Source organism: Psychrobacter sp. P11F6 (assembly GCF_001435295.1).
Lineage (GTDB): Bacteria > Pseudomonadota > Gammaproteobacteria > Pseudomonadales > Moraxellaceae > Psychrobacter.
This window is the reverse complement of the sequence record NZ_CM003594.1, coordinates 2,904,273-3,365,645: the sequence shown is the minus strand read 5'-3', so window position 1 is coordinate 3,365,645 and position 461,373 is coordinate 2,904,273. Positions and strand designations below refer to the sequence as shown.

371 protein-coding genes, 6 tRNA genes, 5 rRNA genes and 1 pseudogene (2 of these 383 running past the window's edge) are annotated in these 461,373 nt (G+C 42.8%); 217 read left to right on the top strand and 166 right to left on the bottom strand.

Features of this window, described 5'->3' with window-relative positions; all coding sequences use genetic code 11:
• The 3 genes from AK822_RS13920 to AK822_RS13910 all read left to right on the top strand — a co-directional run.
• Positions 1–1,484 (top strand): 23S ribosomal RNA (locus AK822_RS13920) (it extends 1,378 nt beyond the left edge of the window).
• Between the two features lie 191 nt (positions 1,485–1,675).
• Positions 1,676–1,790 (top strand): 5S ribosomal RNA (gene rrf, locus AK822_RS13915).
• 156 nt (positions 1,791–1,946) lie between these two features.
• Complete coding sequence (locus AK822_RS13910; RefSeq protein ID WP_060492062.1) at positions 1,947–3,734, top strand: hypothetical protein; 1,788 nt, start codon at positions 1,947–1,949, stop codon at positions 3,732–3,734.
• A 10-nt stretch (positions 3,735–3,744) separates the two neighbouring features.
• On the opposite strand, the gene AK822_RS13905 is transcribed toward AK822_RS13910, so the two are convergent.
• Entirely contained in the window at positions 3,745–4,005 is a 261-nt protein-coding gene (locus AK822_RS13905) for a DUF1289 domain-containing protein (protein ID WP_060492061.1), read from the bottom strand.
• A gap of 188 nt (positions 4,006–4,193) precedes the next feature.
• Here AK822_RS13905 and AK822_RS13900 point away from each other — a divergent pair, with 188 nt between their 5' ends.
• From AK822_RS13900 to AK822_RS13890, 3 genes are all read left to right on the top strand, one after another.
• Entirely contained in the window at positions 4,194–4,826 is a 633-nt protein-coding gene (locus AK822_RS13900) for a YqiA/YcfP family alpha/beta fold hydrolase (protein WP_060492060.1), read from the top strand.
• 110 nt (positions 4,827–4,936) lie between these two features.
• Positions 4,937–6,823 carry a DNA topoisomerase IV subunit B gene (parE, locus tag AK822_RS13895; RefSeq protein ID WP_060492059.1) on the top strand — a complete coding sequence of 629 codons (1,887 nt, stop codon included), beginning with the start codon at positions 4,937–4,939 and terminating at the stop codon, positions 6,821–6,823.
• 127 nt (positions 6,824–6,950) lie between these two features.
• Positions 6,951–7,646, top strand: a complete 696-nt coding sequence (locus AK822_RS13890) for a lysophospholipid acyltransferase family protein (RefSeq protein ID WP_060492058.1) — start codon at positions 6,951–6,953, stop codon at positions 7,644–7,646.
• 118 nt (positions 7,647–7,764) lie between these two features.
• On the opposite strand, the gene AK822_RS13885 is transcribed toward AK822_RS13890, so the two are convergent.
• Positions 7,765–8,433, bottom strand: a complete 669-nt coding sequence (locus AK822_RS13885; RefSeq protein ID WP_060492057.1) for an SDR family NAD(P)-dependent oxidoreductase — start codon at positions 8,431–8,433, stop codon at positions 7,765–7,767.
• 304 nt (positions 8,434–8,737) lie between these two features.
• Between AK822_RS13885 and AK822_RS13880 the strand changes: the two genes are divergently transcribed.
• The gene (locus AK822_RS13880; RefSeq protein ID WP_060492056.1) at positions 8,738–10,153 is read left to right on the top strand and encodes a hypothetical protein; all 1,416 of its coding nucleotides are present in this window, start codon (positions 8,738–8,740) and stop codon (positions 10,151–10,153) included.
• Between the two features lie 114 nt (positions 10,154–10,267).
• Here the strand turns inward: AK822_RS13880 and AK822_RS13875 are convergent, their stop codons facing one another.
• Positions 10,268–11,980, bottom strand: a complete 1,713-nt coding sequence (locus AK822_RS13875) for a mechanosensitive ion channel (protein ID WP_060492055.1) — start codon at positions 11,978–11,980, stop codon at positions 10,268–10,270.
• A gap of 461 nt (positions 11,981–12,441) precedes the next feature.
• On the opposite strand from AK822_RS13875, the gene AK822_RS13870 reads away from it, so the two are divergent.
• Positions 12,442–13,173 carry a BamJ family beta-barrel-assembly machinery protein gene (locus AK822_RS13870; protein WP_055125408.1) on the top strand — a complete coding sequence of 244 codons (732 nt, stop codon included), beginning with the start codon at positions 12,442–12,444 and terminating at the stop codon, positions 13,171–13,173.
• A gap of 98 nt (positions 13,174–13,271) precedes the next feature.
• Here AK822_RS13870 and argA read toward each other — a convergent pair whose 3' ends face one another.
• Entirely contained in the window at positions 13,272–14,594 is a 1,323-nt protein-coding gene (argA, locus tag AK822_RS13865; RefSeq protein WP_045445754.1) for an amino-acid N-acetyltransferase, read from the bottom strand.
• 516 nt (positions 14,595–15,110) lie between these two features.
• Between argA and AK822_RS13860 the strand changes: the two genes are divergently transcribed.
• The gene (locus tag AK822_RS13860; protein ID WP_060492054.1) at positions 15,111–15,698 is read left to right on the top strand and encodes a hypothetical protein; all 588 of its coding nucleotides are present in this window, start codon (positions 15,111–15,113) and stop codon (positions 15,696–15,698) included.
• Positions 15,699–15,848: 150 nt separating this feature from the next.
• Here the strand turns inward: AK822_RS13860 and AK822_RS13855 are convergent, their stop codons facing one another.
• Positions 15,849–16,808, bottom strand: a complete 960-nt coding sequence (locus AK822_RS13855) for a patatin-like phospholipase family protein (RefSeq protein WP_060492053.1) — start codon at positions 16,806–16,808, stop codon at positions 15,849–15,851.
• A gap of 407 nt (positions 16,809–17,215) precedes the next feature.
• Here AK822_RS13855 and recG point away from each other — a divergent pair, with 407 nt between their 5' ends.
• Entirely contained in the window at positions 17,216–19,504 is a 2,289-nt protein-coding gene (recG, locus tag AK822_RS13850) for an ATP-dependent DNA helicase RecG (protein ID WP_087945730.1), read from the top strand.
• Between the two features lie 128 nt (positions 19,505–19,632).
• On the opposite strand, the gene AK822_RS15200 is transcribed toward recG, so the two are convergent.
• Positions 19,633–19,761, bottom strand: coding sequence for a hypothetical protein (locus AK822_RS15200; RefSeq protein ID WP_265088293.1), 129 nt, complete (start codon positions 19,759–19,761; stop codon positions 19,633–19,635).
• Positions 19,762–20,248: 487 nt separating this feature from the next.
• Between AK822_RS15200 and AK822_RS13845 the strand changes: the two genes are divergently transcribed.
• The 9 genes from AK822_RS13845 to AK822_RS13805 all read left to right on the top strand — a co-directional run bounded on the left by AK822_RS13845 (position 20,249) and on the right by AK822_RS13805 (position 31,155).
• Entirely contained in the window at positions 20,249–21,577 is a 1,329-nt protein-coding gene (locus AK822_RS13845; RefSeq protein ID WP_060492051.1) for an efflux RND transporter periplasmic adaptor subunit, read from the top strand.
• Complete coding sequence (locus AK822_RS13840) at positions 21,574–24,675, top strand: efflux RND transporter permease subunit (protein ID WP_060492050.1); 3,102 nt, start codon at positions 21,574–21,576, stop codon at positions 24,673–24,675. The genes AK822_RS13845 and AK822_RS13840 overlap by 4 nt, the downstream gene beginning before the upstream one ends.
• 201 nt (positions 24,676–24,876) lie before the next feature.
• Positions 24,877–25,491 carry a YceI family protein gene (locus AK822_RS13835; RefSeq protein ID WP_060492049.1) on the top strand — a complete coding sequence of 205 codons (615 nt, stop codon included), beginning with the start codon at positions 24,877–24,879 and terminating at the stop codon, positions 25,489–25,491.
• 420 nt (positions 25,492–25,911) lie between these two features.
• A complete protein-coding gene (locus AK822_RS13830) occupies positions 25,912–26,949 on the top strand; it encodes a DUF1852 domain-containing protein (protein WP_060492048.1) in 1,038 nt (345 codons plus the stop codon).
• Positions 26,950–27,002: 53 nt separating this feature from the next.
• Complete coding sequence (locus AK822_RS13825; protein WP_060492326.1) at positions 27,003–28,049, top strand: methionine synthase; 1,047 nt, start codon at positions 27,003–27,005, stop codon at positions 28,047–28,049.
• Between the two features lie 136 nt (positions 28,050–28,185).
• A complete protein-coding gene (locus AK822_RS13820) occupies positions 28,186–28,686 on the top strand; it encodes a flavin reductase (protein ID WP_060492047.1) in 501 nt (166 codons plus the stop codon).
• A 77-nt stretch (positions 28,687–28,763) separates the two neighbouring features.
• A complete protein-coding gene (locus AK822_RS13815; RefSeq protein ID WP_060492046.1) occupies positions 28,764–29,597 on the top strand; it encodes a sulfite exporter TauE/SafE family protein in 834 nt (277 codons plus the stop codon).
• Between the two features lie 110 nt (positions 29,598–29,707).
• Entirely contained in the window at positions 29,708–30,052 is a 345-nt protein-coding gene (locus AK822_RS15295) for a LysE family translocator (RefSeq protein ID WP_060492045.1), read from the top strand.
• 158 nt (positions 30,053–30,210) lie between these two features.
• Positions 30,211–31,155 carry an EamA family transporter gene (locus tag AK822_RS13805; protein WP_060492044.1) on the top strand — a complete coding sequence of 315 codons (945 nt, stop codon included), beginning with the start codon at positions 30,211–30,213 and terminating at the stop codon, positions 31,153–31,155.
• Between the two features lie 165 nt (positions 31,156–31,320).
• On the opposite strand, the gene truC is transcribed toward AK822_RS13805, so the two are convergent.
• From truC to AK822_RS13770, 7 genes are all read right to left on the bottom strand, one after another.
• Positions 31,321–32,091, bottom strand: coding sequence for a tRNA pseudouridine(65) synthase TruC (gene truC, locus AK822_RS13800; RefSeq protein ID WP_060492043.1), 771 nt, complete (start codon positions 32,089–32,091; stop codon positions 31,321–31,323).
• Between the two features lie 414 nt (positions 32,092–32,505).
• Entirely contained in the window at positions 32,506–33,204 is a 699-nt protein-coding gene (locus AK822_RS13795) for a hypothetical protein (RefSeq protein WP_060492042.1), read from the bottom strand.
• Positions 33,205–33,312: 108 nt separating this feature from the next.
• Entirely contained in the window at positions 33,313–34,224 is a 912-nt protein-coding gene (locus AK822_RS13790) for a DUF7281 domain-containing protein (protein WP_060492041.1), read from the bottom strand.
• Positions 34,215–35,522: a hypothetical protein gene (locus tag AK822_RS13785; protein ID WP_060492040.1), complete on the bottom strand. Its 1,308-nt coding sequence runs from the start codon at positions 35,520–35,522 to the stop codon at positions 34,215–34,217. Before AK822_RS13785 ends, AK822_RS13790 begins: the two co-directional genes overlap by 10 nt.
• On the bottom strand, positions 35,519–36,139 hold the full coding sequence (locus AK822_RS13780; protein ID WP_060492039.1) for a hypothetical protein: 621 nt from the start codon (positions 36,137–36,139) through the stop codon (positions 35,519–35,521). The genes AK822_RS13785 and AK822_RS13780 overlap by 4 nt, the downstream gene beginning before the upstream one ends.
• Positions 36,139–40,029: an ATP-binding protein gene (locus tag AK822_RS13775; protein WP_060492038.1), complete on the bottom strand. Its 3,891-nt coding sequence runs from the start codon at positions 40,027–40,029 to the stop codon at positions 36,139–36,141. Before AK822_RS13775 ends, AK822_RS13780 begins: the two co-directional genes overlap by 1 nt.
• Positions 40,030–40,309: 280 nt before the next feature.
• A complete protein-coding gene (locus tag AK822_RS13770) occupies positions 40,310–41,593 on the bottom strand; it encodes a hypothetical protein (protein ID WP_060492037.1) in 1,284 nt (427 codons plus the stop codon).
• 84 nt (positions 41,594–41,677) lie between these two features.
• On the opposite strand from AK822_RS13770, the gene AK822_RS13765 reads away from it, so the two are divergent.
• Entirely contained in the window at positions 41,678–41,887 is a 210-nt protein-coding gene (locus tag AK822_RS13765) for a helix-turn-helix domain-containing protein (protein ID WP_060492036.1), read from the top strand.
• 15 nt (positions 41,888–41,902) lie between these two features.
• Here the strand turns inward: AK822_RS13765 and AK822_RS13760 are convergent, their stop codons facing one another.
• The 3 genes from AK822_RS13760 to AK822_RS13750 all read right to left on the bottom strand — a co-directional run bounded on the left by AK822_RS13760 (position 41,903) and on the right by AK822_RS13750 (position 45,921).
• Complete coding sequence (locus tag AK822_RS13760; protein WP_060492035.1) at positions 41,903–44,029, bottom strand: ATP-binding protein; 2,127 nt, start codon at positions 44,027–44,029, stop codon at positions 41,903–41,905.
• Positions 44,029–45,441 carry an SIR2 family protein gene (locus AK822_RS13755; protein WP_087945661.1) on the bottom strand — a complete coding sequence of 471 codons (1,413 nt, stop codon included), beginning with the start codon at positions 45,439–45,441 and terminating at the stop codon, positions 44,029–44,031. The genes AK822_RS13760 and AK822_RS13755 overlap by 1 nt, the downstream gene beginning before the upstream one ends.
• A 231-nt stretch (positions 45,442–45,672) precedes the next feature.
• Complete coding sequence (locus AK822_RS13750; protein ID WP_157292429.1) at positions 45,673–45,921, bottom strand: restriction endonuclease; 249 nt, start codon at positions 45,919–45,921, stop codon at positions 45,673–45,675.
• A 26-nt stretch (positions 45,922–45,947) separates the two neighbouring features.
• Here AK822_RS13750 and AK822_RS13745 point away from each other — a divergent pair, with 26 nt between their 5' ends.
• The 3 genes from AK822_RS13745 (at position 45,948) to AK822_RS13735 (ending at position 49,634) form a co-directional block, all read left to right on the top strand.
• Positions 45,948–47,864: an HsdM family class I SAM-dependent methyltransferase gene (locus AK822_RS13745; RefSeq protein ID WP_060492033.1), complete on the top strand. Its 1,917-nt coding sequence runs from the start codon at positions 45,948–45,950 to the stop codon at positions 47,862–47,864.
• Position 47,865: 1 nt separating this feature from the next.
• Positions 47,866–48,918, top strand: coding sequence for a restriction endonuclease subunit S (locus AK822_RS15220; RefSeq protein ID WP_060492032.1), 1,053 nt, complete (start codon positions 47,866–47,868; stop codon positions 48,916–48,918).
• Between the two features lie 95 nt (positions 48,919–49,013).
• Positions 49,014–49,634 carry an AbiV family abortive infection protein gene (locus AK822_RS13735; protein WP_157292427.1) on the top strand — a complete coding sequence of 207 codons (621 nt, stop codon included), beginning with the start codon at positions 49,014–49,016 and terminating at the stop codon, positions 49,632–49,634.
• Between the two features lie 43 nt (positions 49,635–49,677).
• Here the strand turns inward: AK822_RS13735 and AK822_RS13730 are convergent, their stop codons facing one another.
• The 12 genes from AK822_RS13730 to hisF form a co-directional block, all read right to left on the bottom strand.
• A complete protein-coding gene (locus AK822_RS13730) occupies positions 49,678–51,246 on the bottom strand; it encodes a Tn7-like element transposition protein TnsE (protein ID WP_060492030.1) in 1,569 nt (522 codons plus the stop codon).
• Positions 51,243–52,790 (bottom strand): TnsD family Tn7-like transposition protein, encoded by a 1,548-nt coding sequence (locus AK822_RS13725; protein ID WP_060492029.1) that lies wholly within the window; start codon positions 52,788–52,790, stop codon positions 51,243–51,245. The genes AK822_RS13730 and AK822_RS13725 overlap by 4 nt, the downstream gene beginning before the upstream one ends.
• A 1-nt stretch (position 52,791) precedes the next feature.
• Positions 52,792–54,465 carry an AAA family ATPase gene (locus AK822_RS13720; protein WP_060492028.1) on the bottom strand — a complete coding sequence of 558 codons (1,674 nt, stop codon included), beginning with the start codon at positions 54,463–54,465 and terminating at the stop codon, positions 52,792–52,794.
• 22 nt (positions 54,466–54,487) lie between these two features.
• Complete coding sequence (locus tag AK822_RS13715; RefSeq protein ID WP_060492027.1) at positions 54,488–56,587, bottom strand: Mu transposase C-terminal domain-containing protein; 2,100 nt, start codon at positions 56,585–56,587, stop codon at positions 54,488–54,490.
• Positions 56,571–57,386, bottom strand: coding sequence for a heteromeric transposase endonuclease subunit TnsA (locus AK822_RS13710; RefSeq protein ID WP_060492026.1), 816 nt, complete (start codon positions 57,384–57,386; stop codon positions 56,571–56,573). Before AK822_RS13710 ends, AK822_RS13715 begins: the two co-directional genes overlap by 17 nt.
• Positions 57,387–57,534: 148 nt before the next feature.
• Positions 57,535–59,379 (bottom strand): glutamine--fructose-6-phosphate transaminase (isomerizing), encoded by a 1,845-nt coding sequence (gene glmS, locus AK822_RS13705; protein ID WP_060492025.1) that lies wholly within the window; start codon positions 59,377–59,379, stop codon positions 57,535–57,537.
• Positions 59,380–59,626: 247 nt separating this feature from the next.
• Positions 59,627–61,009 carry a bifunctional UDP-N-acetylglucosamine diphosphorylase/glucosamine-1-phosphate N-acetyltransferase GlmU gene (gene glmU / locus AK822_RS13700; RefSeq protein WP_060492024.1) on the bottom strand — a complete coding sequence of 461 codons (1,383 nt, stop codon included), beginning with the start codon at positions 61,007–61,009 and terminating at the stop codon, positions 59,627–59,629.
• 258 nt (positions 61,010–61,267) lie between these two features.
• Complete coding sequence (locus tag AK822_RS13695) at positions 61,268–61,846, bottom strand: phosphatidylglycerophosphatase A family protein (RefSeq protein WP_060492023.1); 579 nt, start codon at positions 61,844–61,846, stop codon at positions 61,268–61,270.
• A 3-nt stretch (positions 61,847–61,849) separates the two neighbouring features.
• Positions 61,850–62,890, bottom strand: a complete 1,041-nt coding sequence (gene thiL, locus AK822_RS13690; protein ID WP_060492022.1) for a thiamine-phosphate kinase — start codon at positions 62,888–62,890, stop codon at positions 61,850–61,852.
• 2 nt (positions 62,891–62,892) lie between these two features.
• A complete protein-coding gene (gene nusB, locus AK822_RS15155; RefSeq protein WP_228139035.1) occupies positions 62,893–63,765 on the bottom strand; it encodes a transcription antitermination factor NusB in 873 nt (290 codons plus the stop codon).
• Between the two features lie 222 nt (positions 63,766–63,987).
• Positions 63,988–64,509, bottom strand: a complete 522-nt coding sequence (gene ribE, locus AK822_RS13680; RefSeq protein WP_045445783.1) for a 6,7-dimethyl-8-ribityllumazine synthase — start codon at positions 64,507–64,509, stop codon at positions 63,988–63,990.
• A gap of 176 nt (positions 64,510–64,685) precedes the next feature.
• Entirely contained in the window at positions 64,686–65,468 is a 783-nt protein-coding gene (gene hisF, locus AK822_RS13675; protein ID WP_060492021.1) for an imidazole glycerol phosphate synthase subunit HisF, read from the bottom strand.
• Positions 65,469–65,656: 188 nt separating this feature from the next.
• On the opposite strand from hisF, the gene AK822_RS13670 reads away from it, so the two are divergent.
• The 5 genes from AK822_RS13670 to AK822_RS13650 all read left to right on the top strand — a co-directional run bounded on the left by AK822_RS13670 (position 65,657) and on the right by AK822_RS13650 (position 69,726).
• Positions 65,657–66,904 (top strand): homoserine kinase, encoded by a 1,248-nt coding sequence (locus AK822_RS13670; protein WP_060492020.1) that lies wholly within the window; start codon positions 65,657–65,659, stop codon positions 66,902–66,904.
• 50 nt (positions 66,905–66,954) lie between these two features.
• Positions 66,955–67,266, top strand: coding sequence for a putative signal transducing protein (locus tag AK822_RS13665; RefSeq protein ID WP_060492019.1), 312 nt, complete (start codon positions 66,955–66,957; stop codon positions 67,264–67,266).
• Positions 67,267–68,175, top strand: a complete 909-nt coding sequence (locus AK822_RS13660) for a class II glutamine amidotransferase (protein ID WP_060492018.1) — start codon at positions 67,267–67,269, stop codon at positions 68,173–68,175. It abuts the gene before it with no gap.
• A 73-nt stretch (positions 68,176–68,248) separates the two neighbouring features.
• A complete protein-coding gene (locus AK822_RS13655; RefSeq protein ID WP_060492017.1) occupies positions 68,249–69,361 on the top strand; it encodes an AAA family ATPase in 1,113 nt (370 codons plus the stop codon).
• Positions 69,358–69,726: a type II toxin-antitoxin system VapC family toxin gene (locus AK822_RS13650; protein ID WP_060492016.1), complete on the top strand. Its 369-nt coding sequence runs from the start codon at positions 69,358–69,360 to the stop codon at positions 69,724–69,726. The genes AK822_RS13655 and AK822_RS13650 overlap by 4 nt, the downstream gene beginning before the upstream one ends.
• Before the next feature lie 104 nt (positions 69,727–69,830).
• Here AK822_RS13650 and AK822_RS13645 read toward each other — a convergent pair whose 3' ends face one another.
• Together AK822_RS13645 and AK822_RS13640 are read right to left on the bottom strand one after the other, a co-directional pair.
• Positions 69,831–70,421, bottom strand: a complete 591-nt coding sequence (locus AK822_RS13645) for a YchJ family protein (protein WP_060492015.1) — start codon at positions 70,419–70,421, stop codon at positions 69,831–69,833.
• A gap of 45 nt (positions 70,422–70,466) precedes the next feature.
• Positions 70,467–71,183 carry a metal-dependent hydrolase gene (locus tag AK822_RS13640; protein ID WP_060492014.1) on the bottom strand — a complete coding sequence of 239 codons (717 nt, stop codon included), beginning with the start codon at positions 71,181–71,183 and terminating at the stop codon, positions 70,467–70,469.
• Positions 71,184–71,643: 460 nt separating this feature from the next.
• On the opposite strand from AK822_RS13640, the gene acnA reads away from it, so the two are divergent.
• Complete coding sequence (acnA, locus tag AK822_RS13635) at positions 71,644–74,442, top strand: aconitate hydratase AcnA (protein WP_060492013.1); 2,799 nt, start codon at positions 71,644–71,646, stop codon at positions 74,440–74,442.
• Positions 74,443–74,534: 92 nt separating this feature from the next.
• Here acnA and AK822_RS13630 read toward each other — a convergent pair whose 3' ends face one another.
• Both AK822_RS13630 and AK822_RS13625 read right to left on the bottom strand, forming a co-directional pair.
• Positions 74,535–75,497, bottom strand: coding sequence for a hypothetical protein (locus AK822_RS13630; protein ID WP_060492012.1), 963 nt, complete (start codon positions 75,495–75,497; stop codon positions 74,535–74,537).
• A gap of 77 nt (positions 75,498–75,574) precedes the next feature.
• Positions 75,575–76,228: a LysE family translocator gene (locus AK822_RS13625; protein WP_060492011.1), complete on the bottom strand. Its 654-nt coding sequence runs from the start codon at positions 76,226–76,228 to the stop codon at positions 75,575–75,577.
• A gap of 284 nt (positions 76,229–76,512) precedes the next feature.
• On the opposite strand from AK822_RS13625, the gene AK822_RS13620 reads away from it, so the two are divergent.
• Complete coding sequence (locus tag AK822_RS13620) at positions 76,513–76,812, top strand: peptide-binding protein (RefSeq protein WP_060492010.1); 300 nt, start codon at positions 76,513–76,515, stop codon at positions 76,810–76,812.
• Between the two features lie 170 nt (positions 76,813–76,982).
• Here the strand turns inward: AK822_RS13620 and AK822_RS13615 are convergent.
• The 4 genes from AK822_RS13615 to gltX all read right to left on the bottom strand — a co-directional run bounded on the left by AK822_RS13615 (position 76,983) and on the right by gltX (position 79,469).
• Positions 76,983–77,058, bottom strand: a tRNA-Glu gene (locus tag AK822_RS13615).
• Positions 77,059–77,205: 147 nt separating this feature from the next.
• Positions 77,206–77,281, bottom strand: a tRNA-Ala gene (locus tag AK822_RS13610).
• 122 nt (positions 77,282–77,403) lie between these two features.
• A complete protein-coding gene (locus AK822_RS13605) occupies positions 77,404–77,781 on the bottom strand; it encodes a hypothetical protein (RefSeq protein ID WP_060492009.1) in 378 nt (125 codons plus the stop codon).
• A 143-nt stretch (positions 77,782–77,924) separates the two neighbouring features.
• A complete protein-coding gene (gene gltX / locus AK822_RS13600; protein ID WP_060492008.1) occupies positions 77,925–79,469 on the bottom strand; it encodes a glutamate--tRNA ligase in 1,545 nt (514 codons plus the stop codon).
• Positions 79,470–79,788: 319 nt separating this feature from the next.
• On the opposite strand from gltX, the gene rsmH reads away from it, so the two are divergent.
• From rsmH to AK822_RS13565, 7 genes are all read left to right on the top strand, one after another.
• Entirely contained in the window at positions 79,789–80,988 is a 1,200-nt protein-coding gene (gene rsmH / locus AK822_RS13595) for a 16S rRNA (cytosine(1402)-N(4))-methyltransferase RsmH (RefSeq protein ID WP_060492007.1), read from the top strand.
• A gap of 245 nt (positions 80,989–81,233) precedes the next feature.
• Positions 81,234–81,731 (top strand): cell division protein FtsL, encoded by a 498-nt coding sequence (locus tag AK822_RS13590; RefSeq protein ID WP_045445812.1) that lies wholly within the window; start codon positions 81,234–81,236, stop codon positions 81,729–81,731.
• Positions 81,728–83,836 carry a peptidoglycan D,D-transpeptidase FtsI family protein gene (locus tag AK822_RS13585; protein ID WP_087945660.1) on the top strand — a complete coding sequence of 703 codons (2,109 nt, stop codon included), beginning with the start codon at positions 81,728–81,730 and terminating at the stop codon, positions 83,834–83,836. The genes AK822_RS13590 and AK822_RS13585 overlap by 4 nt, the downstream gene beginning before the upstream one ends.
• A 70-nt stretch (positions 83,837–83,906) precedes the next feature.
• Positions 83,907–85,616: a UDP-N-acetylmuramoyl-L-alanyl-D-glutamate--2,6-diaminopimelate ligase gene (locus AK822_RS13580; RefSeq protein ID WP_060492006.1), complete on the top strand. Its 1,710-nt coding sequence runs from the start codon at positions 83,907–83,909 to the stop codon at positions 85,614–85,616.
• Positions 85,617–85,899: 283 nt separating this feature from the next.
• Positions 85,900–87,360: a UDP-N-acetylmuramoyl-tripeptide--D-alanyl-D-alanine ligase gene (locus AK822_RS13575; protein WP_060492005.1), complete on the top strand. Its 1,461-nt coding sequence runs from the start codon at positions 85,900–85,902 to the stop codon at positions 87,358–87,360.
• Positions 87,361–87,363: 3 nt separating this feature from the next.
• Complete coding sequence (mraY, locus tag AK822_RS13570) at positions 87,364–88,482, top strand: phospho-N-acetylmuramoyl-pentapeptide-transferase (RefSeq protein WP_060492004.1); 1,119 nt, start codon at positions 87,364–87,366, stop codon at positions 88,480–88,482.
• Positions 88,483–88,695: 213 nt separating this feature from the next.
• Positions 88,696–89,679: a putative RNA methyltransferase gene (locus AK822_RS13565; protein WP_322843178.1), complete on the top strand. Its 984-nt coding sequence runs from the start codon at positions 88,696–88,698 to the stop codon at positions 89,677–89,679.
• A gap of 67 nt (positions 89,680–89,746) precedes the next feature.
• Here the strand turns inward: AK822_RS13565 and cls are convergent, their stop codons facing one another.
• The 3 genes from cls to AK822_RS13550 form a co-directional block, all read right to left on the bottom strand.
• Positions 89,747–91,246 (bottom strand): cardiolipin synthase, encoded by a 1,500-nt coding sequence (cls, locus tag AK822_RS13560; RefSeq protein ID WP_060492003.1) that lies wholly within the window; start codon positions 91,244–91,246, stop codon positions 89,747–89,749.
• A 172-nt stretch (positions 91,247–91,418) separates the two neighbouring features.
• A complete protein-coding gene (locus AK822_RS13555; protein ID WP_322843177.1) occupies positions 91,419–91,967 on the bottom strand; it encodes a YdcF family protein in 549 nt (182 codons plus the stop codon).
• Between the two features lie 345 nt (positions 91,968–92,312).
• Positions 92,313–93,218, bottom strand: coding sequence for a LysR family transcriptional regulator (locus tag AK822_RS13550; protein ID WP_087945727.1), 906 nt, complete (start codon positions 93,216–93,218; stop codon positions 92,313–92,315).
• A gap of 157 nt (positions 93,219–93,375) precedes the next feature.
• On the opposite strand from AK822_RS13550, the gene AK822_RS13545 reads away from it, so the two are divergent.
• The 10 genes from AK822_RS13545 to AK822_RS13500 all read left to right on the top strand — a co-directional run bounded on the left by AK822_RS13545 (position 93,376) and on the right by AK822_RS13500 (position 109,677).
• On the top strand, positions 93,376–93,765 hold the full coding sequence (locus AK822_RS13545) for a RidA family protein (protein ID WP_060492000.1): 390 nt from the start codon (positions 93,376–93,378) through the stop codon (positions 93,763–93,765).
• 48 nt (positions 93,766–93,813) lie between these two features.
• On the top strand, positions 93,814–95,289 hold the full coding sequence (locus tag AK822_RS13540) for an aldehyde dehydrogenase family protein (RefSeq protein ID WP_060491999.1): 1,476 nt from the start codon (positions 93,814–93,816) through the stop codon (positions 95,287–95,289).
• 106 nt (positions 95,290–95,395) lie between these two features.
• The gene (locus AK822_RS13535) at positions 95,396–96,385 is read left to right on the top strand and encodes a membrane dipeptidase (protein ID WP_060491998.1); all 990 of its coding nucleotides are present in this window, start codon (positions 95,396–95,398) and stop codon (positions 96,383–96,385) included.
• Between the two features lie 181 nt (positions 96,386–96,566).
• On the top strand, positions 96,567–98,252 hold the full coding sequence (locus tag AK822_RS13530) for a BCCT family transporter (protein WP_060491997.1): 1,686 nt from the start codon (positions 96,567–96,569) through the stop codon (positions 98,250–98,252).
• Positions 98,253–98,378: 126 nt separating this feature from the next.
• On the top strand, positions 98,379–100,118 hold the full coding sequence (locus tag AK822_RS13525; protein WP_060491996.1) for a hypothetical protein: 1,740 nt from the start codon (positions 98,379–98,381) through the stop codon (positions 100,116–100,118).
• Complete coding sequence (locus tag AK822_RS13520) at positions 100,102–100,827, top strand: DUF3726 domain-containing protein (protein ID WP_060491995.1); 726 nt, start codon at positions 100,102–100,104, stop codon at positions 100,825–100,827. The genes AK822_RS13525 and AK822_RS13520 overlap by 17 nt, the downstream gene beginning before the upstream one ends.
• A 639-nt stretch (positions 100,828–101,466) precedes the next feature.
• Entirely contained in the window at positions 101,467–104,217 is a 2,751-nt protein-coding gene (locus AK822_RS13515) for a type I restriction-modification system subunit M (RefSeq protein ID WP_060491994.1), read from the top strand.
• A gap of 64 nt (positions 104,218–104,281) precedes the next feature.
• Positions 104,282–105,292, top strand: coding sequence for a virulence RhuM family protein (locus AK822_RS13510; RefSeq protein WP_060491993.1), 1,011 nt, complete (start codon positions 104,282–104,284; stop codon positions 105,290–105,292).
• A complete protein-coding gene (locus AK822_RS14745; RefSeq protein ID WP_087945659.1) occupies positions 105,282–106,547 on the top strand; it encodes a restriction endonuclease subunit S in 1,266 nt (421 codons plus the stop codon). Before AK822_RS13510 ends, AK822_RS14745 begins: the two co-directional genes overlap by 11 nt.
• A gap of 22 nt (positions 106,548–106,569) precedes the next feature.
• Complete coding sequence (locus AK822_RS13500) at positions 106,570–109,677, top strand: type I restriction endonuclease subunit R (protein ID WP_060491992.1); 3,108 nt, start codon at positions 106,570–106,572, stop codon at positions 109,675–109,677.
• A 28-nt stretch (positions 109,678–109,705) separates the two neighbouring features.
• On the opposite strand, the gene AK822_RS13495 is transcribed toward AK822_RS13500, so the two are convergent.
• Positions 109,706–110,227, bottom strand: a complete 522-nt coding sequence (locus AK822_RS13495; RefSeq protein ID WP_060491991.1) for a hypothetical protein — start codon at positions 110,225–110,227, stop codon at positions 109,706–109,708.
• 15 nt (positions 110,228–110,242) lie between these two features.
• On the bottom strand, positions 110,243–111,178 hold the full coding sequence (locus tag AK822_RS13490) for a hypothetical protein (RefSeq protein ID WP_060491990.1): 936 nt from the start codon (positions 111,176–111,178) through the stop codon (positions 110,243–110,245).
• 186 nt (positions 111,179–111,364) lie between these two features.
• Here AK822_RS13490 and AK822_RS13485 point away from each other — a divergent pair, with 186 nt between their 5' ends.
• Both AK822_RS13485 and AK822_RS14950 read left to right on the top strand, forming a co-directional pair.
• The gene (locus tag AK822_RS13485) at positions 111,365–113,017 is read left to right on the top strand and encodes an RNA-binding domain-containing protein (protein WP_060491989.1); all 1,653 of its coding nucleotides are present in this window, start codon (positions 111,365–111,367) and stop codon (positions 113,015–113,017) included.
• Between the two features lie 549 nt (positions 113,018–113,566).
• Positions 113,567–113,731 carry a hypothetical protein gene (locus AK822_RS14950; RefSeq protein ID WP_157292425.1) on the top strand — a complete coding sequence of 55 codons (165 nt, stop codon included), beginning with the start codon at positions 113,567–113,569 and terminating at the stop codon, positions 113,729–113,731.
• A 91-nt stretch (positions 113,732–113,822) separates the two neighbouring features.
• Here the strand turns inward: AK822_RS14950 and AK822_RS13480 are convergent, their stop codons facing one another.
• The 6 genes from AK822_RS13480 to AK822_RS13455 form a co-directional block, all read right to left on the bottom strand.
• Positions 113,823–114,083, bottom strand: coding sequence for a helix-turn-helix transcriptional regulator (locus AK822_RS13480; protein WP_025651467.1), 261 nt, complete (start codon positions 114,081–114,083; stop codon positions 113,823–113,825).
• 166 nt (positions 114,084–114,249) lie between these two features.
• On the bottom strand, positions 114,250–115,161 hold the full coding sequence (locus tag AK822_RS13475) for a recombination directionality factor (protein WP_060491988.1): 912 nt from the start codon (positions 115,159–115,161) through the stop codon (positions 114,250–114,252).
• A gap of 106 nt (positions 115,162–115,267) precedes the next feature.
• Positions 115,268–116,398 carry a YqaJ viral recombinase family nuclease gene (locus tag AK822_RS13470; protein WP_087945658.1) on the bottom strand — a complete coding sequence of 377 codons (1,131 nt, stop codon included), beginning with the start codon at positions 116,396–116,398 and terminating at the stop codon, positions 115,268–115,270.
• Between the two features lie 103 nt (positions 116,399–116,501).
• On the bottom strand, positions 116,502–117,497 hold the full coding sequence (locus tag AK822_RS13465; RefSeq protein ID WP_060491987.1) for a DUF932 domain-containing protein: 996 nt from the start codon (positions 117,495–117,497) through the stop codon (positions 116,502–116,504).
• A gap of 94 nt (positions 117,498–117,591) precedes the next feature.
• The gene (locus AK822_RS13460) at positions 117,592–117,879 is read right to left on the bottom strand and encodes a hypothetical protein (RefSeq protein WP_060491986.1); all 288 of its coding nucleotides are present in this window, start codon (positions 117,877–117,879) and stop codon (positions 117,592–117,594) included.
• A 129-nt stretch (positions 117,880–118,008) separates the two neighbouring features.
• A complete protein-coding gene (locus AK822_RS13455; RefSeq protein WP_060491985.1) occupies positions 118,009–118,923 on the bottom strand; it encodes a YagK/YfjJ domain-containing protein in 915 nt (304 codons plus the stop codon).
• Positions 118,924–119,489: 566 nt separating this feature from the next.
• On the opposite strand from AK822_RS13455, the gene AK822_RS13450 reads away from it, so the two are divergent.
• Complete coding sequence (locus AK822_RS13450; RefSeq protein ID WP_060491984.1) at positions 119,490–120,713, top strand: hypothetical protein; 1,224 nt, start codon at positions 119,490–119,492, stop codon at positions 120,711–120,713.
• Between the two features lie 93 nt (positions 120,714–120,806).
• On the opposite strand, the gene AK822_RS13445 is transcribed toward AK822_RS13450, so the two are convergent.
• On the bottom strand, positions 120,807–122,162 hold the full coding sequence (locus AK822_RS13445; RefSeq protein ID WP_060491983.1) for a tyrosine-type recombinase/integrase: 1,356 nt from the start codon (positions 122,160–122,162) through the stop codon (positions 120,807–120,809).
• A gap of 283 nt (positions 122,163–122,445) precedes the next feature.
• Positions 122,446–122,536, bottom strand: a tRNA-Ser gene (locus AK822_RS13435).
• Positions 122,537–122,664: 128 nt separating this feature from the next.
• Between AK822_RS13435 and AK822_RS13430 the strand changes: the two genes are divergently transcribed.
• From AK822_RS13430 to AK822_RS13420, 3 genes are all read left to right on the top strand, one after another.
• Complete coding sequence (locus tag AK822_RS13430) at positions 122,665–123,558, top strand: DNA/RNA non-specific endonuclease (RefSeq protein WP_228139034.1); 894 nt, start codon at positions 122,665–122,667, stop codon at positions 123,556–123,558.
• A gap of 87 nt (positions 123,559–123,645) precedes the next feature.
• On the top strand, positions 123,646–123,909 hold the full coding sequence (locus tag AK822_RS13425; RefSeq protein WP_045445842.1) for a hypothetical protein: 264 nt from the start codon (positions 123,646–123,648) through the stop codon (positions 123,907–123,909).
• 257 nt (positions 123,910–124,166) lie between these two features.
• Positions 124,167–124,550 (top strand): DUF2147 domain-containing protein, encoded by a 384-nt coding sequence (locus AK822_RS13420; protein WP_045445845.1) that lies wholly within the window; start codon positions 124,167–124,169, stop codon positions 124,548–124,550.
• A 115-nt stretch (positions 124,551–124,665) separates the two neighbouring features.
• On the opposite strand, the gene AK822_RS13415 is transcribed toward AK822_RS13420, so the two are convergent.
• The 4 genes from AK822_RS13415 to AK822_RS13400 form a co-directional block, all read right to left on the bottom strand.
• On the bottom strand, positions 124,666–125,928 hold the full coding sequence (locus AK822_RS13415; RefSeq protein ID WP_045452414.1) for an ammonium transporter: 1,263 nt from the start codon (positions 125,926–125,928) through the stop codon (positions 124,666–124,668).
• A gap of 75 nt (positions 125,929–126,003) precedes the next feature.
• Positions 126,004–126,342, bottom strand: a complete 339-nt coding sequence (locus AK822_RS13410) for a P-II family nitrogen regulator (RefSeq protein WP_010197981.1) — start codon at positions 126,340–126,342, stop codon at positions 126,004–126,006.
• A 455-nt stretch (positions 126,343–126,797) separates the two neighbouring features.
• Complete coding sequence (locus AK822_RS13405) at positions 126,798–127,652, bottom strand: universal stress protein (RefSeq protein WP_060491981.1); 855 nt, start codon at positions 127,650–127,652, stop codon at positions 126,798–126,800.
• Positions 127,653–127,826: 174 nt separating this feature from the next.
• Complete coding sequence (locus tag AK822_RS13400) at positions 127,827–129,326, bottom strand: SulP family inorganic anion transporter (protein ID WP_060491980.1); 1,500 nt, start codon at positions 129,324–129,326, stop codon at positions 127,827–127,829.
• Positions 129,327–129,988: 662 nt separating this feature from the next.
• Here AK822_RS13400 and murD point away from each other — a divergent pair.
• Together murD and ftsW are read left to right on the top strand one after the other, a co-directional pair.
• Positions 129,989–131,425, top strand: a complete 1,437-nt coding sequence (gene murD, locus AK822_RS13395) for a UDP-N-acetylmuramoyl-L-alanine--D-glutamate ligase (protein WP_060491979.1) — start codon at positions 129,989–129,991, stop codon at positions 131,423–131,425.
• A gap of 388 nt (positions 131,426–131,813) precedes the next feature.
• Positions 131,814–132,938 (top strand): putative lipid II flippase FtsW, encoded by a 1,125-nt coding sequence (gene ftsW / locus AK822_RS13390; protein ID WP_055125364.1) that lies wholly within the window; start codon positions 131,814–131,816, stop codon positions 132,936–132,938.
• A gap of 92 nt (positions 132,939–133,030) precedes the next feature.
• Here ftsW and gluQRS read toward each other — a convergent pair whose 3' ends face one another.
• From gluQRS to AK822_RS13360, 6 genes are all read right to left on the bottom strand, one after another.
• On the bottom strand, positions 133,031–133,972 hold the full coding sequence (gene gluQRS, locus AK822_RS13385; protein ID WP_060491978.1) for a tRNA glutamyl-Q(34) synthetase GluQRS: 942 nt from the start codon (positions 133,970–133,972) through the stop codon (positions 133,031–133,033).
• 247 nt (positions 133,973–134,219) lie between these two features.
• Entirely contained in the window at positions 134,220–134,657 is a 438-nt protein-coding gene (dksA, locus tag AK822_RS13380) for an RNA polymerase-binding protein DksA (protein WP_045445865.1), read from the bottom strand.
• Positions 134,658–135,150: 493 nt separating this feature from the next.
• Positions 135,151–135,996 carry a metallophosphoesterase gene (locus AK822_RS13375; RefSeq protein WP_060491977.1) on the bottom strand — a complete coding sequence of 282 codons (846 nt, stop codon included), beginning with the start codon at positions 135,994–135,996 and terminating at the stop codon, positions 135,151–135,153.
• Positions 135,997–136,243: 247 nt separating this feature from the next.
• Positions 136,244–137,062: a metal ABC transporter permease gene (locus AK822_RS13370; RefSeq protein WP_055125361.1), complete on the bottom strand. Its 819-nt coding sequence runs from the start codon at positions 137,060–137,062 to the stop codon at positions 136,244–136,246.
• 106 nt (positions 137,063–137,168) lie between these two features.
• Positions 137,169–137,966: a metal ABC transporter ATP-binding protein gene (locus AK822_RS13365; RefSeq protein ID WP_060491976.1), complete on the bottom strand. Its 798-nt coding sequence runs from the start codon at positions 137,964–137,966 to the stop codon at positions 137,169–137,171.
• 80 nt (positions 137,967–138,046) lie between these two features.
• Positions 138,047–138,640: a Fur family transcriptional regulator gene (locus tag AK822_RS13360; RefSeq protein WP_060491975.1), complete on the bottom strand. Its 594-nt coding sequence runs from the start codon at positions 138,638–138,640 to the stop codon at positions 138,047–138,049.
• 195 nt (positions 138,641–138,835) lie between these two features.
• On the opposite strand from AK822_RS13360, the gene AK822_RS13355 reads away from it, so the two are divergent.
• From AK822_RS13355 to AK822_RS13295, 13 genes are all read left to right on the top strand, one after another.
• Positions 138,836–139,726: a metal ABC transporter solute-binding protein, Zn/Mn family gene (locus AK822_RS13355; RefSeq protein ID WP_060491974.1), complete on the top strand. Its 891-nt coding sequence runs from the start codon at positions 138,836–138,838 to the stop codon at positions 139,724–139,726.
• A 291-nt stretch (positions 139,727–140,017) separates the two neighbouring features.
• The gene (locus tag AK822_RS13350; protein WP_045452420.1) at positions 140,018–140,416 is read left to right on the top strand and encodes an ATP synthase subunit I; all 399 of its coding nucleotides are present in this window, start codon (positions 140,018–140,020) and stop codon (positions 140,414–140,416) included.
• Between the two features lie 684 nt (positions 140,417–141,100).
• A complete protein-coding gene (gene atpB, locus AK822_RS13345; protein ID WP_055125357.1) occupies positions 141,101–141,967 on the top strand; it encodes a F0F1 ATP synthase subunit A in 867 nt (288 codons plus the stop codon).
• Positions 141,968–142,000: 33 nt separating this feature from the next.
• On the top strand, positions 142,001–142,249 hold the full coding sequence (gene atpE / locus AK822_RS13340) for a F0F1 ATP synthase subunit C (protein WP_010197960.1): 249 nt from the start codon (positions 142,001–142,003) through the stop codon (positions 142,247–142,249).
• Positions 142,250–142,366: 117 nt separating this feature from the next.
• The gene (locus tag AK822_RS13335) at positions 142,367–142,837 is read left to right on the top strand and encodes a F0F1 ATP synthase subunit B (protein ID WP_045452424.1); all 471 of its coding nucleotides are present in this window, start codon (positions 142,367–142,369) and stop codon (positions 142,835–142,837) included.
• Between the two features lie 13 nt (positions 142,838–142,850).
• Positions 142,851–143,474 carry a F0F1 ATP synthase subunit delta gene (locus AK822_RS13330; protein ID WP_045445877.1) on the top strand — a complete coding sequence of 208 codons (624 nt, stop codon included), beginning with the start codon at positions 142,851–142,853 and terminating at the stop codon, positions 143,472–143,474.
• Between the two features lie 93 nt (positions 143,475–143,567).
• Entirely contained in the window at positions 143,568–145,112 is a 1,545-nt protein-coding gene (gene atpA / locus AK822_RS13325) for a F0F1 ATP synthase subunit alpha (RefSeq protein WP_055125356.1), read from the top strand.
• A 226-nt stretch (positions 145,113–145,338) separates the two neighbouring features.
• Positions 145,339–146,220, top strand: coding sequence for a F0F1 ATP synthase subunit gamma (gene atpG / locus AK822_RS13320; protein ID WP_045445883.1), 882 nt, complete (start codon positions 145,339–145,341; stop codon positions 146,218–146,220).
• A gap of 50 nt (positions 146,221–146,270) precedes the next feature.
• A complete protein-coding gene (atpD, locus tag AK822_RS13315) occupies positions 146,271–147,704 on the top strand; it encodes a F0F1 ATP synthase subunit beta (protein ID WP_045452427.1) in 1,434 nt (477 codons plus the stop codon).
• Between the two features lie 104 nt (positions 147,705–147,808).
• Positions 147,809–148,225 carry a F0F1 ATP synthase subunit epsilon gene (locus AK822_RS13310; RefSeq protein WP_021812807.1) on the top strand — a complete coding sequence of 139 codons (417 nt, stop codon included), beginning with the start codon at positions 147,809–147,811 and terminating at the stop codon, positions 148,223–148,225.
• Between the two features lie 656 nt (positions 148,226–148,881).
• The gene (locus AK822_RS13305; RefSeq protein WP_045445894.1) at positions 148,882–149,598 is read left to right on the top strand and encodes a response regulator; all 717 of its coding nucleotides are present in this window, start codon (positions 148,882–148,884) and stop codon (positions 149,596–149,598) included.
• Positions 149,599–149,913: 315 nt separating this feature from the next.
• Positions 149,914–151,602: an ATP-binding protein gene (locus AK822_RS13300; RefSeq protein ID WP_045445985.1), complete on the top strand. Its 1,689-nt coding sequence runs from the start codon at positions 149,914–149,916 to the stop codon at positions 151,600–151,602.
• A gap of 202 nt (positions 151,603–151,804) precedes the next feature.
• Positions 151,805–151,984, top strand: coding sequence for a hypothetical protein (locus AK822_RS13295; protein ID WP_045445897.1), 180 nt, complete (start codon positions 151,805–151,807; stop codon positions 151,982–151,984).
• Between the two features lie 82 nt (positions 151,985–152,066).
• On the opposite strand, the gene AK822_RS13290 is transcribed toward AK822_RS13295, so the two are convergent.
• Complete coding sequence (locus AK822_RS13290) at positions 152,067–153,545, bottom strand: ATP-binding protein (protein WP_060491973.1); 1,479 nt, start codon at positions 153,543–153,545, stop codon at positions 152,067–152,069.
• 494 nt (positions 153,546–154,039) lie between these two features.
• Between AK822_RS13290 and rpsP the strand changes: the two genes are divergently transcribed.
• The 4 genes from rpsP to rplS all read left to right on the top strand — a co-directional run bounded on the left by rpsP (position 154,040) and on the right by rplS (position 156,467).
• Positions 154,040–154,309, top strand: coding sequence for a 30S ribosomal protein S16 (rpsP, locus tag AK822_RS13285; protein WP_045452431.1), 270 nt, complete (start codon positions 154,040–154,042; stop codon positions 154,307–154,309).
• Positions 154,310–154,500: 191 nt separating this feature from the next.
• On the top strand, positions 154,501–155,034 hold the full coding sequence (gene rimM, locus AK822_RS13280; protein ID WP_045445903.1) for a ribosome maturation factor RimM: 534 nt from the start codon (positions 154,501–154,503) through the stop codon (positions 155,032–155,034).
• Positions 155,035–155,121: 87 nt separating this feature from the next.
• Positions 155,122–155,892 (top strand): tRNA (guanosine(37)-N1)-methyltransferase TrmD, encoded by a 771-nt coding sequence (gene trmD, locus AK822_RS13275; RefSeq protein ID WP_060491972.1) that lies wholly within the window; start codon positions 155,122–155,124, stop codon positions 155,890–155,892.
• A gap of 182 nt (positions 155,893–156,074) precedes the next feature.
• Complete coding sequence (rplS, locus tag AK822_RS13270; protein WP_045445905.1) at positions 156,075–156,467, top strand: 50S ribosomal protein L19; 393 nt, start codon at positions 156,075–156,077, stop codon at positions 156,465–156,467.
• 280 nt (positions 156,468–156,747) lie between these two features.
• Here the strand turns inward: rplS and AK822_RS13265 are convergent, their stop codons facing one another.
• Positions 156,748–157,305, bottom strand: a complete 558-nt coding sequence (locus AK822_RS13265) for a DUF4442 domain-containing protein (protein WP_087945656.1) — start codon at positions 157,303–157,305, stop codon at positions 156,748–156,750.
• Positions 157,306–157,820: 515 nt separating this feature from the next.
• Here AK822_RS13265 and AK822_RS13260 point away from each other — a divergent pair.
• A complete protein-coding gene (locus AK822_RS13260) occupies positions 157,821–159,347 on the top strand; it encodes a DUF3360 family protein (RefSeq protein ID WP_060491971.1) in 1,527 nt (508 codons plus the stop codon).
• 142 nt (positions 159,348–159,489) lie between these two features.
• On the top strand, positions 159,490–161,334 hold the full coding sequence (gene uvrC, locus AK822_RS13255; protein WP_060491970.1) for an excinuclease ABC subunit UvrC: 1,845 nt from the start codon (positions 159,490–159,492) through the stop codon (positions 161,332–161,334).
• 53 nt (positions 161,335–161,387) lie between these two features.
• Here uvrC and AK822_RS13250 read toward each other — a convergent pair whose 3' ends face one another.
• The 4 genes from AK822_RS13250 to lgt all read right to left on the bottom strand — a co-directional run bounded on the left by AK822_RS13250 (position 161,388) and on the right by lgt (position 164,248).
• Complete coding sequence (locus AK822_RS13250) at positions 161,388–161,741, bottom strand: energy transducer TonB (protein ID WP_060491969.1); 354 nt, start codon at positions 161,739–161,741, stop codon at positions 161,388–161,390.
• An 11-nt stretch (positions 161,742–161,752) separates the two neighbouring features.
• Positions 161,753–162,322, bottom strand: a complete 570-nt coding sequence (locus tag AK822_RS13245) for a dihydrofolate reductase (protein WP_060491968.1) — start codon at positions 162,320–162,322, stop codon at positions 161,753–161,755.
• Positions 162,323–162,398: 76 nt separating this feature from the next.
• Complete coding sequence (locus AK822_RS13240; RefSeq protein WP_045452435.1) at positions 162,399–163,289, bottom strand: thymidylate synthase; 891 nt, start codon at positions 163,287–163,289, stop codon at positions 162,399–162,401.
• Positions 163,290–163,363: 74 nt separating this feature from the next.
• The gene (gene lgt / locus AK822_RS13235; RefSeq protein WP_060491967.1) at positions 163,364–164,248 is read right to left on the bottom strand and encodes a prolipoprotein diacylglyceryl transferase; all 885 of its coding nucleotides are present in this window, start codon (positions 164,246–164,248) and stop codon (positions 163,364–163,366) included.
• 277 nt (positions 164,249–164,525) lie between these two features.
• Here lgt and AK822_RS13230 point away from each other — a divergent pair, with 277 nt between their 5' ends.
• From AK822_RS13230 to AK822_RS13220, 3 genes are all read left to right on the top strand, one after another.
• Entirely contained in the window at positions 164,526–166,157 is a 1,632-nt protein-coding gene (locus AK822_RS13230) for a DUF4139 domain-containing protein (RefSeq protein ID WP_228139033.1), read from the top strand.
• A gap of 80 nt (positions 166,158–166,237) precedes the next feature.
• Entirely contained in the window at positions 166,238–167,134 is an 897-nt protein-coding gene (locus tag AK822_RS13225; protein WP_060491966.1) for an NRDE family protein, read from the top strand.
• Between the two features lie 232 nt (positions 167,135–167,366).
• Positions 167,367–168,461 (top strand): NAD(P)-dependent alcohol dehydrogenase, encoded by a 1,095-nt coding sequence (locus AK822_RS13220; protein WP_060491965.1) that lies wholly within the window; start codon positions 167,367–167,369, stop codon positions 168,459–168,461.
• Positions 168,462–168,557: 96 nt separating this feature from the next.
• On the opposite strand, the gene AK822_RS13215 is transcribed toward AK822_RS13220, so the two are convergent.
• On the bottom strand, positions 168,558–169,079 hold the full coding sequence (locus tag AK822_RS13215) for an RNA pyrophosphohydrolase (protein ID WP_045452438.1): 522 nt from the start codon (positions 169,077–169,079) through the stop codon (positions 168,558–168,560).
• A 519-nt stretch (positions 169,080–169,598) separates the two neighbouring features.
• Here AK822_RS13215 and AK822_RS13210 point away from each other — a divergent pair.
• Together AK822_RS13210 and AK822_RS13205 are read left to right on the top strand one after the other, a co-directional pair.
• A complete protein-coding gene (locus tag AK822_RS13210) occupies positions 169,599–170,012 on the top strand; it encodes an OsmC family protein (protein WP_055125345.1) in 414 nt (137 codons plus the stop codon).
• Positions 170,013–170,026: 14 nt separating this feature from the next.
• Complete coding sequence (locus AK822_RS13205) at positions 170,027–170,452, top strand: MAPEG family protein (RefSeq protein ID WP_055125344.1); 426 nt, start codon at positions 170,027–170,029, stop codon at positions 170,450–170,452.
• Between the two features lie 58 nt (positions 170,453–170,510).
• Here the strand turns inward: AK822_RS13205 and AK822_RS13200 are convergent, their stop codons facing one another.
• The 7 genes from AK822_RS13200 to AK822_RS13170 all read right to left on the bottom strand — a co-directional run bounded on the left by AK822_RS13200 (position 170,511) and on the right by AK822_RS13170 (position 176,821).
• Complete coding sequence (locus AK822_RS13200; RefSeq protein WP_060491964.1) at positions 170,511–171,536, bottom strand: tRNA dihydrouridine synthase; 1,026 nt, start codon at positions 171,534–171,536, stop codon at positions 170,511–170,513.
• 104 nt (positions 171,537–171,640) lie between these two features.
• Entirely contained in the window at positions 171,641–173,140 is a 1,500-nt protein-coding gene (locus tag AK822_RS13195; protein WP_060491963.1) for a UvrD-helicase domain-containing protein, read from the bottom strand.
• 217 nt (positions 173,141–173,357) lie between these two features.
• Positions 173,358–174,242, bottom strand: coding sequence for a twin-arginine translocase subunit TatC (gene tatC / locus AK822_RS13190; RefSeq protein WP_060491962.1), 885 nt, complete (start codon positions 174,240–174,242; stop codon positions 173,358–173,360).
• Entirely contained in the window at positions 174,242–174,937 is a 696-nt protein-coding gene (gene tatB, locus AK822_RS13185) for a Sec-independent protein translocase protein TatB (RefSeq protein ID WP_060491961.1), read from the bottom strand. The genes tatC and tatB overlap by 1 nt, the downstream gene beginning before the upstream one ends.
• A 41-nt stretch (positions 174,938–174,978) precedes the next feature.
• Positions 174,979–175,221 carry a Sec-independent protein translocase subunit TatA gene (gene tatA, locus AK822_RS13180; RefSeq protein ID WP_060491960.1) on the bottom strand — a complete coding sequence of 81 codons (243 nt, stop codon included), beginning with the start codon at positions 175,219–175,221 and terminating at the stop codon, positions 174,979–174,981.
• 188 nt (positions 175,222–175,409) lie between these two features.
• Positions 175,410–176,264 (bottom strand): bifunctional phosphoribosyl-AMP cyclohydrolase/phosphoribosyl-ATP diphosphatase HisIE, encoded by an 855-nt coding sequence (gene hisIE, locus AK822_RS13175; RefSeq protein ID WP_060491959.1) that lies wholly within the window; start codon positions 176,262–176,264, stop codon positions 175,410–175,412.
• Positions 176,265–176,377: 113 nt separating this feature from the next.
• Positions 176,378–176,821: an acyl-CoA thioesterase gene (locus AK822_RS13170; RefSeq protein WP_060491958.1), complete on the bottom strand. Its 444-nt coding sequence runs from the start codon at positions 176,819–176,821 to the stop codon at positions 176,378–176,380.
• A gap of 598 nt (positions 176,822–177,419) precedes the next feature.
• Between AK822_RS13170 and rpmI the strand changes: the two genes are divergently transcribed.
• The 5 genes from rpmI (at position 177,420) to AK822_RS13145 (ending at position 182,557) form a co-directional block, all read left to right on the top strand.
• The gene (gene rpmI / locus AK822_RS13165; protein WP_010197866.1) at positions 177,420–177,617 is read left to right on the top strand and encodes a 50S ribosomal protein L35; all 198 of its coding nucleotides are present in this window, start codon (positions 177,420–177,422) and stop codon (positions 177,615–177,617) included.
• A gap of 150 nt (positions 177,618–177,767) precedes the next feature.
• Positions 177,768–178,124 carry a 50S ribosomal protein L20 gene (rplT, locus tag AK822_RS13160; protein WP_025651520.1) on the top strand — a complete coding sequence of 119 codons (357 nt, stop codon included), beginning with the start codon at positions 177,768–177,770 and terminating at the stop codon, positions 178,122–178,124.
• Between the two features lie 344 nt (positions 178,125–178,468).
• The gene (gene pheS, locus AK822_RS13155) at positions 178,469–179,524 is read left to right on the top strand and encodes a phenylalanine--tRNA ligase subunit alpha (protein WP_087945654.1); all 1,056 of its coding nucleotides are present in this window, start codon (positions 178,469–178,471) and stop codon (positions 179,522–179,524) included.
• A gap of 71 nt (positions 179,525–179,595) precedes the next feature.
• Positions 179,596–182,010, top strand: a complete 2,415-nt coding sequence (gene pheT, locus AK822_RS13150) for a phenylalanine--tRNA ligase subunit beta (protein WP_060491957.1) — start codon at positions 179,596–179,598, stop codon at positions 182,008–182,010.
• Between the two features lie 247 nt (positions 182,011–182,257).
• Entirely contained in the window at positions 182,258–182,557 is a 300-nt protein-coding gene (locus tag AK822_RS13145; RefSeq protein ID WP_045445928.1) for an integration host factor subunit alpha, read from the top strand.
• Positions 182,558–182,791: 234 nt separating this feature from the next.
• On the opposite strand, the gene AK822_RS13140 is transcribed toward AK822_RS13145, so the two are convergent.
• Positions 182,792–183,148: a hypothetical protein gene (locus AK822_RS13140; protein ID WP_045452446.1), complete on the bottom strand. Its 357-nt coding sequence runs from the start codon at positions 183,146–183,148 to the stop codon at positions 182,792–182,794.
• 518 nt (positions 183,149–183,666) lie between these two features.
• Here AK822_RS13140 and AK822_RS13135 point away from each other — a divergent pair.
• Positions 183,667–184,557 carry a KPN_02809 family neutral zinc metallopeptidase gene (locus tag AK822_RS13135; RefSeq protein ID WP_045452448.1) on the top strand — a complete coding sequence of 297 codons (891 nt, stop codon included), beginning with the start codon at positions 183,667–183,669 and terminating at the stop codon, positions 184,555–184,557.
• A gap of 184 nt (positions 184,558–184,741) precedes the next feature.
• On the opposite strand, the gene AK822_RS13130 is transcribed toward AK822_RS13135, so the two are convergent.
• From AK822_RS13130 to trxA, 3 genes are all read right to left on the bottom strand, one after another.
• Complete coding sequence (locus AK822_RS13130; RefSeq protein WP_055125335.1) at positions 184,742–184,981, bottom strand: hypothetical protein; 240 nt, start codon at positions 184,979–184,981, stop codon at positions 184,742–184,744.
• A gap of 580 nt (positions 184,982–185,561) precedes the next feature.
• Complete coding sequence (gene rho, locus AK822_RS13125; RefSeq protein WP_055125334.1) at positions 185,562–186,830, bottom strand: transcription termination factor Rho; 1,269 nt, start codon at positions 186,828–186,830, stop codon at positions 185,562–185,564.
• Between the two features lie 526 nt (positions 186,831–187,356).
• Positions 187,357–187,683 (bottom strand): thioredoxin, encoded by a 327-nt coding sequence (trxA, locus tag AK822_RS13120; RefSeq protein ID WP_060491956.1) that lies wholly within the window; start codon positions 187,681–187,683, stop codon positions 187,357–187,359.
• Between the two features lie 369 nt (positions 187,684–188,052).
• Between trxA and AK822_RS13115 the strand changes: the two genes are divergently transcribed.
• Together AK822_RS13115 and AK822_RS13110 are read left to right on the top strand one after the other, a co-directional pair.
• Positions 188,053–188,766 (top strand): RluA family pseudouridine synthase, encoded by a 714-nt coding sequence (locus tag AK822_RS13115; RefSeq protein WP_060491955.1) that lies wholly within the window; start codon positions 188,053–188,055, stop codon positions 188,764–188,766.
• 53 nt (positions 188,767–188,819) lie between these two features.
• Positions 188,820–190,445 carry a flavin-containing monooxygenase gene (locus AK822_RS13110; RefSeq protein WP_060491954.1) on the top strand — a complete coding sequence of 542 codons (1,626 nt, stop codon included), beginning with the start codon at positions 188,820–188,822 and terminating at the stop codon, positions 190,443–190,445.
• A gap of 34 nt (positions 190,446–190,479) precedes the next feature.
• Here the strand turns inward: AK822_RS13110 and AK822_RS13105 are convergent, their stop codons facing one another.
• The 3 genes from AK822_RS13105 to AK822_RS13095 form a co-directional block, all read right to left on the bottom strand.
• Positions 190,480–191,421, bottom strand: coding sequence for a D-2-hydroxyacid dehydrogenase (locus tag AK822_RS13105; RefSeq protein ID WP_060491953.1), 942 nt, complete (start codon positions 191,419–191,421; stop codon positions 190,480–190,482).
• A gap of 199 nt (positions 191,422–191,620) precedes the next feature.
• Positions 191,621–192,577, bottom strand: a complete 957-nt coding sequence (locus tag AK822_RS13100; protein WP_060491952.1) for a response regulator — start codon at positions 192,575–192,577, stop codon at positions 191,621–191,623.
• Between the two features lie 79 nt (positions 192,578–192,656).
• On the bottom strand, positions 192,657–194,969 hold the full coding sequence (locus tag AK822_RS13095) for a sensor histidine kinase (protein ID WP_060491951.1): 2,313 nt from the start codon (positions 194,967–194,969) through the stop codon (positions 192,657–192,659).
• Positions 194,970–195,624: 655 nt separating this feature from the next.
• On the opposite strand from AK822_RS13095, the gene rapA reads away from it, so the two are divergent.
• Both rapA and AK822_RS13085 read left to right on the top strand, forming a co-directional pair.
• A complete protein-coding gene (rapA, locus tag AK822_RS13090; RefSeq protein WP_205628053.1) occupies positions 195,625–198,513 on the top strand; it encodes an RNA polymerase-associated protein RapA in 2,889 nt (962 codons plus the stop codon).
• Positions 198,514–199,009: 496 nt separating this feature from the next.
• Complete coding sequence (locus AK822_RS13085; protein WP_060491950.1) at positions 199,010–199,912, top strand: acyl-CoA thioesterase; 903 nt, start codon at positions 199,010–199,012, stop codon at positions 199,910–199,912.
• Positions 199,913–199,977: 65 nt separating this feature from the next.
• Here AK822_RS13085 and mutY read toward each other — a convergent pair whose 3' ends face one another.
• The gene (mutY, locus tag AK822_RS13080; RefSeq protein WP_060492318.1) at positions 199,978–201,246 is read right to left on the bottom strand and encodes an A/G-specific adenine glycosylase; all 1,269 of its coding nucleotides are present in this window, start codon (positions 201,244–201,246) and stop codon (positions 199,978–199,980) included.
• 391 nt (positions 201,247–201,637) lie between these two features.
• Between mutY and AK822_RS13075 the strand changes: the two genes are divergently transcribed.
• Complete coding sequence (locus AK822_RS13075) at positions 201,638–202,153, top strand: GlcG/HbpS family heme-binding protein (protein WP_228139032.1); 516 nt, start codon at positions 201,638–201,640, stop codon at positions 202,151–202,153.
• A 351-nt stretch (positions 202,154–202,504) separates the two neighbouring features.
• Here AK822_RS13075 and AK822_RS13070 read toward each other — a convergent pair whose 3' ends face one another.
• From AK822_RS13070 to AK822_RS13040, 7 genes are all read right to left on the bottom strand, one after another.
• Positions 202,505–202,762, bottom strand: a complete 258-nt coding sequence (locus AK822_RS13070; RefSeq protein WP_060491949.1) for a hypothetical protein — start codon at positions 202,760–202,762, stop codon at positions 202,505–202,507.
• A gap of 71 nt (positions 202,763–202,833) precedes the next feature.
• The gene (locus AK822_RS13065; RefSeq protein WP_060491948.1) at positions 202,834–204,213 is read right to left on the bottom strand and encodes a hypothetical protein; all 1,380 of its coding nucleotides are present in this window, start codon (positions 204,211–204,213) and stop codon (positions 202,834–202,836) included.
• A gap of 137 nt (positions 204,214–204,350) precedes the next feature.
• Positions 204,351–205,307: a ribosome biogenesis GTPase YlqF gene (ylqF, locus tag AK822_RS13060; RefSeq protein ID WP_045452455.1), complete on the bottom strand. Its 957-nt coding sequence runs from the start codon at positions 205,305–205,307 to the stop codon at positions 204,351–204,353.
• A gap of 124 nt (positions 205,308–205,431) precedes the next feature.
• Complete coding sequence (locus AK822_RS13055) at positions 205,432–208,494, bottom strand: DUF2339 domain-containing protein (protein ID WP_060491947.1); 3,063 nt, start codon at positions 208,492–208,494, stop codon at positions 205,432–205,434.
• A 153-nt stretch (positions 208,495–208,647) separates the two neighbouring features.
• Positions 208,648–209,118, bottom strand: a complete 471-nt coding sequence (locus tag AK822_RS13050) for a hypothetical protein (RefSeq protein WP_060491946.1) — start codon at positions 209,116–209,118, stop codon at positions 208,648–208,650.
• A 139-nt stretch (positions 209,119–209,257) separates the two neighbouring features.
• The gene (locus tag AK822_RS13045; protein ID WP_060491945.1) at positions 209,258–210,049 is read right to left on the bottom strand and encodes an SDR family NAD(P)-dependent oxidoreductase; all 792 of its coding nucleotides are present in this window, start codon (positions 210,047–210,049) and stop codon (positions 209,258–209,260) included.
• 300 nt (positions 210,050–210,349) lie between these two features.
• On the bottom strand, positions 210,350–211,090 hold the full coding sequence (locus AK822_RS13040; RefSeq protein WP_060491944.1) for a dienelactone hydrolase family protein: 741 nt from the start codon (positions 211,088–211,090) through the stop codon (positions 210,350–210,352).
• A gap of 309 nt (positions 211,091–211,399) precedes the next feature.
• Between AK822_RS13040 and AK822_RS13035 the strand changes: the two genes are divergently transcribed.
• Positions 211,400–211,873: a YcgN family cysteine cluster protein gene (locus AK822_RS13035; RefSeq protein WP_060492316.1), complete on the top strand. Its 474-nt coding sequence runs from the start codon at positions 211,400–211,402 to the stop codon at positions 211,871–211,873.
• Between the two features lie 79 nt (positions 211,874–211,952).
• Here AK822_RS13035 and AK822_RS13030 read toward each other — a convergent pair whose 3' ends face one another.
• Entirely contained in the window at positions 211,953–213,314 is a 1,362-nt protein-coding gene (locus AK822_RS13030) for an Lnb N-terminal periplasmic domain-containing protein (RefSeq protein ID WP_060491943.1), read from the bottom strand.
• 261 nt (positions 213,315–213,575) lie between these two features.
• Between AK822_RS13030 and AK822_RS13025 the strand changes: the two genes are divergently transcribed.
• The 5 genes from AK822_RS13025 (at position 213,576) to AK822_RS13005 (ending at position 221,057) form a co-directional block, all read left to right on the top strand.
• Positions 213,576–214,475, top strand: a complete 900-nt coding sequence (locus AK822_RS13025) for a CBS domain-containing protein (RefSeq protein ID WP_060491942.1) — start codon at positions 213,576–213,578, stop codon at positions 214,473–214,475.
• A gap of 244 nt (positions 214,476–214,719) precedes the next feature.
• Entirely contained in the window at positions 214,720–216,303 is a 1,584-nt protein-coding gene (lnt, locus tag AK822_RS13020) for an apolipoprotein N-acyltransferase (RefSeq protein ID WP_060491941.1), read from the top strand.
• A gap of 180 nt (positions 216,304–216,483) precedes the next feature.
• Positions 216,484–216,921, top strand: a complete 438-nt coding sequence (locus tag AK822_RS13015; RefSeq protein ID WP_060491940.1) for a hypothetical protein — start codon at positions 216,484–216,486, stop codon at positions 216,919–216,921.
• A gap of 355 nt (positions 216,922–217,276) precedes the next feature.
• A complete protein-coding gene (locus tag AK822_RS13010; RefSeq protein WP_055125320.1) occupies positions 217,277–218,839 on the top strand; it encodes a peptide MFS transporter in 1,563 nt (520 codons plus the stop codon).
• Positions 218,840–219,239: 400 nt separating this feature from the next.
• Complete coding sequence (locus AK822_RS13005; RefSeq protein ID WP_060491939.1) at positions 219,240–221,057, top strand: aminopeptidase P family protein; 1,818 nt, start codon at positions 219,240–219,242, stop codon at positions 221,055–221,057.
• Between the two features lie 124 nt (positions 221,058–221,181).
• Here AK822_RS13005 and AK822_RS13000 read toward each other — a convergent pair whose 3' ends face one another.
• The 3 genes from AK822_RS13000 to AK822_RS12990 all read right to left on the bottom strand — a co-directional run bounded on the left by AK822_RS13000 (position 221,182) and on the right by AK822_RS12990 (position 224,929).
• Entirely contained in the window at positions 221,182–222,012 is an 831-nt protein-coding gene (locus tag AK822_RS13000) for a cell envelope integrity TolA family protein (RefSeq protein WP_060491938.1), read from the bottom strand.
• 115 nt (positions 222,013–222,127) lie between these two features.
• A complete protein-coding gene (fabF, locus tag AK822_RS12995; protein WP_205628052.1) occupies positions 222,128–223,507 on the bottom strand; it encodes a beta-ketoacyl-ACP synthase II in 1,380 nt (459 codons plus the stop codon).
• Positions 223,508–223,603: 96 nt separating this feature from the next.
• Complete coding sequence (locus tag AK822_RS12990; protein ID WP_060491937.1) at positions 223,604–224,929, bottom strand: anhydro-N-acetylmuramic acid kinase; 1,326 nt, start codon at positions 224,927–224,929, stop codon at positions 223,604–223,606.
• 119 nt (positions 224,930–225,048) lie between these two features.
• Here AK822_RS12990 and tyrS point away from each other — a divergent pair, with 119 nt between their 5' ends.
• From tyrS to AK822_RS12975, 3 genes are all read left to right on the top strand, one after another.
• Positions 225,049–226,260 (top strand): tyrosine--tRNA ligase, encoded by a 1,212-nt coding sequence (gene tyrS / locus AK822_RS12985; protein ID WP_060491936.1) that lies wholly within the window; start codon positions 225,049–225,051, stop codon positions 226,258–226,260.
• Positions 226,261–226,320: 60 nt separating this feature from the next.
• On the top strand, positions 226,321–226,740 hold the full coding sequence (locus AK822_RS12980) for a GNAT family N-acetyltransferase (protein ID WP_322843176.1): 420 nt from the start codon (positions 226,321–226,323) through the stop codon (positions 226,738–226,740).
• A 192-nt stretch (positions 226,741–226,932) separates the two neighbouring features.
• Positions 226,933–227,169: a DUF1653 domain-containing protein gene (locus AK822_RS12975; RefSeq protein ID WP_060491935.1), complete on the top strand. Its 237-nt coding sequence runs from the start codon at positions 226,933–226,935 to the stop codon at positions 227,167–227,169.
• A gap of 67 nt (positions 227,170–227,236) precedes the next feature.
• Here AK822_RS12975 and AK822_RS12970 read toward each other — a convergent pair whose 3' ends face one another.
• Positions 227,237–228,193: an alpha/beta fold hydrolase gene (locus AK822_RS12970; protein ID WP_060491934.1), complete on the bottom strand. Its 957-nt coding sequence runs from the start codon at positions 228,191–228,193 to the stop codon at positions 227,237–227,239.
• 218 nt (positions 228,194–228,411) lie between these two features.
• Here AK822_RS12970 and AK822_RS12965 point away from each other — a divergent pair, with 218 nt between their 5' ends.
• Positions 228,412–229,068 carry a hypothetical protein gene (locus AK822_RS12965; protein WP_060491933.1) on the top strand — a complete coding sequence of 219 codons (657 nt, stop codon included), beginning with the start codon at positions 228,412–228,414 and terminating at the stop codon, positions 229,066–229,068.
• A gap of 24 nt (positions 229,069–229,092) precedes the next feature.
• Here the strand turns inward: AK822_RS12965 and AK822_RS12960 are convergent, their stop codons facing one another.
• Both AK822_RS12960 and upp read right to left on the bottom strand, forming a co-directional pair.
• Positions 229,093–229,845: an SDR family NAD(P)-dependent oxidoreductase gene (locus AK822_RS12960; RefSeq protein WP_060491932.1), complete on the bottom strand. Its 753-nt coding sequence runs from the start codon at positions 229,843–229,845 to the stop codon at positions 229,093–229,095.
• Between the two features lie 78 nt (positions 229,846–229,923).
• Positions 229,924–230,571: a uracil phosphoribosyltransferase gene (upp, locus tag AK822_RS12955; protein WP_045445969.1), complete on the bottom strand. Its 648-nt coding sequence runs from the start codon at positions 230,569–230,571 to the stop codon at positions 229,924–229,926.
• A 271-nt stretch (positions 230,572–230,842) separates the two neighbouring features.
• On the opposite strand from upp, the gene AK822_RS12950 reads away from it, so the two are divergent.
• The 11 genes from AK822_RS12950 (at position 230,843) to AK822_RS12900 (ending at position 242,783) form a co-directional block, all read left to right on the top strand.
• A complete protein-coding gene (locus AK822_RS12950; protein ID WP_087945652.1) occupies positions 230,843–231,541 on the top strand; it encodes a DNA glycosylase in 699 nt (232 codons plus the stop codon).
• 630 nt (positions 231,542–232,171) lie between these two features.
• Positions 232,172–233,710, top strand: a 16S ribosomal RNA gene (locus tag AK822_RS12945).
• A gap of 75 nt (positions 233,711–233,785) precedes the next feature.
• Positions 233,786–233,862 (top strand) — tRNA-Ile (locus tag AK822_RS12940).
• Between the two features lie 9 nt (positions 233,863–233,871).
• Positions 233,872–233,947 (top strand) — tRNA-Ala (locus AK822_RS12935).
• A 359-nt stretch (positions 233,948–234,306) separates the two neighbouring features.
• Positions 234,307–237,168, top strand: a 23S ribosomal RNA gene (locus AK822_RS12930).
• A 191-nt stretch (positions 237,169–237,359) separates the two neighbouring features.
• Positions 237,360–237,474: ribosomal RNA gene (gene rrf / locus AK822_RS12925) — 5S ribosomal RNA — on the top strand.
• Together the 16S, 23S and 5S rRNA genes with 2 tRNA genes alongside form the textbook arrangement of a ribosomal RNA operon.
• A 372-nt stretch (positions 237,475–237,846) precedes the next feature.
• A complete protein-coding gene (locus AK822_RS12920) occupies positions 237,847–238,908 on the top strand; it encodes a TRAP transporter substrate-binding protein (RefSeq protein WP_055125845.1) in 1,062 nt (353 codons plus the stop codon).
• 17 nt (positions 238,909–238,925) lie between these two features.
• The gene (locus AK822_RS12915) at positions 238,926–239,453 is read left to right on the top strand and encodes a TRAP transporter small permease (RefSeq protein WP_055125846.1); all 528 of its coding nucleotides are present in this window, start codon (positions 238,926–238,928) and stop codon (positions 239,451–239,453) included.
• Positions 239,450–240,739, top strand: coding sequence for a TRAP transporter large permease (locus AK822_RS12910; RefSeq protein WP_060491930.1), 1,290 nt, complete (start codon positions 239,450–239,452; stop codon positions 240,737–240,739). The genes AK822_RS12915 and AK822_RS12910 overlap by 4 nt, the downstream gene beginning before the upstream one ends.
• A gap of 336 nt (positions 240,740–241,075) precedes the next feature.
• Complete coding sequence (locus AK822_RS12905; RefSeq protein WP_060491929.1) at positions 241,076–242,125, top strand: 5'-nucleotidase; 1,050 nt, start codon at positions 241,076–241,078, stop codon at positions 242,123–242,125.
• A gap of 52 nt (positions 242,126–242,177) precedes the next feature.
• Complete coding sequence (locus AK822_RS12900; protein WP_045448040.1) at positions 242,178–242,783, top strand: rhomboid family intramembrane serine protease; 606 nt, start codon at positions 242,178–242,180, stop codon at positions 242,781–242,783.
• Positions 242,784–242,867: 84 nt separating this feature from the next.
• On the opposite strand, the gene AK822_RS12895 is transcribed toward AK822_RS12900, so the two are convergent.
• From AK822_RS12895 to AK822_RS12885, 3 genes are all read right to left on the bottom strand, one after another.
• A complete protein-coding gene (locus AK822_RS12895; protein WP_060491928.1) occupies positions 242,868–243,413 on the bottom strand; it encodes a hypothetical protein in 546 nt (181 codons plus the stop codon).
• 360 nt (positions 243,414–243,773) lie between these two features.
• Entirely contained in the window at positions 243,774–245,642 is a 1,869-nt protein-coding gene (locus AK822_RS12890) for a sodium:solute symporter family protein (RefSeq protein ID WP_060491927.1), read from the bottom strand.
• A 4-nt stretch (positions 245,643–245,646) separates the two neighbouring features.
• Positions 245,647–245,907, bottom strand: coding sequence for a DUF4212 domain-containing protein (locus AK822_RS12885; RefSeq protein ID WP_045448034.1), 261 nt, complete (start codon positions 245,905–245,907; stop codon positions 245,647–245,649).
• 1,110 nt (positions 245,908–247,017) lie between these two features.
• On the opposite strand from AK822_RS12885, the gene AK822_RS12880 reads away from it, so the two are divergent.
• Complete coding sequence (locus AK822_RS12880; protein ID WP_060491926.1) at positions 247,018–248,514, top strand: alanine/glycine:cation symporter family protein; 1,497 nt, start codon at positions 247,018–247,020, stop codon at positions 248,512–248,514.
• Between the two features lie 113 nt (positions 248,515–248,627).
• On the opposite strand, the gene AK822_RS12875 is transcribed toward AK822_RS12880, so the two are convergent.
• A complete protein-coding gene (locus AK822_RS12875) occupies positions 248,628–250,265 on the bottom strand; it encodes an electron transfer flavoprotein-ubiquinone oxidoreductase (protein WP_060492314.1) in 1,638 nt (545 codons plus the stop codon).
• Between the two features lie 628 nt (positions 250,266–250,893).
• Here AK822_RS12875 and AK822_RS12870 point away from each other — a divergent pair.
• The 4 genes from AK822_RS12870 (at position 250,894) to AK822_RS12855 (ending at position 254,625) form a co-directional block, all read left to right on the top strand.
• Positions 250,894–251,589 carry a DUF1285 domain-containing protein gene (locus AK822_RS12870; RefSeq protein ID WP_060491925.1) on the top strand — a complete coding sequence of 232 codons (696 nt, stop codon included), beginning with the start codon at positions 250,894–250,896 and terminating at the stop codon, positions 251,587–251,589.
• A 288-nt stretch (positions 251,590–251,877) separates the two neighbouring features.
• A complete protein-coding gene (gene murI / locus AK822_RS12865) occupies positions 251,878–252,885 on the top strand; it encodes a glutamate racemase (protein WP_060491924.1) in 1,008 nt (335 codons plus the stop codon).
• A 165-nt stretch (positions 252,886–253,050) separates the two neighbouring features.
• A complete protein-coding gene (locus AK822_RS12860) occupies positions 253,051–254,049 on the top strand; it encodes a DUF4062 domain-containing protein (protein ID WP_087945725.1) in 999 nt (332 codons plus the stop codon).
• Between the two features lie 276 nt (positions 254,050–254,325).
• The gene (locus tag AK822_RS12855; protein WP_045455583.1) at positions 254,326–254,625 is read left to right on the top strand and encodes a hypothetical protein; all 300 of its coding nucleotides are present in this window, start codon (positions 254,326–254,328) and stop codon (positions 254,623–254,625) included.
• Positions 254,626–254,762: 137 nt separating this feature from the next.
• Here the strand turns inward: AK822_RS12855 and AK822_RS12850 are convergent, their stop codons facing one another.
• The 4 genes from AK822_RS12850 to msrA all read right to left on the bottom strand — a co-directional run bounded on the left by AK822_RS12850 (position 254,763) and on the right by msrA (position 258,621).
• The gene (locus tag AK822_RS12850) at positions 254,763–256,244 is read right to left on the bottom strand and encodes a lytic murein transglycosylase (RefSeq protein ID WP_060491922.1); all 1,482 of its coding nucleotides are present in this window, start codon (positions 256,242–256,244) and stop codon (positions 254,763–254,765) included.
• Between the two features lie 237 nt (positions 256,245–256,481).
• Positions 256,482–257,195 carry a DUF1499 domain-containing protein gene (locus AK822_RS12845; protein WP_060491921.1) on the bottom strand — a complete coding sequence of 238 codons (714 nt, stop codon included), beginning with the start codon at positions 257,193–257,195 and terminating at the stop codon, positions 256,482–256,484.
• Positions 257,196–257,276: 81 nt separating this feature from the next.
• Positions 257,277–257,930, bottom strand: a complete 654-nt coding sequence (gene tmpT / locus AK822_RS12840) for a thiopurine S-methyltransferase (protein ID WP_060491920.1) — start codon at positions 257,928–257,930, stop codon at positions 257,277–257,279.
• A 169-nt stretch (positions 257,931–258,099) separates the two neighbouring features.
• The gene (msrA, locus tag AK822_RS12835; RefSeq protein WP_060491919.1) at positions 258,100–258,621 is read right to left on the bottom strand and encodes a peptide-methionine (S)-S-oxide reductase MsrA; all 522 of its coding nucleotides are present in this window, start codon (positions 258,619–258,621) and stop codon (positions 258,100–258,102) included.
• A 203-nt stretch (positions 258,622–258,824) separates the two neighbouring features.
• On the opposite strand from msrA, the gene cmoA reads away from it, so the two are divergent.
• The 3 genes from cmoA to AK822_RS15195 all read left to right on the top strand — a co-directional run bounded on the left by cmoA (position 258,825) and on the right by AK822_RS15195 (position 260,941).
• Positions 258,825–259,625, top strand: a complete 801-nt coding sequence (gene cmoA / locus AK822_RS12830; protein WP_060491918.1) for a carboxy-S-adenosyl-L-methionine synthase CmoA — start codon at positions 258,825–258,827, stop codon at positions 259,623–259,625.
• A 50-nt stretch (positions 259,626–259,675) separates the two neighbouring features.
• Positions 259,676–260,737 carry a tRNA 5-methoxyuridine(34)/uridine 5-oxyacetic acid(34) synthase CmoB gene (gene cmoB / locus AK822_RS12825; RefSeq protein ID WP_060491917.1) on the top strand — a complete coding sequence of 354 codons (1,062 nt, stop codon included), beginning with the start codon at positions 259,676–259,678 and terminating at the stop codon, positions 260,735–260,737.
• An 81-nt stretch (positions 260,738–260,818) separates the two neighbouring features.
• On the top strand, positions 260,819–260,941 hold the full coding sequence (locus AK822_RS15195; RefSeq protein ID WP_265732813.1) for a hypothetical protein: 123 nt from the start codon (positions 260,819–260,821) through the stop codon (positions 260,939–260,941).
• Positions 260,942–261,097: 156 nt separating this feature from the next.
• Here the strand turns inward: AK822_RS15195 and AK822_RS12820 are convergent, their stop codons facing one another.
• Positions 261,098–261,316 carry a DUF2788 domain-containing protein gene (locus AK822_RS12820; RefSeq protein WP_045448016.1) on the bottom strand — a complete coding sequence of 73 codons (219 nt, stop codon included), beginning with the start codon at positions 261,314–261,316 and terminating at the stop codon, positions 261,098–261,100.
• A gap of 725 nt (positions 261,317–262,041) precedes the next feature.
• On the opposite strand from AK822_RS12820, the gene argS reads away from it, so the two are divergent.
• From argS to AK822_RS12805, 3 genes are all read left to right on the top strand, one after another.
• A complete protein-coding gene (argS, locus tag AK822_RS12815) occupies positions 262,042–263,871 on the top strand; it encodes an arginine--tRNA ligase (RefSeq protein WP_060491916.1) in 1,830 nt (609 codons plus the stop codon).
• A 102-nt stretch (positions 263,872–263,973) separates the two neighbouring features.
• Positions 263,974–264,789 (top strand): SPOR domain-containing protein, encoded by an 816-nt coding sequence (locus AK822_RS12810; protein WP_060491915.1) that lies wholly within the window; start codon positions 263,974–263,976, stop codon positions 264,787–264,789.
• A gap of 145 nt (positions 264,790–264,934) precedes the next feature.
• Positions 264,935–266,029: a PTS sugar transporter subunit IIC gene (locus tag AK822_RS12805; protein WP_060491914.1), complete on the top strand. Its 1,095-nt coding sequence runs from the start codon at positions 264,935–264,937 to the stop codon at positions 266,027–266,029.
• Positions 266,030–266,131: 102 nt separating this feature from the next.
• Here the strand turns inward: AK822_RS12805 and AK822_RS12800 are convergent, their stop codons facing one another.
• From AK822_RS12800 to rdgB, 6 genes are all read right to left on the bottom strand, one after another.
• Positions 266,132–267,082, bottom strand: coding sequence for a c-type cytochrome (locus AK822_RS12800; RefSeq protein ID WP_060491913.1), 951 nt, complete (start codon positions 267,080–267,082; stop codon positions 266,132–266,134).
• 330 nt (positions 267,083–267,412) lie between these two features.
• The gene (locus AK822_RS12795; RefSeq protein WP_087945651.1) at positions 267,413–268,423 is read right to left on the bottom strand and encodes an SDR family NAD(P)-dependent oxidoreductase; all 1,011 of its coding nucleotides are present in this window, start codon (positions 268,421–268,423) and stop codon (positions 267,413–267,415) included.
• A 225-nt stretch (positions 268,424–268,648) separates the two neighbouring features.
• Complete coding sequence (gene clpX / locus AK822_RS12790; protein ID WP_060491912.1) at positions 268,649–269,962, bottom strand: ATP-dependent protease ATP-binding subunit ClpX; 1,314 nt, start codon at positions 269,960–269,962, stop codon at positions 268,649–268,651.
• A gap of 114 nt (positions 269,963–270,076) precedes the next feature.
• Positions 270,077–270,781: an ATP-dependent Clp endopeptidase proteolytic subunit ClpP gene (gene clpP / locus AK822_RS12785; RefSeq protein ID WP_270896824.1), complete on the bottom strand. Its 705-nt coding sequence runs from the start codon at positions 270,779–270,781 to the stop codon at positions 270,077–270,079.
• 448 nt (positions 270,782–271,229) lie between these two features.
• The gene (tig, locus tag AK822_RS12780) at positions 271,230–272,573 is read right to left on the bottom strand and encodes a trigger factor (protein WP_060491911.1); all 1,344 of its coding nucleotides are present in this window, start codon (positions 272,571–272,573) and stop codon (positions 271,230–271,232) included.
• A 513-nt stretch (positions 272,574–273,086) separates the two neighbouring features.
• Complete coding sequence (rdgB, locus tag AK822_RS12775) at positions 273,087–273,740, bottom strand: RdgB/HAM1 family non-canonical purine NTP pyrophosphatase (protein WP_060491910.1); 654 nt, start codon at positions 273,738–273,740, stop codon at positions 273,087–273,089.
• A gap of 557 nt (positions 273,741–274,297) precedes the next feature.
• Here rdgB and AK822_RS12770 point away from each other — a divergent pair.
• Entirely contained in the window at positions 274,298–274,927 is a 630-nt protein-coding gene (locus AK822_RS12770) for a superoxide dismutase (RefSeq protein WP_060491909.1), read from the top strand.
• Between the two features lie 68 nt (positions 274,928–274,995).
• On the opposite strand, the gene AK822_RS12765 is transcribed toward AK822_RS12770, so the two are convergent.
• Genes AK822_RS12765 through AK822_RS12755 form a run of 3 tightly spaced genes read right to left on the bottom strand, consistent with a single transcriptional unit; the run spans position 274,996 to position 277,977 of the window.
• The gene (locus AK822_RS12765) at positions 274,996–275,961 is read right to left on the bottom strand and encodes a hypothetical protein (protein WP_060491908.1); all 966 of its coding nucleotides are present in this window, start codon (positions 275,959–275,961) and stop codon (positions 274,996–274,998) included.
• A gap of 43 nt (positions 275,962–276,004) precedes the next feature.
• The gene (locus AK822_RS12760) at positions 276,005–276,823 is read right to left on the bottom strand and encodes a DUF72 domain-containing protein (RefSeq protein WP_060491907.1); all 819 of its coding nucleotides are present in this window, start codon (positions 276,821–276,823) and stop codon (positions 276,005–276,007) included.
• A 41-nt stretch (positions 276,824–276,864) separates the two neighbouring features.
• Positions 276,865–277,977: a polyprenyl synthetase family protein gene (locus AK822_RS12755; RefSeq protein WP_060491906.1), complete on the bottom strand. Its 1,113-nt coding sequence runs from the start codon at positions 277,975–277,977 to the stop codon at positions 276,865–276,867.
• Positions 277,978–278,749: 772 nt separating this feature from the next.
• On the opposite strand from AK822_RS12755, the gene fadB reads away from it, so the two are divergent.
• From fadB to AK822_RS12720, 7 genes are all read left to right on the top strand, one after another.
• A complete protein-coding gene (fadB, locus tag AK822_RS12750) occupies positions 278,750–280,909 on the top strand; it encodes a fatty acid oxidation complex subunit alpha FadB (RefSeq protein WP_060491905.1) in 2,160 nt (719 codons plus the stop codon).
• A gap of 259 nt (positions 280,910–281,168) precedes the next feature.
• The gene (fadA, locus tag AK822_RS12745; RefSeq protein WP_060491904.1) at positions 281,169–282,341 is read left to right on the top strand and encodes an acetyl-CoA C-acyltransferase FadA; all 1,173 of its coding nucleotides are present in this window, start codon (positions 281,169–281,171) and stop codon (positions 282,339–282,341) included.
• 124 nt (positions 282,342–282,465) lie between these two features.
• Positions 282,466–283,395, top strand: coding sequence for a hypothetical protein (locus tag AK822_RS12740; protein WP_060491903.1), 930 nt, complete (start codon positions 282,466–282,468; stop codon positions 283,393–283,395).
• 17 nt (positions 283,396–283,412) lie between these two features.
• The gene (locus tag AK822_RS12735) at positions 283,413–285,131 is read left to right on the top strand and encodes a rhomboid family intramembrane serine protease (RefSeq protein WP_087945650.1); all 1,719 of its coding nucleotides are present in this window, start codon (positions 283,413–283,415) and stop codon (positions 285,129–285,131) included.
• Positions 285,132–285,333: 202 nt separating this feature from the next.
• Positions 285,334–285,909 carry an isochorismatase family protein gene (locus tag AK822_RS12730; RefSeq protein ID WP_045447933.1) on the top strand — a complete coding sequence of 192 codons (576 nt, stop codon included), beginning with the start codon at positions 285,334–285,336 and terminating at the stop codon, positions 285,907–285,909.
• A 180-nt stretch (positions 285,910–286,089) separates the two neighbouring features.
• On the top strand, positions 286,090–286,719 hold the full coding sequence (locus AK822_RS12725) for an HD domain-containing protein (RefSeq protein WP_060491901.1): 630 nt from the start codon (positions 286,090–286,092) through the stop codon (positions 286,717–286,719).
• Between the two features lie 115 nt (positions 286,720–286,834).
• Positions 286,835–287,440 carry a DUF1287 domain-containing protein gene (locus AK822_RS12720; RefSeq protein ID WP_060491900.1) on the top strand — a complete coding sequence of 202 codons (606 nt, stop codon included), beginning with the start codon at positions 286,835–286,837 and terminating at the stop codon, positions 287,438–287,440.
• 135 nt (positions 287,441–287,575) lie between these two features.
• Here AK822_RS12720 and asd read toward each other — a convergent pair whose 3' ends face one another.
• Positions 287,576–288,409 carry an archaetidylserine decarboxylase gene (gene asd, locus AK822_RS12715; RefSeq protein ID WP_060491899.1) on the bottom strand — a complete coding sequence of 278 codons (834 nt, stop codon included), beginning with the start codon at positions 288,407–288,409 and terminating at the stop codon, positions 287,576–287,578.
• Between the two features lie 112 nt (positions 288,410–288,521).
• Between asd and dtd the strand changes: the two genes are divergently transcribed.
• From dtd to phoR, 3 genes are all read left to right on the top strand, one after another.
• Positions 288,522–288,977 carry a D-aminoacyl-tRNA deacylase gene (gene dtd / locus AK822_RS12710; protein WP_060491898.1) on the top strand — a complete coding sequence of 152 codons (456 nt, stop codon included), beginning with the start codon at positions 288,522–288,524 and terminating at the stop codon, positions 288,975–288,977.
• Positions 288,978–289,133: 156 nt separating this feature from the next.
• The gene (gene phoB / locus AK822_RS12705) at positions 289,134–289,838 is read left to right on the top strand and encodes a phosphate regulon transcriptional regulator PhoB (protein WP_055125876.1); all 705 of its coding nucleotides are present in this window, start codon (positions 289,134–289,136) and stop codon (positions 289,836–289,838) included.
• Between the two features lie 80 nt (positions 289,839–289,918).
• Positions 289,919–291,022, top strand: coding sequence for a phosphate regulon sensor histidine kinase PhoR (gene phoR / locus AK822_RS12700; RefSeq protein ID WP_060491897.1), 1,104 nt, complete (start codon positions 289,919–289,921; stop codon positions 291,020–291,022).
• Here phoR and AK822_RS12695 read toward each other — a convergent pair.
• Positions 291,019–291,621, bottom strand: a complete 603-nt coding sequence (locus AK822_RS12695; protein WP_060491896.1) for a M23 family metallopeptidase — start codon at positions 291,619–291,621, stop codon at positions 291,019–291,021. The two genes, phoR and AK822_RS12695, sit on opposite strands and share 4 nt — an antisense overlap.
• A gap of 199 nt (positions 291,622–291,820) precedes the next feature.
• Here AK822_RS12695 and AK822_RS12690 point away from each other — a divergent pair, with 199 nt between their 5' ends.
• The gene (locus AK822_RS12690; RefSeq protein WP_060491895.1) at positions 291,821–292,522 is read left to right on the top strand and encodes a putative quorum-sensing-regulated virulence factor; all 702 of its coding nucleotides are present in this window, start codon (positions 291,821–291,823) and stop codon (positions 292,520–292,522) included.
• Here AK822_RS12690 and AK822_RS12685 read toward each other — a convergent pair.
• Positions 292,515–293,420 carry an alpha/beta hydrolase family protein gene (locus AK822_RS12685; RefSeq protein ID WP_060491894.1) on the bottom strand — a complete coding sequence of 302 codons (906 nt, stop codon included), beginning with the start codon at positions 293,418–293,420 and terminating at the stop codon, positions 292,515–292,517. The genes AK822_RS12690 and AK822_RS12685 overlap by 8 nt on opposite strands.
• 286 nt (positions 293,421–293,706) lie before the next feature.
• On the opposite strand from AK822_RS12685, the gene AK822_RS12680 reads away from it, so the two are divergent.
• Positions 293,707–294,384, top strand: coding sequence for an LOG family protein (locus AK822_RS12680; RefSeq protein WP_045455284.1), 678 nt, complete (start codon positions 293,707–293,709; stop codon positions 294,382–294,384).
• A gap of 120 nt (positions 294,385–294,504) precedes the next feature.
• On the opposite strand, the gene AK822_RS12675 is transcribed toward AK822_RS12680, so the two are convergent.
• Entirely contained in the window at positions 294,505–296,121 is a 1,617-nt protein-coding gene (locus AK822_RS12675; RefSeq protein WP_060491893.1) for an FAD-dependent oxidoreductase, read from the bottom strand.
• Positions 296,122–296,669: 548 nt separating this feature from the next.
• Here AK822_RS12675 and AK822_RS12670 point away from each other — a divergent pair.
• On the top strand, positions 296,670–297,104 hold the full coding sequence (locus AK822_RS12670; protein ID WP_045447953.1) for a COG4315 family predicted lipoprotein: 435 nt from the start codon (positions 296,670–296,672) through the stop codon (positions 297,102–297,104).
• A 109-nt stretch (positions 297,105–297,213) separates the two neighbouring features.
• On the opposite strand, the gene AK822_RS12665 is transcribed toward AK822_RS12670, so the two are convergent.
• Positions 297,214–298,302, bottom strand: coding sequence for a peptidoglycan bridge formation glycyltransferase FemA/FemB family protein (locus AK822_RS12665; RefSeq protein WP_060491892.1), 1,089 nt, complete (start codon positions 298,300–298,302; stop codon positions 297,214–297,216).
• A 229-nt stretch (positions 298,303–298,531) separates the two neighbouring features.
• Complete coding sequence (locus AK822_RS12660) at positions 298,532–299,155, bottom strand: YceI family protein (RefSeq protein ID WP_060491891.1); 624 nt, start codon at positions 299,153–299,155, stop codon at positions 298,532–298,534.
• Positions 299,156–299,621: 466 nt separating this feature from the next.
• On the opposite strand from AK822_RS12660, the gene AK822_RS12655 reads away from it, so the two are divergent.
• A complete protein-coding gene (locus tag AK822_RS12655) occupies positions 299,622–299,903 on the top strand; it encodes a type B 50S ribosomal protein L31 (protein WP_011281173.1) in 282 nt (93 codons plus the stop codon).
• Between the two features lie 140 nt (positions 299,904–300,043).
• On the opposite strand, the gene AK822_RS12650 is transcribed toward AK822_RS12655, so the two are convergent.
• The 5 genes from AK822_RS12650 to AK822_RS12630 form a co-directional block, all read right to left on the bottom strand.
• A complete protein-coding gene (locus AK822_RS12650; protein ID WP_060491890.1) occupies positions 300,044–300,892 on the bottom strand; it encodes an SGNH/GDSL hydrolase family protein in 849 nt (282 codons plus the stop codon).
• Between the two features lie 4 nt (positions 300,893–300,896).
• Complete coding sequence (locus AK822_RS12645) at positions 300,897–302,294, bottom strand: nicotinate phosphoribosyltransferase (RefSeq protein ID WP_060491889.1); 1,398 nt, start codon at positions 302,292–302,294, stop codon at positions 300,897–300,899.
• A 132-nt stretch (positions 302,295–302,426) separates the two neighbouring features.
• Entirely contained in the window at positions 302,427–303,476 is a 1,050-nt protein-coding gene (locus tag AK822_RS12640; RefSeq protein ID WP_055125886.1) for a bifunctional nicotinamide-nucleotide adenylyltransferase/Nudix hydroxylase, read from the bottom strand.
• Between the two features lie 177 nt (positions 303,477–303,653).
• Positions 303,654–304,613, bottom strand: a complete 960-nt coding sequence (locus tag AK822_RS12635) for an alpha/beta fold hydrolase (RefSeq protein ID WP_060491888.1) — start codon at positions 304,611–304,613, stop codon at positions 303,654–303,656.
• Between the two features lie 177 nt (positions 304,614–304,790).
• Complete coding sequence (locus tag AK822_RS12630; RefSeq protein WP_060491887.1) at positions 304,791–305,138, bottom strand: carboxymuconolactone decarboxylase family protein; 348 nt, start codon at positions 305,136–305,138, stop codon at positions 304,791–304,793.
• A gap of 501 nt (positions 305,139–305,639) precedes the next feature.
• Here AK822_RS12630 and nfuA point away from each other — a divergent pair.
• Both nfuA and AK822_RS12620 read left to right on the top strand, forming a co-directional pair.
• Positions 305,640–306,323: a Fe-S biogenesis protein NfuA gene (nfuA, locus tag AK822_RS12625; protein ID WP_045455268.1), complete on the top strand. Its 684-nt coding sequence runs from the start codon at positions 305,640–305,642 to the stop codon at positions 306,321–306,323.
• 206 nt (positions 306,324–306,529) lie between these two features.
• Positions 306,530–307,852 (top strand): O-acetylhomoserine aminocarboxypropyltransferase/cysteine synthase family protein, encoded by a 1,323-nt coding sequence (locus AK822_RS12620; RefSeq protein WP_060491886.1) that lies wholly within the window; start codon positions 306,530–306,532, stop codon positions 307,850–307,852.
• A 125-nt stretch (positions 307,853–307,977) separates the two neighbouring features.
• On the opposite strand, the gene AK822_RS12615 is transcribed toward AK822_RS12620, so the two are convergent.
• Positions 307,978–308,997 carry an adenosine kinase gene (locus tag AK822_RS12615; RefSeq protein ID WP_060491885.1) on the bottom strand — a complete coding sequence of 340 codons (1,020 nt, stop codon included), beginning with the start codon at positions 308,995–308,997 and terminating at the stop codon, positions 307,978–307,980.
• 54 nt (positions 308,998–309,051) lie between these two features.
• Complete coding sequence (rsmI, locus tag AK822_RS12610; RefSeq protein WP_060491884.1) at positions 309,052–310,020, bottom strand: 16S rRNA (cytidine(1402)-2'-O)-methyltransferase; 969 nt, start codon at positions 310,018–310,020, stop codon at positions 309,052–309,054.
• A 135-nt stretch (positions 310,021–310,155) separates the two neighbouring features.
• On the opposite strand from rsmI, the gene AK822_RS12605 reads away from it, so the two are divergent.
• The 8 genes from AK822_RS12605 (at position 310,156) to hisC (ending at position 318,370) form a co-directional block, all read left to right on the top strand.
• Positions 310,156–310,641: a YraN family protein gene (locus tag AK822_RS12605; protein ID WP_060491883.1), complete on the top strand. Its 486-nt coding sequence runs from the start codon at positions 310,156–310,158 to the stop codon at positions 310,639–310,641.
• A 216-nt stretch (positions 310,642–310,857) separates the two neighbouring features.
• Positions 310,858–311,697, top strand: a complete 840-nt coding sequence (locus tag AK822_RS12600; protein ID WP_060491882.1) for a BON domain-containing protein — start codon at positions 310,858–310,860, stop codon at positions 311,695–311,697.
• A 276-nt stretch (positions 311,698–311,973) separates the two neighbouring features.
• Positions 311,974–312,981, top strand: coding sequence for an alpha/beta hydrolase (locus AK822_RS12595; protein WP_228139031.1), 1,008 nt, complete (start codon positions 311,974–311,976; stop codon positions 312,979–312,981).
• 122 nt (positions 312,982–313,103) lie between these two features.
• Positions 313,104–313,355 (top strand): BolA family protein, encoded by a 252-nt coding sequence (locus tag AK822_RS12590; protein ID WP_010200621.1) that lies wholly within the window; start codon positions 313,104–313,106, stop codon positions 313,353–313,355.
• A 105-nt stretch (positions 313,356–313,460) separates the two neighbouring features.
• Positions 313,461–314,729, top strand: coding sequence for a UDP-N-acetylglucosamine 1-carboxyvinyltransferase (murA, locus tag AK822_RS12585; RefSeq protein WP_060491881.1), 1,269 nt, complete (start codon positions 313,461–313,463; stop codon positions 314,727–314,729).
• A 147-nt stretch (positions 314,730–314,876) separates the two neighbouring features.
• Positions 314,877–315,572, top strand: a complete 696-nt coding sequence (hisG, locus tag AK822_RS12580; RefSeq protein WP_060491880.1) for an ATP phosphoribosyltransferase — start codon at positions 314,877–314,879, stop codon at positions 315,570–315,572.
• A 289-nt stretch (positions 315,573–315,861) separates the two neighbouring features.
• Positions 315,862–317,157, top strand: a complete 1,296-nt coding sequence (gene hisD, locus AK822_RS12575) for a histidinol dehydrogenase (RefSeq protein WP_060491879.1) — start codon at positions 315,862–315,864, stop codon at positions 317,155–317,157.
• A gap of 79 nt (positions 317,158–317,236) precedes the next feature.
• Positions 317,237–318,370 carry a histidinol-phosphate transaminase gene (gene hisC / locus AK822_RS12570; RefSeq protein ID WP_060491878.1) on the top strand — a complete coding sequence of 378 codons (1,134 nt, stop codon included), beginning with the start codon at positions 317,237–317,239 and terminating at the stop codon, positions 318,368–318,370.
• Positions 318,371–318,494: 124 nt separating this feature from the next.
• Here hisC and AK822_RS12565 read toward each other — a convergent pair whose 3' ends face one another.
• A complete protein-coding gene (locus tag AK822_RS12565) occupies positions 318,495–320,192 on the bottom strand; it encodes an anthranilate synthase component I family protein (protein ID WP_060491877.1) in 1,698 nt (565 codons plus the stop codon).
• A gap of 2 nt (positions 320,193–320,194) precedes the next feature.
• On the bottom strand, positions 320,195–321,430 hold the full coding sequence (locus AK822_RS12560; protein WP_060491876.1) for a beta-ketoacyl-ACP synthase II: 1,236 nt from the start codon (positions 321,428–321,430) through the stop codon (positions 320,195–320,197).
• Positions 321,431–321,926: 496 nt separating this feature from the next.
• On the opposite strand from AK822_RS12560, the gene AK822_RS12555 reads away from it, so the two are divergent.
• The 15 genes from AK822_RS12555 (at position 321,927) to AK822_RS12485 (ending at position 342,825) form a co-directional block, all read left to right on the top strand.
• A complete protein-coding gene (locus tag AK822_RS12555; RefSeq protein ID WP_060491875.1) occupies positions 321,927–323,120 on the top strand; it encodes an EcsC family protein in 1,194 nt (397 codons plus the stop codon).
• Positions 323,121–323,567: 447 nt separating this feature from the next.
• Positions 323,568–323,942, top strand: coding sequence for a 30S ribosomal protein S12 (gene rpsL / locus AK822_RS12550; RefSeq protein ID WP_011281154.1), 375 nt, complete (start codon positions 323,568–323,570; stop codon positions 323,940–323,942).
• A 206-nt stretch (positions 323,943–324,148) separates the two neighbouring features.
• Positions 324,149–324,622, top strand: a complete 474-nt coding sequence (gene rpsG, locus AK822_RS12545) for a 30S ribosomal protein S7 (protein WP_021814163.1) — start codon at positions 324,149–324,151, stop codon at positions 324,620–324,622.
• A 345-nt stretch (positions 324,623–324,967) separates the two neighbouring features.
• Positions 324,968–327,094: an elongation factor G gene (fusA, locus tag AK822_RS12540; RefSeq protein ID WP_060491874.1), complete on the top strand. Its 2,127-nt coding sequence runs from the start codon at positions 324,968–324,970 to the stop codon at positions 327,092–327,094.
• Between the two features lie 224 nt (positions 327,095–327,318).
• Positions 327,319–328,509, top strand: coding sequence for an elongation factor Tu (gene tuf, locus AK822_RS12535; RefSeq protein ID WP_055124836.1), 1,191 nt, complete (start codon positions 327,319–327,321; stop codon positions 328,507–328,509).
• Between the two features lie 380 nt (positions 328,510–328,889).
• A tRNA-Trp gene (locus tag AK822_RS12530) sits at positions 328,890–328,965 on the top strand.
• Positions 328,966–329,016: 51 nt separating this feature from the next.
• Positions 329,017–329,505, top strand: a complete 489-nt coding sequence (gene secE / locus AK822_RS12525; RefSeq protein ID WP_083475710.1) for a preprotein translocase subunit SecE — start codon at positions 329,017–329,019, stop codon at positions 329,503–329,505.
• Positions 329,506–329,562: 57 nt separating this feature from the next.
• Positions 329,563–330,093: a transcription termination/antitermination protein NusG gene (nusG, locus tag AK822_RS12520; protein WP_045443893.1), complete on the top strand. Its 531-nt coding sequence runs from the start codon at positions 329,563–329,565 to the stop codon at positions 330,091–330,093.
• 91 nt (positions 330,094–330,184) lie between these two features.
• On the top strand, positions 330,185–330,616 hold the full coding sequence (rplK, locus tag AK822_RS12515; protein WP_010201717.1) for a 50S ribosomal protein L11: 432 nt from the start codon (positions 330,185–330,187) through the stop codon (positions 330,614–330,616).
• The gene (rplA, locus tag AK822_RS12510; RefSeq protein WP_045443901.1) at positions 330,617–331,318 is read left to right on the top strand and encodes a 50S ribosomal protein L1; all 702 of its coding nucleotides are present in this window, start codon (positions 330,617–330,619) and stop codon (positions 331,316–331,318) included. It abuts the gene before it with no gap.
• A gap of 446 nt (positions 331,319–331,764) precedes the next feature.
• Complete coding sequence (rplJ, locus tag AK822_RS12505; protein WP_045443904.1) at positions 331,765–332,292, top strand: 50S ribosomal protein L10; 528 nt, start codon at positions 331,765–331,767, stop codon at positions 332,290–332,292.
• A 126-nt stretch (positions 332,293–332,418) separates the two neighbouring features.
• Positions 332,419–332,790, top strand: coding sequence for a 50S ribosomal protein L7/L12 (gene rplL / locus AK822_RS12500; protein WP_011514491.1), 372 nt, complete (start codon positions 332,419–332,421; stop codon positions 332,788–332,790).
• Between the two features lie 806 nt (positions 332,791–333,596).
• Entirely contained in the window at positions 333,597–337,715 is a 4,119-nt protein-coding gene (rpoB, locus tag AK822_RS12495; protein ID WP_060491873.1) for a DNA-directed RNA polymerase subunit beta, read from the top strand.
• 188 nt (positions 337,716–337,903) lie between these two features.
• Positions 337,904–342,136, top strand: a complete 4,233-nt coding sequence (gene rpoC, locus AK822_RS12490) for a DNA-directed RNA polymerase subunit beta' (RefSeq protein ID WP_060491872.1) — start codon at positions 337,904–337,906, stop codon at positions 342,134–342,136.
• Between the two features lie 167 nt (positions 342,137–342,303).
• Entirely contained in the window at positions 342,304–342,825 is a 522-nt protein-coding gene (locus tag AK822_RS12485) for a DUF6586 family protein (RefSeq protein ID WP_060491871.1), read from the top strand.
• Between the two features lie 185 nt (positions 342,826–343,010).
• Here AK822_RS12485 and AK822_RS12480 read toward each other — a convergent pair whose 3' ends face one another.
• Positions 343,011–345,668: a penicillin-binding protein 1A gene (locus tag AK822_RS12480; RefSeq protein ID WP_060491870.1), complete on the bottom strand. Its 2,658-nt coding sequence runs from the start codon at positions 345,666–345,668 to the stop codon at positions 343,011–343,013.
• A 193-nt stretch (positions 345,669–345,861) separates the two neighbouring features.
• Here AK822_RS12480 and AK822_RS12475 point away from each other — a divergent pair, with 193 nt between their 5' ends.
• The 12 genes from AK822_RS12475 to AK822_RS12420 all read left to right on the top strand — a co-directional run bounded on the left by AK822_RS12475 (position 345,862) and on the right by AK822_RS12420 (position 364,223).
• A complete protein-coding gene (locus AK822_RS12475; protein WP_060491869.1) occupies positions 345,862–346,917 on the top strand; it encodes a pilus assembly protein PilM in 1,056 nt (351 codons plus the stop codon).
• Positions 346,917–347,579 (top strand): PilN domain-containing protein, encoded by a 663-nt coding sequence (locus tag AK822_RS12470; RefSeq protein ID WP_055124830.1) that lies wholly within the window; start codon positions 346,917–346,919, stop codon positions 347,577–347,579. Before AK822_RS12475 ends, AK822_RS12470 begins: the two co-directional genes overlap by 1 nt.
• The gene (locus tag AK822_RS12465; RefSeq protein WP_045453405.1) at positions 347,576–348,310 is read left to right on the top strand and encodes a type IV pilus inner membrane component PilO; all 735 of its coding nucleotides are present in this window, start codon (positions 347,576–347,578) and stop codon (positions 348,308–348,310) included. Before AK822_RS12470 ends, AK822_RS12465 begins: the two co-directional genes overlap by 4 nt.
• Positions 348,310–348,843: a pilus assembly protein PilP gene (locus AK822_RS12460; protein WP_045453409.1), complete on the top strand. Its 534-nt coding sequence runs from the start codon at positions 348,310–348,312 to the stop codon at positions 348,841–348,843. The genes AK822_RS12465 and AK822_RS12460 overlap by 1 nt, the downstream gene beginning before the upstream one ends.
• Positions 348,844–348,870: 27 nt before the next feature.
• Positions 348,871–351,210 carry a type IV pilus secretin PilQ gene (gene pilQ / locus AK822_RS12455; RefSeq protein ID WP_060491868.1) on the top strand — a complete coding sequence of 780 codons (2,340 nt, stop codon included), beginning with the start codon at positions 348,871–348,873 and terminating at the stop codon, positions 351,208–351,210.
• Between the two features lie 164 nt (positions 351,211–351,374).
• Positions 351,375–351,935, top strand: coding sequence for a shikimate kinase AroK (aroK, locus tag AK822_RS12450; protein ID WP_060491867.1), 561 nt, complete (start codon positions 351,375–351,377; stop codon positions 351,933–351,935).
• Positions 351,936–352,054: 119 nt separating this feature from the next.
• On the top strand, positions 352,055–353,164 hold the full coding sequence (aroB, locus tag AK822_RS12445; protein WP_060491866.1) for a 3-dehydroquinate synthase: 1,110 nt from the start codon (positions 352,055–352,057) through the stop codon (positions 353,162–353,164).
• 129 nt (positions 353,165–353,293) lie between these two features.
• Positions 353,294–354,367 carry a hypothetical protein gene (locus AK822_RS12440; RefSeq protein ID WP_060491865.1) on the top strand — a complete coding sequence of 358 codons (1,074 nt, stop codon included), beginning with the start codon at positions 353,294–353,296 and terminating at the stop codon, positions 354,365–354,367.
• Positions 354,368–355,278: 911 nt separating this feature from the next.
• Positions 355,279–359,742, top strand: coding sequence for a glutamate synthase large subunit (gltB, locus tag AK822_RS12435; protein ID WP_060491864.1), 4,464 nt, complete (start codon positions 355,279–355,281; stop codon positions 359,740–359,742).
• Positions 359,743–359,922: 180 nt separating this feature from the next.
• On the top strand, positions 359,923–361,344 hold the full coding sequence (locus AK822_RS12430) for a glutamate synthase subunit beta (protein WP_060491863.1): 1,422 nt from the start codon (positions 359,923–359,925) through the stop codon (positions 361,342–361,344).
• A 162-nt stretch (positions 361,345–361,506) separates the two neighbouring features.
• Positions 361,507–362,742: an FUSC family protein gene (locus tag AK822_RS12425; RefSeq protein WP_060491862.1), complete on the top strand. Its 1,236-nt coding sequence runs from the start codon at positions 361,507–361,509 to the stop codon at positions 362,740–362,742.
• Positions 362,743–362,987: 245 nt separating this feature from the next.
• Positions 362,988–364,223, top strand: coding sequence for an FUSC family protein (locus AK822_RS12420; RefSeq protein ID WP_060491861.1), 1,236 nt, complete (start codon positions 362,988–362,990; stop codon positions 364,221–364,223).
• Positions 364,224–364,427: 204 nt separating this feature from the next.
• Here the strand turns inward: AK822_RS12420 and AK822_RS12415 are convergent, their stop codons facing one another.
• Positions 364,428–365,549 carry an ABC transporter substrate-binding protein gene (locus AK822_RS12415; RefSeq protein WP_060491860.1) on the bottom strand — a complete coding sequence of 374 codons (1,122 nt, stop codon included), beginning with the start codon at positions 365,547–365,549 and terminating at the stop codon, positions 364,428–364,430.
• Positions 365,550–365,953: 404 nt separating this feature from the next.
• Here AK822_RS12415 and AK822_RS12410 point away from each other — a divergent pair, with 404 nt between their 5' ends.
• On the top strand, positions 365,954–366,217 hold the full coding sequence (locus AK822_RS12410) for a hypothetical protein (protein WP_060491859.1): 264 nt from the start codon (positions 365,954–365,956) through the stop codon (positions 366,215–366,217).
• A gap of 75 nt (positions 366,218–366,292) precedes the next feature.
• Here the strand turns inward: AK822_RS12410 and AK822_RS12405 are convergent, their stop codons facing one another.
• A complete protein-coding gene (locus AK822_RS12405) occupies positions 366,293–367,123 on the bottom strand; it encodes a Cof-type HAD-IIB family hydrolase (RefSeq protein ID WP_228139030.1) in 831 nt (276 codons plus the stop codon).
• Positions 367,124–367,418: 295 nt separating this feature from the next.
• Between AK822_RS12405 and AK822_RS12400 the strand changes: the two genes are divergently transcribed.
• Together AK822_RS12400 and AK822_RS12395 are read left to right on the top strand one after the other, a co-directional pair.
• Positions 367,419–367,934, top strand: coding sequence for a hypothetical protein (locus tag AK822_RS12400; protein ID WP_060491858.1), 516 nt, complete (start codon positions 367,419–367,421; stop codon positions 367,932–367,934).
• 377 nt (positions 367,935–368,311) lie between these two features.
• Entirely contained in the window at positions 368,312–368,791 is a 480-nt protein-coding gene (locus tag AK822_RS12395) for a BLUF domain-containing protein (RefSeq protein ID WP_060491857.1), read from the top strand.
• Between the two features lie 80 nt (positions 368,792–368,871).
• Here AK822_RS12395 and AK822_RS12390 read toward each other — a convergent pair whose 3' ends face one another.
• Positions 368,872–369,879, bottom strand: a complete 1,008-nt coding sequence (locus tag AK822_RS12390; protein WP_060491856.1) for an NYN domain-containing protein — start codon at positions 369,877–369,879, stop codon at positions 368,872–368,874.
• Between the two features lie 45 nt (positions 369,880–369,924).
• The gene (gene parC / locus AK822_RS12385) at positions 369,925–372,225 is read right to left on the bottom strand and encodes a DNA topoisomerase IV subunit A (protein WP_060491855.1); all 2,301 of its coding nucleotides are present in this window, start codon (positions 372,223–372,225) and stop codon (positions 369,925–369,927) included.
• 571 nt (positions 372,226–372,796) lie between these two features.
• Here parC and AK822_RS12380 point away from each other — a divergent pair.
• The 5 genes from AK822_RS12380 to AK822_RS12360 all read left to right on the top strand — a co-directional run bounded on the left by AK822_RS12380 (position 372,797) and on the right by AK822_RS12360 (position 379,521).
• The gene (locus AK822_RS12380; RefSeq protein ID WP_060491854.1) at positions 372,797–374,524 is read left to right on the top strand and encodes an AMP-binding protein; all 1,728 of its coding nucleotides are present in this window, start codon (positions 372,797–372,799) and stop codon (positions 374,522–374,524) included.
• Between the two features lie 595 nt (positions 374,525–375,119).
• On the top strand, positions 375,120–376,892 hold the full coding sequence (locus AK822_RS12375; protein WP_060491853.1) for an AMP-binding protein: 1,773 nt from the start codon (positions 375,120–375,122) through the stop codon (positions 376,890–376,892).
• Between the two features lie 241 nt (positions 376,893–377,133).
• Positions 377,134–377,850, top strand: coding sequence for a ribonuclease PH (rph, locus tag AK822_RS12370; protein WP_045443953.1), 717 nt, complete (start codon positions 377,134–377,136; stop codon positions 377,848–377,850).
• Positions 377,851–377,927: 77 nt separating this feature from the next.
• Positions 377,928–378,419 carry a hypothetical protein gene (locus AK822_RS12365; RefSeq protein ID WP_060491852.1) on the top strand — a complete coding sequence of 164 codons (492 nt, stop codon included), beginning with the start codon at positions 377,928–377,930 and terminating at the stop codon, positions 378,417–378,419.
• 331 nt (positions 378,420–378,750) lie between these two features.
• Positions 378,751–379,521, top strand: coding sequence for a hypothetical protein (locus AK822_RS12360; RefSeq protein WP_060491851.1), 771 nt, complete (start codon positions 378,751–378,753; stop codon positions 379,519–379,521).
• Positions 379,522–379,636: 115 nt separating this feature from the next.
• Here AK822_RS12360 and hemJ read toward each other — a convergent pair whose 3' ends face one another.
• The 6 genes from hemJ to serB all read right to left on the bottom strand — a co-directional run bounded on the left by hemJ (position 379,637) and on the right by serB (position 385,502).
• Complete coding sequence (hemJ, locus tag AK822_RS12355) at positions 379,637–380,071, bottom strand: protoporphyrinogen oxidase HemJ (protein WP_060492310.1); 435 nt, start codon at positions 380,069–380,071, stop codon at positions 379,637–379,639.
• A gap of 89 nt (positions 380,072–380,160) precedes the next feature.
• Positions 380,161–381,222: a biotin synthase BioB gene (bioB, locus tag AK822_RS12350; protein ID WP_228139090.1), complete on the bottom strand. Its 1,062-nt coding sequence runs from the start codon at positions 381,220–381,222 to the stop codon at positions 380,161–380,163.
• 335 nt (positions 381,223–381,557) lie between these two features.
• A complete protein-coding gene (locus tag AK822_RS12345) occupies positions 381,558–382,064 on the bottom strand; it encodes an SCP2 sterol-binding domain-containing protein (RefSeq protein ID WP_045443962.1) in 507 nt (168 codons plus the stop codon).
• A gap of 402 nt (positions 382,065–382,466) precedes the next feature.
• Positions 382,467–382,868, bottom strand: a complete 402-nt coding sequence (gene aciT, locus AK822_RS12340) for an AciT family ciprofloxacin tolerance protein (protein ID WP_228139029.1) — start codon at positions 382,866–382,868, stop codon at positions 382,467–382,469.
• A gap of 239 nt (positions 382,869–383,107) precedes the next feature.
• Entirely contained in the window at positions 383,108–384,103 is a 996-nt protein-coding gene (locus tag AK822_RS12335; RefSeq protein WP_045443965.1) for a DUF368 domain-containing protein, read from the bottom strand.
• 208 nt (positions 384,104–384,311) lie between these two features.
• Complete coding sequence (gene serB / locus AK822_RS12330; RefSeq protein ID WP_060491848.1) at positions 384,312–385,502, bottom strand: phosphoserine phosphatase SerB; 1,191 nt, start codon at positions 385,500–385,502, stop codon at positions 384,312–384,314.
• 494 nt (positions 385,503–385,996) lie between these two features.
• Between serB and AK822_RS12325 the strand changes: the two genes are divergently transcribed.
• From AK822_RS12325 to AK822_RS12295, 6 genes are all read left to right on the top strand, one after another.
• The gene (locus AK822_RS12325) at positions 385,997–387,463 is read left to right on the top strand and encodes a hypothetical protein (RefSeq protein WP_060491847.1); all 1,467 of its coding nucleotides are present in this window, start codon (positions 385,997–385,999) and stop codon (positions 387,461–387,463) included.
• A 184-nt stretch (positions 387,464–387,647) separates the two neighbouring features.
• On the top strand, positions 387,648–387,884 hold the full coding sequence (locus AK822_RS12320; RefSeq protein ID WP_045443968.1) for a PA3496 family putative envelope integrity protein: 237 nt from the start codon (positions 387,648–387,650) through the stop codon (positions 387,882–387,884).
• Between the two features lie 283 nt (positions 387,885–388,167).
• Positions 388,168–388,725 (top strand): YecA/YgfB family protein, encoded by a 558-nt coding sequence (locus AK822_RS12315; protein ID WP_055124803.1) that lies wholly within the window; start codon positions 388,168–388,170, stop codon positions 388,723–388,725.
• Positions 388,726–388,810: 85 nt separating this feature from the next.
• The gene (locus AK822_RS12310) at positions 388,811–389,257 is read left to right on the top strand and encodes a YbjQ family protein (protein WP_060491846.1); all 447 of its coding nucleotides are present in this window, start codon (positions 388,811–388,813) and stop codon (positions 389,255–389,257) included.
• A 60-nt stretch (positions 389,258–389,317) separates the two neighbouring features.
• On the top strand, positions 389,318–389,788 hold the full coding sequence (locus tag AK822_RS12305) for a YbjQ family protein (protein WP_060491845.1): 471 nt from the start codon (positions 389,318–389,320) through the stop codon (positions 389,786–389,788).
• A gap of 702 nt (positions 389,789–390,490) precedes the next feature.
• Positions 390,491–391,414: a bile acid:sodium symporter family protein gene (locus AK822_RS12295; RefSeq protein ID WP_060491843.1), complete on the top strand. Its 924-nt coding sequence runs from the start codon at positions 390,491–390,493 to the stop codon at positions 391,412–391,414.
• 94 nt (positions 391,415–391,508) lie between these two features.
• On the opposite strand, the gene AK822_RS12290 is transcribed toward AK822_RS12295, so the two are convergent.
• Positions 391,509–392,612: a formate/nitrite transporter family protein gene (locus tag AK822_RS12290; protein WP_060491842.1), complete on the bottom strand. Its 1,104-nt coding sequence runs from the start codon at positions 392,610–392,612 to the stop codon at positions 391,509–391,511.
• A gap of 292 nt (positions 392,613–392,904) precedes the next feature.
• On the opposite strand from AK822_RS12290, the gene AK822_RS12285 reads away from it, so the two are divergent.
• The 7 genes from AK822_RS12285 to AK822_RS12255 all read left to right on the top strand — a co-directional run bounded on the left by AK822_RS12285 (position 392,905) and on the right by AK822_RS12255 (position 400,335).
• Positions 392,905–395,874, top strand: a complete 2,970-nt coding sequence (locus AK822_RS12285) for a valine--tRNA ligase (RefSeq protein ID WP_060491841.1) — start codon at positions 392,905–392,907, stop codon at positions 395,872–395,874.
• Positions 395,875–396,412: 538 nt separating this feature from the next.
• On the top strand, positions 396,413–396,940 hold the full coding sequence (locus tag AK822_RS12280; RefSeq protein WP_060491840.1) for a hypothetical protein: 528 nt from the start codon (positions 396,413–396,415) through the stop codon (positions 396,938–396,940).
• 36 nt (positions 396,941–396,976) lie between these two features.
• Complete coding sequence (locus tag AK822_RS12275; protein WP_060491839.1) at positions 396,977–397,342, top strand: hypothetical protein; 366 nt, start codon at positions 396,977–396,979, stop codon at positions 397,340–397,342.
• A 4-nt stretch (positions 397,343–397,346) separates the two neighbouring features.
• Positions 397,347–397,742, top strand: a complete 396-nt coding sequence (locus tag AK822_RS12270) for a protein-export chaperone SecB (RefSeq protein WP_060491838.1) — start codon at positions 397,347–397,349, stop codon at positions 397,740–397,742.
• A 125-nt stretch (positions 397,743–397,867) separates the two neighbouring features.
• Positions 397,868–399,163 (top strand): VWA domain-containing protein, encoded by a 1,296-nt coding sequence (locus AK822_RS12265; protein ID WP_060491837.1) that lies wholly within the window; start codon positions 397,868–397,870, stop codon positions 399,161–399,163.
• A 295-nt stretch (positions 399,164–399,458) separates the two neighbouring features.
• A complete protein-coding gene (locus AK822_RS12260; RefSeq protein ID WP_060491836.1) occupies positions 399,459–399,881 on the top strand; it encodes a YbaN family protein in 423 nt (140 codons plus the stop codon).
• Positions 399,882–400,125: 244 nt separating this feature from the next.
• Positions 400,126–400,335 carry a cold-shock protein gene (locus tag AK822_RS12255; protein ID WP_045453470.1) on the top strand — a complete coding sequence of 70 codons (210 nt, stop codon included), beginning with the start codon at positions 400,126–400,128 and terminating at the stop codon, positions 400,333–400,335.
• A 199-nt stretch (positions 400,336–400,534) separates the two neighbouring features.
• Here AK822_RS12255 and AK822_RS12250 read toward each other — a convergent pair whose 3' ends face one another.
• Positions 400,535–401,620: a YeiH family protein gene (locus AK822_RS12250; RefSeq protein ID WP_060491835.1), complete on the bottom strand. Its 1,086-nt coding sequence runs from the start codon at positions 401,618–401,620 to the stop codon at positions 400,535–400,537.
• Between the two features lie 232 nt (positions 401,621–401,852).
• Here AK822_RS12250 and AK822_RS12245 point away from each other — a divergent pair, with 232 nt between their 5' ends.
• On the top strand, positions 401,853–402,788 hold the full coding sequence (locus AK822_RS12245; protein WP_060491834.1) for a LysR substrate-binding domain-containing protein: 936 nt from the start codon (positions 401,853–401,855) through the stop codon (positions 402,786–402,788).
• Positions 402,789–402,936: 148 nt separating this feature from the next.
• Here the strand turns inward: AK822_RS12245 and AK822_RS12240 are convergent, their stop codons facing one another.
• The gene (locus AK822_RS12240) at positions 402,937–403,398 is read right to left on the bottom strand and encodes a universal stress protein (RefSeq protein WP_045453475.1); all 462 of its coding nucleotides are present in this window, start codon (positions 403,396–403,398) and stop codon (positions 402,937–402,939) included.
• A gap of 437 nt (positions 403,399–403,835) precedes the next feature.
• On the opposite strand from AK822_RS12240, the gene AK822_RS12235 reads away from it, so the two are divergent.
• Positions 403,836–406,913: an insulinase family protein gene (locus AK822_RS12235; RefSeq protein ID WP_060491833.1), complete on the top strand. Its 3,078-nt coding sequence runs from the start codon at positions 403,836–403,838 to the stop codon at positions 406,911–406,913.
• Between the two features lie 101 nt (positions 406,914–407,014).
• Here the strand turns inward: AK822_RS12235 and AK822_RS12230 are convergent, their stop codons facing one another.
• From AK822_RS12230 to AK822_RS14740, 3 genes are all read right to left on the bottom strand, one after another.
• Complete coding sequence (locus tag AK822_RS12230; protein WP_060491832.1) at positions 407,015–408,343, bottom strand: serine hydrolase domain-containing protein; 1,329 nt, start codon at positions 408,341–408,343, stop codon at positions 407,015–407,017.
• Between the two features lie 191 nt (positions 408,344–408,534).
• On the bottom strand, positions 408,535–409,098 hold the full coding sequence (locus tag AK822_RS12225; protein ID WP_060491831.1) for an NUDIX hydrolase: 564 nt from the start codon (positions 409,096–409,098) through the stop codon (positions 408,535–408,537).
• A 333-nt stretch (positions 409,099–409,431) separates the two neighbouring features.
• Positions 409,432–409,656, bottom strand: a complete 225-nt coding sequence (locus AK822_RS14740) for an HPP family protein (protein ID WP_228139089.1) — start codon at positions 409,654–409,656, stop codon at positions 409,432–409,434.
• Positions 409,657–409,689: 33 nt separating this feature from the next.
• On the opposite strand from AK822_RS14740, the gene AK822_RS12220 reads away from it, so the two are divergent.
• Positions 409,690–410,424: an NUDIX hydrolase gene (locus tag AK822_RS12220; RefSeq protein WP_055124790.1), complete on the top strand. Its 735-nt coding sequence runs from the start codon at positions 409,690–409,692 to the stop codon at positions 410,422–410,424.
• 75 nt (positions 410,425–410,499) lie between these two features.
• Here the strand turns inward: AK822_RS12220 and AK822_RS12215 are convergent, their stop codons facing one another.
• From AK822_RS12215 to nhaA, 3 genes are all read right to left on the bottom strand, one after another.
• On the bottom strand, positions 410,500–411,870 hold the full coding sequence (locus tag AK822_RS12215) for an oxygenase MpaB family protein (RefSeq protein ID WP_060491830.1): 1,371 nt from the start codon (positions 411,868–411,870) through the stop codon (positions 410,500–410,502).
• Positions 411,871–411,947: 77 nt separating this feature from the next.
• On the bottom strand, positions 411,948–412,532 hold the full coding sequence (locus AK822_RS12210) for a DUF2799 domain-containing protein (protein WP_060491829.1): 585 nt from the start codon (positions 412,530–412,532) through the stop codon (positions 411,948–411,950).
• A 149-nt stretch (positions 412,533–412,681) separates the two neighbouring features.
• Positions 412,682–413,884 (bottom strand): Na+/H+ antiporter NhaA, encoded by a 1,203-nt coding sequence (nhaA, locus tag AK822_RS12205; protein WP_045444001.1) that lies wholly within the window; start codon positions 413,882–413,884, stop codon positions 412,682–412,684.
• A 510-nt stretch (positions 413,885–414,394) separates the two neighbouring features.
• On the opposite strand from nhaA, the gene AK822_RS12200 reads away from it, so the two are divergent.
• Entirely contained in the window at positions 414,395–415,150 is a 756-nt protein-coding gene (locus tag AK822_RS12200) for a TSUP family transporter (protein WP_045453480.1), read from the top strand.
• A 113-nt stretch (positions 415,151–415,263) separates the two neighbouring features.
• On the opposite strand, the gene AK822_RS12195 is transcribed toward AK822_RS12200, so the two are convergent.
• The 3 genes from AK822_RS12195 to radC all read right to left on the bottom strand — a co-directional run bounded on the left by AK822_RS12195 (position 415,264) and on the right by radC (position 421,481).
• Complete coding sequence (locus AK822_RS12195; protein ID WP_045444003.1) at positions 415,264–416,640, bottom strand: dicarboxylate/amino acid:cation symporter; 1,377 nt, start codon at positions 416,638–416,640, stop codon at positions 415,264–415,266.
• Positions 416,641–417,502: 862 nt separating this feature from the next.
• Positions 417,503–420,448 carry an acyl-CoA dehydrogenase gene (locus AK822_RS12190; RefSeq protein WP_060491828.1) on the bottom strand — a complete coding sequence of 982 codons (2,946 nt, stop codon included), beginning with the start codon at positions 420,446–420,448 and terminating at the stop codon, positions 417,503–417,505.
• A 349-nt stretch (positions 420,449–420,797) separates the two neighbouring features.
• Positions 420,798–421,481: a RadC family protein gene (radC, locus tag AK822_RS12185; protein ID WP_060491827.1), complete on the bottom strand. Its 684-nt coding sequence runs from the start codon at positions 421,479–421,481 to the stop codon at positions 420,798–420,800.
• A gap of 127 nt (positions 421,482–421,608) precedes the next feature.
• Between radC and coaBC the strand changes: the two genes are divergently transcribed.
• Both coaBC and AK822_RS12175 read left to right on the top strand, forming a co-directional pair.
• Positions 421,609–423,027 (top strand): bifunctional phosphopantothenoylcysteine decarboxylase/phosphopantothenate--cysteine ligase CoaBC, encoded by a 1,419-nt coding sequence (coaBC, locus tag AK822_RS12180; RefSeq protein ID WP_060491826.1) that lies wholly within the window; start codon positions 421,609–421,611, stop codon positions 423,025–423,027.
• 39 nt (positions 423,028–423,066) lie between these two features.
• Positions 423,067–423,849 carry a sulfite exporter TauE/SafE family protein gene (locus tag AK822_RS12175; RefSeq protein ID WP_060491825.1) on the top strand — a complete coding sequence of 261 codons (783 nt, stop codon included), beginning with the start codon at positions 423,067–423,069 and terminating at the stop codon, positions 423,847–423,849.
• Between the two features lie 48 nt (positions 423,850–423,897).
• Here AK822_RS12175 and AK822_RS12170 read toward each other — a convergent pair whose 3' ends face one another.
• From AK822_RS12170 to AK822_RS12160, 3 genes are all read right to left on the bottom strand, one after another.
• A complete protein-coding gene (locus tag AK822_RS12170) occupies positions 423,898–424,815 on the bottom strand; it encodes a histone deacetylase family protein (protein ID WP_060491824.1) in 918 nt (305 codons plus the stop codon).
• Between the two features lie 118 nt (positions 424,816–424,933).
• Positions 424,934–425,743 (bottom strand): YbjN domain-containing protein, encoded by an 810-nt coding sequence (locus AK822_RS12165; RefSeq protein ID WP_060491823.1) that lies wholly within the window; start codon positions 425,741–425,743, stop codon positions 424,934–424,936.
• 68 nt (positions 425,744–425,811) lie between these two features.
• A complete protein-coding gene (locus AK822_RS12160; RefSeq protein WP_228139028.1) occupies positions 425,812–426,903 on the bottom strand; it encodes a hypothetical protein in 1,092 nt (363 codons plus the stop codon).
• Between the two features lie 76 nt (positions 426,904–426,979).
• Between AK822_RS12160 and ccmA the strand changes: the two genes are divergently transcribed.
• The 5 genes from ccmA to ccmE all read left to right on the top strand — a co-directional run bounded on the left by ccmA (position 426,980) and on the right by ccmE (position 430,473).
• On the top strand, positions 426,980–427,609 hold the full coding sequence (ccmA, locus tag AK822_RS12155) for a heme ABC exporter ATP-binding protein CcmA (RefSeq protein WP_060491822.1): 630 nt from the start codon (positions 426,980–426,982) through the stop codon (positions 427,607–427,609).
• A gap of 139 nt (positions 427,610–427,748) precedes the next feature.
• Positions 427,749–428,405 (top strand): heme exporter protein CcmB, encoded by a 657-nt coding sequence (locus tag AK822_RS12150; protein WP_045444605.1) that lies wholly within the window; start codon positions 427,749–427,751, stop codon positions 428,403–428,405.
• Between the two features lie 241 nt (positions 428,406–428,646).
• Positions 428,647–429,435: a heme ABC transporter permease CcmC gene (gene ccmC, locus AK822_RS12145; RefSeq protein ID WP_060491821.1), complete on the top strand. Its 789-nt coding sequence runs from the start codon at positions 428,647–428,649 to the stop codon at positions 429,433–429,435.
• Between the two features lie 44 nt (positions 429,436–429,479).
• A complete protein-coding gene (ccmD, locus tag AK822_RS12140) occupies positions 429,480–429,701 on the top strand; it encodes a heme exporter protein CcmD (RefSeq protein ID WP_060491820.1) in 222 nt (73 codons plus the stop codon).
• A 271-nt stretch (positions 429,702–429,972) separates the two neighbouring features.
• Entirely contained in the window at positions 429,973–430,473 is a 501-nt protein-coding gene (gene ccmE / locus AK822_RS12135) for a cytochrome c maturation protein CcmE (protein ID WP_045453493.1), read from the top strand.
• A 105-nt stretch (positions 430,474–430,578) separates the two neighbouring features.
• Here the strand turns inward: ccmE and AK822_RS12130 are convergent, their stop codons facing one another.
• The 7 genes from AK822_RS12130 to AK822_RS12100 form a co-directional block, all read right to left on the bottom strand.
• Entirely contained in the window at positions 430,579–431,427 is an 849-nt protein-coding gene (locus tag AK822_RS12130; protein ID WP_060491819.1) for an aldo/keto reductase, read from the bottom strand.
• Positions 431,428–431,728: 301 nt separating this feature from the next.
• Positions 431,729–432,688 carry a MetQ/NlpA family ABC transporter substrate-binding protein gene (locus tag AK822_RS12125; RefSeq protein ID WP_060491818.1) on the bottom strand — a complete coding sequence of 320 codons (960 nt, stop codon included), beginning with the start codon at positions 432,686–432,688 and terminating at the stop codon, positions 431,729–431,731.
• 218 nt (positions 432,689–432,906) lie between these two features.
• Positions 432,907–433,593, bottom strand: coding sequence for a methionine ABC transporter permease (locus tag AK822_RS12120; RefSeq protein WP_060491817.1), 687 nt, complete (start codon positions 433,591–433,593; stop codon positions 432,907–432,909).
• A gap of 19 nt (positions 433,594–433,612) precedes the next feature.
• Positions 433,613–434,383, bottom strand: a complete 771-nt coding sequence (locus tag AK822_RS12115; protein WP_055124775.1) for a methionine ABC transporter ATP-binding protein — start codon at positions 434,381–434,383, stop codon at positions 433,613–433,615.
• Positions 434,384–434,884: 501 nt separating this feature from the next.
• On the bottom strand, positions 434,885–437,071 hold the full coding sequence (locus AK822_RS12110; RefSeq protein ID WP_060491816.1) for a sensor histidine kinase: 2,187 nt from the start codon (positions 437,069–437,071) through the stop codon (positions 434,885–434,887).
• 102 nt (positions 437,072–437,173) lie between these two features.
• Positions 437,174–437,896 (bottom strand): response regulator transcription factor, encoded by a 723-nt coding sequence (locus tag AK822_RS12105; protein WP_045444030.1) that lies wholly within the window; start codon positions 437,894–437,896, stop codon positions 437,174–437,176.
• A gap of 297 nt (positions 437,897–438,193) precedes the next feature.
• On the bottom strand, positions 438,194–439,486 hold the full coding sequence (locus AK822_RS12100) for an efflux RND transporter periplasmic adaptor subunit (protein ID WP_060492308.1): 1,293 nt from the start codon (positions 439,484–439,486) through the stop codon (positions 438,194–438,196).
• Positions 439,487–440,175: 689 nt separating this feature from the next.
• Here AK822_RS12100 and pilG point away from each other — a divergent pair.
• The 9 genes and pseudogenes from pilG to AK822_RS12055 all read left to right on the top strand — a co-directional run bounded on the left by pilG (position 440,176) and on the right by AK822_RS12055 (position 453,542).
• Positions 440,176–440,553, top strand: a complete 378-nt coding sequence (gene pilG, locus AK822_RS12095; RefSeq protein WP_045453505.1) for a twitching motility response regulator PilG — start codon at positions 440,176–440,178, stop codon at positions 440,551–440,553.
• A gap of 282 nt (positions 440,554–440,835) precedes the next feature.
• Entirely contained in the window at positions 440,836–441,198 is a 363-nt protein-coding gene (locus AK822_RS12090) for a response regulator (protein ID WP_045444033.1), read from the top strand.
• Positions 441,199–441,201: 3 nt separating this feature from the next.
• Positions 441,202–441,732 (top strand): chemotaxis protein CheW, encoded by a 531-nt coding sequence (locus AK822_RS12085; RefSeq protein ID WP_060491815.1) that lies wholly within the window; start codon positions 441,202–441,204, stop codon positions 441,730–441,732.
• 516 nt (positions 441,733–442,248) lie between these two features.
• A pseudogene (locus AK822_RS12080) lies at positions 442,249–443,322 on the top strand (methyl-accepting chemotaxis protein); the annotation flags it as partial.
• A gap of 111 nt (positions 443,323–443,433) precedes the next feature.
• A complete protein-coding gene (locus tag AK822_RS12075) occupies positions 443,434–444,402 on the top strand; it encodes a CheR family methyltransferase (RefSeq protein WP_060491813.1) in 969 nt (322 codons plus the stop codon).
• Positions 444,403–444,432: 30 nt separating this feature from the next.
• The gene (locus AK822_RS12070; protein WP_060491812.1) at positions 444,433–451,341 is read left to right on the top strand and encodes an Hpt domain-containing protein; all 6,909 of its coding nucleotides are present in this window, start codon (positions 444,433–444,435) and stop codon (positions 451,339–451,341) included.
• On the top strand, positions 451,331–452,335 hold the full coding sequence (locus AK822_RS12065; protein ID WP_045444048.1) for a chemotaxis protein CheB: 1,005 nt from the start codon (positions 451,331–451,333) through the stop codon (positions 452,333–452,335). Before AK822_RS12070 ends, AK822_RS12065 begins: the two co-directional genes overlap by 11 nt.
• A 17-nt stretch (positions 452,336–452,352) precedes the next feature.
• On the top strand, positions 452,353–452,868 hold the full coding sequence (locus AK822_RS12060) for a hypothetical protein (protein WP_060491811.1): 516 nt from the start codon (positions 452,353–452,355) through the stop codon (positions 452,866–452,868).
• A 146-nt stretch (positions 452,869–453,014) separates the two neighbouring features.
• The gene (locus tag AK822_RS12055) at positions 453,015–453,542 is read left to right on the top strand and encodes a cytochrome b (RefSeq protein ID WP_060491810.1); all 528 of its coding nucleotides are present in this window, start codon (positions 453,015–453,017) and stop codon (positions 453,540–453,542) included.
• A gap of 109 nt (positions 453,543–453,651) precedes the next feature.
• On the opposite strand, the gene minE is transcribed toward AK822_RS12055, so the two are convergent.
• The 5 genes from minE to AK822_RS12030 all read right to left on the bottom strand — a co-directional run bounded on the left by minE (position 453,652) and on the right by AK822_RS12030 (position 458,548).
• Positions 453,652–453,942: a cell division topological specificity factor MinE gene (minE, locus tag AK822_RS12050; protein WP_055124765.1), complete on the bottom strand. Its 291-nt coding sequence runs from the start codon at positions 453,940–453,942 to the stop codon at positions 453,652–453,654.
• The gene (gene minD / locus AK822_RS12045; protein WP_045444058.1) at positions 453,942–454,757 is read right to left on the bottom strand and encodes a septum site-determining protein MinD; all 816 of its coding nucleotides are present in this window, start codon (positions 454,755–454,757) and stop codon (positions 453,942–453,944) included. Before minD ends, minE begins: the two co-directional genes overlap by 1 nt.
• A 450-nt stretch (positions 454,758–455,207) precedes the next feature.
• Positions 455,208–456,071, bottom strand: a complete 864-nt coding sequence (gene minC, locus AK822_RS12040; RefSeq protein WP_060491809.1) for a septum site-determining protein MinC — start codon at positions 456,069–456,071, stop codon at positions 455,208–455,210.
• Between the two features lie 126 nt (positions 456,072–456,197).
• Positions 456,198–457,259 (bottom strand): hypothetical protein, encoded by a 1,062-nt coding sequence (locus AK822_RS12035; RefSeq protein ID WP_372885647.1) that lies wholly within the window; start codon positions 457,257–457,259, stop codon positions 456,198–456,200.
• A gap of 326 nt (positions 457,260–457,585) precedes the next feature.
• Complete coding sequence (locus AK822_RS12030; protein ID WP_060491807.1) at positions 457,586–458,548, bottom strand: acyltransferase; 963 nt, start codon at positions 458,546–458,548, stop codon at positions 457,586–457,588.
• A gap of 355 nt (positions 458,549–458,903) precedes the next feature.
• Here AK822_RS12030 and AK822_RS15215 point away from each other — a divergent pair, with 355 nt between their 5' ends.
• Together AK822_RS15215 and AK822_RS12020 are read left to right on the top strand one after the other, a co-directional pair.
• Entirely contained in the window at positions 458,904–459,557 is a 654-nt protein-coding gene (locus tag AK822_RS15215) for a YiaD family glycine zipper/OmpA-like lipoprotein (protein WP_045444070.1), read from the top strand.
• Between the two features lie 491 nt (positions 459,558–460,048).
• A protein-coding gene (locus tag AK822_RS12020) for an imelysin family protein (RefSeq protein ID WP_060491806.1) crosses the window boundary here: on the top strand, positions 460,049–461,373 show its 5' portion. 136 nt of this gene lie beyond the right edge of the window; 1,325 of the gene's 1,461 nt are visible here — the first part of the coding sequence; the start codon lies at positions 460,049–460,051; its stop codon lies off the right edge, out of view.

Sequence of the window (461,373 nt, the reverse complement as noted above, 5' to 3'; positions counted from 1 at the left end):
ACTTGTTTATAATGCGATGGAGGGACGGAGAAGGTTATGTCAGCCTGGCGTTGGTTGTCCAGGTGAAAGGATGTAGGCTTACAACTTAGGTAAATCCGGGTTGTTACATGGCTGAGATCTGATAGCAAGCTGTACTTGTACAGTGAAGTGGCAAATACCATGCTTCCAGGAAAAGCTTCTAAGCAATAGTTATAAACGAATCGTACCCTAAACCGACACAGGTGATCAGGTAGAGAATACCAAGGCGCTTGAGAGAACTCTGCTGAAGGAACTAGGCAAAATGGTACCGTAACTTCGGGAGAAGGTACGCTGCTGATGGTGATAGGACACGCTCCTTGAGCTGTTGGCAGTCGCAGATACCAGGCTGCTGCAACTGTTTATTAAAAACACAGCACTCTGCAAACACGAAAGTGGACGTATAGGGTGTGATGTCTGCCCGGTGCTGGAAGGTTAATTGATGGGGTTAGCGTAAGCGAAGCTCTTGATCGAAGCCCCAGTAAACGGCGGCCGTAACTATAACGGTCCTAAGGTAGCGAAATTCCTTGTCGGGTAAGTTCCGACCTGCACGAATGACATAATGATGGCAGCGCTGTCTCCAGCAGAGACTCAGTGAAATCGAAATCGCAGTGAAGATGCTGTGTACCCGCGGCTAGACGGAAAGACCCCGTGAACCTTTACTACAGCTTTACATTGAACTTTGACCTGACTTGTGCAGGATAGGTGGGAGGCTTTGAAGCCGAGACGCTAGTCTCGGTGGAGCCAATCTTGAAATACCACCCTGGTCATGTTGGGGTTCTAACTCAGGTATAACAATACCGAGGACAATGTATGGTGGGTAGTTTGACTGGGGCGGTCTCCTCCTAAAGAGTAACGGAGGAGTACGAAGGTGCGCTCAGACCGGTCGGAAATCGGTCGTAGAGTATAAAGGCAAAAGCGCGCTTAACTGCGAGACCCACAAGTCGAGCAGGTACGAAAGTAGGTCTTAGTGATCCGGTGGTTCTGTATGGAAGGGCCATCGCTCAACGGATAAAAGGTACTCTGGGGATAACAGGCTGATACCGCCCAAGAGTTCATATCGACGGCGGTGTTTGGCACCTCGATGTCGGCTCATCTCATCCTAGGGCTGAAGCAGGTCCTAAGGGTATGGCTGTTCGCCATTTAAAGAGGTACGCGAGCTGGGTTTAGAACGTCGTGAGACAGTTCGGTCCCTATCTACCGTGGGCGTTGGAAATTTGAGAGGATCTGCTCCTAGTACGAGAGGACCAGAGTGGACGAACCTCTGGTGTTCGGGTTGTCACGCCAGTGGCATTGCCCGGTAGCTACGTTCGGATGGGATAACCGCTGAAAGCATCTAAGCGGGAAGCCCACCTCAAGATTAGATTTCCCTAAAGAGCCGTTGAAGACTACGACGTTGATAGGCAGGGTGTGGAAGTGCAGCGATGCATGTAGCTAACCTGTACTAATTGCTCGTTTGGCTTGACCATACAACACCCAAGTGGTTTGTATGAAAGCTCTAATTAATCTATCTTGTATAAGCGAAAGCTTATAGAATAAAAGAAAGAATATTTCGATATCACCTTTAACCTTGATTCAGTTAGGTTACAAGTTGATCGACCATAAACTAAACACTTATAGTCAAACAATAAAAATAACAGACTCATATCTAACCCCCTTTGCTGACGACAATAGCATGATGGCACCACCTGATCCCTTCCCGAACTCAGAAGTGAAACATCATTGCGCCAATGGTAGTGTGGATTCGTCCATGTGAGAGTAGGTCATCGTCAGCTCTCTATTCTAAAGTAAAACCCCCTTCTGCTTATGCAGAAGGGGGTTTTCTTTGCGTGTAGATTTTTAATGAATGAAATCTATTTTACTGATACATTATCTACTTAAGATGCTATTTACCTTCCTAGAAGAAGTTATACTTTTAATAAGGATTTTAGATGTTTGCTAGAAAAAAACAGGGTAGTTCCGAAGGCAAAACCAAAGTAGAACAAGAATATAAGTCTGTTCATGAAACACCATTGATTTGTCTTTTTGATTTAGATGAATCAGTTTTACAGTCTTTTAAAGAGGATTCATACAACTGTAGTATAGGTTCTTTGGGTAAACTGGTTCGAGTCCCGAATGATAGAATAAAACCAGAACACTTTTTAAAATTAAACTATTCGCAGCCAGTTAATACTCATGAACATGATATTCTTGTATTTAATATGGACTTTCACGAAAAGGAAAATTTTGAAGATAGTCAGGTTTGTCTAGATGATGTAACAGGCCAATCTACACACGCATTACTTAGCGTATTTCCAGAAAAAATATTTAATCCTAGAGCGTATGCGACTTGGTTTCTATCTAAAGAAGTCAATAACATACTAAATAAAGAATCAATTGTTATTATATTTGCGAGTGGACAAGAGGTAGTTACTTACCAACAAGTAGAGATTACCTCACATCAAAATAGAATAGTAAAGCAAACAGATTTTAGTAATACAGCATTTTATAGCGATTTCCCTGATTGCTATAACAAAACTGGTAAAAAAATGAAGTCTCCAAATAAGGAAGCTATACTTACGCCTTTACTTCTAAAGTATGCGGACAATTCAAGTTACGAGTTAACTTTTAGTCATCCAACTTACTGGAATAGTAAAGAAGGTAGACAGATGAAATATGATAATTTCATACCACTACTTTTAAATAATGATAATGAAATTATCTCTTTTTGTCATGTTCATACAGAAGGGACGGTACTTGTTTTTCCGTGCATTAATAATAAAGAGTTATTTTTACTTGAACTATTTAATAATCATTTATCAGAATTATTTCCAAATTTATTCCCATTTCATGGGCAATTTGGTTGGCTTGATAACGGTGATTATCCCTTACCTGGTGAGGTCAAATTATTTGATAAGAGAAAAGATATTGAAAAAAAATATATCAAAGATGTTGAGGCTAATGTAAAAGCAATAGAAAACATTAAAATTCGATATTCTTTTCTTAGAGACTTGATATCAGAATCAGGGGATAAGCTTGTTTTAGCTATAGAATATTATCTTAATTGGTTAGAGTTTTCTAACGTTGTTAATCTTGATGAGACGAATCCTGACGTACTAGAGGAAGATATTCAAGTAGATTGTGCGGATAAGTTTTTAGTAATCGAAATTAAGGGCATTGGTGGAACTTCAACGGATAAAGATTGTTCTCAAGTAAGCAAGATAAGATATCGTCGAGCAGAACAAAGAAACAAATTCGATGTTTATGGTCTTTATATTGTAAACCATCAAAGGTATATGTCGCCAAATTCAAGAAAAAACCCTCCATTTAGTGAAAATCAGATAAAAGATGCCGTTTTAGATAAACGCGGATTACTTACTACATATGATCTATACAAGGCATACTTTCTAATTGAAGATGAAGTGCTTTCAAAATCTGAGGTTCGTGATGGCTTGTTCGAATATGGTCTCGTAGAACTAAAACCTAAAAATTTAATATCATTAGGCGTTCCGCAAGAGTATTTCTCTTCTGGAACCATAGCGATAATAGAGTTGAATGGTATAAGTTTAAAAGTAGGAATGAACTTATACGTCGAGAAAAATGGTGATTATAGTAAGGTTAATATTTTATCACTTAAAATTAATGATCAAAATATTGACGAGATTAGCAATGGTGAGATTGGAGTTAAGTTAAGTTCTTCTATCAAAAATAAATCTGAATTTTTTGTGAAACAGAGTTAACATTTATTATTTAAAACAACTCACCAGTCTCAACCACTTCTTCAAAATCAAACCCCAACTGCTCGCCCTTACGCTGTCTCATTTGCTCTATACGCAGCTTACGTCCTGCGATAAGCCTTAGCACCTCGCGTTGCTGCTCTGTCGTCATATCATGCCATCGCCGGCGCTCCGTTCGACTGCGCAGGCAACCAAAGCAATAGCCTTTTTTATTGCTTTGGCAAAGACCAATGCATGGATTGGCAATCTCAAACAGCTCAAACTGTTGGTTCATGGCGACTCCATGGCTATTATCGTCATTCCTTTGACTTGCATAAAACTATTATGGCAACATTATTATGTCGCAAATACTGACTAATGGTGTGCCGTTTTATTGTTATTATTTTTGTTTGGCGGGTGCTATGCTTAGCGTCACTAGTCTATATAAGATAATCATAACAAAATTAATAAGTGAGATGATACGTGAACTTGATTTATATCCATGGACTGGACAGTGATGCGAACTCTACCAAGGGAATGCTATTAGAAAAATACTGCCAGCATCATCACCCTGATATTAATGTACTGCGTCCCGATTTGAATAAATCGCCACAAGACGTGTTCGATAAACTGATAAGTCTAGTTGAGGAATGGGGCAGCGACTCAAAAGTTGTATTCGTTGGTAGCTCATTGGGTGGCTATTTTTCTACCTTGGTGAGCAATCATACAGGCTGTGCGGCTTTACTATTAAATCCTAGTACGCAGCCACATATTACGCTGCAGCGTTTTGCTAATGAGTTGTTGGCAAATACTGATGGGGAAGGTGAGGTGTTAAACAATGAAATTCTGCATACCACAGCGGGCGGTTGGAATATTACTCACTCAGATTTGCAATGGTTTGCAGATCATCAGTTATCAGAAGTTCATTATCCTAAAAAAATTGCTGTATTTATTAAAGAAGGCGATGAGTTATTAAATCCTGAATTGTCTAAAGCCTTTTATCAACAGCAAGGGAGTACGGTTATTTTACAAGCGGGTGGCGATCATCGGTTTAGTGACTTTGGTGAGCAGTTGCCGATGGTGATAAATATGCTACAAGATTTAGTACGAGTCTAAACAGGCGACATTATATGACGTGAGCGATGGACTATTAACCTTAACGTCGCTATTTTTGGTTATAATGGTTGAATAGAATTAATCAGACATGAATCGTTAAGGATGCATTTGTGAGTCAATATAATGCGCAATCGTTAGAAGTTTTAGAAGGGCTTGAGCCAGTACGTCGTCGCCCAGGTATGTATACCGATACCACGCGCCCGAACCATCTGGCGCAAGAGGTCATTGATAACTCCGTCGATGAAGCGTTGGCGGGTTATGCGAAAACCCTCAAGGTGCAACTGCATAGTGATGGCTCGTTGTCTGTCGAAGATGATGGGCGTGGTATGCCGACTGATATTCATCCTGAGTTTAATCAGTCAGGGATTGAGCTGATTTTAACTCGTTTGCATGCTGGTGGGAAGTTTTCGACTTCTAATTATGAGGTGTCAGGCGGTCTGCATGGTGTGGGTATCTCTGTCGTCAATGCTTTATCCACACGCGTCGAAGTGACGGTATGGCGTGATAGTACACAGTTTGATATGGCGTTTGAAAATGGCGCACCAGTTACGCCGTTAACTGAAGCAATCAGCTCAAACAAACGCAAACGTGGTACCAGAGTACATTTTTGGGCAGATGGTCGCTTTTTTGATACGCCTAAATTTAATGTCAAGCAGCTCAAGCACAATCTAAAAGCCAAAGCGGTATTGGCCGCTGGATTGACGATTGAATTTGTCGATGATATTAATAATGAAAAGGTGGTTTGGCAGTTTACTGACGGAGTGGTCGAATATCTAAGCGAACAGTTGGATGGTTTAGAAACCTTACCTGAAGCACCGTTTTATTATAATTACGATGCGAAAGCGGGCGAACGTGCTGCTATTACCTTTGCCTTGTCTTGGTTGCCTGATGGTGGCACGCCGATTCAAGAAAGTTATGTGAACCTTATCCCTACGGCTCAGGGCGGTACGCACGTCAATGGTCTGCGAACGGGTATCTTAGAGGCATTGCGTGAGTTTTGCGATATTCATAATTTGCTACCACGTAGTGTCAAGCTAACGGCAGAAGATGTCTGGGATGGGGTGAACTATATCCTATCGCTTAAATTTTCTGAGCCGCAATTTTCTGGACAGACCAAAGAGCGTTTATCCAGTCGTGAGGCGGCGGCAGCGGTACAAACATTGGCAAAAGATGCCTTTAGTTTATGGTTAAATCAGCATGCGGATATGGGCGCGCAGATTGCAGAGCTCGCCATTAATAAGGCAGGACGTCGTCTTAAATCTGCGAAAAAAGTCGCACGTAAAAAAATTACCCAAGGTCCTGCTTTACCGGGTAAGTTAGCCGATTGCCGTGGTGACTTACGCGATGGGGCAGAGCTATTCTTGGTAGAAGGTGATTCTGCCGGTGGTAGTGCTAAGCAAGCTCGCGACCGTCATTATCAAGCGATATTACCGCTGCGTGGTAAGATTTTGAATACGTGGGAGGTCTCATCAGATACGGTGCTTTCAAGCCAAGAGATTCATGATATCGCCATTGCTATCGGTGTCGATCCGGCATCTGATGATTTGTCTGAGCTGCGGTATGACAAAGTGTGTATCTTAGCGGATGCGGATTCTGATGGTCTGCATATCGCCACGTTGATCTGCGCTTTGTTTGTTAAGCATTTTCCTGTCTTGGTGGATGCGGGTCATTTATTTGTCGCCATGCCGCCGTTATATCGAGTAGACGTGGGCAAAGAGGTGCATTATGCGTTAGATGAGCCTGAGCTTCAGCATATTTTGGCCAATGTGCCGGGCAATAAAAAAGCGCAGATTACCCGTTTTAAAGGCTTGGGTGAAATGAGTGCAGAGCAGTTACGTGAGACGACCATGAACCGTGATACTCGGCGTTTAGTTCAGCTAGATATGGATGACATGGTGTTGACTAATAGCGTGATGGATATGCTGTTGGCTAAAAAACGGGCTGCTGATCGCAAGGTTTGGCTTGAGAATAAAGGCAATTTGGCTGACATATCCTAATGGGCTCTATATATTTATATAAGTTTATAAACCGGTAAGCTGGCAAGCAATAAAAGCCTATAAAATTCAATTTAGTTGTATAAGCTTAATGTTATTATGTAGGTATCTTTTATTATGTGGTGCCGTCATGACATCAAAGTTGTTTAATCGCTCAAAAGCTGCTGCTTCTCAGTCTGTAAACTCTAAAATATTGCCCAAGCTTAGTAAAAAGCAGCTGGGTAGTTTAGTCCCGAAACGCGGTAATAAAATTGCGCCAGTGATTGCTTCAGCTATGCTAAAAGCTGCGGGTTGGCGTACAGTTGGAGAGATTCCAAATATTTCACAAGCCGTAGTTTTAGCGCTGCCGCATACTTCGAATATTGATGGGGTTTATGCAATACCCAGTTTATTTGCCCTAGATTTGAAAATCAGTATTATGGGTAAGCATACGTTATTTAAAGTGCCCGTATTTGCTCAGCTATTAAGCTGGATAGGGGTTATTCCCATTGATCGTAGTGATAAAGGCTCAGTATTACAGGCCAGTGTTGATAAGTTCAAAACAGGCAAGCCACTATTTTTGGGTTTAGCACCAGAAGGTACTCGTCAATATACTGAAACTTGGAAATCAGGCTTCTATTATTTAGCAGTGGGCGCTGGTGTACCTATTTTGCCAGTAGCGATGGATTACAAAACTAAAGAAATACGCTTTATGTCGTTGGTTTATCCTAGTGGTGATATCGAAGCGGATTTACCAAAAATTTATGCTCAGTATAAAGGGGTGATACCAAGACATCCCGAGCGCTTATCTCAACCATTACAAGATATCAATAATTCAGCTGGATAAAGTTTTTAAATGAGTTATGAGTATCTGTATTATATTAAGACCCCTTGACTGACTAATGTCAAGGGGTCTTTTATTTGTGAGGATGAATCTTAAGAATGGCTAAAAACTAAGCACTGAGTTAGCTATTGAACGTACTCACCCCGCCATCGACAGGTAAATTCATACCAGTAATGATGGCAGCGTCATCACTGGCTAAAAACATCACAGCGGCGGTTACATCAAACGGTGTCGCTGTCTTTCCTAGTGGAGAGTGGGTAATAAATGGATTTGGGCTGATATCCGTTGCCACCAATCCAGCGGATACGGCATTAATACGTACATTATTTGGTATATTTTCTAATGCCAGTTTCTTTGTAATATCAGTTAAATTCCTTTGCCTAGCTTTATAGGTCTCCATATTCCAGTCTGCTGATATCTCCGTTAGCGTTGATACATTAACGATATTGCCTTGTGTTTTTATCAGTTCTGGAATAACTGACTGATGAATGCCGACCGCAGTATCTATGTTTACCATCACATCAATATGTTTATATTTATCGCGTACATGCTTTATTAATCTTGCCGTTTGGGTCAGATCATTAATATCACTGGTTACGGTAAGGTGGTTACCTGTATTGATCCATGTATGATCCTGTGGCAGATCCTCGTAGATGTATTCTAAAATATCGTTATTAATACCAACGATTATACAATTCGCCCCTTCTTGTGCAAATCTAAGCGCCGTTGCACGACCAATATCAGAATCTGCACCTGTTATAATGACAGTTTTTTCTTTAAAGCGCTTCATAACGTTCAATCCTTTTTATTATATGATGGTCATTAAATAATTTTAATAAATGTCTCTAAAAAATGTAATCAAAGGCAGCCCATAAGCGATAAGTTTGACTGCAAATCATGCTACTTTGCTATTATCATAACAACTCATTGCCCTGAAAGCGACTGCATTTAATAAGGCTTATTTTTTAAGTTTTTCGTTGGTAGCCTGTCGTTATAGCAAAAGAATTTGCGAATATTCAACATGCTCTAGTGTTATGCTCATCAATAGCAACTTACCATATAACGTGTCCATTCGATAATAAAAGGTTAACACTGTGTCTGACTCATCTATTACCCTATCTGATAATGACTGTCTTGTTAATGAGTTGACCTGCTATTTGCAGAAAGATGCTGTAGATATTGCTTTGACCAATATGCAGAATCTTGAGCATAAATATGACGCGTGTTACCGTGCTCAGCAATATCACTATCAATTGCCACTGGGTAACCTATCATTACTTGAGCTCATATTGTATTTGCCTGCTAAAAGTAGTCTGGTCGATATTAAAGCTGCGCGTATGGCGGTAGTAAAGGCCGCGCTCATATGGCACAAGACATATCTTGCTCAGCATAAAAATAACGCCAACATGAGCCATAATGTTTTAGTTTTTGATATTCAGCGCACCGATAAAGCTGAAGAAATCAATAAAATTAAGATAAATAACCAGCAACGACAATCCCTAAAACGGCTCATTCATGGCTTTGGTGTCCGCTATTTTATGGAAGATTTGGTGGTGGATATGAGCGACAGTATGCAGCAGCTACAAGTTTTTAGCTGGCATGACTGGCAGGCGATATTAGCAAGCCTACAAGCACCATGCGAGTTATGGCGATTTTTGCATTATCGTTTAGGGCAATTACAGTCTTCAGCCAGTAATCATGTCATTAGCTTTGAATCAGAAGCAGATCTAGTCACTCAGTTTTTACATAGCCCAACTTTGTTTACGGACGCTATCGCAGTAGATAATGCACTCATCAAATACGAGGTGCGGGATGAGCCCAATCCTGCATTAGTCGCTATGACACTTGCCTACAAAAATAAAAGCACGACTGCGCAGATGTATCATCAGCATATGGCGCAAGCGGCAGCTCTGTGGTCGCAGTTAAGCACCCAAATGATAGAGATGCTCGATGCAGAAGTACTAGACAATGCTGATAAAGAGACACTAGGAATAAAACGCTGTTATTGGCAACAGCAGCTATTGGACGAGTCTTTATTTTCGCGCCATGAGCTGGTTCGAACTCTATACAGACATCCTAAACAAGGACATGGTCTGCAAAAAGAAGGTTATGTCGTCCATCAGCACTCTTATGAGAGCTTGGGACGGCATTATGTATTAATATTTTATGGACAAGATGTTGAGAGCCAGCACAGTAAACAGGCTATTCAGCCAAACTTAGCAAAGATTGCAAAGGATGTTGCGAGCCGCCTGCCAATAGCCGAGCTGCATCATGTGATTGTATTGGGCATTGATTTTATTGACGAGTCTAATGACACCTTTATTGATATCGATTTATGGATTCAACCCTTTGATCCGATGACCCAGCGTGAACGGCAGCTGACCAAGCAATTACAGCGCTTAAACCAACAGCATAAAAAGCAAAATACAAATAACTTATCAGCAAGTAAAAATGAGTCAATGCGAATGCAATTAAATTTGAATATACCTGCACGAAATACCAAGTACTGAGTATGATTTTGTAGCGATGTTTTGTAGTGAGATTTTTGTAGAAACTAAGTTGACGCCATAAAAAAAGACAGCCTAAGCTGTCTTTTTTATTCAAAATATATCGTTAATGATGACTTATTTTAAGTCATTATTATCAATATCAGTAAAGCCTTTATTACTTGGCGCTAGATCTGAACCGGTGTCGATATCGTCATCACTTGTTTCAACGTGAGTAATATCTACATGACCCGTACTAAGATTGTTGGTATCGCCAGTGCTAGTAGGTAAGTCACTAGTCATTGTACCTGAAGCAGCAGGAGTGTTCTCTCGAACTGAGTCAGCAACTTTTTCTTGTGTACTTGAGCTAGCATGAAGAGCAGATTTCGCTTTAGCTTCTTCACGTTCTTTGTCCATTTTATCCTGCATTTTACGTAGGAAACGTGCAGCGGCTTCTTGACCACCAAGACCAAATGAAAGGGCAAAGGCTACCGCTACGGCACCTAGTGTTAGACCAAATGCTAGGTTAACGATAGAGTCAGCAATACCCATCGCTTTTAAACCCATGGCAAGTACTAAACCCATGATTAGTACACGGACGATGTTTGCTAAGAATTGTGAGCCTTGCTCAGAACGCTCAACGACACCTGCAATGATATTGGCAAGCCAAAAACCAATAAATAGGATAACTGCGCCCAAGATAATGTTGGCACCAAACGCAATAAACATGGCGATAATGGCTGAGATAGGCTCAAAACCTAGCAAGTCAGCGGCGGCAATTGAGGCAAATAACATCGCAAAGAAGATAATCGCATAACCAACAAGGTCAGAGACTCTCTTATCGCCCATCGTTTCTTGTAAACCAACTTTCGCAGGCAATTGATTAATCTCAGTGTTTTCGATCAAACCTTTGATGATATTGGCAACCATACGTACCACATAGAAGGTCACGACTAAAATTGCAACTGCCATAAAGATGTTTGGCAATGCTTCCATGATTTTGTTCAGCATGTTTGTCGCAGGACGAGCAATCACTTCAATTTTTAATGCATTTAATGCAGCAATAATAGTTGGAATGATCACTACTAAAAATGCCAGTGAACCAGCGATATTAGGCAAGCTGTTTTTTTCGCTTAAGCCTGCTTTTGTAGCCAATTCTTGAACATTAAAAGTAGACACAAGGTTGGTCACAATGCCGCGCACCACTTTGGCAATGATATAACCGACGACAAAGACGACACCAGCAATGAGGATATTAGGGATAAAGCTAAAGATTTTATCAACCATATTCGTCAATGGAGCAAATAAACCATCAAGCTCTAATTTACCTAATACCATCGTCAAAACAACCAACAAGATGAACCAATAAACCATATCGGCAATTGTGCTACTCATCGGTTTTACACCTGCCTGAGCACTTAAACGCTCATCCATCGACGTTTTCGCCAATGCCGCATTGATAGCTGTGCGGGCAACGGTAGCCAAGACCCAACCAATAATACCCACAGCGATAGCGCCGATAAGGTTAGGGATAAATGCTAGGACTTGATTGACCATATTTGCAAACGGTGTCGAGATTGAGTTCAAATTCAATTGATTCAGCGCCCCAGAAATCGCGATGATAAAGATGAACCAAAATACAATCTTAGAGATAATACCTTCTAAATCGTAGGTCTTACCCGTTGAAGAGTTCATGCGTTGGTTCAGATTGACTCTAGATAATACATTACGAACCAGTGCTGCGATACCCAGTGCCACCAGCCAACCAATAATAAATATTAAAATAGCACCAATAATAGAGCCGATCGGCCCACCAAGATAACCGTTGAAAGATGTGTACATTGGATTCATCTTATCCTCCTTTAATCATCATACGAAAGCCACTCAACAATATCATCAGTACAGCTATTGTTGAGCGAAACCAATACATAGATGGTTATAATTAATAGTATTTTTAAAGTAAGTTATGCGGTGATATTATAATTTTTGAGTAGGTAACCTTATCAAAAAACGTTGGTTTCCCTCGTGTTAATTGCTCTACTGCCAATGTTAATCATCCATGATAAAGACGTACACTCGGTTACTTATCACCTTAACTCATTTAGCTTAGCTGATGTATTAGTGGATTTAAAGATAGAAAGCTTAACGTGTTACTGTATTTGTGTGATAACTTGTTATTATGATGAGAAATATTAACATAGACTGTACATTCGCCCGATAATTTGACGGCAAACATGGTTCCTAAAACTAAGATTTGTTATTATAGGAACATGTGACATCTCGCCACTATCCTTACAATTTGAGAGTACTTTATGAAAAAAATCACTACTTTAAGCGTTGGTGCACTTGCTAGTGCTATGTTGTTGGTAACAGGCTGTAGCACAAATAACGGTAACCAAGAGACAGCTGCAAAAAGTGTTTCAATCACCGAGCAAAGCTCAGCAAATGAAAAAGTAGGTTATAGCTTAGGCTTCATGATGGCTGAAGGTAACAAAGAAGCGGTCGGTGACCTGAATCTTGATACCTTTGAAAAAGGCTTCCGTGATGGTTATGAAGGCAATGAATCAGCATTGACCCAAGAACAAATGCAGGAAGTGTTGACGACTTATCAAAAAGAGCAAGAAGAAAAGTTCGTTAAAGACATGGAAACAAAAGCTGGAGAAAACAAAACCAAAGGCGCTGCATTCTTAGCAGAAAACGCTAAAAAAGAAGGCGTCAAAGAAACGGCTTCTGGCTTACAGTACAAAGTTATCACCGCAGGTACGGGTAAATCACCAAAAGCGACTGACGTGGTTGAAGTGAACTACGAAGGTAAGTTAATCGATGGCACAGTATTTGATAGCTCTTATGAGCGCGGTGAGCCAATTGAGTTCCCGTTGAACCAAGTCATCGCTGGCTGGACAGAAGGTCTACAACTGATGAAAGAAGGCGGCAAATACGAGTTTTATATCCCATCAGATATTGCTTATGGTGAAGCGGGTAACGCAGGTATCGAGCCTAACAGCACGCTTATCTTTACGGTTGAGCTATTAAAAGTAAAATAATACTTAGTACACACCCTAGTGAACAGTGTTAAAAAATAAAATCATAAAAAAGCCCTCATAATATTATGAGGGCTTTTTTATGATTAGAATTTAAGTATCTAAAGAGTTTTTTGAAAGACTTTAGAATTACGACCATTATGGTATTTTTCTTGACGCGATGCAGGTAGCGCGCTGGCCTCGACTTCGGCAAAGCCTTGCTCAACGAACCAATGTGCCGTCCGTGTTGTCAACACAAACAACTTGTGCAGACCATGACTGCGCGCTTGTTGCTCTAAAAATGCCAGTAAGTCTGCACCGCGACTACCGCTACGATAATCGGGATGTACGGCGACACAGGCAACTTCTGCTGATTCTGTATCCAATGGATATAGCGCTGCGCAGCCCAAAATCATACCATCACGCTCGATGACACTATAATTATCAATCTCTTGCTCTAAGCGTTCGCGTGAGCGGCTGACTAATATGCCTTGCTCTTCTAGCGGTGATAACAGCTCAATCAGTCCGACCACATCGTCAATATTGGCACGACGAATCTCTTCGTAAGGGTCATGGCTGATAAGAGTGCCAGAGCCATCGCGAGTGAATAACTCTTCTAATAAGGCACCGTCTTTGGCATACGAGATAATATGGGTGCGATGGACGCCTTGGCGGCAAGCCAAACTGGCGCAATTTAAGAAATAATTGATCTCGCAATTTAAATCACGATCACGTAAGAAGCGATCGACTTCATTAGGAATCATCTCCCTTAATAAGCGATCATCGTCATTGATGCCTGCTTCTTCACCTAAGAAGATAAGCTTATCAGCACCCAGTGCCACGGCTGCACTGAGCGCCACATCTTCAGCTAGCAAATTAAAGACTTCACCAGTTGCTGAATAACCCATTGAGCCTAAAATCACAATATGGTCGTGTAGCAGGTTGTTTTTGATGGCCTCAACATCGATAGAGCGCACTTCGCCAGTCATTTGGTAATCGATACCATCACGGATACCGTAAGGACGTGCGGTCACAAAATTGCCTGAAATGGCATCGATGCGTGAACCATACATAGGTGAATTGGCCAGTCCCATCGACAGCTGTGCTTCGAGTTGCAGGCGAATAGCGCCTACCGCTTGTAAAATAGCAGGCATCGCCACGCGCGGTGTAATTCGAATGTCTTGATGCAGTGGGGAGGTAATGTCAGCATCTTTTAAGTTCTTTTCGATTTGCGGTCGCGCTCCATGTACCAATACCAGCTTGATACCTAAGCTATGCAGTAGCGCAAAATCATGAATAAGGGTGCTGAAATTTGGATGATTGACCGCCTCACCACCAAACATAATCACGAACGTTTTGCCGCGATGGGTATTGATGTAGGGGGCAGAGTTACGGAACCAATGGACATATTCAGGGTTAATTTGGGGCATGGCGCTAGTAGTCATAATAAGGGCAATAGTAGTGAGAATAAGAAAAGGGGCGTAGCAAAAAATGCCTATCGCTAAAGAATTACCATAGCAAAAAACGCCGTTATGAGCTATCTTTTATTTCAGTAGTATCAATCAATTTTTATCACGGATGGAGGATATACACAACCTCAACACGGGGTTAGTGTACGTACAAACACTTTTTGCTATGCTAAGCGCTATTGCTTTACAGGCGATGAACGAAGATAATCAATAAAAATAAGAATTTTATACGATAAGCTTACCAGCTATGACAATATAGACGCCAGCAGCGCTTGCCATTAGCTGTCACTACAATCAGCCGCGATACTAGGTCTGCCAATACTATAACAGTCAATCATTTATAATTAGTTATGTTTCTTATAGCATGTTTCTTATAAGTGGGTGTGTTCCGTCTAAATTGTGCTGCCTGTAAACGATTCAATATACACCAAAAGTCATTCAATTTTTACCAGCTGCGTTTTACCGACATATTAACCAGGGATAATGAAAACCATGAAAAAAAGTAACCAATTTGCTAGCCCATTTAGTGCTTGGAGCGGACATCGCTTATTCCACGTTGTGGCTGGTACGCTCATCGGTGCGATGGTAGTGACGCAAGCCTCGGCAATGCTACCGACGCCAGAACAAGCCGTTGATAGTTCGGCAACTGTACAGACCAATGCTACTAAAAGCAGCAACTCGAGTGCACAAGCCGTCAATAGTAAAATTACCGCGTCATTGATTAGCGTTGATGCAAACGGTCAAGAGGTTTTGGCTCCGGTGAATGCTAGTACGCGCCTGCAATCAGGTAATGTCTTGGAGTACCAAGGTTATTTCACCAATACCAATGCAGATCGCGTCCGTAAAATGACTGTGACGATGAGTATCCCTGAGCAGGTAGAGTTATTGCGTACAGTATCACCTGAATTTCCATACGGCAGTGCGGACGGCAATACTTTTGCCCGTATGCCATTACGTGGAAAAGTGGATAACCAACTGCAAGAAATTCCATTAAAGTATTATAAAGCGGTACGCTGGGATTTAGAGGGTGTGGGTCTTAATGACACCGTAGTGGTTAAATACCGTGCACGTGTGAAATAAGCCAGTCATTTAATATTAAGTATTTTATCAGGGTGATTTATTTAATACTGGCTTAATATTCGTTTAATCATAAAAAGCATCACGGCTCGTTGCTGTGGTGCTTTTTTGTGGGTTGTTAATAAGAAATTTTGGTACGCCGTTGCAAGGCGCTTAAAGCGTTGCGTATTTTCGACTAGATTTTTCTTTGATTAATTGCTTGATGGCAGCCATCTGTGCGGTAGTGGCTTGCGAGCCTGCAGCGATGAGAGCACGGCGCTGGCTGGTATCTAGTGAGCTGATATGACTGACCGCAGGCGTAATCAGCACATCAGCACGATCTCGTTCACGCTGCATCGATGAGGCACGATTGGCGCTTGGTGGGGCTACGACATTACTCTCTAAAAATCCCCAAAAATTGCTTAATCCGTTGAGGTTTAATTTTTTATCAAGTGTAGACACACCGCTAATATTGTTAATACCAGTATCTGTCACATCAACGGCAATAACAATATCAGCGCCCAAATCACGGGCGCTATCGACAGGTACTAGGCTGACCACGCCACCATCGATATATTTTTTACCGACCTTTTCGGGAATACGTGGCGCAATAAAAATATTTGGTACGCTACAGGATGCCTGAACGGCAAGCCCCGCATCACCAGTGGTAAAAATGGCTTTTTTCAAAGTATGCTTCTCCGCCGCGACTGCTGCAAAGCGGATGGGGAAATCCTCTATTGCTCGTCCATCGACTTTATCGTTGATAAAGTTCTTGAGTTTGATACCCTCGATGACACCTTGATTGGATAACACAAAATCTGTCAATTCGCTATCTGTAGTGGTCAGTGCCAGTTGCTCAAGTTGTACTGGTGTGTAGCCGCTGGCATATAGGCCACCAACCAAGCTGCCGACGCTAGTGCCAACGATGAGCGTTGGTTTGATACCATTTGCTTCTAGTGCTTTAATCACCCCAACATGGGCGAAGCCTTTGGCACCGCCGCCGCCCAATACTAACGCCACATTAAGTGGCGCTATTTCAGGTGCTTCAGGTAACGGCTGCGCTGGCGTTAGAGCGCTACAAGCGCTGATAGATAATCCGAGTACGGCAATTAAGCTGGTGCATAGCATTCTCATACTATGTCGCACTTTTAAACTATGGAGAGGTTGTCGATACTGGGCAGGAGGGAACATAAAAACACCTTATAAAATGACCATAATACGGAAAATAAGACATCAGTTATTGATATGATACAAATGAGCCGTTTGACTTTCAGGCTTTTTGACGCAGTATTACTAAATAGCTGAGCATAAGCAATTGTATTGTCAGCTATAATGAAATGAGTCGGTGTTTTGATGTGTCCTGTTGATGACAGCTGCTTTATAAAAACTGTCATCATCTACGGTATATTGAAAATACTTGAATGAGTATATGAAAACTAAAAATAATATCGTTAGGATCTTTGATGTCAGTATTGGTGAACGCTTCTTTATCCAGCCCAACAGACCATTTTAGGTCTGAGCTGCCACTCTCAGCGCTAGATATGCCAGTGACGGCACTGGCGGGTGTGGGATTAAAAGTCGCAGAACAGTTGGCGCAATTGAATATTAAACGAATATTTGATTTATTGCTGCATCTGCCACGTGATTATGAAGATCGTAGCCGACTGCTGTCTATAGCAGAGGTGGGGCACGGGCAGTCTGCGTTGATTACTGGGCGTGTGGTGCACGTCGATACCAAGCGCAGCGGTATGACAGTCGTGGTAGATGATGATACGGGCACCATATCGCTACGGTTTTTTAAGGTTTATCGTGGTCTTGCACAAACCATGAGCTTAGGGACGCAGCTGCAATTATTTGGCGAAGTCAAAGTTAGCCGTTATGGTAAGCAAATCCACCATCCTGAATATCAAATTCTCAGTAGTAATGAGACGGTAGTAAATACCGGTTTGCAGCCCATTTATCCAAGTGTTAAAGGTTTGCATCAAAATAAGCTGCGTACCTTAATTAAGCTGGCATTACAGACGGTTCGCAGTGAAGGCTTACCAATGACGCTGTTTACTCCTACAGACTTTGCAGTCGTGGCTGACTTGCCATTAGCACCTTTTGAACCGACGAAGACAGTAGTAACAGAGGCGGAGTATCCAGAAGATATATTCTCGACACTGGCGCGTAGTGTGCCAGATAATACGACTGGTCATAGCGTTAGTAGTGTCAATAAAGCCAATGTCTATGATGCCAATAATAATACAAACAGTGATATCCATACAGTCGCTAATAGAACAGTTAATAACAACGTCTATAACCTGACGATATTTGAAGCCTTAGTATTACTGCATACACCGCCGACTTATACCGACGCCGGACGACAATATCAGCTACTCACCCAGTTAAGTGCCCGTACTCATGCAGCATGCCAACGTTTGATTATTGAAGAATTAACCGCCCATCAGCTCAGCTTGTTATATCGTCGTCAGCAACTGCATCAGCATAAAGCACCCAAATGTGCCACGCAAAGTCCATTGGCTGATAAGCTATTTGCCGCATTGCCGTTTGATTTAACGGGTGCCCAGCAACGAGTCATGAAAGATATTACGGCTGATATGGCAACGTTCATCCCAATGCTGCGGTTGGTGCAAGGTGATGTGGGCGCGGGCAAGACTCTGGTCGCAGCGGGTGCAGCCGGTTATGCGTTAGATAGTGGCTGGCAAGTGGCTGTTATGGCACCCACAGAAATTTTAGCAGAGCAGCATTTGGTCAATTTCAAACAATGGTTTGAGCCGTTAGGTATCGGTGTTGGCTGGCTTGCTGGTAAACAAACGGCGAAGCAGCGCCGCGAAGCATTGGAAGCAGTCGCAGAAAATACGGTGCAAATCGTGGTCGGTACTCATGCACTGTTTCAAGAGCAGGTGCAGTTTGCCAAATTGGGCTTAGTTATTATCGATGAACAACATCGCTTTGGTGTTGAGCAGCGTATGGCACTGACCAATAAAGGGGTGGCGAATAGCACGCCACATCAACTGATTATGACTGCCACCCCGATTCCGCGCACGCTTGCGATGAGCGTGTACGGTGATATGGATACCTCTATCATTGATGAATTGCCACCGGGGCGTACGCCAATTACTACGGTGACCATTGACCGTAATCGACGCGATGAAGTCATTGAGCGGATTGCGGTTAATTGTGAAGCGGGTAGGCAAGCGTACTGGGTTTGCTCGTTGGTCGAAGCGTCTAGTGTGCTAGATGCGCAAGCCGCTGAAGCTACTTATGAGGATTTAAATGAGCGCTTGAATATTCGCATTGGTCTTGTCCATGGCAAGATGAAATCCGTTGACAAACAAGCCATCATGCAAGAATTTAAAGCTGGCAATTTGGATTTGTTGATTGCAACGACTGTCATTGAAGTCGGTGTCGACGTACCTAATGCATCGTTAATGGTCATTGAAAATGCCGAACGATTAGGTCTATCGCAATTACATCAGCTGCGCGGGCGAGTCGGGCGTGGCTCAACCAAAAGCTATTGCGTACTGTTATACCAAAAGCCATTATCAGAGACAGGTACAGAGCGCTTAAATGTCCTGCGTGATAGCACTGATGGTTTTGTCATTGCCCAAAAAGATTTGGAGTTGCGTGGTCCCGGTGAGTTATTAGGCAAACGTCAAACGGGTAACGTCGGTTATTATTTGGCTGATCTGATACGTGACGAGCAGCTGTTTGCCATTGCTCAGCGTTTAGCCAAACATTTAATTGCAGATCCTATGCGCAAGGCAGATGTCAGCCAACTGATTCACCGCTGGATGCCTGAGGCGAGTCGTTATACTAATGCCTAAGGCGTATAGTCAATTCAATCGGTTATCCTCTAAATGGGCTAAAAATGGCTAAATTAATAGCAAAAAAGAGGACAGCCAATGCTATCCTCTTCTATTCTTTGACGTAAAGCCATCATCTGGAAACAAAGCTATTTAGCTTTTTTCGACTTTTTCAATGACTTCTTAAGATCTTTGAGGTCTTTCTTTTTCTGCTTAATTTTTGCTTTGGTATCTTTAATTTCTTGCTTAAGCTTCTTTACGTCTGATTTATTAGCCATGATGGATTCCTTTATTAGTAGAGTTATCTTAATAATGACAAATTACCCCATAAATACAAGTCTAAACTGTAGGGCGTATGTATCATTAGTTTTTACGAGTGATTGTTCCAAATATAATGGTCGCATCTTAATCTATTCAATATGACAATATATTTTTTCATTGGCTGAATAAGTTTTAAGCAAGGGATTTTGTGCGAAGAAGACTTATGCAATGAACTGGGAATACGCTGTCTTTTGTCTTTACTTATCGTTCACTTTATAATCTTTGCTACTAATAATCTTTATTAAGTTCAATATCTTACTATGTCTTTATTTTTATGTCTTGATTACTATCAACAATTGACTATGTAGATACTTAACATAATTGAACCAATGACGAGATAGTCTACAATGATAAAAGACTATTTTGATAAGCTCTGCCTGCATCATTTTGTTTCCCTTATACTTTTTACGGCGTTAGTACCGTGCTTATTTATAGAGACCGACTATGAGTGATTTTGAACACCCTAATAATAAGCAAGCATTGACTAGCGAGCAAGAAACCAACATTGAGCCACCTCAACCATCTGAGCTACCACCGTATCGCCAGTCTGATACTTTGTCTAAAAAAACTTCTTCAAAATTACCGTTATGGTTGTTACCCGTATTGGCAGCCGTGCTTATCATTGGTGTGCTACTTGGAAAGTATTGGGGCGGGAGTGATAAAGCCGCGACCGATGAATCGCCAGTTTCTAGTCGTACTTCAAGTGATGGTGCCACTGCAAGCGCTAAGAGTACTGAGCAGGCGGTATTATCAGTAGAGACGGTCAGCCCAAGCCAAGATGATATTGGTAACACACTCAGTGCTGATGGCACCATTGATGCCAAAGATACGGCGAATGTCAGTGCTAAAGTCAATGGCGTGGCTATCGAGCGTATATTGGTCGAAGAAGGTGATCGCGTCAAAGCGGGTCAAGTATTGGCGATATTTGACACCGATGCTATGGAGCAGCAAGTCTTGCAAGCAGAGGCAGATGTTGCCGAAGCAGAAGCGACGCTTGCCAATGCCAGCGCTGATGCTGCTCGTGTATTGCCACTGCTTGATATTGATGCCATTAGCAAACAAGAAGCCGATCGCTATCGCACTGCAAAACTTCAAGCACAGGCTGCGCTACAAGCCTCCAAAGCGCGTCTGAGCACTCAGCGCTTGAGTGTAGATAATGCAACAGTGGTCGCACCAGTCAGTGGTGTCATCAGCGAGAAAATGGCGGAGGTCGGTATGGTTGCTGGTGGCGAGCCATTATTTACTATCATCAAAGGTGGTATTTTGGAATGGCGTGCAGATATTGATCCCAAGCTTGTCGGTGAAGTCAGTGTCGGGACGCCAGTACGGGTGAGCTTACCAGATGGTGATACGGTAATGGGGAAAGTGAGCCGTATAGCACCAACGGCGGACAACAACCGGCAGATTACTATCTATGCGAGCTTGGCAGCCAATGCAAAAGTACGGGCAGGTATGTATCAAACGGGTGAGTTCCTATTAGGCAGTGCCAGTACGCAAACGGTGCCCAATAGCGCTATCGTCAGCAACGATGGCTATGATTATGTGATGCTAGTAACCAATGTGACCACTCAAGATGGTCAGACCATGGGTCGTATCAAGCAACAACGAGTGACATTGGGCGAGCGACTTGGCGAAAATGTGGCAGTGCTAGAGCCATTGCCTAGTGACAGTCAAATTGTCAAACAAGGCGGCAGCTTTTTAAATGATGGAGATTTGGTGCGTATCGTTGATGGTGTTAGCCAAACGAGTACAGCAGCGCAGGCAAAACCATGAGTTTAAATGTTTCTGCTTACTCGATAAAAAATCCTTTAGTTGCCATTTTGCTGTTTATATTACTGACGTTAGGCGGTATTTATGGCTTTATGAAAATGAAGGTGCAGCAGTTTCCTGATATTGATTTACCTGCAGTTGTGGTCACGGTGACTTTACCAGGCGCCGCGCCATCACAGCTCGAAAACGACATCGCAAAAAAGATAGAAAACAAGCTTACGAGTATTGAGGGTATCAAGCATATCCGCACCACGTTACAAACGGGTGCTGCCACCATGGTCACAGAGTTTGTGTTAGAAAAGGATATTCAAGAAGCGGTCGATGATGTGCGCTCGGCCGTAGGCGAGGTACGCGGCGATTTGCCTGCCGCTGCCAATGACCCTATTATTACTAAAGTTTCAACCGCAGGATTCCCCGTTGTCACTTATTCTGTGGCTGCTGAAAACATGAATGTGGAAGACTTGTCTTGGTTCGTCGATGATACGGTCACCAAGCGTCTTTCTGACATACCGGGTGTCAGTACGGTTAGCCGTATTGGTGGTTTGCAGCGTGAGATTACCGTCGCAGCTGACCCGATTACCTTGAGTGGTCTTAAGCTTTCTATCACACAACTATCCAATCAAATCACGGGTATTCAGCAGGACAGCTCTGGTGGTGAAGCAGAAGTGGGCAAAACCACCCAGACGATTCGTGTCCTTGGTGCGGTGGAGCGGGCAAGTGAGCTCAATGATTTACAAGTGGCAATCCCAGCAGGCGGCACGCAAGCGCTTGGACGTATGGCACAAATCACAGATGGCGCGGCTGACCCAAGCTCTATTGCTAAGCTTGACGGGCAAACGGTGGTGGCATTTAACATCACCCGCTCGCGTGGTGCCAGTGAAGTCGAGGTCATGGAGCTGGTTGATGCAGAGCTTGCCAAGCTGTCATCCGATGTAGGTAATATCACTATTGAAAAGGTCTATGATCGGGCAACGCCCATCGCTGAAGATTATCAAGCTTCTTTACGGATGCTGATCGAAGGTGGTCTGTTAGCAGTCGTCGTCGTATTCTTATTTTTGCGCAATATTCGGGCGACTATAGTTGCTGCTGTCGCCTTGCCGCTATCAGTGATTCCCACCTTTTTAGGTATGTACTTATTTGGCTTTAGCCTCAATATTATATCTTTGTTGGCGTTGTCGTTAGTGATCGGTGTATTGGTCGACGATGCGATCGTCGAGGTCGAAAATATCATACGGCATTTACGTATGGGCAAGACACCGTATGAAGCGGCGATGGAAGCGGCTGACGAGATTGGCTTGGCGGTAGTCGCGACCACCTTTACTTTGATTGCCGTGTTTTTACCCACCGCTTTTATGGGCGGTATCGTTGGACAGTTTTTCCGTCAGTTTGGCTGGACGGCTGCATTATCGATTTTTGCGTCTTTGATGGTCGCGCGTCTTATCACGCCGATGATGGCAGCGTATATATTGCGACCAGAGAAAAAACACGTTGAGAAGCAAAGCGCGCTGATGGGTTGGTATCTCAAAATAGTGGCATGGACACTGCATCATCGCTGGCTGACGATGGGTGCAACTTTAGTGTTATTCGTGGCGTCACTGATGCTTGTCAAACTACTACCAACATCGTTTATTCCTGATAATGACATTGACCAAACTCGTGTGGCGATTGAGTTGACACCTGACGTTGCGCTGGAAGACACAGAGCGCGTTGCTGCGCTGGCAAGTGAGCGTATTTTAGCAATGCCTGAAGTCACCAATATTTTTACCTCAGTCGGTGAGGCTCAGGCTAGCATGGACTCAAACTCTAGTGGTGGCAAGGCCGAAAATATAGCAGGTCTAGATATCGTGCTAGCACCGCGTGCAGAGCGCGGCTCTAAGCAAGAGATTGAACGTCAAATAAGTAGTTTGTTGGCAGAAGTCCCAGGCGCGCGCTTTACCGTCGGTTTGTCGAGTGGTGGAGAGAGTGGTTATAACTTCTCTATGACCAGTACCAATCCGCAATTGCTTGAACAAACCGCTCAGCAAATTATGTCAGAGATTCGAGGGCTGCCCAGTGCTAGCTCCGTGACCAGTGACCGCAGTTTGCCGCGTCAAGAGTTAACGGTGACGCCAGACAGACTGGCGATGGCGGATAAAGGGGTGACCACGCAAGACATCGCTACGACGTTACGAGTGGCGACGGTGGGTGACTATGAGCAGCGTTTATCCAAGCTCAATTTGGATACGCGGCAGATTCCTATCGTCATTCGTCTACCAGATGTTGCCAAACAAAATGTCAGTCAATTAGAAGGTCTATATGTACCGAGCTCGTTACCCGCAGGACAGGGTGTACGTGTGGGTGAAGTCGCGTCATTGGACTTTGGCACTGGGCCTGCGCAGATTAGTAGACTGGATCGAGAGCGTGCTATTAGTATCACGGTACAACCTGCGAGTGGCGAGCTTGGCGATTTGGTACAAGCGGTCAAAGCAGTTCCGACTATGCAGCAACTGCCGCCTTCGATTACTATCATTGATCAGGGCCAAGCTGAAAATATGGCAGAGCTTTTTAGTGGCTTTATCATTGCGATGTCTGTCGGTGTGGTTTGTATTTTAGGCGTGCTGATTCTACTTTTTGGTCGTTTGTTGCAGCCTTTTACCATTCTGATGGCATTGCCATTATCTATTGGTGGTGCCTTTGTCGGATTGGTTATTACCAATAGCAGCTTGTCGATGCCTTCGATGATTGGCTTCATTATGCTCATGGGTATTGCGACCAAAAACTCAATCCTGCTGGTCGATTATGCATTGATTGCCCAGCGCCGAGGTTTGGCGCGTTTTGAGGCTATTATCGATGCTTGCCGCAAGCGGGCGCGTCCTATTATTATGACCACCATTGCGATGGGCGCGGGGATGTTGCCCTTAGTCTTCGGTTGGGGTGATGCCGATCCAACCTTCCGTCGTCCGATGGCCGCTGCGGTATTGGGTGGTCTGGTGACTTCGACGTTATTAAGCCTTGTGGTGATTCCAGTGGTTTATACTTTGATGGATGATTTGTCAGGATGGTTTGCTAAATGGCTCGTACCTAGTGGCAAAGAGCAGACAACAACAGATAGTAAACTATGATTTAACGGATTTATTTGATCATACCTATGACATAGCGTTAGCAGTGAGAATGCTATGTATAAAATAGACGAGCCTATATTTATTGATTAAGTATGGGCTTGTTGTCATTATATAAGAGAGTAATTATAAGAGCACAATCACAAGAGCACAGTCACAAAGGATGTGATGGCTCTATTATTTATACAGCAAAGGAATGTTACTATGAATCAAATGTCCCTCTCGACAGTCATACTGTCCTCTCGAAAGCCGCTACTAGCCTTATGCCTAAGCATGTTAGGTATCGCCAGCAGTCAGGCGATGACTTACGATATCGACCCCACTCATACCAATGTACGCTTTGCTATTGACCATTTTAATACCTCTACCAACACAGGTGGCTTTTATAATATCACTGGGCAGCTAGATTATGACCCAGCGGCTAAGACCGGTAATATCTCGTTAGTAATTCCTCTGAATAGCCTAAATACAGGCAATACAGCATTTGATATTGCGTTAAAAAGCGCAGATTTTTTCGATATTGAGCAGTTTCCACTGGCGCAATTTGAGTCTACCAAATGGTATTTTACGACTGATGGTAGTGGCTCAAATGTCAGCAAAGTTGATGGTATGTTGACACTACATGGCAAGACTAATCCCATTACGCTAACGGCTACCAAGTTCAATTGCTACCTAAATCCAATATTAAAAAAACCAGTTTGCGGTGGGGATTTCACAACGACCATTGATCGAACGAAATGGGGCATCAGCAAATATACGTTATTGGGTATTACTAAAAAAGTTCAGCTAAACATTCAGATTGAAGCGGCAAGGCAGTAGTTTGACCGCGTTGAAGTTGAGGAAGTCTCAAGAATGTTTATCGCTAATAAAATCAATAGAAAGCAATTCTCTATTTATATTATCAAAAAAAGGGCTGAGACTTAGAAAATAAGTTTCGGCTTTTTTAATGAGAGAACCCTTAGATTCGTTAGTTAGTTTATCGAAATTTTCTTTATGCTTTCTTTAGCGTAGCTCATTTTTCTACAGGCTTATTTTTTGCTGAATGATCCTATCGAGTAAGTCGTAAAGTCTCCGCTATCCAATCTCATGGCATACCATAACTCCATTAACATGAATTATATTCATCTTATATTTAAATAGTATCGTTTTTATTCATGTAATAGTTTAGGTATGATTCACCTCATACACAAATTTGGTTTTATCTCAAATAATGAGAGTAGATTAGGGTAGCGGATTATCATGAGTAAAGAATTTAGCTGTGCAATTAAGCGCATTCGTTTTGATGAAAACTATCATCCTGCAAATAGCACGCGTCTGACGACAAACTTTGCGAATCTGGCGCGTGGCGAGCATCGTCAAGAGAACTTAAGCAAAACGTTAAGAATGATAAATAATCGTTTTAATGCTTTGGCACATTGGGATAATCCCACCGCAGATCGTTATTCTGTTGAGGTTGATATTATTTCTGTCGACATGGATGTTGCAGGAAATGGCGATACTTTCCCTATCATTGAGATGCTGCAAACAACGATTGTGGATCATAAAGAGAACACCCGTATTGACGGTATGATTGGTAATAGTTTCTCATCTTATGTGCGCGATTATGACTTTAGCGTCGTCTTATTAGACCATTTCGACAAACATCCATTATCTGCGCCGCCAGTAGATTTCGGTGACTTACACGGCAAGCTGTTTCAGTATTTATTGAATTCAGACGCTTACCAAGCTAATTTCACTAAAAATCCTGTGATTTGCTTGAGTGTTTCCACCAGTAAAACCTATCAACGTACGACTAATCAGCACCCTGTATTGGGCGTTGAATACAAACAAGATGGCTGCTCTTTGAACAAAGGGTCACTAACCGATGAGTACTTTTCCAAAATGGGCTTAACCGTTCGCTACTTTATGCCTACGGGTAGCGCCGCGCCATTAGCGTTTTATTTTGCGGGTGACTTGCTGAGCGATTACACCGATCTTGAGCTGGTCAGTGCGATTAGTACCATGGAGACGTTTCAAAAAATCTACCGACCTGAAATTTATAATGCCAATTCGGCAGCCGGTCAAGTGTATCAACCGAGTTTGAAGTACCAAGATTATTCCCTAACGCAAATCGTCTATGATCGCGCAGAGCGTAGTCAGATGGCCGTGACACAAGGTAAGTTCACCGAAGAGCAGTTCATCAAGCCATACCAAACCATTCTTAATGAGTGGGCAGCAAGCTATGATGTAAATGAGCATGCGGCAGAAGCATGTGCGAATAAAGAATACGCTGCCTAAACATGCTCAATCTGGCTGAAATGAGAATACCAATAAATAAGAAGATGAATCGTATGACAATATTATTACCGACACAAAAGTTATTACCGACGTCAACGGCTGGCAGTTTACCGAAACCTTCTTGGTTAGCAGAACCTGAAAAAATCTGGTCACCTTGGGCATTAGAAGGTGAGCAACTGCTTGAAGCCAAACAAGACGCACTGCGTTTGACATTGCAAGAACAAGTGCATGCAGGCATCGATATTGTCAGTGATGGCGAGCAAACTCGTCAGCATTTTGTGACCACCTTTATTGAACATCTGGATGGCGTCGATTTTGAGAAGCGCGAGACCGTGCGCATTCGTAATCGTTATGATGCCAGTGTGCCGTCAGTTGTGGGCGCGGTAAGCCGTCAAAAGCCTGTATTTGTTGATGATGCTAAGTTTTTACGTGCGCAAACCGATCAGCCGATCAAATGGGCACTGCCTGGTCCGATGACCATGATTGATACCTTATATGATGGTCATTATAAAAGCCGTGAAAAATTGGCGTGGGAATTTGCTAAAATCTTAAATCAAGAAGCCAGAGAATTAGAAGCGGCTGGGGTGGATATTATCCAATTCGATGAACCGGCATTTAATGTGTTCTTTGATGACGTCAACGACTGGGGTATTGCCACGTTAGAGCGTGCCATTGAAGGTCTAAAGTGTGAAACGGCGGTGCATATCTGCTACGGCTACGGCATCAAAGCCAATACCGATTGGAAAAAGACATTGGGTTCAGAGTGGCGTCAATACGAGCAAGCATTCCCTAAATTGCAACAGTCGAATATTGATATTGTCTCTTTAGAATGTCAAAACTCACATGTTCCCATGGATTTGATTGAATTGATCCGCGGTAAAAAAGTGATGATTGGTGCCATTGATGTGGCAACCAATACCATTGAAACCCCTGAAGAAGTGGCCAATACACTACGTAAAGCCTTGCAATTCGTCGAAGCGGATAAGTTGTATCCTTCGACCAACTGCGGCATGGCACCACTATCGCGCCAAGTGGCACGAGGTAAGCTGCAAGCATTAAGTGCTGGCGCGGCAATTGTGCGTCAAGAACTGACCGTTTAGGATTTATTAAATAAACTGATGCAAAATTTAGCTTTTATAGGTTGGGTTTTTAACCCCGCCTACACTAGCTTGTTTAAACTCATGATTGACCTCAGTTATCAATGAACTTAAAGATTTAAAATTTAGGAGTTAAGTCATGATTGAAGCCACCGATTTTAGAGATGGTATGTCTTTGTTAACAACAGCGGTCAATGTTATTACCACAGAAGGCAGCGCTGGTACTCATGGATTTACCGCATCTGCGGTGTGTAGCGTTACCGATACACCGCCAACCTTGCTGGTTTGCATGAACCAGACGTCTCGCTCACATGCCCATTTTATTGAAAATAAAACGTTAAGTGTCAATGTTTTAGGCGCACAGCACGAATCAATATCTAACGCTTTTGCCTCCAAATTGAGTTCACAAGAGCGATTTGAATATGGCTCTTGGTCACCGCTCAAAACAGGCGCTCCCGTTTTAGAAGATGCGTTGGTCAGTTTTGATTGTGAGATTGAGGACATTCAGCAAGTGGGCACGCACAGTGTTTTCATGTGCCGAGTGGTCGCCATTAGACAAAGTGAGCAAGAGGAGAGTTTGGTGTATTTTAATCGTGCCTATTCTCGGGTTGGTCAAGTGGATCAAGCAGAAATCGCTTAAGTTGGCTTTTTAACTGATTGATTGTCACTGAACTAAAATAACCATCGTACTAACTCTACATAAGAAGTAAATATCCCGTGGAATTAATCGTTTTTTTAATCATAGGCGCGCTAGCAGGATTTGCTGCAGGGCTATTTGGTGTGGGCGGTGGCACAATTATCGTGCCATTATTATTCATTGTCTTTACGCAAATGGGTTACAGCCCTGACAATATCATGCATTTGGCATTGGGGACGTCATTGGCGACCATCATTGTCACCTCGATCAGCTCGCTCATGGCACACAATAAAAAAGGCGCAGTCATGTGGCCTGTCTTTAAAAATCTGGCACCAGGCTTAGCGATTGGTTGCTTTTTAGGGGCAGGGATTGCAGGGCAGATATCTGGGCTGTATCTTCAGCTCATCGTTGGGGTGTTTTTGCTTTGGGTCGCCTACAAGATGTTTTTCGGTGGCAAAAAACAGGTTGCTAATCATGCTACCAATTCTAGTAGTACCGACGATGCTAATACACAACTGCCTTCGAAACCTAAGCAGCTCGCAGCAGGTGGGGTTATCGGTATCGCTTCTGCCATTTTCGGTATTGGTGGCGGTAGCTTAACCGTGCCTTATCTCACGCGGTATGGTGTTGTGATGCAAAAAGCCGTTGGCACCTCAGCAGCTTGTGGTCTGCCGATTGCTATTGCTGGTGCATTAGGTTTTATGTTTTTTGGGATGCAGCAACGAATTGATGTGCCTAACACCATTGGCTTTGTACACATTTATGCCTTTTTAGGGATCAGCATCATGAGCTTTTTTACCGCCAAGCTAGGCGCGAAAGTTGCTCATATACTATCACCGCAATTATTGAAAAAATGCTTTGCGTTGTTATTAACGGTTGTGGGATGCTATTTCCTTTATAAGGGGCTGGTTTAAGTCTTTATATTGGCGCGTTTACACTGCAACGTTTAGATCGTTCAAAAGTCTATTTTGAGTGGTTCTGTTATATCAGTCTGTTTTAAGTGGTCTATTAATGGATTTAAAGGGTGAAATGTCTGGTTCTGTTGGGGCATACTTTTTTGTTTTTCAGAATGATCTTTGGAAAGAGAAAATCATTTGTCCTAGAGTCTGATAGCAACTTAGAGGTTAGCGGTACAAGCACTGATAGGTTATTCAAAGAAGGTTTGCTAATCTCCCTTTCTAACCCAAAACCTCTCTTATTTTTTATGGCTGTATTTCCGCAATTTATCGATACTGAGCAAGCCTATCTTTCTCAATTTCTAATTTTAGCTTCAGCTTTTTGCCTACTGGTCTTACTGATCCATTTTTGCTATGCAGAAGCATTTGCTTTAGCCAGTCGATATCTATGGAAAGCTCAAGATAACCTATAGTTAATTACAAAAATAGGCGGTGCAACATTAATGCTCATTGCCGTTCTATTGTGTGTAAGTGTAGTGCTCACTCTCTAAAAGCATCCTATGGTTAATACGAGATTGTCATAAACTTTTTTTAAATATAATAATCAGCCATAACTTTCTAGGCCAACTACATGACTCCTATATACACTGCATTGGCTGTACTGGTTACTTTTATTTGGGGTGTGAACTTTACTTTTATTGCATGGGGGCTTGAAAGCTTTCCACCGCTAATGCTCACCGCCCTGCGTTTTTTCTTTACCGCTGTGCCACTGGTTTTCTTTCTGAAGCCGCCCAAATTTAACCGTACATTACTTATCTATGCTATCGGTACGTTTGTCATGCAGTATGCTTTTGTCTTCACTGCCATGCACTTAGGGGCATCAGCAGGATTGACGGCACTATTGCTACAAATTCAAATTTTTATTACCGTATTGTTGGCGTATTTTATACTGGGTGAGGCAGTGAGTCGCATGCAAATCATCGGTATGCTGGTCGGTGTGCTAGGGCTTAGCGTCATCGCGTTGAACCTTGGTGGTGATATGCCTCTGGCTGGGTTTATCTGTATCTTGATTGCGGCCATAGGCTGGAGCTTTGGTAACATTGCTTCAAAACAGGCGTCAACACAAGCGACGCAGCAAAGATCAGACGGGGCTATTATTCCGTCTAATACTAGAAGGAATAAGGCATCCGCATTGTCTGCTCTCGCTCTCGTGGTTTGGGGTGGTCTGATCGCTTGCGTGATTTTAACGCTATCTTCTCTCATATTTGAGACCGAGGCATGGCAGCTGGCGACGTTTAACGAGGCATCGCTTAAGTCTTGGTTATCACTTGGGTTTATCGTGTATGTCTCAACGCTGATAGGCTTTGGACTGTGGGCGCATCTGCTTAGTCAAAATACGGCTTCTAAGGTTATGCCGTTTGCTCTATTGGTGCCAGTATTCGGTATGACAACCTCAGTGCTGCTTACAGGAGAGGTCGTGACATGGTGGAAGATGCTGGCAATGATATTGATATTGTCGGGGTTGGTGCTAGCGAATATAAAAATGAAAATGGGAAGAAAGCGCCAGCCAATATGATATTAGCTGTTCTTATTCCTATAACAGCGCTTACGGTAAATAAAAATAAAAATCCAAACGCTCATAGCCGAAGGTTCAAGTCCTTACTAGGGTGCCGAACCTTCATATCTAGCATCAGTATGTCGACTTCTTTGATATGACTATCTAAGATAAAACCTACGCTGTTTAATCTTTAGTGCTGTCCACCCAAGAAAACTCTTCTAAGATACGCATCCATTGGTCGTCTAATTTAGCTTTTAGCAATAACGGCTCACCAGTGACGGGGTGGCTAAGCGCTAAAGTCTGAGCATGCAGCAACATGCGCGTACAATCATAGTGAGTACGAAAAAATCGTGTGTGCCGTATATCGCCGTGGCTGGTATCACCCACGATATGATGGAATACATGTCGCATGTGCCGACGCAGCTGATGCTTGCGCCCAGTCTCGGGTGTCAAGCGCACAAGACTATAGCGGCTCGTGTCATGCTTTTTTGATACGGCAAATGGTAGTTCGATTTGTGCCAAACTTTGCCAATGGGTCACCGCCTCTTGAGCGGGTTTGTCCAAATCAGCAAACTTATCGGCGATGGCATCGGGTTGAAAGCTCAACGCATAATCAACGGTGCCTTGTTCTGACATATAGCCGCGCACCACGGCTAAATACTGCTTGGTAACTTTGTGTTCAGTAAAAGCCTCGCCAAGGCTGCGCGCCACGGCTGAGCTCTTGGCAAACAATAATACGCCCGATGTAGGCTTGTCTAACCGATGCACCGGAAATACATGACAACCTACCGCATCACGGGTGAGCTGCATGGCAAAGCGTGTCTCGCCTTTATCCAGCCAACTGCGGTGCACCAATAGACCAGCCTCTTTATTAATTGCCACCAGGAATTCATCTTCATAGATTATTTCTATTTGGTTAGTGATTTGATTGGCGGTGCCGCTTTCGATATCCATGTTCTCATTGTCCATACTGTAGATACAGTAATTATATAAGTGATTGAATTATATAAATTACTGATATTTTTCTATTTCGTTATTCACAAAAAAATCCTTCGCTATCTTATTCTTACCAGATAGCGAAGGACTCGGTGCAAAAAGTAAATAATTGATTGTCAGTGAGTAATAAAGTATCATACTGAGATACTCGTAAAGTATTGATTTTGCTACTTATGAATTAACACTAAAAATAATAAAATATCATACTGGATGATAGTAATCAGAACTTTAAGTTGCATTTTGGAGTAATAAAGTATCATACTGAGAAAGTACTAATCTATACTATATTCAAATCATTGATCTTAGCTGAATAACTAATGTTTTAAGCACTTTCTGGGGTTTTATATCACCTATGCCTATACAGGTTCTATCTTAATTCATCTCATATTCTTTAATTGCTCGTTGAACAATTTTACTATTATCATTCGATAACTTATCAATTCCATATCCCTGCTTAGCTACTTCCGCTCTAACATAAGGCGACTTATCTTCGATCATTACATCTAGCCTATACCCTTGCCTTGCTACAGCTACTCTAACAGCAGTTATTTTGTCTTTATATAATACATCTAGACCATAACCCTGCTCAGCAACAGCTTCTCTAACATAATAAGAGCGATCTTTTATAAAGCCTGATAAATTATAACCTTGTTCAGCTACCTCTCTACGTACGCTATCATCTTTATCATTAGCGAGATAACTTAAGCAATAACCAGCATGAGCTACCATTTGACGAACTTCAGTTCTTGAGGATTTAGACAGCTCAACCATCCCCTTTTGCTGTTCAATTAATAGTGATGCCCAATGTAAAGCGCTCCAATCATCCTCAGGTAGCTCGGATGCTGTTTTATTCCATTCTTCAAACTTTCCGTAACTTTTTTTGTTGTCCTCTAAGTATTTATCTATAGGTGCCCAGTCTATTTCAGTTATAAAATAAACTGCTTCGCAAAGCTCTTCTACTGATTCTTTTAGATCTCTAATGTGACCATTCGTCCCATCCCCTAGTAGAAAGTAGTTACCAATTATTCGGAAGTAAACACCACTTTGCTTAAAAAAATCAACTTCTAGCATCATACCCACCTTATATATTATTAGTTGAATGCGAAAATTAAGTATTATACAAGGGCTAATTTAGACCTCAGTGGACACAATGAGCCCTACATATTCATATGAATCAGCTCAAATATCAATGACCTTCAGTTGAGTTCTTCTCGCTATAAGAGTCTCTTGTGGTACTGCTAAATACTTGTCACGGATATGTTCAAAGTAGGGGGTTAAGCTAGGTAAGCTTATCTTAATAGATGACTGCTTCTTACGATTTTCTTTAATCGTCATTTCAATATATTTTTCAGTCTGCATCCAAGGTTTGTTGGGTAGTATATATCCGTGAGCTTTGAGGGTTTTTGACATCGATTCAGCTATTTTCAGACCAGCCAAGTCATAGTCAGCAAAGATATAGCGTTTACAGTCTTTTTGAGCTAAAGCTTTCAATATAGAAGTTATATTTTTATTGTTATGACCTCGATAGGCAAGCACAGTTACTGCGCCAGTCAACCCTTCTACTAGCTTGGCATGCTGCTCATTAAATCTACAAAATGCATTAAAATTCTCTATGATTATAATGTTATCGATATTCCAATCAATGAGGTCGTTAATTTCCACACCTAAATAGGCATTCTCTTGAGTTTGCTTATGCGTGTAGTTGTTTGATACCTTAATAATATGTTCTTCACTACCTAGTAGACGACACTCAAGAAAGCCTTTGGTAGGTGCTTTACTTAATAATTTATCGTTAGTTGTGATAGCTGTGTTATCTACACGGTCTTTACTTTTTAGCTCATTTAAATTGTGTCTGAGTAGGTCTATCCCTGTTTGAGCTTTTACGATCTCTCTAATACGGCCCCAGCCACCCATATTAATGATCACTTTTCCATTTTCTGTGTAGCCAATACTGGGGTCAAAAGACACCAATAATACAAGGATATTGTCAGGGCTTCGATAGGTAGCGAATTTCACCCCCAGTATCATCTTCTCCTTCAAGTAATCAAGTTTACCCGCTGTATTTAAGGATTTTTCTAGGTCTACTTCCATATCTGGTCCTTTGATGGCGACTCTTCGTTTCTATTAAACTTTATATATTTAGCATCGATGACATAGCGTGTGTCGCAAGTATCAGAAAGGTTTAGTGATTTTAAATAAACTTTATAGTTAAATTGACCTTTAGATTTAATGATCCTGTCGTTGATAAAATCACTCTTTGCTACTTTTAAGAACAAGGCTAAAAAGGCTTTGTAGCGTATCTTGCGCTTCAAACCTGACAAATCCCAGTACTCCCTGACAGATAAGGCCTTAGTAAAAGGCATGTCGCAATTATCTGCCATATACTGCATAACAAGCAATTTTTCAGGGGAGGGTGGTGGTTTCTTATGTTCTCGGTCAAACTCCTCATACTCACCTTTATATAAATTATCACTCTTGCGTTTAGGATTTTTGTTGCTAATTTTACTTACCACCGAGAAAAGAAATTCGCTGTCATCTACAGTTTCAATATTGTGCAAAGTGCCAGCCAAAGCCATACCACCAAAAGCTAAGCCTTTATCTACAATATCGTTATATTCAATATCTATCTTTTCAGGAGCAAGTTGATTGTTTCTTAAAGCCTTGCGTAATAGCCAAAGCCTCTTGCTTTTTTTATCTTGCTCTTTTTTTAACTTATCAATTAATATCAGTATTTTTTGTAAGTGGACTCCCATTTCAATATTAAATCTAGAAATAGAATCCGCCAAATACTCATTCAGTATAGCTGCCGCTGGCGTATACTCGCCGTGTAGTTTACGGAGTTCATCGCGACTTAATATCTCTATTTTTTCGAGCTGGAGTTTGATCTTTTTATTTAAACCTTCAAGAATCTGTCTTTTTACCTTAACGTTTGATGTGTTGTTTAGATCAGAGTTGATAACATACTCAATATCAGCCATCTCACGTCCAAGATATTCAGCGATGGAGATGCAGATATCTCGTATATTAGCCAAATGCATCATCTCTTCACTTTCATCTTCAAACGAATCTGACTGTATTTGCGCTAGGGCAACCTCATTACTTATCTGATGTTTAGACAGTTCAATATCGGGAGCAATATTTGCATTACGAGACTTTCTATCCAGACTCTTTAAGATTGCTGTAAAGTTTGAGCCTAGGGTAATGTTATTAGGATTGATACTGATAACACCACTGTCTTGTAATATCTGATACTGTTTATGTTTATCGTTGACCAACTCATAACAGCCATTAGGAGAGTAGGCTTGATAAATCAAATCAGCTTTATCAGTTACAGCTCTACCAAGTGTTCTGATTGTTTCTTCCGATAACCTGAGGCTGACTTTACTCATAACTTAAGCCCTTGCTGCTCAGCAAAGATCTCTTCAGTGGGCTCATCTAATATGTTTTCAGCAATATAATCAAATACATCATATATATAGCCGATTTTTCCTGTTGCTCGATAAATCTTTTTATTGGGCTCAACCAACTTCAGTATTTCGTGCTTCTGGAGTCTTTCTAAAAGAGCAGCTACCTTTTCGTCATTGGGTTTTTTAGAAGCGCCTGTGATCTCAGAAACCTCGTTTAGCATACTTGCAAAATGCTTGTTATTATTTGCTTCTAAAACCAGCTCTGTTTGGCATAGATTTTCACCAACAGTCAATACATTGCCTTCATCGGCTGTTGATAGGCAAGCAATCATTTCTACTATAGGTGCTATGTCATGATAAATTTCATTAAACTGTTTAACCACTGCTCTTCTATCAGAGTCACTAGGTATATTGTTTAAACCAGCATAAACCTCCCCATCACTGAGGGTGACTAGACTGACCCCAAATGGTTGTAGCTGAGACACCATACGATCATAGGCTACTTTGTTATCTCTTAGATGCCTATACGCCTCTGGATAACTCACAGAGCATATAAATTTATTGTTCATTAACAATCTTAGTATTTCATACTCTTTCATTAGGAAAACACTCCAAATTCCTCAAGTTCTGAATCCTGAGTCAACATATACATATCATCCGTTTGAGAGATTGAGTACATATTTCTGGTTTTATTGTGATGGCAGGCAATATTATTAGCGAATAATGGGACAACCTCGTCATCTGGATTCTCAGGAGCGGCGCACATTGCTGATATACCAAGTTTTTGTAGCAAGTTTAATAACTCACGAGTATTTTGCGGATCTAACACGCCAATTTCATCAATAAAGAATTTCAGCTCGACCTCATCGCTCGATGTAGTTGATATAACTGAGAGCAAAGAGATATAAATGATTAGCTGAGCAATACGCATGGTGCCGTTTGACCCCATATCTTTAAATACCTTTGCTCTTTTGGTTTCCTTGATTTCACCGCCGACCTGTTTGATTCTTAGACTGAAACTAAATTGCTCTGACAGTTTGATATTCATCTGGTTTTGACCAATATAGTCTTGCACGAGTTGTAATTTGGAAAGCAGTTCCTGATTAGGCATACGCGTTGTGTCATGGATGTCCTCATTAGCCCATCTTTGATATGCATCAGTGAAGTCAGCCAAGGTGGAATACCATTTGTTTTCTTTGATTCCCGAACTTATAGCTATATGAAGCTCCTCAATGGCTAAAGCTTCTAGTTTTTCACAAACCTCTTTGCATTTGGTATTAATACGCTTCGAAAAATTACTCAAGCTATTATGAGCATCATCTAGCTTTGATTTAAATTCTCTAACTTGGTGAGCGGTGACTCGATACTGGCCAATGAGTGTATCTTTTTTAATTTCATGCTCATTGTGCAAGTAGTCGCTAAACTTTTTAGCTTGTATGTACCAGTTTTCCTGATCAGGTATACTGAGTAAGATACTGTCAGACATTAAGCTCTCAAACATAGACCCATTGGCGGTAAAGGGCTTTCTTATGGCCTTTAGTGCATAAATACCTTTTTCCATATTCTTTTTAGTGTCGCGAACCAAAGATTTGGCATCGTTCAAGACTGCTAAGCTTGCATTATGCAAGTCTTGCAAAGAATTTTCCGTATATTCAGGCTGCAAGGTATGATCCACAACCAAAGCTTTATCAAAAGCGTTACCGGCATTACCTAGACTTTCTTTGATGCTTATTAGATCGATTTGTGCTCTATCAATTCGACCATTAATATCCTTGGCTCTCTCGGCAAGGGATTTGGCATCCTCCTGCTTAGATATCAGAGCTTTATCAGAAGCCGCTTGTTTATCCACTAGCTTAATTGATAGACCATTGCGTTTTTCAAACAGTATAGGTAAATCTCGATATTCTTCATCAATAAACTCGTAATAGTGCTTAACGCGTATTTTGGCTTTTTCAGCAACATCTAACTTTGTGGATAGTTGCTGCACTTTGGCTATAGTTTGGGCTATAACGTTATCATCGTAGCCATTTTCATCAATAGCCCTATCATGACGCTCTTGAGACTGATCAGCTTCAAGTTTCAAGCCTTCAAGTTCTTCAACATATTGTTGCTTTACCGCCTGTTCTCTTTTTTTCTTATCTTCTTCCAGTTGTTCAATAGCCAATTTGTGACGGCTTACTATCTTCTGCTCAGAGATGTTTATTTTGGTATCAACAGTTTCGGAAGCTGATATTTGGTCATTAATTTTATTTTTAATTTCGTTTAATTGGTTCTCAATCCTACTCTTAGCTTCTTCAATTTCGTTTTCAGCTCTTATTTCTAGCTGTTTTTGCGTCGCTTGTTTATTTTCGATATCTTTTTCAGTGTTAACCACATTGGTATTTGCCTTATAGACATCTTCATTGGCTTTTTTCTTAGTAAGCTTGGCTTGATGAATTGTTTTTTCGAGCGATGAGATATTAGTTCTACGTTCTAATATCTCATCCTCTAACACAAGTCTTTGCTCAGTAATACTTTCAAGGGTAAGTAGTTTTTTAGGATTATTAGTAGTGTCTATTTTTGATGTATCAAGATACAGCCCATACAGAGTCTCGATGTCTAATTCTTTAGGTGCAAGCCACTGTGGTGATAGGTCAGAGCGGTTGAATAGGGATGGGTCGATACTTTTTCGTATCTGATTTATCAAAGGCGAAAGCACTTCATCGGCTTCATTTCTCAATAGGAAACTGAGTAATGTGTCATCTTTGAGTAAATCATAGAGGTCATCAATATCAGAGGTCTTATCAGAGATATCGTTTAATAAGCGTTCATGCTCTCTTTGTAGTTTTTCATATTCCTTACTGGCCTCATCTAGATATTTTTCAGCTGTTCTTTGATTTTTTATGTCCTGATTAAGTTGAGTTTTAGCATTGTCTAAATTTATCTTTAAGCTCTCCATTTCCTTGGCAAGCTCGAGGCTACATTTAACATTTTTTAATTCTGATTCCAGGTTATTCTTATCGATAATAAGCTGGGTATGTTTTTCCTTGATGGCACTAGACTTGATTTCGTACTCTTTTTTAATAAGGTTAAGCTTAGCAGCCTTATCATCACCTAGGTTTGAAAGAGACTCGTAGTAACCTGTTTTAATCTGCTGTAGCATTAACGCTTGTTGAGAAACTAAACCATTTTTTTTAGACTCTATTTGCTTCAAGTCTTTAGCAAGTTGCTCTTTAATGTTTTCAATGACTTTAGTGGCATCTTCCTCGTTTTTGCGTAGAGCTTTGAGTAGCTCATTCTCGTGCTTTATTTGTTCTTCAAGTGACGAGACCTCTCTAATCATATTTTGTAATATGGCCAATGGTTGATGATGTCCAGGTACACCCTCTTCAAAATCTCGTTTCGCTCTTTCAAGCTTCAATATCTTAGAGCTCAGATCATCAATTTCATTCTGCAACTGGCCTTTTTCTTTATCCCAAGCAATTTTAATCTTGGTAATTGCTTGCTCTAGGGCTTCAACTTTTAATTTGAGATCATCTTCAATGGTTTTATTTTCTGCAATCTTTGTATCAAAGGCTTTGACTAAGCCTCTGAGCGTTTTAACTATTATCGATAGGGCGTTTTGATTAGAGGCATTTTGCTCAACATACTGGCCTAGTTCGTTAAACTTACTTCTAAGTTGCTCAACCTCATTCCATGAATTGCGATCTGAAAGCCACTTATTGGTATCAACCCCTTGAGAATCTATAGAAATCTCATTATTCTGAACTTTATTTTCTGTCTTCATTGCTTCAACCAAAAACTCACATATTTGATCAAACTCAATTTTACTTTTTAGAATATTGCTAGCGATTAAGGAAAACCCGTAGAAGCTACCTCTACCGACAGCCAGTGAGTAATCAGGACGAAGCGCATTGATAGTTTGTAGAGCTTTAGATGAACGAATAGAGGCTTTTAAGCGTCTATTAGGACAATTAGATATGATAGCCTCGTAAGCCAGCTGCTTGATATTATTTGAGACGTTAAAACCTTGATATTCGATTATGCCTTTAACTTCTTCAAACTGCCTAAATCTTCGCTGATTGGTAGCATCTTTTGTGACAAACCAGGTTTCATTGTATCCAGCATTGATAAAGTTGAAAATTTGTTGCCCCTCACTGCTCCGCCTCAGGATCACACATTTTTTTTCGCCCTGTCTTCTGTATTCATAAACCAAGTAACTGTCATCATAAGGAAGATAAAAGTCAATAAAGCTTTTAACCGCTTCATTCTTTTTAGAAACCTCACTCAATCTAGTGCCAAAAAAAGGAATGACTGCTCCCATCAGGGTAGTTTTGCCTGCGCTATTGCGCCCCGTAATGATTGTGTTATCACCAACTTCAATAAGGTGGCTTTGACCTTTAGGGTAACTGTTGATTAATGCGACACGTAGAAGCTTATTGATATCTTTTATAACTGGTTTCGTATTGTCTTCGTTTGCTATGCTTAAGGCTTCATCCGTTTTCAGCATCTTTAATCCTTTCTATAATATATAAAACCAAGTTTTAAATTCTTGAGTTATTTCAGTCTACTTCATTTCACTTTTATTATGAGTGTCTACAATCATATCAATATTATCGTATTATTAAGTGCTTTAGGCATCAGCTCTTATTAATAACTCAACAATATACGACAACTGTTGTCGCATTACTTTCTAATTTATTATTAGAGTTATTAAAAAAGCCAAATACACTTAGTATTTGGCCTTAGTATGAGGAACTTATACTAGATTTGGTTCTTTGTGTTTTACACTAATTCAAATCATTGATTGTGATTGAGTAGTTAGTACTTTGAGCGCTTCCTAGAGTGGCATAACCCACTTGTCCAATAGCCTGCTGCGGTTTGTAAGGGTTAAACAGCTCATCGAGAGTGTAATGAAAACCACAATCCTCTATTCCAAACACGTAATCAAAAAATACTTTTGCCATAGCAGACTGGGGGTGACTAGCGTCACGATAAGACTTGTTAGGATACCAACTACCACTAGATATCTTACTGAAAACCCGTTCGATATTACCTGAAATAGAGTTTGATGCATGCTTTCTAGTAATATTCGGTTTTTGCACGAAGGCAGCAGCACTTTCAACCGCTTTATAGATTATATAGTGCATAACAGATACAGAACATTCAGCTAAACAAGCTCTAAGTAAGCTAATGAGCTTTTCACCAATAGGCGGTGCCAAGTTGTTTAGTTTTGCCCTAGTAATCAAGTAGCTTAGGCACTCTCCTAGCTGTATTTGCTGACACCACATCTCAAACTGAGTATTGCTGACTAAAGCACTAGTATTCTTTTTGGATTTAGCATCTACTATTATCTTAGTCAGGTCATTAGTGTCATAAGCAAACTCAAAAGTTGCCTGATAATAATCAATCTCTAATTCTTGCTCTTTATTAACACTAATATATTCATAGCTCTCTTCAGGAGCCAATAAAAGCAGATTTAGCTTGAAAAGATGGTGAAGTATTTTTTCATCTAATCCAAAGAACGGTGATAAAAATAGTGATATATTATCGCGCAGAGAGATCGTAGTTTTTAGATTTTCTGCGCCTAAGCTTTCTATCGTTGTAGCAAGTAAAAGCTTATCTACTTCATTAAGCTCAGTTATTGGCGGGACCTCAGTTAATTGAGTACCTCTGTAATCATTAATATACTGGAGAGCCGCTTGTTTTCGTTCTTCTTCTAAACGCTTTTGTTCAAGCCGATACTCTAGATACTCTTGTTCTCTTCTTTCTTGAAGCACTTTCCAACAACTGTCACAACGCCAACTATCAGGTTTTAATTGAGTCAGCTGTGAACGAGTATAGCAAACCTTAGTTTTACTACATTCTATGCATTGGCAGTCTAGTACAACAAGATGAGCATTTGCTTTAACAATACTGGGTATGTCTTGATGTTTAAGGCCAAACTCCTGACCTATCTCTTTACAAGTATATATATAGCCACTTCGTTTATCGCTCTCACGTAACCAGTACTTCTCACAGACAAGCTTATTAAGCTCTGTAATACCTGGCTGATACTCTAGTTTTGTTTTCATACTCACCTCATAATACCGACTATATCCCGTGGATATTATAGTTGACTACTGTGAGTATTGCTATTTTTAGCAGTGGTTAATGAGATGACGACAGATGAGCGCATCATAGCTTTTGGAAAGCGTGTTCGTGAAGTACGAAGAAATAAAGGAATATCTCAGGAAAAACTGGCTGAATTAGCAGGAATCGATAGAAGCTATATGGGAAATATTGAGCGTGGTGAGAAGAACATCACGCTCAAAAAGGCCTATGAGATCTGTGAGGCTTTAGGAGTTGACATAAATGATCTAGTTTAATAGTCCGAGATCATCCTAGTTATCGTCATTTTCAACATTGTTTACTAACTGCTGCCAATCATCGGTAATTTGCTTCCAATCAACATCTCTTTGTATCTCTTCACCTTTAGAATTTTTACCTGTCCATACGTCCCAATAATCTGGATCATTTGATTTTGGGCGATGGCCTTCTGGTAAATGATTCATTTCAACTAAAACTGGTAGCTCAGAAGCCCATCCTAGTAAAAACGCATTTCTTGAAGGCAACCCTGGTAAATCTCGCAACAAACCTCTTAAGTTGTCAGGAACAAGCTTGTGTACCAACTCTTGATCTCTTTCATTACTGATTCGGTGTAAGAGAAAACTATTACATTGAGATAATACAGTTGGAGATAACTCACTTGGACGTTGTGAGGACAAAACCATGCCAAGACCAAATTTTCGTCCCTCACGAGCTATCTTTTCAAATACTTTGCAACATATTTCAGCAGAGCCATGATACTCACTATCATCTTTATAACGTTTTACAAATGTATGAGCCTCTTCCATGACTAACACCGTGGGAAGTGTTTTTCCATTATTTAGTTTACGATATCTTTGTAAAGACTCTAACGTTATCCGAGCAATAACAGCAGTTAAAACATGAATAATATCAGCGGGTACTAAAGATAAGTCTATAACTGTCACCGAACCATTTGAGGCTTGGTTATCTCCGATATACTTTGCTAGCCATTCACGTAACTCTATACTTGTATCACTTGAAATAGACTTCATTCTAGTATCTGAAAGAATTGAACGTACTCTCATCAGTAGAGTCTCAACATGATCTGTTACTTTCAAAAGTTCAGCATTTGCCTCAATACTCCTAAGAAGCTGATCACCTTCAAATTTTCTAGGAATGTCTGCATCGATTGGTAAAACGTCAGTAGATTGACCCCCAAATACACTATGAGTATCAGCTAGAATACGTAATAAAGAATCTAACTCATCAATTGTAAATATGGACGGCCACTCACCTGGATGACTACAAACTAGCTGATCAATATGACTTTTAAGTCTTTGTTGGGCAATTTTCTCCTGTCCACTAAATGATTCATCAACTCTTATAGTTTCAGCCAGACGAATCAGTTTATCCTTAAAGCCTTTTGCGGGACCGCCACCACTATAAGGAGCACCTTTATTTTTATCAATATTAATTATTGACATTAAGTTGCGAAGATACCTACGCATCTCCTGACTAGCGGTTAAACCTTCTTGGAAAACGCCCTCTCGAACGTTTCTTAATGATTGTATTAATGTTGGACGCTGTGTCTTTGCACTTGCTTGAGTAAATGCACACCATTCGGCACTATTCCAGAACCACAATGGTACTTTTAAAGCCTCTGACGCACTTTCTTCTATGCTGCTTTCAGTATAGTCTGATGTAGAAGCATCAACTTTAAAAATCTTAGCTGTGGTTAAGTCCTCAAAGGTTTTTGCATACTCACCATTAGGATCTAACACAATAAATCTTGCATTAGGTTCATTATCGTCAGTTCTAGCCTTTTTAGCAGCATCAAGTGACCAACGAATTAAACCAGCTACAGAACAAGACTTACCACTGCCTGTATTACCTAACACCGCTAAATGTCTACCAAACAATCTGTCAGGATCAATCATTACTTTCGCATCATTAGCTAAAGGGCTTGTACCTATCAAAACTCGTCTATTTGCTCCTGATTCAATGATGTCTCTGAGCTGGCTTTTGGTAGGCAGCAGTACAGGCACACCAACACTTGGATAACCTTTTACACCACGTACGAATTTATAATGTTCATTACCACAACTATCTGTTTCGTCAAAAATCAAACATCCTAAAGGGTTTAAACTCATTTTTCTTAAAGGATAAGGTAAGTCTATAAGACCAAAATCCTGCAATCCTCGTCTCTTCGGGTATTGTGATCGTTCAATTGTTATCCATTCTACTTGACCCACAAGATAGCCTGAATCACTTGGAATAAGCATATACCCGTTAACTCTTGGAAATGGGCGAGGCGTACCAGTATTCAAAGCTGTTCCATCGGGAGCTTCAATATCAATAAGTACCTTGATTTGATCTGGAGATACAAAATCAACAGTACCAACTCTCAATGACTCTGCGTAAGCAACTGGAGATATTGACATTACGAACTCCTCATAACTGGACCAATTGAATCTAACTCAACATCTGAAGGTTTTTCTTCTTTTACATTTGGCAACCGCTGTTTAAGAAGTTCTGTCATGCGAGAAGTAGTTTTATCAATGGCTGCTTTTGGCAGATAATACTGAGTTAAATTTTTTATATCAGCCAGTTCGGGACCTATTAGCAAACTAATTTGTGAATGGCGACCCCATTCATCATATAGTTTCATGATTCGACCCAAAGGATCGTCAAAGGAAATAATAACAAGATGAGTAGACGGAATAGTTAACATATCTCTAATTACACGATTGATATGTTCATCTCCAAAGCTATAACCATAGGTGACCAAAGTACTATTTGGACGACAAACAGCCGATGCTAAATCACGGAATAACTCAACATATGGATAATTTGCTGTTTCTTGATCTTTAGCTGCATTAGGAAAAATCATCATTTTATGAGCTGTCATATCAGGAAATCCTGCTACATCAAGATATGGCATTACAGATGATGCTCCAAATGGTAATCCTAATCTTCTAATATCATTACCATATTGTAGCCAGTCAATGGAACCATGTAGTTTTGAAAACCTCACTACTCCTTCTAGATATCTGGGTTCACCACGTATTCCAGGAGGATTATAATGCAGATCTATATCTAATCTAGATGATCTAAATATAGGAGAAATACTGCCTATAAATCGGTCAATTAAATGGATACCTGCAATTTCTGCACCCGTTTCAAGAAGTCGGTCATAATTTGTAGTGAATATATTTAAACGATCTCGCACTCCAGTTCGACTTGCAAAGCTCATTAGAAAAGTAACCAAAGTATTAAATGCCAACTCACGATTATGCTCCTGAGCTGTAGCGATACCTTGTTCACTTTTAAGTATAGAGTCAGCAAACTTCTGCAATCCTTTTTCAAGTTCCTCCTTTAATGCTGAAGCCTTATCATCATTAAGTACCTCCAGACCTCTAAGCAACTCATTAGCCACACGTAACTGGTCTTCAATATTACCTTCTTCACGTCCTGAGGCTTCCGAAGATTTCTTAGCAGCCTCATCTATCTCTTCCCCATAAGTTTCCAAGTCTAGTTTAGACATACCTGCAGCAGAGGCATTGACAGCGATATAATGAATAGCATGCGTTATCCCTGCACCAGCGAGTAATGAAAGATGTTCAGATTGAAATAAAGCAGTAAGCCAAGGTTCAATACGAGACCGCAAATCTTTATGATTGAATTCTTTAGACCCGTTGAGCCAAGGAGCTTCAGACTGTGGATCAGGTATAAATTTAACTTTTTGATTATTCTTGCTAATAGTAGATTCAGCTTCTATAACATCTGAACTTTTTTTGAAATAAGTTGGTTTATAATCATCTCTTACTTTAATGATATTTCCGTATTCAGTCATAAAAATCCTTTTAATCAAATGCTGTAGACTCAAGTTTATAGAATAACACTTAAATATTCATAAAGATAAAAAACGAGATTTTTATCTATTTGACTTAAACTTATACTCGGTTAAGTCAATTGATTCAAGGCTTGCTTAATATTATCCCTTATTAAGTCATCTTGAAACTTTGTGCTAAAACTCATGCTAAGTCCGTCTGCTTCCATCTGATTGAAGAACCGTTCAGCATGCTTAATTTTTCGGTTTTTTTCTGCTCTCAGGCGATGCAGTGTCTTTGGTTTCAATAATTAAATTGAGCGTTTGGCTTTTATCAATTTCAACGACATAAGAAAAGTCAGATGAATACGTGCCACTATCTGATATTGCTACTCTAATGGAGTTTTTAGGGATTTTGCTTAATACAGTTACGTGTTTAATTTGCTCCATGATACTCTGTATTTCTAAGCGAGAGTCAGTATTGAGGCTTATGCTATACTTCATTTCTTAAAACGGACTGGTGCGTAGAAATGGCAAAGAAAGAAGCAAAAACAGATTTATGGGTTCACAGTTTATTGAAAGAAGCAGATATGGAACTTGAACCCCAAGGTAGCACTATTCTTGAAATCGATCTTGCCTTAAAAACTGCCTCTAAAAGTGGTTCTGGGAAAGTAGGTTTTCCAGAGTTTGTTGGAGTCGTGAAAGATTTCATCCTTGTTTTTGAGAACAAGGCTGATGTTTCTAAGCATGTAAAGCTTGACTCAAAAGGTCTGATTAGTACGACAGTTAAGGATATTAAAGATTTTGCTGTTAATGGAGCTCTCTTTTACGGTCAACATTTAGCTCAAAACACGTCTTACAAGAAGGTCATCGCTTTTGGTATCTCTGGAGATGAAAAGAAACATAAAATCAGTCCGTATTTTATTGATGAAACCGAATATTACCGTGAGTTACCAGAAGTTGAATCTTTTATCTCATTCAATGAAAAAAATATTATTGAATACTATACAAGAGAAGTGCTACAAGAGGATACTGACCAAGAAAAGGAGCTAGCTGAGATATTACGTGATGCCTCAGAGTTACATGAAGATTTGAGAAATTACGGAAACCTAAAAGATATCGACAAGCCGCTAATTGTCTCAGGTATTTTATTGGCTCTTAGAGAAGCGGAATTCGGCGGTTTTGATGTCACTTTCTTAGCTGGAGATGAAATTGACACGGATGGCGAGAAAATATACGGTGCTATTGAAAAGAACCTAAAGCGTTCAAAGGTTGCTCCTGATGTTAAAAGAGATAAAATTCTTAGCCAGTTCTCAATCATTAAAGACACACAAATCCTAAATGAAATAAATAATACGCTTAATAAAACCCCTCTTAAGCATTTCACCGAATTTTTGCATGAAAAAATTTATAAAAGCATTAAATATACAAGCTCTTCTGAAGACTATTTAGGACGCTTTTATGGTGAGTTTATGTCTTACTCTGGCGGTGATGGGCAGACGCTAGGAATCGTGTTAACTCCCAAACATATTACCGACCTATTCTGTGATCTGGTTGATATTAAGCCGAATGATACTGTGCTCGATCCCTGTGCAGGAACGGCAGGATTTTTAATAGCTGCCATGCATTACATGCTTGCACAAACAGAAAACGATAATCTTAAGAAAAATATCCGCCAAAAACAATTGCACGGTTTTGAGTTGCAACCCTACATGTTCACCATTGCTACAACCAATATGATCTTAAGAGGTGATGGTAAAAGCAATTTAATTAACCATAACTTTCTAAACGAAGACCCTAATAAACTACAATTAAAGGGCGCTACCGTAGGAATGATGAATCCGCCTTACTCACAAGGCTCAAAGAAAAATCCAGATTTGTATGAAATAGCTTTTACAGAACATTTACTGAACTCATTGGTCGATGGCGGTCGTGCGATTGTGATTATTCCACAATCTTCTTTAACGGGAAAATCTAAAGAAGAAAACTCAATAAAGGCGAATATTCTCAAGAAACATACTTTGGAGGGCGTAATTTCACTCAATAAGGATACATTCTATGGTGTGGGAACTATTCCATGTATCGCAATTTTTACTGCTGGTGAACCGCACCCAGAGGACAAAGAGTGTAAGTTTATTGATTTTAGAGAAGACGGGTTTAAAGTGAGTCCTCATATTGGGTTGATCGAAACAGAGCAAGCTAAGGATAAGAAGCAACACCTTTTAGATGTCTGGTTTGACCGAATAGAAGCGGAAAGTAAATTCTGTGTAAAAACAGCAATTGAAGCAGACGATGAGTGGCTTCACAGCTTTTATTATTTCAATGATGAACTCCCAACTGATGCTGATTTTGAAAAAACCATAGGCGATTATCTGACATTTGAGTTCTCTATGATTATGCAAAATCGAGAATATCTATTTAAATCTGACGATTCGAAGGAGGCTTGATATGTCATTAAGCCTTAAAGATGTTGAATGGCACGAGTTTTTTATCGAGGACTTTGCTGTAATAAAATCTGGTGTCAGGTTAACCAAGGCAGATATGTCATCAGGTTTTAAACCATTTATTGGGGCAACTGACTCAAATAATGGGATTACAAATTTTGTGTCAGATACAAACCGTTCTGAAGACGCAAATGTTTTGGGAGTTAATTACAACGGCAGTGTTGTTGAGAACTTTTACCATCCATATACAGCCATTTTCTCTGATGATGTTAAGCGATTGTCGCTAAAGCAAGTAGATGGTAATAAATACCATTACTTGTCGTTAAAAAGTGCAATCTTAATGCAAAAGGGAAAATATCAATATGGTTACAAGTTCAATGAAAAACGCTTAAGCCGTCAAAAGGTTATGCTGCCATCGCTGAATCAAGGCGAGTTAAACTGGCAGTTCATGGAAAACTATACAAAAACCTTACTTGATAGGAAAAAAGCTAAGTATGTTGAGTTTTGCCGAAAAGAATTGGCAAAGCTAAAACCCCAAAATATTGTAAAGCTTGAAAATAAAGAATGGCACGAGTTTTTCTTAAAAGATATTTTTAAAATTGTTCAGCGTGGTAAGCGTCTCACTAAAGCCAATCAGATAGAAGGGCATCATCCTTATGTCTCTTCAACCTCCTTGAATAACGGTGTTAACGATTTCATTGGGAATGAAGATGGCATTCGTATATTCTCAAATTGTTTAACAGTCGCAAACAGTGGAAGCGTTGGTGCAAGCTTTTATCAACCATACAAATTTGTTGCAAGTGATCATGTGACCCATTTGCAGAATGATCAGTTTGACCGCTTTATTTACCTTTTTATAGCGACTTTAACTAACAGGTTGTCTGATAAATACAATTTTAACAGAGAGATCAACGACAAGCGCATTTCAAGAGATAAAGTCATGTTACCTGTTAAAGAAGATCATCGCCCAGATTTTGAGTATATGGGGCAGTATATGATGAACCTGGAATATCTTAAGCGAAAGCAATATCTTGACTATATTCAAAGTGAAAAATGAGAAGGGTCTTATTATTAGTCTGATATAGCGAAATACTGAAAGCTATTGAAGGTCTTCGCAGTTGTAATTGATACTAAGTCATGGAGATTCACATAGTGAAAAGTACGGGTCACCATATAGGATACGAAGCATCTTTATCAGTTTCTGACGGTTATACAGGACTGCATGGTAGAGATGAGTATAACGCTGCTATTATGCATATTTTTGATTTGATAAAAGTTTCATATACCTTATTAATGACTGACAGTGCAGCACCTTCGCTATTTTTATCTATTACCGTATTCGAAGAAATCGCTAAAGTTCATTCTGGTCACATGCGCTCAAGAGGAGAGCTGGAAACGAAACAGATAGTGAAAAGGTCAAAGGATCCTTTATTTAATCATAGCAAAAAGCATAGGATCTCTATAGACCCTTTATTTCTTTCTTCTGAGCGTTTACATCATAGTATTGGTAAAGAGAGAGTTGAAGAAATAATCACGAATTATGAAATAGGGACATACTCATCTCTTAGAGAAAAAGCTTTATATTTTAGTCGAAATAATGAGGGCTTGCATATACCTTCTAAATTCATAAGCATTAATTTATCAGCTGAACACCTACTGATAGCTATTGAGCTATTTGGTGAATTATTTTGGGGTATGACGGCTGTTGCTTCTATAGCAAGTGATGAAACTGATGAGATTTTTTTAAGAGTGACAAAAATACTCATTCAATGAAAATTATATAATTATGCTCGTTTTTTATATTAAGCATCCGCAATCATTCAGCCAAACCTAGAACTGTATCCAATCGCTTTTGCCATCGTATAAAATCGTCACTACTTTCAGTAAGTTCGAGCATACTTTTAGGATGGTTCAAGGTGTACACATCGTCAAATTTTTTTAAATAACTGGCCTTAGGCCAACGCAGTGATCTCTTAACAACTAAGCTCAGAAACTCATCCATATGATCGTCCCAGTAATCTAAATCATTGATTTTTATTATTAAGGTCGATATTGGCTTAGAGTTGTCAGTAGTATCTATCTCTAAAATGACGAACTGAGAAGTGTCAGTTTTGACTCTTACTTCAAGTAAAGACCGTCTATTGCCGTCCATCGTTCTATGTAGCCTAGAGCGCCCAACAGCAGGTAAAAAATGTAGTTTTTCAGTACAGTCAGTCTTAGGTCGTTCTGATAGCCTCTTGATTAGTAGCTTAAAGGCTTCAAATCGTTGCATATACAGTTCTAAAACATCGCTGTCATCATCAAGCCCAGAGAAGTCCGCTTGGCATGCTGTGCCGTCAATCGTGGCCTCATCTGTAGCAAGATCTAGTTCTACTAACTCTTCATAATCTTCAGTCTCTGCTCCTTGTGCGCCTGGAACTCTTTTTTTGACAACTTTTCGAGTTTCTATTGGAGTTGCAAAGCTAAAGGAAGTTGTTGGCACCTCTATCGTTTTCGGTTTAGTGTCAATATCTGCTTCTTGCTGATCATCAATAGTATCACTACTTACTGAACCATTTGGCTTAGCTACGTTACTTGTACCGCCGCCTCTCGTACCAGCTTTGAATTTCTCACTATAAAATGGCACTTTTTTGGGCAAAGAGGAGAGAATATTACTGATCCCTATAATTTCATGAACATAGTAATTGCCAGTATCCTTGTGCATCCAACCTCTAGTGTCTAGTGAGAGATTATCAAGCCGTGGCGGACTAAATTTAAAGCACCATGTTTTCTTGTCTTCAGTTTCCTGAACTTCTTCAATAAAATTTTTGGCAATACTTTCATAGGAAGAACGCGCATTTTCATCTATTAGTATCCAAGCCAGTAAGCGTCTCTGTCCTTCGTGATCAAAAGTTTTTAAAGGTAGAGAGCTTATAGGCAAAACATTTACCAATACTGAATCATCTGGCATGTCTTGAATCCAAAACTCTCTACTGAGTAATCCGTGATCAATACAGTTTCGAGCAAGATAGGCATTATGAAAAAATAACACTCGTGCAAACTCAATCTGAGGTATATGGACCGTTACTGTTGACTCATCTGGTCTGATATAGTCAAACACAAAGGTATTACCGCCGCTTTCTGAATCAATGCCTACTTGCCAATTAGCAGTAGAGACATTACTCAAAACAAATGGGTAGCCACCTTTACGAGACTGCCCATCTGAAGGGTTTATGACTCTTCTTTTCGCGAGAGCTGGTAGATTTGATAGTCTAGTATGTAATATTTGATTTTGGCTAGTGCTTGTTACGTATAGCTCAAGATTCCATGTCTTCAAGTGTTTAAACTTGAAAATATTAGCAACGTACATTATTTTCGAGTCTTCAGGGAAACCTTTAGCGATCATATACTCACCTTGTTTATTCGCATATTTGTAATACTGTATGCATGCTCTAGAAACCTACTAGACTCAGGAGTAATTCGCTCATCACTCAATTTAGCCAGTCGTAATATCTCCCAGCGCTGTAAAGTTTGATTGTTCGATATACTATCAATTAATACCTGGCTTAACCGTCTTATTTGATAGTTACTAACGTCTTCACTATATCTGTCCAAAAATGCTGAGACTAAAGGTAGCTTATCTTGATTCTTCTCAATCATTGAGACTGAATCAGTTTGATTCATCCACCACTTTTTTGATTTACGAGGTAATGTTAAGTCGAAACATGTGTGATCGTTTATTTTGATCAAAGACCTCACAAACTCGCTATCTCGCTTTTGCCAATCTACAGTGAATCCTTTAGGTATGTGACGTTGATGGTAGTTTTTGTTTGTATTCATAAACCATGTCTTATCGTTACGATATAGCCATGCATAAAGAGCTTTATTAACTTTTCTAGCACCTTTGATAGACTGGTTTTCTTTAATCAAGTCTAACCATAGGTTTCGATTTGACTTTACCAATTCACTATCAGGCTTTATGGTATTTTTCGCTTTTGTAATTTTACCAGATAGGGTAGTTTTCTGGCTTTTCACCTGCATTATTATTTCTTCAAAAGTCCATTCTTGCTTCAATAATGAACTAATAGCGATAATATGTTCAAGATAACTGAACGATTTACGATGTTTACGAAAAATACCGCGAAGCCAACCTGTTTCACTGTTAAGTCTATGAAGATTGTTCGTTTCCAAAAACTCTAATGACCATCTGTTTTCCACCTTTTCTAGTATACGAAGATGATCGATATGTTTAGACCCTCTTATACAGTTACTAGATCGAGCTAAACCGTGATAAAAAGCAGTCCACTGCTCAAAAGTCGGAGAAGATTGTTCAGCTAAGGATAAAAGCTCAGATATTTTAGAAATGAGGAACCTATTATCTTCATTGATACTTCCTTGTGGATTTATATTACAGTTATGTGGAGTAGGGGCAATAAAATCATGACGGGAGTTAGGACGATATTCAACTGAAGAATCCGCTAATGATCCATGCTTGCTACAACAAGTTATGCCTGGAATTTGCCACATACGTGACCAATACCATTCACCATAATCTTTAAACTGCTCATTAAAACATTGTGGGCAGTAACGGATATATTTTACTGAGGGCAGTCTTGATGCATTACTCCCTATTGCTAAGTGAATAGCGCCTTGCGAATAATTAGCCATCCATCTCAAACATTCTTGTCGCCTAGACTCAGGGATAAAAGGAGCATACAAAGGAAAAAGCGTATGCTGGTATGCAATATAATTCAGATTAAAACGGTTATGAGGATAGTGATTCGCTATTTTAGATAAATGGCATGGCAAATCAACAGTTGCAACTACTCCTCTATCTTCAAAAACATCATTTAATAACTGCTTTGGACTAATCAATCCAGCTCGAATCTTATACCTAGCAACTGTGCTATAGATCAATTCTTGAGGGTATGGCATAGGAAGATTAATCATACTAACTCACCTTAGGTAGCCAGTCGTTAATATCAAATATTAGCGATGTAGAATCTTTTAAGTGCTCATAAAATGAATTATCTTTTTCCTTTTGAGTGAACTGATAACGTAAATCTTCAGAATCAAGCGTATGCCAATCCTTTGGTTTGATATAATTCGATTTCTTTGTACGATTAATCGTTTGAGAGTCATCTTTTAAATTGCTGTTTCCAACTTTAACCTCTTTCGACCATTCTAAAATAATAGACATCAACTCGGGCATAGAGGCTTCAGGTAGCTCAGAAACTGCCTTTTTAACTGTAGGAACTAGTACAGGGGAGTCTTTCCCCATATCGACTAACATACGATGTAATCTAATGCTTAGTTCGCACCCCTGATATTCTGATACCTCATCGAACTCAGACTTCTTTTGATGTAGCTTACTTTGAAGCTGCAATAGCTTTTTATCAATGTCGGGTACTACTAGATCTGAAAACTCGGCAATTTTATCTGATCTACCAGATTGTAAGGCTTCTATCATAGGATGGATGGGTCTTAGATCTTCATCATAAGTGGTCTGCAGTAGTTTAACCGTAATACGCTCTATCCCTGAATCTATGGCTCTGAGTTGAGCTAGTACAAAAAGCTTAACTACGATATCTAAAATGCCTTGTGATAGATCATACCAACGATTTCTTACATCATCAGACAAGATAATATCTGCTTTTTTCAACCATTGATACTTCCACAAATTATCCGTAAACCTGTTCCATTCAGATTTGTATATTTTACCATCTGCTAAAACTATATTTGGTTCTTGTGCCATCTGCTCCCAAAAAATTGAGCCAAAACCTGCTCCACGTCGAGCTGATCTTAGGTCTCCTTCAAATATAAATCTAGCTTTTGGTGTTCCAACCATAACGACAGGAAGACCTACCGTATTTACTAGCGTCACAAAAAAATTTAACATTTTCTCAGCACCGCCAGATTTATTAACACTGAGATGCTGTATTTCGTCTATTACTAACAGTCCGATAGCATGATGATTAGATATCTGACGCATCAAATTCAATAAAGTTTCAATACTATGTCGTTTTAGCGCATACTTTTTTTCATAATTAGAGTCTAAAGCTTGGTCGATTGCTCTAAAAAAATGAAGACATAGGCTTTTAAGTGAACCATCATGTGGACAATCTACTCTTAGGTAGACAATTTGAGTAAAGTTCAAGTCTGAATGATAAATGACTTGAGGGTAGGTCGATAGAATTTTATTAAGGGTAGTCGTTTTACCACTACCTGAGCAGCCTATAAATGCCAAGCTACGTGCTGTAGAAGTCGCTGTAGGAAACCTAATCACATCGTCCTCACCAGACATTAAACGCTCATAGCCATTTTGAAGATGAGTATTTAAAGAGCCGTCTTTAGGATTGCGTCCAACATACCCTTCACGAATCATTATTGATAACTTCTTCTCAAGATCAATATGACGGTTGATAGGCTGAAAAAACAAACCCATCATTTGAGATATCAAATGTGCTCTAATAGAAGAGGAAGCCTGACAGTCAGAATGATTGAGCTTTATACTACCTTTAAGTTTTTTGACCACTTGTTCTGGTTCTAGAATGTCAGGCAGTGCCTCAATAAAGGGGTTCCCTTTGTAAGAACCAAAGCTTTCTTTATAAACTGCATTAATCATTACTGTCTCCAACATTCTGTAATCAGTCATCTTCAGATAAAATATCATGATAAACTGGGAACTTAAGCGCTAGCTCTTCATCATCCAGTTCACTTTGACTTCTCGTGCTTTTTTTGGTCGTAGGCAGTTGAATTAACTCACCTTTTTTAAACTTGCTTTTCTGCCTGTCCTGTCGCTCCTCATCTTTAGCTAACCTTTTGTTATCATTGATATTAGCTAACTGAGCTGACTTGCTTTTAAATGCCGTTGGTTTAGCCTTCATAGCTTCTTTTATGATTTTTTCATTTTCTCGTTCAAGGGTTTCTAATGCGAAACTACTTTTAAGCTCTTGATTGGCAGCTGTTTTTTTCTGCTCTTCTTGTATTTGCCACACCTCCCAAAAACTACAGCCCTTAAACTCTCTTGATCTATCGGATAAATGGGCTTTCCAATAATTGAGGCTACCTTGTTCATAAAAGATAAAAATTGTATTTGCATCTAAAGGATCGTAAGCAACTTTAATCGATTTAGGTCTATTGATTGTGTTTTTCCGATGAAGCCAGCCTTTTTCTCTTATTTCAGCACAAATATAGTAATTACCAAAGAGCTTGATACCTAAATCTGAAATGCTGGCTTTTTTTTGAGGTAATAGCGCTATGTATAAAGCATCCGCTGAGACAGCACGAAGCCTACCTGTTCGATGTTGTAACCCCCACTTCCATAATTCAATAGGAACTAGAGGTAAGTCAGATGGCATATCACTATCTCTATCATAGTGACTTAATTGATGAGCATTGTTATGCATCAAAATTGAATTAATAAGAATTTTTTTTAAATCTGAAATTGTCAAAGCAGCATCTAATCGGTAGTCGTTGCCACCTTTTTTCTTCTCTTTAACCCCTGTGACTACTCCTGGCGCAAATGGTTTGAACTTTGCCTGCATGGTTTTAAAGTAACGCTCCACAATAGGCTTTAAGTCGCCACGATAAGGAGGGGTATTCTCTACTCGAACTGAAAAGCTTTTTTCCAAGGTCTCAATTTGATGACCTAGTAATTCTCCACGATCTGCGAGAATTGCATCTGGCAAGCCTATACATGGCCAATCGTCAGCTGTGATATTAATACCATTATTTTTACAGTAACTTTGTTTATCCGCTACTGCCATCTCTAAGGCTTGAATACTCGTGGCATAGGAAGGGTCTTCAAATCCAATATAAAAACCTGCTACCATGCGGCTAAACACATCTGTAACGAAGTAAATAACTGGACGACCTACAATACTCTGCCTATCTGAATCAGATACTAGATAAATATCTGCAATAGTAGCGTCGATCTCATAGCGTGAACCAGGACCAAGAACTTGAGTGTTAACAGTCGAGCTTAACTGTCTCACATCTTTGCTATAACTGATTTTATTATATCTGGCTTTGAGTTTTTGAACGGAAGTAAAGTTCTTGTCATAAAAGTATTTAAATTGCCAGATACTAGGAAAGTCCTCTTCTTTAACATCTGGATTTAAAGAGCGATACATTGTTTTAAATTTTCGGTAAGCATAGACGACTGTATGCTTGCTATCGTTTAATAAGTACTTATTTATAGTAATTGAGAAGAGCCTTTCTACATCTTCATTAATAACGGCAGTAACCCCTTCCTTATAGAGCCTAGGCCTACCTAGCTCTTTATCTTTAGCAATACGCTTTTTTCCTTTCGCTCCAGAATTCTTATAGTTCGGAAGTAGAGCATTAGGTACTTGGCCTTTTTGCCAATATCTACGAAGTAACCGATATAGCGTTTGCTTTGTACTTCTTTTAGAGTCAACAATCTCATTAATGAACTTTGCACGTTCCTCTGGAAGGTAATATAAAGGGTGACTTACAATAGGCTTAATAAGCTCATAACTCTCATCTCGTTTTAACTGAGCTTTACTGCCATCTTTTGGAGTTTGTAACAGTAAACTCTGATGAGGGTCGTCAGTGATATAACACACACCCTCTTCAATCAGACTTACTAGATCCTTAATAAGTACAAGTTCAGGCAATGCGGATGTACGATCAATCTCAATCCAAACAACTTGCTCTGGTAAAAGGCTTAGTATTCTATACGTTGAACCTTGATTACTATAGACATCATTGATTCGCAACATATCCAAGCTCCTCAGTCATCAAGTCCCAATAATGAGAGTTACTTATTTGAATGTCGCTACACTTTAGCTTTCTGAAGTCTATGCGAAGGTCGAATGTGAAGAACCTCAGCCCTAATAGCGTTCTCAACTCATTAAGCGAACCGCCTACCTCACTGAAATATGCAGTATCAATATCTTTGCACACAGCGATAATGCTTTTTTCAGGATATTTGGTAAATTCCTTAGCGTAAAAATTCAGACTGTCTTGAGTATCAACTGACCTATTTAGAGTAGTTTCTGGATATAGCCATTTAATGTTATTTTGAACGGCTATAGGTATGTCTTTTTCAGTGATTATCTGCCACGAAATGCCTTTAGAGTGCCAGTATCGACGCTCTATCTCTAGTTTCTCTAGAGTTCTGGGCTTCATTAGATCTTTTGAATATTTTGCCTGCAAAACAAATTGGCTAAGCTCTTTATCAGAGCTCACAACATAAAAGTCTGATGTCATAACATGAGTATTGCCTCTAATAGCAGGATGCTTTACTTGCATATTCTCTGCAATCTGAAGGGTTTCATCAAATTTAAGAGGAAATTGCTCTCGAATATCTATTATTTCTTGACTCCATTCAAGAAATAGAAATGTTGCTAGCTCTAAATCAGACATTAAATGGTGAGTACGTCTTGTTTTGTGACCGAAAACCCTATGGGAGCGACCTGACGACGATATATCAGATATTTTTATCCAAGGTTTGTACTCGGCAAACTCCCCCTGACCTCTACCTTCTTTAAGCCACTTTTCTTGTTTTTTTGAAAGCATAAAAAACCCCTGCTAAAGTTATATAAACTTTAGCAGGGGGTAATAGCGGAGTCAACAGTATGATACTTTATTACTCAGTATGAATCTTTATTACTTAGTATGATACTTTATTACTCGCGTACATTGATAATAAAATCAAATACTTATATTACTCAACAGTCACTGATTTAGCAAGGTTACGCGGCTGATCGACGTCTGTACCGCGCATTACGGCGACATGATATGACAACAGCTGTACGGGTACGCTATAGACGATAGGGGCAAGCGTTTCACAAACATCGGGCACATAGACCACATGTAATCTGTCTTCTGCGACCATTTGACTAGATTCGCTGGCAAAAACGAACAGCTCACCATGACGCGCGTGTACCTCTTGCATATTGGCTTTCAGCTTATCAAACATGCTGTCTTTTGGCGCTAGTACGACGATGGGCATGTCTTTATCGACCAAGGCCAATGGACCGTGTTTCAGCTCGCCTGCCGCATAACCTTCAGCGTGGATATAAGAGATTTCTTTCAGCTTTAACGCGCCTTCTAGCGCTATTGGAAACTGCAAACCACGACCTAAGAACAGGCAGCTCTTTTTATACTCAAAATGCTCACTCATGGCTTTGATAGGCGCATCGAGGTTTAAGCTGGCATGTAGTTGACCACGTAGCTCTTGCAATTTACCAAGCAAGGTACTCAGGTTTTCGCCAGTCATGCGCTCCTGAACGACACCCACTTTTAAGACCAATAGCATTAAAGCGGCGAGCTGAGTGGTGAATGCTTTGGTAGAAGCAACACCAATCTCGGGACCAGCAAGCGTTGGTAAAAAGATATCCGTCTCACGTACCAAAGACGATGTCGGTACGTTGCATAATGCTAAGCTAACTAGACCTGCTGGCGTGTGCTTTTGAATATCACGTAGCGCCGATAACGTGTCTGCCGTTTCGCCAGATTGAGAAATACAAATGACGAGTGTGTTGTCGATGACAACAGGATTGCGATAGCGAAATTCACTAGCGACTTCAACGGAACAAGGCACACGAATCAAGCTCTCAAACCAATATTTTGCGACCAAGCCTGAGTGGTAACTGGTACCACAAGCGATGACTTGGACATGCTTAATGCCTTTTAATTGCGCTTCATGACGCTGTAAAAAATCATCGCGCAGTTTAGACGGCTCATCGCTATCTACAGCCATCTCAACAGTACGGGCAACCGCGTCTGGCTGCTCATAGATTTCCTTGAGCATATAATGCTTAAACTCACCTTTATCCGCATTGTGCTGTGCCGCATCAATTTCATGTATCTGACGTTTTACTTCGACACCATCGGCATAAACCTGAATGCTACTGCGCGTCAATTTGGCGATATCACCTTCTTCTAAGTACATAAAGCGATTGGTGACCGGTAGTAGGGCTAATTGATCAGAAGCAATAAAATTCTCACCGATACCCACACCAATCACCAGTGGAGAGCCCAAACGAACAGTAATCAGCTCTTCTGGGCAGTCGATATGCAAAATACCAAGGGCAAATGCGCCATGTAATAACGGAATAACGGCACGAACCGCTTCTAGTAAATCAGGCGTTGTTTTGTAGATATCATTGATTAGATGGGCGACGACTTCGGTATCGGTCTGCGACGTAAATACGTAACCTTTAGCAATCAATTCTTCTTTTAACTCGGCATAGTTTTCAACGATACCATTATGTACCACAGCAATCTTGCCCGATACATGCGGATGGGCATTACGCTGTGCCGGCTCGCCATGGGTGGCCCAACGTGTATGCGCAATACCAATATGACCATCGAAAAATTCAGGATTAACTGCCACAGCATCGACCAATGCTTGCACTTTACCCACTTGGCGCTCGCGATGGAGTTCGCCATCACGAATGACGGTCAGACCGGCAGAATCATAACCACGGTATTCTAGACGCTTAAGACCCTCAAGTAAGATACTAGCGATATTACGCTCAGCGACTGCTCCAACGATTCCACACATAACTATTCCTTAAATTCGATGTTTCATGTTTTGATTTTTAAAGGCTTCAATGTTTCAATGCTTAACCGCTCAAATGCTTTGAGAGGCGATAATGTTCAGTCAATAAATAATAGAAGTCCATACTGGCAGAGCTTTTATACTAACAATTTTGACGTTATAAATATAAGGAAGCAGCATCACAAAAATTGTCATGCTGCTTAGTATTACTTCAATACATACTGTTAAAAATGCTTGTGATTGACCATTGCTATTTTGACTTTTTGGTCGGGCGCTGAAAGTCGTTTTTCTGAGTTTGTCGTGCCCGTCCAAAGGCTAATGCTTTACTGTCGACGTCTTTAGTAATCACTGAACCTGCGGCAACCGTAGCGGTATCACCAATAGTCACAGGTGCCACTAAACTTGAGTTCGAACCAATGAAGGCATTGTCTTCAATAATGGTTTGTGATTTATTGACACCATCATAATTACAAGTAATGACGCCTGCACCGACATTGACATCTGTACCAATGGTCGCATCACCGATATAACTCAAGTGATTAACCTTGCTACCATGACCGACCGTTGATTTTTTAATCTCGACGAAATTACCAACTTTACTGTTATCAGACAGTACGGTTTCAGGACGCAAATGGGCGAAAGGACCAACATCAACACCTGCCCCAATCTCAGCGCGATCAATCACGCAATAAGGTTTTATGTGGCAGGCATTACCAATGTGGGCGTTTTTGATGACACAGCCCGCTTCGATATAAACATTGTCACCTAAGACACAATCACCCTCGAATACCACACCCACATCGACAAACACATCTTGACCCGCAGTTAAGGTGCCGCGAATATCAACGCGAGTGGGGTCAGCAAACTGCACGCCCGCTTCTTGTAAATCGGCAACCAGTTTGCCTTGCCAAGTGCGCTCTAAGCTAGCGAGCTGTTGGCGGTTATTGACACCTTCAATCTCAAAGGTATGCTCAGGCTCAATCGCGACAATATTAATGCCTTCGGCGACCGCCATTTTGACGATATCCGTTAGATAATATTCTTGCTGCGCATTGTCATTAGACAGCTTTGGCAGGTATTTATGTAATAACGCATTATCGACGCAGTAAATACCGCTATTAATCTCTTGGATTTTTTGCTCATCGGCGCTGGCATCTTTTTGCTCGACGATGGCTTCGATGTTGCCGTCTTTGTCACGTTTGATACGACCGAGACCAAAAGGATTGTCTACGGTCAACGTCAACATCGACATGCCCTCGGTGTTAGCCGCTTGTAGCGTTGCTAATGTCTGGCAGCTGACTAATGGCACATCACCATAGAGAATCAGGCTTTGCCCTTCTTTGGGTAATTCCGACAGGGTCACTTTAACCGCATGTCCAGTACCTAATTGCTCAGTCTGAGCAACCCAAGTAATAGGCAGATGCGCATATTGAGCATTGATATCTGCTTGGACTTGCTCGCCACCAAAACCATGAACAATAATAGTGTCGTCAACCGTTAATTGATGACACGTATCAAGGACATGACCCAATAACGACTTACCAGCCAATGTCTGTAGCACTTTTGGCTTAGCCGACTGCATACGCGTGCCTTTGCCGGCAGCGAGGATGATTACCGAGAGGGGAGTTGTCATAATAGCCTACAAATGTAACAAAATATAATTTCAAATTATAACGCAAACCGTCATTTAACTAAAACGCTATGTCGTGACATCTTTGTAACTTACGTTGCTTGTCATGGGCTTACCATTTACTGGTAGCTTGCTGATAAATTGTCTATCGTCACAAACGCATTACTAAAAAAGTGGACGAGTCAAAAAAAACGATGGACTATAAACGACAATCGGTTATCAAAGACCGTCGCTTATATAAAAGCGAGGCTAATTTAACAGCTAAAGGATGGTGGTATAAATAATGATCCAGACGGCTGCTGCCATGACCCCTGCGATGATGTCATCAAGCATGATACCTAGGCCGCCCGCGACTTTTTTATCTGCCCAGCCAATCGGTGGTGGCTTAATAATGTCAAAAAAGCGGAACAATATAAAGGCGATAATAATGGCAACAATAGAAGAGGTTTGAGCGATATTTTGCCAAAAATTACCGTCAGCGATACCCATATAAGATAGCGGCAGTAGGGTAAGCCACATGCCTGCCCATTCATCCCAGACGATATGCGGGTTATCATGACCACCCATTAGCTCTGAGGTACGACCGCATATCCAACTACCAATCACACAAGAGAGAATGGTAATAATCAAAAATGGTACGAATCCTAAGCTTAGCAATGGTATCGCGACGATTAAGCCACCAATCGTGCCCCAAGTACCGGGTGCACGGCGAGGCAGACCACTACCTAAACCCAACCCAAGCCAATAAACTACGCGGTCAAGCATATTGGCATTGGCGGGTAGCGGCGGGCAATTATTGGCTTTACGGATATCAGGCTTAGATAGGTTGTGATCAATCATGGGTTAACCTGCAAAATGTTGGTAACCCGTCAGATTGGGCCAAGTGGTAAAGGGGGCGGGATGGGTAGGTGTGATGGGCTGTCCTTGATAAAAAAGCTCTGGTCGTAAATTTTTGGTAGCATCTGGATTGTTTACGGCTATGACTTCGCCGATACAGGTAACAGGCGTGTTGCTACTGTCATTAATAGGTGGTTCAATATGAGCAGGCAAAGTAAAAGCCAATTCATAATCATCACCGCCAGCCAGCTGGCACAACAAGCGCTCGGTTAACTCAGCGTTTGCCAATGCTTTGCTAGTAGGTAGCTGATCGAGATGAATGCGCATACTAACGCTGCTTTGTTGGCAGATATGTCCAATGTCTTGATACAGACCATCAGAGATATCTATCATCGCAGTCGCACCAATTTTTGCCAATGCTGCACCCAGTGCAATACGCGGCGTTGGCATATGTAGACGATGCGTAAGCTCAATACCGATAGCAGTATCAGGATGCTGTAGCGCATAAGCGGCATCGCCAAGCGTGCCTGAGACATAAAGTTTGTCGCCAACTTGCGCGCCTGAACGGTAGACGGCTGGCGTCTCTTTGGTGAGTAACCCTTGCGCGCTGACACTCAGAACTAAATTGTCGCTGCGCGTGGTATCACCACCAATCAGCGTCACCCCAAATAGCTGGCAAGCATGGAATAAGCCTTTAGCAAATTCACTTAACCAGCGCTCATTTGCCAAGCGCTCAGGCAAAGCTAACGCCAATAGAATACTATGTGGAGTTGCACCCATAGCCGCAATATCTGAGACGTTCACTGCCACGGCTTTATAACCGATGGTAAATGCAAGCTTATTTACTTGCTCCCAATCGGCGCTAAAGTGTCGACCTTGAACCAGCGTATCAATACAGCTGACCAAGCGCGCGCCTGCAGGCAAGCTCATCACCGCGGCATCATCACCAATGCCTTTTTCAACACTGTCTTTGTCGACACTGCTAGACAATGACTGCGCAGCTTGTATTTGGGAGAATATACGCTCAATCAGCTCAAACTCATTCATGATTAGTCTTTGCTGTCTGCATCAGTGCGGTCTGTTTCAATCGCTTTTTTGCTCGCTTTAAAGTCACTAATATTGGCAGTAGCCTTACTAGCGCTATTGCGTTTGACGGTAGCATTATTGGCGCTAATACGAGGCTTGTTTGAAGTAGTTGATTTTTCTTCAATGGCAGCTGTATCAGCACTATCTTCTATATCGGCATTATTTTCTGCATTGGTATCCGCTTTTATTACAGGTTTAGCAGTCGCTTTTTGTGAGGTGCGTAAATTGGCTTTGCTATCTGCTTCTACTTCAATAGCACGTAGCTCAACTGCCATTTTATCAAGGACGGCATTAATCAATTTATGCGCGTCAGTAGCGCCAAAGTGATTATTCAGCTTCATCGCTTCGTCAAGTACCACTTTATAAGGAATTTCTAAGCGGTTTTGTAGCTCGTAAGCACCAATCAAAAGAATAGCGTGTTCGACGGTGTCCAATTTATCGATTTCACGGTCAAGATGCTGAGAGATAAGGATATCTAGCGCCTCGATCTGCTCTGGGATGTCACGCATCATTTCATGATAATAGCCAATATGTACGGTATGCATGGCATTGGTCGCGCGGGTACGAGCGGCGATATCGTGTGGGGCATTGTCTTTCCAGCCAAGCTTACCATCGATATCGAAGCGGCGGTCAGTGACGAGCCATTCGTATAGACCTTGCATCGCAAAGCGTCGTGCTTTACGGATAGCAGTGTGACTGGTCTTGTAAGAAGACTCACTCATATCGAAGATTTGATCACCCGCACTGCTGCTCGCGATGCGCGTGGCTTCAGCTTGTTTATCATTGGTTTGGGCGGTTTTCGCAGCGCTGATAGCGCGCTTGAGTTGGTCAGTCATAGGGGGTCTATACCTAGTTGCTAAGATAAAAAGTTTTTAAGATAAGAGTTTTAAAATAAAATGTTAAATAGTAGTTAGCTGGCAGGCTTTGCCAGTCAAGTTTTGTAGCGTACTTGGTAACAGTTTTTGTAACACTGACGCTGTGGCTCTCGATAAAAACGAAAGCTCATAAGAACCACAGCGCTCATTAAATAACAAACAGCCTATCAAATGATGGCTTGATTAAGCGTCTTCACTGTCATCTTCAATATCTAACTGTGATAGTACCGCAAGCATTTCTAGTACAACCATTGCCGCTTCTGAGCCTTTGTTACCCGCTTTCGTGCCAGCACGCTCAATCGCTTGCTCAATGCTGTCAGTCGTCAGTACGCCATTGGCAACTGGGATATTGTAGTCCATAGCTACCGCGCTTAAGCCTTTTGCAGATTCGCTTGCAACGAAATCAAAATGCGGCGTGCTACCACGGATAATCGCACCTAAAGCAACGATGGCGTCAAAGCGATCAGACTCAGCGGCACGTTGGGCAACCAATGGCAATTCAAAAGCACCAGGTACACGGATTACGGTGATGTTGCTACCCAATACACCGTGACGTAGTAGCGCATCAATTGCGCCATCTACCAATGATTCAACCACAAAACCATTAAAACGACCGACGACGATACCAATACGAACATCTTTGTTTTGATGTAAATTACCATCGATGTGAGTCACGTCATTGCGCTGCTGTTGTAGATTTGACATAAAAAATCCTTTGCCGAATGGGCTTTTAATTAAAATGTAGGAATAAATAATGCGCTAAATATATCGCTAGGTTCAAATGGCTTATTATCCGTTAGATAATCAGTTAAATGAACGAAAATAAGTGGTTAGCGCTATGATAACATTTTTTTCTGTTTTATTTGTACTTTACGAGCCTACTATAGACGCATTTGTATGCCTTGCGCTGCCATATATGCTTTGGCTTCTTGAACCGTATACTCACCAAAATGGAAGATGCTGGCAGCAAGGACGGCATCGACGCCGCCTTCTAATACGCCTTCAGCTAAATGTTGCAAATTGCCGACGCCGCCTGAAGCAATAACGGGCACATTGACGCGGTTAGTAATTTGCTTCATTAATGCCAGATCATAGCCTTTTTTGGTGCCATCACCATCCATCGAGGTGACCAGTAATTCACCAGCGCCAAGCTCAGCCATTTTGCTCGCCCAAGCCACCGCATCAATCCCCGTTGGTTTGCGACCACCATGGGTGAAAATTTCCCAACGAGGTACAACAATACCATCGACATTGATATCAGCGACGCGCTTGGCATCGATCGCCACGACGATACATTGGTTACCAAATTTCTGCGCCGCTTCACCAACGAACTCAGGGGTAAATACCGCTGCAGAATTGATCGCTACTTTATCCGCACCCGCATTCAATAGATTGCGGATATCAGCGATTTTACGCACGCCGCCGCCAACGGTTAATGGCACAAATACCGTTTCTGCCATACGCTCAACGGTATGATAGGTGGTATCACGCTCATCATTGGTTGCGGTAATATCCAAAAAAGTAATTTCATCAGCGCCTTGTTCGTTGTAGCGTTTCGCTACTTCAACAGGGTCTCCTGCATCTTTAATATCGACAAACTGTACACCTTTGACCACACGGCCATTATCAACGTCCAAACAAGGAATGATACGCTTTGCTAACATAGGGTCTTTCACCTTATAATCAATTCATTCTATAAGCGCTAGTCTAGCAAAATCACCGCCATCTCAGGCAGGTTTTCGCAAGATTATTATGCTTTTAACCAAAGTTTGCTCATGCACGGTACAATCACTGTCATTACCGTCGATATTTATCCTATTTACCTTCTTTTAATTGCCATAAGTGAGATGTCATGTCCGTCTATACCCAGTTAACCGATGACCAGTTTGCCGATTTTTGCCACCGTTTTGGCGTATCGTTCGCGCGTGCCATTCCAATCACCCAAGGTATCAAAAACTCTAACTGGTTTATTCAAACGACTGACGATGTAGATGGCGCACACTCTTATGTATTTACCTTATTTGAAGAGCGTCCACCAGAAGATATCGAAAAGATGGCGGTCATCTTAAATCAACTAGACGGTAAATTACCGGTCGCTGCGCCGTTAGCATTGCTTGATTTAGGCGCTGATAGCGCAGAAAAATGCTATGTCATACGCTATGACAATAAAGCAATTACCTTAGTGCCATGCCTAGCAGGCTCGCATCCACAGCAGACGACGCAAGCGATGTGTCATGAAATTGGCGCCGCTTTAGCGATGCTGCATGAGACATTGCAAGCACTACAACCTGCGGAAGAATATGGCGTGCCTTTATATCCATGGAGCGAGGTGCGCGACCGTGAAATGCAATTTATGCCAGCTGACGAAGCCAAATTGATGAGCGATATTTGGCAGTCTTATACGGATTTGCCGCTTGCCAGCTTGCCAAAAGGCTTATGTCATTTAGACATGTTTGCCGATAACACGCTATGGAACTTATCGTTAAATAATAGCCAAAAAGGTGAAGCGCGTCTGACTGGGTTGTTAGACTTTACCGAAGTTAGCGTCGAGCATTATGTGATGGATATTGCCATTACCATTAATGATTTTTGTACCACGTGGGGCGATGCTGAGCAGGGTGAGTCGGTGAATTTTGACCGTAGCAAAATGGCGGCTTTCTTACAAGGCTATGAGTCGAAACGCATGCTCGGTGAAGATGAAAAACGTGCCTTACCAGTAATGTTGGCAAAAGCGGCGGTGATTTTTTGGCTATTACGTCTCAACGTTATTCACTATAACCGTACCGAAGGTCGTACGGGCGATAATATCATGGTCAAAAATCCTGACCTGATGAAACGCCTTGCCGCTTATCATTGGTCACATGTTGAAAAAGCGCAAAGTACAGTGTTTGTACTAGAACATGCGCGTTATAAAGACGATGATAAAAATAACGATGTCGAAGATTTTAAATTAATCGGTGTGTTTGCGACTGAGCAACAAGCGCAAGCTGCTATTGAGCAATTAAAATCACAATCTGGCTTTAAAGATTATCCAAACGGTTTCCATATTGATGCTTATCCGTTAAATCAAATTAATTGGTCACAAGGTTTCGGTTGCTAATAGACTGATAGCAACGAGTTATATTTATAAATATCTAAAAGGAATTTATCATGACCGATCAAGTTGATAACTGGCACAAACTGGCACGCTACGACACCAATATGCAAGGTGAACTGCATGCCAATCTGCTTCGTAACAATGGTATTACGGTGTCTCTGCAACCGCTGAGCGCGATGCCCGGTATGAATTCTGGGATTGTGCTGTGGGTACAGGATACTGATTTGGCGCACGCCAAACGCATTTTGGCAAATATTGACACCGATGGGGCAACGCCTTATGAGGTGTTTGATGAAACGTCAGCAGCCAAAATTAACCCTACTTTAAATCCTGCACAAGACGACAATAACGGCGGTGAAGTATAAATGTGTCAACTCTTAGGAATGAACTGTAATACCCCAACGGATATTGGTTTTAGCTTTGCAGGGTTTCGTCGCCGCGGTGGCATGACTGATAGTCATGAAGATGGCTTTGGTATTGCATTTTTTGAGCGTAGTGAGTGCACTAATAGTGACAAACCAGAGAATGCTTCAACTGGTCTACGCTTATTCCATGACAATCGCCCAAGCCATTTATCGCCCGTTGCTGATTTGGTTAATAATTATCCGATTAAAGCGATGAACGTCATTGCTCATATCCGTAAAGCGACCCAAGGGCAGAATTGTTTGGCAAATACCCATCCTTTTGTCCGTGAAGTGTGGGGCGAGCAGTGGGTGTTTGCGCACAATGGGCAAATGAATAGCGAATTTATCAAACGCTGTCAGCGCTTGCAAGACAACGGCAACGCCTCACATTGCCAACCAGTCGGTTCAACCGATTCTGAAATGGCGTTTTGCTACCTTGTTAATCGCCTAAAAAGTAGCTTTAAATCGCGTCCTGATGACCAAACGCTGTTTAATTTTTTGACCACCCAATGTCGTTATTTATCCGCCAATGGGTTGTTTAATTGCTTGATATCAAATGGTAGCTGGCAATTGGCTTATGCGGGGAGCTTATTGTTTTATCTCACGCGTCAAGCACCATTTGGTGAAGCGAAATTAGCAGATGATGATTTAGCCATTAACTTTGGTGATGTGACGACAGATACCGACAAAGTGACGATACTAGTGACCGTGCCATTGACTGAAAATGAAAAATGGCAACAGTTAGCCGTCAATGAATGTCTGATCTTTCAAGATGGGGACGTCATTTATAAAGACAGCCCAAGCCAGCGCAAGTTTTTGACGATTGAGGAAGGAATTGCGGTGGCACGTGCGGTTGGGGCGAGTGTTTAGGGTGGTTGACTTGTATTTTCAAATTGGTTGTTCCACTATGAAATTAATAGTTTAATAAAAATTAGGTGAAGCCATGTTAGGCAATGACATCCAAATCAAACAGCTCATGGGCGTAGGCGATGTACATCTCAGCTTTCAACCTGACCAAAGAGTCTACTGCCTGATTGGTGAAAACGGTATCGGCAAGACAAAGTGTTTAGAGGCTTTGTTTGCTTTATATTTTACTACCAATGAAATCCTTCATCCTAGCACTATGAGCGATGAGCTATTCACATTTGATAATATAATTGCTAACGGGCGAGCATTTAATAATGTTTCTAATGAAAATTTGAAAGGTTTCGAAAGTCATGGTATGGCTGTAGTCATGATTGGAGCTTTGAATCGAGGCACAATCAAATATCATGAAGGTAATTTTGAAAAAAGTATTTTATCTTACGGTCCTCGCTTATCAAATTATCTTAGTACAAATCTTTCTGCATTAAATAGTAAAGAAATGCAGAGCCTTGGGATGGGTGAGTTATTAAATCAATGGATAATTCAGCGTGCTCAATCTGCTAACCCTTACCAAACCGCCGAAGATAATCGCGAAATTGAAATCACCACACTGCTAAATTTACTTAACCAAGTAGACGAACGAATTGATAGTAAGTTTCTTGAAATCTCAGGAAGTAATCGCGTATTTATCAAAGTATCTGACAAGAAAACTGAGCTATCAGAACTATCTAGCGGCTTTGCTTCAATTCTCAAAATCATGCAATCTATCATTGCGGGCTACAGTTATTTTACTAACGAAACTAACATTGCCCATGTAACAGGCGTGGTCTTTATCGATGAAATAGAAAGTCATCTGCATACTAAGTGGCAAGCGACTATTATTCCTACCCTAAAGCGTCTCTTTCCCAATACGACGTTTTATATTACCACTCACTCTGCTATTGTTTTGAGCCAACTGCAACATGGCGAAGCTTATGAGTTATACCGTGATAAAGAAGATGGAATCGTAAAAACTGAGCTGATAGAACATCCCAATAATGCAGCCTTTATAGACCTACTAAAAGATGCCTTTGATATTGATATCAATCGTCTTAAGCTGGCACGTGATAATGCGCCACAGCAAGCAGAAGCAAAGCAGATGCTTATCAGTTTATTAGATGAAAAAATTAAACAACTAGAGGCAGGGCAATGATGAGTGAAAGAGAACTATTGCTTGATGCCAATTATTTAATTTATTTACTAGAGGGTAAGGTTGACGAAAATGACGCTAATCTTTTGCAAAAACTAAAGACCTTACGTGCTGAAATAGCTTCAAATAACGTCGAAGTAGTCATCACACCACTCATCCGTTATGAGTTTCTAAGATACTTTTTATGGAAGAAAGGAGATGACGAGGTTAAAAGATATGTTAACGTGATGAACATGCTCACCACTTTAGATATAAGTCAAGATATCGCAGATTTAGCTGCTGACTTATACCGACTAGATAAATTTATTGCCAACGAAAATAATGTCAATAAAAATATTGATAAACGTCAGTTTGATATATTTCATTAATTGCTACGGCTAAGGTTAATGATATCGAATTGCTATCTAATGACAAGCACTTACCGCAGCTTGAGAAGCTATATACTCTTTACGAAGGAAAACTAATTTAGTTTCTAACCCAAATATATTCCACAACACCGTTTAAACTTCTCACCCGACGCACAAATACACGGTTGCTTTTTGCTGACAGTCATCGCAACAGTCGGATCTAAAAAGTACCAGCGTGCATCATTATTGACTTTGTCTACCACCTTCACAAAGGCAGACAATTCATGATGCGCCTGCACTTTCTCTTCTAAATTACCTGCATTATTAGTTGGCTTGAAATAAGCCTTAAACTCAACTTGCGCATGGCGTTTGCCTAGCTTTGGCGTGTGCGCTACGATTGCTAGTCCTGCCCAATTTGTCTCTTTTGCCCACGATTCAATCGCCTTGATATCCAACAAGTTTTGCTGTGCAGGTAGAGTGGTCTTGACGATATATTCTGGCTTAATCAATACAAAGGCACTATAGCGCGTACGCATGAGACGTTCGGCTGTCTCCGCTTTTATACCCTCTGCTTTGTCAACCTCACCATTATAAAGAGCATCATTATAAACAGCCTCATGATAAGGCTGACAGCAATCTTTATACAGTAGTGGTGAGCTGATAGCGCTTGATGATGGATGAATTTGGCAAGGGCAAACGTGTAGATTAGGTTGCATGTTTTATTCTCATTTTCGCTTGGGTTTTACTGCTTTACCGTATCTTTATCGCAGCATGCTTTTTATCAGTTCTGGCAATATGCCAACTTTTAGCTGTGCCCATGGTGCTGGGTCGCGCAGCTGCTGCCAAAACGCATCAAACGGCGGGGCAAAATAGACCAACATGGCGAGCAGTGTATATAGTAATAAATACCACCACTTATCTTTAGGCTGATAAAACTTCATCGCTGTACCTGATGAGCGCTTCATTTTCATATTCGATAAGTTAACACTATATAGCTCGTCCAATGTCAAATGCACTAGCGCGCCACCAAATAAAAATAAACCGTAAAACCAGCTTGCCGTTAATGAGAGGTGCAAGACATAGTAGCTTAAATAAGTCAGTCCCAAACCCAAAATTGCCATATAAGGCACGGAGTGAATGACGCCGCGATGCACGGTCATGTTGGTAAAAATAGAGAAAACCACATAACGCATAAAGCCGTAGCCTGCTAGCCATAATGCAATCAGGGCAAGCAAACTGAGCTCACTGCGCCAATGCATGACCAAACCAAAGGCAAAAATAAATGAGGTGATATTGAAACCAAGTTTAATCGGTGTGGAGTTGTCAGAATCCAAATCAGGCAGCAGCCCACCGATAGTGCCGAGCGCCACGCAAACTAAAAACCCCGAATCATCAATCAATCCCGCTTTATAAACTGTCAAACTGAGCGTACCACTGACCATGAATGCAACATTCAGGTGGGTGTTAAAATTTGCCATAAAAACTCATCAATAAATAGCGCGCGAAACGATTGTTTCGAGGCGTTTGCCTAGCGGTAAAAAAGCGCACCATAATAGCATAGCGCAGCCAAACGTCTAACAGATAAGGCTCGTATGCCGCGACTGTTTTACCCATTACCTTTGATTCTAATATTTTTTTGGAAAATATATTGATACTTGATAATAGAATGTTAAACCCTTGTTGCGTTTACGATTATGCCACGATTTGACAACGTCTAGACGTTAACAAAGCACCGCCGTTTTGTTATGGTAAAAGAGCGTTATTGTTAAGTCCTAAAGAGTCGCTTAGCTATTTTGTTAACTCAACTTTATATTCTACTGTGTCAAATAATAATGATTTTGAATACAACTCTTACAATCATCTATCTAGCCACCAATCCTCAGCATAAACCTACAACCGTTTGGGCTTAGGATCTATAACAACGATAAGGAAGCTACCATGAGTGATATTTTTAATGTAAAAGACACTATTACGGTCGATGGCAAGGAACATGCCTATTACAGTTTGCCAAAGCTGACCGAAACTTTTGAGCACATCAGCAAATTACCATTTTGTATGAAAATCGTCTTAGAAAACCTATTACGTAATGAAGATGATGGTCAATCTGTCGGCAAAAACCATATCGAAGCCGTTGCTAACTGGGATGCAGGTGCAGAAGCGTCAAAAGAGATCGCCTTTATGCCAGCGCGTGTAGTCCTGCAAGACTTTACTGGTGTGCCATCAGTTGTCGATTTGGCAGCGATGCGTGATGCCGTGGTTGAGCTTGGCGGTCGTGCTGAGCAAATTAACCCATTTATCCCGAGTGAATTGGTTGTCGATCACTCTGTACAAGTCGATGCTTATGGCCGAGAAGATGCACTAGATTTAAACGAAAAAATTGAATTTAAACGGAATAATGAACGTTATGAATTCCTGCATTGGGGTCGTAATGCGTTTAAAAACTTTGTGGTCGTACCACCAGCGACGGGTATTGTGCATCAAGTTAACCTTGAATACTTAGCTCGTGTTGTAATGGCTGCTGATGTCAATGTTGATGGTAAAAGCGAGTTGACGGCTTATCCTGATACGGTATTTGGTACTGATAGTCACACGACGATGATTAATGGTATTGGCGTGCTTGGTTGGGGTGTCGGCGGTATTGAAGCGGAAGCGGCAATGCTTGGTCAACCGTCATCAATGCTGATTCCACAAGTGGTTGGCTTTGAGCTAAAAGGTAAACTGACTGAAGGCGTTACCGCGACAGATTTGGTATTGCGTGTGGTTGAAATGCTACGTGCGCATGGTGTGGTTGGTAAATTCGTTGAGTTTTATGGCGAAGGCTTACACAGTATGCCACTGGCAGATCGTGCGACGATTGCCAATATGTCACCAGAATATGGGGCGACCTGTGGTATTTTCCCGATTGACCAAATGGCGATTGATTATTTGCGTCTATCAGGTCGTGAAGAAAGTCAGATTGAGTTGGTCGAAAAGTATGCCAAGGCGCAAGGCTTATGGCACGATGCCGATACGCCAGCAGCAACGTATTCAAGTAAATTAGAGCTCGATTTATCATCGGTACAGCCTGCACTTGCTGGTCCGAATTTGCCACAGCAGCGTATCAATCTATCTGATATGCACGAAAAATTTGGCGAAACTTTAGAAAAAATGACCAAAGACCGCAAGTCAGAAGTCGAAGGCAAGGTACGCTTTGATGAAGAAGGCGGCGAGCAAGAGCAAGCGGATAGACTCTATGCTAAGCCTAATGTCTTCTCTGACGTCAATATCGATGATAAGAGCCATAAATTGCGTGATGGTTCTGTCGTTATCGCAGCGATTACCTCATGTACCAATACCTCAAACCCTGCAGTGATGATTGGCGCGGGCTTGGTGGCGAAAAAAGCCGCTGCAAAAGGTCTAAAAGCCAAGCCTTGGGTCAAAACTTCATTGGCTCCCGGTTCGAAAGTCGTCACCGATTATCTTGAAAAATCTAAGTTAATGGACGAGCTTGAAAAAACAGGCTTCTATTTAGTGGGTTATGGTTGTACCACTTGTATCGGTAACTCAGGACCGCTCTTAGAGTCGATTGAAAAAGGTATCGAAGAAAAAGACTTAGTCGCTGCTGCCGTGTTATCAGGTAACCGTAATTTTGAAGGTCGTATTCACTCACATGTAAAAGCGAGCTACTTAGCGTCACCACCACTCGTAGTTGCTTATGCGCTGGCAGGTACGGTTGATATTGACTTAACGACGCAGCCGTTAGGACAAGATCAAGATGGCAAAGATGTCTTCTTAAAAGATATTTGGCCAACATCAGATGAGATCAATGAGCTGATTGCCAATAATATCGACGCCGATATGTTCCGAAAAAATTACGGCGAAGTGTTTGACGGTAGTGCCGCATGGAACGCTATTAGCTCAGCCGATAGCCAGTTGTATCCGTGGAGCGAAGCGTCTACTTATATTAAAAACCCGCCGTTCTTTGATGGAATGACCATGGAGCCAGAAGGTATTCCTGATATCGAAGGCGCACGCATCTTAGGGTTGTTCGGTGACTCAATCACCACTGACCATATCTCGCCAGCGGGTAATATCGATCCAGATTCGCCAGCAGGTAAGTACTTGCAAGAGCGCGGTGTGATGCAAGCCGACTTCAATAGCTATGGCTCACGCCGTGGTAATGACGCAGTCATGACACGTGGTACTTTCGCCAATATCCGTATCAAAAATACCATGATGGCTGGCAAAGAGGGTGGCTATACTTATTACTTCAAAGGCGATAGCGCCACGCTTCAAGACGGCGAAGAAATGGCCATCTATGATGCGGCAATGAAGTATAAAGAAGACAAGCGTCCGCTCGTGGTACTTGGCGGGGCAGAATATGGTTCTGGCTCTAGCCGTGACTGGGCAGCGAAAGGGACGATTTTGCTTGGCGTAAAAGCGGTATTGACCAGCTCGTTCGAACGTATTCACCGCTCAAACCTCGTCGGTATGGGTGTGTTGCCATTAACCTTTAAAGACGGTGAAAATGCAGAAACTTATAATCTAGACGGCTCTGAAGTGCTTAGCATCACAGGTCTAGATAATGGCGAGAGCAAGACCGCCAAAGTCACGGCCACACGTGCCGATGGTTCATCTGAGAGCTTTGATGTCAATGTCATGCTCCAGACGCCAAAAGAGCGCGAGTACGTGCGTCATGGTGGCGTATTGCACTATGTACTACGTCAATTGGCTGCTGAGAGTAAGAGCGCAGCGTAATAATTGATTGGATTTAGAATAAAAAAGCCCAGTCGTAATGACTGGGCTTTTTCGTGTCTGGTTTTTGAATGTTTTTTTTAGGTTAAGGAAGCTTATTCTGCCATGAACTTTTCCCATTTATATTGGCAGTAACTACATTTACCTTCATTGTATTGATCCTCTAAGCTTAGGCCATCTCCGCATACTTCACATTCAGTGTATTCCATTTCATAGCCACATGCCACGCAACAGTCCTCTTCGTAAATAAAGGTGCCTTTTCCGCATTCGTGGCAGTCGTCATAAGGAGATTCGCCGCCATCCTTTATATTTAGATGTGCTTCTCCAGCTAAAGAGTCTGTAATATATTCTTCAAGTACATCATAAAAGCTGAAGTCCTCCCCGCATGATTTACAATGCAGGTCAATCAGTGGATAAACATCTTCAGCATGTGGAGCTTGTATTAATGAAGAGTGACAATTATCACAACGAAGGTTTTTAAGAGCTATTTCAACTGAATGATATTTCCAATCGACTGCATCAAGACTTGCTTTACAAGAATTTTCTTCTGCTGAGTAAACATCATTTACCTCAAGTAAAGTTGTCCAGCAATCATCGCCCAGAATTTCTTGAGGATCTTCTTGCAAATGCTCTGATAGGAAGTCTCTAATCAGCAAAAAGGACTTGGCTATAATTTCTCTGATAGCATCAGGAGATTTGGATGTATAATAATGCTCTAAATCGTTTCTTAGTCTACTGATTTCATCAAACCTATCCCAATCTACTGTTGTAATGTTTAAACTTTTGAATCTTTCTTTTATGGACTGGACATCAACTGTCTTAGTACCTTTGCCTTCAAAAGATATTTCACCTTTCGCATTTTGCACAGGCCTAATATTCTGCTTTATCAGCAATTCTTTATTATCAGATGGAGATAATCGACAAAGCTTTTCTTTGTAAAGTAATAAAATCCCAGCCGCGATATTTCTCACAGCAGAAACACTACGTCTACCATCATCACTTCCAAAATCTTCAACTCCAATTTGAATTGAATCGATTGCATTCTGAATAATGCTCATCATTTCTCCTAACTAATCCGCGATGAAGTTAGTATAGCTTTATAAATCTATCTTTAGATACTCTGATTCGCATTTACTCAACCCTTCTCAGTCAACAGCCTAATTCCCAAGCCAATAAATACCACACCGCTTATCTTGTTTAAAATAGCTTCGATAGAGGGGTTTTTACGTAAGTTTTCACTGAATTTTGACGCCAATAATGCTAAGCACAAGCACCATATAAAGCCAGTGACAGCAAAGGTCAGTCCTAAAATGACGAACGACACCATACTATAAGCATAACTGGCATCGATAAACTGAGGGAAGAACGCCAAAAAGAATAATGCAACTTTTGGATTAAAGGTATTGGTGAGCACACCTTGCTTATATATTTGCCAGTGATCTAAAGGCTGAACGGGCTTTGGCTTCTGGTCATCCTGCAAACTCGCGGCTATCAAAGGCTGTTGTTTACTTATGAGCATTTTGACGCCTAGATAGCACAAATAGCTTGCACCAATATATTTTACGAGCATAAATGCCGTAGGGGAGTTAGCCAGCAACACGGACAATCCTAGCGAAGCCAGTAGCGTATGCACCAAAATACCTGAAGTAATACCCAAAACAGAATAAAACCCTGCCGTTTGCCCCTGCGAAATACTACGGGTAATGATGTACATGCTATCTGTGCCTGGGGTCAGGTTTAACAAAATAGCTGCCATGATAAACCCTAGATAGTTCTCAATCCCGAACATGGTTAAAACGTCCTTGTGTTAAGCCTAAAAATTTGTACGTTATAAAGTATTTATACATTCTATAAAATTCTTATAGGATTGATGGTAGCGAGGATCGTAAGGGTTGGCAATAGAATAAATCATTCAATAAATAATGATATTAAAAACTATAAAGCAGGTTATGGCTTCAGTCTTTATCAAAATCAATAAAACGTAAATATCTTATAAAATCGCAAATACCGTAATGTGAACTCTGATAATATATCAGAGATTAATGAGACATTTGTTGATAATAAGGATTTGAGATGAAACGTTTGGCTTACACCGTTGCTGTATCTGTTTTGGCTACGACAGTTGGGATAAATGCCGCGCATGCCGAGAGAGTTTGCAAAGTAACGGATCCGACGGGTACTCCATTAAACATCCGCGATGAACCTAATGGCAAGATTATTAATAAGCTGCGTAATGATCGCGAGGTATATGTCACAGATACCACTTATGATAATAAAAACCGCCCGTGGGTATATTTAGAAGGCTACTACAAGGGCGAGTACAGGCATTGGGGCTGGGCGATTAGAGAGTTTGTCTCTTATTATGATCGTTGATATACTAACTTCAGCTTATCCAAACCATAATGAACTGGATATAACAAAACCAACAGACATAAAAAATCCCAGTCACCGTATGATGACTGGGATTTTTTATTGTTCGCTTATTAGTCTAACCTGATGCTTAAAGGTGTTAAGCAAAAGTGCTAATAAGTGACGCCGAATAGTGGCGTCCCCAGGGGGATTCGAACCCCCGTTACCGCCGTGAAAGGGCGGTGTCCTAGGCCTCTAGACGATGGGGACGCATAGAGTGTTATAACCAATGGTTACAACGGTACTTCACAATATCAGATAGCTTAATAAATAAGCATTGCCTAGGTGCTGATATCGTCCTACTAGCGAGTATTTATGGTTACGTTTCAGTAGTACTGAGCGTTGCAATAAATAGTATGGTGGAGCTAAACGGAGTCGAACCGTTGACCCCTTGCATGCCATGCAAGTGCTCTACCAACTGAGCTATAGCCCCTCGCTAAGAGTGTGCGTATTTTATGCAAGACCGGCAGTCCTGTCAACTACTATTTTAAAAATAATGCATAAATATTTGAAAAAAAGCGTTTAAAGCTATTTTAGCTACTTAATAAGCCCAAATTAGCGTGGATTTTGCTTGATGGCAATCTCTTTAATGGCTTTATCGGTAAAGAATTCTTCTTCTGTACACTTAGAACTGCCATCTGAAAAAATAATGGCACAACATTCTGTGGGGATATATTGCCCCCCTTTTTGTTGTACTGTGCTGATTCCTTTAAAGCCAACGATGTCAGATTCTTTCAATCGATCGACATTATGATTGGTATAACTGCAGTAAGTGGTGTATATCCACTTTAAATCTTCAAAGTCCTGACCCTTTGTCAGGGTAAGTTTTGCATTATAAAGCTCTTTTACGATGGCATCATAGTATTTCTGCGCTTCTTTGAGCGTGTTAAAGACATAATCTTTGCTTTCTATCGTGACGGTTTTGGCGTCCATGTTTAGTTCCAATTAAAAGGTTTGATAAAGGATATTTAATAGTTGAAGGGTAGTAGTACCTATTAGTGACAAAAAAAGGGTCAGAACTGGGCTGACCCTTCTAAATTCATAAATTTCAGCTAATCGATTGTTTAGTAGATGAGTTATTCAGCTTCTAAATTATTCAGCAGACAAAAATCTGGCAACTCTGCCGCTTGTTTCTCAAGTTTTTTTAGTTTCTTTTTACCCAAACCGCCAAGCACGTCAACTGCATGGCGCAAGCGAGTCAAGGTCATATCAGCGCCGATAATTGCCATAGAGTTCATGACTGGCGTTGATGACGTGCTGCCAGCGATAGCGATAAAGAACGGTGCCATAAAGTCACGCATCTTAATATCGAGGTGAGCGGCAAGACCTTTTAAGGTGGCGTAGATATTTTCTTCTGACCACGTTGGTAAGGTTTCTAGCTGCCAAAGCGCCAGTTGCAGCATCTCAGTAATTTGCTCAGGGGTGAGTGATTTATGGGTAAAGCTCTCAGCATTGATATTAGGTAAGTTCTGGAAATAGAAACCACCCCAATTAACTGCATCAGATAACAGCTCAATACGAGGCTGAATCGCCGCTGCGATAGCAGTTAATTTATCGCTATTACTTGCCCAATCGAGTATTTTATTTTTTAGCTCTTCAGGCGTTAATGCACGTAACCATTCTGCGTTGAGCCAGTTCAGTTTTTCGATATCAAAGATAGGGCCGCCGAGCGACACACGCTGGATATCAAAGCTGGCAATCATCTCTTCTAAGGTAAATTGCTCAGCTTCGTCAGGCATCGAGTAGCCCATACGACCGAGGTAGTTGAGCAACGCTTCAGGGAGCACACCAGCATCACGATAGTAAGTGATAGAGGTTGGGTTTTTACGCTTAGACAGTTTTGATTTATCTGGGTTACGCAGCAGTGGCATATGGCAAAGTACAGGCATCTCCCAACCAAAATACTCATAGAGCAGCTGATGCTTGGGCGCAGAGTTAAGCCACTCTTCACCGCGTAGCACATGGCTGATGTCCATCAAATGGTCATCGACAACGTTGGCTAAATGATAAGTCGGCATGCCGTCGGTTTTTAGCAGCACTTGCATGTCGACTTGTGTCCAAGGAATCTCAACCGTACCGCGTAACATGTCATGTACTTGACAGACGCCTTCGGTAGGCACACGCATACGAATGACATGCGGTTTGCCCTCACTGACCAATTGCGCAGTTTTCTCAGGTGCTAAATGGGCACAGCGACCGTCATAACGTGGCGTTTCACCATTGGCCATTTGCGCAGCTCGCATGGCATCGAGCTCTTCGCTGGTACAAAAGCAGCGGAATGCATGATCGTTTTCTATGAGCTGTTCGGCGTGCTTTTTATAAATATCACTACGCTCGCTCTGACGATAAGGCGCATGCGGGCCTCCAATATCTGGACCTTCCGCCCAGTCGAGACCGACCCAGCGCAGCGCATCCAAAATCATTTTTTCAGATTGTTCGGTTGAGCGCGTTTGATCCGTATCTTCGATACGTAAAATAAATTCGCCGCCGTGGGCTTTAGCAAAAGCTAAATTGAATAGGGCAATATAAGCGGTGCCGACATGCGGAAAGCCAGTAGGCGATGGCGCAATGCGGGTGCGGACAGGGCGCGTGCTGTTAGTTGAAGTCGATGATTGCATCATAAAATTCTCAGAATAGGCTAGTTAATGAATATGGCTGTGAAAAATGAAAAAAATAGCAGTTAAAAATGCTAATGATAAATATGAATGACAAGTTTGAATAAAAAATACGGCACAAACAATAGCCGTCAATGTAGAAAAATAGCGTAAAATATAGCGCTAGTATAACAGAGAGATGGAATATTTTTAACGAAATGCCCGTCTAGCGCTTGACTACCCGTGTATCCTTGCGATAATAATGTTAGACAAGTCATAACTTGTTTATTTTCATCTGATTTTTCACTCTTACTGACCAAAATGGTCGTCATCTACTGAGTCGTTTGTGTCCATATTGAATAATAAGCCAAAAAATACGCCGAATACTAAGCAAGATTCTAAAATGAATTCTTCTTTAGCCACTGTTAATGCTGCATCAGTGGCTGAGCTGTCTGCTGTAGAAAACGATTTTGTGGTAGAGAGTGACTCTACTAATCAGCTGAATCAAGAGTCTGTCACGGATAAAGCCAACTCTGATGAATTGAGCTTTGTCCATGATGCGGTGCTGTTACAAGAAACCGTTGCAGCAGTGCTGGGTGTCAAAGCGCTACCTAAGCAAACAGACGATGCAGAACAAAGCAGTGACAACCAAAATAGCTTGCAGATGAGTGGCGTCTACGTTGATGCTACCTTCGGGCGTGGTGGTCATAGTCGATTATTATTAAGTCAGTTGGCCGATGATGCAACCTTGATTGTTTTTGATAAAGATCCAACGGCGATTAGCGTCGCGCGTGAATTGGCAAAGACCGATAGTCGCGTAAAAGTGGTGCACGATAGTTTTGCGACGTTGACGGATAGTCTAACGGCAATGGGAATCACTCAAGTTGATGGCTTAATGGCAGATTTGGGTATCTCATCGCCGCAAATTGATGATGGCAGTCGTGGTTTTAGTTTTATGCGTGACGGTGCGGTCGATATGCGTATGGACACCAGTCGTGGGCAGTCGGTCGCTGAGTGGCTAGAAAAAGTCGATGATGAAACCTTGGCCAATGTGCTTTATGATTTTGGCGAAGAGCGTCATAGTCGCCGTATCGCCCGTGCTATTAAGCAGATGGACAGTTATGACTCTACTTTGGCATTGGCTGAAGTGATTAAAGTGGCGCATCCTAATTGGCAGCGTGGTAAGCATCCAGCGACTCAGAGCTTTCAGGCGATGCGCATTTTTATTAACAATGAGCTTGGCGATGTTGACGACTTTTTAGAACAAAGCATTCCGATTTTGAAAGCAGGCGGGCAGCTAGCAGTGATTAGTTTTCACTCATTAGAAGATCGCCGTATCAAGCAGTTTTTGCAGCGTCATAGCAAAGGGCAATATCCAGAGGATGAGAATTTGCCGATGCCGCCCAATCGTCCACGCTACTTTAGCAAGCCTAAACGCGTGGGTCCAAGCAAAGCTGAAACCAGTCAAAATCCACGCGCGCGTAGTGCGTGGTTGCGCATGGCGACTCGTACTGATACCGACTATCTACCAAGTGTTGAGCAATAACACAGGTAGCGTGATGTTATAGAGAGGGTGTTTGGCTGAGTTGCTGGTGATTGGTTGCTGGCAATTAAGTAGGATAGAGAGTCTGAATACTTACGCGGCTGTTAAAAATCTGTAAACATTATCTGCTAGGCTCGGCTGTTCCTTTTTCGTTTGGTTTTACTTTATTGATGGTGCTGTACAAAGCGTCTTACCGCTCTAAAACAGTTGCCAATTTTCATACTTGAAGTCCACTTTTTGAGAGCGTCATGGCAATATCTGACAAACCCGCAAACCGTCGTGCTGCAATGCCGCATAACACCGATATCGGCGAGCTATTTGTGCGCCGATTTAATGTGGTTAGTATCTATGTAGTGGTGCTATTGCTGTTAGCAGTAGCGATTGTGTGGAGCGGTATTAAAACAGCCGAAGGTGTTCAGCAATATCATCAGGATTATAAAACCTTGCAAGACATGAAAAAACAAGAGCGTAATCTGCAAGTCGAACATCAGCGTTTGCTCATTGAACAGCAGACTTTTAGTGCGACGCCGCAAATTGCTAGCCGTGCGGTGGCTGAACTGGGTATGTTTTCACCGACGCTAAAAGATAAACTCATTATCCAGCCGGGTGTTGCCACAGCACAGGTGCCAGTCGTCGATACTGACTCAGATGAGGATAAGTCTGACGTTATCGAACCACGAGCTGCTACGGATATATCGCCTGACGCTCCTATCACCGATGCCACGGTAGCGGAGGCAGGACAATGAGTGATAAAAAACCTAATGCCAATAGTGGTAAAACGACCGCGAAAAATGCGAATAAAAAGCCAACTAGCGGTAAGGTGACTAAGCCCTTACGTCCTGCCAGTGCAGCCAAATCGGGACAAACAGGCAGTACGGCTGAAAAAAAATCCTCTGGCAACCGTAAGACTAAATTGTTTGATCGATTGAAAAAGAATGAAGAGCAAGGCGCTTATACCAGTGTCAAAAACCTGAAAAATAAAAGAGGATTTTTGGGTAAAGCGTCTGGCGCTTCCTCTCGCGGCGGTTTTGAGCAAGACAAAAACCGTTTCCGTACTATTTGGGTCATTGCATTGGTTATCTTGGGTTTGCTGATAGCCCGTGCTTATTATTTACAAGTTGCCAATGCCCAGTTTTATCAAGACAAAGGTGATGAGCTTATCACTAGCGTGCGCACGCAAAAATCCTATCGCGGTATGATTACCGATCGCAATAATTTGCCACTTGCAGTCAGTGCACCACTGGCGACGGTCTCCTTTAGTCCGCATGATTACGCGCGCGAATATTACGAGCTTAAGCGTATTATTATCACCAATCCTGAGAGTCCACAGCTGGTTGCGCGTATGCAAAAGCGTTTGGATAATATGGATCTGACCACGCTTGCGGCTGCTGCCAATATTTCGGTCACTGAGCTGAAAAAAGTTACCGCTATCGACGATAGTATTGATGTAACCGATGAAGCAGCAGTTAAAGCAGCGCTGCCATCGGGTGCAGGCTCGCACTATTTGCCGCTACTGAATAAAGTAACGCCTGAGATTGCCCAAAGTGTCAGCACCCTTGATTTTCCTGGCGTCTATGAAAAAAACTTTTTCCAACGTTATTACCCGCAGCCACAACCAAACTCGCAGCTATTGGGCTTTATGGGGCAAAATGTCAGTGATCCTGAAGGTGGTTACGAAGGTCGTGCTGGTATCGAACGCCAATATGAAACTGAGCTGGCAGGTGATGATGGTAAAGTGTTGGTGCTAAAAGATGCCAAACAAAACAGTTTAAAAGAAATTAAACAGATTGAACCAGAAATACCAGGTAAAGATGTGGCGTTGACCATTGATTCGCGCCTGCAGTATTTGCTTTATAAAGAACTAGAGAAAGCAGGGCGTTTGCAAAAAGCGCGCTGGTCAACAGGCATGATTGTTGATGTGCAAACGGGTGAAGTGCTTGCCTTGTCAACATGGCCATCCTTTAATTCTAATAACCTGAATGAGATGACCGGTGAAAACCAACGTAACCGTGCGCTGCTCGATGTCTTCGAACCTGGTTCGGTGATGAAACCCTTTACGGTTGCAGCGGCACTTGATTCAGGAAAATACACTGCCACTACCTTAATCGATACCAATCCTGGCTCTATTCGTGTCCGTGGTTATACCATTCGTGATCATAACAATCTAGGTATGATTAATATGGGCACGTTACTGCAGAAGTCTAGTAACGTCGCCTCGACTAAGATTGCTTTGTCGCTACCGCCTGATGCCATTACCAATATGCAACGGCAATTTGGTTTTGGTTCAAAGACACCACTACAGTTCCCAGGGGAAGGTAGTGGGCTGGTTGTCACACCAAAAGAAAAAGAAACGTCACGTCGTGCTACGCTCAGTTATGGTTATGGTTTGGAAGCAACTCTAGCGCAGGTTGCGCAGGCTTATTCAGCGCTGGCGGCAGGCGGTGTGATGCATCCATTGACCCTCACTAAAGATGACAAGCTACAGCCAAGCAAGCGTATCATGGCACACGAGCAAGCGATGTCTATCGTACAAATGATGGAAAGTGTCACCGAACCGGGTGGTACGGCTAAAGGTGCTGCGATTGATGGTTATCGCGTCGCTGGTAAAACAGGGACATCGCGCCGTGTTAATCCAAAAGGTGGCTACTATACGGATCAATACCGTAACGTTTTTGCTGGTATTGCGCCCGCATCTAACCCAAGATTAGTAGGTGTGATGCTCATCGAAGACCCACGTGTTCAGATTTATGCTGGTTTAACAGTCGCGCCAGTCTTTCATAATGTCATGAAAGAGGCGCTGCGTTTATACAATGTACCCTTAGATAAACCGTTAAAAACGATCGCTCAGTAGTCGTAGAGGTCTTTTTTTTAATACTTAGTTTTTAACTATTTGATGTGTTTTAACCGTATAGGATTTGCCAATGACCCTGTCACCCTCGTCGCCAAGCATTACCCCAGTCACCTTGCAGCAGCTGACTGAATCTAGTAGTAGCAATAGCAGGCATGGTGTAGGTATAGAGCAGGCATTGCAAAAACTATCGACTCAGACGACATTGATTGGAGCGGATTCAAAACCAATGAATTCGTTTCTTGATATTCCATTCCTGCAGTTTCGTTTAGACAGTCGTCAGCTAGAGCCGAACGATGTGTTTGTGTTATTAAAAAGCCACATACCAAACTGTCAAAAAAGTCGCGACTACCTCTATCAAGCCGCTGAAAATGCGGCTTTTATCCTATCAGAAATAGATCCTACGGCTTTGCTTAACACGACTAGTGTATCAAATCATGCCGATATCACTTTATCGAATGATAGTACTGCTAAAGCACAGCGGCAATTAGCAGCACTGCCTTGCCCTGTTTTATACGTGCCCAATATTCGTGATTTTTTAGGAACGCTCATTCAAGCACGTTTGCAATATCAGCAGCCCGTGACCTTGCCAACGGTGGTCGCAGTGACGGGCACCAATGGCAAAACGACTATCAGTCAATTGGTGGCGCAATTGACGCAGCTGACAGGTATGAGCAGCGCAGTCATGGGCACAGCAGGTAATGGCAGGCTTGGTGCTTTGGTGCAAGCGAGCCATACCACGGGCGATGCCTTAGCGGTTCAGCAATTTTTATATCAAATGGGTACAGAGAATGCTGAATTATTGGCATTGGAAGCCAGCTCACATGGTTTGGATCAGCAGCGTTTACAAGGTATGCCAGTGTCGGTTGCGATTTATACCAATCTTAGCCGTGACCACTTAGACTATCATGCCGATATGGCAGAGTATGCAGCAACAAAAGCTAAACTGTTTGATAAAGCGCATTTTCCAGATTTAACCCATGCCATTATCAATATCGATGATGAACATGCCCAGATTATGCTCGACACCGCACATGCCAGTGATTTAACGGTCTGGACGTACAGTTTAGAACCATCAAAATCTGCGACCTTTGTTGCGGCTGAAATCAAACCAAGCTTAAAAGGTGTCGAGATTACGCTACGTACTGATTTAGGCGATGGCGAAGTTAATCATTTAGGTATCGTCAGCCCATTATTGGGGCGCTTTAATGTTGCCAATTTGCTTGCCGCAATGGCAGCTGCCGTCGCTTTAGGCATTAGCCTTGAGCGTATTGCCGCAGTGGTGCCGCAGCTACAAGGTGCGGTTGGACGTATGCAGCGTGTGCCGTCTAATGATGGCTGCTTTATCGTTGATTATGCGCATACGCCAGATGCCTTAAGCCAAGTGCTTGCCAGCCTAAAGACCCATTGTAAAGGCCAACTATGGGCAGTGTTTGGCTGCGGTGGCGACCGTGATGCGGGCAAACGTCCTTTGATGGCGCAAGCAGGATTGGCAGGCGCGGATAAAGTCGTGTTAACGGCAGACAATCCACGCACCGAAGATCCCAATATCATTTTGCAAGATATGCAAGCGGGCATGACGAGTGAGCAATATCAGCGTACCCATATCGAACCTGCGCGCCAAGCAGCGATTGAGTATGCGGTCAATCAAGCAGCAGCTGATGATATCGTCGTGATCGCTGGCAAGGGTCATGAAACCTATCAAGAAATTAACCATGTTCGTTATGATTTTGACGACAGTGTTATTTTGCAAAACGCCTTAAAACAAGCAGGGCGTGTATAGCATTTATAAATAAATAATAGCGCTTACAGTCAGTTTTTCATGCTATCTAAAAAGTATTAGGGCGTGTCCTCATTTTAAAAATGGTAATAAAAATGAGATAAATTGCCGTCAAACAAGGAAAGTAGCGCAAATAATATCGAGATATTAATAAGCTAGTTGACGATGTTTGGCAAAATTTAGCCATTTTTAGTCCATTTAGATAATAATCGATTGAATTGAGGACACGCCCTAGTCGTTAACTATAAAAAATAAATAAGTAGTCATCATATATAAGGTAATCATTATGACAGCCGACAACGATAACAGCATTCAGTCGCAAGGGCTGTATGTTTGGCAAGCAGACAATCTGCTCGCAGCAACCGCAGCACTCGATGGGCATTGGCAGCTGAGTGAGGGGCAATCCGACTCAGAAAACAATTCAGTAAATGATGTAATGAGCACTCGTATCGCCACCGATACCCGTACGATAAAACCTGGTGATATATTTTTAGCGTTATCGGGTGATAATTTTGATGGTCACGATTATATCGATACTGCCATCGCGCAAGGTGCGGTTGCGGCTATCGTCGCTCGCCCTATTGCTACGGCTGATGCAAATAGCATTCCGCAGTTAGTGGTGAGCGACACCCGTTTGGCGCTAGGACAATTGGCTGCGTATCGTCGTCAACAGCATCAAAATTTAACCGTCATTGCTATTACTGGCTCTAGCGGTAAGACCACATGCAAAGAAATGCTTGGTAGTATCTTTGGCAGATTGGCACCGACATTGATTACCCGTGGTAACCTAAATAACGATTTGGGTGTGCCGATGATGTTGCTCGAATTATCCGACCACCATCGTTATGCCATTCTAGAGCTTGGCGCAAACCATATTGGCGAAATTGCTTATACTACCGAGATTGTAAAGCCAGATGTCGCGTGTATTTTAAATATTGGTACGGCGCATTTGGGTGAGTTTGGCAGCCGTGAAGGGATTTGCCAAACCAAGGCTGAGATTTACCATACCTTGAATGACAGCCAGTTTGCGATCGTTCCTGATAAAGATGATTTTACCAATCAATTACGCCGTATCGCTGAAAAGCATACGTCACACGTGATTGGCTTTGGTAATACTGATGTCAGTGCCAGCCATTTAGATGTCGAGCCTGAGCGCAGTGAATTTAAGCTGCATATCGGCAATCAAGTCCATGATATCAACTTGCCACTAGCCGGCGAGCACAATGTCAATAATGCTTTAGCCGCTGCTGCTTGTGCTCATGCACTAAATATCGATGTTAGTGATATCGTCGTCGGGCTTGAAAATGCGCGTCCTGCTAAAGGGCGCTTGAACAGTCAATTAATGGGTATGCATCGCTTGATTGATGATACCTATAATGCCAATCCGCATTCGGTGCGAGCGGCAGCAAAAGTATTGGCGGCGCAAACAGGCACGCAAGTCATGGTGCTGGGCGATATCGCAGAACTGGGAGAGGCGGCGGTTAGCGAGCATCAAAGCTTGGGTCGTACCATTGCAACAACGGGCATCAATGTGCTGCTGTGTGTTGGTGAATACGCGCCTTTTACCGTGGCGGGTGCACAAGAGGTTTCTGACATCAATGCCCATGCGTTTACTGATAAAGACAGTTTATTGGCGTATTTGAAGCCGTATTTGCAAGCGCAGCAGGCGCAGCCTTGTACGGTGCTGTTTAAAGGTTCTCGTTCCATGCAAATGGAAACCCTTATCAATGCGCTAATCGAGGAGTAGGCGGTGTTAGTTTGGTTGTTTGGCTGGCTTGGCCAGTATTACACGCCGTTTTCTGCGGTTTCTTCGTTGACACTGCGAGCGTTACTCGCGGTCATTACCGCCCTCGCATTTAGCATGTTTTTTGGTGGGCGTGTCATTCGACGTCTGCGTGCACTGAAATATGGTCAAGCGATTCGCAATGATGGCCCGCAATCGCATTTGGCGAAAACTGGTACGCCGACCATGGGTGGAGTGCTGATTTTAAGTGCGATTGGCGTGTCCACCTTACTATGGGCACGTTTGAATAATCCGTACGTTTGGATTTTGCTCATTGTCATGATTATCTTTGGCGCGGTCGGCTGGGCAGATGATTGGCTAAAAATTAAGTATAAAGATCCCAAAGGCTTAATTGCTCGCAAGAAATATTTTTGGCTCTCTATGGGTGCTTTGTTCGTCGGTGTGTCTTTGTATTATATCGCCACCTTGCAGCCAGATATCGCGACCACGCATGAGATGCAGGATTTGCTGCTACCGATTTTCAAAGATTGGATGATTCCTTTTTCGGCAGTGCCGTTTGGTATTGGCTTTATTATCTTTACCTACTTTGTGATTAATGGTGCTTCTAACGCCGTCAACTTAACCGATGGCTTGGATGGTTTAGCTATTTTGCCCGTGGTCTTGGTCGCGGCAGGTTTGGGCGCGATGGCTTATGTATCAGGTGATGTACGCTTTGCTGATTACTTGCATGTGCCTTATATTGCCTATAACTCCGAGGTTCTCATTGTCTGTGGTTCGATGATTGGTGCAGGGCTTGGTTTTTTATGGTTCAACGCCCATCCAGCCCAAGTATTTATGGGCGATGTGGGGGCGCTTGCTCTCGGGGCGATGCTCGGTACGATCGCCGTTATGACCCGTCAAGAAATCGCTTTTGCTATTATGGGTGGTCTATTTGTCGCCGAAGCACTGTCGGTCATGCTACAGGTTGGCTCGTATAAGCTGCGTAAAAAGCGCGTCTTTCGAATGGCACCATTGCATCATCACTTTGAAGAAATTGGCTGGAAAGAGACGCAAGTGGTGGCAAGGTTTTGGATTATTGCCATTATTCTCGTCATCCTTGGGCTCATGACCTTAAAACTGCGTTAACACAGCCATATCGCTCGAACATTAATATGAATATCTTGTATGCAAAAGCCATCTCACTTTAGTTGAGGTGGCTTTTTTTGTTGCTAACAGTTTGGTTGCTGATAGTTTGTTTTTCGCATTTTCTTTCCTGCATTGTTTATCGCGCCTTTTATCACGCAGTAAGCCTGAATTTTGTTAAAATGGCAGCCATATTGCGATGACGTTGAGATACTTGTGAGCTTATTTATTTGTCCCCTTTGCCAATCACCATTACAGCCTGCCGCAAATACGTGGCGCTGCGATGGCAGCTTGCACCCAAAACAAACCGCTCATCCATTTGATGTGGCACGTCAGGGTTATGTTAATTTATTACCCGTGCAACAAAAAAAATCTAAAGCACCGGGCGATAGCCAGCAATCAATCGAGGCGCGCAAACGGTTTTTAAACGCCAGACATTATCAGCCATTGCAGACGCTTATTTGCCAAAAAGTGAGGGAATTGTTGGCGAAAAATGAGTCGGTCGCTGATTTAGTGGCTAAGTCAGCAATTGAGCCGATAACTAAAAAGGATAGCAAGGCAATCAATTGGTTGGATATTGGCTGCGGTGAAGGATATTACACGCAGGCAATGGCACAGACAGGCATGGATACTCTCATCGCCGCAGATATCAGTAAACCAGCTGTGGTAGAGCTTGCGAAAACAAGCAAAGCGGCGGGGCGTCTTTGGTATCAGCAAGCTAAAGACAGTGTTACTAATGCGACAGCCAAATCGGCAGTCATCTATCCGCTTGTTACCAGCGCTGCCCATTTGCCGTTACGCGCGCATAGCATAAAGGGTATTAGCAGTATTTTTAGCCCTATCTTGCCAGACGCGTTCAATGAGGTATTGACTGAAGACGGTTATTTAATCATTGCCAAGCCAGGTATCGGGCATCTAGCGACGATGCGCGAAGCGTTATTTGACAACGTCCGCGAGCATGATTCGGATAAGTTTTTGCATGAATTGGCTCCATATTTCACGCTAATGGGTACGGAGCATGTCAGTACCGAGATGACGTTGTCAGCCGCTGATTTGGCTGATTTGATGACCATGACGCCTTATGCTTATCGCGCGCTTAGTGAAAAAAGACAGGCGCTACTAGCAGCGGTCGAAACAGAATCCTTTACGACACAAGCTAAGTTTGTCGTTTATATTTTGCAGAAGACAGCAGCTGAATAGAATGGCTTAAGGTCATTAGCCCGTTTAGATATGATCAATTGAATTGAGGATACGCCCTAATAATGGGTTATAAAACAGGTCCCATCGTGGCGACAATGTTATTCCAGATTTTATAAGATAACGGCCAGTTTTCAACTTGCTCACGAGTGACCTCTTCAGAATCAGCGATATGCTGGTATTGTCGCTCAACGATGGCCGCTGTGAGCGTTTTATCGCTAAACACAATGTTGTTTTCATAGTTTAAATCAAAGCTACGCAAGTCTAAATTGGTTGAGCCGATCAGACTGATTTCGCCATCGATGGTCAAGGTTTTTGCGTGTAATAGACCGGGTTTATATTCGTAAATATTGACCCCCGCTTCAAGCAGCTGCCAGTAATAACTGTGACTGGTAGCAGCCACGACTATTGAGTCGTTATTTTTTGGGAAAATCATGGTTACTTGTACACCGCGATAAGCGGTCGCACACAAAATGCTGACGAGCGAATAATCAGGCACAAAATAAGGCGTTGAGATAATCAGGGTTCGTTTTGCCTGACCAATTAAGACACCTAAAAATTGTGGCGTGGTGCTGCGTCGTTGTGTAGGACCATCAGAAAAAACTTGTGCAGCAAAGCCATTTGGCGGTGATGTTATTGGTAAAGGCTCCTCAGTTTCTGGCTGTGGGGATTTTTGTCGCTTTGGTTGAGGGTCAATAAAATAAGGAAAGCTGTCAAGCGGCGTATCAGGATTTTCAGTCAGCCAATCACTGGCAAACAACATCTGATTCTGTGCCACCACTGGTCCTTCGACCCGCAGCATAATGTCTACCCACGGCGCAAATTTTGGCTTTACACGAAACTCAGGATCGGCGCAGTTGCGACTGCCACAGTAGCCGATTTTGCCGTCAATAACCGTAATCTTGCGGTGATTTCGCAAGTCAATCCGGCTAAACATGAGTACCTTTAAAAGATTACTAATTGGTAGGGCAACACTGACTTGTACGCCAGCTTCTATCATTTCCTGCCATATCTTTGAGCCGACCATTTTTCGTGAGCCCATACCGTCAACCATTGCTCGGCAGATGACGCCGCGCCTTGCCGCTCGTATGAGCGCTTGAGCAGTATCGATTCCCATACCATCGATTAGCCAAATATAATACAGTACATGAATATGATCGGTCGCTGCATCAAAGTCGGCAATCATACGTTTGCGCGTCTCAGCCGCATCTGCCATTAGCTCTGCGTGATTGCCCACCGTTGTATGATAGCCAGTTGCATTGGCAGAGTAGGCAAAGGCCGCTTGGTATTCAGGTTTGATGGCCTCCGACAAAGCGATGTCATCACCAAGTACTTCAGGACTATGTGCACTTAATTTATCGATAATTTCTTTACGTTTGCGCGTAAAATCGCGTCCTAGATGCACCTCACCAAACATCCAATAAATTACAACCCCCAGATAAGGCAAAATGAACAATATCACGAGCCAAGCGAGCCGAGCGGGCGAGGTCAGATCATGGCGCGCAAGCACTCGCAAAGAGATCAGTATCAGCAGCATAAAATGAACAGTTAAAAAGATATCCAATAGCATAATGCGCTCCATCATTATTATTTTTATTTGCCGTATTTATCAGTGGTTCTTACTGATTATAACGCACTGTAAAATTACCACCGTTTTGATTGGTAAAAACAGCAATGCGGCAACGCTGGAGCTATGATATTTAGTAGTAAGCTTGTTCAAACTGGTGAAATATACACCTCCATCAATACTCTCCTAACAACCAGCCACTGACAAAGGCAAAATACTCGCGAAACCAAGCGTTATAACGAATGGATAAAGGTGTGGGACTGGCGACGGTGATCGGTTGTGTATAGCCCTGATGTCGCGCAATGCTGGCCGCGCGAATGCTATGAAAGTCACTGGTAACGATGGCGATAGGATCAGTGATAGATAGCCCTTTTGCTTCTAACAACGCTCGGCTGTTAGCGAGGTTTTCTTCCGTACTGGTACTTTTGCCTTCTTGTAAAATGCGTTCGAATGGCACGCCATGTGCCTCATGCAAATACGTGGCCATAATATCGGCTTCGCTACGTGTACGCTGAAAACCAACGCCACCACTGGTTATCACCAAAGCATCTGGTTGTGTCTCGATAAGGGGCACAGCGGTGTCCAAGCGCTTGGCGAGCGTCGGTGTCGGCTTACCTGCAACCGTGCCTGAGCCTAATACAATAATCGCTGCCACTGTCGGTGCAGGCTGCTGGCTAAGCGCAATCTGCTGCTGTAATGACCAAATAAATAGAGCGAAGCTCAACAACCAAAGTATAAATACAGCCCATAACCCATACCAAAGGCGGTTGAACCCATAATGTTGGCTGCAAAACCTGCGTATTGCATGCCAAAAAATTCCATGTATGACAAAAACTATGCCGACTAAAAAAGGTACAACCGAGCCGAAGTTGACTTTACCGACGACTATCAATGCAGCGCAATCGATGATAAGTATGATGCCGATAACAGATAAGAGGCCACGAGTAACGGAAATTAAACCTTTAGACATAGGTGAGAGACGCTTTTATTCAAGTGAATGGAGTTTCTGAGAGTGGCTTATAAAAGTAGGCGGTAATAAGGTATGTTTTAACCCATTTTTAACCTGTTTTTATAAAATATAGTGATTCTGGACGTACTGAATACACAGTTCATGAAACGCTTGTGCTGGCGGTGAAATCGTTTTATTTGCCAATTTAAAAATACCAATTTGTCTGTCTAAGGCAGGTTCAAGTAAGTCGAGCCATACCAATTCTGGCTCATTCGACGGAAAGGCGAGCTTGGGTAGGGTGGTGATGCCAAGATCATTGCGTAATAATGAAAATAAGGAAGTAATATTCTCGACCGTGTAACGCGCATTACGGTTGAGCACCTCGGCGGGTGTGTTTTCGAGCAGTCGACAAGTGCCATTATAAATAAAAGGCTGGGTCATCAGTTGTTGCCATTTAAGCCCTATTTTTTGTTGGTTTCTTGACGGTTTTACTGGTTGATTTAACGAGTTACTTTTTAAGCAGACCACGCCAATCGGGTCAGATATGAGCAAGGTGAAATCTATATTTGATTGATCGATACTGGTGCAGTTGCCCAATGCCAAATCGATTTCACCTGCCAGTAAACGATTGGCCACACCGACAGAGTTATCATCTATTAGTACAATCTCGACATCAGGATATCTCTTGGAGTACTCAACCAACACACTAGGCAAGAGTTTTGTCACCAGTGATGGCACGCTTGCAATCCTTATTTTGCCTTTATCGCCAGCGGCTGCTCCTTTTAAATCATCCTCTAGCGCTTGATAAACCGTCATAAACTGCTCGATTTTGGGTAAACAAGTCTCTCCAAAAGGCGTGAGTGTTGCTTTATTTCCTCCTTCAAATAAGCGCTGACCTAGTATTTTTTCCAATTCCTTTATCGAGGCAGACAACGCCGCTTGCGAGCGATTGGCGCGATCAGCCGCCGCCCGAAAGCCACCTTCCTCTACCACGCATAAAAAATGTCGCAGTTGCTGTAGCTTCATATCCATACCATCCAAGGCTATTGTTCAATGATTTATTCTAAACGATAGATTAAATCTATCATATTCTAAATTTAATTAGTTAGATTTATCGTTAGTACTTGGGTAGGATAACTCTATAGCAATCGCTGCCCAATCATTGATCAAAGGATATGACGACATGACGACTCATTCAACCAAACAAGCCATCAAAACCTCACTTTATGCGTCTAAAGCCCCTTTAGAATGGGCGATCACCAGCAATGGTACGTTGTACACCGCGCAGATTCCTATCGATGAAAATGGTGATGTGGTTGCAGGTGGTATCGAAGCGCAAACCCGTCAAACGCTAGACAATCTTAAGCACACACTAGAATGTGCCAATATTGGTATGGATTCGGTACTACAGGTCATGATCTATGTGACCGATCGCGACTATCTAAAAACGGTCAATCAAGTCTACGCCGAATACTTTGAAGCACCATACCCAAATCGGGCAGCGCTGGTGATAGCAGGGCTGGCTCGTGAAGAGATGCTAGTAGAGCTAGTCGTATATGCCGCTGTGCCTTAAAACTAATTTTAATATGCCATCTTTTAATACTTTATCAAGGAAGCTCTTATGTCAGCTCACACCGCCCAACAGATATTGCAGCAAGACCCAACCAAATCACTTTATATCAATGGTGAGTGGCAAGCGGGCATCGATACCATTGCCAATATTAACCCATCTGATATCACTGACACTATCGGTGAGTTCGCCCAAGCGAGTGGCGATCAAGTCAAAGACGCTATTGCAGCGGCGCGTCACGCTCAGCCAAAATGGGAAGCGACTCCTTTAGAAAAAAAGCAGTCTATCCTACAAGCAATTGGCGATGAAATGATTGCTCGCTGTGATGAGCTAGGTACGCTGTTGTCTCTCGAAGAAGGCAAGCCGTTTACGGAAGGTCGCGGCGAGATTTACCGTGCAGGTCAGTTCTTTCATTATTATGCTGCTGAAGTATTACGTCAAATGGGTGATACAGCTGATTCAGTGCGCCCTGGTGTCAAGGTTGAAGTCACCCGCGAAGCAGTCGGTGTGGTCGCCATTATCTCACCTTGGAACTTTCCAACGGCCACCGCTGTATGGAAAATAGCGCCAGCGCTAGCGTTTGGTAACACGGTCATTTGGAAGCCTGCGAATTTAACGCCAGCCAGCGCAGTGGCATTGGCCGAGATCATCCATCGTCAGGGTATGCCAGAAGGGACGTTTAACCTGCTACTGGGTGGCGGCTCGTCAGTCGGTGATGCACTCATCAATTCTACAGATATCGATGCCGTTAGCTTTACGGGTTCTGTACCAACAGGTCGCAAGGTCGCTGCTGCAACGGCCCCGAACTTTATCCGTTGCCAGCTTGAGATGGGTAGCAAAAATGCCTTGGTTATCGCTGATGATGCTGATTTGCAAGTTGCTATCGATGCGGCAGTGGCTGGTGCGTTTGGTGGTTCAGGGCAGAAATGTACGGCTTCTTCACGCCTCATCGTAATGGACAGTATTCATGATGCCTTCGTCGAAGGTGTGGTCGCAAAAATGAAGACTTTAAAGGTCGGTCATGCGCTTGATGAAGGTATCTTTATGGGGCCTGTCGTCGATGACAAGCAGCTGGCGTCAAACATGGACTGGATCGAAAAGGCCAAGCAATCAGGTGCCAATTTAGCCTTTGGCGGTGAGCGTTTAGAGATGCCGCATGACGGCTACTATATGTCGCCTACGTTATTTACCGAGACGGACAACAGCTGGGATATCAACCAAGAAGAGGTGTTTGCTCCGTTAGCTTGTGTGATGCGTGTCAAGGATTTGGACGAAGCGATTGCCATGACCAATGACACGCGTTTTGGTCTGACGGGCGGCATCATCACCCAAAGCTTGCGTAGTAGTGCGATGTTCAAAGAGCAAGTGCAAGCAGGCTGCGTTATGGTCAATTTAGCGACTGCAGGTACGGACTATCATGTACCGTTTGGTGGCCGTAAACAGTCAAGCTTTGGCCCGCGTGAGCAAGGTCAATATGCCAAAGAGTTCTATACCATCGTCAAGACCGCTTATCAAAAAGCGTACTAGGCATGTCTTAACAAGCATACTCGCCGCTATCGAAGTGACACGGTGTGAAAAATCACTTAATAGCCAATGATAGCGGCCACTGATAAAAGTATTAAAGGGAATTGATATGTACCAAGACCATATCGTCATTGACGGATTACAGTATAGCCATTGGGATCGTGATTACTTTAAGATGCTACAAGCCAGTGGTATCAATGCGGTACATGCCACCTTGGTCTATCACGAAGATGCCCGTCAGACCATGACCCGCTTTAGCGAGTGGCACACACGCTTTGAGCAAAACTCAGATCTTATCTTGCCAGTGTACTCAGTAGCTGATATCAAAACGGCAAAAGAGCAGGGCAAAGTGGGCATCTTCTTTGGCGCGCAAAACTGCTCACCAATCGATGATGAAATTGGCCTAATCAGCGTGATGCGCCGCTTGGGTCTATTGATTATGCAGCTGACTTATAACAATCAGAGCTTACTAGCGACGGGTTGTTATGAGCAGAATGATAGCGGTATTACACGTTTTGGCCAGCAAGCCATTGCTGAGATGAATCGTGTCGGTATGATTATCGATATGTCACACAGCGCTGAGCGTTCAACGCTTGAGGCGATAGAGATCTCATCGCGCCCGATATGTATCAGTCATGCCAATCCAACCACGGCTCATGACGCGCTACGCAATAAATCGGATACGGTTATTAGTGCATTAACCAAAGCGGGCGGGTTGTTAGGTTTTAGCTTATACCCGTTTCATTTGCCAAATGGTAGTGATTGCACATTAGATGATTTCTGTACGATGATTGCCAATTGTGCTGACAAATATGGCGTAGAGCATTTATCCATTGGTAGTGACTTGTGTCTCAATCAACCGCAAGCCGTGCTTGAGTGGATGCGTAATGGGCGCTGGTCAAAAGCCATGGATTATGGTGAAGGCAATGCCAATAATTCAGGCTGGCCAGATACCTTGCCATGGTTCGCAGGCAAAGACGGTATGGAAAACATCTATAACGGTTTACTCAAACATGGTTTTAATGAGATTGACGCTGGAAAAGTCATCGGTCAAAACTGGTTTGATTTTTTAGAGCAGGGCATAAAGCCTTTAGCCTAAAGGATAATTCTAGCAAGTCATCGCTAAAAATCGTTATAAGACGACAGACTTTTTATAGCGCATACCCATTTGAAATAGAGAGCTTTGAAATCAATAATATAGTGAGGCTATCTGGCTATATCCTCATTGCGATACCTCTAATTTAGAACGCAACATTAGCCTTAGCATATGGAGCCACATCATGGCCGATTTAAAAGGACTTAACCAAGGTGAGCAAGGACGCTCAAACGCTGCCAATAGCACAGCGGATAAGATCAGCGCTGTACCAGCTGCTGCCGATATTGATGCGTTGGGGCTAAAAAACCCTGCCTTTTGGTATAGTGGCGGGTTTATTACGATTTTTGTGCTCATGGCGATTTTTGCAGAAGCACAGTTAGCAACGATTGTGGATGTTGGTTTTAAATGGTCGGCCAATATCTTTGGTCCTTTTTGGCAAATTTTGCTTCTCGCTACTTTCGTCATCGCTTTAGCGGTTGGTGCAGGTCGCACGGGTCGTGTGATTTTGGGCAACTTACCAAAGCCTGAAATGGACAATTTCAAGTGGATGGCCATCCTGTTTTGTACATTGTTGGCTGGCGGTGGGGTTTTTTGGGCGGCGGCAGAACCTATTGCTCATTTCGTGTCAGCGCCTCCTTTATACGGTGAGTCACCAGACTTGCAACAACGAGCATTTAACGCCTTATCACAATCTTTTATGCATTGGGGATTTTTGGCGTGGTCGATTGTCGGTAGTTTGACCGCGATTGTGGTCATGCATCTGCATTATGACAAAGGCTTGCCGCTGAAACCTCGCACACTTCTTTATCCTATGTTTGGTGAGCGCGTACTTACTGGTCAAACGGGCGCGATTATCGATGCGTGCTGTATCGTCGCCGTGGCTGCGGGTACGATTGGCCCTATTGGTTTCTTAGGCTTGCAAACCAGCTATGCCCTCAATACCTTGTTTGGTATTCCTGATACTTTTGCCACCCAGCTTATCATTATCATATTCGCGATTGCGCTTTATACCTTATCAGCGATCAGTGGTCTTGCTCGAGGCATGCAATTGCTCAGCCGCTTTAATGTCATCTTGGCAGTTGCGCTGATGGTCTTTATTTTGATATTTGGACCGACCAATTTTATCGTCAATGGTTATATTCAAGGTGTCGGCACGATGGTCGATAACTTTATTCCGATGGCCACTTTTCGCGGTGATGAAGGCTGGCTTGGCGGTTGGACCGTGTTCTTTTGGGGTTGGTTCTTGGGTTATGGCCCGATGATGGCCATCTTTATCGCTCGTATCTCACGTGGTCGTACGATTCGTCAATTGATTACCACCGTATGTATTATTGCGCCGCTCGTGACGTGCTTTTGGTTCACCGTCGTTGGTGGTTCGGGTCTGGCGTTTGAGATTGCCAATCCGGGCAGTGTTAGTAGCGCGTTTGAAGGCTTTAACTTACCTGGTGCACTATTAGCCGTTACCCAGCAATTACCCTTTCCTTTAATGACCTCGATATTATTTCTAATTTTAACCACCGTTTTTATCGTCACGACAGGCGATTCGATGACCTATACCATCAGCGTCGTCATCAGCGGCGAGCGTGAGCCAAACGCCATGATTCGTACCTTTTGGGGCATCATGATGGGTGTGACAGCGATTGTTTTAATCTCGCTTGGTTCAGGGGGCGTGACAGCGTTGCAGTCCTTTATCGTGATTACCGCTGTGCCTGTATCCTTTATTCTATTGCCGTCGTTATGGAATGGACCACAAATTGCCCAGCAAATGGCGCGAGAGCAAGATTTGTATCGACCTAATCAGGTAGAGGTGAGACATAAAATCAGCGAAGAAAAGCTTGCTAAGGAAAAGCTTACTCAAAAAACTAATTGACTACCAAACGGTCAAGGTCAAAACAACGATCCTAAAAACGGCTAAATACTTATTTACCGATAGATATCATCATTGGCATTATTAACGAAGCTGCTGGCTCAATATATTAGGTAAGGTAGTGAAATTATGAATATGATTCATGCAAATAATGAAAGCATTAACGTCAAGCCACCTCAACTGAGCACTGACTTTCGTACTCGTGACGTGATTATGAATGCAGAAAGGTTGGGCGCGATGCACCAAACTCGCGTTAGCTTTGTGCGCACGTTACTGCGTAAGATTGATAGAGAGCAATGGACGCTCAGTACCCATTTGTGGGATTTGGATGAGCAAGGCTATGGCACGGTTATTTATCGCCTCAATACTCCAGAGCATCTGTATCATCTGGTGGTGTTTTGTAATGAGCTGGCTGATGAAGAGCGTAATGATAGGGTGATTGCCCAAAAATGGGATGTGACCTTTGGTCTGGTCTTTGGTGAGATAAGTGAAGAGTTACTGGATAATCTACAAGCCAACGTACCGCTGCAAGAAGCAGGTCGTAACTCTAATATGGTGATGGTGCTGGCACGAGCAAATAAAAGCGTACGGGTCTTTGATCATATCGTTAGCTCACTCGCCATTGGTCAGCAACCAGATTTAGATATACTCGCGCAAGTCGGCTATATCTTGCGTACCACGGCGGTCTATGGCAATGGTAAGTTTGGTATTTATGACTTTAAACCGTTAGATCACAGCGAGGACTTTAATCAGTCGTTTCGAGCGCAGATGTGTGCCGTGTATTTGCTGCGTGAGTTTAGCTTAGATTGGGTCGATTATTTGGCAAAGCAAAAAGGCGGTAGCAACGCCGCTGTGCTGCATCCAGAGATTAAGCGTTACTTGGGAGTTGGTAACGCCACCGGTCTGGGCATGGCACCGTATCTAATCAACCATCCTTGTGTCGTCGATCAATGGCTAACTACCCGTGAAGAAGCGTTGCATGTGACACTGATCTGCCAGATTGAACCCAAAAAAACCGCATATTTTGCTAGTTTAATCGAACGTGCTATTCAGCATTTTAGCGAGATTGTCACCATCAATGAGCAGCAAATCAAACTTAATGAAGCGGTCGTTGCAGAGTTAGCCGTATTACAAAATACTTTGATGGCAACCATTAATCACTACAGTACATGGGCGGAGTTCTTACAAGCTCACCATCATCTAAGCCTTGAGAGTCAAGAAGTGATTATTTCTTGCTTGATGGAGCTTTATCCTGAGCGTGTCGATGCGTTTCAAGAAAAAATAAATGCCGATGAAACGCTATCGCTACCGAAAGGCAAGGTGATCCAAGATTTAATCGATGTATTAGAGCGGCATTATCAGTGGGCGATTAATATTGATTTTAGCCAGCCCGATAATAGCCATTGGTTTTGGTATCGTTCGGTGGATAAAGAAGAGCCAAGGATGGGCGTGCGCGGGCAAGAACCGGGTGCTGATCGTGAGCTTGCATTAGACATCGCACGGCAAGCAAATAAGCTGTATCTCGCGTTGAAACCCACCGATCCACAGCAGCTCATTTCAGAGTTCATCTTAAATCAGCCAAAATATCGCTCGATTGCGCGCCGCGTTTGGACGATGGGACATAAGCCACTGGGCGATATTCAGATGAATGTCTTGCATAAAACCGCATTACCCATGCACCTGTTACGGTGTAAATTATCGATGTTTGGTGCCACCAAGTTCGATCCCAGATCAGATCGCTGGGTGCGGATCACCTTGTTTCAAGGTGCGCCTTTGTTTGCAGAAGTGCATAGTGATGAATGGCTGTTTCCCTTATTACCCGATTTATCGAAAGAGCAGGGAGGTTTGACTCATGATCGTATCGCATAATGAAATTGTGACGATAGTACACAAAGCCTTTACTGGGATGCACCGTGAAGTAGGCGAAGCGGATGTGATTGCTACTATGGTCGCTGAGCTACAGATGGCGGGCTTGGACGGTATCAGACACTTTAATAATGCCAGTCCGTATATTTTAACCGAGCACGATACGCCAATCGATATCGTCCATCAACAAGACGGCGCTATTCGTTTAGATTTGCATGGTAGCAGCTTGGCTTGTCACTTGCCGACTATCATTGACTATGCTCTGGAAAAAATGGGTGATTTGGCGCATTTTCATATTTATTTACAGAACTGTCATAACCGCTGGTTGGCTTATAGTGAGCTGGTGGGGCTGGCTGCCAAAGGCTTTGCTTGTTTGGCTAAATGGGACAATGGCTCTGTGCCCAAGCATACATTATTTACGTTAAATCAAGGTTTTGTGTATCCTGATTTATACTTTTTTGACCAAGCACAAGCCAATTATAATACCAATGATATGATTATTGAAATTGCGACCCAAAATTTTGATATTGAACAGGACATACAGCATTTCAATCATAAAATATCGACAGATGAGCTATTTGAAACGCATCAGCGCGCATGGAAAGAAGGCATCTATGTCGACGATGAGCAGTGGGCGATACTCAAAAAAACGGCTGCTGCGATGTTGGTAGACAATAGCGAAACATCAAGTAAAGGCGCGGGAGGGGCGTAAGCAAGAGGAATGTAATAAATAAAAAGTTATAAAATGACATAGGCAAATAAATTAAGCCAAAAAGAGGTTTGTAATTAAAAATTTCAGAAAGTGTTTTGGATTAAAAGGTATTTCGGAGTTGCTTGAATAGATGGGAAAGCTAGAGGCTTTGATTAAGCAAAATAAGATTGGCGGTGAAGGAGGAAGTCGCACTTGTAATTTAAGTAATTGATTTTAAATGATTTTTTATAAATATTAATAGGTATAGACCAACAATTAGACCAACATCTTTCAAGTATCGGATGGAAAGCGAATAACAGAATTTACCCTTTGATAGATTGTAACTAAATATTTCTAAGATACTATTTAGTCTCAAATATATATTATCACTAAAAATGTAAAATTACTTATTTCAATGATATAAGTAGATAATAAAGAAAAAACGGTGAACTAATTTTATTATGCATCTTTCATCTCGAATATAGCCAGTTACTGGATTGGGGAAGCTGCTTGACAAGCATTGCAATCCCCTCCGATTCTACTATCTAAAATACATCAATAAATCAAACTAATATCACTTTGCCTTCGAGAGTGCTAACCGCTACAATCTTATCCCATATTCCCCTTTCCTTGATTTACTTACATAGACTATCTAGCCTTATGAATAAACAACAATTAGCCAATAAAATTTGGCAGTCTGCCAATCAAATGCGTTCTAAAATCGAAGCCAACGAATATAAAGATTATATTATAGGCTTTGTGTTTTATAAGTTTTTATCAGACAAAGAAGTTCGCTTTTTAAAAGAAAATGATTTTACGGAACAGGATATCGCTAATCTCACTGAAGCGGATACTGAGACGGTAGATTTTATCAAAAAGGGCGTGGGCTATTTTATTGCCTATCCTCATTTGTTTTCCACATGGATAGATAAGGGCAGTGACTTTGATATCGCTGATGTACGTGATGCCTTGTCAGCGTTTTCACGCAATATTGAACATAAGAAAGTATTCGAGGGAATTTTTGATACCTTACAAACAGGTTTAAGTAAGCTTGGTGAGAATACTGGGTCACAAAGTAAAGCTGCCAGTAGTCTCATTCATCTTATAAAAAACATACCAATGGATGGTAAGCAAGACTACGATGTGCTTGGCTTCATTTATGAATACTTACTGGGTATGTTCGCCGCGAACGCTGGAAAAAAAGCAGGTGAGTTCTACACGCCACATGAGGTGTCACTGCTGATGTCGGAAATAGTGGCTCATCATCTAAGAGATCGTGACAAGATTGAAATTTATGACCCAACCAGTGGTTCGGGCTCATTATTGATTAACATTGGTCAATCAGTTGCTAGACACATTGACGATAGTAATAATATTAAATATTACGCTCAAGAACTTAAACAAAACACTTATAACTTAACCCGCATGAACCTTATTATGCGTGGGGTTTTACCAGCCAATATCGTGACTCGTAATGCTGATACGCTAGAGGATGACTGGCCCTATTTTAATGATGCAGATCCTATAAATAGCTATGAGACTTTATATGTCGATGCTGTGGTATCGAATCCACCATACTCGCAAGAGTGGGAACCCAAAAATAAAGAATCTGACCCTCGCTATGCTCGTTTTGGGCTAGCTCCAAAAGGCAAAGCAGATTTTGCTTTTTTACTCCATGATTTATATCATCTAAAGCCTGATGGTATCATGACTATCGTATTGCCTCACGGTGTCCTGTTTCGTGGTGGTGAAGAAGAAACTATCCGCAAGAACCTAATTGAAGCCAATCATATCGATGCGATTATTGGACTACCTGCCAATATCTTCTTTGGTACAGGCATCCCTACTGTCATCATGGTGCTCAAACAAAAACGTGCTGATACCGATATTCTGATTATCGATGCTTCAAAGGGCTTTATAAAGGTAGGTAAAGACAACCAGCTACAAGCCTCAGACATCAAAAAAATTACTGATGCAGTCATTAACCGAGAGAACATAGATAAATACGCGTCCGTCGTGAGCCAGAAAAAGGTACGCGAGCAAAACTATAATTTAAATATACCTCGCTATGTAGATTCTTCTGATGATGCGCAGACGTGGGATATTTATGCCACGATGTTTGGCGGTATTCCACAACACGAAATCGAGTCGTTACGACAATATTGGCAGGCTTTCCCTAGCTTAAAAGACAGTCTATTTACGCAAACCGATAATACGCCTTATTTTGGGTTAACGACTAAAGAGATTGAAACTCGTATCTATGATAACGAAGATATAAAGGCGTTTTTTGATCACTATCATTCAACATTCGTAAGCTTTAGCGATTATCTACGGGCTGAATTGATCGACAATTCAACTACGCTCAAGATCTCTAGGCAAGAAAATGTGTTAGCAAATAATATATTTGAGCGCTTACAGCACTTCAAACTAATTGATAAATATGCTGCCTATCAATCTCTTGATGACTTGTGGCAACAGATAATGACAGATTTAGAAATCATTCAAACCGAGAGCTTTGCCGCGACCAAAAAGGTCAATCCGAATATGGTAATAAAAAAAGTCAACGGTAAGGATAAAGAAGTACAAGAAGGCTGGGTCGGGCATATATTGCCCTTTGAGCTAGTCCAGCAGCAGCTATTAGCCGATGATTTAAAGCAACTAAAGGATAAAGAAAGCCGTCTAGGCGCAGTAGCTAGCGAGCTAGAGGCTTTGATAGATGAGCTGGATGAGGAGCAAAAAGAGAGTTTGCTTAATGATAGCAATAGCAGCTTTTTAGTTAATGAGGTGAATAAAGCCCTCAAGTCAGCCTATGCTGACATTGAGACCCCTGAAGTCGTAGCGTTAAATGCTTACCTAGCATTTTTGGATGAAAAGCCCAACAAGCTTGAAAAGCTCGAATTCATTGCTAACAATACCATTGTTAATTGGCAAGATGTCGATGCCAACAAAGACGGTACTTATGGCAAATCCAAAATAAATGCTTATCTCAAGACCTTACAAGCCTCGCACCAGTTTGCTGATGACAGCGATGAGGCTAGACTAGTGCAGATAAGCGATTTATTAGATGAAGAAAAAACACTAAAGTCGGAGATTAAAGAAGACACAGAAGCTTTGCATCAAAAAACTAAATTGACGATTGAGGCGCTGACTGATGAAAAGGTGAATGATCTACTAAATCATAAATGGATATTACCATTAGTACAAGCAATGGCACAGTTAGCAAATGATGTAGTAAGCCACCTAACGCTGCAAGTGCAGGCATTGGCTGATAAATATGCTGATACCTATACGGATACCATTAGCCAATTGAATACGGCTGAAAATGAGCTGGCAGATTTGCTTGATGAGCTGACTGGTAATGAGTTTGATATGGCCGGATTACAAGCATTTCAGACGTTGTTGAAAGAATAAAGCTTATACATAGTGAGTCATTCTTATCACATACGCTTTATATATTTAAAATAAGAGAGAAATTATGGATAACAAATTTTTGCTCTATACAACCGCCAGCGGTAATGTTGATGTTAGTGTTTATCTTGAAGATGAAACATTATGGCTAACGCAAAAAGAAATCACTATATTATTTGGCGTGTCAAAATCAACCATTAGTGAACACTTCAAAAATATCTTTGAAAGTGGTGAGTTGGAAGAGATTCGAACTGTTCGGAAATTCCGAACGGTTCGTCAAGAGGGGGAAAGGCAGGTAACGAGAGAGCTAGAGCATTACAATCTTGATGCCATCATTTCCGTCGGCTATCGGGTCAACTCTGCTCAAGCAACGCAGTTTCGTATTTGGGCGACCCAGATACTAAAAGAGTTTATACAAAAAGGCTTTGTGTTAGATGATGAGCGTCTCAAGCAAGGCAAAGCTGTATTCGGACAAGATTACTTTCGTGAATTACTGGAACGCGTACGCTCAATCCGTGCCAGTGAGCGTAGGGTATGGCAGCAAATCACCGATATATTTAGAGAGTGTAGCATCGACTATGATAAACACTCATCCATTACCCGTCAGTTCTATGCCAATGTACAAAATAAATTTCATTATGCGATTACAGGGCAGACAGCTGCTGAGATAGTTTATACCAGTGCTAATAAAAATTCTGAAAATATGGGGCTTACCACATGGAAATCTTCACCAGAGGGTAGGGTGCTTTTGAGCGATACTTTTACGGCTAAAAATTATTTGACTGAAAAACAAATTCGTCAGTTAGAGAGAGCAGTAACGAGCTATTTTGATTATATAGAGAGTCTAATCGAACGCGGTGACAAAGATCAGTTTACGATGGAGAAGTTGGCAGATAGTGTGAACCGCTTTTTAAGTTTTAATGAGTATCAGGTGTTAGATGGCTATGGTCAAGTGTCAGCCGAGCAAGCAAAAGAAAAAGCGCGAGTAGAATATGCTGCGTTCAATAAAGAACAGAAAATAATCTCTGACTTTGATAAAAAAATTAAGCAGTTAGCGGAGCGATCAGATGATAACTAAAAAATATATTCCGCAAATTCGCTTTAAAGGCTTTGATGAGGATTGGTCTAACCTACAATTTTTTGAAACTTTGGATAGCATTATTGACTTTAGGGGAAGAACACCTAAGAAAATTGGCTTGAAATGGAGCAAAAAGGGATATGTAGCTTTGTCTGCTTTAAACGTAAAAAATGGATACATAGACTTTAGCTTAGACAACCATTTTGGCGATGAAGAGTTATATCAAAAATGGATGGGCGGAAAAGAGTTGGTCGCAGGTCAGGTCTTATTTACAACTGAAGCACCTATGGGTAACGTCGCTCAAGTACCTGATAATCAGGGGTATATTTTAAGTCAAAGGACGATTGCGTTTAATGTGAAAAGCTCAGTAATCAAGAACGACTTTCTTGCCGTTTTATTAAGATCACCAGCAACATTCAATAGACTTGAATCTATGACAAGCGGCGGTACAGCAAAAGGCGTCAGCCAAAAGTCAATGGCAAAGTTGGAAGTAGATATTCCTTCTAACCTTCAAGAACAAACCGTCATCGGCAACCTTTTTCAAAATATCGATCAAACCATTTCTTTGCAGCGTCGGAAATATGAGCAAACGCAAACACTAAAAAGATCGTTATTAAGTAAAATGTTTCCGAAAGCAGGGCAAACTCAGCCTGAGATTCGTTTACAAGGCTTTGGCGGAGATTGGATTGAGATGGAGTTGGGTGATATTGGTTACACATATACCGGTTTAAGTGGGAAAACTAAAGCTGATTTTAGTCATGGCCAAGCTATGTATATTACTTATATGAACGTGTATTCTAACGCTATAGCATCAACTAGTATGCTAGAAGCTGTTGATAAAGATGATAGTCAAAATTTAGTAAAAAAAGGGGATGTTCTATTTACAACTTCTTCTGAAACACCTGAAGAAGTAGGCATGTCATCCGTTTGGCAGCATGATCTTCATTTAGTATATTTGAATAGCTTTTGTTTTGGTTTTAGACTAAAAGAAAAAGTTGACTCTAATTATTTAGCTTTCATGTTACGTTCAAATAAAGTCAGAGCTGATATTAGTCTATTAGCGCAAGGTATATCGAGATATAACATTTCTAAAAGAGCTATGATGAAAATAAAAGTTCCTCTACCATCAATCAAAGAACAAGCTGCTATAGGCGAGTTTTTTGAACAAGTAGACGAAACTATTGTATTACAAGCAAAACAACTCAAAATTTTAGAAAATATAAAAGAATCCTTATTGGCAAAAATGTTTGTTTGACTCTACCTTTTAAGGCTAGCACATGAGCTTTGCATCAGAAACTAAGTTTGAAGACGCCCTTATCCAGCTTCTTATCGACAAAGGCTGGAATGAGGACGTAATTAATCGTCCTACCGAGCAAGATCTAATCAATAATTGGGCCGAGATTCTGTTTCAGAATAACCGTGGTATCGACCGTCTAAATAATGAGCGGTTAACTGATGGCGAAATGCAGCAACTCATTGAACAGATTAATAGCTTAAAGACACCACTTAAGCTCAATGGCTTTATTAATGGCAAAACCGTCTCTATTACCCGTGATAATCCAGCAGATCCATTACATCTTGGAAAAGAGATTAGCTTAAAAATATATGATCGTCATGAGATTGCAGCAGGGCAGAGCCGCTATCAAATTGTTAAGCAGCCTCAATTTCCCACTCAGTCACCGATATTGAGAGATCGACGTGGTGACCTCATGCTACTTATTAACGGTATGCCTGTCTTTCATATCGAACTAAAGCGTAGTGGTGTCTCTGTCAGTCAAGCTTGCAACCAAATAGAAAAGTATGCCGAAGCCAAAATCTTTACAGGATTATTTAGTTTAGTCCAGATATTTATTGCAATGACTCCTGAAGAGTCCGTTTATTTTGCCAATCCAGACGGCAATTTTAATGCTGATTACTACTTTCATTGGGGAGATGTTAACAACGAGCCAAAACTTGGTTATAAAGAATTTGTCGGCTCCCTGCTCAATATTCCAGTAGCACATCAAATGATAGGCTTTTATACCGTAGCGGATGCCGCTGATGGAGTGCTAAAGGTCATGCGTAGCTATCAGTATTATGCTGCCCATGCCATCTCTGATAAAGTATCTAAAACTAATTGGCAAGATACTAACAGACAACTAGGTGGCTATATCTGGCATACCACTGGCTCTGGTAAAACTATGACTAGCTTTAAATCGGCACAATTAATAGCAAGCTCAAAAGATGCTGATAAAGTGCTGTTTCTGATGGATAGAATTGAGTTGGGTACACAGTCTCTTGAAGCATATGAAGGCTTTGCTGAAGAGAGTCTGAGTATACAAGCTACTGAAAATACTAACGAGCTGATTACCAAAATAAAAAGTAGTGATCCAAAAAATACTTTGATCGTTACCTCTATCCAAAAAATGAGTAATATTGAAGAAAGTAGCAACGGTATGAACGCTCATGACCTTGAGCTCATGCAAGACAAGCGCTTGGTGTTTATTATCGATGAAGCCCATCGTTCTACTTTTGGCGATATGTTGCAGACTATCAAACTGACTTTTCCCAATGCGATATTTTTTGGCTTTACAGGTACGCCTATTCACGATGAAAATCAGCGAAAAATGAATACTACCGCTGATATATTTGGTGATGAGTTACATCGATATAGCATAGCTGATGGTATCCGTGATAGAAATGTGCTGGGCTTCGACTTATATAGAGTAGGAACATTTAAAGATAAAGAAGTGCGTAAAGCCGTTGCCTTACAGCAAGCGAAAGCCAGTACAGAGTCAGAAGCTTTAGCGGATGATAAAAAGAAAAAGAAGTATTATGAGTTTATGAATGATGTGGAAATGGCAGGTTATCGTCAAGCTGACGGTAAGTATATAAAGGGTATCGAAGATCATCTACCTAAAGAGCAATACCTGACGGATGAGCATCAAAATATGGTGGTTGCTGATATTTTAGATAACTTTCCTACACTAAGCCGAGGTAACAAGTTTCATGCGATATTTGCTACCAGTAGCATTATTGAGGCTATTACTTACTATCGATTATTCAAAGATCAAATAGCTGCACAAGATCTAGATCTAAAAATCAGTGCTTTGTTTGATGCTAATGAAGGCAATGAGACGACCTCGGTTTTTAAAGAAAGGGGTATGGCAGAGATTATCGAAGACTATAATACTCAGTATGAAAAGGATTATAGAATTGCCACTCACAGTAAATTCAAAAAAGACATTGCCAATCGGCTAGCGCATAAAAAGCCGTATAACTTGATTGAGCGTACGCCAGATAAGCAGTTAGATATTCTTATAGTAGTGGAACAAATGCTTACAGGCTTTGATTCTAAGTGGGTCAATACCTTATATATAGATAAGCTCATACGCTACGAGAGCATCATCCAAGCCTTCTCTCGCACGAATCGATTATTCGGGCATGAAAAGCCTTTTGGTACAGTACGCTATTACCGTAAGCCTTATACGATGGAGCGTAATATCGAAGCTGCTATTAAGTTATATTCTGGTGATAAGCCAATAGGCTTATTCGTAGATAAACTTGAAAGCAATCTGCAAAAAATGAACGAGGTTTTTTCTGAGATAGTAGATGTTTTCAAAGTGGCAGGTGTACAGAACTTTGAATCCTTACCAAGCGCAGAAGCCAGCCAAGCTAAATTTGCTAAATTATTTAAGCAGTTTAATGACCATCTAGAAGCTGCTGAAATTCAAGGTTTTATATGGGACATATTAGATTATGACTGCGGCGACAGTAACGTTAAGCTAGCTTTTAATGAGCAATTATATCTTGTTCTAGCAATGCGCTACAGAGAGTTATTTCAGGGTGGTTCTGGTGGTGGAGAAGGTGAAGTACCTTTTGATATTAGTGGCTATTTGACAGAAATTAATACCGATAGAATTGATACTGAATATCTGAATGAGCGTTTTGATAAGTATTTAGAATCACTAGAATCTGGTGATGCAGAACAGGCATTAAACGAATTACACAAAGCCTTCCCTACGCTTAGCCAAGAAGAACAAAAATATGCCAACATATTTTTGCGCGATGTACAGCGTGGGAAAGTAAAAGTTGAAGCTAATACTACTTTCAAAGATTATATCGTCGATTATAAAGTGAAGGCTCAAAACGATAATATCAGGCAGTTTTCTGATAGTTTAGGGCTAGATGAAACTAAGCTACGTGAGCTTATGAGTAAGCAAATTACTGAAACGACTATCAATGAATTTGGTCGCTTTGATGAACTAAAAGATACAGTGGACAAGCAGAAAGCCAAAGCGTACTTTGAATCTATAGAAGGCATTAGTATTCCTCCATTTAAGGTCAACATAAAAACTGCCTCAGCGCTGCGAGAGTTTATTTTGAGTGAGGGTGGATCAGAGTAGCAGGTGTCTACATAGGCGTCTTTAACTGTCATTTTTTCATAGCTTCGAGAGCTTCTTGTCGTTTGGTTCTTTCGAGGCTTCTTTTAGTTAAATCGGAACTAAAGCTTGTAATCTCATCATATATTACATATCCAAAAAACAGACTAATTCCCCACAACGGTATACAGGAAAGAGCAATTGATGTAGCAAGTGCATCAGCAGCTGGTATTAGCTTTAAGGAAAAAGCAATATTACTAGCAACCCCAAAAAAAAGATGAAGAAATATTAGTTTCATCACAGGCCTGGAATATTCTTTAACTAAGTCGGCAATACGATTTAACTCACTAACACTAGCATTCGATATGTATTTAGTGTCTTGCAGCTTAAAGTATATTTGTGCAAGTAAGGCAGATGTAATAGCTGCTAATGTAAAAAACCATCTGAAGTTAATCAGTATATAGTTAGAATCATTCTTAAAAAGGATGAAAAGAATAGTAGAAATTACTGCCATGAGAGTAATATTCAGAATAAGAGGGTGTCTCATCATCAAGCCAATAAATATAATTTTCATGGCGACCTCGTCTTGTTATTCTATACTCTGATGCAGAAAGGTATGAATCTCTTCAACTAATCTATTTCTATCGAAACTATTGTTATCTAACATCTGCTGCTTGATTACTCCTTTCACTCTTAAATTACCTTGCTTATAATCTGAGCCATCAGCAAAGTTAATTTCTATATAACTGTCATCAAGTGTAGCCAATGATAAGGTTATGTCGTCTAAAACTTTCTGACCTTCAGTAGAGGTATTCCTTAGGTAGTCAATAGTTACATTCACTCGTAAGTTAGAGTCATCCATTGCAGAGCTAAACCCTAAACTTTTTCCAACTGTATCGCTAATTTTACTTAACAATGATTTGTCTTTTAACTCAAATGGTTTGCTGTTACTTTTGCTAGATTGTTGTGTTAAAACCCCTTGTCCAATCTTGACGTTACTTACATGGGTGTTTTTTAACTTTTCTCTAAGAGGTTTTGGATAAACGTCTTTAATTAGTAAAACCTTAGCATGTTCAGGGTCTTTCCAATAATAAGTATTAAGTAAGAAATTGAAATAGCTGACGAATCTCTGAAGTCCAAGAGTTGAAATATGGATGGCTAAATGATCATCTGACAATCCAAATATAATACGTGAATTAACAAATTCACTAGTACTGTTTTTAAGCTCTGCTTCGTCGGCAGCAACATCTTTAGTCGTTATTGACCTCTCCAAAAGGTTGTTTTCTTTTACAGCATCATGAATAATACTTTGAACCTTGTCTGTTTCGAAACAGACAATTTCTCCGTAATATACGCCTTGGTAGTCCATTACATTGTTAAGTAGATAGGTCTTTTTACCTTCCACAAATTTTCTTTGATCTGGACTTAAGTTATTTAAACTTTCAAGTATTTGCTGAAAAGTAATATCATCGTCTAACTTGATAGTTTTATAATAGAAGGTTAGGTTTCTTGATTTACTAGCCATTTCGTCCTCTAATTTTAAAGCAAATGATAATTTCTACAATTAAGTTAATACGATATACGTCAATTAGTGTCGCATACTTCTTTGTAAACTATAGTTCTGCTAATCATACACTGCTTTTGTATAATTGATAGAGTACAATGAGTGGAAAAGAATAATTCATGACCAACTATTTTCAATAATCTCACTATGACTAACCACTACCAAGGCCTTATCCTGAGCCTAACTCAGCAGCCAACTGAACAAGAATGGCTTGAGTTTAAGCATAACTTTCATAGCCCTGATGAGATCGGTAAGCGGATATCCGCGCTTGCCAATGGCGCGTGCTTGGCTGGCAAGAAATTTGGCTATTTAGTGTTTGGCGTAGAGGACGGCACGCACAACATCGTTGGTACAAGCTTTAGCCCAAGGACAAAAAAAGCCAAAGGTAACGAGGACTTAGAGCATTGGCTGGTCAGCCGTCTAAGTCCTAAGATTCATTTTACCATTCATGAACTACAGATCGATGGTAAAGCAGTGGTGCTGTTTGAGATTCCAGCAGCGACCGATACGCCTATTAGTTTTTTGCATGAGCATTATATTCGCATTGGTAGCGTCACAAAACCTCTAAAGCACTATCCCGATCAAAGCCGTAAGCTCTGGCAAAATCAAGCCGATGACTGGAGTGCTGAGATTTGCCACGAGGCGGCGCTTGAAGATCTTGACCCTAAAGCGATTGCGGTTGCTAGACAAGTTTTTGCGGATAAAAACAAGCGTTTGGCTGAAGATGTTAAAGAATGGGATGACGTCACCTTTTTAAATAAAGCCAAAATCACTATTCACGGTCAGATCACCAACACGGCGATTATCTTATTAGGTCGTTATGAATCCACGAGTTTTTTGAGTCCAGCGCAAGCGCATATTACTTGGATTTTAAAGGGCGTCGATGGTATTGAAAAAGACTATGAGCATTTTGAACCCCCGTTTTTGTTAGCCTTAGATGAGGTGTATAACAAGATCCGTAATCTCAATTATCGCTACATGGCATCAGGCACGTTGTTTCCTGAAGAGGTACAGCAGTACGACCCCTATATCATCCGCGAAGCATTAAGCAATGCCATAGGTCATCAAGACTATCGTCTGGGCGGACGTATTACTGTAGTTGAAAAAGAAGACTCAACACTATTGTTTCAAAATAGTGGCGCGTTTATTCCTAAGACCATTGAGAATGTTTTGCTACAAGATGCGCCTGAAGCAAGCTACCGCAATCCGTTTTTGGTCAATGCCATGGTTAGTCTAAATATGATGGATACCATCGGTAGCGGTATTAAAAAAATGTATCAAATTCAGTCCAAGCGCTTTTTTCCATTGCCAGATTATGACTTATCCCGTGAAAGAGTGCTTGTAAAATTTACAGGAAAAGTCCTTGACCAAGAATACGCCAGGCAGCTAGCGACCGTCGATAATCTCACATTACACGACATCATAGCACTTGATAAAGTTCAAAAAGGGCAGAGCATCAACGAAGAGGAAGCCGACGCGTTACGCAAAAAGTCACTGATTGAAGGGCGTAAAAATAGCTATATGATTGGTGCTTATGTTGCGAGGCATACTGAGCAGCAAGCAGAGTATATGCAAATGCGTGGCTTAGATGATATGCATTATCAAAGCTTGATTATAGAATATCTAAAAACGTTTGAACGAGGTAGGTTAGCTGATTTTGATAAAATGCTTGCCAATAAGCTACCGCAAGTACTAGACGAAAAGCAGCGCAAACATAAAGTGCGTAACCTATTACAGAAAATGCGCCGCGATGGTTTAGTTGTTTCTGAAGGCTGGACTTGGTCTCTTCCAAATAGCTAAGAATAGCTAAGAATAGCTAAGAATAGCTAAGGATAGCTAAAACTAACTAGGTTTAGCTATCTAACATATTTTAAAAATTGCCTAGAAGCTGTTTGAGCATATCGTTTCGCCAACCTTCTGCTTACTTATAAATTTAAATTATCTATAATCATTCCACTTGACGCAGCTTAGGCAGTCTCCTAATAAACAGTAGAAAAATAAAAAAGTGGCGATCTCTAGAGAGGGGGTTAAACCCTTGTTATATAAGGGGTAGAGGGTTCAAATAATATTTTTTTAATTAAGAATAATCATAATTGTAATTATTAAACAGCCTTAAGAATTCATATATCCTTCTAAAAACATCAAAAGAATGCATTGATTATGCAATATTGCATGAGTTACATCATACTGCCGAACATGATCGTAATGAAGGTTTTTAGAAAAGTTTAAGATTGTATTATGACAGAGCCTAACGAAAATATTTTTCGACAAATTGTAAAAAATATGCTTGAAATGTGAGCTTAATAATTTGATACTACTTTCTTATTTAGTGACTATAAGGAAAGTATGATGAGTGATCCATATGATGATCATCTAGATGACGATGATGATGATGATGAAAATCTAAATGATGCTGAGCAACAGAAAGAAAATGATGAAGTTCAGGAGATGGGTAAGCAAGGGTTGACAGATGACGACTTCCCAGATGGTAGACCACCAAACACATTCAGCTAATCATGATCTAAAAAATAATAAATTTTTAAATAGTTATTTAAAACCTCACTTATAAGTGAGGTTTTTTATAGCGGCCTATTTTCGTTGCAACCTAGTGAGCTCTAGCAGCTATCTTATCATTCAACCATTCTGCAATTTCACCCTCAACCCATGCTACACGACCTTTTGAAAGCTTTACTTGAATAGGGAAAGTAGGATCGTAGCGTTTAGATTTCTTGTCCAACATATCGTAAATGGTAGTACTGCTAAGTCCCGTATGGTACGTTACTTCTTTCAATGGCAACATTCGTGGTAAGCATAATGCACTGAGATTAGCGGTGTTATTTTGGTTGTTAGTATTCAAGTTGTCCATGATTGCTCCTTATAAGTGAACGAGAGCGTTTCCTCTCATACAGTTACCGAGTCCCATATTTTTTTACGGCATCCCATTCAGTCCAATGGTTAGCCTTAAATGAAGCAATAAAAGAAGGAGCTGCCTACTCAGCTCCTTCTTACGTCGCACATCTGAATTGATTGTTTTAGCTCACTGCCGTCACGCTTTGCCGTAGCCCCTGTTCAATACTAGTCACGTTATGAGTGGCTAACCCGTTCTGATAATCCCTCTGCTGACTATGGCTAACGTCATCTGTCTCCATGGGATAAAACTCTTCAGCCACATCAAGTAAGCCATCGTTATCAATTTCAAAGGATGAATTGACGTAACCCTGTTTCGCAGCCTGTTCTAATGCTGCTTGATCAAAGCCGTGTTCGCTAAGCTCCGCATCAATTGCCTGCGCATCTTGCACTGCTTGTTTCAGCGTTACCCCATCACGCAACGTTAAATCAACAAAGTAAATCGGCGTACGATAGCTTTGCGTGGTGCTTTTACCCCTTAAGGTGAGTTGCAACGGCAAACACGACAGCTTATTGCCTGACACCGCAGCAAAGTAGCTCAGCCGTGCGGCAAGCGTGCGAATACTATTAAAGCCTGTGGTGCGAAAGATAAACGTGCCCAGCTCGTCGTCTTCACTGAGATTGACGTACAAGCGACCATATGGCTTACAAGCACCGCCTTGCGCTAATGGGCAACGATCAGGTGATGGGCATGGCAGTGTTTCCACGCCATTGTTTGTACGGCGTTGGCACTGCTCACCGTCACCCACGCATAGTGGGCGTCCAGTTTGACGATCAAACAAGGTATATTCTGCTCGCAAATTAAGCTCAGGATCATTGAACAACATACGCACTGGTATTTGTCTCAGCTTACCGTCATTATTTGCGCGTAGCTTTTCATCGAGTGGATGGTTAATCCAGCCATCCTTATTTTGAACTTGGCTGGTGATGGTGAATTGATCATCTTTGGCAGGCAGACGCTTGCCGTCTTTTTGAATGACACGTCCAATACTGATACGACCTAAAACTGGTGGGGTTATGGTGAGACCTTTAATCATGGTGATATTCCTTATAGGTTTAATAAAATGTGTTTAGCCATAAAAAAGCCCACCGATTAGGGTGGGCAGTTATGCGCTTGTTTGGTTAAGTGTAGTAGGTTTCGGCTTAGTCGTTTAAGATAACGAAGCGACGACTACCGTGCTTGGTTTTACTAAATTTAGCTAACAGCTCAGGATGCGCTGTGATAACGGCCTTGCTATCAAGACCGATACTATCTTTCGAGCGTTTCCACGAGATAGCGCCCATCGAAAACACAGCGACTTCATTATCGGCAATCAGTGTTTGCAGCTGGTGCTTAACCTGATCATGGCGCTGCTCTAACTCTTGCATATAGTCACGATAACTCAGCAGTTGCTCAAATAACTTATTGGCACCATCATCATCTCGCAAATCAACCTTGCTTGAGGGCTTAGGCGTTGGATAAAGCAGCTTTAAGGCTTTGGCAGCTGACTCGCTATGATCAGGGGTTGGCGGCGTGTCTGTTTCCACGTATTGCCAGAATAGTCGCTCGTGCTCAATGATGCTTTCAATCAAACGCTCATCACGCTCAACCTTGTATATCTTGGCTTCATGTCCACAAAGCAGCACACAGATATGCGCCGCAGTTTTACCAGTGACCGCCAGCTGATGTTGCACTTGGCAAGTAACATACAAGGGCACGTCATGCTTCCACAGCTTAGCGCCATGTTCTCCTGCGGTTTTACACTCTAATATCTGTACTTCATCACTGCCTGTTATTGCATAGTCTAAGTTTGCCAGCATGAAGTGATTATTAGAATCAGGATGCTGCAAGATAGCATTCACGCGCCTGACTTTATTGCCGGTATGTTCTTGATAGTATTTAGCGACCATCGGCTCTAGCGTATTGCCCCAATACAGTGGCGAATACCCTTCAATGCTTTCATCAATATCTGAGCTCATGCGTCCAGTCTTAATCATCCATAGCTCAAGCATCGATAGGTACGGATGGATACCACAAGCGGCAGCAGCATCAGAACTGCCAATACCTTGCTTGCGAAATTGCAGCCAGTCTTCACGACTTAGGTTATTGGTATTGACCAAACGTTTAGCAGAGATAACTTGATTAGCAGACGGCTTGATGGGTTTATTTTTCACTTTAGGCTTTGGCAACGCTTCGCTATTTTGCCGAGCATTTAATGAAGATTTACTCTTAACGGTGGCACGCTTAAGTCTTGGATGAGTGATTGTTGTATTGTTTAATGCGATCATGTTCATGATGAATTCCTTCGTTAAATTTATTATTGGTTAAATAAACGGCATAAAAAAACCACGCTCAAAGGCGTGGTTGATTTATTGAGTAACTACAGTAATTAAGAGATTAAGCAATTAAGCGCAGCGCTTCATCAAGGCTCTTATCTTTGAGCTTCGCCCCTGCACCAAACCAAGCTGAGTCTAGACGATGATCCTGCGACATAGCACGGCGTTCATGATCTACAAACTCCGTCATCGCAGACAGTAAGCCATAAGCCGTGTCTTTAGCAGAGTCTAAATCTGCACCGCGACCTTGTCCATTGAACATAGTCATCACTTGATTCATAGCGCGAGCATTAGGAACCGCTTCTTTCTCCTTCTTAGCCGTATTAAACAGGATGAGGCCATCATCTTTGACATCGTTAAACACCCGGTTTAAGTAATTGGCGGCTTCTGCTTGCGTCACTCGTCTATTGGTGAGCTGCTTCATCTCATAATTAAAGTTATCCCACTGACTGACAGATACGCCTAATTGCTGCTTAACTTTGTCGGCATCAAAGGTGGTACTGTGCGGAACTTTGACCACGCCTCCGCTGCCATCAGCCAGACTGATTGCTAAGGTGTTATTACACACCACGCGAATATTGGTGAACTGGGCTGTGGTAGCAAGGGTTCCATCACAAGCGGTTGCTAGTAGTAAATAGCCATGACTGACATCACCGCCACGCAGTGTTGCGGATTGACCGGTACGAGCAAGGGCCCAGAACTTACGACCGCCTTTTAAAACGCCTGCTGTTTCTAATTCAAAGTCTGCTTGCTCCGTCAGGTCACGATAAAACTCTAAGATCTCGTTAGGCTGTACTTCTTGATAGCGCTGACTAACCACCGATAACGGCTCTAAATTATCAGAGCGATACAGTACCTTGTTATTGTCAAAAGGCATGATCAGATTTTGGCCTTTATCATTGGTTGCCATGTAGCTGACGTCAGAAGACTCAATACGCCAATCCATTCCTGCCTCACGTGCCCAGACTTCAATAGGCTGCTTGGGGGATAACTCTTGCCCTAAGCCATGCCAAGGGGTGTCACCGACGTACGCCATAGATTCGAGTAAATGTGCCATGAGAATATTCCTTTTATTGTTGAATAAAATAAGTGGTTTGATTGATTTCATGCTTCGATACATGAATCATTGGATGATTCAATAAACGAAAAGGTCAGACGCTAAAGGTATGCTGACAGGTACGGCATAAATAGCGCGGCAGGATGGCCGCTCTAATGAGTGGGGGCTGCATTAGTCTTTGTTGTGCCAGATTAATGACGGTGGCAATGGCGCTGCCTGCGACCATGCCAATCATGGGATTGATCTTGTAGTACTTGCAGACGCTCACACCAAGACCGACGAATAGCTTTGGTGAACACAGATGCTCTGTTATTCCTTGCGTACTGGTCTCTATGTTTTCGATGACATGAGAAGAGTGACAATTGGGACAGATGGGTTTCATAGGATCTCCTTGATAATGGCGCATAAAAAGGCCTGCTTTATAGCAGGCCTTGATGACACGTTTTGGGGTAAATTGATGAGGCAACGATGACATCGGTGCTCATCTCATGGGGATGCTATATATCTGAAATTATTTTGATATGGGTGGTAGTCCACGGCGTTTGGCTGTGCGAAATGTGCCGTGTCCAAAGGTACGCATGCCTGACACTTTCACCTTTAAATATTGTTCGACCTTTTCAGGTTTAGTTAAGTAAGCGGCTGAAAGTATCGCATTTTCAATTTCCTTCGGATTATCACGATGAATCATGCCGATACCTAATCTACCGTTTCGTTCATAATCCTGCTTAGTTTTTGTATCGTGGTAGTTATAATATACACCTAGTCCCCCTGTCATCATTTTCCATTTCTCACCTACCTCACGAGCCAAATGCCAATCATTCTGTCTTTTAGAACCGTCGTATATCAGGAGCAAGTGACAGTGCAATCCATATTTATCACCACCTTGCTCAAGAGCCCAAGCATTGCCTTGAAGATACTCAAAGCACGTTTTCTTATTACTGATCAGCTCTCTAAATTTTCTCATGTGACAGTCAAAATCCTCAATCGACACATGATGTCTGGTTTCTTTTGCGTACTTTAGATCGATACGTATAAAGAGCAGTCGTGAGTAATGATTCGTTAGGCTGTGCATGTATTGCTCTAACTCTCTTTTATTTTGAGATTCTTGATAAATGAACGCTTGACGTTCATTCTCAATATCATTTCTATAGCATGACAGCATGTTGATAAAACGCTGTGTTTTATCATGATCCCAAATCACACTTTCTGGATAGGTATCACCAACGATCGCTTGAGTGCTACTAAAAAATGCTAAGACTGGCTGTGTATAAAACAACTCAGTATTGAGATGATTCATGAACGGGTAATACAACCCGTTCAGTTTATCTATGGTCTCGTTAAAGCTGATGGTGTTCGCTAGTATGTCTGTCACTAAACTATGAACATTAGCGACAACTAGCGGTTGGTTGAAATGTGAATACGGCATGGTAGTGCTCCTATGAAATTGGTTTCATAGGGTGAGGTCAGTCTGTATTTTTATAATATTAACTGCTGAGAGTTGCGCTCTCAGCACTAGAATAAATGATAGTGGTATTCTTAATAATATAAATAACCCACTAAGGATGAGCTGCCAAAGAGCAGCTTTTTGCTTGTGTGCTTGATGTTTTTTTATCGGAGCAGATGCAGTATTGCTGTCTGCGTTAGAGTTTCGATTAGGATGGAGTTAGCTGACTGGGGTTGTCAAAACGTATCATATATTGTTCTTGCTTAGTGATGAAATCATCCATTCAATGAAACGTAGATAGTACTAAACGAAGTATTTATATTGGGCCAAAATTATGCAAACTTATTGCTAGAACGAAACTTATATACAAGGTATAGTCAAAGCAGAAATATGAAAGACTAAATGCAGTCTATTTTAAGCTAAAAAAGAGCATAGGACTGCTCACGCCCCTATATTAGGGAGTTTCTATGTAGTAAATACATAGTTTTTTCCTACTAAAAGAGACTATATACCCACTTTTTAAGAGTTTTTTTGAAGGTATTTTTGCTATGACATATAATAATAACTCAGATTATAATGATGGAAACTTGGTTCAGACTGCTGACCAGTATCACGACAATTCCGAAATATCGGCTGAGAAAAGTGGAGATATTACTACGGCTTTAACAGCTACATCTGATAATAATGGGGTTTTAATAGAAGTGGATAATCAGCCATTTACTAGTTTAAATCAAGAAGTGCTAAATCAAGCTAATGCATATCATCAGGCCCAACAACATAAATTTAATACCGACTTGTATTTTTACCATGCAAAGCAAAACTGGAAAAACTTAGAGGATTTTTATAACACGATTGGACGTTTTAATGAAGACGATTGCAAGAGCTTGGTATTTGCACACAATATGTATTGGGGGAATTTACCAGCTAATATCGAATTTGATAAGGGAGCCTTCAAATCCACTTTGATCAGCATATTCAAGTCTCAGCCATATCCAATTCCATACTTTCACGACCTAATGCAATTTAAAATTAATAACCAGCTGCCAGATAGCTCATTGAACTGGATCAAAGATGACCTCCGTAACGCTCTGCATATTGCTTATTTAGTTCAAAGTATTTTTTACAATAAAACCATAGTTGGAGGTAATGAGTTAATTGTACACATTTTAAATTACTTAAAATATGAGACCATTAATTTCAACTATACCCCACTCACCTTACCGTATTATGCAAACCCCGTAGACGTAAACACTCATCCGTTGATAGGCGTTATTGAAACAGTTAAGTCCAACTATTTTAGAAACCGCACTGGTAGAGAAATTAAGTGGCTTAAGGGTGATGATAGCGAACAAATTGAATGGGCTTATAACTATCTGAGCTCAGAAAAAAGAGACCACCTCATACTTCAGAATGCTTTCATACCCTCCTCTCTAGAAGACAAGTATAATTTAATATTAGCAAGTCTTGATGTCTTATCAAATGCAGAATATACCTATGAGGTTTTTACTCAAGACATAGACGTGAATGACCCAACAGTTGATCTTGAGTCAATACCAGAAATATCACATAGAACTAAAATTATAGAGAACATGAAAGATGCATGGAGTAAAATCTCGGCGAGCAACAAGAACGAAGATTTAAGTGAAGTCAGGATATATAAGAAAAATCAAGATCAATTGGATTCTATCATCAAAGCTAAAGGAACGACTGCCAACAAGGTTATAAGTCAAATCATTGAAAATGAATATAAAAAAGTTTTCAACAAAGACTAGGTGGTTTAGTAGGGAAAGCCACTCGATTTGATGTAATTATTAAGTGTTTGATCTAATGTTTTGAATGGCTAACTTTATAAAAAAATTATCAAATTATTCTAATAGCTCCTGCAACTCTACTTTCGTCATACCCTTATTAATAAGCGCTTGAATAAGGTGTTGTTTATCAATTGCTTCAAGGCCATCAGCTTGATAACTATCTAACGACCTCTCAATTTGCTGCCTTGCTGTCTGAAAGTCTACAACCTCGCCTTTGTCTCTAAGTAGGTCTAAAAAGTCTGCCCAGACCTGCATGATCTTACGGCGCTCTTCTAAATGCTGAGCATGGTTATAAACCGCGCGTATGTTACTTTTTTTATCATGCGCCATCTGCTTTTCAATCGCGTCACCCATATAGCCAAGCTCGTTTAGATTGGTAGAGGCGATGTGACGAAAGCCGTGTCCTGTTTGTTTGCCAGCATAACCTAAGATATCAAGCGCATTATTGATGAACTCTTCACTATATGGCTGATGCATGCCTGTATGATAAAACACGTACTCATATTGCCCCGTGATGGCTTTCATTTCCTCTAGCACTTTGAGCATTTGATCTGACAGTGGTACGACATGCTTACGCGCAATTTTAAGGTTATCGATATCAACACGCCATAAGCGATTGGCAAAATCGATATGTGACCACTTCATCATACGCAGCTCGATGGTACGACAGAATGAATAGGCTAAAAATTTCATACCTAATCGGGTTTGGTCGTGACCATGATAGCCTTCGATAGCTTGGAGTAGGGCAGGTAGATCATTGATATCTACATGCTTCATGTGCTGGCTTTTGGCTTTAGGATAGAGCGCCTTTAAATCATCGATTGGGTTTTGCTCAATGATGCGTTCGCGTTTAGCACGTCTTAAAACATTAGCAACCAGATCAATAGTGCGTCTAGTCACCTCACGTGGCGGCTCACCTTTTGTGTTCACACGCGTTTCGATCTCATCTGCCATCGATCGACAATCCTCAAAGCTTACATCTTTTAGTGCAATGCCTTCGAAATGAGGCAACACGTCTTTACGCATCCGGTTATAGTCTTGCTGATAGGTACGCGGCTTAACGTTGCGCTTGCGCTCAGCGAGCCAGTCTAAGGCGTAGTCATTAAATTTCTGCGCGTGGATGTTAGCAAGCTTGTCTTGACGCTTTTTATTTTTTGGGTCGATACCATCAGCTAGCAGCGCTTTAATCTCAGTATTGGCTTGTCTGGCTTCAGCAAGCGACATGATGGAGTAAGTACCAAGGGTTATATTTTTCTGCTGACCATTAAATCGATATGCACTTATCCAAGTTTTAGTACCTGAACTACGTACCAGTAACTGCAAACCTTGTTGATCACTATATTTGTCTGGACAAGAAGGGGTGCATTTTTCACTGGGTTTGAGCTTGCGTATCTTACTATCGCTTAACATGTTGGTCTATTCCCTATGGCTACAAGCTATATGAATCAAGAGATACAACAAAAACGTTGGTCTAAAGCTGAATCATAAAGCTTAAATGTTGGTCTTTTTGAGGTCTAATGAAATCATAGACCAACAGATAGACCAACACAAGCCACAGGATAGGTGGGTCACATTGGGTCGAATTGGGAAAATAGCAGACATAAAAAAAACGCTAGACGCGTTATTTATAAGGGGTTTGATTGGTATGTGGGTAGAATTGGGGCGAGGTGGGAAAACTGGGGTTTTATAAGATTGGCGGTGAAGGAGGGATTCGAACCCTCGATACGCTATTAACGCATACACACTTTCCAGGCGTGCGGTTTCAGCCACTCACCCACTTCACCGTTTTTAGACGGCTTAGTATAGCGGATACTGTCTAGAATGTCACGACTTGCACCTTATCTTTCTTTATTTACAAACGCCTGCTACGATAGCGTATACGTAATGACAAGTATAGATGGTTGAAAGTTGAATGATAAGTTTCGGTAGGCTCAATGCCCGTTTGAAAAACAGTATTACAATGACCGTGATGGCGGTGGTCGTAAGTATAACTTCAGCGCATGCTGATGACTTTACTCAGTGTAGCGAGTCTTTTTATGGCGGTGTCTATCCTGAGTTTATCAATACCAAGCTAAGCAACAAAACCCAAGCTTTATGCATGGATGGTTTTGCCGTTATGTATTCTGGCGTATCGCGTACACCGCTTTGGTCGGCAGAATATTTGGATCGCAAGCGTTTACAACAAGCAAAAGAAATCGATCGTGAAGACAGCTTTCATGAAGAAAGTAGGTTACCAAAATCCGTACGCGCCTCATTGTCCGACTATTCAGGCTCTGGCTATGATCGCGGGCATTTAGCGCCCAATGCCGATATGGCGAATCGTAGTCAACAATATGATAGCTTTAGCCTTGCCAATATCGCCCCGCAGTCACCGCGTAACAATCGCTATATCTGGCGTAATATCGAATCAGCCACTCGCTATTTGACCCAGCAATATGGAGAAGTTTATAGCATTACAGGAGTAGCCTTTACTGGCAAAACAACCAAGCAACTGGCAGATCGTGTACTGGTGCCCAGTCATTTCTTTAAAGCCGTCTATATACCAGCGATTAATCAAGCAGGGGTCTATTATGCACCCAATGATGAGTCGGAGCGCATAGAGGTTATTAGTGTTGATGAACTCTCGACTAGAATTGGTATCGATGTGCTGCCCGTCTTGGATGCCAAAACTAAAACACAGGCATTTGATCTGCCATTAAAGGCGGGTGAAAGCTCCGAGTTGCCCGATGAGCCAACAGAAGAGCCGGCTTGGATGCTGTTTGTTTGGGCGATTCTTGAGTGGGTAATCGCCCAATTGCAAGCATAATGCCTTTGTGACACGAGTCTATATATAATAAAAGGCACAAAAAATCCAAAAATTACGCAAGATATCGTTAATAAAAAGGAGAATCAAATGATTGATCCATTTGCCAATGACCACCAAAGCATGCAAATCGGTGAGCTTATCATCGAAAACCAAACAGATAAAATTATTATATATGGCGATATTGATTTGACTCTTGATGCTACTGGATATGAGCAAGCACAACAGTTACATGAGCTAACAAGCAAGATTATTCAGGCATTTGAAAATAATTCCATTTACAATAATAGTCAGCATAAGTCAAAAGAAAAAGATGACCGGTTGGATAAAAATATCGACAATCCTTTTTTATAACTATTTGATATAGTTCAATTTTTATAGAAATAATAAACTATAAAAAAATTACTAGGCAAAAGCTTAAAATTGCTTATAATGAGTCAAGACATCGCTTATGTCGTATAAAATTTTGATGAGCAGTTTTTTTAGATGCGCTAACCACTCACAAAGAGTAGAAAGTCGCATGGCTGTTAATAGGGATTTTAGCGAAGGATAAGCCTAGGAGATCAGAAACATAACGTTTCGAGTAATCATTGTATGAAGGGAATCAGTCTATGAAATTATTTACCAAAACCACTCTAGCTGTTGCAGGTATCAGTTTAGCAAGCATGGCATTCGCCGCTGATCCTTTGGCCAATACCACATGGCAGACATTTGATGAAGGTAAGCCAAAAGGTACCGTAAAGATTACTGAGTCAAATGGTGTACTAACAGGTACGCTTATCGCTACTAACTCAGCCAAAGGTAAAAAGCACGTTGGTACGACCATTATTAAAGGTTTAAAGTCTGATGGTGGTGGCAAATATAGTGGTGGTACGATCACTGATCCTGAAAAAGGCAAAGATTATCGTATGACCGCAAACTTGAGTGGCAACACCTTAAATCTAAAAGGTTATATCGGTCCATTCTCACGCAGTCAAACGTGGAAAAAGAAATAAACCTATCGTTTATTTTTAGTATTAGACCTAATATTTATAAATAAATAAAAATCCCGCAATACCTTTTGGTCATGCGGGATTTTTAGTACATATATTTTAATATTGGCTTCAGAGCTTATCTCACAAATTCTGGATATGCTTCCATACCACACTCTGCTATATCCGCACCTTCATACTCATCTTCTTCAGAGATACGCAGACCAATCACTAATTTGATAACTGCCCAAGTGATTAAGCTGGCGATGAATACCCAAGTAAAGATAGTGGCTGCACCAGCAATCTGACCTACGAACGATGCTGCTGGATTGGTAATTGGTACGATAAGTAGACCGAACAGACCGACTACACCATGAACTGAGATAGCACCCACTGGATCATCTATTTTTATTTTATCCAATGCTAAGATAGATAGCACAACGATAACGCCAGCGATCAAACCAAACAGTGTTGCTTGTAATGCAGATGGGGTTGAGGGTTCTGCTGTGATAGCGACTAATCCTGCGAGTGCACCATTTAAGAGCATGGTTAAGTCAGCTTTGCCAAAGATGATGCGTGCTATTATTAAAGCACCAATTGCACCGCCTGCCGCTGCTGCATTGGTATTTAAAAAGACCATAGCAACCGAGTTAGCACTGGCAATATCACCCAGTTTTAGCACCGAGCCGCCATTGAAACCGAACCAACCCATCCAGAGAATAAGTGTTCCAAGCGCTGCCAGTGGTAAGTTAGCCCCTGGAATGGCGCGTATTTCACCATTAGGGCCATACTTGCCTTTACGTGCACCTAATAGTAATACCCCCGCTAATGCAGCCGCAGCACCCGCCATATGGACGATACCAGAACCTGCAAAATCAGAAAAACCCATGTCGCCTAAATTGAACATCCCAAATACATCATTGCCACCCCACGTCCAGCTACCCTCTAATGGATAAATGACACCAGTCATCACCACAGCAAATAATAAGAACGACCACAGCTTCATGCGCTCAGCCACCGCTCCTGAAACGATCGACATACAGGTTGCAACAAACACCACTTGGAAGAAAAAATCAGACGCAGCGGAGTAAACAGAATCACCGTCAAAGCCGTTTTCAGCGGAGGCTGCTAGGGCATCTGCTACCAACGTTTCATTACCCGCGATACCGCTCAAGAATAGGTTGCCACCATACATAATGGCATAGCCGCATATCATGTACATGGTACAAGCTGTGGCAAAAAGTGCGATATTTTTGGTTAAAATCTCAACGGTGTTTTTTGAGCGGACGAGTCCAGCTTCTAACATGGTGAAGCCTGCTGCCATCCACATGACGAGCGCCCCGCACATTAAAAAGTAAAACGTATCAAGTGCGTACTGGAGCTCGAAGATTTGATTTTGCATATTAATTCCCCCTTGAATTGATGCAATACAGCTATCGGTATGATCTATAAATCTGTGTCTATATGGCCTTGCGCGTTAGATAGCGTCAGGGCCTGTCTCGCCCGTACGAATACGAATAACTTGCTCAAGTGCAGTGACAAAGATTTTGCCGTCACCAATCTTGCCCGTGCTAGCGATGCGAGTGATGGCTTCGATAGCAGGTTCGACCATCTCATCAATAACAGCCACTTCGACTTTTACTTTAGGTAAGAAGTCCACCACGTATTCTGCGCCGCGATAGAGTTCTGTGTGACCTTTTTGGCGACCGAAACCTTTGACTTCAGTAACAGTGACACCTTTAACACCGATGTCAGAAAGCGCTTCACGTACATCATCGAGCTTAAACGGTTTTAAGATCGCAGTGATTAGCTTCATAAAATATTCCTTATTTGTGTGATGCCGCAGGTTGATCGAAGCATTGTGGTGCATCGTATCGCTGCCATGCTTACTATTAGTCATTCAAGAACTGTGCCAATTTACTCAAGGGGGACAGGTAAGATTGGATTTGTTTGTTCAAAAACAGCCATAGTTATGGCAAAAAATACTGGTTATGCTGCAATGGTATAAACCATCATTATGAGCATAGAGAATGCGAATTAACCTTTAGCGTTGAACTGACGAAAACTTTATTATAACCAACTTTTCAGGTGCTTGGGGAGACCATCCATCTATTTCCTGTGATGATTTGCTAACCTAGTTTGGTATATGAAACGAATCACTTGAGGAGAAAGTAGGGAAAATCGTGTGATAACGTAAGCGGCAGAGCTTAACATTTATGTATAGGCTCTGCGCTCAAAGAGAGAGGGGTGGCTGTGTAGATCGGCTAAAGCCTATACCTTTGGGAAGAGTAGGTAGGGGGTTTTGGTGCTGCCGAGCAGCTTTTTTGTGTCGCTACCTTTTAGAAGTTCGCGCAGACGAGATTGGCCAAAAGCACCGGTCATCAGCATACCGATATTATTTTCATTTTGATAATAATTCAAAGCCGAAGTGACATCGCGGCAGTCCAGCAAGGCTTTTTTAGACTTGATGCCTGCTTGTTTGAGCCGCGCATAAGCTTCACGTAGCGCATCGCAATTTTCAGAGTTTTCTTTACCGACCATCACGATATGAACGGTTAATGCGCGCACCAGTGAAGTTTTGCAGAGCCAATTGAGCAATTTATGTGAAGTAGGGCTGTTGTCAAAAGCAAATAACGCGGTCGTAGGGGGCAAAAATGGTGCATGAGTCACCAAAATGGGGCAGTGACTGACTCTAATTAACTGGCTCAATGTCGATTTGCAGGTGACATTGTGACCTATAACGATTAATTGTGCTTTGTCATCGACGTAATCGATACTTTCATTGAGGTGTTCATGGCGATGCAGGGTATAGGTTTTTAGTTTTTGTCGCTGCTGCTCGCAATAGGTGGTGGCTTGATGAAGCAAAAGCTTGCCTTGGGCTTTTAGCTCACAATTACTCAAGTGCTCCTTGGTAGTGAATTGCTCAAGCAGCATGTTTTCATCATCGATATTTAGGCAGCCTGAATAATTCACCGCCGCTTTTTGTTGTAAGCTCGGTACAGAATGCAACAGTCCAACAGGTGCTTGTAGACGAGTCGCGGCCCACATGCTGGCTTCTAACACTGCTTGCACGTGGTCTGGGCAGTCCAAGCAGGCAATCACACTATCTGGTTTCAAATTACTCATAAGACCACCACATTATTCCAATATTAAAAAGACAGAATAAAAAGACAGCTGCTTGGCTCAAGGATGGGGCAATAATGCTTATGCCCAACCCTTTGTACCAATGCAGCTGTTTATTCAACTGTCTATTTATGAGCGGTTAATCAATATTAGCTCAATAAATAGACGTGGCTTTGTTTAATCCAATAAGCCAATATCTCGGCGATCGTGGATAGAGAAGCGATCAATCAGGGTTCGGCTCGCATTATTGAGTCCCACCACTTTGACATCAATGCCCTCACGTTGCAAGCGCATGACCAGTTTGTCCAAGGTGTCTACGGCACTGACATCCCAAAAATGCGCTTGGCTGATATCAATTTGAATACTATCTAAAGCTTCTTTGGTATCGAAGCTGTTTAAGAACTGAGTCGTAGAAGCAAAGAATACTTGTCCTTGCACATAATAATAACGGGTATTAGTACTCTCATCATACTCACTAAATACCGTTAAGAATTGACCAATTTTATTGGCAAACGCCAGCGCTGATAGCAGCACGCCCACGCCCACGCCATAAGCTAGGTTGTGCGTAAATACTGTGGTCAAAACAGTCGCTAGCATGACAATATTAAATGACATCGGATGCGTTTTAAATTCGCGAATAGACTGCCAGTTAAAAGTACCAATAGAGACCATAATCATCACAGCGACCAGTGCCGCCATTGGAATTTGACTGACCCATTCACTTAAAAACACTACCATAATGAGCAGTACGATACCTGCCATCAAAGTAGACAGACGCGTACGTCCGCCAGATTTGACGTTGATCATAGATTGACCAATCATGGCACAGCCTGCCATGCCACCGAAGAAACCTGATACGACGTTGGCAATCCCTTGACCGCGACACTCGCGGTTTTTATCGCTTGGCGTATCTGTCAAATCATCGACGATAGTCGCTGTCATCATCGATTCTAATAAACCAACGATGGCAAGTGCGATAGAGTAAGGCGCGATGATCAGTAAAGTATTTAGGTTCAATGGAATGTCAGGTAATAAGAACATCGGTAATGAATCAGGCAAATCGCCCATACTGCCGACATTACGAATATCAAGATTCATATACATGGCGACAGCGGTCAAACCAACAATACAGATCAGCGGTGACGGAATCACGCGACCAATTTTAGGAATCAGCGGAAACAAGTAGATAATCGCTAAACCCGCCGCTGTCATAATATAAACCGTCATGCCAACGCGTTCAGTCATCGGGTTAAGCTCAGGCAGCTGGGCGGCAAAGATCAATATCGCGAGCGCATTGACGAAGCCAATGACTACCGAGCGCGACACAAAGCGCATCAAATTACCGAGCTTTAGGATACCCATTACAATCTGAATCCCACCGCACAATAAGGTGGCAGCTAGCAAATACTGCAAACCATGCTCGGCGACTAAGTCAACCATCACCAGTGCCATCGCCCCAGTTGCTGCCGAAATCATGCCTGGACGACCACCAACGAAACTGATCACGACCGCGATACAAAATGAGGCATACAAGCCGACTTTTGGATCAACACCCGCGATAATAGAAAAGGCAATGGCTTCAGGAATCAGCGCTAGGGCAACGACCAAACCAGATAAAACGTCGCCGCGAACATTGGAAAACCACTCGTCACGTAAGTTATCAATAAAAGATGTCATAAGTAAACTGCATAGGATTAGAGGCAAAAAAAGTAATCATTACTCATTCATAAAATGATCGCGTCGCTATAAAAGTAGCTATTCATTTTTCTTTTACGGCAACATGTGCTGTGTCATATTGCGGTATTGAGTTATTAAAGGTCAGTAATAAGTAGGTCTACTGATTTACTTACTGGTATCACTAATACGCTCACCAATAATTGATACGATGATAAATTCAGTGAGATTACCTAAAAAAATAGTTAAAATAAGGTGCTTAAAGCAGGGCATTTATAAGAGCACCTACAATAACGAATAGCGTCAGCAATGATATGCTGCGGTAGAGGGTAATAAATAATTTATCAAATAAAAATAGCCGCTCGACATGACCCGTCTATAGTAGTAACTTTGCCAAACAGAAGTGACAATAGCGTGCTAACTGTGACAACATGCTAAACTAAAATGCTTGGGTAAATACCCAGACACTTACAGATTAAGGCAACTATTATAGCATTAGCCACTTAATATAAAAACAGGCGCATAATAGCACATCGTCATAAAAAACCAGTACCGAAATCTGAACGATACCGTTATGATGCGTCTCATCTTGACGGCATCATTTTGCTTCTTTATATACTAGGTTTGTTTGATGCCATTTTGCTCGTCCAATAGAAGGAATAAATATGACCACCAACACTGCAACAGATGCCTTACTTCACAAAGGCAGTGGTCTACAAGTCGTGGTCGGTTTGGGACAATCTGGATTATCAGTTGCGCGCTATTTGGCCAATCAAGGCTATCAGGTTGCTGTCACTGATGCTCAGGTGACACCTAGCTTAGTAGATCAACTGCCCGCTGAGATTAGTGTTCGCCAATTTGGTGCGATTGACGCCGAGCTCTTGCAGCAAGCGGCACGTATTATTATAAGTCCCGGTATCTCTCTTGCTACCGAAGCCGTCGCCGCTGCCCGCCAAGCGAATATTCCCGTGGTCAGCGATATTCAGCTATTTTGTGAGGCTTGTACCGTACCGATAGTGGCGATTACTGGCTCTAATGCTAAGAGCACCGTGACCACCTTGGTCGGGCAAATGGCCGCGGATGCTGGTGTCAATGTTGGTGTCGGCGGTAATATTGGCGTGCCAGCGCTGACCTTGCTTGATAATACTGATATGGAACTGGCGGTACTTGAGCTGTCGAGTTTTCAGTTAGAGACGGTGACCAATTTGGGCGCGCAAGTGGCGACGGTTCTAAATATGTCACCTGACCATCTAGATCGCCACGGTGATATGCTGGGCTATCATCAAGCCAAGCATCGTATCTTTCAGGGTGCTAAGTCCGTGGTTATCAATCGCGAAGACGCATTGACGCGCCCGCTCGTGGCTGATAATTTGCCCAGAGTGAGTACCGGTATACATGCTCCTGATAAAGGTCAATATGGTCTTATTACTACTCCTGAAGGTCAGATTTATCTTGCCCACGGTACAGAAAAACTACTGTCGGCAGATAAACTGTTGATTAAAGGTCGTCATAATCTGCTAAATGCACAGGCAGCCTTAGCGTTAGGCGAACTTGCTGGTTTGCCATTGGGCAGTATGTTGAATACCTTACAGCAGTTTACTGGACTTGAGCATCGTTGCCAGTATGTGGCAAATGCTGCAGATATTGATTATTTCAATGATTCAAAAGGCACCAATATCGGCTCAACGATGGCAGCTATCGAAGGGCTGGGCGCAGTCTATGCGCCAAAGGACGGTAAACTGCTATTGATTTTGGGTGGACAAGGTAAGGGTCAACAGTTTGGTGAATTGACGCCGTTTATCAATCAGTATGTTAGCCAAGTACTGTTTATTGGTGAAGATGCGCCGCTGATTGAACAGCATCTGCGAGCAGCTAAGATAAGCGCCGATGTTGCGTTACATCAATGCCAAAATTTAGAAAATGCCTTTACAACCATTCAACAAGTCACGACAAGCAGCCTATCGCAAGTGCAAGCGGTGCTATTGTCACCTGCTTGTGCCAGCTTTGATCAATATAGTGGCTACGCAGCTCGCGGTGAGCATTTCAGTCAGTTGGTTGGTCAGTTAGCAACTGAGTCGTCAGATATGATGGCGGCCGATTAAAAGGTTTGATGATTTAAGCATTTGTATGATAAGTGCTTAGCGAATATCAGTATTTAATGAAAAACTCAGTATTTAATAAAGAATAAGGGCAATGCAATAGGATTGCCCTGAATTGACTTTTACGACGCGCGCGCATTTTCTGTATAAATGATTGTTTTGCTTATAGATTGCTGCTACTGTCAATCATAGCCAGTCAGCAACATGAATGGTCAGCTTATTTGCTTAGTAATCTGTCTGGTACTGTCTATTTTCTATTTTTTAAACGGTGGCGTTTAATAGACGCCGTGTTTTTTCGTTCGTTAGTGTATATAAAATTATGGCGCTCTCTTCTCTTTTTCGTTCCTCGTCCCAACCGAAGCAAGTATCTGGCTCAGATGGTATTCTTTCTATGCCGTCAGCACGCGCCATTCTCCTATCGAGTGTTGGCTGTATGTTGGTGCTCAGCTTATTGATGGTGGCTTCTGCTTCTATTCCTTTTGCGCTCAGTCGCGGCATGACAGAGCTGCACTTTTTCAAAAACCAGCTGCTGTATATGATGATCGGTTTGACGGTCGCTACGGTTTCTTATTACAGCGTGTCTTTGCGAACACTATATAAGACTGAAACCCAATTTATCCTATTGGGTATCACTGGCATGCTGCTAGTGGCAACCCTATTTAGTACGCCTATTAACGGCTCCAAGCGTTGGCTGAACCTAGGGGTATTTAATTTTCAGGTGGCAGAGTTGGCCAAGTTGGTGATGATTGTCTTTGTCTCTGATTTTGTGGTGCGTCGCTCTTTTGAAGTTCGTAACGGCTTAGACGGTTTTTTGCGGATTATGTTGGTGGTGGCACTCATCACCATGCTGCTATTGTCACAGCCTGATTTTGGTTCTTTTGTCGTTATTTTAGGTACTATCTTTGCGATTTTTTATATTGCTGGTGCGCCTTACAAGCACTTTTTAGCACTGGGCGCGGCTGCCATCGGTGGTGCGGTATTGATGGTGACGACAGCGCAGTACCGATTGGTACGTGTGATGTCATTTATGGATCCGTTTGATGATGTGCAAGACACGGATTATCAGCTGGCACGCAGTTTGATTGCCTTTGGTCGTGGACAATTTACAGGCGTTGGTTATGGTGAGAGCGTACAAAAACTGTCGCATTTGCCTGAGGCACATACTGATTTTCTACTAGCCATTACAGGGGAAGAGTTAGGCTTTGTTGGGGTTACTATGGTACTGGTGCTCGAAGCGCTGATTATCGGTAGCGCGATGCGTATCAGTTATAACGCGCTCAAGCGTCGGCAGATGCGTATGAGTTATACCGCCTTTGGTATCGGTGTGGTGTTTATTGCACAAACAATTATCAATGCGGCGATGAATATGGGCGCGATTCCAACCAAAGGACTGACCATGCCATTCTTCAGTTATGGCGGCTCATCAATGTTGATTAGCTTGGTGATGGTTGCGTTATTGCTAAAAATTTATAAAGAAAGCCCTGAAATCGAAAAAAGCCAATGCCGTTATTATTGATAGGTTGAGCATTAGCGATAGGCTCGATGCATCATGACTGGCATTATCCAAAGAAGCGTCGCTAAATAGTGGCGCTTTTTGCTAGCTGACTTTTATTCATTGGGCATATTTAACTGTTGCTTGCCTTGTAGCGGCGTACTGTCCCATTGAGCAATGGCTTGCTTTAACATACGAGTAGCTGTGTCTCTATCGACGGCTGGTTGCTGTAATAGTTGTAAAGCGTCGGCGATAAGTTTACTTGGATCCCGTGTATCAATGGGTTGTGCTAGGTTTTGCTTAGAGAGTTTTTGTCCATCACCATGACATATCAGTGGCAAGTGATACCAATGATCGATGGCAGGCAAGCGTGCGGCATCCATGATGCTGATTTGCGCTGTCGTCATGGGTAGGATATCTAGACCGCGCATAATATGTGTCACTTGTTGCAGTCCATCATCAAGGCTGGCAGCCAAAATATAATTGATCATACCATCTTGGCGACGCACCACCATATCACCCAATGTCTGCTGAGGATTATCCCACTGCAATCCTTGAATACCGTCGTTAAAACCAATCTTATAATTCGGTAGCTGTATGCGTAGCTTATGTTGCTCTCTATCAAGGTCAGCGCTGACACAGCAGCGTGGATAACGCTTCCTGTTTGGTTGCAATGGGTTAGCATCATAAGATGGGCTCAGCTCTTCTTGCGCCCAGTATTGCTCCAAATCTTTACGCGAGCACTGACAACCATAAGTGAGCGGATGCAGGGCTGAGTGTAGATAATCATTATAAATATCAATACGCTCAGATTGATAAATGATATCACCGTCCCAGTACAATCCAAGCGCTTCCAAATCAATCAAAATTTGCTCAGTAAATTGCTGATCACAGCGTTCGGTATCAGTGTCTTCAATACGCAGTAGCCATTTACCACCAATGGATTTTATATGGCAAAAGCTGGCAAGCGCGGTCGTCAATGAGCCAAGATGCAGTTCACCAGTCGGTGAGGGAGCAAAACGACCAATCGGCTGTACTGGTATGATTGGAGTGGGCATAGGAATAAGGTTAGTTTTCAAAGTAGGAAATTATCGATAAAAAAGGTAGAAGATAGAATAATAAATATATCCGTAAAAAGATATTTGTGAAATGAGTCTGTTTTGTTAGCAAATCAATATAAGCAAGCTTAAAGCTCTGTATCAGCCATGATTCATTGACTAAAAACCAGCCAGCTAAAACGCAATAAGCGACCATGTTATGGTCGCTTATGCTTACATTCTACTATTGAGATGAGTCGTAACTCGTTTAAGCGCCTTGATTTTGGCGTTCTTTAATCTCAGACAGTGTTTTACAATCGATACACTGGGTAGCTGTTGGGCGCGCTTCGAGACGACGCAGACCAATCTCTACGCCACAAGTTTCACAAAATCCATAATCATCATTTTCAATTTCTGACATAGATTTATCAATTTTGCGAATGAGCTTACGTTCACGGTCACGCGTACGCAATGCGAGGGCAAACTCTTCTTCTTGGGTGGCGCGATCATTGATATCTGGCATTGCACTGGACTCGTCTTGGATATAAGTCTTGGTGCGATCCGCTTCGCCAATCAGTTGGCTCTTCCAATCCAATAATATAGCCTTAAAGTGCTCTAACTGCGCATCAGACATGTACTCTTCGTCTTTGGCAGGCACATAAGGAGTAAACTTAGCTTCACTTGGATTCGTGGTCAGGGTGCTCATATGGGTATCCTACTTTTTTCAAATTAATTCAATAAAACGACGTATCAAAAGACAAGACGCTATCAATGTCATAAACGCTATAATTTGTCCCTTTATAAAACGTTTTACCACTTGGTAACACAAGTAACACAGCGGATCTAATAGTACAGTTATCTTGATATGCTTAAAGCAATCTATCAATGGTCAGGTATATGGTTATGCATACTTTTATTTAAATAGCGTTGTCTTAATAATGCGACAAATCACTGACTGTGAAGACTTAGCTGTGATCGATTTAGCCATCCTAGCTATTATAATTCTACCTAATACCAGATACTAGGCAGTCCTCATTTCGTTTTATACGTTGTATCATTGTTTCTGATAATAATGAAGTCATTTTTCATCATCATGTCGTTTTTACCGTGCCAGTCATTGTATTCTGAACTCAGAAATATCAGTCAATAGCTTGAGATATAAGGGCTCACATCAGTATGGGTGCCAATAAATCTGGGCGTCAAGTATCCAGTCTTTCTACCCAGCTTGCAACCTTTCCATTGTTGGCTAATTGCAACCAACGGTAACCGGGCGGGACGCTTTTATCATAGGAAAAATCATTCTCATAAGGCTTGAACTGGTAGCAAGTAGAAGGCGTACTATAGACCGTGACTCCTTGACGATGGCGGACCTGCTCTTGGTGCGTATGACCACTGATAATGACCTTGAGATGGTCAAATCCTAACAGATGCTGCCAAAAGGCCTCACTATTCTCTGCCATATGTGTGTCAATCCAGTCAGAGTCTACGGGAATGACGTGATGATGTAGAGCAATCAGCGCAGGCTTATCACAAGCATCGAGTCTCTCGCATACCCAGTCAATATCGGTAGGCGTTATCTCGCCCGCGACTTTGCCCGTGATGGATGAGTCTAATAACAACAGCTGCCAACGATCAGTCTCAATGACATGCCGGCTTAGCAAGCGCGGGTCGGCAGGTTGAGCAATCAGTTCGCGCTCAAAGAATGGTAAGTCACTGCCTATCTCATCCGTCACATCATGATTGCCTGCGATACAAGCAAAAGGAATATGGGTCGCTTGCAATACCTCAAAAATATGATCGTAAATAGCGGGTTTGACTTCATTGACTAAGTCGCCAGTCACGATAATCAAATCGCAGCGAATGTCGCTACTCAAAGCTTGCTGTAGTACTGTTTCAAAGCACTGCTGACAGACAGTGGCTTCGCTATTGTTAGTATCGCCATCAACACTAGAAGAAACGGGCGTTGATAAATGCAAATCTGTGATTTGTAGTATGTTTACCTGTTCATCTGGTGTGCTAATGTTATTAACAGGATAGCTTAGCATTGGGTCAGTCCCTCATCGAATCGAAACAAGTGATGCTGTTAAAACGAATGATAAATAAATGTCCTGCATCGAGTAGACTAATGAATTTTGGTCTGACCAATATGTTTTTTGGCTTGACGCCGCTAGTATGTCGATGGTATTAGGGCAAGTTTATAACATAAAGTCAATGAAAGCTCTATCATATTGATGAAATAAAGTTGGATAAGAGGATAAAAAAACCAGCGGCTTTATGTGAACCATAATCTGTCTAGCGGCGCGCTGACCAAATTTTTGCAGTGCTGAGCTTTGAGAAAATCAGCGCGATAAAAAATAAAATGGCTAATATTAATACGATAGCAAGTCCTGTCTGAATATCTAGCCAGATGCTTCCCCAAACGCCTAGTGTCACGCCAAGCTGTGCGATCAGTAGCGATATAACGACCATTTGTTTTGGCGATGATGACCACAAACGTGCCGTTAATGCTGGTAATACCAATAAACCGCTGATTAGTAAACTACCAACCGCTTGCAGGGCAATCGCACAAAATCCCGCCAATACGCCCATGAAGAACAGCCGCTGGCGTGTCGGATTAACACCTTGAATACGCGCCAGTGCTTCATGAGTGGCAAGCTTAATTTGTGCAGGCCATATATACATAAGTAGACCGAGCCCTACCAGCACGCTACCAGCAAGTAAGGGCAAGTCTGCCCAATCAAGCTCTAGCAAATTACCAAACAAAAACCCCAGTACGTTTGCTTGTTGGTCAGTCAACTGGGTCAAAGCCAATAAACCTAAACATAACAATGACACCGCCACCACCGCCAAAACCGCATCGACAGGCAGGCGCTCATCATCGATTAATACCAGCCCTAGCACCACCATGACGCTGACCAAGGCAATGCCAATACCCATAGGTAATTGCCACCATACTGCTAAAGCCACGCCAAGCAAGGTACCATGTGCTAAAGCATCAGCAAAAAAGGCCATACGTCGCCACAAGACTAAGCAACCTAAAGGCGCTGATAGTAGCGCTAAAATACTGCCAGCGATCCAAGCGGGGGCAATGATGGCTAACCAAGCAGTCATAATAAATATCCGTAAAAGTTTTTATAAAGCTCAACGCTTGATATGTGTTTGATGTATCAAGCTTCGATATATTTTATATTTGTGGATGTTCAACGCGCCTTAATGATTATAGTTCGCTTGGGGCGTGATGCTCACAGGCATGCGGTTGATGTACATAAGGCTGCTCATAATGATGCCCAAATAGTTTTTGAAATTCACTACTAATGGCAAGCTCGCTTGGTTGTCCCTCACAGCAAATATGCTTATTAAGACAAATCACGCGTCGACTGCCTTTCATGACCCAATGCAGATCATGCGATACCACCAGCATGGCACAACGCAAAAACTCCGGCAGCTCATCAATAAACTGATAGAGCCAAACCTCAGTATCAGGGTCCAGTCCTTGCATCGGCTCATCTAAAATCAATAAGTTGGGTTTGTCTAACAGTGCTCGCGCGAGCAAGACCCTTTGTGTCTCACCACCCGACAGGTGCAGCATTTGTCGCGATAGTAAGTGCGTCAATGACAAGTTATCAAAGATAAATTGACGCTGCTCAGACGTTAAGCGCCTTTTATCCGCTTGTGCCAATAAATCGCAGACTCGTAATGGCAATATCGGCGGTACAGCAAAGCGCTGCGGCACATAGCCAAGCTGTAACTGCTGATGAGAGTTAATGTGCCCTTTGGTTGGCTCAATCAATCCCAAAATAAGTTTGACCAACGTTGACTTACCAGCGCCATTGGGTCCAATAAGACTGACTGTTTCATTAACCGCAATGTCAATATCAATATGTGAGAGTAAGCGTTGATGCCCAATGTCGTAGCTGACATCGCTTAGGCTCAGCAGTTTACTCGCAGTGTTAATGGTATTACTATCAACAGTGGAAAAGTTCGGTTGATTAGACGGTGAGGTAGACAGGCTCATAGTATGGCAACCAATAAGTGAATGAGTAATACAAATAAAAAACGGAGGACAATGACTTAGGCTTCAGTGGTTAGGGTGTGTTACTGGCACGCTTGGCAACGACCACTCAGCTCAATCACACTGCGTTCCACGATAAAGCCAACATCTTGCTCAGCAAAACTCATCATTTCCTGTACGGGTACACTGCTACATTCTTGTACACGCTGACATTGACCACAGATCAAAAATGCTGCGGTATGCTGGGCGCGTGGGTGACAGCAGGGCACATAAGCATTGATAGAGGTCAATTGATGTATCAAGCCTTCACTCAATAAAAACTCCAGACTGCGATAGACAGTGGGTGGCGCGACATTTTTTGGCGCTTGTTTTTTAGAGCTAAGCGCTTTAGATGACGCTTTCGTTGGATGCTGTTGCGAGCTAAGCGCTTCGCTGCTGTCATCATTGTTATCAGGCTCTGATAAGCGCATTTGCTGCAATTGCGTGATCAAATCATATGCACCGATAGGTTTATTGGCTGCCAATACCAATTGATATATTTGCTGGCGCAATGGGGTAAAGCGTGCACCGTTCAGTCGACATTGTTCTTTTGCTGCCATTAGGCGCTCGGTCACGTCATGCGGCGTAAAGTCCTGCACATCATGTAAATGTTCGCAGACTGATAAACTGGTGGACATGGTGCACGCTCCTGCAAAAAAAATGGCACTGTTATTATAGTAATTTATAATGTTATAGTATAACATACTAAAAATAAAAGCAGATAAGTGATCTTGGCTTATTTATTGATACCTTAATGATCACTCAGATACAACAATGATAACGTCTAAATGTTTCCACTTATATTTTATCTTTCATACATTAAAGAATCTATTATGAACTCAGTTTTCAAATATTTTTTAAGCTCAACCATTATACTACAGCGATGGCTCATTACGGGCATAGTTGCATTAGGCGTCTTTACTGTGAGTGCACAAGCGGCAACAGTCAGCGTGAGTAACTACCCACTGTTTTTATTGAGTCAAGCAGTGACTGAAGGTTCACCGCCCGCCAAGCAGTTATTGCAAGCAGGGGAGGTAGGTCATCATGGCAGTATCAGCCCAGGCGATATTAAAGCCATTCAGGACAGTAAATTTGTCGTGTGGTTTGGTGAGCCACTAGAAAATAACTTGGCGGCAAGCCTTAATACCGCACCCAATGCGATTGCCTTATTTGAATTTGATGCCTTTAATCGTCATCCGCTACGTGACGTCCAAGGCAAGCCTATTGCTGGCACCTTGGATCCACATATATGGTTAGATCCTGAAAATGCCAAAGCCATGACTCGTGCCCTTGCCGTGATTCATAGCCATGCTAATCCGCAATATAAAGCACTTTATCACGCCAATGCACAAAAATTTGCTCAGCGAATGGATAGGGGAGTGGCATCTTTCGTAAAACAAGCTAAAGGCAAGCAGCAAACCCAGCCTTATTGGGCCTATCATGATGCTTATCAATACATTGAATCCAGCACAAACCTAAAGCTTGTTGGCAGTTTAAGCACTGATCACCATCTAGCACCACGAGCAAGCCAAATACGCTGGCTAAATGATAAGCGTCCAGCCAAGCAAATGTGTCTGGTTAGCCCAAGTCAACCAGCCAAAGGTTTACTCGCTAAGTTACAGCCTGTAAAAACCACTGTGCAACCTGAAGATATGAGCAATAGTAAAGACTTTGTGAGTGGTTGGCAGACGATGGCACAGCAAATCTATCAATGTATATCGTAGGATAACTGATTAACCATAGTGGCTTGCAACGCTTGAGAAGCCATTATGTAGTCATACTTTGGGTGTTATCCATTGGTCAGTAACTATGATGTCTATGAGTGATTCAGCTAGGTCACTGATAAAAGGTATATTTTTCTTGCTTAACGGTGGTATGCCCCTTATAATAAGTGGCGTTTTATTTTGGTTAAAAGGTAACACCTGTAGAGTGAGCCGTTCACGGATAAAAGTGTCGCGACGATGTTATATTGCCACCTTATCCCAATGCTGTAAGGCTATAGGATTACATTACCGATGACCAAGCCTGCCAAACGCACACAAAAAGATAAAATTGGCATCTATATCAAACGCCAAGCGTGGATATTATTTATCCTTATTATTATTGCTTGGGCTTTAGATACCAGTTGGCTACATAGTGAGCTTACTGTTGCAAAAAGCGCCGCTATTGGTGCGCTACTCAGCTTTGCTACCCAAGCTGTATTTGCTTTTTTTATCTTTTGGTACACTGGATATCGCGCGCGCCAACATATTGTTAGCCAGCTATATCGAGGTCAAATGGCCAAATGGCTATTGACTGTGTTTGGTTTCGCACTAATTTTTATTACCGTACAACCCCTATCTGCGCCTGCGCTGTTTATCGGTTTTATGGTAATGCAAATTAGTCACAGTTGGATGTTGTGGCATATACGCTAGCATTAATAGACGATGACTATATCAATAGTTGAGTGCTTAATAGTGCTAGGCAAGTCACCCTGCCGTCCAGCTTCTCTATGACTGATTTCATAAGAAAGTCAAAACATACAAAACTGTCTAAAGACAGCGCCAATGATCATAAAGACTGTGATATGAGCGTTTAAATGAGTATAGCGTGTGATAATGGAGTCGATAGCCAATTATTAGCTATCAGTATTGCCTCTAATTAAATTCTTACAATTTAATTAATCACGCAAAGCTATGTTAGTAAACGTTAATAGTAGCTAACTTATTCATACAGTGCATAAAAAAGTCATAATTGACTTTACACGAATACAACGCTGCATTAATATAGGCAGCTAAATATTTTGCTTATGAACGCTGTATTAAGCGTCGATCGTGGAAACGCGACAGTAAGTAAACACAGATATAATAATTTCGCGTACATATACAAGGGCTATTACTGAATCATCATAAGCCCTTTTTTGATAGCTAAAATTTATCTTAAGTTATCAAATTGCGCACTAGTAATAGAACTATGGGTTGGATGTTATTGATTACATGAGCGCTTTAGCATGGTTCATCGGCTTGCTAGCAGGTCAAATAGGATCGTTAAAACCTTATCAGATGACAACCATATTTTTGGTAGTTGATTAAATCGTTGATTAATAAGAAGCTGACATTATGGCAGGCGAGCAAACAACAACAGACTATATCTCTCACCACTTAACGAACTGGACGTACGGCTATCTGCCGGGCGAAGGCTGGAAAGTTGCCTATACTGCTGAAGAAGCTAGTGCAATGGGCTTTAAAGCCATCCACCTTGATTCTATGCTTTGGTCAATTGGTCTAGGCATTGTTTTCTGCGCCATCTTCTGGATGGTCGCTAGAAAAGTCACTTCAGGCGTACCGGGTAAAACTCAGGCTGCGGTTGAGATGATCGTTGAGTTCGTTGATAACAACGTTCGTGATTCGTATAGTGGTACCTCAAAGCTGATTGCGCCTTTGGCGCTGACTATCTTTGTATGGATATTCTTAATGAACTTGATGGATTTACTACCCGTCGATTTTATTCCTATGATTGCTGGCCAAATCGGCGCAATGATGGGACATGATCCACATCATGTGTTCTTTAAGATCGTTCCAACGACGGATCCTAATATTACGCTTGGCATGTCTTTTTCTGTCTTTATACTGATTCTGTTTTATAGTATCAAAGAAAAAGGTTTGGGCGGCTTTGTTGGCGAGCTAACACTGCATCCGTTTAGTGCCAAAAACCCTATCGTACAAATTATTTTAATACCCATCAACTTTATCTTAGAGTTTGTTACTTTGATAGCGAAACCTATCTCTTTAGGTCTGCGTCTATTCGGTAACATGTATGCTGGTGAGTTGATTTTCATACTGATTGCTCTAATGCCGTTTTGGATTCAATGGGCGTTATCAGTACCGTGGGCTATTTTCCACATCTTAATTATTACACTTCAAGCGTTCGTATTTATGATGCTGACGATAGTTTATATGTCACTTGCATCATCAACTGAACATTAATTAGACATTCAATAGGTAAATGAGGATACATCCATGGATCCAGTATTAGGTGGTTACACAGTTATCGCAGTAGCACTACTTATCGGTTTAGGTGCACTAGGTACAGGTATTGGTTTTGCTATTCTAGGTGGTAAATTTCTAGAAGGCGTTGCGCGTCAGCCAGAACTTGGTTCACAGCTGCAAACTCGTATGTTCATCGTAGCAGGTCTTCTTGATGCTATTCCGATGATCGGTGTTGGTATTGCTATGCTATTGTTGTTCGCTAACCCTCTAGCAGGTTAATCAGAAAGCTCAGTTGTAAATGTTTGGTAGTCAAAGTTTGTATCTTAACCATAGCCAAAGTTTGGCTATCAAATATGATCAATGAAACTGATTTTTCATTAACAAAGAGGTGATCACGTGAATATCAATTCTACCCTCATCGGTCAAGCCATTGCTTTTGCAATCTTTGTGATGTTCTGCATGAAATTCGTGTGGCCACCACTTATTGGTGCCATCAATGAGCGTCAGCGTAAAATTGCTGAAGGCCTGAATGCCGCAGAAAAAGCAAAAGCAGATCTGGCGACCGCTGAGCAAGACGTCCAGCAGGAGCTTGATCTTGCAAAGACCAAAGCTGCTGCTTTAATCGAGCAAGCGAACAAGAGTGCCAACCAGCTTGTCGAAGATGCAAAAATGCAGGCTCAAGTGGAAGGCGAGCGCATTCGTCAACAAGCGCAAGCGTCTATCGACCAAGAAATCAATCAAGCGCGTGAATCATTACGTGCCCAAGTTGCTGAACTGGCTGTACTTGGTGCAGAAAAGATTTTGCAAGATAAAGTCGATGTGCAAAAACATGCCAGTATGTTAGACCAACTGGCGGCAAAGCTGTAACTGTGAGGATATAATGGCTGACTTATCAACCTTAGCACGACCCTACGCTAAAGCCGCGTTTGACTATGCCAACGAAAACGGGGCCGTAAACGAGTGGGAAAATTTCTTGTTTGTCGCCAGTGCAATTGTCAATGACAAAGCGTTCCGTACATGGCTAGAAAATCCAGCCGTTACGGCTGAGCATAAGTCAGCTGCTTTGGTTGATCTTTATGACTCACAAGTGGCTGGTGATAGCGACTCTGCTTTTAAACAGCTACTAGGCGAGAGCAAAGGCTCTCGTTATGGTAATAGTATTAGCTATCCTAAAGTGTCACCAGCGCTCAATAATTTTATTAAGCAGTTGGCGCAGCAAGAGCGTCTGGCGCTGCTTCCTGAAGTTTATGAGCATTATCGCCGCCACAAGGCAATAAGCTTAAAGCAGCTTGATGCTTACGTGACTTCTGCCTATCCATTGACTGACGCTCAGCGTGAAATGCTTCAAACGCGCCTTGCTGCATCGTTAAATGCTAGTGTGGTGATTCATGAGTCGGTCGATCCAAGTCTATTGGCAGGCGCTACCATCAAAGTCGGTGACAAAATCATTGATGATTCGATGCGCGGCAAGTTACAACAGTTAAAAACACAGCTAACGGCCTAATGCCATTTACCAGCGCAGTCATCTATGATCTGCGTGAAAGTAAGAGCATTTAAGTCAGTGGGCGGGTTATCATAAATTAAAGGAAACAAGGCAATGCAACAATTGAATCCAGCGGAAATCAGTAACCTGATTAAGCAGCGTATTCAAGACCTTGATGCGGGTGCAACTGCAAAGAATGAAGGCACGATTGTCAAAGTATCTGACGGTATCGTGCAGATTCATGGTCTTGAAGATGCCATGTACGGCGAAATGATTGAGTTTGAAGGCGAAATCTATGGAATGGCGCTTAACTTAGAGCGTGATTCTGTCGGCGCGGTAGTACTTGGTGATTACCTAAAGCTGCAAGAAGGTCAAAAAGCCTATTGTACTGGTCGTATTCTTGAAGTACCAGTAGGTCCTGAGCTGCTAGGCCGTGTTGTTGACGCCTTGGGAAATCCTATTGATGGCAAAGGTCCTATCGATGCCAAAATGACTGACAAAGTCGAAAAAATCGCCCCAGGCGTTATTGATCGTCAGTCAGTAGATCAACCAGTAATGACGGGTTATAAAGCCGTTGATACTATGATTCCAATTGGTCGTGGTCAGCGTGAGCTTATCATTGGTGACCGTCAGACGGGTAAAACCGCGATGGCTATCGATGCGATCATCGCGCAGAAATCATCTGGTATCAAGTGTGTATACGTCGCAATCGGTCAGAAACGTTCTACCATTGCAAACGTCGTACGCAAGCTTGAGCAAACTGGTGCATTAGCATATACCACGGTTGTGGTTGCATCAGCATCAGAGCCTGCCGCACTACAGTATATCGCACCGTATTCAGGTTGTACGATGGGCGAATACTTCCGTGACCGCGGTGAAGATGCATTGATCGTATTTGATGACTTATCAAAACAAGCCGTTGCTTATCGTCAAATTTCACTATTGCTACGTCGTCCGCCAGGTCGTGAAGCGTATCCTGGTGATGTATTCTATTTACATTCACGTTTACTTGAGCGTGCATCACGCGTAAACGCGGCGTACGTAGAAAAGTTCACTAATGGTGAAGTAGTTGGTAAAACCGGTTCTTTAACCGCACTGCCAATTATTGAAACCCAAGCTGGTGACGTATCTGCATTCGTACCGACTAACGTGATTTCAATCACCGATGGTCAGATTTTCTTAGAATCAAGCCTATTCAACTCAGGTATCCGTCCAGCAGTTAACGCTGGTATCTCGGTATCTCGTGTGGGCGGGGCAGCTCAGACTAAGATCATCAAAAAGCTATCTGGTGGTATCCGTACTGCACTGGCTCAGTATCGTGAACTGGCTGCCTTTGCTCAGTTTGCCTCAGATCTTGATGACGCGACTCGCGAACAGCTTGATCATGGTGAGCGTGTGACTGAATTGATGAAGCAGAAGCAGTATCAGCCGATGTCAATCTCTGAGCAAGCTGCAGTTATCTATGCATCGAATGAAGGCTTTTTAGCGGACGTTCCTGTTGAAAAAATCGGTTCTTTTGAAGAAGCTTACTTACGCTATATGCATGATGAGCAAAGTGAATTGATGCGTGAAATTGATGATACTGCGAATTATAATGATGATATCGCAGGTCGTTTGAAGTCATCTTTAGAGACCTTTAAACAAAATCACAGTTATTAATTTAACGGGTTAAGCCGAATTGGTTATGGCTGTCTTTGATGGCTAATAAAGTGGCGCATTGTCTTGTATTTTTTTATTAAGACAGTAGCGCCACTGTTCTAACCATTGACGGTATTAGATCGCGTCATGCACAAAATATATAACATTAATCTGTTAGATTGATGTTATATACTAAATAATTGTCGCATGCGCCAATGCTTTTTAACCCTCTTATATTGGAATCATTATGGCAAGCTTAAAAGAGATACGTGCCAAAGTCACCAGTATTAAAAGCACCCAAAAAATTACTCGTGCTATGCAAATGGTTGCGGCAAGTAAAATGCGCCGTGCCCAAGAGCGCATGGAAGTGGGTCGCCCGTATGCTGATAGTATGCGCCGGGTTATTTCACATTTGGTGCATGCCTCATCAGACTATAAACATCCGTATATGGTCTCGCGTCCAGTCAATAAGGTTGGCTATATTGTCATTACCTCTGATCGCGGTCTGGCGGGTGGTTTGAATATTAACTTATTCAAAGCTTTATCTAAGAGTATCCAGCAGTATCAAGACCAATCTGTACAAACTGAGTTTGCAGTCATTGGCGCTAAAGGTGTGAGTTTTTTCAAAAACTTTGGTGGTAAAGTGACCTCGGCAGTAACCGATTATGGTGATAAGCCAACGTTTGAGCAGATAAACGCACCGGTTCAAGCGATGCTTGACGATTATACTAACGGTAAAATAGACCGCATCTATGTGGTTTATAATAAGTTTGTTAATGCGATGACCCAAAAGCCGACTGTCAATCAGTTGGTGCCTTTACCAGACAGCGCGTTTGGTGAAGAAGAGAGCGGCATTCAAACAGAACTGAGCTGGGATTATATCTACGAGCCTGATATCAAAACATTGATTGATGAGTTGCTTGGCCGCTATATTGAGTCGATTGTGTATCAAGCGGTAATGGAAAACATTGCCTCTGAGCAGTCCTCACGTATGGTTGCGATGAAAGCGGCGACAGATAATGCTGGTGACCTAATTAACGATTTACAGTTGGTTTATAACAAGCTGCGTCAAGCGGCGATTACCCGAGAAATCTCGGAAATCGTTGGCGGTGCTGCTGCTGTTTCATAATTGAAACCCCTTATGAAACCCACTATATACAGAAGTTCAAGGAGAACGCAATGAGTAGCGGTCGTATTGTACAGATTATTGGCGCGGTTCTTGACGTTGAGTTCAACCGTAGTGAAGTTCCTCAGATTTATGATGCCTTGCAAGTAGATGGTACCGAAACCACCCTAGAAGTACAGCAACAACTAGGTGATGGCATCGTTCGTACTATCGCAATGGGTTCAACTGAAGGCCTAAAGCGTAACTTAACAGTCACTAACACTGGTGCGCCTATTGCTGTGCCTGTTGGTATTGGTACGCTTGGCCGTATCATGGATGTTCTTGGTCGTCCTATCGATGAAGAAGGTCCTGTAGAAGCTGATGAAAAATGGTCTATCCACCGTGAAGCGCCAAGCTACGCGGATCAGTCAAACAGCACTGAGCTGTTAGAAACTGGTATTAAAGTTATCGATCTACTTTGCCCGTTTGCTAAAGGTGGTAAAGTTGGTCTGTTTGGTGGTGCTGGTGTTGGTAAAACCGTTAACATGATGGAGCTGATCAACAACATCGCTCTAAAACATGAAGGTTTGTCAGTATTTGCTGGTGTTGGTGAGCGTACTCGTGAAGGTAACGATTTCTATCACGAAATGCAAGAAGCCGGCGTTGTAAACACTGAAGACTTTAGCAAATCTAAAGTTGCCATGGTATACGGCCAGATGAATGAGCCACCGGGTAACCGCTTGCGTGTTGCGTTGTCTGGTTTGACCATGGCTGAATACTTCCGTGATACGAAAGATCCTGCCACTGGCAAAGGTCGTGATGTATTGCTGTTTGTTGATAACATCTACCGTTATACACTAGCCGGTACTGAAGTATCAGCACTACTTGGTCGTATGCCATCTGCGGTTGGTTATCAGCCAACACTAGCTGAAGAGATGGGTATGCTACAAGAGCGTATCACCTCAACTCAGTCTGGCTCTATCACCTCAGTTCAAGCAGTATATGTTCCTGCGGATGATTTGACGGATCCATCACCAGCAACGACGTTTGCGCATTTGGATGCAACGGTTGTATTGAGTCGTGATATTGCTTCACAAGGTATCTATCCTGCGGTTGATCCGCTAGATTCAACCTCGCGTCAGCTAGATCCATTAGTCATTGGCGAAGAGCATTACAACGTTGCTCGTGGCGTGCAAGAGATTTTGCAGCGCTATCGTGAGCTAAAAGACATCATCGCTATCTTGGGTATGGATGAGTTGTCAGAAGAAGATAAACTAGTCGTTTATCGTTCGCGTAAGATTCAGCGCTTCTTGTCACAGCCATTCCACGTTGCTGAAGTCTTTACTGGCGCACCTGGTAAATATGTACCACTACGCGATACCATTGCTAGCTTTAAAGCAATCATCGCGGGTGAATACGATGACCTACCAGAGCAAGCGTTCTATATGGCTGGTGGCATCGACGAAGTTGTTGCTAAAGCAGAAAAAATGAAATCTACTGCAGCGTAAGTTGTGTTAGCATTTGCTAAAGGGCAGATAGACCATAAAAAGTCTATTTGCCAGTTAGTAACGCCTCGCAGTTTTGATTGTGTTTTGATCGTAAGGAGTTAAATATGGCAACGTTACAATGTCGCGTCGTAAGTGCTCGTGAAGAGTTGTATTCAGGCGAAATTAGCATGTTAATAGCTACTGGTACCGAAGGCGAGATTGGTGTATTGCCAGGTCACACACCGCTTATTACTTTGTTAAAACCGGGTGCGATGCGAGTGCAAACACCAAACGGTGAAGAAGAAGTGATTTATGTATCAGGCGGTGTTTTAGAAGTACAGCCGAAGATGGTTACCGTATTGGCTGATACAGCGATGCGTGCACATAACCTTGATGAAAGCAAAATTGTCGAAGCACGTAAAAAGGCTGAGCAAATGCTGGTTAATCAATCGGATACTGTACAAACTAATGCAGCTTTAGCATCATTAGCAGAGTCTGTGGCACAGCTACAGACTATCCGTAAGTACAAAAACCGCGCTTAATTTTTTGTGGAAAATTTTAGAGTTTCCTTTTGACTCTTACCACAGATATAAAAAAACAGTCCATCATGGGCTGTTTTTTTATGTTTATTATTTAATATTCTATGCTTGTTGATCGAGGATAAATACACGATTTATGATGCAATTTCGATCTCGACAGTCAGTTTTTTAAATATGAGTGTTAACTAATTATACATACATGAACTATGCATTTACTAATTATGTATCGAATAATAATAGGCAGTACGGGAATAGTAGATGAAAAAGTCACTGGCAGCAAAGGTGATATGTCGCTATATTAGACGTAACAGGAATACAAGTATCGGTATCAATCAAGTATCCTATCACTGTGCGCTGCATTAAGATTGGCTACTTATAGAAATTCAGGTGAGGAAAGGGTCGTAAAAAAACATTTCACTTGCTATTATTTGTATAAAGCTCATAATTTTTGGACGTAAACTAAAGTTTTAATGGGTGTAGTTTATAGGTTTTGTTAACGACTATAAGCTATAGTATAGGAAGCTGTATGTTTAATAGTATACTGTGCTACCAAGTTTGTAACAGCTATACCAACATCAATTGTGCCACTTAATGGTGCTATTAATTTTACCGCTCTTACTTTTACTGCTTTTAAATGAGATGTATTAGAGGATATAACAATGACAACGAATGAAGAAGACAACACCCCCCGAATTTTGATTGTTGAGGATGATGAGCGTCTGGCCATGTTGACTCAAGATTACTTGGTCAAAAATGGTTTAGAAGTCGCTATCGAAACCGATGGTAATCGTGCTATTCGTCGCATCGTCAGTGAACAACCAGATTTGGTCGTACTTGATGTCATGCTTCCTGGTAGCGATGGACTGACGGTATGTCGTGAAGTACGCCCGCATTATCAGAATCCTATTTTGATGCTGACTGCGCGTACTGAAGATATGGATCAGGTACTGGGTCTTGAGATGGGTGCGGATGATTATGTCGCTAAACCTGCTCAGCCACGTGTCTTGCTAGCACGTATTCGTGCGTTATTACGTCGCTCAGAAAATGCCCCATCAGAAGATGTACCACAGCGCCTAGAATTTGGTGAACTGGTCATCGACAATGGCGGTCGTTCAGTGAATTTAGGTGATGAGTTGGTTGATTTCACCAGTGCTGAATATGACTTATTATGGTTGCTTGCTTCTAATGCAGGTCGAATTCTTTCGCGTGAAGATATCTTTGAGCGTCTACGTGGTATTGAATATGACGGTCAAGATCGTTCAATTGACGTTCGTATCTCACGCATTCGTCCAAAAATCGGTGATGATCCAGAAAATCCAAAACGTATCAAAACCGTTCGTAGTAAAGGGTATTTATTCGTTAAAGAAGGCAACTAAGTCAATTTTGCTCTGGCAACGGCTTATTGCTCATTAGCGTGACCAAAGAAACCAGCAACTAGGCTGGTTTTTTTTGTGGCTAAATTTTAATTTTTGAACTTAAATACAGCGTTATGTGGTTTAATTAAGCAATTATTGTGGGTGCTGCCTAAATATACATGAGGTAAATGGATTTTAGGTGATGCTCAGTTATAAATTAAAATACAGCAGCCAGAATGGTTTTTTATTCAACAGTGTTTGATATCATTTATCACGCAGCGCTTGTTTGCTGAATGATGTCGGCAGTTTTTATTCATTAAGTTGGTTACGGCACGTATGTCATTAGTCTCTTCTTTAAAACACAGTATCTTTGTTCGTATTTATGCTGGGCTACTCATAGTCTGTTTGTGTGTGGCATTGTTTGCTCAACTGTTGATGGATACCATCAACAAAGAGCGCGTCCAATCCTACCGTGAAAACATGGCAACAGGGGCTTTTCATCTGGTGAGTGAAGGTATTGCTCATCAGGAAAGTGAAGAGCAGCGTGAATATTGGTTGTCTGATGCCAGTAGTTTATTTGGCTCAGAATTCAAAGTTTTGCCTATTGATGAAGTAGACTTTAATGCCAGTGAACTGCGGCGTTTTGAAAATGGCAATACGGTCGTTCGTTATACCGAGCAACCTGTCTATGCCGATGTGTACTATCGTCTACCGGACAATCAAAGCGTTTTGACCGCCAGAATATCGCAAGTGACTGAGCAGCAAGTACGGGCAATCGCTGTGTTTTTATTAGATGATTTGTCTTACTATGTGACGTTATCTGACAAGCGTGCCCGTTTGGCTGAGCTGGAAAAAAAGTTTTCCTTTCCTTTAGAGTTTAAAGCCGTCAATACACTGGATTTGGATACCGATCAGCTTGCACGATTACGCCGAGATGAAGTGGTTATTTCCTTACAAGATACCAATAGCAGTAAAAGTAATTCGGCTATTAGAGTAGTGGTGCCTTCTGAAATCAATGACATGGCGATATTGATTGGTCCGGTGCCATTATTCAATTGGTTTCCACTTAATCTGATTATTAGTATGATTCTTATCAGCATGTTTTTGATCAGCTTAGGCGTGTATGCGTTGATTTTTCCACTTGAGCGTAAATTGCAGTTGATTCAGGTTGGCGTCAATGAAGTGAGTAAAGGTAATCTTGAAAGTCAAGTTCAAGTCATTGGGCAGGATGAAATTGCCCGTTTAGCCGCGACTTTTAATGCCATGACCTCGCATATCAAGCGCCTTATTGAGTCGCAGCGAGAATTAACGCGAGCGGTATCACATGAGCTGCGTACACCGGTGGCTCGTATCCGTTTTGCCGTTGATATGTTGGCTGATACGGATGACGAAGACTCGCGTTTTATGCAGCGTGATTTTATTGATGAAGATATCGAAGCGCTTAATGGTTTGATTGATGAGATTTTGACTTATGCTAAGCTCGAAGAAGGCTCACCAAAACTGGATTTAGAACCAGTCAATCTTAGAGAGCTATTGGAGCAGATTGAGCGTGAAACCAATGCCTTGGGCAAGCCTATCAAAATAGTAACCAAGCTGCCGAATGCTAAAGTAACCGCTGTCGCAGATAGGCGTTATTTACACCGTGTGATTCAGAATCTGGCGGGCAATGCCTTACGTTATGCAGAGACCACGATTATCATTAGTGCTGGCGTCAGAAAGGGTAATGCTTTTGTTAGTGTTGAGGACGATGGTCATGGTATTCCAGAAGCAGATCGCGAAAAGGTCTTTATTCCATTTTCACGTTTAGATGACAGTCGTACACGCGCCTCAGGCGGCTATGGTTTAGGCTTGTCTATTGTATCGCGCATTGCCTTTTGGTTTAATGGTAGTATGAAAGTCGATGAGAGCCGAGAGCTTGGCGGTGCACGATTTGTCATGACGTGGCCTATCAAGCCACTGACACAAATTTTGGCTGCTGATGAACTGACGCAAGAAAAAAGCGAGCGTGGGTTTGAAGATAAATAATGCCACTGCACAGAATTGTCGTTATTTTTTAGTATAAAAATAGCGGTATCAATTAAGCAGTGTGTGACAAATAAACTTGCTCAATTTCTAAGGAGTGTTCTCAATTTCATGTTTAGAATGAATACACACCTTAGATAGAATTGTCGGTTAATTTTTATTATTAACGGTTTAAAGATAGCTTTAAATCAGAGGAGGGCAAAGGATGCCATATTTATTTGGTGGTTTGGTGGTATTAAATGCAATAACGTTGGGCTACTACTTATTTTTGCAGCAGCCATCGACGACGCAAACGTTAACAGCAGCGCAAGAAAATATTACTCAGCCATTAGCGTTTACGAATAGCGCCAAATATATTCCACCTATCATTGGAAACAAAGACTAGATGCTATACCTATACAACTAAATAGTCGCAGCGAATCGTTTTGAGCATCTATTAGCTTTAGTGATGAACAGTTCAGCGGCTATCAGTCTTCTTTGTTCCCTGTCTTGTCATTAAAGATAGGCGTTTTTTGTGTATCGGCTGCCATGGTTGTATCTCCAGCAACCTTGGAAAGTAGGGGAATACGCACACACACTTGTAAACCTCCGTCGGGATGGTTAATGGCTTCTACCGTCCCATGATGCAATCTGGCAATACGATCGACAATCGCTAGACCTAAACCACTGCCTTGTGTGGTACGTGCTGTCTCTCCGCGTTCAAAAGGCTGCATAATACGTTCTAACTGATCTTCTGCAACGCCATCACCACAGTCACGCACACATATCAGCAATTGTTCTTGCGCCTCTCTATTGACGACATTTTCACTGACGACATCGCTATCTTCCTCTTCAATGGTTTCTATAAAAGTTGGCACAACAGTCGCTGATAGGTAAATGGGCGGTTTGCCATAACGCTTGGCATTATTGACCAGATTGATCACAAGGCGTTTGATAGACATGGGGCGCACAGGAACCACTTTGTGACACTCTGATTGATAGATGAACTCCATTGGTGCAAATTGCACCATGATCTCATTAAAGATAGTATCCAAATTGGTTAGGCTGACTGGCTCATCGGAGCCATCTTTCATAAAGGAGATAAACTGCTCTAAAATGGCATCCATGTCTTCAATATCATAAATTAATCCCTCTCGGAAAAAGTCATCAGGTAGCATCTCAGCAGTCAAACGCATACGAGTTAAGGGTGTTCGCAGATCATGCGAGATACCAGCGAGCATAATTGTACGCTCTTTTTGTGCTTGATTTAACGTCGTGAATAGACGATTGAATGCCATGTTGACCTGACGTATCTCCGTAGGTCCTTTTTGTGTTGGCAACGTAGTGGCATGACCGAGCCGAATATAATTGGTCGCAGCACGCTGTAAATATCGTAGCGGACGATTTAATTGCCGCGCCAGTAGAATAATGGTCAGCAGCGATAAAATAGGCAATCCAATGAGGAATAACACCAATAATGCTGGACTATATTGCGAATAATAAACCACGGGTTCACGAATCCAAAAGCTGTCATCACGGCTGTCTTGCACCCAAAGCTGCGGTGTCGGTTTGAATTTAAAATAAACCTCAACAGGTCGACCCAATTGCGCACCGATTTCGCGTTGTAATACATCAGTAAAGACGCCGACAAAGGCCTTATCAGACACTGCTGGAAAGTCATTAGGGTTATTCACTACCACGACATGCGAGTGTTGATAAATCCATTGGCGTACTTCAGGACGATTTTTCCAGTCTTTGTTGACACTATTCATCAACTGCAGCTCGCTCGTCAAGTAACGCGCATGGTTTTTAAGCTCGGGTAAATATAGACTGCGCCAAAAAAACAGAATCGACAAGCTGACACTGATAAGAACAATGAAAGAGACCATCAAGGTTGTCAGCCAAGTGTTGGAGTAAGAGCGCGTAAACCGCCCTTTGCGACGTGGTTGCGATTTTGGTGTGGTCATATGGATCCAACATATTAAAAGATGCTTTATTGAGTTTAGTGTAAAAATGGTGCTTTTTTATGTCGTTCAAAAACAACATGCCATACTTATGAGTAGCGTAATAGCTAATATTCTTGAGCGATGGCGCAATTCGGTAGGCGATAGCATCATTCACTCGCTGACTATGTTATAGAGTAGCATAATCAATGAATGACACGGATGGCTTTAAAACAGTAGGCAACAATTGAATACTCAAATTTGCACTAATATAGTACTGAGTAATATAGCACCGAATAACACAGCGCTGAATAATACAGCAACGAGCCACTTGGACATGATGTAGAGGCAGTATCTTCAGTTAAAAATCAGTGGTAATGATCAATTGTATTTTACATCGATGGGCATTTAAGCTATTGTTAATAAATAATTAAATAAGCGCAGTTTATGTTTTCAATAAATCAAGACTGTGATATAATTATGCCCTTTTTGGTATACCTGCGAAAGAGAGAATTCACATGGTTGTTATTCGTTTAGCACGGGGCGGTGCCAAGAAACGCCCATTTTATCAAGTAGTTGTTGCTGATCAACGCCGCGCGCGTGACGGTCGCTATATTGAAAACATCGGCTTTTTTAACCCACTCGCTAAAGAGTCTGAAGAAGCAGTACGCCTAAATATGGAAGCGTACAATGCGTGGATCGCAAAAGGTGCACAACCTTCAGATCGCGTTGCTTCATTGGTAAAAGCTTTCAACAAGTCTGTCGCGCAAACTGAAGCAACTGCTTAAGTTCTGTGGTCACTGAGACGCTGATAGCATGTCTATAAGCAGTCTCGATAGACTTTAGTAAAAAAACATAGCGTAACTGGTCTAACTAGGTACGCCATTAACTGTTTATCGCTTTTAACTGCGTTTATCGTTTTTAATTGCTTTTTATTTTATTTATCTTCGCTGTGTTCATCATTGTTAGGTTAGCCGTTATGTCCTCTGCTCCAAACGCTAGTGCCCTTATGAAAATTGGTCAGCTCAAAAAGCCTTATGGCATCAAAGGTTGGCTTTGGGTATTTAGTGAGACAGATGATCGTACGGCGATATTTGACATTAAACCTTGGTGGATGAAAACTGCTACCGGCATGAAACCTTTAACCGTTAAGGCTTGGCGTGAGCAAGGCACAGGAATTGTGGCTCAGTTTGAGCAGATTCCTGATCGCAATGTTGCTGAGACTATGAACGGGGTAACTCTTTGGGTCGAGCAAGACATCTTGCCAGAGCCCGCTGAAGATGAATATTACTGGTCGGATTTGGTCAGCCTGCGCGTTGTAAATGAGCAGGATGAGTATCTAGGCGACATTACTGAGATGTTTGAGACTGGCGCTCACGCTATTATGCGGGTTGCGGCAAACTCAGACAGCTTAGATGCCGATGAGCGCCTGATTCCATGGCACAAGCAAACTGTAGTACAGGTCAGTCTGACTGAAAAAACAGTGCTGGTGGCATGGCCGAGTGATTATTGATAATAATTTTAACTTTGCGGTTAAGCTTTATCAGTAATAACACCGATTTATTTAGCCAATATTAGCCACTGCGCAAGTAGATACCTAATGTATTTTGCCGTTATTAGTATTTTCCCTGAGATGTTTGCCACGATTCGTGAATTTGGAATCACGGGTCGAGCAGTCACTCAGAAACAAGTGACGATTGAATGCATTAATCCGCGTGATTTTACCAGTGATAATTATCGCCGTATTGATGAACGTCCGTATGGTGGCGGTCCTGGCATGGTGATGATGGCTGAGCCATTATCCCAAGCGATTGAGGATGCGCGCTTGCGAGCAAGTCAGCATGGCTGCCGTGTCGACAAAGCGTACTGCCCGGTGATTTATATGTCGCCACAAGGACAGACGCTGAGTGAGAGTAGTGTGGTCGATATGACTGAGTATGACGGCATGATTATATTATGTGGTCGTTACGAAGGCATTGATGAGCGCCTACTATCGCAATATGTTGACATGGAAATATCGCTTGGTGATTACGTACTTACCGGTGGTGAGCTACCAGCAATGGTGCTAATGGATAGTGTGATACGTCGTCTGCCTGATATTATGGGTGATGATAAGTCAGCTGAGCAAGACTCGTTCGTCGATGGCTTGCTTGATTGTCCACATTATACTAAGCCGCATGAGTTTGCGGGTATGGCAGTGCCTGAAGTGTTACTTTCAGGTCACCATGCCAATATTGCGAAGTGGCGCTTTAGTCAGCAAGTCGAACGTACGCAAGCGCGTCGTCCAGACTTATGGCAAGCGTTTACGCCAACGGTAGAGCAAGCAAAGTGGCTAAAAGCATTGGCAAAAGCAGATAAAAAACAGCGTTGATAGCGGCTAAAAAGATAAACAGTTAAGCAACAGAATTTTGAGCAACAACAAAACGAGTCATAGCATAATGGCCGTTTGTCATAACCCACTTACGTTGTGTCTCATTAAAAAGATACGATCCATTATTACAAACAGGTGATATGCGTCAAGCCTCTATTATCTAATGTGAGGAGATAACTCTCATGAGCAACAAGCATCCATTGGTTCAGGTCATCGAAAATGCTCAATTGATTGAGCGCCCAAGCTTTGCACCCGGCGATACCGTTGTGGTTCAAGTAAAAGTACGTGAAGGTGAGCGTGAGCGTTTACAGGCTTTTGAAGGCGTTGTAATTGCTAAACGTAACCGCGGTTTAAACTCAGCGTTTACCGTACGTAAAATCTCAAGCGGTGTTGGCGTTGAGCGTGCATTCCAATTGCATTCACCAATCATCGATAGCATCGAAGTGAAACGCCGTGGCGCTGTTCGCCGTGCGAAACTATACTACTTACGTGAGCGCTCTGGTAAATCAGCACGTATCCGCGAGAAGCTTGCTCCGCGTGCACCTAAAGCTGTTAAGCCAAAAGCTAACGCTTAGATTATATCCAGTATCTGCTTTTAAGCATTGTGCTTAATATCGCTTTATTGCTGAACCGTCTATTATGCGATTCGGCAATAGAATAGTGAAAAGCCAGATACAAGCCCTTATTCATAGGTTTATCATATAAATAAGCGGGTAGTACCAAAAAAGACAAAACCCCAATCTGTGCGTATGCCAGATTGGGGTTTTTGTTTCTGTCATTTTAATTAATGCGCTTTAATTAATATGCTTTAAATCACAAATCTAGAGAACTGTTTTAAAAATTGCCTTTAAAGTTCTAACCATCGAGATTTTCGATACGGCTATTTTGGTCTTTAGATTTGCTGTACTTACGCAAGCGTATATAGAGCGTTTTAGTGACGGTAGCGATAATTTTTTGTTGATCATCGACGATATCTGCTTGGTATTCCCGAAATACTGGCTCGCCTTCTTTTGCTAATTCCTGAATCGTGGTGATTTCATTGCTAGGAATTTTTAGGCGTGCAGTGACTTTGCTATTACCAGGGGCAATAAACTCAATATGTGAGCTTTTGTCCCAGACTACGTAACTGCTGCCCAGTTGGTGCATCAGCATTATCATATAGAATGGGTCCACCATCGAATACAGGCTGCCGCCAAACTGAGTGCCTACGATGTTTTTGTTCAGCGTATTCAGCCCCATACTTACCACACACAAACCTTGATCGAGATTGAGGTGATCGATTCTGATACCAGCGCCTACGTACGGTGCATAAGTGTTGATACGCAGCTTCAGTAGGTGAGGTGTCAATAACGGCATGATACTTTGTTTGGCTCTGCGTTTTAGCGTCTCAAAATTGGTAGGTAGCAAACTCATAAATTCGTCCTATTGCTTCTTTTATATTTTCTAGTGATACCGTTTGAGTCAAATTTTTTAGTGTACTTCTATCAAAGAGCAGTCACGAAAGGGCATTTATCATAAGTAAAAAATATCAAAACCGCTAGGCTTAAAGCGTAACTGACATGGATTTTCTATGGTTACTTAAAAGTTATAATAAACTATTTATTATAGCTATCTTTAATATTTAGTTATGTGATAACAAATATCTAGATACAGATAATTATTAAGAAAAAGGTCATTTATTCTGATTTAAAGCCTATATTAAGTGTATTTTTTCCTCATGGTTTTCTATTAAGTTCAATTTTGTATTAAATGGAAACTTTAATTTATATATTATAATGGTGTATGGACTTTTTTAGTGATTCTAAGTTCGCATTTCGAGTTCTCATGTCATACAATGGCTTGCAATTTTTAATGGACGCTCTAGTCACATTAAATTTCACTATCAAATTATCAGTTAAATAAAGCCTCAGTCGACATAAGGAAATGTGATGAGTAACACTCAGATCCCTTCTTCAGGGTCTAATCAGCAGTCATCAAATCCATCTAATTACGACAGCGAGCCATCAGGTAGCTACCTTGATTTACACAAACCAAGCGCAAGCTTTGACAGTCGTGACGCTTATCTAAATCATGAATTACAAATCATGCAGCCAAAACGCTGGCATCCCAATTTGCCGTTTCGTGATTATCGCTTTGAGTATGAAGATACTATTCCTGCAATGGCGGCAACGATTGGTAAAGTGGTTATGGTGGGTGCGATTGCTGCAACATTTGCAGGTCCACTTGGTTTGGGCGATGCGTTCGTTTTAGAAAACGTTCGTTATGAGCTATTAATCGTTTCATTCTTTATCATCTTATTTTCAGGATTTCTACTCCCGACAGCCAACCTTGCAGGTACTCACGGCCCCCTTATTCCGCTTATTCCTATCGTCGTTGCTGCTGGTGGTCACCCGATGGCCTTTGGTTTACTTATCGGTGCCTTCGGATTGCTATTGGCAATCAGTAAAGGGGGCAGTCTGCTGGCAAACTTGACCAGTAAAGGCGTGTGCGGTGGCCTCTTGATTTACTTAGGGTTTATCGGTACCACCTCACAGGTCAAAAACCTCTTTGCTTGGGCAGAAGGTATTGGCATGTCGCATATTGCCTTTTTCATTATTTTGGCCACTATACTGCTATATGCATTACTTGAGCATTGGCAAAAACGCTGGCTTGCGGTTCCGCTAAGCTGTGTACTAGGTGGTGGTCTCGCTTTTGCATTGGGTGCGCCCTTTGAGTTCAAAACTGCACCAGGCTTACCAAATATGAATCCAATGTATTGGTGGGGAGAAAACACCGGTTGGATGTTAGGATTACCGACGGTTGAAAGCTTTATTGTCGTACTGCCGTTTGCTATTTTGGCGGTTGCGATGTGGTCACCAGATTTTTTAGGCCATCAGGTCTTTCAAAAAATCAGCTATCCTAAACGTACTGAAAAGGTACTCATGGATATCGATGACACAATGACCAGCGCATCGTTTCGTCAGGTCGTCGGCTCTGTATTGGGCGGCGCGAACTTTGCGTCATCGTGGGGCACCTATATTGTCCCAGCAGCGATTGCCAAACGTCCGATTCCTGCTGGTGCCTTATTGACGGCATTGTTTTGTATTATCGCAGGGGTTTGGGGCTATCCAATGGATTTGGCTATTTGGCAGCCAGTGATGTGTGTGGCCTTGATCGTTGGGGTGTTTATTCCACTGCTTGAAGCTGGTATGGAGATGACGCGCGAAGGTAAAACCACGCAGTCTGCTGCGATTGTGGTGTTTGCTTCTGCACTGGTGAATCCTGCATTTGGTTGGTCACTCACGTTGTTGCTCGATAACTTGGGCTTGATTGGCTCGAAAGAACGCAGCGCCAATTTGACTAAAATGAGCCGCTGGATCATACCGGGTATTATGTTTGTGGTATTGACAGGTGTGATGGCTATTGTCGGTATGCTACCGGGTATTCCGGCATTGATGGCAAACTTCCGTCATTAATAACATCTTACTTACCCACGAAAAAGTCAGCCTCGGTGCTGGCTTTTTTATGGGTGATGCTATGATAATAATTGGCTTGTAAAACAATGACTCACGCCCCATAACTAGCAGTATTATAAGACTTTTAAGAGCAATAAATTCTATGGTCAATGTCTCAGAATCGAGTCCCATCGATGACAAGAAAGCCCGTCTTAAGCATTTAATTCAGCGCCTGCCAAATTTGCCAGGGGTCTATAAAATGCTGGGTAAAAATGGCGATATCTTATATGTCGGTAAAGCCAAGTCACTCAAGAGCCGTGTGAACAGCTACTTTGCTAAAACCATTGACCATCCAAAAACACGGGCGCTAGTGGCACGGATACATAATATTGAAACCATTATTACCCGTAGTGAGACCGAAGCGTTATTGCTCGAGCAAAACTTGATTAAAGAATATCGTCCGCCTTATAACGTACTGTTGCGCGATGATAAATCCTATCTCTATGTGTTTATTTCAGCGGATAAGCCTTACCCGCGATTGGCTTATGGTCGCGGTAAAGGCAATCACCAAAAAGGTCGCTTTTTTGGTCCTTTTCCCTCTGCTCATGCCGCCAAAGAGACACTGGTGCTGATGCAGAAAATGTTTCAAATGCGCCAATGTACCAATACTTTTTTTAAGCAACGTAAGCGTCCTTGTCTTGAGTATCAGATTAAGCGCTGCCGTGCGCCCTGCGTGGGCTTGGTATCGGCCGAAGAATATGCAGAAGATGTCAATAATACCATTCGTTTCCTAAAAGGCGACTCTAGCGATATTCATAGTGCTTTGATTGAAAAAATGGAAGCTTCTGCTGAAGAATTAGACTTTGAAAAGGCAGTGTTTTATCGCGATCAGTTGTCTATGCTGCGTGAAGTACAAGCCAAGCAAGCCGTTTATACTGTACAAGGTGAGGCAGATGTGATTGCCATTGCCAGTCAGGCAGGCATGACATGCGTCAACGTACTGACCGTACGTGGTGGTCGTGTACTGGGTGGTAAAAACTACTTCCCTGACGTTGATAGTAGCGAGCCACTTGCTGATAATTTATCTGCCTTTATTACTTCATTTTATTTTCAGGTGACGGATGACTTGCCACCCGAAATCATGTTGAGTCATGAATTACCGGATCAGGTGGCGGTCAGTGAAGCATTGGCGAGCCATTTTGGTAGTAAAGTCGTGATCAAAACCAGTGTCCGTGAACACCGTGCTGAATGGTTAGATTTAGCCAAACTCAATACCAATAATGCGCTAAAAACCAAGCTGGGTGACTATTTAGAGTTGCATGCGCGCTTTGGTGCGCTAAAAGACGTCTTAGCGGACGTCACTGATAGAACCATTGATCGCATAGAGTGTTTTGATATCTCCCATACGATGGGCGAGGCGACCATTGGTAGCTGCGTAGTATTTGACCAAGGTGGCTCGCGTCGCCGTGATTATCGCCAATATGCGATTCATGACATTGTCGGTGGTGATGATTATGCCGCAATGAAACAAGTGCTGACACGGCGCTATAAAAAGCAGCCATTGCCTGATTTGTTGCTGATTGATGGTGGTAAAGGGCAGCTTGGCATCGCTAAAAAAGTGCTAACCGAGCTGGGTATTCTTGGTGATACTTTGCTGATTAGCGTGGCAAAAGGCGAAGGACGTAAGGCTGGGCTTGAAGTGCTACATTTTATCGATCATGAGCCACTTGATTTGCCGATGGATAGCAAGGCGCTGCATTTATTGATGCATATTCGCGATGAGGCGCATCGTTTTGCGATTACGGCGCACCGTAAGAAACGCGACAAGCGCCGTTCATCGTCAGTATTAGAGGTGATTCCGGGGCTGGGTGAAAAGCGCCGTCGTGATTTGCTCAATCATTTTGGCGGATTGCAACAATTGCTCGGTGCATCGCAGCAAGAATTGGCAGGCGTGCAAGGGATTGGGCCAGTGCTTGCAAAAACGGTTTATAAAGTATTGCACGAGTAGGCATTTACATTCTACCTATCTGTCTAAATTTTTAGTAGTAGGGTAAACAGTTTCTAATGTATTACATAGGTAATGGGTACAGTAACTTTTGTTGTAATAAACTCATTATCCTTAGTACCGGCTTTGAATATTATTTTTCTAGCATCACGTAGAGCACTTCGGTCTAATGACACGACGCCTGATGACTCAGTAACAGAAATGGAACTAATTTGACCAGATTTATTAATCAATATGCTCAGGACAACTTCATATTCCTCACCAGCTTTCAAACGTCTAGCTGCTCTGTGTGGAACTGTGAACTGAGGTTGACGCAATATTTCAGCAGGCTTAATAACAGGCTCTCTTATCGCTAGACTCTGACAGCCCGATAGTAATATGCCAGTAAAGATAAAGGTTAGTAGTTTCATAACCAGCTGACCTAGTCTGCTTTTATTTTATAAGTCACAAATTTAAAGTCTAAGTCACTTTTTTCATCGTGCATTTTCTCAGATTCTTCGGCCACTTCAAACTCATTTGGCAATTCAGGATAAAATGCATCGCCATCCGTAATCTCAGTATCGACGTGGGTCAGCTCAATGCGATCGGTATACATCAACGCATCGCTAAACACGCGCTCGCCACCAATCACCCAAATGGTATCCAGATGCGCACCATGTGCCAGACTTGCCGCTTGCGTTAATGCATCATCTAAATTGTGCACCACATAAGCATTGCTTTTATCGACCAAACCTTTTTGTTCGGCATAATCTAGCTGGGTGCTGATGATGAAACTCACGCGTTTTGGCAAAGGCTTGCTGCCCATTGATTCAAACGTCTTACGACCCATAATGACGATACCTTGTATACCACCGTCATTTTCTTTGGTCGTCATGCTTTTAAAATGCTGCAAATCTGCTGAGATATGCCACGGTAGCTCATTATCTTTGCCGATACAGCGGTTGCTACTGATAGCTGCGATTTGGGCAACTTCGGTGTGGGCATAACTCATAACGTATCCTTTTTATTGTCTTTAATATGCTACTTGCATTTGCTGCATTTATTTAAAACTTTCAATCAAACTAAAGTTAGACTGCAACCTTTGCCTTAATCGCAGGATGCGACTCGTAACCATCAACGCTAATGTCTTCGTATTTGAATGCAAAGATATCTTTCACATCAGAATTAAGCGTCAGCGTTGGTAGCTTATAAAGCTCACGCGTCAGTTGCAGCTCAACTTGCTCGCGGTGGTTTTGATAAATATGACAATCGCCACCTGTCCAAATAAATTCGCCCACTTCTAATCCGCATACTTGCGCGACCATATGGGTCAGCAAGGCATAACTGGCAATATTAAATGGCACGCCTAGGAATAAATCTGCTGAACGCTGATAGAGCTGGCATGACAGTTTATTATCCGCCACAAAGAACTGAAATAGCGTATGACAAGGCGGCAGCGCAACTTGATCTGCTTCACCGGGATTCCAACCAGACACAATCAAACGTCTTGAATTGGGATTGGTTTTTATTTGTTCAATGACTTGGGTGATTTGATCGACACCATCGTTATTGTAGCTCCCATCTTCACGCTGGCTTGCGCCATAATTGCGCCACTGATGACCATAGACAGGGCCTAAATCACCAGCAGGGCGATTAAAGCGTGCCGTCTGTTCAGCCGTTGACCACTCATTCCAAATACGTACGCCATTGGCTTGTAGATAATCAACATGCGTACTGCCACTTAAAAACCAAAATAGCTCATAGACGATAGATTTAAAGTGGACTTTTTTGGTGGTTAATAATGGAAAACCGTCGGCTAAATTAAAACGTAGCTGCGCGCCAAAGTGGCTCAGCGTACCAGTGCCAGTACGATCGCCTTTTTCAGTGCCTTCAGTGAGGACAAGATGCAGCAAATCTAGATAGGCTTGCTCATTTTTACGCTGCTTGTTGTTACTAATAATGGAGTTACTCATGGTCATAAAATTGCTCTTCTACGCTATTAAAACGCATAGTTGTATTGTTTTTTAACAGGCTACTTGATGTGAATTAGTGCTTAATAAGCCGACTGCTTACCCCAGTCATAGATACCGCGTTTGTAAGCGTATACCAGCATGATGAAACCAATAATAATCATGGGAGCGCTGAGTATCTGCCCTTTGGTCATCCAGCCTAGTAATACAAATCCTTGGTCCGCATCGGGTTGGCGGAAAAACTCAATGATGAAGCGGCTGATGCCATAACCCAATAAAAATACTGCCGATGCTGCCATACGTGGGCGCGGTTTTGATGAATACCACCATAGAAATAGGAATAATAATAACCCTTCAGCAAGTGCTTCATACAGCTGTGAGGGATGACGAGGTAGCAAATACTGCCCATTTACTTCAAGCATCAACTCTTGCAGCTCAGGGTTGGTTTGCAATTGCTGCATATCAGTAGCAGCCGCTTGCGGGAAGTAGGTAAGCCAGTTGTAGCCACCGTTAGAGACGCGGCCCCATAGCTCGCCATTGATATAATTGCCAATACGACCAAATAATAAGCCCGTTGGCACACAAGGAACGATAAAGTCCAGCACCTGAAAGGGGGTCTTTTTATACTTACGGGCAAAATATAACATGCTCAATAAGACACCAATCATGCCGCCATGGAAAGACATACCGCCTTCCCAGACTTTGAAAAGGTAAGCGGGGTTTTGTAAAAATTCACCGAATTGATAAAACAATACATAGCCGACACGACCGCCCAAAATGACGCCAAGTGCGCCAAAAAATACCAAGTCGGACACCATGTCAGTGTTCCAATTGTCACGTTTGGTACTGCGATACCAAGCCAGACCAAAGGCGGCGGCAAATGCTAATAAATACATTAGGCCATACCAGTGCACTTCTACTGGACCCAAAGACAGCGCTACAGGATCGTACTGAGGATGTATCATCATAAGGGCATCATAAATTTGGTAATAGAATGCTGCTCATAATAGCAAAAATAGCCAGTGAGGCATACCAAATTACGGTGAGGCTCATCTCATGGTAACAACTTATCTGCTACGGGTAACATCTAGAAAGAAAGCCAGAAAACCGCTAAGATATAAAAAAGCTGCTGAAAATAAATGCCATCATAAATATTGCATCATTATATTTAATGAAGCGTTAGATACTGCGCGCTTGCGCTAATGCACCGTATTAATGGATTAACCGTATTTTTAAGGAATGATTATGCAAGCTAAGTTATCAAAAGTAGCAATACTACCTAATTTTTTACCCTCTAAAAAACAGTTGACGCCACTGGGTTTATTTGGCTTAGCGGCTTTAGCTTTGACTCCTGCTCAGGCAGCGAACAGTAGTATTGAGCAAGTGACCATTTATCAGGGCTTAGCTAGCGTGACTCGTGCGTTACCAATCAATGGTAACGGTGAGCAGACACTGGTTTTTTCTTGTCTGTCCCCTTATATCGATAAAGACAGTGTGAGCGTACAAGCAGCAAAAGGCATCAATATTGGTGAAGTCAGTATCGAGACTTTAAGCGATGAGCAAGCAGCACAGTGTCAGTATCAAGGTGAGGCGAGAGTGCAGACACAGCAAGATAATTTGGCAGTTATCAATGCTGAGTTAGAAGCGGCACGCTTAGCTAAAGCTTACTTGCAGAATTTAACCAAGGTCACGCAAATCAGTACAGATGGCACGCTTGCCAATAATGCGCGCGATCTGGAAACCCAAGCGGTCAGTATCAATAAACGCATACTAGAAATTCAGCAGCGCCAAGCCCGTGCACAAGATGCGCTCAACCAACTAATGGCGGGCAGCGCGACTTCCACTCAAAATAGTGTGACTCAAGTGAGTGTACGTACTGCCAGTCGAGTACCAAGCAGTGTGAAACTGCACTATCAAGTACGCGGCGCGGGTTGGGAGCCAACGTATCAAGCAAGGCTGAATACTGAAACCAAGCAATTAAATATCATTGCCTCTGCGGTTATTGCCCAGCAGACAGGAGAAAACTGGCTCAATGTCCCTTTGATGCTAAGCTCTGTCAATCCCAATCAAAACACGACCAGCCAATTGCCACGAGTTGAGCGTTTCTCGCTATATGAAGAAGATAGAGAAAACCGGACTATATCTGTACCACCTATGGCGGAAAACATGCCTGTTGTGGTATCTGCAAGAGACAGCTATGGCGGTGCCTCGACACCTAACATGGCACCGCTGCCAAGCTTTACCGTTAGCAGTCAGAATAAAAACGGCATTACCGAATACCGCTTGCCGCAGCGTATTAGTATTCCAAGCGATGGCAGGCGTGTACGGACGGTCATTGATGAGCAGTCGGGCAGTAGCAAGCTATGGATTCGTAGTACGCCGAGTGTGGAGGCAGCTGGCTATTGGTATGCATCCGCACCGTTTTTGACACCAGCTTGGGTAGATGGTTCGCTACAGTTATACCGTGATGATAATTATGTCGGGCAGGCGCGCTATAATTATCAAGCGCTCAAAGAGCAAGGTATCGGTTTTGGTATTGACCCTAATACCATCGTAAAGCAGATAGCTGATGAAGATAAGCAGGGTGATAAAGGCGCTTTCAATCGCACGCAAACCTTGACTAAAACACAAGCGTATCAATTTACCAATCAGCACAACCGACCTATGCATTTACAAGTATTAGGCAGTGAGCCAATTAGCCGCGACGATAGTCTTAAAGTAACCGTCACTCATACACCGCCAGTGACTGAGCGTGACTGGAATGACAATAAAAGCATGGTTGCGTGGGAGTTCGATTTACCAAGCAAACAATCAAAAGTCATACAGTCGACCTCTCAGATTAGTTATCCTGCTAGCAAAAACTTATCAGTGAACTAAGTTCAAACCGAAATCAAGCTTGGCTGTTTGCTAAGCAATGACATGTTACTAAGCATATTTTTAGTAAAATTAGGAGTCTTATGTGTATTGTCGCCATTGCTTGGCAACTCTTTGATGAGCTGCCTTTGGTGCTATTGTCCAATCGCGATGAGTTTTTGCAGCGTCCGACAGAGCTGCTACATCAATGGGAAGATAAGCCTGTTTTTGCAGGACGCGATGTACAAAGTGGCGGTACTTGGCTGGGTATTCATCAACAGCCCCATCAAGCCAATCATCAAGGTAGTCATCAATACAGTCATCAAGTGCCTCAAGAGTATTATCAGCAAAACGGACGTTGGGCTGCGGTATTGAATTTTCGCGATGGCGTGCAGGCAAGCTCTGATGAGCGCTCACGCGGGGCGCTAGTCACGGATTTCTTAACCAGTGATATCAGCCCGATGGAGTTTGCACGGCAGATTAGTTTGCAAAACTATGCTGGGTTCAATCTCATTATTGGTGATATGACACAAGCCGTTATTGTCAATAATCGTGGTCATGCTCCTATGCCACTATATGCAGGACTGCATGTCATTTCCAATGGTCAGCCTGAGGACAGCTGGTTTAAAACTGAAAAACTGCGAGGTAGGCTGCGCCAAGAAGTATTGCCACTAATCGCTGAGAATAGTGAACCTGAGTACTGGCAAGAAGCTGCCTTTGCGGTATTGTCTGACAATACGCAAGCGCCAGTGGATAAGCTGCCGGAGACTGGAGTGGCTGTTGAGATTGAGCAGATTCTGTCTTCTATTTATATAGAGCCTGTCGCTTTTAATCATACGCAAAATAATTTGCCCACTTATGCGACACGTACCCAAAGCATTTTAACCCTAAAATGTCATTCTCAGTTGGCAGATTTAGCAGTGGATGAGATTGCTAGATTAGTAAGCCGAGAGTGTCAGCATGATAATTATAAAGAATGTCAGCATGATAGTCATAAGTAGCCTATGGGTTTTTAATCTATTAGCTTTTTCATCTACTCTTAATGAGGCTCACGTACAATTTTCATGAGAAGTTTGATACTACAGTTTTAATATCTAACAATAGAGAATCAACAATCCCTTTATTAAAGAATGGATTTCACTTTAAATTACTATTTATATGGCGTAAGATAAATATAGATATCACTAAAGTTCATACCAGTTGAGTAAATGATTATAAAACAAGGAGTGTGAAATGAGCATGATGAAGTCATTGATATTTATTGAACCAGGTAAAATTGAAATTGTAGATAAAAAAATCCCTGATGTCGGCCCTAATGATGCCTTGATAAAAATTACGACCACGACCATTTGTGGTACTGATATCCATATCTTTAAAGGTGAGTATGCCGTTGCAAAAGGCTTAACCATTGGTCACGAGCCAGTAGGTATCATTGAAAAGCTTGGTAGCGCAGTCATGGGCTATGAAGAAGGGCAGCGAGTCATTGCTGGCGCCATTTGCCCAACGTTTACCTCCTATGCCAGTCAAGATGGTTTCCCTTCACAAGACGGTGGTTATCTTGATGCAGATGGTAGATGTTCTTGCCACGGTTATAAAGCCACAGGCGGCTGGCGTTTTGGTAATCACATTGACGGTACGCAAGCAGAGTATGTGCTAGTGCCAGATGCGCAGGCCAATCTATGTCCAGTGCCAGATGGACTGACGGATGAGCAAGTGTTGATGTGCCCTGACATTATGTCGACAGGCTTCAAAGGCGCAGAAAACGCCAATATTCAGATCGGTGATGTGGTTGCTATATTTGCACAAGGACCTATCGGTTTATGCGCTACTGCTGGAGCAAGGATTAAAGGCGCGTCACTGATTATCGCTGTCGATGGCAATAATGAACGTTTGGACATGGCAAAAAAACTAGGAGCAGATATTACTCTAAACTTCACGGAAGTTGACGTGGTTGATGAGATCATGAAAATCACTGGTGGTCGCGGGGTGGATAGCAGTATCGAGGCGTTAGGTTTACAGTCTACGTTCGAGAAATGTCTCAAAATATTAAAACCAGGCGGTACACTCTCAAGCTTGGGTGTGTATTCTGAAGATTTAGTCATTCCAATGGCTCATTTCGCCTCTGGTCTTGGCGATCATACGATAAGAACGGCTCTCTGCCCAGGAGGTAAAGAGCGTATGCGCCGATTGATGAATGTCATCGAGTCGGGTCGAGTAGATTTATCAGAGATGGTGACGCATACCTATGCCTTGGATGATATTGTAGAGGCCTATGACTTGTTCATGCATCAGCGTGACGGCGTACTAAAAATTGCTATCAAGCCATAATTATTCCGCAAGATATAATCGCTATATAATAGAAGAGCCTGCATCTAAAGTATACAGGCTCTTCTATTAGGTGTTACTTTTAATCAAAATATCATTTCATCCTATCAACAAGTGATTGTCTTGTTCAGGGATAATCAGCTCTTGCCTTAGAGGTAGCTCAGGCACTAGCTCTTGCAAAGCGCGGCGGTATACCCCGCGTTTAAAGTGAATCACTTGTCCAAGTGGATACCAGTAACTGACCCATTGCCAATGATCAAATTCTGGTTTGCCCTCATCAAAGCGGATATGTTGAGTGTTCGTCTCATCTAAGCGTAGCAAAAACCATTTCTGTTTTTGCCCAATACATAAAGGGTGCTGTCCATGCCGCACATAGCGTTTTGGCAGACGATAACGCAACCAATCTTGCGTCACTGCCAATAAGTCTACATGACGCGGATGCAGGCCGACCTCTTCCCAGAGCTCGCGATACATCGCATCCATCGGCGTCTCCCCACGGTCGATACCGCCTTGTGGGAACTGCCAAGCGTTGTGACCAATACGTTTTGCCCACAGAACCTGCCCTTGTGTATTTGCCAAGATGATGCCGACATTGGCGCGAAAGCCGTCTGCATCTATCATGATTAAACCTTTTTAATTTATTTAAAATAGCTTATTTTGAGCTAGAACCGTGACAGCAATCATAATTATTATAAGGTGATGGTTGTCGATATTAGGTCAAAATAAGATTCATTACCGTTATTAAACCAAGAAACAAGCAAAATGTGTAACAGTATTTTGCTATAAAATGTTTCACGAGCTTAACTGTTTAAAATCAACCAGTTATAATTAAACTTTTGTAATGTTTTTTGGGGAATCTTACTGCAAAGATAGGTTCGAACTATAAGAGGGTAGGTTTGAATAATAAACAGTAGGCGGTGTATGAATGTGAATTCACTGCTAAGAAAATTTTAGTAAAAAGGTTTAATTAAAAATAAGGCTGCAAAAGACAAATAGGTGAGCCATTCATAATGATAATGATTTTGGATGATAAGGGCTCGATAAAATGTGCCATTGGCTTATGCTACACTAGCCAAGTAAAACATATTGCCAGAAAATAAAAATCGGGCAACGAGCTAATTAAAATAAGGAATGGTCAAGATGTCAGAGTCAAAAGCAAGTGTAACGTGGCAAGAAAACAAAGCATTTATGGGCGTGTCACCATCAGGGCATAATGTACAGATCGATGCCGATAAAGAAAAAGGCGCAAGTCCGATGGAGCTGATTCTATTGGGGCTTGGTGGTTGTGCTAGCTATGATGTGGTAGCGATTTTACAAAAATCGCGCCAAGAGGTGACAGACGTACGTTGTGAGCTTACCGCTCAGCGTGCTGAAACTGTACCAGCTGTCTATACTGACATTCACATGCATTTTGTGGTGACAGGTCAAGATGTCAAAGAAAGCCAAGTAGAGAAGGCCATAAAACTGTCCGCAGAAAAATACTGCTCAGCCAGTAGAATGTTGGTACAAGGTGGGGTGAACGTCACCCATGATTTCGAAGTGATTGCAGGGTAGGGGCAAGTATACTAATGAATGCACTTCTGGAATTAGTCTCTGATACCGCAGCGTCCGCCATTTGGGCGATGGTCATAGCAAGTTTACTACCGCTTGCCATGGCATTGACAGCGAAAGCTATTGGCGGCTTTAATTTGGCTGACAATGCCCATCCACGTGATTTTTTACAAGGTACGACGGGCGCGGCCGCACGTGCTAACGCTGCCCAGCAAAACAGCTATGAAACTTTGCCAATATTTTTGGCGGCTGTTTTAACGGCGATGTTATTCTTTGTACCACAATCGATTATCAATATACTGGCTTGGTTGTACGTGCTGATTCGTATCGGTTTTTGCGTGGCTTATATTACTAATTTGGCGACGTTTCGCTCCATACTTTGGGTGTTATCGATTGCCTGTTGTTTGATGCTATTCTATTTAGCGATTAGAGTGAGTATTTAATATTAGTCGTTAGACAGCTTAGTTTTAAAACAGATTGGCTTTAAGATAAAAGCAGCTATTATTGGCGCACACTGGCTTGCAGTGCACTAATGATAGCTGCTTTATTTTTTTCTCTTTTAATACTGTCCCATAAAACTTTTGCTTCGCTATAGCCTTTGATGAGCATTGCTAACCACTGCTTGTAACGACCAACCAAGATAACTTCAGTTTTAGCCTGACCTTCCAAAAATCTTATCTGATGGGTGACCATCGCTTCCCACGACAACGTTGCCGCACTTAGCAGGGCATCATCTGAACCGCAATCAACACGAGCAACCAAATCTGGACGGGTAACCGCGCCGCGACCTAACATCAAATGTTTTGTACCAGCTTGCGTCATACAGTTTTGCGCGTGCTCTGCATTCCATATTTCACCGTTGGCAATGACTGGAATATCGAGCGCATTAAAACTTTGGATTTTGTCCCAATAGGCTGGTGGCTTATAGCCTTGGGTTTTGGTTCGTGCATGAATAGTTAGCCAATCAGTACCACTGTCGCTAATCGCAGCTTTAATATCATCCATACGACTGGTATCGGTGTAACCTAAACGAATTTTGGCTGATACTGGAATATGAACGGGAACAGCTTGCCGCACCGCGCTGATAATCTGATACATGGTTTCGGGTTCATCCAACAATACGGAACCACCACGGTGGCTATTGACCGTCTTGGCAGGACAACCAAAGTTGATGTCAATCGCTGGCGCACCAAGCTCGGCAGCATAAGCGGCATTTTCTGCCATGAGTTGCGCTTCACTGCCAAGCAACTGGATATGAATAGGCGTGCCAGAGGCAGTTTTAGCATCATGACGCAATTCTGGAACGTATTTATAAAATACATGCGCTGGCAATACATGCTGAGTCACACGGATAAATTCGCTAACCGACCAATCATAGGGGCGACCTAAATCTGCCGCAATCTGCGTTAGGATTTGCCGCATCAATGGATCGGTTAGGCCTTCCATTGGCGCAAGTAAGCGGACAGGATTGGCAAATAACTGACGGATGGTGTTTTGACGTATTTGAAGTTGCTGATTAGTATTCATGCTTGTTGTTCACTGCTAAAAGGGTGCTATTAAAGGATTGCCATAAATACAGGTAGGCTAGAGGTTTAGGGTGGCAAATACAGAGAGTGACTAACTGAGAAAAATTAAGTATTACCAAAAATCACTTTTTTGCCTGTCTGCAAACCAGATATCAAGTCTTTAATATTATGGATGTCCAAATTGCTCTGGGCACGTGTGCAAGCGACGTAGAGCAAACGCAACTCTTCAGGGCTGATCTTGATCGCATTGGTCGTCACATCATAATAGAAATCATCATCGAGCTGTACCTTTCCCCATTCGAGCCCTTTGGCCTTATGGGCAGTGGAGATAACATAGTCAGCATTTTCGATACTGGTGAGACTATTGACCGCTTGGCTCAGGACATTGGTGCCATGATCATCGACCAATTTCACCAGAGTTTTTAGATCGCTGCCTTCATTGGTTTCAGAATACTCTTGAACGTCACCCCAATTATAAAAATACGCCAGTTCGGGTACGCCGTACGCAGACTTACCGTTTTTTAAATTTTCGGCTGCCTGACAGAATTTAAGCATACGATCGGTATCCGCTTGTAGTGCCACACGGTGACCGAGCTTGAGTCCAGTCAATAGTTGCGACATTGCTGCCGCATTGGTGCGGCAAAGAATGGCATCTTTTTTACTATGTAACATGCCCTTATCAGTAGAGGATTGCTTATTAGGATTGCCTTTTAACGGGACATCTTCTTGCAATGCTTTGAGCAAAGTATTGGCAATCTCAGCAATCGGTTCGCCAAAGCGAAAAGACTGCGTCAATAAGGTTTGCGGTAAAGGTAATTTTTTCATGGCATTGACTGCGCCGCGCCATTCATAAATCTGCTGATGAGCGTCACCCACATAAATCACTTGCCGTGGCTGCTGGGTCAAAATTCCCATCATTAATGGATCTGCATCCTGCGCTTCATCAAACAAAATAAAATCTGCTGGAATGCTTGGTTTTGATAATGCCCAAAGTTTCAGATAAATATCATGCCCGATACCAGCTGGATGGCGCGCATCAATCGACTGTAGCCAGCGTTGCTCAACGGCAGGGTAGAGCATTTCGCGCAGCTGCTCGGCATCTGACTCATCGAGCCAACTTGGAAATTCAATATGCCTTGGTGCAGGATAACTGGCATGCGTACTACAAAAATTGCTGACGGCGTCACTGACAAAACGCGATAATCGGGCTGGAGTAAGGGTAATATATTTGTTTATACCATCCATTTGCCGACGCACTTGCACGGGCTGCAAACCCAAATCATCACCCAGACGTTTGGGTGAAAAACGCGGCAACGACAGCTTAGCAGTGATATCACGGGCGACATGACGATAGGCAAGCGAATGAAAAGTGCGACATTCCACATGTGGTGGAAACTTTGAGCGTGCATCATTGGCAATTGTTTTGTTAAAGGCTAAATATAAGCCGCGTCCACGCAAACGCTCACCAATCAGTTTTAAGGTCGTCGTTTTACCAGCACCCGCATAAGCCACTACTTTAAATGACTTGTGATCCATCGCCATGTTGAGCGCGCTTAGTTGCTCATCAGTGGGATCGCTCATATAAGCTGGCATAGATGCGGACATAAAAAATTACCTAAAAGAGTAAAACGGATCAAAAATGACGGGGGTAAAAAAAGCCACTGCATAGACAATGGCTGACTCGTCATATGCACTTGCAAAATATTTGCAAGTGCATATGACAATAATACAAAAACTGATAGAAAATAAAGGTGGAAATAAGAGGTTATAGTAACAGATTAGCGCGTTGGCTGTTTTTGGAATAAGTGCCTGATTAGCGATGTTATTCTTTACTTAACCCTGTATCGCTTGCTAAGGCAGGACTGTGTTCTTCTTTAATTAATACTTTTGCTAAAAATAATCCTAGCTCAAACAACAACCACATCGGAATGGCGAGCATCAACATCGACACCCCATCAGGCGGTGTCACGACCGCAGCAACGGCGAAACAGCCGACAATAATATAACGGCGTTTATCTTCTAAGCTCTGAATGGAGACGACGCGAGTCAATATCAATAGCAAGGTGACGACTGGAATCTCAAAGGTTAAACCAAATACCATAAAGAGTTTGAGTGCAAAACTTAAATAACTATCGATATCGGTCATTGGCAAGACGTTCTGCGGCGCGAACATAATAAAAAATTTGAGAACGCCTTTGAGGACAATAAAATAAGAGAAAGCCACACCCGCATAAAATAAAAATATAGAGGACATCAAAACGGGAATGGCGATTTTTTTCTCTTTTTTATATAAACCGGGTGCGACAAACGACCAGATTTGATACAAAATGTAGGGCATTGCAAAGAATGCTGCGACAAAAACAGTCAGGCGTATCGGTGCCATAAAGTTGGAAGTGATATCCGTCGCGATCATCGTTGCGTTGGCAGGTAACTGAGCAACCAATGGGTTGGACAAAAAATCATAGAGCTCGCGTGAAAATCCGACCAAGGCTAAAAATATGACCAGTACGGCAACACATATCTTAATCAAATGACGACGTAGGTCAATTAAGTGCTCAGTAATAGGCATATCACCAAGTGAGCTTAAGATATCGCCAGAGTCCTCAGTATTGCTGTCGACATTACCATCAATGGTAGCTGTTGAGGTCTCAATATCTGAATCCGCGACTTTTTCTTGACGGCTTTTTTTACGTTTAAATAAGCCCACTAATGACTCTCCTGCTCATTAACAGAAGCCTGTTTAGGTAAAGGACTGTCTATATGGCTGTTTAGTAAGATATCGGCTTTATAATTTGGTAAGTAGGGCGGTTGCGGCAAACGACGCGCTTTATCATAAGCACCAAGACGAAACCACATATTTTCCCACGGTCTAGTTGTGATGGTTTGAGACACTGGATTGGCGCTATCGTTACAGTCAGTTTTTGGACTATCATTATCACCTTGTGCCGATGACTGTTCAGGGCTTTCTGGTTTCTCAGCCTGTCTATTACTGTCATAGGCGTAGTCAAACGCTTTTGGCTGCACTGGTCGATTATCATCATTCTCACTACTGGCTTGACTACTTTGACTAGGCGTATTGTCATTGCCTGGATCACGCGATGCTTTTAAATGCTGGTTTTGCGAGGATTCAAACTCTTGCATACTGCCGCGCATCTCCGCCATCTCACGCCTCATATCTGCTTCAGTCTGGCGAATTTTGGCCAGCTCTTTTTGCATAAGCTGGCGGGTCTCTGCCAAATCAAGCTCAGCTTCGATTTCAGATTGCAGGGTGGATACCGTGCGGCGAATTTTGGCATACCATTGCCCAGCGGTACGCGCTGCCTGTGGCAGTTTTTCTGGTCCCAAGACGATTAGGGCGATAACACCAAAGAGGAGTAGTTCAGAAAAGCCGATATCAAACATAATGTTCCGATGTCATTGTATAAAAGGTCACTGTCTAGAGGCTATACATTATGCGTGTCATCAACCTTGGTGGTTGTTGGGCGCTCTTCAGTGTGTGCATTGCCATCATGATCGAGCACCACATGCTTTTTAACATGCTCAGTATTTTCGTCTTTGACCGCTTCTTTGAAGCCTTTGACTGCGCCGCCCAAATCTTTGCCAGCATTTCTAAGCTTTGAGGTGCCAAATACGACCACCACTACCACCAATAAAATCAGCCAATGCGTAATAGAAAAACTACCCATAAAGGTATCCTTGTGTCTTGGTTTTCAGTCTTTGTATGCCTACTTTGGGTGTATCGAATATCGTTATACTCAATAAACAGCCTTGGCATACAATGCGAAGTAAAACAGAGCTATATTATAACCTGCACTTGTGACAAAAAGGTGAAATCAACAATAATCAAACAGGGCAATCGCCAAGCTTATAGAAACTATCGCGCCGCCTTTTCATCGATACCTGATAGACCAAAACGTCGACCTAGCTCGTTTAATACCGCATCCGACTCAATATCGAACCACGCCAGTCCTACTAATGTATGAAACCAGACATCGGCCACCTCATAGATAAGCTCGTGACGAGCGTCATCATATTGCGCTTTATTACTATTTTCGTCGCAATTGGCAAAATCTTTGGCGGCAATGATACTTTCAGTACTCTCTTCACCAACTTTCTCTAGAATTTTATTTAAACCCTTTGCGTATAAGCTTGCCACGTACGAGCTATCAGCATCCGCTTGTTTACGCTCTGCCAATACACCGTCAAGCTGCTGCAAAATAGAGCGATTGGTAGTTTCGTTGTCATGGTGACTGTGCTTGGCATCTGAAGGGATTACATCGTGAGCCTGCGTCTCGTTACTTTTAGGAATGGCTTTTGCTGTATCGCTTGAATGATAAATATCAGCAGGGTCTTTTAATACCTTATCGACGGTTTGCCATTCCGGCGTTTGGCCCGACAAATCTAAACGCTGATAGAAGCAAGACTCGCGACCAGTATGGCAAGCGATACCGCCAGCCTGAGTGACACTAAGGACAATCACGTCTGCATCACAGTCCAAGCGAATATCATGTACGGTCTGAGTATGACCCGATGACTCGCCCTTATGCCACAATTTGGCACGTGAGCGCGAAAAATAAACCGCTGTCTGCGTTTGCGCAGTTAACTGTAGTGCTTCGGCATTCATCCAAGCCATCATCAAAATACGCCCAGACTTATGATCTTGAGCAATTGCAGGAATCAAACCATCATCATTAAATTTTATGGCAGCCAGCCAAGCAGGTAAAGTCATAATATATCTGTCTTCTTATTTATATAGAAATCAAAGGGGAATAAATGAATCGTAACGGATTCTATCTATGGTCTGAATAAAAAAGCGGTTGGCGTTAGGGCATGTCCTCAATATCAAATTCTATAGAGATGTGGGTACAGCGCTTCTTTCATGATTTTATCAAGCGCAATCGACTTATTGAGGCGAAAGTCATAATTGACAAAATGCTGCCGCGCCTTGGCTACTGTTTCTCCAGTATGCATACGGGTAATTTTTATCACTATAGTGCCACCATTATCGTATAACGGCTCAACGCCTACTTCAAATAATAGCTCTTCACGCGCCCGTATGCGACTGACAATACTTAGCTGTAACTCATTGATAATTAAACCGTGATAATCTGCATCGATCTCTTTAATACCTTTAGAGTAAAAAAATCTCTGCCGCGCCTCACATAGCAATGCCGTCAATGATTCGAGCGTCAGGTACTGAGCCATATCAAGCTCAATATGACGCACACGCATCACTGTTTCAAAGACAAATATGTCGTTATCAAAGTCTAATTCTTGTTTTGACACGTTATCTCCTAGATTGATTGCAGGCTATGAGTTCTACTAATCATGGTGTAGGTTGGTAGCGTCATCATCGTACGATAGGCGCTCGATAAGTGTGATAAATAACTTTGTATTATTAACGCTCAGCTTATAATAAGGTTCAGTCTCTACTTAAGCACAGCTTAAGCTGACATTCAATCTATTTGGCGGTAAATCCGCAGTTTTATGAGTGTTTTGACTAAAATCTTTATGAATGGGCTCATACCCATTATCCACTGTCATGCCTACTAGGGCGTATCATCATTTTAAAAATGATGATAAGAATGATATAAATTGCAGTCAAACAAGGAAAATAGCGCAAATAATATCGAGATATGAATCAACTATTTGACGTAGCTTGGCAAAATCTAACCGTTTTTAGTCCGTTTATTTGCTTTTGTTCAGATTGAGGACACGCCCTAGGCGAGGCGTAAAAGTTTCCTTGGCAAAACAGTGCATTATCTGCTAAAATACCGCCTCCCACCTCGAGGCAAATAGAGGTTTAGTGGGTGTTTTTACAGCCACTATTCGTTATTAACTATTTGACGACCAGGTTCTATCAAAGACAAAGAGGCAAATCATCATGAAAGTTAAGATGAAAACCAGAAGCGGTGCAGCTAAACGCTTCAAAAAAACAGCGAACGGCTTCAAGCGTAAGCAAGCAAACAAAAGCCATATCTTGACCAAGAAATCAGCTAAGCGTATTCGCCAGTTGCGCGGTCTAAAGATGGTGGACAAGTCTGACGAAGCAGCAGTTCGTCGCATGTGCCCATACATCTAGTAGGCTATCGTCATTTAGCTTTAATTAAGTGCTGTTTAATTTATAGCGACTATATTAAAAATATCTGACTTTGCAATCTGATAGCGATGTCTACTATTCGATGACATCGTGATTCGTTTAATAATGATTAAAGAAATCTTGGAGTAATTTATGGCCCGTGTAAAACGTGGTGTACAGGCGAATCGTCGTCACAAAAAAATCCTAAAACGCGCAAAAGGCTACTACGGTGCCCGTTCACGTGTTTACCGCGTAGCGGTACAAGCAGTGACCAAAGCTGGTCAATATGCTTATCGTGACCGTCGCAACAAAAAACGTACCTTCCGTCGTCTTTGGATTGCACGTATCAATGCTGGTGCACGCTTAAACGGTTTAAGCTACAGCCGCTTTATCAATGGCATGAAATTGGCTAACATCACTGTCGATCGTCGCGTACTTGCTGACATCGCTATGCATGATGCAGCGACTTTCACAGCGTTGGTTGAAAAAGCAAAAGCGGCATTAGCATAAATATTAACCTTCCTTTAGGGTTGCTGCTTGTTTAGTCAGAATTTACAAGTAGTTATCTATATGGACAGGGATAATATTGATTAATAGTATGATATTAATAAAAGCTACCGCTGGTCGGTGGCTTTTTTTATATCACATTATCTAATGTTACCGCATTTTTTGAGCACCAGCGCTAAATATGCTTTGTTGAGATAGCTTTTATTATCGTCTAAATATTCAAGCCATTCATATCACTGGTATTATTTTTGAATGACTGGGTAAATGGTTTGCAATATTTGGTCAAATCCCTACAATTACCAATCACTATTATTAATAGTCCGTTTAAATCAGGAAGAATGCATCTTATGACTACCCCTGCTGCTACCACCGATTTGTCGGCGCTACCGACCTTGTCCACAGAGCTAAGCGAGCTTAATGAAGCTCAACTAAATGAGTTGGCCAGTGCCGCTGAAGCCTTGGTTCTACAAGTAAATGATGTGCGTGCGTTGCAAGATTTGCGTGTGCAATTGACCGGTAAAAAGAGCCCATTAACTGGCTGGTCAAAGCAGATGGGTAAACTCAGCAGCGACGATAAAAAAACCTACGGCGGCTGGTTACACCAAGTTCGTAGCCGTATTCAAGATGCGTTGACAGCGCAGCAGCAGCAGCTAGAAGGGGCTGCATTAAATGCTAAGCTTGCAAGCGAAAGTATTGATATCACCTTGCCTGCTCGCGGTGGTCAAAAAGGTCATTTGCATCCAGTGACCATGATTACCCAGCGTATGCAGCAGTATTTTATACAAGCAGGTTTTAACGTTGCTACTGGTCCTGAAGTCGAAAGCGACTATTATAACTTTGAGGCGCTTAATATTCCGTCGCATCATCCAGCACGCGCGATGCACGATACCTTCTATTTTGATGCGCATTATCTACTGCGTACGCATACCAGCCCCGTGCAGATTCGCACCATGGAAAAGAATGAACCGCCTATTCGCATTATTTGCCCAGGTCGCGTTTATCGCAATGACTCGGATCAAACGCATTCGCCGATGTTCCATCAGCTAGAAGGGCTTATGGTTACTGAGTCGAGCACTTTTGCTGAGCTAAAGGGTCTGATTAGTGAGTTCTTGGAAGCATTTTTTGCCAAAGAATTGACTGTACGTTTCCGTCCGTCATTTTTCCCATTTACTGAGCCGTCAGCTGAAGTGGATATTCTCGATGACAATGGTAAATGGCTTGAGGTTATGGGCTGCGGTATGGTACACCCACAAGTACTGACCAACTGCGGTATTGATGCCGAAAAATATACTGGCTTTGCTTTTGGAATGGGGATTGAGCGCTTCGCGATGTTATATTATGGTATCGATGATTTGCGTTTATTTTTCCAAAATGACGTACGCTTTTTAAAGCAGTTTGGCTAGATTTTATTATTTAATAATACCTCTACCTTTACTCCAAAACCTTTATTATAAAATTCTGATCTGAGATATTTATGAAAATTAGCGAACAGTGGCTACGTCAATGGGTAAACCCCAACAATACCAGTGAGCAATTGGCCGAACAACTCACGATGGCAGGACTTGAGATTGATGATCGCTATGCGGTTGCCCGTGCCTTTAGTGGTGTGGTTGTCGGTGAAGTCATCAGCGTTGAGCAGCATCCAGATGCCGATAAACTGCGCGTTACGCAGGTTAATATTGGTGCCGCTGAGCCATTACAAATTGTCTGCGGTGCACCCAATGTGACTGTTGGTATGAAAGCACCCGTTGCTACCGTTGGTGCCGTATTGCCAAGCGATGACAAGAAAGGCTTCACAATTAAAAATGGTAACCTACGTGGTGTCGACTCTAACGGTATGCTGTGCGGCGCGTCTGAAATTGATTTAGTCGATGACATTGATGGTCTGCTTGAATTGCCAGCAGATGCACCAATTGGTATGGATATCCGTGAGTATTTAGGTTTAGACAATCAAATCTTAGACATCTCTATCACGCCAAATCGCGGTGATTGCTTTAGTGTACGCGGTATTGCACGCGAAATATCAGTTATCAATGATTTGCCAATGCAGCTGCCTGAGATTCCTACCAATGTGGTAGTTACTGATAACGGTACTTATACTGCTACGCCAGCGGTAACGGTTAGTGCAATTGAAGCGTGCCCACGCTATTTACTACAATCAATCAGCAATATTGATCGTAGTATCGATACGCCAAAGTGGATGCAAGATGCGCTGGTTCAATCAGGACTACACTCGCACAACTTTTTGGTTGATGTGACCAACTATGTGTTGATGGAATTGGGTCAGCCGCTACATGCTTTTGATGCCGATACTATCGAGGGTGATATCGTTGTGCGTTTGGCACAGCCTGAAGAAACGATTGTCTTATTGAATGAGCAAACCATTACCTTAACCGGTGATGAATTGCTCATCGCTGATGATAAAGGCGCACTTGCACTTGCCGGAATCATGGGCGGTCAGCGTAGTAGTGTCACTGATAGCACCACCAATATTGTTGTAGAAAGCGCTTTCTTTGGTCAGCTAGCTATTGCCGCGCGCGCACGTCGTTTTGGGTTACATACCGATGCCTCACAACGTTTTGAGCGTGGGGTAGACTTTGAGTTACCAGAGCTGGCACTGGCACGTGCTGTTGATTTGATTACTAGCGTTACTGGTGGGCAAGCCGGACAAATAGTAAAAGCAGAAAGCAGTGAGTATTTACCAGCTCGCGCACCGATCACTTTACCAATTGCTAAAGTTCGTGATGTCATCGGTATTGAGATTGAGCCAGCAGTGATGGTTCGTATCTTAACCCAATTGGGCTTTGAGATAGTGCAGCAAGCCGATAGCCTGATTTGCACGCCGCCATCGTATCGCTTTGACATGAGTATCAAAGAAGACCTCATCGAAGAAATTGCGCGTATCTATGGCTATGACAATATTCCAAGCGTGTTGCCGCATTTGCAAGTCAGCATGGATTATGACGATACCGCAGACTTGACACACGAGATGAAGCTCGCGCTGGTCGATAATGGCTATATGGAAGCCATTAGCTTTAGCTTTAGTGACGCAAAAATAGAAGCCTTGCTTGATGATAAAGCTCTAGGAGAAGTGTTGGCACTGGCCAATCCTATCTCTAGTGACTTAGCCGTGATGCGCCGTACTTTGTTATCAAGCTTATTACCTTGCGTGCAGTACAATCTCAATCGTCAGCAGCCGCGCGTGCGTTTCTTTGAAACAGGGCTTAGCTTTGTTGGTCAAAGTATTAGTGAGTTGGTGCAGACACCAAGTATTGCGTTAGTAGCAGTTGGCGATGTCTGGGACGAGCAAGCGTATCAAAACCGTGCGTTAGACTTTTATGATCTTAAGCATGATATTGAGCAGTTATTACCTGCACAAATGGATAGCGCCCGTATTCGCTATGAGCGCAGTGAGCTTGCTTTCTTGCATCCAGGTCAAAGTGCTAAGCTCTATATTGATGATGAATATATTGGTTGGTTGGGTCAATTGCATCCTAACACGGCTAAGCAGTTAGATTTGCCGGCTACGTGGGTTGCTCAATTATCACTTGCGCCATTACTGACCCTTGCCCGTGAGCAGCATACCATCACCACCCCAAGCAAATTTCCACAAGTACGCCGTGATATTGCCATTTTAGTAGACAGCGAGATCAGCTTACAGACATTAGAGTCGACGATACGCGCGGCAGCTGGTGAGCTATTGGCTGATCTGTGGTTGTTTGATGTGTATCAAGGCGACAACGTGCCAGCTGGTCAGCGCTCATTAGCTTTTGCGCTAATATGGCAAGACAATGCACAAACGCTATCTGATGACGCCATTAAAACCGCGACTGACAAAGTGGTGCAAGCACTAACTGAGCAACATGCTGCAAAGTTGCGTGACAGCTAACATATAACTCTTATCATAGACATGCTCTGTAGCCTCACTCTTCAAGAGGCTATAGGGCATTGCTATTTATAAGAATTATGATTTTATAAAATTTTTTTTCATAAAAATAGTTAAGTGGTTATTAATAAAGGATTTTAAAGCAGTCTTTGTTAAAAAGAGGTTAGAAAACCTTTATAATAGCTAGCATTAACCCTCATACCGCTAAACCATGATATTCGACATCACGACATAGCATAGGAGTCGTACTGTGAGCACCTTAACCAAATCTGACATGATTGAGCATTTGATGAGTCATCTTGACCTAACACGCCAAGAAGGCCGCTGTTTGGTAGAGAATTTCTTTGATGAATTGTCAGAGAGTTTAATTGATGGCAAAGAGGTCAAGCTTTCAGGCTTTGGCAACTTCGAGCTTAAAGATAAAAATAGCCGTCCAGGTCGCAACCCTAAGACAGGGGAGCCAGTCGCTGTATCAGCACGCCGCGTGGTGACTTTCAAAACAGGGCAAAAATTCCGTCAACAAGTTGATGAGCGTCTCTTTGACGAGTAGCAGTAACTGTCAATCGTATAAAACTGAACATATAAATATATCATGACTTCATGATGGTTGTTAAAGTTGCGCTTTATTATTAATGTGAGATGGTGGATCTACATTTGATCAGAGACATTAAATATCATATTTAGCTATGAATAACCATGAACGATGGCAAATGACACGCACAAAAAAAGAGAGCTTAGGCTCTCTTTTTTTTACTACAGTATTTCTATCATATAAACGATAAAATTACTGAGCTGGTTCTTCAATAACTACAACTTCGTCAGCTGCGTCTACAGCTGGAGTTTCGCTAGCTACGTCAACGCTAGTAGTAGTACCGTCTACAGGTACTTCAGCATCGATTTCGTCAGTAGCAGTAGCAACTTGAGCATCAGCGATGTCAGCTTCAGCTTCAGCAACAGCAGCGTCAGCATCAGCAGTTACTTCGCCTTCAGCAGCAGCTTCGTTTAGCTCTTCTGATGCATCTTGCACTTCTTCTTGTGCGTCAGATAAATCTTCAGCAGCGTTTTCTTTGTTGCTGTCACAGGCAGTAAGGCCCATAGTTGCAGTCATGATACCAGCTAGAGCAAGTAATTTTAAGTTCATAAGGTTTTCTCCGGGAAAATGAAATGATCAGTAGCAGCAAAAAAGGTTGAAAGCTGAGATTTCTCAGAATTCAACTAGTCTTAGTTACAGCTACTCAGCTTTCACGCATTCTATAGGATTTCTATATAAATAGAAATAGGCTGTACAATTAAGTAACAATAAAATTGTAAATAGTGTTTTACATCACTTATTCGTTATAATTTTTAATACAACGAGCCAAATTAATAGACGTATAATCAATGACATCAACCTATTTTGATGACTTTTTCGATGTCTTGATTTCTACTATGCTTTTTAAACATCTATTGTATCTATTAGGGGTTTAATAGTCATTAAATGTCTTGATTAGTGCAATATCAAGAGCCTAGTAAAGTAGCGTTTATCAAAAATACTTTGTCACTACTTACGTATCAGAAATCGGATTTGATCAAAAAATAAAGAATTGAGTCAAAATTACACTATATAAAAAATCATCAATACGAGTAGCAATATATATCGTATATTTGAGGAATGAAACAATGAAATGGCAAGGTAGACGCGGCAGTTCCAATGTGCGCACCAGCAGTGGTGGCGGCAAAATGATAGGCGGTGGTATCGGTGGTATTATTATTGCTGGCATTTTATGGCTAGTATTTGGGGTAAATCCAATGACCGCTTTACAGACGGGTCAAGTAGTAGCAGGCGGTGGCAATAGCAGTGCCGCTACCGAACCTGCGACAAGTAACGATCGAGATACGCAGTTTGTCAAAGTAGTATTGGCTGATACTGAAGAAGTTTGGCATCAGATATTTAAAGAAGCAGGCAGCACCTATCAGGAGCCATCATTGATTCTCTTCAATGGTCAAGTTAGCTCAGCCTGCGGCAGTGCTAGCTCCGCGACGGGCCCGTTTTATTGCCCAGGCGATCAGACTGTCTATTTAGACAAATCTTTCTTTGTAGAAATGCGCCAAAATCTCGGTATAACGGGTGATAAGCAAGGCTCTGGCGACCAAGATAATCAAGGTAAAGCGGGTGATTTTGCGCAAGCTTATGTTATTGCGCATGAAGTTGGTCACCACGTACAGACTTTGTTAGGCATTAGCCAGCAAGTTAATGAAGCCAGCCGTCAAGTCACTCGTGCACAAGCCAATAAGCTATCAGTACTACAAGAACTGCAAGCTGATTGTTTTGCTGGGGTTTGGGCACAACGCAACCAAGAGCGTGTACAGTTTTTGGAGGCAGGTGATATTGATGAGGCTATCAATGCCGCTGGTCAAATTGGTGATGATCGTTTAGCGCGTGCTAGCGGTGGAGCAGTCGTACCTGATAATTTCACTCATGGCACCAGTCAGCAGCGTGTTCAGTGGTTCACTCGTGGTTTGGAAAGTGGCAACGTGCAGTCTTGTGATACTTTTAGCGGGGCGCTATAAGTGTACTGGATATCATGATAAGCGGATTTACTTTCAACTCATGAGTTAGAAACAAAAAAGCCCGCAATATCGATTGCAGGCTTTTTGTATTTTAGAGCGTTTTAGCCATATTCAATAGATTTAAAATACACACAGTTAAAATGCTTAAAAACGGTCTTGATAGCACCAAATAATCATTTAGCGATTATCTGCTGTTGTTAAGAATGTAAGCACCAGCGCCACCTACTGCAGCACCACCAAGTGCGCCACGAGCGATGTCTTTGCTATCGCCGCCACTTCTAATAAGTGCACCAGCAGCAGCGCCGGCAGCAGCACCTTTAGCGGTATTGCTCAAGCCACTATTGTATCCGTTAGTTGCACAGCCACCCATGATAAGGGCAGAGCTAGTAAGAGCAGTCATTGCGATAGTTTTAGCAAATTTCATAGTATCACCTGTTAGGTTATCAAGTTAGTTTATCAAACTCAAAATACGATATTTTTATTACCACTAATTTTAATACCGATAGTAGGTTGTATTAAAATATTTGGGCAAGTATCTTAGAATAATCTATTGTGCTACCGCAAGACATACAAAGGTCTGCATTAGTAAGGATTACATCAAGGATGTTAAATATCTCGAAAATTATACTGCTATCAACACGTGATAGCAGAGTATATCTATACTGGCTCCTATACTAACCCATATAATAATTTCTAGGCGTAGTAAAAGCGCTAAGCTTTGCAAATAGCCTGTAAAGGATGTTTCTCCACTGTATCGTTGGTAGGGGTTTTGCTTAGGGTTATTGTATTTATATTGATAGTAAGCTAACTGTTTTTAAAAATAGTGCTTTTGGCGTCTAATAGTGAGGTATTAAGGTCTGTTCTCATTTTTATTGCCATTCTTAAATTCAGGACATGCCTGAATATATAAAAAATGAATACAAAAAGAAAAGACCGCACGAATGCGGTCTTTTCTGCTTAAGTGGCTTATCTATTGAGTATGGGAAAGCAGCACGGATCTATCATTAGTTCTGTGATTTACGCTTCATCTGCTCAAAGAATTCATCATTGGTTTTCGCTTCTTTTAAGCGGTCCAGTAAGAACTCAGTGGCTTGTACACCATCCATCGGCTGTAATAGCTTGCGTAAAATCCAAACCTTGCGCAGTTTATCTTCATCAAGCAGACGCTCTTCACGGCGTGTACCAGATTTTTTGATATTAATCGCAGGGAAGACACGTTTTTCAGCCAGATCGCGCTCAAGCGTAATCTCTTGGTTACCAGTACCTTTGAACTCTTCAAAGATAACGCTGTCCATTTTACTACCCGTATCGATAAGCGCACTGGCAATAATGGTCAAACTACCACCTTCTTCAACATTACGAGCAGCACCGAAGAAGCGTTTTGGGCGTTCTAACGCATTGGCATCCAGACCACCGGTTAACACTTTACCTGACGATGGAATAACCGTGTTATAAGCACGCGCCAAACGAGTAATTGAATCCAGTAAAATAACCACGTCTTGTTTGTGCTCGACCAAACGTTTGGCTTTTTCGATAACCATTTCAGCGACTTGTACATGACGCTGTGGCGGCTCATCAAAGGTAGAGGCAACCACTTCGCCGCGTACCGTACGTACCATTTCGGTGACTTCTTCTGGACGCTCATCAATCAATAGGACAATTAAGTAGCATTCAGGGTTATTACGAGTGATCGACTGAGCAATGGTCTGTAGCAGCATCGTTTTACCCGCTTTCGGCGGTGCAACAATGATAGAACGCTGACCTTTACCAATCGGCGCGATTAGATCGATGATACGACCCGTCAGATCCTCAGTGGTACCATTACCAAGCTCGAGTTTTAAATGCTCAGTTGGGAATAGTGGTGTCAGGTTTTCAAAGATAAGCTTATGACGTGAGCGATCTGGGGTATCAAAGTTGATTTCGCCAACTTTCAATAACGCAAAATAACGTTCAGAATCTTTTGGTGGACGAATCGTACCAGCGATACTATCACCCGTCTTGAGACTAAAGCGACGAATTTGGCTAGGGCTGACATAAATGTCATCAGGACCGGCTAAGTATGAGCCTTCTGATGAGCGTAAAAAGCCAAAACCATCCGGAAGAACCTCAAGTACGCCGTCACCATAAATGGCTTCACCGTTCCGCGCATGGGTTTTTAGGATAGCAAAGATGATGTCTTGTTTACGGCTACGCGCCATATTATCAAGACCCATTTCTTTGGCGATAGCCAATAGCTCAGCGATTGATTTTTTCTTTAATTCAGTAAGATTCATAGATAGGTCATTAGCAATTGATCAGATGAGAGATGCCATTAGCAGCACAAGTCACGACAGTGATTAAAACAACGATAGTATGGTGATAGAGGGTGCGTGCACAGAGCTGGATTTATGTAGTTTGGATATTACGTGTCAGCTTATATACGAATTGCAATCGTTTATGCAAGGTAATAAGAAATAAGGATAAAGAAGTCTACATAAGAGTCTGCGTCAAAAACTCAATATCAGTAATTGTGTTTAGTCATTTCGTTCAGCAATGGTGTTTATAACGACGATTGTGTTTTTGTTGATAAACACGAGGAGAATAGCGATAAGACAGTTAGGAAAACCGTTAGTTTTCTGTTGTCAGCAGACTATACGGTCTTCACAACAGTATTGTCAATAAATTTTGCCAAAAAAGTCGTCTAATTGAGTTTTTTGCATAAAAAACAAGCAAAAAAGCCACTATCTACGTTAGATAATGGCTTTTTCGACGGTGTTGCTGTCTCTTTAGAATGCTGATGCAAAACGAGCAAGTCTCAACTTAGAGATGCTTGTCTAACACTTTTGCCAATTCAGCTTTTGGCTGTAGACCCATCACTGAGTCAACCTTTTCGCCATCTTTAAAGACAAATAGTGTTGGGATATTACGGATACCAAAACGGCTGGCTGCTTGTGGGTTGCTATCCACATCAACTTTGACGATTTTAACTTTGCCTTGGTACTCAGTGGCTAGATCTTCTAAAATAGGGGCGATTGCTTTACAAGGACCACACCATGCTGCCCAGAAGTCTACCAATACTGGCACATCTGATTGCAATACGTCTTTGTCAAAGTCGGCATCGGTAGTATGTAAAATAAGGTCTGACATAATTTATCTCTCTTGTTTTATTATTTCTATCGCCATCCATCAACTAATATATTTGTTGCATAATAGAATGATGAGTGACCAAAGAAGCGTTTAGAAGTGGTTAAAATGTGCCATTATATTAACATGTTTGCTCAGGGTTAACAGATGCAGGCTGGTTAAATTGTTTAACAATTACGATTAGCACAATAAATCGACACATAACGACACAGGCATGGTTTTATCTGTCACTTGATAATCCTGTCTGTGTCTTTTGCTCAAAAATAAGCGGTTTATAACACTATATCTATACTCTAATATCTACCACTTAAGACAGCTTTCATATGTAAGCTCATTAATCATTCAAGCCCATTTATATAAGTGCCTATTTTTATGCCTTTTACTGCTGAAGAAGTCAACGCCCTCAATGCTCAAGAAAACGCCTATCCGCTTGAGTTTTTTCAAGCATTTGCGCAACAGATTACTGTCTACGAAGATGATGATATTTGGGTGGTTGATAAGCCTGTAGGTCTGTTGAGTGTCGATGGCAAAACGCTCAAGGTCAGTTTGCTGGCGAGACTTGAGCGTGCCAATCCCGCAGTCAAGCTGATTCATCGTCTGGATATGGATACCTCAGGGCTGCTCATTTTTGCCAAGAATGCCGAAGCACAAACCCATATTAGTAAGCAATTCATTGAACGGCTGCCACAAAAAAAATATCAGGCACGCGTCTTTGGAGAGTGGGAGCGTGCCGGCGCAACGGGTGAAATATCCGTACCAGTGCGCTATGAGCCGGAGACGAAACCGCGCCATATCGTCGATCCTAGCTGGTCAAAGCATGCCTTAACTTTATATGAAGTCATCAGCCATGAGCAATGCAACGGTCAGACAGTCACGCGCGTAATGCTAAAGCCGGTCACGGGTCGTAGTCATCAGCTGCGCGTCCATATGGTGCATGTTGGTCATGTGATGATTGGCGATCCTATTTATGCAGAAGGCACGGCTTTAGCGATTGCGCCAAGGCTTAATCTCCATGCTCAGCAATTGCGTCTCAAGCATCCTACGTTTGGTGCGTGGATGGATTGGGAAAGCCCAAGCCCTTTTTAAATGAATTTATGTCAAATTTTTTAAACCCATCATGCAAAAACAAGGAACGTATTATGCTTGATATGACGGCAGCCAAACAGGCAGTTAAGAAACGCTTCAAACCTCAATCGGCACTCTCAGACACACCAGTGGATTATGAAGTACTGATTATCGGTGCAGGAATTGCCGGTATTGGTATGGCGTGCCGATTGCAGCAGCAAAAACACAAAGGACTGTTTGGTTATAAAAGTCCAAGTACGCAGAAACGCAAATCATCAAAACAACAGCAGAAAAGTGCACAGCGATTTTTGGTGTTAGAAAAACGAGCAAATTTGGGTGGTACATGGGATTTATTTACCTATCCAGGCATCCGCTCTGACTCTGATGCCTTGACGTTTGGCTACAGTTTCAGACCATGGCTAAATCACAGGATTTTGGCAAAAGGCGGTGATATTAAAAGCTATATTGCTGATACGGCGCGTGAGTTTGGTATCAGCGAACATATTCGCTATCAGCACGAGGTGCAGCAGCTGTCTTGGTCAAGTAGCCATCAACAATGGACGGCGATGGTAAAAAATCATGCCAGCGGTGAGGTGTTTACGGTAACGGCAAAGTTCGTCGTTGGCGCCACGGGTTACTACGATTATGAACAAGGTTATCGTCCTTCTTTTAATAAAGAAGCAGATTTTCAAGGTGAGATCATTCATCCGCAGCATTGGCAAAATGTGGATTATGACGATAAGAAGGTAGTTATTATCGGTAGCGGTGCCACAGCGATGACATTGCTGCCAGCTTTGGCGGATGAAACCGGTGGGCAATGCGCTCGTCACGTCACTATGCTACAGCGTTCTCCCACGTATGTGGCAAGTGTACCGGGCGATGATTATACGCTTGATTGGCTAGCAGGCAGATTTTCACCGTTGTCGAAAGAGCAAGCTTATACGCTGCTGCGTACTCGTAATGTATTGATTCAACAAGGCACTTATCGAGCGGCTATATTGGCACCCAAGCTTATGAAAGCGTTATTAAAACGCGGTGTCAAAACAGAGCTAAAGGGTAGCGGTATCGATGTGGCACATTTTGTACCGGACTATAATCCTTGGGATCAGCGAATATGTGCGGTGCCAGACAGTGATTTATTCAAAGCATTGCATGGCACACGCGCCAGCGTCGTCACCGATCAAATCAGCCATTTTACCAAGACGGGCATCATGCTCGAATCGGGTAACTCTCTCGATGCTGATATCATCGTCATAGCGACAGGACTAAAGCTACAAATGCTCGGCGGCGCTAAAGTATATATCGATGGGCAAGCAATCGATATCGGCTCGCGCATGACCTATAAGGCGGTGATGATTGAAGAGTTGCCAAATATGGTGGCGCTATTTGGCTATACCAATGCCTCATGGACGCTAAAAATCGATTTGGCGTGTCAGTATGTGATGCGACTGCTGGGCTATATGCATCAGCATCGCTATCAAGTGGTATTGCCACAAGCACAGACTAAAGATGCCAAAGCGCTTACGCAGACAGATACGGTGATGGGCGCGCTATCCTCAGGATATGTCAAGCGCGCTCAACACGAGCTACCCAAGCAAGGCGATGTCTATCCTTGGCGGGTGACAAACAACTACCTAAGCGACCGCATCATGCTCAAACATCGCAAAATAAAAGATGATTGGTTACGTTTTAGTCGTTAAGGTCGCTTGGTTACAGTCGTTTGCTCAATGTTTTTTAATGGCTATTAATAAAATCAGCAACTTGTTTGCTTAAGATCTGCCACAAGGTTTCTTGCGCGCTTTTGCTGCCCCACGCATTATGCGGGCTGAATATAACGCGCGGATGCTTGGCAATGGTCAATAAAGGGTCGTCAGCGGTGATTGGCTCTTGCTCAAAAACGTCGCTGGCGTAGCCGATGATTTGCTCATTGTTAATGGCATCAGTCAGCGCTTGGCTATCCACGATGCCACCACGAGCGACATTGACGATGAGCGGCTGTTTGACCATTTTTGCTAAAGTATCTGCATTAATCAGGTGCTGAGTTTTCTCGTTTAATGGGCAGTGCAAGCTCAGTACATCAGACTGCGCCAGTACGTCGTCAAACGCAGTATAGTCGTCATTGCGCGGTGCGCGTCCTTGTTGCTCCGCCCACAATACTGTCATTCCAAAAGCGCGCGCAATGTCGGTCACGCGTTTGCCGATGGTACCGACCCCAATAATACCTAGCGTTTTATCTTCCAAATCTATTAGCGGAATATCCAGTAGGCAAAAATTACCGTTTGCCTGCCATGTGCCATCAGCGACTTTTTGATGATAATAAATACCCGCGCGCATGGCGTTGAGCATGAGCATAAAGGTATGTTCGGGCACACTTTTGACTGCATAACCTGCGACATTATAAAGCGCCACATGGTGCTCAATACAAGCGTCTTGATCGACGTTGTTCATACCAGTAGCGGTCAGTTGAATGAGCTTGAGCTTGGGCAATTTGCTTATCACTTCAGCGCTGATTTGCACTTTATTGGTGATAATGATGTCGGCGTCTTTGCAGCGCTCTACGATAACAGCAGCATCTTTTGGGGTATCATCATAAGTGAGGTAATCGCTGATGCCGTCTGGGGCTGGCAAGTCGATGCCATCAGAAAAAGTGCCTTTATCTAAAAAAACCGCGCGCATGGTTATTCCTTATTAAATAGTTATTTTAAAATGATTTTAATAATGATCGACTTAATGTAGCACGTTGGTGATTTTAGTCAAAAAGCACGTCAAAAAATCCATCAAAAAAGTACAAAGCAAAAAACCTCTACTTCAATATTGAAATAGAGGTTTTGTTGATTGAGACGGTAGTCTTTTGTGCTTATTTGGTTTTATGCACTTATAAAGAAAAGCGTTTACGCAATTTGCCAATAAGGCTACGTACGCGACTACTCAAGTCAATACGAACGTCGTTTTCAGGGTCATGCTCGACTTCATAGCGTTTGACCAAATCAGGGCTGGATTTCAGCTTCGCATGATGCTGAAACGCACGGTTGACGCTAATCTCAAGCAGACTGGCGCGCATCGGTTTCGGCAAGCAGCGATAGACTTGACCTTTATTAATCAAATCAATCAGCAAGCCAGCGTCTTGAAATTCAGTCTGTACCAAAACCACTAAATGCGGCGCATCTTGTTTTAAGGTAAAGATAATCGGCGCGATATTCTCACCACTGACATTGATATCGGTGATACAAACACCGATATCTTCATTCGCCAAGTAATCGTACGCTTCTTCTAAACTCTCAGCGTGCAGTACTTTATAACTGTGAGAAAATTGCTTACGTATTTGCTCAATCAACTCATTGGTTTCATCGATCACCAGCAGTGTTTGCTTATTACCTGAACTGTCGAATTGGTCGGCATCTTCGTCTGGATTATAGGTCAAGGCGATTTCGGTAGCGCGTCCGACCACGGTGATCAGCTCTTCAGATTTACAAGGCTTAGTCAAATAACGATAAATCTCACCATCGTTAATAGAGCCAATAATGGCGTTTAAATCGGCATAGCCCGTCAATAAAATACGCATGGTAGACGGTGAGACATCTTTTACTTCACGTAAGATATCCACACCGACTCGCTCAGGCATCCGCTGGTCACTGACCGCCACGTGTACATGGTTGTTCTTGATATAGTCAATATACTCAGTCGGGTCGGTGGTGATAAACACGTCATGGGTCTTACGAAACAGCAGTTTCATAGACCGTAAAATGCGTTGTTCATCGTCGATAAATGCCAACTTCGGCTTTGACTCAGCGCTGCTTTCAACTGTGGTTAAGTCATTTTCTAATTCATTCATGATGATATCCTTATGATGATGAATAATAGTCGTTAAATATCTAAATATGTTCTACGTAACAGGACAGCTGACCCAGCGCTTACGCGACTAGGTTTTGCTCTGTTAAGTTATTATTAATCGGCAGTATTAACGTAAATGTGGTGCCAACGCCTTCGGTCGATACGACTTTGATATCGCCATTATGTTGCTCCATAATTTGCTGACTGATTGCCATACCAAGACCAGTGCCTTCACCTGCGCCTTTGGTCGTAAAGAACGGCTCAAAGATTTGATTGAGAACTTCTGGACTCATACCTTTACCGTTGTCTATGACATCAATATAAACATGGTGATCATCGGCACGGGTGCGCACTTCGATTTTGCCATCAGGTTTTTCTCCCATGGCTTGCGCGGCATTGTTCAGTAGATTGACCAAGACTTGGTTAATTTGCGACGGTGAGCATTTCACTTCAGGCGTGGGCGCAAAATCAGTCACAATCTCTTGATGTCTAATGGAGTTGCCAGCGATTTTAAGCGAGGCTTCGATACATTCGCGCACATCGATGGTTTTTACTTTTGACTCATCAAGACGGGCAAAGTTGCGTAGGTTTAGTACCATCTCAGTGATTTGCTCGACGCCAAATAACGAATCTTTAATCAGCTCTTTTAATTCAGCTGATAGGTCGTCTTCTTGGATTTCATCAGAAGCACGGATAATATCTGCCAATAGCTTGTCAATTTTGCCATCAGTCACCGCGTCAGTTTTAACGCTTTTTAATCCTTGTACCAATTCAATCAGCTCTTCGTATTGCTCAGTTAACTGACCAATAATTTCAAGATTATTTTGCACGTATGATAAAGGTGTGTTCACTTCATGAGCAACGCCTGCCACCATTTGTCCCAACGTTGCCATTTTTTCTGAACGAATCAATTGTAGCTGCGAGTTTTTCAGCTCTTTTAGCGTCTCTTGTAGCTCAGCGGTACGTTCTTCGACTTTAATCTCTAGCTGTTGGTTAATGTTGGCAAGCTTACCTTCGTTAGACTGGATTCGGTCTAGTAGGTCATTAATAGAGCCGTTCACCAGTCCAATCTCGTTGCGACCTTCTGCGAATTTAACCTCGCTCAGCTTATTGTATTGCTTATTATTAATTAAGTTTTCCGCTTGCGAGATTTTATCAGTGGTTTCTTTCAAGGGTTTGAATGCTAAGAAGGTCAGCATGAAGTAAATGACGCCAGCCGTAATCAATAGTGCTAATGCAATCCAGTTAACCAAGTTTTCGCTGAGATTATCTGCAATGGCGTTAATTTCAGCATCAGGTTGGACAACGATCAGCTTCCAATAAGTCTCAGGAATCTCAAACACATAGGCTTGACTGCCGTTATAGTAACTGTCTTTTGTCAACTCAAAGCTCTGTAATAAGCGGCTGTCCATGGCGTTTTGCTTGTTTTCACCGTTATTCAGGTAAGCGGCGTAGTTCACCAAATAATAGCCCTTTGCCGTACCAGTCTCAGCTTTATCAAGCGTGGTCAGTACCTGCTGAACTTGTGGTGAGACGCTAGCGGCGACTTGTTCGATGATCTCATTACGTTGGACATCTAAGAAATCAAGCACGGGTTGCCAAGCAGGGTCTGAGTTGATGACTTGTTTGATATCAAGCGGCGTACCCGTTTTCTCATCAATATAGCTTAAGCGTTCAGGGTTAGAGGAGGCGATCACCTTGTCACTATTATCCAAGAGTAGAATGTAGCCTGAGCCTGAGCTTTCGCTTAACTTGACGATGTTTTCTTGTAGCTGATTCAGCGTAAAGTTAACCGTGCTGGCACCCCAAAACTGATTGTCACGCTCGATTGCCACACCGCAGCTCATCGCAAGCTCGCCTTTGGTTTGGCTGGCGCGCACATGGTTCCAAATACAGCTCTCAGGTTTGAGCAGTTTTAAGACGCTAAACCAATCTTCTTGATAATAAGGATTGGTAGGATTTGGATCGCTCAACACCGCTTGATAATCACCGTTTTGGCGAACCATCAAAAATGGATGGGTCGCGGTATTTGCCCCAAGTGCGCCTTTTTCAGGCCAAATACCACCACTACCTAATAGGCTATAATCACGCTTATCAAAGGCATTGGCAGTACTGGTTTGTAAAATTGCTTCTTCTGTGGGCAAGGTTTGCGCGCTTTGCTGTAGTAGCAAGGCACTACGCATCACCCGATTGATATCGGCTGAAATACTATTTACCGCGGTATTGCCACGTTCAGCCACCAATTTTGCAGATTCAAGGCGGATTTTCTCATAGCCCTCTTTATCAACAACATAAACGACGACCGCCAGTACGACCGCAAAAGCAATAAATAAAATAGTGGTTACTTGGGTACTGACTTGATTAAAAAAGCCAACTTTTTTGGAGGCACTCATGATGGTGATAGTCCTTGGATAATAGTGACCACGAAGAAGAGTGCCAATGCTAGGTATTGGTGGCAATCAATTAGGTGGTAATACGTAATCTTAATTAAAATGGTCTGTACATAATGGCAAAAAATTAAAAGTACTACTTTGCTCTTATAACTTAACCGACTTAACTATTGATATTTTTATAACTTAAAGTACTATAAAAGGCCGTACTGTGCCCATAAATCCTTAAGGATAATTAATCATGAATACTAGGCGGCAAAAGAGTATGTGTAGACGTGCGTTTGAATAATTCAGGTAAGAAAGAAGAAATGTTCTATTGCATTTATTAACAATACAGAATCAATTTTATAATGACAATATTTTTTCTTTACTTGCGAGTCGTTATCTCATTGTTTTATATGACCAACTTATGCTTGGCGTTGATATAATCTTGCAATAATCTGCTCTTGAAAAGTCAACTTAGCGCACTCATCTAGCTGCTAACGTTATATAATGGTCGGCTTTATCTTGCGACCTAGCTAATGAGCTGACGCTGCCGGTATGGCCGGTGACCTCTCAGACTATTAAATAATGACATCGCGCTAGTGATTCACGCTAGCAAATCTCATTATGAGCTATCTATTTTTTCCTATTATCTGAGTACAAAAGACATCGCCCTATGACTATCTCTATCGCTTCATTGCACAATACTGAATTTGCCGTTGGTCAACGTTATTTATCTGATACGGAGTCCGAGCTGGGCTTGGGTGTGGTCATCGATGTAGATGACCGATGTGTGCACATTCTATTTCCACAAAGTGAAGAGACGCGCGTCTACGCCAAAAACTCCGCGCCATTATCACGCGTGGTGTTTAAAGTCGGCGATAGTATTTCTGATCAAGCGGGTAAGAGCTATACCGTAACCGCGGTCGAAGAAGTGATGGGCGTGCTCAAATACAGTGTCGATGAGCATGAAAAAGGCATTATGGAAACCCGTTTGGCGGCCAATATCACGCTTGCCAAGCCGCTTGAGCGTCTGCTGGCTGGTCGGATTGAGCGCGGCGATTGGTATGAGCTGCGTCAAGATATCTTGCGTATGCAGTCGGCGCTAGCGGGTCATCCGCTTAAAGGTTTGATGGGTGCGCGTGTCGATATCATTGAACATCAGCTCTATATCGCTCATGAAGTTGGCAAACGTATCGCACCGCGTGTGTTGCTTGCTGACGAAGTTGGTTTGGGCAAAACCATCGAAGCAGGTTTGATTATTCATCAACAGCTGCTAACAGGCAAAGCTGAGCGAGTGCTCATTCTTGTACCAGACAGTCTACAATATCAGTGGATGATTGAGCTGCGTCGTCGTTTTAATCTAAATTTTGCCTTATTTGATTTGGTACGTGCAGCAGCCATTAAAGAGCACGATCCTGAGCAAAACGTCTTTGCCACTGAGCAATGTATCATTGCGGGTATGGATTTACTCCTTGACCACCCTGATTTGTACGACCAAGCGATGGATGCAGGGTTTGATTTACTGGTGGTTGATGAGGCGCATCACCTGCATTGGGATGAGGCGCAAGGCGGCAATGATAAATATGACTTGATTGCTGACTTTGCCGAAGAAACGCCAGGGGTCATGCTATTGACAGCAACGCCAGAGCAGCTTGGCGCGCAAAGTCACTTTGCTCGATTGCGTTTGATCGATCCGGATCGCTTTGATGATTTGGATGAGTTTATCAATGGTCAAGAAGCCTTTGCTGAAACGGCTGCCGTTGCTGGTGTATTGATAGAAGATAAGCCATTGAGCGACAGTCAAATTGCCGCTTTAAGCAGCTTGTTAGACATCAGTCTTGATGAGTTGGCAACGATTAATGATGACGAAAAATTGCGTACTTATGCGCTCAACGAGCTATTAGATCGTCATGGTACAGGTCGTATTCTATTCCGTAATACCCGTGAAAGTGTGAAAGGATTCTATGGTCGTAGCAGCCAGCCGTACCCATTGGCATTACCTGCCGCATGGAAAGACAGCTATCAAACCAATGGTAAATTGCGTGAGCAGCTATGGGGCGAAGAAAACCAACCTGATGGTGGCTGGCTAGAAGATGACCCACGCGTGCCTTGGTTGATTGATATTTTGCGCGGCGAGCTTAAGCACAAAAAAGTGCTGTTGATTGCCCGTAGTGGCGCGACGGTTGAGAGCTTGGAGGCGGTATTACGCTTACATGCTGGTATTAAAACCGCTATCTTTACTGAGCAGATGACCTTGCTTGAGCGTGACCAAGCAGCGGCGTTCTTTGCTGATAGCGAAGGCGCGCAGATATTATTATGCTCAGAGATTGGTTCGGAAGGTCGTAACTTCCAGTTTGCAAGCCAGCTAATATTGTGGGATTTGCCAGCCAATCCAGATACCTTAGAGCAGCGTATTGGTCGCCTAGATCGTATCGGACAAACGCAGCAAATTATGCTCCATGTGCCTTATGTACAAGGCACAGCACAAGAGCGACTGTATCATTGGTATCACGACGCGCTGAATATGTTTAATCAAATCTCTCCAACGGCGCAGAGCGTGCAAGAGCAGTATATCCAAGAGCTAAAGCCCATGCTTGAAGGCGCGGATACTGATGAGAACCGTGCGATACTACAAGATATCATCGAAGACGCGAAGCAGACGCGATTGGGGCTAGAAGCACAGCTACAAGCGGGTCGTGATCGCCTATTAGAATACAACTCGTGTCGCCCACGTGTTGCCAAACGTATCGCTGACGCCATGCGCGATTTTGATGGTCATAATCTACTGCCGCAGTTTATTGAGCGCTTTTTTGCCTCAGCCAATATCGATCACAATATCCAGCGCGATGGCTCGTGGGTGATTGCTCCGATTGACAGCACTGAAATTAGTGATTATATCGATGGTCTGCCACTCGGTGACGAAGATGGCATGACCTTGACATTCGAGCGTGAGCAAGCATTACAGCGTGAAGATATCGAATTTATCACTCACGAACATCCATTGATGCGCGCGATTTATGAGTTGGCGAGTACCAGCACCTTTGGTAATACCACGGTGGCGATGCTAAAAAGTTCTGCTGTACCACAAGGTATGGTACTGCTCGAAGTGAATTTCCGCGTTGAAGCCATTGCGCCAAGGTTGCTCAATTTGCCAGCGACGCTGACCACGCAAAATATCCGCGTGTTTATCAGTGAGCAAGGCAGTGATTTATCCTCGCGTATCAGTGCGGAGATGATTATGCCGCATATTGAGCGTCTGGATAAAAACCGCGCCCGCCAAGTCATTAAAGTACGCGGTGATGTGATTGAGCAGCGTTATTATGAAGCGGAAGAGATTGCCCGTCAGCAGCTTGCTGAGATTGGTGAACAAGCCAGTGCCCGTTTTAGCCAGCAGTGGTCACGTGAAATCAAACGCCTAAAGCATCTACAAACGATTAATCCTAATGTACGCCCTGCCGAAATTGAGCGTTTGGAGCAGCTAAAAGCCCAGGGTGAGCAAGCACTAGGTAGTCTGTTATTAGTCCCAGACTCCATCCGTGTGTTAGTGGCAGTGAAGCCATAAATTCAAATGACCAAAAGAACGAGATGTTTAATAGCATCTCGTTTTTTTATGATTAATATTGTTTATATTAGGGCGCGCCTTAAGGCATGTTAAGCAAAAATATCAACATGGTATTGCCAAGTGAGCGTCGCTCTCTAGTCAAAGCCATCGATATTGGGTAAGATGTTTATCTTTTCGATTTATAGCCCGTTTGCTATAAAAGGGTGACCGCGTCTCGTGTGAAGTATCACATATACCTTTGTACTCGATTGCTTTGTACTTCTTTTAAGCTGAAACAACGATATAATAAATGCTGGTGATAGCGCTGCTATGACCGTGTTTTTTGCGCTAAAATTTTCGTGTTAAATCTCTCTTGTGCATTTTTAGCAAGTGATTTCATATTATTTTACATTCAAATGCAAAGTGTCTTTTGTCTTTCGCGATATGATATTGATATCGTTGGGTGCGTATTTTCAGATGCTTAGCGTTTTTGATAAAAATAAGGAAACCTATCGTCATGTCCGATTATTCGCAATTGATTGATGAGCTGCTAGCTACCGTAGCGCTTATTGAAGTGACCCCCGATGTCTTTGAGGGTAAGAGCCATGACTATGTTGGCAGTCGTATTTTTGGTGGACAAGTGCTCGCCCAAGCCATCATGGCGGCGGCGCATACACTGGATAAAGACAAGCCCTGTCATTCATTGCACGGGTATTTTTTACGCGGTGGTGATATCACTCAGCCAGTGATTTATCAGGTACGCCGCTTGCGTGACGGTCGTAGTCTGTCTGCGCGTGAAGTGACGGCGATTCAGTATAAAGAAGTGCGTGGTAAAGCGCCCGTTGAGCAAGTAATATTTTCAATGATAGCCTCGTTTTCGCCGATGGAAGAGGGTTTAGAGTATCAAGAAGATATGCCAGTTTATCCACCGCCTGAAGATTTGCTTGCTGAGCAAGATTTAAAAGAAGAGTATGTCGGAAAAGTCCCAGACGCACTCAAAGCCCGTTTTATGCGGCGTCGCCATGTCGAAATTAAACCCGTTAAACCGCGTGATCCGATTCATCCAGAGCCAATGAAACCGAAGCAGGCGAACTGGTTGCGTATCCGCGAATTGGGCAATCAACCTGTTGCGATTCAACAAGCGCTATTGGCATTTTCGTCCGATTTTTATCTGGTTGGTACAGGGCTGATGTCACATGGTGTTAGCTTTATGACCAGCGGCTTGCAAGCGGCTAGTATTGACCACTCGATGCATTTCCATCGTAATTTTGATCTAAACGGTTGGATGCTATACGACATGTGGAGTGATACCACGTCTAATGCCAAGGGCTTAAACCATGGGCAGTTTTGGCAAGACGGTAAGCTGGTTGCTACGGTACAACAAGAAGGCTTGATGCGTTTGCGAGTGCCGAAGTCTTAGCTCTAACTGTGTTTGTAAATAAAGTTGAATAAAAAGCGACTGAGAATTGTTCTGAGTCGCTTTTTTTATTCTAAAATCTTAACCATTGCTCGTGGCAATCCAAGTGTTGCCTGAGCATCAACAGCATTTAGCCAATTAATATTAATTTGTGCTGCTTCTAAGGCTTCGGTTATTTCAGCCACTTGCTTAGCATTTAAAGTGACTGATTGCGGTGTTAGATACCAATGAAAATGGGTCAGTGAATGCTTAATAGGGACGTCGTCTAATAAATTTTTACTGACTGCTTTTGCTGTCAATTTATGCTTATCTAACCACTCGTTGATAATTTGCTCGGCAGTGGTAAATTCTGCTTCATATACTTTTTCATTACTGGTCACTTTTAATACTGTATCGTCAATTTTAGTCATTTTTTCTGCGGCAGTTTTAGTATTCATTTTACCTGCGGTTTTTTCAACAAACTGTAAAGGCAAACTCCACAGTCCGCCCCAAATGCCATTGTCAGGGCGTTGTAGCCACAGTATTTTTCCATCAATATCTTCAATCAATAACGCATTGCTAAACTTGCTAGGTTTAGGCTGCTTTTTTGCTTTGACTGGATAATCTGTTTCGCGTCCTTGCTCGTGGGCTAGGCAGTCCTCTTGAAGGGGACATAATAGGCAGGCAGGTTTGCTACGCGTGCATAACGTCGCGCCCATATCCATCATCGCTTGCGCGAACAATCCTGAGTCATCGACAGGCGTTAAACGCTCTGCCAATGCCCATAGCACTTTGGTGGTGGCAGACTTGGTAATATCACTATCAATCGCTGCCCAACGCGTCAAGACACGTTTGACATTGCCATCACAAATGACGCCATAACGATGTAAGCCCATCGCCATAATCGCGCCAGCGGTCGATGGCCCGACGCCAGAGATGGCTTCCCACCCTGCTAGCGTCTGCGGAAAGTCGCCCGTCTCATCAATGACTTCGACCAGTTGTTTCGCGCCTTTATGCAAATTACGCGCGCGCGCATAATAGCCAAGTCCTGCCCAATGCTCTGCTACCGTGTCCCATTCTGCGGCTGCTAAATCTTGTACCGTTGGAAACGATGCCATAAAACGGGCAAAATAGGGCAGCACCGTCGTTACTTGCGTCTGCTGTAGCATGACTTCGGATAGCCAAACGATATAAGGATTGGGCGCGTCGGTTTGGTGCTGCTGCCAAGGTAGGTCATGGCGACCGTTTTCGGCGAACCAATCGAGTAGGCGCGGGGCGAACGAATCGAGAGAAGTAAAGTATTGAGTAAAAGTGTTTTCTATCGTTGTGAGGTTTGCAGTGGGGGTAAGCTGAGTCATATCATCAATTTTTGGCATATTAGTGTATGAATTATAACCGATTTTCGAAAGAAGTGAGTTGATATCACTGTTGTGCGCTTTTTGAGATTACCACGATGTAAGCGTTTTTTGAGTGTGAGTGTTGAAAAACAGAGTATGTAACAGAAAACTTAATATAGAGTTGCAAATTTATAAAGTAAATCTTACAAAATTAAGTGAATTTTGTAGAAAAATTAACTTATCATTGTTGTGCTTTTTGCAAGATTATGACTCTTATTCTCGCTAGGGCCGCAAGAGCACCTTTGAGTTAACGATAACTCATTGTCTGGTTTCATCAAATACGCTTATTAAAGCTCACTAAGCATCATTTCAAACAAACGCTCACATGTATGAGTAATATTTAGGACTCTTTATGAAGTTAATGTCGAACTACTTATCTAAAGCATTATTGGCACTAGCAGTCATCGGCTGTTCAGCCAACGTTTTGGCCGCCAAACCAAATCTAGTATTACAACAGCCCAATGTTTCTTTAGAGTTGGCCAATGAATTAATCGATGCCACCATGGCAGCCTGTCACGCAGAGGGCAAATCCGCCGTGGTCGCGGTTGTTGATCGTGCTGGCAATTTAATCGCGCTACAGCGCGATGATAACGTTGGTCCGCACAATACTGATGCTGCTGTCCGCAAAGCATTCACGGCATTATCTACCAAAACGCCTTCACGTACGTTGGCGGATAATGCTCGCGCTAATCCAGACTCAAATAACTTGAATACGGTAAATGATTTACTGCTGATCGGCGGCGGTGTGCCGTTAAAGTTTGGTAATGATGTGATCGGCGCTATTGCAGCGGGCGGCGCAGGCGGTGCAGTACAAGATGAAGCTTGTGCGTTGAAAGCTATCGAAAAAGTCATGCCTAAACAGAAGTAGTTGATGGCTTAGATATTGCTAAATGATTTAGATATCATCAAATAACTTCGATATCGTTAGCAGTAAACATAAAAAAAGCCCTTATGGGCTTTTTTTGCATGAGCTCTAAAATAATTTTATACAGCTAACATTATAGACACAAAGGGTTGTCGATTTACTTCCGATTCTTCCGCGTTTTCAAACGACGTAAGCGTAATACGCCCAAGCTTAGCGCTACGTAACTCGTTGATCGAAATCTCAGACATGCGGTACGTATCGACTTGATTGCCCGAACGTACACAGCTGCGATTGCGTCCAGCGACTTCAAAAAACTCCCAATCAGTCTTAGGTAATTTTTCAATTTTATAGCTGCTAGATCTTGCACGGTCGGAAACGACGCCATAAAACGCGCAAAGTAGCCACCTGCGTTTGCTGTAGCATAACTTCGAATAGCCAGACGATATAAGGATTGGGCGCGTCGGTTTGGTGCTGCTTCCAAGGCAAATCATGGCGACCGTTTTTGGCAAACCAATCTAGTAAGCGTGGTGCGAAGCAGTTTAGCTCGGTTTCAATATGGTTGGAAGGTTTATCTTTGAGATGTATCTCTGAGTTAGCAGCTATCTTAGTCATAAAGGAATATTAGTATGATTCATATAACTTATATAAATAAGTACAATAATAAAGCTAAAAATAAGTTATCTCTAGTTTTCAGACGTATAACCCTTTTTGAATCCACAGTCTTTGCAGTCGAGCGACAGCTTAGAGTCAATCATGTTAATTTGAACGTTTTTAGAGTTACATTTTATGCAATATAAATTATTTTCTTTGTTACTCTCATTAGTAGGAAAATATTTAGGAGAAATTTCTTGTTCCCAGTACTTACCTATAGCTTTATTAAACCCAGCGTCCTCACCATTTAAAAGGAAGTCAAAAACCATCTGACTTAAATAGGAACGAGGAGCCCTTGAATCGCGATTATATTTATAAGTTTCCCAATTTTCTTTTAACGCTCTTTCACCTAAAGACAACATTTTTCCAGGAATGATATTCCCTGCATGTTTTCTACTACTTGCAAATCCCTTAGTATAGAAAATATGAGCATCTTCAACTGCCTTTTTTACGAAATAATAGATTTCGCTTACTGAGAAATCTATTAATAACTGTTCTGTTATCTCTCTGGTCTTCTTCTCAGCAACGAAAATTACGTTTAGTTCTTCAATTTTTATATACAAATACTGTAATACTTCTTCAACACTAATTTTCAGGAGAAGCTCAAATAGTTCATTTTCCCATTCTGGCGTAATATCATTTTTTATATCAAAATAAATCTTATTATAAATTTCACTTAATTGATTGCGATTTTCACCATCAAGTGACACATTAACTATCCATTGGACTTTTCTTTGGTAATAACTTTTAGCTGGATTTTCATCTGGAAAAGCATCAATTGAAGAAAGAGGATCTATCAACAAAATATTTGAACGATATAGTCTGTCAATATAACCTTCATCCATAGAACTAGATGGTGTAAATAGTCTTATTCTTAATGGATTATCTAAAGATAGGATATGACCAAAGTCTTCATCAGTTTGGATCCTAAATAAAGTTAGTAATATTAGTTTTTCAGTAAAGGTTAAACACTCATAATCTATGGGAGAGAATTTTTGCAAGCAGTGTGATTCTGCAATAATTTCTCTTTTTTTATTTACATCGTCAATAGCTTTCTGTCTTTTTAAATCTAAACATTTGCTGCATTCGCAGTATTCTTGGTAGCAACTATTACTACTAGCAAAAATTTTATGGGCACATTTATAACATTCGATAGGATTGTTCTTCCAAGAACTGTGGCTCTTACTTTTACGCTTTACATACATTGGGATTTGACAGTATGGGCATACAGTATCAAGTAACTGCTGAGGAGGTAGTACTTTAATCAGTTTATTAGGGTTAATATCGATTTCATAGTCAGCTATCAAAGCAGAATTTTTTTCACCATTCAGATATCGTTGATACAACTCTTCGATATCTGAATCTGTTAAATGTTTCACCTCATCTGCAATCGCTACTAAGGAATCTCTCATAATTTGCTCTTAATATAATTACTGTTGACTATTATCTAAATTTTATCTTATGAACTCTAAAAAATGCTCATGTGCTAGGTTATGTATCATATAAGATTCTAACTATAATTGAAAAATAGAATTAACTACTTCTCAACCTACTTCCGATTCTTCCGCGTTTTCAAACGACGTAAGCGCTTTTCTTCTTCTTTAGCGATTCTTTTTTCTTCTGCTGCTAAGCGTTGCTCAGCGACGACGAGTTCTTCAGCTTCAGACATGGCTGGCGTCTCAAGCGTAATACGCCCAAGCTTAGCGCTACGTAACTCGTTGATCAAAATCTCAGACATGCGGTAGGTATCGACTTGATTGCCCGAACGTACACAGCCGCGATTGCGTCCAGCGACTTCAAAAAACTCCCAATCAGTCTTTGGTAGTGCTTCAATTTTATAGCGGGTTTTTAGCAGCTCAGGGTAGGCTTGCATCAAGTATTCAGCGGTATAGCTGGCGACATCAGCGAAGTCAAAAGCCGTATCACGAATACCACCCGTCGCTGCCAGACGATAGCCAGAGTTTTCGTTTTCGACTTTTGGCCATAACATACCGGGCGTGTCATAAAGCATGATGTCATCATCAAGTTTAATCAACTGCTGCGACTTAGTAACTGCTGGCTCATCGCCAGTTCTTGCTACGGCGCGTCCAGCCAAGGTATTAATCAACGTCGATTTACCGACGTTTGGAATTCCCATAATCATGGCTTTAATTTGGCGACCCGTACCCACTTTATTGGGCACAAGTTGTTTACAGATGGCTATGATACGTTTGACATCATTGGCTTTATCAGTATCGCAAGCAATGGCTTTCACACCGCTTTGCTGCTCAAGATAGTCCATCCACGCTTGGGTCAATTCAGGATCAGCAAGGTCGGCTTTGTTCAGAATTTTGATGACGGGTTTTTCGCCGCGCAATGCCGCGACCATTGGGTTTTCACTACTATATGGGATACGCGCATCGATCACCTCGATGACCAAATCCATCTGCGGCATGATTTCTTTGATTTCGTTACGGGCTTTGTTCATGTGCCCAGGGAACCACTGAATACTTGCTCTCTTATCCATCTGCTTTCATAACCTTTTATAAAAAATGCGCAAAGTAAGACGATCGTCATTTACTTTTCATGGTGTCCAGTTTACTACAGAACCACAGTACTCACGCCATAATTTCGCCCAACCAGATGCGCGGTTACTCTTGAGCTAGATTTTCTATTTCATCGCGGGCAGGGGGTAACGGTGCAAGATAACCAATTAATAGTATTAAACTGCCTGCGCCAAGGAAAGATATCACCCGCCAAATCGCTTCGGTCTGCGACAAATCAACCAATACCAGTTTGAGTACGACAATACCTAATAGCCCGATACCCATAAACCAAAGCGTCCGCTGCCAATAGCGACTGGCGACGATGGTGGCGACTAAAGCCAAGAGCGTCCATAAAATGGTCAATCCTGTCTGTACTTGCTCGCTATTCCATGCGCCGCCCTGAGCGCTGTCCCACAGCGGTGTACCGATAAAGGCATGTAATGTTCTAACCAACATACTGGAAATCAGCCAAAAGCTGATAAGCCCCAATATAACCAGTAAATTATCAGTAGTGAATATGCGCTTAGTTTGGGGGGCTGCACTTGATTCGATAAGACTCTCATCGCGGCGATGTTGGCTCATGTAATATAGACTAAAACCAACCAATAGCGTCAGCAATGAGGTAATGTCGTATAAATTCAGTAGTGGGAAGTAGGACATATCCCAAATTACACCATCATAAGACCAGTTGGTCATGATGACCCAACTTAAAGCAATGGGCGCAAAGATAGCCGCGCAGCTCAATAGCGCTTGTTGCCAATCAAACCAGTACAGTGGGCTTTGTTTTAATACCTGATTCGTGCGCTTATTTTGCTGACGATAATCGGAATTACGATAGCTGAACCATAGCCCAGCCAATATTAAAATGGCTGGACTCAAGACAGCCATCACGCCAGCGGAATCTGCGATTCCATAGTGGGCGGCGGCAGCAATGATTAGAATGCTAGCTCCCAGCCAGCTTGCGCCATCATAGCGTGACAGCTCGGAGTGGTCGTACCATGTCTTTAACCACGATTGTCCGATAATCAACCAACCAACGATTAAACCAGTAAATAGTAGCCAATCTGCTGTCTGCCATATCAAATGAAACTCGAATTTTTGCGGTAACTGTAGGACAAGCATGAGATAAAAGACGATCGATAAGCCGTGGCTAAGTTGTCTGATTTCTATCCACGAGTGATAACGATCGATTGTCCAATAAATGGCAAGGCTGATTAGAGCTGCGAGTGCAATCATGGTCGTCGTTGCCAGTGTCCAACTGGTGAACCACTGGTTAAAATCAAGCAGCAGCACTTGTAGTAGCCACGCTATAGCTGTAAAGGTCAAAAACCTTATAAGTATAGGACTGTGCCAAACAAGATTAAACACGGTGCTTTTGCTGTTGATTGAGGTTAGCCATTGCTGTGCGGCATGAGTGCTGATCCCCAGTGCGTCGGCATAGGTCGCTATCGCATCTGGCGTGGCGTTTTGCTCTTGGGAGAATTCTAAGTTATTGTTTAAGCTACTATTTAAGTGGTTATCAAAGCTGTCGCTGCTATCGTTCAATGTAGTTGGCGAGTTGCTGACGCGTAAGATAAACATCGTTGCTAGATAGCTGATAGCCGAAATGGTTAAGGCCAATGTTGGATGATCTTGAATGGCGAAGACTACTTTTACCATCAGCATGCCTATACTGATTAGCTGCAATAACAAACCAAATAACACTGACCACGCTCGCAATGAACGCCGTCCAAACCAGACCAGCGCCAATCCTTGTACTGACCAGCCAAAAGCAATCCATTCAGCATCTAATGCTAAGGGGATTACCAGCGCCAAAAAACCAAATCCTAAAGCCAACATGCCTTCGGTGATTAAGGCATAACGCTGGCTACGCTGCACAAACAACCAGCCGAGTCCTAAGTAAACAGTGGCTAAAATAGTACTAGCGATGGTTAAGGCGTTAGGAATGTCATCGAATAATGCCGCAAATAAACCAAAGGCTAATATCGGCACTGAAAACAGTAAGCCAGTATCAATAGGGAATACATAGCTATTATTTCTTGCGTGAACGCTATCTAAAGGCTTTACGTTGTCTGCGCTCTCTGTCTGGATGATGTCTGTTTCATTAAGAGTATTGTAGGCAATGATTTGTTGGGCGTAGCGAATGACGACAAACAGATATAGCAGTAAATGTAAGGTGACCAGTAGGACTAAAGACCAGCGCTGCGCCTCAATGACTGTGCTCAAATTCTCACTGATACCCCAGTAGTAAGCCAATCCAAAGGTCACAGTGACACCGAATAAATTCAGTATTTTCCATGGGCGGTAATGCGCGATAATCGCAATCGTCACGTTCAATAGTAGATAGTAACTAAACAATACCACCAAACTGCCCGTGTTTTCACTGGTCAAAATAGGCGCAAAAAACCCACCCGATAACGCTAACAACGCCAGTGGAAAAGCGTTTTGACGCACGGCGAGTGCAATGGTAATCGCAGATAATAGCCCAAGCCCAATAAAGCTCGGTAAGTTAGGCAAGACTTGGTAAACGCCATAGGCAAAAAAGGTCGTTAAATACGCAATCGCTAAGCCTGCACCTTGTAGGGTGATGCCATAAGCAAAGCGATTTTTTGCCAATTTTAAGCCTAATGCTGCTAGACCTAAACCGAGGATGCCTATCGCTAAAAGCTTGGACGCTATCGACACTTCGATATAGTCGCTTAACAAGCGAAGTAGTAGCACCACACCGATAAGTAGGACGATCACGCCAACGCGTACGACCAGATTGCCGCCAAAAAACCAGTTTTTGATAGAGTGAATCAATGAAGTGACGATAGGCAGTGAGCGCTCATCAGGCTCTATGGGTGATGGTTTTTTTGGAGAAGGGGCTGGTTTCGGGTGAATCGTAGCAGTAGGTAAAGGAGGTGCTGAGTCAAATAGCTCCTCGATAATAGGTTGGGGCGAGTGAGTCTCAGCTAGCGTTTGAGCCATTGGTTCAGTATGAACGTCTACGTTATTATCGGCGTTGACGTTGTTCATAGAGCTGACACGGTGTTGCTGCGCTTGTAACTCATCTTGCAGTTGCGTGATGTCTTGTTGAAGCTGATCAACGCGTCGCTTTAGTTTATTGTAAAAAACGATAATCACTACTAGACAAACAAGCAATACAAACCCGCTGATATCAGACATAGCGCTACCACACCGTTACTCAATATTTGATGGCTTGATGATGACTCGATTTCAAAGCAAACACAAGCAAAGCGCTCATCAAAAAAAGGGCTAGCCCAAGATTATTCGTTTACGATCATGGAGCTGACCTTGATGCTTTATAAACTAAGATATTTAAGCGGCATATAATTTATGTCTTTCTGACAACGTACATTCACGCAAGGTTAGATAATTCACCATACCTGAGACGATACCTGCAATAACACCGATAATAATTAAAGCTGAAATCAAAGATACTTCGACCGTACCTGCGTATTTTTGCCATAGTACAGCAAGAGAGGTCAATACCCCAAAGGTAAAAAATCCATGCTTTATCGTCAACCAAAAAGCGGTTGGGAAGAAGGCTACTTTTTTTTCTTTGATACCAAAATAAGCCACCATAGTTAAAATCATGGCTAACGTAATCGATAAGGTAACGGAGGTACCGAGCACCGTGTCTTCATTATTGGTAATAGAGTCAACAGATATTGCGATTGATGAGTATGTTTTTAAGAAGAAATATTGTATGCCGCCGTTAATGAAAGCATTGATTACGCCAGTAAGCATAGCGCCTTTTAGTAATTTTGCGTTTAATGCTGTTGCCATGGTTTATGTTCCAAGTCTAATCAGGTAGGTTTATGCATAAAAAATACTGAGTAGATAAAATCCTACCCAGTATGGTCGAATGCTCGACACGCCCTATTATGTATCGTTTATAAATTTATGATTAAAATGATGACTGAGTTTATGAGGTTGGCATTTTGCTTTTGTAAACACCGCCACCATTGACTGTCAGTTCAGCACCAGTAATCCAAGACGCTGCATCACTTAACAAAAACGCCATCGCTTGAGCGATATCTGCTGGCACACCACGTCGTTTTAGGACGATACCTTTGACCACATTATCGATCATCTCTTGGGTATAACCGGCTTCTTCAGAGGAAGCACCATTATCTACTGTACCGATGATTAGTGAGTTAAAGCGCACTTCAGGACCTGATGCGACCGCCATACTTTTTACCATATTTAGCAAGCCCGCTTTAGCTGTGCTGTATTCGATAAATTCTGGCGATGGTGTATTACCAACCATGGATCCAGAAAATACCACAGAGGCGTTTTCTTCTTGTTTTAAATACGGCATACATAAACGAGTCAAATGATAAGATCCCAAGGTATTGAGCTTATACGCATTGACCATTTTTTCGGTGGTAGATTCCCATAAGGGCGTACTTGCACCCCAACCGACGTTGTTGACTACTGCAGAAATCTTACCGAATTTTGCAATAGTTGCATCCACCAAGGCTGCAATTTGCGTCTCGTCAGTAAAGTCGGTTTTCATGCCTAAGGTTGCATTGCCTGTTTCTTTTTCGATATCAGCGGCAATTTGCTTCACTTTATCTTCATTTAAATCAGCGAGGACAATGTTGCCTCCTAATGAGCTTAAAAACCGTGCAGCCTCGCTACCAATAGCGCCTGCTGCACCACTGATAATGATGGTTTTATGATGAAAGTCGAATAGTTGTTGGATTGTTTTCATGGTTTTACCTCATTATTAGTGAGTGGTTAGAGAGCTATCAGCAAGTGGTGTGACCGATTATATGAATCACGACTGTGCAATAACCATGTTAGCGTCTTAAATCCTTACTAATAGTAAGCCTTTGTAAATATGTAATGATCAATATGGATTTGTTTACGATAAAAAAAGCAGAGTGCGGCGGGCGCACTCTGCTATATATTGCGTTAATAGATAGGGGTTAATAAATAGTGTGTTAATAACCTGAAAACAGCTATTGATATGCCTGATTCAAAGATTATTTACCTAAGTTATTTACCTAAGTTATTTACCTAAGTTATTTTCCATAAATTCAAGCATGTTTTCCCAGCTTTGCTTGGCAGCGGCTTCGTTGTAGCCGAGATCAACCTCATTTTTAGCAGCGCGCTCATCGGCATGTGGATTGGTAAAGCCATGTTTAGCGTTGTCATAAACATCGATAATATAGTCAACGCCAGCAGCATCTAGTTCTGATTTTAGACCTTCTATTGCTTCCATTGATACCATTGAATCATCGCGACCGTGAGCAACCAATACGTTAGCGGTGAAGTTTTTATCCGCTGGCTGTTTTGGTGTTGGGTTGCCATGGAAAGTGGCGACCGCTTTTAATGGCATGCCTTCGCGAGCCATATCAAGCACGACCTTACCACCAAAGCAAAAGCCAATCGCTGCTAGATTGTCACCATCAACGGCTAACTGGTCGCTAAAGTCATTAAGGATTAAACGGCAGCGCGACATCAGCATATCTTGATCTTCTAATACTTGCTCCATCCACATATTCGCTTGCGCGGCATCGGTGGTCAGCTTGCCTTCACCGTACACGTCCATTGCGACGGCGGCATAACCTGCTTCTGCCAAGCGCTCGACCACTGATTTTGGGTGATCAACGATACCCCACCATTCTGGCGCTACTAAAATTCCCGCAACAGGATGGTCGTCAGATGCATTTTCTGGCAATGCCACATAGCTGATAAGCTGGACACCGTTTTCGGTGGTACTGATTAATTCAAAAGTCTTAATTGACATATTATTATCCTTTTTTATGTGAGGAGTTTTACGTTATAAAGGTTATTTGTCTGTGTTTTTGCTATATCGTTTTTCTTACTTTTACTACCTTAACGCTCAACCTAGGCAAAAACAGCTATAATACTGTAACGCTCTTTATCAAAATGCTACGGCACCTTTATGACACTAAACTTGTTAAACAACTGTGCAGCCCACCTAGACTCTGACGCAACTTTGGCGTTAAAAGTCACGGAAAAATCAGCTGTGAGCTTATTTCCTGACAGTGGTAATGAAAGCAATAGCGACTATGACAGTAAACTCAATGACACATTGCGTCCGAATTTTTGGTCGCGCTTTGCATTGTCAGAATTAAATCATAGCGAATGGGAAGCGTTGTGTGATGGTTGTGGTAGTTGCTGTTTGATTAAGTATATTGACGAAGATGAGAATGGTGATGTGGATGAAGAGTTGGTCGAGTATACCGATGTGACTTGCCAGCTAATGGATTGTACGACGGGTTATTGCCAGCATTACGCCACGCGTCAAGAGCATGTGCCTGACTGTATTCAGCTGACCATGGACAATCTGCCGCAGATGATGTGGTTGCCTTCGCACTGCGCCTATAAGCGTTTGTATAAAGGACAAGATTTGCCAAGTTGGCATTTGTTATTGACCCAAGATGTAGTGGTAACACAGCAACAAATGCGTGCTGCCAATGTTGGCGTGGCTGGGCGCTGTGTTTCTGAGACTGGTATGTCTGATGAAGCGATGGAGGAGCGGGTGGTCAGCTGGGTCAAGCCTTGATAATACTGAGAGTTACTGAAATCAGTGACATCAGTGACGTTGGTATTATTGCAGGATAAAAGTATAGTGCTACTTGATGTTAATAAGAAACCTGAGCCGCAGATTTGGCTTTTGTCTCAGCATCTTCTTGCGTGTCAGCCAATGGCGGGATAGGAATGTCCTGACGAATTTGCTCAGAAAATTCGCGGCTGTTTTCGTTGCTATTAACGCCAGACTCTAGATTGATTTGATTACTGAATCCTTTAACCTTTGAGTTGATATGGGTACGCTCGTACCATGTATCCATTGACCAAGGCTGCCCAGTCTTTTCTGGATTAGCGTCAAGCATACCGACATCATATAGATAATTTGGCAGCCAGCCAGAGACCCAAATCCGATAATCCCACGGCAGGCGATCGCCACTGACGATACGCGCCATATAAAAAATGATATTGGTGCAATTACTGAGTAATGTGTTATACCAAGCAGGCTTGGCATTCAATTCATCGGCAGCGGTTAAGTAAGATTCAAATAGTGACTTGACCTCGTGCTGCTGCAAGTTGCTAACGGGAAATAGATAAACTTGCTCGCCACGCGCATTCGTTCGGGTATAGATAATATCACGCTCTTCTGCGGCAATCAGGCTCAGCTCATAGCGTCTAAAAAACCCTGCCAATGCCGAAAACGATTCGCCTTCTTCTTTACGAATCTCAAATGAGAAAGCAAGCGGTCTATCATCTTCAAAACGAAAACTGACCAACGTATGGGCAATCAGTGGACCCATCCAGTAAGAATTGGTGACATCGACGCCAGATAGTTTGGACATATCAATGGTACGTGTGTCCCAGCGTTCGGTCGCCTCCGTGTCGGTATGCCAATCAAAGTTGCGTACATTGGTTAGGGTCACTAAGTCAGGATTGGTTGCATCGCGCTCGTAAGTGACCCTTTCACTTACCTCAGCCATCCAGTCGCGCTCTTGTTGGGGTTCAATAGAAAAAAACCAGCCAACGCCTACCAACCAAATAGCACCATATAAAGCGGTTAACCATTTATTTACTGACTTACTATTTATGGTTGTTTTGTTGCTCCATGGTTTACTGCTGCGTTGTTTATGATCAAAGCGCTGAGCTATTTTCGGCCAATAGCGAACGCTCAGTAAGGCTGTCAGTACACCAACAATGAAAAGTGCGGTTAACCAAGTGATGGCAGAGCCTGCTCCAAACTGATACCAAATCGCCAGCAATAACCAAACGGCTGACAGTAGCAAGGTGATAATGATGAAAAACTGTACAAGATAATATCGCCATGTAGGTGTCGGTTGGCGACCATTCGCAGTGTTATTTTTTAAGCCGTGTCTATTCGAACCATGATTATTTGGCTCAAGCGTGTCCAAGCCGTTATCTGAACGATGGCTATGTGAGTGCGGCGTGAGCAGGCGAGAGAAAAAGGAACGTAGCGACATAGGGTGTGCTTTGGTGTGTGAAGGCTTTGACCATAGCAAAGTTTATAACGTACTGACAATACAATTTGAGTGAATTTATCGTTGAATGTCGGTGAGCCTTGCGCTAAAGTGAAGCTACTTTGATCTGCTCTATTTATAATTTAATAATCAAAGATCTGTTTTATTTGCTGTATTCATCCCCATCTACGTCTGTTATTACGTATTATTGTTTTTACGTATTATTTTAATTGTTATTAACTAAAGAGGTTAAATCACATCACCATGTCTGACGACACTCCCAGCCCGAGTAGTTGGTCGATGCGCGGCTTAAAACGCTGGCTATCGACCGCCCCCGAAACCCGTGACGAATTGATTCGTCTGGTACAAGACTCGCGCCAGTTCTTAGAGCCTGATACCGTCGATATGTTAGAAGGCGTGCTGGATCTGCCTGCGACACAAGTGCGCGAAATTATGACGCCGCGCCCGCAAGTGGTTGGGCTGCACGAAAGCACCAGTCTCGCTGAGGTGATGGATATCATCCTTGAGACCACCCATTCGCGTTATCCTGTCTTTGACAGTCAAGATGATGATGCCGTCATTGGTATCCTCTTGGCAAAAGATTTGATTCCTATTCTTGTGCATATGGTGCGCGATCAAGAAGATAAAATCGATAGCAAACGTTTGAGAGATCTGGTACGTCAGCCGCTATATATTAGTGAGACGGCACGCTCTGATACCTTGTTACGCTCATTGCAGCGTACCCAAGTACATATGGCGATTGTCGTCGATGAATTCGGCAACTTTGGCGGTGTTGTTACCATGGAAGACTTGCTTGAAGAGATTGTCGGTGACATCGTCGATGAGCATGATGACTTCGATGAAGACAGTGATATCAATAACATCGTCGCTGATCCTGAAAAACCAAATACCTGGCGTGTGCAAGCGTCTACCGTGATTGAAGACTGTAATGATGAGCTTGGCAGTCATTTTGATGATACGGATGTCGATACCATGGGTGGTCTGGTCATGCAGGCGCTTGGTTATGTAGGTGATTTGGAAGGTGAAAGTGTGGTGATAGATGATTGGAAAATCACTATTACTGATGTTGAAGGGCGTTTTATCCAAAATCTTGAGCTCACCAAAATCAATCCTGCTCAGCAAATATTGATAGGCAGTCATTGATATGTCGATAGCGACCTAAACATTGTTTGATATACTCAAAAAAACACGATTGCGGTCGTGTTTTTTTTGTGTTTGCTATTGGGTATTTGCTACGCAATGTTACCTATTAATGGGTTGAGACTGGTATCATGGGCAGGTTTAACTTTTAGATACTGTACAAAACACAATACGGTCTGCTTCAGCTTGGTTTTTATCTGAATGTTGACGCTTAAAATTTTGAAAAATATGGTTTTGGATAACTGCTATGCGCCTGTCTACTGTTGATTTACAAAAACGCCTGAACCCTGACAAGCCAAAGGGTTTGCCTATAGCGCTGACGGTATTGATTGCGTTGTTGGCAGGGGCAGTGTTTATATTTGCACTTGCGCCTTATGGCATTTGGCCACTGGCGCTAGTGTCGCCTGCTATTTTATATGCCTTATTGATGCCTGATATGAGTGGCAAGCGTGCTTTTCTTATCGGTCAGGCTTACGGTACGGGACTTTGGTGCGTTGGTGCATTTTGGTTATACACCTCTATTCATGTCTATGGCGATACGCCAGCATGGCTTGCGCTGATTATGATCGCGCTGATGGGGTTAGGCATGGGCTTGTTTCATGGCTTTTTGGCGTTGGTTTTCAACCGTATGGTCGGTCGTCAGCCGTTGTCGTTTGCGGCGCTATGGATATTACAAGAGTGGCTGAAAACGTGGCTGTTCACTGGATTTCCGTGGTTGTTTGTCGGTTATGCCTTTACGGAGCAGTATTGGTTATCGTCATTAGCACCAGTCGCTGGCGTCTTTGCAGTGTCTTTTGTGGCGGTATTATTGGCAGCCAGTTTGGTTGAGCTATTGCGTCGCCGTGGCGGATATATGATTCCGTCGATAGCATTGTTGGTAATTAGCAGCGCGTTATGGTTGATGAATCCGCAATGGACGAAACCAAAAGGTACGCCTGATTTGTCCGTGTCCTTAATCCAAGGTAATATTCCACAAGATTTAAAATGGCTCACCGAATATCAAATAGAAACCCTGAAAATTTATGCAACTCTGACCAGTACTGAGTGGGATCGCGATATCGTCTTATGGCCAGAATCCTCGATTCCTATGTTTCAAGATGAAGCGATTGGTTTTATCAGTGAAATGGTTAAAATGGCCAAAGAAACAGATACCACGTGGGTAACAGGTATTCCTTATAGAGATTTAGAAAACTTTGACCCAAAAACGGATAAATATCCGCCATTTTATAATAGCGTGGTTGCGCTAGGTAGTGACGCTGAGGGCATGTATAAAAAGCAGCGCCTGGTACCATTTGGTGAATATATTCCCTTCGAAGGCATGTTAGATATCTTGCCAAACCTTGCTGGTAGTCAAGAAATCATGAGCTATAGTCGTGGTAGTGACAACCAATCACCGCTGCGTGTACGTGGTCATAATTTGGGCTCAGCAGTCTGTTATGAAGTGGCTTACCCTGATACCACTCGTAAAAACGCGATTGGCACGGACTTCTTATTGACCATCTCAAACGATGCTTGGTTTGGTACGTCGGCAGGTCCATTGCAACATCTGCAAATGGTGCAGATGCGCGCGCTAGAGAATGGGCGTTGGTTTATGCGTGCGACCAATACGGGCGTGACCGCGATCATCGATCATAAAGGTCGTATCGTCGAGCGTGCACCGCAGTTTGAGCGCACCGTATTGCGCGGTGATGTTCAGGCGCGGGTTGGTAATACACCTTTTATGAGCTTCGGTAATTATCCGATTCTTTTTATCATTACGCTGTTACTTGTCTTGAGCTACTTTGGTAAGCGTGGGATGCCGCAACCGCGTTTGGGTAAGTCGCTAAAATAACTGGCTATTATTACAAGTCATAATGAATCGCTAGAATGGGTTATGAGAATTAACCACAAAAGCGAGTGGCAAAGTTTGTTGATAATAAATCCTTTAAATACTTAAGGGTTTTAACAAATCGGTACGAATTGCGATATAATAGACCAATATTTTAAATATTTTGTGCAAGGTGGATAAGGTATGTCAGAACATATTGTCGAAAACAACCCTAAGAAAGAGTTCTTATTTGCTTTAGGCGGTGTTGCCTTATTTTTAGGTATCGTCTTACTTATTGGTATTTCTGGATTTTTGCGTCCAGCAGGCGAGCACATTACTGCTGAGACAACCGAAACGTCAGCGGCGGCTGATGAAGCAGAAGCGATTGCTGCTGAAGACACTGCGCCAGCTGAAACAGCACCTGTAGCTGCGGATGCTACAGCGACTGATACTGCTGCAGATGCAAGCGTCACCCCAGCGACCGATACTGATAGCGCTGTGGTTACCGCAGAAGCTGGTACTGCCACTGCTTCTGGTACAGTCAGTCAAACTGCGGTTGCAGATGCTGATCTAACGGCTGAGCAAGCAGACGGTGATTTGGAAGCGGGTGATACCACTGATGAAGCGGTAGCCGCACAGTAATATACGTAAGTCGATGCTACCTTTTTAAATGTACAGCTCGACAAACCGCTTCGCTTAAAGCCTAAGTATTTTCGCTTAAAACCTAAGTGTTTTTGCTTAAAAACTAAGTATTATGGCAATATTATTGTAATACCGTAAGCACAACAGCATCGTCATCAATGCCATTGATGCTAAGAATAAAAGCCCGCTTTCAGCCAATGATAGCGGGCTTTTTTGTGGGTATTTGTGTAATTATTGACCAATTATTTCTTTACTTGATTATATCCAATTGAAACAATGATGCGCCTATATGACCGCTTGTCGGGATAATTATATGTTTGGTCGTTAATACAGTGGTCTTTAAAGGAATAAAGTTATGAGTACAGAATCAAAGTCAGAGGTTAGTGCTGCTGAATTGGCAGCACTAGATAATGGATTTATGGGGCACCCTAAGCCGCTACGTCCATTGTTTTTCACAGAAATGTGGGAGCGATTCTCTTATTATAGTATCCGTCCACTATTAGTATTATTTATGGTAGCGACCGTCGGTAGTGGCGGTTTTGGTTTCGATGAGGTCACAGCTTCTGCTATCTATGGTATTTTTGCTGGTTCGTTATATTTAGCGGCAGTACCGGGTGGCTGGTTGGCTGATAATTGGCTCGGTCAAGAGCGTGCACTGTGGTGGGGTAGTATTATTATCGCCCTTGGTCATTTGTGTATCGCACTATCCGCTATGCTTGGGATGACGCTGTTTTTTGTGGGTTTGATGTGTATCGTTCTCGGTTCAGGCTTATTTAAAACCTGTATCTCCGTGATGGTCGGAACGTTGTACCCTAAAGGCGATGCACGCCGTGATAGTGGCTTTACTCTATTTTATATGGGTATCAATATTGGTGCGCTACTGGCTGCCCTTATCGTTGGCGTATTTAAAGAAAAAGGTATGTGGCATGTAGGCTTTGGTGTCGGTGGTCTTGGCATGTTAGCTTCACTATTGATTTATCGGTTTTCAGCTAAAAAAACCTTAAATCGTTATGCTCGTGCCAAAAACATTACGCCTGAATGGGAACAAACGACTGGACGTTTCAAAAATGTAGGTCGCTGGGTTGGCGGGTTTCTCGCGCTACTTGCTGCCATTACTGTCTTAGTGTCGACTGGTATTATGCCATTTAACCCTGAAATGGTTGCTCAGTATATGACTTACCTCATTGCAGCAGTCGTCATACTATACTTTGCTGTCATGTTTATTTCACCGCGATTGGATAAAACTGACAAGCTGCGTTTGTTAATTTGTTTTATCTTAATCATCGGCTCGACGCTATTTTGGTCAAGCTTTGAGCAGCAGCCAACGTCTTTTAACCTGTTCGCTGATCGCTATACAGACCTGAATGTTTTAGGCTTTGAAGTGCCTAGTATTTGGTTCCAATCGCTCAATCCTTTGTTTATTTTAATATTAGCGCCGATCATTAGCATTGTTTGGGTCAAGCTTGCCAATCGAGGCCTTGAGCCAAATAGTATGGTAAAGTTTGCGCTTGGTATGTTGTTTGCCGCTGCAGGCTTTGCTTTGATGATATTTGCCTCAAAAAGCATTTTGACTAGCGATGGTGGATTGGCTTCACCTTTATGGTTAGTGGGTAGTTTATTATTGCTAACACTTGGTGAATTGGCGCTCAGCCCTGTCGGGTTGTCTGCGATGACTAAGCTTGCGCCAAAAGGCATGCAAGGTCAGATGATGGGGCTTTTCTTTGCTTCTCTCGCTTTAGGTAATTTGGTTGCTGCGTTCTTTGGTGGTCAAGTATCAGCGGATAAGATCGAAGGGTTGCCGGGCTTATTTACGATGATGACAATCTTTTTGGTGGTCACAGCCGTTGTCTTATTGGCATTAGCCAAACCGATCAATAATATGCTGCAAAAAAGCGAGCGTGCAGATAAGCTGAGCTAATTCAGACATACAGTTAACGTGATTTAGTATCAATAGCAATACCAGCAAAAATGTTAGATGGCGAGACGTGTTACCATGATTGGTAGCACGTTTTATGGTGACACTTAGTAAGTTATTGCCCCCACGCTATTGAAAGTCCGCTTTCCGCCCAAACATCTAATAATGCTCTGCTGTAATGCTCCTAAAAATAGTTAGCCTTATCTATCTGGTCATTGACAACACTTTAATTTTTAAGACATTAAGCGTCTTACGCAGGTTGTTTAGATGCTAAGCATTCAGTGAATGATAAATAGCAAACGCCTAAAACAGTTTACTCGCTCAAATAAGACGACTATCCATAGTCGCCTCACAATATGATTTTTCCAAATCTTATTTTTTAAAATCAATAAGGACACCTTTTATGAATAAACAAAGCATCCACGATCGTATCGACAGCCTACGTCAGGCGTTGGTAGCACAAGATCTGACCGCGATTATCGTACCGTCTGCTGATCCGCATTTATCTGAGTATCTGCCAGAATATTGGCAAGCGCGCTTATGGTTATCAGGATTCACAGGCTCAGTCGGTACGCTCGTTGTTACCGCTGATTTTGCTGGATTATGGACGGACAGCCGCTATTGGGTACATGCCGCTGACCAATTAGAAGGTACTGGTATTAGCTTAGAGAAGCTTGCACCGGGTCAGCCGAATCATATTGATTGGCTCGCCGAGCATTTGGCTGAGGGTGATAGCGTGGCAGTCGATGGTAATGTATTGTCTATATCTGAGCAAGATAGATTGTTAAATGCCTTTGATGCCAATGATATTACGTTAATCACTGAGCGTGACGTATTGACAGAAATATGGAGCGATCGTCCAGCGCTACCTACTGCCAGTCTATATCAACACGATGCGCAGTTTGTCGCGCAGTCTGCTACCTCAAAACTTGCCGCTGTACGCGCAGGTATGGCTGAGGCAGGCGCAACCCATCACTTGCTTTCAAGCTTAGACGATATTGCTTGGTTGACCAATTTACGCGGCGCTGATGTTGATTATAACCCTGTGTTTTTGGCACATATGCTCATTAGCGAACATGACGCGACATTGTTTATCGATAATAATAAAGTAAGTAGCGAGATAGCACAAAGCTTAAAAGACAGCGGTATCACCCTTGCTGATTATGACGCTGTGCAAGATGCGTTGGGCACATTGACTGCTGATGACTTATTGCTATTAGACCCAAGTAAAGTGGCAGTAGGTACGTTATCTAAAATGGGCGATGGCATAGGTTTTATTGAGCGAATGGCGCCAAGTACGTTGCTAAAATCAGTTAAATCTGACGCTGATATCGACCATGTGCGTGAAGCCATGCGTCAAGATGGTGCAGCATTAAGTGAGTTTTTTGCCGCATTTGAGCAGCGTTTAGCAGACGGTGAGCGTTTAAGCGAGCTGGACGTTGATAGTATGCTCATCGAAGTGCGCAGTCAGCAGCCACATTATGTATCGCCAAGTTTCCCGACTATCGCAGGCTTTAATGAAAATGGTGCGCTGCCACATTATCGTGCAACACCAGAAAAATTCAGCTACCTTGATGTGGTCGAGGGCGAAGGTGGATTGTTACTGATTGACTCAGGCGCTCAGTATCAAAACGGCACCACAGACATCACTCGTGTGGTCGGTATTGGACAGGTAAGCAGCGAACACAAACGTGACTTTACCACCGTACTCAAAGCCCATATTGCCTTAGCAAAAGCGCATTTCCCTGATGGTATCGCCTCACCACTCATCGATGCGATATGCCGTGCACCATTATGGCAGGCACAGATGGATTATGGTCACGGTACTGGTCATGGCGTTGGTTATTTCTTGAACGTCCATGAAGGCCCACAAGTGATTGCTTATAGTGCCAGCATGCCGAAAGAGCGCGCGATGAAAGAGGGCATGATCTCAAGTAATGAGCCAGGTCTATACCGTGAAGGCAAATACGGTATTCGTATTGAGAACCTGATGGTTAATAAACGTGTTGCCCAGCCTATAGAAACGGAATTCGGCGATTTTCTTAATTTTGAAACTGTCACTTATTGCCCAATTGATACCCGTTTAATTGAGTCGTCATTATTAACTCAAATCGAAATTGATTGGTTGAATAACTATCATAGCCAAGTCTATGCAGAGCTAAAAGACCGCGTTGAAGGTGCGGCACTTGACTGGCTGACTGAGCGGACTAAGGCTATCTAAAGTAAACGCTCATATCGACGAATCTAAAATGAAAAAACCCCCGTAAAGTTTACGGGGGTTTTTTAGTACTAGGAATTTGTTACTGAGGATTTATTGCTAAAAGGTGATGCGTAGGAAGCAGCGTTTAGCTTTTTTTCGATTCTTTGTCAGTTCCTACTTCATCTTCGCTTAGATTTTGAGTCACTTCAGCACGTAACCAAGATTTTAAATTCTCAGACATCAGCATCATTTGCTCACTGAGATAATCATCAATTTGCATTTCCAACTCACGGATCATCTCTTGATGCGTGGTACTTAGTTTTGCATCTTTCAGTGCCAGTTTGATGGCGGCGCTGGCTTTGTCATTGACCGCTTTTATACTGTGGTCGTCATTGATATGCTTGTCATGAGCGACATTAGCATGTTCACTAATGGTTTTGTTCTCAGAACTAGATTGCGTCGCAGCCGATTTTTCAACATTTTGGTTTTTTTCAACCGTGTTATCAATGCTGAGCGATTCTGAATCACTCGCATCATTGGTGTTCATAGCGGTCGTTTTATCAGCAAGATTATTCTTCTCAGCGGCTATTTGCTCAGTTTTCTGTTGTTCTTTTTGCGCGGTATCTGCTGCTTCTTTTAATCTAGCACTTTCTTTTAATCTGGCATCCTCTGCCGCTTTTACTTTTTGTTGTTCTTCTCGCTGCTGTTTTTCTGCGGTCGCTTGCTCTTCGGCCTTTTTGTCAGTAATGGCTTTAGCGATGGCTTGCTCCGCTTCATGGTTTTCGTAGAGCTCATCGATGTGGGTATCCAAATCATGAGTATTAAAGACAAAGCTTTCAAATGGGGTATCGTTTTGCAGTAAGGTGGTGATGTCTTTTAGCTCTTGGGTAATTGCTGCGCGAATAGGTTCAGGCGCACACGTCCAGCGCTGGTAAAACTGATGGGAAAATGAGTAGCTTGACATGGTATCGTCCATAAATGTTCCAAAAATTACCCCTTATCATACGCAAATACGATAAGGGGCTGCAAGTGGACAAACGTAGTAAATCTGACACCAAGGTTACAACGACCGATATGGTGAGTTTTATACCTTAATGATTCACGGGCCAGCGCGCAAATACTAACGAGCCATTGGTACCACCAAAGCCAAAGCTATTGGATACGGCATACTGTAGGTTTTCAACTTTGCGCGATTGGTTGGCGACATAGTCGAGGTTACAGTTGTCTTCCACATTGTCCAAATTAATGGTGGGTGGCACATGCTGATGCTGTAGGGCAAGGACGGTGAATATGGCTTCAACAGCACCCGCGGCACCAAGCAAATGACCCGTCATCGATTTGGTTGAGCTGACCAAAATGCGGTCTTTAACTGGGGCAAAAACGGTTTCAATAGCAATAGATTCAGCGACATCACCCGCAGGGGTGCTGGTGCCATGAGCATTGACATAACCAATACTCGATGGCTCAATACCTGCATCATTTAGGGCATTACGCATCGCTCGTGCCGCGCCGCTGCCATCTTCAGGCGGTGCTGTGATGTGACTGGCGTCATCACTCATCCCAAAGCCGACCAGTTCAGCGAGTATGGTTGCACCGCGTGCTTTGGCATGAGCGAGGCTTTCTAGTACCACCATACCCGCGCCATCACCGAGCACAAAGCCATCACGGTCTTTGTCAAAGGGACGCGAGGCTTTGGTTGGCTCGTCATTACGAGTTGAGAGGGCATGCATGGCACCAAAACCTGATATGCCAAGTGGGCTGGAGCCTTTTTCACTACCACCTGCTAGCATGACATCGGCGTCACCATAAGCAATCAAACGTGCAGCGAGACCCATCGCATGGGTAGCGGTGGTACAAGCCGTCGATGTCGCAAGGTTGGGACCTTTTAAGGTATGTTTAATGGCCACTAAGCCTGCTGCCATATTCACAATAGAGCCAGGAATGATAAAGGGCGAAACTTTCATAGCGCCTTTTTCTCGTAGCGTATCGCGACTGTTTTCAATGGTTTGGATACCACCAATACCTGAGCCTAAAATAATGCCGAATCGCTCTTGATCGACATTTTGCACAGGTGCATCAGCAGCACTTACTTCATCGATAAAACCAGCGTTCTGTAATGCCATACTAGAGGCGGCAATACCATAATGAATAAATTCATCATAGCGTCGCGCGTCTTTGGCATTCATATATTGCTTGGCATCGAAATCCTTGACCACGCCAGCAATTTGAGCGCGATAGCCAGTAGCATCAAAATGTGTAATTGGCGCGATGCCGCTATCACCATTGAGCAGCTTAGTCCATGAGCTATCGACGTCGAGTCCCAAAGGTGTTAACGCACCCATACCCGTAATTACGACGCGCAAGTCATCGCCACGCTCATAGTGCGGTAGTTTCTGACGCGGTTGATACTCTGCTGTTGCGCTAGCATCATTGGTGGCTTGATCAGTAAGTGAACTGCTGTGTTGGCTCATGCGATATATCCTATACTTACGAGTCCTAAGAGGAGGGTATTTCAGAATTCATTATAAAACACATAAGTGCACGTGTGTAAACTAAAAATTGACCAGTCAGGCGAAACAAACCTGACCCAAAACCACGCCTTTACTGGCGCCGGTGACAGCTGGTAAGTTACCCGTTTCACCCATCAGGGTTTGCCGTGCGAGCCATGCAAAGGCGACGGCTTCGACCCACGCTGGATTCAGCCCTAAGCTTGCGGTGGTCTCTACCGTGCAATGGGGCAGATGCGCTTGCAAGCGAGTCATCAAATAATCGTTTAATGCACCGCCACCACAGACGTAAACCGAGCTATTTTCATGAGCATTAATAAACATATTAATTTGCATACTGGCACTCATCGCTGTCAGCTCAGTAAGCGTTGCCTGCACATCCGCTGACGAATAGCGAATATGGGCAGATGCCTGATCGAACTTTTGCAGTTCATCCTGTAGCCATACTAAGTTAAAATCTTCACGCCCTGTACTTTTTGGATACGTTCGTGCAAAAAACGGATGTTCTATTAGCTGATTAAGTAGCGGCTCAACCACTTGTCCAGACTGTGCCCAAGTGCCGCCAGCATCATAATCTTTATCAGTATGCAATGCCGTCCACGCATCCAATAATAAATTCGCAGGACCCGTATCATAACCAATCACAGGGCTATCGTTTGCTGGCAAGACTGTGATATTGGCAATACCGCCTAAATTTAATAACACGCGCGTGCTATCAGGCGTGGCAAATAACGCTTGATGAAAAGCTGGAACCAAAGGCGCTCCTTGACCACCAACCGCCATATCGCGGCGGCGAAAATCGCTGACGACGCTAATGCCAGTACGCTCAGCAATGATATTGGCATCGACCAATTGCAAGCTAAAGCCCAGTTGCGGACGATGGCGTACCGTTTGACCGTGACAGCCAATCGCTAGCACCGACTCTACATCAGTATTCGATTGCTGCAATAAATTATTGACCACCTCGCTGGCAAATTCAGCGTATTCTTTACTTGCCCAACCGAACCAGTCTAATTCGCTGTTTGGTTCACCCTCTGCGGGTACTAACTCTTGCACACCATTAGGCTGACATAAAGCCAATAACACTTCACGCAAACGCGGCGGAAATTCTTGGCTATGAGTTGCTAACAGTCGCATCGGTTGCTGAGTGTTTTCTTCCCCACCGAATTGACAAAGAACCGCATCCATCCCATCTAAGCTGGTGCCAGACATCATGCCAATATATAAGCCATCATCGAAGTTTTCAAACACCGTTTGCTCAAGCGCATCGGTCAAGGTGGCATAATTTAAATCGTCATCTAAAGTTTTATCCAAAGTGTTATTTAAATTATCGTCATAATTTATAGTTGAATCATTAGTATCAGCAATCGATGCAGGGTTGGTCATGGCAATTTACCTTAAAAAACGCTAGTATATCTCTCAAATTCTAACATCTTTTACTGGCTATGAGATTCTAAATAGCCCAAACGCGTTACCCTTTTAATAAAGACAATAAAGAGAGCATCATGACCACTCAAACCTACACCCTAGAAGAACAGCTTGCCCTGATCCAACGCGGTACGCAAGAAATCCTATCTGAAGAAGATTTGATTAAGAAGCTTAAACTCAATCGCCCGCTACGTATCAAAGCAGGCTTTGACCCTACTGCCCCTGACCTGCATTTGGGTCATACCGTGTTGATTAATAAGCTGAAGCATTTTCAAGATTTGGGTCATGAGATTTATTTTCTAATCGGCGATTATACCGCCAAAATTGGCGACCCTTCTGGCAAAAACAGCACGCGTCCGCCATTGACCGATGAGCAAATCAAAGTCAATGCACAGACTTATGCGGAACAAGTTTTTAAAATTTTGGATAAAGAAAAAACCAAGATTGTCTTTAACTCTGAATGGTTCAAGGATATGTCGGCGGGCGATATGATTCAGCTTTCTAGCCAGCTGACTGTCTCGCGTATGCTTGAGCGCGATGACTTCTCTAAACGCTATGCCGCACAAACCCCAATCGCCATTCATGAGTTTTTATACCCATTGGTGCAAGGCTATGATTCTATCGCATTAAAAGCGGATGTCGAGCTTGGCGGTACTGACCAAACCTTTAACATCCTAATGGGACGTACCCTGCAAGGTCGTTATGGTCAAGAGCCACAAGTTTGTATTACGGTGCCAATCTTAGAAGGGCTAGACGGCGTCAATAAAATGTCTAAATCCCTGAATAACTATGTCGGCATTTATGATGCACCGGGCACCATGTACCAAAAACTTCTATCAATGCCAGACACCTTAATCCGTCGCTACTTTGAATTTTTAAGCTTTAAGCCGATGGAAGAAGTTGAAGCGTTAATGGCAGAGATGGAAAATGGTCGCAATCCACAAGAAATTAAACGTATTCTGGCTAAAGAATTAATCGAGCGTTTCCATGATGCCGATGCTGCTGCCAATGCGCATAAATCAGCGGGCAACGTCTTAGCGGATGGTGAACTGCCTGTTGATTTGCCAGAAGTGACGCTAGATTTGGAAGGTGCTGAGGCGCTATTTATTACTCAAGTACTCAACCAAGCTGGATTGGCTAAAAATAGCTCATCTGCTAAAGATATGATTAAACGTGGCGCGGTGAAAGTAGATGGCGAAGTTGTTGATGCAGGCTTTAGCTTAACGTCTGGTCAGACAGTCGTCATTCAAGCAGGCAAAAAGGCTTATGCGAAAGTGACGGTAGGGTAGTTAAAAAATTGAGTTAGGTAGCCAAAGTTTCTAAGTTCATTATGGCTTAAGGAGAAGTATATGTTAGCCCTTCCTACGTTATCAAGTAATGGCATTACCCTTAAGCCGTTGACGCTAAGTCATGCAACTGACTTAGCCGAAGCTTGCCAAGATGGTGAACTATGGAAAATAAATGAGACATCAGTACCTGAGCCAGACAAGGTTATTGACTATATTAATACCGCAACATCAATGGCTGATAGAAAAGCCTTTGTCGTCATTGATGACTTAACTGGAAAAGCGATTGGATCAACAAGTTTCCACGATATTTTACCTTTTGCAAAACGTCTAGAGATTGGCTATACCTGGTATGCAAAGTCGTACTGGCGAACGCATGTCAATACGACCTGTAAGCTCATGCTACTAACTCATATATTTGAAACTTTAGACTATCAAACCGTAGGCTGGCGCACGGATATTGGCAATCATCGCTCACAATGAGCCATTGAGCGTTTAGGTGCTAAAAAAGATGGGGTGATTCGAGGCAACCGAGTCTGCCGCGATGGCGTTATTTCAGATACAGTGATGTATAGCTTAAGAAAATCTGAGTGGCTACGAGTAAAGTTAGAGCTGACGAAAAAACTTAATGATGCTCACTAAGCTTTTATAACAATTAATACAAGTAAGAAAATTATGACTAAACAACTTCAAAGTGTCCCTCAAGGTATTTACCGCCACTATAAAGGCAGCCTGTATCAAGTGTTGCACACTGCTCAGCATTCGGAAACCCAAGAAGCATTAGTCGTTTATCGCTGCCTATACGGTGAGTATGGCGTATGGGTACGACCGTTATCTATGTTTTCTGAAACGGTTGAAGTTGAGGGTAAGCAAGTGCCGCGATTTGAGCTGACCAAAGCGTTAGCTGATTAATGATTAAAATTTATTGCTCACATAAAAAAGCGACTTTTGGAGTCGCTTTTTTTATATAAATGAACAACTAATCCTGCAAAAATTCCTTCAATACTTTATAAAACCCAATTGGCTCATCCATTGGTACCGCATGACCTGAGCGCGGTAACACGACCTCAGTTGCATTAGGTAGTATTTGGGTGACTTGTTGCTGCCACTTAGCATCGTAAAGTTTGGAGCGACCACCGATGAGGTTAACCACTGGAATAGTGACCCGCTCTATCGCACCGCGAAAGTCATAGGGTAGTGTCAAATAGGCTTGTAAGCAGCGCATTTTATGATGCCAAATACTGTGATTGTAAAGCGCAAGTTTGGGGTCATTTTTATAAGTCATCACTTGTATAAACGCTTTCGAGCGCGTTCGATTAACAGATAATAGAGAAAACAATCGTTCGATATCCGTTGCACGGCGTTTTAGAGCAAACGGTAGGTGGGTAAAGCTTTTTATTTCAGCATAAGGTAAAGTTTTCTCAATTACCTCGTGAAAGATATCGAATACTTCTTGCTGCCGCGCACCAAACAGTCCACCTTGCCAATCAGACTGATTATGGATAGCAGGACTTTGGTCAATATTCAAATAATGGCTGATTTTCGCGCTGCCATAACGCTCAAAATACGCCCACATTACTTGTGCGCCCATCGAAATAGCGGCAACTGGCACAGATTCTATATTGCGCGCCAAGCAAATTTTCTCTATGACAACGCTAATATCATCGGCATATTGCCTTACAAAATCAAATTGGGTCAGCTTAATATCTTTTGCGGCACCAAATCCTCGTAGATGCGGCAGGTAAAATGCATATTTGCCAAGCAAAGGAAAAATAAATGGCAAAAACTCACGCGCGTCCATACCATAAGCATGCAGTAATATTACAGGCTTGCCGCTGCCTATGACTGACACTGGTAGCAGCGTACCGTCAGTTAAAGTGATGTCAATCGTTTTCAACTGGTAGTTAGTAGGCAAGTTGATTAAGTTTTTATTCATAAGGCAATGTACCTTGTTTTCATTAAGCTGTTTTACCAAGTCGATTGAGCCAAAATGTATCGTAGCAAAAGTCTTTATCTCATTTCTAAAAGACTGCTATATTAAAGCAGGTAATTAACCATAGCATAAAAGCTGTTTAGGGTTAAAAGTAGTGACTTGCCATAGACTTTGACCAATCGAATCAAACGTCAGCAAGTAAAATATAAGGATATTAAGGTATGAACAAGCTGACGTTACCATTGCTTGATAGCAGCCTATATCCACAATTTTGGCAGCAGCAAACATTTACCAATCCGCAGGCGCTATTGATGGCAATGCTGACAGCGGATATTACGCCAGATGCCGATGTTTTCACTAGGCAGTTACTAGCTAATGATACTTATCAAGAGTGGATTAATAGCAGTGTATTTGGGCGTTACTTGCAGCGTAATTTTACGGCGTTCTTTCAGCAAGCAGAAGACAGTTTTAATGCAGATATGCCTTTGCTGTTTCGTCAAGAGTTAATGCGACACGCGCAGTATTTACCACTAGAGCAAGTCTTGTTTTTTGCAGGGGATTTGCCAAAAAGTGTGCGTCAAACAAAAGTTTTAAGCACCACTGTTAATCCTGCCACAGTCATCATTAATGCTCAGAAGTTAAGTGCAAAAGCTACGATGAATAATCCGACCATCATTATTAATCAGATAGTGGTGAAAGGTAAACACGTATTGGGATTTCCGATACGCCATAATAAACGTACTAGCGAGCGCTTGCGCAATGAGGTATTGATTTTAGACTTTCAGGATTTACGCTTGGTCAATGAAGAGAATGTTAGTAGCAAAAAAAGAAGCAATATAAAGGAATCTATATTGCTTCGCTCTTATGAATTACGTTAGTGAGCCAAACGGTCAGCTAAAATTTTAAGAATCTTGCTTAGCAATCGTCAGCCCGTTATAAGTTTGCGCAACTGGCATCACTTCTAAACGATTGACGTTAATATGAGCAGGCGATTCAATCAGCCATAATAAAATATCGCCAATATCATCGCCGGTCATGGTTTTAAAGCCGTCGTAAACCTTGGCGGCTTTATCGTCATCGCCGTGGTAACGCACATTTGAAAATTCAGTGCCCGCGACATTACCCGGTTCAAGGTTGGTCACGCGCACTTGCGTACCGATGAGATCCGCGCGCAGATTTAGGCTAAACTGTTTGACAAAGGCTTTGGTCGCACCATAGACGTTGCCACCAAAATAAGGCCAACTGCCAGCGATTGAACCAACATTGATAATATAACCGCTATCGCGCGCCACCATCGCTGGCAAGACTGCATGGGTTAGCGCCATCAACCCTTTCACATTGGTATCAGTCATACGCATCCAGTCATCAAGATTTGCCTTGTGCGCAGGCTCTGTACCTAACGCTAGCCCAGCGTTATTGACCAAGACATCGATTTGACTAAAGTCAGCAGGCAAATCAGCAATGATTTGCGGGATAGTAGCCGTGTCACTCACATCCATCACCACAGGTAAAAATGCTTCGCCTAAAGTGTCTGCTAAAGCATTTAGTTTGTCTAAGCGTCTGGCACAGCCAATCACGCGATGACCATTGGCAACCAAACGCTCGGCCAGCGCTTTACCAAAACCTGCGCTTGCTCCTGTAATCAATACGTTCATCTTATATCCTTATCATTGATGTTTTGCACATGTGTCATGGGTGTTACGACGATAGCTAGTTTTGATTCATTTTTTTTCTTACTTGTTGAATAATTGCTTACCAAAGATTTTATCGCCCGCATCGCCTAAACCTGGGATGATATAACCGTGCTCATCCAAATGGCTGTCTAGTGCGGCGGTATAAATGGTGACGTCAGGATGTGCTTCATTGACCACACGTACGCCTTCAGGCGCGGCAACCAATACCAATGCTTTAATATTGGTACAGCCATTTTTCTTTAGCATCTCGATGGTCGCAACCATAGATCCGCCAGTGGCTAACATTGGGTCAATGATAAGGGCTGGGCGTTTGTCCATATGGCTGACAAATTTTTCAAAGAACGGCACAGGTTGTAAGGTTTCTTCATCACGCTGTAAACCGACGACAGAGATTTTTGCTGTAGGAATCAAATCGAGTACCCCGTCCAACATGCCAATACCCGCACGTAAAATCGGTACAATCGTTGCGGTCTTACCGATGATTTGTTCACCTGTGATTTCACCGCACCAGCCTTGCATTGGGAAGGTTTCAATTTCAAAATCACGGCTTGCTTCATATGCCATCAAGCGTGCAAGCTCTTTGGTCAACGTGCGAAACTTATAAGTGCTACAGTCTTTTTCGCGCATAAGGCTGAGTTTATGACGGACTAACGGGTGATCAATGACGGTGATTTTTAAGTCGCTCATAAGGTTTCTCTTGGTTTTTGGTCTGATGCTTGCGCAGTTACTGCGGTTGCCATTAGTATAAAAGATACAAACACTTACTGCACTTCAACCTTATATCTATCTCAAAAATAGTAAGCTTACTGCTTTGATAATAAAGTAAGCCAAGTATATTTATGGCAGGGTTGGTTTTATTTAAGCCGACTATGTTTGACTATAATAGCGCCCTAATAAATGAAGCAGTGTTTAGGCTTGCTATAATAGCAAAAAAACCGCTTTTCTGATGAAGAATCTTATGACTACACAACCATATCACACCCAGAATAATACGCATCAAACCGATAATCGCTTGATATTATCTGAAGCCCAAGCAGCAGAGGTAGAAACGCATCCGTTCGCTCCCGTTTTACCACCTAATGCTACGGTAATGATGATGGGTACTTTTCCACCGACCGCTGATAAATGGGCAATGCCATTTCACTATCCAAACTTTTACAATGACATGTGGCGTATCTATGGTAGTGTTTTTTTTGATGACGTGGATTATTTTAGAGTAGGGGATGAGAAGCGCTTTGATCCTGAGCGTATTCGCGCCTTTATGTTCGAGCGCGGAATTGCTTCTTGTCCGACCGTCAAGCAAGCGATTCGCGAGACTGGTAATGCCTCAGATAAGAACTTAACCGTTGTCATACCCGTTGACCTAGATAGTATATTGCCACAAGTGCCAAAGGTTGAAACCTTATTTACCACGGGCGGTAAAGCAACAGAAGTGCTGCTTGGTTTATTAGCCGAGCCACCTGCTAAATCCAAGTATCCTAAGACCAATCAAAGTATGGATTATCCATATCAATGGCAAAACGAGCACAATCGAAAAGTGGATATAAATAATCTTACCTTATATAGGTTGCCTTCAACCTCGCGTGCCTATCCTTTAGCCTTAGATAAAAAAGTCGCTGCTTACAAAGACTTCTTCAAAAAGATAGGCAAGCTGTAATGTAAAGTTGCCATTTATAGAAAGAGGTAAGCAATTTTAAGGGAAAAAAGCTATCCTTGCTCAAAATCTCATACACTGCCGCCCGATTGAAGCAAAAGTAGCGTCGCCATTCTGCCAATTTAGTCTAATCACCAAGTTTATTTGAATTAAGCTAAAATAGCCCTTGACTAAAGATTCAAACTCTATATAATACGCCCCACAGCAAAGGAAGCTAAGCAGTAAGTTAACCAACTTATTACTTAGATTACCAAGCTAAGACAAAACATAAAAAAGCTTGACAAATCAAATCATTATGATAAGATAGTCGGCTCGCTAGATAGCTTGACCTGAAAGGGTTTGAGACTAAACAGCAAGAGAATTACCCTATATATCAGTTACTGGACGACAGTGATTGAGCACTATTTAAAAGCATAACTAAAGAACAACTTGTGTGGATTTTTGCTGATTCAGAATGCTAAAAAATAAAGTTGGTTTTAACTCCTTTTCGGAGTTCATTCTAACTATAAAAATTATCATTTAAGACAGCAGAAAAACTCAAAGTTAATTCATTACGAACATAATTTTTAGCGATTTTGCCAGATTAGATGAGCCAAGTTTAGAAGCTTCTTTAAAGAGCTTCATAGCAAGATTAAACTGAAGAGTTTGATCATGGCTCAGATTGAACGCTGGCGGCAGGCTTAACACATGCAAGTCGAGCGGTAACAGGAGAAGCTTGCTTCTCGCTGACGAGCGGCGGACGGGTGAGTAATACTTAGGAATCTACCTAGTAGTGGGGGATAGCACGGGGAAACTCGTATTAATACCGCATACGACCTACGGGAGAAAGGGGGCAGTTTACTGCTCTCGCTATTAGATGAGCCTAAGTCGGATTAGCTAGATGGTGGGGTAAAGGCCTACCATGGCGACGATCTGTAGCTGGTCTGAGAGGATGATCAGCCACACCGGGACTGAGACACGGCCCGGACTCCTACGGGAGGCAGCAGTGGGGAATATTGGACAATGGGGGAAACCCTGATCCAGCCATGCCGCGTGTGTGAAGAAGGCCTTTTGGTTGTAAAGCACTTTAAGCAGTGAAGAAGACTCCATGGTTAATACCCATGGACGATGACATTAGCTGCAGAATAAGCACCGGCTAACTCTGTGCCAGCAGCCGCGGTAATACAGAGGGTGCAAGCGTTAATCGGAATTACTGGGCGTAAAGGGAGCGTAGGTGGCTCTATAAGTCAGATGTGAAATCCCCGGGCTTAACCTGGGAACTGCATCTGAAACTGTAGAGCTAGAGTATGTGAGAGGAAGGTAGAATTCCAGGTGTAGCGGTGAAATGCGTAGAGATCTGGAGGAATACCGATGGCGAAGGCAGCCTTCTGGCATAATACTGACACTGAGGCTCGAAAGCGTGGGTAGCAAACAGGATTAGATACCCTGGTAGTCCACGCCGTAAACGATGTCTACTAGTCGTTGGGTCCCTTGAGGACTTAGTGACGCAGCTAACGCAATAAGTAGACCGCCTGGGGAGTACGGCCGCAAGGTTAAAACTCAAATGAATTGACGGGGGCCCGCACAAGCGGTGGAGCATGTGGTTTAATTCGATGCAACGCGAAGAACCTTACCTGGTCTTGACATATCTAGAATCCTGCAGAGATGCGGGAGTGCCTTCGGGAATTAGAATACAGGTGCTGCATGGCTGTCGTCAGCTCGTGTCGTGAGATGTTGGGTTAAGTCCCGCAACGAGCGCAACCCTTGTCCTTAGTTACCAGCGGGTTAAGCCGGGAACTCTAAGGATACTGCCAGTGACAAACTGGAGGAAGGCGGGGACGACGTCAAGTCATCATGGCCCTTACGACCAGGGCTACACACGTGCTACAATGGTAGGTACAGAGGGCAGCTACACAGCGATGTGATGCGAATCTCAAAAAGCCTATCGTAGTCCAGATTGGAGTCTGCAACTCGACTCCATGAAGTAGGAATCGCTAGTAATCGCGGATCAGAATGCCGCGGTGAATACGTTCCCGGGCCTTGTACACACCGCCCGTCACACCATGGGAGTTGATTGCACCAGAAGTGGATAGCTTAACCTTCGGGGGAGCGTTCACCACGGTGTGGTTGATGACTGGGGTGAAGTCGTAACAAGGTAGCCGTAGGGGAACCTGCGGCTGGATCACCTCCTTATAGATGGCATTCGGTCAGCAAGAATTCACAACAAGTTGTTCTTTAGTTTAAGCTTACGTTTTAACAAGCGTAATTGGGTCTGTAGCTCAGCTGGTTAGAGCACCGTGTTGATAACGCGGGGGTCAGTGGTTCAAGTCCACTTAGACCCACCATTTTATAATGGGGCCATAGCTCAGTTGGTAGAGCGCCTGCCTTGCACGCAGGAGGTCAACGGTTCGACTCCGTTTGGCTCCACCACTATAGACGAATAAGCTTTAAGTGCTAATAGTATAAATAGAAACAAGTGATTTATCTTTGAATAAAGACACGATTACTTCTTTCTGTTTTATACGGAAATCTGTGACTCGACGAGAGCATAGAGACTATTTAAAAACATAGATATGAGTCTGGGTTAGGAGGAGCGTGTTCACGCGCACCTCTTAACCTTAATCACTCACCTCTTAACGACATCAGTTGTTATCCCAGGGGTGAGTGATTAAAAAAGTAAAGAGAACTGAATCAAGCGTATAAACATAGGTGATATCGTTATCATAATTAGATCTTATGACACTTTGAAGTCAACACTTATTTATAAGTTAGACTACTTGGGGTTGTATGGTCAAGTAATGAAGCGCACATGGTGGATGCCTTGGCAGTCAGAGGCGATGAAAGACGTGACAGCCTGCGATAAGCTTCGGGGAGGCGGCAATATCCTGTGATCCGGAGATTTCTGAATGGGGAAACCCACCTACCATAAGGTAGGTATCTTGTACTTGTACAAGAAGCGAACGAGGGGAAGTGAAACATCTCAGTACCCTTAGGAATAGACATCAAATGAGATTCCCCTAGTAGCGGCGAGCGAACGGGGAGAAGCCGATTAATGCTAATGTAGAAGAACAGCGTGGGAAAGCTGACCGTAGTAGGTGATAGTCCTGTATTCGAAACATTAGCGTTAACATATTAAGTAGAGCGGGGCACGAGAAATCCTGTTTGAAGATGGGGGGACCATCCTCCAAGGCTAAATACTCCTGACTGACCGATAGTGAACCAGTACCGTGAGGGAAAGGCGAAAAGAACCCCTGTGAGGGGAGTGAAATAGAACCTGAAACCGTGTGCGTACAAGCAGTGGGAGCCTTAATTTATTAGGGTGACCGCGTACCTTTTGTATAATGGGTCAGCGACTTATATTCTGTAGCAAGGTTAACCGTTTAGGGGAGCCGTAGGGAAACCGAGTCTTAATAGGGCGTTTAGTTGCAGGGTATAGACCCGAAACCGAGTGATCTATCCATGAGCAGGTTGAAAGTGCCGTAACAGGCACCGGAGGACCGAACCCACTGTCGTTGAAAAGCCAGGGGATGACTTGTGGATAGGGGTGAAAGGCTAATCAAACTCGGTGATAGCTGGTTCTCCCCGAAAGCTATTTAGGTAGCGCCTCGGACGAACACCATTGGGGGTAGAGCACTGTTTCGGCTAGGGGGTCATACCGACTTACCAAACCGATGCAAACTCCGAATACCGATGAGTGATATCCGGGAGACACACAGTGGGTGCTAACGTCCATTGTGGAGAGGGAAACAACCCAGACCGCCAGCTAAGGCCCCAAATTCCTAGTTAAGTGGGAAACGAGGTGGGAAGGCATAGACAGCTAGGAGGTTGGCTTAGAAGCAGCCATCCTTTAAAGAAAGCGTAATAGCTCACTAGTCGAGTCGGCCCGCGCGGAAGATGTAACGGGGCTCAAACTAGGAGCCGAAGCTGCGGATTTGAATTTGTTTTCAAGTGGTAGGGGAGCGTTGTGTAAGCCTGTGAAGGTGTGTCGTAAGGCATGCTGGAGGTATCACAAGAGCGAATGCTGACGTGAGTAACGATAATGCGAGTGAAAAGCTCGCACGCCGGAAGATCAAGGGTTCCAGTCCAACGTTAATCGGGGCTGGGTGAGTCGACCCCTAAGGCGAGGCCGAAAGGCGTAGTCGATGGGAAATCGGTTAATATTCCGATACTTGTTTATAATGCGATGGAGGGACGGAGAAGGTTATGTCAGCCTGGCGTTGGTTGTCCAGGTGAAAGGATGTAGGCTTACAACTTAGGTAAATCCGGGTTGTTACATGGCTGAGATCTGATAGCAAGCTGTACTTGTACAGTGAAGTGGCAAATACCATGCTTCCAGGAAAAGCTTCTAAGCAATAGTTATAAACGAATCGTACCCTAAACCGACACAGGTGATCAGGTAGAGAATACCAAGGCGCTTGAGAGAACTCTGCTGAAGGAACTAGGCAAAATGGTACCGTAACTTCGGGAGAAGGTACGCTGCTGATGGTGATAGGACACGCTCCTTGAGCTGTTGGCAGTCGCAGATACCAGGCTGCTGCAACTGTTTATTAAAAACACAGCACTCTGCAAACACGAAAGTGGACGTATAGGGTGTGATGTCTGCCCGGTGCTGGAAGGTTAATTGATGGGGTTAGCGTAAGCGAAGCTCTTGATCGAAGCCCCAGTAAACGGCGGCCGTAACTATAACGGTCCTAAGGTAGCGAAATTCCTTGTCGGGTAAGTTCCGACCTGCACGAATGACATAATGATGGCAGCGCTGTCTCCAGCAGAGACTCAGTGAAATCGAAATCGCAGTGAAGATGCTGTGTACCCGCGGCTAGACGGAAAGACCCCGTGAACCTTTACTACAGCTTTACATTGAACTTTGACCTGACTTGTGCAGGATAGGTGGGAGGCTTTGAAGCCGAGACGCTAGTCTCGGTGGAGCCAATCTTGAAATACCACCCTGGTCATGTTGGGGTTCTAACTCAGGTATAACAATACCGAGGACAATGTATGGTGGGTAGTTTGACTGGGGCGGTCTCCTCCTAAAGAGTAACGGAGGAGTACGAAGGTGCGCTCAGACCGGTCGGAAATCGGTCGTAGAGTATAAAGGCAAAAGCGCGCTTAACTGCGAGACCCACAAGTCGAGCAGGTACGAAAGTAGGTCTTAGTGATCCGGTGGTTCTGTATGGAAGGGCCATCGCTCAACGGATAAAAGGTACTCTGGGGATAACAGGCTGATACCGCCCAAGAGTTCATATCGACGGCGGTGTTTGGCACCTCGATGTCGGCTCATCTCATCCTAGGGCTGAAGCAGGTCCTAAGGGTATGGCTGTTCGCCATTTAAAGAGGTACGCGAGCTGGGTTTAGAACGTCGTGAGACAGTTCGGTCCCTATCTACCGTGGGCGTTGGAAATTTGAGAGGATCTGCTCCTAGTACGAGAGGACCAGAGTGGACGAACCTCTGGTGTTCGGGTTGTCACGCCAGTGGCATTGCCCGGTAGCTACGTTCGGATGGGATAACCGCTGAAAGCATCTAAGCGGGAAGCCCACCTCAAGATTAGATTTCCCTAAAGAGCCGTTGAAGACTACGACGTTGATAGGCAGGGTGTGGAAGTGCAGCGATGCATGTAGCTAACCTGTACTAATTGCTCGTTTGGCTTGACCATACAACACCCAAGTGGTTTGTATGAAAGCTCTAATTAATCTATCTTGTATAAGCGAAAGCTTATAGAATAAAAGAAAGAATATTTCGATATCACCTTTAACCTTGATTCAGTTAGGTTACAAGTTGATCGACCATAAACTAAACACTTATAGTCAAACAATAAAAATAACAGACTCATATCTAACCCCCTTTGCTGACGACAATAGCATGATGGCACCACCTGATCCCTTCCCGAACTCAGAAGTGAAACATCATTGCGCCAATGGTAGTGTGGGTTCGCCCATGTGAGAGTAGGTCATCGTCAGCTCTCTATTCTAAAGTAAAACCCCCTTCTGCTTATGCAGAAGGGGGTTTTCTTTGCGCGCGGGTTTGGGAAAATAGTATAAAATTATACTTAGTCTAACCTGTTTTTATAATTCACACTCTATAAGTGCGTTTTCTATTTGAATTGACGAGTTTTCTTGTTTAATTGCTATGCAATTTTATGAATATATTTTCTAGTCCTGCCATCAAAATGATTTGACTTATATCATTATAGCTGCTAATTTTAAACTAGATTTTTATTACAGGTATGTAAAAGACATATTTAAAACTTGTAAATTATTACATCTGGTATAGATTGGATTATTTACCAGTGATGTATTACTCCTATTTTCACAATTATCAAAAGGAATTGATAATGAAGCTAGCTCCTCTTTTTTCAATTGGTGCCTTAGCGGCTGTTAGTCTTTTAGGCTGCTCTAACCAATCTGCTAACACGACTGATGACTCATCAGTAAACTCTCAAGAAATCACCGTTTTACGCTTCTCTCACTTTTGGCCAGCAACCTCTTCTATTAGCACAGAGGTTTTTGAACCTTGGGCAAAGCAAATAGAGACAGATTCTAATGGTCGCTTAAAAGTAGAGTTGTATCCTTCCGCGGGTCTTGCTAAAGCAGATGTTACGTACGAATCTGCTGCTAAAGGTACGATAGATATTGGTTCACAAGCACATGGGTATACCAGTGGTCGTTTTCCTTTAACTCAAATCACTGAACTTCCTGGTTTATCAAACTCAGCGACTCAAATGGGTTGTATGCTTCAGACTCTTTATGAGGATGGCACGCTTGCTAGTGAGTATGAAGACTCACATCTACTATTTATGTATGGCGCTGGGCCTGGCTCACTGCATACTACGGATAAGTTGATTCGGACTCCTGAAGACATGAAAGGCATGCGCATCCGCCGCCCTTCTGCGGTCGCGGGTGATATTATCGAAAGTGCTGGGGCGTCACCAGTAGGATTGCCTGCTAATGATATGTATACCTCGCTACAGCGCGGCGTCGTCGATGGGTTGAGTTTTCCCTGGGAGGCCGTAACAGCGTTCAAAATCGATGAAATCACCAAATATCACACCAATATTCCTTTTTATAGTTCGGCGCTGATGGTTACTATGAATAAGGATAAATATAACAACTTACCTGATGATTTAAAGCAAGTGTTGGATAAAAACTCAGGAATGGCATTGGCGAATAAAGTTGGTGAAGTGTTTGATAAGCATGATCAAATGGCCATTCAAGCTGCTAAAGCTAAAGGCGATGAGATCGTTGAAATTCCTGATCCATTGAATGATCCTGATTGGAAAGGACCACTTGAAAAGGGTACCAAAAAATATCTAAGTGATGTCAATGCTTTGGGTTTAGATGCTGATAGTGTCTATGAGAAAGCAAAAGCTGCCAGTGCCGCTTGTAAAGTGGTATAACCCATTGGAGGTGTCACATGGCATTTTTAGTAAAAATCAGTATTCTAATCTCTAGATTATGCCAGTTTATCGGTGGTATCAGTCTTATTATTATTGTCCTCACAACGATGCTCGATGTGACTGCTCGTTATATTTTTAAGCTGACTGGTGGTGAGTTTGGCTTTACCGTTAAAGGCAGTGTAGAGATCGTTTCTTACTTCATGCTCTTTGCTTTACTTGCTGCCTTTGGCGCTTTCGTCGAACGCTCACAAATCATCGTTGATGTCTTTACCCAAAAAATGCCGCAAGCCATTAAAGGTTATATGATGGGCGTCTTTATGATGGGCTTTTTCGTCATTGGTATCGTTTTTGCTTGGGGGCTTTATGAGAGTGCTGTTGATGCCATAGAATACGGCAAAGTCACTCAAGATCTTAGATTGTCAATGATGCCCATCTATGCATTTAGTGCATTTTTAAGTCTCTTACTCGCCATTCGCTCATTAATCGAATCCATCAATATCTTTAAAACGGGCGAGTTCTTTGACGCCGAGGAGACAGGCGCATGAGTCCAGAAATTATTGGAGCTATCGGCTTAATCGTCATGATCCTGCTTGTTGTCCTGCGAGTTCCAGTGGCGCTTGCCATGTTAGGTGTTGGATTGGTTGGCTTTGGCGCAGTGACGGCGCCCAGTGGTGCACTGCAAATGCTCAAAGACATTCCAGTCGATGTCTTGGCAAAGTATGACTTTAGTGCGATTCCTTTATTTATTTTAATGGGAGTTTTTGCCACTCATTCAGGGATGGCAGGGAAATTGTTTGAAGCTACCCGAACTATTTTTGGGGGAGTGAGGGGCAGTTTGGGTATCGCTGGCATAGGATCGTCTGGTATTTTTGCTTCTATCTCAGGCTCATCCCTAGCCACAGCGTCCACTATGACCAAGGTTGCGCTGCCACAAATGGAGAAATATGGTTATCAACCAGGTTTTGCCTGTGGTATTTTAGCAGCGGGTGGCACGTTAGGTATTATGATTCCGCCTAGCATTGCGCTACTGGTTTATGCCATCTTAACCCAGCAGTCAGTCGGTGACATGTTCATCGCTGGTTTCTTGCCTGGGATTTTGGGCATGGTGATGTATTCAATCACTGTTATGATTATGGTACGCTGGAAGCCCCATTTAGCGCGTCGCGGTGAGCCTACTTCTTGGAAAGCCAAGCTGCTGTCATTGACGGGACTTATACCATTTAGCTTTATTTTCATTGTGATTATCGCTGGTATTTTCTTTGGGTTATTTACTCCGACAGAAGGAGCGGCAGTCGGTGCGTTTTTTTCTTGGGCTTATGCTTTTGCCAAAGGCATGCGTATAAAAGGTCTAAAGCAATCTTTGATTGAAACGCTTGCATTATCAGCGGTGGTGTTCTTTATGCTGCTGGGTGCAGAAGCCTTGGGTTACTTTATCTCCGTTTCACGCTTGTCTTATACGCTAGCGACTTGGATTGGTACATTAGCAGTTAGCCCGATGATTGTACTGATCTGTATCTTAATCATGTACTTCCTATTAGGGTTGTTCATGGATGCTTTGGCGATGCTGGTCATTACCATTCCAGTGGTATATCCAATCATTGTGGCGTTAGGGTTTGATCCCGTATGGTTTGGTATCATCGCTGTATTGACAGTAGAGCTTGGACTGATTACGCCGCCGATGGGGATGAATATCTTTGTGATTAAGGCAATGGCACCGCATATTAAGCTGTCTGATATGTTCCGCGGGGTCGCACCATTTATTGTCTCTGATCTGATTCGACTGGTTATTTTGGTCGCCTTTCCAGCGATATCTTTAGTGCTGCTAACGTAAGCGCTATTGATAAAAGTAAGCTTAGAAAATCATAGCTGCGTCATTCATCTACACTGTTCATCTGTATTGTTCATTAATAGGGCCATATTGTTTTCATAGCAATATGGTTTTTTTATGATAAAAGAAAAAGTCGGCGTAATAATTCTATGGTTAAATTATTCCACATAAAGTCACATTATGAGACATTTTTTGAGCGGTCATTTAGATTACTTAGAAGGTGGTTTTTATACTAAATGACATTATACGTGGATAACTTTTCTTATCATTCTAAGGGCTTGTGAATGTAGTAAACTGGTTGGCATTTCCGAATAGATAATTTTATAAGTAGAGAAAATCATGGCAGTCGATTTTAGTAATACGCTCATCGTCGCGATTTCTGCAACGGCACTTTTTGATTTAACAGAATCAGAAAATTATTTGCTAGAGCTGCTAGAGCAGAGACCTGTAAGCGCCATAAAAGAGTTTCGAGATTATATGACCAAGCGTGAAAACGATGCTCTGAGTCTTGGTGCTGGTTATCCATTAATTAAAGCTCTATTAAATCTGAATAATTATTGCAATGATGGTATGCAAGATTTAGAGATTGAGACACCTTTGGTGGAAGTGGTCATTGTTTCAAAGAGTAGTCCAGATACGGGCATTCAAGTCCTCAATGCAATTCTTGAACATGAGCTGACTATCTCGCGCTCGGCATTTATTTCAGGCAGTCCTGTTGCTCCTTATATTAAAGACTTCAACGTCGATCTATTTTTGACTACCAATCGCGAAGATGCCCAGCAAGTGGCTGATGCCAATATCTGCGCTTGTGCGATACTCGATGCAACCCCTGTCAATACCTATGAGTTAGATACTGATCAGCTACGTATTGCTTTTGATGGTGATGCGGTACTGTTTGATGATTCAGGTGAACTGCTGTACAAGCAAAAGGGACTGCGTGCTTTTCACGATCGCGAAATACAGATGCGTGATTTACCCATTGAAAAAGGCCCTTATGCTGAATTGTTGATTAAACTATCAAATTTACAGGAACGTCTACCCGCTGGTCTCAAGTATTCTCCAATAAAGATTGCATTGGTGACAGCTCGCAACGCACCCGCTGATCTGCGTGCGATTAAGACATTGCGAGAGTGGGGCGTCAATGTTGATATGGCGTTTTTCTTAGGAGGTTTAGAAAAAACAGCTGTGCTTAGAACATTTGCACCTCATATCTTTTTTGATGATTCTATCAAACATATCGATGCCGCTCGTCGCTTCGTACCCACCGCTTTAGTGCCTTATCACTCGACGTCGTTATTACATAGTGACAGTTATTTGATGACTGACAAAGAGGCTGCATTGTTAGATTTTACACCTGTAACACGCTCCACTGCTACGCTGAGTCATTAAAATATCGCTAAAAACATAGATTAAAACATGAATTAAAAGAATAGGGCATTATATGAATTGGCAGCAACTGCTTAGCTTGATTATGATACGAATAAAGCAGGTTATAGGCTTATATGCTTTTGTATTAATACCGATGTGGGGCATGTTTTTTTTAAATGAAGTGGCATTATTCGGCATGTGGAATATCTTTGGGATTGTGCCTCGTGCCTTAGATGTGGGCAGTATGATTGGGGTATTTGCGTCATGGACGATGCATGGCAATTTTTCACATTTGCTTGGTAACACTTTGACGTTGTTACAAATTTTATTTTTGTTTGGATTGTTTGAGAAGAATGCTTATCGAACAGTGATTAAGCTCATTATCGCGTCTGGATTGGTCACTTGGATCATTGGCTCGCCATTGTCAATTCATGTTGGCGCATCAGGGCTATGCTTCGCGATGCTCGGCTATATGATAGGTGGTGCTGTATTTGCGCGGCGTTGGGGTTATTTGATTGCCTGTATTGTCATGGGTACTGGCTATTGGTTGACCATCAAGCAAGGATTAATGCCGCAACAAGGTATCTCGTTTGCGGCGCACTTCGGTGGTCTATGCGCTGGATTGCTGTTAGGCGCTAATTCTAAGCATACTTATACTGCAACTTCTCAGCGCAACTGAATACATGACTATAATATAAGCTGTCTTAAATCCCTTAGTAATCAGATGTTCTAGCAGGGTTTTATTTGCATATTTATGCGGAGGTTAGCTTTTATCAGTACAAATACTAATGAACAACGGATCATCTGTTGCCAACTCTCGCCATGCTGTTGTTTGCTTGACATGTTCATCAATCGTTAGCTTACTGTCTTTTTCGGGTATGACATAATCGGCACGCGCAGGAATACGACAGTCTATAACTTGTGGTACTTTCTGCACGCTTCTGCGTCTTTCAAACAGATATAAATTAACCAAATATACATCTGGATTGTCTACCTGCACGCTAGCGTTGGCGGTATCGGCAGCGATAAAACGTAATATTTGCGGTTTGATATAAGACCATGGGCGAAACCACTCGGTGCTTTTTGCTACTTTGACGACTTGCACGCCTGCCGGTAACTTGCTCACTTGCTGACCATACCAGTTATACTCTTGGTGTATTTGAAAGGCAAACATACCAATCGCAGCAAACAAAGGAATAAGCCACTTTGGTGCGCGTTTGCCAGCCAGTTTACTGAGGTGAGTTATAATGAGTGCCAGACCAGCCATGCCAAATGCGGCAGCAATGGTAGCGATAAACTCAAAAAGCATAAAATCTTCCTTAATGCGTTAAGCGCTTTTAATTGAGCGCTTTTAACTAGGGCGTGTCCTCATTTTAAAAATGGTCATAAAAATGAGATAAATTGCCGTCAAACAAAGAAAGTAGCGAAAATAATATCGAGATATTGATAAGCTATTTAACGATGTTTGGCAAAATTTAGCCATTTTTAGCCCATTTAGAGGATAATCGATTTAATTGAGGACACGCCCTAAGCATAGTTAATAAAGTATATTCAATAAAGCAAAAATCTAGCATTTTTTATAATAAATAAGAGATAAAAAAATCACTCACAAGCAGCTACTGCCTGTGAGTGATATATAGTAACTGAAGATATATTCTCATTTATACACTTAGTGGTCGACTGCACCGCCTGCGCCACGTGGAGAGCGGACACTTTCAACCAACTCTTGAATGTGTAATGGTGGCGGAGCAGTAGCATAAGAGACAGCAAACGCTACGATAAAGTTAAGCAATGCCCCAATCGCACCAAATGATAGTGGTGAGATACCAAACAACCAATACTCTGCCGTATCAGGGAAGTTCGCTGTACCGCTAATGAAGAACCAACCTTTAAAGACAAAGATATAAACAAGGATACTAATCAGACCTGTTAGCATACCAGCGATGGCACCAACATTATTGATCCGTTTAGAGAAAATACCCATCATTAGTGCAGGGAAGAGCGATGCACCAGCGATACCGAATGCTAATGCGACTACCTGTGCGGCAAACCCTGGTGGATTTATTCCTAACCAAGTAGCAACTACAATCGCAACACCCATCGTAATACGCGCAACTCTCAATTCGCCTTTATCAGTAATATTTGGATTAAGATTTCGTTTAATCAAGTCATGACTGATCGCTGACGAAATAGCCAGTAGTAGGCCTGCTGCTGTTGAGAGCGCTGCTGCCAAACCACCTGCGGCGATAAGACCAATAACCCATGGTGGAAGATTCGCAATTTCTGGGTTAGCTAATACTAAGATATCGGCATTGACATCCAGCTCATTACCCTTCCAGCCTGCTGCGGTAAAGCGTCCATCAAGTTCTAGATCCTGTGCGACACGTGCAGTCTCTACGGCTGCAGTGGCAGCGGCTACATCGCCACCATCCGCTTGTGCAGCAGTCAAGGCAAGCTCAGCGGCACCAAGACCACTATCGTTGTACATTTGGATACGACCATCATTATTAAGATCATTATACTTAATAAGACCGGTATCTTCCCATGTCTTCATCCAGTCTGGACGTTGATCATAGTTTATAGGTGCTTCTGCTACCCCTTGTGGATAAATCGTATCAATCAGGTTTAAACGTGCCATTGCACCTACGGCAGGAGCAGTGAAGTATAGTAGCGAGATAAATACTAATGTCCAACCAGCTGTCCAACGCGCATCAGCGACTTTAGGTACGGTGAAGAAGCGGATGATAACGTGTGGTAGGCCTGCTGTACCGATCATGAGTGATAAGGTAAATAGCACCATGTTTAGTTTGTTAGGAACGTCAGCGGTATAAGCCGTGAAACCCAAGTCAGTAACCACCTGATCTAGCTTGGTTAAGATAGGAACCCCTGCTTCCACATGGTTTGAAAACAAGCCCAAACCTGGAATTGGATTGCCTGTTAACTCAAGTGAGATGAAAACAGCAGGAATGGTATATGCAATCATTAGAACCACATACTGCGCTACCTGCGTATAAGTAATCCCTTTCATACCACCAAGTACAGCGTAGAAGAAGACAACAACCGCAGCAATCAGTAGACCAGTAGTGTTTTCAACTTCCAAGAAGCGTGAGAAAGCGACACCAGCACCCGTCATCTGACCAATAACATAAGTCGTTGACGCGATAATCAAACAAATTACGGCAATCATTGCTGCCGTTTTTGAATAAAAACGGTCACCGATGAAGTCAGGTACCGTAAACTTACCAAATTTACGTAAATAAGGCGCTAGGAGCATTGCCAGTAGTACATAACCACCTGTCCAACCCATCAAATAAGTTGATGCGCCATAACCGCCAGCGGCAAGAATACCTGCCATCGAAATAAATGACGCAGCACTCATCCAGTCAGCAGCCGTTGCCATACCGTTGACGACAGGGTGAACACCGCCGCCTGCTACGTAGAATTCACTCGTTGTGCCAGCACGTGCCCAAATTGCAATACCGAAGTATAGAGCGAAAGATAGACCTACAAAAATAATATTAATTGTAAATTGACTCATGGGGCTATTCCTCGTCTACGCCGTATTGTTTATCTAACTTATTCATACGCCAAGCGTAGAAGAAAATTAAAACGATAAATACCCCAATGGATCCTTGCTGAGCAAACCAAAAGCCCAAGTCGGTACCACCGATTTTAATACCTGCTAAGAGAGGACGTAACAAAATCCCAAACCCGTATGAGCATAGCGCCCAAATAAATAGGCTACCTAAAATGAGACGGACATTGGCACGCCAATAACCGGATGGATCGTTGTGGTTTTCCATAGGACAACTCCTTTTGCCTAACATAAAAACAAGATTACTGATTTGAGCCTGACAAGTTATTTTGCTTTAGCATGTATCACATGATGGAAGACAGTTCGATACGTTGTCTATAAACGGATCCTAAAATCAGTTTATAGGCTGATAAAGCAGAATGACCAACCAGTAGTAAGTAACCCAATATTATCGAAAAAAAAGCAGATTTCTATCAATCAAAGCACTGCGAAAAATACTTTTCTGTGGTTCGATTTTGCTAAAATTTACATTGTAAAATATGGCTGTGGGTCGACTATAACCTAAACATCTAACAAGATTTATGGGCTATAGAATGACTGGATTTATAGTACATAGAGATGAGGATTTATGGAGGAGGGTCGTTATTGATTGACAGTCCTCTGTCTTATTATGCTCATCATCCCTGATGATATTGTATTAATATTTCAACTTATTATTCATGCCAATAAGTATTGCAAGAAATATTTATGAACTTATTGGGAATATATACAATATTGACTTAATTAACAATAAATAAATTTTATTTACTTTATGTAACTAAATGTTTGCTTTATGGAAACCATGGTCAACTTATGTTAGAGAGACCAGCTAAAAAAAAGGCCGTTGCTCAGGTGCTGTGCTAAAACCTTATTTATATTAAGGATTTAGTTTTATAGAGGTATTAGAGCATTATTAGCAATAAAAGTCATTCATTCTATAAATATAGCCAATACTTTACTCAATAAATATTATGGCAGTGACTATTTTTTTTGGAATGGTGTTTATATGAATACGTTTTAAAATCTATCTGTTGTACCTAGTCTCAAAAGTTTTCTTCAATATTTCATATAAAAAATATTTTTTTGATTTTTATCGAAATACCTTGCAAAAGTTCGTAATTATTTAATTTCTATAATAGAGGTTTGAAATAGTTAAATAATCTCTAGTCAGTTAAAATGTAGCGACAGGATGTTAGTGATTTACTTTGCCAGTATATTGATCAGATATTTACTGTTTCATGAGTAGGCAGAGGGATTAGTAAGCATTTTTAAATATCATTAATCACATCAATCCATAAAATATACTAGCAGTATAAAATGTAAGTGAGAGGATAGCAGTATGGGTGAAGGGATAGCAGGTTGGTTTAATAGCATCGTCAATTATGGTGTCAGTATTATTTGGGGCAACAATGATTGGTTGATTGCAAGTAACCCTTGGTATGGATTACTGATGTTCGTACTGATTGGTGCAGGTTTGTATTTTACCATTGCCACACGTTTTATTCAGTTTCGCCACTTTGGGCATATGTGGCAGCTATTGCGCGTGTCCAATCAAGGGCGTAAAGATGGCGGTATCAGCTCATTTGAGGCGCTGATGACCTCATTGGCAGCGCGGGTCGGTACAGGTAATTTAGCAGGGGTTGCAATCGCGATTTACCTTGGCGGTCCGGGTGCCGTGTTTTGGATGTGGATGACTGCGATCGTCGGTATGTCGACCAGTTTTATCGAATCAACATTAGCACAAGCCTATAAAGTGCCGCACAATGACAATGTTTACCGCGGTGGACCGGCTTATTATATCGAAAAAGGTCTCGGTCAGCGCTGGCTAGCGATATTTTTCTCATTATGCTTATTAGTAGCGTTCGGCTTAGCCTTTAATGGCGTGCAGTCAAATACCATCGCACAAGCGACCAACGAAGCATTTGGGGTTCCAACGTGGATGACAGGTTTGGTATTGGTCGTATTAGTTGCGCCAGTGGTATTCGGTGGTTTGCGCTCGGTTGCTCGTATTGCGGGTAAAATCGTACCCGTTATGGCGATTCTCTATATCTTATTGGCCTTGTTCATTATCGTGACGAATTTTAGTCAATTCCCAGCGGCGATTGTGTTAATTGTTAAATCAGCATTTGGTTTTGAGCAAGCAGCAGGCGGGGTGATTGGTTATGGTATTGCTCAGGCAATGATTAACGGTATCAAGCGCGGTCTGTTTTCAAATGAAGCGGGTATGGGTTCAGCGCCTAATGCGGCGGCAACGGCGAAGAGTCACCCCGATCATCCAGCGGTGCAAGGATTTATGCAAATGCTGGGTGTGTTTATGGATACCCTTGTCATTTGTACGGCAACGGCGTCAATTATTATTTTGTCCGGTGTGGTCGATCCTAGTGTTGAGCAAGAAGGTATTCAGCTGACGCAGTTGGCACTGTCGCAATATGTGGGTGATATGGGTGTTATCTTCGTTGCGATTGCTATTTTCTTCTTCTCTTTCACCTCTATCATTGCCAATTATAGCTATGGTGAGTCAAATCTTGAATTCATCTCTGGTGCCAAAAATGCCAAAGTCATGATCATGATATTCCGCTTTATGGTACTTGGCATGGTATTTGTGGGTGCTATTGCGAGTCTTCCTGCCATATGGAACTTCGCTGACTTATCAATGGGTCTAATGGCACTCGTTAACTTAGTGGCTATTTTAATCTTGTCACCCGTAGCACTGCGCATATTGCGTGATTACGAGCGTCAGATTAAAGAAGGTAAAACTGGCGATCAAATCAAGTTTAATCCTGATGACTTTGTGAAGCTTAAAAACGAAGCCAATCGTGATGCATGGACGGATTAATCTCACCTGATTAAAGATAAACTTGTCTCATGTGTCGAAGTTAAAAAAACCGCCCTTATGAATTCATAAGGGCGGTTTTTAGTATTAGTGATTAATTCTAACATTGTTTATATTTACATATTAGGATAGTTAGGGCCACCGCCACCTTCTGGCGTTACCCAAGTGATATTCTGTGAAGGATCTTTGATGTCACAAGTTTTACAATGCACACAGTTTTGCGCATTGATCACAAACTTAGCTCCTTCTGCATCTTTCACTATTTCATACACACCAGCTGGGCAATATAAACGAGCAGGCTCAGCATATAGCGGTAAGTTAATTGAAACAGGTACCGTTGGATCAGTCAATTTCAAATGTACCGGCTGGTCTTCTGCATGGTTAGTATTAGAGATAAATACCGATGACAGCTTGTCAAATACCAGTTTGCCATCAGGCTTGAGGTAGGTTGGCTGAAAAGCATGATTGGCACGCTCTAACTGATCATAATCTGGCAGGCTGTCATGTAAGGTAATCGGCATTTTACCTTTTAATAAGTTGTGCTCGATAAAGGTAAAAGCACCGCCCATAAACAGACCCATGCGATGTATTGCAGGCGAGAAGTTGCGTGACTCATAGTTGTCTTGATACAACCATGACTCTTTATACATGGTGGTATAAGCAATCACTTCATCATGCTGACGATCGGCCTGTAGTGCCTCAAAGATGGCTTCGGCGGCTAGCATGCCTGACTTCATCGATGTGTGTGTGCCTTTGATTTTAGCAGGGTTCAAGAATCCAGCATCATCACCGACCAATACACCACCTGGGAAAGTGAATTTCGGTAAAGAGTTTAAGCCACCTTTGGTCAAAGCACGTGCGCCATAAGAGATACGCTTGCCGCCTTCCAATACGTTTTTGATGACGGGATGGGTCTTTAGGCGCTGCATCTCATCGAATGGCGACATATATGGGTTGTGGTAAGACAAGTCAGCGACAAGACCAAAGCTTACTTGGTTGTTTTCATCGAAGTACAACCACCAGCCACCAGTAGAGCCTGTTTCGGTCAAGGGCCAGCCAAGACCGTGCATGACCACGCCTTGCTCGTGTTTCTCAGGGGCTACGTCCCACAGCTCTTTTAGACCGATACCATAATGCTGAGGATCTGAGTCTTTATCAAGATCAAAACGGCTGATTAAGCGTTTGCCTAAATGACCACGGCTACCTTCGGCAAAAATAGTGTATTTAGCAAGTAGCTCATAACCTGGTTCAAAGCTAGGCTTGGCTTCGCCATTGGCAGCCACACCCATATCGCCCGTCAAGACACCGCGTACAGAACCGTCATCGTTATATAAAATATCATCTGCAGGGAAGCCTGGGAACATCATGACTTCAAGCTCTTCAGCTTGTACTGCCAACCAGCGCACCACATTGCCCAATGAGACAATATAGTTGCCATTGTTGTGCATCGGTCCTGGAATCAACGAGTCAGGTACTTTAGTAGAGCGCGTGGCTGAGTTTAAATAATAAAAGCGATCTTCGGTCGCTGGCACATTAAGCGGCGCGCCTTTTTCTTTCCAGTCTGGTATCAGCTCGTTCAAAGCGCGCGGTTCGATGACAGCACCTGATAAGGTATGCGCACCAAACTCAGAACCTTTTTCGACCACACAAACCATAAACTCATCATTACCAGCAGCGATAGCGAGCTGACGTAGGCGGATAGCAGCAGATAGCCCAGCAGGTCCACCACCGACGATGATAACGTCAAATTCCATGGATTCACGTTCAATCTCAGGCTCTGCTGCGACAGCTTCTACTGCGACAGCTTCTACTACTGGCTCTGGCGCTTTGTCGATAGCGACTGTTTCAGCTGGCACTTCTTGGGTCACAACGGCTGACTCTGCTTTATCTAGATTTGCCGTCTCTGTCGCTACTGATGGGTCAGTATTCACAGTGTCACTATCAATGACTGGCTTTTGATTGTCTTGCTCTTGCATACCTACTCCTAAACTTTTAGTGGCTTATCTCAGGGCATCATTAGCTTAACAATTGAATAATAGACTTGCGGCGCTAACATTACTCAGACATATGGCTGCCCGATAAAAACTGTCTTTGCGACATCAATTGACCATGTTACTGTCGAGATCCATGTATTTAAGGATTTCAACACATCACGTAAAATGTGTCATTAACACAACACCCACTTGACCATTTCAATAAAAAATCGTTACTCATTATAAAAGAAAAGTCCTACAAACACGATACGCATTTATGAGTATCGATGTTAAGGTAAGATTGAACTAATGAGGGTGCTAAGATGATATGTTTTCATCATACCCGAAACTAAAATTTATAGTAATAATAGATTTGCCAAACTTTGAATGCTAAGTAAAGGATTATACGATGAATAACAATAATGAAGACATAATTCAAAACGATGAAACGGCAGCTAAACCGCCAAAAGACGTGCCATCTAAGCTAAATAATATGGATTCTCTCAGTCAGTATCTAAAGTCTACCGTAGGCAAACGTGAAGGACGTGCCATCCCACCATTGGATAAATGGCACCCAAAAGATGTGGTCGATATGGATCTGGTCATAAAGGCAAATGGCGAGTGGTGGCATGAAGGCGGGCAAATGACCAGAGAGTCATTGGTGAGCTTATTTGCGACTATTTTATGGAAAGAAGACAATAATGGTGTCATTGAATATTTTTTGAAGACGCCAGTACAGAAAATCCGTATCCAAGTTGAACATGCCCCTTTATTAATCAATGACGTCGGTATCGTCAACGAAGGCAATAACCGTTGGCTAGAATTTACCACGACGACTGGCGATGTGGTGCGTTTAGATGATGAGCACACCATCACATTAAAGGCGTATAATCCTACAGACAATGATACGATTGATCAGCAGGCAGCAATGGATATGCAGGTACGTCCTTATATGCCCGTTAGAAATGGTTTGGACGCACTTATTGGGCGTAATACTTTTTATCATTTGACCGAAATTGGCGAATTGACAGAGCAAAATGGTGAGACGATACTGACGTTACAAAGTGGCGGAAAATCCTATGAGCTGTCGATGCCAGCCAGTTAACGCAAGGGCTCAAAGCTATGTACCCGTCAAATAATTTACGGCTTAGATATAGTCAATCCCATATAAATCAGATACGGTGTCAGACTCGCTTAGTCTACTATTTGTAGTACTTTCGCTTGGCCTCCTTATATCCAAATTATATTGAACCGACTATAGCGATAAATCACCAGCTAATTACTGTAGTATGCTAAACAGCAAACAGCAAACAGCAAACAGCAAACAGCAAACAGCAAACAGCAAACAGCATAAAGATGACGATATGTATATAAAAATGGCAGTAGAGTAGTGATGGATATTGCTGCAAGTAATAGCTTAAATAGGGTGAAAATGCGCTCAGATAGCCCTGATGGTAAACATATTGAGCATGTTGAGAGTGCAACTAATGCTAAAGTTGACATATATAAAACGAACATTGGCACAGTTATAAATAATAAAAAGCGCAATGCGCCAATCGGATTGTTTGACTCTGGTGTCGGTGGACTGTCAGTTTATCTACATTTGGCACAGCAGTTGCCTGCTGAGCGTTATGTCTATTATGCAGACACCTTAAATGTGCCTTATGGTAATCGTGATAGCGCCGATATTGAAGCCTTGACTTTAACAGCCGTTGATTGGTTGTATGAGCAGGGCTGCAAGCTCATTGTTATTGCTTGTAATAGCGCCTCAGCTTATGCTTTGGAAACAGCCAGACGGCGTTATCCGCAGTTGCCTATCGTCGGATTAGTCCCGGCGCTAAAGCCAGCCATATCGGCGAGCAAAACTGGTCGCGTGGTTGTTTTAGCGACTAAAGCTACCTTGAATGGCACATTGCTTAATGAGGTCATCGATCACTTTGCTAAACCCAACAATACGGTAGTGACCAAATATTTTGATCCGCAATTGGTACCTTGGGTAGAGGCGGGAATGCCAGAGCAGGATGATACTGCTTTAAGATTACGCCAGCAGCTCACATTATTTGCTCATGATGGCGTTGATCAATTGGTACTAGGCTGTACGCACTATCCATTTTTCAAAACGTTTTTGTTAGATGAGATTGCTCAGCAGCAATTGGCGATGCAGGTCGTTGATTCTGGACAAGCGATTGCTGAGCGAGTTAAGCAGCTATTGGCTGCAAACCAGCTGTCTGCATTGTTTGACAATACCCCAGATGATCATTGTTTAGAAACAACTGACAGAACAAAAGTTGTCATTCGACCGCCATTGATTTTTTATGCGACTAAGTTCGATGATAAACTGGGTACTTTAATAGCGCGTTTGCTTGGCAAAGACGTCATCTTGCAATACTGTTCTGAATAGGCGCAGCTAAAGGTGTTTATATTAAACCCATAACCATAATATTGATATATTAAAAATAAATTGAGCTTATTTTTATAAGATTATGCTAGGCTGTGCAACACAAGATATTTGTGCTCTATTTTATATCATATTATTCTATGTCATGACCTAAGCTTAGAGGTGATTGTGCCAAACCGTCGCTATCATATTCACATCATATGCGCTGACAATGATCAATTGTTGGTCTTGGACAGCTTGGCGATATTTTTTCAGTCGCGGGCTTTCTTGACCTATGATGTGTCGAGCCAATTGCCAAAAGCATCGCTATATGGTCGACAATGTATCGACTCCTGCGATTATGCACTGATGCTCATTGGAGACAGTTATGGCACCGTGCAAAGGAATGGCGTTAGCCAAATGCATTTGAGCTATTTGAATGCCAAAGCCAAGCTCAAACCGTTACTCATCTTAATCAAAAATCATCATCCAGATGCGAGTATCAGTCGTCAACTGCAAGAATTTATTAAGTCGGTGACTCGGCAGGACAATACGATATATTATTATGATACAGAAACGGATATTGAGCCATTACTTGTACAAGCTTACTATAACGCAGTGACCAATCATCAGGTCGTTGGTGGATGGCTGAGAGCTAATGAGGAAATGATCAAATTTAGCAAGCAAACCGTGGCGGAACGGTTTGCAGATCTATTGTCTACTGACAAAACGCTAAAGGAAAATAGCCCACCTGCTGATGAATTCGTCTCTGATGATGTGAGTAAGCCAATTGTATTGTTAGAAGCTTTTGATATTCAATATAGCGCTCAAGCTTATGCAGGTGGCAACCTGACGGATGTTACCAGACCCATGACCTTGACATGGCAAGAGATATTGATCGCCTTAATGAAAATACCAGCGACCTTTTCGAGCTATGGCTTGCAAAATGCTGTGAATCGCTTGATAGCGTCAAAAGCTGAGCAAGACATCAAAAAAGAGATGCCGAATGTCCATGCCGTCTCGCGCTGCCAAATTTCTCAAGATGATTTGAACCAACTACAACGTCAGCTAGTGGGTGCAAACTGGATACAGCTCACAACCTATGGCACTCGCGTCTCGCAAGAACTTTGGAAGTTGACCTTTCATGCAAAAAATCTCTTGAACGAAGTCCATCATAACTCCCAATGATTCGCACTTTGCACTAATGATATTTCTGCCTTCCTCATTTAAAAGTAGTCATAACCTATCTGCTGCAAATAGCACACGTGTGGCTGTGACTACGTTTTGTAATACAAAGCATACGCGTCAACGGTTGTGAATCCATTTAACACTGGTAATATTGAGACTAATCAGAGATTGATAATAAATACATTATTTATATTAAAATTACTGACGTATATATTGTATACATATAAGTCGAATGTATATAAATCGCATAATAATACTGACTAAGGAGAGCACCTGATGAGTAACGCTAAAAACGATGCATTAAAAAAAGAGCTTGATGGCTTAGAAGAATCTATGCATGCTGCCGAGCAGTTTCATACCTTAGAAGAGCAAGTAGCGGACATGAAACGCCGCGGTATCGACCCTAGCCAAGCTTATAAAGACTTGGACAGAAAAGAAGAAGATGCCGATTGGGGCGATGCTACTTGGAAAGAAAATGGCAAGTGGGAGCCAAAAACGCCTGCTGATCTAGATGAAAAAGCACGTGAGAACTGGGATGGTGATAATGGTAAACCGAACCCACCACCGATCGTTTAGGTTAAAAGCCGACTAAAAACTAAAGAATGAATCCCATGAAAAAAGCCACGTTATGATTAACGTGGCTCTTTTTATGTGCTTAATCTAGGGCGTGCTTAGCCTAGTATGTGCTTAATCTAAGATACATCCGCGGAATACTAAGAACCTTCGTCAACACGAACGAGCTTCACCACACCGTCGCTACCAGTGACACGGCGATAGCGTGTGTTACCAGGGGTAGGTGATTGCGCAGAAGGCTGCGTTGAGTACGTATTAGGAGTACTCGTTTGCTGCTGAATCAGCTGTCCCATGCGATCAGCAGAGGCAGGGTTTAAAGGCTGGCTATTCGACGGCTGTCCGTATTGATTGCCGTATTGCGTGCTTTTCGGGGCTGTGTTTCCAGCATCTCCAATGATTGCACGGTAGAATTTCTGTCCTGCGCGGCCATCCGCTGGCAAGATACCACGACTAGATTGGTATTGCTGAATCGCGATACGGGTATTGTCGCCAATAATGCCATCAACACCACCAATATCGTAACCCGCATTCAATAACGCCTGCTGGATATCTTTGGCTTGCTGGCGACTGATACCAGGGTCATCGGTAGGCCATGCTGTGACAAAGTCAGTTTTGCTGCTGTCCTCTTTGGTGATTAAGTCTGATAAATGGGCGATTGCCAACGCATAATTTTCTGACGCATTATAAGAGTAAAACGTATCAAAGTTTTTACCGACCAAGAAAGCAGGACCATCTTTGCCAGCGGGTAATAATAACCCAGCGCTACTCAAATCGTTTGGCAATGGACTGCCATTGGCGAGCGTGATACCTTGATTGCGCCAGTGGCTAATAGACTTCTTGTTTTTACGGTCAGACGCTGCCCAAAATCCACTGGGCAGCTTGACTTCGTAGCCCCAAGGCTCGCCCGTGCGATAGCCACGATTGTCCAAAAAGTTGGCGGTAGAGGCTAGCGCGTCAGGCACACTATTGACCAAATCACGGCGACCATCGCCATCAAAATCGACTGCCAGCTCTAAAAAGGTACTTGGCATAAATTGCGTTTGACCAAAAGCGCCTGCCCATGAGCCGGTCATATCACTTGGCGCGATATCACCGTTTTGGACGATTTTTAGCGCATTAGCGTATTCACCTTGGAAATAGCTCTGACGGCGATCAAAACAAGACAGCGTCGCTAGAGACTCAAACAAAGGTTTTTTGCCCAATGTCTGCCCAAAGTTTGACTCAACACCCCATACACCTAGTACGTGCTCGGCTTTGACGCCATAGCGTGATTCAATTTGACGTAGCGTATCCGCCCATTGGCGCTTGGCACGAATGCCATCTTCTACACGCTCTTTATCGACCAGTGAAGATAAATAATCCCAAACGTCTTTTTGAAACTCTGGCTGATAATTCAATGACTGAATCACGCTAGGATCAGGCTGGCTAGGGCGATAGTTATTAAAAGTAGAGCCATCAACCCCTCGAAATTTGCTAGAGTTTTTCAAACCGTCTAAGCATTGTTGAAACTCGGCATTAGATAAGTCTGGCGCTGGTGGTTTGGCTGCTTGAGCAGTGCTAGCAAAACTCAGCCCAACAGCAAGGCTAAGCAATGATAAAGTAGAAACTGGAGTCAAACGCATGAAAATATCCTATAAACGTTGAAATAGTTATTAAAAGAGAAAGCAAAGCGGATTGGTGCAGTATGGACTTAGAGTAACCAATCTCATGGGTAAAGAAAAGGTATCGAAGTAAGCTGTTACTATAAATTGACGGTGGCGTGAGGTTGAGAGAGGGTTTAAGATTTAGGATAGATAGGCTAAAATGGATAAAGTACTAAAAAAATTCAATTAATCACTTTTACTTCTCTCGAAACCTAATCACTCCCCCAAAACCCCATCCAACTCTTCAATCAACTTATGAATACGCGCCGCATTTTTGCCCAAATCGCTCCCACCAACCCGTGACTTGCTACGAATATCTACTAGACGTTCACTACTGTTATCCGTGATACGCACGACAACATCATCTTTAAAACCGAACCAAGCAGTCGTATCGGTCGCTTCAATGACGCCTTTATCCGCATCGATATTGACAAGCTCCCAACCTAAATTATCGATGGCTTGTTTGGTTGCCTCAACCAACTCAGATTTTGACTGGCTATAGCGTAATGTTTGTAATTCAGGGTAGGCGGCGCGCTGCTGCGTTGCAGTCTCTACACCTGCATACTCGACTGGGTTTGGTGCATCAGCGCGCAGTGGGGCAATGGCCACAAATTCAGGTGGATTCACTAGGTCGGTTGAAATATCGTGAATGGGCGGTACATTTTTGGCGGTATTCATCATGCTTAGTGGAATAGCAATGGCAGTGATAGCAAGCGCTGCCGATGGTAATGCGCTACCAATGCTAGCCGTGTCTCGTTTAAATAAAAGCTGTATGCCTAATAGTACCAATGCTGCGATACCAGTAAATACACCAAACTTAAACCCTGCAAACGCAGTCGCTAAATCGACTAAGCCAAACTTGTACAGCGGACCTGCGAGTGTGACTAGTAAGATAGAAATTAAACTTATCAGCCTAACTAATATTTTCATTCAATTTCTCCATCATGATTTAGTACTGATTAATCGCTACGCAAACGGCTTTATTAACGACTCATTTCATTTATTAACCACTCATTTCAATAGCCAAACATGCTCCGAGACTGTTAGCTCAGGTGCCGATCCTATAGAAGTAAGTTCACTCGTCAGTTCGCTGATATAATAGTTATCGCCATAATATTGCTGTATTTGCTCGCTACTGATAGAGAACGGCGGTCCCGCTTTTTTGCTTTGGTCATAAGTGAGAGTGATGATAAATTGTGGTGCATGACCACTTATTTTACGTATATGCTCGCTATACTTCGTAAGCATATTTTCTGGCAGCGCAATCAATGCGGCTTTATCATATAACGCCTTTACAGATCCGATATCCTCAGTCGTTAGTGCAAAAATATCAGCAACCCATAGGGTAATGGTTTGTCCTGACAACTGACCTTGATAGTATTTAATGGCTGGATTATCTAGATGCTGGTGCACAGTAGGGGAGATATTTTGCTCAGTAAAGAATTCTTGTATCGCTGTTTCCACCAATTCAACGCCTACGACGTCGTAGCCTTGCGCTGCCAGCCAAGCCATATCAATCGATTTACCGCAAAGAGGGACAAAGACACGGCTACCAGCTGGCAGGTTTAACTGCTTAAAGTAATTTATTAATAAGGGATTCACTGCAGACTGATTAAAGCCAATACGTTTCTCTTGCCAGCGGCTGTGCCAAAATTCAGCGTTCATACCTTCGCCTTTATTCGTTGAGGGTTATATTTGAGTTGTTTCTATCATAACGGTTTGAGTGAGAATGCTAAAGATGTTAAAAAGCCAAACGCTCATACAACAAGCGTTTGGCTATAATGAAATGCTGAGATAATCTTTTTTCAAATGAAAAACTATCTTCATTTGTCGTTTAGCTCACCATATACTGACTAAACTCTTTACGCAATTTGGCAAGCTTTGGCGGTATGGCAAAGTTGCAATACCCTTGTCCTGGATTCTTATTAAAGAAATCCTGATGGGTCTCTTCTGCTTGATAAAACTCAACAGCTGGATTTACTTCAGTGACCACATTGACGCCCATATCGCGCAGTTTGTTGATGGTGCGGTCAATCGTTGGTTTCTGATTTTCTTCGGTATAAAAAACCACGCTGCGGTACTGGCTACCGACGTCATTGCCTTGACGATCCATTGTGGTGGGATCATGGGTAGCAAAGAAAACATCAAGTATCACTTCTAGCGGGACGATAGAGTCATCGAACTCGATTTTGATCACTTCAACATGCCCTGTATTGCCACCACAGACCGCTTCGTAATTGGCAGAAACAGCGTTACCGCCCATGTAGCCTGAAACGACAGATTGCACACCTTTTACGGATAAAAATACCGATTCGGTGCACCAAAAACAGCCACCGCCCAAAATAATGGTTTGCATAATTTTTCCTATTTTTATAAATATAAAATATGAGCCAAGTGTTACTTACTTAGCAATACGTATTTAGCTTAGCAGGGCATCTGACCGCGATAAGTAACAAACAGTAATGTTATAATGGGCTTTTGCTACGTCGTGCTGCTTTCAGCTAATAATGACAAGCAAGACCATCAATTATCTCCTAATTTAAGTTCTATTATCACAAAATGAGTCGCACCATGAGTCAATCTAAGCCTGCTATTGTTAAACACGACACCCTATTTGACAAACCGTTTACCACGCCACTTGATAAAGCAGCGCGCTTCTCCTTTGATGAGCAAGTGGTGGCTTGTTTCCCTGATATGATTCGTCGCAGTGTGCCCGGTTATGGTCAGGTGCTAGCGATGCTGCCCATATTTGCCCGACGTCATTGTAAGTATCGTCAACAGAGCGATAGTGGTCAGCGCGTCAGTCGAGTGTATGATTTGGGCTGTTCACTTGGCGCAGCAAGTATGACGTTGGCGGGTGAGTTTGAGCCGCAAGATTTGCAGATTAAAGCGATTGATATCTCACCAGCGATGACGACCGAAGCGACCACGCTACTGAGTGACAATTATCCTGCGCATGACATCGAAGTGATTACCGCTGATATTCGCGATGTGGAACTTGAACCCTGCGATATGGTGATTTTGAACTTAACGCTACAGTTTTTGCCAGCTGCCGATAGAGTCGCAGTATTAGAGAAAATTTATGCAGCGTTAAGTGAAGGCGGGATACTGGTATTAACTGAAAAAACCCATGCTTTTGATGAGCAATATGATGCGTGGTTGGTCGAGCGTTATTATGATTTTAAACGCGCCAATGGTTATAGCGAGATGGAAATCAGCGGCAAGCGTAATGCACTAGAAAACGTCCTTATCACTGATACATTAGATGAGCATCATGCACGGTTAGATCAAGTTGGCTTTAAGCGCCATCTCACATGGTTTCAGTTTTTGAACTTCGTCTCTATTGTGGCATTTAAATAATCCTTATTTTTAACACAGTTGTTTTTTGATCAATACGGTAACCTGCTTTTATGCTTAACAACACTATCACCTACGCCGAACGCGCATTATATTTAACCTTGCTAGAATTAGCCCAGCAGCAGCCGAGTGCTTATGAATGGCTTACGCGCTTGCCAACATGGTTAAATGATATCAAGGACAAAGCCAACTACGCGCATGCACCTGCTTATCAAGCGTCAGTCGCTCGTTTGCCAACATTAACCGTCAATAATGTCGATCTAAACAGTGATGTCCTGACGATTGAGGCAAATCTTAGTGAGTCTCAGCGCAAACAAACAATGGCATTATTAAAGCAGCTCATGCCGTGGCGTAAAGGGCCTTTTCAAATTGGTGGTCAGATCGAAAATCAAATTGATAGTGGTCAGAATGAAGACCAACAAGCCGCGCCAATATTGATTGATACCGAATGGCACAGTGATTGGAAGTGGCAACGGGTCACACCGCATTTGGGGGATTTAAAAGGTCGTCGCGTATTGGATGTGGGCGGTGGCTCTGGCTATCACGGCTGGCGTATGGCTGGCGCTGGCGCGGATACAGTCATTATCATTGATCCGTCTTGCTTATTTTATCATCAGTTTATGGCGATTCGGCATTTTGTCGGGGCTGCTGATAGCTATAGAACGCATTATATCCCCGTACCATTTGAAGCCTTGCCCGAGCATAGCCAATTATTTGATACCGTATTTAGCATGGGTGTGCTCTATCATCGCCAATCGCCGTTTGAGCATTTACAACAGCTTAAAGGGCAGTTGGTCAAAGGCGGTGAGCTGGTGCTTGAAACCTTGGTTATCGAAGGTGATGCCAATACCGTACTGGTGCCACACGACCGCTATGCCCAGATGAATAACGTGTATTTTTTACCATCAGTCGCCGCATTGATAGGCTGGCTAGAAAAAGCAGGATTCTCAGAGGTATGCTGCGTTGATGTCGCAGTGACTTCAACAGAAGAGCAGCGCAAAACGGAGTGGATGACCTATCATTCGCTATCCGACTTCTTAGACCCTAATGATTCCAGCAAAACCCTTGAAGGCTATCCTGCGCCGATGCGCGCGACCTTGATTGCCAAAAGATAGTTTTTTAGGGTAGCAGAGAAGCCATCAGTCAATATAATCAGCAGTGGAAATGGACTGCAAATATAGCAAGGATGAGAGATTATGAAAAAAATAATGGCTTGTATGACGATTGGTCTATTCTCGCTACCTGCTATGGCATCAGATGCGTATGGTGATCCCTTTGAAGGTTGGGGGTTTGTTAAAAATGATAGCAAGGCTCAGTGAGTGATATTTTGGTAGGAATGATTGACACACTGTAAAGTGAAGCCGTCATGAGCCATGTATTTTTTAATTGATTATTTAACCGCTTATTTATCAGTGATAGGCGAGTTATTTATCACCTATCATTAACAGTGAGGACACGGCCTAGTCATATAAAAATTATATCAACCACCTTTTAAAAGCGACTTCCAGCAATAGCTTGAGTAAGAAGCCCACAAACCCTGCGCCTAGTGCTAAGAAAATCCAAAATGTACCCGCGCGCCCAGCTTGAGATTCTTTAGAGATATCCCACATAATAAAAAATAAGAAGGCGATGAATATGGGTAGTAAAACATACAATCCCCAACTGGTAACTGTACTGGCAGCAATAGCAAACATGGCATAATCCTATAAAGTAGTAACGCCGTCTTTATTTATTTCTATTATTTTATGGATCTTTCGATAATAATTGCCTTCAAAATGAAGTATCACCATTCATGATATAAGCAGTAATCCATAAAATAAGTCAGAAAAAAGCAGGCAGCAATACAAACCGTTATTATAACGCGGAAGCGAGCAGGTATAAACTGCTGCTAAGTATGAGACAACAGTAACGCTACAATTTGCAGGGCTGACTGATCGGTAACAGCGCTAAATCCTGATCTATTTAAAGCATTTCAATCTGATTTATCGTGAATGAAAGCACAGACAACGCCTGTTAGGGCGTGTCTTCAATTCAATCGATTATCCTCTAAATGGGCTAAAAATGGCTAAATTTTGCCAAACATCGTCAAATAGCTTATCAATATCTCGATATTATTTGCGCTACCTTTCTTGCTTGACGGCAATTTATCTTCTTTTTATCACCATTTTTACAATGAGGACACGCCCTAGTCACCTAAATTATCAGTGTTAACTGTCATAACCGTAAGATTTTAGTGCTAATTTTGGTGCACATAGTGCAATGCAGGGCAAAGATTGTTATATTTACAGGTTACTTATCTTTTTTGTATTATTTTATCCCCTGCAATGTCGGTCGCTATTATAATAGGCAGTTATTGGCTGCTCGCATTCGCCACATTTTATACCGTTTTTGTTGTTTATTTAACTGAGTTCAAATCCTTATGTCACAAGCCCAAATTGATACACTTGCATCACTATTTAACGATGCGATTCAAACCCTACAAGCAGATGGCACGTTACCAAGCGATTGGCAAAATAATAGCCAAATCACCCGTACTAAAGACTTAAGCCATGGTGATTTTGCCAGTAATATTGCGCTGACAGCGGCCAAAGCTGCTAAGGTCAATCCACGACAGCTTGCCGAAAAAATCGTCAATGCGCTGCCTGAAAACCAAGACATTCGCCAAGTAGAAATCGCAGGTCCAGGCTTTATTAACGTGTTCTTAAATGCGGAAGCCAAGTTTGCGGTATTAGATGATATCTTTGCCTTGCAAGATCGCTTTGGTTTAAGCGATCAGTTTGACGGGCAAAAAATTCAGGTTGAGTTTGTCTCTGCCAATCCAACGTCAAGTTTGCACGTTGGGCATGGTCGCGGTGCAGCGTTCGGTATGAGCGTGGCAAACTTGCTGGAAGCGATTGGTTATGACGTCACGCGTGAATATTATGTCAACGATGCGGGTCGGCAGATGGATATCTTGGCGACCAGTACCTATTTGCGTTATCTGGAAACCAACGGTGAGAAAATAATCTTCCCAGTCAATGGCTATCAAGGTGATTATGTCAGTGACATCGCCCAAACGTTAAAAGCGCAACACGGTGATCATTACGTTCATAGCTTTGCAGCAATCGCCAAAGATGTGCCAGCAGATGCTGAGTTTGAGATTAATGCGGACTGCGAAAAAACATTGCTATCAGGTGACAAAGAAGCGCATATTGATGGCCTAATTGCTAACAGTAAAGCCTTGCTTGGCGAGGGTTATGAGCTGTTTTTAAATGCGGCATTGAGCAGTATTTTAGCCGATATCAAAGATGACTTAAATGACTTTGGTGTGCGCTACGAGTGCTGGTTTAGCGAAAGATCGATCGATAGCGAGATTGAGCCAGTCTTGCAAACCTTAGATGAAAAAGGCTATCTATACGAAAAAGACGGTAATATTTGGTTTAAATCGACCGATTTTGGTGATGAAAAAGACCGTGTTGTGCGCCGTGCCAATGGTCAATCTACTTATTTTGCCTCTGATATTGCGTATCACAAAAACAAATTTGATCGTGGTTTTGATAAAGTGGTCAATGTTTGGGGTGCCGATCACCATGGTTATGTGCCACGCGTAAAAGCTGCTTTATTGGCGCTTGGTATTGATGCTGAGCGTTTAGATGTGGTGCTTGTGCAATTTGTTGCATTATGGCGTGGCAGTGAAAAAGTGCAAATGTCCTCGCGTTCAGGTCAATTTGTCACCCTGCGTGATTTACGTACCGAAGTTGGTAACGACGCCGCGCGTTTTTATTATGTCGCCCGTAAGCCTGAGGTGCATATTGATTTTGATTTGGAGCTGGCTAAATCACAAAGCAAAGACAATCAAGTGTATTACATTCAATACGCGCATGCCCGTGTTTGCCGAGTATTAGAAAAGCTACAAAACAGTGGTCTTGTGGTAGACGATGCGATTGGTTTAGAACATCAAAACTTACTTAGCGCACCAAACGAAGACGAGCTGATTAAATTATTAGCAGGATATCCAGCGACATTATTACGCGCCGCGACGGGTTATGAGCCACATGTCTTGACCAACTATCTTAAAGAGTTGGCAGCGCTATTTCATGGTTGGTATGACAGCAATCGCATTTTGCCAGTGAGTTTGACGTCAGGTGAGACACCAAGCTCGGATGAGATGGAATTGATGCAAGCCCGTTTGCGTTTGTCTAAAGCCGTACGTCAAGTATTGGCCAATGGTCTTAGTTTGTTAGGGTTGTCGGCACCATCTAGCATGTAGTTTTTTTCTATTATATAGTAACTTTCTAACATGTAGTATGAGTATAGATGACTGCCAGCCATAATTTGATGATAGTTAGATTCAGTAGGGAGAACCAGATCCATGCTAGCCAAAAAACCTAAAGGTGCGACTGAAAAACGCAAAACAAGTAGCGTATCAGGCTTATTGTGGATGTTTGTTGGGGCTGTATTGACCCTTATGATAGGGGTATTTATATACTTGTCACCATTATTTGATTTCAGTCCCGCTGACAGCACCGCTGGTAATGATCCTGATCGTCAGGTACAGCCACGTGTCGACACTGATACTGATAATGGTGATTATGAGTTCTATGATATTTTGCCCAATCAGGAGATGGCGACTATTCCTGATGAAGATATTGCTGAGACAGGCGATGATCGCATAGGGGATATCAGTGCCTTTGAGCCTGATGTCGTGGTGACTCAACCTGAAGATGGTTCAGCCAGTCGCAATGATGATACTGGTAACTTTGGTATCTCTGAAAATACAGTGATTGCGCCCAGTCGTGGCAATAACGCTGCTACCAGTAATAGCGGCGATGACATTGTGATCGTTGAAGAAGACGCGACCTATGATGGATCGACGCCTACTAGTAGCAATAATACGTCCACCAATAATGCAGGCGCAGGTACTGCTAGCGTTCAGGCTGCAAAACCTGCGGCAACTTACATTTTACAGATCAACAGCTTCGGTGATGCGGATGAAGCAGATCGCCGCCGTGCTCAAGTGTTGATGGCAGGTGTAGACGCTCGCGTGGTCAAGAATACGACGGGTAATGGTTTGCCAATCTATCAAGTTATTTCTCGCCCGATGAATAACCGCCAAGCAGTAACCACTGCTCAGCAGCGCCTACAGAATAATGGTATTGACTCCATTATTGTTGAACAGCGTCGTTAAGTTATGCTGTTTAATGACAGTTATAGTTCTTTATGAATAATAAAAAAAACGTCGCAATGACGTTTTTTTTATCTCTGATTTTTAGCAAAATTATTTTTCTGTTGGTTTATTACCTTTCATCAAAAATTTTATAAAGAGCATGGCTATGACTGTCTCTCATTTAGCAACACCGCCTACTGGCTTCATTAAAGCATTTTTCCAAAAGTATTTTATTGATGCGTTTACTGGCATGGCTTTAGGGCTATTTGTCACATTGATTGCTGGTCTAATCATCTCGCAAATCGGTGGCTGGTTAGATTTGCCCGCATTGGTTGCAGTGGGCAAGCTTGCCTCAGTACTAATGGGTGCAGGTATCGGAGTAGGTATCGCCTATTACCTTAAAGCACCGACGCTCGTCATGCTCAGCTGCTTGGTGGCGGGTATGCTTGGCGCACACTCTGAAGCATTAATGGCAGGGACGTTATTTATGCCCCAAGTAGGTGGACCTGCGACCTTTGCCGCCTTACCGGGCAATCCGATAGGGGCGTATTTGACCTCGGTATTTGCTTATCGTGCTGGTACTTGGGTCGCTGGCAAAACCAAGCTTGATATTCTATTGGTTCCTTTATTGGTGTGCGCGGTAGCATTAGCAGTTTGCGCACTATTGAATCCACCTATCGTCGCTGCGGTCGCTGCCATTGGTCAAGGTATTCAAGCGGCCACTGAGTTACAGCCTCTGTTAATGGGTATTGTGATTGCAGTAGTGGTGGGTATTTTATTGACATTGCCAACGTCCAGCGCTGCTATTTGTATCGCAATTGGGCTTGGTGGCGTAGCAGGCGGGGCAGCAGTGGTAGGCTGTGCGGCACACATGATTGGCTTTGCCGTTGCAAGCTTTAAAGACAACGGCGTCAGTGGCGTGATATCTCAAGGTCTGGGTACCAGTATGCTACAGATTCCTAATGTGTTAAAAAAACCGCTGGTGTTGTTGCCTGCTGTGATTGCCAGCGCCATCGTTGGTCCTATCGCGACCGTAGGTTTTGGACTGGCATGTACGGCAACGGGTGCAGGTATGGGTACTGCTGGATTGGTCGGCGTATTTGGAGTCATTGAAGCGTCACAAGACATCATGAGTACGAGTCAATTATGGACAGCGATTATCCTGTTGATGTTTGTATTACCTGCCCTAATTGCAGGGGTGGTCGCTCATGTGATGCGCCGCGTGGGCTGGCTGGTTGATGGTGATATGAAATTGCCTTAAATTAAAGATAAAGGACGCAAATTGTCCTAACTATCAATAATAAAAAAGCCCAGCTATTTAAGTAGTTGGGCTTTTTATGGTAACTTTTAAAGGTGCTTAAAACTAGCGGCGTACATCTTTAGGGGCATCACCATTGGGCCAGTCTTTGTCTTTGTTGGCTTTGATAGGTCGCGGCAGATGGGTAAAGTAAGCAGCAATATCGACCGCTTCTTGGTCACTAAGCGAGTTACCTTGACCAAAGGGCATTTTGCCTTTGATAAAGGCCGCTGCTGTATAAGTTCGCGCCATACCTGCACCATCGTTGAAGGACTTGTCTCCAGCTACTGCTGGATAGATATAAGTGCCATCGTCATTATATTGCCCTTCGCCATTTTCACCATGGCAAACGCTACATTTTTCAGCAAACAGCTTTTTACCATTGTCCGTATTTGGCTCTAAATTTTTGTCTACCTTAACAAAACCGCGACCTTCAGGCGAGACGCCATAAGGCAAGTCCTGTGATAGCCAGCTCATATAAGACACCATCGCATTCATATCATCTGAACCCAGATCAAGCGCTTTGCCATTCATTGAGCGTTCAAAACAGCCATTGATGCGTTCTTGTATTGAATTCACGCGACCAGCACGTGAACGATAAATAGGATAAATACCCGGCATGCCATTCCAAGGCGCTGCGTAAGCCTCTGAGCCGTTACCCAAGTGACAGCTGGTACAATTCAACTGGTTGCCGACATTGTCAGGCACCTCTTTATAAGTATGATTGGCGATTTGTAAGCCGCGACGTACTGCTGCACCGAACTCATCATCTGGAATAGTGGACTCATCTGGCATGCTAACGGTCAGTTTGGCGCTTGGATTTGCAGCCATCTCTTCTTTGATTTCTGCAGCACGTGCCTCAAGTGACTTAACGCGGGCTAATGCTTCAGCTTCTTCGACACGGTCGACGGCCTTGGTATCTGATTCACTACAGCCTGACAGGCTAACCGCACCAATAGCAAAGATAGCAGCCAGTAAAACGGAGGAAGAGGGTTTGACCCTTAAAAGTATTTTCATTGGAATATCCTTATTATCAAAAATAATATGTAATAATATATTTTTATGATAATTTAGCTGTCAAAATGACAGAAGTAATCTTAATTTTTGTGCAAAAAATCTGAATGAGTCATCAATCTGTAAGTTGCTAGAAACATAATTGTACCAAATATTAAATAATTAAAGTATATAAATAGATAAAGTGTTTGGGCTTTAGAGGGACATGAATTAATTTCATACCGTATGAAGAACCATATTGAAAGACAGTGTTGACATTCTATCGATCAAAAAAGCGCTTAAATATTGATAATATTTAAGCGCTTTTTTGTGGGCAAATACTTTTAGAATATATTATTTTGGCGTGCTTGATTTTCTATGGCGGCGTGGTTTGAGCTTACGAGAGAGCTTATGGACATCGTTCAATATTTGACTGTATGTCGCTGGAAAGACACGCTGTACCGCGTCGATTATCTTGGCATTATTGCCAATCAGACAGCGCGGTTGATTGGTCGCGGCAGCCTGCAAAATAATCAAAGCGGCATCGCTTGCATCAAATTTTAGGAATTTATTAAAGCTCTGAATGGCTTTGGGGCCAGTACGCATGCCAATATCATTGATACTGTCATTACCACGGGCACTATTGGCAATATTGGTTTTAATCCCGCCGGGATGAATGCAGGTCGCTGACACACCGCAGCGCTGAATATCTAGCTCTTGACGCAAGCTTTCAGTAAAGCCGCGTACAGCAAATTTACTGGCGTTATACGCAGATTGTGACGGCTGAGCGGTCAAGCCAAACAGGCTTGAGATATTAATGATGTGACCATGCTCATTAAATTGGCGCGATCTGTTTTTTTTGCTGCCATTCGTCGATTCGCTTTGTTTGACACTGTTCTTAATCAATGGCAAAAATGCCTTGGTGCCATAGACCACACCCCAAAAATTGATGTCCATGACCCATTCAAGCTCGCTAATACTACTGCCTTCTACGGTCGAATATAGCGCCACGCCTGCATTATTAAAGATAAAGTTCACTTTGCCATGGTCTACCATCACGCTATCTGCCCACGCTTCCACGGCTTTATTGTCTGAGACATCAAGCACCGTCATAGTCGCTTTTATATTATAACCGACCAGCAATTCTTTGGTCTGTGCCAGTTGCGCCGCGTTGATATCAGAGAGCGCCACGTGGCAGCCCATTTTTGCCAAATGAATAGCCAACTCGCGCCCCATACCAGAGCCTGCACCCGTAATAGCCGCGACATGATTATGATAATAAGGGGCAATATCTTGGTCTGTCGTGGTATGAAAAGGCAAGTGTTGACGTAATGAGGTTGCGATAGAAGTAACATTGTTAAGCATGATAAACAGTCCTTTGTTTCATCAGTGATAGGTGTTGGTAGCACATTTACCTTAGCATGCTTTGTGGCTTTAGCTATGAACGATTGATAGACGCCGCTGTCACTTTATCCATACATTGGCTGTCATAAAACGATCATAAGTGAGCAGCCATAAAAAAACGTCTAGCATAAGATATGCTAGACGCCTTTACTTCAATGACAGTTTTAATAAAGCTGATAACAACCGCTAAGCGTCGATCGCTATTTGCTCTGAGTCGTCGGTAGAAAAGATGATTTCAGGTGTTTTACCTTCATTAATCACTTGCTCATCGACGATGACAGTCTTGGCGTTTTTCATCGAAGGCAACTCGTACATGGTCTCAAGGAGCGCATTTTCAACGATAGAACGCAAACCACGAGCACCAGTCTTACGCGCCATGGCTTTTTTGGCAATCGCATCGAGCGCTTCTTTGGTAAAGCTAATGTCAGCGCCTTCCATATCGAATAGATACTTATATTGCTTAACCAAAGCGTTTTTTGGTTCCGTTAATATCTGAACTAATGCTTCTTCGTCCAGCTCTGTGAGCGCAGCGAGAACAGGAAGACGACCGATGAGCTCAGGAATGAGACCAAATTTAATCAAATCTTCAGGCTCTACTTGTTGCAGTAATTCTGAGCTGCGTTTGCTATCATCTTTTGAGCTGACATCCGCATTAAAGCCGATACCGCCTTTTTCTGTACGCTGTTGAATAACCGCATCAAGACCGGCAAATGCCCCGCCGACGATGATTAAGATGTTACTCGTATCAACTTGGATCAGCTCCTGTTGAGGATGCTTGCGACCACCATGCGGTGGAATGGCAGCAACCGTACCTTCGATAAGCTTTAGCAACGCTTGCTGTACGCCTTCGCCTGACACATCACGGGTGATAGACGGATTGTCGCCTTTCTTACTGATTTTATCAATCTCATCGATATAGATGATGCCTTGTTCCGCTTTGCTCACATCATAATCTGATGCTTGCAAAAGTTTTTGCACGATGTTTTCGACATCTTCACCGACATAACCTGCTTCGGTCAAGGTCGTCGCATCGGCCATCGCAAAAGGCACATCCAGTAGACGCGCCAAGGTTTGCGCCAGCAAAGTCTTACCAGAACCCGTTGGGCCAATCAGCAAAATGTTACTTTTCGCCAATTCAACCATGGCATCGTCAGCGCCAATCTTCGCTTTTTTGCTGTCATTGGCTAAGGTTTGGCTAACTTTTAGACGCTTATAATGGTTATAGACGGCAACTGCTAAGGCTTTTTTAGCAGCGTCTTGTCCAATGACGTATTCGTCAAGCTTGGCACGCAGCTCTTTTGGCGTTGGTAGCTTTTTATTGACCCAAGACGTATCAATGTCGCTGTCATCATCGCCATCTTCAGCGCTGTCAGCGATTAAATCGGTACATAGCTCAATACATTCATTACAGATATTGGCATCGTCAGCGGCAATCAGCTGCTGTACATCGTTTTTGGCTTTGCCGCAAAACGAGCAATGCGGGGTGTTATCTTCTGCCATAAAAGGCGCTCCTAAAATTTAAAACTTACAAATATTTTGATTTTTACATCAAAGCCAAAACGTATAACGCTCAGGCTTTTGATGCCCATCAAAGCTTTTGCTCTTATGCGGTAATTATAAAGAAGTAGGGCGGCGCTCTAATACTTCATCAACCAAACCGTACTCTTTGGCTTCTTTCGCATCTAACCAAAAGTCACGCTCAACGTCTTTTTCGATTTTCTCTAATGGTTGACCAGTACGTTCTGCCAAAATCTCATTTAAACGGGCACGCGTTTTTAGAATTTCACGCGCATTAATTTCGATATCGGTTGCTTGACCTTGCGCGCCGCCTGAAGGCTGATGAATCATGACACGAGCATTGGCAAGAGAGTAACGCTTGCCTTTTTGACCAGCCGCAAGCAAGAACGAGCCCATGCTATAAGCACCGCCCATACAGATGGTCGATACTTCAGGTTTGATAAAGTTCATGGTATCAAAGATTGCCAAGCCTGCACTCACTGAGCCGCCTGGTGAATTGATATACAAATGGATGTCTTTGTCTGGGTTTTCTGCTTCTAAAAATAGCAACTGTGCAACAATCAGATTGGCCATATGGTCTTCGACTTGACCTGTCAAAAAGATAACGCGCTCACGCAATAGACGCGAGAAAATATCAAACGAGCGTTCACCGCGAGAGGATTGTTCAACGACCATTGGTACTAATGCTGCATGCGCAGCTTGAGGGGCGCTTTGGGTATATTGCATGCCTTGTGCATCATTGTGCGCACTCATCAGCATATCAAAATGTGGGTTGGCTGTGATGCGATCATAATCTGTCATAAAGATGTCCTGTTTATAAGTACATAAAATAAAGGGATTGAAGCTAGCGAGCGGCTACGCTTGTAGGGCTGCTTATCATGCTAGATGTTGCCGCTTTTTAATAATATTCGCTGGCTGAAATAATAAGCGCCAGATATCGCTAAAAATAATTGAGCTAATGGTAACTTTTTTATTGAGGCAATAGTAACTTTTTCATGTGAAAAATAACTTTCTATTTATAACATGAGTGCTATTAATAAAATGATTGACTCACTATTAATAAGGCGTCTGTAACCATTTATCAAGGGGCTTGGTGATAAACTGTCCATAAAGATAGCATATAAATCCCCAATAAAAATGCCCTAACACATATGTTAGAGCATTGCGTTAGAGCATTATGTTAGAGCATGTTTAGATTGAGATTAGCAATTTGCCATCGAATGGAAAATTGCTAAGTTATCTCACTAAATTACATGCCTTGCTGCTGTTGTTGCTGTGCAGCTAGCAAGTCTTGGTAGCTAACTTCTTTGTCAGTTACTTTGCCTTGCTCGATTAAATAATCAACCACTTGGTCTTCTAGTACCACAGACTCAATGTTCGCGCGCTGCTGCTTGTCATTGGTGTAATACTCGATTACTTCGCTTGGATCTTCGTAGTTTTCAGCGGCTTCTTTGATGAACGTTTCAACGCGTTCTTGATCGACTTCTAAGCCTTTGGTATCGATAACGCGAGCAACGATGATGCCAAGACGGGCAGCACGTAGCGCTTGCTCTTCAAATAGCTCATTTGGTAGCATGTCTTTATCAAAACTATCAGCATTGGCACCGAACTGCTGAGAAAAACGTTGCATCATCATGTTGCGCTGACGCTCGATTTCTTGCTCTAGCATCGCGTTTGGTACATCAAACTCGTTCTTTTCTAGCAATGCGTCAAAAGTCGCTTGCTTAACTTGGCTACGAGCCGCGTTTTTGATTTCGCGTTCCATGTTTTTGCGAACGTCTTCTTTCAACTTCTCAATGCCGCCTTCTTTCACGCCGAATAGCTCAAGGAACTCTTCGTTGATTTCTGGTAGCTTAGATTTTTCAACCAATTTTACGTTGATTTTGAACTGAGCTTCTTTACCCGCTAAGTTTTCAGCTTGGTAATCTTCTGGGAAAGTGACGTCGATAACTTTCTCTTCGCCAGCTTTCATGCCTTTGATACCCGCTTCAAAACCAGGAATCATCTGGTTGCTACCGATAACCAGTTTGAAGTCTTCAGCAGAACCGCCTTCGAATTTTTCGCCATCGATAGAGCCTTCAAAGTCAAAAGTTACTTGATTGCCTTTGTCCGCTTTACCTTTTTTCTCAACGAATTCTTCACGTTGCTTTTGAAGATTTTCGATCATAGTGTCGACGTCTTCTTCGCTTACTTTAGCAGTGTGACGCTCAACTTCGATCTCATCGATACCTTGCACGTCTATTTCTGGGAAGATTTCAACAGTGGCTTGATAAACCAAGAAATCGTCTTCAAGTTTTACGTCGTCGATGTTAGGCATGCCAACCGCGCGGATGTCTTCAGATTTGATCGCTTCAAAAACGGTATCACGGATCACATCGTTGATGACTTCTTGTTGAATGCCAGCACCGTACTGTGAACGGATATGTGACATAGGGACGTTACCCTTACGGAAACCGTCAATCTTGGCAGTTTTCGCAACTTGGCGAATACGACCTTCGACTTTGTTTTGAATTTTTTCGACAGGTACTTTAACTGTCAATTGGGTTTCTTTATTAGATAGCTTGTTGGTTGTGACTTGTAAATCTGTAGCCATGTTAATTACACCTTTAGGATTAAATAGTACGTTTGATTAAATAGTACTTAGGGTTAAATGGTAATAGACAAACCGTGCCTCAAATTACGGGCGTGTACCATGGGTTGCCGTTGGAATAAATAGGGGATAGCGATAGCGCGCAATGTCAAAGTCAGTACCTTGAGTAATCGCCTTTGGTCGCCACTGGCGCTGACTGATACTAAAATGTGAAACGGTTATCTTAGTAATAGGCGCTATCAGATATCAATCATAAACCGTTAATGCACCGCATAATAACGCTTTTTGGTGAATTATGCAGACAAATAACGGCTTTCAACAAAATTTTAAAAGTAGAACAGTATAATCTATCTGTTTATTAAAGTAAAAATTATCTCTTTATCGTCCATTCACTTTGAATCTGATACATCGTCAATCTCGCTTAAAGTACGATTTGTACCTCTGCGCTCGACTTTCTTGTATCAGCATTAATAGATAAAGGGCTAAATTGAATCGACTATAGCTTTTAAGGGTTATCTATAACGGCAACTGCGCCAATAATTGCTGAATCGCCTGACCACGATGACTGATGCGGTTTTTATCAGCAGCACTCAAGCTTGCGGCGCTAGCTTGTAACTCTGGCAACCAAAACAGCGGATCGTAACCAAAACCGCCGTCACCATGCGCTGTCTCTAAAATCTCACCCTGCCATAGACCTTGCGCGATAATCGGTAGCGGATCATCAGCATGGCGCACCATCGCCAGTACGCAAACAAATAACCCTTTAATAGGCTCGTTAGCTTGCGCATCACGGATAGGCTGCAAGTCAGCGATGAGCTTGGCGTTGTTTTTACTATCGTTACCATGCTCACCAGCATAGCGAGCGGAGTAAATCCCCGGTGCATTACCTAATACTGGCACACATAGTCCTGAATCATCAGCAATCGCAGGCATTCCGCTGATACGGCTGGCATGACGCGCTTTAATAATAGCGTTTTCTACGAAGCTTAGCCCGTCTTCGATGGCGTCGTCAATATTGAGCTGACCCTGCGGGATGATTGTCACATCCAAATCTGCCTCGGCAAACAGCCTTTTAAACTCAGCCAGTTTGCCTTTATTATTACTGGCAAGCACCCATTGATTATCAGGGGTCGATTGGATGGAGGAGCGTGAGGTATTGGTGGTGCTCATAGGGTTATTCCGTTATGTTATTATTAAGAATATGATTAGTGAAAGTATCATTATTGAAAGGATGGTCGGTTTTTAAGTTATAGCTATCTCTTAATGCCAATTTCATCAATTTATCAGTCAGCTAAGTGCCTAGCAGGATTGGCATGGCAAGGCATTCTGCGCTTAGTCTATAGACAACCAAAGGCTATACTAACAGTGTTATCCATAACATTTGGTAACTGATATTTGTCGCCACTGTTGCTATAATAGCCGCCAAGCTACAGTGAATGATATCTTACGGCTTGTGAATATTAAGTTAATAAATGCTTATGAAGTCAAGCACTTGGCTTTTGAGCAAACTGTAACAAAAGTAAGTTAATTTTGGATTCATAATAATACGTGATACTGTGTTAGACAATAAACGGTATTAAGCAATAACATTCATTTCAAACAATAAACTCAGCCAATTTAGTCCGTTATTTTATCGTGTTTTTTATCATGTAAAAATAGCGTAAAATTCAGTTTCTATAATGAGTTTTTATCAAATGACGGCTAAAAACAGCAAGGATAAAATAACTATGTCAAACATTACTTTACCAGAGCTACCATACGCAAAAGACGCACTAGAGCCACATATCAGTGCCGAGACGCTAGAATACCATCATGACAAGCATCACAATGCCTACGTGACTAAGCTCAACGAATTGCTACCAGGTTCTGGTCTAGAAGACAAAACATTGCCAGAAATCATCGTAGCGACTGCTAAAGATGACAGCAAGCAAGGTATGTTCAACCAAGCAGCCCAAGTATGGAACCACACGTTCTACTGGAACTGCATGACGCCAACCAATGGCGGCGGCGAACCTACTGGCGATCTAAAAGCTAAAATCGAAGAAGATTTCGGTAGCTATGATAAGTTCCGCGAAGAGTTCAAAAATGCAGCATTGACTCAGTTTGGTTCAGGTTGGGCATGGCTAGTCGCTGACAAAGTCGGTGGCAAACTGTCAATCGCCAAAACAGCTAACGCTGATACGCCACTTGCACATGACCAAATCGCGGTATTGACTTGTGATGTATGGGAACATGCGTACTATGTAGATTACCGTAACCGTCGTCCTGACTATGTTGATACGTTCCTAGACAAGCTAGTGAACTGGGACTACGCAAACGCAAAATATAAAGGTCAAGATGCTGGCGTTGAAGAGTAATCTTTAACGGCTAAGTATTTGATTGATAAAAAAGGACACCGCGAGGTGTTCTTTTTTTGGTTAATCGTTTATACGCGTATAGTTTCTACATCTAAAGATAAGCGTGTATTATTTTTGATATCATCGACAAATAATTCCCAAGTACCTTTTTCTACCCTGACTGAGCAATAATGAGATGCTGCACGTGTGAATCCAAGCGCAACTACATTTAGGTCTTTAATTAGTTGCTCAATAGAGTCCATATGATTCTCACCATAGGATAGAAATATAGAGTCTCTATAGTGGGCTTTACCTCGATATCTAAAAGCTTGAATTAAGAAATTTACTTTCCCTTTGTCTAAAGTTTTATCTCTAAGCTCTTTAGCAATTTTTTTTCGGAAGTTGTCGACTTTAAGCGCTTTAAACTCCTTCGAATTTTGAATACGTTCTTCTGCTTCTTCTCTTTTATATTTATGTGTGCCTTTTAAGTAAGATACAATCCCTCCGTGAGCAACCTCTAAACCTCCAGATTTCTGATTTAAATCAAACTCATTATCTCCTCGATAAACTGCAACTTCGGCTTCAGCCTTGTTAGTAACTAAACTACTTAAATAAAGATCAAAAGGATAGGGTATAAGTTTCTTTTCCGCTATATCTGCTTGCCATACTCTTGCGGTTGCAGTGTGGTTTTCTTGTTTCGAGCCTGAAGATGCAGCAATCATAGCGCTACTAGCAAAATATATTGCGTAATACCATGATACGATTGCAGAACTACACATATCGTATTTATCTATAGCTTCAGTATTCATAGTATTTAAAGCTGCTAGGTTATTGTATGCCATATGCATGTTCTCAAAAACCCAGTTATCAGCTTCTGGATTGACATGCCTTCTTTGAACCTTCTGATATAAATTTTTGAGATTCACTTTATCACAAACCCCGCTATCAACGACTTCAGCTAAAGCCCGCATCCAATTAACAGTTCCTTGAAATGCGAATCTTGGTTTAGGCTGATCACCAGTCTCAAATAGTCTATCTAAAAGCCAGTTTGACATTTCTATTCCTTAAAATATAAATTTTGAATTTATCAGTCAGTTATCACAACACCTCAAACCCCAACCTACCCAACGCTTCCCTCAACATCGCAATATTATAATACGCATGGGCGTTGACGGTATTTTGAAAGAAGATATATAACGTATCAAAATGCTGACGTTGATTGGCAATCGCTTGTGCCCAATCATTCATTTCCACCTCGCTATAGCGATAATCATGACGGTCAGCAGCGCTCATCGCATCCCACCAATTTAGATTATTACCATGCATACGCAGATAGCCAGTGCGTTCGGTAAATATCAATCGTGATGGCGGTAGACCGCTGACCTTAGGATAATCAACGCTACACCAAATCAAACCTTGCTTGATAAAGCTATCGACCACTTGCGGCGTATGCCAGCCATTATGACGAAACTCAACCGCTAATGGGTAATCCTGAAACCAACTGACAAGGTTTGCCAGATATAGACGATGCTCGCGGGTACGATCAAAGCCGTGTGGGAATTGCAGTAGTAGTGGCGCGAGAGCGTTGGCTTCGATCAGTGGCGTGAGGGCAGTAATGAAAGCTTGCGCATGTTCAGCAGTGCCTTTTCGCGCATGAGTAAAGTCTTGATGGAGCTTGACCGCGAACTTCAACTCGCTATCTGCTTGCACATAGGCTTTATCGACCATACCGGCAAAGGCTTTTTGTCCGATGGGCGCGTAGAAAGTGCTATTAATCTCCACCGCGCCATATTGCTTGGCGTACTCGCGTAAGAAGTCCGTTTTCTTTGTGCCAGTAGGATACAGCGTACCGAGCAAATCGGTATCGCTATAACCGCCAGTGCCAAGGTAAATACGCGGGGTAGGGTTACTGTCCATGTTGACCACTCATTACCGTTCTTTGATGGTTAAATTTTTGGCTATTTTTTACGTGCCCATAGCCATTCTATTAATGCCAGTAAAGCATCGTTGTTTGCGTCATTGCCAAGCTCGCTACTGCTTGGTTTATGATGAATCAGTTCACGAATAATGGCTGTGCGTCCGTCATTAAATAGCGATTGCGCATAGCTAGTCGCGTTTTCGACACCCATCAATTTCACATAGGTGGATTTATCTAGTTTCTCATCGCTGCCAGCAGGTTTACCAAGCGTATCGGTGCTGGTGGTGACATCCAAAATATCATCCTGAACTTGAAAAGCAAGACCGATATGCTGGGCGCATTCTTGTAAAGCCATACGCTGCGGCGCCGTCGCACCAGCACAAATACTGCCCATTAGCATCGCAGCTTCAATCAATGCGCCAGTTTTATCACGGTGGATAGCTTCCAAATCATCTTGTGTGATTTCGTTACGGGCTTCAGCATTCAGATCGAGCATTTGACCCGATACCATGCGGCGGGCTCGCGGGGCAAAAATGGCAAATAGCTGGCTTGCGATAGCGGCATCAAAAGGCGCAAAGGTTGGCAGCTCAGCTGTCAGTACTTCAAAGGCAAGCGTCTGTAGTACGTCACCAGCGAGTAGGGCGGTCGATTCTGCAAAGACGATATGCGCCGTTGGCTGACCACGGCGCAGCTCATCATCGTCCATACATGGCAAGTCATCATGTACCAATGAATAAGTATGCAGCAGCTCCACCGCCAATGCCGCACGGCGCGCCATATCATAATCGGAGTCGTTTTCTAATAGCGACGCCAAATCGCTATTTTGCTTGGCTTTTTTATTAGTGCTTTTATCGACATATTCATCAGCCCTATTAAAGTCGTCGTTAGCATTGCTTTGATTAACACTGTCAAAAGCACTGGCAACCAATAGTGGACGCACCAATTTACCTTGACCGGTCATCACATAACGACAGGCATCAATCAACGGGCTTGGCAGTTTGGCATAAGCAAACAGCACGTCGATATCTTGTGCAAGTTGCGCGCGCACGGCGCTATGAAATTGCTCGGTGTTGTTATTAAAGCTAGTAAAAGATACAAGTCTTGAAGGCATAAGGCTTTCAGGTATAAAGCTTGGCGTAGAAGAAACAGTCATAACCCAACCATTTATCAGGTGAATAATAAAAATATCGCTAGTGTAGCATGATAGATTATATAGCTTATGGGCTGAGCATCATCAATGCCATATTTTTGGCAGCTTACTGTTAAAAATTCGATTAAGTACACCGAAATAATGCAACAAGCCCTCGTTACGTATTGGTGATTTAACTTAGTCAGTGGATATGTTTTGATAAAGAATCACGTTAAGCGTGTGACGGCGTGTGACCATAAGCATCTGTCATTATAATCTTTAAAAGACGAATTTTTAGTATACAATTTCAGTATACAAACCGTCACTTAAAGCACATTACTAGTCAGGTAAAGGGCTGCTGCTGATTTAAGAGTGACTTGCGAGTATGGTATTAGCTTGTGACAGTTAGGGGCATAATCCCCTACACTAATTGGCGTAAAAATGATCTGATGATTTAGGGCAGAAGGTTTGCGTGCTTATTTCAGCGGAAAATTTGCTCAAATCTCAGTCCATATTTTTAATGTTAGTATGTTCAACATCAGTACTGGTAACAATATATATAAATGAAGCGCCGTATTCACTTGTGCTAACGCGGTAATATTAAGCATAAAAAATGAATATATAACCATGAGCGCTGGATAATAAAGACATCTTCACTGCTTACTCTATACTGACTTTATAACACAGTATATTGGCAGTGTTATTACTCGTTTTACTAACAATAACTGGCTATGACCTTTAATTTTAAAACTTTTAATTTTAAAACTAGCTTTCGTTATATAGCAAGGAGTTCCAAATGGTATACCAAGGAAATCGCATTACGGTGACAATGCTAGAGGATGGCATCGCCAACATGCAATACAACGCCGAAAATGAGAGCGTGAATAAGTTTGATGCTGAGACCAACAAGCAATTTGGTGAAGCGGTTACTGCTTTAGAAAAAGCCGACGACGTCAAAGGTTTAATCGTGACCTCAGGTAAAGGCGTCTTTATCGCTGGTGCTGATATCACAGAATTCGTTGGCTCTTTTAAAAAGCCAGAAAGCGAGATTAAAGATTGGGTCGTAGGTATCAATGACGCCTTTAACCGCTTTGAAGACCTGCCTTTCCCGAAAGTAGCTGCCATCAATGGCGCGGCGCTTGGCGGTGGTTGTGAGATGACCTTGGTTTGTGAATACCGTGTCATGAGCGACAAAGCCATCATCGGTCTACCAGAAACCCAACTGGGTATCTTCCCAGGTTTTGGTGGTACGGTTCGTACTACCCGTGTGATTGGTATCGATAATGCGCTTGAGCTGATTGCGACTGGTACACCAAAAAAACCACTTGATGCGCTAAAACTAGGTTTGGTTGATGCAACCGTTGCTGCTGATGATTTGCAAGATGCAGCGATTGATTTGGTCAAAAAATGTATCTCAGGTGAGCTTGATTGGAAAGCGAAGCGTGAAGAGAAGCTGAATCCAGTTAAATTAAATCAGCTTGAGCAAGCGATGGCGTTTAACAGTGCAAAAGGTATGATCTTTGCTAAAGCCAATCCTAAGCAATATCCTGCGCCAGCACTTGCTATCGCTGCGATGGAAAAACACGTTAACTTACCACGTGATAAAGCGATTGAAGTAGAAGCGGCTGGTTTTGCAAAAGCGGCGAAAACGCCACAAGCAGAAAGCTTGGTTGGTCTGTTTTTAAGCGATCAGTTGGTTAAAAAATTAGCCAAGCAGCATAGCAAAAAAGCACATGAAATCAATGAAGCGGCCGTACTAGGCGCTGGTATCATGGGTGGCGGTATCGCTTATCAAGCAGCCAGCAAAGGCTTGCCAATCATCATGAAAGACATCAAGTCTGAGCAATTAGATCTTGGTATGGGCGAAGCTAGCAAGTTACTGGGCAAAATGGTCGATCGCGGCAAAATGACCCCAGCAAAAATGGGCGAAACCTTAAGCCGTATCCGTCCTACTTTGAATTATGGAGATTTTGCTGAGACTGATATCGTTATCGAAGCGGTCGTAGAAAATCCAAATGTGAAGCGTGCGGTACTAAAAGAAGTAGAAGGTCTAGTAAAAGACGACTGTATCCTAGCGTCAAACACCTCAACCATCTCTATTACTTTCTTGGCTGAAGCACTTGAGCGTCCAGAAAACTTCGTTGGTATGCATTTCTTTAACCCAGTACACCGTATGCCATTGGTTGAAGTTATCCGCGGTGAGAAATCATCTGAAGAAGCGATTGCAACCACTGTTGCGCTAGCCTCTAAAATGGGTAAAGTACCTGTAGTGGTCAATGATTGCCCAGGTTTCTTAGTGAACCGTGTGTTGTTCCCATACTTTGGTGCATTTGATTTGCTCCTCAAGCAAGGTGCAGATTTTGCTCATGTCGATAAAGTCATGGAAAAATTTGGCTGGCCGATGGGTCCTGCTTATCTAATCGACGTCGTCGGTCTAGACACGGGCGTACATGGCGCAGAAGTCATGGCTGAAGGTTTCCCTGACCGTATGAAGCCTGATTATAAAGGCGCGATTGAGCTTTTATATGAAAACAAACGCTTGGGTCAGAAAAACGGTGTTGGTTTCTATAAGTATGAAATGGACAAGCGCGGCAAGCCAAAGAAAGTTGCCGATGAAGCCACTTATGAGCTATTAAAAACCACGACTGATAGTGACAAGCAAACGTTTGAAGATCAAGCGATTATCGATCGCACCATGCTAGCTTTCTGTAATGAAACTGTCCGTTGCCTAGAAGACAACATCGTCAGCACGCCATCAGAAGCGGATATGGCGATGATTATGGGTGTTGGCTTCCCGCCATTCCGCGGTGGACCTTGCCGTTATATCGACCAAATGGGTCTAGATAACTACTTGGCACTGTGTGAAAAATACGCATACCTTGGCAAAGCTTATGAAGCCCCGCAAAAGATTCGCGACATGGCAGCAGCAGGCGATACCTTTTACGCCACCGCGTAATGGGTAGTCATTACTAGGATGAAGTGCCGTACGTGTGCTGTTTGAGGGTGAGAGCTATTAATCTATTTATATTTAATGGCACTATTTTTTAATAACAAATCTTTAATAGCACACGTACGATTATAGTTGGCTTCACTTAATGCTAGTACAAGGAAATCGAGCGCAGAGGTACGTATTGTACTTCAAGTGAGATTGACGAAGTAATAGCATTGAAATGGGCTGACTACACTGACAATAAAAATTGAAAAGGAAGTATAGTATGACAATTTTAAGTCCAAAAGACGTGGTCATCGTAGATGGCGTACGCTCAGCGATGGGTAAAACCAAAAACGGTATGTTCCGTCATGTCCGCGCTGATAGCATGTCTGCTGAATTGGTTCGTGCATTGGTTGAACGTAATGACTTTGACCCACGTGACGTCGAAGACATCATCTGGGGCTGTGTCAATCAGACTCTAGAGCAAGGTTTAAACATCGGTCGTAATATCGGTCTGCTAGCTGGTATTCCAAAGACTGCTGGCGGTCAAACCGTTAACCGTCTATGCGGTTCATCTATGCAGGCGCTACATACTGCTGCTGCCCAAATCATGACTGCTCAAGGTGATGTTTTCATCATCGGTGGTGTTGAGCATATGGGTCACGTCGGCATGATGCATGGCGTTGATCTTAACCCTGAAGCGTCAAAGCACTATGCCAAAGCCTCAAACATGATGGGCTTGACCGCTGAAATGCTAGGTCGCATGAATAACATCACCCGTGAAGAGCAAGATGCCTTTGGTCTTGAGTCGCATCGCCGTGCATGGGCTGCGACCACCGAAGGTCGTTTTGATAATGAAATCATCGGTATCGAAGGTCATGACGAAGCGGGTCGCTTGCAACTATGTACTGTTGATGAAGTGATTCGTCCAGATGCGACGATGGAGCAAATGCAAAAGCTACGTCCAGCCTTTGATCCAGTAGGCGGTACGGTAACGGCTGCTACCTCATCTGCATTATCGGATGGTGCATCAGCGATGCTAGTGATGAGCGCGCAAAAAGCTAAAGAGCTAGGTCTAAAGCCACGTGCTCGTATTCGTAGCATGGCTGTTGCTGGTTGTGATGCGGCTATCATGGGCTACGGTCCAGTACCTGCGACGCAAAAAGCACTTAAGCGTGCTGGCATGAGCATTGATGATATGCAAACCATCGAGCTAAACGAAGCCTTTGCAGCGCAAGGTTTGTCAGTACTAAAAGCCTTGAACTTGACGGACAAGCAAGACATCGTCAACATCAATGGTGGAGCGATTGCATTAGGACATCCACTAGGGTGTTCAGGTGCTCGTATCACGGTTACGTTGCTAAACGCCATGGAGCAATCAGATACTGAAATCGGTCTAGCGACCATGTGTATCGGTCTTGGTCAAGGTATCGCGACTATTATTGAGCGTGTTTAAGTTTCAGCTAAGCTAATATTTGTTGATTAATATGCTTTAATATCTTGTAAGATGAGCGCCTCTAACTTAATGTTGGAGGCGCTTTTTTTTGGTTTAAGTCATAGTAATGAAAGGTAGAGTATAAATGGCACATCATAAATCGTCAGATAAGAGGCGCTTAGATTTAGAGGTGTTTAAGTTAAAAATGCGCTATATCTTTCTTCCTTTTTTAGGTTTTAGTATTGGCGCCATTTTATTCTACAACATCATAAGATGGATGTTAGACATCTGTCTAGGGATATGGCCTCTAAAAGATACGGTCTGGAACTTAATTATCCCAATAATTATCAGTGTTACTTTAGTGCTTGTCATAATGCGATCAAGGATTAGACTGCTACGATTTGAATTATTTGATGATAATAGCGCTAATGTATTTTACTTGGTGATGATACTTGCTTTATTTCCGCCTATATCAATCAGTCAAGCTTACTTATATAAAGCAGCATATGACATTATTGATATAAGTAATATAAGTGACATTAAATTATATCCAAAACAAAAATATTTCCAAGTTGATAATAAAAGTGTGGAGAAACAAGGGATTGTTTCTTACTTCAATACTAGGGAGATGGGGAAATCTAGACAAGAGTTAAAAATATACTTATATTTTGCCACTCCTTTTTATGGAGATAAAGATATCTGGTGGGGACAGGCTTTTACTAAGGTTATTGATAATGATCTTGAAGAAAAAGAGAAAGTTCAACAAATAGAAAATTTTAAAAAGATTTCTAGACAACAATATGCAAATGAAGAGATATCTACTGCTGATTATTTTGAAAAATTGCAAAACTCAGATACTAAGTATGGTTATTTAGAAGCGATTAGATTGTCAGGTCAGCAACATATTAATGACCCAATAATACTTGTATCTCAGTTGAGCACACTTAACGAAAAAGCAGATAAAGAGTTAGCAAAATTCTTTAGGTTTTTTATCATTGGAATGTTTATTTGCTTACTATTAGTCTTAAAAGCAACGATTGATAAAAAAGCATTTCAACAGTTTAAGTTACGCTAGATTTGTGGTGATAGGGCATGGATAATAATAAGCAAAGCCAGTATAGGTATAAGGATAAAAATAGAAGCAGAAACAAAAAAAGAGTAAGCAAAAGGGATAAACAGAAGCGAACACAAAGCCTAAGCGCTAAAGAATCTATCAAACTAAAACTAAAGCAAGTATTCTTGCCATATTTAAGTCTTAGTATCCTGACTATTCTACTTTTCGGTGCTTTACGTTGGTTGCTAGATATTTATCTAGATATTCTACCTTTAAAGGAAGGCTATTGGGATTTTGGTATTCCTTTTCTGTTATCTGTTTTAGTCGTTAGTATTTGGATGTGGCCGAGGTATGAGCTTTTAACCTTAAAGTGGGTTAAGCGCAGTAGTTCAGGCTACTTTTTTATAACGATGGTTTTAGCACTAGTGATACCGCTCGTTCTCAGCCAAAACTATTTATCCAAAGCGGCTTACGAGGTCATTGAAGTAAATAGCTTGAATGATATTCGTCATTATCCAAAGCAAAAGTATTTCAGAGTAAATGATTTTGAGCCACTCAAATTAGAGAGCGTTTCTTATATAGAAACACAAGTAATCAGTGGACGAAATTTTGACTCAACATTGCATATTGATTATTACATTGCGACGCCATTTATAGCCGCTGAGAATATTTGGCTAGGTTCTAGCTACCACACGAAATACGATAATCGTGCAGACCAAAGTATTAAAGACAGTCAATATTCAGCGTTTATTAACGACTCGCGCCATAAGTACGAAGCCAAAGACTTCTCTAATATCAGCTACTTTAAGAAACTTAAATCATCAAATAGTAGAAATGCTTACTTACACACGATTTCTACGGCTAATAGGCAATCTAATTTGCCACACTTGGTATTATTACCTGAAACAGGGTTACTTGCTGATAGCTTAGATCGTGATTTTGTTTGGGGGTTTGGTTCGTTTTTTATTGGTATGGTGTTGTGCTTGTTGCTCGTTCTCGCAGCAGAGTTTGATAGTCAAGAAAAGAAAGGTACGCAAAAACATACACGAAAGCGAAAACATATACAAAAACAAAAGCCCGTAAAAAAACGAGCACCAGTCAGTGATGTATCAAAAAGCCTAGTAGTTTGGTTTAGAAGTAATAAAGAGCGACCTGCGACGTTGGTGTTAATACTGACCTGTATAGGTGCATTTATACTGACCGTATTCATGGGTATGGATATCATTGACCCTTTATCTAGACAGGTAAATAGTGTAGGTGGGTTGACGATGGACGCGCTGCAAGCTGGTAAGCATTGGCGGGTGGCCACAGCACTTTTTGTACATGCAGGAATTATGCATTTAGTGATGAGTCTGGGAATGCTGTTTGCTACAGGTTATATTTTGGAAAAGGTATTGGGTCCTATACGTTTTACGATTGCGTTTTTTATATGTGGTATTTTCGCTAATGTTTTAGGGGTGCTATATTTTGATATGGACATGGCAGGTGTTTGGGGTGCTACATTTGGCTTGTTTGGTATCGCGATACCGTTGGTGGCCTTTAAGATTTTTAATAAAAAATATAGAGAGCTATTCGGCGGTACTATCGCTGCGATATTAATCATTACTTTAACCAGCATGTTCTTTGCATTTATAAACACGCTCATTTATATGGTGTATTATCTTTTAACCTTGTGTTTTGGTATTGTTTTCGGTGTGGTCATAGTCATGACTCAAAAACAGTCGTTATTAAGGAATGCTAGGCGTCATAATATATAGTTATTGGCTATTCATAATCAAAAACCTACGCTAAGCAGTATTAATCAAACGTGATGAATTGTTATTAATCATTATTAGAGACTATCTCCATTGACGCCCTCAGCAAACTATGACTAAATAACAGTAAGTCTAATAAAGACAATATCAATGATAAAATTAACATAGCCTTTAACAATAAAGTCAGCCGTACAAGGAGTGTGCCATGTCTACTATGATTACCGACCGTACCTATCGAATCGCTCGCGAAAATACCCAAGCGATGATAATCGATGTTCAAGAACGCTTAACACCGCATATTTATGACCATGAAAACATCGTCAAAAAAACAGTGACGCTTATTAAAGGTTTACAAGCACTGAATATCCCTATCATGCTCAATGAACAGTATAAAAAAGGGCTTGGCGATACGCTACCTGAAATACGCGAGGTATTAGAAGGCGATAACGCCAAAAGCTTTGAAAAGGTCACTTTTAGCGCTTGTGATAATGATGATTCGTGGCATTATTTAGCGCAGCAAAATCGAAGTATTGTTTTGCTATTTGGCGTAGAGACACATGTCTGTGTACTACAAACAGCGCTTGATTTGCTAGATAATGGTATGCAGCCCGTCATCATTGGTGATGCGGTCGGCTCACGCTTTCCATATGATAAAAAGCAAGCAATACGCCGTATTCGCCGTGCTGGTGGCGTGATTACCACGGTTGAAACCATTCTGTTTGAGTTATGCCGAAGTAGTCAAGACCCTGCTTTTAAAACCATCAGTAACTTGATTAAATAGTTATTTTATTCAAAATAGAACCGATAGCGCTTACTCACATAAGCGCTATTTTTTATAGTGGTGCTGATTAGCTATAGGTTGGCATGCTCTTTTATAGCGCTCATAAAATGTATAATACTTGCTTATGCGTAAAGGTAAAATGAAGCGCTATATCTTCGTAGAAAAATTAAGAGAAAATTTATGCCATCAACCAAACCCCTTTTATTAACCAACCCAACGCTTGCCTCAAACATTGATATAGATCATGTCACTCATTTCTTATTAGAGCTTGATGCGCTTAAACGTATCAATCGTCGTAGCTATGTGACGCATACCACACGTAAAGAAAACTCTGCCGAACATTCATGGCATTTAGCCATGGCGTGCTGGTCTATCGCTGAACAGTTTGAGCTAGATGTCAATCATGAAAAACTACTCAAGATGGCATTGGTACATGACTTGGGTGAGATTGACGCTGGCGATACGTTTTTATTCGCAAACAGTCGTAGCGAGGCGCACATTGAAGAACGCGCTGGTATTGCCAGATTACAACGTGAGCGTGGCAATGGCATCATGGATTTAAATGAGATTTGGGAAGAGCAGGAGACGGGTAGTAGTAAAGAAACCCAGCTGCTCAGAGTGGTTGATCGTTTATTGCCGTTTTTACTCAATCTCAATACTGAGGGGGAAACGTGGATTGATGCTAACGTCACGTGCTCGCAAGTGACTGCGGCACTTGCTTTTATCAAAGACAGCTTTCCTCCCATTCATGATTGGCTATCAAAAAATATCGACTATGCGACTCGGCAAGGGTGGTTGATTGATGCTTAAATAGAGCCATCATTTTGCCGTTTACATGTTTGCAAATATTTGTATTCTTTAAATATTAAAGCGTTTAGAATTAACTAAATGAGCGATTAAGCATATTATATAGAGAGATTATTAAATGAGAGTCACTGGCACTTATAAGGTTTTTGCTAAATCGCTCGTCTTTGTTAGCCTATTAACTTTGGCACAACTAACGCATGCTGCCGCACCTATTAGTAATGGTGATAAACTGGCGCACGATGCCAAAAAACAGATCGGTATTACCACCAGCTATGATCCTGCTTACCGCAAGTTGGATTTTCCGCGTGGCGATGTACCGATAGAAACTGGCGTCTGTACCGATGTTATCGTCCGTGCTTATCGCTTGCAAAATATAGATCTACAGCAATTAGTCAACCATGATATGAAGTCAAATTGGTCGGCTTATCCAAAGACTTGGGGGCTGAAATCAACCGATAAGAATATCGACCATCGCCGAGTGCCCAATCTTGAAGTGTTTTTTGCGCGTCACGCAAAGACATTATCGACGACTGATAAAGCCAGTTTTCAAGCAGGCGATGTGGTGACGTGGCGATTACCGAATGGCAATTTGCCGCATACAGGTATCGTCTCTGATAAAGTCGCTGCGGATGGTACACCGCTGATTATTCACAATATCGGACGCGGTACGCAAGAAGAAAATATCTTATTTGCTTATCCTATTCTCAAGCACTTTCGTTATTAACTACTTTTTTTATTAACTACTTTCATTATTAAGCTAGTACGTTGCGATAAGATCATTACCCACAATAAAAAGCTCAGTTCAACATAGATTAGGATGCTGGACTGAGCTTTTTTAAGTCATTAAATCGCTCAATTATTAAGCGTTAGTAGTCCCTAGTAGCTGTCCCATTTTTACCACACTATCGGCTTTCATACTGTCTTGCCAATCTGCTTTTGCGCCTTTTGGTAGAATGACAATTGCGGTTGAGCCTAAATAAAAACGACCCAGCTCATCGCCTTTTTCAAAGCTCATATTGTGCTCAGCTTCTTGAATATCATCAGTGCGGGCAATTTTACCAGTCGCCACCGTTTCGATACCAGCGACAATCATCGCCCCAACCATCACCACCGCTGCTTTACCATATGCTGTATCAAACAGACAAACCAAGCGTTCATTACGCGCAAATAAGTCTGGCACGTTCGCCGCTGTAGTATTGTTGACCGAAAACAGCGTGCCCGGTACATAACGGGTTTTGGTCAGAGTACCGGCGAAGGGCATATGTACACGGTGATAGTTACTGGGCGCAAGATAAACCGTTGCAAAACTCCCATCCGCAAAATAGCGTCCATCTTCACTGTCAGCAAGCAGTTGACCAACGTCATAATAGCGACCTTTTGCTTGAAGCAATTTATGGTCGTCAATTTGACCCAACTGCGAGATAATACCATCGGCAGGACTGACGATACCATGAGGCGTCATGTCGATAGGGCGCGCGTCTTCTTTTAGCTCACGAGTAAAAAAATCATTAAAGCTCTCATAGGCGTTGAGACTTTGGCGCTCATACTCGTCCAAGCTGACGTTGTAGGCTTTAGCAAAGCTACGGATAAACGTGCGTTTAACATAAGGATGGCGGCTAGCGGCTAGACGCCCAGCAACTTTACTCAGTTGCTGCTGCGGGACAAGCTGTTGTAAAGTAGTGAATACATTCATAATGAGGCTACCAAAATAGGGTGTGATGTAATAATTAATAAGCAAGAGAATGGCCGTATTTTATCATGGACGGCGTATTATTGTATGGGCATAATTGGTAAGGAATCCGTAAATGAAAGCACTTATACAGCGCGTACGCCGTGCTAGTGTCACCGTCGATGCGCAGTGTGTTGGTACGATTGAGCAAGGCATATTGGCTTATATTGGTTTAGGGCCTGATGACGACCTAACAAGCGCCCAGCGCATGGTGGATAAAATCCTCACCTATCGTATTTTTGACAATGATGATGATCCTGCCAAGTACGGCAAACTGGATAAAAATGTCCAGCAAGTTGGTGGCGGACTGTTATTGGTATCACAGTTTACGCTAATGGCAAAAACAGACAAGGGTCGTCGCCCTGACTTTGGTGGTGCGATGGCACCTAATGCGGCGCAAGCGTTGTTTGCACAATTGGTCGCCTACGCCAACACGCAACATTCAAACGTGGCAACGGGTCAGTTTGGCGCTAATATGCAAGTGTCGAGCGTCAATGATGGGCCATTGAATTTCTTGTTAGAAGTAGATTGAGTAAACTAAGCATTAGCCGTCACGAGACCTATGAACCGCTTAAAAGTTGAATGTCATTAAGCTGTCATAATTACCCCGTTTAATAGGGAGCAGCAGGCGAGCATTTATCGCCTTTTTTGTCAGCTAAATGTTGTCCTCTAACACTGAGAATGCCGTATGTATAATGAGCAAATTTTGATTGTTGAAGATGAACCTGCGATTCGTGAAATGATCGTCATGACGCTAGAGATGGCGGGATTTGATAGTTTGCAGGCAGCGGATGTATCTGAGGCGCACCAACAAGTGGTTGATCACCGCCCTGCGCTGATTTTGCTAGATTGGATGCTGCCCGGCGATAAAAGTGGCATTGATTTTTGTCGATTGCTCAAAAATGATGAGCTACTTGCTGAGATACCAGTCATTATGTTGACGGCTAAAAGTGAAGAGGACAGCAAGGTGCATGGCCTTGATGCTGGTGCTGATGATTATATGACCAAGCCTTTTTCGACACGTGAGTTAATATCCAGAATCAAAGCAGTATTGCGGCGTAGTAACGCGCTCAGTAGTGATAAACCTATCGAAATCGGCAATCTGAGCCTTGATCCCAAGAGTCAGCGAGTGACAGCGGCTGGTAAAGTGGTTGATGTTGGTCCTACGGAATATCGATTATTGGCATTTTTTATGAGTCACCCAGAGCGTGCCTATACGCGGACGCAGCTGCTAGACCAAGTATGGGGCGGCAATGTATATATCGAAGATAGAACCATTGATGTGCATATCAAACGTTTGCGGACATTACTACGACCGCATCAATGTGATACGTTGATACAGACAGTGCGTGGGACAGGATATCGATTTTCTAGCTTTATTGAACCAATTTAACGGACGGTTTTTATTCGCTATAAAAGCAGTATGTTAATCGCAGCACAGTGAAAAACGGCGAATAGTGATAAGGATGATGGATGAACACCCTAATATCGGCTCAAGGCGACCAACAAAATAAGTCACTGCTAGCAACTCAGCAGAATACAACAGATCAACTCAAAAAAATTAGAAGCGCACTACGCGCATTGCGTGATGCGGTGGTTTTGCTCAATGACGATGATGGGCTCGAATGGTGGAATCAGGCCGCCGAAGATTTAATGTTGTTACAGTTGTCAGATAAAGGTAAGTGCATTTTTGACTTTATTAGTGCGCCTGAATTTCGTCAGTATTATCAGGCGACGACCAACCCTAACGATGGTGCTCAGGATGGTGTGCACATTGTCTCGTGGCGCGCGCCCAAGCGTTATCTAAAGTGTGAGCTCACGCCTTTTGGCGATGAGAAGCTGCTCATTATTTATGATGTGACGCGCTTGCATCATTTAGAGGAGATGCGCCGCGATTTTGTGGCGAATGTCTCGCATGAGTTACGCACACCGTTGACCGTCATGATGGGTTATCTAGAAAATTTTTCGGATCAGCCAGATATGCCGCCGCATTGGAAGCGCGGGTTTGAGCTGATGAGCCAACAGACTGCGCGTATGAATAGAATTGTGAATGACTTATTGCTGTTATCTCGCATCGAAATCGAAGAAACCCATGAGCTCAGTTATATTGATATGACCAAGCTGCTGACCCATGTTTATGATGATGCGCAAGCGTACAATCAAGAATATGGGCATACCATTCACTTGCAGATAGACACTTATGACGGACTGTATGGCTCAGAGATGTATCTAAATAGCGCGCTTTCTAATCTGGTGATTAATGCCATCAAATACACGCCCAAGGGCGGTAATATCGCCATTAGCTGGACAAAAACGTCAGAAGGTTGCCGATTTGCCGTCGAAGACAATGGTATTGGTATTGCACCTGAGCATATCGCACGGTTGACGGAGCGTTTTTATCGTATTGATAAAGGTCGTAGTCGGGCGACTGGCGGCACAGGGCTAGGTTTGGCAATCGTTAAACACGTCTTATATCAGCATGAAGCCAATTTGCAAATTGAATCAGTAGAAGGGCTGGGCTCGACGTTCAGTATGGTTTTTCCAGCTGCCCACATTAGATCAGCTGCAATACCCTAATTTTTTTGTAAAAGTGGATAGGGGTTCACTGCACTGCCGCTGATATAAATACCGTAATGCACATGTGGCGGCGTACCTTTTGCATTGCCACTGTCGCCGACGTAGCCGATGATATCGCCGGCATCAACCCAGTCGTTTGGACTAATATCTGCATAATCTTCTAAATGCGCATAATAATGCCCTGCGCCGCCTGGTCCAACCACGACCACCACACGACCGCCTAACGTATTTTCACCAACTTTGCTGACGATGCCTTGTGTTGTGGCTCGTATTGGTGTGCCTCGTGCGGCAAAGATATCGATACCTTCATGACTGCGACCTTGACTGCGTGCAGCGCCCCACGTATCTGTTAGATGTTGTTCTGGGAGTGGACTGGGTAAGCTGTTTTCCGTCGGTGGTTCTTGCTGTAATAAGCTGAGCTGTTGCCATTTTGCCATCACAAATGACTGAGTTTGTTGGCTGATGCTGGGTAAGAGCCTATCAAATACAAATAATAGCATCAACAATACAGCCGCTTTAATAAGCACACTGAGTACACGGCTTAAAAAGGTTGGCCTTTTCTTTTGTTTTAATTGCGGGTTATTGTCATCTGCTAGCATCGATCTCTCTTTAGTTTTTTGAATTAGTTTTCCTTATTATTATATAAGTGAAGTTATCTATTCTTTGTATGCCATTGTTATCTCTAGTTTTTATCCCCATAAATATAACGTTTCTTTTAAAGTTTACGTATTTTTAAAACGTTACATAAAATACCAATGTTGCTATCCATCTATTATTGTTATCTATGGCTGAATCTTTATGACTGACACTGCGCTGATTATCGATACCGAAACCGACCAAGGTCGTGATCCGCGTCCGATTCAAGTGGCGACTATTAATGCGATGACGGGTTTTGAGTGGATGAAGTACTTTAATAGTGGTCGTTCGATATCACCAGTTGTCATTAGAATTCATGGCATTACTGATGAGGATGTCGCTGGTCTTGAGCGCTTTGATTTAGAGGCGTTTGAGTTGCCGCAGTATTTGATTGGTCATAACGTCCGCTTTGATTGGCGGGTTATTGGCAGTCCGTCTACTAAGTTGATATGTACGGTTCGGCTGGCGCGTGTGGCTTTTCCAGAGTGGAGTGCTTATGGTCAGTCCAAATGTATCGAGCAATTATTAGGCAAAGAGGAAGCAAGTAGGATGACGATTGCCGCTCATGATGCGCTGGGTGATGCGCGTATGTGTTATCTGCTTTATCAGGCGTGTTGTGAGCGCCTAGCCATTGCACCGACGGATTTTTCTGCTATCCATGCTATCGTTAATAAAGCCAATCCAGTGAGCAAGATGCCCTTTGGCAAACATAAGGGCATGCTGATTAAAGACGTGCCCATCAGCTACGTAAAATGGATGCTGGGTAATATCCATAATATGCAGCCGTCGCTTTATTCTGCCTTAACCAAACGCATCAAGGCAGAAAACATGAAAGAATCAATAGACGAATCCGTAGTTAAATAGGCCCTGAAGTGTATTGATTCTTTAGCCAATCAACCGCCATTTGCCAAAGCTGTGGGGCTTTAGCGTTGGTTCTGCTACTAAAATAGCGCATATGACCGATGCTGTTTAGACCAAAGTCTTTGGGATCTAAAAAGTGCTTTTCGACTGGCATTTTAGTAAAAACACGAATCATATCATCCATATTTTTGCTATTGGCAATGTCATCATCACTAAACCCCAGCCATAATGATGGCATAGTAATGTCATTATAAAAGTGCGTTTGTATACTTTTGCCAAAGGCTGTTTTGATATAGCCTGCGCCATTACACCATTCGCGCCACTGCCGAGACACGCCCCGTGGTAGCGGTTCGCCCATACCAATTTTATCTGACGGCGTGTACCCTAACGTCAAGTTGGCGAGTGGAATGAAGGCATCCATAAAACCCATCGCCTTTAGTTTATAGGGCATGCTCATATTTTTAATACGACCTGATGAGCAGGCGACATTGAACACTGAAGCGAGCGTACTATAATTTGGCATCAAACCTATCAGCTGACCGCCTGCACTATGACCAATTAAATGATAAGTGGCGTCGGCAAATTCATCTTGCAACGCATCAAGGACGGCTGGCATATCATGGCGACCCCAGCTAATCAGTGATGCATCGCATTTAGCCAATGCAGACGACAGCGATTCACCGATGCCTTCATTGTCAAAGGTTAGTACACCAAAGCCATTTTCTGCTAAGTGAGTGGCAAAATTGTGATAAAACTGGCGCTTGATACCCGTTGCTGGCGCGATCATAACCGTTTTTTTTACCTCATTTTTAGGGCGATAGACAGTCGCTGCCAATGCCTGATTGCGCTCAGTCATAATACTCAGTGAATAAATATCCGTCTGATACTGTTTATTTTCCATGCTTTAACCTTCATATTGTTAGGGTTCTATTCGGTGTGGAGTGGCTATTTATTTACAATTATTTATCAACAATCTGCTCTTAAAATGTAGTCATTACGTAGTGATAAACCGCTTAAATTAGCTGATAGCCACCTGATAGCATCGCTTATGTTAAGATAAATGCTGGCAAGCAAGGCGTTCAATTGTGACTTTCAAGTTCTATGCTATTTATCTTGGGTGGTATTATCCATTAGGGTTTTAACGAGTATTTAACAAAAACAATCGATATAAAAATTAAGGAAGCTATATGCAAATGAAAATTAACAATGACACTTATGAAGTCATTACCAGTCAAGACATTACCAATATTGAAAAAGCAGTGGATAAATCAACGTTAACGATGCCGTTGGTAGCGGTTTATTGTGGTTCGCGTTTGGGCAATAATGAAGTCTATGAGCAGGCAGCCCGCGAGTTGGGTAGTGCGCTTGCCGACAATGGCATGGGTTTGGTCTACGGCGGCGCGAGCATCGGGCTGATGGGTGCCGTTGCAGATGAGGTGATTCAAGGTGGCGCGCAAGCAGTTGGTGTGATTCCAACCTTTATGCTCAAACACGAAATTGCTCATGAGCAGCTGACTCGCCTGCATTTAACCGATACCATGCACACCCGTAAAACCGTGATGGCGGAGTATGCCGATGCCTTTATTACCTTGCCGGGCGGGCTTGGTACTTTAGAGGAGATCATGGAAATCGCCACGTGGCGTCAGCTCTATCAACATGAAAAACCGATGATTATTTTGAATATCAATGGTTTCTATGATCGTATGATCGAGCACTTAAAATATACGGCTGACCAAGGTTTTATGAAGCAAGAAGACCTTGAACGTTTGGTGGTTTGTAACACGATTAACGAAGCTATTGAGCTATTAAAAACAGTCGTAAAAATAGACGACGCAGTCGATACTGAAAAAATGGCTGGTAATTAAGAGTACGTATTCTTATTTATAAATGCTTTTATCTGTAAATGCTTCATCTATAAAAAAGGAGAGAAGGGCTGATCGTTAGCCATTCTCTCCTTTTTTGTTCAATTTTTAATAAAACGCTTTTTATATCTCAGTAGCATTTGCATCATTAGCCGTGTTGGAATCCTTTAAAGTTGTCTCGCCAATACCGTGATTCACATCAGCCATTGCTAATGGAAAGCCTCGTTGCTCAGCCAGTGTACGCGCGACTTCATCAATCGCCTTGCTATCGTGTTTTGTCAAATACGCCCAATTATGAGCATAACGATTGCGGTTGGCTGGCGTGTCATGATCGATTAAGCCAAGTTCAGTCAATTCATCAACGATTTGATCGGCAGCAATCAAAGTTGAGGATGCTTTGACGTTTTCCGCACGAGCATAGCGAATATTAGAGTACAAGCTCACATCAGCTACTCGCAGCGTATCGTCCTCACCAGGAATTTGCTGCCCACCATATAGCGCGTTACCGACCGTACGTGCGCTATGGAAGGTTGGTACAAACTCCGCCACATAATCAATCGCTTGCTGACTACGCGCTTGTAACGGTGCTTTATCCCAGCCATCTTCGATGTAGTGCATATACTGCGGCGGCAGCTTAGGTTGGGCGCTGTCTTTGCTAGAGGCGACCAAGCCATCATCGAATAGCGTGATAAATTTGCTCATGCCATGTATTTGAAAATAACCACCGGGGTAAGGTGTGAGTTGTGCCATGCCTTCTGGTGTGCCGCGACTGCCATAAACGATAATCTCTGGTATCTGTCCGCCGGTATTATCCCAGTGGGTAATATAAGACGATTTAAACTCGACCATACGCGTGACTTTGACCCCGACCATATCGTCGATGACGCCAGTACGAAAACCGCAAGCATTGATTAAGTAATCCACTTCGATAGATTCGGTTGTATTTTTGGTCTCAGATTCGATTGTAAGCTGAGTTTCAGAGCTGGCAGCTCGCTGATAATCAATACGCCATTTAGTGACATGATGGTCAGCGTTTGAGCAATTTTCACAATCAACAGGCATGACTTGCTTAACCTGTGTATCGGTAAAGACGTGTGCATGCTCATAATCTGCTAAGGCCAATTGCGCAGAGGCTGCCAAGCGAAAAATATTCCAGCCGTACTCTTGCACGACAATCAGTGGAAACTTGACTTTATTTAAGTCCAAATACTTAGCTACTGGTATCATCCATTCATCAACCGACCGCGGTACAGTGACTTGTTCACGTTCTGACAGCGCAATGAGTTGCTCATGACTATAAAGCTGATAATAGTTTTCAGGTTCGCCCAACACTTTGTTATTAGCATCTTCGGCGATAAGCTTACGATACGCATCAGTCAAGATATCAAGACGTGGTAGCAAATCTTCTGGCAAGCCTTCATCGCGGGTTGGCACAGCAAATACTGTTGGGCGAACATCGATGGTATAAGGATAAAGGCGTAATATGTCGATACATTGTTTGAGGAGAGCCACACAATCTTCATCAGGAATCTCGCGGTATAGATTGCCGCCAGCATGCAAGTGACACATCGGTGGACCATCAATCAGCGATTTGTTTTTTTCAAATACATAAGTTTCAAGCCCCAATGCCGCAAGGCGAATAGCAATGGTTGCTCCTGCCGTACCACCACCAAGAATACCGACACGTTTGGCAGAGTGCGCTTGGTTTTTCACTGGGTTTTTAATGAAAGAGTGAGTCATTGTCGTTGTTATATCCTTAATAGCAGTTACAGCAGGTCATGCTCGGTGTATTTGTTAAATGTTCTATTCTAAAATCTTATTTTAAAAAATTTGTCCTAATGGATCTTGTTCTAAGCCGTTTATAACTATTGATATGCGTGCAAAGGACGTCAAGTTCAATATGCATATGAAGCCGCAAGGGTCATATTTGTCATTGTGTAGTAATTCTTAAGCTGTATAGGGTATTCTACGAAAAATGATAACCAATATGACGGCAAATACGTAAGTAGATAGGTGAGTTTTGTCAATGAATGGCTATGGCGCTTGATAGCAATGGCTATGGCGCTTGATAGCAATGGCTATGCCAGTTTACCCAATTTGCAAATACATAAGCTTTTGTAAATTTATATATGGATAGAAACGACTGCGCTGTTGCATATGCTATATTAAAACTGCTTGAAGTCAGCGATAGGTTTTTTTGCTGCTTAAATAGTCTGACGATGAGAAAAATCCAAATAGAAATTTATGATGACAATCATAATCACAATCAAAATGACAAGGAAGTTATTATGAAACGTATGCTTATATTATCGGCTCTCACTGGTGTTTTAACGCTTACTGGTTGTACTACGTTAAACAATGTATTCGGCAATGATGATTCTGGCATGCATGATGTACAAGCCACCAATAAAAATACCGCGCCAGTCGCGAGTAAAAACGGCATGTTAGTCGATGCAAGCAATCACATGACCTTATATACCTTTGACAAAGATGGGATGAACAAATCAGAGTGTGGTAGTGCCTGTCTAATTGCTTGGCCCGCATTTATGGCACCGAGTAATGCCAAAGCGTCAGGGCAGTTTGCAGCATTTCAACGCGAAGATGGCAAGTATCAATGGGCGGTAAATGGTAAACCGTTATATTTCTATGCCAATGATACAAAGGTGGGCGATAAAGATGGCGACAATAAACTGGGCGTTTGGCATATCGTCAAAACCAAGTAAAGTAAGCCCATTGTCTACCGAAATGAAAGACAATTAGCATCAAAAAAGCAGCCATTGTAATGGCTGCTTTTTTATTGGCTTGACTGATTAGAATCGTAAAATAACGCGATCAAATATCTGCCAAAGCTTCCGCTTGTTCAGTCTCCAAGATACTTTCTTTAGTAGGCTCTTTTCTATATAAAGGGAAAAAGTCAGAGCGTAAATCATTTTCGGTGAACCAGCTATCAGCGACTAATGCTTCGTATTTTGCTGGATTAACGACGAGTCTATAAGTTTTGAATAATAACTCTTGTGAGCTAAACCCTTTTTTATACTCGTATAAAGAATCTAGATTAGAGCCTACGCCGCCGCCAAGATGCAGTAATTTATAATGATTGGTTCGACCCCAATCACGAGCCACATGGGTAATGAGTTTGGAAGGTTGTAGATGGGTATAGGCGTTGAGCGTGCCTCCGAGATGGAACTGCATAATCCCCGATTCTTTGCAGATCGTGTAGATAGAGGAGCCAATGGCTTTATTATCCTGATAGGCAGTTATCAGTAGTATTCTGTCTTGCAAATTTTCGAGCAAATTAAAAAAGTAATCATCATCAAAGAAGTAGTACTGATCTGCCTTCACTTGCGCCATCGTTTCTTTGTAAATATTGGAAAACATCACTGCATTCTCTCTGGTTAAACGCTCAATTTTTGTCACGACATCCATTTTTAAGGCTTTTTTAATGCCTCTACGATGACGATTTTGAGTCTCACTCCAGTGCTCCTCTTCAGATTTACTCAAGTCAGACATCAATGTCAATCCATGAGTGAGTGCTTTGCCGACCGTTGGTAGCCATTCTTTATTGATGATTGGATGCAGTCGCATGAATAAAGACACACAGCCTTTTTCTAAGAGAAAGCCCCTTACTTCTGCCAATATTATGTCTAATTCGGCATCAGTGAGAGACTTATCCATGACAGGACCGCCGTAACCATAAGTAGAGGTGGCATCCCAATGCTCTGAGTCGATTTCTCTTATAATGAGAGGCAAAAAGATTTTTTTATTATTATAAGTGGCAATCACTCCTTGAGGAGTGCCTTTATCGACAATAGCTGACGCAGCAATCCAACCAGATAAGTGATAAATATCAAAGTGATAATCAGCGATGTTTTTATCCCAGTCTTTATTTATCTCGGCAAAGTCTACCTGTACTGTATCCATCTTTCTGCTCCCTCAGCGTTATGTTTTATATTCGTAAATCCGTATATATGAATATAACAATAAAAACTGAGGTTAACAAGCAAATGGAAGGTATTTATGCGATTTATTGAATATATATAAATGTCGAGTGAGTTGATTCATTATTGTCAAAAAAGCAGCCAATATGATGGCTGCTTTTTTTTAGAGTATGTAGAGGAAGTAGCGATTTGTGCTTGGCTAAAAATTAGACTTATTTAGATTTTTTGTTGGTTTGCGCTTTTTTCTCTATCAACTCACCATCGATTTGGATCGGGACATTGGTGGTAATGCCATCTGCGAAAGCTGTCATACCATAGGCTGCGCGATTAATATTACCCGTTGCACGGAAGCCAATAACTGGCTCTTTGGTAAGAGGGCTGTTGGCGATTTTATTCAAAGTCACATCCAAAGTTAATGGTTTGGTTTGACCCAGCATAGTAAAGTCACCTGTGACCTTGGCTTGTTGCGGATTTATAAATTTTACGCTGGTTGATTTAAAGGTCATGGTTGGATATTTAGTGACGTTAAAAAATTCAGCCTTTTTTAAATGCTCATCACGTGCATCCCAATTGGTGTCAATGCTATCGGTTGCAATGGTGAAGCTCATATTGGTTTTACTGGGTGCTTTGACGTCGTAATTAACGACCCCTTTGACGTCGTTAAAATGACCCATGGTGGTCGAAAATCCTAAGTGATTGACAGAAAACCCCACACGGGTGTGCGAGTCGTCTAATTGCCATTGATTAGGTAATGCCGCACCTACAACAGTAGTGAGTGCCAGTGCTGAGCTGATAAGCAGGGCTTTTGCGCTATTCTTCATAACAGTATTTATCATTATATTGTCCTTATTGAGTGTTTATAAATAGTGGGTGCTCGATTAATGAGGCGACATCAGACGGTATTCATCATCATTAACAAATGATTAATATCAAAAATAATTATTAACTAAATCTAAACTTAAATTATTTATTGATTGTTTAAACTAATTTAATACTACACTAACACAGCGTATGCCTCTCAACAAAATAGAGATTTTGGTGACAACTTATCACATATATCACTCACAACTGCTGCTTGCGTCTAGCGGTAAAAACCGTTAAAATCGCGTTTTGATTTTCCCGCTGGGGAAAGGCTAAGTGAGCAGAGGAATGGTGTTGGGTGCTGGAATAAGCCAGTGACGCAGCTGCCATACTTATCAATGTCCCTTAGTGCCTCAGTTACGTATGTCATGACTTGTTTGACACCTCGTCTAAGATGGTGTTCAAGAGTGCTATACATACATCGGACATAGAGAGTTTATTATGCGTAAAGATATCCATCCTAATTACCAAGAAGTTTTATTCCATGACACTAACGCTGACGTGTTTTTCTTAACTCGTTCAACCGTTAAAACCAAAACCACTCGTGAATACGAAGGGTCAGAATATCCATACTACCCGCTTGATATCTCAAGTGCGTCGCATCCATTCTATACTGGCGAACAACGCAAAACTTCTACTGAAGGCCGTGTTGCTAGCTTCAACAAACGCTTTGGTGCATTTGGTGGCCGTAAGAAAGCTGCTGATACTGACGCTGCAGAATAATTCACACGTATTGCGTGATATTATTTTGAGCATGTGTTTTCTCAAACATGCACAGCTATAGTATTAAGAACATAAAAAAACCGCTGACTATTCAGCGGTTTTTTTTGTTTAGATTTTTAGAAGTAACGGCTCAATGGTTTTTAATCAGTCAACTCAGCATCGGAAAGGGAAGGGTTCAGTAACTGTATAATCAACTCTGACAATTGCTGCGCCCAATAGCCATACATGAGGCTGCTAGGATGAAAACCGTCACTGGCAAACATCACTTTGATATCGATTGGAGTACCGTTCGAATGCTCTGCTATCATTCGTGGAAAGTCAGTGGCCATGTAGGTGACACTATCATGAGCGGCGCAAACTTGCTGCAATGTCTTATCAAGGATAGAGGCTTTAGCACCCACAAAGTTACTTAGCGGGGCAGGTATCGCAGGCATTTGTGCCATCGGCGGCAGGCTTAAAAAAATCAACTCTCGCACGCCAAATTTACGCTGAGCGATAGCGATAATACTTTCAATTTGCTGTTGCCATTTATCCACAGAGACTTTAGATGTGGTGTCGTTAACGCCGACACTCAGCACCATCACATCAACAGGCTGGCTAGGCGCGGGTAGAACATAAAGCCTACGCAAGATATCAAAGCTGGTATGCCCCGTCGTCGCTTGCAATGACCAGTTCAGTATATCAAACTGATTTTGGATAGCAGACTGCTGCGTCAAAACAGGAATTAAGTTACCGACAAGCGCTTCTTGCTGCGTCTCACTACCGACGCCAGCCGCCGCCGAATCGCCAACGACCATTAGATTTAATGTTCGCTTGTGCGCATCTCTTGGCGACTCAATCGCGTCATTTAATTGAACTTGCCCGTGCCTTTCACCATTTGGCTCAGGTAGACGTACCGTATCACGCTTAATTTTGCGCCCTTGATAAAGATAAATAGGAGCAAGCAGTACATCTCTTGCCACCGAGGCGATTTTATTGCTATTTATCATATTGCTACCATCCTGCACGCTCCCGAATAGTGGTGAGATTGTCTTCAATTAATAATTTACCATCGACATAAATATCACGCAGTAGGTTATCTGCGTCTGCAGATAGGTCTTCAGCCTTGATGGTTTTTAGCTGTCCATTGCTGTTTTTGACCAGCGCCAAACGTCCCTTCTTTGAGCGTTTAGAGCGGCTGGTAATCGGGTCTTTATAGATGTCTGTCCATGTGCCATCGATAGAGATAGCGCTGGCTTTCATCGCCCAGCTCATGGTGTCGCGGTTGACTTGTTGTAATAGACCACCGCCCATACCAAATGTTACATTCTCTGCGCTAAAGCCTGCTTTCATGATCACCTCAATGATCTTAGTTAAGCTTTGTGGGCTAATGCCATCTCCTTGGATGACACGTACATAATCAGGCAGCACTTTATAGCCTTTACTATTAATCGTTGTTCCAAATTTTACTGCCAAGCGCTCTAAGGCTTCGCGAACCACTTTGGCAGGCTCACCACTATCGGGTCGGATGACTAAGGTGCCGCCCATATTTTTTACATCATCTTTTAAGCTGCCGCCCCAAATATTATCAATGGCGTTCCATAAGTCGTAGCTGTCAGAGACCACTGAAAAACTCTTACCAGCGCCGCCAAACTGCTCAATCATATTGGCAAAAGCAGCGGTTTCGCCATCACGACCCCACGCGGTCATGGTGCTATGCTCAGCGGCAGGAATAGAAAACGCGGGCATGTCTTTATCCATGTGGTACCAGCGGCTGGCAGCCACCAACGCTGTCATCGAATCGGTTCCAGCAAAGTTCACTAAATGCGCTAAGCTGCCGAGCGCGACAGACTCTTGACTAGATGCCCCGCGCGAGCCGAAATCGTGCAAACGAAAAGTGAGCGATTCGGTATTGTCCGCAGATTTTTCTAACGCTTGACGAATAATACCTTTGCAATAATGCGAGACACTAGCGACGGTTGATGGATACCAGATGGCACGAAGCAAGGCAGTCTCAATATAGCTTGGTAGCCAATAAAACTCAGGATCAGTGTTGATAACTTGGCAGACGACGTTGGATACGGGTACGATGCTGCCTTCAGGGATGGCTTCGATGCGTAGTGGCATGTAGCCACCATGTTTATCAACCAAACGCTCCCAACCAGCACGGTTAAAGGTCAAACCATGTGCTTGAATGACCATTTCGGCTTCATCAATGTCTTGATGAGTGATTGGCGTGCTTAGATATTCTTTAATAAAGGCTTGCAAGCCAAAGAACACCACATCGTAGTCACCTTTACGCGCCTCAATGTAGCTGGACAGATACTCACTATCTTTTGGGTATTGCACCCAATGTGAGGTTTTGTAGCTGTCACTATTTAGAATTAAATTATTTAAATTGCTGGTATACATCACAGAACTCCTCTGCTTTGAGTTGCCGTAGCTGCGTTAATGAAAGAACAGTTACGGCGGTTAGCCCTTGCTGTCTATCAGCTTGGGCGTGGAAAATTGTTAATGAAAAATCGGATAATCGTCTGATAAAACCTACAAACCAACCATTTTAGTAATGATCGCATAATGGTCTTCAAACATCATGGTGGCGTCAAGCTCAGCGAGTGGTAGCCAAAAAGCCGTGGCTGCATCGTCGCCGCCTTTCACTTTTGGCAAGCCTTTTGGGTCATTTTTAAGTTGAAAATAAAAGGCTTGGGTAATCGTGCGACCACGTGCTGAGCGATATGGGTCATCAAAGGTATGCTGACTATGACAAGAGCCGCGCAATACTGGCTCAGGGACTTTTAGGCGAGTCTCCTCACGTAGCTCACGGATACAGGCATCGAATAAGGTCTCTTTTGGATTTAAAAATCCACCTGGTAATGCCCACAGTCCGCGCCCTGGCATGCTGCGGCGCTCAACCAATAGAATATGTCCTGACTGGACAATCAGGGCATCTGCTGTCATAAAGGTTGGTGGATAAGGCGCTGATTCCCACTGTCTTTTATATTTATCAATAAAGTCCGCTTCTTCGTGCAGATTTTGATATTCGTCTGTCTTTTTGAAATCATTCAGAACCTTGCGCGTCGACTCAGGCGTGCGTTCAGGAGTCGGGGTCGCACCCATTAGATAGCTATCACGAATTGGGGTGGCGGATAGGTTGTGATAGCTCGGTACAGAGACGGACGCCCAGTTGGGGAATAGCGATAAATAATATGAGGAGCTGTCTTTGGAATGACCAATCAAGCCGATATCAGTTTGCAAATCACCAGTGACAGACTTCACGCCTGCTTGCACGTACTGTAGCCAGCGCGTGTCATTGTAGAGTGCATCATCTAGAGCAACGCAGTGAATACGCGCTGCTTCTGCTGCTGAATACGCGCCTTTAATCATGGCAGCACGCTCAGCGACACTAAAGGGATTGCGTAAACTACGCGGTAAGTTAGCAGAGCCAATCAACATAATGACATTATCAGCACGCTTTAATGCTTCGTCAATGACCGCCTTATGTCCACGATGGAAGGGCTGGAAACGCCCGATAAAAACCAAATAACGATAGTGTTTATTGTCTTTAGCTGAACTTTGCTCTGATGATTCGCTCATATACGCCACTTTCCTACTACGGATATTTCATTGGTTAAAATTTATTGAGTAAAAAGTAATGACGCCAATACTGACACAGCCTATCACTCGCTGACAAGTATAAAGATGTTTAGAGGTGTGCGGTTTCTGATTATAGTCCGTACCATGCTGTAGTTAGGCTACAACCGCACCGCTATTTTAACGGGCATGCTGCTCAATCCACGCGGTAACTGTTGGCCAAATTTCGTGGGCGGCGTTACGACTAATCATAATGCGGCTGTGCGTATAATCGTCCAAATCCCCATGGCTGAGCGAGTATTCTCGAAAGATATTGGCAGGGTTTTTAAAGGGTTCAAAAAACAGCTGACAACCACGAGTAGGGGAGATGAAATTGTCGCCTTTTGCGCTGATAGCATAGATAGGTATCGTGATTTTTGGCATCTGTTGCCGGTAGTCTAAAGATGCATCATCAGCGGCGCATGTATCCATGCTGGCTGTATTAAATGTACGTTGCTTAAGAAAACTGCTGTTAAAGTTTTTTTGTAGATTCCAGTCGTACCACTGGTTCATCATATGATAGCTTTCATTAAAAGGCCCTAGCTTGATTTTTTTAGCAGGGATATAGCCAACCAGCCGCGTGAATAATTTTGCTACAAGAATTTTAGTATGATTTATCGGATTTATTGCAGCGCCATAAGCTTGGCAGGCAAACATGCTGGCGCTATTAATCTTATCGATATAGCAGGGATGCTGGATCAAAAACATCGTTAAACCAACTCCGCCGCCGCTATGGGTGACGCAATGTAGATTGTCGAGTTTTAATTCCTCAAAAAGGTAGCGAAAAGTCGCTTCATAGTCATAGGTTGCAACCGTTTCGAAATTGAATTTTTCTTTGGGTATTGAGCTTGCACCATGACCGCGCCATTCCATGATGTAGCAATGATGACCGAGGCGGGCTAGATATTCAGCGATTTTCAAACAGGTTTGTTTGTCCGAAAACGTGCCGTGCGTCAAAAATATGTTTTGCGATTTTATGGCAAAGGTATTGGTGGTAGGGGTATCGCTCTTTGTTTCGTCTTTTGTATTATCCACAATCTTCCAAACGGCTACTTGTTCGTCGTCTTTGGTCGTTACTAGATTCAGTGTTTGTGTCATCATACAAGTATTCTCTTAAGCTGAGGATATTCTAAGCAAAATATCAATGAAGCGATGGCTCAGTTATACCACAACTTATTTGGCTCTGATATGAACTTTATTAGCAACACAAAAAAGCTACCAGCAATGTATTCAATCACTGGTAGCTCTATTTACGATAAAGCCAATCAACATTAGAGTCTAACTTTCTTTACTAAACTCGTTAAAGGAGGCGATTGCTTCAGCGGCATACATCATCGACGGACCACCACCCATTGCCACACATACCCCAAGCGTTTCAGCCACTTCTTGCTCAGTTGCCCCAAGTCGTACGAGTGCTTTGGTATGGAATCCGATACAAGCATCACAACGCGCACCCACCGCCAATGCCAAGGCAATCAACTCTTTGGTTTTTTTGTCCAACACACCATCAGTCGTTGCTGCGGCACTCAGTTGAGAAAATGCCTTAGATGTTTCAGGAATAATTTTGTGTAATTTAACCATGTTGCTAGAGACGTGTTTCGTGATGTCATTAAAGGATTTACTCATGGAATGCTCCTAATAAGGCAAGATAAAGAGACAACAATTATAAAAAGCAATATTCATTTCTGAAGTGTTAAAAATTATTATGTTTAATTATAGTATATAAAATTGAATATTAAATCAAGGTGCTATCTTGGTTAGGTATTTAAATAGCTTGATAATCACGGTAGCTGTCTTTATATAGTAGGGGATATATCAATCATTAAAAAAGCGCTATTTGTCGTCTCTATTTCGTCATTGTTAATAAAGCATTAATAAAACCGATAGCAGTCATTTGTGAGCATTTTGGTTTAATTCACAGTAGCGCAGTCGGAATTGTCGGCTGAGTACGTTATAATAGCTGCTATAAATTGAGCAAAATGTTATAACAACGGCAGTCAACACTTTAAGACAACAGACCGTAATGATTGATAACCCGCATAACTTATACCCGCTACCTAATTTTAAATTCACGACACAGTAGCCATGACAGATATAGCGTTTGTGTCATAACGTATAGGACATATTATGAGTGAGCACAACCAAGCTGAGAGCCAACTAGATCAGTCAGCAGACTATGAATCAGCGCTAGATACTGAGCAAACTGTAGCAAAGAGCAATATTACTATTACTGAGTCAGCCCAAAGCTACTTAGCAGATTTGTTATCCAAGCAGGATACCGATGGTATCGGCGTGCGTATTTTCGTTGAGCATCCAGGTACGCCGCGTGCAGAGTGCTGTATGGCTTATAACCAACCGGGCGAAGAGGATAGCGCTGACCTGCGTTTTACGTATGACAGTTTTTCTGCCTTTATCGAAGCGGCGTCTGTTCCTTATTTAGAAGATGCGGTGATTGATTATAATAAAGACCGTTTTGGTGGTCAGCTGACCTTCCGCGCGCCAAATTCTAAAGTGCCTAAAGTGGGTGCGGATGCCAGTGTCGAAGAGCGTATCAACTACGTATTGCAGTCAGAGATTAATCCCGGCTTAGCGGCGCATGGTGGCGACGTACAATTGCTTGAACTGATTGATGAAGAAGGCGTTGGGCTGACTGCGGTATTGAAGTTTGGTGGTGGTTGCCAAGGCTGTTCAGCCGTTGACATGACCTTACGTCAAGGCGTTGAAGTGCAGCTGAAACAACAAATTCCAGAGCTGACCCAAGTGATTGACGAGACCGATCATACCCGTACCGAAAACGCTTACTATAAATAGAAATCTCAGTAAAAGCCAAAGCGTTAAGTAATGTCTGAAGAGTTATTTTAATTAAAAAGCTAAGTTTTGATGAACTTGGCTTTTTTTATTGCTATGATTTGGTGGATTGTTTTTTATCTGAATTTTCAGTGACATATTGTTGATTAATAATTTGTTGATTAGTCATTTATTGATTAATAACTTTTATCGAAATAAAGGAATATATGATGAGTGATGAACAAGCAGCCCAGCAAACAGCCCAAAAATCAGCGACTCCTCAACGTCTTGAGACCTTAGCTATTCATGCTGGTTATAGCGTTGAGCCAACGACCAAAGCGGTCGCAGTGCCTATTTATCACACCAGCTCGTATGCTTTTGATAATACTCAGCATGGTGCTGATTTGTTTGATCTAAAAGTTGCAGGCAATATCTATACCCGTATTATGAACCCGACCAATGCCGTGTTGGAGGAACGTGTCGCGGCGCTCGAAGGCGGTATCGGTGCCCTTGCAGTAGCATCTGGCATGGCAGCCATCACTTATGCGATTCAAACCATCTGTGAAGCGGGCGATAATATCGTTGCTGTGTCGACCTTGTATGGTGGTACTTATAATTTATTTGCCCACGCATTGCCGCGTCAAGGTATCGAAGTCCGCTTCTTTGACCACAAAAACCCTGAGGCGATTCGTGATTTGATTGATGATAAGACTAAGATGGTCTTTGCTGAAAGTATCGGTAATCCATTGGGTAACATCGTAGATATTCAAGCGCTGAGTGATATCGCTCACGAATATGGCGTGCCAGTCGTGATTGATAGTACGGTTGCAACGCCTGCGCTATGCCGTCCTTTTGAGTTTGGTGCGGATATTGTCATTCATTCGTTGACCAAGTATATGAGTGGTACGGGAACCTCGATTGGTGGGGCGATTGTCGATAGTGGTAAATTCGCATGGGGCGACTATCCTGAGCGTTTCCCGTTATTGAACACGCCAGATCATAGTTATCACGGTGTGAACTTTGTCAAAGACGTGGGCGCAGCAGCCTTTATCGCTCGTGCTCGTGTGGCACCGCTGCGTAATACTGGCGCGGCACTTAGCCCGCTCAATGCTTTTGGTATTTTGCAGGGCATGGAGACATTGAGTCTACGTATGGAGCGTCATGTGCAAAACGCCCAAGCCGTTGCTGAATATCTACGTGACCATGATAAAGTTGCTTGGGTGAAATATGCAGGTTTGCCAGATCATCCTGAGCATGAGCTTGCCAAAAAATATATGAAAGGCACGCCTTCTGCTATTTTGACCTTTGGTGTTAAAGGTGGTTTGGAAGCTGGCGCTCGCTTTATCGATGCGCTGCAATTGATTACTCGTTTGGTCAATATCGGTGATGCCAAATCACTAGCCTGTCATCCAGCGACGACCACGCATCGCCAGCTCAATGAGCAAGAGCTCGAAAATGCAGGTGTAAGCACTGATATGGTACGTCTATCAATTGGTATCGAGCACATCGAAGATATCAAAGCGGATCTTGCGCAAGCATTAGCCTCGGCTTAGTATTAAACGCTTTCTATTGAACTGAGCAATGTGAATTGAATAACTTGTCTCATGATTAATAATAAAAAAGCCCATATCAATCGATATGGGCTTTTTTATTATCGGCAATGACAGATTTTTATAAGTTAAGCAGATAGTACACGCTTTGCAATATCTCTATAATCTTGTGAGGCTAATCGTGGTCCAAACTGTTGAATCACCTGCGCCGCCACTTCGCTGGCAAGACGACCACATTCAGGCAAGCTATAGTGCTGCGACAACGCGTATAAAAATGCTCCTGCGTAATTATCACCGGCACCGTTGGTATCAATGACATTAGTAACGACTGGTGTAGCAACTTCATAAATCTCAATCTCTGATGTGTCATCAGCTTTATGGGCGATCGTTGCACCATTGGCACCATCAGTGACGACTGCCGTCTGGCAATACTCAAGCAATGCGCGTGCGGCTGCCTTGACTTGTTTTTTGTCCGTAAAGAGCTTGGCTTCCTCACTATTACAGAATATCACTGCTACTTTATTGCCCAGCATATTGAGTAAACCGTCTTTGGCAAACTTCACCACGGCAGGATCAGCAAAACTTACGGCAATTTTTGCAGAATGAATCCCTGCTTGGTGACGCAACTGAGTCATGGCAGGCTGAATACTCTCAGTCATGGCTAAGTAGCCTTCTATATATAGCCAGTCAGCTTGTGTCAGCGCATCAAAATCGACATTTTCTGCGGTGATTTCGCTTGAAGTACCAAGATAAGTTTGCATGGTGCGCTCGCCATCTTCGGTGACTGCGACCACACATGAACCCGTTACTCCGCCTGCATGGATAGATTTCTCTGAAGTTGCAACACCTGCTTCATGTAAGTCTTTTAAGTAAAACTTGCCTTGTTGATCGTCACCGACGCGGCAGGCATAAAATGGCTTGCCGCCTAAACTGGCAAAGGTATACATCGTATTGGCCGCTGAGCCACCACCAGCCTGCTTTGATGGTGCAATTTCTGCCAGTTTAAAATACGCCAACAATTGCTGTTGCTCGTCGATACCTGCCAGCGTCATATTGCCTTTGGTCAAATCAGTCTCTTCTAGCGCCGCATCTGACAATACATATTCATGGTCAACCAATGCGTTGCCTATCGCCATTACATTGTACATTGCTCACTTCTCCTCAATAGTTTTATAACTGTCTGTAATATTAATATCCAAAAATTATTCAGCTTGTAGCTCAAGTAAGCGCTGATATAGCGCATTCTTTTTGACGCCAGTGATATCAGCGCCCAATGCAGCGGCTTTTTTAACCGATAAGTCCTCAAGCAAGCGCTGCAATAATTTATCATGAATACTGATGTCATCCGCATCCTGCGCCACATTCACGCCAGCGACGACCACGACTATCTCACCGCGCTGTTGATTGTCATCAGCTTTGACAAATTCCACCAAATCCCCAAGAGTGCTTTTATGGACAGTCTCAAAAGTTTTGGTCAATTCACGGCAAAAAGTGACTTCACGATCTGCGCCAAATATAGTCGCCATGTCTTCTAAACTGGCGATAATACGGTGCGGTGCTTCATAAAATATCAGCGTTTCGGTACGTGAGTTTAATGCTGCTAATTGCTTTTGGCGACCGTGGGTTTTGGCGGGTAAAAACCCAATAAAGCTAAAGCGGTCTGAGGGCAATCCTGCGACTGACAGTGCAGCAATGGCAGCAGAGGCACCAATGATAGGAGAGACTCTAACGCCTGCGGCATGAGCGGCCTGTACCAGTTGATAACCTGGATCACTGATGAGTGGCGTACCGGCATCACTAATCAAAGCAACCGAATGACCTTGCCCGATCATCTCGATAATTTTGGGTGTTTGAATGGCACTATTGTGCTCATGGTATGCCCAAAGCTTGTTATGACCTTTTTGCTTGGTCGCGGTATCAGCGTCTGTCACGTTATTATCGGTATTATTTTTAGTGTTAGGAGCTTCTGACTCTTTTTCGTCGTCGGCTTTACTGCCTTTGGTATCAATGCCAAAATGCGACAATAGCTTACCTGAAGTACGGGTGTCTTCACAGGCAATGATGGCGACTTGCTTTAAAACATCAATGGCATGCGGCGTCATATCGCTCATATTGCCAATCGGCGTGGCAACGATATATAGACAAGCTGGCATCGCGGTAGGGCTGGACATGAAAACCTCGGAGTATTAAAAGCGGGAATTAAAATATAATGTGGCGCGTTGACTGACAAAACTGGTTAAAAATAGAACTTAAGCAAAGCATAAAACACCATACCAGTATCTGCACGCGAAAGTGGCTAGTTTAGCATGATGTGCTATGATAATTCTGAAATGTTAACCAGACCTATCGACCTTATGTGCAGTCATAAACCTTTGAGCCTCACTTCACCAAAGCAGCGCCAAGGCAGTCTGTTCGAGCAGCAGGCGTGTGAGTTTTTACAATCGCAAGGATTGATTTTGATTGCCCAAAATTGGCAGCAGCCCAAAGTGGGTGAGCTGGATTTAATTATGCTGGAGACGGGTTCAGCATGGTCGACACTGGTATTCATCGAAGTGCGTCAACGGCAGCGTTCAGGTTTTGGTGGTGCTGCACTGAGCGTGACGGCAAGCAAACAACGTAAAGTGATTAAAACGGCGCAATATTTTTTGCAACAGCATCCTGAGTATGAGGATTATGACTGCCGGTTCGATGTCATCGCTTATGATACGGTAGGTAATCATATTAAGACCAGTGGTCAAAACATAGAAAATCAACCACAATGGCTCAGAGGTGCTTTTATAGCAGATACGTGATATTAGGATGCAAAAGCTACCCAACTAGAAGGTAGTAAGTACTTATCATCTAGTGAGCGTTACCAAAAACCTAACCGCTGATAGTAAAAATTGAGTAAAGTAGCTAAGTTGTTATTAACTGAATTAACAATTGTCAAAACAAACGTTACTAGATTAAAACTGGCTCAATCAATTGACTTTATACGATCGTCACACTCATGTTCTAAGAGGTAAATCATGACACGGATGCATTTGCGCACTGCTATTTTTGGCTCATCACGCGGCACCGCGATAGGCGTCATGCTAATGACCAGCATCGTCACTACGGGCTGTACCACCAATTATTTGACCAACAGTACAGAAGGTACGTATGGTGTGCCGATGACAGAGCGTACCATTCCGCAGCGATTACTGGATCGCAGTATCGAACATACCGTCAAAATCAATGTTTATGGGTTAAAAGAAGACCTGCAGCAAACCAGTCGTATGGGTATTGATAGCTTTAATAGTGAAGTGTTATTGACAGGCGAGGTACCCACTGAGGCCATCAAAGTGGAAGTCGAAAAAGTTGTCAGCTCTATGCCAGATGTGCGTCATGTCTATAATGAGCTAAACGTCAGCGCGTCTAAAGGCTATAGCTCGACAGTTCATGATGGCTATATCACCTCAAAGCTGCTGGCAAAAGTCGCCGCGAGTGATGGTGTCAAAGCCTCACAGATCAAAGCCGTGACCAATGATGGTGTGGTTTATATTATGGGACGTATGACACCGACTCAGCAGAGTCACCTAATCGATATCGCCAATAGCACCGTTGGTGTGACTGAGCTGGTGCTGCTGACGACCGTCGTTGATGACAGGGGCGTAAAGATAAGTAAAGACGATATTATGTCTGAAAATAACTTGGTAAATCCTGCTTTAGCGCCAGTCGTTGTGGACGGGGTAGCTGCTGCTAGCGTTAATAATTCTGAAGCGCCAGCGTCCGTTGACACATCGACTCCTATCGTCGTGACCGAAGATGGCACAACCGTTGAGCAACCGTCATCAAGCCCATATATAGACCTGTATCAAGATCCGTAAAAAGTGTTCTAAAATACAGCTGTTATTTATTAATAAAACAAAAAAACAGTGGCTAAATAGCTTGTAGCGTAAGCTATTTGCCCCGTCAGTTTAAACCGTGTTTAATGACAAGAAACCTAAACACTGTTAACAGGAAAAACACGAGAACTTCTGAGCCAGCCAGTAAGATATAAAAAGCGAATAGTAGATAAGACAGTATTAGTGCTTATTTTATAAAACGGCTGTCGCAGTGCTGTTAATTTTGATCCATGTATAAATATAATAGGGATACTGGCAATGAAGGATGCAAACAAGCGCTTAGAATATAATAAAAGCCGTCAAAAAATAAATAATGAAAGCATGACTAATAATACTGCTAGCAAAGTAGGCATTCTAAAATTCACAGGTGTCGCCGCCTTAGCACTGGGTAGCGTTGCCCTAGCCACTCAGAATGCGCAAGCTCTATCGCCACTGGCTATCGTCAATGGCATTACTGCTAGTGGCGGCGTTGGCGTCAGCAAAAATATTCTCTATGGTGATGAGCCCGATCAAGATTTGGATATTTATTATCCCAAGCCATTAGCACAAGCGATGAAAGCTCAAAGCGCTATCAATGATGGTGCGATTAATGATAGCTATCCGATGGTGGTGTTTGTCCACGGTGGCTCATGGGAGAGTGGTAATAAAGAACAATATGCCTTTGTTGGTCAGAGTTTGGCGCAAGCAGGTTATGTCACCGCCGTAATTAATTATCGTAAAGCGCCTGAGCATGTGTACCCTGATTATGTCAAAGATACGGCGCAAGCGATTGCTTGGAGTATCAATAATGCTCCGAGCCTACATGCTGATCCTAAACGCTTAGCGGTAATTGGACATTCTGCTGGTGCATTTAACGCGGTTGCAGCGGTCGCCAATGAAGATTTTTTAGCGCCTTATGGTATTAAGCCAAAGGATATTACCGCGGTCGTGGGTATTGCGGGTCCTTATAGTTATGACTTCCGTAAATTTGATAGCGCCACCGCCTTTGCTGCTGATGCTACGCCAGACGACGTCATGCCAGACCGTCAAATCAAAGGCGAGCAGCCCCCGTATTTATTGTTGACTGCCGAAAAAGACAAAGTAGTGTACGCGACCAATACGATTAAAATGACCAAAGCGTTGCAAGAGGCGGGCGTCACCGTAGAAAACGGTGAAATAAAAGGTGCCAGTCATGCGATCAGTATTGGTGCGATGGCACCGCCGCTACGTTGGGTCAATGATGTACGCGCGCAAGTACTGACGTACTTGGATAAAATGCTCAAATAATGGACGGCAATCAGAAGTTAGGTGCAGTTGCGTAAGACAGTACTGTAAGATGCTTAAACTCTTGTTATAATGTCGTCACTTTAAATCTATACCCTATCTGACACTTTAAGGCAGAATATTCTATGAGCATGAACGCTGACGATTTGATTGCATTTTTACAGACTCACTTCCCAGACGCTTTTATTCAAGCTGCCAATCAAGGTAATAAGTTTGATGTACGCGTGGTTGATGCAAGCTTTGAAGGTAAGCGTGCCGTGCAACGTCAGCAGGCGATTTATGCATTAGTCAATGATAAGATCGCCAGTGGCGATATTCATGCGCTCAATATTCAAGCGCTGACGCCTGCTGAATGGGACGTTCAATCCAAAGGCTAGACCGTTATACATATGATTGGGCTTATTAGACTGGCTATTATATTGGCTGGGTGTGATTGGTCTGATTTTCACTATTTTAATACTCATCGTTAGGTTGTCACTTCTATGGATCAATTTTTAATCACTGGTAGTAGTCGTATCGCAGGGGAAGTTACTATCTCAGGCGCCAAAAATGCTGCTTTGCCGTTACTTGCCGCTATGATATTGGCCGAGACGCCAACGACATTGCACAATGTGCCATCGTTACAAGATGTGCGGACGTTGATTGAATTGATCGGTGGCATGGGTATCAAAATCCAAAAGCAGGACGATACTGTCACCTGCGATACTAAAAATATCGATAATTTCTATGCACCGTATGATTTGGTAAAGACCATGCGCGCATCGATTTTAGTGCTTGGACCATTGCTGGCACGTTTTGGTGAGGCAGAAGTGTCATTGCCCGGCGGCTGTGCCATTGGTTCACGTCCTGTTGACCAACATCTAAAAGCCTTTGAGGCGATGGGTGCTGAAATTAGTGTCGAAAATGGCTACGTAAAAGCACGAGCGCCAAAAGGCGGCAAGCTGATTGGCTGTAATTACTCTTTTGATATGATTACCGTGGGCGGTACTGAAAACGTCATTATGGCAGCCGCACTTGCCAAAGGTACGACCGTTTTAGGTAATTGTGCACTTGAGCCAGAAGTCGTTGATTTGGCCAATATGTTGGTCGCGATGGGTGCTAAAATCAGCGGTATCGGTACTTCGATCATGACCATCGAAGGCGTTGAGCGCTTACATGGTTGTGAGTATTCAGTGGTGCCAGACCGTATCGAAACTGGCTCTTACCTTGCTGGCGCACTCATGACGCGTGGCGATGTGTTGACTAAAAACACCTCTGCGCTATTACTAACACCTGTGTTAGAAAAATTCGAAGACATGGGTGCCATTATTACCAGCGGTGACGATTGGATTCGTGCGCAGATGAAAGGTCGCCCTAAAGCGGTTGATATCCGTACTCAGCCGCATCCAGGTTTCCCAACAGATATGCAAGCGCAGGTCATGGCTATTGCGTGTCTGGCGGATGGTACGAGTACCTTTATCGAAAATATCTTTGAAAACCGCTATATGCATATCCCTGAGCTTAATCGTCTAGGCGCTTCTATCCAAGTAGATGGTCATACGGCCGTAGTAAAAGGCGTCGAAAACTTCACCGCTGCCCCTGTGATGGCGACTGATTTACGTGCATCTATGTCGTTGGTGATGGCAGCGGCAACTGCTGAAGGTGAAAGTTTAATCGATCGCATTTATCATATCGATCGTGGCTATGAGCATGTCGAAGAAAAACTGCGTGCGCTTGGGGTCAATATCGAACGTATCAATACTAATGACTAATATCGATTTACTTATCAAATCCATGACCTCAATGATTGACACGATTGGCATTGATATGAATAGCTTAGCAATCTACCATTATTAGTAACCTACCACTAAAAGCCCCCTTCAGCGGGGGTGTTAACTGCACATGGACACGATGTCATTATGACTGAAGCAAGCAATAGCCTACCAAATAATGGTTTATTAAATGAAGTAAATGATGAGTTTTCAGGCTTAACACTGGCCTTATCAAAAGGTCGTATTCTAGAAGAGACCATGCCACTGCTACGCGCAGCTGGTGTTGAGTTATTAGAAGATCCTGAAGCCTCACGCAAACTTATTTTTCCAACCTCAAACCCCAATGTGCGTGTATTGATTTTGCGTGCCAGTGATGTGCCAACCTACGTTGAGCATGGTGCGGCTGACTTTGGGGTGGCGGGTAAAGATGTGTTGCTTGAACATGGTGCCAACCATGTCTATGAATTGCTTGATTTGCAAATTGCTCAGTGTAAGTTGATGACAGCTGGTGTAAAAGATGCGCCGCTACCCAATCGTCGCCTACGTATTGCGACCAAATACGTCAATGTTGCCCGCGCTTACTTTGCCAGCCAAGGTCAGCAAGTGGATGTGATTAAACTGTATGGCTCTATGGAGCTTGCGCCGTTGGTCGGATTGGGTGATTTGATCGTCGATGTGGTTGATACAGGTAATACGTTGCGCGCCAACGGTCTTGAAGCACGCGATCATATTTGCGATGTGTCCTCACGCCTTATCGTCAATCAAGTGAGCTACAAGCGTAAATTTGCGTTACTTGAGCCGATTTTAGATAGCTTCAAAAACAGCATTGCCAGCGCTTCATAAATTAATTCCTAATGAATCAATGCTTTATCAAACGATACTAATCATTGGTAATCTCAAGCATTGTCATACAAATTTTTAAACCAGTTTAGCGCTATAAGATAGATATAGCGTGCTAAACTGGTTTTGTTGTATTTGCTTGCCAGAAAGTATGAGGTTAGTATAATCTGAACAAACTAAATATATAAAAACTGGTATATCAGCCATCACAATTATTATTAATACTCAATACCCCTCATTTTTACATCGCTAATTTTCAGCAGTCTTTTATGCTCAGATATAGGATTAAGTCATGCGCCAACTAAGTACCCAAGATGTCGATTTTGACAGTCAGTTGACAGAGTTACTTGCCTTTGAAACCGTCAATGATGCCGATTTACTTAAGACCGTTGATGATATCATCGCGCAAGTTCGGCATGATGGTGATCGCGTCGTACTGGCGTTAACCCAGCAATTCGATCAGCATCCGGCGACGACGATGCAAGAGCTAGAGCTGTCTAAAGAGGCGCTTGCTGAAGCGTTTGCGAATCTTGATGATACAGTAAAATCCGCATTGACCACCGCAGCAACGCGTGTGCAGACCTTTCATGAGCGCCAAGTACAAGAGACTTGGCAGTATGAAGATGAGCTTGGTAATTGCTTGGGTCAAAAAGTCACCGCACTTGATCGAGTAGGCATCTATGTCCCTGGTGGTTTGGCCTCTTATCCGTCTTCGGTATTGATGAATGCCATCCCTGCCAAAGTGGCGGGTGTTAAAGAGGTCATCATGGTGGTGCCAGCGCCAAAAGGCGTGCTCAATCCATTGGTGTTAGCCGCCGCACATTTGGCACAAGTCGACCGTGTCTTTACCATAGGCGGTGCGCAAGCGGTTGCTGCCTTGGCATATGGTACCGACACGATTCCAGCGGTGGATAAGATCACTGGCCCTGGTAATAAATATGTTGCAGCGGCAAAGCGCGCGGTATTTGGTCAAGTTGGGATTGATATGATCGCTGGTCCCTCTGAAGTATTGGTATATGCAGAGGGCGAGGCGCAAGACCGTGCTGATTGGTTGGCGATGGATTTATTGTCACAAGCTGAGCATGATCGCATTGCCCAAGCTATCTTTGTCACGACCAGTGAACAGCAGCTTGCAGACGTAGCGGCTGAAATTGAAAAAGCGCTGGCAGAGTTGCCAAAAGCCGATATCGCCCGCGATTCCCTAAAAAATCGTGGCGCACTTATTTTAGTCAAAGACCGCGTTGAAGGTATGGCCGTGATTAATCGGGTTGCCCCAGAACATTTAGAGTTGTCAGTTGATCATCCTGATGCGCTACTCAACGATATTCGTCATGCAGGTGCTATTTTCATGGGGCGTCACACGCCTGAGGCGATTGGTGACTACTGCGCAGGACCCAATCACGTGTTGCCAACCTCTGGCACTGCGCGTTTCTCTTCACCGCTTGGTGTTTATGATTTCCAAAAGAAATCCTCTATTATTTATTGTACTGAAGCCGGTAGTAAGCCATTGGCTGAGACCGCAGATATTTTAGCGCAACGTGAGGACTTAGAAGCCCATGCGCGCTCAGCTCGTTATCGTTATCAGTAACGTGGCTTAATAATTACTTTTGAATTGTACTTTTGAGATTTATGTTTAATAATTTATGTGGCTAATAGTAGGATAACTTATGAGTGAGTTAAAGATAGACACCAGACTTTGGTCATCTAAAGCGCGTAATTTGTCACCTTACGTTCCTGGTGAGCAGCCTCAGCATGAAAATTTATGCAAATTAAATACCAATGAAAACCCATTCCCGCCGTCACCAAAAGTAGGCGAGGCAATCGCAAAAGTCCTAGAGCAGCAAGCGGATGATCTGCGTTTATATCCAGCGCCTGAGTCTGATGATTTGCGTGCCGCATTGGCACAACTCTATGATATTGATATCAACCAAGTGTTTGTTGGCAATGGCTCTGATGAAGTATTGGCGCTAGTATTTGCCAGCTTTTTCCTAAAAGAGCGACCTGTTTTAGCACCTGATATCAGCTATAGTTTCTATCCAGTCTATGCGCAGACCTTTGGTATCGAGCTGGTGCAAATTGCCTTGGAAGAAGATTTTAGTATTGATCCTGATGCTTATCGCCAGCCTTGTAGCGGCATTATCATTGCCAATCCAAATGCCCCAACTGGATTATTATTATCGCTTGCCGATATTCGCAAGCTGGCTAGTGAGCACTCAAACTCAGTGATTGTGATTGATGAGGCTTATATTGATTTTGCACGGGCAGTTGACGGTAGCTCAGATGCAGAAATTTCAGCAGTGAGCTTAATCAATGAGTTTGACAACATTCTTGTGACCCAAACTTTTTCAAAGTCACGTTCGCTCGCTGGATTACGTGTTGGTATGGCTTTTGGCAATGCCTCATTGATTGAAGCCTTAACCCGTATGAAAAACAGCTTTAATAGCTATCCACTGGATAAGCTGGCGCAAGTAGGGGCGACTGCCAGTGTATTGGATGTTGAGTATTTTACCCAGACCTGCCAGCAAGTCATCGACTTACGCCAATCTCTTACAGCAGAGCTGACAGCGTTAGGTTTTGATGTGTTGCCATCGCATGCCAACTTTGTTTTTGCCCGCCCTAAAGACGGTAATGCCAATACGGTAGCGAATGCGTTACGTGAGCAAGGCATTATCGTCCGTCATTTTGACAAGCCACGCATCAATGAGTATTTGCGTATCACTACCGGTACAGCAGAGCAAAACAACCGTTTGATAGATGCTTTACAGACGTTGCAGAAAGAGGCTGAAATTATTGCTGATTAATATCTGGTTCGCGATTTTGACAATTAATAATTGAATCACGATGCTTATATTGATAAAAAGCCTGCCAACATTATGTTGAGCAGGCTTTTTTATGGATTTCTTTGGTCGTACTTTTAGAACAACCTTAAGGACATTTGTTGATATTGTCTTGAGTTAAAACGCTTAATAGATTACCGACTTTATCCAAACACTCTTGGTATTCAGCATCGCAATCAGAGGCGACAGTGATACCACCGCCTGCCCATAAGCTGATATGTCTTTTTTTCAGCCCATTATGTGATGAAGTGTTAGCTTGCAGCGTACGAATGAGTACATTCCATTGACCACTACCATCAAAGTTCATATAGCCCAATGTGCCGCAATAAGCACCGCGCGGCGCAGTTTCTAGTTCAGATATAATTTCAACCGCTCGCTTTTTTGGTGTACCAGTAATTGAGCCAGCAGGCAAACTACCAAATAAAACGGCGAGTGGGTGAGTGTCCGTCTGTAATTCTGCGGTAATAGTGCTGACCATATGGTGCACATTACTAAAACTCTCAATCGAGAATAACTGCGGCACTTTGACGCTGCCAATCTTGGCATATTTGCCCAAATCATTACGTAGCAAATCGACAATCATGACGTTTTCGGCACGGTCTTTTTCGCTATCGATAAGCTGCTGTTTATAAGCATTATCTTGTTCAGTATTCAATCCACGCGGCATCGTGCCTTTAATAGGTTTGGTGCGTATATGGTGCTTGCCAGTGTCATCGTCTTTAATAAAGGTAAAAAACAGTTCAGGCGAGCAGCTTAATAATTCAAATTGATTGTCTTGCGTATTAACGCTGATTTTACTAGTAAAATCATTGACTGCTAAATACCCTGCAAACGGCGCTCGGGTATTACTATGTAAAGCAGGTAAATAATCAATCAGCATCGGCAAGGTGCCATTATCACTAGGATTATGATCAAAAAAACCTTGCCATTCTTGGGTTAGGTTGATTTGATAACAGTCGCCTTGCTGTAGATAGTTTTGGGTTTGATTAAATGCTTGTTGATAGTCTTGTTTGCGCCATCGTGATTTTAACACTAAAGGAGCAGGCAGTGGTGATGCTGTCAGTTGCGTTTTATTGAGACAGTTATCAGCCAGCTTTTTATCTACTATATCTAAATAAGAGACAAGTGCCGTGATTATTTTATTTTTTTGCTGATTATTAAAGTCGTTTTCAGAGTTGTTAGCAGTTGCCTTTATCGTTAATTTCCAACCTGTGTTGCCATGATTTCCATCAGGTGCTAGGTAAATATCGTAATGCCCTAATACGGCACAAGGCTGTGCTGCTCGCTTAATTTTGGCGGCCGGACTTAGCTCATGAGCCGCAATATCATAACCAATAAAACCTATCAGACCATGATGATAACTTGGTTTTTCATTTAAATCGCTTACTGATTCTGAGTTTTCATTATCAGTCTCATAAGTTTGACTATAACTGATTAATTCATCTTGCCAGTCGCTATAACTCATATGAGTGATATCATTGTGAACGGCGTCACGATAGGTTTTTGTGACTTGATAAAGGGATGCTTGTTCGTTCGAATCTGGCGTGTTTTCAGCATAATCATAAACAGACCAGCTTACGTTTGGCAATAAGCCAATCACCGGTCGGCCATCATTATTGAGCCAAACCAATTGCCAGTTTGCCTCAGTATCTTGTGCGATCAAATACTGCTGTAGCAGTGGCATAAGTTCTGCAGACGATAGGTCACCAAAACGCCAGCTAGGTTTAGTAGCTGGCGATGGGTCAGAAATTGTCTGCTCAGTTTTGAGAGGATGTGCTGCGAGCATAGTTAGGCGTCAAACTTTTTAATGATTAATGTGGCATTAGTACCGCCAAAGCCAAAGCTGTTGCTCATTAGTGTCTCAAGCTTGGCTTCACGCATTTCGGTGACAATATCAAAGCCTTCAGCCGCAGGGTCTAAATTATCAACATTAATACTGGGCGCAATGAAGCCTTCTTCTAGCATCAATAAGCAATAAATCAGCTCTTGCGCACCAACGGCACCAAGGCTATGACCTGTCATAGATTTGGTTGAGCTGATCGCAGGTACTTGACTGATATCATCGCCAAATGCTTTAGCAATGGCTTTAAGCTCAGTGATGTCACCAAGTGGCGTACTAGTACCGTGGCTATTGATATAGTCGACAGTTTGCAAACCAGCTTCGGCTAGGGCTTGCTGCATACAGCGCACGGCACCTTCACCACTTGGCGCAACCATTTCAGCACCATCAGAGCTGGCACCATAACCGACGATTTCAGCCAGTATATTGGCACCACGTGCTTGTGCATGTTCTAGACTTTCAACCACGACCATCGCACCACCAGCAGCAATCACGAAGCCATCACGATCTTTATCATAAGCTCTTGAGGCGCGCTGCGGTGTCTCATTATATTGAGTACTGACTGCACCCATGGCATCAAACATACAAGACTGTGTCCAATGTTCCGCTTCGCTACCACCCGCGAGTATCACATCTGCTTTGCCTAATTGAATAAGTTCAGCCGCATGACCGATGCAATGGGTTGAGGTGGCACAAGCAGAGGTGAGCGAGTATGATACGCCTTGGATTTTTAGACCAGTAGCAAGCGCCGCTGATACTGAGCTGCCCATCGTTTTTGGCACAGCCATCGCGCCGACACCGCGCAGACCTTTATCCCGCATGGCATCTATAGCATTGACAATATTCTCTGTCGATGCGCCGCCAGAGCTTGCGACCACGCCCACGCGTGGATTATTATTGATGGTTTCAAGCGACAAACCAGACTGCTCAATGGCATTTAAAGCACTGACATAAGCGTATAGACTGGCATCACTAAAAAACCGCTTCAACTTACGATCGATACCACTAGTATCAAGCGTTGACTGGTCGATACTGCCGCTAACGTGTGATTTAAACCCATGCTCAGCATAAGCCTCATTAAATGTAATGCCAGACTGCCCTTGCTTTAGAGCGGCAGTAACCGTGGCTAAATCATGTCCGATACAAGAGACGATCCCTGCTCCAGTGATAACAACGCGGCGCATATTCTATTCCTTATGAGTAACGATTTTTCACAATTACTTTTAATAATCGTTTTTAAGTATGTATTTCTATTATTTAATATTAGGATGTATTGAGCATTAAAGTCTCATTTTACAATCATTGTGATGATTATAGTAAAACTATATGCTTGGTAACTGATTATCTATAAGTAACGGACTACTTATAAATAGAAGTACAAGTGTACTGTGAGTTATGGCACATGATAACGTATCGAGCGTCCAAAATCTTTGTACAAGTGCAAAATAACGACAAAATCGCGCTTGCTGTCTAAAGTTATCTATAAAGACTATTTGGCTTAAGACAGCTTGTATAATGGTATCAATCATACATTAAGTGATACTTTTGGATACAAAATTTGTGATTGCGATAACATTGTTCGCACTGACATCGATTATAGTGATTGACTAGAATGGCACATCTATTATTATAAATCGCTTACAATAAAACAAAATTACTCATCACATTAAGGACATCACGATGGCGAAGCGTAGCACTCTCTCTAAAGGTATCACTACCGTTGGCTCTTTTACTCGCAATAATCTAGAGCGCATGGGCGCTATGATTGATAGCATGAATGCTAAGACGGGAAAACCACGTCAATACAAAGCAGTCAACTTAGGCGATGAAGACTATCAGCAGGATTTGTTCCGTGAGCAAACGTTGAAAGCCACTCAGCAATTGTTAGGGCCACGTTTTGCCACTTATGGTAAATATGCCAAAAAAGTAGTGCCAAATAGTTTTTTTCAGTCGACGGTCGATGGCGCTTTTGCACAAGTGGCAAACCTTGCCTCTAATTGGAGTCAGATTGATTTACCTAATGAGCATCGTTTCGCCAATATCGCAAGCTTGGATGATGAAGAGCGTTATGCATTAGCCACTGATATCGCCAATCAAAATCGTGCATTGGCAACGATAGGGGGCTTAACAGGTTTGGCTGGGCTTCCTGGTTTGCTGGCTGATACGCTTTGGCTTTTATTGGTATCATTACGTACCGTCTATCAGTTGGGTGCTGTTTACAATAAACCACTCACAGGTAAGCAAGGCGTTAAAATGGCTTATGAGCTGCTAGCGAATGCTGATCTGAGCAAGATGCAAGAAAAACAAGCATTGCTAGCAGGTATTGGTATAGGCAAAGGCTTATTGGATAATGCCCAAAGCAGTGGTCTACATAATGAGCTAAAAAACCTAGGTCTAAAGGATAAAAACGTCAACTTTTATGCAGAACAAGTTGACAGTATTGCCAGTCAGGTCGGTATTGACTTGGATAAAATCAATTTAACATGGATACGCAAATTCTTACCAGTTACCGCTGTTATCGTTGGTATGCGCTACAACAGCCAGCTCATTGATGAAGTGATTGGCGTGGCTCAAGCGACTTTTGCCCCAGAAGCCAAACTTGCTAATCGTGCAATCACTGATGATAGCGGTAATGAAGCTAAGGTAAACAAAACAGCTCACAATGACAAGCAGCAAGATGCTGAGAAAGAGTCAAGCAAGGATACCGATAGCAAGAAAGATACTACTAAAGAAAAAAATAACCATCAAGAAGCTGATGAAAAGGTCGTAAAAAAAACGCAGAAAGACGACAATGACAACAATGATAAGCAAGGCAGTCAGAATAAATCCTCTGACAGCAAATCAAACAATACGGTTAACAAGAAAAGCAAATAAGAGCGTCTAAATAATCAGACTTAAGTGTTGCTTTTCTTAAGCCAGCTTATATCATAGAAGGATTGTGAGCTGGATATCTACTACTAGTTTTGGCGATAGTGTCTTCTTTCTCTTGAAAAACAAGATAATATCGCCATTTAGTACTCATAAATTGCTATTTATTTATAGTCAAACATCTTATTTAAATCGTTTTTCGATATACTGTATGACAATCTACTTTTTAGCTGATTTTTAACTAAAAATAGATAAAGTGTTATAGTAGTAGGGTGAATGCATATCTATCAAATGTTGTAAAGTGCAATCACGCATAAGTGGTTGAAATAGCAGCAACAACTCTTTATAATACACTGTCCTAAAAATGGGTGTACCAAAATCTGTCATTAAAGTCAGATGGATGGTGCGTTTCCCCATTTTTTTGTTTTATACCAAACGGGAGAAGGATGCCTCATGGCAACAACTAACCAATTGATTCGTAAAGGTCGCAAAACCATCAAGGAAAAGTCAAAAGTTCCTGCGTTGGAAGCGTGTCCACAACGTCGTGGTGTATGTACTCGCGTATATACTACTACCCCTAAAAAACCTAACTCAGCCATGCGTAAAGTATGTCGTGTACGTTTGACTTCAGGCTATGAAGTATCAAGCTACATCGGCGGCGAAGGTCATAACTTACAAGAGCACAGTGTTGTTCTTATCCGTGGTGGTCGTGTAAAAGATCTACCAGGTGTACGTTATCACACCGTTCGTGGTGCATTAGATTGCGCAGGCGTAAAAGACCGTAAGCAAGGTCGCTCTAAATATGGTGCTAAGAAGCCTAAAGTTTAATAACTAATCGTTATTAGCTAAGCTTTTTTATACCAAACATTAACTGTGCATGGGTCTGGTGTTGACAGCATTATTAAATTAGTAATTCACTGTTAAAACATACCGCCGTGCAGTAAGGCTGACTGACAACTCGATATAACGCCATCCAATATTAATTGGTGCGAGATTGTGAATGTCAGACACTCCTGAAGAAAAGGATATTTATTATGCCAAGACGTCGCGTCGTTGCTACCCGTGAGATCCTACCGGATCCTAAGTTTGGTAGCCAAACTGTTGCAAAATTCATCAACCATGTAATGAGTCATGGTAAAAAATCTACTGCTGAGCGTATCGTTTATGGTGCACTTGAAACAGTAAGCGAAAAACGTAAAATCGAAGATCCAGTATCTTTCTTCGAAGAAGTTTTAGAAAATGTACGCCCAATGGTAGAAGTGAAAGCTCGCCGCGTTGGTGGTGCAACCTACCAAGTACCAATGGAAGTACGCCCCTCCCGTCGTACTGCCTTGGCTATGCGTTGGTTAGCGGAAGCTGCTGCTAAGCGTTCTGAAAAATCAATGGCTTTGCGTTTGGCTGGCGAATTGAATGATGCTGCTGATGGCAAAGGCGCTGCTATGAAAAAGCGTGACGAAGTTCACCGCATGGCAGATGCTAACAAAGCGTTCTCTCATTACCGTTTCTAAGCTACTGTCTATTAGTAGTAGCTTTAGATTAGCTGGCTGAAGTCAGCTAATCTTACATTGTTATTTATTCTATTGATTGCCGCCATCGTTTATCTTGTTGTAACTAGTTTTTGACTATCAACAACGAGATGGCGGACATCTATCAAGATGTCTCTCTTAATTAAGTATGCTTGTCACAAGAGAGCATCCCAAATCTGATGCCGCACTATTCTTAGTATTTGCTCTTTTTTTGTCCGTATTAGGCTCAATAATCAGTAAGTAATATGAAGCTGACCGCTTTGTCATAGAGTATGAGGTAGAGACACAATACATTATTATATACACGACTTTTCCTAGGAAAACACTATGGCTCGTAAAACTCCCCTAAAACGCTATCGCAACATTGGTATCTCAGCGCACATCGATGCTGGTAAGACAACCACTACTGAGCGTGTTTTATTCTATACCGGTGTTAGTCACAAACTTGGTGAAGTACATGATGGCGCAGCCACTATGGACTGGATGGAGCAAGAACAAGAGCGCGGTATTACTATTACCTCAGCGGCGACGACTTGTTTTTGGTCAGGTATGGCAAAACAGTTTGACGAACATCGTATCAACATTATTGACACCCCAGGTCACGTTGACTTCACGATCGAAGTTGAGCGTTCTATGCGTGTACTTGATGGCGCTTGCATGGTTTATTGTGCAGTAGGCGGCGTTCAGCCACAGTCTGAGACCGTATGGCGTCAGGCAAATAAATATAAAGTTCCACGTCTTGCATTTGTAAACAAAATGGATCGCGTTGGCGCTGATTTCTATCGTGTCATTGAGCAGATCAAAACTCGTCTAGGTGGTAATCCTGTGCCATTGGTTATTCCAATTGGTAAAGAAGATGACTTCGAAGGCGTTATCGATCTAGTTACGATGAAAGCTCTTTATTGGGATGAAGCATCTCAAGGTATGGAGTTTGAAGAGCGCGAAATCCCAGCTGAATTACAAGAAAAAGCAGAAGAGTATCGTGAGATTCTTGTAGAAAATGCGGCTGAAGCAACAGAAGAATTGATGAATGAGTATCTAGAAAATGGCGAGTTGTCTGTAGAGCAGATCAACACTGCTATTCGTCAATTGACTATTGATAACCAAATCATTCCATTACTTTGTGGTACTGCCTTTAAAAACAAAGGTGTACAAAAGATGTTGGATGCGGTCATTCAGTATCTTCCAGCACCAATGGATGTACCTGCTATTAAAGGTATCCTTGATGACAAAGATGAAACTGAAGGCACTCGTGAAGCGTCAGATGAAGCGCCATTCTCAGCTTTAGCATTTAAAATCATGAATGACAAATTCGTTGGTAACTTAACCTTCGTTCGTGTTTATTCAGGTGTTTTAACGCAAGGTAGCAGCGTTTATAACCCAGTTAAAATGAAGCGTGAGCGCGTTGGTCGTATCGTACAGATGATGGCTAACTCTCAAGAAGAGTTGCAAGAAATCCGTACTGGTGATATCGCTGCATTGGTCGGCATGAAAGATGTAACGACTGGTGATACGCTATGTGATGAGCAAAATGTTATCACGCTTGAGCGCATGGAATTCCCAGATCCAGTTATCAGCCTAGCGGTTGAACCTAAGACCAAAGCTGACCAAGAAAGAATGTCTATCGCTTTGGGTCGTTTGGCGAAAGAAGATCCATCGTTCCGTGTACATACTGACGAAGAGTCTGGTCAGACAATCATCAGTGGTATGGGTGAGCTGCATTTAGAGATTCTTGTTGATCGTATGAAGCGTGAGTTTAACGTTGAAGCGAACATCGGTGCGCCGCAGGTTGCTTATCGTGAAACGATTCGTAACACGGTTGAGCAAGAAGGCAAATTCGTACGTCAGACTGGTGGTCGTGGTAAATTCGGTCACGTTTGGTTACGTCTTGAGCCACTTGATCCAGCGGGCGATACTGAATATGAATTCGCTGAAGAAGTTGTTGGTGGTACTGTACCGAAAGAATTCCATGGTGCTGTGGATAAAGGTATCCGAGAACGCATGAAAAATGGCGTACTTGCTGGTTATCCAGTGGTTGGCGTAAAAGCGACCTTGTATGACGGTTCTTACCATGACGTCGACTCGGATGAGCTATCATTTAAGATGGCTGGTTCTATGGCATTCAGAAAAGGCTTCATGGCAGCAGATCCAGCGCTACTTGAGCCAATCATGAAAGTTGAAGTTGAAACGCCTGAAGATTATATGGGCGATATCATGGGCGATCTTAACCGTCGTCGTGGTTTAGTACAGGGTATGGAAGACTTACCTGGCGGTACTAAGCAGATCCGTGCCGAAGTACCATTAGCAGAAATGTTTGGTTATGCCACACAAATGCGCTCAATGTCACAAGGCCGTGCTACTTATTCAATGGAATTCCAAAAGTACGCTGAAATTCCAAAATCAGTTGCTGCTGACATCATCTCTAAATTCAACAATAAAGATGATGACGAGTAAGTAATCGTCTATTAAATATGACAATGTAGCTATTATCTCTATGTTGTCGTAGAAGAATACGCCAATAATTGGTTAAAAGACTTGTTATTGGCGGTGATTTTCTTATAATATCTGCACATTAGTATGTGTACCCTTTTAACAATTATCTTAATGTGGTCAAGATCGTCTTTGTTATCGTATTTATACGAGCTTAGCATTTGACCCCAAAAAAAGAGGAAATACCCATGGCAAAGGCCAAGTTTGAACGCGTAAAGCCACACGTCAACGTCGGTACAATCGGACACGTTGACCACGGTAAAACAACCCTAACAGCTGCCATCGCAACTGTAGCAGCAATCACTTCAGGTGGCGAAGCCAAAGACTACGCGTCTATTGACTCAGCACCAGAAGAAAAAGCACGTGGCATCACCATCAACACCTCACACGTAGAATATGACACCCCAGCACGTCACTACGCTCACGTCGATTGCCCAGGTCACGCCGATTATGTTAAAAACATGATCACTGGTGCCGCTCAGATGGACGGCGCAATCCTAGTCGTATCAGCAACTGACGGCCCAATGCCACAAACCCGTGAGCACATCCTGCTTTCACGTCAGGTTGGCGTACCGTACATCATCGTATTCATGAACAAATGTGATGTTGTTGATGACGAAGAATTGCTAGAACTCGTAGAAATGGAAGTTCGTGAACTTCTTAATGACTACGACTTCCCAGGTGATGATACCCCAATCATCCATGGTTCAGCGACTGAAGCCCTAAAAGGCTCACAAGAAAAATACGGCCAACCAGCGGTTGTAGAACTTCTTAACGTTCTTGACACCTACATCCCAGAGCCAGAGCGTGACGTTGACAAAGCATTCCTAATGCCAATCGAAGACGTATTCTCAATCTCAGGCCGTGGTACTGTTGTAACAGGTCGTGTTGAATCTGGTATCGTACGCGTAGGCGACGAAATCGAAATCGTCGGTATCCGTGACACTCAAAAAACCACCTGTACTGGTGTAGAGATGTTCCGTAAACTGCTTGACGAAGGTCGTGCAGGTGAAAACTGTGGCGTACTACTACGTGGTACTAAGCGTGAAGACGTACAACGTGGCCAAGTACTAGCTAAGCCAGGTTCAATCACGCCTCACACCAAGTTTGACGCTGAAGTATATGTGTTGAGCAAAGAAGAGGGTGGTCGTCACACACCATTCCTAAACGGCTATCGTCCACAGTTCTACTTCCGTACTACTGACGTAACTGGTGCAATCCAATTACAAGACGGTACTGAAATGGTAATGCCTGGTGATAACGTTGAGATGGGCGTAGAGCTTATCCACCCAATCGCTATGGACAAAGGTCTTCGCTTCGCAATTCGTGAAGGCGGCCGTACTGTAGGCGCTGGTGTTGTTGCTAACGTACTAAACTAATCTATCAGTCTCAGTAATGAGATTGTAAGTTAGTCATAAAAAAGCCATCCTTGAATAAGGGTGGCTTTTTTTAGATCAAATGATCAGGAAATATGGTTATTCTTCGGTAGTATGAACACACCTTTCGTTATCTTAGCCAACATGATTAGCCAGTTATATCTATAACGTTTAGAATTTACTTTCCAATCTATTGTAATTCTTAGCGGAGCTTGCTATATTAACGCTGCTTCTTATTAGTCGCTTGTATCTTCATTTTGTTAAAGTAATGATGATTCAATAGCACATTCAAATAAGAGTAAAACTAGGTAAAAATAATAATTTTACCGCTAAAGGCTTGCATTTTATATCAAATATTGTATAATGCTGTCCTTTACACCCATAGGCGATTGGCTCAATTGGTAGAGCATCGGTCTCCAAAACCGAGGGTTGTAGGTTCGAGTCCTACATCGCCTGCCATCTTCTTATTACATCTTTGTTATACCTCACCATCTCCGAAGCGAGTTCTTTATGAGCAATGATCAAGATAACCTCGAGACTAAGTTATCTGATGCCAAGGCGGGTGCTGGTGGAATGCTGTCTAAAGGTAAGCACATCTCAGCGGGCAATCAAACAACTGCTGTTGAAGTGGCTAAAACAGGCTCAATAAAAGATGTGGTATTGTGGCTACTTGCCGCAGCAGTATTAATCGGGGCGACGTTAGTTAATCAGTATTTACCTGGCTATTGGCAACCTGCCAATGATGTCTGGGTACGTATTGGTATTATCGTTGCCCTTATTGTATTCGCCTTAGTATGCTTGGCATTAACGCATCAAGGCCGCGCTTTTAAAATATTATTAAAAGACGCTGCTGTTGAATTGCGCCGAGTGACATGGCCAGGTAAAGATGAAACGTTTCAATATACCTGGCAGGTCATTGTCATGATTGCCATTGTTGGTTTTCTGGTTTGGTTATTAGATAACTTTTTCAATTGGTTCGTTGGCATCTTTATTGGTTAGTCGCACGTATTAGTGAGTCTTACCCCAAAATTTACTTATAATGATCAGGAGCGTGATATGCGTTGGTATATTGTCCAAGCGTTTTCAGGATATGAAAAGCAAGTACAGCGTTCATTAACTGATCGTATTAATCGTAGTGACTTCGCTGAATCATTCGGTGACGTATTGGTTCCTACTGAAGAAGTCGTCGAAATGAAAGACGGCAAAAAGCGTAAGAGTGAGCGTAAGTTTTTTCCAGGTTATGTATTGATCCAGATGGAAATGAACGACAATACTTGGCACATCGTTAAAGAGTGCCCACGTATTATGGGTTTCATCGGTGGTACACCTGAAACACCAGCGCCAATTACGCAAGTAGAAGCGGATCGTATTTTAAACCGTTTGAATCAGACTGAAACTGACCCACGTCCTAAGACTCTATTTGAGCCGGGCGAAGAGCTGTTGGTTATCGATGGTCCATTTACTGACTTTAAAGGGTTGGTAGAAAAAGTGGATTACGAGAAGTCTAAACTACATTTAACGGTAAACGTATTTAATCGACCGACTCAGGTCGAGCTTGAATTTAGTAAAGTTGAAAAGCTAGACTAAATCAGCAAAAAAGTTCATCAACCGGGGAGCTGTTAGTCAATAAGGTTTATACCACATTGATTTGGCGCTATTACCCATTTAGGAGAAAATCATGGCTAAGAAGATTGATGGTTACATCAAACTACAAGTCCCTGCAGGTAAAGCAAATCCTTCACCACCGATTGGTCCAGCATTGGGTCAAAAAGGCGTGAACATCATGGCGTTCTGTAAAGAATTTAACGCTGCGACCTCAAACCAAGAGCCGGGTCTACCGATTCCTACTGAGATCACTGTATATAGCGATAAGTCTTTTACTTTCATCATGAAGTCACCACCAGCTGCATACTTACTACGTAAGGCTGCTGGTATCGCTAAAGGTTCTGGTACACCAAATACCGCTAAAGTCGGTAAAGTTGACCGTGCACAACTAGAAGACATCGTTAAGACCAAAGATGCAGATTTAACTGCTGCTGATCTTGATGCTGCTGTTCGTACCATCGCTGGTACTGCACGTTCAATGGGTATTACCGTGGAGGGTGTGTAAATGAGCAAGCTAACCAAACGTCAAAAAGAAATTCAAAGCCGTATCGTACATGAAAAGCAGTATACAGTTGAAGAAGCGGTTCAAATCCTAAACGATTTACCACCTCTTAAATTCAAAGAGTCAATTGATATTGCGATTAACTTGGGTGTTGACCCACGTAAATCTGATCAAGTGGTTCGTGGCGCTACCAACCTACCTGCTGGTACTGGTAAAACCAAACGCGTTGCTGTATTTGCTCAAGGTGCTGCTGCTGAAGCCGCCAAAGAAGCTGGTGCAGATATCGTTGGTTTTGAAGACCTAGCAGAATCAATCAAAGCTGGTAACATGGACTTTGATATCGTTATTGCTGCTCCTGATGCAATGCGTGTTGTTGGTCAACTAGGTACTATCCTAGGTCCACGTGGTCTAATGCCTAACCCTAAAGTCGGTACGGTTACGCCTAACGTTGCTGAAGCGGTTACTAACGCTAAAGCCGGTCAAGCACAGTATCGTGTAGACAAAGCAGGTATCATCCACACGACTATCGGTCAAGTTGGTTTTACTGCTGAGCAAGTAATCCAGAATGCTGAAGCACTGATTGCAGATTTAAGACGTGCTAAGCCTGCTACTTCTAAAGGTACTTTCATTAAGAAAATTACCTTGTCTAGCACGATGGGTCCTGGTCTAAGTATTGATCCAGTTCCATATCGCACAGCAAAATAATTAGATATGTGCCTTTATTTGACGATTTTGAATAAAGGCTGCAAAAATATTTTAAAGAATTAGGTCAGCGTAGCAAACGCTATGCTGTCTAAGACCGTAGGTAGAAAGCGGTTTTACGTTTTTATTAATTGTTTTCGGATCATTAGTAATAACAACGAGCTGCTTTTGTTAATCGACGAAAGATGAAAATCTTAGTTGTCCTACGCAGACGGTGACCCACCCAGTTGTTGATAAGAGCCGATAGTTAAATCTATCACTTGATGTCATTCTGATAACGGTGCCGTAATCAGTCGTTATAAGTAAATTTATTTTTAATAAATATGCTGATAACGTGTCGTATCAAGTCAGTCTAAGCGATTCGTTTAATTATTGAATGCCAATGCTTAAAAGCTTAGGTTTAAATGATTAAATATTCAGCTGATTGATAAGATTAAAGGAGTCAACTTATGGCATTAACGCTAGAGCAAAAACAACAAGTTGTGGCTGAAGTGTCTGAAGTTGCTGCTAATGCTTACTCAGCAGTAGCTGCCGAATATCATGGTATTGGTGTTGCAAAGCTTACTAAGCTGCGCGAACAAGCCCGTGAAAAAGGCGTCGTTTTGAAAGTGGTAAAAAACACCCTAGCAAAACGTGCGTTTGAAGGCACTAAGTTTGAGAGCATGTCAGACCGTATGACTGGTCCATTACTTTTGGCTTTCTCTATGGAAGATTTGGGATCTGCTGCTCGAGTTGTTTTCGAGTTCAGCAAAGATCACAAAGCTTTAGAGACCAAATTGGTATCAGTTGGTGGTGTTGTTTATGGTCCAGAAGAGCTAGAGCGCGTATCGAAGCTACCAACTCGCGACGAAGCAATCTCTATCTTGATGGCTACTATGAATGCACCAGTTACCAAGCTTGTTCAAACTATGAACGCTGTTCCTAGTAAGCTTGTTCGCACGGTAGCAGCAATCAAAGACGCAAAAGAAGCGGCATAATTGCTTGTTTTAACGTAACTTTGACATCGCCGATTGCACTTTATTGCCAACACTATTTGAAAATTTGGCAAGCAATCCAAGCGATTTTAAAATCAATTAATTTTTATCAGATAACGGAGAGTTCTCATGGCACTATCTAAAGATGACGTGTTAAACGCAATCGCTGAAATGTCAGTAATGGATATCGTTGAATTAATCAGCGCTATGGAAGAAAAATTCGGCGTAACAGCTGCTGTTGCTGCTGCACCTGCTGCTGCTGGCCCTGCTGCTGCTGCTGCTGAAGAAAAAGACGAGTTTGACGTAGTTCTTGCCAGCTTTGGCGAGAAGAAAGTTGGCGTAATTAAAGCCGTACGTGAAGCTACTGGTCTTGGCTTGAAAGAAGCGAAAGATTTGGTTGAAAGCGCTCCAGCTCCAATCAAAGAAGGCGTTAACAAAGCTGAAGCTGAAGAGTTGAAAAAGAAACTTGAAGAAGCTGGTGCAACTGTTGAACTAAAATAAGCTTCGCTTATCTTAGTGTTGTACAAAAAAAGCTGGTAATGCCTTGCATTGCCAGCTTTTTTTTACTATAATTCGTAGCTTGACCTTTTGTGTCTGCCAACAGTCGTATGCAACATCACGGTGGATACCCATCAAAAGGACAGACGATAGCTATGCAAATAAACACAGTGCAAGCACACATGCCAGTTTTTGAAATCAGTTAATTTAAGCTAAACGTCCATAGATGTTTGGCATTTTTTTGTGTCTGCATGCTTTCCCATTAACACTATAGTTTATACTGATTCTAAAAGTTATAGTTACCCCGATTATTATTACTTCTGAAAAGCTATTAAGTTTAGGTTGTCCGTTTCGCAGGGTATTACTGTCAGTAGTTAGGCTTATAGACGGTACATATCAGCGACGATATTAGTTTTGATAGAATTGTTGGTTTTGAAAGAGCCGGTTTTTTGAAAGAAAAATGACTAAATACAATCAGTTTTGATAGCAGATAACTTAGAAATACCCTTGAACGAGTCATTTTTTCTTACCTTTATGAGTAAGTTTTGCTTAAAAAACAATATGTTTTAGATGATGTGACATTGAATTTGGTCGTCTGAGTGGTCATATAGACTGACTTAGATACCGATCATAAAATGAAAGTAAGGGTGCTAAGTAAGCACTGATAGCAGAAGTAGTAATTGACAAAAGATATCAACTGAACACGATTACCTGTTTTATATTATCGTTTACGTCGCCAAGTTTGTATCGTATTTATGCACGCTGGCCACGCTTTTAATTTGTTTCCACGTTTACTGTAAGGACTCTCGATGGCATATTCTTATACTGAAAAAAAGCGTATTCGCAAAAGTTTTGCTGAATTGCCCACTGTGATGGACATTCCCTATTTACTGTCTATTCAAGTAGATTCTTACGAGCAATTTTTGCAAGAGCACAAAAAGCCAAAAGCTCGTGAGAATACTGGTTTGCAAGCTGCGTATTCCTCTATTTTCCCAATTGAGAGTCACTCTGGTAATGCAGAGCTACAATTCGTTGAATATTATTTAGGCACGCCTGAATTTGATGAGCGTGAGTGTATCTTGCGTGGCTCAACATTTGCTGCGCCGATGCGCGTCAAAATCCGTCTGATCATCAAAGACAAAGATAGCAAAGACAAAGACAGCAAAGCGGCTATCAAAGATATTCGTGAGCAAAGTGTCTATATGGGCGAGATGCCTTTGATGACAGCTAACGGTACTTTTATTATCAATGGTACTGAGCGTGTTATCGTATCTCAGTTACATCGCTCACCTGGCGTGTTCTTTGACCATGATAAAGGTAAGTCGCATTCAAGTGGTAAGGTGCTATATAACGCGCGTATCATTCCTTACCGTGGTTCATGGTTAGATTTTGAATTTGATGCCAAAGACTTAGTTTTTGCTCGTATTGACCGTCGTCGTAAGCTATTGGCTTCAATTATTCTACGTGCGCTTGGTTTGACAACGTCTGAAATCTTAGATTTGTTCTTTGATAAAGTAGCCGTATATAAAGGTGAAGAGCAGTTCGAGATTGATCTGGTTGCTGATCGCTTGCGCGGTGAGATGGCTCAGTTCGATATCGTATCACCAGAAGGTGATGTCATCGTAGAGCAGGGCAAGCGTATTAATGCACGCCGTATTCGTCAGCTTGAAGAAGCAGGTATGACGAAGATTGCGATACCTGATGAATATCTCTATGAGCGTATTTTAGCTGAAGATATCGTGGTGAATGACGAAGTTATCGCTAAAGCGAATACATTGATTGACCATGAGTTATTGGTTAAATTAAGCGCATTTGAAGCCAGCGAGTCTATCAAAGAGTTCAGCATTTTATTCACTAATGATATCGATCAAGGCAGTTATATTGCCGACACTTTGCGTGCTGATAGTACGTCAAGCCGTGAAGAAGCATTGATTGAAATCTATAAAGTCATGCGTCCAGGTGAGCCACCAACGGTTGAGACCGCTGAAAAACTATTTGACAGTATGTTCTTCAACGCTGATCGTTATGACTTATCGAACGTCGGTCGTATGAAATTTAACCGCCGTTTAGGGTTAGAGTTTGATAATACTGATGATCCAGACATTCAACGAGCTCGTAGCGTATTGACCAACGCTGATATCGTTAATGTCCTAAAAGAATTGATTGAGATTCGTAACGGTCGCGGTGAAGTCGATGATATCGATCACTTGGGTAACCGTCGTATTCGTTCTGTAGGCGAAATGGCAGAAAACCAATTCCGTGTTGGTCTAGTACGTGTAGAGCGTGCGGTCAAAGAGCGTCTGAGCTCAGCGGAATCTGATAACTTGTCACCACAAGATTTGATTAACTCGAAGCCTGTTGCGGCTGCGGTTAAAGAGTTCTTTGGTTCAAGCCAGTTGTCACAGTTTATGGATCAGAACAACCCATTGTCTGAAGTTACCCATAAACGCCGTGTCTCAGCACTAGGACCCGGTGGTCTAACTCGTGAACGTGCAGGCTTTGAAGTACGTGACGTACATGATACCCATTATGGCCGTGTATGCCCGATTGAGACTCCTGAAGGTCCAAACATTGGTCTTATCAACTCATTGGCAACCTTTGCTAAAACCAACAGCTTTGGCTTCTTAGAAACGCCATATCGCCGTGTGGTTGACGGTAAAGTAACGGATATCATTGAGTATCTATCAGCAATTGAAGAAGTCGGTACGGTCATTGCACAGGCTGATTCACCAGTAACCGGAGAAGGCGCGTTATCTGATGAAATGGTCAGTGTCCGTAGCTATGGTGAATTCGTGCGTATGCCGCCAGAAAAAGTGACGCATATGGATGTGTCGCCAAGTCAGGTTGTATCGGTAGCGGCAGGTTTGATTCCGTTCCTAGAGCATGATGATGCTAACCGAGCGCTTATGGGCTCGAACATGCAGCGTCAGGCAGTTCCTACGCTACGTGCTGATAAGCCATTAGTCGGTACCGGTATGGAGCGTCACGTTGCGCGTGACTCAGGTGTTTGTGTGATCGCTAAGCGTGGCGGTGTGATCGAAGACGTTGATGCATCACGTGTTGTGGTTCGTGTCAATGAAGATGAGATGATTGCTGGTGAAGCTGGTATTGATATCTATAACCTCGTTAAATACACGCGTTCTAACCAAAATACTTGTATCAACCAACGTATTATCGTCAACCAAGGTGATGCTATTGCTGTAGGTGATATCTTGGCTGATGGTCCGTCAACGGATCTTGGTGAGCTTGCATTGGGTCAGAACATTCGCATCGCATTTATGCCGTGGAATGGTTACAACTTCGAAGATTCAATCTTGCTTTCTGAAAAAGTGGTTAAAGAAGATCGTTTCACGACTATTCATATTCAAGAATTAACTTGTGTAGCACGTGATACCAAGCTAGGTACTGAAGAAATTACTGCCGATATTCCAAACGTTGGCGAAGCGGCGCTATCAAGTCTTGATGAAGCAGGTATCGTTTATATCGGTGCTGAAGTCGACGCTGGTGATATCTTAGTTGGTAAAGTGACGCCAAAAGGTGAAACGCAACTAACGCCAGAAGAGAAATTGCTCCGGGCTATCTTTGGTGAAAAAGCGGCTGATGTTAAAGACACGTCGCTACGCGTACCAACATCAAGTAAAGGCACGGTTATTGACGTTCAAGTCTTTACTCGTGACGGCGTTGAAAAAGATGCACGTGCAAGAGCAATTGAAAAATCACAGCTTGATAGCTATCGTAAAGATTTAAAAGAAGAGCTACGTATCTTTGAAGAAGCGGCTCGTGGTCGTATTGGTAATCTGTTAGATGGTCAAAAAGTCAGCGGTGGTTCTGGTCTAAAAGCCGGTACAGTGATGGCATTGGCTGATATGAAAGATATGAGCCTTGAGACTTTGCTTGATATTCAGCCTGTTGAAGAAGAAATCTCTGAGCGTCTAACGCAAATCGCTGAGTATTTGGTTGATAAGCAAAAAGATATCGATGTGAAGTTTGCTGAGAAAAAACGCAAATTGACCGCTGGTGATGACTTGCAGCACGGCGTACAAAAAATCGTTAAAGTATATCTAGCGGTTAAGCGTCGTATTCAGCCTGGTGATAAGATGGCGGGTCGTCATGGTAACAAAGGTGTGGTATCGCGCATTATGCCAGTTGAAGATATGCCTTATGATGAAAATGGTAATACCGTTGACATCGTCTTGAACCCACTTGGTGTACCATCTCGTATGAACATCGGTCAGGTTTTAGAAACGCATTTGGGTATGGCAGCGAAAGGCTTGGGTGAGAAGATCGATGGTATGCTCAAATCGCAAGCAGCGATCAAAGATTTACGTGACTTCTTAGACAAAATCTATAACCAAGTCGGCGGTGAGCAAGTTGATCTTGATAGCTTGAGTGATGATGACATCATGGCGCTAGCAGATAACTTGCGCGCTGGTGTACCAATGGGCACAGCAGTATTTGACGGCGCAAGAGAAAGCCAAGTTAAGGATCTGTTAGAGCTTGCTGGTATGGATCGCAATGGTCAACAGACATTGTATGATGGTCGTACTGGTCAGAAGTTTGACCGTAAAGTGACCGTTGGTTATATGTACATGCTCAAACTTAACCATTTGGTTGATGACAAAATGCATGCACGTTCTACTGGTTCTTACTCACTAGTTACGCAGCAGCCACTCGGCGGTAAAGCTCAGTTTGGTGGTCAGCGCTTCGGTGAGATGGAAGTCTGGGCACTAGAAGCTTATGGCGCGACTTACACGTTGCAGGAAATGCTGACTGTGAAGTCGGATGACGTTGAAGGCCGTACACGTATGTATAAAAACATCGTTGATGGTGAGCAGTATATGGATCCAGGTATGCCTGAATCGTTCAACGTACTGACCAAAGAAATCAAATCATTGGGTATTAATATTGAGTTAAAGCAAACCCATTAAGCACGGCTGGCTGAGGCTACCTTTAACATAGCTTCAGTTAATTATTATCCTTAGTGGTCAATCTAAAAGCAGTACGCGCATAGCTGCTGCTTTTAGTGATTTGTCTCAACCCTATTCATTGCCTTCATTCATCTTATTTGCGTCAACTATACGCTATCAGATGATTATAAAGATAACGGAGAAGCAACTTGAAAGATTTACTCGATATCATGCAAAGCCCTACCGGCAACGGTAACCAAGAGTTTGATAGCATTCAAATTACTTTAGCCTCACCTGACGTCATCAAGTCATGGTCACATGGCGAAGTGAAAAAGCCTGAAACTATTAACTATCGCACGTTCAAGCCTGAACGTGATGGTCTTTTCTGTGCCAAAATCTTTGGCCCAGTAAAAGACTTTGAATGTTTATGTGGTAAATATAAGCGCCGTAAGTTCCAAGGCGTTATCTGTGAAAAATGTGGCGTAGAAGTGACCACTGCGAAAGTCCGTCGCGACCGTATGGGTCATATTGACCTAGCCAGTCCAGTGGCGCATATTTGGTTCTTAAAATCATTACCAAGCCGCATCGGTCTATTGCTAGACATGACGCTACGTGATATCGAGCGCGTTCTGTATTTTGAAAGCTATATCGTTACTGAGCCAGGTTTGACTTCTCTAGAGAAGTATCAACTGCTTGATGATGAAGACTATTATAAGGCCCTTGAAGAATTTGGCGATGAATTCACTGCCAAAATGGGTGCTGAAGCGGTTCAAGACCTATTGAAAGATATCGATTTAGATCTTGAAATCGATGATTTGCGCGAAGCGATTCCGCAAACGGGTTCTGAAACCAAGCTTAAAAAGATGTCTAAGCGTCTTAAATTATTAGAAGCCTTCCGTGATTCTAATAACAAGCCTGAGTGGATGGTGATGAACATCTTGCCAGTACTACCACCAGATTTGCGTCCGCTAGTACCACTAGAAGGTGGTCGTTTTGCGACGTCAGATCTAAATGATTTGTATCGCCGTGTGATCAACCGTAACAACCGTCTAAAGCGTCTGCTTGAGCTGAGCGCCCCTGATATCATCGTACGTAACGAAAAGCGTATGTTGCAAGAATCAGTGGATGCCTTGCTTGATAACGGTCGTCGCGGTCGTGCGATCACTGGTAGTAATAAGCGTCCATTGAAATCTTTGGCTGATATGATCAAAGGTAAGCAAGGTCGTTTCCGTCAAAACTTACTTGGTAAACGTGTCGATTACTCTGGTCGTTCGGTGATCGTTGTTGGTCCAACGCTACGTCTACATCAGTGCGGTTTACCAAAGAAAATGGCACTTGAATTATTCAAACCATTTACTTATAACAAATTATTGTCTCATGGTTTAGCCACGACAATTAAAGCTGCCAAAAAGATGGTAGAGCGTGAAGAGCCGCAAGTGTGGGATATGCTGGCCATGGTTATTCGTGAGCATCCAGTACTCTTGAACCGTGCACCAACACTTCACCGTTTGGGCTTGCAGGCATTTGAGCCAGTACTAATCGAAGGTAAAGCAATCCAATTGCATCCGCTCGTTTGTACCGCGTTTAACGCCGATTTTGATGGTGACCAAATGGCCGTTCACGTGCCATTGACCCTAGAAGCACAGCTTGAATCACGTGCGCTAATGATGTCTACCAACAACATCTTGTCGCCTGCGAACGGTGATCCAATCATCGTACCGTCACAGGATGTTGTACTGGGTCTATATTACATCAGTCGCTCGTCTATCAATGCCAAAGGCGAGGGCATGATTTTTGCCACCGTTAATGAAGCATTGCGTGCGATTGGTTCAAACGATTTGCATGTAAACGCTAAGATCAAAGTGCGTGTTACCGAGACGCATATTGATGAAGATGGCAATGAGACTAAAGAAATCAGCTTAAAAGAAACGGTTGCAGGTCGTTTATTGATTTGGAACATCATGCCTAAAGGTATGTCTTTTGATGAATGTAACCAAGAGATGACGAAGAAAAACATTTCTCGTTTGATTAACTCTTGCTACCGTAAAGTTGGCGTTAAAGAAAGTGTCATGTTTGCTGACCAATTGATGTATCTTGGTTTTGCCCAAGCGACATTGTCTGGTGTGTCTATCGGTATTGATGACATGGTCATTCCACCACTGAAAAAGCAAATCATTGAAGTGGCAGAAGGCGAAGTTCGCGAAATCGAAGATCAATTCGAGCAAGGTTTTGTGACTGCTGGTGAGCGCTATAACAAAGTGGTTGATATCTGGTCACGTACCAATGACAAAGTCGCTAAAGCGATGATGGACAATTTGGCGACAGATAAAATCATGAACGCCAAAGGTGAAGAAGAAGAACAGAAGTCATTCAACTCTATCTTTATTATGTCAGATTCTGGTGCTCGTGGTAGTGCGGCTCAGATTCGTCAGTTGGCTGGTATGCGTGGTTTGATGGCTAAGCCAGATGGTTCAATCATCGAAACGCCAATTAAAGCAAACTTCCGTGAAGGCTTGACCGTACTTCAGTACTTTATTTCAACGCATGGTGCACGTAAAGGTCTTGCGGATACGGCACTGAAAACGGCTAACTCAGGTTACTTGACGCGTCGTTTGGTTGATGTGGCACAAGATTTGGTTATTACCAGTGATGACTGTGGTACTGAGCAAGGCTTGCTCATGAAACCACATATTCAAGGTGGTGAAATCATTGAGAAGTTAGGCGAGCTAGTACTAGGTCGTGTGACGGCTCGTGATGTGACTTATAACGATGATGCCGATAAGGTATTGATTCCAGCAGGTACTTTGATCGATGAGCATTGGGTAAACGTGCTTGATAACAATGCGATCGATGACATCTGGGTACGCTCAGTTATTACTTGTAATGTTGAGCATGGTGTTTGTTCACAGTGTTATGGTCGTGATTTGGCTCGTGGTCATAAAGTGAATATCGGCGAATCAGTCGGTGTTATGGCGGCACAGTCTATCGGTGAACCAGGTACTCAGTTAACGATGCGTACATTCCACGTGGGCGGGGCAGCAAGCTCAGCATCAGTGGATAACAGCATCTCAGTTCGTAGTGCTGGTCAAGCGCATTTCGAAAACATGAAAACGGTTCAACATACCGATGGTCATTTAGTCATCGTATCGCGTTCAGCTGAAATCGCCTTGACCGATGAGCTTGGTCGTGAGCGTGAACGTTATAAAGTGCCTTATGGTTCTAGCGTGCTTGTGAAACACGAAGATCAGGTTGATGCTGGTCAAACCATCGCTAAATGGGATCCGCACACGCATCCTATTATCACAGAATTTGCTGGTACTGCACGCTTCAGTGAGATCACGGATGGCTTAACTGCTACCGTAAAAGTTGATGATGCGACGGGTATGAGCTCATTTGAGATTCTTGCTACTCGTGACCGTTCAAGTTCAGCAAAAGACTTACGTCCTGCGATTATCTTGAACACTGATGAAGGTAAAGAAGTGGTTTACTTCTTACCAGCTGAAACCATCATTCGCGTCAGCGATGGTGAAAAAGTAGCAGCCGGTTCGATTTTGGGTCGTGTACCACAAGCCTCTTCAGGTACTAAAGATATTACCGGTGGTCTACCGCGTGTTGCTGATTTGTTTGAAGCACGTCGTCCAAAAGATCATGCCATCATGGCAGAAATGTCAGGTGTGGTTAGCTTTGGTAAAGAGACTAAAGGTAAAAACCGCTTCATTATCACCAATGAAGATGGTGAGATTCATGAAGAGCTAATCCCGAAATGGCGTCAAATCAACGTCTTTGAAAACGAAACGGTAGCACGTGGTGAAGTAATCGCTGATGGTCCACAGAATCCACATGATATCTTACGTTTGAAAGGTCAGACTGCACTTGCTGATTACATCGTTAACGAAGTACAGGACGTTTATCGCTTGCAGGGTGTAAAAATCAACGATAAACACATCGAAGTGATTATTCGTCAGATGCTGCGCAAAGTTGAGATTACCGATGGCGGCGATTCAAACCACTTCAAAGGGGATCAAGCAGAGTACTCTGATATCAAAGCATTGAATGCGAAGCTGGAAGCGGAAGATAAATTCCCAGTACAGTTCGAGCGTCAATTACTAGGTATCACCAAAGCAAGTCTGGCAACAGAAAGCTTTATTTCAGCAGCATCGTTCCAGGAGACGACCCGTGTACTAACTGCGGCTGCCGTGACTGGTAAAGTGGATGAGCTACGTGGTCTGAAAGAAAACGTCGTTGTTGGTCGCTTGATTCCTGCTGGTACGGGTCTTGCTTATCATAAAGCACGCAAAGAGAAAGCGGAGCAAAAATTGCTAGATAAAGATCTTAAAGCAGGGTTTGACAATGCAGCATTTGATATGTCAGCGAGCACGGATAGTAAAGACTTTGCAAGCTTTGATGAAGCCTTTGCACAAGAGCTTAATCAGGATAATTAATAGTATTAAGCGTCTTTGATTTATTGTTAATTTGATAAAAAGCCAGCCTAAGTTGCTGGCTTTTTTGTGTGTGCAATAAAGTGAGAAATGCATGGTACTGTTATCTAAAAAAATAGTACACTGGAAAATATGCCCTAATTTACACTTCATATAAGGATAAGTCGCAAATGGCAGGTAAAACCCGCGTTGCCAAATATCAAGCAGATCGAACCAATCAAAAACTGTATTTCTGTCGTCTATCCTGCCAAGCAGCGGGAAGTACCGATGATAAGCAGCTATACCAAGCTCATTGTGAAACTGCTATTTTTCATCTATACAGTGCCTTTCTCGCATTCACCCAAGAGCTAGGTTATTTTTATAGTTTAAACATGAGCGCACCAACATTGTCAGATATTGAGCAAGCATTGAGCGAGCGTACCCAAGTATCGCCTGAGATTCAGCGGTTACAGCAGTTACAGCAGCAGGGTTTTTTGGCCAATATAGAGCGTGCGTATCAGCGTTGTTTGTACGCCGTGCCGCCAGATACTATTGTAGATCAAACACCAAGCAATACTGCCTCGCCTGATCTTATTGTTAACGTTGTGACCTTGTCGAATCAATGGCTGCCAGATGAGACGACAATACGAGAATGGCGTCAGCAGTTTTTAGAGCTGATTGAGCAACTACGTGCTGGTATGGTTGAGTTCTAAAAATAGTTATTAAAATTTTATCTCATTTTTATCACCATTTTTAAAATGAAGACATGTCCTAGTTGACTGATGACTATCCTTTAATAGAGTGGTATTGAGCAAAGTATTAATTATAAAAAAGGCTTATTTAGCGAGTGCTAAATAAGCCTTTTTTTGCGTCATAAGTTTATATTATTAATGGTTGTCTACTCTGGTATCGGTGGCATGCGCTCAACAGGTGTTACCGATAAAGGGTTTTGCGGCACGCTATCATTATTACGACTGTTACTAGGTTTGGCTGCTTGAGAGCTAGTTTGTGCTTCAACAGGCTCAGCTGGTGGTGATTTACGCTGTTGAGTCTGCGTCTTAATTGGTTTCTCTGATTCGCTGCTATCCGTATCTTCATCATCGGCCAGAATACCATCATCAGTCATTTCTATAATTCTTTGCGTTTGCTTTTTCGATTTGGCGCGGTTATTGATAGATACCCATTGATGAGGCGTGTCTTTAAGTTGGGCTTTCATAAAATCCATCCAAACGGGTAGGGCTGCCACACCACCATATTCGCGACGACCCATGGTTGATGGTTGATCAAAACCCATCCACACGACAGTTGCATTGGTAGGATGAAAACCTGCAAACCAAGCGTCTTTTGCTTCATTGGTGGTACCGGTCTTGCCACCAATATCATCACGACCTAAAGCCTTGGCTCGTACTGCCGTACCACGCTGTACGACGTCACGTAAGATATCTGCCATCTCAAAAGCGACTCTGGGTTGTAAGATTCGAGGTGCTTGCTTAGCCACTGCATATTGAACCGCTGGTGCTTTTAAGCGATCGGCCTGTGGACTAGCATCATAAACCTTTAGATTTAGCGCTTTACCGCTTTGTTCAATGTTATCAATATCATCATTGTTCTCTAAATTTTGTTCTTTAACCATCACTTCATCATCGATAGCACTGTCTTCATTTTCAATTGACTTCTTATAATCTTCGATGAGATTTCTATTGAGGTCTTCAAGTTTTTCATTGAAGCAGGTGGCACACGCTTGGCGTGGGTTTGCCTGAAAGAGGAGGTTATTATTATAATTATAAATTTGTTCGATAAAATACGGCTGTACACGGTGACCGCCATTTGCAAACGTGGCATAAGCTGTTGCCATCTGTAATGGTGTAGCCTGTCCTGTGCCTAGCGCTAACGACAAAGTCGTCGGCAGCTTTTCTTTATCAAGACCGAATTCATCTAACAGGTCGCGCACATCAGAGATGCCCACAGCCTGTAGCAATCGAATAGACACTAAGTTACGTGACCGATATAGAGCACGACGTAAAGTAATATCTCCCAAAAATCTTCCATCAGAATTTTTCGGTTTCCAATCACCTACTTGAATCGGTCGATCCGAAACAATGCTATCTGGGCGATAGCCTTTTTCTAGAGCAGCGGTATAGACAAGTGGTTTAATGGTTGAGCCTGGTTGACGCCAGCCTTGTAGAGCACGATTAAATTTACTGTGATTAAAGTCAAAGCCACCGACCAATGCCTTAACAGCACCAGTTTCTGGATTCAAGGAGACCAGACTTCCTTGTAGTTTGGGAATTTGTCCCAACTGCCAATTACCATTCGCGGTCGGTATCAAACGAATGATATCGTTTTTATTGACAATTTGGCGGGCGTTGTCAGGAAAGTAACCGATACGATTGGCAGAAATATACTTGCGTGCCCAGCTCATCCCAGACCAACCAACGGTCACATTTTCACCAGAGGGCATTGTCGCCTCAAAACTGCGAGCATTCACTTTGGTGACTTTGGCGGGAGTCATATTACTATAGCGGCGGAAATTTTCTAGCGGTTCATCATTTGCTTCAGCTCCGCGCCAACCATGACGATGTTCGTAAGCCACCAAACCGGTCAGTACCGCCGCTTCCGCATCTGTCTGTGCTTTGCTATCAACCGTAAGGCGTACCCGCCATCCACTATGCATCACTTGCTCACCATAGCGATTGACCAATGTAGAGCGTGTCATTTCTGCCAAATACGGCATATTGACGTCGAGCTTCTCTTTATAGAGGTTAATGCCTACTGGTGAGCTGATCGCTTCGTCGCGTTGTGCTTTGCTGATATAGCCTAACTCGTGCATGCGTCCAATGATCCAGTTGCGGCGAGTCAGCGCGCGACTGGGATTGGCAACAGGATTATATTTAGAAGGGGCTTTGGGCAGACCTGCCAACATTGCTGTTTCAGCAATAGTGAGGTTTTCTAAGGATTTACTATAGTACTTCTTGGCCGCGGCGCGGATACCATAAGCGCCTTCGCCTAGATAGATTTTGTTGACATAAAGCGTCAAGATATCATTTTTACTGAGCTCATCTTCTATTTTACGTGCTAAAAATAGCTCGACCAATTTACGATTTAAGGTGCGCTCTGGACTTAAGAAGTAGTTCTTGGCAACCTGCATAGTAATGGTAGAGCCACCCGTTTGGCTGTCGTCATCAGTTACTACTTCTGTCACCGCGCGACCAAGACCCTTAATACTAATACCACTGTGCTGAAAAAAGGACGCATCTTCTGCTGCTAAAAAAGCATGAGTCAAATTTTCAGGAATATCTTCAAAAGTAATTGGTAAAGACAAACGGTTACCATATTGGCCAATAAGTTTGTCATCACTACTATATATCTGTAATGGCATCTCTAAATTTGCTGTTTTAATCTCTTGAATGCTAGGTAGGGTAGGCGATAAATACATTGCCATCCCATAAAAACCAATGGGCACAGCAAGTGCTAGGATAACTGCCAATGCCAAGCAGGCGATAACAAGCCCCACCAAAAAGTGAATGAGACGGGCGGTAGCATTTTTTTTGGTCATAAGAAGACTTATCAATTAAAATTTGCAACAGGTAATGTATTATACCTTGAACAAAATCAGCAGGTCATAATAAATGTGTAAGTTGACCTTAATAACTTATTTAAATGCTTGAATCTATCTGTTAAGTAAAGTATTGTACTGAATTATTACAAATAACTATCAGATTGTACACTTAATATAAGGTATAGAGTTTGTGAGGCTATTTACTTCAAAAAGTCGACATTTGATTGGTGTTGATATCTGTGCCACTTCAGTAAAGTTGGTTGACATAGAGCGCCAACAGGGCATGTTTCATCTAAAATCTTATGGCATCGAAAGATTGCCAGAAGGTATAGTCGTCGATAAACTTCTTGTAGACACCGAAGCGGTCGGTCATATCATTGCTAACTTAGCTAAGCGCTGTCACGTCGCTGGTAGTAATGCTGCAACTGCCGTATCAGGGTCAGCAGTGATTACTAAAATTATTGATATGGATGCTGCGCTAAGCGATGTTGAGCGCGAAGCTCAAATACGTTTAGATGCTGATCAATACATACCTTATCCATTAGAAGACGTCAACTTAGACTTTGAAGTTTTAGGACCTTCTTTAGTAAGTGATGGTATGGTGCAAGTCTTACTTGCCGCATCACGCTCGGAGAATGTTGACCAAAGAGTTGATGCTTTAACCTTTGGTGGTCTTCAAACGAAGGTTATGGATATCGAATCCCATGCGATAGAGCGTGCTTTCGGACTCATGGTAGATAACTTACCAAATGCCCCAGAATTATTGGCTTTGATAGATATTGGTCATAATCAAACGACTTTATATATCGCTAAGAACGGTGAGTTTATCTATAGCCGTGAACAACTATTTGGTGGTGTTCAGTTGACAGAAGCGATACAAAATCGTTATGGACTATCTGCTGAAGAAGCGGCTATCAGCAAGCGTGAGCGTACCTTACCAGATGACTACTACCTTGATGTATTGACGCCTTTTATTGAGAATACCATTCAACAAATTACTCGTTCGTTGCAATTTTACTTCTCTTCAAGCCAATACAGTAGTATCGATCATGTGGTTCTTGCTGGTGGTAGTAGCTCTATTGCTGGTCTTGCTGGCATGGCACAGCAAAAACTTGGGGTGACTGTTAGTATTGCCAACCCTTTTATCAATATGACTATTGCACCAAATATCGATAATGAGCAACTGGCCATTGATGCACCAAGCTTAATGGCTGCATGCGGTCTTGCGTTAAGGAGCTTCGACTAATGGCTCGTATTAACCTATTACCTTGGCGCCAAGAAGAGCGCGAGCGTCGCAATAAAGAATTTCTCACGTTAGTAGTGGCAGTGACTTTGCTTACTTTATTGGCTGCTTTTGCTTCATGGAGCTACTTTAACAACGAGCTTGATGAACAACTTGATGCAAACGCATTGATTGAAAAAGAAAATGCGCGCTTAGATACGGCTTTGACTGAAATTGATAGTCTGGAGCAGCGCCGTGACGATATCATTTCACGTATGCAAGTCATTCAAGACTTGCAGGGTCGACGTCCTGTACCTGTTCGTTTATGGGATGATCTTGCTAAAGCCATCCCGCCGGCACTCTATTTGAATAATCTCAAACGTGAAGGCGATGTTTTGACGCTGACAGGTCGAGCTGATAATCCTAATATTGTATCAAGTTTGATTCGTAATCTTGATGATAGTAAATGGATGGGTGATTCAGCCGTTAGTAATATCCAACAAAATATCAGTGCTTATGAATCTGCACCAGTGCTTAATAATACGGTCACCGCTGGCGAACAGCCGCGTCCTATTTATCCTGAAGACAGTTATGTACAGTTTGTGATCACGACCAAAGTACAGTCGGAAACAGCCGTTCCTGTAGAAGGTGCTGACGGTACCACTGTACCTGGAGGTGAGTTATGAAGCTTAACCGTAAAAAAAGCCTGATTAAAACCAAAAAAACAGCCTTGAAACCAAAGCAACAGTTTGATTTACAGGAGTTTCGCCGCAGTTTTGAATCGTTAGACTCTGAAAACTACGGCAGCTGGCCATTACCTGTAAAGGTAACGGTAATAGGGCTTATCATTACGCTCATCGCAGCGTTGGCATGGGCTTTACCGATTAGTAGTAAGATCGATGAGATCAATGCTGCTGAGAGTCAGCAACAAACGTTACTTGATAGCTATCGTGAAAAAGAATCACGCGCGCGTCATTTAAAAGCTTACCAAGAGCAAGTTGTCCAAATGGAAGCTGAGTTCAATACCTTACTCGATCAGCTACCAAAAGATACTCGTGTATCAGAGCTGGTAGAGGGCATTAACATGACGGGTGTCGGCAGCAATATACGTTTTCAAGACATTTCAGTAGAGCCTGAGATTGAAAACGAATTTTTTATTGAGCAACCTATCCGCATTGCTGCTTTGGGCGAATATCATCAGTTTGGTAGCTTTATTAGTGGTCTTGCCGCCTTACCACGAATCATTACTATGCATGATTTTGAGGTCAGCAATCCGCAGCCGACATTGGATGTTTTACCGGAGCTTAATTTGGTATTACAAACCAAAACCTATCGTTCAAAAGAAGCTGACCCTGAGGGTGATGAAACGGTTGCTGTCACTGATGCTGCGACCACTGATAATGCAGGAGGCAACTAATGAATATTCAAAAACTGCCTACGCTATTGGTTTTAAGCATGGCTGTATTGTCCATAACAGGGTGTGCGGATCGCATTGGTATGGCAGAGCAATCTATGACCGATATCCGTAATCAGCCAGCTCAACCTATTGAACCACCACCCAAAGCTGAGCTAGTAGAAGACTTTGTTTATAGTGCCAGCGCACAGCGCAGTCCATTCTTACCACCGAGTTTAGTCAATGTCCAAGGTCCTACCACTTCCATCGATGGTGTGCGTCCTGACATTACCAGAGTGAAAGAACCTCTTGAGCAATATGAGCTATCGCAACTGATTTTTCGTGGTGTCGTAATTTCACCTGAAGGTCAGCGATATGCGTTGGTACAACGCCCTGATGGTTCAGTCGCGAGTGTGAAAGTAGGTGATTATCTTGGACTAAATGACGGCCGTATTGTTGAAATCACGCCGACCCAGATTAACTTGATTGAAATTGTGCCAGACAGCCGCGCTGGGTTTGTTGAAAAACCCCAGTCGTTGGTTTCACCCATAAGCTAAGTCGGCAGATTTTTTGAGGAATAAATAATGACAGTACGCAATAACAAGGTAACGATGATGAGCAACCGCGTATCTTCTGCTTTTGCCATTTCAGCATTGGCAATCAGCATGGTAGCAGTGAGTAATAGTGCCCATGCCGCACAGCGCATTAACGAAGTTTCTGTGGTACAAACTGCACCATCAGTGACGCAAATGCGTTTGGGGTTTGACGGTTTACCAGTGTTACCTGCCGCCTATCAGCTTGATAACCCTAGCCGTTTGGTACTAGATTTTGAAAAAGTGCAGAATGGACTTGCTAGTCGCTTTAATGAATACAATATTGGTATGATTGATAAGGTCACGACGTTGAATAGTGACAGTACTACGCGCCTGATTGTTGAGCTAAAAAAGGCAGGTAACTATACGACATCGATTGAAGGTAACGATTTACTATTGGTCATTACTGATCCTAATCGTCCAGTAATGACCAATGATCCTATCCAAGACGTACTCAATGACAATAATGCGATCACGACGACAGCAGTCGTTACACCGATTGTAGAAACCAGTAGTGCACCGGCAGTCAATATAGCCAGTAAAACGGTGGTTAAAAACCAAGTACCTGCTGATACCATGGTGGTCAGAGTTAACCCGTTATTAAGCCCACAACTTGCTGCATCGCAAGTGAGTAAGCAATATAGCTATGATGGTTTGAGTGCCGTCAATTTTGCCGCAGGAAATGATGGTGGTGGCAACGTTAGCATCGCACTTACCAATGAAGCCATTCCCGTTGATGTGCAACGTCAAGGCAACAAGTTAGTGGTACGCTTAACGGGTAGCACCGTGCCAAGAAATTTATTGCGCCGTTTGAATATTAATAGTGGTCTGGTTGATAGTATTGATACTAAAAACCAAGGTCAAAATGGTGTAATTACTATTAATGTCAAAGAAGATTATGAGTATCAGGCTTATCAATCAGGCAATCAGCTGAATATTAATATCAGAAAACCTGAGCTACTACGTGAGCCAACACTTGAAGAAAAAGTCTATAGCGGTGAAGCGCTATCTATGGAGTTTCAAGACGTTGAGATTCGCAGTGTCTTAGATATCCTAGCGCAGTTCACAGAAATGAATATTGTGGCTAGTGATTCAGTCGCGGGCAATATCACCTTACGCTTGATTAATGTCCCATGGGATCAAGCGCTAGATATTATTCTAAAGAGTAAGAATCTTGGTAAGCGTGAAAATGGCAATGTCATTTTGGTTGCGCCTTCCACCGAGCTTGCTGAGCAAGAAGCACGTGAGCTTGAAGCACAGCAAGCGGTTGAGTCTTTTGCGCCATTACGCACAGAATATATTCGTCTTAGCTATGCAAAAGCGCCAGATGTTTTGACACTTATTTCTCAAGGCAGTGGCTCATCAGGTGGCAGCAATGCAAATGCTGCTGATAACAATACCTTATTGTCTAATCGTGGAACGGTAACGGTAGATGAGCGTACCAATACTTTAATTATTAAAGATGTGGCTGACAGTATCGAAAATATCCATAAATTGATTGGTAAAATTGATATTCCAGTCCGTCAGGTCATGATTGAAGCGCGTATTGTGAGTGCCACTGATAGCTTTAGTAAAGAGATTGGGGTTCGTTGGGGTATCTTGTCAAATGGTGCCGCCAACAACCGTAATTTATTGGTCGGTGGTAGTAATCAAACGCTATGGGATTTAAAAGACTTTGATGTAGAAACGACGACGGTAAATGGTCAAACGGTTTCTTATCCTTCATACGATATTACTCGTCCTGATAACTTAAACGTCGATTTAGGTGTGGCTAACCCCGCTGGTAGTATTGCCTTTGGCTTGCTTAGCATGTCGGATGTAATGCTTGATCTTGAATTGTCAGCACTGCAAGCGGATAATCGCGGTGAAGTGATTTCTACGCCGAAGATTCTGACAGCAGACAAGCAAACGGCGAAAGTTTCTTCAGGGACGCAGATTCCTTATCAAGAAGCGTCTGCCAGTGGAGCAACTACCACTAGCTTTAAAGAAGCCGCATTGAGTTTAGAGGCCACACCAAATATCACCCCAGATGGCAAAATCGGTTTGCAGTTGTTAATCACTAACGGTACGCCGACCATCATTAATAATCAGGTTGCTATTGCTGAAGATTCTATTTCGACCAATGTTATTGTTGAAGATGGTCAAACGGTTGTGTTGGGTGGTGTCTTTAAGAATCGTACCAGCAATGGTGTTGATAAAGTACCGTTCTTAGGAGACCTACCTTATATTGGTCGCGCTTTCCGTAAAGACGTGCGTAGTAATTCTAAAGAAGAGTTATTGATATTTATCACGCCAAAATTAATCAATGATGGTATTAGCCGCATAGATTAATCATTTATTGATTGGTTTTCGCTCAAAAGAAGCAAGCATCAACGCTTGCTTTTTTTATGGGAAAATTTTCATATTGATTGAATTTTACTAACAATAATCAACGCTCATTACTAGCCAGAATATCAATGACGTTGTATCATAGCTAATTTAGCTGAGTAAGTATTATGGTGGAGGAATTGCCGTCGGTGTTTTTAGTAGGGCCGATGGGAGCAGGGAAGACAACCATCGGTAAATTGCTGGCTAAGCAGTTGGGGCGCACCTTTGTAGACAGTGATTGGTACATTGAATCGCAGACAGGGGCTGACATTGCTTGGATATTCGCTAAAGAAGGCGAGGCGGGCTTTCGTGAGCGTGAAACGCGCGCCATCGATGAGTTGACTCAAAAAGCCCAAATCGTTTTAGCGACCGGTGGTGGCGCTGTGATGTGTGCTGAAAACAGAGCGTTTTTGCATCAGCGCGGTATCGTGGTTTATTTGAATGCGCCAGTTGATGTGCAAATGGCTCGCACGGCTAAAGACAAATCACGACCACTGTTACAGCAGCCAAATCCTAGAAAAATCTTGCAAGATTTATATAGCACTCGTGATCCCTTATATCGCCAAGTCGCTCATATTATTATGCCAACTGGTCATACTTATCCCCGTCATATGGTCAATCAGCTTTTACAGCAACTAGAGTCATTTACTGACTCGACTGCTATAGCACCAGAAGATAAAGAAAATTAACCATAATGATAAACTTTATCAAGGCGTGTCCTCATTTAAAAATGGCGATAAAAATCAGGACGCGCCCTAGTTAAGCTCAGCTACTTTTATCTCATTCAAAATTGCTTAGGGAGTGTTTAATGGCAACGCCACTGTTTCATGACGGTTTAACGGTTCATACGCAAAGCCATGACTATCCAATCGTCATTACTGAAAAAGCAGCGATAAATCACAACAGTATGGCAAAGCTGATCACACCTTATATTCGTGGTCGCCAAGTATTGATTGTCACTAATGATACTGTTGCGCCTTTATACCTAAACGCTTTAGAAAAAGAGTTAACAGAGCAGTTCACTGTGCGTGTTTGCGTATTGCCAGATGGTGAGCAATATAAGCATCAGACCAGTATCAATCAAATTTACGATGTATTGATGACAGCGCATTTCAATCGTGACGTTACGCTTATTGCTTTAGGTGGTGGCGTTGTGGGCGATATGACGGGCTTTGCTGCTGCAAGCTTTATGCGTGGTGTAAATTTTATCCAGATTCCAACCACGCTACTGTCACAAGTGGATTCGAGCGTTGGTGGTAAGACGGGCATCAATCATCCTCAAGGCAAAAACATGATTGGCGCTTTTTGGCAGCCGCAAATGGTCCTTGCTGATATGAGTACGCTCAAGACTTTGCCAGCGCGCGAGTTGTCAGCAGGGTTGGCTGAGGTTATTAAATACGCGCTCATTATGGATGTCACGTTCTTAGATTGGCTGGAAGTCAATCTGCCAGCGATGATGGATTTGGATTTAGCGGTACTTGGTGATGCCGTAAAACGCTGCTGTCAGTATAAAGCGGATGTCGTCGCGCAAGATGAAAGAGAGTCAGGCGTGCGAGCATTGTTAAACTTCGGTCATACTTTTGGTCATGTCATTGAAACACATGAAGGCTATGGTAATTGGCTACACGGTGAGGCAGTCGCTGCTGGCATGGTACAAGCCGCAGAGTTATCACAGAAAATGGGATGGTTAACGGCCGAAGACGTTGCTCGTATTAAGCGTATTTTAACCTTGGCAAATTTGCCTATCACCCCGCCACGCATTGATACACAAACGGCGCTAAGCTTGATGGGACATGATAAAAAAGTGAAACACGGACAAATCCGCCTGATTTTGTTAAAATCACTGGGTCAGGCCGTATTGACCAATGATTTCGATGAAGATCTTTTGCACGAGGTATTGTCACAACACCGCGTATAATGTCTTAAAGCTTTAGTGCTCATGAATACTCACTGAACTCAACGGTTTAAAGCAGACTGGCTCGCCGCCATTCTACTTACTGCGCATCTCTTGAATGCGGTCAACTTTATTTTCACCAAGGATACTCCCATGGCAGCTTCAAGATCGACGCCGCGTACCGCTAGCCAGTCATATCGCCGTCAAGCGTTGATTTGGCTGATAATGACCTTGCTTTTGGGTGTGGTTACGGCTCTGATTTGGATGTTTAGTCAAACGCCAGCGATGGGTGCCAAAATTGAAAATGCTCCCATATCAGCACCGCAACCATTGAGTGCTGAGCTTGAGCAGCCCTTAAAAATAGAGTCGTTACACGAGCTTGATACCGACGTGCAGCCCATTAGTTTTGATACGACGGTACGTGATTTGCGCAATTATCCTGCTGAGTTTAAAGACAAACGTTATTTGTTGGCGAATAAAGGTAAGTGGACAGTGCAGGTGATGAATGTCGCCGAAAACGATGTGATTGTTAGTTATCTAGAAGGCCGCGCAGACCGTAATAAATTTGCTTATTTCCGTTATCTTGACGATGAAAATCAAGTCCGCTATATGTTAACTTATGGGCTCATGAGTAGTCCACAAGAAGCGGTTGGCGCGGCAAAACTGATAGACTTTAAGTTGCCAGCCAATGTGCGTGTGTTGCCAGAAGAGATCAATCGTTATGTCGGTATCATCGATAATTATGAACGTCCTGATCCAGTTAAAGATTTGAGCACCAGACGCACACGTTCTGTTGATCTAAAACCGACTAAGCGCGAAGTGCCAGTGCGCCAGCCACTGCCAGAAACTAATAACGGGGACAATGCTGGTCGTAGCAGTCAAGAAACTGCCAGTAACGGCGACAATGAAAGTATCCGTCAGTCAGCGGATACCTCTGATACTTTATCGGTCACTGAAGAGCGTATTGTTGGCAATGAAGAGGAAGTCTCCTCTGTCACAGCACCTAAAAATGAAGGTAGTGGAACTAAGTCTGAATCAGAGAATAAAAAACCAGTGACATCAGGCACTGAAAATACCACTAAAAAACCTCCAGTAGTCGCAACACCAAAGCCGCCAAGTAGTACCAGTAGCACAAATTCTGGCGCAAACACTACTAGCAAGAATACCAATCCTCCTAAGAGCAATAACGACAGCATAAAAACACTGATAGAAGACAAAAGTAATTAGAGTATGTTTGTCCTGTGACCATATCGTTGATAGTTATGATAACCTCGTTACCACTATGACTGACAAAACCCCACTGACAAGCTGGTCAGTGGGGTTTTTTGTGGAGCATCATAAAACATATAATTAGTGCTAAAAATACATTTCCAAAAGAAGTTGATCTTAATTAAGTATCTCAACTAAGCCTTGTCACAGATACTATGTATCAAAATTTGCATAGAACATTTAATCATCCTATAACCAATAGTAATAAGTTCTCTTACAAAATATGGTGGGTGAATCGATAGAAAAGACTAGATTTTTTGTCCGTCATTAACTAATATAACTGTGGGCGACGTTCTGTATAGTTATCGTAAAAATTGTTTTTTAACAATGAATTGGTAAACTTCTATCATTTAAAAGATACGTTACTAAAATTTTTTGTTTCAAGCGTTGTCACTTGCTATCTATAATTAAGCTATCGCAAGTGGCGCAACCTCTCTTATTATCGCTCTCTTTAGAGTGAATGAAGCGCTTGATTACAGAGCGTCAGATATTCAAAATTAATCAAATGCACGGTTATTACATGCGTAGTCAATCAGTCTGGATTGCTAGGCATGGTGTGATAACAAGTGACACTCAAGATAGCGACATTGCGTTATTGATGATTACGTAACGGGTATACAGGGCTGTATGTCATTGCCAAGGGCGACCGTTTACTATCTTTTAATATGTTAATGATCTATTGAAACATCATTCAATGACTGGGAGTGCCAGAGCTTTCACCTTAGTCTCAAAGTATGATGTCTATGAGCGTCACACCATTTATTAATTCGGATATACGAATATTAATTATTAGCCCGTTCTGCTTACGGTCTTCAGTTTATGATCTGCATTGGATGCATAAATTGCCCGTTCACCTAAAAGGACTAGCCATGTCAATGATTTCCTCGCAAACCCACCTGGCCACGCCAGATGACTTTTCTGATAACTGTGGTTTTGGTTTGATCGCTCATATTGAGGGACAAGCCAGCCATGATTTGGTAAAAACTGCTATTCATAGTCTAAGCTGTATGACCCATCGCGGCGGTGTTGCTGCTGATGGTAGAACGGGTGATGGTTGTGGTCTACTACTGGCGACGCCTATTGAGTTTTTTAGAGGTATTGCTGCTGAGCAAGGGTTCGCGATTACTGACAATTTTGCAGTTGGTATGATCTTTGTCAATTTAGATGAGACAAAAGCTCGTGATAGCCAGCAAGTGCTTAGCGATGAGATTGTTGCCCAAGGATTAGAGGTTGCTGGCTGGCGTGATGTGCCGCTTGATTTGAGCATCGTCGGTGACATTGGCCGTGAGACTTTACCTGATTTTAAGCAAGTGTTTGTCAACGCACCCGATGATTTGGCAGCGGATGACTTTAACCGTAAACTGTTTGTCGCACGCAAAAAAGCAGAGCAGCGCTTGGCTGATGATGAGCTGTTTTATGTGTGCTCATTAAGCTGTCAGACGATTATCTATAAAGGTTTGGTGATGCCATCAGACTTGCCAGCATTTTTCTTGGATTTGCAAGATGCGCGTTTGGCATCGCATATCGTGGTATTTCATCAGCGTTTCTCCACCAATACCTTGCCGCGTTGGCCCTTGGCGCAGCCGTTTCGTTATCTTGCCCACAATGGCGAGTTGAATACCATCACAGGAAATCGCAACTGGTCTGAAGCACGGACGCCAAAACTAAAATCAGACAAACTGCCCAATTTGAATGAGTTGACGCCACTAGTGAACAGTACGGGCTCTGACTCATCAAGCTTAGATAATATGCTTGAAGTCCTCATGTCAGGTGGTATGAATCTATTCCATGCGATGTCGATTCTCGTGCCACCTGCTTGGCAGAATGTCGATAGCATGGATATGGATTTGCGCGCCTTTTATGAGTTTTATTCGCAGCACATGGAAGCGTGGGATGGCCCAGCAGGTTTGGTGATTCAAGATGGACGCTATGCGGTCTGTATGCTTGATCGTAACGGTCTGCGCCCATCGCGCTGGGTGACGACTAAGAACGGCTATATCACTGTTGCCTCTGAGGTTGGTGTGTGGGATTACTCGCCAAAAGATGTATTGGCAAAAGGACGCGTTGGCCCTGGTCAAATGCTCGTTATTGATACTTTAACGGGTCAAATTTTAGATACTAAAGCGATTGCGACGTTACTGAAAAAAGCCCATCCGTACCGTAAATGGCTGCGTGAAGAAGCAACCCGTATCCGTGATGATGAGCGTTTAGAGGAAGAATTAGCAGCGCAAACATGCCGTGGTAATGAGCTAAAAACACTGCAAAAAATGTATCACATCACCAATGAAGAGCGTACTGAAATTATCCGCCCCAACGCCGAAAATGGTCAAGAGCCTGTCGGTTCAATGGGTGATGATACGCCCATGGCAGTGTTGTCGCAGCAAATCCGCCATGTCGGTGACTTTTTCCGCCAGCAGTTCGCACAGGTGACCAATCCACCGATTGATCCATTGCGTGAATCTATCGTGATGTCATTGCAGACCTGCCTCGGTGCTGAGACCAATGTGTTTGCGCCATCAGCGCGAGATGCACACCGTATTATCTTATCGTCGCCTGTACTGTCAGCCAGCAAGATGCAGCAGCTTGAGACCTTGGGTGATCCAGCCTTTAAAATGGCGCGTATTGATTTAAACTATGATCGCACCCTTGAGTTATCAGAAGCCATCATGGCTATCTGCGAGCAAGTGGCTAACAGCATCCGAGCTGGTCACACTTTGATTGTGTTGTCTGATAAACACATCGATGCCGATAAAGTACCAGCCAACGCCATCATGGTAACGGGTGCGGTGCATCATTATTTGATTGGTCAAGGTATTCGTACTGATGCTAATTTAATCATTGAGACTGGTTTGGCGCGCGACTCGCATCAAGTGGCAGTATTGATTGGTTTTGGTGCGACTTGCGTGTATCCATACTTGGCTTATGATGTTATTGACGACTTAGTAGCGACTGGCGAGCTGCTTGGCGATCCGATTCAAGCGCGGGTTAATTTCCGTAAAGGCTTGGATAAAGGCTTGCTAAAAATCTTATCAAAAATGGGCATCTCGACCATTGTCTCTTATCGCGGCGCGCAGTTATTTGAAGCAGTGGGTCTCTCTGAAGAGGTGGTGAGCCTGTGTTTTAAAGGCGTACAGAGTCGTATTAAAGGTGCGACCTTTGCTGACTTAGCTGCCGATCAAGCACAGCTAGCGGCGAATGCTTTCAAGCGCCGCGCGCCACTCGATCAAGGTGGCTTACTGAAGTTTGTCTTCAACAAAGAATATCATGCCTTTAACCCAGACGTGATTAATAGCCTGCATACAGCTGTACGCACGGGTGATTATGACAATTATCGTCATTATGCCGATTTGGTTAATAGCCGTCCGGTGGCGACCTTGCGTGATTTATTGCAATTAAAAACAGATAACTCTATCGACGTTAATGACGTAGAGGATATCTCAGCTATTCTGACGCGCTTTGACTCGGCGGGCATGTCGTTAGGGGCATTGTCACCTGAAGCCCATGAAGCGATTGCCATGGCGATGAATACCATCGGTGGACGTTCAAACTCTGGTGAGGGCGGCGAAGATCCAGTACGTTATGGCACGCTGCGCAACTCAAAGATCAAACAAATTGCCTCGGGTCGTTTTGGCGTCACCCCAGCGTATTTGCGTTCAGCAGAAGTGATGCAAATCAAAGTTGCACAGGGTGCCAAGCCGGGTGAGGGTGGTCAGCTGCCGGGTGGCAAGGTCAATGCTTTGATTGCGCGCTTACGTTATTCTGTACCGGGTGTGACGTTGATTTCACCGCCACCGCATCATGATATTTATTCTATCGAAGATTTAGCACAGCTGATTTTTGACTTAAAACAAGTCAATCCAGATGCCTTGGTATCGGTGAAACTGGTCTCACGTCCGGGCGTTGGTACTATCGCGACTGGTGTGGCAAAAGCTTACGCCGATTTAATCACTATCTCAGGCTATGATGGTGGCACCGCAGCCTCTCCGCTATCGTCTATCCATCATGCTGGCTCACCATGGGAGCTAGGACTGGCTGAGACCCATCAATCACTACGAGTAAATGGCTTGCGTCATAAAGTTCGTATTCAAACTGATGGTGGTCTAAAGACAGGACTTGATGTGGTAAAAGCCGCTATCCTTGGGGCAGAAAGCTTTGGCTTTGGTACCACGCCGATGATTGCCGTTGGTTGTAAATACCTACGCATTTGCCATCTTAATAATTGCCCGACTGGGGTTGCGACGCAAAAAGCCAAGCTACGTGATGAGCATTTCACTGGCGAAGCAGAGATGCTCATTAACTTCTTTAAATTTGTAGCAACTGAAACGCGCGAATGGCTTGCCGCCCTTGGTGTGCGTAGTATGGAAGAGCTGGTTGGACGCACTGACTTGCTTGAAGTATTAGAAGGCAACACGGATAAACAGCGTCATTTGGATTTAACGCCATTATTATTTAGCCATCCGGCCAGTAGTGGTAAAGCCCAAACCTGTCAGGTTGAGCGTAATGAGCCATTTGATAAAGGCTTACTCGCTGAACAGATGATTAGTGATATGCTGCTCAATATTCGTCAAGGTAATGGCGGCGATTATAGCTATTATGTCGGTAACTGTGATCGCTCTATCGGCGCGCGTATCTCTGGTGAGATTGCGCAGGTCTGGGGCAACCTTGGCATGAGTGATATGCCAATTAAACTGCATCTGACTGGTACTGCTGGGCAAAGTTTAGGCGTCTGGAATGCAGGTGGTCTAAATATTGAGCTAGAAGGCGATGCCAATGATTATGTCGGCAAAGGCATGGCTGGCGGTGAGATTGTTATTTATCCACCAAAAGACTCAAGCTTTACGGCGCAAGAGACCGCCATCATTGGTAATACCTGCTTATATGGCGCAACGGGCGGCAAACTATATGCAGCTGGTACTGCTGGCGAACGCTTTGGGGTGCGTAACTCTGGCGCGCACGCAGTCATCGAAGGCACAGGCGATCATTGCTGTGAATATATGACAGGCGGTATTGTCACTATTCTTGGGCGTACGGGTCTCAACTTTGGGGCAGGTATGACAGGTGGCTTCGCTTATGTGCTCGATATGGAAGGTGATTTCTTTGACCGTTGTAACCATGAGCTGATCGATCTGAATCGTATCTCAAGTGAGCAAACCGAAGAGCATCGTATCCATTTGCAGCAAGTGATTGAAGCGCATGTTAATAAAACAGGCAGCGCGTGGGGTCAGACGATATTGGCTGACTTTGAGCACTATGTTCGTAAGTTTTATTTGGTGAAGCCTAAAGCGGCAAACATTGCGAGCCTTCTCAAAACCACCATGGCTGACCCACAATAGCTTTGCTTGGATTATCCAATGTTCCGCTTTTAAAAACCTTTTAACTCAGAGGTTTTCAGCAGGTAAGTGACGGTCACGATATAAACCTCTTAATTTTGCGATAAATGAGACATCGTTGACTGTCACCGCCCACTTTAAAAAAGCTTGATATAAAAAGCCTCATATTAAAGAGACAATACCATGGCAAAACGCTTAGAAAATAGTTTTCAGTTTTTAGATGTACCACGGCTTGAGCCGACCAAAAAAGACATCGCCACTCGCTCAACGGAGTTTGTTGAAATTTATAAACCGTTTGAGAGTGAAGCCGTTGCGCAGCAGTCGCACCGATGTCTGGAGTGTGGTAACCCTTATTGTGAATGGAAGTGCCCTGTACATAACTACATTCCTAACTGGCTCAAATTGGCTACCGAAGGGCAGATATTTCAAGCGGCTGAATTGTGTCACCGCACCAATACGTTGCCTGAGGTCTGCGGTCGCGTCTGTCCACAAGATCGCTTATGTGAAGGCGCTTGTACCTTAAACGATGGTTTTGGCGCTGTGACCATTGGTAATGTCGAAAAGTACATCAACGATACCGCCTTTGCACTTGGCTGGCGTCCGGATATGTCTGATGTGGTTTGGACAGATAAAAAAGTCGCGATCATCGGTGCAGGGCCAGCAGGTTTGGGCTGTGCGGATATACTCGTTAGAAACGGCGTAAAACCAGTTGTGTTTGATAAGCGTCCTGAAATTGGTGGTTTACTGACTTTTGGTATTCCAGAATTTAAAATGGAAAAGGACGTCATGCGTAACCGCCGTGTCATCTTTGAAGGCATGGGCATGGAATTTCGTCTTGAGACAGAAATCGGTACTGACATTAGTATTGATGAACTGTTAAGCGAGTACGATGCGGTATTTATGGGCATGGGTACTTACACTTATATGCGTGGCGGCTTTGCTGGTGAAGAGCTTGTCGGTGTTCATGATGCGCTAGATTACCTGATTGCCAACGTCAATCGCTGCAACGATTGGGAAAAAAATCCTGAAGAATATATCGACTTTAAGGGCAAAAGAGTGGTGGTGCTAGGTGGTGGCGATACTGCGATGGATTGTAACCGTACCAGTATTCGCCAAGGCGCTGAGCAAGTCGTCTGTGCTTATCGCCGTGACGAAGAGAACATGCCAGGTTCGCGCCGCGAAGTGGTCAATGCTCGAGAGGAAGGCGTTGAGTTTCTATTCAATCGTCAACCGACAGAAATCATTGGCTTAAATGGTAAAGTGAATGGCGTGAAAGTCGTCACGACTCACTTGGGTGCGCCAGACAACCGTGGTCGTCAGCGTCCTGAGCCGATTCCTAATTCAGAAGAAATTATCCCATGTGATGCTGTGATTATGGCCTTTGGCTTCCGTCCTAGCCCTGCTGACTGGTTTGAGTCTCAGCAAGTGGCAATGGACAGCTCTGGTCGCGTGCTGGCAGCGGAAAAGCAAACCTTTAAATTCCAAACCAAAAACCCCAAGATATTTGCTGGTGGTGATATGGTACGCGGTTCTGATTTGGTCGTGACCGCGATTTGGGAAGGTCGTGAAGCTGCTGAAGGTATTTTGGACTTCTTAGAGGTATAATGGGTTTGGTTTACATCCAATTATTGATAGCTCTATTTAGATCTCAAACGTCTTTTGCCTTTTAACAGGTAAGAGACGTTTTTTTTGATATCAGCAGTAGATGATGGTTCAATATTACTTTTCATTGACTATATATTCTTCAATTAATAAGAGTGCCTGTGCGTGAAACCAAAAATTTGGCAACGATTTACTGCACCATTCATTGAACCTTATGCGCGCTATCAGCACGCTGATATCTTGCATGCCATACGTATCGGTGCAGCCATCGTACTTGCGCTGTTAGCCAATCAAATAAGCCGTTTTCCACATGGGGAATGGACGACGATTACCGTCTTTATTATTTTAGGATTGCTACAGTATCAAGGCGCTATTTATACCAAAGCCAAAGAGCGAGTACTAGGCACGGTTTTGGGTATTGTCGTGGCATTTGCAATCTTATGGTTCAATAAAGGGACGGGTGCTTGGCTAGGGATAGAGTACCTGCTTATTGGTATCGTCAGTGGGATTATTGGTTATTTTTCGGTCAGGCGGCTAGGGTATACTGGGTTACTCACTGGCATTACTATGCTGATGATCGTCTCTAATTTGAATCAAGTTAATATGGCGCAAGATGGTGTCTATCGTGCACTCAATATCTTAATCGGTACAGGTATTGCGGTCATGGTGACAGTGATCTTACCTCTAAAGTCGACGTTGATGTGGCGATTTTTATTGGCAAATAATTTAGAAGCCTGTAGTACGCTTTATGCCGGTGTCGGACATCATATCGATGCTGAAATAGTGGCTCCCAAGTCGCTTGTCTATACTAGGGCGACAAGCTCAGCTAGCCTGTCTTATCCTCAAAATAGCACTACTGCAGATATGCCTGTCAATAAAGCGTTGATAAAATCGCTGCAGCAAATAAACAAGCGATTACTAGCAGTACGTCCACATATCGCTGCAACAGCAAGCGAGTCCGGCATTCATAAAGAGACGATAGAAACGATTCAGCGTACCCATCGCAATATCATCGGTACCATCGATTTATTGCTCAGTGCAGCACCGCGTTTGGCGAATATCGATATCGACGATGATAATCATACGCTACTGATTCACTATCAACACGAGCTCACCCAAGCCATGCAGCATATCGCGGCAGTACTACGCAGTCCAAGCGATCAGACTTTTCGACCTATTACGCGTATTGCGCTATCAGAATATCCTAGCGTACAGTATGCAACGTTTGAGTGGCAAGGATATTTTTGGTTGACGCAAACGTTGCAAGCACAACTGCAACAGTTAAGTGATCTGCTACAAACGACCAAACCGCAGTGGTATGCCGCTTCTGGTCTGCGCTATCAAAAGCGTGAACAGCGTAGAATGAAAGAGCAGGGGGGCGAGTCCGATTTACACTTGTAAATATAGGAGATGCTGGCAAGTATTTGTCAGCACCTTTCAGCATTACCAATAGCCAAATGCGATGTTGTTAGGGTGCTTTTTCGTCGTTATGTGCTAGCATGTTTTGACCTTCAGCGTCTTTTATCTTTTAATAGGTAGAAGGCGTTATTTTTTGATCATGACTTTATCATCGCTTTATCAGTGATTAAGCCAGTAGCTAGAATTTAACCGATTTTTTCTTCCTTCACTTATAAGAGATACCCTGCGTGAAACCGACTTTTTGGCAACGATTGACCGCCCCGTTTGTAGAGCCTTATGCCCGTTATCAGCATGCAGATGTTTTGCATGCCATACGTTTGGGTCTGGCTGTACTTATTGCGCTCTTGTTAAATGAGTTTACGCACTTGCCGCATGGTGAGTGGACGACCATTACCGTGTTTGTGATTTTGGGTTTGTTACAATATCAAGGGGCGATTTATACCAAGGCTAAAGAGCGGATATTGGGTACTTTGCTTGGTGTGGTGGTTGGACTTAGCTTCTTATGGCTGATTAAAGATATCGGTGGCTGGCTGTGGTTATATTATGGGCTGATTGGCATTATCAGTGGCATCATCGGTTATGTGGCGGTCAAGCAATTGGGCTATATCGGTCTGCTGACAGGTATTACCATGCTGATGATTGTGTCGAGTCCTGACCACAGCAATATTACTCAAGATGGCTTATATCGCGCGTTCAATATTTTGCTTGGTGCAGGAGTAGCGGTGGCCGCAACGTTAATTTTACCGTTGAAGTCGACGTTGATGTGGCGGTTTTTGTTGGCCAGTAATCTTGAGACCTGCAGCAATTTGTATGCAGGGGTTGGCAATCATATTGATGCGGATGTCTTAGTGCCCAAGCCGTTTAAATATAGTAAGGCGACCAGTTCGGCCAGTATTATTTATCCATCGAACAGTTCTATACCAGATACACCCGTCAATAAGTCCTTGGTGAAAGCGCTACAAAAAATCAATAAGCGTTTGCTAGCTGTGCGCCCGCATATCGCCGCCACAGCGAGCGAATCTGGTATTGAAAAGGAAACACTAGAAACCATTCAGCGTACCCATCGTAATATCATTGGTACGATTGATTTACTGTTAAGTGCGGCACCGCGTTTGGCTAATATTGAGATTGATGATGAAAACCATATTTTACTTATCCATTATCAGCACGAATTGACGCAAGCGATGCAGCATATGGCGGCGGTATTACGTAGTCCAAATGATGAAGTATTTCGTCCTATTACCCGTATCGCCGTATCAGAATATCCAAGTGTAGAAAACTTAGGCTTTGAATGGCAAGGCTATTTTTGGCTGACCCAAACTTTGCAAGTTCAATTGCAGCGACTTAGTGATTTATTACAAACGACTAAGCCGAAATGGTTTGCCGCCTCCGGTCTGCGCTATCAACGCCGCGAGCAGCGCCGTATCGAGCACAAAGGCAGTGAAACTGATTTACACTTATAAATATAGTCAATTCTATATAAATCAGATACGGTGTCAGGCTCGCTTAGTCTACTATTGGTAGTACTTTCGCTTGCCTTACTTGTATCCAAATTATATTGAACCGACTATAAAAGCCAAATAACAGCCAAATAAAGAATAAATAAAAAAACGCTGACTTTATTGAGTCAGCGTTTTCTTGCGGTAACAGCTATCAACAAACAGTGATTAACGACCAGTTTTTAGCTTATCCCAATACTGCTGATAGACTTGCAATGCTTCATCGCCCACATCTTCTTGGAATTCCGCTTTTGCCAGTACGTCTTTGCTCGGATAGATGGTTGGATTGTTTCTCACTTCTTCTGGCATCATCTCACGCGCAGCCATATTAGGCGAGGCATAACCAATCTCTTCGCTGACGATTTTAGAGTTCTCAGGACGCAGTAAGTAGTCAATAAACTTGTGGGCTGCATCGACTTGTTTGGCGTTTTTCGGAATGACAAAGTTATCCATCCACAAAATAGCGCCTTCAGTTGGATATTTATAAACCAAGCTGGTCAAGCCTTCGTTATTGGCGATGATAGCTTCACCATTCCAGCTCATACCAACCGTGGTTTCGCCTTCCATATAAGGCATGCGCGAGGCATCCGAGTTAAAGGTCTTCACATTTGGCATCAAGGTCGTGAGCTTCTCATAAGCGGCTTTGATTTCCTCAGGGTTTTTACTATTACCTGAATGCCCAAGGGTCAATAGCGCCATGCCAAACACTTCGCGCATATCGTTCATCAGCATCACTTGCCCTTTATACTCAGGACGCCATAAATCGTTCCAGCTATTTACGGTTGCAGGATCGACCTTGTCACCATTAATGGCAAGACCGGTGCTGCCCCACATATAAGGAATCGAATATTTGTTCTCTGGATCAACCTTGGTATTGGTAAAAGACGTATCAAGATTCTTAAAGTTGCTTAATTTAGATTTATCGAGCTCTTGCAGCAAGCCTTCTTTGGCCATTTTTTCGACATAATAGGTCGATGGGATGGCTAAGTCATATTGGCTAGAGTCATCGAGCAATTTAAGCTTGGCGTACATAGCTTCGTTAGAATCAAAGGTGGTGTAATTGACCCGAATGCCTGTCTCTTCAGTAAAGCCGTCAAGGATTTCTTGCGGCATATACTCTGACCAGTTATACAGATTGAGCGTTTCAGCACTCGCCGCTGTACCATCAGCCGCCGTATTATCTGACTTACTACAGCTAGCAAGTGCTAGCCCAACAGCCACGGCTAATAGTGCTTTTGGTAGTATACGAGCGCGACGAGCAATGTTGTGGGGCGATGATAAATGAGTCAAAATATCTCTCCTAAATAAGAATGATGCAAATGAGTAAAAAGTTAAATGATAGATAATGGAAGCTAAGGGCTAAATACTAAGTGCTGAATATAAGGTATCGAGCCAGTTGTGAAACTATTATGGCTATGATTGTTAAGAATTTAAAGGGTAAGGAAGACGTTCGTTCTTCATAATATTGTTAAAAGTGGCGCTGATGAATGGCTGAAGAAGCTATAAAAGGAAAAATATGAGATTTACTGCTGAATTTGAGTAAGATAATAAGCGTAAATAATCATGCTATGATGAGAGCTGCTTTACCCTTAAGCCATGAGTTTACAACGTGGTTTTTATAAGATGCAAAGAGTACCGATAAAATAAAAACAATCGAATGTTAATTAAATGGTTCGAATTAAAAGAGGCAAAAGATGAATAATCGTAAACGCGCTGGACTGATTACTGCTGTGCTTGGCATAATTGCCTTTATGACCATATTTAACGCTGGCTCGCCGACACCTATCGTTAATTGGCCGGTTGAAACGTACATGGGTTTGGCATTTATGATTGGCTGGTTGAGTAATGTGCCTGTTTGGTTGGCCTATGTGCTGGCAGCGGTGGTGCTTATTTTGATTGTGGTCGGATTTTATAAAATCGGTAGTTGGGTTTATAGTTTAATGACGAAGCGTGGTTAGATTTTGCTAGGACATGTCCTTATTTTAAAAATGAGGATACGTCCTAGAGAAGCAGCAATTTGCAAAGTCTGATTATTAAGACGCAATATGAAATTGCTCAAGCACCGACTGAATACCGCGCTCCTCAATCGTACCCGTGACAAAGTCTGCACGCGCAATCAATTCTTGCTTTGCATCGCCCATTGCTACTGCATAGCCGACCAAGTCAAACATCTCTAAATCATTCATTCCATCACCAAACGCCATACACTCACTGGCATCTACCCCATAATATTGACAAACGTCTTTAATGCCTCGCGCCTTGGATGCCTCTATCGGTAAGATATCTGCGCCGATATGATGCCAATGGACGAGCTTTAACTCGTACTGGGCAAAATCGACGTCCTGCATCTTCTCTTGTTGATTGTTAAAAAATACTGAGCATTGATAGACGGTATTCCCTTTATGATATTCAGGATCAACGATAGAGTTTGGCGTGATGGCATTAAACTCGCGCAAGCGCTCATTTTCACCTGACCAAGCGATATGGGTGGCAGAGTCAAACTTATGAATCAACTCGCTCTGTTGGCACAGACGCACGATTGTATCCGTTTGCTCAGCGGACAACGGATAGTGGCTAATCCGACCCTTTTTATCAAAACTATACTGTCCATTCATACAAATAATCGCATCTAAGACATCAGCTTCGAGCAAGGCTAAAATATCTGCTGGCAATATGGCTTTGGAGCGTCCCGTTGAAATCACCAGCTTAATATCAGTACCTGCAAGCTGCTCAAGGGTCGCTTTGTTGTGTTCGGCAATGATGCCATTGCGGCTCAAGGTATCATCGATGTCAAAAAAGATGATCTTGGGTGTCGGAGTCTTGATAGTCATACTTTCTTTGGCGATTTTATCTTCGATAAACATGATGATCCTATTGTTTTTTAGTCGTTTCAATACCAATGATTTAGATACTACTACAACACACCCAAAGAGATAAATACCTATAAAGTAACCTGCGATGATGCAAATTTGGCTACTGCTGCGGTATTCGCTTTGCTGGCATTGCGATTGATTTGCGCTTATTTGAAAGATTAACAAAAACCCTAAACGATATAATTAAGAGTGGCTATTTATTATAAGGTTAGGATTAACGATCAATATCAGTTAACAAAATGATGAACGATTTTTATCAGTGTATCCGCTACCTAAAGGAGCTAGTATGAAAATTTTTACCTTAAAATCAGTCACCGCTTTGACGGCATTGGCAACATTGGCACTATCTGCCAATGCCTTTGCAATGGATGTTAAGTTTAACGATGCTGCTTGGAATGGCAAAAAAATACCTGAAGGGCAGCAGTGTCTAAACTATGATGGCAAAAATCCAGCCACGCCGAGCATGACGGTCTCAAACATTCCGATGGGCGCGGAGAGCTTGGTTTTCGTTTACAACGATGTGAGCAATAAACGTATGCAACATGGTGGACATGGCATTGTAGAGTTTAACCTACCAGAAGGTGCTACGAGTGCTGAGATTCTACGTGTGTTTGGGCATACTTATGAAGTGCCAGTTGGGATTGAGATGGTCGCGGAATATCGTAGCCGTGCAGGGGAAGCGGGAGGGGCGTATAAACCGCCTTGTTCAGGTGGCAAAAACCATCTGTATACGGTAGATGTGCAGGCATGGCAAGGCGATAGTGTGCTTGCTGAGACAACGGTTGAGATGGGTCGATATTGATGCCTTAGTCGTTTTAATGAGCGTAAAAAAGCCGTCTATGCAGTGTGTATAGACGGCTTTTGAGTAAGAGTAAGTGATGTTTGCAACGTCTGAGCCATGAGTAAGCGTGGGTCAGTCGTATGTTAGGGTTGAGACCGTGCTATAGGAAGATATAGATTAGGCTTGTTAATTATTAGAATAATGATATCGCAGTCATTGTGCCAAGTTTTATAGTACAATTGTACTCCGAGAAGTGTCAGCGTCCTAACTCATTAAAATTCCAATGCTTATTTATAGAAATACAATGATGCTAGATGACAAAAAACCACTAAGAAAAAATTTTTTATTGATTATACTTTATCTTAAACTAGATCAGGTTTTTATAAATAAGGTTTCTCATGACTATAGCGACAAGCCATACTCCAGAAAGCAAAAAAATAAATGGCGAGCATATTCTTATCAACATGATATATATCGCCAAAAATGTCGACCTAGATTCGGGAATCGAGCTGACTCGCGCACTTGAGTATTGGCGAAGGTATTTTGAAGAAAACAATATAGCTTCAGCTTTAGTCATTAGTGAAGGTTATTTCGTTCAAAGTTTTCAAGGGACAAGGCCCGCTATCAATATTGCCTTAGAAAAGATACTTGACGAGCATTCAACCATTTTTCCCAATATTGTTAATATAGAGGAAATAGAGTCGCGTCAATGGAATGGGTTTTTAGTGAAACATCTAACATCAAGCGCTGAAGATGAAGAATATGCCCTCAAAAGCTTCTCAGCAGGTTCTGACTATAATCCCTATCTAATGACAAGTGCTCAGATTAAAAGCTTTTTGACAGCAGTTTTTGAAGATACCAAATCCAACAAACTTTAGATGAGTTCTCTATTATAACTAGCGTAAAAAAGCCGTTTATACAGTGTGTAGGCGGCTTTTTAGTGGGAAGCAGCTTTGTTTCATGCACTGATACTGACAAGACTTTTATCACGGTTGAAGTTAATGTACTTTGGGTCAATGACCAAAATCTTCTGTTCAATTTCATGTTCTGAAAGATGGATTAGTATTTTATGATGAATAATCTGAGATTTTAGCTGCTCAGTAAGCTCAGATAGATTAACCCAGTTTTTATTCACACCTTGCTTCCTAACCATCCTATCAACGGTTGTGCGAACTATTTCAATGAAGACGGGAAAGTTGAATTTTCTGACAAACATATGACTATCTTCAACCTTGCATTCAAACTTTATCAGTTTTTTTAATAAACCTGATAAAGTTGTACGTCCGTAAGTTCGGGTATCAAAATCCGGTCTGACATTGTTAATGTATTTTCCTACTACTGCTAAACTTGCCCAACCTTCATCATCAGAATTATCTTTAATGGCTTTATAAATTAAATTGAGAGTAGGTATGTCAATCTCGGTATTTTCGTTATCAATGGAGTTTGCTTGTAAAGTTGCTGTCTTCCTATCGATTTTGATTGTATCCGAATGAACTTGATAGGATGAATTATCTGCGATTAAAGTTTTACTTTCAGGCTCAGGTAATAAGTTTTCGACGTAAATGAATTTATCACAGGCATTTACAAATGACTTAACCGTACTTTGTCTGCCAAATCCATACACCAATAAACCGCTTTCACGGATACGAGATGCGAGTGGGGTAAAGTCGCTATCACTTGATACGATACAAAAACCATCTAAATCTCCTGCATATAATATATCCATAGCATCAATCACCAACCTCATGTCTGTAGCATCTTTTTGAGTTACATAGGCAAACTGCTGTACAGGCGTAATAGCGTTAGGTAAAAGCTTATCCCTCCATGATAGTAGTGCCTCGATACTCCAGTCCCCATAAATACGCTTCACACTCGCAATACCATATTTAGCAATTTCTTCTAGGATAGGTTCAATATGACGATGTGATGAATTATCAGCGTCAATTAGCACGGCAAATTTTTTCATTCTTACTTTCTCATTTCAATATATATTCAAAGGTCTTTATACGTCTCACCCAACCTCAACACTCGTCACATTCTGAAAGCCTCTTGGCAACTGTCCACCACGATTGCCGCGCACACCCGTATAGTTAGCCAAATCATTTGGCTTGAGTGTCACATGGCGTTTGCCAGCGGTAATAATTAGGCTGTCTTGCTGACTGAGTGGCGTGATGACAAGCACTTCCTCATTTTCTTTCAATTTAATCAGCTTATTACCTTTACCGCGTGCCTGTTCAGGCAAATCATCGAGGGCAAATATCAGTAAATATCCAGCATTGGTCACGACAGCAATATGGTCAGGCGCTACATTGGTATTGTCACTGTCAGCATTATTAGCTGTTTCTACTGGCGCATCGATACGCGCAACAGGGAGCAAACGACTATCAGCCGCTAGGTTAATGATGTTTTTACCCGCTTTTTGATTACTATCAAGATTACCGATGGTGTTGATAAAGCCATAACCTGCGGAGCTAGCGAGGATGATGCGCTGATTGTCAGCACCCGTTAATAGCTGCTCAAAGCTGGCACCAGTTGGTGGCTTTAACACACTGGTCAGCGGATCGCCTTGACCACGAGCCGAGGCAAGGCTATGTGCATCGATACTGTAGCTGCGCCCAGTGCTATCGAGCACGTAGATTTTCTCATTGGATTTGCCACGGACGTGCGCTTGATAGCTGTCACCTGAGCGATAACTCATACCAGCGGCATCGACATCATGACCTTTGGCGGCACGAATCCAGCCTGCTTTGGATAAGATGGCAGTGATTGGCTCACTTGGTACGAGGTCAGATTCTTTTAGTGCTTGCGCTTCTTCGCGTTCTGCTAGTGGTGACACACGCTCATTGCCATGTTCTTTCATATCGGCTGTCAGCTCGTCAATCATCAGATTGGTCAGGCTGTCTGGATTGTCCAGATACTCTTGAATGATCGCGCGTTCGGCAGCCAGCTCATCTTGCTCGCGGCGTAGCTCAATCTCTTCTAGTTTAGCGAGCTGACGCAGACGAATATCCAAGATGGCATTGGCTTGGATGTCAGTCAGGTCATAATCTTGCATTAACGATAATTTTGGATCGTCCTCTTCGCGAATGATGCGAATGACTTCATCAATATTAAGATAAGCAATCAGCAAACCTGCGAGGATATGTAAGCGCTTGTCGATTTTATCGAGGCGATATTGTAAGCGACGGGTGACCACTGATCGGCGGCAGACCAGCCATTCATCAAGAATTTCTTTTAGGTTTTTGACCTGTGGCTTACCGTTTAGGCCAATCATATTCATATTGACGCGGTAATTGCTTTCTAGATCCGTACTGGCAAACAAATGACTCATGACACGAGCCACATCGACCCGTGTTGATTTTAGCTCTAAGACGATACGGCAAGCGTTTTCATGGTCTGACTCATCATGGATATCAGTAATCCAAGGCAGTTTCTTATCGGTCATTAGCTTCGCGATTTGCTCTTGGATCTTGTTGCCTGAGACTTGGTAAGGGAGTGCATCGATGATGACGAGATTCTTCTCTTTAGGGTCAACATGGAACGTTGCGCGCATTTTATAGCTACCGCGTCCAGTCTCATACATCGCTTGCAAATCTTTTTTGCTGGTGATGATTTCAGCTGGCGTTGGCAAATCAGGTGCTGGTATCGATTGGGTAAGCTGCTTAACCGATAGCTCAGGATTTTTTAGTAACCGAATCGCTGCACGTACTACTTCGTTAAGATTGTGTGGTGGAATGTCGGTAGCCATACCGACCGCGATACCCGTGGTACCGTTTAATAAAATATTCGGTAGGCGGGCAGGTAGGGTGGTTGGCTCTTGCATGGTGCCATCGAAGTTATCTTGCCAATCGACCGTACCTTGACCGAGTTCTGCCAGCAAAGTATTGGCATAAGCCGACATTTTGGCTTCGGTATAACGCATGGCGGCAAAGGATTTAGGATCATCAGGACTACCCCAGTTACCTTGACCTGTAATGAGCGGATAACGATAGCTGAACGGCTGCGCCATCAGCACCATGGCCTCATAACAAGCACTATCACCATGCGGATGGTATTTACCCAATACATCACCAACGGTACGTGCAGACTTTTTAGCTTTGGCAGTCGATTTTAGCCCCAACTCACTCATGGCGTAAACAATGCGGCGCTGGACAGGCTTTAGACCATCGGCGATATTTGGTAACGCCCGATCCATGATGACGTACATCGCATAGTTGAGATAGGCCTGCTCAGTGAACTCTGCGACTGAGCGAGTATCCATCGGTTCATTAGGAATAATAGGGTCAATCGTATGATCAATAACATCGGACATAAAATAGGGTTCACTTATCAGTTTTAATAGGTATAGATAATTGGTGCAAGCGTACAAATAGGATAGCGCTATCGTAAAGGATATTGGCAAAATTAAAAAGGCATAAGTCAGAATAGACGACAGGTCGTGACGTGCTAAATAATGATAAAGAGAGTACACAGCGTAACTTTGTGACCTTAACAGAGCTTGCTACTGCCCTTGATAGTAAAGGTAAAAAATAGTTAACGATAAAACACTATAAAGAGTATTAATGAATAAATGTTCGCTAATAAATCGCTGAAAAATTATCGATTATTGCTATTAAGATTTTGATAAATATAATATTATTGACCGTCAAGACAGTTTGCGAACTCAAGTAGCAATCTTTTATATTGAGTAGTCTGTATAAAGTGTGTATGTTAATGAACAGAGGGCTATTTACCGCTATATTGTTTGCTCATCACCATATGATTGCCTCACAGCCAAGCCTGCCATTACGATGACAAGCCTGCGCTCTGAGTTTTTATATTTTTATCACACTGTGATTCGCATGGGTTGACGGTAGCGTACTATTACTAGGAGAGAAAAGATTATGGAAAATCACAGTAACCTAATTCGTCGTAACGATAAAGTATGGGTCAAAACTTACGAAAAGCTTGATATTCAATACGACATTGATATGCCAGCCGCTAATACTTCTTTAATCGATATATTTGAGCAGAATTTTACGAAGCACGCTGGCAAGACAGCGTTTGTCTGTATGGATGCAAAACTCTCCTACGAAGATTTAGATCGTTATAGCAAACAAATTGCTGCCTACTTGCAATCACTTGGCTTAAAAAAAGGCGATAAAGTCGGCGTCATGATGCCAAATATTTTGCAGCTACCGGTTGCCGTATTGGGTGTGCTGCGTGCTGGCATGACCTTGGTTAACGTTAACCCGCTTTATACCTCAAAAGAGCTTGAGCATCAACTAACAGACTCTGATACCAAAGCATTATTTATTTTAGAAAACTTCGCCAAAACGTATGAAGACATTGGTAAGGACTTGGTTGACCATGTCATCGTGACCTCGATGGGTGATTTGATGAGTCCATTAAAAGGCTTTATCGTCAATATGGTCGTGCGTCACGTGAAGAAGCTTGTCCCTGACTATAACCTTAAAACCAGCACCAACTTCAAAACGGCGCTGAATCGCTTCTCAGCCAAAAATTATAAACGTCCAGATAACATCTGCCTTGATGATATAGCCGTTTTGCAATATACCGGTGGTACGACTGGTGTCGCTAAAGGTGCAATGCTCACGCATGGTAATTTAGTCGCCAACCTGATTCAGTGTGATACCTATCTTGGCGATGCTTTTGATAAGTTTGAAGGTATGGATGAGCAGCCAGTTATCATGACCGCCTTGCCGCTATATCATATCTTCTCGTTTACCGTTTGTGGTATGTTTGGCTTATATCGCGGCTGTATCGGGCTACTGGTACCAAACCCACGTGACGGCGCAAGCTTAATCAAAGCTTATAAAGATTATCCACCAGCATTTTTCCCAGCAGTTAATACGCTGTTTAATGCGTTGGCAAACAGTGATCCATTTAAAGCCTTAGATCATAGCAAGCTTGAGATGTCGATGGGCGGTGGCATGGCAGTATTAAAAGACACCGCTGACAAATGGCAAAAAATTACTGGTAATGTGATCGTACAAGGCTATGGTCTGTCAGAGACGTCTCCTGTGGCGTCAGCAAACCCAGAAGGTACGGGCGAATTCTCAGGCAATATTGGTCTGCCGATGCCAGCGACAGACATGGCTATTTTGGATGAAGAAGGCAATGAGGTCGCACTGGGTGAGCGCGGCGAGATTTGTGTTCGTGGTCCACAGGTTATGAAAGGCTACTGGAAACGTGATGATGCTACCGCTGAAGTCATGACCTCTGACGGTTATTTCCGTACGGGTGATATCGGCGTGATGGATGAAGAAGGCTACTTTAAAATCGTTGATCGTAAAAAGAATATGATTTTGGTATCTGGCTTTAACGTCTATCCAAACGAAGTCGAAGATGTGATGTCAGGTCATCCAAAGATTTTGGAGTGCGGTGTCATCGGTATCGAAGATGAAAAGAGCGGCGAAGTGCCAAAGATTTATGTTGTGCGTAGTGATGACAGTTTGACTAAAGAAGAAGTGCTTGCTTATAGCAAAGAGAATTTAACTGGTTATAAGCGTCCTCGTTATGTTGAGTTCATCGATGAGCTGCCAAAGTCAAATGTCGGTAAGATTTTGCACAAAGATTTGCGCGTGCTGGAAGAAAAGAACCACGGTTAATCAGCGAGCCTTCAGCGTCAGAGTATTTTTATGAGTGTCTGCTACTGTTTGTTAGGCACTCGTAAAGTCATCATGATAAGTCACCACGATACTAATGATAAAGATTAACGCTACAAACTAAATCTGAAAGAAACTATCAGGATGCTAAGTCGTCGTGATAGTGGTGGTTGTGATACTGGGTGTCGTGATCCAAAAATGGTAAGGTTGCTGGTATGCTGCCTTATCATTTTTTGTATTTATTGCTTTTTTTGTCGCTATGAACCAATCAGGTAGAGATAGAGAATTTTTAGCAAAACTGCTATAGTGCTTACCGACATATTCGTCTATTTATCGACGAGATGACGTTAGTTTTGCGCTATATCTCTGATAAAACTATCAGGGATAAAGGGGTTTTTAATTCGGCAATGCCGAGTTATTGTGCTATTTATTAAGGACTTAACGTTGCGCTTTGATTGACAAAGCTTGTGAATGATAAACCTTTTTTGTTACCACGTTTTTTATTCACAAGCTTCTGCTGTCATTGATCAATCACAAAAAATAATGGTGTTTTCATTAGATTATTCTACGTTTTTAACGGTAACATTTAGGGAAAATTATGACCGACAGTATCAATAAAGAGACCACAAACGATAACGCTGCAATGAATAATAAAGACAGCGTATTTCCTACTATGCCGACGATAGATAGTGACAGCCCATGGTTGAAAACTTATGAGCGTTATGGCATTGATGCGACTATCGATATGCCTGATGACAATACCTCTTTACTTGATGTGTTTGAGCGTAACTTTAGCCGTTATGGGAAAAAAACGGCCTATATTTGTATGGGTGCATCGATTAGCTTTAAGGAATTGGATTTATACAGTCGCCAAATTGCCAGTTACTTACAGTCATTAGGATTGGTAACAGGTGATAAAGTTGGGGTGATGATGCCCAACCTCCTGCAATATCCAGTGGTTGCTTTGGGAATCATCCGTGCAGGTATGGTGTTGGTCAACGTCAACCCTTTATATACCAGCCGAGAGTTATCGCATCAGCTGCATGATAGTGGCACCAAAGCCCTATTCATCGTTGAGAACTTTGCGAACACCTATCAAGAGGCGGAAGACAAAGGTCAGGTTGAGCATGTCATCGTTTGTAAGATTGGCGATATGCTAGGAACAGTGAAAGGAGCCGTCGTTAACCTCGTTGCGCGCCATGTCAAAAAAATGATTCCTGCTTATAGCCTGCCAACCAGCGTGAGTTTTAAGCACGCTTTAAATGCAGTATCAGCCAGCAAATATAAGCGCCCTGATTTGAATTTAAGCGACGTGGCATTATTGCAATATACGGGCGGTACGACAGGGGTTGCCAAAGGTGCAATGCTGTCCCACGGTAACTTAGTTGCCAATATGCTACAGATTAGTGCGCTTATGGATAGTGCATTTGATGATGATGTTGATGCCAATGATGTCATCCTGACGGCACTACCGCTATATCATGTATTCTCATTTATGGTCTGCGGCATGTATGGTATGTACCGAGGTTATGCAGGCTTGCTTATCCCAAACCCTCGTGATTTGGATGGTCTGATTAAAGAGATGGCCAAATACAAACCCGCCTTTATCCCTGCGGTGAATACTTTGTTCAACGGTCTAGTACACAAAGACGGCTTTGCAGACTTAGATTTCTCTAACCTAAAAGCGTCTATCGGTGGCGGTATGTCTGTCTTGCCAAGCGTGGCAAAAGAGTGGCATAAAATCACTGGTCTGCCTATCGTGGAAGGTTATGGTTTGTCAGAAACCTCACCAGTGGCTGCTTTTAACCCGATGACCATTGCTGAATTCACGGGTAAAATTGGTATTCCTGCCTCTAGCACCGATATAATACTAATCGATGATGATGAAAATGAAGTCGCATTGGGTGATCGCGGCGAGATTTGTGTCAAAGGCCCGCAGGTGATGATAGGTTATCAAAATCGTCCAGAGGAAACAGCTGAAACGTTTACTGCCAATGGCTTTCTAAAAACTGGCGATATCGGTATCATGGACGAAAAAGGCTTTATCAAAATCGTAGACCGCAAAAAAGACATGATTTTGGTCTCTGGTTTTAATGTTTATCCGAACGAAATTGAAGAAGCCATGAGCGAGCATCCAGCTGTGGTAGAATGCGGCGCTATCGGTATTCCAAACGATGACCGCGGTGAAGAACCAAAGTTGTTTGTGGTCAAGAAAGGCGATGTGACTGAGCAAGAGTTGCTTGATTTTGGCAAAAAGCAACTGACTGGCTACAAGCGTCCGCGTCACATACAGTTCGTCGATGAATTACCAAAATCAAACGTGGGTAAAATCCTGCGTAAAGAATTGCGTAAGATGGAAGGGTTAGAATAAAGTTGGTGCTATTTCTTTGTTAAGCCAATGACTGGCTAAAGTAGCGGCGCAATAGCTCGAACGAATCTTGCTATTGCGCCGCTGCCACGTTAGGATATCTCCATATTTACGTCTGCTATGGCATCCAATCATTATTTATTTTAGCTTGTTAATAGTTTGCTTGATAAATGATGGTTAGCCACATAATGACAGACACCTCATTTTATGACACCGCCTTTAAAACATTGTACTAGGGATTTTTATGCGTATTGACAATCGTGAGCTTGACCAACTTCGCTCGATCAGCTTTGAGCGCCATTATACTAAGCATGCCGAAGGGTCAGTGTTAGTCAGCTTTGGTGATACCAAAGTATTGTGTACCGCTAGTGTTGAATCTGGCGTTCCGCGTTGGCTCAAAGGTAAAGGCAAAGGCTGGATCACTGCTGAATATGGTATGTTGCCACGCGCGACCAATACTCGTAACCAACGTGAAGCGGCACGTGGTAAACAATCAGGCCGTACCCAAGAAATCCAGCGTTTGATTGGTCGTAGCTTACGAGCGATGATTGACCTGAGTAAGCTGGGTGAAAATACCATTTATCTTGATTGTGATGTTTTGCAAGCCGATGGCGGTACTCGTACTGCTAGTGTGACAGGGGCTGCTATTGCGCTTATCGATGCATTAGAGAGTATCCAAAAAAGCAAAAAACTCAAGGCAGATCCACTGATTGGTTTGGTCGCTGCGGTCTCTGTTGGTATGAAAGACGGCAAAGCGTATCTAGATTTAAACTACGAAGAAGATGCCAGCTGTGATACCGATTTGAATGTGGTTATGACCCAAAAAGGCGAATTTATTGAGCTACAAGGAACAGCGGAAGAAAAGCCATTTACTCGTGCTCAAGCCGACGATATGTTGATTCTTGCCGAAAAAGGCATCGCTGAGCTGATTGCCATGCAAAAAACAGCCTTGGGTTGGTAGTCCTATTGATGACTACTTGCTCATCGTATTTTCAGTAAATTCTTACTTTCTTATTACTCTGTAACAGGTAGTCATGCATGCTCAAGCTGACCGACGATGGTGCCAAAATCACGCTACAAGATCAGCCAAAAACGACTGATGATGGCATGTTTTGGTTTGGCTCAGCATTATTGGTTGGGGCAGTGGCGGTTGCTTTGGCAATGAGTCTGCTGCCTGAGCGCTTGGCTATAGGGGCATTGGCGCTACTGATTATTGGTAGTTTTATATTTAATCGAAAACGCCAACAACAGAAAAAAGCCATGGCTGGCGTTATCAGCAGCGGCATCTTGTGGCTGCGTGCGGGTGAGCTGGTGCATGACAATCAAGGTAAGCGTCAGCATATTCAGTTGACCGACGGTGATAAAATCATGCTTATTGGTGAGCAATTACAGATTGTTGATTGTGATGATATACGCAAATACCATATTAGCGGCTTTGATAGTATCCAAGAGGCAACCGCTGCCAAAGCTATTTTGCAAGGTCAAGCATTGGGCAAGCGCCATGTGAATATCAAAATGAGTAACGATTAGCTTATTTCTTAGCTTATTATCTACTGGATTGGGCTATAAAAACCTAAGTGGCTTTCTCTCAGTAATATTTTATTTCAGCAATTTGTTATCTACGCAGGATTTAATCTAAACACTGCTTATTCTATTTCCTTTTTATTTAGCGCCAGCTCTCCATCGTTTTTCTACGTGCTCTTCTTATCTAACCATTAGTCTGCATTTTTATACCTTTTATCGGCTATTTGAGCCGAATAATGCTTGCAGCGTCATGTCTAAATGGTTTATAAGTAAGATTAGAACATCCTATTATTATGGTTTATGTTGTCATTTATATTTTATTGACAAGGAGTTGGTCATGTCGCGTTTGCCTGTGTCATTGTCTATGTCGTCGTCGGTTACCGCGTCGTGCAGTCTTTTATTGTTTACCGTTGGCCTAGTGGGTCAGGCTCATGCCGATAGTATGAGTGCGCTGATCGCCCAAAAATCTGTGCAATCTGATTTTAGTGCTCGCTATACACCATCATACTCAGCCGTGCCCTCTGCAAAAGTCAGCACGCGTTCTACCATTCAACGTGCAGGAACTTATCGCTCAAATTCTGCCAGTACTCCACCAGTGATTCAGACATCCTATCGTTATCCTGAAGTAGTGCGTCAAGCGCCAGCAGTGATGCCCGCTTTTTTATCGGGTAATTATGATAATGTCGATAGCGAGTATTTACCGTTACTGAGCAGTGCGGAGATGCAGAGTAGTTTGGCTGCACGTGAAGTGGTTAGCACCGCACGCAAGATGGCGCTGAACGAGCGTGCGATCATTCAAGGTGGCTGCTGGGACTATCTCAATGCCGTGTTTAAACGCGCCGGGGTGACACGCGATACCATTCATAAAGGTACTTATGGTCAAGGTCCGTATGCCAATAGTGGCGAGATTGAAGTTGGGGATTGGCTCTATTATATCAATCATGGCTACAATGGCGTCGAGCATAGTGGACTGTTTGTTGGCTGGGTTGATGAGCGCGCAAAGCAAGCGCTAATCCTCAGCTATGCGGGCGAAAACCGCCGCGAACCTGCGCGTTACCGTGTTTATGATTTGAGTAATGTCTATCAAATCATGCGCCCTAGTGTTTAAGGTGTCATATTTATGATGTCCTAAAAAAAGCGTCCGTTACTTTAATAAGTAACGGACGCTTTTAGTTTAGAGGTGTTCAGATCTAAAAATCAGTTACTAGCCTGTTTACTGGATTTTAGAAGGGCTTTACTACTACTAAGATGACGATAATGACTAAAGCAAACACTGGTACTTCGTTAAACCAGCGCCAAAATTTATGCGTCTTATAATGCGGATTATCTATTAGCTTTTTACGATAAAAGCCACAAGCACCATGATAACCAGAGAGTAGCACCACTAATAATAGCTTGACGTGTAACCAGCCTTGGGTTTTATACACCTCCCAACCTAGCCCCAACATCCATAGACCGAAGACCCATGTGGCTATCATCGATGGCGTCATGATACCGCGATAGAGCTTGCGCTCCATAATAGCAAAGCGCTCGTGGCTGATGCTGTCGTCACTCATCGCATGATAGACAAATAAGCGTGGCAAATAAAATATCGCCGCAAACCAGCAGACCATCGATATAATATGTGCCGCTTTAATCCAATTGAAATAATCTGCCATCATATTCTCTCTTACGATTTAATATTTTATCATCAATAATGTCGGCAAGCTTAGCGCAGATTATCCAATAATGGTAGCGATAAAAAACGCTACTCTGCCATCACCACTTGCGATTGATGACCACTCATCGCATCCATCACAGGCAATACTTTGGGCGCTCTTGGCGCGGCAAATTGCTTTGTTAGACCAAGCTCACGCATGAGTCTGTCATCGCCTGATTGGCTTGCATTGCCAGTAGTCAGCAGTTTATCGCCATAAAAAAATGAGTTGGCACCTGCCATAAATGCCAAGGCTTGCTCAGAGTCGGATAGGCTTTCGCGGCCAGCAGACAAACGCACATAGCTGGTCGGGCAGCAAATACGTGCTACGGCAATAGTACGAATCCATTCAATCACTGACAGTTGACCTTCTGCCAATACTTTATCACCAATTGGTGTGCCTTTAATGGGCACAAGTAGGTTGACCGGAATTGACTCTGGCGCTTTGGGCATTTTTAGCAGCTCATGTACCCAATCGATACGGTCATCACGGCTTTCACCCATACCGACGATATTGCCGCTACAGACGTTGATGCCTGAGTTGCGCACGTTGTCTATCGTATCCAAGCGCTCGTCATAGCTACGCGTGCTGACGACTTGCTCATAATAACGACGTGAGGTATCTAGGTTATGATTGTAATAATCGAGTCCAGCATCTGCCAGTTGCGTCGCTTGATTGGTATCTAGCATACCAAGGGTCATACAGGTTTCAAGTCCCAATGCCTTGACTTCTTTGATCAGCTCAACCACATAGGGCATGTCTTTGGCGCTTGGATGTTTCCATGCTGCACCCATACAAAAGCGTGACGAGCCACTGGCTTTGGCACGTTTGGCCGCAGCAATGACTTTATCGACTTCTATGCGTTTCTCTGCTTGTAATTTAGTCGTGTCGCGGTGGTGACCTGATTGCGAGCAGTAGCCACAATCTTCGGGGCAGTTACCTGTTTTGATCGACAACAAAGTACTGATTTGTACTTCATTGGCAGTGAAGTGCGCCCGATGTATCGTTTGCGCTTGCAACAACAAATCCATCAATGGCAAATCAAACAGTTCGGCGATTTCTTCGCGGTTATGTTTATGAGTGGTTTTTTGGTTGGCTGTGGTGGCATCCATTGTTAAGTTGTTTAAAAAGTCATTGTTCAAGCCGCTGTGGCTGTTATTTTTATTATTGAACGTGTCAGTGGGGCTACTGGCATTAGGCTCTGAGATGTTAAGTAATCCTGCCATCATATAATTCCTTTTATAATAGTTTTTGAAACAATCATTTTGAAGAGAATAGGGGTTAAAAGAGTTGTGTGTAAAGCCATAAAATTTTAGGTAATAAAAAAGGCTGCGATATAGTATACCGCAACCTTTTTAGAAAATCAGAGCACTGCGAAAGAGTAAAGTAACTGAGCGCTAAATAATTGTGATCTGTTTTCTTTATTTACGTCGCTCTATTTACGTCATTATTTGCCAAGTTTGTGCTTAGCAACCCCAATCCAATGGTTGGCAAGTTTTTGTGCTTTATAAGCATAAGGCTTGGCTTTTTGGATATAAGGTTTACATTCTTCTGGAATAGCTGGCACGATATGCTTAGCAAGTTTATTGAACCACATCATTAGGCTGTAATCGCCTTCGATGCTGAGGTTGCCTTCTTGTACAGCAGTCATAAAGGCAGGAAGATTGCCTTTGGTCAAAAGCTTAACACCTGTCATCGAATCCTTGAAATTGATGGTGAGGTCTGCTTTTTTAGCATGACCACTGTATTGGCTGAAGCTACCATTATCAAAGACAAAATAACGGGCGATATCCGCTTCAGTGCTGGCAAGCTCAATCGTCACATTGCGATCAGCAAATAGTGCTTTTACATCTTCGTTATCACTATCAGCAAGCATGGACAAACGATAGCCAATCACAGCCAATAGCACATCTAACGGATCAGATTTAATATCTAATACAGGAACAGTAAACATAATCGAACTCCTAAAGAATGAGACGCAAAATAATGCGTACTTTATAACAATTTTTGCGACAAATATATAACTAGATTATAAACGATAGAGAGGTTGCTATTCTTTAGGAGTTACGTAGAGAGCGTTAAGTATCTTGTAACATTCAATGACGTCATCTTGATTAAAATAAGTTGTTAATATTTATAAAAATGACAGTAGAAAAGAGAATAGCAACGAAAATGAATGCTCGCACTACCTATGCTAGATTGAGCGAATTTGACGGCAGGTTAATCGTAATTTTTGTACGAGATACAGTCGGATAAAGATAATGTAATACAGGCTATATAAGAGGTAAGTAAAAGTACTGCAAACAGAAAATGAGTCAACCTAACAGCGTCGCTCGTTGATATAAGCGCGACTCTATCAGTGGAAGCGCGGTTGGTAGTCGTCATCATAAACAGGCGTGTGCTCGATATAACGTGCCGCTTCCAATTGACGCTGCTGCTGAACGGATTGACTGACATCCTCGTAACGTAGTGCCCGATACAGCACCCAGCACGCTAAAGGCAACCAACTGATGCCCATGGCGATGATATAGCTGTGCCATTCTGACAGCTCTGATAGCATGGGACGACCCGCCACAATGCTTTGAATCGCCTCAACCGCTAGCCAATATGCCATACCACCAAATAGATACCAGAGCAGCCAGCGCTGTGAGGATAAGGCAAGCGCTAAAATCAAGCCTGCCAGCAAGCTATAACCAAACAGTGCCGCCGTGCTCCACGTTTCTATACCAATAACCGAAAATATAGTCAGTAACATCATTCATCTCGCTATTCATAAGGTGAATTCCAATAGGGTCATTATGAAAGTTTGGGGAACAAAGCTAAAGAGGGGACAGGCGACTTTGCGACAACCGTTGACGTTTGGTTTTTTAGCACATTTTGATGGTTTTGTATGGCAAGGTTTAAGCACAAGCGCCGCAAGGATGGGCGCTTATTATTAAGAGTGTATAGGAGGGTTTTCGGGTTTTAAAAAGAGACTGATGCAGGTTTAAGGTAGGGTTAAGCGCGATTGCTACGAGTGCCCCACCAAGACAATAGTGAGACTAAAATCGCGCCTAGCAGCATCAGTCCTACAGTGATTAGCCAATGTGGACCGGTAGGATATTGCCATGGCATCACGTTGTTGATCGCGTCACTATTAAGCGCGCCTAACGCATCTACTTTCCATGGCCATACTTTCACAAGCGAGCCTGCGATAAAACCTGTGAGCAAGGCCAAAGTTGCTTGATAGTAGCGAGACAATAGCCATTTAAGTGCGCGAGTAAATAATAACAATCCCGTCGCCATACCCGCAATGACCGTGAAAATTATCGTGAAGTTAAGGCTATGTACGGCTTCTAATACTGCGTCATAAGCACCTAATAGTAATAAAATAAAAGACCCCGATATACCGGGCAGGATCATGGCACAAATAGCGACTGCTCCTGCAAAAAACAAATAAGGCAAGCTTGGTGTGGTCGTGAGTAATGGTAAGCTGCTAATGACCACAGCGGCAACAAGACCAGTCACGAAGAGTGCTGCTCGCCCTATATTCCAACGCTGAATCTCACTCAATAATATAAATACCGTTGCGACAACCAGTCCAAAAAAGAACGACCAAATAAATAACGGTTGATTATCCAATAGATGCTTGATAATACCTGCTAAAGTAGTAAAACTGGTGGCGATTCCCAATAACAAAAATAACAAAAAAGTTGCATCAACTTGTCGCCACACCGAAACCAAACCTTTGATTCCGCCTTCCTGTCGAAATATCTGCCAGAGATTGGGGCCGATGCTACTCAGGGCGTTAATCAAGCGCTCATAAATACCGGCAATCAGCGCAATGGTACCGCCAGAGACACCCGGTACGATATCCGCTGCCCCCATGGCCATTCCTCTGATATAAACCCCAAATAGTTGCTTTGGACTATCGGAGGATGCAGCAGTGCTGCTCTTATCCAGTGGTTGTGGCGCTGACGGCTCATTTTGCCGCGGTGATGGTGATGCCGTCATGGACAATCCTTTTTTATTTAAAAACACAGTGAAAGTTAATGCGATGCCGCTAAGTATGCTAGGACAGTGATACGAAAATTGACTGTCGCAATGTCGCAATGTCGCAATGTCGCAATGTCGCAATGTCGCAATGTAATAAGACATAAAAGCCAGATTAATGTTAAAAACACTAACCTAGCTCCATGGTATGGTGTTGCGAGTGTAGTCGTTACTCAGCAGGCGCAAGTGCTGGATAACCAAGGGCATAAAGTATGCCTTCAAGCCCTGTGACATTGATGGCGGCATCAGCACGTGCTTGGACAATGGGCTTAGCATGATAGGCGACGCCTAGGTCTGCAATGGCCATCATCGGTAAATCATTGGCACCGTCACCGATACAGACCACTTGTGACATCTCGATGCCTAAGCGCTCCGCAGTATGCTCAACGATCGCTGCTTTTTTGGCACCATTGACGATGGGCAGCTGTACGTGACCAGTGACTTCCCCTTCGTCGATATCTAGCGCGTTGGCGTGAACCTCGTCAATGCCTAATTGCTCAGCGATATAGCGCGCAAAGTAGGTAAAGCCGCCTGATACCAGTACGGTATGGTAGCCCAAAGCCTTTAGTGCACTGATGGTAGTGCGAGCGCCCATTGATAGCGTTAAGCGGCTGCAGATATCATCCAGCACATCGGTCGAGATACCTTTCAATAAGGCTACACGCTGGGCAAAAGATTCATCAAAATCCATCTCACCGCGCATTGCCGCTTCCGTAATGGCTTCGACTTCTTCGCCGATACCCGCTGTTTTTGCCAACTCAACGATGACTTCTTGCTCGATTAAGGTGGAATCCATATCAAAGCAGGCAAGCTTGTGGGTACGTAGCATATGACCGACTGATAAAATGTGGCAATCGACAATATCCAAGCGTTCAGCACTGCTCGCTTGATGACTATCGTTATAAGCTTCGGTCAAGTCATGACGCAAGCGCGTGGTCAGCTGATCATCAATGATGTGAGCTGCTGCGGTTTTTTTGCCAGGATGCATGAGCGTATCAGTGACTGGTACCAACAAATATCGGAATACTTGTGCTTGGGTAAAAGGCAAGCGCTGTGCGTTTGCTGCCGTTGGCTCTGTATCAGAAACGGTAATATTGACAAAACTGGCATCAGTATCTTCAGCGACGGTGACCAAATGCCAGCTTGGCTGTTCATCGACCCATGATTGCACATACTGGTGGATATCAAGCGTCGATACTTTGGTCGGTAGCACAACAATAAGAGCAAAAACTGGCAGGGACTGTAGCGCATCAAAATCTTGTAAGTTCGTGTTATCTGGTAACAGTGACGCAATAGAGTCAACGGCTTGTTGCCATGCTTTGCTGTCTTTTGGTAACGAGTAAGATGTATTGTGTGGCATGGCTCAATGGTCCCTTGTATGCTCATATAAGATTGGGAATAATAGCAGCTTTACTCGGCAGCGCCTATAGATGACGCGCAAAGTATCACCGTCGATTAAAGATGGCAGCAATCATTGAAAAATCATTTGAAATTGAATGTGATTATTATGATAAATTTATAAATCTACTAACGCTATAAGACTTATTATGGTGATATAGTAGATAAGATAAGCGGTCTGTATTCATGATGATATTTACAACAATGCTCTCAGTCACCGCTTACCAAATGTGCCGTAGATTATCCTGAGTATTAGTATTTGAGACAGCAGTTTTTAAGTAACCAAATCTTGTTGTAAATGCTATTTTAGGCAACAACAGAGGTGTCGGGTTATGGTACTTAAATTCAATACATACTTGTTAAGATACGCACTATTATAGTTTTTTTAAATTCGCCAAAAAATGAGGGATAGCCTTGTTTTTTTAATTTCTCTTATCCAAAAAAGTTTACCATATCATGACGTATTTAGCGCCGCGGCAAGGGTTGTTTGCCATTATTCTTCTGGTTAGTTTTTGTTTGCAGACGTTGTTATTGGTCATCAGCACCGATCAACAGCTGAGCAAAAGTCGTGCGTTAAAAGGCGAGCAGATGGTCGCCCAGCTGATTGATGAAGCAAGGTTGTCTTTAGAAAATAAAGACCGTGTCAGCTTAAGTGTCATTGCCAATCGCTATACCAGCGAGCAAGACGTGACGCGCATATTAATTAAAGACAATAATGACGACATCTTGGTGCCTGTTGGCAATGCGCCCATGCAGCAAGGTGATACCATTCGTCAGATCGCCACCAATGGCGATTCGGTGATTGGCAGTGTGTCGTTGACGTTAAAAGATATTAGCAAAGGCGAGATTATCGCTATGCAATGGCCGTTCGTCATCGGTACGATGCTGCTGCATTTGTTGCTTTGGCTGGTTTATGGTTACCTTGCCCGTCCAACCAAAGAGCAAATTAACGCGCTTAGCCGCGATATTCAAGATTTGCATCGTGAGCAGTATATGCAAATCGATCAGCGCAGTTATGATCGGGAGCTTGAACGCCGTGCCACGGATACGGATAGAGAAACTTCGGAGCATTCTGTAGAGAGTAAAACGGACAGTCAGCCAGCCAATGCACACAAATTGGATGTACATAGTGAAGTAAACCAGTATTTAAGAACGCAACAGAATCAAGCGGCAACTGATACCACTGGCTCTAATAGTCAGCCTATCGATAGTACGACTGAAGAGCGAGCAGAGCATGATGCAGCAAATGGAGCTGCCCAAGATGAGATAAGCCGCGCTCCTAAATCTGGTAGCGCCTCTCGGTTGTCTGCCACCCGCTCATTTGACAGTGTGAGAGTGCAGATTGTATTCCATGACGAGTTCAATATGCTTGAGCGTCTGGCACCGGCTCAGCGTTTACCTTATTTGGCATTATGTACGCAGCTATTAAACCAAGCGGTGACCGAGTTACTCAAGCAGCCATTGTTGTTGGGTGTCAGCGCGATGAACGAGCCGCGTTTCGATGACACGGGTGCTAGCGTGTTGTTAAAGGCGGACAATAGCCATGCCAAAGTGGCGTTAGCAGGTGTGATGCTTGGCAAGCTGTATCTGATGCTTAACAAAATCATCCATGACAAGCACATTGAGCTAAGTCGCTTTGCACTACCTGCTAAAGCAGGGGTCAGCGATGATGCACAGGCGCAAGCAATGACGCAATTATTACACAGCGTCGGCAAAAAAGAGCAAATGCTGATTTTGTTACCTAATGCAGGTCTCAAGCAAATCAGCCACCATGTACAGGTACAGAGTATCATGCGCCCAACCACTGTTTATGAGCGTGAATGTGCGGTGTTCGATGGTGGTAATGATTCGATGATCCAACGCTTAGCGGATGTGCGCAATGCGGTATTGATGATTGAAAGCGCAGATGAGTCGGCTATTTAATGCTGCTTATATTCGCTTATTACTATACAATTGTCTGAGATATTGTCTCTGTCGTTATGTTTAAACAGCCTAAAAATAGGGCAGTAATAATAAAAAGCATTGACAACGTGAAGTAGAGACTTTATAAGGCATATATATATTAATGTATTCTTAATACCCTTGCTAAAAATGATAGGAGTTTGTCATGAGTGACGCTGATATTGACGACGATTTTGATGATGATTTTGTCGACGATGATGATGCAAAGATGGTGGAAGAGGCCGAGACGAGCGTGCGTACGCGCTTAAGTAGTCTTGAGAAGCGTCGACTGATCGATAATCTGCTAGAAGAAAAGCGTTTGGCCAAAGAGCTAAAGGATGATCTAGACGATATAGACAATTTCGATGAAGATGGCGATGATTGGGATGATGACGATCTTTAGTGTTTAAACTTAAGTCATAGCCTAATGTGAAAGTGCTCAGTCATTTAAGCCGACTAAAGCCTTTTAATAACGGCATATTAGCTGATAGTGTAATGCTAATGATATCGCGATCGTTATTTTTCGATGGTTGCTAGCAACCCGCTCTATGCAATGATTCTTATTTTATAAAGATGGTTTGGGTGCTTTACCGAAACCATTTTTACCTTCAAATTATCCACTATTCTGCACTTAACCGATCGTTTATGGCGACTGCCGCACTCTATCTTTCAAGGACAATTACATCATGAGTAACCAACTAAGCTTCGATGAATTATTAGACTATTTGGACAATCAAGAGAGCCCGTTTGTGCTTGATAGTGTCGCCGCGCATGGTTTTTTGACAGCGACAGTTATTGGGCGTCCATTACCGAATTGGCTGGATGCACTGTTTGAAGGTCATGTTAGCGAAATCCCAGAAAATGTCATCGACGGTATCCAGCGCTGGCGCGATTCTATTATCGCTGAGCTAAAAAACGAGACACCTATTGAGCTACCGTTTGGTGAAGATGCGGGTGATGAAGAAGTGGCCGTTGATTTTTCAGATGAATCAGATATCGTTGCTTGGTCAATTGGCTTTGTCGATGCGATGTATGGCGACGAAGCCAGCGATTGGTTTGAAGATGAAGAAACGGCTGAAGATGTGGCTGTCTTGACTTTACCAATGATTTTGCTAAGCGGTATCGATGATGAAGATCCAGAGCTTGCAGAGATGCGTAAAGATGAAGACAAGCTGGCACAAATGGCCAATAGCATCGAAGGCAATTTGACCGAGTTATTTTTATTGTTCCATACCAACGATTAGCCTTTTTTATCAATATAGGGACAGCGTGGTTTGGTCTATATCCAAGTTGACGCTGTCTATATAACGTCACCGATAAGGTCGTATTATGACTGTGCAACTCTCCAATCTTGAGCATTTGCCCAATTATCAAATCACCGAGCGTTTGGATGTGGTGTACGGCAGCACCGTGCGCTCAAAACACGTCGGCAAAGACTTGTTTGCTGGACTAAAAAATATCGTCGGTGGTGAGTTAACGGCTTATACTGAACTGTTAGAAGAATCACGGCAAGAGGCGATCGATCGGATGATTGTCAAAGCAGAGGCTTTGGGTGCAGATGCAGTTGTGGGGTTACGTTTTTCGACCTCTAGCATCGCGCAGGGAGCTTCTGAATTGTTTGTCTATGGCACCGCTGTCAAAGCCATACCGATGCCGCAGCAAGTCTACCAAACCCCACCAAGCGACTCTTATCATCAGTCTGGTCAACAGCCAAATCTACAAAATTCTGCACCGACAGCGACCGATGACTTGCCACGTTTCAACCCTTTTGGTTAGCTAACCAAATCTTAAAGCATCGATGCTTTTTTATGATAAGTTTATGACAAGAGACGTGCCATGAATAACTCCCTTACCCAAATGCTTATCAATTACGCACCGTTTATTTTACTATTCGCTGCTGGTTGGTTTTTTGGGTCGCGTCATGAGCGCCAACATCTCGCGCAGTTAAGCATTGCAGAGCAAGAATTAAGCCATATTATGGTCTCAAGCGAGCGCTTTTATGTGCCAAAACTTGTTGCCCATACTGAGGGCGAGTTAGTGCTTGGCAGCGTGGTTATTGCCCAAGATTATTTCAAAATGATTATCGCTCGGGTATTGAGCATTTTTGGCAAAAACTTGACCACTTACGAGACATTATTAGACCGTGCCCGCCGCGAAGCTCTGGTACGTATGCGTACCGAAGCACAAGCCAAAGGCTATAACCATATCTATGGCTTACGTCTAGAAGTCAGCAATATCAATCAACTGGGCAGCATGGTAGAAGCTATTGCCTATGGTACGGCAGTTATCAGTACTGACCGTCACTAAAGTCCTGCCAATTTAAGATATATTCTTAATCTTATGTTCTTTCTTATCCCCAAAATAAGCACTTATCTTAGTTATCCTTGCGTTGCTATCAATGCCTAACAAGAAATTATAGAGAGTCGACTATATTATGCTTGAACTTTTCTTCTGGGGCTTCCTGCTACTTTTACAGATTGTTTTTGGGCTATTGATGTTTTATGGTGTGTTTAAAGTGATGCTCTGGTCTAGTCGTACAAAGCTTTCAAAGCGTACTTCCAGCTCATCTTCTGGAGATGACATCAACAACAGTAATCATAGCGGATATAGCAGCAATGACTCTTGTGGTGACAGTGGTGGTGATGGTGGCGGGTGTGATTGATTCCTTTCTTAGCGACAAATCTGCTCGTTCTCAGCCTAAAAATATAAATAACGGTATACCTTAAAGTTTTTCTATACTTTTATATGGCGGATATCCTACGTTTGGATACTGACTGGTGAGTAGTTGAATAAAATAGATAAGGCAGACTTTACCCCTATATACTTGCTTTTACCCTGTCTTATTTTTTGCTGTTTTTTAATTTATTATCGGTGTTTAACGGCTATTGATTATGAGGACACGCCTTAGCAAGGATTGCTAATCAGGCGTCATTTAATCAGCATAATCGGTCTATAAAATTCATCTATAAAATGAACCTATAAACAGCTCTTATCTACAAGGATGTAGTTATGGAAGGTCTTGCCATAGTCACGTTAGTCAATTCAGTTATCATTCCTATTTGTCTGTTTTTAATCATGATGGGCATGGGTCTGACCCTCGTCACCAACGATTTTAAACGGGTTTTAAAATACCCAAAAGCAGTCGGCATTGGCTTGATCAATCAGTTGATACTGTTACCTATCATTGGCTTTGCGTTAGCCAATATCATGCCATTACGCCCAGAATATGCCGTCGGGGTTATGCTCCTCGTATTGTGTCCGGGTGGCACTACCTCAAATTTATTTACCTATTTAGCCAAAGGCGATGTGGCGCTGTCTGTGACGATGACCGCGATTGCGAGCGTGATTACCGTCTTTACCATTCCCATTGTGCTGAGCTTTTCATTGATTTATTTTATGGGCAGCGGTAGTGAGTTTGAGTTACCAGTAGTAAAAACGATGCTGACTTTGGTGGTGCTGACGATAGTGCCTATTAGTGTCGGTATGCTGATTAAACGCTATGCACCAACCGTTGCCGATCGTTCACAAGTCTATGTATCTCGATTTGGGGTGATATTTTTAACGTTTTTAGTGCTATTTTTGGGCTATGTGCAACGCGATATCATTGTCGACGCCTTTATCGCTACTGGTCCCGTATCGGTATTATTAAATCTCTCAACCATGGCGCTCGGTTATTATAGTAGTAAATGGTTCGGTCTCAACTGGGCGCAAAGAACCTCGGTAACGCTAGAAGTCGGTCTACAGAATAGTACCTTGTCGATATTTATGGCATTGACACTATTATCTAACTACGACATGTCGATGATGCCAGCCATTTATACCTTGGTGATGTTCTTAAGCGCGGGGATTTTGGTGCGTATATTTAGCGCTCAACACGATAAGCTGAGAAAAGCTGAAATAGAAAGTAGTGTGTTGGCAGCGCGTATGCTGTAGATGCTGAAAACCCATAACAGGTTTAAATATTGAACCTTGTTATTGGTAATAGGTGAGTTATCTATTTATAGCATTTAGCATTGACCAATACCAATCAAGGTCGGCGGGTATTTATACTGCTTCTAGCTTCCGCTTGTTCACTAGCCGTTTGTTCTTTCACTTTTTCAATTTGAAATAAGAAAGTACGGTTTTTCAGTACCGCCACAAACACCACGCCGCCGACGGTATTGCCCACCAATATCACTACTAAAAACAGTAAATAACGCCCCAAGCTGACGGTATTGCCGTATAGCAAGGCAGAAAAAATCTCAATGTTGCCCACGATACTGTGGTGCAATCCTAAAAAACCAATACTGCCAGTAATAAGCGTTACCAAAACGATGCGGCTAAGGGTGTCACGTGCTGAGGTCACAAGCCATGCGGTGACGCCCATCATCCAACCTGCCAAGATGGCGCTACCAAATATGACCCACCACCTAAATCCTAAAATGTGTTCGGCATAAGTGTCGATGTCGCTCACGCTAAACAGCTGCATATTTAAACCCAAACCTATCATCAATGCGGCAAACAAACAGCCGCCAACGATGTTACCAGCGATGACAATGCCCCAAAGGCGTAGCAATTTGTGCAGCGGTTCAATTTTGTTAAGCACAGGTAGGCTTAATAATGAGGTTTGTTCGGTGAATAATAGCGACTGACCAATGACGACGATGATAAAGCCAATCGGGTAAAGTAGGGAGGCGAGCACGATTGCGTATTGGCTTGGTAGCACACTACTCAACAGCGCAAAAGCCGATAAAATCATAAAGAAGCTAATGCCAATCTCAAGCCCAGCGGTAAAGGCACTGGTAAATAGCGAGCCAAGCGAACGCTCAAAGGTTTCTTTGGCATCCATCACTTGCTCAACCAAGATACTGGCATAGCTCTTTGCTTGGCTTAAATTGTCATCATTGGCGACTTTTTTGATGGTTTCTTTATCTGCTTCGCTCATATCTTCAGAGAAATCTTCGTCTTCTAAACTTTCTGTCGCCTCGGTATCATCAGCCATCACAGGCTTGCTAACGTCTTTACCCTCAGCAACAGATGGTTGATAAGCGCTATCATCAATCAAGCGCTTATCGTCTATTTCATTAGCGTTAGATTCATCAGCTTGAGAGTGGCTGCTATTGTGATAGGTGTGCTCGGTATCTTTGGACACGGTCGGCTCGCTGTTGGTTAGAGAGGGTTTTGATGTTTTTTATATAACGATATCACCCATATTCTAGCGCATGATGGTGAGATGTTCTGTTGAACATTCAACCGATTGGGGGTATTGATTGAGTAATAACTTGATTAAAAACCGCCTTCAGGCTTTATAAATTGTCTTACCATCTAACAAAATCTGCCTATCTGCGTTAAAATCACACTATCAACTATTTTTCCTGTTTTTATAGCATTTTGCGCTATCTCATTTTGACCACATTCATTATCAACAATAAGATCACCCTATTATGAGCAATCCTAATACCGTTACCAGCATTGATAGCAATGCGAAAACTAACCTAACCCAGTCGATCCAAGCGGCGCTAAGCCAATTAGAGAGCGCCTATAATCCTGCGGAAGTTGAAGCAGGCATGTATCAAGGCTGGGAAGAAAGCGGCTATTTTCAGCCGACTTTTGATAAAGACGAGTCGTTTTCTATTGCATTGCCACCGCCGAACGTCACTGGCTCGCTACACATGGGTCATGGTTTTAATAACGCTATTATGGATGCGCTCACCCGCTATCACCGTATGGATGGCGACAATACGCTGTGGCAGCCAGGTACGGATCATGCGGGTATCGCCACCCAGATGGTTGTTGAGCGTCGTCTGGAGGCGCAAGGAATCAAGCGCCGTGATATGACGCGTGCAGATTTCATCGATAAAGTATGGGAATGGAAAGAAGAGTCGGGCGGCAATATCACTAGCCAAATTCGCCGTTTGGGCAGCTCGGTTGACTGGTCGCGTGAGCGCTTTACCATGGATGATGGTCTGTCTAACGCAGTAAAAGAAGTGTTCGTTCGTCTATTTGATGATGGTTTGATCTATCGTGGTAAGCGCTTGGTCAACTGGGATCCAAAGTTCCAAACCGCGCTATCTGACTTAGAAGTAGAAAACCACGACGAAAAAGGTAGCTTGTGGCATTTCCGCTATCATTTCACAGATACAGAGCTAACGACTCAAGATGGTAAAAACTATCTCGTCGTCGCCACCACACGTCCTGAGACATTACTCGGTGATACCGCTGTCGCTGTCAATCCTAGCGACGAGCGTTATGAACATTTAGTCGGCAAAACTATTACCTTGCCAATCACGGGTCGTGTCGTGCCTATCGTCGCCGATGATTATGTCGAAAAAGACTTCGGTACAGGCTGTGTCAAAATCACCCCAGCGCATGATTTCAACGATTATGAGCTAGGTCGTCGTCATAGCTTGCCATTGATTAATATCTTAGATGAGCGTGCCAATATCTTGCCAGCGATGGAAGTCTATCCTGATTTGCAGACACGTGAGCCTGAATTAGAGACTACGCCTAGTGAGTACGCAGGACTTGAGCGTTTTGCGGCGCGTAAATTCCTTGTAGAGCAAGCAGGCGAGCAGGGCTGGCTAGAAGATATCGAAGACTACGCACTAAAAGCCCCGCGCGCTGAGCGTGGCGGTACGATCGTTGAGCCGTGGTTGACTGATCAGTGGTATGTCGCGGTCAAAGAGCTTGCCAAGCCTGCGATTGACGCGGTAGAAGACGGCAGCATTGAGTTCGTCCCTGCGCAGTACAAAAATATGTATATGGCGTGGATGACGGATCTGCAAGACTGGTGTATCAGCCGTCAGCTGTGGTGGGGACATCGTATCCCTGCATGGTATGACGATGCGACAGGTGAGATCTATGTCGCCCGTGATGAAGCGGAAGTACGCACTAAATATAATCTAAGCGACGATGTAAAACTGCGCCAAGACGATGACGTACTTGATACGTGGTTCAGCTCTGGTCTATGGACGTTCAGTACGCTTGACTGGGCAGACGTCAACGCTGATCCACGCGTGATGGACACCTTCCACCCGACCAGCGTATTGGTGACAGGTTTTGACATTATTTTCTTTTGGGTGGCCCGCATGATCATGATGACCATGCACTTTGTGAAAAACGAAGACGGCACGCCGCAAGTACCGTTTAAGACCGTCTATGTGCATGGTCTGGTACGTGATGGCAATGGTCAAAAAATGTCAAAATCGAAAGGCAACGTCTTAGATCCTATCGATCTCATTGACGGTATTGAGCTAGAAGCGTTGGTCGAAAAACGCACTAGCAATATGATGAATCCAAAAGACGCGGCCAAAATCGAAAAGCAAACGCGTAAAGAGTTCCCAGAAGGTATCCCAGCCTTTGGTACCGATGCACTGCGCTTTACCTTTACCTCACTAGCCAGTACTGGTCGCGATATCAACTTTGATCTAAAGCGTGTCGAGGGCTATCGTAACTTCTGTAATAAGATCTGGAACGCTAGCCGTTTTGTACTCATGAACTGTGTCGATAGTGAAGGTACTGCCAAGCCTATCGACCAAACGGCCAACCCTGACGTTTGGGAATTGCCAGAAAAATGGATCATGAGTCGTCTGAACTCTACCATTGCCGATATCCATCAGCATTTCGCCCAGTATCGTCTCGATATGGTTAGCCAAGATATCTATGAGTTTATCTGGAACGAGTACTGTGATTGGTACGTTGAGCTTGCCAAAGCCAGCCTAAATGATGACTCGGTGTCTGACGAGCGCAAAGCGCAAATCCGCTATGTGCTACTGCACGTGCTTGAGACGGCGCTACGCTTCACCCATCCAATCATGCCGTATCTGACTGAGCAAATTTGGCAGACCATCGCGCCGCTACTGGGTCGTAAAAACACTGACAGCATTGTGGTCGCTAACTATCCACAAACCGATGATACCCAAATTAGCGAGCAGACCGAAGCGGATATGGCGTGGCTACAAGAGCTAATCGCGAGCGTCCGTAACATCCGTGGTGAGATGAAACTGGGTAATGCCGTGCGTCTGCCAGTGCTATTACAGAATGTCTCTAGCGAAGAAGAAGCGCGTCTATCCCGTATCAAAAACCAGTTCAAAGCGCTTGCCAAAGTCGAGAGCCTAGAGATCGTCAAAGAAGGCGATGAAGTGCCACTATCGTCATCAAGTATGGTCGGTCAGCTACGGGTACTCGTACCGATGAAAGGGCTCATCGATCCAACGGCTGAGCTAGCTCGTTTGGGCAAAGCGCATGAAAAACTGCAAAAGCAAGCTGATGGTATCGCGCGCAAGCTCGGTAATGAAGGCTTCGTCAGTAAAGCACCTGCGGAAGTGGTCGATGCTGAGAAGGCGAAACTGGCTGAGCTAGAAGGGCAATTGACCGCGATGACGGCGCAGATGGAGCAGTTAAAAGCGTTGTAAATAAGGCGTAAATATTTATATTGTCAAAGAACGCTGTCACAATTGTGATGGCGTTTTTTGTTGTGTCCTGGTTATCTTTGTATCTTATTCCTATATTATGACCGAATATTTATTTTCTATTACTTACAGTAGTATTTTATCCATCAGATAAATCGTGTTATCAGTACGTGAACTCGATAATTATGACTATATAGTGTAATTTATTGTCATCATCTGTCTTAGTATTATATAGGTTTAATGACTTTATTTGGTCGATCTCTGAGGATATCTGTTAATGTCTTATGACAAAATTGTGACAAGCATGAACGTATTCATATAGAGTCTATACATGAATGTAGAATATTATAGTGAATTTAAACTTCTATGGCTGTATACTGTCTAATATAGATATAATATCAATACTAAAACTTATGTTTAAGATATTCATACCATATATAGACAATAAGTACTGATGTTAACTATCATTATTTTATTGAGCTCAATCACCTCTTTATCGAGTGGAAACTTATAATTCCATACTCTGCTGGCTGCTTCAACTGTGACTAATATTATATTTAAAGGCATACATGGTACTACTAAGTATCATTTTGAATCTATAGATCAGAAAGGATTTATTATTCTTCCAGACGCAAAAATAGGAAAGGCTGGAAAAGGTATATATTTTTGGCATTATAAGAAAAATAGAGGCACTGCTATATATTGTGCCCAAAAGTGGTATGACTTTGCTCTAAAACAAAAGATGTACGACAGTAACAAAGATTGTCAAATAGTAAAAATAGACGTTTCTATTGAAGCAGATAAGGAAAAAGTATTAGATTTCGATATGGAGGTAAGAGAAAGTTTTGATGAAGCTTTTCCTATAGGCTCACATAATGAAAGTAGCTATGGTGCTATGTTGGATGTATTTATGCAGGATTTAGAAGAGAGCTTAAATATTAGCTATGATTTGATAACGGTGGATTTATCAGTTCCTGGTTTAGGTAGGAATGTAGCTTTTTCTAATGGTCATCCAGCTCTCATTGTCAAAAATGATATAGATATTAAAATTATAGAGTGTATCGATTGAATCTAGAATTAGTATATTAATTAAGGAGAACGTAAAATGACACTCCAAGAAGCTTTAAAGAAAACTGTAAAAAAAATTAAAGCTACTAACCCTGAAGAGTTAAAAAGAAGGCTATCAGAGTCTGAAAACAGTGATTTTGCCCGTGGAGTAAATCAATTATATGTAATAGCAAAGTATAACTCTGATATGGAGTCTATGAATGCCTATTCTATAAATTTGGGTTTACAAGAAGGTATAACACTAAATGAGCATTTGACAGAAAGTGTTCTATCGAAAGAATTTAATGCTTTAGACTTACTTTCTTTGGAAACTGATAATACTCATTATTTTGTTGAATCAATATCTTCATTTCTAAATGAAAGTATTGGTACAAAGAAAGAAAACTATCTGCTAGCTGCGTGAGATTATGAAACATCATCCTATACAATTAAAATCAATACAAATAAAAAAGCTCTACTTAGAGGTGTTTAATAAATCTTTAAGTGATAAAGAAGATTTTGATGTCGATTTACAGTTTAAAATAGGCTCTAAACTGCCTGAAGATAACAAAGATATCATAATAGTAAACTTTATATGCAATGTTCAAAAGGTTGAAGGTTTCCAAATAGAGGTAAATTTATTTGGTATATTTGAGATTGAAGGTGAGTTCCCAAGAGATAAAGTCGAACATTGGGCTCATCATAATGCACCATTAATACTATTACCTTATGTCAGAGAAAATGTAGCATCTTTATGTGTGCGTTCTGACTTAGATTTTCACTTACCTTTAATTGAAGTACCAACGTTCAGGTATGAAAAGTAGTATTAGATCATGATAGTATGCTTTAAATTTAAAAAACCGCTTCAGCTCTTGCTGTGAGCGGTTTTTTAATGTCAGGAATTAGTCTATTATCTTCAAAGGAATAACACTTTAAAGTAAGGAACACCATGAACCATCTCACCGTCGGACAACGCGCACCTTTAAGCAATCTTGCCATTGACGAGACCGCACCCATCACGCTCAAATTCACTCGCCAAAGCCCAATAGAGATGGACATCAGCTGCTTTGCCTTAGACGCAGCTGGCAAATTGATCAATGATGATTACATGGTGTTTTATAATCAGCCGACCTCACCGTGCGGGCAAATCAAGCTTACCTATTACGAGTCGCAGCCAACGGCAAATAAAGGCATCCAAGCCGAGTTTGAGGTGAATTTATCCAAATTGGCTACTAATATAGACAGCTTGTTTTTTGTGTTATCAGCCGACACGCCGCTGAATCAAATTCAATCGTTAGAGATTGGCATTTGGCAGCAATTACAAAAGGCACAGGCAGAATATCAAGCGGCAGACTTTGCCCAGCAGCAAGCCAGTATGTTGATGCAGCTGTATCGTAAGAGTGGCGTTTGGCGAGTATCCAACGTCGCGCAAGGTTTTAATGGTGGACTTGCCGCCATCGTGCAGCATTTCGGTGGCGATGTAGAAGAGGGCAGCTCGACAGCAGTAGAGGCGACCGTCACGCCAGTGCAAGCAAAACCATCGCTAGAAAAGGTCATGCTAGACAAAGCGCCAAAACTGGTCAATCTGGCCAAAAAAGCCACGATATCGCTTGAGAAACGCCAACTACAACAATTAACCGCAAAGGTAGCGTTGGTGCTAGATGCTTCAGGCTCAATGAACAGACAGTACAAAAAAGGCCGCGTGCAAGAAGTGGTCAATCGCATATTGCCATTGGCAGTGAGCTTCGATGATGACCAAGCGTTAGACTGTTGGGCGTTTGCCCGAGATCCGCAGTATTTGGGCGAGATTGGGCTGAGCAACTATGACGGTTTCATTGACAACGCTCATGGCGGTTGGCGCAAATGGGCACTTGGCCCGCGCATCAACAATGAAGCAGAGGTCATGAAAGCCGTGACGGAGTTTTATCAAAAAGACGGCTTGGATGTGCCTGTTTACGTGCTATTTATCAGTGATGGCGGGGTGAATGACAATCGCGGTATCACGAGAGTCATGACGGAAGCGGCAAAACTGCCGATATTTTGGCAGTTCGTAGGCTTGGGTGGTCGTAGTTATGGCATCCTAAAAAAACTAGACGACATGGCAGGGCGCGTGATTGATAATTGTGACTTTTTTGAACTTGATGATTTGGATGATATCAGCGAAGAAGCTCTTTACGAGAGCATGTTAGAGGAATTCCCAAGCTGGTTAAAAGAAGCACGCGAGATAGGATTGATAGCGAAATAAATAAATTAGGATAATATCTTCAACGATAAAACCGTTTATAGTCTAGCTATGAGCGGTTTTTTATTACTCAAAATTCAGTCAAAGGTGGTGAGCTCACTTACCCAACCACTAACCAAACATACCTATTGATAGCAAAAACCTCGTAAAAATAGCCTTGTACCATTTTGAGTGATATTGCATGCTTAGCTACCTATATAGGTAGGCAGTTCTATAAATGATTATCTGGTTTAAGACGTTAGCTGTCTAACCTTTATCGAATATTAGCCACTCTATATCATTCAATGACAGTATTTTTATGAGCCAACACAAAAAAGTCTTTTATTATCGACCCAAAACCAATCAGCATAACAGCCCAACGGTGCGTTGGACGTTTGTCATACTGGGCTGGCTATTTTTTGTATTAGGGGTTATCGGTGTGTTACTGCCAGTCATGCCGACTGCGCCTTTTATATTACTGGCGGCAGGTTGCTGGGCACGCAGTTCGCGGCGCTTTCATTTTTGGTTGATTAATCATAAATACTTTGGGAAATTTGTCCGCGATTGGGAAAATAATCATGCGGTGCCACTCTATGCTAAGTGGTTAGCGACAATAATGATGACTATTTCAACAACGATGTTATTTTTTAATATTCCCGCCGATATGATATGGGTGGCATGGCTGGTAGCCGTGGTCTGTACTGGGGTAGCGGTCTATTTGTTCCGTTTGCCAAATGCCTAAAATACGTTGATTTTAAGGTCAAAAATTGCAAGAAATGGGCTTTAGTTACATGAAAGCTAAGATAAGACTTGCGAAATCAGGATGTTCCCCCTATAATACGTCCAAGCTTAAGAGCAGTTCTGCACCAAATCATTACCTCGTAGTATTAGTTATAATCCTTCGTTTTAATATTTATCGTTCAGTAGCTATTTGCAAGCGTTATCGGTCACTAGGCCATTAATAAATTTAAAAGTAGGATTATATTATGTCAGACGTTCAAAAAGGTACAGTTAAGTGGTTCAATGAAGCTAAAGGCTTTGGTTTTATCGCTCCAGAAACTGGCGCAGACGTTTTTGCTCATTACAGCGAAATCACTGGTTCAGGCTTCAAAACTTTAGCTGAAGGCCAAGAAGTTGAGTTCACTGTAACTCAAGGTCAAAAAGGCCCACAAGCCCATAACATCGTTGCTATCTAATTTGTCTTTATAGACACTTAGAGCAAGATGAAAAAAAAGCGAACCTTCGGGTTCGTTTTTTTTCGTCTACGATTTAAGATAAGCTATTTGCAATCGATAAACCAAAAAAGCCGATGATTAGCATAGTCATCGGCTTTTTTAATCTATATAACTCATGGCAAGAATGATAACGAACGGTAAGGATGTTTGGTAGTTTACTTTAGCCAAGTAAGCTAATACCAATATTAATCAATCCACCGCCAACGATCAGCCAAGCAAACATAATCGCCCCCAAGATAAGGGGTTTAACGCCAGCTTGTTTAATAGCGCCCAAATGCGTGGTTAGACCAAGCGCAAACATTGCCATGGTGAGCAGCACATCGTCTAGTATCACCATACTACGCTCAAAGCTTGCGGTCATCGGCACCCAAGTGTGCAGTAAGACGATAGCAATGAATATGAAGGCAAACCAAGGGACTTTGACTTGTTGAACGCGATTCATAAACGATGGTTTTTTGCCACTGTCGCTGCTACCTTTTGTTAGGGCAAACGATAAAATAAGTAAAAAAGGGGCAAGCATCATGACGCGTATCATCTTGGTGACAACCGCTGTGTCACCCACTTCAGGACTGACGGCGTTACCAGCGACGACGACTTGCGCCACTTCATGAATGGTGGAACCCGTATAAATCCCGTACTGCTGAGCATTTAGCCAAGGTTGCAACCAACCAATATGGTATAAAAACGGATAGAGCAGCATTGCAATCGTACCAAACACCACCACTGTCGCTACGGCAATAGTGACTTTGTGTGCTTCCGCTTTGACCACTGGCTCTGCTGCAATCACCGCGGCGGCACCGCAAATGCTTGCGCCTGACCCAATCAATAGCGTCGTTTGTTTATCGACTTTTAACCATCGAGTCCCTATCCAATAGGTGAGTAAAAAGGTCGATGTCAATACCAACGCATCGCTCATCACCGCAGACAGTCCGACACTTGATACTTGCGTTAAGGTCAGCTTAAAGCCATAAAACATGATGGCGAGGCGCAATATTTGACCTTTGGCAAATGCCACGCCGATACTTAAGCGCTCAGCAAGGTTAGGATAGACCGTATTGCCCAATACCATACCAAGGAGAATGGCTAAAGTGAGAGAAGACAAGCCAACGATACGTCCATTTGTCCATGTGTTGACACTAGTATTGAGCCACAAACAAAACAAGCTGCCAATCAGCACGACGATGAGCCCTGCTAAATGGCGGCTGCGCGGGAAATAGTTATTTACTGATTGGGTCAAGGCGTACATGACTAACTGTCCTATTATGTATTATCTATAATCGAAATAAGCATAAGCTTATGAATAGACATTATAAGGCAGACCAATCTATAATAAAAACAGATTAATTAGATAAAAACTATCGATTTTTTAGGTTAGTAAAAGTCTTTGGGCTAAAAAGATGGTTTCTAGATAATAAAGGGTTTTTAAAATAACAGGTGCTTTTTAAATTGTATCAATAAGATAGGATGTCAGAGAAATTATGAAAAAAGCCATGCAGGTATTACCAAAGATTACCCTCAAGCAATTATCGGTGTTTGTCAGTATTTATCAAACGGGTAGTACCAGCCGTGCCAGTGAAGCGCTGCATTTATCGCAGTCGGCGGTCAGTAGTGCGCTGACAGAATTAGAAGCAAGGCTGCAGATGCCATTGTTTGAGCGCGTCGGGCGTAGGCTCAATCAGCACCCCAACGCCCATCCTATTTATATACAGGCGCAAGCCATCTTGGGGCAGGCATTAACTCTAGAGCATTATCATAAGCATCAAGCAGGGCAGATTCATATTGGTGCCAGTACCACGATCGGCAATTATGTACTGCCGCCACTGCTTGCCAAGCTATATGCGACGCTACCCGATGCCCATATCGATATGTATATCGCCAATACTCAAGAAGTGGTCAGCGAAGTTGAACAATTAAATATTGATATTGCGCTCGTAGAGGGTATGCCGCGCCCCACAGATATGAAAGTCATTGAGCAGCGTGCGTGGCGGACAGATACCTTGATGATCTTTACCAAGCGTGATAGCAAATGGTTGACAGACATGGCAGCGTATAACGATGCGGATAATTGCTACGAGCTTAGCATTGCACAACTGGCAAAACTGCCGCTATTGGTACGAGAGGCAGGGTCAGGTACACGGCAAATTATCGATGAGCAGCTGCTGAAGCATTTGCCTGATGCGGAGATTGTGATGGCGATTCAGCAGTCGGAAGCTATTAAGCATATGGTGAGTGCAGATATTGGTCTTGGTTGTTTATCACAGCATGTCATTCAGGCAGAGCTGACAGCAGGAGCGCTGGTACAAGTGAAAGTCGCGGGCATCGATTTGTCACGAACTTGGTGGCTAGTGTGGCATAAAGCCCGCCATCAAAGCCCGATTTGGCAAAGTTTTATTGATATTTTGACAGAAGATTGATTTTTTTGGTAAATATAGAAGTATTGGTAAGAATGTTTACTATTTTAATCAGTAATAAAAAAGCGCACTGTCAGACAATGCGCTTTTTTTAATAAGCTTTTTTAATAGTTTTAACTAACTTGGAAACGAGGTTAAGTCTTTTCTTAAACTACTTATTAACGGGTTTATCCAGTCTTACGACCAAGCTATCGCATGGGACGTTAGGCAAGATATTATCTGCCGTCGCGCCACTGAGCCAAGCGGCGATACCATGGCGTTCATGACGACCGATGACCAGCAGATCAACATCATGCTTGTGACAATAGTTGACGATGCCTTCACTGTTAGAGATGGCAGTGGTCACTTCAGAATTCACCGCATGCAAGTCATTACGCTCCAAAAACTGTGCCAATTTGGCGCGCGCTTCTTGACAGCGTTCATCGTCAATCTCATCGTATAAGCTGGAGGCTGGCACCAGCTCATAGCCAAAGCCAACCATGGTATCTTTGACGATATGTAATACCGATAACTTGGCATTAGGACGATTTTCGACGATACGTTTGGCCTTTTGGGCGACCACATCAGCATCGGACATTAAGTCGGTGACCAATAAAATATGTTCATAACTCATGAGCGGCTCCTTGTGACAGATGATTTTAACTATAGCACTACTGATGGCTGCTGTTAAGTAAGCTTTGAGTTCGCTTTGTGAAAATCCGACATTCTGCCATATTGGTCATCTTTATTACTACAGTATCTTGACTTATGAAGGTGCGAACCCCATCTAATTCCGTTAGGCAAATTCTTTTTAATTTATACCGGTGCATTGCTGTCATTTAAAATGATGCACGGGTACATGCCATTAAATTTGAATATTACTCATAAGTTAATCACAATAATACTCACAATATTTTTATATAAATATCATATAAAAAACACCCTACGATAAGTACTAAATACACTATTTATCTATTGTTTACTCTGATTCTATTTTATCGCCACTGGCTAGATTTAGTCATTAATCGCATATTATTCTAAATAAAATTAGAGCAATCCATAAGGAAAATTATGACCGACACATTATCTACTACTGATCTAACTTTGCATCCTGCCTTTGAGCTGATTGAGCACCGCCATATCGATGCATTATCGATGGACGTATTGATAAGCCAACACGTCAAAACAGGCGCGATGCATTACCATTTGGCACATCCGAGTGACGAAAATGCCTTTTTGGTGGGCTTTCGAACTCAGCCAATGGATTCAAAAGGCGAAGCGCATATTTTAGAGCACGTGGCTTTATGTGGCTCTGAGAAGTTCCCCGTTCGTGACCCGTTTTTCTCCATGATTAAACGCTCATTAAATACGTTTATGAATGCGATGACCGCTGCCGATTGGACGGCGTATCCGTATGCGACGCAAAATAAAAATGACTACTTTAATTTGCTAGCCGTTTATCTGGATGCCTCGTTTTTTCCGAATATTCATCCGCTGGATTTTGCCCAAGAAGGCATCCGTGTTGAGTTAGACGAAAATGACAAGCCGCAATTTAAGGGTATCGTTTTTAATGAAATGAAAGGCGCAATGAGTGGCGAGATTGACCAGTTGTATCATACGGTCGCCCATCATTTATTCCCAACGACGACGTATCACTATAATTCGGGCGGCGATCCTGCCGATATTCCTGACTTGACCCATACTGAGCTGGTTGAATTTCATCAGAGCCATTATCATCCGTCAAACAGCGTGATTATGAGCTTTGGTAATATTCCAGTCGCTGAAACCCAAGCCAAAATCCATGAAGATGCCTTGATTCAGTTTGAAGCAGGTAAAAAACACGTCTCACGTCCTGAAAAACGCTTGTCTGCACCGATTAGCGCAGTTGATACTTATACGGCTGACGAAGCAGGTCCTGACCAAACTCATCACGTGATTGCGTGGTTATTACCATCGATTACTGATCCAAAGCAGCGTTTGGCATTGCGTTTATTAGAAGGCGTGTTGGTTGAGCATGCTGGTTCGCCACTGCGTGCGTATCTAGATAGCCATCCACTTGGTAAAGCGCCAAGTCCGCTACTAGGTTTGGATGATAGTCATTACGAAATGGTCTTTTATACCGGTCTGCGCGGTTCAAACCCTGAACACGCCGAAGCGGTAGAACAGGGCATTATTGATTTGCTTACACAAGTGGCGAGCAAACCGATTGATGATGAAACGATTGAGACGATTCTGCATCAAATCGAGATCGATCAGCGCCATATTGGCGGTGATAGCATGCCCTATGGTCTAAATCTCATGCTAGAAGGCTTTAGCACTGCCATTCATGATGGCAACCCTATCGATGTTTGGGAAGTTGATGAGCACCTAAAATGGCTACGTGAGCAAGTAAAAGATGCGCAATGGTTACCGAATTTAATCAAGCAGCATTTGCTTGATAATCAGCACCGTGTCCGTGTGACCATGACGCCTGATAGTGAAAAGTCAGCCCGTTTGGCGGCAGCTGAGCAGACCCGTCTTGATACCATCGAAATGGATTTGACCGCTGATGATAAAGCCGTCTTAAAACAACAAGCGCTTGATTTGGCAGCGCGCCAAGCAGCGCCTGATGATTTAAGCTTATTACCAAAAGTGGGCTTAGAAGACGTACCGACTGATATTACCTTTAAGCAAGGCACGCAAAAGCAGATTAATTTGAGCGGCAAAGAAAGTACGCTATTTGAATATGAAGCGGGCACCAACGGCTTGTATTATTATCAAGTGATTGTGCCGTTGACTGATGCGATTGGTAATGAGGGTACAAGCGAGCTACCCGTTAATGAAGTCATTAATCATCCGCTGTTGCCTATTTATTTAAGCTTATTGTCAGAGCTAGGTACAGATTCTCTAAGTGCCCATGAAATGCAGGCTAAACAAGCGGCGCATTCATCAGGGGTGACTGCTAGAATTAGCCAACGTACCAATGTCGATGATAGCCAAGCGATTAGCAGCTACTTTGTGGTGGCAACGCGCGCGCTGAATCGTAAACCTGAAGCGATTGATTTGCTCAAAGAAGTCATGGAACACAGTATCTTTAGTGAGCATGACCGTATCAAAGAAATCTTGCAGCAGCGTCAAGCAGGCTGGCAGTCAAACCTTGCTGGTTCAGGGCATTCTTATGCGATGCAAACCGCCAGTCGCGGCATGAGTCGCCAAGCGCAATTAGAATATGTACGCAGTGGTCTGCCAGCATTGAACGCGCTAAAAGACTTCTTAACTCATGCCAGTAGCGATGATGCACAGTGGGATAAACTTGCAACCAGCTTGATGGACTTACATCAACGTCTAATTAGTTTGCCTAAGCATGCCGTCATCATCTGTGAAGCGGAGCAAACTGAACGCTTAAGCAATTTAATCGTTGATAGCTGGAAAGACAGTCAAGCGCCAAAAATTGCAGCGCAGTTAAAAAATGCTGATGCAAGTATCGACGCCAATATTCCAAGCGAGTTTGCCGAATTGCAACTTGATACGGCGTTAAATGGTGAAACAGACGTAGTTAAAACCCTAGAAAGTAGTGTGGCGCTCGATGTTGAAGACTTGGCGTGGCTAGTGCCAACCAACGTCTATCATAATGCCAGCGCTTATACCGTACCAGCGGCTGATCATCCAGATACGGCAGCCTTGATGGTATTAGCGCCTTATCTACGCAATGGTTATCTGCATAGCGCTATTCGTGAGCGCGGCGGTGCTTATGGTGGCGGTGCGGGCTACGATGCCAATGCCTGTGCCTTTAAGTTCTTTAGCTACCGTGACCCGCAGTGTGCTGAAACTTTTGCCCATTTTGATGCCAGTATCGAATGGCTATTGAATGAGCCGCAAACGGACGAGCAGTTAGAAGAGGCCATCTTAGGTATTATCTCAGGAATGGATAAGCCAGGCTCTCCAGCAGGGGAGGCGGTTAAAGCCTGCTTTGCAGATTTGCATCATCGCGGCGTCGACTGGCAACGTAAAATGCGTGCCTCAATACTGGCCGTGACCGTGGCTGACTTGCAGCGCGTTGCTAAGCAATACCTGCAAGGTCAAAAGCATGTACGTGCAGTACTTGCGCCTTATGATAAAGAAGCAGCAGTACAAGAGTTAGGCTTTAACGTTTGTAAAATTAAAAGTTAACCTTCTTCAAGTCTGCTGATTTAATTGTTATAAAAAAAACCGCCGCTTTCACTAAAAATGGAAGCAGCGGTTTTTATTGCTTGATAGTGTTTTTTAAAGGCTTACTTTTTGATTAAGTAATTGGCGACTGCTTTATAGGCAGGTAAAGAAGTTGGGTCGATTTTACCGTTACTGGCATCTGGATATGACGCAAAACGGACGATGACCATGTCCGCTGCTGGGTCAACATAGACCGTTTGACCGTGGACGCCGCGTGCCGCATAGATGGGCGTGGGGTTATTAAATAACCACCACATGCTTGTGTAGCTGCCGTTAGTCAGCTGCTTATAATCGGCTTTCGCAAAAGCCTCTTTATCGCCACCCGCTTCGATATTATCAACGACTGTAGCTGGGAATAAGCGCTCACCATTAATCTCGCCTTTATTGAGCATCAAGCTACCAATGCGTGCCATATCATGCAAACCTGCACTAAGACCGCCGCCAGCAAACGGCGTACCTTTAGCATCGACCGTCATATACGCGCTTTGTTCAGCACCGATTTTTTGCCAGATGCGTTCAGAGAGTAATTCATTCACCGCTTTACCAGTCGTACGCGAAATAATCCAGCCTAGGGCGTCGCTATTAATGGTTCGATAGTTGAAAGCTTCCCCGTGTTCGCCGTTCTTCTTAACTGTTTGCAGGTACTCAAAGTAACCATTGGGTCCTTTATAATCTTTCGGTTTTGGTAGTGGGCTTGCCGCTTCTGAATACTTCCAGATATCGGCATTAGGATCAGCATAGTCTTCGCTATAATCGAGCGCTGTGGTCATGTCCATGACTTGGCGTACGGTTGCATCACCAAAGCCACTGTTTTTGAGCTCTGGAATGATAGACGCTACCAAGGCTTTATCGTCAAGCTTACCTTCGGTCACGAGGATTTCTGCTAACAGCCCAGTCATTGATTTGGTCATCGACATCGCCGCATGATTGCCCAGCTCATTGAGACAACCGTTTTGGCGCTCGTATACCACCTTGCCATGATGCATGATCATAATGCCGTCAGTATAATTGGCATCCAGTGATTGCTTCCAAGTCATCGGGCGCTTACTGTTAGTAGGCATAAAGGTGATGGCATCGATGTTTTTATCTAACGCATAGCTGAGCTTGGAAGGCGCACCGATACCGCGACTGACGTCAGTGGTGGGCATCAATTCACGGATATGACAGACCGTCCAACGCAGCTTGGGGAAACTAAAAAAATTAGAGGAAGGTTGAGTAATCAGTTTATCGGCAGGCGGCGGAAAACCTTGCATCCAGCCAAGCGTTTGTGGGTCTGATTGTTTGGCGGTTAACCGTGCATCTTCCGCATGGCTGGTGATACTTATACTGGTTAGGGTCATGGCGATGGTCAGTGGTAGTAGCGGTAAAGAGCGTTGCAATAAAGTCAGCATAATATTCTCGCAAGTCGGCTTAAACGATTAACTTCAGACAATAAAAAACCATTGATAAGTGGCTATATTCAAAACTTAGCATAAGACTTATCAATGGTTTTTACCAACCACTTTTGTAAAGCAGTCGATTTTTTTATAAGGTTATTTTTTATAACGTTATGTTTATAACTCTATTTTTTATATGCTTAGGGCTAGTAGCGCTTGATCGCTTGGTCTTTACCGATGATATCCTGATGAATAGGGAAATTTTCATGGTTATCGTATTTCTTGCGGTCAGCAAAGTAGCTTTTTAGGGTACGACGTACCGCTTCAAAGGCAAGTTTGTCCCATGGAATATCTTCTTCAGTAAATAACGCACAATCAAGACTTTCAGAGCCGATGCCATAAGCACCGTCTTTTAGCTCAGTGATATAGATGCTATAGATTTGCCCGATATCAGGAATATCATATAAGCAATATAAATGCGGATTGATGACGACCGCTTCTGCTTCTTCAAAACTTTCACGAGCGGCCCCTTCTGCCATGGTTTCGCCATTTTCCATAAAGCCAGCTGGCAGTGTCCATAAGCCATACTGTGGCTCGATCGCGCGGCGACATAGCAGTACCCGATGCTTATGCACAACGAGTGAGCCACAAATCACTTTTGGATTTTCATAGTGAATATAGTGGCAATTGGGGCATACCAAGCGTGGGATATTATCCGTGGCTGGTATTTTACGTTCTGCTTCATGACCGCATTGTAAACAATAGCGCATATCAACTGCCTTATTTAGTGATAAATCTACATGATAAATAGAAATGATAAAAAGGATTGTCGTTCTTGGAAGAATTATGATTCTTATTTTATAAAATAGTATGACTTTAGCTTATCAGATGTTATGTGATCATAGCTGTTAATCCTAAGATAACACAAATTCTCATCACACTGGCAGTGATAATAACAAGCACACAGGTTTGCGCAACTGCTTACGGCTACGGTTGCTATTAATGAATGCATCAGCAGGCAGAGCAGGACAGTCACATAAAGTATATGCAGTCACGATAAGATTGCGCTAGGCTAGACTCACGCTAACTATTGAATGATAGCTTTACCTATAACGAGAGTAATGGCTGCCGCGACCGGTGTTGTTGTAAATAAGGGCAACCAGAAAAGCGCGCGCATCTATCAGAGTAGGGGGTATTAAAAAATGCCACTTTACGTCGCCAAGCATAACGATAAATGAATGGAGGCCAGCATGTAGATGCGATACGCGTAGCAATAATACTGGCGCAAGCGTTGTACACATTGCGAGAGATAAGCTCCACCATCCGATGCTTAATTCTAATAAAAATATAGGGCAATAATCATGTTACTTCCCCCGCAGTCGCTACGTTTTGATGAATTTTCAGTCGCTGTGCCGGACTTTATTCGTTATCCCACTATTAGAACGCTGGCGGAACGGGTGCAGCATGAGACCTTAAATGCCGTCACCAGTCCTGCGCTGTATGATGCTAGCACTTCTCGTAGCACTCGCATTCTAGATAGCTTGTATCAAACACCCATTGCCGATGCCTCGGTATTGGTTGCCATTACCCATGAACGCCATCCAAAACTGCTACTGACACGCCGCGCTGCGCACATGAACAGCCATGCTGGCGAGGTCTCTTGCGTTGGTGGTAAACATGACGCAGGCGACGGTAATAATGTCGTCACCGCTTTGCGTGAAGCCTGTGAAGAGACCGCACTACCACCTAATAAAGTCCAGCTCATTGGTCAATTGCCCATTCAAACCTCCAAAAGCGGTATGAGTGTGCGTCCTATTGTGGCGCTGATTGCGCCAGATTTATTATTAGTCCCTGAGCTTGGCGAAATTTCGCGTATTTTTTGGGCAGATTTTGAAACCTTGCTGACTCAGCCTACTGTCGAGTATGCGGTAGAATATGCAATGCAAGATAAGATCGCGACCATTCTTACACCTAGCTGGCAAGTGGATGGTGAAACGGTTTGGGGTCTGACAGGACGAGTCATTGCCAGTCTATTAGAAACAGGCTTTGATCGCCAGCTTGAGTGGTATTATCGTATCCAAAATACGCGCAATTAATCCGTAAGGCGGCTAACGGCTGACGTTTAATCACTATTCGTTTTATTTTAGCTACTATGCTTTATTTATAATCCCCTACTTATAATAATCGTCGTTTTTCTTTAGCCACCAGTTCATATTATCTTGGCGTTTGGCGCGGAAGGCTTCTAATTTTTCAGCCACACTTTGATTGTGTTGGCGTGCCGTATCAAGGGCAAAGAGAATCGGCACTGACGATAAGACGCCAAAGCGGATTTTTGATTTTGGCAAATCCAGCCCATCGCCGATATCATCGCCGACCAAAGTACGGGTCACGCTAGCATTGACCATCTCAACGAAACGCCCCCGTCGATTGTCTTCGCCCATCAGCTGACGCGGCAAATCATGCAAGGCTTTGGCTAATGGTTGCCCCATTTTAAAATCAAGTTGCTGAATTGATAAATAAGTATAGAGCCATTCCCAACAGGCAGTTTCATCTTTTGGCAGGCGATCTAAGTCAACCCCCATCCAATAACTGGCAAGATTCCATAGATGCAGAATACCTGCCGCTTCTTCAGTGCTGATGCGTGCGCCAAGCAGCCGTAACCCGCGCATAATCAACAATGAAAACTGCAAATGAGTAGCAATCATATCGGTTTGATTGATAGGAAGACCCCAATAATCAGTATTCCAGCTGCCATCTGAGTTGTGATGTTGGTCGGCATCTGGTATGACGCCTTTAGCAGCATTGCCTTTACCTTTGAGCAAGTTTTGCCGTACTAAGGTATGAATTTGCCGCACCTTGATTGATTGCCGCCAACCTTCTGAGCCAATCGCCAATACTTGCTCGATAGACTGACGTTGATTATGGGCGTTTGTATTCGGCTTATGTAATGGGGGATGTTCAGAGACGGCTAAGATATAGGCATACGTACGCATCAGGCGGGGCAAGGCATCGTGCATCAATGCGCCTGTCTGAATGAGCGGCAGGGAGAGGGCAGGAATGCTGTAGCCTGCCATCAAGGCGACATTACGTAATAGCCAAATCAGCATCAGCGGATAGCGTCGATAGGCAATCGCACCGATTTGGGCAAGCTTGGGATCGAACCAATCGGGATGGTGGCTAAATTGTTCAGCCAAGGCGTTAAATGCAGAGTTGTTTGTGAGATTAGCATCGAATTTATTGCTATTGCTACTGTCGCTGATAATAAATTGCTGTAAGGGCTTTGCAAAACGAATGCCGTCAGCGGCTAAAGTATCTGCCAGTGAATCACCGATATCGTAGCCTGTGACTATTTCATTTAATAAATCTTGCGAGATAACGAAGTCTTTTGGCAATAAATAACGCTTGATGCGCTTTAAGACTTGCAAGTCGCTATGGTCATCAATCGCGGTCGTCCGTCCGTGACGCTGATAAGGTTTTATTGAGGGTTGTTGTTGATTCAAAGTATCAGCCGTCTGTTTATCAGTTATGTTGATTGAATCCATATTTATTAAATGCCTTCTTACCAAATGCCTTCTGAACAAATGCTTTCCTATTAGATCATTTCACAAGGTCAATAGTATTAATAGCCATTTGACTGGTTTAGCGTTTCTAATTGTCTTTGCGTGGTGTTCATACGGCGCTTGGCTTTACGCAGCTCGTCGGCTAATGACAGTAGGCGCGCGCGTGCTTCTTTTTCATTAGAAAAGTTTAACATCGCCCCACTTTCTAGCTTATCAAATTCTTCTTGGTAGGTTTCTATGAGGCGCTTGTCTTTGTCTAACTGACTGTCTAAGGCGTAATAGTCTAAGCCTTTTTGATTGGCAGTTTGCAGTGTGTTCGCCAAGGTTAAGGGGCAGACATTATTGAGCTGACGTCCGCGCCGACCGACATTGTAAGCATTACTGGTCGTGCAGTATTGCTTAAGCCCCAGCTGGCGACCGCGCTCCCATGCCAGATAGTTGGGGGCAACACTGGCCTTGGCACAGGCTTTGGCATGTGATGCAAGGCGATCTGATGAGTAACCTGCTACGCCATCGTTGTAGCCAATAGCCTGCCAGTCACCAACGAGGCATTCCTGCTTAGAGAGCGTGGCACAGCTTGATAGTAAAACAATGCTACCAAGGAGCGCTAAGCTTAACGAAGGTCGCGGTACAAACTGTCGCATGATTATCTCTTCTATGGCTATTGATGCAAGTGCTGATATGGCTAATGAAAAATACTTTTAATGAACCATGCTCGGATGCCAAAGTACGTGAACTATAAAATAATAAGCCACTGATAAGCTAAATCGCCTTTAAGTGGCTCATCTTCTTATTAATGAGGGCGAGTCAGATCGACTGAGGTGCCGCTTACATTGTCTTTCAAGCTGACTTTGAGCATGAGGTAACCTGCGATACCAGAGACGATTGAGCCCATAATAATACCTAAGCGCTCATCAAATAAGGCTGTTTCACCAGCAAATGCCAGACCGCCGATGAACAGACTCATGGTAAAACCAACACCACAGAGTAAGGCTGCACCGTAAATCTGCTTATAATTCATGCCTCTTGGCATGGTTGAGATACCAAGCTTAAAGATTAACCAGCACATGATCATCACGCCCAATTGCTTACCGATGAATAGACCGGCCGCAATACCAAGCGGTACTGAATGGAACAGCTCAGCGAAGCCTGCACCTTTGAGGGATATGCCTGAGTTGGCAAATGCGAATAATGGCAAGATACCAAAGGCAACGGTGTTATGTAAATCGTGCTCTAGCTCTTCTAGTGGTGAGTGCTCAGGATCAGTACGGTCAAACATAGGAATAAATAGTGCTAAGACCACGCCAGCCAAGGTGGCATGGATGCCGGACTTGAGTACCGCAATCCACATGATCACACCGATCAGCAGATAAGGCGTGATGCTGGTGACGTTGCGACGATTAAGAAGGTATAAGAAGGGTAGACATAGACCTGCCACTGCCAATGACTCTAATGACAAATCACTGGTATAAAATAAAGCGATGATTAAAATGGCGCCAATATCATCGAAGATAGCAATCGATACTAAAAATACCTTTAAAGAGTTGGGGACGCGATTGCCTAACAAACTCAAAATACCTAGGGCAAAAGCAATATCGGTCGCGGCTGGAATCGCCCATCCTTTCCAAAACTCAGGCTCGTTATAGTTAAAGAGTAGATAGACAATCGCTGGCATTATCATGCCACCGAGTGCCGCACCAGCTGGCAGGATGATTTGCTTAACGTTAGACAGCTCACCGATCAACACTTCACGCTTTAGCTCAAGTCCCACTAAAAAAAAGAAAATCGCCATCAAACCGTCATTAATCCAGTGATGAGCGTCTTTAGCGATAGCAAACTCACCGATTTGAATGGCAACGGGTGCGTGAATAAAGCCCTCGTACCACACATTAAGAGGAGAGTTGGCAATAATCATTGCAGCAATGGCAGCCAATGCTAGGACGATACCGCCCGCTGCCTCAAATTCAAAAAATGCTTTAATCCTGCGTATTGCCATATCATCCTCATTTGCTAAACACGAATTACAAATTAATCCAATAACCTCAAATATCTATGACATGACTCATAAAGACATGATAGACAGCAACAGTTTCTCATACTCTTATTGATATAGACAACAAAATACGTCAACCAAAAGTTATAAGTGCCACTTGCCACATTAATAATAGCGATATTATAAAGTCGATAGAGCAGACAAAAGCTTGGTCAGTCGTTACATACTTTTAATCAATCGCTGTTTATCTTAGATACTTATTAAGCCGTTAGACAAATCTAGCAGACTTTTTTACGTTTTTGGCTTTTTTTAGCGTTTTATCTTTATAATGATTGGCATTTTGTGATGTTCTGTCACAGCTTTAATACATATCAGCAGTACTATCAGCTAATGAATAGCAAATTTGATAGCAACATTGCTACTAATATTTTATTTCCAGTTCTTAAAGCCCGTTCTTAAAGCCAGTTTTTAGAACTTCCTCATTTTCCATCATAAAATTTACAGGTCAGCGTCATGGACTTATCGCTTTCGTTAGAGGTTATATTAATGCTCACCGCTGTGGCAGCGTTGGCAGGCTTTATTGATGCCATCGCTGGTGGTGGCGGTTTATTGACCATCCCCGCCATGTTACTCGCCAATATCCCACCAGTGCTAACGCTTGGTACCAATAAGCTACAAGCCGCTTCAGGTGCGCTAGCAGCCTCTATTACGATGATTAGAAAAGGGGTGGTCAAACCGCAACGTATCAAAGTAGCTATCGTTGGCGCTTTTATCGGTTCTGTTCTCGGCACTATCGCTGTACAGATGTCGCCGCCAGATCTGCTTGAGACACTGATTCCGTTTTTGATTGCGGCTATCGGGATTTATACCTTGTTTGCGCCTCGACTTGGCGAAGTAGAAGCTGCGCCGCGTATCTCAGAAGGTAAATGGCAAAAAGTGGTTGCACCGCTAATTGGTTTTTATGATGGTTATATTGGACCAGGCACAGGGATGTTTTTTGCGCTCGGCAACGTGGCATTGCGCGGTCGTCAAATTATCGAAGCAACAGGCGCAGCAAAGGTATTGAATTTATCGACCAATATTGGCTCGTTAATATTCTTTATTTTGGGCGGTAATGTCTTGTGGAAAGTAGGGCTTGCCATGATGGTGGGACAAACGATAGGTGCGTATTTTGGCTCTCATATGGTGGTCAAAGGCGGTAGTAAGCTGATTCGTCCGATGATTGTAGTGGTATGCTTGGCGATGGTAACCAAATACGTTTTTGGTTGATTGTTGTTCAACACGCCCTAAATGTATTTAGTAAAGAAAAAAACCTCAGCCAATATGACTGAGGTTTTTTATGTATATTGAATAAACTATCAAAATCTATTCAATGCGAGTGCCTAGCGGCGACGATCGATATCATCGTACTCACTGCCCATGATCCCATCACTAAAGACTTCAGAGAATTCACGCTCATTGTCTTCATCAATGTGACCATCAAACACGTCTTTTGCACCAGCGTTAGGATCGTTATAAATAGCCAAATCCATTTTGCCTTCTGATTTTGCCACAATAGCCGTCACAGCGGCATCGCCACCGACGTTCACTGCGGTACGTAACATATCAAGAATACGATCCACACCTAAGATAAGACCGATACCTTCGATAGGTAGACCGACTTGGGCAAATACCATTGATAGCATAATCAGACCAACACCCGGTACACCAGCGGTACCGACGGAAGCCAAAACGGACATTAGAATGACAGTCAGATACTCAGTCACGCCCAAGTCAATACCATAGATATTGGCAATGAAAATGGTCGCCGTACCTTGCATGATGGCGGTACCATCCATGTTGATGGTCGCACCAAAAGGCACCGTAAATGAAGCAACTGAGTTATTGACACCCATACGCTTGGTGACCGTACGCAAGGTAATAGGAATCGTCGCGTTCGAGCTTGACGTACTAAAAGCAAAAATCTGAACTTCACGCATTTTTGCCAAAAAGGTTTTGATGGATAAGCCTGAAGAGACTTTGAGTACAATCATCATAGTGACAAAGAAATGGAATGCCAATGAGCCGACCAATACCGCCACATAACCGAGCAGTGACCAAATCAAGTCTAAACCCAGCTCGGCCATTGCTTTGGTCAATAGCGCAAATACACCATAAGGTGCAAGATTCATGATGATGGTCACCATTTTTAAGATGACTTCATTGATTAATTCTAAGCTCTGCACTAAGCCTTTAGCAGGTTTACCCACCATCAAAATACTAACACCGATCAAAATAGCAAAGAAAATAATCGATAACATATCACCATTTGCCATCGCGCTGATGGGGTTTGATGGGATAATATTAGAGAACACATCAAGCAGCGGCGGTGCTGAAGCTGCTTCAAATGCCGCTTCAGTTTCGATATTCATGCCTTTACCGATACCAAATAGCACGCCAAGCCCAATCGCTGTTGCGATAGCCAGAGCTGTTGTCATCATATAAATAAGAAATGTCTTGGTGCCGATGCGACCAAGCAAACGAATATCCCCAATACCGCAAACACCGCAAATCAGTGAGATCAGCACCAAAGGCACGACTAGCATTTTGAGTGAGTTGACAAATAGCTTGCCGACAATGGCGAGGAAGCCATTGGTAATGTACGTATGAATGAAACCGCCTTCAGCGTTCAGTCCTGAATAGTTTATAAACAATCCCAGTATGATACCGAGTACCATAGCGACAATAATCTTGCCGGTCAGTCCCATATTTTTCCACATAACTTATATCCTTTGTGTACGTGCCCCAGTAGCGAATAGATAGGCTGCTCACATCAATGTGATTGTTGCCATTATTATCACCGCTCTTGCTACGTCTATTAAATTCTTTCAACTTCCACTTAGTGTCACGTTTTCGGGGCACAATATAAAATAATTGTTAAGGATACTGCAACGTTTTTTTATGACTAAGGTAATATAAATCAATAGTTAAGTTGTCTGCGCCGAATTTTTCGCGAGTAAAGTAGGTAAATGACAAGGCATATTGACCAATATTAGCGCGTGTTGAACATTCAAAAATAGATATTGCTGATCGCTAAAACTGTTCCAGACAAAGCATAAAATGACAATAATGTTCATGCGTGAATTAGTTTTATAACATATTTTTTATATGGAGCTGGGAGAATTTAGTATTATTTCCAATATTAATAGAGGGAGACAGGGCTCTTTTTTAACATTTCATTGTTAAAAGTAGACGCTTAGAATGACTAAACTGACTGTTTTTAACGTCAAACTGCCTAAAAAACAGTCTCTGTCAGTGCCATGGTTGAATCATCAAACATGCCTTAATGGTTAAAAACGGCGATTTATAACTAAAAAAAGACTGCTCAAATTGGGCAGTCTTTTCTAAGTGGATGATCAGAATGTATCGTGCAAGGCTTCTATAGTCATTCCACTATAAAAGTATTACTGCGTTAACCTCGCTTGAAGTATTAAATATACATCTACACTCGGTTGCCTTGTACTACTTTTAAATTGAATCGACTATAGCAGCCTTAACATCTATTGTTTTTTAAATATTTTAAGCCTGATTCTTTTGTGCCTTGTTATTTCAAAGCTTGTCATTTCAAGAATTATCAAAGCTTTAAACTTTGTCACTTTCATCACGGCGTAGACCATCCTGCCATTTAGGATCAGTAGCGGCAGGTTTGTCTATATCATCCTTCACATTTTCTGCATTTTCAGATATTTCAGAAGGCTCTAGGTCGTCAGCATTATGTTGATTCAGACGATGGTTGTTACTCATGCGTTCACTTAAGTGTGACTCTGCATCACGGTGGCGATGATCTAGTGCTTCGATCTTAGGCTCAGACTCATCAAAGTTGGTCTGTGCACGTACCTCCTCAATAGTATCTTGCTCTTTGACCATTTCTACATCACCGTCACTCTCATAACCATGATTGGGGTTGGCATCGCCAGTTGGTTTGTCTGTATTGACGGGCGTACCCAAGTCATTAGAGTTGACATCATTTTCAGCTGTCATGTTTGTCGCAATGCCATTTCTGGCTTGCGCGTCATTTTTCAATTGTGCATAGTCCGTCAGTTGCTGTACAGCATTATCGAGGCTGTGTGGATTGGTGCGCTCTTGGGCATGCAATAAATGTTTATCGAACACGTCAGTCAATAATGAGTTAAAGCGTATGGCGTTGTACTGAATAAGCACTTCAGCTTCTTCTTCGGTAATATCGCCGTTTTGGCTGGCATATACCACATGATCCTCAAAAGTAAGCCCTTCAAAACTGTCCTGGTGTTCAGCCTTTTTAAACCTCTGCCATAATGGCTCGATGCTCAGTAGCGTTTGATAAGCGTGTTCCATACGTCCAGTGACATCATCAGCTTCAGTATTATAATAGACCATGGTTTTGAGATAATCACGGAACGGGTTGGCTTCAAAGTCATCCATAAAAGCATCGCCCAGCTTGCGTTTGAGCTCATCGCTTGGCGGCGTAAAGATAGAGCCGCTGGGAAAAGTCACAAAACTGACCAAACTGGCCGCCATACGATTAGGGAAGTTTGCAAAAAAGGCTTCAAAAGCTTCTTGAATGGTATATAAGCTATTTTGTAAGGCAACCTCAGCATGCAAGCGTTCGGAAGCTGATTTAGTACCATGCTCATAAAACTGCAAAATAGCAGTGCTAATGAATAAATGGCTATGAATATCAGCTAAGCGCCCAGACAGCATCTCTTTACGTTTTAAGTCACCAGCGAGCAACCCTAATGCCATGTCAGCCGTTAAGGCAAAGCTTGCGCTCAGGCGGTTGATGTATTTGTAGTAGGGACGAGTAAAGCTGTCCGCAAAGCTTGGTGCATGATTACTGCCACCGACATAACCTGCGACAAATGCCTTTGCGCCGCGATTAAAGGTATAACCCAAATGTTTAAAAAATAGCGTGTCGAACTGTTTGAGTGCGCCTTCTTTATCTTCGCTTTGCAGCAATTGCAGCTCATCAAAGAGATAAGGATGGCAACGCATCGCGCCTTGACCAAATATCATGAGTGAGCGCGTCAAGATATTTGCGCCTTCAACCGTGATAGATACTGGAATTGCCTGATAAGGTGTGGCCAAAAAGTTACGTGGACCCATCTGTACCGCGCGACCACCAACCACATCCATACCGTCGTTAACCACACTGCGCATGGTTTCAGTCGCATAGTATTTTGCCATTGCCGTCATCACTGATGGTGTGCCGCCTTGGTTCAGACCGCAGGTGACGAGGTGACGAAATGCCTCTAGCATATAAGTGTTACTTGCCATGCGGCTGGTAGCGTCTTGGACGCCTTCAAACTTGCCAACAGAGATTTTAAACTGTTCGCGTACTTTGGCAAAAGCACCGACAGACAGATATGTCATTTCACTGGCTGAGGTTGATAAAGCTGGTAAAGAGATGCCGCGACCAACGCCCAAGCACTCCATCAGCATACGCCAACCGCGACCCGCATTTTCGACGCCGCCAATGATGTAATCTAGTGGAATAAAGACGTCTTTACCATCGACTGTACCATTCATAAATGGCGAGCCAATTGGATTATGGCGTGGTCCTATGATAACGCCTTCATGGCTGGCAGGAACGAGCGCACAAGTGATACCGTAATCGGTCTTATCAGGATTGCCAAGCAAACCTTCAGGATCGTGCATCTTGAATGCTAAACCCACGACCGTGGCGATAGGTGCGAGGGTAATCCAGCGCTTAGAAAAGTTCATACGCAAACCGAGCACTTGCTCGCCCTCATGCGCACCATAACAAACCACCCCTGTATCTGGAATCGCACCAGCATCGGAACCTGCTTCTGGGCCAGTCAAACCAAAGCAAGGCACCTCGTCACCCTTGGCAAGACCGGGTAGCCAACGCTGTTTTTGCGCGTCCGTACCATAGTGCATCAACAGCTCACCAGGGCCGAGCGAGTTTGGCACCATACAGGTAACCGCAGCGGTTGGCGAGCGTGAAGCGATTTTGCTCATGATACGGCTTTGTGCATAAGAGCTAAAATCTAAACCGCCAAACTCTTTTGGAATGATTAAGCCTAAAAATCCATTGGCTTTGATAAATTGCCACGCTTCAGGCGACAGCTCTTTGTCTTCATGCTGAATTTTCCATTCATCAAGCATGGCGCATAGTACTTCTACTTCATTATCAATAAAGCTTTGCTCTTCTGCCGACAGCTCTGGATAGGGATATTGAGCAAAAGTATCCCAGTCAGGCGCACCCATAAACAGCTCTTTTTCCCACCAGCTGGTACCCGCATCGAGTGCTTCTCGCTCGGTATCGCTCATGCTCGGCATTGCCCCGCCCAAAGTCTTGTAAACAGGTCTGGTAATCAGTGACTGACGAATAGGGGCGACGAGCAAAACGATGCAAAGTAAAGCGATTGGTATGCCCAAAATGAGCGACCAAGGACTGATAAAGGCGGTGACAAGGACGGTAACTAGGGCAACGATACTGCCTGTGACTCGTGATAGGGACAATAAAAAGATGGCTAAAACCATGGCTAATTGAATAATGATTGCCAAAATAAATAAGCCAATTGCCATGACTATCTCCTTTTATAACGCTAAACCAAAAGCGCGAAAAATGTGTGTGTATTAAAGTATTTGAATAAATCTTGTTGTTATTTTTGCTGATGTTTAAGGGTCTGGTGACCAAATTAAACCAATGAGCCGTTATGGATTTTGTAGCATATTTTATAATCAATTTTAATTTGTTGAGCATTTTACAAAAGTGGCTTTGATAACTACCTAACCAGTGACAGACAAATAAAAGACAAATTTAGCCATCAATATGAAACAGTTGCCGATAACTATCAATAGCTAAAATGCTACGCTGTGTCGATTATATGTATCAAGATTTTCTCATATAGGCAAAAATAACAGTCGTAATCAGTTATCCAAAAGGCGCTAAGCAGCTTTCGGCATAAGATAATGTCTCATTGCGTCCAACAATGATGTGGTCTACCAAGGATAAATCGATTAAATCGCAGGCTTTCTTTAGCTCGTAAGTTAATAAGTTGTCTGCCGTTGAAGGGGTCGCGTCGGTATGCGGATGATTGTGTGCGACAATGAGTTGGCTGGCGGCGTGACTCAAGGCATGACGCAGAACGTGTTTGATACAGACGGAGCAAGAGGAGATGCCGCCAGTAAACAGTATCTCAAAATTAATGAGATTTAACGCATTGTCTAAGCAAAGTACCGCAAAGACTTCGCGATGCTCCCCGCGCAGCTGAGTGCTGATATAGTCTTTGACCATTTGCGAGTGCCCAAGTGCGTGACCAGTTTTAAGCTGACTGTCCAAATAACGCGTGCCCATCTCAAGTGAGGCCAATATCTGCGCGTATTTGGCAGGACCAATACCATGACAAGCAAGAACCATCTGTTGCGGCGCTGCCAATAATTCTGCCAAGCTACCAAATTGCTCGATCAAATGACGCGCCAGCTCGATAGCTGACTGTGACTGCGTACCTGTGCGCAGAAATATCGCTAATATCTCGGCATCAGATAAATGCTCTGCCCCAAATTTTAGTAGTTTTTCACGTGGTCTATCATCTTCATGCCAGTCTTTAATCGCCATTGTCACTCCTTGAGAATGGATTGCTGCCAGATATATTGAGTAAATACGGAAATTCTTACCCAACTTATCTCATAATTGTTACTATAAGCGCAATTTTATCTTTCAACTTTTTATTGATGCCATGCTTATGTCCAATATTGTGCTTGCTATCACTGGCGGTATCGCCGCTTATAAATCTGCTATCTTTGCCCGCCTATTAATCAAGGCAGGCTTTGAGGTGCGTGTCATTATGACCACAGGCGCACAAGCCTTCATTACGCCACTGACCCTGCAAGCTTTGACTGGCAATGAGGTGCATATCTCCTTGTTAGATGAGCAAGCAGAAGCGGGGATGGGTCATATTGAGCTGGCGAAATGGGCAGATTTAATCATCATTGCCCCAGCCTCTGCCAATACGCTTGCGCGTCTCGCGATGGGCATGGCTGATGATTTATTGACAACCGTATGCCTTGCAACGGCGGCACCAGTCATCATTGCACCAGCCATGAATCAGCAGATGTGGGCGCACCCTGCGGTCAATCTCAATGTCCAAACCCTGCGCGATATGAATTATCAGATTATTCAACCTGCTAGCGGTGAGCAAGCCTGCGGTGATGTGGGAGCAGGGCGTTTGCCTGAACCAGAGCAGCTATTGGCAGAAGTGTTATTATTTAACGCCATGCAAACCGCGCCGCAATTATTGGCAGGTAAACGAGTGGTAATTACTGCAGGACCGACGGTAGAAGCTATCGATCCGGTGCGTTACTTGTCCAATCACTCTACTGGTAAGATGGGCTTTGCATTAGCACGTGCTTGCGTGGCTGCTGGTGCAGACGTTATCTTGATTGCGGGTGGCAAAGTGGCACTGCCGACACCGCTGAATGTCACGCGCATTGATGTATTGTCGGCTAAAGAGATGCTGATAGCAGCCCAGCAGTGCGTGGATGGTACGCACAGTGCGCTACAGTATGTGCCTGAAGATGAGCACAACCATTCTCACGATCACGAACACGATCATAGCTATCAACATGAACATCATGGCGAGTGTGATTGTGGCGATGATCATAGCCACAGTCATGACCACAGCCATGAGATTGATGATAAACAGCATGCTCATAGCGAGAATCAAAATGTAATGGCGGATATCTTTATTGCCACGGCGGCTGTCGCTGATTATCGTACTGAAGAAGCTGCCCCGCAAAAAATTAAAAAAACCCAAGATGCGATGACGCTGAGTTTGGTCAAAAACCCTGATATTCTAGCGACGATTTCGCTTGCGCATCCAGCGCTGTTTGTCGTTGGTTTTGCGGCAGAAACGCAAGATATCGAGCGCTATGCTCGTGGCAAACTGGTGTCTAAAGATCTAGATTTGATTGCTTGTAATGATGTTTCACGAGCAGATATTGGTTTTGCCAGCGATAACAATGCCATGCAGGTATTTTTCTCAGAGCGTTATAAGAGTGAAGCTGTGACACTTGAGAAGGCGAGCAAAGATAAGATTGCCGAGCAGTTGGCTGGCATCATTGGCGAGACAATATGGCAACGCCATAATGGTCACAATGCCTAGTTATGTCACTATTAATCCAGATATTAGGTCTTAATGTTTATGGCTAATATGATGGATAGTGATAGCACCCAGACGTTGGTATTGATGGTAATCTTTGCGCTGGCATCGTTGCTACACGGTATTAGTGGGCTGGGTGTGACGTTGGTGACGACCACTGCGCTTGCTAGTATCTATCCGTTACCACATGCTATTGTGTTGGTCATTTTTCCGTCATTATTGCTTAATGCCATTACTTGGCTCGCGGGTGGCGGGCGCACAATTTGGCAAAATTTTATCTATTACGGCACGCGTTATTGGTTACTGGCGTTGACCAGCTTAGTTGGTAGTATTCTAGGCGCGAAGCTCTTACTATGGGTCGACAGCGCCTATATTTTATTACTATTGGCAGCGGTTATTGGTTTTTATGTCATAAGCAGCTTGCTTGGTAAGCAACTCCGTCTACCTGCTACCAAGCCTGTATTGATTATCGTTGGCTTTAGTGCAGGCGTGATTGGCGGGGCGACCAATGCCATGTCGACCATACTGATGATGTATCTGCTGTCTGCCAGTGATGATAAAAATACCATCGCTAAAGTCGGTAACATGTGCTATTTTTTGGGTAAAATCGCCCAAATTATTGTATTGCGTGAGCCTATTATGGCACTCAGCAGTGGTGAATGGCAGCTGATTATTCTACTTAGTGTACTATCGATTGCTGCGCTTTTAGTCGGCATCCGCTTGCGTCGCTATTTGCCACAAGCACGCTTTCGTCAGCTTATTTTATTGATACTTACCGTGCTTGGTATTCGTGTCGGCTGGCAGGGAGTTATGGCATTTTTGTAAAATAGCTCGCGAGGCAGCTGGCTTTTTAGATGCTATTTTATGCGCGCGTTATTTTGTTATTTCATTAAAAAATATCTGTTGCGCCAAACGAAAAGTATTACAGTGCGCCTCAACCACATCGTCGATATCTTCTGAATAGCCACCACCCATCACGATAGCGATAGGAATTTTAGCGGCTTTTGCTTGGCGTAATACATATTCATCACGCGCTTTACAACCCTCTATCGTCAGCCCTAACTTTCCTAATTTATCAGTTGCCAGCACATCGACAGCGGATTGATAAAATATCATATCGGGCGCAACGTCGCTAATCAAACGTGGTAATGTCGCCTCTAGTAACTGCAAATATTCCACATCGCCAGTATCATTGTCTAGCTCAATATCCAAATCTGATACTTGCTTTCGAAATGGATAGTTCTTTGCGCCATGCATGCTAAACACAAAAACGCGCGGCTCACCTGCCATAATACTGGCATTGCCATTGCCCTGATGGACGTCTAAATCGACGACTAAAATCTTTTGCGCCTGTCCACGATTTAATAATAAATTACTCGCGATACAAACATCATTAAACACGCAAAACCCTTCGCCATGATCAGCAAACGCATGATGCGTGCCACCTGCGACATTCATCGCCGCGCCATATTGCTGCGCATATAATGCACATTCATAAGTGGCATGAGCAATATAACGCCCACGTTCTACCAGCTCAGGTGTCATTTCAAAGCCAATGGCTCGCGCTTCCTTTCGTGGTAGCGTTTGGGTTTTTAGCTGATACCAGTAGTCCGCAGTATGCGTGGTCAAAATCTCATCTTCGCTCAAACGTGCAGGGGCAAAAAAGTTGTCGGTACTGATAATGCCTTCAGCCAATAGCCGCTCAGGAATCATGGTGTATTTTTGCATGGGAAAGCGGTGTTTTTCCGGCACGGAATATCGAAAAATATCAGAGTAAGCAATTTTTAGCATAGTGTTAGAGGATGTCTTTTTTGAAAAGTATTTTAAGAATAAATAGGTTTAAACGCTTTAGCAGTAAGGTGCTGGTGAGACATTGTAAAAGCTACGGATAGCTATGGTAGTCAGTTCATTACTGCACAAATTGCGTTGGCAAAAAGAAGGTTCTAGAATCTGATTGTTGACGTAGCTCGGTCAGCAATGTCGGTAAGTCTTCCGCAGGGTTTTGATTATCGATCAAATCACTAAATATCTCATTCGCGACCGTGGTCATCGCGATGACACTTTGTAATAAATGCTCGATAGCATCATTACCGATGCCTACCGCTTCGACATCGATAGCGTGTTTGTAGCGTATCTCGCCATCATTGACATCCATTTCTAGATTGCCGATTAGCAAGTCATAATTTATTTGAGTAATCAGTAGCATCGCCGCGCTTTGATGACTTTCTGGTATTAAAAATGGCAAAATTCCATAGACTGCCAGCAGCTTGTTGTTTTCTTGCACGCGAAACAAATAGCCGCAATCGAGACTTTTATTGCGCATTCTAAGCGATAAGTGATGCGATTGCTGACGGTCATTGTTTTTGTTGCCACTGCTTTTGGGTCGATAGTGAGTATAGTGCCATTGCTTATCATTAAAGTACTGTTTCAGAAAATCGATAATGGGCGTGTCGCTAGCTTCGTGTTGACTGGCACTCGAGTTAAAGGCGTCAGTTTCTGAATATTCGCTTGTGTTTTTGACATCAGATTCGGAATTGATTTCGGTATTATCATGAGCGTCACTAGTATCCTCATCATCTGTATCACTACTATATGTATCACTACTATACATGTCATGAGGCTCTGTTTGTATCATATCAACTTCATCAGCCTGCGCTGCTGAACCAGTCAGTAACTGTTTGAGTTTTTGCCACAAGCTGAGTGTATTACGTTGACTCATAAGTATGGTGCTGTCAAATAAATGAATGAGATGGGAAACTGAGACAAATACATCAAGACAGTAAACGACTAGGTATTAAATGCTAAGCCTTTTTTGATATTCGGTTGCTCATAAAACGCTTGTAACATTTCACGAGTATGTGCCGTCAACCACTCGCTTTCAATGGCATCGTGCACCACAGGTAATAGCGCTGTACTCAATTGAGTCATGGCTTGCTCATCAATATGAAGACTCGAAATTACCGTCGCAATAGTATCTGACTGATGATTACCATACCAAGTATCGATGCTCGCTGCCACAAGGCTGTGTAAGTAAGGCGACTGGCGCAGGCGGTTATAGCTTTGCTGAATGCTGGCTTCGATATGATCGATACTACTGTTGTCAGGCTCATCACGCAGATAAGTCTGTAGATGACTGACAGGCTGGTCTTTGATTCGTGCCCAACCAGTGATTAATAATCGCGCGACTTCGTCATTTGATAAATGCTCTTGCGCATTGGCTTCTGCGCGGCGTGCTAAATCTTTAATATTACGATGCAAATACGCCTGCAGTTTTTCATCAAGGTTTCTATTGGTCGCTTTTTCAAAAGAGCTGCGCCCAAATTTCATCAGTTTACCAGCAGCGCCTGCTTTATCCAGCGTGGTTTCCATAAAGTCATTAATGGCATGATATAGCGTTTGGGTTAGCAAATCGGCAAAAGTCTCGTTGCCGACCAGGGTATGAATCAAGATATTGCGTTGCTGATCGTGGCTACCAACATAATTGGCAAGGGTTTCAACTTGAGTGTCATCCACCAGCTCAGACAACGGCACGTTATCATTGACTGGATGATAAATAATCGTATGCAAGATATCGCGAATATCTTTACGTATCACATCAGTCATCGGTTGATTGAGTAGCCAGTCATTAATCAGCTGTTGCAAATCATCGGCACTGACATATTTATTCAATGGCTGTGCAGCAAACCATTGCCATGCCTGCATAGACAGCGGTTCAGCTTGCGTGCGCAACCATTGCTGCATAAACGCAACTTGTGCCTCGATTAAGCCATCTATGGTTAGCGCTGGCATATCTAAATTTTGGTTATCTTTTGAAGTCTGCATAGGTTTTGAGGTCATAATAATCGACAATTTGTTATACTGTGTGGTTGGGGTAAGCATAAAGTATTATGCCATGAACGTCATCTGTGTTTGTGATGAATGTTGACTGCTGCTTAATAAATAATGAGAGGTTTTGATGACAGCTCTGAATACCGCCTTACTTGCGCTTGATGAGCTGACCGTTCAGCGCGGCGAAACCCCTCTATGTGAAGGGGTAGTACTCAATCTGGCAGCTGGTAGCATTTGCCATTTAATTGGTGCCAATGGTACTGGTAAGACCACTTTACTGATGCAGCTGGCTGGGTTATTGCCAGTATTAAGCGATGAGGTTTATTATCAAGGAGCAGCGAATTTACCTATTCAGCCTTTGTACGTGTCGCACCAGTTGGGTATACATCCAAATCTAACGGTCGCACAAAACCTGACCTTTCTGCTAAATTTATATGGGATTAGCCCAAGTGTTGCTGATATTGATGACGCCTTGGCTTGGGTCGGACTACAAGGCTTTGAGACGATTAGCTCAAGCCATTTATCTGCTGGGCAAACCCGCCGTATTACCCTTGCAAGGTTATATTTATTGACCCCTGAGGTGACACCATTATGGCTACTCGATGAGCCTTTTACTGCCCTTGATGTCGATATGGTAGCGCGAATGGAAGACAGATTGCGCGATTTTGCCCATGAAGGCGGCGCTATATTAATGACCAGTCATCAGGCCGTTGGTGTTGCCAATCAAGTGCTCGATTTGTCCGATTATATGGTTTGAATACTAGTTTGCATACTCTCAGTATAAGTGTCACAAGCATCCGTAGAAGAGCAAATAAATGATAGAAATAGACGGTCCAGTACAAACAGTGAATAAAAGCTCAAATACTGACTTAGCTGCGGTGCGCGGTATCAGCTTTATGCAGTTATGGCGGCGCGAGTGGCAAGTCAAACAACAGGGTGCCGTGCAGTGGCTTTATCCGCTAGTGCTGTTTTTGGTCATTATCACCTTATTTCCGCTAGCAGTGGGTAGCGAGCCTGCGCTATTGCAACGCCTTGGCGTGTCGGCGGTGTGGATTGCCGCTCTATTGTCACTGGTCATGGGTGTCGATGGTTTGTTTAAGCCTGCCCTTGATAATGGCACGCTGGCGCAATTGGTCGTTGCCAAAGCATCATTGCCCTTATGGGTGTTGATTCGTTTGGTTATCCATTGGATTTTTAGTAGTGGTATTGTGGCAGCGCTTAGTTTACTTGCCGTGCCTTTGTTTCAGCTTAGTTGGTTTGAGGCGTGGATATTGATGGCTTCTATTGTGACCGGCAGTCCGATGTTGTTGATGCTGTCAGCGGTTGCGAGTAGTTTGACGCTGTCATTAAAGAATGGTGCGGTGCTGGTGCCTTTGATTGCTTTGCCGATGCAGTTGCCAGTGTTGATTTTTGCCACAGGAGCGGTTGATTTATTTGCCACTGGTCTCAATGGTTTACCGATACTGGCTTTATTATTAGCAGGTAGTATTATCTCGGTTTTGGTGATGCCATGGGTGATTGCCATGACGTTAAAAATGGCGTGGCTGAATTAGAAACGACATAAGTTATGTACAACTCTCTGTATTGAGAGTTTGTAATAAAAAACGCTATAAAAAACCTTTGTATTAACAGCATGTTGAAAACTGGCAATTTTGCTATAATAGTCAGTTAACTAAGCAAACAATCACTTGTAGATTTTATCCAGTGTTTAACGCCGGCAGGTTAACAGGTAGTCGCGCCCATGATGCGCTATATCGGTTACAACCAATACGCTGTGCCAATAGGTTTATTACCATGCCCAACTTGAATAACGTCTCATCTCCTAGCTTGTGGCAGCGCATCTGGCAAGGCTTTTTGACCACTGTGGGTACCAAGCAGTTTTTTCGCATTTTTTCGCCTTGGGTCAAGTGGTTGGCCATATTAGCCAGTATTTGCCTATTGATCGGTAGTGTCTGGGGTCTCGCTTTTGCGCCGCCTGATTACCTACAAGGTAATAGCTACCGCATTATCTTTATCCACGTACCCGCTGCCAGTATCGCTATTTCCATTTATTTTGCCTTAGCAGTGCTCGGGGTCATTTTTTTAGTTTGGAAAATTAAGACCGCCAGTCTGGTGGCACAGGCGCTTGCTCCGTTAGGATTCTTGCTCTGTGTGATTAGCTTAATCACAGGCTCTATTTGGGCGAAACCCACTTGGGGCACTTACTGGGTTTGGGATGCACGTTTGACCTCTATGCTCATTTTGGCTTTTTTGTATGCAGGCGTGATGGCGTTATTTGCCGCGTTTGAGCATACTGCCAATCGTGGTAAAGCCGCCGCCATTTTGTCTATTGTTGGCGCAGTAAATCTACCCATTATCAAGTACTCGGTACAGTGGTGGAACACCTTGCATCAAGGCTCGACCTTTACTTTGACCGCCGCGCCTAAGATGTCAGCAGATATGTGGATGCCATTATTACTGATGATTATTGGTAGTTATTTATTAGTGGCGACATTAGCGATTTATCGTACCAATACCCTTATCTTGTATCGTGATCAAGGCAAAGCGTGGGTCAAAGAATACATTCGCGGGCAAGCTAAGTGACGTTAATGACTGTCGCCAAAAAAAATCACGGCTAGGAAAATATTATGCAGCCTTACTTTTATAGCGTATCTGAATTTCTTGCCATGGGTAAGCATGGCGTGTTCGTTTGGTCGTGCTGGGCAATTACCGTTGGCATGATGCTGGCGTTTGTTATTTATAGTCGTAGACAACGACAGGCTTTAATTAAACAGTTGACCATTCAGCAAGCGCGGCAAGCACAGCGGACGGCTAAAAAAACCATGCCTGTCACCAAGCAGCCTAATTAACTAGTAGGTTCGTCCTATCTAGCGTTAGCCGTTAATTTTTAGCCACTCAATCTGCAACTTAGCACCTGATAAAGAGGTGACTGCCACAGAGGTTATAGGGCTTATTGATTTTTCCGAAAAATGCTACCATATAGCCATTAGAAGAGTACGATTAGAAAGACATTTTTAGAACGTTTTTCTAATGGTAGTTTCTTCAAATTTTTCTGTTTTATATATTTGTATGGCATTGACTATAGTTTATAAAACAGTGACTCATCAATGAGGTAGTGGTATGAACGCAGTTCGTCGCAAAAAACTGATGTGGGTTATGTTTACGCTTGCAGGAGCGGCGATAGCCGTGGTATTGGTTCTTTATGCCATTGGGCAACAGACCGATTACTACTTTGATGCTACCGCGATTGCACAAGGTGAAGCACCACAAGATAAGCGTATTCGAGCAGGCGGTATGGTCGTTGCGGGTAGTGTCCAGCGCGCAGAAGACAATCCACTAAACGTTGAGTTTGCCATTACGGACTTTCAATCGACAGTACCAGTGACTTATCAAGGTATTTTGCCAGATTTATTTGCTGAAAACTCAGGCGTCGTCGCGACAGGTAAGATGCAGGGTGATACTTTTGTCGCTGGAGAAGTATTGGCGAAGCATGATGAAAACTACATGCCGCCAGAAGTGGCCAAATCGATGAAAGAAAACAATCGTAGCGGTGTAGTGCCTCCTTCTGAGCAATATAATCCTGCTGAAAAGGTGCATGAGACGGATACTCTACAGCAGTAATTATATAGTCCATATTATAGTAAAAGAGCCGCTAACATATTATTAGCGGCTCTTTTTTTACATGAATTTTGGTACTAATAAGTTTTGGTGGTTTTTTACAAGAACTTAGTCGTCCCATTCAGGTGAGTAATCTGGATGCTTAATTTTGCGCCCATCAGCACGCGCTAAGCCATTTATTTTCTCAATTTCATCAGCACTTAATTGCACATTGATAGCATCTAGATTGCCTTGCAAATGATCAGGGTTAGATGTTTTCGGAATAGCGATACGATGCTTGTCTGCCAGAATCCAAGCCAATGATATCTGTGCTGGCGTGACATTATGTTTGTCAGCGATTTCTTTAATAATCTCATTATCGAATACATCACCGCGTGCAAGTGGTGAATAAGCTTCGAGTAGAATATGGTGATTGTTCAAAAAAGTCTGCAAGGTTTTTTGCTTGATGAAAGGATGAAACTCAACCTGATTAACCACAATCGGCACATCAGCATATTTCTCAGCTTCAATAATATTGGCAATATTAAAGTTAGAGACGCCGATATGGCGCGTCAGACCTTGTTTCTGTAGTTCGCACAATGCAGGAATTGTTTCAGATAAAGGAACACGGTCATCCGGCCAGTGCAATAGTAGCAAATCAACATAATCAGTATCTAAGTCTGCTAAAGAGCGTTTGGCGGCGGCAATCAATTTCTCAGGCTCAAACTTCATATCATCAGGAAAAATCTTTGTGGTCAAAAAGAACTTATCCCGAGATACCCCTGATTGTTTGATACCTTGACCAACTTCTTTTTCATTACCATAAGCTTGAGCGGTATCGATGTGCTCGTAACCCATTTTCAACGCTTGACTGACGACATCAACACAATCTTGACCGGTCGATTGCCATGTACCAAGCCCTAGTACAGGAATATTTGCTTGTCCAGCAGTACGAATATTATAAGTTTTAGCACGCATCTTATTATCCTTGTTATTTATGTATTTATTGATAGAGCATCGAATCATTAATATTCTGATCACCCTCTCTATTTGACCTACCCACTATAGAAAAAATTGGCGGCAAGTAAAAGGGCACGTGACGCTTTCCTACAAAGGACAAACAGGCTGTAACGTCATTTTTAGTAACTGATAGACGGCAGCGAGCGGTTAAAAAATAAAAATCGTAAAATCGAGTCCATAAAAAACGCCCATCACTATCTAGCAATGGGCGTTTACAATCGGGACGAAGACGGTATTTAAGTGCTTTTGGCTTAAGAGCTTATTGAGCAGCAGCTTCTACAGGTGCAGGTTTTGTTGCGGTATCCGTGTGCGCACTGTGATCAGAGCCCCAGATTTTTGGGTACTTATAACCAGGGAAAGTTTCATGAGCATACTTTTTAAAGGCTTCTGAGTTATATGCATTGGTCACATCTTCGACCCATTTTTTGCCAGCATCTGCTGATTTGATGGCTGACCAGTTGACATAAGCAAAGCTAGGCTCTTGAAATAGCGCTTCAGTCAGCTTGATACCAGCATCCGTGGCATAGTTGCCATTGATGACGGTAAAGTCGACTTCATCACGAGCACGTGGCAATTGAGCGGCTTCTAACTCAATGATTTCAATGTCATATTTGCTGTTATCAGCGATGTCAGTTTTTGATGCCGTTAGCGGATCAATATTGTCTTTTAGCGTGATCCAGCCAAGATCATCCATCATCACCAGCGCACGAGCAAAGTTACTTGGATCATTTGGTGCAGAGACTCTCATGCCTTTATAGACATCATCAAGCGTGGTCTTTTTACCTGAGTAAATGCCAAGTGGGGCAGTAGGTACTTGGAAAACTTCTACCAGATCAAGATTGTTTTCTTTTTTGAAGGTATCAAGATAAGGCTTATGCTGGAAGATGTTGATGTCCAAATCACCTTCAGCTAAGGCAAGGTTTGGGCGTACATAGTCAGTAAAAGCAATCAGCTCAACTTCGTAACCTTGCGCTTCCAGTGAGCTTTTCACTTGGTTACGCACCATATCGGCGAAGTCACCTTCGGTGGTACCGATGACGATTTTGGTATGCTCAGGATCGATATCGCTAGCTGCAGTTTCTGCTGTTGAGCCTTCAGTAACAGGCTCTTTAGTTGCTTCTGGTGCTGATGAGTTGTTGCAACCAACCAAGACTAGGCTTGATACGCCAACGGCAGCAAATGCAGTCGCTAACTGACGGCTGATATCTGTTAATTTCATGGAACTTCCTTAATAAGAGGGATGGGATGGAGGGCAAACGCTGGCCATTAAAAAAGCAACATTAGGGATAGTAATGCTGCTAAGTTAACGACTGTTAAGTTAGTATCAAAATTAAAGGGTCTCAGTAACAAAGTCAAGCATTTTGCTTAGGATGAATCGGCATTAAACCTTGAGTATTATTCATATTAGCGTTAATTGACTCTGTCTAAGTCTTTTTTCTATCGTTTATCCAACCGGTTAGCCAACCAATTACCCGATGCTTGAATGGAGACGACCATTATTGATAGGACAATAACGATAAAAATCATCACCTCCGTTTGATAACGATAGTAGCCATAACGAATGGCTAAATCCCCCAGACCACCGCCGCCAATCATACCCGCCGCTGCTGAATAAGAGAGCAGGCTGATACAGAGAATCGTCACGGACAATACCAGTCCTGAGCGTGCTTCATTGAGTAAAACTTTAATAATGGTCAGTGGACGTGCGCCCATAGATTCGGTCGCCTCAATGATGCCGCGTGGCACTTCGCGTAAGTTTTGCTCGACCAAACGGGCAAAATAAAACGAACCTGCAATGGCGAGTACCAATGAGGCCGCAATCGGTCCAATACCCGTGCCAACGATAGCCTTCGTAAATGGGCTCATGGCAATCATCAAAATGACAAATGGAAAAGCACGCATAAAGTTGGTGATACCACCAAGCAGACCATACAATGTTTTGTTTTGCAAAAACTGTCGATCACTGGATAAAAATAAAAATACGCCAAACAACCCACCGATGACAATCGCCACCGTCGTTGAGATGCCAAGCATAATAAATGTATCAATAAACGCGTTCACAATCTCTTTGCGCAGGGCAAACAGCTTGTCTATCGAGGCGGACAATTCACTACCAGTTAACATATTTATTTCTCCTGCCTCATTAGTCTTCGTGCACTAAGCCTTTGCCAATCGGGGTGGTCGCCTGAATCAGACCGTCTCTCACATCCGCAACTTCCAAGAGTTGACCTTGATGCAGTAATGCGGCGCGATCACACAGCCTACGGATGACACTCATCTCATGAGTCACAATCACAATGGTGACGCCAAGTTGTTCGTTGATATCGCGTAGACAAGTCAACAAGCTGCGGGTCGTCGCAGGATCAAGCGCACTGGTTGGCTCATCAGCCAATAATACTTTAGGACTGGGGGCAATCGCTCGGGCAATACCGACACGCTGTTTTTGTCCGCCTGACAGCTGCGCAGGGTAGTGACCAGCGCGGTCTGTTAGATCAACAATCTCTAGGCAATCCATCACTCGTTTATGAATGTCGCGGCTCGGATATCCTGAAACGGTTAAATTAAAGGCCACGTTGTCAAAAACAGTACGATTGGACATCAGATTAAATTGCTGAAAAATCATACCAATATTATGCCGAGCGATACGCAATTCACTAGCAGACAATGTGGTCAAGTCGGTGCCATCGACGATGACTTGACCAGCATCTGGACGCTCAAGCATATTAATTAGGCGTAGCAGAGTAGACTTACCTGCACCCGAGTATCCCATTAGGCCAAAGATTTCGCCTTGCTGGACAGATAACGAGGTCGGTTCAACGGCAGTAAACCAATGTGGTTTGCCATCTTTGTCTTTGATTGATCGGTCGCTTAAAAAACTCTTGGTCACATTGTTTAAGACAATCATGTCATTCATGGAGGGCTCAAAATTCAATAATTTTTTTAATAGTCACAAACGCGCTGTCGGGCCTCTTTAACAATGTAAGAAGCCAATTAAGAAACAACCGTTAATAACCCTATAATAAGGGGCGCTAATATAGCATATTATCGAGCACTTTGGATATGAACATCCGTGACAGGCTTATGATTAATAGCTATTAGTAAGAGGGGGTTTGTAGAATGTGAGTCGCGACGATCGAGTAGAATGAAGTGTCTGTTCATAGCACCTTATATAATCATTCCACTATAAAAGTATTACTGCGTTAACCTTGCTTGAAGTATTAAATATACATCTACACTCGGTTGCCTTGTACTACTTTTAAATTGAATCGACTATAGCATCGCTGACTAGGTCGTGTCCTCATTTTAAAAATGGTGATAAAAATGAGATAAATTTCCGTCAAACAAGGAAAGTAGCGCAAATAATATCGAGATATTGATACGCTATTTGGCAAAAATTAGCCATTTTTAGCCCATTCTAGTCATGCTGGTGATAATGTGGGTCGTGCTTGACTGGTATGACAACTAAAAACCTGGTATGTCCATTCAACGTATCAGTAATGATGCGCCCTTGATGGGCGGTAACGATTTGTGATACTAGCGATAAGCCTAGTCCAGATCCTTTATTTTTTTGTTGCAATCGCACAAATGGGCTAAATACTTCTTCACGTTTGTCTTCTGGAATACCCGTGCCTTCATCAATCACTGCTAATACTGCATATTTTGGTAATGGGCGTACAGGATCGGTCTTGGCTTTTTTTAGATGCTTGGCAAACAAGCCTTCTTTGCGCGGTGTACTGAGTACTTCCGTAGGATTTTGAGTGTTGTTTTGAGCATCATCCTTGTCGCGTGTATTGCCACCTTTATTTATTATGGCACCTTTGGATTTAGGAACTGTATCATTCAAGGCAGTGCTCTTAGCGTCATTGATAACTGCAGACGGCTCTTCAGTGTCAGGAACTGCTTTCCAAACCATCTTTTTAATTTTGTCAGTCAAATCATTGGTAAAGTTATGATAATTAGCAATCAATGAGGATGCACTGGTGCTTCCAACGTTATCAATACTGTCAACTAAGTTTGTCGAAGTACTTGAGTCAGTTTGAAAACTATTCGCATCAGTAGATTCTGTTAAGGTCACACCGGTCTCAATAGAGTCAATGTTGCTGTTGGTATTATTAATATCAGCTTTATCGATTTTAGTCTCTATATTTACATCGGCATCAGCATCGGCATCGGAATTGAGATCATGCTCAACCGCAATATTTTCTCCGTTTCTATATATCGGTGGTGCTGGCAACAGGATAATAGCATCCGTTGCTTCAGATTTAACTTTACCAGTACTATGAGAAGAATCGTTTGAGTGTATATGACTATGCGTAATATGATTGTGCGTATCGTCTTCATTAACCTCGATTGGTTGGTGATAGGAGTCAAAATCAGAGCTATTATAATCGGCAAAGCTACTGCAGAGTATCGTTTGTAGCAGGTAATCAGGTATGGTATCTGCTTCATCAATAGTTTGCACACCATATAATAGTACCGTCACGGGTGGCTTGCCGTGTAGCATAGCATTGGTTAACAAGTTACGAATCAAATGGGTCAACATCGATGATTGACCATCGATCACAATATGTTCACCAATGAGCGTCGCTTCAGGATAATGTTGCCGTTCTTGATTCACTAAATCATATAAGTCTAAACTTTCAACTTGCTGCAAGGCATGACCGGCGTCTAAACGACTCACCAATAAGATACTCTCTACCAAATCATTGAGCCCTGACAAATCGCGGTTAATCGCTTGCGCACGTTTATCAAACTTTGCTTTGGTATCAGATGGTAGCGCCCCTGCGAGCATATCCATCATCTCAATCTGTAAGCGAATACGAGTAATGGGGGTACGTAGCTCATGAGAAGCATGTGCTAAGAGCAGGTTATTGGCATCGATAAGGTGTTCGATTTTTTGTGCTGCTTGATTAAATCCACGCGCTAGTGAGGCGATCTCATCGTTACCACGAGCATTCACCCGTACGGTAAAATCACCATCACCCAGTTGCGCCATCTGCTGGCTCATCTGATTGATGCGCCAAGTGATGGTACGAGCAATCCACCATAGGACACCTGCCATAATAAGTAACAATAGTAGTGTGCCAGTAAATAAATTCAGCGCAGAGGAGAGTACTGGTTTTTTAGGCGGTAAGCGTGATTCATACAAAAGCGTATAGCCGGTGCTGCTATAAACCTGAGCTTGCTTGGTAGGGGAAGTGTCTGCGAGAGAGGGAAAAACGCGTGAAAATAAAGAGGGCGGTGCGGGCAACTCCAATGGCAAATCGCTGTTATCCGTTTGCATTAGCAATCGACCTTCGCTGTCATACAAGCCCATCTTTGCCTGTAATGACTCATCAAAGATATCAAAGCTCTTTTTGACCACTGCTAGCATAAAGCGCGCTTGCAAGCGATTGTCCTCGCTAACTGAGATATTCAGCTCATGCAAGAAAGGGTCTATTTGTCCTAAAATCTGGGTGGCCAATACTTCTGATCGAATACTTGCATCTTTATCGTGCACAAGTTGCGTCAACAGCACCATCGCCACTGCAAATAAAATAAGTGCCAGCATGACACTGGCAAATAACTTGGCAAATACCGAACGAAATCCCAACTGCTGCATTAAACCATCTCTACTATCAGCCGTTTATATCGACTCATACTTCTAATTTGCATAAACAAATCAAAAGTATGGTTTGTATCGATTAATTTGCCGCTTTTGTGATCAAACCTGATCAGTGGCAAATTGATAACCAACACCGCGTACCGTAATAATACGTTTTGGCTGGCGTGGGTTGTCTTCAATTAAAGCACGCAGACGCGAGATATGCACATCAATGGCGCGATCAATATTATCTGAGCTGTCATCGTTGGGCATGGCTTGCCACAGTTGCTCGCGATTCAATACTTTACCAGAATGGGTGGCAAAGTAATGCAATAATTGAAACTGATGCGTCGTTAAACGAACAGGCTCATCATCGATGGTCACTTCATGGCTGTCAGGGAACACGCTCAAACGACCAAAGGTCAAGCTATCAGACTGGCTATCTGCTTGATTGGGCTGCTCATGACGGCGAATAACAGCACGGATTCGAGCGAGAAGCTCGCGTGGCTCAAAAGGCTTAGATATATAATCGTCAGCACCCATCTCAAGACCTAGCACGCGATCGGTGGTATCGCCTTTCGCTGTCAACATGATAATTGGCACTTTATTGGTCATGTTGTTTTTATTGCCGCGAATTTTTTGACAAACTTGCATACCATCCATATCAGGCAGCATTAAATCAAGCACGACCAAATCAATGTCACGCTCTTTAGCATCCAATAAATCAAGCCCTTCTTGACCAAGCCCTGCATGATGGACGTCATAATAATTCATGGTCAGGTAATCGCTGATTAACTCAGCTAGATCAGGATCATCTTCGATTAATAAAATCTGCTTGCTCATGGGTTATCCTCTAGTTGTTGTTATGGTTGACCAAACGTTTCATCTGTTTTGATATTTTGTATCACGATAAATACATCGCTGATTTTAGGATCTCAAACAGTTAAAAGATTAAGCCTCTAGGTTCTCAAACTTTTTAAGATTTCTCAAACTTTCAAGATATTGAATCATTTAATACCAATGATTCAGAATACTCAGTTAATGCTATATATCATACGGCCATATTGCCTAATTAAGCAGTTACAAAACAAGAGAGGCTTTGTTAATGTTTCTACACAATGTAACTGTCGGCATGCATAGCTATGAGACATTGACTTTTTTACCTTTAGCATCAGCCGGTAAATCAGCCAAACAAATCAAGCTGTCGTTGCTAATACCTGCAATTAAATACTGCTTTGTGATAGGGTCATATTCGACTACTTCAATAGGCTGGCGTGTCAGGCGCTGATCCTGTCCAATAATCCACACGTTAGCAGTCAACGGTGACAGAGGCTTATATGGTGACGTTTGTAATTCTGTCAAGTCAACATCGTGCAACGCCCGCTTAGGCACGATAGTGCCCACATCTATTTGACCATAATTAACCCGCCCCGTGACTTTCATATCTGGCAATAACTTGTCTCGACTTGCTTCATTGTCAATGACGTTAACATAGACCAACAGCTTTTTCGGCTGGCTGGTCGCGGTCAGTTTACTGACTTGTCCTGTGAACTGTTCCGACATACCTTCAGCTGTAAAATTGACAGTCTGACCAACCGAAAGTTGCGGTTCTGCTTGGATAGGTAGGGTCGCGATAAAGTGTAATTTAGTTTCATCGCTAAGCTGTAATAAAGGCGTGCGCGCCTCTAGTCTTTGACCTGCTTTGGCATATAAGTTTTTTACACGACCAGAAAAACTGGCACGCACAGTGACCAAATTATACTGATTCTGCTGCGGTTTTAAGCTCGCCGTGCTATTAGCGCTGGTTTGGTCATTGTTTTTAAGGTTGCCGACTGCGTTTTTAGGAGTGCCCACTGTGGCGTTTGCTGCTGCCTCTTCCTTGTTAGCAATTGGGTCGTTTTTAGTGGTTGTTGCGCTATTTTCTGCTGTAGGCTGATTGGGTTTTGAGCTAGCGTCTGTTTTTTGTGAGTGTGTTTGCTTTACATCAACCGCATCGTTCGTCATCTCAGAATCTGGGGCAACGCTGTTCGATTCTGAAGATTGTTCCTTAGCTGGGTTGGATGCATCTGCTGTTTTGCTTTCTGATTGCACGCGTCGAACAATAAGCAGCGGCATATCTTTTTCTACCCATTGACCCTCAGTGACCAGTATTTCTTCGACGTTAATGGGGTATGCAGCGATAAGCTTAGTCTGTTTGATAGGTTCGATTTTACCTTGTAAACCAAGACTGGGCTGATAACGTGAAGGTTTTATGCTCAATATATGATCTGGCGTCATGGTCACACTATCGTCGGTAATGACAATAGGGGTATCTACAGTCTCACTGTTTTCTGCAGTCACAGGCTCATTGGTAGGCGGCGATGGCTGACAGGCAGCAAGAAGAAAAGCACTCAGTATATAGGTGCTATTTTTTAAAAAATTAGAAGCCGTCATAGCAGTCACCATAGTAGTCATCGTTTTATTATATAGTGAATTGCCACTGGGTGAAATAAGCGCAAAAAACTTAATAAACCACTGACATTAAGGCTACTAAACCCAGTCATTAGCTAAGGTAGGAGTGACAGCAAGTCTGAACAGATTTTTATATTACTGACCAGTTCGAATATTGGCTTACTCATAACTGGAAATTAGTCGATAACTGTGCTAAAACAAACATAACAAAATACAATGATACACTTTTATCACAAAAGAAAATTATTCAGCAATGTGCCAAGCGTTTCTATATAATGCAGAGATATCATAAGGTTGATGGTTCTTCTGCTTCGGGCTTACCTCTTTTATCGTCAACGTCATCAGTAATAAAAGGTACTTTACCTTGTTTTAGACCAAATACGGTTGCAGTGGACGATAATAAAAGCAAAATAAGTCGTCTAAAAAGCCATAGATTTGGCGCAATTTAGTAAGCTTATTAATTAGAAAGTGCGTATAGTAGCCCATGTTGACGCTCTGGTTGACAGGCGGATACTGGCAGCTGATATGTTGACTGTCATAACATATGGTAATGCAAATTTAGCGTCTCATATCAGTCCAATAATGAATGATATGACAGGTTGAAATAACCTTTAAGTTTTTGCATTGATGGATGGTATTAAGAATAAATAGTCGTTTATAGGACACTGATAATGGAAAATAATTTTGATGGTTTAAAAGTAATGGTGATTGATGATTCAAAAACCATTCGCCGTACCGCAGAGACTTTATTACAAAAAGCGGGTTGCGAAGTTGTGACCGCCATTGATGGTTTTGATGCTTTAGCAAAAATTGTCGATAACAATCCAGATATTATTTTTGTCGACATCATGATGCCGCGTTTGGATGGCTATCAGACTTGTGCGCTAATAAAAAACAACCCTGATTATGCCAGCAAACCTGTGATTATGTTGTCGTCTAAAGATGGCTTATTTGACAAAGCGCGTGGTCGTATTGTGGGTTCAGATGAGTATCTGACCAAGCCATTTAGTAAAGATGAGCTGTTCGAGGCAATTAATCAGTACCGCTAATATAAATAAGTCCACTTGTAGACATATCATTAAATATTGTCTTACAAGTTGGTATGATTTATGCATTGCTATGCTTTATATAGAATCAGATAAATTAGGCTAGGCATTACGGTTAAGAGATTTAGTATTGATAAAATATTACTAATAATTGCTCAATATTTAATCGAAACTGTTAAGAGAGTTGCCCTGCCATTCATGGTTGGCGTGCTACTTTCAGTCGGATTGTCTCAATAATATAACAACATATCCTTATGGATACTTTCGAAAATAAAGGAAATTCCTATGACTACAGTTTTAGTCATTGACGACTCACCATCTGAGATGGCGAAATTTCGCGACATGCTTGCCAGACATAATTTTAAAGTATTAGAGGCGATAAATGGTGAGCAAGGTTGCCAGATGGCGATTGATCACTTACCAGATGTCATTTTAATGGACGTGGTTATGCCTGAGATGAACGGTTTTCAGGCCACTCGCAAAATTACTCGAGGTAAGACCACCGCGCATATTCCAGTGATTATGATCAGTACCAAAAATCAGGAAACCGATCGAGTTTGGGGAAAACGCCAAGGCGCTAAAGAGTATATGGCAAAGCCCGTTGACGAAAATGGATTGGTTAATATCATTCGTAAAGTAATGGAGTAGATTGTGGCTTCCAGAGGGTTTATTGAGCTTCTGCGTTTAGCAGACTTGGCACGCGCGCGCAAAAGTGGTCGCCGCGGTGGACAAGAGTATGACTGGCAAGGTGTGGTATTCGAGATTGGCGGACAGCGGTTAGTTGCACCGATGGGTCAAGTATCAGAAGTATTGGCCATGCCAGAGTATACCAGCTTGCCTCTAGTGAAGCCTTGGATGCTAGGCATCGCCAATATTCGCGGACGCCTATTGCCAATCACCGATTTGTCTCAGTTTCTACAGGTTCCTAGTCGTTTAACGCAAATGAGCCAACGCAAAGTCATTGTTATTGAACATGACAATCTCTTTTCAGGACTGTTAGTGGATCAAGTAATTGGGATTGAACAATTTACGCATGATCAATACCGTGCAGAAGCTATAGAGCCTAATTCGCCCTTTGCTCCTTATAATCACGGTAAGTTCTTTAAAAATGAGCAAGGTTGGTATGTTTTTATGCCAAGCCTGCTCGCACAAGACCTGCAGTATACCGATGCTGCAATATAGCAGTCGATAACAGCTATCTGGCTGCTATAACGATGACGAAATAATAGCGAATGACATGATACGGTTGGGTGTCAGTATTCATACAGGCTTTGCTAATCACTGTTGTTTTTATAACAATAAGATTGTCAAAGTCAGTCACGATGAGACTTTGATGATTGTTTGAAAGGAATACGTACAATGAGTGATGTTATAAAGAAACCTGTAGCTGGTATGACCAATACAACAGATGGCAAGGACGCTAATAGCAAGTGGAAGTTACTGTTAGGGTTTTTTGTGCTAATAAGTGTGGCCTGCCTGATTTGGCTGGTCAATTCGTTATCGTCAGTAAGTCAATACTTGGCTGATTTTAATCAATCCGTTACTTTACCAGCGATTATATTTGTCGTAGGGGTATTAGGCACCCTCTTTGCTCTGTATCAGTTACTGAAGCAGCGTGGGGGATCAGAGCGTCTACTCATTGAAAAAGAAACCTTGCGTCGTCGTCAGGAAGCAGAAGCGGAATCTGAGCGAGCGCGTCAAATTCAAGAAGAAAACGAACGTAACCAGATTGCTATTCTACGTTTACTTGATGAATTGGGTGATTTAGCAGAAGGTGATTTGACGGTTAATGCCACCGTATCAGAAGATTTTACTGGGGCAATTGCTGACTCAGTGAACTTTGCGATTGACCAATTACGTCAATTGGTTTTGGTTATTAACAACACGGCTGACCGCGTTTCGCAGTCTTCAGACCAAACACAGATGAATGCAGTCGAACTTGCTGAAGCATCTGAGCACCAAGCACAAGAAATTGCTGGTGTATCGGCGGCTATTAACGAGATGACAGTATCGATTGACCAAGTTTCGAACAACGCTTCAGAATCAGCGACTGTTGCTCAGCGCTCAGTAGCTATCTCTCATAATGGAGCGGAAGTTGTACAGCGCTCTATTGAAGGTATGAACGTGATTCGTGATCAGATTCAAGAGACCTCAAAACGTATCAAGCGTCTTGGTGAGTCTTCGCAAGAAATTGGTGATATCGTTGGTTTGATTAATGATATTGCTGACCAGACCAACGTTTTGGCATTGAATGCTGCTATTCAGGCATCGATGGCAGGTGAGGCTGGTCGAGGCTTTGCGGTCGTTGCTGATGAAGTCCAACGTCTTGCTGAGCGTTCAGCTAACGCTACCAAACAGATTGAAACCTTGGTGAAAACCATTCAGGCAGATACCAACGAAGCAGTTATGTCAATGGAATCGACGACCTCTGAAGTTGTGCGCGGTGCAAGATTAGCAAAAGATGCTGGTGAAGCCCTAGAAGAAGTGCAGAGCGTTTCTAATACCTTGGCTGACTTGATTCAAAACATCTCAAACGCCGCTTTGCAGCAGGCAGAATCTGCTGGTCACATCTCTCATACGATGAATATTATTCAAGATATTACCTCACAGACCTCTTCTGGCACAATGGCAACCGCGCGCTCTATTGGTGAGCTGAGCGAAATGGCTGCAGCATTGCAAGAGTCAGTCACTGGTTTTAAAGTGTCGAACGATGATGAGCTACTAGAAAACGAGATGTTGGACACCGAAGAAGCGTTATCAGCAAGTGTGTAATGACAAGTGTTAAGTCAAGTAGGTGTGAGACCACTGACCGTCTTTAAATTAATGTGTTAATAATATGCTGTGCAGATACGATGATTTGCAGCAGTGACTATAGCAGGTGACGTGAATAATTTTACTCAACCAGACAGCAATCTAATTAAAGCAGTCAAGCCCTCGTTGATTAAGGGTTTGCTGCAGGCAGACAGTTTTGATGTGCAGCAGTGGCAGCGATATATAGAACAAGAGATAGGTTTTGTTCTACCCAATGTCCAGCTGCAATGGTTGATAAATGCGATTGAACACACGGCATTATCACATGGATTGACAGTTGAAAAGCTGTGGTGTCAACTACCAAAAAACGATGAAGTACGCCAGCAGTTATTGGATAAAGTACTGATTCACGAAAGTCGTTTTTTTCGCCATATGCCTTCTATCGATTTTGTCACAAAGTGTGCATTACAGCATCAGCAGCTTACTGCCACTAGTACTGATCGTGGTCACAACAATGATGCTAATGATTTATTTCGCATTTGGAGTGTTGGTTGTGCCAGTGGGCAAGAAACATGGTCATTGGCGATGAGCTTGGCTTCTGAACAATTGATTAATTATACGATATTGGGTACAGATGTTAGCCAACAAGCCATTACAAAAGCACGACTAGGGCAGTATGATAAGCGGCAGCAGTCGTTAATTCCAGACCTGTGCCAGCAGTTCGTTCAGCCATTGCGAGCTAAGTGTGATATCAGTCAATCGCATTTTTATAAGGTGTCTATCGCAAAAAAGGCGATGACTGGCACTCAGACCGACTGGCAGATTGCGCCAATGCTACGACGCTATGTTAGCTTCGCTTTACACAATATTATTGAGCAAAAACCACCCACTTCGCACCTTCAGCATGTCATTATCTGTCAAAATATGCTGCTATATTTTCGCAAGTTTGATCAGCGTGATATTTTGGCAAGGCTATCAGAGCAGTGTGCGTTAGGTGGATATATTATATTGGCTCCAGGTGAGGCGTTGTTTTGGCGTCCTTCAAATATGCGCCGTATTGCGCACCCACAGGTTAATGTGTGGCAAAAAATTAATGTCTAGATTAGTGCCTAGACAAGTTAGGATAACCCTATGAAAAACCAGCCCAATGACATAGTGACGCTTGAGTGGTTATTACCACTGTTTAATCAGCAATTATCACAGATATCTGATGGCTGGCAGTTAGATGCTGATAGCACTGATTATGAGCAGATGGTGCAACATTATCATCAGGTTGGCGGCGCGCTAACGATGATTCGCCTTAATTTATTAGCAGATCTTGCCAATAAACTGAGCTTGCTGGCAGACGTTAGCAGTCGCGATAGTATTTCTGCTAACGACCGCCGCATTGGTCAGTTTTCTCATCGCTTACTACAGCGTGAGTTGAATCAATACGCAGGTATGGGTAATCACAACACCGTTTTAATTGATAATGCTGCTGACGAGCTTACTCAAGCACTATCGAAACTGGGGGTAGCGCCAGATATCTCGGTCAGCTTGGCGAATAATCAGCATAAGAATCTAAATAATCATGCTATCGATGATCATATTATTGATGGTATCAATAGCATCGAAGTGATGATGCCGGCGAATAGAACGGCGACTCATTTAGCTGATTATCACTATCAACAATTATTACTGGTTTGGCGACAGCAAGTACAAGCGTTATTGAGTGCCAATACCAATCAGCCGTCCTTATTGACTACACTAGAAAGAGTCAGCCAATACTTATGGCAGACCACTCAACATGATGACTTACAACGCCTTTGGTACTTAACGGAACTGTGGCTAAATGACCTTGCTCATAATGATACCCCATTACCTGAGCATTATGCGTCATTGCTAAGTCAGCTGGATCAAGTAATAGAGTCTCGCACTCAGCAAGCTGAGTTGTCGTCAAGCGTTATTCGAAGCTTAATCATAAGGGTGTATATTGAACTAAATAGCCTTGCTCAAAGTAGCAAGCGCACTCAGTCACTTCTAAATGATTTGTCGCAAACGTCGTCAACGGGATCACGTTTTTTACCACGTATACTCAGTGAGCTTGAGACACTTATCTTTACTTTGGATAAGCCAGACACGCTTCTCATTCCTTTACAGAAAATACAAAGTCAACTCGAAGGTCGAGGTTGGACTTATTACGTGTCGCAAATACATGAAATTGTTACAGACATAGAGCAGGCTCTATCATCAGAAACAGGATTTGCGCAAGAACAATGGCAGATTGAGCGTCAGCTTCAAGAGCTATATAACGCTATCTATCATACCGAACAGACGATATCTCTCAAGATAGGGGATGCCGCTTCTTTTACGACATTGTCTGCAACGTTTGAAGCTATTGAAACGCAGTCGGAAGCAAGTCCTGTGACGGCTTCTGTTGGTGGAAGTTTACGTGAGCTGCGCATCGCGGTAGAAGATGTCAAACAAAGCTTTCATGAATATGTACAGCGTCAAGACACTGACTTACTGCCCATTGCTGCTGATTTTACCGATATTGGCGATGCTTTTGCCGACATGGGATTGCCATCAATTCGTCAAACCATGAATGATATGGCAAGTATATTTACACAATTGACCATTCATGAGATTGACGTACTCAGTTGGGATGTGACTCAGGCATTGGCTGAAGGACTAACGTCTATTGAATTGTTGCTTGACTACCTTGCGCAGCAGGTTTTTGACCCGCAGCTATTAATGCGGGCAAATGAGTATACTGCGACTGCCGCCCAACTTCTTACTCATTATATTGCATCGCCAGAGACCATTAAAGACACTTTCCTTACCCAAAAATCCGTAGCGACCAACGTATTGCGTTACGATGATAGTGGCGAGATTACTCCTGCTAATAGTCAAAATGATGTTGCTAACCAAGCTTTGACTGATGTAGATAATGAGCGTGTGGTAGGGCAAGATACGGCTGATGATGATAGTACCGAGAGTGAACCATTAACGCTTGCTCGTGAGCAAGTTAAGCCTGATAATTTTGAGATGGACGCAGAGATTCGTGACATCTTTATCGAAGAGGTGACGGAAGTCATTGCTGATTTAGAAGACTTTCTACCTATCTGGCAGCAAGACTCAAAGGATTTAACCCCACTCACTGAAGTGCGTAGAGGGTTCCATACTTTAAAAGGCTCAGGACGTATGGTTGGGGCTTTTAGCATCAGCGAGATGGCATGGTCGATCGAAAATCTGCTCAATCGCCTGTTAGATAAAACGCTGCCTGTCACAGATGAAGTTGTAAGTCTGGTGATGAATACGGCAAAACGTCTACCAGCATTAGTGGTAGATTTTGAAGCGCAGCAATCTCCAAGCTTTGATCCTGCTATTACTATTCTACAAAGCCATAATCTCATGACACAGCAACCTATCAATGCTGGGCTGACCATATTAGATGCTGTCACTGCTGATTCAGACTCAGCATTAGAACTATCGCATCCATTTGATGATGATGCTGAACTGCTAACTGCTCTCGACATGAGCAATGAGTCAAACGAGACAACTGCTGATAGTACGAAGAGCACTGCTGTTGCTTCCTTATCTGCTATTGATATTCCAGCGATACTCAAACCCTTTATGCAAGAAACTGAGCAGCTAGCGGCAGATGCTCATGATGCCGATCCTGATATTAAAGAGATATTTTTAGAAGAAGCTGACGAAGTATTGGCTGAGATTGTACCTTTATATGAAGATTGGCGATTATTGCCAGCTGACTTAAGCGGATTGGTGGATATTCGTCGTGGGTTCCATACCTTAAAAGGTTCCGGTCGTATGGTCGGTGCAAATTATACGGCTGAGCTGGCTTGGGCTATAGAAAATATGCTTAATCGCATTTTGGATCATAGTGTGGCTGTCTCAGCAGATATGCGTCAGCTTATTGCCGATGTGCTAGCTGCCTATCCTACGATGCTAACAGTATTTGAAAATGACAGCCAAAATTATCCAGCGATGGTGCCTTTATGGATCGCATGCGCCAATGCTTATAGCAAACAGCAAGGGTACGAATTTAGCTATTCTGCCTTGTATGAGCAAGCATCAAATAGTTCTGAGGATGAGACCATCCAAGCGTCAGTACTGTCGCCTGCTATTGATGAGCATAGCCCTACCCAAGATAATCTTAATACAGCGATAGATACCACGCTGCAGACGATTAATTCTGTCAATGAAATGATAGCAGAAGCGCCTATTTATTTAGCACCACAAAGCGAAGAAGAAAAAATGTTTTGTGAGATTTTTATCGACGAAGCAGAAGGACTATTGCAAGATATTGACCAATTCGTTGATGAGCATCAAGATCAGTCTTATATTGAAGTGACGGATGAGATTGTACGCGCATTTCATACCTTGCGAGGGGCTTCAGGTTCTAGCGCTTTAGCAGCGATCAGCGAGGTTAGCGCAACGATAGAGCATAGCTTAGAGCTACTACAGCAGCAAGATACTGCGATGAATGCTCAACATCTAGAAGCATTGGCGAAGTCTGCTACGCTAATGGACGGTTATTTAAACAACTACAAGCAAAACGTTCAGCCGCAAAATATATCGATCGAAGATGCACAAAGTCAGCAAGACATAGCCTCATTGCAAGCCATGCTTGGTGATCAATACGTCATTAGCGATGATAAGGTCACGGCTGATAACAAACCAACGATAGAGCAGTTGTTGGATAATAATATTGATGAACTATTGGATGCTGAGTGGGAATTAGATGACGCACTTAATCATTCTGAGACAGCACATGTTCAGGGCTATATATCGCAGCAAATATCGCAAATAGCTTACTTAGCCAATAAAGCAAAAGCGTTTCCAAAATTCACTTTTATTCTTAATGAGTTGGGTCACGCTTATGCCTATTTGAAAGATAATATTGATACAGCAAGAAATATCGATACCCAAGCGGTTTTACACGCTGGTCATGCTCAATTGGTTGGTTTGTTCGACGCATTGGCTGGTAGCACGTCATTGAAGATTGATCAACAAGTTATTGAAGATCTACAACGTATTTACCAAGACGATGATAGCCATGGTGATGAGGGTATCTTTGTCGTGAGAGCCGTTGCAGCACCTGAGCTACAGCTTGAATCTATTGATACTGATGCTGAGCTATTAGAGATATTTTTAGAAGAAGCTCAAGAGCTCGATGCCGCGCTGGATGAGAGTTTTAATAAGTGGCGTACTGATATCAGCAATATTAATGCGTTAAAAGTTTTACAGCGCCATCTGCACACTATCAAAGGTGGTGCGCGAATGGCAGGTATTCGTAGTATTGGTGATCTGACCCATGAAGCTGAAAGTGTCTATGAAGCATTTGTAGAGAATCGAAGAATACCGACAGCACAATGGCTTGAAATAATGCAAATAGTGCAAGACACAATGTCGTTGCAAGTACTGCATATCGTAAATCATAAAAAATCATTTTTTGCCTCAGCGCTGATTGAGCAACTACAACAGTTTGTAAAAGCCCAAGCCTTGCCAGAAATGGTAGAGCTAATCATACCTATACCGAAAACCCACTTCGAACCTGAAATACAAAGTAGGGTGGCTAACAACGCTCACCTCAGCGCTGACGTATCTGATACCTTGAGCCTAGACATGATGATTAAACAGTCATGGGCGAATGGTTTGCCAGATCCTGATATATTGTCGGTGTTTTTAGAAGAAGCTGAAGAGCTTACCAATCGTAATAAGTATCTGCAACTGTTCTTAACAGATACCAATAATACGACAGCATTACAGGCATTGCAGCGTGATTTGCATACCATCAAAGGTGGCGCACGAATGGTCACCGCAGCTGGTATCGCTGATCTGGCACATGAAATGGAATCGGTTTATACAGATTTTGTAGATAATCGTCGTCCTGCTACCAAAAAAGTATTGGAGTTGCTGGTTGCCAGTCATGACTGGCTTGCTGATGCAATATCTATCCTTAGACAACATGTCAATCCACCGACGCCTGCGCTATTGATTGAGGCATTGCAGCAATTTAGTAAAAATCCTGACAGCTTAAAGCAAATTCCTAAAGAATCCCTACAATCGCAGCATGAAGCGCTCTTTATTGCTAGAGAACAGCAAGACTCACAGTATCTGGCAAAAGATATTAGCGAGATGCCCTCTATGCTCAGCAGTACGGGTGAGGAAGATCAGAGTGCCAATAATAATGAGATGATTCGTATCTCAGGTGGTTTGATCGAGCATATGATTAACCTGTCTGGTGAGTCAGCCATCAACCGTGCTCGTATCGATATGGGCATGAGTAGCTTGACCAATAGTATCGAAGATATGGGTATTACGGTACAGCGCTTGGCTGATCAGTTACGTCGAATGGAAATCGAGCTTGAGGCGCAGATCTTGTCGCAGATAGACGATGAGCTGATTAATCATGAAGGGTTTGACCCTCTAGAGATGGATCAATATTCTTCTTTAAATCAGTTATCCAAATCTTTGACAGAGTCAGCCTCAGATTTGATTGATATTAATCATACTTTATTAGAAAAAACACGAGACAGTGAAAGCCTTTTATTACAGCTGTCTCGTACACAGACCGAGTTACAAGATGGGCTTATGAATTCGCGTATGGTGCCGTTTACGCGCTTAACGCCACGTCTTGAGCGTATCGTACGACAAACTGCCAATGAGCTGAATAAATCTGTTGAATTAACGATCATCAATGCCGATGATGAGATGGATAGAACCATTCTAGAGCGCATCACTTCACCGCTTGAACATATGCTCCGTAACGCCGTCGATCATGGTATCGAAAATACCTCAACGCGTTTAAAAGCAGGTAAAGAGCGTAGTGGGCGTATTACTCTTGAGGTAAATCGAGAAGGTAGTGAGATTGTCATTCAGTTAATAGATGACGGTCGCGGCATCGATGTAGAAGCAGTTCGTAATAAAGCCATTTCTCAAGGCTTGATTGATGCAAATGATAATAGCCTAACTGATCTTGATATCATGCAGTATATTTTCCATGCTGGACTGAGTACCAGTAAGCAAGTGACGCAGATTTCTGGACGTGGCGTGGGCATGGACGTGGTCATCAGCGAGATTCGTCAATTAGGTGGCGCTGTATCAGTTGTTTCAGAGCTGGGTAAAGGCTCACGCTTTACGATGCGCTTACCACTGACGGTTGCGGTATCTGATGCATTGGTTGTGCGTGCCGCGGATCGCTATTATGCGATACCTTTGGTACAGATTGAGCGTGTGGTACGGATTAATCCAGAGAAGCTTTATGACTATTACCAGTCAGGTGATGCAACATTAAACTTTGAAGATGTTGATTATCGAGTGCGTTATTTAAATGAGATTTTATCAGGCAATGAGTTGAATGAGCTGGTCGTTAATACCAATACCAGTTTGCCACTCATTATCATTAAGAATCGTAGCGGACAAAATATTGCATTGCAGGTTGATCAGATTGCAGGGTCACGTATTGAAGTCGTGGTCAAACCTCTAGGACAACAGTTATCGAATCTACCAGGTATTTCAGCAGCGACTATCATGGGCGATGGTTCAGTAATGCTTATCTTAGACCTGATTGCTTTGATGCGTAATGCGCAGTTGGTCAAAAATATCTCGCAATCTGCTGATTCTAAACGTAGTCGTTTAGAGTTTAAGTCTACTATTTTAGTGGTGGATGACTCTGTTACCGTACGTAAAGTGACGTCACGTTTCTTAGAGCGCCAAGGGTTTACTGTGGCGGTGGCAAAAGATGGTATCGATGCAATTGAAATATTACAAGACATGATACCAGACATGATATTGCTCGACATTGAGATGCCACGCATGGATGGTTTCGAGGTGGCTACTCAAGTGAGACACAGCAAGCGCTTACAACATATCCCAATCATCATGATCACATCACGTACAGGTGAAAAGCATCGTGAGCGTGCACTAGAGATTGGTGTGAATGATTACATGGGTAAGCCATTCCAAGAACAAGAGCTACTTAATAAAATCCAGCACATACTGGGTCAAAAGGTCAGCTTAACCTATGAAGGATAATGCACGTGTCTTGGCGCTAAGAGGAAAAAACAAGGACGATATTAAGGTGATGGTAGTGGCAGAAGACCATCATCAGCGTATGGCCTTTTCAGATACTGTACGCAGTTGTGGTTTTAGCCTTGTTGGCTGTATGTCACGGGCGCAACTGCAAGAAAAACAGGGGCGCTCTGATACCTCGATTGACATCTGGCTAATAGATAGTGATTACGACGACAGTGTGGTAGCCGCGACTACGGCATCTAAACCTGCTGCGGTGTTGGTGGGTTTTAGTCAAGCACCTTATCTAAATGAAGCGCCGCAATATGCCAAATGGCAGCGCAAATTAAAGCGTAAGCTGGCACATATGCTGGCATTACCCGTTTTAATGGATGCACCCGTGCACAAACCTGATAATGCTGATGCAGACTGGCGCTACGTAGTATTTTTGGGTGCTTCTATGGGTGGGCCGAGCGCTATAAAAGAATTTTTGGATAACTTGTCGGCGACGCTACCGGTATGTATTTTACTGGCGCACCATTTTAATAAAACGATGATTGGCACACTGCCACGCATCCTGAATCGCCATAATGACTGGCATTGTCAGGTGATTACTTCTTCGCAGCGTTTAAGAGCAGGCCAGTGTCTTATAGCTCCTATTGATAAACAGATTGTTTGTGACTCTACCGGTCGAGTCATATTGCTAGAGCAAGCTTGGGAGGGTGAGTATAAGCCCGCGATTGGTCAGATTCTCAAAAACACCAGCGACGTTTATGGTAGCGAGCTTATCAATATTATATTTTCTGGTATGGGTAATGATGGTTCGCAGTATCTGGATCTCATTCAAGAAAATAACAGTCAATTGTGGGTGCAAGATCCCAGCTTAAGCGCTTGCCCAAGTCAACCTCAGGCGATTATTGATTCAGGGTATTGTGGTTTTATTGGCAGTCCAGCCGATTTAGCACAAAAACTAACAGACTATATTGATGAAAGATTAGTAGTAGCCTCTTTGCATTAACTGATTGTGAGCGATTTATGAAGCAAATTTTGAAACATTCGTTTGAGGCAGTGAGTTTACTGACCACAAATAACGGTATGCTTGATGTCACTATTGTGCCAGCATTTGACCAACCTGACTGGCTTATTCCAAGCAGCCTAATTTTGAGTGTGGATGATTATAATGAGCGCACGGCAACCTATGAATGGCAGCAGCAAAAGGTAGTGGTATGTCACCTGCTACCACAGGATCAAATGCCAGATACCATGATTGTATTAGAGGGCAATACTAACGATCATCGCTTAGCTTTACAAACGGCAGGCGAGCTGCACCAGCGACAAGTGCGTATTTCTGAGGTCAAAGATATCGACGTTCCTGAGCAATTTAACAGCCCTAAGCATGCCGATAATATAGACAGCGACAAAACAGCCCTACCTTTTGATGAAAACGTTATGCTATCCTATCTTTTCCAAACGGTTATGATCGATGATAAGGCTTATTTGGTGCCCGACTTAGATAAAATTGCGCATCAATTGGTCGATTTAGACAGTTAGCTTCTCGCTTATATCGGGGTTTATTTCTACTATCAGAGAAATAGGGTTATCCAATTACTTTGATGATTGCTAATCGTTGAATAAGTGGCTGTTTTGTCTATAACATTGATGATAGATAATTAGTGATGAGGGTAATAGGAAAGCTCATGAATAGTACCAATTCAAATGTGTCAAAGTGGCCAGTCAGCAGCCGGATATTTCACTGGATCAGTGCAGTTTTACTGTTGGTTACGTGGATAATGATTCTGTTGTACGATAATTTGGATAACAATCTTTATATTGGGTTGCATAAAGCGTTTGGTATTAGTGTGTTATGTTGGATGATAGCACGGGTGCTTAATCGTGTATTTATTAAGGCGCCGCCACCTGTACCGATGCCAAAGTGGCAGTTATTAGCCTCTAAACTGTCGCATTTTGGCTTATATGCCTTATTAATTGCAATGCCAATAGCTGGTTTGCTGATGTCCGTTTATGGGGGACGCCCCGTCGATATTTTTGGCTTGTTTCAAATCCCTGTATTTGTCACACCAGATAGAGGGTTGGCACGCTTTTATAATGACCTGCATACTGATATTATTTGGCCGACCATTATTGCCTTTACACTTATTCATATCGGTGCTGCTCTATATCATCAGTTTGTCAAAAAAGACAATTTGATAGCGCGTATAAAATAATAGTATCAAAATAATCGTAGGCTGCTATAGGTAAACCTACTATTTCATGCAATATAAAAAAGCCCTAAGTGATGATACTTAGGGCTTTTTTGTTTTTCTAAGACAGCGCTTATTTTTTGTGTTCAGGTAGACTGATATTCATCTCTAATACGTCTAGGCTGTCCTCAGAACGATGATTGATATTCACATCATCAATCTGTACGCCATTAACATATTTGTTGACCACTTCTAAAATCTCACGTTTCATTTTTTCGATACGATCAGCTGTTAAGCGGTTGTTTAAGCGATTTTCGCTCGCAACGATAACCTTAAGACGCTCAGTAGCCATATTAGCGCTACCTGCGCTACCACTGTCGTCAGTACCAAATAGGCTACTCCAAAATCCTTTTTTCTTCGTCATCATTGACCTCCAAACCAGCGCTGTAATAGACTCTTTTTCTTCACGTCAATATGACGTAGTGGGCGTTCTTCACCTAAGAAGCGGGCGACGATGTCATCATAACATTGACCAGCAACTGAATCGGTATAATGAATGACAGGCTCACCATGGTTAGATGCTTCAAGCACTGAGTGACTTTCAGGAACAACCCCAAGTAACGGAACTTTTAGGATATCATTTGAGATGGTATCAATGTCCATCATCTCGTTGGCTGCTGCACGCTCAGCATTATAACGAGTAATAATCAAATGCTCACGTACAGAGCCTTGGTTTTCTTCAACCTTTTTGGTCTGGCTTTGCAAGATACCGATAATACGGTCTGAGTCACGCACTGAAGAAATCTCAGGGTTGGTGACGATGATCGCTTCATCAGCATGATACATGGCGAGTTGTGCACCGCGCTCAATACCAGCTGGTGAATCACAGATAATATAGTCGAACTGCTTAGACAGCTCAGACATGACCTCTGCCACCCCTTCGTCTGTCAGGGCGTCTTTATCACGCGTTTGACTGGCGGGTAGGATATACAAGTTTTCAAGCTGTTTGTCTTTGACCAGTGCTTGCGACAAGCGTGCGCTACCAGTGATGACATCAACAAAATCATAAACAATTCGGTTTTCACAACCCATGATTAAGTCTAGATTACGTAGACCCACATCAAAATCGATAACGACTGTCTTATAGCCACGCAATGCTAAACCTGCGGCAAAAGAGGCACTTGTCGTGGTTTTGCCCACACCGCCTTTACCTGAAGTGATTACAACTATCTTCGCCACAATGGCACACTCCTATGAATCAATGGGATATCTTTTATATAAAAAAATAGCGCAATTGCACATTATTCACATGCTATATATACACTACCTGCGAAGGTAGCCTAGCATAAATAAACAAAAATTTATAGCACGTCCATAGTAAAGCAGAAAAACAGCTTATATATGGATCACAAAGCGGTGCTACCTAGAATTTGTTGGTCAATATTGCTTATTGTGAATAATAAAATAGACGCTGACGAGTAGTGTAGATAGTGGCAGAGCTAGCGATTCATCATAGAACAGTTTTGTTAAATAAACTTACTATAATATTAAGTGCGCTGTCTAAACGTCTACTGTTGAGATTTTCTAATAAACGTTTTTTAATAAGCGTCATGTATGATGAAAATCGGCTTAGCCTGTTTACATTTATAAAAATCATGAATGAATTTATCGTTCTTAACGGTAAAAGATTTAAGCGTCATCCATTACCGTAAATACTAAGCCTTCACCTTCTACAAATCTTACTTGTACAGATTTGTCAATCACGTGCTCAGGTAAGTTGTCTCGTAAGCAATAAGTTCCCGCCACTGACACCAAAGAAGGGTTAAAAACTTGACAAAAAATACGGGCATCTTTGTCACCAGTAGCGCCAGCAACCAAGCGACCTTGGGCACGACCGTAAACGTGCAAGCTATTATCGGTAATCGCTTCCGCCCCGCTATTGACACTATTGGTCAAAATCAAATCACCGCCCACGTGATTCAGGCTTTGTCCTGAGCGTAGCATTTGATCGTAAATTAGGCTGGTAATATGCTCAGCGCTCACCAGTGTCTCTGCTGTGGCGTTTGCTATCGTTGTTTCTGTATTTGACTCGCTGATGGCTGCAGTATCATCGTTAATGTCTGAATTGTTACTGTCTGAATTGGTGCTGGCTGATTCTGTATGTTTATCATCGGGAGCTTTACTCACTTGAGTTGCAGCTTTCTTGCTAGGTAATATACGCTCAATACGTTTGCCATCAGCAGGGAAGATGGCCAATCGCTGCTCACGGGCTTGCGCATCTAGTGTACCAGTCACGACGCCAATAGGCTGTAAGCCCCACGACCATAAAAGCTCTACCAATGCTGAGAGATCTTGTTCAACCTCGCTATCGATAAGGATCGGGATATTGCTAGATTTATTACTAAGCGTTGCGGCAAGCTGAGCGTCTATCGCACTTAAATCATCTGTGCTAAATTGCAAACGTGAAAAAGTCAGCATCTTGCCATAAAATGCCAATGCTGGTAATGCTGGCGCGGCGATCGAGCCTTGGCTGTCGTTGTCTGAAACTGTCATATATAAATCCTCAAGAGATAATTCTGTCGCTGTATTCACGGTGTTGTTTTTATTATCGAGTCATACCATTCATTTGCTTGCCAAGTCTAGTTTTTTGTAGGCTGGGCGTGCTATTAGCAGTATGGATTATAGATGAAGCATCTCTTGATGCTTCCACTGCTGCACTTTTACCTGCGCTTCAAATTCAGTCAAACTGTCATCAATGATACTCGAAATCAAGGTATCTAACGCAGTATTATCCGTATCGATACTGGCAATGCCGTTGGCAATCGCTACCATCAATGAATCGAGGCGTTCGGGGTCTAGAAGGCGTTTATTCAGTGCGTAAACGACGTTTTCACCTATATTGTGACCGACGTGTTGCAGCTGTGATTCAATCAAGCTACCGGCAATCGGTATCATGCGTAGGTAGCGACGCAGCTCAGGCGTATTGGCTAAACCCTCTTCAATAGCATTGCCCATCTCGCTGGCTAATATACTGCCGCCACCTGATGATGCCGTCAACTCCTGTAGTTTTGGTGCTAGCTCTGTGCGCAGTATCGACAGCACTGCTGCCTCAATCTCGTTACGATTACGAGTTATCGTTGATTCAATAAAAGATTTATGCGTTTTAGGATCGGTCAGTTGCTGCCGAAAGTTTTGGATAGTCGTCAATATAACGCGGTCGGACAGCTCTTCTAGTAATAAGTCGATATAGAACCTAATCCGATTGATCCATGGCTGCGGCAGCACTTGGTAACCAAGCTGGTATAAGCGTCGCCCAATGATGACCGCTCGGAATAAACGTAAGGCACGCAGCTGCGGAAAGCACCCCAATACTTCATACCAATGGACAAAAGGAAAAAAGAACCAGCGATAGTAGACGTTTTGTTTAATCGCAATCGCCCAACGTAGCAGTAGCTCAAAGATCAAAAATAGGGTAAAAAATCCACCAGCGGTACGCAAAGGCTCATGTAAGGTATTTTGATACCAGTTGAGAGCATCGCTAATACTGAGCCATCCTGCGGCATTGCTACTAAAGCTACTCATCAAAATAGCATCAATACTAATCAATAATAGATCGATACTGATGGCAATAATCATCACGATATCGTAAGTGAGTTTTAAGCGATTTGGCGTTGGTCGGTTTGGCGGTGGCAGCGTATTATCAGGCGGCTGATTGGATACAGGCGCTGAGTCTAGAGGCAGGCTAGTAGAAGAGGAAGCGGGCACAGTCAAACCTTATAAATGATAAATAGCACGAAAAACAAGCGGCTCAAATACTACAGAGCTATCAAGTCACTAACGGTCAAAAAGTCATGGGCTCATGACTATTCACATTATCAATGAATAGAGCCAAAAAACAACCCATCTTTCATTATAATTACGCATTATCATTTACGAGTTGGGATTTACAGTTAGCATTTACGAATTGACATCTAGCATTAGCATTTTAAACAACAGCGCTCAATCGTAGTTTTAAAACGACTTAAATTAATTCACTGTTGTCTGCCATGGCTCTGTTAACGATGTCTCTAAGCATTCGGAGCTTTAGGGTTTGTTTCAAACTCAGCCAACATATCGGTAATACGCTGATCTTTTTGCTGCCAAATTTGCTCTACCCAATCAAACATTTGAGATTTTACCGCGTCATCATTTTCGTAACCACCATTTTTAATATCGTTAAATAATGCATCAGGCATCTCAATATAACGCACATCGACGCCCAAACGCTTGATGTTACCTTTCCACAAATCACTATAACTCGGCACACCATCAGGATAAACGATGGTCATATCTAGCATGCCATCGATGTCTTCGCCTAGCGCGTTAATGGCTAAAGATAGGCCGCCTGCCCGTGGCTTCAATAAATGCGTATAAGGAGACTGTTGCTTTGCATGTTTGGCTTTGGTGAAACGCGTGCCTTCTAAGTAATTCAATAAAGTAAAAGGTTTGTCTTTTAACAGGGCACAGGCGCGTTTGGCTTCTTCGATGTCTTTGCCTTGTAGAGCAGGGTTTTTAGCGACGGCTTCTTTAGAATGCCGACGCATCATTGGGAAGTCTAAAAAGTAAAAGGCTTGACCCACAATTGGAATGTAAATCAGTTCAAATTTGGTAAAAAACCGTGTCAATGGCAAGCGTTTTTCACTAATGTACTGCACGATACTGGTATCGACCCAAGACTGATGATTGCTGACCAGCAAATATTTGCCATTGATGTGCACGTCATCGGGTAAGCTGATGCGCCAATCTTTACGTGGCAACATGTCATCGATCAAGGCACTGTTGCTACTGATCCAATAAGTCGCGATTTTGATCACCGCTTTGTCTGCGATAGGAGCACCAGTGATGACTTTGCCGACACCCATTAACCATAAGGGAATACTACCACCGAAGCTGTTGGCTGCAATAACCCCAGTCGCTGTCGCAAGTGAAACGGCTTTGCCTAATTTAGGGTTGCGTTCGTGTATTTTTCGAATAGTAGATGTCAATCGCATGCTAAATCCTTTTCGGTCAGTCTTATTAGTATATAAATGATTCATTGCCAGTTTTATTGCACAATTTTAGCAGAAACGGTTCAGAGTGTACGAGTGTAAACGTGACTTGTGATAACACCTTGCGCTAATGGATAGTTAAAAGTGAGAACACAAACGTATCCAATCACTGTGAAAGTCTCATTAAATCATTCTGCACTTCTCATACACAGGTGTGACAAAATATTACACATGATTAGATTGTAATTGCCATAATAATGACGAGTGTATATTAAGCATTTAGATGGAATTAACAGAAAATATTTATAAAAAGCACACTTTGTTTGTCTATAATTTTTTAAACTTAAGAGGAAATATTATGCGTAATACATTAATGATTGCAGCAGTAGCGTCAGGTCTAGCTCTTAGCGGTTGTGCTACTGATCCAAACACTGGACAACAACGCTTGAACAAAACTGCTATCGGTACATTGGCAGGTGCTTTAGGCGGCGGCGCAATTTCAAAAGCAACAGGTGGTGATAACACAGGTCGTGATGCCGCGATTGGCGCAGCTTTGGGTGCTGGTGTTGGTTACTACATGGAGCGTCAAGCCAAGCAGCTTGAGCAGCAAATGGCTGGTACGGGTGTAACCGTTACGCCAAATGCGAATGGTAATATTGACCTAGTAATGCCAGGCAACATCACTTTCTCATTTGATGATGCGTCTTTAAACCCATCATTTAGACCAACGCTTGATAAGCTTGCATCAACGCTAAATGAGTATAACCAAAACACGATAACGGTTGCTGGTCATACTGATAGCAAAGGTTCTGATGCTTATAACATGAAACTGTCACGCGATCGTGCTTACGCAGTAGCGAACTATTTAAGCGCACGCGGTGTGGCTTCTAGTCGTATCAATGTCGTCGCTTATGGTGAGTCTCGCCCAGTTGCTGATAACAGCAGCGAGTATGGTCGTCAGCAAAACCGCCGTGTTGAATTAACCATCAATGCGCCAAACAACGTACGTTAATTCATACGATGGTCTAGCTGTCATTATAGTGTTAAAAAAGGTCAGTGATAAACTGGCCTTTTTTTATGCCTGATATTTAGATTTCAAGTTGAAAATGATTTTAGGTATGAGAATTCCGTTAGTTTTAAATCAATATTAAAATATTTTTGGTGTTTCTATTTATAAGACAATCGTTAGCTAAATGGTTATATTAATATCAATTAAATATTGATAATGATTATCAATAACACTATAATTTACAAAGCTTTGTTATTGTGGCGATACTAGGGTAGGTTGTCAGTTCATTTGAGGCTTTTCTAAATGGACCAAAAATAGCTAAATTTTGTCTAATAGTATCAAATTCTGGTCAATATCTTGATATTATGTGTGCTGTTTTTCTCATTTGACTGTCATTCATCTCATTTTTATCAGCATTATTTAAAATGAGGATATGCCCTAATGCTCTTTATTCAAAGCCCATTTTTCTTTTGCGATACTTTTTGAGGATATGTATGACGATTACCACAGTAACGAGCCGTAAGATTTTACCAACTACTTTAGCTGCTGTGCTTGCAGGGTTGTTAATGGTGTCGGGTTGTACCAAGCAAGCCAAGGAAGACACAGACTCTACCGCCGATACGCAAACAGCGGTGCAAGACACAACCGCTGCAGATACGACGAAACTATCAGCGGTTGATCAAGCTTATACCGATAGACTTATGATCAGCTATGCCAACATGGCGCATGCGGCCTATAAAGATTCGCTAGATACTGCTAAAGTCCTGCAAACAGCAGTAGAGACCTATGTGACAACACCAACCCAAGCAAACCTTGATGCGGCAAAAGCGGCGTATAAAGCCGCGCGCCAGCCGTATTCGCAAACTGAGATCTTCCGTTTTGATGAAGGTTTTGTGACAGCCAATGATAAACGAGCACTCGGTAGTATCGATGGTTGGGAAGGACAGGTAAATGCTTGGCCACTTGATGAGGCGCTGATTGATTACGTTAGTGATGGTTATGAAGGTGAATACAATAGCCAAGACAATATCATCAATAGCGATAGCATTACGGTCGGTAGTATCAAACAAAATACCAGTACTATCACTCCTGAGCTATTAGCAGAAATGAATGAGATAGGTGGCAGTGAAGCCAATGTGACGACCGGCTACCATGCGATTGAGTTTATGCTATGGGGACAAGATAACAACGGTGTTGGCGAGGGTGCAGGCAATCGTCCAGTGACTGATTATGCGACTGAAGCGGGTCAATGTACCAGCGGTGAGACGGTCAATGAAGATGCTGGTATATGTGAGCGTCGTGGCGCGTTCTTAAAAGCAGCGACTCAATTATTGGTTGATGATTTGACTGCAATGGAAGCTGAGTGGCAGCCTGAGAGTGAGAATACCTTACGTAGCGACCTGATGGCTCGCAAATACGATAATGGTCTACGCCAAATCATGTATCAGATGGGTAGCCTAGCATTGGGTGAGCTTGCTTCTGAGCGTATACAGGTTGCGTTTGTAACGGGCTCTACCGAAGATGAGCACGAATGCTTCAGTGATTTGACCCATCTAAGCTATGCCAACAATGCCCGTGGTATCCAAAATGTCTTTAACGGCAACTATAAGACAGTCGCTGGTAAGAGCGTTGGTGGTTATGGTGTTAAAAACTACCTCGTCGATACCAACAACAAAGAAGCGGCTGATAAATTGGCGACTGACTTTGCTAAGGTAGAAGCCGCCTTTAATGTGATTGTTGAAAAAGGTGAAAAAGAAGGCATCAAAGTTGATCAAATGATTGCCACCGCTGGTCAAGTAAGCAAACAAGGTATTTCAGC

Excerpts from the sequence above, each read along its gene's own strand:
- AK822_RS13910 (WP_060492062.1), top strand. The coding sequence starts at position 1,947 with ATGTTTGCTAGAAAAAAACAGGGTAGTTCCGAAGGCAAAACCAAAGTA.
- AK822_RS13905 (WP_060492061.1), bottom strand. The coding sequence starts at position 4,005 with ATGAACCAACAGTTTGAGCTGTTTGAGATTGCCAATCCATGCATTGGT.
- AK822_RS13890 (WP_060492058.1), top strand. The coding sequence starts at position 6,951 with ATGACATCAAAGTTGTTTAATCGCTCAAAAGCTGCTGCTTCTCAGTCT.
- AK822_RS13885 (WP_060492057.1), bottom strand. The coding sequence starts at position 8,433 with ATGAAGCGCTTTAAAGAAAAAACTGTCATTATAACAGGTGCAGATTCT.
- AK822_RS13875 (WP_060492055.1), bottom strand. The coding sequence starts at position 11,980 with ATGAATCCAATGTACACATCTTTCAACGGTTATCTTGGTGGGCCGATC.
- AK822_RS13870 (WP_055125408.1), top strand. The coding sequence starts at position 12,442 with ATGAAAAAAATCACTACTTTAAGCGTTGGTGCACTTGCTAGTGCTATG.
- argA (WP_045445754.1), bottom strand. The coding sequence starts at position 14,594 with ATGACTACTAGCGCCATGCCCCAAATTAACCCTGAATATGTCCATTGG.
- AK822_RS13860 (WP_060492054.1), top strand. The coding sequence starts at position 15,111 with ATGAAAAAAAGTAACCAATTTGCTAGCCCATTTAGTGCTTGGAGCGGA.
- AK822_RS13855 (WP_060492053.1), bottom strand. The coding sequence starts at position 16,808 with ATGAGAATGCTATGCACCAGCTTAATTGCCGTACTCGGATTATCTATC.
- recG (WP_087945730.1), top strand. The coding sequence starts at position 17,216 with ATGCCAGTGACGGCACTGGCGGGTGTGGGATTAAAAGTCGCAGAACAG.
- AK822_RS15200 (WP_265088293.1), bottom strand. The coding sequence starts at position 19,761 with ATGGCTAATAAATCAGACGTAAAGAAGCTTAAGCAAGAAATTAAAGAT.
- AK822_RS13845 (WP_060492051.1), top strand. The coding sequence starts at position 20,249 with ATGAGTGATTTTGAACACCCTAATAATAAGCAAGCATTGACTAGCGAG.
- AK822_RS13840 (WP_060492050.1), top strand. The coding sequence starts at position 21,574 with ATGAGTTTAAATGTTTCTGCTTACTCGATAAAAAATCCTTTAGTTGCC.
- AK822_RS13835 (WP_060492049.1), top strand. The coding sequence starts at position 24,877 with ATGAATCAAATGTCCCTCTCGACAGTCATACTGTCCTCTCGAAAGCCG.
- AK822_RS13830 (WP_060492048.1), top strand. The coding sequence starts at position 25,912 with ATGAGTAAAGAATTTAGCTGTGCAATTAAGCGCATTCGTTTTGATGAA.
- AK822_RS13825 (WP_060492326.1), top strand. The coding sequence starts at position 27,003 with ATGACAATATTATTACCGACACAAAAGTTATTACCGACGTCAACGGCT.
- AK822_RS13820 (WP_060492047.1), top strand. The coding sequence starts at position 28,186 with ATGATTGAAGCCACCGATTTTAGAGATGGTATGTCTTTGTTAACAACA.
- AK822_RS13805 (WP_060492044.1), top strand. The coding sequence starts at position 30,211 with ATGACTCCTATATACACTGCATTGGCTGTACTGGTTACTTTTATTTGG.
- truC (WP_060492043.1), bottom strand. The coding sequence starts at position 32,091 with ATGGATATCGAAAGCGGCACCGCCAATCAAATCACTAACCAAATAGAA.
- AK822_RS13795 (WP_060492042.1), bottom strand. The coding sequence starts at position 33,204 with ATGCTAGAAGTTGATTTTTTTAAGCAAAGTGGTGTTTACTTCCGAATA.
- AK822_RS13790 (WP_060492041.1), bottom strand. The coding sequence starts at position 34,224 with ATGGAAGTAGACCTAGAAAAATCCTTAAATACAGCGGGTAAACTTGAT.
- AK822_RS13785 (WP_060492040.1), bottom strand. The coding sequence starts at position 35,522 with ATGAGTAAAGTCAGCCTCAGGTTATCGGAAGAAACAATCAGAACACTT.
- AK822_RS13780 (WP_060492039.1), bottom strand. The coding sequence starts at position 36,139 with ATGAAAGAGTATGAAATACTAAGATTGTTAATGAACAATAAATTTATA.
- AK822_RS13775 (WP_060492038.1), bottom strand. The coding sequence starts at position 40,029 with ATGCTGAAAACGGATGAAGCCTTAAGCATAGCAAACGAAGACAATACG.
- AK822_RS13770 (WP_060492037.1), bottom strand. The coding sequence starts at position 41,593 with ATGAAAACAAAACTAGAGTATCAGCCAGGTATTACAGAGCTTAATAAG.
- AK822_RS13765 (WP_060492036.1), top strand. The coding sequence starts at position 41,678 with ATGACGACAGATGAGCGCATCATAGCTTTTGGAAAGCGTGTTCGTGAA.
- AK822_RS13760 (WP_060492035.1), bottom strand. The coding sequence starts at position 44,029 with ATGTCAATATCTCCAGTTGCTTACGCAGAGTCATTGAGAGTTGGTACT.
- AK822_RS13755 (WP_087945661.1), bottom strand. The coding sequence starts at position 45,441 with ATGACTGAATACGGAAATATCATTAAAGTAAGAGATGATTATAAACCA.
- AK822_RS13750 (WP_157292429.1), bottom strand. The coding sequence starts at position 45,921 with ATGAAGTATAGCATAAGCCTCAATACTGACTCTCGCTTAGAAATACAG.
- AK822_RS13745 (WP_060492033.1), top strand. The coding sequence starts at position 45,948 with ATGGCAAAGAAAGAAGCAAAAACAGATTTATGGGTTCACAGTTTATTG.
- AK822_RS15220 (WP_060492032.1), top strand. The coding sequence starts at position 47,866 with ATGTCATTAAGCCTTAAAGATGTTGAATGGCACGAGTTTTTTATCGAG.
- AK822_RS13730 (WP_060492030.1), bottom strand. The coding sequence starts at position 51,246 with ATGATCGCTAAAGGTTTCCCTGAAGACTCGAAAATAATGTACGTTGCT.
- AK822_RS13725 (WP_060492029.1), bottom strand. The coding sequence starts at position 52,790 with ATGATTAATCTTCCTATGCCATACCCTCAAGAATTGATCTATAGCACA.
- AK822_RS13720 (WP_060492028.1), bottom strand. The coding sequence starts at position 54,465 with ATGATTAATGCAGTTTATAAAGAAAGCTTTGGTTCTTACAAAGGGAAC.
- AK822_RS13715 (WP_060492027.1), bottom strand. The coding sequence starts at position 56,587 with ATGTTGCGAATCAATGATGTCTATAGTAATCAAGGTTCAACGTATAGA.
- AK822_RS13710 (WP_060492026.1), bottom strand. The coding sequence starts at position 57,386 with ATGCTTTCAAAAAAACAAGAAAAGTGGCTTAAAGAAGGTAGAGGTCAG.
- glmS (WP_060492025.1), bottom strand. The coding sequence starts at position 59,379 with ATGTGTGGAATCGTTGGAGCAGTCGCTGAGCGTAATATCGCTAGTATC.
- glmU (WP_060492024.1), bottom strand. The coding sequence starts at position 61,009 with ATGACAACTCCCCTCTCGGTAATCATCCTCGCTGCCGGCAAAGGCACG.
- AK822_RS13695 (WP_060492023.1), bottom strand. The coding sequence starts at position 61,846 with ATGATTGATCACAACCTATCTAAGCCTGATATCCGTAAAGCCAATAAT.
- thiL (WP_060492022.1), bottom strand. The coding sequence starts at position 62,890 with ATGAATGAGTTTGAGCTGATTGAGCGTATATTCTCCCAAATACAAGCT.
- nusB (WP_228139035.1), bottom strand. The coding sequence starts at position 63,765 with ATGACTGACCAACTCAAGCGCGCTATCAGCGCTGCGAAAACCGCCCAA.
- ribE (WP_045445783.1), bottom strand. The coding sequence starts at position 64,509 with ATGTCAAATCTACAACAGCAGCGCAATGACGTGACTCACATCGATGGT.
- hisF (WP_060492021.1), bottom strand. The coding sequence starts at position 65,468 with ATGTTAGCAAAGCGTATCATTCCTTGTTTGGACGTTGATAATGGCCGT.
- AK822_RS13670 (WP_060492020.1), top strand. The coding sequence starts at position 65,657 with ATGTCCGTCTATACCCAGTTAACCGATGACCAGTTTGCCGATTTTTGC.
- AK822_RS13665 (WP_060492019.1), top strand. The coding sequence starts at position 66,955 with ATGACCGATCAAGTTGATAACTGGCACAAACTGGCACGCTACGACACC.
- AK822_RS13660 (WP_060492018.1), top strand. The coding sequence starts at position 67,267 with ATGTGTCAACTCTTAGGAATGAACTGTAATACCCCAACGGATATTGGT.
- AK822_RS13655 (WP_060492017.1), top strand. The coding sequence starts at position 68,249 with ATGTTAGGCAATGACATCCAAATCAAACAGCTCATGGGCGTAGGCGAT.
- AK822_RS13650 (WP_060492016.1), top strand. The coding sequence starts at position 69,358 with ATGATGAGTGAAAGAGAACTATTGCTTGATGCCAATTATTTAATTTAT.
- AK822_RS13645 (WP_060492015.1), bottom strand. The coding sequence starts at position 70,421 with ATGCAACCTAATCTACACGTTTGCCCTTGCCAAATTCATCCATCATCA.
- AK822_RS13640 (WP_060492014.1), bottom strand. The coding sequence starts at position 71,183 with ATGGCAAATTTTAACACCCACCTGAATGTTGCATTCATGGTCAGTGGT.
- acnA (WP_060492013.1), top strand. The coding sequence starts at position 71,644 with ATGAGTGATATTTTTAATGTAAAAGACACTATTACGGTCGATGGCAAG.
- AK822_RS13630 (WP_060492012.1), bottom strand. The coding sequence starts at position 75,497 with ATGAGCATTATTCAGAATGCAATCGATTCAATTCAAATTGGAGTTGAA.
- AK822_RS13625 (WP_060492011.1), bottom strand. The coding sequence starts at position 76,228 with ATGTTCGGGATTGAGAACTATCTAGGGTTTATCATGGCAGCTATTTTG.
- AK822_RS13620 (WP_060492010.1), top strand. The coding sequence starts at position 76,513 with ATGAAACGTTTGGCTTACACCGTTGCTGTATCTGTTTTGGCTACGACA.
- AK822_RS13605 (WP_060492009.1), bottom strand. The coding sequence starts at position 77,781 with ATGGACGCCAAAACCGTCACGATAGAAAGCAAAGATTATGTCTTTAAC.
- gltX (WP_060492008.1), bottom strand. The coding sequence starts at position 79,469 with ATGATGCAATCATCGACTTCAACTAACAGCACGCGCCCTGTCCGCACC.
- AK822_RS13590 (WP_045445812.1), top strand. The coding sequence starts at position 81,234 with ATGGCAATATCTGACAAACCCGCAAACCGTCGTGCTGCAATGCCGCAT.
- AK822_RS13585 (WP_087945660.1), top strand. The coding sequence starts at position 81,728 with ATGAGTGATAAAAAACCTAATGCCAATAGTGGTAAAACGACCGCGAAA.
- AK822_RS13580 (WP_060492006.1), top strand. The coding sequence starts at position 83,907 with ATGACCCTGTCACCCTCGTCGCCAAGCATTACCCCAGTCACCTTGCAG.
- AK822_RS13575 (WP_060492005.1), top strand. The coding sequence starts at position 85,900 with ATGACAGCCGACAACGATAACAGCATTCAGTCGCAAGGGCTGTATGTT.
- cls (WP_060492003.1), bottom strand. The coding sequence starts at position 91,246 with ATGCTATTGGATATCTTTTTAACTGTTCATTTTATGCTGCTGATACTG.
- AK822_RS13550 (WP_087945727.1), bottom strand. The coding sequence starts at position 93,218 with ATGAAGCTACAGCAACTGCGACATTTTTTATGCGTGGTAGAGGAAGGT.
- AK822_RS13545 (WP_060492000.1), top strand. The coding sequence starts at position 93,376 with ATGACGACTCATTCAACCAAACAAGCCATCAAAACCTCACTTTATGCG.
- AK822_RS13540 (WP_060491999.1), top strand. The coding sequence starts at position 93,814 with ATGTCAGCTCACACCGCCCAACAGATATTGCAGCAAGACCCAACCAAA.
- AK822_RS13535 (WP_060491998.1), top strand. The coding sequence starts at position 95,396 with ATGTACCAAGACCATATCGTCATTGACGGATTACAGTATAGCCATTGG.
- AK822_RS13530 (WP_060491997.1), top strand. The coding sequence starts at position 96,567 with ATGGCCGATTTAAAAGGACTTAACCAAGGTGAGCAAGGACGCTCAAAC.
- AK822_RS13525 (WP_060491996.1), top strand. The coding sequence starts at position 98,379 with ATGAATATGATTCATGCAAATAATGAAAGCATTAACGTCAAGCCACCT.
- AK822_RS13520 (WP_060491995.1), top strand. The coding sequence starts at position 100,102 with ATGATCGTATCGCATAATGAAATTGTGACGATAGTACACAAAGCCTTT.
- AK822_RS13515 (WP_060491994.1), top strand. The coding sequence starts at position 101,467 with ATGAATAAACAACAATTAGCCAATAAAATTTGGCAGTCTGCCAATCAA.
- AK822_RS13510 (WP_060491993.1), top strand. The coding sequence starts at position 104,282 with ATGGATAACAAATTTTTGCTCTATACAACCGCCAGCGGTAATGTTGAT.
- AK822_RS14745 (WP_087945659.1), top strand. The coding sequence starts at position 105,282 with ATGATAACTAAAAAATATATTCCGCAAATTCGCTTTAAAGGCTTTGAT.
- AK822_RS13500 (WP_060491992.1), top strand. The coding sequence starts at position 106,570 with ATGAGCTTTGCATCAGAAACTAAGTTTGAAGACGCCCTTATCCAGCTT.
- AK822_RS13495 (WP_060491991.1), bottom strand. The coding sequence starts at position 110,227 with ATGAAAATTATATTTATTGGCTTGATGATGAGACACCCTCTTATTCTG.
- AK822_RS13490 (WP_060491990.1), bottom strand. The coding sequence starts at position 111,178 with ATGGCTAGTAAATCAAGAAACCTAACCTTCTATTATAAAACTATCAAG.
- AK822_RS13485 (WP_060491989.1), top strand. The coding sequence starts at position 111,365 with ATGACTAACCACTACCAAGGCCTTATCCTGAGCCTAACTCAGCAGCCA.
- AK822_RS14950 (WP_157292425.1), top strand. The coding sequence starts at position 113,567 with ATGAGTGATCCATATGATGATCATCTAGATGACGATGATGATGATGAT.
- AK822_RS13480 (WP_025651467.1), bottom strand. The coding sequence starts at position 114,083 with ATGGACAACTTGAATACTAACAACCAAAATAACACCGCTAATCTCAGT.
- AK822_RS13475 (WP_060491988.1), bottom strand. The coding sequence starts at position 115,161 with ATGATTAAAGGTCTCACCATAACCCCACCAGTTTTAGGTCGTATCAGT.
- AK822_RS13470 (WP_087945658.1), bottom strand. The coding sequence starts at position 116,398 with ATGAACATGATCGCATTAAACAATACAACAATCACTCATCCAAGACTT.
- AK822_RS13465 (WP_060491987.1), bottom strand. The coding sequence starts at position 117,497 with ATGGCACATTTACTCGAATCTATGGCGTACGTCGGTGACACCCCTTGG.
- AK822_RS13460 (WP_060491986.1), bottom strand. The coding sequence starts at position 117,879 with ATGAAACCCATCTGTCCCAATTGTCACTCTTCTCATGTCATCGAAAAC.
- AK822_RS13455 (WP_060491985.1), bottom strand. The coding sequence starts at position 118,923 with ATGCCGTATTCACATTTCAACCAACCGCTAGTTGTCGCTAATGTTCAT.
- AK822_RS13450 (WP_060491984.1), top strand. The coding sequence starts at position 119,490 with ATGACATATAATAATAACTCAGATTATAATGATGGAAACTTGGTTCAG.
- AK822_RS13445 (WP_060491983.1), bottom strand. The coding sequence starts at position 122,162 with ATGTTAAGCGATAGTAAGATACGCAAGCTCAAACCCAGTGAAAAATGC.
- AK822_RS13430 (WP_228139034.1), top strand. The coding sequence starts at position 122,665 with ATGATAAGTTTCGGTAGGCTCAATGCCCGTTTGAAAAACAGTATTACA.
- AK822_RS13425 (WP_045445842.1), top strand. The coding sequence starts at position 123,646 with ATGATTGATCCATTTGCCAATGACCACCAAAGCATGCAAATCGGTGAG.
- AK822_RS13420 (WP_045445845.1), top strand. The coding sequence starts at position 124,167 with ATGAAATTATTTACCAAAACCACTCTAGCTGTTGCAGGTATCAGTTTA.
- AK822_RS13415 (WP_045452414.1), bottom strand. The coding sequence starts at position 125,928 with ATGCAAAATCAAATCTTCGAGCTCCAGTACGCACTTGATACGTTTTAC.
- AK822_RS13410 (WP_010197981.1), bottom strand. The coding sequence starts at position 126,342 with ATGAAGCTAATCACTGCGATCTTAAAACCGTTTAAGCTCGATGATGTA.
- AK822_RS13405 (WP_060491981.1), bottom strand. The coding sequence starts at position 127,652 with ATGAGTAATTTGAAACCAGATAGTGTGATTGCCTGCTTGGACTGCCCA.
- AK822_RS13400 (WP_060491980.1), bottom strand. The coding sequence starts at position 129,326 with ATGACATCTTTTATTGATAACTTACGTGACGAGTGGTTTTCCAATGTT.
- murD (WP_060491979.1), top strand. The coding sequence starts at position 129,989 with ATGACCACCAACACTGCAACAGATGCCTTACTTCACAAAGGCAGTGGT.
- ftsW (WP_055125364.1), top strand. The coding sequence starts at position 131,814 with ATGCCGTCAGCACGCGCCATTCTCCTATCGAGTGTTGGCTGTATGTTG.
- gluQRS (WP_060491978.1), bottom strand. The coding sequence starts at position 133,972 with ATGCCCACTCCAATCATACCAGTACAGCCGATTGGTCGTTTTGCTCCC.
- dksA (WP_045445865.1), bottom strand. The coding sequence starts at position 134,657 with ATGAGCACCCTGACCACGAATCCAAGTGAAGCTAAGTTTACTCCTTAT.
- AK822_RS13375 (WP_060491977.1), bottom strand. The coding sequence starts at position 135,996 with ATGCTAAGCTATCCTGTTAATAACATTAGCACACCAGATGAACAGGTA.
- AK822_RS13370 (WP_055125361.1), bottom strand. The coding sequence starts at position 137,062 with ATGACTGCTTGGTTAGCCATCATTGCCCCCGCTTGGATCGCTGGCAGT.
- AK822_RS13365 (WP_060491976.1), bottom strand. The coding sequence starts at position 137,966 with ATGAGCCTGTCTACCTCACCGTCTAATCAACCGAACTTTTCCACTGTT.
- AK822_RS13360 (WP_060491975.1), bottom strand. The coding sequence starts at position 138,640 with ATGTCCACCAGTTTATCAGTCTGCGAACATTTACATGATGTGCAGGAC.
- AK822_RS13355 (WP_060491974.1), top strand. The coding sequence starts at position 138,836 with ATGAACTCAGTTTTCAAATATTTTTTAAGCTCAACCATTATACTACAG.
- AK822_RS13350 (WP_045452420.1), top strand. The coding sequence starts at position 140,018 with ATGACCAAGCCTGCCAAACGCACACAAAAAGATAAAATTGGCATCTAT.
- atpB (WP_055125357.1), top strand. The coding sequence starts at position 141,101 with ATGGCAGGCGAGCAAACAACAACAGACTATATCTCTCACCACTTAACG.
- atpE (WP_010197960.1), top strand. The coding sequence starts at position 142,001 with ATGGATCCAGTATTAGGTGGTTACACAGTTATCGCAGTAGCACTACTT.
- AK822_RS13330 (WP_045445877.1), top strand. The coding sequence starts at position 142,851 with ATGGCTGACTTATCAACCTTAGCACGACCCTACGCTAAAGCCGCGTTT.
- atpA (WP_055125356.1), top strand. The coding sequence starts at position 143,568 with ATGCAACAATTGAATCCAGCGGAAATCAGTAACCTGATTAAGCAGCGT.
- atpG (WP_045445883.1), top strand. The coding sequence starts at position 145,339 with ATGGCAAGCTTAAAAGAGATACGTGCCAAAGTCACCAGTATTAAAAGC.
- atpD (WP_045452427.1), top strand. The coding sequence starts at position 146,271 with ATGAGTAGCGGTCGTATTGTACAGATTATTGGCGCGGTTCTTGACGTT.
- AK822_RS13310 (WP_021812807.1), top strand. The coding sequence starts at position 147,809 with ATGGCAACGTTACAATGTCGCGTCGTAAGTGCTCGTGAAGAGTTGTAT.
- AK822_RS13305 (WP_045445894.1), top strand. The coding sequence starts at position 148,882 with ATGACAACGAATGAAGAAGACAACACCCCCCGAATTTTGATTGTTGAG.
- AK822_RS13300 (WP_045445985.1), top strand. The coding sequence starts at position 149,914 with ATGTCATTAGTCTCTTCTTTAAAACACAGTATCTTTGTTCGTATTTAT.
- AK822_RS13295 (WP_045445897.1), top strand. The coding sequence starts at position 151,805 with ATGCCATATTTATTTGGTGGTTTGGTGGTATTAAATGCAATAACGTTG.
- AK822_RS13290 (WP_060491973.1), bottom strand. The coding sequence starts at position 153,545 with ATGACCACACCAAAATCGCAACCACGTCGCAAAGGGCGGTTTACGCGC.
- rpsP (WP_045452431.1), top strand. The coding sequence starts at position 154,040 with ATGGTTGTTATTCGTTTAGCACGGGGCGGTGCCAAGAAACGCCCATTT.
- rimM (WP_045445903.1), top strand. The coding sequence starts at position 154,501 with ATGTCCTCTGCTCCAAACGCTAGTGCCCTTATGAAAATTGGTCAGCTC.
- trmD (WP_060491972.1), top strand. The coding sequence starts at position 155,122 with ATGTATTTTGCCGTTATTAGTATTTTCCCTGAGATGTTTGCCACGATT.
- rplS (WP_045445905.1), top strand. The coding sequence starts at position 156,075 with ATGAGCAACAAGCATCCATTGGTTCAGGTCATCGAAAATGCTCAATTG.
- AK822_RS13265 (WP_087945656.1), bottom strand. The coding sequence starts at position 157,305 with ATGAGTTTGCTACCTACCAATTTTGAGACGCTAAAACGCAGAGCCAAA.
- AK822_RS13260 (WP_060491971.1), top strand. The coding sequence starts at position 157,821 with ATGAGTAACACTCAGATCCCTTCTTCAGGGTCTAATCAGCAGTCATCA.
- uvrC (WP_060491970.1), top strand. The coding sequence starts at position 159,490 with ATGGTCAATGTCTCAGAATCGAGTCCCATCGATGACAAGAAAGCCCGT.
- AK822_RS13250 (WP_060491969.1), bottom strand. The coding sequence starts at position 161,741 with ATGAAACTACTAACCTTTATCTTTACTGGCATATTACTATCGGGCTGT.
- AK822_RS13245 (WP_060491968.1), bottom strand. The coding sequence starts at position 162,322 with ATGAGTTATGCCCACACCGAAGTTGCCCAAATCGCAGCTATCAGTAGC.
- AK822_RS13240 (WP_045452435.1), bottom strand. The coding sequence starts at position 163,289 with ATGACCATGAGTAACTCCATTATTAGTAACAACAAGCAGCGTAAAAAT.
- lgt (WP_060491967.1), bottom strand. The coding sequence starts at position 164,248 with ATGATGATACATCCTCAGTACGATCCTGTAGCGCTGTCTTTGGGTCCA.
- AK822_RS13230 (WP_228139033.1), top strand. The coding sequence starts at position 164,526 with ATGCAAGCTAAGTTATCAAAAGTAGCAATACTACCTAATTTTTTACCC.
- AK822_RS13225 (WP_060491966.1), top strand. The coding sequence starts at position 166,238 with ATGTGTATTGTCGCCATTGCTTGGCAACTCTTTGATGAGCTGCCTTTG.
- AK822_RS13220 (WP_060491965.1), top strand. The coding sequence starts at position 167,367 with ATGAGCATGATGAAGTCATTGATATTTATTGAACCAGGTAAAATTGAA.
- AK822_RS13215 (WP_045452438.1), bottom strand. The coding sequence starts at position 169,079 with ATGATAGATGCAGACGGCTTTCGCGCCAATGTCGGCATCATCTTGGCA.
- AK822_RS13210 (WP_055125345.1), top strand. The coding sequence starts at position 169,599 with ATGTCAGAGTCAAAAGCAAGTGTAACGTGGCAAGAAAACAAAGCATTT.
- AK822_RS13205 (WP_055125344.1), top strand. The coding sequence starts at position 170,027 with ATGAATGCACTTCTGGAATTAGTCTCTGATACCGCAGCGTCCGCCATT.
- AK822_RS13200 (WP_060491964.1), bottom strand. The coding sequence starts at position 171,536 with ATGAATACTAATCAGCAACTTCAAATACGTCAAAACACCATCCGTCAG.
- AK822_RS13195 (WP_060491963.1), bottom strand. The coding sequence starts at position 173,140 with ATGTCCGCATCTATGCCAGCTTATATGAGCGATCCCACTGATGAGCAA.
- tatB (WP_060491961.1), bottom strand. The coding sequence starts at position 174,937 with ATGTTTGATATCGGCTTTTCTGAACTACTCCTCTTTGGTGTTATCGCC.
- tatA (WP_060491960.1), bottom strand. The coding sequence starts at position 175,221 with ATGGGTAGTTTTTCTATTACGCATTGGCTGATTTTATTGGTGGTAGTG.
- hisIE (WP_060491959.1), bottom strand. The coding sequence starts at position 176,264 with ATGACTTTACCTGCTTGGCTGGCTGCCATAAAATTTAATGATGATGGT.
- rpmI (WP_010197866.1), top strand. The coding sequence starts at position 177,420 with ATGAAAGTTAAGATGAAAACCAGAAGCGGTGCAGCTAAACGCTTCAAA.
- rplT (WP_025651520.1), top strand. The coding sequence starts at position 177,768 with ATGGCCCGTGTAAAACGTGGTGTACAGGCGAATCGTCGTCACAAAAAA.
- pheS (WP_087945654.1), top strand. The coding sequence starts at position 178,469 with ATGACTACCCCTGCTGCTACCACCGATTTGTCGGCGCTACCGACCTTG.
- pheT (WP_060491957.1), top strand. The coding sequence starts at position 179,596 with ATGAAAATTAGCGAACAGTGGCTACGTCAATGGGTAAACCCCAACAAT.
- AK822_RS13140 (WP_045452446.1), bottom strand. The coding sequence starts at position 183,148 with ATGAACTTAAAATTACTTGCTCTAGCTGGTATCATGACTGCAACTATG.
- AK822_RS13135 (WP_045452448.1), top strand. The coding sequence starts at position 183,667 with ATGAAATGGCAAGGTAGACGCGGCAGTTCCAATGTGCGCACCAGCAGT.
- AK822_RS13130 (WP_055125335.1), bottom strand. The coding sequence starts at position 184,981 with ATGAAATTTGCTAAAACTATCGCAATGACTGCTCTTACTAGCTCTGCC.
- rho (WP_055125334.1), bottom strand. The coding sequence starts at position 186,830 with ATGAATCTTACTGAATTAAAGAAAAAATCAATCGCTGAGCTATTGGCT.
- trxA (WP_060491956.1), bottom strand. The coding sequence starts at position 187,683 with ATGTCAGACCTTATTTTACATACTACCGATGCCGACTTTGACAAAGAC.
- AK822_RS13115 (WP_060491955.1), top strand. The coding sequence starts at position 188,053 with ATGCCTTTTACTGCTGAAGAAGTCAACGCCCTCAATGCTCAAGAAAAC.
- AK822_RS13110 (WP_060491954.1), top strand. The coding sequence starts at position 188,820 with ATGCTTGATATGACGGCAGCCAAACAGGCAGTTAAGAAACGCTTCAAA.
- AK822_RS13105 (WP_060491953.1), bottom strand. The coding sequence starts at position 191,421 with ATGCGCGCGGTTTTTTTAGATAAAGGCACTTTTTCTGATGGCATCGAC.
- AK822_RS13100 (WP_060491952.1), bottom strand. The coding sequence starts at position 192,577 with ATGAATGAATTAGAAAATGACTTAACCACAGTTGAAAGCAGCGCTGAG.
- AK822_RS13095 (WP_060491951.1), bottom strand. The coding sequence starts at position 194,969 with ATGAGTGCCTCCAAAAAAGTTGGCTTTTTTAATCAAGTCAGTACCCAA.
- rapA (WP_205628053.1), top strand. The coding sequence starts at position 195,625 with ATGACTATCTCTATCGCTTCATTGCACAATACTGAATTTGCCGTTGGT.
- AK822_RS13085 (WP_060491950.1), top strand. The coding sequence starts at position 199,010 with ATGTCCGATTATTCGCAATTGATTGATGAGCTGCTAGCTACCGTAGCG.
- mutY (WP_060492318.1), bottom strand. The coding sequence starts at position 201,246 with ATGACTCAGCTTACCCCCACTGCAAACCTCACAACGATAGAAAACACT.
- AK822_RS13075 (WP_228139032.1), top strand. The coding sequence starts at position 201,638 with ATGAAGTTAATGTCGAACTACTTATCTAAAGCATTATTGGCACTAGCA.
- AK822_RS13070 (WP_060491949.1), bottom strand. The coding sequence starts at position 202,762 with ATGACTAAGATAGCTGCTAACTCAGAGATACATCTCAAAGATAAACCT.
- AK822_RS13065 (WP_060491948.1), bottom strand. The coding sequence starts at position 204,213 with ATGAGAGATTCCTTAGTAGCGATTGCAGATGAGGTGAAACATTTAACA.
- ylqF (WP_045452455.1), bottom strand. The coding sequence starts at position 205,307 with ATGGATAAGAGAGCAAGTATTCAGTGGTTCCCTGGGCACATGAACAAA.
- AK822_RS13055 (WP_060491947.1), bottom strand. The coding sequence starts at position 208,494 with ATGTCTGATATCAGCGGGTTTGTATTGCTTGTTTGTCTAGTAGTGATT.
- AK822_RS13050 (WP_060491946.1), bottom strand. The coding sequence starts at position 209,118 with ATGGCAACAGCATTAAACGCAAAATTACTAAAAGGCGCTATGCTTACT.
- AK822_RS13045 (WP_060491945.1), bottom strand. The coding sequence starts at position 210,049 with ATGAAAACAATCCAACAACTATTCGACTTTCATCATAAAACCATCATT.
- AK822_RS13040 (WP_060491944.1), bottom strand. The coding sequence starts at position 211,090 with ATGTCAATTAAGACTTTTGAATTAATCAGTACCACCGAAAACGGTGTC.
- AK822_RS13030 (WP_060491943.1), bottom strand. The coding sequence starts at position 213,314 with ATGTCGCTACGTTCCTTTTTCTCTCGCCTGCTCACGCCGCACTCACAT.
- AK822_RS13025 (WP_060491942.1), top strand. The coding sequence starts at position 213,576 with ATGTCTGACGACACTCCCAGCCCGAGTAGTTGGTCGATGCGCGGCTTA.
- lnt (WP_060491941.1), top strand. The coding sequence starts at position 214,720 with ATGCGCCTGTCTACTGTTGATTTACAAAAACGCCTGAACCCTGACAAG.
- AK822_RS13015 (WP_060491940.1), top strand. The coding sequence starts at position 216,484 with ATGTCAGAACATATTGTCGAAAACAACCCTAAGAAAGAGTTCTTATTT.
- AK822_RS13010 (WP_055125320.1), top strand. The coding sequence starts at position 217,277 with ATGAGTACAGAATCAAAGTCAGAGGTTAGTGCTGCTGAATTGGCAGCA.
- AK822_RS13005 (WP_060491939.1), top strand. The coding sequence starts at position 219,240 with ATGAATAAACAAAGCATCCACGATCGTATCGACAGCCTACGTCAGGCG.
- AK822_RS13000 (WP_060491938.1), bottom strand. The coding sequence starts at position 222,012 with ATGGACGATACCATGTCAAGCTACTCATTTTCCCATCAGTTTTACCAG.
- fabF (WP_205628052.1), bottom strand. The coding sequence starts at position 223,507 with ATGAGCCAACACAGCAGTTCACTTACTGATCAAGCCACCAATGATGCT.
- AK822_RS12990 (WP_060491937.1), bottom strand. The coding sequence starts at position 224,929 with ATGACCAACCCTGCATCGATTGCTGATACTAATGATTCAACTATAAAT.
- tyrS (WP_060491936.1), top strand. The coding sequence starts at position 225,049 with ATGACCACTCAAACCTACACCCTAGAAGAACAGCTTGCCCTGATCCAA.
- AK822_RS12980 (WP_322843176.1), top strand. The coding sequence starts at position 226,321 with ATGTTAGCCCTTCCTACGTTATCAAGTAATGGCATTACCCTTAAGCCG.
- AK822_RS12975 (WP_060491935.1), top strand. The coding sequence starts at position 226,933 with ATGACTAAACAACTTCAAAGTGTCCCTCAAGGTATTTACCGCCACTAT.
- AK822_RS12970 (WP_060491934.1), bottom strand. The coding sequence starts at position 228,193 with ATGAATAAAAACTTAATCAACTTGCCTACTAACTACCAGTTGAAAACG.
- AK822_RS12965 (WP_060491933.1), top strand. The coding sequence starts at position 228,412 with ATGAACAAGCTGACGTTACCATTGCTTGATAGCAGCCTATATCCACAA.
- AK822_RS12960 (WP_060491932.1), bottom strand. The coding sequence starts at position 229,845 with ATGAACGTATTGATTACAGGAGCAAGCGCAGGTTTTGGTAAAGCGCTG.
- upp (WP_045445969.1), bottom strand. The coding sequence starts at position 230,571 with ATGAGCGACTTAAAAATCACCGTCATTGATCACCCGTTAGTCCGTCAT.
- AK822_RS12950 (WP_087945652.1), top strand. The coding sequence starts at position 230,843 with ATGACTACACAACCATATCACACCCAGAATAATACGCATCAAACCGAT.
- AK822_RS12920 (WP_055125845.1), top strand. The coding sequence starts at position 237,847 with ATGAAGCTAGCTCCTCTTTTTTCAATTGGTGCCTTAGCGGCTGTTAGT.
- AK822_RS12915 (WP_055125846.1), top strand. The coding sequence starts at position 238,926 with ATGGCATTTTTAGTAAAAATCAGTATTCTAATCTCTAGATTATGCCAG.
- AK822_RS12910 (WP_060491930.1), top strand. The coding sequence starts at position 239,450 with ATGAGTCCAGAAATTATTGGAGCTATCGGCTTAATCGTCATGATCCTG.
- AK822_RS12905 (WP_060491929.1), top strand. The coding sequence starts at position 241,076 with ATGGCAGTCGATTTTAGTAATACGCTCATCGTCGCGATTTCTGCAACG.
- AK822_RS12900 (WP_045448040.1), top strand. The coding sequence starts at position 242,178 with ATGAATTGGCAGCAACTGCTTAGCTTGATTATGATACGAATAAAGCAG.
- AK822_RS12895 (WP_060491928.1), bottom strand. The coding sequence starts at position 243,413 with ATGCTTTTTGAGTTTATCGCTACCATTGCTGCCGCATTTGGCATGGCT.
- AK822_RS12890 (WP_060491927.1), bottom strand. The coding sequence starts at position 245,642 with ATGAGTCAATTTACAATTAATATTATTTTTGTAGGTCTATCTTTCGCT.
- AK822_RS12885 (WP_045448034.1), bottom strand. The coding sequence starts at position 245,907 with ATGGAAAACCACAACGATCCATCCGGTTATTGGCGTGCCAATGTCCGT.
- AK822_RS12880 (WP_060491926.1), top strand. The coding sequence starts at position 247,018 with ATGGGTGAAGGGATAGCAGGTTGGTTTAATAGCATCGTCAATTATGGT.
- AK822_RS12875 (WP_060492314.1), bottom strand. The coding sequence starts at position 250,265 with ATGGAATTTGACGTTATCATCGTCGGTGGTGGACCTGCTGGGCTATCT.
- AK822_RS12870 (WP_060491925.1), top strand. The coding sequence starts at position 250,894 with ATGAATAACAATAATGAAGACATAATTCAAAACGATGAAACGGCAGCT.
- murI (WP_060491924.1), top strand. The coding sequence starts at position 251,878 with ATGGATATTGCTGCAAGTAATAGCTTAAATAGGGTGAAAATGCGCTCA.
- AK822_RS12855 (WP_045455583.1), top strand. The coding sequence starts at position 254,326 with ATGAGTAACGCTAAAAACGATGCATTAAAAAAAGAGCTTGATGGCTTA.
- AK822_RS12850 (WP_060491922.1), bottom strand. The coding sequence starts at position 256,244 with ATGCGTTTGACTCCAGTTTCTACTTTATCATTGCTTAGCCTTGCTGTT.
- AK822_RS12845 (WP_060491921.1), bottom strand. The coding sequence starts at position 257,195 with ATGAAAATATTAGTTAGGCTGATAAGTTTAATTTCTATCTTACTAGTC.
- tmpT (WP_060491920.1), bottom strand. The coding sequence starts at position 257,930 with ATGAACGCTGAATTTTGGCACAGCCGCTGGCAAGAGAAACGTATTGGC.
- msrA (WP_060491919.1), bottom strand. The coding sequence starts at position 258,621 with ATGCAAACCATTATTTTGGGCGGTGGCTGTTTTTGGTGCACCGAATCG.
- cmoA (WP_060491918.1), top strand. The coding sequence starts at position 258,825 with ATGAGTCGCACCATGAGTCAATCTAAGCCTGCTATTGTTAAACACGAC.
- cmoB (WP_060491917.1), top strand. The coding sequence starts at position 259,676 with ATGCTTAACAACACTATCACCTACGCCGAACGCGCATTATATTTAACC.
- AK822_RS15195 (WP_265732813.1), top strand. The coding sequence starts at position 260,819 with ATGAAAAAAATAATGGCTTGTATGACGATTGGTCTATTCTCGCTACCT.
- AK822_RS12820 (WP_045448016.1), bottom strand. The coding sequence starts at position 261,316 with ATGTTTGCTATTGCTGCCAGTACAGTTACCAGTTGGGGATTGTATGTT.
- argS (WP_060491916.1), top strand. The coding sequence starts at position 262,042 with ATGTCACAAGCCCAAATTGATACACTTGCATCACTATTTAACGATGCG.
- AK822_RS12810 (WP_060491915.1), top strand. The coding sequence starts at position 263,974 with ATGCTAGCCAAAAAACCTAAAGGTGCGACTGAAAAACGCAAAACAAGT.
- AK822_RS12805 (WP_060491914.1), top strand. The coding sequence starts at position 264,935 with ATGACTGTCTCTCATTTAGCAACACCGCCTACTGGCTTCATTAAAGCA.
- AK822_RS12800 (WP_060491913.1), bottom strand. The coding sequence starts at position 267,082 with ATGAAAATACTTTTAAGGGTCAAACCCTCTTCCTCCGTTTTACTGGCT.
- AK822_RS12795 (WP_087945651.1), bottom strand. The coding sequence starts at position 268,423 with ATGCTTAACAATGTTACTTCTATCGCAACCTCATTACGTCAACACTTG.
- clpX (WP_060491912.1), bottom strand. The coding sequence starts at position 269,962 with ATGGCAGAAGATAACACCCCGCATTGCTCGTTTTGCGGCAAAGCCAAA.
- clpP (WP_270896824.1), bottom strand. The coding sequence starts at position 270,781 with ATGACAGATTATGATCGCATCACAGCCAACCCACATTTTGATATGCTG.
- tig (WP_060491911.1), bottom strand. The coding sequence starts at position 272,573 with ATGGCTACAGATTTACAAGTCACAACCAACAAGCTATCTAATAAAGAA.
- rdgB (WP_060491910.1), bottom strand. The coding sequence starts at position 273,740 with ATGAGCACCACCAATACCTCACGCTCCTCCATCCAATCGACCCCTGAT.
- AK822_RS12770 (WP_060491909.1), top strand. The coding sequence starts at position 274,298 with ATGTCAAACATTACTTTACCAGAGCTACCATACGCAAAAGACGCACTA.
- AK822_RS12765 (WP_060491908.1), bottom strand. The coding sequence starts at position 275,961 with ATGTCAAACTGGCTTTTAGATAGACTATTTGAGACTGGTGATCAGCCT.
- AK822_RS12760 (WP_060491907.1), bottom strand. The coding sequence starts at position 276,823 with ATGGACAGTAACCCTACCCCGCGTATTTACCTTGGCACTGGCGGTTAT.
- AK822_RS12755 (WP_060491906.1), bottom strand. The coding sequence starts at position 277,977 with ATGACTGTTTCTTCTACGCCAAGCTTTATACCTGAAAGCCTTATGCCT.
- fadB (WP_060491905.1), top strand. The coding sequence starts at position 278,750 with ATGGTATACCAAGGAAATCGCATTACGGTGACAATGCTAGAGGATGGC.
- fadA (WP_060491904.1), top strand. The coding sequence starts at position 281,169 with ATGACAATTTTAAGTCCAAAAGACGTGGTCATCGTAGATGGCGTACGC.
- AK822_RS12740 (WP_060491903.1), top strand. The coding sequence starts at position 282,466 with ATGGCACATCATAAATCGTCAGATAAGAGGCGCTTAGATTTAGAGGTG.
- AK822_RS12735 (WP_087945650.1), top strand. The coding sequence starts at position 283,413 with ATGGATAATAATAAGCAAAGCCAGTATAGGTATAAGGATAAAAATAGA.
- AK822_RS12730 (WP_045447933.1), top strand. The coding sequence starts at position 285,334 with ATGTCTACTATGATTACCGACCGTACCTATCGAATCGCTCGCGAAAAT.
- AK822_RS12725 (WP_060491901.1), top strand. The coding sequence starts at position 286,090 with ATGCCATCAACCAAACCCCTTTTATTAACCAACCCAACGCTTGCCTCA.
- AK822_RS12720 (WP_060491900.1), top strand. The coding sequence starts at position 286,835 with ATGAGAGTCACTGGCACTTATAAGGTTTTTGCTAAATCGCTCGTCTTT.
- asd (WP_060491899.1), bottom strand. The coding sequence starts at position 288,409 with ATGAATGTATTCACTACTTTACAACAGCTTGTCCCGCAGCAGCAACTG.
- dtd (WP_060491898.1), top strand. The coding sequence starts at position 288,522 with ATGAAAGCACTTATACAGCGCGTACGCCGTGCTAGTGTCACCGTCGAT.
- phoB (WP_055125876.1), top strand. The coding sequence starts at position 289,134 with ATGTATAATGAGCAAATTTTGATTGTTGAAGATGAACCTGCGATTCGT.
- phoR (WP_060491897.1), top strand. The coding sequence starts at position 289,919 with ATGAACACCCTAATATCGGCTCAAGGCGACCAACAAAATAAGTCACTG.
- AK822_RS12695 (WP_060491896.1), bottom strand. The coding sequence starts at position 291,621 with ATGCTAGCAGATGACAATAACCCGCAATTAAAACAAAAGAAAAGGCCA.
- AK822_RS12690 (WP_060491895.1), top strand. The coding sequence starts at position 291,821 with ATGACTGACACTGCGCTGATTATCGATACCGAAACCGACCAAGGTCGT.
- AK822_RS12685 (WP_060491894.1), bottom strand. The coding sequence starts at position 293,420 with ATGGAAAATAAACAGTATCAGACGGATATTTATTCACTGAGTATTATG.
- AK822_RS12680 (WP_045455284.1), top strand. The coding sequence starts at position 293,707 with ATGCAAATGAAAATTAACAATGACACTTATGAAGTCATTACCAGTCAA.
- AK822_RS12675 (WP_060491893.1), bottom strand. The coding sequence starts at position 296,121 with ATGACTCACTCTTTCATTAAAAACCCAGTGAAAAACCAAGCGCACTCT.
- AK822_RS12670 (WP_045447953.1), top strand. The coding sequence starts at position 296,670 with ATGAAACGTATGCTTATATTATCGGCTCTCACTGGTGTTTTAACGCTT.
- AK822_RS12665 (WP_060491892.1), bottom strand. The coding sequence starts at position 298,302 with ATGGATACAGTACAGGTAGACTTTGCCGAGATAAATAAAGACTGGGAT.
- AK822_RS12660 (WP_060491891.1), bottom strand. The coding sequence starts at position 299,155 with ATGATAAATACTGTTATGAAGAATAGCGCAAAAGCCCTGCTTATCAGC.
- AK822_RS12655 (WP_011281173.1), top strand. The coding sequence starts at position 299,622 with ATGCGTAAAGATATCCATCCTAATTACCAAGAAGTTTTATTCCATGAC.
- AK822_RS12650 (WP_060491890.1), bottom strand. The coding sequence starts at position 300,892 with ATGATAAATAGCAATAAAATCGCCTCGGTGGCAAGAGATGTACTGCTT.
- AK822_RS12645 (WP_060491889.1), bottom strand. The coding sequence starts at position 302,294 with ATGTATACCAGCAATTTAAATAATTTAATTCTAAATAGTGACAGCTAC.
- AK822_RS12640 (WP_055125886.1), bottom strand. The coding sequence starts at position 303,476 with ATGAGCGAATCATCAGAGCAAAGTTCAGCTAAAGACAATAAACACTAT.
- AK822_RS12635 (WP_060491888.1), bottom strand. The coding sequence starts at position 304,613 with ATGATGACACAAACACTGAATCTAGTAACGACCAAAGACGACGAACAA.
- AK822_RS12630 (WP_060491887.1), bottom strand. The coding sequence starts at position 305,138 with ATGAGTAAATCCTTTAATGACATCACGAAACACGTCTCTAGCAACATG.
- nfuA (WP_045455268.1), top strand. The coding sequence starts at position 305,640 with ATGAGTGAGCACAACCAAGCTGAGAGCCAACTAGATCAGTCAGCAGAC.
- AK822_RS12620 (WP_060491886.1), top strand. The coding sequence starts at position 306,530 with ATGAGTGATGAACAAGCAGCCCAGCAAACAGCCCAAAAATCAGCGACT.
- AK822_RS12615 (WP_060491885.1), bottom strand. The coding sequence starts at position 308,997 with ATGTACAATGTAATGGCGATAGGCAACGCATTGGTTGACCATGAATAT.
- rsmI (WP_060491884.1), bottom strand. The coding sequence starts at position 310,020 with ATGTCCAGCCCTACCGCGATGCCAGCTTGTCTATATATCGTTGCCACG.
- AK822_RS12605 (WP_060491883.1), top strand. The coding sequence starts at position 310,156 with ATGATGTGCTATGATAATTCTGAAATGTTAACCAGACCTATCGACCTT.
- AK822_RS12600 (WP_060491882.1), top strand. The coding sequence starts at position 310,858 with ATGACACGGATGCATTTGCGCACTGCTATTTTTGGCTCATCACGCGGC.
- AK822_RS12595 (WP_228139031.1), top strand. The coding sequence starts at position 311,974 with ATGAAGGATGCAAACAAGCGCTTAGAATATAATAAAAGCCGTCAAAAA.
- AK822_RS12590 (WP_010200621.1), top strand. The coding sequence starts at position 313,104 with ATGAGCATGAACGCTGACGATTTGATTGCATTTTTACAGACTCACTTC.
- murA (WP_060491881.1), top strand. The coding sequence starts at position 313,461 with ATGGATCAATTTTTAATCACTGGTAGTAGTCGTATCGCAGGGGAAGTT.
- hisG (WP_060491880.1), top strand. The coding sequence starts at position 314,877 with ATGACTGAAGCAAGCAATAGCCTACCAAATAATGGTTTATTAAATGAA.
- hisD (WP_060491879.1), top strand. The coding sequence starts at position 315,862 with ATGCGCCAACTAAGTACCCAAGATGTCGATTTTGACAGTCAGTTGACA.
- hisC (WP_060491878.1), top strand. The coding sequence starts at position 317,237 with ATGAGTGAGTTAAAGATAGACACCAGACTTTGGTCATCTAAAGCGCGT.
- AK822_RS12565 (WP_060491877.1), bottom strand. The coding sequence starts at position 320,192 with ATGCTCGCAGCACATCCTCTCAAAACTGAGCAGACAATTTCTGACCCA.
- AK822_RS12560 (WP_060491876.1), bottom strand. The coding sequence starts at position 321,430 with ATGCGCCGCGTTGTTATCACTGGAGCAGGGATCGTCTCTTGTATCGGA.
- AK822_RS12555 (WP_060491875.1), top strand. The coding sequence starts at position 321,927 with ATGGCGAAGCGTAGCACTCTCTCTAAAGGTATCACTACCGTTGGCTCT.
- rpsL (WP_011281154.1), top strand. The coding sequence starts at position 323,568 with ATGGCAACAACTAACCAATTGATTCGTAAAGGTCGCAAAACCATCAAG.
- rpsG (WP_021814163.1), top strand. The coding sequence starts at position 324,149 with ATGCCAAGACGTCGCGTCGTTGCTACCCGTGAGATCCTACCGGATCCT.
- fusA (WP_060491874.1), top strand. The coding sequence starts at position 324,968 with ATGGCTCGTAAAACTCCCCTAAAACGCTATCGCAACATTGGTATCTCA.
- tuf (WP_055124836.1), top strand. The coding sequence starts at position 327,319 with ATGGCAAAGGCCAAGTTTGAACGCGTAAAGCCACACGTCAACGTCGGT.
- secE (WP_083475710.1), top strand. The coding sequence starts at position 329,017 with ATGAGCAATGATCAAGATAACCTCGAGACTAAGTTATCTGATGCCAAG.
- nusG (WP_045443893.1), top strand. The coding sequence starts at position 329,563 with ATGCGTTGGTATATTGTCCAAGCGTTTTCAGGATATGAAAAGCAAGTA.
- rplK (WP_010201717.1), top strand. The coding sequence starts at position 330,185 with ATGGCTAAGAAGATTGATGGTTACATCAAACTACAAGTCCCTGCAGGT.
- rplA (WP_045443901.1), top strand. The coding sequence starts at position 330,617 with ATGAGCAAGCTAACCAAACGTCAAAAAGAAATTCAAAGCCGTATCGTA.
- rplJ (WP_045443904.1), top strand. The coding sequence starts at position 331,765 with ATGGCATTAACGCTAGAGCAAAAACAACAAGTTGTGGCTGAAGTGTCT.
- rplL (WP_011514491.1), top strand. The coding sequence starts at position 332,419 with ATGGCACTATCTAAAGATGACGTGTTAAACGCAATCGCTGAAATGTCA.
- rpoB (WP_060491873.1), top strand. The coding sequence starts at position 333,597 with ATGGCATATTCTTATACTGAAAAAAAGCGTATTCGCAAAAGTTTTGCT.
- AK822_RS12485 (WP_060491871.1), top strand. The coding sequence starts at position 342,304 with ATGGCAGGTAAAACCCGCGTTGCCAAATATCAAGCAGATCGAACCAAT.
- AK822_RS12480 (WP_060491870.1), bottom strand. The coding sequence starts at position 345,668 with ATGACCAAAAAAAATGCTACCGCCCGTCTCATTCACTTTTTGGTGGGG.
- AK822_RS12470 (WP_055124830.1), top strand. The coding sequence starts at position 346,917 with ATGGCTCGTATTAACCTATTACCTTGGCGCCAAGAAGAGCGCGAGCGT.
- AK822_RS12465 (WP_045453405.1), top strand. The coding sequence starts at position 347,576 with ATGAAGCTTAACCGTAAAAAAAGCCTGATTAAAACCAAAAAAACAGCC.
- AK822_RS12460 (WP_045453409.1), top strand. The coding sequence starts at position 348,310 with ATGAATATTCAAAAACTGCCTACGCTATTGGTTTTAAGCATGGCTGTA.
- pilQ (WP_060491868.1), top strand. The coding sequence starts at position 348,871 with ATGACAGTACGCAATAACAAGGTAACGATGATGAGCAACCGCGTATCT.
- aroK (WP_060491867.1), top strand. The coding sequence starts at position 351,375 with ATGGTGGAGGAATTGCCGTCGGTGTTTTTAGTAGGGCCGATGGGAGCA.
- aroB (WP_060491866.1), top strand. The coding sequence starts at position 352,055 with ATGGCAACGCCACTGTTTCATGACGGTTTAACGGTTCATACGCAAAGC.
- AK822_RS12440 (WP_060491865.1), top strand. The coding sequence starts at position 353,294 with ATGGCAGCTTCAAGATCGACGCCGCGTACCGCTAGCCAGTCATATCGC.
- gltB (WP_060491864.1), top strand. The coding sequence starts at position 355,279 with ATGTCAATGATTTCCTCGCAAACCCACCTGGCCACGCCAGATGACTTT.
- AK822_RS12430 (WP_060491863.1), top strand. The coding sequence starts at position 359,923 with ATGGCAAAACGCTTAGAAAATAGTTTTCAGTTTTTAGATGTACCACGG.
- AK822_RS12410 (WP_060491859.1), top strand. The coding sequence starts at position 365,954 with ATGAATAATCGTAAACGCGCTGGACTGATTACTGCTGTGCTTGGCATA.
- AK822_RS12405 (WP_228139030.1), bottom strand. The coding sequence starts at position 367,123 with ATGTTTATCGAAGATAAAATCGCCAAAGAAAGTATGACTATCAAGACT.
- AK822_RS12400 (WP_060491858.1), top strand. The coding sequence starts at position 367,419 with ATGAAAATTTTTACCTTAAAATCAGTCACCGCTTTGACGGCATTGGCA.
- AK822_RS12395 (WP_060491857.1), top strand. The coding sequence starts at position 368,312 with ATGACTATAGCGACAAGCCATACTCCAGAAAGCAAAAAAATAAATGGC.
- AK822_RS12390 (WP_060491856.1), bottom strand. The coding sequence starts at position 369,879 with ATGAAAAAATTTGCCGTGCTAATTGACGCTGATAATTCATCACATCGT.
- parC (WP_060491855.1), bottom strand. The coding sequence starts at position 372,225 with ATGTCCGATGTTATTGATCATACGATTGACCCTATTATTCCTAATGAA.
- AK822_RS12380 (WP_060491854.1), top strand. The coding sequence starts at position 372,797 with ATGGAAAATCACAGTAACCTAATTCGTCGTAACGATAAAGTATGGGTC.
- AK822_RS12375 (WP_060491853.1), top strand. The coding sequence starts at position 375,120 with ATGACCGACAGTATCAATAAAGAGACCACAAACGATAACGCTGCAATG.
- rph (WP_045443953.1), top strand. The coding sequence starts at position 377,134 with ATGCGTATTGACAATCGTGAGCTTGACCAACTTCGCTCGATCAGCTTT.
- AK822_RS12365 (WP_060491852.1), top strand. The coding sequence starts at position 377,928 with ATGCTCAAGCTGACCGACGATGGTGCCAAAATCACGCTACAAGATCAG.
- AK822_RS12360 (WP_060491851.1), top strand. The coding sequence starts at position 378,751 with ATGTCGCGTTTGCCTGTGTCATTGTCTATGTCGTCGTCGGTTACCGCG.
- hemJ (WP_060492310.1), bottom strand. The coding sequence starts at position 380,071 with ATGGCAGATTATTTCAATTGGATTAAAGCGGCACATATTATATCGATG.
- bioB (WP_228139090.1), bottom strand. The coding sequence starts at position 381,222 with ATGGATGCCACCACAGCCAACCAAAAAACCACTCATAAACATAACCGC.
- AK822_RS12345 (WP_045443962.1), bottom strand. The coding sequence starts at position 382,064 with ATGTTTACTGTTCCTGTATTAGATATTAAATCTGATCCGTTAGATGTG.
- aciT (WP_228139029.1), bottom strand. The coding sequence starts at position 382,868 with ATGATGTTACTGACTATATTTTCGGTTATTGGTATAGAAACGTGGAGC.
- AK822_RS12335 (WP_045443965.1), bottom strand. The coding sequence starts at position 384,103 with ATGACGGCATCACCATCACCGCGGCAAAATGAGCCGTCAGCGCCACAA.
- serB (WP_060491848.1), bottom strand. The coding sequence starts at position 385,502 with ATGCCACACAATACATCTTACTCGTTACCAAAAGACAGCAAAGCATGG.
- AK822_RS12325 (WP_060491847.1), top strand. The coding sequence starts at position 385,997 with ATGACGTATTTAGCGCCGCGGCAAGGGTTGTTTGCCATTATTCTTCTG.
- AK822_RS12320 (WP_045443968.1), top strand. The coding sequence starts at position 387,648 with ATGAGTGACGCTGATATTGACGACGATTTTGATGATGATTTTGTCGAC.
- AK822_RS12315 (WP_055124803.1), top strand. The coding sequence starts at position 388,168 with ATGAGTAACCAACTAAGCTTCGATGAATTATTAGACTATTTGGACAAT.
- AK822_RS12310 (WP_060491846.1), top strand. The coding sequence starts at position 388,811 with ATGACTGTGCAACTCTCCAATCTTGAGCATTTGCCCAATTATCAAATC.
- AK822_RS12305 (WP_060491845.1), top strand. The coding sequence starts at position 389,318 with ATGAATAACTCCCTTACCCAAATGCTTATCAATTACGCACCGTTTATT.
- AK822_RS12295 (WP_060491843.1), top strand. The coding sequence starts at position 390,491 with ATGGAAGGTCTTGCCATAGTCACGTTAGTCAATTCAGTTATCATTCCT.
- AK822_RS12285 (WP_060491841.1), top strand. The coding sequence starts at position 392,905 with ATGAGCAATCCTAATACCGTTACCAGCATTGATAGCAATGCGAAAACT.
- AK822_RS12275 (WP_060491839.1), top strand. The coding sequence starts at position 396,977 with ATGACACTCCAAGAAGCTTTAAAGAAAACTGTAAAAAAAATTAAAGCT.
- AK822_RS12270 (WP_060491838.1), top strand. The coding sequence starts at position 397,347 with ATGAAACATCATCCTATACAATTAAAATCAATACAAATAAAAAAGCTC.
- AK822_RS12265 (WP_060491837.1), top strand. The coding sequence starts at position 397,868 with ATGAACCATCTCACCGTCGGACAACGCGCACCTTTAAGCAATCTTGCC.
- AK822_RS12260 (WP_060491836.1), top strand. The coding sequence starts at position 399,459 with ATGAGCCAACACAAAAAAGTCTTTTATTATCGACCCAAAACCAATCAG.
- AK822_RS12255 (WP_045453470.1), top strand. The coding sequence starts at position 400,126 with ATGTCAGACGTTCAAAAAGGTACAGTTAAGTGGTTCAATGAAGCTAAA.
- AK822_RS12250 (WP_060491835.1), bottom strand. The coding sequence starts at position 401,620 with ATGTACGCCTTGACCCAATCAGTAAATAACTATTTCCCGCGCAGCCGC.
- AK822_RS12245 (WP_060491834.1), top strand. The coding sequence starts at position 401,853 with ATGAAAAAAGCCATGCAGGTATTACCAAAGATTACCCTCAAGCAATTA.
- AK822_RS12240 (WP_045453475.1), bottom strand. The coding sequence starts at position 403,398 with ATGAGTTATGAACATATTTTATTGGTCACCGACTTAATGTCCGATGCT.
- AK822_RS12235 (WP_060491833.1), top strand. The coding sequence starts at position 403,836 with ATGACCGACACATTATCTACTACTGATCTAACTTTGCATCCTGCCTTT.
- AK822_RS12230 (WP_060491832.1), bottom strand. The coding sequence starts at position 408,343 with ATGCTGACTTTATTGCAACGCTCTTTACCGCTACTACCACTGACCATC.
- AK822_RS12225 (WP_060491831.1), bottom strand. The coding sequence starts at position 409,098 with ATGCGCTATTGTTTACAATGCGGTCATGAAGCAGAACGTAAAATACCA.
- AK822_RS12220 (WP_055124790.1), top strand. The coding sequence starts at position 409,690 with ATGTTACTTCCCCCGCAGTCGCTACGTTTTGATGAATTTTCAGTCGCT.
- AK822_RS12215 (WP_060491830.1), bottom strand. The coding sequence starts at position 411,870 with ATGGATTCAATCAACATAACTGATAAACAGACGGCTGATACTTTGAAT.
- AK822_RS12210 (WP_060491829.1), bottom strand. The coding sequence starts at position 412,532 with ATGCGACAGTTTGTACCGCGACCTTCGTTAAGCTTAGCGCTCCTTGGT.
- nhaA (WP_045444001.1), bottom strand. The coding sequence starts at position 413,884 with ATGGCAATACGCAGGATTAAAGCATTTTTTGAATTTGAGGCAGCGGGC.
- AK822_RS12200 (WP_045453480.1), top strand. The coding sequence starts at position 414,395 with ATGGACTTATCGCTTTCGTTAGAGGTTATATTAATGCTCACCGCTGTG.
- AK822_RS12195 (WP_045444003.1), bottom strand. The coding sequence starts at position 416,640 with ATGTGGAAAAATATGGGACTGACCGGCAAGATTATTGTCGCTATGGTA.
- AK822_RS12190 (WP_060491828.1), bottom strand. The coding sequence starts at position 420,448 with ATGGCAATTGGCTTATTTATTTTGGCAATCATTATTCAATTAGCCATG.
- radC (WP_060491827.1), bottom strand. The coding sequence starts at position 421,481 with ATGGCGATTAAAGACTGGCATGAAGATGATAGACCACGTGAAAAACTA.
- coaBC (WP_060491826.1), top strand. The coding sequence starts at position 421,609 with ATGTCCAATATTGTGCTTGCTATCACTGGCGGTATCGCCGCTTATAAA.
- AK822_RS12175 (WP_060491825.1), top strand. The coding sequence starts at position 423,067 with ATGGCTAATATGATGGATAGTGATAGCACCCAGACGTTGGTATTGATG.
- AK822_RS12170 (WP_060491824.1), bottom strand. The coding sequence starts at position 424,815 with ATGCTAAAAATTGCTTACTCTGATATTTTTCGATATTCCGTGCCGGAA.
- AK822_RS12165 (WP_060491823.1), bottom strand. The coding sequence starts at position 425,743 with ATGAGTCAACGTAATACACTCAGCTTGTGGCAAAAACTCAAACAGTTA.
- AK822_RS12160 (WP_228139028.1), bottom strand. The coding sequence starts at position 426,903 with ATGCTTACCCCAACCACACAGTATAACAAATTGTCGATTATTATGACC.
- ccmA (WP_060491822.1), top strand. The coding sequence starts at position 426,980 with ATGACAGCTCTGAATACCGCCTTACTTGCGCTTGATGAGCTGACCGTT.
- AK822_RS12150 (WP_045444605.1), top strand. The coding sequence starts at position 427,749 with ATGCAGTTATGGCGGCGCGAGTGGCAAGTCAAACAACAGGGTGCCGTG.
- ccmC (WP_060491821.1), top strand. The coding sequence starts at position 428,647 with ATGCCCAACTTGAATAACGTCTCATCTCCTAGCTTGTGGCAGCGCATC.
- ccmD (WP_060491820.1), top strand. The coding sequence starts at position 429,480 with ATGCAGCCTTACTTTTATAGCGTATCTGAATTTCTTGCCATGGGTAAG.
- ccmE (WP_045453493.1), top strand. The coding sequence starts at position 429,973 with ATGAACGCAGTTCGTCGCAAAAAACTGATGTGGGTTATGTTTACGCTT.
- AK822_RS12130 (WP_060491819.1), bottom strand. The coding sequence starts at position 431,427 with ATGCGTGCTAAAACTTATAATATTCGTACTGCTGGACAAGCAAATATT.
- AK822_RS12125 (WP_060491818.1), bottom strand. The coding sequence starts at position 432,688 with ATGAAATTAACAGATATCAGCCGTCAGTTAGCGACTGCATTTGCTGCC.
- AK822_RS12120 (WP_060491817.1), bottom strand. The coding sequence starts at position 433,593 with ATGTTAACTGGTAGTGAATTGTCCGCCTCGATAGACAAGCTGTTTGCC.
- AK822_RS12115 (WP_055124775.1), bottom strand. The coding sequence starts at position 434,383 with ATGAATGACATGATTGTCTTAAACAATGTGACCAAGAGTTTTTTAAGC.
- AK822_RS12110 (WP_060491816.1), bottom strand. The coding sequence starts at position 437,071 with ATGCAGCAGTTGGGATTTCGTTCGGTATTTGCCAAGTTATTTGCCAGT.
- AK822_RS12105 (WP_045444030.1), bottom strand. The coding sequence starts at position 437,896 with ATGAGCAAGCAGATTTTATTAATCGAAGATGATCCTGATCTAGCTGAG.
- AK822_RS12100 (WP_060492308.1), bottom strand. The coding sequence starts at position 439,486 with ATGACGGCTTCTAATTTTTTAAAAAATAGCACCTATATACTGAGTGCT.
- pilG (WP_045453505.1), top strand. The coding sequence starts at position 440,176 with ATGGAAAATAATTTTGATGGTTTAAAAGTAATGGTGATTGATGATTCA.
- AK822_RS12090 (WP_045444033.1), top strand. The coding sequence starts at position 440,836 with ATGACTACAGTTTTAGTCATTGACGACTCACCATCTGAGATGGCGAAA.
- AK822_RS12070 (WP_060491812.1), top strand. The coding sequence starts at position 444,433 with ATGAAAAACCAGCCCAATGACATAGTGACGCTTGAGTGGTTATTACCA.
- AK822_RS12065 (WP_045444048.1), top strand. The coding sequence starts at position 451,331 with ATGAAGGATAATGCACGTGTCTTGGCGCTAAGAGGAAAAAACAAGGAC.
- AK822_RS12060 (WP_060491811.1), top strand. The coding sequence starts at position 452,353 with ATGAAGCAAATTTTGAAACATTCGTTTGAGGCAGTGAGTTTACTGACC.
- AK822_RS12055 (WP_060491810.1), top strand. The coding sequence starts at position 453,015 with ATGAATAGTACCAATTCAAATGTGTCAAAGTGGCCAGTCAGCAGCCGG.
- minE (WP_055124765.1), bottom strand. The coding sequence starts at position 453,942 with ATGACGAAGAAAAAAGGATTTTGGAGTAGCCTATTTGGTACTGACGAC.
- minC (WP_060491809.1), bottom strand. The coding sequence starts at position 456,071 with ATGACAGTTTCAGACAACGACAGCCAAGGCTCGATCGCCGCGCCAGCA.
- AK822_RS12030 (WP_060491807.1), bottom strand. The coding sequence starts at position 458,548 with ATGCGATTGACATCTACTATTCGAAAAATACACGAACGCAACCCTAAA.
- AK822_RS15215 (WP_045444070.1), top strand. The coding sequence starts at position 458,904 with ATGCGTAATACATTAATGATTGCAGCAGTAGCGTCAGGTCTAGCTCTT.